Origin of the sequence: Kosakonia arachidis (assembly GCF_900116535.1) — a bacterium.
Lineage (GTDB): Bacteria > Pseudomonadota > Gammaproteobacteria > Enterobacterales > Enterobacteriaceae > Kosakonia > Kosakonia arachidis.
Genome location: NZ_FPAU01000004.1, coordinates 1 through 461,373 on the forward strand (window position 1 = coordinate 1; position 461,373 = coordinate 461,373).

Genomic DNA, 461,373 nt, shown 5'->3' on the forward strand with positions numbered 1-461,373 from the left:
TTCTGGTCTGTCGTCAGAACTTTCGGCCCAGAGCTACCTGAAGTGCCTCCTTATCCAGCATGGCTTCGGCGAGCAGCTTCTTGAGGCGGGCGTTCTCCTCTTCAAGTGACTTAAGCCGCTTTACCTCAGGGACTTCCATGCCGCCAAACCTATTGCGCCAGGCATAGAAAGTAGCGTCTGAAATAGCATGCTTGCGGCAGAGTTCCCGGGCAGAAACCCCGGCTTCGGCCTCGCGGAGGATACTGATAATCTGTTCGTCGGAAAAACGCTTCTTCATGGGGATGCCCTCACGTTGCTAATGAAGACATTACTAACATTGCGGTGTGTTAATCAACGGGGAGCAGGTCACCCCATCCCGTCATTGAGGGTGTAGGTTTTTCTTTAGGTTTGGCGCGTTTTATTTGGATGTCAGATAGCAGCATGTGTATAGAAAAAAGATCGAACCGGGTTATACACAATCCTATAAGCAATGTGTATAGATCCATTAGAAATTATGGAATTTGTTTAGACGTTGATTCTTTATTTTTTCTTTTATTTTTAGGTGGTTATGGAGTTTTTTGGACTATCTGAGGCTTGATATGGTGTCCCCTGCAGAAATCGAACTAGTAGTTAATTTACTGATTTAAAAGGCTTTTAATGAAGTTAAGTCTTTTATACCATCATAGATACCAACACTCCAAAAATAACCTTAAAAACTGTTGTGAGACACTGAAAAAAGCGCCTTAATTATACTCAATTTTATCAGCCGTTGTTACTGTTTCACAGCTTGTTGATTGAAGAGCTGGTTCAAGGTGATGATGAGCTGACTTCTACATTGAGCTATAAAACACAAATGTAAGGCCTCGGTATGGATACGGTTCAGATCTACAAAGAGCTACAGGCTTGGTTCGACTACGACAACTATGTTGATGTTGAGTCTTGCACTTTGAAAGGCTTACATAAGGAGTTACAGGTCAGAAAGAACATCCTCGATTCAATTGAGTTTTTTGGAGAAGGGGATGTTTATTTTAACCAGATCCTTGCAGGTAAGCCCTTAATCAGTAAAACGTTTGATAGCAACACTCATCTGACGGAAAGCCAAACGCACATACGACAAGTCACCTTTGGTCATATTGAAAGCCTCAAAAGATCTCTTGAAATGTTCTCGCAAGAATCGTTCGTCAAAGGAAGTGATCAACTTACGAAAGAGGTCAAAGAGCAGCCACTAACTCAAAGTATGAGAGCCGTTTTTATGAGGACCAATGAAAGCCGTGTGTATACACACTTTGACTTGGAAAACTCATCAGATGAAGAAATCATAGGCTCGCTTCGTGCACTACTTCCGGTATGGAGGAAAGAGTATGGAATCAATAGCAGGAAGCAAGAGGCTTTCGGTCTGGGAAAGATTCTAAAGTTGGTTGACTACCGTATCCTTCCAATGATTGATCTGCTCATGTGGGCTAAGTTGAAAGATGTTTCTCTTTCAAACACTATCCTTTCCAGACTGCTTTATCCTAAGCTCACAGATGAGGTTCGAGGAGATGAGCAACTCAAGGATACAGATCGTCCAATAGCTGCGAAGGCCATGTCAGGTGAGACCTGTAAGAATATTGAGAGTTTCATTAACAAGAATCGTCATCTTAGCGATTTGTCAGTATCACAATTGAGAGAACTTACCTGATCATAAAAAATCTTTGTAGTAATAAAATCATCCATTAATATTAGTGGTAAAAATTAGATGCTCAAACTAAATAAATTTCCAAACTAAAAAAAGGGGCTGCAATGTTTTGTAATAAATGTGGTTCATCAATATCTGAGACTGTTAATTATTGTGGGCAGTGCGGAGAGGATTTAAGAGTTACAAAAGGCAGAGTGAATCAATCTATAGCAGGTGATAATGGATTTAGCGCCGGACAGCACAATGTTTTTACAGGCAATAACATTAATTTAGGTATGAGAGATGAAAGGCCTAAAGCATTCATTGACAGGGAAAGTGTGAAGCCAGTTAAGTTAATGGGGAAGCATATAAAAACAGCATGGCTAATGGTGGTCGGATTTGTTGGTTTTTTTGCCAACGTAGCAACAATTTTTACATCAATTGGAACACCTAATAATTACAATATGATATTATGGTTGCTATGTAGTTTCAGTGCTTTTCTTTTTATTTTGGGGTTTTTACTAAAGCGATTTCGTTTTATGCCTTTGATTTTTCAAAGAAATGCCGAATCAGATAGGTCTGGATATGTCTATATTACAAAACTATCAGGTAATTGTGCTCTTTGTGATGGAGAATTGAAGCTTAGGCATTTGGGACCTAAAAATAATAAGAAAATGTTTCTATGTTGTACAAGGAATCCTGAACATCGGTGCCATTTTGATCCGACCATCCTAAATGATCCTATAAATTAAAAAATAAAAGCCTGTGATGAAATAAAAAATAATCTCAGGCTGAGAAAAATATTAAATACAATGGATTCACAGTAAAAACGATGCTCAGCAGCACAAGGGTGGAAGAGAAATGGTTTTCAAAATCTAAGTTTATCTGTTTCCATAAAATGTGCTCGATGTCAAGAGAGTGTGAAGGATTATTATTCTCCCCCACAATAGTCCTTTAACGATCTACCACAAGAAACAATGTCCACTACATCCCTTCAAAGCCTGTTCCCGTCTCTTTAGTATCAACTCATCGACAAGACGAGGAGATACAGCAATGACTACAGTAACTACAAACACCACACGACTGATCCGCTTACCTGAAGTGCTACATAAAACCGGTTACAAAAAAGCATGGATTTACCGATTGATTTCCGAAAATAGATTCCCTAAACCTATCAAATTAGGTTCGAGAGCTGTGGCCTTTATTGAGATTGAAGTCGATGAGTGGATTTCTAACACCATTAGCAATTCGAGAACAGCTTCATAGTTAGGCTCCAGACGAACAACATCGACAAAGTGAGGACAACGTGGAAATTAAAGAATTCATGAAAATTGGAAACCTTTCAAGGCTTGTGAGTCAAAAAAACTTCGATAAGATTTTCGATGCTGAAGCTATCAGGTTATTACCTGTGAATACATTGAGTAAGAAATCCGCGGAATGTTTAAGCTATTACCTCGAAGATAGCGAATACAATCCATTCCAGGTTTTACCTGAGTTAAATGAAGATAGTCGAAACTATATCTATGAAACCATACTGTCAGTGATCAAATGTAATGAGCTACTCAGAAAGTTATCGAAAAAAATCACACAGAACGAAATTCATATTGCTGTAAAAGAGGCTGGAAAGGGCGAAGACCATATCTTGCTCTGTAGCTTAAGTGTGCAAAAAGGGATGTTAGACCATTATGTGAAAACAATGCCGGATCTTCTCCCAGATGAAGATTCATTTATGACAGATGACATGAATTTTCTTAAGCTAAGCACTGAAGATATAACGAAAATTTTGCTGTGTGACATGTTGGAAAGAGGAGCATTGATGATTCATATGGGAGATGAACTCCGCAGTAAAGCTAAAGTTATTCAAGAGGAATACTGGAAAGAAGTAGAAAATATTTACAACGGACAAACGACAATAAAAATTATTATTTAAAATGTCATCGTTCCAAAAGTGTAAAGTTTTAATATCAAAAACTAGTAAAATTTAACAGAATACTTTCCAAATTATTTTTTGGAGCCGCTGTATTACTTATGCACTAAGGCTTTATTAGTTTTTCTTCTTGAATCGGGTATGACTACTCTTTACTAGCCGTACTGGTTTCTTTCACGTGAAAGAATTTTTTTTAAATATATAAATTCATTATAGATAAACCAATAAAAAGCAAAAAAAATTTGCAAAATTTAAATTGGTCAAATAAAGATAAGCCGTAGTGATTACTAAATGTAAAGTTTTCGGAGGGTTATTATAATGTCATATAAAATAAAAAAATTTGTGATGAGCAACGGCGAACGAGGATGCTTGGTTCTCGATAAAGAAACACAATTGCCAGTTTACTATCAAAATCTCTATCTCACAGCGAATGTAAGGAACAGAAGTGCGACCGCATCAACAATGGAGATAGTCGCAACAAACTTACTCATACTGAGTAATTACATGAAAAGTAGGAATATCAATATCATTGACAGGATTGAAAACAAGGTATTCTTAACCGTAGCTGAAATTGATGACCTGATACGGTATGCAAAGCAACGGTTCGATCAACAAAAAATTACGAATGTAAGATTACTCAAAGGAAAGCAGATTGCTACAAGAACTTTTAGTTACAGGATACACGTTTTTTCAAATTACCTAAAATGGTTGTGCGGATTGATTCATTCTATGAAGGGAATCCATGCCAGATATGAAATCGATACTTTCATAGAAAATTTGAGAGCACATCTCCCACGAAATAAATCACACAGCATGAACGACAGAAAAGACAAATCATTGAGTGAAGAAAAAATAAAAACTCTGTTTAATCTGTTGGAAGTCGAAGGGAGCCAAAACCCCTTTCAGAAGGAGGTTCAAGTCAGGAACAGGCTCATTTTTACCTTGTTACTGAATTGCGGGTTGAGAGCAGGTGAGTTACTAAATCTTAAAGTAAATGATCTAAATCTTAGGAATAACACACTAAGTATCTTCAGAAGGCATGACTGCATTGAAGATCGGAGGCTAAATCAGCCATTAGTCAAAACTGGCGAAAGGATAATCCCATTATCAGACGAGTTAGTGATGGAGATTTTTGATTACATACAAACTTGTAGGAGTAAAACCACTAAAAAGAAAAAACATGACTTCCTGTTTGTAACTCACAGCGCAGGTAAAACGGTAGGAGAACCATTATCTGTATCAGCATATGAGAAAATAATTTCAACTATTAAAAAAACAAGCCCGGAATTAAAAAATTTATCAGGGCATAAATTGAGACATTCCTGGAACTATTTTTATTCAAATGAAATTGATGGTTCAAATTTAGAAAGCAGTCGAAAGTCAGGATTGAGGTGCTATCTCATGGGGTGGTCAAAAGATTCAAAGATGTCAGAAAACTATAACTTCAAACACATATCAATGAAAGAAAAGGAAGTTATTGGGAGGGTTTATGATTCTTTGAGAAAAATAATCAAAGGGGAATGAAATGCAAATAAATACTTTAAAAAAAGAGAATGTGGTGCTTGCAATGATGGAAGGATATAGCTTCATTATTCCTGATATTAAATGGCAATTAGATAAAAATAATTGTGTTTACCCACACAAGGTTGCCGATAAAATGCCAGAGCCGATGCGTGTTGGTTATCTGAATACCTTGGCTTACTTTTCGGCTGAATACAGTTCAGGTTACACAAAAAACATAAACCAGATTTTTAGTCAATGGTTAGGGATGATAGACATTAAGACGATCGATGCTAATGCGGTTTATCAATTTAATGTTAGTTTAGGGCCTGAGAAAAACTACAAACTAAACTCTATAAAGCAGTTTCTAACGAAGTGGAAAAAGCTCGGTTATGTAGGAGTTGAAACTTCCGCTTTAACAATGCTGGAAAAAATAAATATTAAAACTAATTTGACAGGAGAAGCCGTTAAACGAAGAGACCCAAATACTGGACCGCTAACTGGAAAAGAGCTGGAAGTCGTTCTTAAGAGTATCAGCAATTTGTTAAAAGAAGATAAAATTCCCATGTATCTTTATTGCTATGTCATTCTTTTAGCAACAACGGGAAGGAGGCCTTTACAGTTAACCTCCTTAAAAACAAAAGATCTCATCAGAACGGGAGACGGTTGCTTTCTAAATATACCGAAAGTTAAACAAAGGAAGGACTTTAGAAGTGAGTTTAGCATGGTAAGTATCGATGACTGCCTTAATGAAAAACTAACAACCTTGATTGATATGAATCAAAAATATATCGAAGATAGTATTAATCAGAAGATTAGTCATATAAAAAATGAATTACCTATATTCATGGACTACAAAAAACCCGTATCAATTCAGTCTGGTCAAAGTTTAGAAACCATCATGGCAACTGATTTTTTACATATGAAGAATTCATTTATATCTAAAGAATTAAATAAAATCACCACTAAATTTAATATCCAGTCCTCAAGAACCCACAATCCTATAAGTCTGAATGCCAGACGATTCAGGTATACCCTTGGATCTCGTTTAGCAAAGGAAGGAGCCTCAGTTGAAGTGATAGCAAAAGCATTAGACCATAAATCCATCAACTCATCAGGGATATACGTAAAAAACAGCCCAGAAAATGTTCATGAAATTGACATGAAACTTCATTCATTTTTTGATCCTCTATCAAAGATCTTTCTTGGTGGCGATAGCATTCAGAACAAGAAGCTGTTTAGAGAATATGTTTTAAATTCTTTTGGATTTACTAATTGTAAACACGAACACGTAGAGTGTTTTACCTGCAAAAACTTTAGAGCCTGGAGTTCTGAATGACCAATGTGATTTTATTCGAGCCAATAAATACTAATAATCCATCATTTAATGTTGAAGGTTTTATTGAGTTTTGTAAGAGTAATATATTCAACTCAAAGTTAGCGATTACATGGGAAAGCAATGTATGGAAGGGATGTTACAAATTCAACAAGTTTGACATGAAAAATAATCGAAATAGCAAAGATAAATTAGATGATGGTTTCATTGATTTTGCTAAAGCTTATATGTTTCATATTCATTCTTTTAACAAGTCAAAATCAAACCAGAATGCTTTGGCAATGTTGAAGATCGTTGAGTTTGTGCTATTGAAATCATACGGTGAAGCTAATTTAGTCAAGTGTAATAATAACATTTTTGATGAGTGTGTAAGAGTATCAACGGCTAAATATACGAAATTAACAGCAGTTGGAATTGGTAAGGAACTTGAGAAACTATGTTTATTTTTGAGTGAAAACAGAATGACAAGCTCATCATACTTTTTTTGGGTAAATCCGTTAAGGCATAAAATAACTCAAAGTTGGCAAGGTTATGAACCTTCGCTGGAAGGGCACTCAAAATTACCAGATATAAAGTCTGTCATAGCCATTGCGGAGATTTTCTCAAAAGATGAAAGCCAACTGTCTGTGAGGGACATTTTCACAACGTCTGTTCTTACACTGCTGATGTGTGCACCAGGACGAATCTCGGAAATTTTAAGCCTTCCTGCGGATTGTGAGATTACAGAGCATGATGAGAACGGCATTGAACGATATGGTTTAAGGTTTTTTTCAGCGAAGGGGTATGCTGGAGACATCAAATGGATTCCTTCAGTAATGGTCCCTGTAGCTAAAAAGGCCATAGCCCGGTTGAGAAAGTTGTCCACCCATCCAAGGTTTGTTGCAAAAACGATGGAAGGGAAGGTCCCTGAGTCATACAAACATGAACTCTTTACTAAAAAGCCTCAAAATTTTCCCTGGTATGATGAAGAAAAGAAAATCAAATATTCGAATGCTTTATGTCTGTTATTCGAGGGGCAATTATGTAAGAAAACGAGCAAACCTTTGGCACCTTTGTTCAGACCAACTGCTCAGTTTTTTAGACTGGATATTGATGCATTTGCAAGTATCAAAGGCACTACCAACCTGTTTAAAAGACACGGTTATATTAACGAAGATGGTAGCCCGTATTCGCTTAGGACTCATCAATTAAGACATCTACTTAATACGTTTTCTCAAATCAATGGTATGGACGAGTTTAGCATCGCCAGATGGTCTGGAAGGAAGTTGGTATCACAAAATGTTTCCTACGATCACCGATCACACTTACAAATGATCAATCTCATGAAAGATAAAACTTCAATCGGAGCCGGTAATAGCCATAGGAAAAAAGAAATAGCTGTTATGGACATAACTGATTTCGATTTATCGAATGATGGAGCTGTGCTCGTCACTAAGCATGGCTACTGCAAGCACTCATATGTTTTTGAGCCTTGTTGTTATTATCCCTTACAAGACTCTGGAAAGGATGATGGCCAACTAATGATGATACACACTAAAATTCTTGAAAAAACCAATTATGATAAAAATGATGGGAATGTTAATGCTGATAAATGGTATGAATTTCAAAATAAAATAATAAAAGGAGAGTAAATGGCTAAACATATTACTGGTTATGATGAAAAATTGATAATGAAAGTCATTAATACTTGGAATGACGATGAGAAGCTGACCTGGGAGGCTTTATGTGACGAGTTGATAAAGATTATTGGTAAGAGACCTTCAAGGCAATCTTTGAGTAGTCATGTTAAAATTGCAGATTGTTTTAATTCAAAGAAGATGCTTCTCAAGTCTGGCGTGAAAGAAACATGTGTTGTTAAACCTGCTAATTTAAAAATTGCTTGTCAGAGAATAAAAAGGCTCGAAATTGAAAACGAAGCTTTGATAGCATTGAATAACAAGTATTTAGAGCAGTTTAAGATATGGCTATATAATTCTCATTTAAAGCAAATAACAGCCGAAGAGCTTAATCGTCCCTTACCTAAAAAAGATATTCAAATAGAAATTGATAGGTTTTAACTATTGACATGATTGAATATTATGATATTTCTTTAAATGTCAGGATGACATTCACAACAGCAAGGATGCTACTATGAATAAATTAAACAGATATTTGCCAGATCAGAAATTTTTGATACTCCTTAATCGCTTCATTCTTAGATACGATGAATCAGACTGCAACAAAGAAAAAATCGTAAAAGATGCCTACCTTTTCTGTGTAGGATACTTTTTGAAGTATCAGCAAGACTATCAGAATCCTTATCTGAAGGGACCAAGCAACATTATTGCAGTTTTGAGTTCAGCTTTGCTCAGTCCAAACTTCTATACAATACCTTCAACTGTCAGCCTTGAACGAGTGCTGTATTTCTACAAGTTTATTATCGAATACATTATCTGGAATGAGTATGAAGTAGAAAGAATATTTGCTACTCAAAAACAGAGTTTTACGCCTTCACCAGAGCTTAAATCAGATGGTTTCAAAATGAAGAAAAGGGTTTAGGATATACTTTTTATTGAGTATGGCGATACAATAACTATGCCATATGATCTTTACACTTAACTTAGGGCGAGTGTTCTGCAAATGGATCATATGGCATCTCAGCTTTAATGTATGATATATTTTCTTTTATCTTATGGCTTTTCAGGATGATGAAATGAACGATTTTGAGCAAAAGCTCCTTCAGAATGGATTTTCGGCGAAGGATATCCGCAAGCTTAATGAAATTCTTACCCGAGATGAGAACAAATCAGATACACTTCAGTCTCTCATTCAGGAGCTGAGCAAGCGCTTTTGGGCTGGTATAATTTCCATGCTCATTATTTTATCAGTTTTCATTTATGGTATAGCGAAAGGGCATAAAGAAAGCCTGATTTCTTATGCTATCGTCCTTATCATCGGTGCCATAATCGTTTACTTTGTCATACCAATGAATCTGGCCTGGAAAGCACACAGGTTTGCTAGTAATAGCAAAAGTTAGTTTCCATTTTGGTTGTGATTCATCTGATAGAGGTTCACACCTATAGCGCTACCTTTCCAGATTGCTGTTGCACCTTTTAGAGCCAAGTCTTGTTTGCTCATCATCTGCACCTGGCGATAGTAATCAGTAGGGAGATACTTGAATATTCTCCAAGCCTCGGGTTTCAAAGTCAGTTTGAAAATTCCGTAGTAAGATGTAGTGAGATCAACTACTTGGTAAGCAAGCAGACCCAAGCGTTTATCAAATCCAAAAAATTCAGCTACATCCTGATAAGCTTCAATCACCGGATTGGAAGGATTCGAAACTCCTCTTAACTTGTCTATGCTTTCCGCCATTGAACCTGCACCATTAGCAATCAATGCAGAACCTGCAACAACACCGATAACATTTCCACTGAACAGTGATCCAGCAAACAAGCCTACCCCAGCCACTAGCTGAACAGTCCCAAGAACTACTCCGATGCCGTCGATGACATAGCCAATGATCTTTTCATGGTCATGGTAAAACTTCACAGAAGACGAAACTACGGCTTCTCCTGTTCTGAGCATCCTGTCCTGAATCTTTAAGTTTTGGGCTTCTTGTTTAAGATTCTGGATACACTCCTGACACTTATCATCCGAGATAGAAGTGCGGATAGTCTGGATCTGCAAGCGGGTGAACTCCTTTATTTCATCCTGAAACCTTACACGGACAAGCGCATCCTTGAGATGGAACTGTGAGAGGGATGAGGCAACATTGACTAAGTGATTAGCCTCAAGACTTGCCATGCTCAGAAAGTAGTTTAATTGCCTGTTCCTGTCCCAGTAGTTATCCATACAACATCCTTAAAGATATGAGTTTCTGCACTGCAAAATTTACACCTAACTTTCTCATATGATAAGAAATTTTTCATTATCATAATCAAGCAAGGAAAATCGTTTAACTAGCTGATTTTAAATAAAATTATTATTTTAGCAATAGTTATCACTGAAACTAATTTCACAATTATGAAAGCATTATGTGAAGAAAATGTGGTGTAAATCTGCACGAAAAATTGTAAAGTATTATGTCATGCGCGGCAGAAGGCTTGCTAACAATTATTCATATAGATAGTTATATTTCTTCTTTTATTCTAAGTCTGCATAACCAGCGAAAGTAAGTTAATCAAAATTAAACTTTGAGGCATAAAGGAATGTATCTTAAAAGTATCAAAATAAACAATTTCAGAAAATTTGGTAGCAAAGATAATTTAATAGGCTTTGTAAAAGCTAATTCAGGAGACAATAATGAAGCACCAGTTGCTTCATCAACCACTTTAATAGTAGGTAAAAATAATGCAGGTAAAACTACTATAACTAAAGCGTTAGAGTTTATTGTTGATGAAGGAGATAAGTTAGTCGGCTCATATTTTAATTTTGATTACTTAAATGGTTTATTGAATAAGTATATTGAAGGTGACTACAGTGAAACCCCAGAATTAAGCTTTATTTTAGAGGTGATTCTTGATAATCGTGATCAAGATTTAGCGACTAACTTTGGGGAGTTTATTACTATTAGTGACAGTGAAGATGTTAAAAAAACGCAGTCAGCTATAGTTAAAATATTTTATGAAGTTAAAGACAAGGATTTGTTTGAAGTTGATATAAAAAAAGGAATTGACTTTCTTACTCTGAAAAAAAAGGATAGAGTTTCAAAATTTAAATATTTAGTGGACAAGATATCAGAAACTCAATTCAGACGAGTAGTAAAAGGATTAAACGGTAAGGGAGAGAAAAATATTAGGCTAAAAGATATAATTGATCTTAAGGTTATATCGGCTTCAAATAATATTCATGATAAAAGGTTGCTGGCTAAATCTTTTAATAAAATAATTAGGTATATGTACGAAGTCAACGATAGAAGTTTACAGAGTATTAATAGTTTAGTTGAAAAAAATAATAGTAGATTGACGGGTAAAATTAGAAGAAATCATCAGAAGGGGATTCAATCTGTCTTGGAAAAAATCGTCTCTGAAAACGCATTGGCTTTCTCTTTAAGAGCTGACCTTACCTTCGATAAATTAATGACCGATCTTGTCACTTATGAGTACATAGACGGTGAACATCATGTGCCAGAAGGGCAATTCGGTTTAGGTTATACTAATCTGATAAATATACTTAGCGAAATCATTGATTTTTCATATAGATGCAAATATATGAAAAAGCAAAGTAAAGTTCAGGTTTTATGTATTGAAGAACCTGAACTTTTTATGCATCCACAAATGCAAGTCAATTTCATTCGTCATATAGAAGAAGCACTTTTTGCAATATTAAAACTATCAAGCAGAGATTTTGCCAATTTAAAAACTCAAATTGTCATTACTACACATTCATCACATATACTGAATAGTGTGATCCAGGAGAGCTGCTCATTAGATGAAGTTAATTATACATATCCAGAAAATGGGCTTAGCAAAAATATTATAATTAAAGACTCTGATATTGCTATGGGTAAGAGTGAGAAGGATTATTTTCAGTTTATAAAAAAACATATAAAGCATCAAGTGCCTGAATTGTTTTTTTCTGATGCTATCATATTAGTCGAAGGGATTACTGAGGAAAGACTTGTTAACTTTTTCATAGAAAAGGATGTATCTCTTAGAAGAAAAAAGATTTCAGTATTCAGAATAGATGGTGCTCACGGCAGTGTTTACATAAAATTGTTGAATGCTCTAAGAATTCCTTCATTAATCATTACTGATATTGATTTCCAAAGAGAAAAGGAATCTTTATATAAAGAAGTTGAAGTGCAAGAGAATAAGAAAATTAAAATCCCTCTCTATCCGCAACTTGACAAAATTGATGAAACTACACTCACAACTAATAAAACGCTCACTTTCATTCATGGAAGTTCAAAAGTAAATACCTTCAATGAATATTTCATAAAAGAAAATGTAAGGGTTTCATATCAAATTGAACCTGTTGAGCTTTACGCTTCAGGGACCCTGTTAAGTAAATGTTATGCTACTAGTTTTGAAGAGGCACTAATTTTAGAGAATTATAGTAATCCTCTTTTTAAAGAAATTTTAAAAACAGTAATTCCTTCTGTTATGGATGAATTGCTTGGTGGGGATAATGTAGATGAAAATGTTTTATTCAAAAATTCTTACAGGTTACAAAAGAATTTATCCGAAAGTAAAAGTAAATTTAGTAACTCAATTATATACTCATTGGTTAACTCGGCAGAAAGTTCGGAACATCAATTATTAATCCCTAAGTATATTAAAGAAGGAATTGATTGGCTTTCAAATTACAAGTTCGCTGACGAGGTTGAATTATGATGTATGAAGAATCTCAGGATGTACTTATAGAAGAAGTCAAGGTCTTTGATACCTTGCTTGGATATGTTAATGGCAAGAAGCCATTTTATTTCCTCTCCGGTGCTGGTAGTGGCAAGACTCATGCTTTGATAAGTTTAATAAAAAAAATAATGCAAGATAAAAAATCGCAATTAGCATCATCGAGTCAGAAAATATTATGTATAACATATACTAATAATGCTAAAGATGAAGTTATCAGCAGGCTGGGTGAAAATGATTTAGTTTATGTGTCTACAATTCATAATTTTTTATGGGACATGATTCAACATCATATGGATGCTCTTATTGTAATTCATGTTGCATATTTGACTGATTTAATAAAGAAAAATGAAAATGAGTTATTTTATGATGAGAGTGACAAGCCTGCATATCAAGTTTATAGGGGATTGAATCAAGCTGAAATAGAAGCACTCACATACTTTATTTCGGAAGATAACGAATCTTACTATAAAATGAAAGAACTTAACGCAGGGGATTTTTGGCAACTATTAAATGATGAACTTGGCGAAGATTTTGGTAAGAAATTAAAAACAAACAAATCTCACGTGCTCAAAATATTTTCATGTATCAGAAGGATCTATAACTATAAAAATTGTTTAAAAAACATCGCTGATGGCGTTAGAGGTTATGACTTTATAGAATACAATATAAGAAATGCAGAATGTCTTTATAAGAATAGAATTGGTCATGATACACTCTTACTTTATGCATATAAATTAATGGAAAACTATCCTTACTTTGCAAATATTCTTATTGACAAGTTTCCGTATACCTTTATCGATGAATATCAAGATACACATGATAATGTCGTGGCTTTTTTCAAATTAATTACAGAACGTGTGAGGTCAAGTGATTCTCAATATTTAATTGGCTTATTTGGAGATCCATCCCAAGAGATCTACAGTTCAGGTGGTCGAACTTCGTTTTTGACCTTCGATGAAGTTCATAAAAACATCAATAGAAGATCGCATGATCAAATTATTGATTGTATAAATAAAATCAGAGGGGGACATCAGCCTATAAAGCAAGTTTCTATTTTTAGAAATAAAGATCTTGGCAGTGTTAGATGTTATATTTATCCGATGTCAAAATGTAATAAATTAGACATTGAAGAAATAATTGATTCTTATCGGTCCGAATGGGATGTAAGTTTATCTAACCAAATGGCTTGTCTTGTATCAAAAAATGAGATGCTTGCCGAAGTTTGTAATTTCTCAAACTTATATAGGAAAGTGAATGATTTGTTTGTTGCAGATAACAAAAACAATTATAAAAAAGTCAATGATGAATTTGTTGTGAACAATATTGATAAATTTGGTTCTTTTGCTTCCATTATGTATGCTTATTGTAAGCCTGCTTACTTGTTAAAATTAAAAAGCGATGCTCCTATAATTGAATTGTTTCCAAAGCTTCATTTGCAAGAATGCACAGTTAAAGATATTGGGATAGCAGTGCGTAAGTTGAATGCATTGAGTTATCGCAGCTTGGAAGATTATTTCGTCAGCCTATATGAATTGTTTAACACCACCAAAAATAAGAGAGTTAAATCTTTAATTAAGTCTCTTTTACCAATCGAGTTTGATAGTGAAGACGTTTGGAAAGAAAAATTAGTTACATACTGTGGTTTGAGAAAAGTGAAGTTTGATGACGCAGTATTTCAGAATTTTTTAAAGGTTGACTTTGATGAGATGATTCATTGGATGAGATACATCAATTCTAATAAAACCGATAGTCCAGTAAATGTCATGACATGTCACTCGTCTAAGGGACTTGAGTATGAAAATGTAATTGTATTTTTAAACGATAATATGAACAGAAAGCATACGTATTTCTCCAGTCTTCTAAATTCGGATTTGAACGTAGAGTTGTCTCCTGACTTAGAAGAAGTTAGAAGGCTCTTATATGTGTCAACATCAAGAGCTATAAAAAATCTTCGAGTTGTGCTTTTTTCTGATAATGGACTTGAGAAGGGTAGCATTCAGAAAATTTTTGATGATTGTGTGTTTTTTTAGTTAGTTTTATTTATAAAATGGAAGCGATAAAGGATTATCACTTCCATTTATTTTGAAGTGTTTATTTATTAATTGTTTTATCGAAGATATGCATCCAGCGCTTAAGTTGCATTTCCGTATCCCGGATGCCTTCTTGTGAGTTAAAGTCACCCTTTTGGGGAAAGAACATTACTCTCCATTCTGGATACTGAACATCGTCCACTGCGATGTAAAAGCCCGATTCTCTGAAATCATGAGTGCGGTCGAGTTCTTTGTTGATACCAGCCCGTTCTCTCGTAGTAGATAAATTGTATCGCCACTCTTTGATTGCTGAGAACGGATAGGTCTTTTGTTTGTTCTCTTCCTTGAGATGGATAAGTCCTCTTTGCTGGTCGAGCTTCATAAAAGTGGAACCAAACTCATGACTCCACATACCGTCTTGCTCGCCAAAATGGTCTCTGGTGCTGGCATTCCACTTTTTGATGCGGAATTTTTTATAAGCAAACATCAAGAGCATGATGCTTGCGAAAATCCATACGACTGCAAGCTGGACCAACCCCTGAATTCCAGAGAAATAGAAAATGACAATCGGAAGTGCAATTGCAATCCATACCCGTTTCATCATAAGGAAGTTGGGCTGTTTTACTTCAGTTGTTGCTGTCATAGGTTCGTCCAAGGTTAGTTTCTCTGAATCGAAGGCGCACGTATGCATCAGCTTATTCTGCTGATAAATCAGTGTGCTATGTGGTTTCGTTTGAAGTTACATTACGGCTAGGAAACAGGGTCTAGCAAATCATTTATACCGATCGATCGCTTTCTTTTGATAGTCAATGACTATCATGAATAGATAATTGATCAGTAATAACGATCGATCGTTTTTATCTATCAATCTGATTTGAAATGAAAATATTTGTTGTGTTTGGCTTAGGGAATGATTTTAACTATCTGAAAACTAGCCGTTTAAAGAGGTTTAAATTGCGGTTTTCTAGCCGAGTCTTGAGAATTTACCTCAGAAATCTCTGGTGCTTCAGAGTTGCTGGTTCGTATTACGGTCAAGATGAAGTTTCTTTTGAGAGGGTTGAGAATCGTTGAGCCAACAGCTTTTAAACTGGCAACAAGCTCCTCAAGGTAAGGTATCCATTGCAACCAGCGAGATCGGATATGTTCTCTGGAATTTGCCGTAAGGGGTGTTGGTATAGCTGTGGGAGGAACTTCAATGGGATTCGAAACGTTTTCATTGTCGGCAATCGATTCAGGAGCAACAGCCTCTATTGGTTGAGTGACGGTGATTCGTTTACTCATGTTTGACCAACTGTATGCCTTACCGAGCTGTGATGCCTTAAAAGCGACTCCCTGATGCTCAAATGAAAAACCGTTCATCTTGCCAGTTGATGCGATGTTTGCTGTCGCTGATATGTTTTGCTTTTGTAACTCATTTATGAAGTCTTCGATTGTGATGGTATCGAAGAAGATAAGGATCGCATCTATAGCTTCCTGTATCACTTTTCTAGAAGGTTTCTCTCCGATCCTATCTTGCATCATCTTTTCGTTACGAGTGAGCTTCCTTTGCTTCTTGCGTGGTTTAGCAGGAGAGGGACCTTTCGTTCGAGTGAGTTTGTGGTCTTGCTCAAGATCTTGGATCACACGGGTGCTTATCAGGTTTTCGTTCTTACCCAAGTAAAGTTGGCCATCTACTAAAACGTTTATACGGGAAGCAATGATGTGTATGTGCTGACCAGCTTCATCATTGTGTAGGACATAACAACGAAGGTGAGTGTCACAGAAGCCCATTCTCTTCATGTAGTCGTCAGCGATGTTCTTCCATTGTTGATTTGTGAGTGATTCACCGACTGGGAGACGAAGGGAGTTATGCCAAACTGGTTTAGTAACATCCTCTCTTAGCTTCTGAGTGTTCGCGAACTCAGCGATCAGCTCGTCTACAGTGATGCCCACAAGATTGCCACCAATCACTACTGGTGTAGTCTTGTGATGAGGAGCAGGGGCAAGCGCATACGAGATGACTCCTCGGAAGTTTTTACCCCTTTTTATTTTATTCATACCCTTCATCTTGGATGATCACTTTTCAAGTGTCAGCAGAGCATCTCTTACATGCGACAGTTTCAATTTTAAAGTGCTTACTTCCTGCGATAGTGGCTGAGCATCTTCGCCTCTGCGAAGCAGGAACGAAGTAAGATCATTCAGTTTCTGTAGGGAATCAGTAAGCTCCTGCCAGGCTTCTTTGTTGATTTCGGGAACAGAAGGGGGTAGTTGCTGAAGAGCTGAGGATCTAAGCCAACAGCTCCTGCTTAGCTGTCCTCTGAACTGGTTTACTTTGCTCAGCTCGACTTCGTTTAATCTGACTGTTACTGAGTGTTTGCGAAGACGATTAGGGGGTAATTTTTTAACGGCAGGATCATTAGTAAATGTAGAAGGAAAATCATCGTCGAATATAATATTATTTTTTTTCATATCAACTCCTTTTGATATTTAGGTTTAATAGCAAATCCATATGCTATCTATAATAAATACCATAAAGATCAATCGCGTCAATGTGTTGGGATTGAGGATTTTGCTTTGATCTTTCTTTTTCAACCAAAGGGCAGAAAAAGCAAGGCAACTGAGCATCGCTCAGTTAGCCCTTGCTTGCTTGACTTTATAAAAAAAAAGGTTATTAAGATTATTGATATAAATGAAAAAGGATTAATAAATGAAAATATTTTATAAACTTGCAATCTTAATAAAAACAAAGCCACACTATATCAGTGGGGCTTTGTTTTATTTTCTTCTTGCTGTTTCGCTTGTCGAGATATTTAATCTGACTTGGAGTTAGCCTATATTATTGTAAATTCCATTTGAACTTATGGGATGTGGAATGTTAAAAGATATGGCTATTATTAAAATAACATTGACTATAAAAACTAAAGCCAATATAGATAGGAAATAAAATTTCGTAACATCTTTGGCTTTTTGTGATTCTTTTTCTGATAATTTTAAATCTTTAACTCTAATTTTTATATTAATTAAGTGGGCTATGTAAGAAATTATTAAGGATAAAATGCAAATATAAATATAAGTTTCATAGGTATTCCAATAGTTTTCAAAAATAGTGTTGATGTTCATTTCTACTCCATTTTGTGAATGTTATCTAGACTATTATAATAACAATTATCTTAGTTTGATGTAAAAAATATTAGAATATTGGCTATGTTCTCTTTGAACTGATAAAGCACAAAGAGAAGCCAAATTAAACAGCCAAAATAAATTATTCCTTCAAGAAATGTTAGGATTCTATCAGCGGATTCTTTCTTATGCCTTAATTTCTCTAAGGCATTTTTTATTACACTATTTACTTTTTGAGTTAAGGCGAGATCCACATCGTCTGTATTCTCTTTGGTAAATAGCTCCATTGTTTTATCTGATGATTCAATTATGTCATTCAGAGAATTCTTAGCATTACGAATACCGATAATAACTACAGCACAGGTAAGAAGCATTGCTACAAAAATCAGTAATAATCCTGAAGAAGTCCATCCTTTAATAATTGCTGTACTAACTAATACAGCGGGAATTGTTAATGATTTAGTCTGATGCTCTTGCACTAATGAATTCAACTTACTTAGGAAATCTAACTTTTGTATTTCAACATCATTAATGACTTTGTTAATGGAGTATTTATTTATGTATATTTCGTAATTTAATGAGAATAGCTCCCATAATTTATATGGTTTTTTTAATATATCTGAGAGAAATAATTCTTTTTCGCTAAACTCATTGTACAACTCTATTAGAGATGACCTCATTACAAGCTTTCTTTCATAAGAATGAAGATCAGCACTTGTAAGTGTGTCCATGTCACAAGGTTCGGTATCAATGTCAATTAAAAAACTCTCTTCAAGATTTTTAAGAGGGAGTTTATAAGTGGTTATTTTTTTTGATTTCCCACCCTCCATTACAAATATATATGTAGGCCACCAGTTCTGGCGGTCATACTCTATATGATCAGATATTTTAGCTAAGATCTTGCACCAATTTTTATAAGCATCAACAGATTTCCTTAACTTGTCCCTATCTTGTTCTGTTGAATTATTGATGTAAAAATCGTCAAAGAATTTTTTTTCATTTTTTATGGTCACTCTTAAATTCTTGAAAAAATCGGTTATTGATTCAAACCAACCTATATCTGTAGTTAATAAAAGAGATAGTTTAACTGAGTCATTACTAACTTCTTTATTTGCTTCTAAAATTTCCTCTTTCTCAAGCTCTACAATTTCGCTCTCTATTTGACTAAAAACATCCATATTGAAGACCCATACATGATAGGGGTCTTGAAACTCAACCGAAGCTGAGCAATTTCTCACTTTCAATAATAAATTTAATAAATCTGGCCTATTCATCTGCTAACTCTGATAGTTTCGCAATAATATCAGGATCGGTTATTTTCTGAACTACAGTAACCTCATTTGTTTCTGTATTAAATTTTACTGGCTTATCAGAGTCTGGTCGTCCGATATGATGCTTTTTAATGCTTAATTTTGCTATAGGAGTATCAATATCAAGCCACTCCAGTTTTTTCTTATCGCTCGATAAAATTTCAAACTCCTCATTAACTTCAAAACCTTGATCATTTACATATTCAACAAACTTATTTTTATGCTCAGCCTTATCAACTGGTATAATTGAATCGATTTGGATTTGAATTTGTTCAAGAGAAATTGAATGTCCCTTTTTACACTTATCGAAAAGCTCTTTGACTTTGGATTCCAATTTTTCTTTTAGTGGCCGGCCTAAATCTTTTTCCTTAGAAAAAGATTCAATCGCAAGAATAACTTGTTCGCTACTAGTCTTATTGGAAACTATTTCATCCGCACCTATAGATTTAGTAAAATATTGTCTTAACTCGCCGCTACCACGTATGAAACATAGATTGTTTTTATTTTTTTCATCATCTTTTTCATCTAATTCTGCTCTAAATCTTACCAAGTCAACTCTTGCACCTTGAAGAAATTTATCCAAATCAATAATATATACCGGATTAAGTTGCAAGTTCTCTTTGAATCTAAGGGCATCAGCATTTTTAAGCATTAAAACTAATATTCTTTCAAACTGAATTTCAGATGTTCCATCATCTCTTTGATTTTCAAGTTTATAATGTGTGAACACTAATATGGCACCATTACTTGCCCTTGATTGCTTAGCAGATGAAATTAATTTGTTAGTAATAAAGTCACTTACAAACTCTTTAAAAGAATGTTCATTTTTGATATGGCTTAAAAGTTTATAGGGAAATGAGTTTTGTGGGTATGGGCTTAAGAATCGGGCATGAGTCTTACTACTCTTATGAAATCTGGCATCAACTCTTGTCGTAAAAGTAATTACCTCCTCCTGATCAACGGGCCACGGTTCGCCAATGGTTTTAGACCAATCCTTTTGATTTTCTTCAGGTGGAACAATCTTTACCGCTATAGCATTGAGAACTTGGATAGAAGCCACTTTAACCCCGAATTATTGATGTGTAGTAATTTAGAAAAATTTTTTTCAGTATATTCTGATTTTCATAAAAATTTCTTTTCAGGTAAAGAAATATTTAAGTATTCATAGGGTTATAAACCGTTAACTCTATGTATTTTAATGTTTTTTATTTTTTGTAGGGACTTAAAATGGCATAACTCAATGATATCGGTAATGTTTTTAATGCATCTTGCCTTTCCTCAAAATAATCATACCTGTCATAGATCCCTTCAACATCTTTGAGCTTGTGATTCAGGCATCGCTCGGCCACACGAGGAGGAACGGACAGAGAAGCGAGTAAGCTCCGGCTGGTTCTTCTCAAATCATGAACCGTAAAATATTTAATGCTACCCATTACATTAGGTGGTTGCTTCTTCCTGCTAGGCTCGATACCGAACAGCTTCGCTATGGCCCTGTTAAGAGTGTCTTTTCCCATGTGCTGCGACTTGCTCACACGGTGATTAGGTAAAACATAAGGCGAATCCCATGCTCTGACATTTAGCTCTTCTAAAATCTCAATAGCAAGCGGTGGAAGTGGAATGACTATGCCAACACCAGACTTGCTCCTTTCCTTAGGTAAAAACCATTTTTTATCTTCTAAATTGAATTCCGACCACGGGGCTTCTGTCAGCTCACTTTTGCGAACAGCGAGAAGCAGTAGTAGGGCACATGCCAGTTAATTATCAAGAAAGAAGCTGTCAGAGTGCTCTCTGAACGTTTTAAAAACATAAGCAATCTCTTCTAAGCTCAATGCTCTTTCTCTGCTTTTTTTAACTTCTCCGGCATCGCTGTTATTTAAATCTATAGCCTAGATTTTCTTAACTTAAGCGAGTTTGATATCATCCTTGAATAGTTCTAATCCTAAAATCTGTTTATGAAAAAAGCGTTAAGTTAATTTATCAATGTCAGATATCTTGGTAAGTTCACTAAGGTAATCTTGTTTATTCCTAAGAAGCCAATGGAAAACCTTGGGGTTTTCGAGTATTTTTTTTATGTGAGAGATAACTATCGTTAGCTTCAGACTATTGGAACCGTAGTTTTCTTTTATCTTTTGCGTATCGAAATGGACCTGAGCCATCTCTTTTTCAAGCCTTTCAATTGCTTTTCTATTACCGGATCTCTCATCAATGTTAGGTTTTCCTTTGTCGTTTAAAAGCTCAGGTGATGAACTGTGATAAAGCGATTGAGCAAAAATCTTTGAATAATTATCAAATTTTATCATTAGGTTTGCACATTCAATTTGCCTAAAAGGAATCATTCTTTTTAAGATCATAAAGGTGTTCTTAGGTATATCTCTATCATTAAATAATTCTATAACTTCAGGGCATATGCCTTTCAAAACTGATAGATTACTTTTAAGAGAGTCGGAGCTTATATTTAATGCTGAACAGAGCATGTCTTCAGGAACACCTACTCTAACAGCTTCTTTTAACATTCTTTGAATTTGAATTATTGTTATTCTATTGACTTTTTTGTTGGGCGTATAAGTGTCGTAAACAGTTGAAACGAGACAAGCAACTCTTTCTTCTCCAATATCTTTTAATGCCTCAACTCTCAGATGACCATCGAGGATTTGTGCAGTGCCATCAGCCCCATTAATGTAAATCAGTATAGGTTCGACTAATCCAAGTGCAGAGATCGTGCTCTTTATTTGAATGTATTTTTGGCTACTTTTATAGTTGGTAGGAGGTTTTTTTGTATAAATAAGATCAGATAATTTAAAGCTGACTGTTTTTTCATTAAAGCAGTATTTAATCATTTTAACCTCAGCAAGAAGTATTCTTCATTATAACTTTGACTACTTCATTTAAATTCTCTTCGTTTAAAATTTTACTAAACTCTTCGCTTTCAGATAACTCTTTAAATATTTGACCGGCTATGAGTAAGTTTCTCTCGATATATTCAGCTTTGTTTTTTATTTTTCTGTGCTGTGAAATGTTATCTTGGTAAATCTGTTTAAGCTCATCAGTGGTGAGTTTTTTCTTTTTCTTTGCAACTCCGAAACTATTGTTCAGAAACCCTTTTAAACCTTCATCTCGGGAATCCAGTATATCTCTTATTTTACCAACATCTTTATGCTTTATTAAACCTTCATCAAAAGCTTTAATTAGTAATTCTTGCCCACCTTCGAAGTCTACTCTGGCAATTTCAACTGCAAGTGAAATTGGAATGCTTCCTGATTCTACAGCAGATAATAGTTTGTTTTCTCCTTTGCTAATTAGCATAGTCAAACTGGTAATCCAGTGTAATGATAGGCCAGTAGAATAGGATATTTCTTTGTTAGATAAACCTTGGTCATTCATTTCTTTTATTCGTTGGAACTGCTCGCCCGCTCTTGGTATTACACGAGCCATATTTTCAACCAAACTCATTATGTATGCTTTGTTTTCATCAATGTCCAGTATGAAAGCCGGTATTAGCTCTTCTCCCAAAGCTGAGAGTGATTCAAGTCTGCCCTGACCACAAATTAAGGCAAATTCGTATTTTCTATCCGCAATCCTTCTTACTGTTATTGGTTTTCTTAATCCACTTGTATCAATACTATCTGTTATCTCAGCATGTTTGAATTTGTTCCGGGAACGAGGAATTACAACTTTTATTTTTGATATTTCAAGCATGTGAATTTGGTCGTCGTTCATTTACGCTACCTCCATTTCCGTAGTTGAAAGCATATCAAAGAAGGTCCTGATGTTATCAAATCTATACATCTCAAATAAAAGGTTATTATTCTCTTTTAGACTCAGTTCATTTTCAAAACTTTCAAGCGAAGGTAGGATGTAATAATCTACAGGTTCGGTATTAAGGCTGTTCATTCTTGCAATCACACTAACTTCAGGATTTAGCCCCCTGTCTAATCTAACTATCCATCTATATTTTCCAGATCTCATTCTTCTACATCGAGAAAGTATTATGGTAAAGGTTAAGCTTTTGTTTATGGTGATTAGTTTATTATCTAATATAGATATTTCGCTATTGTTAATTTCTTGGTGTATTTTATTTATAATGTGGTTATGTTTAATACGTAGGGATGAGTTTATTTCTAAATAACGGTAATCTCGTTCGGGTGTGTAATTTATCAGCTTATATGCTGGTAGAAGTCCTCCAAAGCGGCTTGCTACTACACTGCTTGATGGACCATTATCCTCTTCATCTATGATAAAACCTGATATTTTTCCATGAGTCGAAAGGATCTTTTTTAAAAATTCAAGAATCTCTTCATTGCTCATTTTTATTGAGCGGTTATCAATTATCTCTTTCGCTAACCTGAATTTTTCTTCTGAGATTATGGGTTTAAAAAAGGAATTATACTCAATCCAATCTTCTTCGGGATTTTGAACTCTTTTAGTTTTCAGTTTCTGAGATGTTCGATTATATGTATACTTACCAGTATAGCGATTATTTATAAGCACAGAATGTATCCGGCTTCTTGTCCAATCCGATCTGTCGCTGTATTTATATCCTTCTTGGTTTAGTTTTGAAGCGATGAGATACTCATTTAATCCTTCAAAAATGAACATGTTAAATATTTTCTTTACTAAGTCCGTTTCCTTTTTACTTCCTGGCACTAAGACTATCCTGTCTGTTTGCAAACTTTTTCTCTCACCATTGTTGAGTATCATTTTCGCTTTGTTATTATTATCAAGTAACTTTCTTTTAAGTCCGTATCCAGGCACTCCGCCTTGATAGTATCCTCGCTTAACAAGATTTACATGTCCGGCAAATACTTTGATTGAAAGGTTTTTACTAAAGGCTCCCGCAGCATACATAAGTGATGAAAGTATGAACGTCTCAGTATCACTATTCGCAGGAAGATTTTCAGCACAGTAGATGACATCTACCTTATTCATTTTTAATAGATATTTATAGTAGATTCCTTCTTGTGGATCTTTAAAGCGACCAAAACGACTTACATCATATACAAGCACAGCATCAATATTGATTTCCTTAGTGAGTATGTCGTTGATTAACTTATTAAAATCATGCCTTCCTGACGTGGATACACCGCTTTTTCCTGCATCATCATAAGTATGCAAGATTTCCATATTGTTGTCGTCAGCATACTTTTTTATGAACTGAGCTTGGTTATCTAAAGAAAATTCCTGAAGATTTGTAGACATCCGTAGATATTGGGCTACTTTAACCTTCTGTTTTTCATCATTTTTATTATCCATTGCAGTGCCTTAGTGCAACTGTGGAAAACCAATCTGTATAAAAATTGATCAATTTCGTTCTGGTTGCAACCTTTTTCGGCATTAATTTATTAAGTTTGTTTTTCAGTTACAAAACAAAACCGCTTTTGAAGATTCATTGTTATGAACCAGGGGGAGAGGATGGTTGAGTGATAAGAATGAAATGAAAATCTTGTAATATAAGGATGGTTTAACTTATTGATTTGCAGTTTTATTTGGATAATTTATAAACATCGATTTTTGAAGTATGTCATTAATAACCATCATTGTTTTTGCCACGATTATGATGAATGGATGTATGTATTAAGGTAATTATTTATTTTACAAAGGGGAGCTTTGAATTCTTGATAGATATTCGCATCCCCATTGAGTTATCGATTATAAAATATTAAATACGTATCGTTTGCTACTCATTTTTCTGATTGTTGAATAGAGTAGGAAAAAGGGGTCTGTGCTTCTTTTTTACAAGCTTCCAGGTAGTCAGCCCACCATTGCAACATGAGTTTCCGTTCTTCCAAATGCTCCGCTTTGTGTATGTATGCAGCTCGGACACTGTTGCGTTCCTGGTGGCTCATTTGTCTCTCTACAGCATCTCTCGACCATAATCCTGATTCGATCAAGGCACTACATGCCATAGTCCTGAAACCATGCCCGCAGACTTCTACTTTCGTATCGTAGCCCATCGTCCTGAGTGCTTTGTTGACAGTGTTTTCACTAATGGGTTTGTCGTCCCCAGTAAAACTGATGAACATAAGTTCTTTGTCACCACTGATCGTATGAAGCTCTTCCAAGAGTGCTTTAGCTTGTGTGCTTAGTGGAACCAGATGTGGGGTTTTCATCTTTGCCCCTCTTGCAGAATATTTTACCCCGTTCATAGGTTTTCGCTTTCCGGGAATAGTCCACAATGAGTTCTTCAGATCAACTTCTGACCAGCGGGCAAATCGCAATTCACTTGAACGGACAAAGGTCAGGAGTGTTAACTGCACTGCAATTTGAGTAATACCTTTTCCTTTATAAGCTTCCAGTCTATTCATCAGTTCTGGCAAGCGCTCTAAAGAAAGGGCAGGGCGATGAACACTTTTAGTGGAAACAACAGCACCAGCGAGGTCGTTTGCAGGATTCTGTTCAATCAACGCATTGTGAACGGCATACCTCATTACCGCCGTAATGCGCTGTTGTAAGCGGGAAGCCAGTTCATGGTGTCCAGAAGCTTCTGCTTTTTTTAAAGGAACCAATAAATCACGAGTTTTTAGTTCGCTGATATTACGTTTGCCGATGACTGGGAACACATGGGAAACAAGGCTGTTCAAAACAGTTGTTCTATGACTGTCTGACCAGGTTCTGTTACTGGTATGCCATTCTCTGGCAACTTGCTCAAATGTTAGCAAGCCTTTGCTCTCAATCTTTTGCGCTTTTCGCTTTTCACTTGGGTCTACATGGTTTGCAATGAGCTGACGGGCTTCATCTCTTCTTCGTCTGGCTTCTGACAATGAAACCTCTGGATAAACACCCAGTGCGAGAATTTTCTGTTTACCAGCGAAGCGATACTGAAAACGCCAATACTTGGAACCACTTGTGGTGATCAACAGGTGCATACCATTACCGTCTGTCAATTTGACAGGTTTATCAGAAGGCTTTGTATTTCTTACTGTTAACTCAGTTAGCGCCATACTAAAAACCCTCTTCTGATGGTATATGCATTATCGAACTTAAAATACCAACATATGTACCAACAAAACAGCGTGGATTTTGAAATATGACGGTGTACGTTAATGGGCTACAAATGGAAGGTAAGTGTTTGAAGTTGAAGAGTTGACTAGACTTTAAGATACTTAGGTGGGCTAACATATGGTGTCCCCTGCAGGAATCGAACCTGCAACTAGCCCTTAGGAGGGGCTCGTTATATCCATTTAACTAAGGGGACAAGGCGGCGGGAGTATAACGTCATTTCCCTGCTGCGTTAAGCATGTTTGCCGCCAAGTGGTTAAACAGTCACCGTTTATGTTTTTTTTCTGCGCCTTTGTCTGAGTTTATCTGTGCTTCTGCCCGGGCTTTTTCTTCAGCCTTGCGTGTGTTGATCATGTCGTTACGGATTTGCGCATGGCTGAGCAGGGCGAAAATAAAAGTACCGCCGCAGATATTTCCGGCGAGCGTTGGCAAAGCAAATGGCCAAATAAATTCGCTCCAGTGCACGGTGCCGTTAAATACCAGAAAAAAAATCTCTACCGCGCCGACCACAATGTGAGTGGTATCAGCCAGTGCAATCAGCCACGTCATCAACACGATCACCACAATTTTCGCGGAGCCAGCAGCCGGAAACATCCACACCATTGTCGCGATGATCCAGCCGGAAAGAATGGCATTCGAAAACATCTCCTGCGGCGTATTCTTCATTACATCCATCCCGATGTTGACAAAGGCATCACGCGTTTCTTTGTCAAAGACCGGCATATATTCAAACGCCCAGGCAGCAACCGCGGTACCAAGCAGGTTTCCCAGTAGTACCACGCCCCATAACCGCGCCATCAGTGCAAAATTTCCCCAGTTCGGATTTTGCATCACTGGCAGAACGGCCGTCACGGTGTTTTCGGTAAAGAGTTGCTGGCGTGCCATAATGACAATAATAAAACCGAAGGTGTACCCCAGATTCTCCAGCAGAAAACCGCCCGGAACGCCCTCCAGTTGCACATGAAAAATCCCTTTTGCCAGCAATGATGATCCCATCGACAGCCCGGCGGCAATAGCTGACCAGAACAGCGCCATAGCGTCTCGTTCCAGCTCTTTTTCGCCATCCTGGCGAATATGTTCATGAATCGCCATGGCCCGGGAGGGGAGGCGATCCTCATCAAGTTCGATTTTTTCGCCGTGCTTTTTTTCGTCGCTCTTGACCTCAATTTCATCGCTGTGCTTATCAATTTTCTCCATATTTACCTCGCTTCTGCTGCACTGGTGTCTAAAGCGTAGCGGTTTTACGCTGCTTTCCACGGCGGCATCGTCTTAAAGTGCAGGGAAAAGCAACAACGGCGATACGGCATAAGCAAAGTTTGTATAGAATTGTTAATAAGCCGTATAGATAATGTCGGCTATGCTGGTTTGAGCCTCGTTCACGGCGTGGACATCATAATATGCGCTGATACAATGCGTTGCATCACTTCGACGCAAACCCGGCGTTGCGTTCGCGTTATTATAGATGGCCTTCTGCACTGGTCATTTTCTTCAGGGAGACACCTATGAAATACCGCCTGTCGGCGCTTGCGTTGGCAACCACTGTACTGGTCGGCTGCGCCAGTTCTCAGCAGACGCAGGGGCGTTCGGACCCGCTTGAAGGATTCAACCGGACTATGTACAACTTTAACTTCAATGTGCTGGATCCATACGTTGTTCGCCCTGTGGCGGTAGCATGGCGTGATTATGTGCCACAACCTGCGCGCAACGGCCTGAGCAACTTCACCAGCAACCTTGAAGAGCCTGCGCAGATGGTGAACTACTTCCTGCAAGGTGATCCCTATCATGGCATGGTGCATTTTACGCGTTTCTTCCTGAACACTTTGCTGGGTATGGGCGGCTTTATGGATGTCGCCGGTATGGCGAACAGCAAATTGCAGCGTGAAGATCCGCACCGTTTCGGCAGTACGCTGGGGCACTATGGTGTTGGTTACGGTCCGTATATGCAGTTGCCGTTCTATGGCAGTTTTACTCTGCGTCAAGATGGCGGCGATATGGCGGATACGCTTTATCCGGTGCTCTCGTGGCTGACATGGCCGCTTTCTGTCGGTAAATGGGCCGTAGAAGGTGTCGAATCCCGTGCGCAACTGCTCGATTCCGACGGCTTGCTGCGCCAGTCTTCCGATCCTTATATCCTCGTGCGGGAAGCCTATTTCCAGCGTCACGATTTTATCGCCAATGGCGGCAAGCTGAAGCCGCAGGAAAATCCGAACGCGCAGGCGATTCAGGGCGATTTAAAAGATATCGATTCGCAATAAAACGGGTCGCAGCAAATAAAAAAGGTGAGCCTGGCTCACCTTTTTCTTATCTACACGTTATCAGAAGGCGTAGTTAAAGTTAGCGCCGTAGAGGAACGCGCGGCCTTCAGACTGGAATGTATACGGGCCCTCGGTGAACTTCACTTTCTGACCATGCATATAAGAGAAGCCAACATCAACGGAGGCGTCCTTATTAAAGGCATAGGTTGCACCCGTGCTCAGCCACAGACGATCCTGGTCAGGAATGGATATCGTGCGTTTGTTAGCCGGAACCGGGCTGTCATCAAAGGCGATACCGGCGCGGAAGGTCCAGTTATCATCCATATAATAAGTGGTACCCAGCGCGAGGCGATATGCATCTTTAAAGCCTTCATCTTTATAGAACAGCGTTTGACCGTTATCACCGGTTGCTTTCAGTTCCTGGAATTGGCTCCAGCTGGTATAGGTCAGACTGTAGTGAACTGCCCATTTGGGATCGACGCGGTTATAACCCGAAACTTCCCACATCTCTGGCAGATGGAGCGACAGCGAACCATTGGTGGTTGAGCCTCCAGTACCAGATGGCAAGCCAAGCCCCAGTGCTGCGTTAATCGGGTTAAGCGTTGTCGGCAGGTTGCTCTTATAATTGCCATCGAAGTCAACTTTCACTTCGGAGCGGTAAGTGAATGAGTAACGGTTGTTTTTATCTAGCTCGTAAAGGATACCGGCGTTCCAGCCAAAACCCCATTCATCGCCTTTCAGATACGCGATTTGCGTATCACGGCTAATACCGCCCGCCTGTGCGCCAATAGCGGCAGCCTGTTGGGCGCTAAGCTGGCCGGATCGCACCATGCCTGGCAGGCTGGCGCCTATGATCTGCGGCAGATCGCCTGCGTAACGCTCAATCTTCGCACGAGCATAAACGGCATCAAAACCAAGACCGAAGCTCCAGTGGGGGTCAAGACGATATGCGCCACTAAGGTTCAGGTTCAGTGTTTCGAGATCGGTTTTACCACCCATCGACCCGGCCGCGTTGCCATCATTAAACTCTGTTGCCAGCCCGAAGTTGGAGGTCAGCGAAGCCCCCCAGCCGAACTGATCGTTAATTGGCGCGACAAAGTGCAGGTTTGGTACCCACGCGGTCGGCGCGATGTTTTTCTGGCTTGCATCATTACCAATCGCGGAACGGCCAGTGACATCGACATCCGGATCAATAAACACCGCACCGCCGGAGAACGTCGGGCGGTCGAACATGGTAATCAACGCAGGGTTACGGCTGACATTACCCGCATCATCCGCAATCGCACCTTCACCGGAATAAGCGCGGCCAAGACCAGAGGCCGAAAATTCATTGAGTTGAAAGCCTGCAGACCAGGCCTGAGTAGAGACAATTGCCACTGCGACTGCCAGAGCAGACTTGGTAAAACGGGTTTTTTGGCTCATGACCATAACCTCATTCGAAATCGATTTATTTTTATTCAAACTATGTTACGTGTTGTAACAGGAGCGCGAAGTGTAGGGTCTGTGTTACAGCAGAGAAATCAGACCAGTGGCGGAAGTATAGGTCGGACCAGATGGGATGTTGCAAGTTTGTATATAAGTTTTTTCAATTGTGATCTCTGAAACGGGATCTGCGTGGCAAAATCGCCGGGGGTAATAATCACTCAATTGGACGATTTTTGTTTTGGATCATTTTTAAGTGTGATTTCGGTCACTTATCCACTTTCGGAAGATTATCAACTGGAGACGCCATGAGCAGCGGCGTAAAATATGTCCATCGTTTATCTGGCACCCAGGGTGCTAATTCAGAGGAATTAACAATGAGCAAATGCAGTGCTGATGAAACCCCGGTTTGCTGCTGTATGGATGTTGGTACCATCATGGACAACTCCGACTGCACCGCCTCTTACAGTCGCGTATTCACCCACCGCGTTGACGCCGACGAAACGTTGGCCGCGCTGAGTGCAAGAGCCCGGAGCGTGGAATCCGAGCCTTGCCAAATCACCCCCACCTTCACTGAAGTGGAGAACGGTGTGCGTCTCGATATCGATTTTGTTTTCGCCTGCGAAGCGGAAACCCTGATTTTCCAGCTTGGTCTGCGTTAATCTTCCCGCCAACGCCTCCTTTCACGGAGGCGTTTTGCTAAGTATCCCTGTGCCTTAGCTCGCATTTTTCTCTCGCTCCCATTGGCTATATGTAAAAAATTGGTTAAGACTGTTATCAGGTCAGACCACTTTAAATATACGCTGTTAACAGGGGAGTGTTATGAAGGCATTACCGCTTGTCACCCGCCAGGGCGACCGCATTGCCATTGTCAGTGGGTTACGGACCCCGTTTGCCCGCCAGGCCACCGCTTTTCACGGCATTCCGGCGATCGATCTCGGTAAAATGGTGGTGGGAGAGATGCTGGCGCGCAGCGAAATTCCCCCGGAAGTGATTGAACAACTGGTGTTTGGCCAGGTCGTTCAGATGCCGGAAGCGCCTAATATCGCGCGTGAAATCGTACTCGGTACTGGCATGAGCGTCCATACCGATGCCTACAGCGTCAGCCGTGCCTGCGCAACCAGTTTCCAGGCCGTGGCCAACGTCGCAGAAAGTCTGCTGGCGGGAACTATTCGCGCCGGTATTGCTGGCGGAGCGGATTCCTCCTCTGTTTTACCAATTGGCGTCAGTAAAAGGCTGGCGCGTGCGCTAGTGGATGCCAACAAAGCGCGCACTGTGGGGCAAAAACTGAAACTCTTCTCCCGCTTGCGCTTGCGCGACCTGTTGCCAGTACCTCCCGCCGTCGCGGAGTATTCCACCGGATTGAGAATGGGAGATACGGCTGAGCAGATGGCGAAAACATACGGCATCAGCCGTGAACAGCAGGATGCGTTAGCCCACCGCTCACACCAGTTAGCCGCGCAGGCCTGGGCAGAAGACAAACTGCGTGATGAAGTAATGACCGCCTATGCGCCGCCGTTTCGTGATCCCTTTGAACAAGATAATAATGTTCGTCATAACTCCAGCCTTGCTGATTACGCGAAGCTTCGTCCCGCCTTCGATCGCCAGCATGGCACTGTGACGGCAGCGAACAGTACGCCGTTGACCGACGGGGCTGCGGCTGTGATTTTAATGACCGAATCCCGTGCCCGGGAACTGGGATTATTGCCGCTGGGTTATTTACGCAGCTATGCGTTCACCGCCATTGATGTGCAACGGGACATGCTGCTTGGTCCGGCCTGGGCGACGCCGCTGGCGCTGGAAAGAGCCGGGCTGACGATGGCTGATTTGACGCTTCTCGATATGCACGAAGCTTTTGCCGCGCAAACCTTAAGCAACCTGAAATTGATGGCCAGCGAGCGTTTTGCCCGAGAGGTACTTGGACGCTCACAGGCGACCGGCGAGGTGGATGACAGCAAGTTTAACGTGCTGGGCGGCTCCATCGCTTACGGCCATCCGTTTGCTGCCACCGGCGCGCGCATGATCACCCAAACGTTACGTGAACTGCGCCGCCGGGGGGGAGGCTTTGGTCTGGTAACTGCCTGCGCTGCGGGCGGTCTGGGTGCGGCAATGGTTCTGGAGGCTGAATAATGGCAATGATGTCCGCATTTACGCTTAATGTGCATCCCGACAATATCGCGGTCGTCACCATTGATGTGCCGAATGAAAAAATGAATACCCTGAAAACGGAGTTTGCAGGTGAAGTGCGCGCCATGCTGAAACAGATCCGCGACAACAAGGCGCTACGTGGTGTGGTGTTTATCTCAGCCAAGGCAGACAATTTCATCGCTGGCGCGGATATCAATATGATCGCCCGTTGCCAGACGGCAAAAGAGGCCGAGGATCTGGCCCGGCAAGGGCAACAAGTGATGGCGGAAATCCATGCGTTGTCGATTCCCGTGGTTGCCGCAATTCATGGCGCTTGTCTGGGCGGTGGGCTGGAATTGGCGCTGGCGTGCCATCGCCGGATTTGTACGGACGACGGGAAAACGATGCTGGGATTGCCGGAAGTTCAGTTAGGACTGCTTCCCGGTTCCGGCGGGACACAGCGATTGCCACGTTTGGTTGGCGTCAGTACGGCGCTGGATATGATCCTCAGCGGAAAACAACTTCGTCCACGCCAGGCATTAAAAGTCGGGCTGGTAGACGATGTTGTACCGCATTCAATTCTACTCGAGGCCGCTGTTGAACTGGCCAAACAGGGGCGACCGATTGGCCGCCACCTGCCTGTTCGTGAACGGGTTCTGGCAGGTGCGCTGGGCCGCGCGTTGCTGTTCCGTATGGCGAGTAAGAAAACCGAACAAAAAACCCAGGGGAATTACCCTGCGACTACGCGCATTTTATCCGTCATTGAAACCGGGCTGGCACAGGGGCGCAGCAGCGGTTATGACGCCGAAGCGAAAGCGTTTGGCCAACTGGCGATGACGCCACAGTCGCAGGCGTTACGCCACCTGTTCTTCTCCAGCACCAGCGTTAAAAAAGATCCGGGCAGCGAGGCGCAGGCTGGTCCATTGAACACGATCGGTGTACTGGGCGGCGGATTAATGGGCGGTGGAATAGCTTTCGTCACGGCAAGCAAAGCAGGATTGCCGGTTCGCATAAAAGATATTAATGCGAAAGGGATTAACCACGCGCTGAAATATAGTTGGGAAGAGCTGGATAAAAAAGTGCGTCGTCGCTACCTGAGAGCGGGCGAACGTGATAAGCAGTTGGCGAAAATATCCGGTACGCTGGATTTTAGCGGCTTTGCTCATCGTGACCTGGTCATTGAGGCTGTGTTTGAGGATCTGGCTTTAAAACAGAAAATGGTGGCTGAAGTGGAAGCCCATTGTTCTGCTCACACTGTTTTTGCCTCTAATACATCTTCTTTACCGATCGGCGATATTGCAGCCCAGGCTGCGCGACCAGAGAAGGTAATCGGATTACATTTTTTCAGCCCGGTGGAAAAAATGCCGCTGGTGGAAGTGATCCCACACGCCGGAACGGATGAGCAGACCATCGCTACTACGGTAAAACTGGCGAAAAAGCTGGGCAAAACGCCGATTGTGGTAGCGGATAAAGTCGGATTTTACGTGAACCGCATTCTTGCTCCCTATATTAATGAAGCCATCCGGCTGCTGAGTGAAGGCGAGCGCATCGAAGATATTGATCGCGCACTGGTGAAATTTGGCTTCCCCGTCGGACCGATCCAGTTACTGGATGAAGTGGGTATCGATACCGGTACAAAAATTATTCCGGTACTGGAAAACGCTTATGGTGAACGGTTTAACGCCCCTGCAAGTATTGTGAGCGCAATTCTGAATGACGATCGCAAAGGGAGAAAAAATGGTCGCGGTTTCTATCTTTACCCTGCTAAAGGGCGTAAAAGCAAAAAGCTGGCCGATCCGGTGATCTATCCCCTGATTGGTGCCTCCGGCGGTGGGCGGCTATCGTCAGAGCAGATGGCGGAACGCTGTGTGCTACTGATGCTGAATGAGGCAGTGCGTTGCTTTGATGAGCACGTGATTCGCAGCGCGCGAGACGGCGATATTGGTGCCGTATTTGGCATCGGTTTTCCGCCGTTTTTAGGTGGGCCGTTCCACTATATTGCGGCATCAGGAGCGGGCGATATCGTGGCGAGGTTGCAGCGGCTGGAAGTGCAATACGGCGCGCGCTTTGCACCTTGTGAGCCACTGTTGCGTATGGCGGAGCAGGGGGTAATTTTTTGGTCGCAAAACGAAACTGAAGATGTGAATTAAGGTCTAAAAATTTAATTCTGTTATTCCTCATGGCGTTCACGGTTATTTTGTAAACAGTGATTGACTATGCTTACACCATTGAGGTAAAAAACAGCGTTTCATTCATGGAATGGATCAGGCACAATGCCCGGCCATTGATACTTTCCGTCGTCGCGAAATGATTTCGCAGTGAAAGTGTTGATGATTCTGGTTAACAAAAGCGGTGCAATATGCAAGTTTTTATCATGCGTCACGGCGACGCTGCCCTCGATGCAGCCAGTGACTCGGTTCGTCCCTTAACCCCTTGTGGCTGTGACGAATCTCGTCAAATGGCAACATGGTTGAAAGGCCAAAAAGTGGATATTGAACGTGTTCTGATCAGCCCTTTTTTACGTGCTGAACAAACGCTGGAAAAGGTAGGGGAGTGTATGAACCTGCCTGACAACGTGGATGTCCTGCCGGAATTGACGCCTTGCGGCGATATCGGTCTTGTCAGTGCCTATTTACAGGCGCTGGCGAATGAAGGAACCTCTTCTGTGCTGGTGATCTCTCACCTGCCGCTGGTTGGTTACTTGGTGTCCGAGCTTTGCCCGGGTGAAGCGCCGCCGATGTTTACCACCTCCGCCATTGCCTGCGTTACGCTGGGTGAAGACGGCAAAGGGGTTTTTGACTGGCAAATGAGTCCCTGCAACCTGAAGATGCGAAAAGCTATCTGAATTCGCCGGACGCTGAAAAACGAAGAGCCGCTTTATGCGGCTCTTGGCGTTTCTGCCATCAGGGAAGTTCCGGCGGTTGCCACTCTTCCACTTCTATCAGCACCAGAATTGCTGCGTCGCCGCCATACTCTTTCGGCGCCTGGTGAAACGCCATCACATGCGGGTGCTGCGCCAGCCACAGCGGTGTCTGTTGCTTCAGAATGTGTTTACCGTGGCCGTGCATCACGCAGGCACAGAACACATGTTCACGGCGACAGGCGGCGATTAGCGCCCCCAGTTCTTGCTTCGCCTGTTGCTGCGTTAAACCGTGTAGATCGAGAAACAATTCCGGCGAGTAGTCGCTCCGGCGGAGCTTTTTCAGCTCAAAATGGCTGACATCTTCTCGCACATATTTGACCGGACCTTCGGTATTAAGCAGCGGTTGAAACTCGTCGGAAAAGTAGTGACTGTTATCGGCCTGTTCCTGTAATAACCGTTTCACCGGAACCTCGCTGATTTTTTTCCGCGCCGGGCGATGTACCACGGTATCCTGCTTAAGGCGGCGTGTACCGGTCATCAATTGCTGGAACAACGCCTGTTCCTCCTCGCTAAGTGATGGTTTCTTTTTCATTTGTGCGTCTCATCTTTTCTTTCCTTCAGTGTACCCGACTCACTGCGACCCCAGTGAAGCAAAATGCATTTTTCCCCTCTGGCTGGTGCGTGAGGTGCTGATTTATCGCCGTCTTCATGGCAAACTAGCCGCCGAATTTAATGCGAGCATGCGCCTGGGGGATACTATGGATAAAATTTTTGTCGATGAAGCAGTGAATGAGCTGCATACCATTCAGGACATGCTGCGTTGGGCGGTCAGCCGCTTCAGCGCCGCGAATATCTGGTACGGTCACGGCACGGATAACCCGTGGGACGAAGCAGTGCAACTGGTACTGCCGACGCTCTATCTACCGCTCGACATCCCGGAAGATATGCGTACCGCGCGCCTGACTTCCAGCGAGCGGCACCGCATTGTTGAGCGCGTGATCCGTCGTGTTAATGAGCGTATTCCGGTTGCTTACCTTACTAACAAAGCGTGGTTCTGCGGCCACGAATTTTATGTCGATGAGCGCGTGCTGGTGCCGCGTTCCCCGATCGGCGAGCTTATCAACAACCGCTTTGCCGGTCTGATTAATCAACAGCCGCAGCATATTCTGGATATGTGTACTGGCAGCGGCTGTATCGCTATTGCGACAGCGTACGCTTTCCCGGAAGCGGAAGTGGACGCCGTTGATATCTCTGCGGATGCGCTGGCGGTAACGGAGCGCAATATTGAAGAGCACGGACTGATTCACCACGTTACGCCTATCCGTTCCGATCTGTTCCGCGATCTGCCGAAAGTGCAGTACGATCTGATTGTCACCAACCCGCCGTACGTTGATGAAGAAGATATGTCCGATCTGCCGTCGGAATACCGTCACGAGCCGGAACTGGGCCTGGCATCAGGCAGCGATGGCCTGAAACTGACGCGTCGTATTCTGGCATGTGCCCCCGATTACCTTGCTGACCATGGCATCCTGATTTGTGAAGTCGGCAACAGCATGGTACATCTGATGGAACAATATCCGGACGTCCCGTTCACCTGGCTGGAGTTTGATAATGGCGGGGACGGCGTCTTTATGCTGACCAAAGCGCAGCTGATTGCCGCACGCAAACACTTCAGCATCTATAAAGATTAAAACGACAAAACGACGCTCAACACCAACAACGACAATGGAGCCGTGATGGCAGGTAACACAATTGGACAACTTTTCCGCGTAACCACGTTTGGCGAATCGCACGGCCTGGCGCTGGGGTGCATCGTTGACGGCGTACCTCCGGGTATTCCGCTGACCGAAGCCGATTTACAACACGATCTCGACAGACGACGTCCGGGAACATCTCGCTATACCACCCAGCGTCGCGAAGCCGATCAGGTGAAGATTCTGTCCGGCGTCTTTGAGGGCGTCACCACAGGTACCAGCATTGGTCTGCTGATCGAAAACACCGATCAGCGATCGCAGGATTACGGCGCGATTAAAGATCTGTTCCGTCCGGGCCATGCGGATTACACCTACGAACAAAAATATGGTCTGCGTGACTATCGCGGCGGCGGCCGTTCCTCCGCGCGCGAAACCGCCATGCGTGTGGCCGCTGGCGCGATCGCCAAGAAATATCTGGCGCAGAAATTCGGCATTGTTATTCGCGGCTGTCTGACTCAGATGGGCGAGATCCCGTTGGAGATCAAAGACTGGACGCAGGTTGAACAGAACCCATTTTTCTGCCCTGACCCGGACAAAATCGAGGCGCTGGATGAACTGATGCGCGGCTTGAAAAAAGAGGGCGACTCCATCGGTGCGAAAGTGACGGTGGTGGCCGATGGTGTTCCGGCTGGTTTTGGCGAGCCGGTGTTTGACCGTCTTGATGCTGATATTGCGCATGCGCTGATGAGTATCAACGCGGTGAAAGGCGTGGAAATCGGCGATGGCTTTGAAGTCGTGAAGCTGCGTGGCAGCGAAAACCGCGACGAAATCACGCAGCTGGGTTTCGGGAGCAACCACGCGGGCGGCATTCTTGGCGGCATCAGCAGCGGGCAGCAAATTATTGCCAATATCGCACTGAAACCGACGTCGAGTATTACCGTGCCGGGTCGTACGATTAATCGTTTTGGCGAAGAAGTGGAGATGGTAACCAAAGGCCGTCACGATCCGTGTGTGGGTATTCGGGCCGTGCCGATTGCTGAAGCGATGCTGGCGATCGTGCTGATGGATCACTTACTGCGGCAACGTGCACAAAACGCTGATGTCACTACCGATATTCCACGCTGGTAAACAATGAAAAAAACGGCAATTGCGCTGTTTACTCTGTTGATGTGTGCCGCCGCTGTGGCAGCGACACCGTGGCAAAAACTGACTCATCCGGTCGCTGGTAGCCCGCAATCCATTGGTGCCTTCGCCAATGGTTGTATCGTTGGCGCGCATGCGCTGCCGCTGCAATCGGACAACTATCAGGTAATGCGCACTGACCAGCGGCGCTACTTTGGTCATCCCGATCTGGTGCTGTTTATTCAGCGTCTGAGCAATCAGGTGCACAATCTGGGGCTGGGGACGATGCTGGTAGGTGATATGGGGATGCCGGCTGGTGGACGTTTTAACGGCGGCCACGCCAGCCATCAATCCGGTCTGGATGTTGATATCTTCCTGCAACTACCGAAAACGCGTTGGAGCGCTGCACAGTTGCTGAAACCACAGGCTCTGGATCTCGTCTCACCCGATGGTAAGCAGGTCGTGCCTGCGCTGTGGAAGCCGGAAATCAGTAGCATGATCAAACTGGCGGCAAAAGATAACGATGTAACGCGCATTTTCGTTAATCCGGCGATCAAACAGCAGCTTTGCCTCGATGCTGGAACCGATCGCGACTGGTTGCGTAAAGTGCGTCCGTGGTTCCAGCATCGTGCGCATATGCACGTGCGTCTGCGTTGCCCGGCCGATAGCCTGGAGTGCCAGGATCAACCTTTGCCACCACCTGGCGATGGTTGTGGAGCAGAACTGCAAAGTTGGTTTGAACCGGCGAAACCCGGCAGCACAATCCCTGAGAAAAAGACGCCGCCGCCATTGCCGCCGTCTTGTCAGGCTTTACTGGATGAACACGCACTCTGATGGAACTCTTTCAACAACTGTTTATGGTATCGCCATTACTGCTGGTGGTGCTTTTCTTTGTCGCGCTGTTGGCCGGCTTTATTGACTCGCTGGCGGGCGGTGGCGGGCTGTTAACGGTGCCTGCGTTACTGGCGGCAGGTATGACGCCCGCCGAGGCACTGGCAACGAATAAATTACAGGCCTGTGGCGGTTCGATTTCTGCGTCGCTGTATTTTATCCGCCGCAAAGTGGTGAATCTTGCCGATCAGAAACTCAATATCCTGATGACCTTTATCGGATCAACTACCGGCGCGCTGCTGGTGCAACATGTGCAATCGGATGTGTTACGCCAAATCCTGCCGATCCTGGTGATCTGTATTGGCCTCTACTTTCTGTTGATGCCGAAGCTGGGTGAAGACGATCGTCAGCGTCGTTTGTACGGGCTACCGTTTGCGCTGGTATCCGGTGGATGTGTGGGTTTTTACGACGGTTTCTTCGGCCCCGGCGCCGGGTCATTCTACGCACTGGCTTTTGTGACCCTCGCAGGGTACAACCTGGCGAAATCCACCGCGCATGCCAAAGTGCTGAATGCCACCTCGAATATCGGCGGCCTGCTGTTGTTTATTATTGGCGGCAAAGTTGTATGGGGCACGGGTTTCGTCATGCTGGTCGGGCAGTTTCTCGGCGCGCGGATGGGCTCGCGTCTGGTGCTCAGCAAAGGGCAAAAACTCATTCGTCCGATGATTGTGATTGTCTCGGCGGTGATGAGTGCAAAACTTCTTTATGACAGTCACGGCCAGGAGATCCTCCATTTTCTGGGGGTGAACGTATGACACATCACTACCAACAATTAATTGATATTTTTGACGGTTGCTTTGCCGACGATTTTAATACCCGTCTGATTAAAGGCGACGACGAACCGATTTATCTTCCTGCTGATGCGAACGCGCCTTATAACCGCATTGTTTTTGCTCATGGTTTTTATGCCAGTGCATTACATGAGATTTCGCACTGGTGTATCGCCGGTGCCGAGCGTCGTAAGCAGGTGGATTTTGGCTACTGGTATTGCCCTGACGGCCGCGATGCGGTGACGCAGGGGCAGTTCGAGGATGTCGAGGTAAAACCGCAGGCCTTTGACTGGTTGTTCTGCGTGTCGGCGGGTTTCCCGTTTAATGTCAGTTGCGACAATCTGGAAGGCGATGTTGAATCAGATCGTATCGTATTTCAGCGTCGCGTTCACGCGCAGGTTATGGCTTATCTGGATCAGGGCATTCCCCCGCGTCCGGCACGTTTTATCAAAGCATTACAGGATTATTATCAAACGCCGCCTTTAGCGGCAGAACAGTTCCCATGGCCGGAAGATCTTTGAAGCCATGTTGTCAAAAGAGGAAGAGAGATGATCGCGGAGTTTGAATCACGCATTCTGGCGTTAATCGATAATATGGTGGATCACGCCAGTGATGATGAGTTGTTTGCGGGCGGTTATCTGCGTGGCCACCTGACGCTGGCGGTGGCTGAACTGGAAGGCGAGGATGACTATTCGCCAGAAAATCTGCACCAGAAAGTCACCAGTAGTGTGGAAACCGCCATTCAGGCCGGAGAACTGTCGCCGCGCGATCAGGCGCTGGTGATGGGCATGTGGGAAAATCTGTATCAGCAGGCGAAGTCGCATTAAGGGGCGTTTTATACCCTACATAATTCGAGTTGCAAGAAGGCGGCGACGCAGCGACAAATTCGTCGGGAACGAATTTGCCCAACCGAAGGTTGGCCTCCGGTGAGAGACAGGATGTCTCTCAGTAATCCCCAGGAGCTTACTTCAGTAAGTGACTGGGGTGAGCGACAAATCTGCCGGGAGCAGATTTGAACGCTGTAAGCAGCGGCCCCGAAGGGGTAAGGCTCAGGGATGAGCCGAATAAAAAAGCCAACGCACATGCAGCTTGAAGTATGACGGGTATACTGGGTAATGCTGACGTTTATCCGGCCAATATCCGGGCCTACGGGTGTAGGTCGGACAAAACAACGCCGCCAGCCTGCAAAGCCAATGTGGGCACCTTCACTTCACCGCTCTGCCTTTCAATAACTTCCTGACCCACAAACGATTCGGATTAAGCGCTGCCAGTGTTTCGCCATCCAGCGGAATCGGCTCGTCACTCATCTGCGAAGCCAGAATCTCCGCTGCCAGCGGCGCGCTGCACAAACCGCGCGAACCGAGTGCGCCGAGCATGAATAAATCTTCGTAGATCGGTGCTCTGACCGCTTCCTCCGGCCGTTCTGACAGTTGGGCGTAAGCTGCCAGTGTCGCCTCGAAATCGGCGATATTCCCGACCATTGGCAGATGATCCCGCGTTGCACATCGCACACCGCAGCGCGCTTCACCGGCGCTGACATCTACCTCTTTTGCCCAGGCCGCATGCGGGAAACAGTCTATAAGCCGCTGGCGATTCTGTTGCTGATCTGCCTCGCTGTAATCTGCCGTTTGCTGTCCGCGATGATAGCTGGCACCGATGCAGTGTTGCTGGTTATGCGGGTTCTGCGGTGTCAGATAACCGTCGTAGCACAGCACCTGGCGAAGCGCAGAGAGCATATTGCTGGTCGGAATATGACTGACCTGACCGGCAACAGGATAAACGGGCAGTTTCTCCGTTTGCGGGAAATGATGAATGCGATGCCCGTTGGCCAGCACTACTGCTGCATGTGTTCGCAGGCCACCACGGCGGAAATGAAGTTGCCAGCGCTGTTCTTCACGGCTCAAGCGTTCAACATCATGTCCATAATGCACTTGCAGGCCTTGCTCGCAGGCCAGCTTAATCGTAGCAGCCGTTAACTGCGCCGGGCAGAGCCAGCCGCCGAGCGGATAATTCACACCTTCGCATTCCGTTTCCACGCCAGTTTCGGCTTTCACCGCCTGAGCGTCAATCGCACTGGCAATCTCCGGCGGCAGATCCAGCGTCAACATTTGCGCGATTTTTTGTTGGCTTTTTTCATCCCATCCAAGTTGTGTGACGCCGCACCACTGATGGTCAAACGTCACGGGTAACGCATCGTACAGACGACGGGCAAAGGTAAATGCCGCGGGAAAGAAGCGGGTCAGCGCCGGATCGTGAGCACTGAGCAGAGGATAAAGCGCTCCCTGGCGGTTGCCGGATGCACCTTCGGCGGGCGCATCATCGGCGCAGTAAAGCGTCACCTGCCAGCCGCGTCGTAGCAAGGCCAGCGATAACAGCGCGCTGGCGACACCGCCGCCAATCAGAGCCACATCACGTACCTCTGTGCCGCTGCGGGCAAACCACGGCGTACGCGGTACAGGCGCAATGACATTTTCCATTACGCCGGTCAGCATTTCGCGTTTGCGACCAAAACCTTTACTTTTGCGCATAGTAAACCCGGCCTCCTGCAAACCCCGACGAACAAAACCGGCCGAGGTAAAGGTCGCCAGTGTGCCGCCCGGTCTTGCCAGACGAGCCATCGCGGCAAACAGGTTAGGGGTCCACATATCCGGGTTTTTCGCCGGGGCAAAGCCATCCAGGAACCAGGCGTCAACGCGCTGGTTTAGTGAATCATCGAGCATATCGGTGAGTTGATTGATATCGCCAAACCATAAATCCAGCGTCACACGACCTTCATCGAGCAGCAGTCGGTGGCAGCCACTAAAGGGTAGTGGCCACTGCGTCTGTAGCTGTTCCGCCCATGACGCCAGTTCCGGCCAGTGCGCGTGGGCTTTGCGCAGATCTTCCCGGGTGAGAGGAAATTTTTCAAAACTGATGAAATGTAATCTTTCCAGGGTAGCGTCAGGATTGGTTGCGCGAAAGACCGCGAATGCCTGCCACAACGTGAGGAAATTCAGACCGGTGCCAAAACCGCTCTCCGCGACCACAAACAGCGGGCGCGGGTGATCAGGGAAACGTTGTTCCAGTTGGTTGCCGCCGAGGAAAACATAACGCGTCTCTTCCAGCCCGTTATCATTAGAGAAATAGACGTCGTCGAAATCTCGGGAAACAGGTGTACCTTCAGCGTTGAATTCGAGGTTGGCGGATTGTATAGCGGTTTGTTTCACGTAAGTTACTCGTCCATCAGGCAGTGTCTCGATCTTAACGGGGGACAAAGAAAGGCGCAAATTTCCACCGAAAATGTCTGATCGGACTTGTTCGGCGTACAAGTGTACGCTATCTTGCGACACGAAACTTAATTAGTGCGACTTAGGGGTATTGAATGAAACGTGCAGTGATTACTGGCCTGGGCATCGTTTCCAGCATTGGTAATAACCAGCAGGAAGTCCTGGCATCTCTGCGTGAAGGACGCTCAGGGATCACATTCTCTCAGGAATTTAAAGATTCCGGCATGCGCAGCCACGTATGGGGTAACGTTAAACTGGACACCACTGGTTTGATCGACCGTAAAGTGGTTCGTTTCATGAACGATGCCTCTATCTATTCCTATCTTTCCATGCAGCAGGCGATTGAAGACGCTGGTCTGAAAGATGAGGTTTATCAGAACAACCCACGAGTGGGCCTGATTGCAGGTTCCGGCGGTTCTTCTAAATCTCAGGTTTTCGGCGCTGATGCAATGCGTAGCCCGCGTGGTCTGAAAGCTGTGGGTCCTTATGTAGTGACTAAAGCGATGGCGTCGGCAGTGTCCGCTTGCCTCGCAACACCCTTTAAAATCCACGGTGTTAACTACTCTATCAGTTCTGCTTGCGCCACTTCTGCGCACTGCATCGGTAACGCGGTAGAACAGATTCAACTGGGCAAACAGGACATCGTTTTTGCTGGCGGCGGCGAAGAGCTGTGCTGGGAAATGGCCTGTGAATTTGACGCGATGGGCGCGCTGTCCACCAAATACAACGAAACGCCAGAAAAAGCGTCCCGTACCTATGACACGCACCGTGATGGTTTCATTATCGCGGGCGGTGGCGGTATGGTTGTTGTTGAAGAGCTGGAGCATGCACTGGCACGCGGCGCGCACATCTACGCAGAGATCGTTGGCTACGGCGCGACTTCTGATGGTGCGGATATGGTAGCGCCGTCAGGCGAAGGCGCAGTACGTTGCATGAAGATGGCAATGCAAGACGTTGATACACCGATCGACTACCTGAATTCCCACGGCACGTCCACACCGGTTGGTGACGTGAAGGAACTGGGCGCTATCCGCGAAGTGTTCGGCGACAACAGTCCGGCTATCTCCGCCACCAAAGCGATGACCGGTCACTCTTTGGGTGCTGCTGGCGTACAGGAAGCGATCTACTCATTGCTGATGCTGGAACACGGTTTTATCGCGCCGAGCATTAACATTGACGAGCTGGACGAGCAGGCTGCTGGCCTGAACATCGTGACAAAACCTATGGAAGCTGCTCTGACGACGGTAATGTCCAACAGCTTCGGTTTTGGCGGTACTAACGCCACATTGGTGATGCGCAAACTTAAATAAGTTTGTCCGCAAGCAGATCAAGCAGATGAAGAGAGCCACTGGCTCTCTTTTTTTATGCATTGACAAGCTGTCGTGGCGGTCGACAGACTCCTTGCCGCAACATGCTCAACACGATAATACGCCAGCGGTTAACATTCACCACCGCACCTTAATCCTTGCAATCAGGTAGAGTGGCATGTCACTGCCAAATCCCACCTTACTTGGCGTTATAAATCTCTTTGCAACCGGTTTCACAGAATGAGCCTGCGGTGATGTCATCTCACTGTGGGCTTGTTTATTCTTTTGCTATCACTACGCGAAAGGAGAAAACAATGGCTGGGTTTAAAGCAGATTTCTTATGGGGCGGTGCGGTGGCGGCTCATCAACTCGAAGGCGGCTGGCAGGAAGGCGGTAAGGGGATCAGCGTTGCTGATGTCATGACCGCCGGGGCGCATGGTGTACCGCGTGAAATTACCGACGGCATACTGCCGGGTAAAAATTACCCTAACCATGAAGCTATTGATTTTTATCACCGCTATAAAGACGATATTAAGCTGTTTGCTGAAATGGGATTCAAATGTTTTCGCACCTCCATTGCCTGGACGCGTATTTTTCCTCAGGGTGATGAACTGGAGCCGAATGAAGCCGGGTTGCAATTCTACGATGATCTTTTTGATGAGTGTCTGAAATACAATATTGAACCTGTTATTACTCTCTCCCATTTCGAAATGCCTTATCACCTTGTCACCGAATATGGTGGCTGGCGTAATCGCAAACTGATCGGCTTTTTTGTCCGTTTTGCCAATGCCGTTTTCACCCGCTATCGCAGCAAGGTGAAATACTGGATGACCTTCAACGAAATTAACAACCAGGCCAACTATCACGAAGATTTTGCACCTTTCACCAACTCTGGCGTGAAATATAAAGTGGGTGAAGATCGCGAAGTGATCATGTATCAGGCCGCCCACTATGAATTAGTGGCCAGCGCGCTGGCGGTGGAAGCCGGTCATAAAATTAACCCGGACTTTAAAATCGGCTGTATGATCGCCATGTGCCCGATTTATCCGCTCACCTGCGCGCCGGATGATATGATGATGTCGGTCGCTGCGATGCACCGTCGCTACTGGTTTACCGATGTTCATGTACGCGGTTATTACCCGAAACACCTGCTCAATTATTTTGCTCGCCGCCAGTTCAAACTCGATATCACCGACGAAGATTTGCAGATCCTGACGCGCGGACGTGTTGATTATATTGGCTTCAGTTACTACATGTCGTTTGTCACCAAAGCCCAGGAAAATAACCCGCACCTCGATTACGACGAGACGAAAAGCCTGGTGAAAAACCCGTACGTGAAAGCCTCTGACTGGGGCTGGCAAATTGATCCGGTTGGTCTGCGCTACTCTCTGAACTATTTCTACGATCTCTACCAGTTGCCGCTATTTGTCGTGGAAAACGGTTTTGGCGCGATTGATCAGCCTGAAAGCGACGGTGTAGTTAACGATCAGTACCGCATTGAATATATGCACAACCATATCCGCGAAATGAAAAAAGCGGTGGTGGAAGATGGCGTCGATTTAATGGGGTATACGCCGTGGGGCTGTATTGATCTGGTCTCTGCGGGCACCGGCGAAATGAAAAAACGCTACGGTTTAATCTACGTTGATAAAGATAACGAGGGTAACGGCACACTGGCACGCAGCCGTAAAAAATCGTTCTGGTGGTATCAGGACGTTATCAAACATAACGGCGAGAATATTTGACGATAACCCCCTCCGTCCGGAGGGGGTTTTTTAACTCACCAGCCAGAAAAGCGCTAATGCGATAAGCAGGACGATAAAAAAGAACCCGGGTCGCGTGGAAATTGATTTTATCGTTTCGACAATGGGGGCGACAAACGGGCTGTAAATGGGTTGAATATCGCGCACTTCAAATGTACCCGTCGCACGTTCTGTGCGGCGTAAAAAGACCTGATTAAGAATGTCTTGAACCTGCGACGTCGTCAGGATTGTCTGCGGCGTAGCCTGCCATGTCTGCTGGGCATACTCGGTAATAGTACGCATTTCTGTATCATCCAGCGGTTGTTTCAGGGCAGTCTGGATCGTGTGCAGCGTAGGTGCGCTATGTGTGCTTAACGTCTGTCGCGCCTGCAGCCATGTCATCAGCGGCGCGAAATGTTTCGCCGGAATCAGCTCACCGGTTTTGACGCCGGAAAGCTCCATCATCGACTGCCAGATTAATTTACCGGATTCGCCTGTTGCTGCCGCCAGTTTCGTCACCGCCTGGTTCAGTGAGTTGTGCTCGGCAGGCAGCAATGGACGCTCGGTGACCGGACGTTGCAGCGGCTGCGGGATGGTTATCTGGTTATTCTGCAACAGGGTTAGCACAGTTTTTAACTGCTGAGGCGTCAACTGGCTGAGCGCCGTCTGACCAAACTGCTGACGAATAAAATCGCTCACCGCCTGGCGATTATTCCCCTGGCTTAACAGCTCCGTCAGCTGTGAGATCACCTGGCGGGTGGTGTGATTCTGCGTTGCAGTTTCTACGCGCTGGTTGAGGTTCTGCTCAGCAGCAGGAAAGTGGCGTGAGAGCAGCGGGGCGTCATTCTTCAGCCCTAAATCGTGTTTGATGCCAGCCCATACTTCCGCGCTTTGCTGCTGCGTTAGCGCAATTAAGCGAATAACCAGTCGCTCCAGCACGGTACGTTGCAGGGTGGATAAGGGCTGTTCGCCAGCATTATTCGCGGCGTTCGCGGGTTGTGTCGGCTCTTGCCCTGGAGGGCGCGCGGGCGTCCCCGGAATGGGTTGCATCATGGATTTCCTCTCACTCTCGCATGGCGGTAGTCGGCATTGCAGGTATGCCTGGCGGCGAGATTATGGCACACTTGCGCGCTCAACTCCCGTTCTCAAACAGGTACTGTAGCGTGAAAATCCTTGTTGATGAAAATATGCCTTATGCCCGCGATCTTTTTAGCCGTCTGGGTGAAGTGAAAGCGGTTCCCGGTCGCCCAATCCCGCTTTCGGAACTGGCCGATGCTGATGCGTTAATGGTGCGCTCCGTGACGAAAATCAACGAGGCATTATTACAGGGGACGGGGATCAAATTTGTCGGTACGGCAACCGCAGGAACTGACCATGTTGATGAAGGGTATTTGCAACAAGCGGGGATTGGCTTTTCCGCAGCGCCAGGCTGTAACGCCATTGCGGTTGTAGAGTATGTATTCTCTTCGTTATTGATGCTGGCAGAGCGCGAAGGCTTTGCTCTTAAAGATCGTACAGTCGGGATTGTCGGTGTGGGTAATGTGGGTGGACGCTTACAGGCGCGCCTCGAAGCGCTGGGCATCCGCACGCTGCTATGCGATCCGCCGCGCGCCGATCGTGGTGATGACGGTGATTTCCGCTCGCTTGATGAGCTGGTGCGTGAAGCTGATGTGCTGACTTTCCATACACCGCTGTTTAGAGAGGGGCCGTATAAAACGCTGCACCTTGCGGATAATGCTCTGCTGGCGCGTCTGAAACCTGGCACTATTCTGATTAATGCCTGTCGTGGCCCGGTGGTGGATAATGCGGCGCTGTTGCAGCGTTTACAGGCGGGACAAGCGCTTCATGTGGTGCTGGACGTCTGGGAGCCGGAACCTGACCTCAACGTAGAACTGCTGCAACGCGTTGACATTAGCACCTCGCATATCGCCGGATATACCCTTGAAGGTAAAGCTCGCGGCACAACGCAAGTGTTTGAAGCTTATAGTGAATTTATCGGTAAACGGACGCAAGTATCGCTTGATACGCTACTGCCTGCGCCGGAATTTGGCCGCATAACGCTGCACGGTCCTCTTGATCAGTCAACGCTAAAAAGACTGGTTCATTTGGTGTATGATGTGCGCCGTGACGATGCGTTGCTGCGAAAAGTGGCAGGCATGCCGGGTGAATTTGATAAGTTACGTAAAAACTATCTTGAGCGTCGCGAATGGTCATCATTGTATGTACAGTGCGATGATGCCAGTGCCGCCGAACTGTTGCGGCAACTGGGTTTTAACGCCACGCACACCCCGGCTCGTTAATGTCTTCTTAATGCTCCCTGCGGAACAATGCCGCAGGGACGCTTTATTTCCTGGAGTAAATCACCATGTCTGAAGGCTGGAATATTGCCGTTCTTGGCGCCACTGGCGCTGTCGGAGAAGCCTTGCTCGAAACGCTGCAGGAGCGCCAGTTCCCGGTAGGCGAACTCTACGCGCTGGCCAGAGAAGAGAGTGCGGGCGAAAACTTGCGTTTTGCGGGTAAAACTGTGCGCGTAGAAGATGTTGCCAGTTTTGACTGGACGCAGGCGCAACTGGCATTTTTTGTCGCCGGTGCGCAGGCATCTGCAACCTGGATTGAAGAGGCCACCAACGCGGGTTGCCTGGTGATCGATACCAGCGGTCTGTTTGCGCTGGAGCCAGATGTGCCGCTGGTCATGCCGGACGTTAACCCCTTTGTGCTCGCAGATTACCGAAACCGCAATATTATTGCCGTGCCAGACAGCCTGACCAGCCAACTGCTGGCCGGTATTAAGCCGTTGATTGACGAAGGCGGTTTTTCACGCGTATCCGTTACCAGCATGCTGTCTGTTTCGCGCAACGGCAAACAGGCGGTCAATGGGTTGGCAGGGCAGAGCGCCAAACTGCTGAATGGCATCCCGATTGACGAAGATGACTATTTTGGCCGCCAGCTTGCATTCAACATGTTGCCGCTGCTGCCGGATAGTGAAGGTAGCGTGCGTGAAGAGCGAGTGATTATCGATCAGATGCGCAAAATTTTGCAGGATGACGGTCTGATGATCTCCGCGAACTGCGTACAGTCGCCGGTATTTTACGGCCATGCGCAGATGGTCAGTTTTGAAGCGCTGCGTCCGCTGGCTGCTGAAGAAGCGCGCGATGCATTTGCCCGTTTTGACGAAATTGTATTGTCTGAAGAGAATGAATTTCCTACTCAGGTGGGTGATGCTTCCGGTCAGACGCATCTTTCTGTCGGCTGTATCCGTAATGATTACGGTATGCCGGAGCAGATCCAGTTCTGGTCGGTGGCCGACAACGTTCGCTTCGGTGGCGCGCTGATGGCGGTCAAAACCGCCGAGAAACTGGTGCAGGAGTATTTGTACTGATGCAGGACGAAGTCAAAGCGCCAGTCTACAAAATTGCGCTGGGTATTGAGTACGACGGTAGCAAGTATTACGGCTGGCAGCGTCAGCAAGAAGTGCGCAGTGTGCAGGAGAAGCTGGAAAAAGCCCTCTCGCAGGTCGCTAATGAACCGATTAACGTGTTCTGCGCTGGTAGAACTGACGCAGGTGTGCATGCAACAGGGCAGGTGGTGCATTTCGAAACGACTTCGCTGCGCAAAGATGCCGCCTGGACGTTAGGGGTTAATGCGAATTTGCCTGCTGACATCGCGGTGCGCTGGGTAAAAACTGTTGCCGATGATTTTCATGCTCGTTTCAGCGCTACGGCTCGCCGTTACCGCTACATTATTTACAACCATCGTTTACGTCCGGCGGTGTTAGGCAACGGAGTTACGCACTACCACCAACCGCTGGATGCCGGGCGGATGCATCGCGCCGCGCAGTGCCTGCTTGGCGAAAATGATTTTACCTCGTTTCGTGCGGTGCAGTGCCAGTCGCGCACGCCGTGGCGCAATCTGATGCATATCAACGTCAGTCGCTACGGCAATTACATTGTGGTGGATATCAAAGCCAATGCCTTTGTACATCATATGGTCAGGAATATCGTCGGTAGCCTGATGGAAGTGGGTGCCAACAACCAGCCGGAGAGCTGGATAGCAGAGTTGCTGGCGGTCAAGGATCGCACGCTGGCGGCAGCAACGGCGAAAGCGGAAGGGTTATATCTGGTGGCGGTGGATTATCCAGCGCGTTTCGACCTTCCGACTGCGCCAATGGGCCCGCTGTTCCTGGCGGACTAGTCGCAATTCGTAAAAGGCAAAAGTAAATATGGACTTAATACACTTCCTTATTGATTTCGTTCTGCATATCGATGTGCATCTGGCGGAACTGGTCGCACAATATGGCATCTGGGTTTATGCGATCCTGTTTGTGATCCTCTTTTGCGAAACCGGGCTGGTGGTTACGCCTTTCCTGCCGGGGGATTCGCTGCTGTTTGTCGCTGGCGCGCTGGCCTCTCTTGGCACGAATGATCTGAATGTGCATCTGATGGTTGTATTGATGCTTATTGCCGCAATTGCCGGTGACGCCGTCAACTACACCATTGGGCGACTTTTTGGCGATCGATTATTTAGTAATCCGGATTCAAAGATTTTCCGTCGCAGCTATCTTGATAAAACCCATCAGTTTTATGAACGGCATGGCGGCAAAACGATTATTCTGGCGCGTTTTGTACCGATTGTGCGGACATTTGCACCGTTTGTTGCCGGAATGGGGCATATGTCCTATCGCCACTTCGCCCTTTTCAACGTAGCAGGTGCGCTTTTATGGGTACTGCTGTTCACCTACGCCGGGTATTTCTTTGGCACCCTGCCGATGGTTCAAGAAAATCTTAAGCTGTTAATTGTGGCAATCATCGTGGTGTCTATACTTCCGGGTGTAATTGAGATTATTCGTCACCGACGCGCTGCGGCAAAGCAGATAAAATAAGGGCGCTATAGCGGTTCGACCACTTTTTTATCCCAAGTTGCGAACTGTTATGTTTTAATGTGCACCATTTATGGGCTACCAGGTTCATGTATAAAGGTTATCAATGAGCTGGATTGAAAGAATTAAGAGCAACATCACTCCCACCCGCAAGGCAAGTATCCCTGAAGGGGTGTGGACAAAATGCGATAGCTGCGGTCAGGTGCTGTACCGCGCCGAGCTGGAGCGTAACCTTGAGGTCTGCCCGAAATGCGATCACCACATGCGGATGTCAGCGCGTAATCGCCTGCATAGCTTGCTGGACGAAGGTTCGCTGGTAGAACTGGGTAGCGAGCTTGAGCCGAAAGATGTGCTCAAGTTCCGTGATTCAAAAAAATACAAAGACCGTCTGGCGACAGCCCAGAAAGAGACCGGCGAGAAAGACGCGCTGGTAGTAATGAAAGGCACGCTGCACGGCATGCCGATTGTGGCTGCGGCATTTGAGTTCTCCTTTATGGGAGGCTCCATGGGTTCCGTCGTTGGCGCACGCTTTGTGCGTGCTGTCGAGCAGGCGCTGGAAGACAACTGCCCGCTGATCTGTTTCTCCGCTTCCGGCGGCGCCCGCATGCAGGAAGCGCTGATGTCGCTGATGCAGATGGCGAAAACTTCTGCTGCACTGGCGAAAATGCAGGAGCGCGGTCTGCCCTATATCTCCGTGCTAACCGACCCGACCATGGGCGGCGTTTCCGCAAGTTTTGCGATGCTGGGCGATCTGAACATCGCAGAACCGAAAGCGCTGATCGGCTTTGCCGGCCCGCGCGTTATCGAGCAGACCGTACGTGAGAAACTGCCGCCGGGCTTCCAGCGTAGTGAGTTCCTTATCGAAAAAGGCGCGATTGATATGATTATCCGCCGTCCCGAACTGCGTATGAAGCTGGCACGTATTCTGGCAAAGCTGATGAATCTGCCTGCGCCGAATCCGGATGAATCGCATGTTGGCACGGTGACTCCGTTACCGGTCGATCAGGAAGGCGAAGCCTGATAATACCGAAGGGCAGGGCCATCAGGCGCTGCCTTTTTGCTTTTCAAACCGTACATTATCAACGGGCATCATGGACACTAAATGCATTCCGCAAGCCACGTCGCCCCTGGCCGCGTGGCTTTTTTATCTGGAAAACCTGCACAGTAAAACCATCGATCTGGGGCTTGAGCGCGTAAGCCTGGTGGCTGCGCGCCTTGATGTGCTCCGCCCCGCACCGTTTGTTTTTACCGTCGCTGGAACTAATGGCAAAGGCACCACTTGCCGTACGCTGGAGTCGATTCTGCTGGCGGCGGGCTATCGGGTTGGCGTTTACAGTTCGCCGCACTTGGTGCGCTATACCGAACGCGTGCGCATCCAGGGCGAAGAGCTGGCTGAAAGCGAACATACCCGCTCTTTTGCGGAGATTGAAGCGGTTCGTGGCGAGATTTCACTCAGCTATTTTGAATATGGCACTCTGTCAGCGCTGTGGTTGTTTAAGCAGTCGCAGCTCGACGTTGTGATCCTCGAAGTAGGACTGGGGGGTCGGCTGGATGCCACCAATTTGGTGGATGCGGATGTCTCTGTGGTCACCAGCATTGCGCTGGATCACACCGATTGGCTTGGCCCTGACCGTGAAAGCATTGGCCGCGAAAAAGCGGGCGTCTTCCGCGGTGGTAAACCGGCAGTGGTCGGTGAACCGGATATGCCGCAGTCCATTGCCGATGTGGCACAGGAGAAGGGCGCGCTGCTGTTGCGTCGGGGCGTTGACTGGCATTATGGCGTTAACGCGCAGGGCTGGCATTTTAGCGATGCTCTGGGCGAGCTTACCGAACTGCCGTTGCCGCAGGTACCGCAGCCAAATGCGGCAACCGCGCTGGCTGCGCTGCGTGCCAGTAAGCTCGCGGTCAGCGAACAGGCGATCCGCGACGGTATTGCCGGTGCTATTTTACCTGGACGTTTCCAGATTATCAGCGAGTCGCCGCGTCTGATCCTCGATGTCGCCCACAATCCTCACGCTGCGGCTTACCTTGCCAGCCGTCTTGCCACGTTACCGAAGAAGGGCCACGTACTGGCGGTGATTGGCATGTTGCATGACAAAGACATCGTCGGGACGCTTGCCTGTCTGGAGCCAGTGGTCGATAGCTGGTATTGTGCCCCACTGGAGGGGCCGCGCGGCGCAACGGCAGAACAATTGCTGGAGCATCTGAATTCTGGCCGCGCGTGGCCGGATGTTGCACAGGCCTGGCAGGCGGCGATGGCCGATGCTGACGCCAACGATACTGTTCTGGTGTGTGGATCGTTCCACACGGTGGCACATGTCATGGAAGCAATGGATGCGGGGAGAACCGGTGGCAAGTAAGTTTCAGAACCGTTTGATGGGTACCATTGTGCTGGTTGCGCTCGGGGTTATTATTCTTCCCGGGCTTCTCGACGGGCAGAAAAAACATTACCAGGATGAGTTTGCCGCGATCCCGCTGGTGCCGAAACCTGGCGATCGCGATGAACCAGACATGATGCCCGCTGCGACGCAGGCACTTCCGGCGCAGCCGCCGGAAGGCGCGGCAGAAGAGGTGCGCGCTGGCGATGCAGAAGCACCCTCGCTGGATGCTTCAAGGCTGGCGGCGAACGGCACTCCGCAACCGGAAGTCACCAGCACGCCGGTTGAGCAACCGAAACCTAAACCACAGCCAAAACCGCAGGTGCAGCAACAGAGCGCGCCGCCTGTAACGCGTGATAAAGCCAGCGAGCAACTCACTGTGACAAACGAAGCATCAGCGCCGCCAGCGAAAGCGCAGGACGACAAAGCGGTGCCAACCGGTAAGGCGTATGTGGTGCAGCTTGGCGCGCTGAAGAACGCGGATAAAGTGAATGAAATCGTTGGTAAATTACGTGGTGCAGGTTATCGCGTTTACACGTCGCCGACGACGCCTGTTCAGGGTAAAATCACCCGTATTCTGGTGGGGCCGGATGCATCACGGGATAAGCTGAAAGGCTCGCTGGAGGAGTTAAAACAGCTCTCGGGGCTGAGCGGCGTGGTGATGGGGTATACGCCAAACTAAAGGCCGAAGAAAAAAAAAGCGCCACTTCTCATCCCTCTTTGCACGGTAAAGCGGGCAGGGATGAAGGGAAATAATGCCCTGATGACAGGCAACCGGAACCGTGGCGTTGAATATTTTTTCAGCGCCATTTTTATTTCCGCGCGGGAAGGAAATCCCTACGCAAACGTTTTCTTTTTCTGTTAGAATGCGCCCCGAACTGGACGACAGGGCGTAAAATCGTGGGACACATATGGTCTGGATTGATTACGCCATCATTGCGGTGATTGGTTTTTCTTGTCTGGTAAGCCTGATCCGCGGCTTTGTTCGTGAAGCGTTATCGCTGGTGACATGGGGCTGTGCTTTCTTTGTCGCCAGTCATTACTACACTTACCTGTCTGTCTGGTTCACGGGCTTTGAAGACGAACTGGTGCGTAATGGGATAGCCATCGCGGTACTGTTCATCGCGACGCTGATTGTCGGTGCTATCGTTAACTATGTGATCAGTGCGCTGGTCGAGAAGACTGGCCTGTCGGGTACAGACAGAGTACTGGGGATCTGTTTTGGCGCGCTACGCGGCGTACTGATCGTCGCCGCCATTCTGTTCTTTCTCGATACCTTTACCGGGCTGTCGAAAAGTGAAGACTGGCAGAAGTCGCAGCTTATCCCGCAATTCAGCTTCATCATCAGATGGTTTTTTGACTATCTGCAAAGTTCGTCGAGTTTCTTGCCCAGGGCATAGGCCCTGAGATGTGGCTTAACGAGGAAAAGACGTATGTGCGGTATTGTCGGTATCGCCGGTTTTATGCCGGTAAACCAGTCGATTTATGACGCGTTGTCGGTGCTTCAGCACCGTGGGCAGGATGCCGCAGGCATCATCACCATCGACGAAAACAACTGTTTCCGTCTGCGTAAGGCGAACGGTCTGGTGAATGATGTATTCGAGGCCCGCCATATGCAGCGCCTGCAAGGCAATATGGGGATTGGCCACGTACGTTATCCTACCGCGGGTAGTTCCAGCGCATCTGAAGCACAGCCGTTTTACGTAAACTCCCCTTACGGCATCACGCTGGCGCACAACGGCAATCTGACCAATGCGCATGAGTTGCGTAAAAAGCTGTTCGAAGAGAAGCGCCGCCACATTAACACTACTTCTGATTCTGAAATCCTGCTCAATGTGTTTGCCAGCGAGCTGGATAACTTCCGCCATTACCCGCTGGAAGCTGACAATGTGTTTGCCGCCATTGCTGGCACTAACCGCCAGATCCGCGGTGCTTATGCCTGCGTGGCGATGATTATCGGCCACGGTATGGTGGCTTTTCGCGATCCGAATGGCATTCGCCCGCTGGTGCTGGGCAAACGTGAAATCGGCGATGGCCGCACTGAATATATGGTGGCGTCTGAAAGCGTGGCGCTGGATACGCTGGGCTTCGAATTCCTGCGTGATGTAGCGCCGGGCGAAGCAGTGTATATTACCGAAAAAGGCCAGCTGTTCAGCCGCCAGTGCGCAGATAACCCGGTCAGCAACCCGTGCCTGTTCGAATACGTTTATTTTGCGCGTCCGGACTCTTTCATCGACAAAATTTCCGTCTACAGTGCCCGCGTCAATATGGGTACTAAGTTGGGCGAGAAAATCGCGCGCGAATGGGAAGATCTGGATATCGACGTGGTCATTCCTATCCCGGAAACGTCCTGCGATATCGCGCTGGAAATTGCGCGTATCCTTGGTAAACCGTACCGTCAGGGCTTTGTGAAGAATCGCTATGTTGGTCGTACCTTTATCATGCCGGGACAGCAACTGCGTCGTAAATCCGTACGCCGTAAGTTGAACGCAAATCGTGCTGAGTTTCGCGATAAAAACGTGCTGCTGGTCGATGACTCCATTGTGCGCGGCACCACTTCCGAACAGATTATCGAGATGGCTCGCGAAGCCGGGGCGAAAAAAGTGTACCTCGTTTCCGCTGCGCCGGAGATTCGCTTCCCGAACGTTTACGGCATCGATATGCCGACGGCCAATGAGCTGATCGCCCACGGGCGCGAAGTGGATGAAATCCGCCAGATCATCGGCGCTGATGGCCTGATTTTCCAGGATCTCAACGATCTTATCGAGGCAGTACGCTCTGAAAATCCGGATATCCAGCAGTTTGAATGCTCGGTGTTCAACGGTGTGTATGTCACCAAAGATGTTGATCAGAAGTACCTTGATTATCTCGACTCCTTGCGTAATGACGATGCTAAAGCGGTGCAGCGTCAGAACGAAGTGGAAAGCTTAGAGATGCATAACGAAGGTTGATCCTGCCGCGCCCCTCCATCATGAGGGGCGCAATCTGTTGCAACGCCCTCTATAATCAGGCAAAGTTCGTCCGACAAAAAAGGGGCAACAATCATGAAACGACTCATTGTGGGAATCTCTGGTGCCAGTGGCGCAATCTACGGCGTTCGCTTGTTGCAGGTGCTGCGCGACGTGGCAGAGGTTGAAACCCATCTGGTAATGAGTCAGGCGGCCCGCCAGACGCTGGCGCTGGAAACTGATTTTTCTCTGCGCGATGTACAGGCGCTGGCGAATGTGGTGCATGATGCGCGCGATATCGCCGCCAGTATCTCGTCCGGTTCGTTTAAAACGGCAGGTATGGTGATTCTTCCTTGCTCGATCAAAACCCTCTCAGGTATTGTGCACAGCTACACTGACAGCTTGCTGACGCGTGCGGCAGATGTGGTGCTGAAAGAGCGCAGGCCGCTGGTGCTGTGCGTGCGTGAAACGCCGCTGCACCTTGGGCATTTGCGCTTGATGACCCAGGCGGCGGAACTGGGCGTGGTAATCATGCCGCCGGTACCGGCGTTTTATCACCGGCCGCACAGTCTGGAGGCGGTGATTGATCAGACCGTTAATCGTGTGCTCGATCAGTTTGATATTGCGTTGCCGGAAGATCTGTTTGCCCGCTGGCAAGGAAGCGATGCCGCAAAATAGTGCGCCGCTATCCGGTATGCGTTTTTTTGGGGCAATTCTGCAAGCGTGATCATATCCTCAACATTTAATCCTCTTTTCCCTGTGCTATCACTCCGGTTCGTTCAGTAGACCTGCTATCTTTCATCATTAAGTAAGTTTGCAACGTTTTATTAACAAATTTAACGCGGTTTTTTTCCGGCTGCGGGAAACTGGCATAAGACGTGCAAGGTAACTGCCAGCAACACACAACACAACGTAATACAGAATAAAAACAGAACACTTGAGGGTAATGTATGAAGAAGACGGTTCTCGCTCTGTCTTTACTGTTGGGCCTGTCAGCGACAGCCAGCGTTTTTGCAGCGCTTCCCCACACAGTGCGTATCGGTACTGATCCAACCTATGCGCCGTTCTCATCGAAAGATGCGAAAGGGGACGTCGTGGGTTTTGATATCGATCTCGGCAACGAAATGTGCAAACGCATTCATGTGAAATGCACTTGGGTCAGCAGCGATTTTGATTCGCTGATCCCGTCGCTGAAAGCGAAAAAAATCGACGCCATCATCTCTTCTCTGTCGATTACGGAAAAACGTCAGCAGGAAATTGCATTCTCTGACAAGCTCTACGCCGCCGATTCCCGCCTGATCGCTGCCAAAGGCTCACTGATTCAGCCGACGTTGGATTCTCTGAAAGGCAAGCATGTTGGTGTATTGCAGGGCTCTACTCAGGAAAGTTATGCCAATGATAACTGGCGTACCAAAGGCATTGATGTAGTGACCTACCAGAACCAGGACCTGATTTACTCGGACCTCGCAGCGGGCCGCCTGGATGCGGCATTCCAGGATGAAGTCGCTGCCAGCGAAGGCTTCCTGAAACAACCTGCCGGAAAAGACTTCGCTTTTGCTGGCCCGTCAGTGAAAGATAAGAAATACTTCGGCGACGGCACTGGTATTGGTCTTCGTAAAGATGATACTGAACTGAAAGCCGCGTTCGACAAAGCGTTTGCCGCAATGCGTAAAGATGGCACCTACGACAAACTCGCCAAAAAGTACTTTGACTTTAACGTCTACGGCGATTAAGGCTGCATAACCCGGCTCATCCGGGATGAGGGAAATATGCACCACGTTGAATAACTGGCGTGGTGCATTTATACGGTAAATGTTTCGTTATGGTGCGCACTGCGCACTATGTTGGTGCATCAATGCATAGTTAAGCATCCACACTGCAAAAAAAGCCAGCTCACGGGCATAATTTTTTGCCTTGCCGGGGCATATGATGGCACGATAACGGCACCGTATTGTTCTGAGAATTCCCTTAGGAAAGACAGTCTGTTGAGGATAATGATGAAAAAACTGGTGCTCTCCCTTTCGCTGGCGCTTGTGTTTTCCAGCGTTTCTACTGTGTTCGCCGCTATTCCGCAAAAATTACGTATTGGTACCGATCCCACTTATGCGCCTTTTGAATCGAAGAATGCGCAGGGCGAATTGATCGGTTTTGACATCGATTTAGCGAAAGAACTGTGCAAACGCATCAAAACCCAGTGTGTGTTTGTTGAGAACCCGCTGGATGCACTGATTCCCTCGCTGAAAGCGAAAAAAATTGACGCCATTATGTCATCGCTCTCCATTACTGAAAAACGCCAGCAGGAAATTGATTTCACCGACAAGCTTTACGCGGCGGATTCCCGACTGGTGGTTGCGAAAAATTCTGACATCCAGCCGGATCTGGACAAGCTGAAAGGCAAGCGCGTCGGCGTGTTGCAGGGCACCACGCAGGAAACTTACGGTAACGTAAACTGGGCACCAAAAGGCGTGGAAATCGTCTCTTATCAGGGCCAGGACAACATCTACTCTGATCTGACTGCCGGCCGTATTGATGCCGCGTTCCAGGATGAAGTGGCAGCCAGCGAAGGTTTCCTGAAAACGCCGGTTGGCAAAGATTACAAATTTGGTGGTCCGTCCATCAAAGATGAGAAATTGTTTGGCGTCGGTACTGGCATGGGCGTGCGCAAAGGTGATACCGAACTGCGCGATGCGCTGAACAAAGCGTTTGCTGAAATGCGTGCGGACGGCACTTACGAAAAGCTGGCGAAGAAATACTTTGATTTTGATGTTTATGGTGGCTAATACCACCCGTGCTTAACGTGCAGCCCCTCTCAGATTTGGGAGGGGAAAAGACACGGCAAAACACTACATACGACAGGACAGGCTGCATGCTGTACGGGTTTTCTCAAGTTATATTACACGGTGCATTAGTCACTCTGGAGCTGGCCATCAGTTCGGTGGTGCTGGCGGTACTTATTGGTCTGGTGGGCGCAGGTGCGAAACTGTCGAAAAACCGGGTGCTGGCGCTGATCTTTGAAGGCTATACCACGCTCATTCGCGGTGTTCCGGATCTGGTGTTGATGCTGCTGATTTTTTACGGCCTGCAAATTGCGCTCAACAGCATCACGGATGCGCTGGGTATGGATCAACTGGATATCGATCCGATGGTAGCCGGTATTATTACCCTCGGTTTTATTTACGGCGCTTATTTTACGGAAACCTTCCGCGGCGCCTTTATGGCGGTACCTAAAGGACATATTGAGGCGGCAACGGCGTTTGGTTTTACCGGTCAGCAAATCTTCCGTCGCATACTGTTCCCGTCGATGATGCGTTACGCGCTGCCTGGTATTGGCAACAACTGGCAGGTGATCCTGAAAGCGACCGCGCTGGTTTCGCTGCTGGGACTGGAAGATGTGGTCAAAGCCACTCAGCTCGCCGGGAAAAGCACATGGCAGCCCTTTTATTTTGCTATCGTCTGCGGGGTGATTTACCTCGTTTTTACAACAGTTTCCAATGGTGTGCTGCTTTTTCTCGAACGTCGCTACTCCGTGGGTGTGAAGAGGGCTGACCTGTGATCGAGATCATTCATGAGTACTGGCGATCGCTGCTGTGGAGCGACGGTTATCGCATGACGGGCGTGGCAATTACTCTGTGGCTGTTGATTTCATCGGTGGCAATGGGCGGCGTGTTGGCCGTGTTTCTGGCTATCGGACGTGTTTCCAGCAATAAATTTATCCGCTTTCCGATATGGTTATTTACCTACGTGTTTCGCGGTACGCCGCTTTATGTTCAGTTGCTGGTGTTCTATTCAGGCATGTACACGCTGGAGATCGTCAAGGGAACCGAGCTGCTGAATGCCTTCTTCCGTAGCGGCCTGAACTGCACGGTGCTGGCGTTGACGCTCAATACCTGTGCCTATACCACTGAGATTTTCGCTGGAGCGATCCGTTCGGTGCCGCACGGCGAAATTGAGGCGGCGCGGGCTTATGGTTTTTCGTCGTTCAAAATGTACCGCAGCATTATTCTGCCGTCGGCGCTGCGCATTGCGCTGCCTGCGTACAGTAACGAAGTGATTTTGATGCTGCACTCAACGGCGTTGGCCTTTACCGCTACGGTGCCGGATCTGCTGAAAATTGCCCGTGATATCAATTCCGCAACTTACCAGCCGTTTACCGCGTTTGGTATTGCTGCGGTACTGTATCTGATTATCTCTTATGTGCTGATTAGCTTATTCCGTAAGGCGGAAAAGCGCTGGTTGCAGCATATGAAACCTTCTTCGACGCACTGAGAACACGATGTCTGAGAATAAATTAAACGTTATCGATCTGCACAAACGCTACGGCGAACATGAAGTGCTGAAGGGCGTCTCGTTGCAGGCCAACGCGGGCGATGTGATTAGCATTATCGGTTCCTCAGGTTCCGGCAAAAGTACTTTTTTGCGCTGTATTAACTTCCTCGAAAAACCAAGCGAGGGGACCATCGTTGTCAACGGCCAGAATATCAATCTGGTACGTGATAAAGATGGCCAGTTGCGGGTTGCGGATAAACACCAATTGCGTCTGCTGCGCACGCGTCTGACGATGGTGTTCCAGCACTTCAACTTGTGGAGCCATATGACGGTGCTGGAGAACGTCATGGAAGCGCCGATTCAGGTGCTGGGCTTGAGCAAGCAGGAAGCCCGCGATCGCGCGGTAAAATATCTGGCGAAAGTCGGTATCGATGATATGCAGCAGCAAAAGTACCCGGTTCATTTGTCCGGTGGTCAGCAGCAGCGTGTATCCATTGCCCGCGCGCTGGCGATGGAACCAGAAGTATTGCTGTTTGATGAACCGACTTCGGCGCTCGATCCTGAGCTGGTGGGCGAAGTGCTGCGCATTATGCAGAAACTGGCGGAAGAGGGGAAAACCATGGTGGTGGTAACGCATGAAATGGGCTTTGCTCGCCATGTTTCCACTCACGTTATCTTCCTGCACCAGGGCAAGATTGAAGAAGAGGGCGCGCCGGATGAGGTGTTCGGTAACCCGAAAAGTACGCGTTTGCAGCAATTCCTCAAGGGTTCGCTGAAGTGATATAAGGCCGCCATACAGGCGGCCTCAATCTATGCTTTTTCTCGACGGTAAATCCAGTCGTCATGATATTCGCCGTGCAGCAGATAGGCTTTTTCCAGCACCTGCACGCGCTGAAAACCGCTTTTTTCCAGCACTTTCACCGACCCTTGATTCTCTGCCAATACCCAGGCGTTAAGTGCCTGTACCTTGCTATCAAACGCGTAATTGCACAGGGCCTGTAGCGCTTCTGATGCGATGCCTTGCCCTTGCGCTGCAGGCGTAATCGAGTAGCCTACATCAGCTTCCTGCGGGTTGTGGTGGCTGATACGCAGACCGATATCACCCACCGAAGCATGCCGCTCGTTGCGAATAATAAAAGCGTGACGATCGGCAAGCCGATCGTCGAACAGGGTGCGGATATGCTCTTCAGAAGCTATCTCGCCCATATAGCGCATCACGTTGCCATTCCTGCGTAGTTGCAGGAAAAATGGCCAGTCGTCAGGTTCAAACGAGGAGAGAGTCAAACGGGAAGTGTACAACGTCATGCCAGCGCCCTTTACGGTGGTAAAGCACCTCAGCTTACCACTGAAAACGCGCTGGCGGAGCCACGAAAATTAAGAGGTTACAATATCTTCCAGCGCCTCTTCCAGATCGTACCAGCGGAAAGCAAAACCGGCGGCTTCAAGGCGTTTCGGCAGTGCACGCTGGCCGCCAAGCACCAGAACGGAGGATTCGCCCATCATCAGGCGCACGGCAAAAGCGGGCGCGCGCATAATGGCCGGACGGTGTAGCACATGGCCGAGTGTGTGAGTAAATTGCTCATTGCGCACGGGATAGGGCGAAACCATATTGAACGGCCCGTGCAGATCATTATCCAGTAGCCAAAGAATACCGTTCAGCATATCGTCGATATGGATCCACGCCAGATACTGACGGCCATTGCCAATCGGACCGCCGAGACCGAGACGGAACAGTGGTAGCAGCTTGCCGAGGATCCCGCCCTGTGGCGCGAACACCACACCGGTACGCAGCAGGCAAACCCGGGTGCGTTCGCTTTGTGCTTCACAGGCAATTTGCTCCCAACGGTCGCAAAGTTTGTGGGTGAACTCGTTATGCGGCGGCTCCTCTTCAGTGACCACTACTTCACCGAGATCGCCGTAGTAGCCTGTCGCAGATCCCGAAATCAGCACCTGCGGCGGCGTGTCACTGGCCTTAATCAAATCCGCCAGCTGTTGCGTTATCTGCCAGCGGCTGTTGCATAGACGCTGCTTCTGCTCCTCGCTCCAGCGTTTATCGGCGATCGGCTCGCCTGCCAGGTTGACCACTGCATCAAACTCATTAAGGTGAGTGTGATCGTTTAGCCCTTTCCACAGCGTCACGCGGCCATCAAGCAGCTGTTGCGCTTTGGCCGGGCTGCGCGTCACAACGGTAACGGCATGCCCAAGTTCCAGCAGCCGAGGGATGAGATGACGACCAATCAGACCTGTCCCGCCGGTAATCAGTATCTTCATATTTCCCTCCTTTGGTGATGTTCCATTTCAGCATAAATGAGCGGCTCAAATTCGCGTGCGATACCGAACACATTTCACGGATTTTTTAACTATCAGAACAGGTTACCTGGCTTTCATACTTGCTGTGCTTTTTGCAGCGCCCGCTCGGTGGCGGGACGGGTACGGATGCGCTCATACCAGTTAAACACCGCGGGATAATCGTCAAGATTCACGCGCTGACGCTGGTGGGAGTGGATCCACGGCCAGGCGGCAATATCCGCGATGCTGTAATGCTCACCTGCCAGCCATGGAACTCGCTCCAGCCGCTTATTCAGGACCTGATACAGTCGTTGGGTTTCGACTTGATAGCGCTCAATAGCATAGGGGACCGGCTGTGGCGCAAAGTGGTTAAAGTGATGGTTTTGCCCGAGCATTGGGCCCAAACCGGCGACCTGCCAGAAAAGCCACTGCAAGGTGACATGGCGTTCACGTAGTTCACCGCTGAGCAATCTTCCTGTTTTTTCCGCCAGATATAGCAAAATTGCGCCAGATTCAAACACGCTCAGCGGCATCCCGCCATCGGCAGGCATGTGATCGACAATAGCCGGGATTTTATTGTTCGGAGAGATAATCAGAAAATCCGGACGAAACTGGTCTCCTTTGCTGATATCGACGCGGATCAGGTGATATTCCAGCCCGCTCTCTTCCAGAAATAGCGTTACTTTATGACCGTTTGGTGTGGGCGCAAAATAGAGGTCTATCATCAATACTCCAGGTCTAAGAATCATTGTCACTCTCAGAGTATAGGCGTTCCCTCTGGCTGCTGAGTTTCCATTAAGTGACAGCCTGGACAGGACGTTATATTTTGAAGAAAAAGCTCACCATTGAACGAGGATGTTATGAACGAACCGGCTATCACATTATGGTCCGATGCCAATTATTTCTCCCCGTATGTTCTCTCGGCATATGTCGCGCTGCATGAAAAAGGTTTGCCCTTCTCGCTTAAAACGGTCGATCTGGCCAGCGGCGCTCAGCATACGCCGGGCTGGCCGGGTTACCATCTGACGCATCGTGTGCCGGTTCTGGCGATTGAGGGCTTCGAACTCAGCGAATCAACGGCGATTGCGGAATATCTCGAAGAGCGTTTCGCGCCGCCGGAATGGGGGCGAATCTACCCACATGATTTGCAAAAACGCGCCCGAGCCCGGCAAATTCAGGCATGGCTGCGCAGCGATTTAATGCCTATCCGCGAAGAGCGCCCAACAGAGGTCGTATTTACTGGCGAGAAAAAAGCGCCGCTCAGCGCCGGTGGGCAGACGAGTGCGGAAAAATTATTTGCTATCGCGGGCGATCTGCTGGCGCATGGTAAGCCGAATTTGTTTGGCGAGTGGTGTATTGCGGATGTCGATCTGGCATTAATGTTAAACCGGCTGGTGATGAATGGTGATGCGGTGCCGGAGCGACTGGCGGAGTATGCCACATTCCAGTGGCAGCGCTCATCCGTTCAGCGCTATGTTGCACTTTCCGCTAAGCGTTCAGGCTGATAAGCCCGCAGACTTCCGTTATCATGGGCTGTTTTCTTCCACATGAGGTGCAGTGATGAAACTGATGTTTGCATCGGACATTCATGGGTCGTTACCCGCGACGGAGCGTGTACTGGAACTGTTTGCTCAAAGCGACGCACACTGGCTGGTGATCCTCGGTGATGTGCTGAATCATGGGCCGCGCAACGCGCTGCCGCAGGGTTATGCACCGGCGCAAGTGGCTGAGCGGTTGAACGAGCAGGCCAGCCGCATCATCGCCGTGCGGGGTAACTGTGACAGCGAAGTGGATCAAATGTTGCTGCGTTTCCCGATTACCGCACCCTGGCAGCAAGTACTGTTAACAGAACGCCGTTTGTTTCTGACACATGGACATCTGTTTGGCCCGGATGATGTACCTCCGCTGGCGGCAGGCGATGTGCTGGTTTATGGTCATACGCACATTCCGGTAGCGGAGCAGCGAGGCGATATTTTCCACTTCAACCCCGGTTCGGTGAGTATTCCCAAAGGTGGGTTTGACGCCAGTTATGGCATGCTGGAGGAAGGCGTATTGCGCGTTATCGCACTTAATGATCAGCAGATTATTGCGCAGGTCGCGATTAATCCGTAATTTACCTTTCAACCGAAACGCGCCAAAAGAGCGCCACAAAGAGAAGATTTCCCGATGGTGGAACAGAGTCATTTTGCAGGCATGGAGTGGGTGGATATTGTCAATGAAGACAATGAGGTGATAGCGCAATCAAGCCGGCAACAGATGCGGGCACAGTGTTTGCGTCATCGCGCAACCTACATTGTGGTGCATGATGGAATGGGCAAAATTTTGGTGCAGCGTCGTACCGAAATCAAAGATTTCATGCCCGGTATGCTGGATGCCACCGCCGGTGGCGTAGTGCAGGCCGGTGAAATTTTACTGGATTCCGCACGCCGTGAAGCCGAAGAAGAGCTGGGTATTGCTGGCGTTCCCTTCGCCGAACATGGCCAGTTCTACTTTGAAGATGAACATTGCCGCGTCTGGGGCGGATTGTTCAGCTGTGTTTCGCACGGGCCTTTCGCTTTGCAGGAAGAAGAGGTGAGCGAGGTCTTCTGGATGACAGCGGAAGAGATCACCGCCCGCTGTGATGAATTCACCCCTGATTCCCTGAAAGCGCTCGCGTTGTGGATGAGCCGCAATGCCAGCAACGATGCGGAAAAAGCCCCGGAAGCCAACTAGCAGCTATCGCGCAGGCAAAACGTCGGTGCTATCGGCGTTTTGTTCTCCCAGCTTTCATCATTCAGGCGCGCCAGCAGCGCGCGCCCTGCTTCAATACCAATCTTGCGGTGCGGCACGGAAATGGTGGTTAATGGTGGCTGGCATACCCGGCTGACGTCGCTATCGCCAAAACCGACTATCGCTAAATCATCCGGTACCTTAATACGCCGCCGTTGGCACTCGTACAGCGCGCCGCAGGCCAGTTCGTCCGAGACACACACCAGCGCATCCAGTTCCGGCCACGCCAGCAAAAATTCCGGCAGTTGTGCCGCGCCTGTAGAGAAAACCGGCGGTGCGGCGGCATTAATCACCCGGTTCGGCGACATATGATGGCGTAGCATCGCTTTGTACCAGCCTTGTAAATGCTGCTGGAAAATCCACTGCTCCTGGTTGGCGCACAGCAGGCCGATATTCTGGTAACCGCGCTGCACCAGCATTTGCGTCAGCTCGAACATTGCAGCAACGTTATCGATCCCGATATTCATATCAATCGGGTCGGCGCGCACTGCGCCAATTTCCATCACCGGAATGGAGGCGTTTTTCAGCCAGTGGCGAACCATATCGCTGTGCTCGACGCTGAGCAAAATGGCTGCGGCCAGATTAGATGCGAGCAGCGTTTCCAGCAATTTTTCTTCCTGCTCCAGCCGGTGTTGTGACTCGGCAAGCATGATCTGATAGCCCGCTGGCTGTAAAACCTGCTGCAACCCGGCGAACATCTCCGAACAACCGGATTCGGCAAGGCTCGGTACCACCATCGCGATAGTCCAGGATGACGCCGAAGCCAGCGCGCTGGCCGCCAGATTGGGCATATATCCCAAGGCCTGCACGGCAGCATCTATCTTTTCACGCAATTTATCTGATACCTGTTCCGGGGTACGTAACGCCCGCGATACGGTCATGGTGCCAACGCCAGCAAGCTGCGCGACATCGGCAAGGGTGACTTTTCCTGTGCTCCGACGTTTTCGGGTAATTGTCATTCCGTTTCCTGACAGCCCTGATATCTCAGGCACTGAGTTATGAGTCATCTCAAGGCAGTATACGCCGGAAAGCCCTGCTTTTTCTGCGAATTCCCCTGCGTTTTCATATCTGATAGCGCTATCACATTTTTCGATCATTCCAGTTGGTAGCGCTATCTTTGCGACTATCATCACGGATAAGCGATGCTCACTTGCATAAAGTTTGCCCATCTTATCCCTGATAAGGAGTGTGAAGTGTTAGACCAATGGCTTAACGACAAGACAATTCAGGTGCTTGATAGTGTGGAGAATTGGCCACAGGCGCTGGAGATTTGTGCCAGACCCTTGCTCGCATCCGGCATGATCGCTCCGGATTATGTGACAGCCATTGTTGCGCAGCACCAGAAACTGGGACCGTACTATGTGCTGGCACCGGGGCTGGCAATGCCGCATGCCAGGCCGGAAGAGGGGGCAAAAGGGTTAGGATTATCGTTATTAAAATTGTCTCGCGGCGTCGATTTTGGCGCAGAGGATGCGGATCCGGTTGACACCATTATTATGTTGGCCGCGCCGGATAAACATAGCCATATTGAAATGATTGCCGCGCTGGCAGAACTATTTTCAAGTGATGAAGATATGGCGCAATTACATCGTGCAAACAGCCTGGAGGAGATTAAAAACATTATTCAGCGTTTCTGATTCTTTATTTTTTTACTAGTGATTATACGTTGCCTGCTATGGGCGATGCGGTCGTACTCTACTTAAAAAAGGTAAATACAATGAAAATAATGGCAATTTGCGGATCCGGCCTGGGCAGTAGCTTTATGGTCGAAATGAATATTAAGAAAGTCCTCAAAAAACTGAATATCGAAGCTGAGGTCGAGCATTCCGATCTCTCTTCTGCCACACCTGGTGCGGCCGATGTGTTTGTTATGGCAAAAGATATTGCCGCCAGCGCTAGCGTGCCGGAAAGCCAGTTGGTTGTCCTTAGTAACATCATTGATATCAATGAGCTGGAAGCGAAAATCAGCGCTTTCTTCGCCAACCGTTAACATCAACTGGATGCACTGCACAGCGGTGCTGCATGCATAAAGCGAGGTGGATATGTTTATCCTTGAAACGCTAAACTTTGTTGTTGATATATTGAAAGTTCCTTCTGTATTGGTGGGATTAATTGCGCTGATTGGCCTGGTGGCGCAGAAAAAATCCTTTTCCGATGTTGTGAAAGGCACGGTCAAAACAATTCTCGGTTTTATCGTATTGGGCGGTGGTGCGACGGTATTGGTCGGCTCGTTAAATCCACTGGGTGGCATGTTTGAACATGCTTTTAATATTCAGGGGATTATTCCAAATAACGAAGCAATTGTTTCAATTGCGCTGGAGAAATATGGTGCGTCAACGGCGTTGATCATGGCATTCGGCATGGTGGCGAATATTATTGTCGCGCGCTTTACGCGACTGAAATACATTTTCTTGACCGGACATCACACCTTTTATATGGCGTGCATGATTGGGGTGATCCTCACCGTCGCGGGTTTTGAAGGTGTCGGACTGGTGTTTACTGGTTCGCTGATCCTTGGCCTGGTGATGGCGTTCTTCCCGGCGATTGCACAGCGTTATATGAAGCGGATCACCGGCAACGATGATATCGCGTTCGGCCATTTCGGTACGCTTGGCTACGTGCTGTCAGGCTGGATCGGCAGTAAATGCGGTAAGGGTTCACGCTCAACGGAAGAGATGAACCTGCCGAAAAACCTGAGCTTCCTGCGTGACAGCTCGATCTCTATCTCGCTGACGATGATCATTATTTACATGATTTTAGCGGTTTGCGCAGGGCGTGAGTTCGTTGAGAGCCAACTCAGCGCCGGGCAGAACTTCCTCGTCTACGCGATTATTCAGGCCATCACCTTTGCCGCAGGGGTATTCATTATCCTGCAAGGCGTACGTCTGATTCTGGCGGAAATTGTTCCGGCCTTTACCGGTTTTTCCGAAAAACTGGTGCCTAATGCTCGCCCGGCGTTGGATTGTCCGGTGGTTTATCCCTATGCGCCAAATGCGGTACTGGTCGGCTTCCTGTTCAGTTTTCTCGGTGGTCTGGTGGGGTTATTCCTGCTTGGCCAGATGAAACTGGTGTTGATTCTGCCTGGCGTGGTGCCGCATTTCTTCACCGGTGCGACGGCAGGTGTGTTTGGTAACGCTACCGGCGGACGACGTGGTGCAATGATCGGTGCCTTCGCCAACGGATTACTCATTACCTTTTTGCCTGTTTTGCTGTTGCCGGTGCTCGGCGCGCTGGGTTTTGCCAATACGACCTTCTCGGACGCTGACTTTGGCTTTATCGGCATTGTATTGGGCAATCTGGCGCGTTACCTGTCGCCGCTGGCGATTACCGGGCTGGTAGTTGTGGTGTTCGTCGCGTTGGTCGTCTGGAATATGATGTCGAAGGGGAAACCCGCTGCCAGTGGTACAGAAGAAAAGAGTGGGGCGAAGTCATGAGCACGATTGCTGAAGTGAAACAATTTGCGCGGGATATCCGCGTAGAAACCCTGAAAGCATTGACGCACCTGGGCTTTGGTCACTATGGCGGTAGCATGTCGGTGGTGGAAACGCTTGCCGTACTGTATGGCGACGTCATGCGGATTGATCCTGCCGATCCAGACTGGCCGGAGCGCGATTACTTCGTGCTGTCGAAAGGCCACGCTGGCCCGGCGCTCTACAGCACGCTGGCGCTGAAAGGCTATTTCCCGCAGGAGATGCTGCAAACGCTCAATGAGAACGGTACCCGCTTGCCAAGCCATCCGGATCGCTTAAAAACCCGGGGCGTGGATGCGACCACCGGATCGCTTGGCCAGGGCATTTCTATCGCCGGAGGAATGGCGCTGGGACATAAACTGGCGGGCAGAACCAACCGTGTATTTTGCATTGTTGGCGATGGTGAGTTGAATGAAGGGCAGTGCTGGGAAGCGTTCCAGTTTATTGCCCATCACAAGCTCAACAACCTGACGGTGTTTGTGGACTGGAATAAGCAGCAACTGGACGGCGCGCTGGATGAGATAATTTGCGCTTTTGATCTGGACGCGAAATTTCGCGCCTTCGGTTTCGATGTTTGTACGGTGAAGGGCGATGACATCGCCGCACTTCTCGATGTGGTGAAGCCGGTTCCGGCTGCCGATGCCCGGCCACGGCTGGTGATCCTCGACAGCATTAAAGGACAGGGGGTGCCATATCTCGAAAAGCTGAGTAACTCGCACCATTTACGCCTGACCGAAGAGATGAAGCAGGCGCTTAACGAAATCATCGAACAACTGGAGGCGGCGCATGATTAAGGTGGCTGACATCGGTGGTAAAGACAGTATCGAAATGCGCAGAATTTATGCCGGTTTTATCAGCGATCAGATCGCGGCGGGCGGCGACATTATCGCACTGGAAGCCGATCTGATGAGTTCGATGGCAATGGATGGTGTGCATAAAAAGTATCCGCAGCAGGTGATCAACTGCGGCATCATGGAGGCAAACGTCATTGGTACGGCCGCGGGGCTGGCGTTGACCGGGCGTAAACCCTTTGTTCATACCTTTACGGCGTTTGCCAGCCGTCGTTGTTTCGACCAGTTGTTTATGTCGCTCGATTACCAGCGCAACAATGTCAAAGTCATAGCCTCCGATGCCGGTGTGACCGCCTGCCATAACGGTGGTACACATATGTCTTTTGAGGATATGGGGATTGTGCGCGGTCTGGCGCATTCAGTCGTGCTGGAGGTGACGGATGCGGTGATGTTCGCCGATATCCTGAACCAACTGGCTTACCTGGAAGGGTTTTACTGGGTGCGCACCATTCGTAAACAAGCGCCCACCATTTATCAATCGGGCTCACATTTCACCATCGGCAAAGGCAATGTTCTGCGTGAAGGTACGGATATTACGCTGATTGCCAACGGTATAATGGTGGCTGAAGCGCTGGCTGCGGCGCAGCAACTGGCGCAGGAAAGTGTTAGTGCGGCGGTAATCGATATGTTTACCTTAAAACCTATTGACCGCATGCTGGTAAAGAACTATGCCGAGAAGACCGGGCGGATTGTCACCTGCGAGAATCACAGCATTCATAACGGTCTGGGGTCAGCCGTGGCGGAAGTGTTAGTGGAAACTTGCCCGGTGCCGATGCGGCGCGTGGGCGTGAAAGAGCGCTATGGTCAGGTGGGGACGCAGGATTTTCTACAAAAAGAGTATGGGCTGACGGCACATGACATTGTGTCCGCCGCGCGGGAGCTGCTGTAAGTAAAAGACCACTTCCTTAGGAGGTGGTCTTTACTATTGTCGGATGGCGCTAACGCCATCCGACACAATTACTGCTGCTGAGAAGCCTGAATTGCGGTCAGAGCGATGGTGTAGACAATATCGTCTACCAGCGCACCACGGGACAGGTCGTTAACCGGTTTGCGCATACCCTGCAGCATCGGCCCGATGGAGATCAGGTCAGCAGAACGCTGCACCGCTTTGTAGGTGGTGTTACCGGTGTTCAGATCCGGGAAGATGAACACAGTAGCGCGACCGGCAACCGGTGAATTCGGCGCTTTGGATTTCGCAACGTCAGCCATTACTGCGGCGTCATACTGCAACGGACCATCGATAACCAGGTCCGGACGTTTTTCCTGCGCCAGACGGGTCGCTTCACGTACTTTCTCTACATCACTGCCTGCGCCGGAGTTACCGGTGGAGTAGGAGAGCATCGCCACGCGCGGCTCAATACCGAAAGCGGTAGCAGAATCAGCTGACTGAATTGCGATTTCAGCCAGTTGTTCAGCGGTCGGATCCGGGTTGATCGCGCAGTCACCGTAAACGTAAACCTGTTCCGGCAGCAGCATGAAGAACACGGAAGAAACCAGGGAACTGCCCGGTGCGGTTTTGATCAACTGCAGCGGCGGACGAATGGTGTTTGCGGTGGTGTGAACAGCACCGGAAACCAGACCATCTACTTCGTCCTGTTCCAGCATCAGCGTGCCGAGAACCACGTTATCTTCCAACTGTTCACGGGCAACGGCTTCGGTCATGCCCTTGCTCTTACGCAGCTCAACCAGACGAGCAACATAGCTTTCACGAACGACTTCCGGATCGACGATTTCAATACCACTACCCAGTTCAACGCCTTGAGCCGCAGCAACGCGGTTGATCTCGTCCGGGTTACCCAGCAGGATGCAGGTCGCGATGCCGCGTTCAGCACAAATCGCAGCCGCTTTAACGGTACGCGGTTCGTCGCCTTCCGGTAGAACAACGCGTTTGCCTGCTTTGCGCGCCAGCTCGGTGAGCTGGTAACGGAAGGCTGGCGGAGAGAGACGGCGGCTGCGCTCGGAAGTCGCGCTCAGGGAGTCAATCCACTGTGCATTGATGTAGCTGGCAATGTATTCCTGAACGCTTTCGACACGTTCGCTATCGTCAGCCGGAACTTCCAGATTAAAGCTTTGCAGGCTCAGGGAGGTCTGCCAGGTGTTGGTGTTCACCATAAATACCGGCAGGCCGGTAGCGAATGCACGTTCACACAGTTTGCGAACGCTGGCATCCATTTCGTAGCCACCAGTCAGCAGTAGAGCACCGATTTCCACGCCGTTCATTGCGGCCAGGCAGGCAGCAACCAGCACATCCGGACGGTCTGCAGAAGTCACCAGCAGAGAACCAGGACGGAAATGTTCCAGCATGTGCGGAATGCTGCGCGCACAGAAAGTCACGGATTTCACCCGGCGGGTTTTGATGTCGCCTTCGTTGACGATGGTCGCATTCAGGTGACGCGCCATATCGATTGCACGCGTGGCAATCAGATCGAAGCTCCATGGAATCGCACCGAGTACCGGCAGCGCGCTGGTTTCCTGCAGTTTCGCCGCATCAACATGAACGACTTTCGCTTTGGAGGAGTCATCAAAAATTTCTGACAGATCCGGGCGAGTACGGCCCTGATCGTCAACCGGTGCGTTCAGTTTGTTAACGATAACGCCGGTGATATTGGTATTTTTTGCGCCGCCGAAGCTGTTACGGGTCAGTTCGATACGCTCTTTCAGCTGTTCCTGTGTGTCAGTGCCCTGAGACATAACAAACACGATTTCTGCGTTCAGCGTTTTCGCAATTTCAAAGTTCAGCGAATCGGCAAACTGGTGTTTACGAGTCGGTACCAGGCCTTCTACCAGCACGACTTCAGCGTCTTTGCTGCTTTCGTGGTAGCGCGCAATGATCTCTTCCATCAGCACGTCTTTCTGGTTGCTGGAGAGCAGGGACTCAACATGGCTCATTTTCAGCGGTTCAGCTGCTGGCAGGTCAGAAGTCGCACGCACGATGGTGGTGGTCTGGTCTGGAGCATCGCCACCGGCGCGTGGCTGGGCGATTGGTTTAAAGACGCTCAGACGAACGCCTTTGCGTTCCATAGCGCGGATAACGCCAAGGCTGACGCTGGTCAGGCCGACGCTGGTTCCGGTAGGGATCAGCATAATAATACGGGACACGGTTAATCCTCTTTCGTTACCGTCGTTGCAGACGGGTTACAAAACAGCACCGCCAGCGTTGGCTGGCGGTGTGGGTAATCAGGCAGTCAGGCGGCTCGCGTCTTGCGCAATAACCAGTTCTTCGTTGGTTGGGATAACAACGGCAGGACGGGTGCCTTCTTTGTTAATAAAGCCAGACTTGCCGAAACGGGCAGCCAGGTTACGTTCGTGGTCAACTTCAAAGCCCAGTACGCCCAGACGGCCCAGGGAGAGTTCACGTACCATTGCTGCGTTTTCACCGATACCACCGGTGAAGACAACGGCATCAAGACGGCCATCCATCAGCGCAGTGTAAGAACCGATGTATTTTGCCAGGCGGTGGCAGTAAACATCCATCGCGCGTTTGGCGTCTTCTTTCTCTTTGTAGTTGTCTTCTACGTAACGGCAGTCGCTGGTGACTTCAGTCAGACCCAGCAGGCCGGACTCTTTAGTCAGCATTTTGTTGATTGCTTCAACGCTCATGCCCAGTGTGTCATGCAGATGGAACACGATAGCCGGGTCGATATCACCGGAACGGGTACCCATTACCAGGCCTTCCAGCGGGGTCAGTCCCATGGAAGTATCGACACATTTACCGTTGCGAATTGCGGAAACAGAACCACCATTGCCGAGGTGGCAAGTGATGATGTTCAGCTCTTCAACTGGTTTGTTCAGTACTTTGGCTGCTTCCTGAGTAACATAGAAGTGGCTGGTACCGTGTGCGCCGTAGCGACGTATGCCGTGCTCTTTGTACAGTTTGTACGGCAGAGCGTACAGGTAGGACTCTTCCGGCATCGTGGTATGGAATGCGGTGTCGAAGACAGCGACGTTTTTGTCCTTCAGTTTCGGGAAGGATTTTAGCGCTTCAGCGATACCAATCAGGTGAGCTGGGTTATGCAGCGGTGCGAAAGAAGCGGCATCTTTGATACCCTGAATAACAGTTTCGTCGATAACGACAGAACTGGTGTATTTTTCGCCGCCATGTACGATACGGTGACCAATAGCAGTCAACTGTGCAGACAGTTCTGGTTTTTGTGCCAGAATAGTGTTAACGATAAAGTTCAGCGCTTCACTGTGAGCGGCACCTGCACCTAAAGCCGCTTCTTGTTTACCGCCATCGATTTTCCACTTGATGCGTGCTTCAGGGAGATGGAAGCATTCGGCTAAACCAGAGAGGTATTCGTCACCGTTAGATGCATCGATGATGGCAAATTTCAGTGAGGAACTACCGCAGTTCAGAACCAGTACTAACTTACTCGACATGGAAGTACCTATTTATGATACGTGGCTAAAAAAGGTCAGTGAGTCGCACAGCGTAGCGCAGGTTGACGCTGACATTTATGATTAACATCATGCTGAATATATTTTTTAGCATGATGGAAGAATACATAAGATTTTAAGCTATTTTGCGCAAATTTCAGACAGTGGCATAATCAGCTTTAAATTTGACCATTCAACGATTGTCGTCTACGGGCCCTGGTCAGGCTGTCACAGGATACCTGATACCTGGTGGGATTGACAAAAAATTTTAACGTTGTCATTTGTAGTTGTTGTTTTGCACAAATTTTTTAATTTTTACATGTGAAGTTGAGGTAAAGCCATGTCCACTTCTGAGAATCGACCCGTCAGTTTCTTCAGTTTGTTTCGTCGGGGTCAGCGCTATGCGAAGACCTGGCCCATGGAAAAACGCCTCGCTCCGATGTTTGTTGAGAATCGTGTGATCCGCGCAACGCGCCATGCTATCCGTTTTATGCCGCCGCTGGCGGTCTTCACTCTATGCTGGCAAATCGCGCTTGGCGGTCAGCTTGGCCCGGCAGTGGCAACCGCACTATTTGCCCTGAGCCTGCCAATGCAGGGGCTATGGTGGCTGGGTAAACGCTCCGTCACGCCGCTACCACCCTCCATTCTGCACTGGTTTTACGAAGTGCGCGGCAAACTCCAGGAAGCGGGACAGGCGCTGGCCCCGGTCGAAGGAAAACCTGATTACCAGGCGCTGGCAGATACCCTTAAGCGAGCTTTCAAACAGTTGGATAAAACATTTCTTGATGATCTGTGATGCCATCAGCGATAGCCGTCTGTACAAAAGAAGACATCCTTGCGGTGGCTTCTTTTTTATTTTCATTTTGTTCGATGCAACACCCCCGGTAAATCAAGAAAGTCATCGTTTTCAGCATGTAAACTCGAAACATCATATGTAAAGTGCCGATGAGCCACAGGAGTCGAAAGATGGAAATGACTAATGCCCAACGTTTGATCTTATCCAATCAGTATAAAATGATGACCATGATGGATCCGGCGAATGCAGAGCGCTACCGCCGTTTACAGACCATTATTGAACGTGGCTATGGTCTGCAAATGCGCGAACTGGATCGCGAATTCGGCGAGCTGAAAGAAGAAACCTGCCGCATTATTATTGATACCATGGAGATGTATCACGCGCTCCATGTCTCCTGGACTAACCTGAAAGACGCCAACACCATTGATGAACGCCGTGTGACTTTCCTTGGCTTTGACGCGGCAACGGAAGCACGTTACCTCGGCTATGTACGTTTTATGGTTAACATTGAAGGTCGCTACACCCATTTTGATGCCGGTACGCACGGCTTTAATGCGCAAACGCCTATGTGGGAAAAATATCAGCGCATGCTGAGCGTATGGCACTCCTGCCCGCGCCAGTATCATCTGAGTAGCAACGAAATTAATCAGATTATCAACGCCTGAGGAGGTGAGTGTGCAGTGCAAAGGATTTCTGTTTGATCTGGATGGCACGTTGGTTAATTCTCTGTCCGTTGTTGAGCGGGCATGGTGTAGCTGGGCCGACAGATTTGGCATCGCGCATGATGAGGTGCTGAATTTCATTCATGGCAAACAGGCGATTACCTCGCTGCGTCACTTTATGCCGGGAAAATCGGAAGAGGAGATTGCCGCCGAGTTTACCCGGCTGGAAGCTATCGAAGCGGCGGATACCGATGGAATCGCACCACTGCCGGGCGCTATCGCATTACTGGAGCACCTCGATTCGTCAGGCATTCCGTGGGCGATTGTCACCTCTGGTTCTGTGCCGGTTGCTCACGCTCGTCACCGCGCTGCCGGTCTGCCTGCTCCGGAAGTGTTTATCACCGCCGAGCAGGTTAAACAGGGTAAACCTGCTCCGGATGCTTATTTGCTTGGCGCAGAGCGGCTGGGGTTGGCACCACAGGATTGCGTGGTGGTTGAAGATGCCGCTGCGGGCGTTTTGTCAGGGCTGGCGGCAGGATGCCACGTCATTGCGGTAAATGTCCCGGCCAATTCTCCCCGGCTTGATGAAGCCGATTTCGTACTTACCAGCCTCGAGGCGCTGAATGTTGCGAAACGGTCAGATGGAACGGTGATTGTCACGCTCAATACCTGAACCCATGATTTAACCCCACATTTGTGGGGTTTTTTTATGGCACTATTTTCTCTCCATCAACTGACAAGGATAAGTTGTGAACGGTGAACTGATTTGGGTGCTGTGTCTGTTGGCGATTACCGTTTTGCTTTTCGCAACGGGGAAAGTACGCATGGACGCGGTGGCGCTGTTTGTGATTGTCGCCTTTGTCTTAAGCGGCACACTGACTCTGCCAGAGGCCTTTTCAGGTTTTAGCGATCCCAATGTGATCCTGATTGCTGCACTGTTTATTATCGGCGATGGCCTGGTGCGCACCGGCGTGGCGGCGAATATGGGTGCATGGCTGGTTGATATGGCTGGCAGCAGCGAAGTGAAAATGCTGGTTCTGCTCATGTTTACCGTTGCCGGGCTCGGCGCGTTTATGAGTTCGACCGGTGTAGTGGCGATTTTTATACCGGTGGTCATGAGCGTTTCGCTACGCATGCAGATTTCGCCTTCGCGTCTGATGATGCCGCTCAGTTTTGCCGGGCTTATCAGCGGTATGATGACTCTGGTGGCAACGCCGCCTAACCTGGTGGTGAACAGCGAGCTGTTACGCGAAGGTATGAAAGGGTTCGGCTTTTTTAGCATGACGCCGCTCGGTCTCGTGATCCTGCTGTTGGGGATCATTTATATGCTGCTGATGCGTTTTATGCTGAAAGGGGATGATGAACAAGCGAAACGTGACGGCTGGAAGCGTCGTTCGTTTCGTGAGCTGATTAAAGAGTATCGCCTTACCGGGCGGGCGCGGCGCCTTGCTATTCGCCCTGGCTCTCCTTTGATCGGCCAGCGCCTTGATGATTTGCGGCTTCGCGAACGTTATGGCGCGAATGTTATCGGCGTCGAACGCTGGAGGCGTTTTCGGCGGGTAATTGTCAACGTAAACGGTGTCTCCGAGTTTCGTGCCCGCGATGTTCTGCTGATTGACATGTCTGCTGCTGAAGTGGATTTGCGTGAATTCTGCGCAGAGCAATTGCTGGAACCTATGGTGCTGCGCGGTGAATATTTTTCCGATCAGGCGCTGGATGTGGGGATGGCTGAAGTGTCGTTAATTCCGGATTCTGAACTGATCGGTAAGACGGTTCGCGAAATCGGTTTTCGGACCCGCTACGGTCTAAACGTGGTTGGCCTGAAGCGAAACGGTGCGGCGATTGACGGTGTGGTTACGGATATCACGCTGGAACTGGGTGATATTTTCCTGGTCGTTGGCAACTGGAAACTGATCCGTCAGTTGGGCTCTCACGGACGCGACTTTGTGGTTCTCAATTTACCGGTTGAAGAGAGCGCCGCTTCGCCTGCTCACAGCCAGGCACCACATGCGATTTTTTGCCTGGTCCTGATGGTTGCCCTGATGCTTACCGATGAAATTCCTAATACGATCGCTGCGATTATCGCCTGTATGCTAATGGGGAAATTCCGCTGTATTGATGTGGAAAGCGCCTACAAGGCCATTCACTGGCCGAGCATTATTCTGATCGTCGGGATGATGCCTTTTGCGCTGGCTCTGCAAAAAACCGGCGGCGTGGATCTGGTGGTTAAGGGGTTGATGGATATCGGCGGCGGTTACGGGCCACACGTTATGCTGATCTGCCTGTTTCTCATGTGCGCGGTCATCGGGCTGTTTATCTCGAACACTGCCACTGCGGTGCTAATGGCGCCGATTGCGCTGGCGGCAGCAAAATCAATGGGGGTTTCGCCGTATCCGTTTGTCATGATGGTAGCAATGGCGGCATCAGCCGCATTTATGACGCCAGTTTCATCACCGGTGAACACGCTGGTGCTTGGGCCTGGCAATTACCAGTTTAGTGATTTTGTTAAGATCGGTGTGCCGTTTACGCTGCTGGTGATGGTGGTTTGCGCGCTGCTGATCCCGATACTGTTTCCGTTTTGACGCGTGTACCGGGTGGCGTTCACCCGGTAAAGACGAGTTACAGCGGTGAATCCTGGCTGATTTCATCCAGCGATAAATGGAAACTGGGCACAAAGACTTGCATAAAATAATCCATTTCCGGGCTACGGCGGGCATCAAGGGTTTTTTCGAGGCGAGATTTTGCCAACCCAAATTCATTGTTGCCAGCGGATAACTCTTCCAGACATTTCAGATAGGCGCATAGCGCATCTGCCTGTTTCACGATCGCTTTTTCTTCCGTGCTGTAGTGACGTTCATCAATCAGCGGCGCAAAAATATCCTGCAACTCTTCCGGCACCATTTCGACCAACTTTTGCTGGGCAATCTTTTCGATCGCTTTATATTCCTGCGCAATTTGCGAATTGAAATACTTTACCGGGGTGGGTAGATCGCCGGTCAGCACTTCCGACGCGTCGTGGTACATAGCCAGCAGAGCAATACGCTCGGCATTCAGTTGTCCATTGAATTTCCGGTTTTTTATTGACGCCAGCGCATGGGCAACCATCGCCACTTGCAGGCTGTGCTCGGACACATTTTCGGTGCGTACGTTGCGCATCAACGGCCAACGATTGATCAATTTAAGGCGGGAAAGATGGGCGAAGAAATGACTCTGACTCATAGTTAACCTTGTCTGTGACTGCGACCTGAGTCATTGTGCGCAGAGAGTGGGGGAAGATGCAAATCCTCCCCCGACGGAGATCACTGATGATAACCGGAGAGGAAACGGCCAAAACGGCTGATCGCCATCTCCAGATCATCTTCGCGCGGCAGTGTCACGATACGTACGTGATCCGGCCACGGCCAGTTGAACGCGGTACCCTGTACTAACAGCACTTTTTCCTGTAACAGGAAGTCGAGCACCATCTTTTGATCATCGTGAATATTAAAACGTTTCGCGTCAATTTTCGGGAACATATAGAGTGCGCCGCTTGGCTTCACGCAGGAAACCCCAGGGATTTCATTAATCAATTCCCATGCTCGGTTGCGCTGTTCGTACAAACGACCACCCGGCACGATAAATTCGCTGATACTCTGGTAACCACCGAGTGCAGTCTGAATCGCGTATTGTGCCGGAACATTGGCGCAAAGGCGCATCGAGGCCAGCATTTCCAGCCCTTCGATATAGCTTTTAGCGTGTTTTTTCGGCCCGCTCAGCACCATCCAACCCTGACGGAAGCCTGCCACTCGGTAGGTTTTTGACAGACCATTAAAGGTAATAGTGAACAGATCCGGCGCCAGTGCGGCGATAGAGTGGTGTTCGGCCGCATCGTAAAGAATTTTGTCGTAGATCTCATCGGCGAAGATGATAAGGTTGTGCTGACGCGCAATCTCCACTACCTCCATCAACAGTTCTTTTGAATAAACCGCACCGGTAGGGTTGTTGGGGTTGATAATCACAATACCACGGGTGCGCGGTGTGATTTTTGCGCGAATATCGTCAAGATCCGGAAACCAGCCAGCAGACTCGTCACACAGATAATGCACGGCTTTACCACCGGAAAGCGACACGGCCGCTGTCCACAACGGGTAATCCGGGGCAGGCACCAGCATTTCGTCACCGCTGTTAAGCAGCGCCTGCATCGACTGAACGATCAGTTCAGAAACACCGTTACCAATATAAATATCTTCAACGGTCACTTCGCGCATACCGCGCGCCTGATAGTGCTGCATGATCGCTTTGCGGGCTGAATAGAGCCCTTTGGAATCGCAATAGCCTTGCGCGCCTGGCAGGTTGCGAATCACATCGACCAGAATTTCATCCGGCGCTTCGAAGCCGAATGGTGCGGGATTGCCGATGTTAAGTTTAAGAACTTTATTGCCTTCTTCTTCCAGACGCTTTGCTTCTTTCAGAACCGGACCACGGATGTCATAACAAACATTGTCTAATTTGCTGGATTTTTCGATGGAGGACATGAACCTTTGACCTTTTAGCTATGTGAGCCACTGCCTGCCGTGGAAGTGAGCACGGAACAATGTACTCCCACGTCCGTCAGTTTAGAAGGGTAAGCAGAAGAAGATTTCGTGGTAACTTCCTCATTGGTTAACGGTTTTTTAACTATTTTCTTTTGTTTAATCTTTGTTATTAAACTGCCTTTGCGTCAATTTTAAGTTTTTAATATCATAAATGAAAAATAAGTTGTAATTTTTCGCTAGAAAAATACATTTGCTTAGTGCGCGTCTAAAAAAGAAGTCCGCAACCCGACAGAAAATTCTTCGCAAAATCCGGATGATGGCAAGATGGGATCATCTATTTTGCCAGAGGAGTATGTTTGCGTTGTAAACGCAATGTTAAACATTATTAATAGTTAGAACGGTTGTCAATTAATAGCTGATTAATATTGAGAATGGGAACTATATTCGTCTCTAATATTATAACGAGTGGTCAGACATGATGACAATTGCAGTTTAAGATTATTCGCGATAATGCTTATAAATATAAAGGTTTTAGGTTAAACTCGAAGGGCAATAAATGGTGCTGACGAGAAAAGCCATGCTTTAGTTAAGGTCTATTTCTTAATTTTAGTTGCTTGTTATTATTCGCTTTTACTTCAGGCCGGTTATATAGCCCCCACGGTATATGACATATGTGCTATGTATAGCCAGTGATGTGCATAAACAGGTTGTTTTCTTAAAAGCATTCTCAAGGTTTATCACGGTTTATATATCCAGAAGGAATGGAGCATGCGAAATAAAGCCAACAGGTTCAGCTTGCATTAGACAGCGAACTATAAACACGAGAACTTACAGTCAGGCTTTGATGAGTCATGACGTTGCTGGATGCACTTTTTAAATGGAATTAACTTAATCTTACGAGCACAGCATAAACCCGGGTCACTCTGCACGAGCAACCCGTAAGTGAAAAAATATGATAAATGCAAATCGTCCGATACTGAATCTCGACCTCGATCTGCTGAGAACTTTTGTTGCGGTCGCTGATCTGAACACCTTTGCGGCTGCTGCGGCGGCGGTATGCCGCACCCAGTCTGCCGTAAGCCAGCAAATGCAGCGGCTGGAACAGTTAGTGGGCAAAGAGCTTTTTGCCCGTCATGGTCGTAATAAGCTTTTAACTGAGCACGGCATTCAGCTACTGGGTTATGCGCGAAAGATCTTACGTTTTAATGATGAAGCCTGTACATCGCTGATGTTTAGCAATTTGCAGGGCGTATTAACTATTGGCGCTTCTGACGAATCAGCCGATACCATTTTGCCTTTCTTGCTTAATCGTATTAGCTCGGTATATCCGAAACTGGCGCTGGATGTGCGCGTAAAGCGCAACCCGTTATCTGGCGATCGTCTTAAGGATCAGGACCTCGATCTGGTGGTAGCAACGCATTGCTACGGGCAGTTTGATTGCCTGACGTTACGTACATCCCCAACGCACTGGTACTGTTCAGCTGAATATGTTCTGCAGAAGGGAGAAGCTATTCCACTTGTGTTGCTGGATGAACCCAGTTCGTTTCGCGACATGGTAATTAATGCGCTCAATAGTGCCGATATTCCATGGCGCATGGCTTATGTGGCTTCAACGCTTTCGGCCGTGAAAGCGGCAGTGAAAGCCGGGCTTGGTGTCACTGCCCGCCCTGTTGAAATGATGAGTCCGGATTTGCGGGTGTTAAGCCGCGCCGACGGCCTGCCGCTGTTACCTGATACAGAATATCTGCTGGGCTATAATCCCCTCAGCCAAAATGAACTGGCGCAGGTTATTTTTCAGGCGATGGAGCACTACCAGAACCCGTGGCATTATGGGCACCCAGGAGCTGAAGAAGGCGGTGATCCGCTTATCGTGGAAGGGGATTTTGGCTAACATTTTGCCTCAAAACAGGTAACAAAATGTAAGTGCAAAAATGAACCGATGGCAGTGAAATCGCTGCCACTGGTTCGTTTTATATCGGAACATTTCTTTGATGCATTATTGCCCATCTAAATCATATTCCCTTTCAAGAAGTTAATACTCCTCACAGCAAAGTATTCCTTTATCAACTATAGTCTTTCATGCCTTAAGCTGATGTTAAAAATCAAGCTGGATTGTTGCCGTTTTTGGCAATGAATTAACAAAAGCGTGTCTCAGATCAAGAAAATACTCCTAATGAGGGGGAGGAATCCGGACAAAATCCTGTCAAAATAAGCGGGTAATATCAGGAAAAGCGCACAACGGACACGATTCAACACCTGGTTTTTTTCGCAGGTATGTTTGAGGCCGATCACGAAAACGGCACTAAATGTTAATGAGTTGCTGCCGATGTAAACTAATGTGAGGAATCTTTTGTTAAAGTTGACAAAAGGTTATAGAAAGGAGTAAAACCCACATCGTTTAGCTGTTTTCGCCTTTTTTTCACAGTTAATGTGTGGTTTTATTCCTCCCCGTGAATCGATGTGGCGTCATCTGCCAGCAAGAGCAGAGGTATTAACGCTACCTTTTGAGTAAAGCAATGCGTATGTCAACATCCACTGAAATCATCGCTCATCACTGGGCATTCGCTATCTTTCTTATTGTCGCCATAGGGCTTTGTTGCCTGATGCTGGTTGGCGGTCGTTTTTTAGGCGGCCGTGCACGTGCAAGGCACAAAAACGTTCCTTTCGAATCCGGTATCGATTCTGTCGGTTCCGCGCGCTTACGTCTCTCCGCCAAGTTCTACCTGGTGGCCATGTTCTTCGTCATCTTCGATGTGGAAGCGCTTTACCTCTATGCATGGTCAACCTCCATTCGCGAGAGTGGGTGGGTCGGTTTTGTCGAAGCTGCAATTTTTATTTTAGTGCTGTTGGCTGGTCTGGTTTATCTGGTGCGTATTGGCGCGCTGGATTGGACGCCCGTGCGTTCGCGCCGTGAGCATATCAACCCAGAGACTGGCAGCTACACTGATCGTCAACGCTAACCGCGAGGCAATAAGATGGATTATACGCTCACCCGCATAGATCCTAACGGTGAGAACGACCGTTACCCCCTGCAAAAACAGGAGATCGTAACCGACCCCCTGGAACAAGAAATCAATCGTAGCGTTTACATGGGCAAACTCGAAAATGCCCTGCACGATATGGTGAACTGGGGCCGTAAGAACTCAATTTGGCCATATAACTTTGGTCTTTCGTGCTGCTATGTAGAGATGGTGACCTCCTTTACAGCTGTTCACGACGTCGCGCGTTTTGGTGCGGAAGTACTGCGTGCTTCTCCTCGTCAGGCGGATCTTATGGTCGTCGCCGGTACCTGCTTTACCAAAATGGCGCCTGTCATTCAGCGTTTGTATGACCAGATGCTGGAACCTAAGTGGGTTATCTCAATGGGAGCCTGCGCGAACTCTGGCGGTATGTACGATATCTACTCTGTCGTGCAGGGCGTCGATAAATTTATCCCGGTGGATGTTTACATCCCTGGCTGTCCGCCGCGTCCTGAAGCGTATATGCAGGCGCTGATGTTGTTACAGGAATCGATTGGTAAAGAACGTCGTCCACTTTCCTGGGTGGTTGGCGATCAGGGCGTTTACCGCGCCAATATGCAGTCGGAACGCGATCGTAAGCGTGGCGAACGCATTGCCGTTACCAATCTGCGTACGCCGGACGAGATTTAATGTGCGCCTGTGGGTAATGGAAAAAAACTTCGCATTTCAATAATCCAATAACGCGAAGCCATACCCGACAGTCACCACGGACCCTTTGCAATGGTGAACAATATGACCGATTTAACCGCGCAAGAAGCCGCATGGCAGACTCGGGATCATCTGAATGATCCGGTCATTGGCGAATTGCGCAACCGTTTTGGGCCGGATGCCTTTACCGTTCAGGCGACCCGCACCGGGGTACCCGTAGTCTGGGTGAAGCGTGAGCAATTGCTGGAAGTTGGCGATTTCCTGAAGAAGCTGCCGAAACCTTACGTCATGCTGTTTGATCTACACGGCATGGACGAGCGTCTACGTACACACCGCGCCGGTTTACCCGCCGCGGATTTTTCCGTTTTCTATCACCTGATTTCGATCGATCGCAATCGCGATATCATGCTCAAGGTGGCACTTTCTGAAAACGATTTGAATGTGCCGACGTTTACCAAACTTTTCCCCAACGCCAACTGGTACGAGCGTGAAACCTGGGAAATGTTTGGTGTTACCTTTAATGGTCACCCGCACCTGACGCGCATCATGATGCCGCAGACCTGGACGGGACACCCGCTGCGTAAAGATTACCCGGCGCGCGCCACCGAATTCGATCCGTTTGAGCTGACCAAAGCCAAGCAGGATTTAGAAATGGAAGCGCTGACCTTTAAACCGGAAGACTGGGGCATGAAGCGCGGCACCGACAATGAGGACTTTATGTTCCTCAACCTCGGTCCGAACCACCCGTCTGCGCACGGTGCTTTCCGCATTATTCTGCAACTCGACGGCGAAGAGATTGTCGACTGCGTACCGGATATCGGTTACCACCACCGCGGCGCGGAAAAAATGGGCGAGCGCCAATCTTGGCACAGCTACATTCCTTATACCGATCGTATTGAATACCTGGGCGGCTGTGTTAACGAAATGCCGTATGTGCTGGCAGTAGAGAAACTGGCGGGGATCACCGTACCGGATCGCGTCAACGTTATCCGCGTGATGCTCTCTGAACTGTTCCGCATCAACAGCCACCTGCTTTATATCTCTACCTTTATTCAGGACGTTGGGGCTATGACCCCGGTGTTCTTTGCTTTTACCGATCGCCAGAAAATTTACGATCTGGTGGAAGCGATCACCGGTTTCCGCATGCACCCGGCGTGGTTCCGTATTGGCGGGGTGGCGCACGATCTGCCGCGTGGCTGGGATCGTTTGCTGCGTGAATTCCTCGACTGGATGCCGAAACGTCTGGCCTCGTATGAGAAAGCGGCGCTGCGTAACACCATTCTGAAAGGCCGCTCGCAAGGTGTTGCTGCTTATGGAGCGAAAGAAGCTCTGGAGTGGGGCACTACCGGCGCGGGTCTGCGTGCTACCGGTATCAACTTTGACGTGCGTAAAGCGCGTCCATACTCCGGCTATGAAAACTTCGACTTTGAAATCCCAGTGGGTGGTGGCGTCAGCGACTGCTATACCCGCGTGATGCTGAAAGTCGAAGAGCTGCGCCAGAGCCTGCGTATTCTTGAGCAGTGTCTTAACAATATGCCGGAAGGCCCGTTCAAAGCGGATCATCCGCTGACGACGCCGCCACCGAAAGAGCGCACGCTGCAACATATCGAAACCCTGATTACTCACTTCCTGCAAGTTTCTTGGGGCCCGGTAATGCCAGCCAACGAATCCTTCCAGATGATTGAAGCAACCAAGGGTATTAACAGTTACTACCTGACCAGTGACGGCAGCACCATGAGCTACCGCACGCGCGTTCGCACACCGAGCTTTGCACATTTGCAGCAAATCCCGTCGGCGATCCGCGGCAGCCTGGTATCCGACCTGATTGTCTATCTGGGTAGTATCGATTTTGTTATGTCAGATGTGGACCGCTAATTATGCACGAGAATCAACAACCACAAACCGAGGCTTTTGAGCTGAGTGCGGCAGAGCGTGAGGCAATTGAGCACGAAAAGCACCACTACGAAGACCCGCGTGCGGCGTCCATTGAAGCGCTGAAGATCGTTCAGAAGCGACGTGGCTGGGTGCCGGACGGCGCGATTTACGCCATTGCTGATGTTCTGGGGATCCCGGCGAGCGATGTCGAAGGCGTGGCAACGTTCTACAGCCAGATCTTCCGTCAACCAGTCGGTCGCCACGTGATCCGCTATTGCGACAGTGTGGTTTGCCATATCACCGGTTATCAAGGCATTCAGTCGGCGATTGAAAACCACCTGAAGATCAAACCGGGCCAGACCACTTTCGACGGTCGCTTTACGCTGCTGCCGACCTGCTGTCTGGGCAACTGCGATAAAGGGCCGAACATGATGATCGATGAGGACACTCATGCGCATCTGACTCCGGAAGGCATTCCCGAACTGCTGGAGCGGTATAAATGAAAACAGTTACCCGTACTCCCGAAACTCATCCGCTAACCTGGCGGCTGCGTGACGACAGGCAGCCGGTCTGGCTGGATGAATACCAGAGCAAAAATGGTTATGCCGGTGCGCGTAAAGCGCTCTCTGGCATGGCACCGGACGAAATCGTCAACGCCGTAAAAGATTCCGGCCTTAAAGGTCGTGGCGGCGCGGGCTTCTCCACGGGGTTGAAGTGGAGCCTGATGCCAAAAGACGAATCCATGAATATCCGTTACTTGCTGTGTAACGCTGATGAAATGGAGCCGGGCACCTATAAAGACCGTCTGTTGATGGAGCAGTTGCCGCACCTGCTGGTGGAAGGCATGCTGATTTCCGCCTTTGCGCTGAAAGCTTACCGTGGCTACATCTTCCTGCGTGGCGAATATATCGAAGCAGCAGTACATCTGCGTCGTGCCATTGCCGAAGCAACCGAAGCGGGTTTGCTGGGTAAAAATATCCTCGGCAGCGGTTTTGATTTTGAACTGTTTGTTCATACCGGAGCCGGACGCTATATCTGCGGTGAAGAAACCGCGCTGATTAACTCGCTGGAAGGTCGCCGCGCGAATCCACGCTCCAAGCCGCCGTTCCCGGCAAGCTCTGGCGTATGGGGTAAACCAACTTGCGTCAACAACGTCGAAACCCTGTGCAACGTGCCGGCCATTCTGGCTAATGGCGTTGAATGGTATCAGAACATTTCGACCAGCAAAGATGCGGGTACTAAGCTGATGGGCTTCTCCGGCCGCGTGAAAAACCCGGGCCTGTGGGAACTGCCGTTCGGTACGACCGCGCGTGAAATCCTCGAAGATTATGCGGGTGGCATGCGCGATGGCCTGAAATTCAAAGCCTGGCAGCCAGGTGGTGCAGGTACAGACTTCCTGACCGAAGCGCACCTCGATTTGCCAATGGAATTCGAAAGCATCGGCAAAGCGGGCAGCCGTCTGGGAACGGCACTGGCCATGGCCGTTGATCATGAGATTGGCATGGTGCCGCTGGTGCGCAATCTGGAAGAGTTTTTCGCCCGCGAATCCTGCGGCTGGTGTACGCCATGCCGTGATGGCCTGCCGTGGAGCGTAAAAATTCTGCGTGCGCTGGAGCGTGGTGAAGGCCAGCCTGGGGACATCGAGACACTTGAGCAACTGTGTCGACAACTTGGGCCGGGTAAAACCTTCTGCGCGCATGCGCCGGGTGCGGTTGAACCCTTACAGAGCGCGATTAAATATTTCCGCGAAGAATTCGAAGCGGGTATTAAACAGCAATTCAGTAATACTCATGCGATTGGCGGTATCCAGCCAAACTTGCTGAAAGCGCGCTGGTAATTGGGGTTACTCGCCTGGGCGAGTCCGGAAAATTTTGATTAATACCTGAGAAAGACCCGCAATCTTCGCGATGTAACAACGCTGCTACAGCACGAAGGACAAAGGTTATTCAGGCCAACTGGAAGCATGCTAATGGCTACTATTCATGTAGACGGCAAAGAATACGAGGTAAACGGAGCAGACAACCTTCTTGAGGCTTGTCTCTCCTTAGGCCTTGATATTCCTTATTTTTGCTGGCATCCGGCGCTTGGGAGCGTGGGTGCGTGCCGCCAGTGTGCGGTGAAGCAATATCAAAACGCGGAAGACACGCGTGGCCGCCTGGTGATGTCCTGTATGACACCGGCATCCGACGGTACTTTTATTTCCATCGATGACGATGAAGCGAAGCAATTCCGTGAAAGCGTAGTGGAGTGGTTAATGACTAACCACCCGCACGATTGCCCGGTCTGCGAAGAGGGCGGCAACTGCCACCTGCAAGATATGACCGTCATGACCGGTCACAGCTTCCGTCGCTATCGTTTTACTAAACGTACTCACCGTAATCAGGATCTTGGTCCGTTCATCTCACACGAAATGAACCGCTGTATCGCCTGCTACCGCTGCGTGCGTTATTACAAAGACTATGCAGACGGTACGGATCTTGGCGTCTATGGCGCACACGATAACGTCTACTTTGGCCGTCCAGAAGATGGCACGCTGGAAAGCGAGTTCTCTGGCAACCTGGTGGAAATCTGCCCAACTGGCGTTTTCACCGACAAAACGCACTCTGAGCGCTACAACCGTAAGTGGGATATGCAATTTGCACCGAGCATCTGCCAGCAGTGCTCGCTGGGTTGCAACACCAGTCCGGGAGAACGCTACGGCGAGCTGCGCCGCATCGAAAACCGTTACAACGGTACCGTTAACCACTACTTCCTTTGCGACCGTGGCCGTTTTGGTTATGGCTATGTCAACCTGAAAGACAGACCGCGTCAGCCGGTACAGCGTCGTGGTGATGATCTGATCACCCTGAATGCTGAGCAGGCGATGCAGGGCGCGGCGGACATCCTGCGTCAGTCGAAGAAAGTCATAGGCATCGGTTCTCCGCGCGCCAGCGTGGAGAGCAATTTTGCCCTGCGTGCGTTGGTCGGTGCGGATAACTTCTACACTGGCATCGCCAAAGGCGAGCAGGAGCGTCTGGAACTGGCGCTGAAAGTGCTGCGCGAAGGCGGTATCCATACCCCGGCGCTGCGCGAAATCGAATCTTACGATGCGGTGCTGATCCTTGGCGAAGACATCACGCAGACCGGCGCGCGCGTTGCGCTGGCAGTTCGTCAGGCTGTGAAAGGCAAAGCCCGTGAAATGGCGGCGGCGCAGAAAGTTGCCGACTGGCAGATTGCGGCGATCATGAATATCGGTCAGCGAGCCAAACATCCGCTGTTTGTTACCAACGTCGACAGCACCCGTCTGGACGATGTCGCTGCGTGGACCTATTGCGCACCGGTCGAAGATCAGGCGCGTTTAGGTTTCGCTATCGCCCACGCGCTGGATGAGACAGCACCAGCGGTTGACGGTCTGAGCAGCGACCTGAAAAACAAAATCGATGTGATTGTCCAGGCGTTGGCTGGCGCGAAGAAACCGCTGATTATTTCCGGGACGAACGCCGGTAGCGCGGAAGTGATCCAGGCAGCTGCCAACGTGGCAAAAGCGCTGAAAGGGCGCGGTGCCGATGTCGGCATCACCATGATTGCTCGTTCGGTGAATAGCATGGGCCTCGGCCTGATTGGCGGCGGCAGCCTTGATGACGCGCTGGCGGAGCTGGAGCACGGCCATGCTGATGCTGTTGTGGTGCTGGAAAATGATCTGCACCGCCATGCCTCTGCTGCACGCGTAGATGCCGCGCTGGCGAAAGCGCCGCTGGTATTGGTGATCGATCATCAGCGTACGGCAATCATGGAGCAGGCTCATCTGGTGCTCTCCGCAGCAAGCTTTGCAGAAAGCGACGGCACAGTAATCAATAACGAAGGCCGCGCGCAGCGTTTCTTCCAGGTTTACGATCCGACCTACTACGACAGCAAAACCATTATGCTGGAGAGCTGGCGCTGGCTGCATTCGCTGCACAGCACCGTTGAAAACCGCGAAGTGGACTGGACGCAACTCGACCATGTGATTGACGCCGCTGTTGAAGCGTTGCCGCAACTGGCGGGGATTAAAGACGCAGCACCGGACGCCAGCTTCCGCATTCGCGGTCAGAAACTGGCCCGTGAACCGCATCGCTACAGTGGACGTACTGCCATGCGCGCCAATATCAGCGTGCACGAACCGCGTCAGCCGCAGGATAAAGACACCATGTTCGCCTTCTCGATGGAAGGGAACAACCAGCCGTCCGCCCCGCGTTCGCAAATTCCGTTTGCGTGGGCGCCGGGCTGGAACTCCCCGCAGGCCTGGAACAAATTTCAGGCTGAAGTGGGTGGTCACCTGCGTTATGGCGATCCGGGCGTTCGTCTGATTGAGGCCAGCGAAAGTGGGCTGGAATACTTCACTTCCATTCCCGAAACCTTCGAAGCGCAAGAGGGTAAATGGCGTATTGCGCCTTACTACCACTTGTTCGGTAGCGATGAAATGTCGCAGCGTGCTCCGGTATTCCAGAGCCGTATGCCGGAACCTTACATCAAGCTGAACCCGACCGATGCTGCGAAGCTTGGCGTTAACGCAGGTGCACATATCTCCTTCACTTGGGAAGGTCAGACCATCAGCCTGCCACTGCAGGTTTCCGAAGGTCTGGCAGCCGGGCAGGTTGGTCTGCCGATGGGGATGCAGGGTATCGCGCCGGTGCTGGCCGGGGCACGTCTTGAAAATCTGCAGGAGGCGCAAGCATGAGCTGGTTAACACCGGATGTTATCGACATTCTGCTGAGCATCCTGAAAGCCGTTGTCATTCTGCTGGTGGTAGTCACCTGCGGTGCGTTCATGAGCTTTGGTGAGCGTCGTCTGCTCGGTCTGTTCCAGAACCGTTACGGACCGAACCGCGTTGGCTGGGGTGGCTCACTCCAGCTGGTTGCGGACATGATCAAAATGTTCTTTAAAGAGGACTGGATCCCGCGCTTCTCCGATCGTGTGATCTTCACTATCGCGCCAATGATCGCCTTCACCTCGCTGCTGTTAGCGTTCGCCATTGTGCCGGTCAGTCCTACCTGGGTCGTGGCGGATCTGAACATCGGCATCCTGTTCTTCTTAATGATGGCAGGGTTGGCGGTTTACGCGGTGCTATTCGCGGGTTGGTCGAGCAACAACAAATACTCGCTGCTCGGTGCGATGCGTGCTTCTGCGCAAACCCTGAGCTATGAGGTGTTCCTTGGGCTTTCCCTGATGGGCGTGGTGGCGCAGGCCGGTTCATTCAACATGACCGATATCGTCAACAACCAGGCGGGTTTGTGGAACGTCATTCCTCAGTTCTTCGGTTTTGTGACCTTTGCTATCGCAGGCGTGGCGGTGTGTCACCGCCATCCGTTTGACCAGCCGGAAGCAGAGCAGGAACTGGCGGATGGTTACCACATTGAATATTCCGGGATGAAATTCGGCCTGTTCTTCGTCGGCGAATATATCGGTATTGTCACCATTTCCGCGCTGATGGTCACGCTGTTCTTCGGTGGCTGGCAGGGGCCGTTATTACCGCCTTTCATCTGGTTCGCGCTGAAAACCGCGTTCTTTATGATGATGTTCATTTTGATTCGCGCCGCACTGCCGCGTCCTCGTTATGATCAGGTGATGTCGTTCGGCTGGAAAATCTGTCTGCCGCTGACGCTACTTAATTTGCTGGGAACAGCGGCTGTCATTCTCTGGCAGGCGCAATAAGGGGTGAAAAGACCATGACTTTAAAAGAATTACTCGTGGGCTTCGGCACCCAGGTCCGTAGTATCTGGATGATTGGCCTGCATGCTTTCGCGAAACGCGAAACCCGTATGTACCCTGAGGAGCCGGTTTATCTGCCGCCGCGTTACCGTGGACGTATCGTGCTGACGCGCGACCCGGACGGTTCCGAGCGTTGCGTTGCCTGTAACCTTTGTGCGGTAGCGTGCCCGGTAGGCTGTATCTCGCTGCAAAAAGCGGAGATGCAGGACGGTCGCTGGTATCCGGAGTTTTTCCGTATCAACTTCTCACGCTGCATTTTCTGCGGTCTGTGCGAAGAGGCGTGCCCGACAACGGCGATTCAGCTCACCCCGGATTTCGAAATGGGTGAATACAAACGTCAGGACCTGGTGTACGAAAAAGAGGATCTGCTGATCTCCGGTCCGGGCAAATACCCGGAATATAACTTCTACCGGATGGCAGGTATGGCAATCGACGGCAAAGATAAAGGTGAAGCGGAAAACGAAGCCAAACCTATCGACGTCAAGAGCCTGTTACCGTAAGGAGAGGGGCAATGGAGTTCGCTTTTTATATCTGTGGCCTGGTCGCCATCCTGACGACGGTACGCGTAATAACGCATACCAACCCGGTGCACGCCTTGCTGTATCTGATTGTGTCTCTGCTGGCCATCGCTGGCGTCTTCTTTTCACTCGGCGCTTACTTCGCCGGTGCACTGGAGATCATCGTTTACGCCGGGGCTATCATGGTGCTGTTCGTGTTTGTGGTGATGATGCTGAACCTCGGCAATACCGTGGTCGAGCAGGAGCGCAACTGGCTGTCGCCGCAAATCTGGATCGGCCCGGCTTTGCTCTCTGCGGTGCTACTGGGGGTGATGATTTACGCCATTCTGGGCGTCAACGATCAGGGTATCGACGGTGCGGCAATTAGCGCGAAAGCGGTCGGTATTACACTGTTTGGCCCCTATGTCCTGGCCGTGGAGCTGGCCTCCATGCTGCTGCTGGCTGGTCTGGTTGTGGCCTTCCATCTGGGGCGCGAAGACAGAGTTGGTGAAGTGCTGAGCAATCGTACCGATGACCGCGCGAAAAGAAAAACGGAGGAGCAAGCATGATCCCCTTACAACATGGACTGATCCTCGCAGCGATTTTGTTTGTTTTGGGTCTGACCGGTTTGGTTATCCGCCGCAACCTGCTGTTTATGCTGATTGGGTTGGAAATCATGATTAACGCTGCTGCGCTGGCCTTCGTGGTTGCTGGCAGTTACTGGGGTCAGACCGACGGGCAGGTGATGTATATCCTCGCCATTAGCCTTGCGGCTGCGGAAGCGAGTATTGGCCTGGCGTTGCTGCTGCAACTCCATCGTCGCCGCCAGAATCTGAATATCGATTCAGTAAGTGAGATGCGTGGATGAACATGCTCGCCTTAACCATTATTTTGCCTTTTATTGGCTTTGTCTTACTGGCCTTTTCCCGCGGGCGCTGGTCAGAGAATCTTTCTGCGACCGTTGGCGTTGGCTCGATTGGCCTCGCGGCGCTGGTGACCGCCCTTGTCGGCGTTGATTTCTTCAATAACGGCCAGCAGGCGTTTTCGCAACCGCTGTGGACGTGGATGGCGGTCGGTGATTTCAACATCGGGTTCAACCTGGTGCTGGACGGCCTGTCGCTGACTATGCTTTCGGTCGTCACCGGTGTGGGTTTCCTGATCCATATGTTCGCTTCGTGGTATATGCGCGGAGAAGAGGGTTACTCCCGTTTCTTCGCCTATACCAACCTGTTTATCGCCAGTATGGTGGTACTGGTACTGGCGGATAACCTGCTGCTGATGTACCTCGGCTGGGAAGGCGTGGGCCTGTGTTCCTATCTGCTGATCGGCTTCTACTACACCGAACCGAAGAATGGCGCTGCGGCAATGAAAGCGTTCGTCGTTACCCGTGTGGGTGACGTCTTCCTCGCTTTCGCGCTGTTCATCCTTTACAACGAACTCGGCACGCTGAACTTCCGCGAAATGGTTGAGCTTGCGCCGCAGCACTTCGCCAACGGCAATAATATGCTGATGTGGGCGACGCTGATGCTGCTGGGTGGTGCGGTCGGTAAATCCGCGCAACTGCCGTTGCAAACATGGCTGGCGGATGCGATGGCTGGCCCGACGCCTGTTTCCGCGCTGATCCACGCCGCCACTATGGTGACCGCCGGTGTTTATCTGATTGCCCGTACGCATGGGCTGTTCCTGATGACCCCGGAAGTGCTGCATCTGGTCGGTATCGTCGGGGCGGTAACGCTGCTGATGGCGGGTTTCGCCGCGCTGGTGCAGACGGATATCAAACGCGTACTGGCCTACTCAACCATGAGCCAGATCGGTTACATGTTCCTGGCGCTGGGCGTGCAGGCCTGGGATGCGGCGATTTTCCACCTGATGACGCATGCATTCTTTAAAGCGCTGCTGTTCCTGTCGTCCGGTTCCGTGATCCTTGCCTGCCATCACGAGCAGAACATCTTTAAAATGGGTGGTCTGCGTAAGTCGATTCCGCTGGTATACGCTTGCTTCCTGGTCGGTGGCGCGGCGCTGTCGGCGCTGCCATTGCTAACCGCAGGCTTCTTCAGTAAGGACGAAATCCTTGCCGGTGCGGTAGCAAACGGCCATGTCAATCTGATGATTGCCGGTCTGGTGGGCGCGTTTATGACATCGCTGTATACCTTCCGCCTGATTTTCATTGTCTTCCATGGGAAAGAACAGATTCACGCTCATGCAGGGAAGGGGATCACCCATCACCTACCGCTGATTGTGCTGCTGCTACTCTCCACCTTTATTGGCGCGATGATTGTGCCGCCGCTGAGAGGCGTTCTGCCAGAAACCACCGAGCTAGCGCACAGCAGTGTGGTCATGCTGGAAGTAGCGTCCGGTGCGGTTGCCGTCATCGGTATTCTACTGGCGGCCTGGCTTTGGCTGGGTAAACGTACGCTGGTGCACTCGATTGCCAACAGCGCTGCAGGTCGTTTCTTCGGGACCTGGTGGTTCAATGCCTGGGGCTTTGATGCGTTGTACGACCGCATCTTCGTGAAGCCGTATCTTGGCATTGCCTGGCTGTTGAAGAGCGATCCGCTGAATGCACTAATGAACATTCCAGCGATCCTTTCCCGCTTTGCAGGCAAAGGGCTGCTGTTTAGCGAGAACGGGTATCTGCGCTGGTATGTCGCGTCGATGAGCATTGGCGCAGTCGTGGTGCTGGCGCTGTTGATGGTATTGCGCTGAGTTTGTGGGCCGGCTGGCGCAGTGCTTATCCGGCCTTCAGACTGAATTTGTGTGATTTGTGGGGCGAGAAGATCCGTCTCCGGTGAAAACATATTTTAGGTAAGTATTCCTGATAGACAGGCGTTATCGGCGAAGTCAGAGTGGACACCGCCTGCGCAGAGCAACCGGAGCGTACTGGAGTACGTGAGGATTGCGAGCACAGCCGGGGTTTGCTATGACGAGCAAGATAGCCTGAACAGGAATTAATATAAGGGACATACACCGCCATGTTATTACCCTGGCTAATACTAATCCCCTTTATCGGCGGCTTTCTCTGCTGGCAGACCGAACGCTTTGGCGTGAAGGTGCCGCGCTGGATCGCTCTGATCACCATGGGACTGACGCTGGCGCTTTCCCTGCAACTCTGGATGCAGGGCGGCTACTCTCTTACGCAATCCACCGGTCTGCCTGCCTGGCAGGAAGAGTTTAAACTGGCGTGGATCCCACGCTTCGGCATCAATATTCATCTGGCGATGGATGGTTTGTCGTTGCTGATGGTCGTGCTGACCGGTTTCCTCGGCGTGCTGGCGGTACTCTGCTCCTGGCGTGAAATCGAGAAATATCAGGGCTTCTTCCATCTTAACCTGATGTGGATTCTGGGCGGCGTTATCGGCGTGTTCCTTGCCATCGACATGTTCCTGTTCTTCTTCTTCTGGGAAATGATGCTGGTGCCGATGTACTTCCTGATTGCACTGTGGGGCCACAAAGCCTCCGACGGGAAGACGCGTATCACGGCTGCAACCAAGTTCTTCATTTATACCCAGGCCAGTGGTTTGGTGATGTTGATTGCCATCCTGGCGCTGGTAGTGGTGCACTATAACGCGACTGGCGTCTGGACATTCGACTATGAAGACCTGCTGAAAACGCCGATGTCCGACCACGTCGAATATCTGCTGATGCTTGGCTTCTTTATTGCCTTCGCGGTGAAAATGCCGGTGGTGCCACTGCACGGTTGGTTACCGGATGCGCACTCGCAGGCACCGACCGCAGGCTCTGTTGACCTGGCGGGGATCCTGCTGAAAACTGCGGCCTATGGTTTGCTGCGCTTCTCGCTGCCTTTGTTCCCGAACGCTTCCGCTGAGTTTGCGCCTATCGCCATGTGGCTGGGGGTCATCGGTATTTTCTACGGTGCGTGGATGGCATTCACCCAGACGGATATCAAACGCCTGATTGCGTACACCTCGGTGTCCCACATGGGCTTCGTGCTGATTGCTATCTACACCGGCAGCCAGCTGGCCTATCAGGGCGCGGTTATCCAGATGATTGCGCACGGTCTCTCTGCGGCGGGTCTGTTTATCCTGTGCGGTCAGTTGTACGAACGCCTGCATACTCGCGACATGCGTATGATGGGCGGGTTGTGGAGCAAGATTAAATGGTTGCCGGCGCTGTCGATGTTCTTTGCTGTTGCCACGTTGGGTATGCCAGGTACCGGTAACTTCGTCGGTGAATTCATGATCCTCTTCGGCAGCTATAAGGTTGTGCCGATGATCACGGTGATTTCCACCTTCGGTCTGGTTTTCGCATCGGTTTACTCACTGGCAATGCTGCATCGCGCCTACTTCGGTAAAGCGAAAAGCGAACTGGCCAGCAAGGAACTGCCGGGGCTGTCACTGCGCGAGCTGTTTATGATCTTGATCCTGGTTGTGCTTCTGGTACTGCTTGGCTTCTATCCGCAGCCGATTCTGGATACTTCGCATGCCGCGATGGGTAATATCCAGCAGTGGTTTGTTAACTCTATTACTACTACAAGGCCGTAAATCGCCATGACAATTACTCCACAACACCTGATTGCGCTGCTGCCGCTGCTGATCGTCGGATTGACGGTGGTGGTTGTGATGCTATCCATTGCGTGGCGACGCAATCATTTCCTCAATGCCACGCTGTCGGTCATCGGTCTGAACGTCGCGCTGCTCTCCCTGTGGTTTGTTGGGCAGGCGGGAGCAATGGATGTGACACCGCTGATGCGCGTCGATGGTTACGCCATGCTCTACACAGGGCTGGTGCTACTGGCGAGCCTCGCCACCTGCACCTTCGCCTATCCGTGGCTGGAAGGGTATAGCGACAACAAAGAAGAGTTTTATCTGCTGGTACTGATTGCCGCGCTGGGCGGCATTCTGTTGGCTAACGCCAACCATATGGCCGCGTTGTTCCTTGGTATTGAACTGATCTCCCTGCCGCTGTTCGGACTGGTAGGTTATGCCTTCCGTCAGAAACGTTCGTTGGAAGCCAGTATCAAGTACACCATTCTGTCTGCCGCAGCCTCTTCTTTCCTGCTGTTCGGTATTGCACTGGTGTACGCACAAACCGGGAACCTGGCATTTGTTGCTATCGGTAAGAGCCTCGGTGAAGGCATGCTGCAGGAGCCGCTGTTGCTGGCGGGTCTGGGCCTGATGATTGTTGGTCTCGGTTTCAAACTCTCGCTGGTGCCATTTCACCTATGGACGCCGGACGTTTATCAGGGCGCGCCTGCGCCAGTTTCCACCTTTCTGGCGACCGCCAGCAAAATTGCCATCTTTGGCGTGCTGATGCGTTTGTTCCTCTACGCGCCGGTTAGCGACAGTGAAGCCGTTCGTGTGGTACTGGGTCTTATTGCCTTTGTTTCCATCATTTTCGGTAACCTGATGGCGCTGAGCCAGACCAACATCAAGCGTCTGCTCGGTTTCTCTTCCATCTCGCACCTCGGTTATTTGCTGGTGGCGTTGATTGCGTTGCAGAGCGGCCGGATGTCGATGGAAACCGTTGGCGTTTATCTGGCTGGTTACCTGTTCAGCAGCCTCGGCGCGTTTGGTGTGGTGAGCCTGATGTCCAGCCCATATCGCGGCCCGGATGCAGAATCGCTATATTCCTATCGCGGTCTGTTCTGGCACCGTCCTATTCTCTCGGCGGTTCTGACGGTGATGATGCTGTCGCTGGCCGGTATTCCGATGACCTTAGGCTTTATTGGTAAATTCTACATCCTTGCTGTCGGCGTTGAGGCGCACCTGTGGTGGTTGACGGGCGCGGTGGTGGTCGGTTCAGCGATTGGTTTGTATTACTACCTGCGCGTGGCGGTGAGCCTCTATCTGAGTGCTCCGCAGCAACTGAACCGCGATGCGCCCTCCGACTGGGCCTACAGCGCTGGTGGGATTGTGGTGCTGATCTCTGCGTTGCTGGTATTACTGTTGGGTATTTACCCGCAGCCGTTGATCAGTATCGTACAGCTAGCGCTGCCGATGATGTAACCGCGTACAGCGCATAAAGAAAAACCGCCGGGCTGCAAACCCGGCGGTTTTTTTATGGTGCAGAAATTATTTCGCCAGTAACGGTTGTGAAGCAACCTGATGGTGGCTGATCAGCGGGCCGCGTACGTTATTGGCGGCACGGTCAAGCACTTCCTGAATAACTGCCGAAAGCTCGTTGATTTCGAACTTCGCAACATAGCCATCGGCCTGCACTTTACGTACGTGATCTTCGTTCGCGCTACCGGAGAGTGACGAGTGGATCACCACCGGAATGTTCTTCAGGCGCGGATCGGTTTTAATCAGACGCGTTAAAGTAAAACCGTCCATTTCCGGCATTTCAAGATCGGTCAATACCATGGCGATCTTATCGCTAACCGGTACACCTTCACTGTCGGCCTGCTGCGCCAGAATCTGGATTTTCTCCCACGCATCTTTGCCGGTGATATGCATGTCGGTCGGAATTTCCATCGAGTTAAGGCCTTTCTCCAGCATGGCGCGTGCAACTTTGGAATCTTCCGCCACAATCGCCACCGAGCCCGGTTTCAGATGGAATTTCTTGTCCGGCACATGATCGCCATGAACGTCGTGATCCGCAGGTACAATGTCATACAGGATCTGCTCAACATCCAACACCATCGCCAGATTGTTGGTGTCCTTATCGTCATCCAGGCAGGCAATACTGGTGATATAACGACCGTTGATCGCTTTCTCAGCCGTATGCACTTGTTTCCAGTCCAGGCGAATGATGTTATCTACTGACTCCACCGCAAAGGCCTGTACGCTACGGGCATATTCTGTGATCAACAAAATATTGAGACCGGTCGTGGGCTTGCAGCCCGCAACCGCTGCCAGGTCAATCACTGGGATCACCTGGTCGCGAATATTGACCATCCCCAGTAAGGGCGGCTTCATTCCGGCAGGGCGAGTGAAGGTGGGCATCGGCACAATTTCACGCAATTTAAACACGTTGATGCCAAACAGCTCTGATTTCGTGGAATCTAACGATCTGCCGAGACGAAACAGCAACAGCTCAAACCGGTTCGACAGAGTAAGATTCGCCCTGTCATCGATGTCTTTCTGGAAATTGTCCATCATGCCCTCAATAGAATATGCCTGCGTATATCTATTATCGGCATGTAGGGAAAAAAATAGAGTGCCTAAATTAAAATCAAATGTGAACTAGCGCAAAATCTTCAGCCAGAGTCGTTTGCGCAAAGAGTGACTGGCATTCGGCCAGCACTGCCTGGCTACCTTTCTCGTCATAACGTGAACTGAGGTGTGTTATCACCAGCCTGCCTACGCCCGCGTTCAGCGCCAGTTGCGCGGCCTGCCGCGTTGAACTGTGGCCGCGGCTATTCGCTTTCTCCTCCATCGCACTTTCCAGTGTAGCTTCATGTACCAGCAGATCCACACCGTGCGCCAGTTCAAGCGATGCAGGGCAGGGAGAGGTATCGCCAAAAATCGCCAGCTTTTTCCCCGGCTCTGCCGGAGCAAGATAATCAGTACCGCACAGCGTGCGGCCATCTTCCAGCGCCACCGTTTCACCCGCTTTTAATTTCTGAAATAGCGGTCCTGGCGCTACGCCTGCGGCGGCCAGCGCGGCCGCATCCAGTGCGCCGGGCTTATCATGCTCCTCAATACGATAACCGTAGCACTCCACCGGGTGCGCCAGCAGATAAGCTGTAACTTTGCGTAGACCGTCATCCACCACCGGCCCGGCCGTAATTTCATGGATTGTCAGCGGATAGTCGGTCCATGAACCGCTCAGCCGTAAGGTTGTTTCCACAAACTCGCGAATGCCTTGCGGGCCATAAATATCCAGCGGCCGAACATTCCCGGCCATCGAGCGGCTGCACAGTAACCCCGGCAGACCAAACAGATGATCGCCATGCAGATGAGTGATAAAAATTTTGTCCAGCTTGCCTGGATGGAACGCTGTGCGTAGCATCTGGTGCTGCGTGCCTTCACCGCAATCAAACAACCAAAGCCCTGCGCGGGTTGGGTGCTGTAAATTCAACAGCATCGCGGTTACGTTACGTGTGCGCGTCGGGACGCCAGCGGAGGTGCCAAGGAAAATCAGTTCCACAGTTATGCTCTGCCCAAATCACAAAAAAATGAGTATAACGGGATGATAACAAATAAGGAGCAAGAGATGATCAACTGGCAAGACCTGCATCATTCTGAACTTACTGTCGCTGGACTCTACGCCGCGCTGAAGCTGCGCTGCGAAGTGTTTGTTGTGGAGCAAACCTGCCCTTATCTGGACGTGGATGGCGATGATCTGATAGGAGAAAACCGACATATCCTCGGCTGGAAAGGGGAGCAACTGGTGGCGTATGCGAGGATTCTGAAAAGTGATGATGATCTATCACCCGTGGTGATTGGCCGGGTGATCGTCAGTGCTCAGGTCAGGGGGGAAAAACTGGGCTACCAGCTAATGGAACGCGCCGTGAATTCCTGTGAGCAACATTGGCCGCAGCGGGCGCTCTACCTGGGAGCACAGGCACATCTGCAATCTTTTTATGCACACTTTGGCTTTCAGCCAGTGACGGATGTTTATGATGAAGATGGCATTGCGCATATCGGAATGGCGCGGGAGATCTGCCAGGCGTAACCCGCAGTGTTTGTCTATAGTTAGCGGACAGGTGCATAACATGGAGACAAACGATGTCATACCACTCTTATGATTCAAACATTGATGACGACCTGACCCTGCTGAGCGAAACGCTGGAAGAAGTCCTTCGCTCCTCGGGCGACCCTGCCGACCAGAAGTACATCGAACTCAAAGCCCGCGCCGAGCAGGCGCTGCATGACGTGAAGAACCGCGTCAGTCGCGCGTCGGATACCTACTACTATCGGGCGAAAAAAGCGGTCTATCGCGCCGACGATTATGTTCATGAAAAACCATGGCAGGGTATTGGTGCCGGCGCTGCTGTCGGTCTGGTACTCGGCCTGCTACTGGCCCGCCGATAACGTTTCACTTCCCCTCCCTGGAACGGGGTACTGTTATTACGCTAAGTACCCCGTATACTATGTGGTTTTTAACAGGGAGGGGCTCGCGTGCTTTCTATTTCCTCTGCGCTTGGCGACCTGTATCGCCGCTTGACCGAGCGTTTTCCCCGGTCGCCTGGTTTTCAGTTTTTTGATGTGCCTTTCCCGTTAAATGACGCTTTCGATCCGCTGGCATGGGTTGCCAGTCAGTCTGTCTGGCCACAATTTTACTGGCAGCAGCGTAGCGGCGACGAGGAAACTGCCGCGCTTGGTGCACTCTGCCGCTTCTCATCGTTACCTCTCGCGCAACAATTTTTATACCCCTTACCAGAGGATGTTCGTATCTGGGGGCTTAATGCTTTCGATCCTTCGCAGGGATCGCTGTTTTTGCCACGCCTTGAGTGGCGTCGTGAAGGTGGACGAGCGATGTTACGGCTCTACCTCTACAGCGATACCTCACTGCATGACGATGCTGAGCGCGCTGTTGAGTTTTTGCAGGCGCTCTCGCCTTTCACCCCGCTTGCCATCCTGAAACAGCAACCATGCCTTGTGCAGCGCCATTACCCGGAGCGTGACGCGTGGAAGAGCCTGATTGCGCAGGCGCTGGGGACGCTCGAAAGTGCGGCGCTCGATAAAGTGGTGCTCGCCCGGGCGACCGATTATTGCTATGCAAATGCCGTGGATGCGGCTTCGCTGATGGCTGCCAGCCGCCGCGTTAATTACCACTGCTTCCACTTTATGATGGTCTTTGATGCACATAACGCCTTTTTAGGATCGCCACCGGAACGGCTATGGCGGCGACGCGGCAATGCACTGCGCACTGAAGCGCTGGCCGGAACGGTGGCGGGTCATGATGACGATCTTCAGGCGCAACGTCTGGGTGCCTGGCTGATGAATGACGATAAAAATCAGCGGGAAAATATGTTGGTGGTGGAAGATATCTGCCAGCGTTTGCAGCAGCAGACGGCTGCTCTCGATGTGTTGCCACCACAGATCGTCAGGCTGCGTAATGTTCAGCACCTCCGGCGTTGTATCTGGAGCGATTTACAAACGCCCGACGACGCATTATGCCTGCAACTGTTACAGCCGACAGCCGCCGTTGCTGGCTTACCGCGCCGTGCCGCGTGGGACTTTATTCAGCGCCACGAACCGTTCGCCCGTGAATGGTATGCCGGTTCGGCGGGATATTTATCCCGTCAGCAGAGTGAATTCTGCGTCGCGTTACGCTCAGCAAAAGTCAGCGGCAGCACCGTTCGACTGTACGCCGGAGCTGGCATTGTGCCCGGATCGGACGCTGAGCAAGAATGGCAGGAAATCGACAATAAAGCGGCTGGCCTGCGATCTTTATTAGAACTTACGCACGCATAACCGATTCATATCAAAATTAAATTTTTTCTGACTATTTATACTGAACAGCAATATTGATACCGGACAAATTCATGTCAATCAGTTCATTTAACCGACGCTGGGCGACGGTGATCCTTGAGGCCCTTACCCGTCATGGTGTCAGGCATGTTTGTATCGCCCCCGGTTCGCGTTCCACCCCATTAACGCTGGCGGCAGCGGACAATAGCGCTTTTATTCATCATACGCACTTTGATGAGCGCGGTTTAGGGCATCTTGCGCTGGGACTGGCGAAAGCGAGCAAAGAGCCTGTCGCGGTTATCGTGACGTCTGGTACGGCGGTGGCAAATCTCTATCCCGCACTGATCGAGGCCGGGCTGACTGGCGAAAAGCTGGTGCTGCTCACCGCCGATCGTCCGCCAGAGCTGATTGATTGTGGCGCAAACCAGGCTATCCGCCAGCCGGGGATGTTTGCCTCGCATCCTGCTGAATCGCTCGCGTTGCCGCGCCCGTCGCAGGATATCCCGGCCCGCTGGCTGGTATCGGCTATTGATAACGTGCTCGGCTCGCTACATGGTGGGGCGGTACACATAAACTGTCCATTCGCTGAACCCCTGTATGGCGAAATGGATGAAAGCGGTCTTGCCTGGCAGCTGGCGCTGGGCGACTGGTGGCAGAATAATAAACCGTGGCTGCAAACACTGAATAAAATCAGTACAGAAAAGCAGTGTGACTGGTTTTTATGGCGACAAAAACGCGGCGTCATTGTGGCCGGTCGCATGAGTGCGAGCGAAGGTAAACTGCTGGCCGAATGGGCGAAAACGCTTGGTTGGCCATTAATGGGTGATGTTTTATCCCACACTGGCCAGCCGTTGCCGTGCGCCGATCTGTGGCTCGGCAACAGCCGTGCGACAGAAGAACTGGCTCAGGCGCAAATTGTGTTGCAGTTTGGCAGTAGCCTGACCGGTAAAAGGCTACTGCAGTGGCAGGCGACCTGCGAACCACAAGAATACTGGCTGATTGATCATCTACAGGGGCGGCTGGATCCGTCTCACCATCGCGGACGCCGGCTGGTTTCGGATGTCGCCAGTTGGCTGGCGCTACATCCTGCGGAGCCGCGCGCGCCCTGGTGCGTGGAACTGCCTCAGCTCTCCGCGCAGACGTGGGCCAGGGTCGCGGCGCAGCGTGAAACCTTTGGCGAAGCGCAGCTTGCGCACCGCATTGCCGATTATTTACCGGAACAGGGGCAGCTTTTTCTTGGCAATAGCCTGGTTGTCCGGCTGGTGGATGCACTCGGGCAGATCCCGGCAGGTTATCCCGTATTCAGCAACCGCGGCGCCAGCGGCATCGACGGTTTGTTATCAACTTCAGCAGGCGTGCAGCGCGCCAGCGCCCGCCCGACGCTGGCAATGGTTGGCGATCTTTCCGCCCTCTACGATCTGAACGCGCTGGCGTTGTTGCGCCATGTTCCAGCACCATTTGTCCTGCTGGTGGTGAACAACAACGGTGGACAAATCTTTTCTCTGCTACCGACACCGTCCGCCGAGCGTGAGCAGTTCTATCTGATGCCGCAGAACGTGCATTTTGACCACGCGGCAGCAATGTTCGGTCTTGATTACCATCGTCCGGAAAACTGGGAAGCGCTGGCGCAGGCGCTATCTGGCGCGTGGCATAAATCGGGCGCTACGTTGATTGAACTGGTGGTCAACGACACGGATGGTGCGCAGACGTTGCAAACGCTGCTGGCGCAGGTGAGCCAGCTGTGATGCTGCATGGGCTTGCTCTCCCCGCCGACAGGCCACAGCCGTGGCTGGTGTTTTTGCACGGCTTTTCCGGCGATAACCGCGAGTGGCAAGCGGTCAGTGAAATGCTGACTGCGTTCCCCCGGCTTCTGCTCGATCTGCCTGGGCATGGTGGTTCCGCCGATCTCTCTGTGACTTCGTTCGATGACATGGACGCGCTGCTGCGGGTAACGCTTACTCGTTACAACATAAAAAAATACTGGCTGGTAGGTTATTCGCTGGGCGGGCGGGTTTCGATGTATCACGCCTGCCAGCATCCTGCCGGTTTGTGTGGTGTCGTGGTAGAAGGTGGGCACCCAGGATTGCCTGATGAAAGCAGACGCCACGAACGTCTGGGATCGGACAGACAATGGGCGGCGCGTTTTCGTCAGCAGCCGCTGGAGGTTGTCTTTGATGCCTGGTACCGGCAACCGGTTTTTGCCTCGCTCAGCGAGCCGCAGCGCGCGGCGCTGGTCGCATTGCGCAGTCGGAACAATGGCGCAACGCTTGCCACTATGCTTGAAGCAACATCGCTGGCGCAGCAACCCGATCTTCGTAGCCTATTACGGACACTTTCCATTCCTGTTCATTATTTATACGGTGAATATGACAGTAAGTTTCAGATGCTGGCGACGCAAGTCACCGGCCACTGTCACGCCATTCCTGCCGCCGGGCACAACGCGCACCGGGAAAATCCCGCAGCCGTTGCTGACATCCTGGCGCGAATTCTGCGTCTTGAGATAAAGGGCACACTATGATCTACCCAGATGAAAGCATGCTTTACGCGCCGGTTGAGTGGCGTGACTGTTCCGAAGGCTACACCGACATTCGTTACCAGAAATCTGCTGACGGGATTGCCAAAATCACCATCAATCGTCCGCAGGTGCGCAATGCGTTCCGTCCGCTGACGGTGAAAGAGATGATCCAGGCACTGGCCGATGCGCGTTATGACGACAGCATTGGCGTTATCATTCTGACTGGTGAAGGTGACAAAGCATTTTGTTCCGGTGGCGATCAGAAAGTGCGTGGTGATTATGGTGGCTATCAGGATGACTCCGGCGTTCATCATCTTAACGTGCTCGATTTCCAGCGCCAGATCCGTACCTGCCCGAAACCGGTGGTGGCGATGGTGGCTGGCTATTCTATCGGCGGCGGCCATGTGCTGCACATGATGTGCGATCTGACCATTGCGGCAGAAAACGCGATTTTCGGCCAGACCGGTCCGAAAGTCGGCTCCTTTGATGGTGGCTGGGGCGCGTCTTATATGGCGCGTATTGTCGGGCAGAAAAAAGCCCGCGAGATCTGGTTCCTCTGCCGTCAGTATGACGCGCAACAGGCGCTGGATATGGGGCTGGTGAACACGGTGGTGCCGGTGATGGAGCTGGAGAAAGAGACTGTGCGCTGGTGCCGAGAAATGCTGCAAAACAGCCCGATGGCGCTGCGTTGCCTGAAAGCGGCGCTGAATGCTGACTGCGACGGTCAGGCGGGTCTGCAAGAGCTGGCGGGCAATGCCACCATGTTGTTCTATATGACCGAAGAGGGCCAGGAAGGGCGCAACGCTTTTAACCAGAAACGTCAGCCCGATTTCAGCAAATTCAAACGGAACCCATAATGCGACAGGCGCAACTTTACCGTTGGCAAATTCCGCTCGATGCGGGCGTCGTGCTGCGTGAGCGGCGCCTGAAAACCCGCGACGGGTTATTTGTCCATTTGCAGGTCGACGGGCGCGAAGGATGGGGAGAGATCTCCCCACTGCCGGGCTTTAGTCATGAAACGCTTGACGAGGCACAACAGTCGGCAATCAGCTGGCTGTGCGGCTGGCGTGAAGAGAAAACGTTATCGCTGCCCGAGCAGCCTTCGGTGGCGTTTGGTTTAAGTTGTGCGCTGGCGGAACTGTGCGGTGAGTTACCGCAACAGGCAGACTATCGGGCCGTCATGCTGTGTACTGGCGATCCAGACGATCTCTTCGCTGCACTGGCTGCTTTACCGGGTGAAAAAGTGGCGAAAGTGAAGGTCGGGTTATACGAAGCGGTGCGCGATGGCATGGTGGTTAACCTGCTGCTGGAGTCGATCCCTGATTTATGCCTGCGCCTGGACGCCAACCGTGCCTGGACACCGCTAAAAGCGCAGCAGTTCGCCAAATATATAAACCCGGAATACCGTTCGCGCATCGCTTTTCTCGAAGAGCCATGCAAAACCCCCGCAGAGTCGCTGGCCTTTGCCCGCGAAAGCGGAATCACTATCGCCTGGGATGAAAGCCTGCGCGATGATGATTTTCAGCTTACGCTGCAGCAAGGATTGGGTGCTGTGGTGATCAAACCTACGCTGACCGGCAGTTTGCAGCGGGTACAACAGCAGGTTGCCGCTGCCAAAGCGCTAGGGCTGACGGTGGTGATCAGTTCGTCCATTGAATCCAGCCTTGGCCTGACGCAACTCGCGCGTATCGCCGCCTGGCTGACGCCCGGCACCCTTCCCGGGCTGGATACCTTACAACTGATGCAGTGCCAGCTCCTGCGCCGCTGGCCAGAAAGCGATTTACCCTGTTTACAGGCAGAGGTACTGGAACCCCTACTATGACCTTTACGGACTGGCCCTGGAGGCACTGGCGGCAGGTTCGCGGTGATCAGATAGCCGCCCGCCTTGAACAACAGACTCTGAACTGGCGCGAACTGTGCGCACGTATTGATGCGCTGGCCAGCGGTTTTGCGTGCCAGGGAGTAAACGTCGGTGATGGCGTGATGTTGCGGGCGCGTAATCATCCGGATACGCTGCTGGCGTGGCTGGCACTGTTGCAGTGTGGCGCGCGGGTGCTACCGGTGAACCCGCAACTGCCCGCCGTGTTGCTGGATGCACTCTTACCACAGCTGACGTTGCGCTTTGCGTTGGATTTAGATGCTGGCGTCGACTGGCCTGCTCTGGAGGCGCTGGCGCTTCATGAACTCGCTGGCGAGCATGCGGTGGTGTGGCAGCCGAAGCGTCTGGCATCCATGACCTTAACTTCCGGCTCCACCGGCCTGCCGAAAGCGGCAGTGCACACGTTTCATGCTCACCTCGCCAGCGCCCAGGGCGTGCTGGCGTTGATTCCCTATGCTGACAATGATGACTGGCTGCTATCGCTGCCGCTGTTTCACGTTTCCGGGCAGGGGATTTTGTGGCGCTGGTTGCTGGCCGGAGCACGGATCGCCGTACAGCCTGCATTGCCTCTGGCACAGGCGCTGGTCGATTGTACGCATGCTTCGTTGGTGCCGACGCAACTGTGGCGCTTACTCAACGATAGCGCGTCGGTATCGTTGAAATCGGTACTGCTGGGCGGCGCAGCGATCCCGGTAGCGCTGACGCAGCAGGCGCGTGAGCGTGGTATTCGCTGCTTTTGCGGTTATGGCCTGACGGAGTTTGCCTCAACGGTCTGCGCTAAAGAAGCAGACGGCGCGCCAGATGTCGGTTATGCCCTGCGCGGACGCGAAGTGAAAATTGTTGGTGAAGAGGTCTGGCTGCGAGCGGAGAGCATGGCGTCAGGGTACTGGCGTGACGGTGAGCTTCTGCCTCTGGTGAACAGTGAGGGCTGGTTTGCCACCCGCGATCGTGGGATGCTCAACGGTGGTTGCCTCACTATCCGTGGTCGGCTGGATAACCTTTTCTTCAGCGGCGGAGAAGGGATTCAGCCGGAAGAGGTGGAACGCGTGATCGCGCGTCATCCACAGGTTCAGCAGGTTATGGTTGTGCCGGTTGATGATGCTGAGTTCGGCCAGCGTCCACTGGCTGTGGTGGAGTGTGAGGGCGGCGTTGATGCGGCTGCGCTGTCAGCGTGGGTGAGTGATAAACTGGCTCGTTTTCAGCAGCCGCTGCGCTGGCTGGAGATGCCTGCTGAGCTGAAAAATGGCGGGATCAAAATCTCGCGGCGCGCGGTGCTTCAGTGGGCGAATGCCACAGTGAATGGCACGGTGCGATCGGCATAAGGCGGCGTTAATGAACATGGTGCATTGCGGTACTGCAAAAGGGGTTCAAGCCCGACGATGTAGTAAAACTGACCGGGCTCCGGCTGACGTGGTTGAGCAGGCCAGTCATTGAGGTTTACAGCACTCTTTTCAGGGTGAGTGTCCTGCGGGTGGCGTCGTTGAGATCGTAACGATGCAGGTCCGCAGGCTTCACCCACGCAAAATCCTGAAACTCGTCATTGATGCTGACTTCACGGTTGGCGCTGATGCAGTCAAAAATCAGGTAAATCATGTAGATCTGCTCTTTCGTGCCGTCGGGGTAGGTTTTCATCCGCGTATCATCGCGAAAGGTCCACGGCGTTATCTGGCTTAGCACCAGTTTATCGCCCAACTCTTCGCGGATCTCTCTGCGCAGCGCTTCTTCAATCCGCTCACCTGGCTCTACACCGCCACCCGACAAAGCCCACTGGCCAGGAAAGACGCCACGGTCATCGGCCATTTTACATATCAGGTAGGCGCCGTCATTTTGAATCAGCGGGCAGACAATTGTCCGTTGTCGCATTGTTATCTCCTTGATAATAATGAAAATAAAGCACGGCATTATAGCACGCCGCGGCGCAGAAAAAGTGAGCGGCTTAGCGCATTATCCCTTTTTTATTGATGATGCGAAAAGAAAAATAGGCATATAATCAGCAGCTTTGGGAAATTGGTTTGAAATGTGCGGATATCAAAAATGAAAAAAGTGGCTTTATTAGGATTAGCCAGTCTGCTGCTGGCATCTGCTGGTGCCCAGGCTGTGAGTTTGAATGGTCAGCTTGGTAAAAACTACAGCAACTTAGGTTTCGGTCTTGGTACTGAAACCAGCGGTATTGCCGTAACCGGCAACTGGGCGCACAGCGAAGATGATGGTGAAGTCGCCGGTCTCGGTCTGGGTTATAACCTTCCACTGGGGCCGTTCCTGGCGACGGTCGGCGGTAAAGGCCTTTACATCAGCCCGGATTCCGGTAGCGACGGTTACGCCATTGCGGTCGGTGGCGGCCTGCAATGGAAAATCGCCAGCAGCTTCAGCCTGTTCGGCGAATATTATTACTCGCCGGATTCGCTCTCCAGTGGTGTGAAAGCGTATCAGGAAGCGAACGCGGGTGCGCGTTATACCATCATGCGCCCACTGACCGTTGAAGCCGGTTATCGCTATATCGATATGACCGGTAAAGAAGGTCATCGTGATAACGCCGTAGCCGATGGCCCATACGTCGGCGTAAGTGCTAGCTTCTGATTCCCCGGCGCGGCGTCGTCCGCGCCAGTTTATTGCCTTTTTGGGCATGCACATGCGTTATAGTGTTTCAACCTCGATTGCTGGAGATAACAATGTTAAACGTGGAGATGCTGTCCACCGGCGATGAAGTGCTGCATGGTCAGATTGTGGATACCAACGCGGCATGGCTGGCGGACTTTTTCTTTAATCAGGGACTGCCGTTAACGCGCCGCAACACCGTCGGCGATAATCTCAATGATCTGGTTGCCATTCTGCGTGAACGCAGCGAACACGCGGATGTGCTGATTGTAAACGGTGGTCTTGGGCCAACCAGCGACGATCTGAGTGCGTTGGCGGCGGCAACGGCCAAAGGCGAAGAACTTGTTCTGCACAAAGCCTGGCTGGCGCAAATGGAGCGTTTTTTCAGTGAACGTGGCCGCGTGATGGCACCCAGCAACCGCAAACAGGCGGAAATACCGGCCAGCGCGGAATTGATAGATAATCCGGTCGGCACCGCATGCGGCTTTGCGGTACAGTTCAACCGCTGTCTGATGTTCTTTACTCCCGGCGTACCGTCTGAGTTCAGAGTGATGGTCGAGCATGAAATCCTGCCGCGTCTGCGTGCGCGCTTTACGCTGCCAGAGCCGCCAATTTGTCTGCGTCTGACCACCTTTGGCCGCTCAGAAAGCGATCTGGCGCAAAGCCTGGCGCACCTCGAATTACCAGAAGGCGTAGTGATGGGCTACCGCTCATCGATGCCGATTATTGAACTGAAGCTGACCGGTCCGGCGGAGCATCGCGCGGCAATGGAAACCATATGGACACAGGTGAAACGTGTTGCCGGAGAGAGCCTGATTTTTGAAGGTACTATCGGCTTACCGGCGCTGCTTGCCACGCGGCTGCGCGAGCGTCAGCTCAGCCTGACCCTGAGCGAGCAGTTCACCGGTGGTCTGGTCGCGCTGCAACTTTCCCGGGCCGGTGCGCCGTTGCTGGCCAGCGAAGTATTGCCGTCGCAGGCGGAAGCACTGGCGCAAAGCGCACGCTGGACGACCGAACTGCGCAACCGGCATCTTGCCGGGCTAGCGCTGACCGTTACTGGCCTGGAAGAGGATCACCTTAACTTTGCGCTTGCCACGCCGGAAGGGACGCAGGCGCTGCGGGTGAATTTCAACACCAATCGCCATGGCCTGGTAGTGCGCCAGGAAGTGTGTGCGATGATGGCGCTCAATATCCTGCGCCGCTGGCTGGAAGGTAAAGATCTGGCCAGCGATCACGGCTGGATCAATGTCGTCGAAACCCTGTCGGTGTAATTCCGAAAGAAAGGGTAACGGCTCGCCGTTACCCTAATGCTTGCGCCAGCAGCGTGATGGGGTGTTCGCAGCGCTTGCTGGTGGACATCTCAATCTGCCATTTACAGGTTTCACAATCCGTCACCACCAGGTCGGCGCCGCTGGCCTCAATCTGGGCAAACAGCGGCGCGCCAATGGCCTGCGACGTCGTGTAATTCTCACTTTTAAAACCGTATGTGCCAGCGATACCGCAACAGCGCGAGTCCAGCACCGTCAGTTCCAGCCCCGGAATGCGCCGCAGAAGCTCCAGCGTATAGTGCGTCCAGCCCATTTTTTCCATATGACATGGGGTGTGATAGACCACCTTCAGCGGTGTCTCACGCAGCGTCAGCTTCTTCCCTTCATCCAGCATACGCCAGATCCAGCGCGTCGCCAGATCGATGTGTGAGCGCACATGACTGTTATCCACATCCAACAGATGCGGATACTCATCGCGCAGGGTGAAAGCGCAGGTGGAGGAGGTGGCGATCACCGGTAAGCCTTGCTCGCCAATGGTCTGCGTCAGCGACTGCACATTGAATTGCGCCTGTTTTTTCGCTTTTGCGAAGAAGCCATTGGCAATCAGCGGCACGCCACAACATTTTTCCCGCTGTAATAACTGTACACCAATCCCCATGTTGTTCAGCAGGCGGATGAGATCTTTGCCCAACTGCGGATGGTTGTAATTGACATAGCAGCCGTGAAAAAACGCGACCTGTTGAGGAAATGCCCGTTGTTGCACGGCGATGCTACGATACCAGCGGCGAAAAGTGCCGTGAGAGTATTTGGGCAGCGTGCGGTGGTGATCGATTTTCAGCGTCTTATCAAGCAACTGACGTACCGGCTTTAACGCTGTAGCGGTGTTGACGAGCGGAGCAAACGGCGTTGACAGCGAGCCCATCAAATCCGTATGGCTGAGTATGGCATTACGCAGCGAGAACGGTTTTTCCGCGTACTGGACACGGGCGCGCTGAATAATGTCGCCAATCTTCACCCCGGAAGGGCAGGCGGTTTCACAGCGTTTACAGTTGGTGCAATACTTCAGCGCATCGTCATACAGCGCGGCATCTTTCAGACGCAGCCTTTCACCATCGGGGCCGGCTTGTTTTGGACCCGGATAATTGGGATTGACCCGGCTGACCGGGCATGCAGTGGTACATGCAGTGCATTTAATACAGCTTTCGAACTGCGTGCTGTTCATTGTTCTCCTCCCTGTGCAATGATCTGCTGCGCAGCATGCAGCGCCGTTACGGCGCAAACCCCGCCGCCGCATCCCTGGGCAACGGCATCGAACCCGCCCAGTACCGAACCAATGATATAAAGATTATCCACGACAGCGCCCTGATACATGCCGCGCAGTTGTGCGTCGGTCCGGACGCCAAATTGCTGCCATGGCTGGCTGTCAAACACATCGTCGCAATACCAGTCGCTGCGCTTGTCGCTCTGCATGACATCAAGATCAAAAACTGCCTCCCGCACGCGATCGCGCCCGGCGATCAGGCCATTACTGAAGAAGCTGCCGCTGGCAAGCACGACGTGGCGTGCGCGCAGCGGGATGTCTTCATGCTTACGGGTCCAGAGCTGTGTGACATGGTTGTGGCTGATGTCGGCACGCAACACATCGTCGCCAGGCATCCAGCTCCCGCCTTGTTGAATAAAACGCTGCTGCAACAATGACTGCATACGCATTCCCGGTACGGATGGTGGCAGCGTCGGCAGTAGGCGCAGTGGGCAGGCTAATTGTTTATTCAGTTGTGTAAATACGTGGTTGTCCGTCAGGCCGAAGCAGGCGGGCAGCCAGAGCATCCCGTATTGTTGGCTGAGCGGAAGCAGCGCGTCATACAGTTCGCTATAGTGTTCCGGAGCATCCAGCAGGCGGGCAATATTCACCGAGCGGAACTCGCTGGGGTTATCGCGCAGCCTGTCCAGCGCAGGCAGTTCAATCTCTTCTGCATGAGCATCGATGCCGCGTTTACGCAACGCGCCTGCTGCCAGCTGCGGCTGAAAATCAAGAAATCCACTAATACCGACTACCGCAGTTTGCTGTTGCGCCTCTGTTTTGCGCGGTACTTCCTGCGGACTAAGCCAGGCGCGGCGAAACGTGCCCAGCGGCGTTACGCGTTGATGTGGTGTTTCAATCTCGCCTTCCAACGTCAGATTACAGTCGGCGAGCAGGGTTTGTGCCTGTTGCGCGTAGCGACGCACCGCTTTCGCTCCCAGCAGCGCGTAAGGATGCGCACCGTGCTGTTGCTCCAGTAAGGTAATCGCACTGTCGATGTCGGTAACCGGTTGTCCGTCCGGCAGAAAGGAGAGCAGATCCAGCGAGCCGGAAGAGAAACTCAGTGCGCTCTGGCCCCGGCTGATAATCGCGCAGCGCTGCCCGCTTTCACTCAGGCGAATGCCGCACAGCAATCCTGCCAGCCCGCCGCCTATGATGACCGTATCAAATCTCATCTTCTGCCTCCTTTTCCAGACCACATAATCCCTGGTAAACCCAACGAGTGAACTCGCTTTCACGCAGGGCATCGCCCCAGGCCACCGGTTTCACACCTTTCCAGCGCTCATTAAGGAAATCGTTCAACTGGCTGAGAGACTCGGTTTCGCTGGTAACATGCAGACGGTTTAACAACCCGGCGGCGCGACAGGCACATAACTCACCCTGGCAGGTGCCCATGCCGACGCGTGTGCGGCGGCGCAAATCGAGCAGCGAATGGACATTCAGGTTTTCCACGGCGTACTGCACTTCGCCCGCCGTCACGGCTTCACATTCGCAGACCAGGCTGCGGTTATGACGATCGCTGCCGAGCCAGCCAGGCGTGCGATCGCCGTGACGATAAACCGCAGAACCGCGCAGTGGCGTTGGCAGTGAGATGACTTTTTTCAGCGTTTGTTCGGTTGATTCCCGTGAGCCTGGCAGCGGTGTGGAGGCGGTGGTGCAGGTTGCGCTGTGGTTCAGCTTACGGCAGACAGCGTCCGTTGCCCATTCGGCCATCAGGCGGTAAGTCATTAGTTTACCGCCCGTAATGGTGATAAACCCTTCCAGCCCGTCGCGCTGCGCATGATCCAGCAGCACAATGCCGCGGCTGACATTGCGACCGCTCGGATCGTCGTCGCTGGCTACCAGTGGACGCACACCCGCATAGGCGCGCAGAATGCGCGTTTGCGCCATGACCGGCGCCAGTTTTTCCCCTTCGCGCAGTAAAATATCCACCTCTTCTGGCGTCACGCGGACGTTATCGATATCGGCGTAATCAATGTGCGTGGAGGTGGTACCGATCAGCGAAATGGTGTCACCAGGCACCAGAATATCGGCATCGGCAGGTTTGCGGCAGCGGTTAATAACCCGCTGATTGATTCGGTGATCGAGAATTAATAACGCGCCTTTGGCGGGGAACATGCGAATGCGCAGATCGGCATATTCCGCGATGCGCTGGCCCCAGATCCCGGCGGCGTTCACCACTACCGGCGCGTAAAGCTGCAGATTTTCGCCGCTGGCAGGATGCCAGAGATTAACGCCACTCACGCGATCGCCATGGCGAATCAATCCGCACACTTCGTGGCCGGTAAGGATTTTTGCTCCGTGCTCACGCGCATCCAGCATATTGCTGGCGGTCAGGCGGAAGGGATCAACCGTCCCATCCGGTACGCGTACGGCGCCAAGCAGTATTGGGTTAACGCTCGGTTCTAACTGCCGCGCTTCCTGCGGCGAAATCGCCTGTGCCGGAATGCCAGCCTGCTGGCAGCAATCTATAAACTGGCGTTGATAGACCAAATCATCCTCCGGCAGCGTAATGAACAGACCATCGGTGGGTTCAACGCAGTGGCGGGCAATGCGTTTGAGGATTTGGTTCTCTGCAATACATTCGCGCGCAGATTCATTATCGGTGACCGCATAGCGTGCGCCGCTATGCAGCAGCCCATGGTTGCGACCGGTTGCACCGGTAGCGATATCGTGACGTTCGATCAGTACCGCGCGCAGTCCGCGCAGGGCGCAATCACGGGCTATCCCGGCACCGGTAGCTCCGCCGCCAATAATGATCACATCATAATCAGGAGAGTTATGCATCCTGGCGTCCCTGTGGGTGACTTTCAGATACAACCATTTAGCCACATTATAAGTATGGTTTGTTTGATATCGCGCATATTCGAGCAAATAACGAAAGTGAAAAGCGCTTTCATGCGTGGAATTAGACTCTTGTCATATTTCTGTAACATTAATTGCGACGACATGTTTTCTCTACGTAAAACTTTCTCTACAATTCGCCGCGAATAACTTTTGTCATGTTCGTTTTCACTCATTACTGAACGAAATGAGTTTCACCGAGCCACGGAGGCCGCTATGTTGAGTATTTTTAAACCCGCACCCCATCTTTCGCGTCTGCCGGATGCACAAATCGACCCGCTGTACCGGCGACTGCGCTGGCAAATTTTCCTCGGTATTTTTTTTGGTTACGCTGCCTACTATCTGGTACGTAAAAACTTTGCCCTGGCCATGCCATACCTCGTTGAACAGGGGTTCTCCCGTGGCGATCTGGGGTTCGCGCTGTCGGGTATCTCGATTGCCTACGGTTTTTCAAAATTCATCATGGGCTCGGTATCGGATCGTTCGAATCCGCGCATGTTTCTGCCTACCGGGCTGATTCTTGCTGCCGCCGTGATGCTGTTTATGGGCTTTGTGCCATGGGCAACCTCAAGCATTATGACCATGTTTGTGCTGCTTTTTTTATGCGGTTGGTTCCAGGGAATGGGGTGGCCGCCGTGCGGACGTACTATGGTGCACTGGTGGTCACAGAAGGAACGTGGTGGCATTGTTTCTGTGTGGAACTGTGCGCATAACGTTGGCGGCGGCATTCCGCCACTGCTGTTTTTGCTGGGGATGGCCTGGTTTAACGACTGGCATGCGGCGCTGTATATGCCAGCCTTTGGTGCGATTCTGGTAGCGATTATCGCCTTTGCACTGATGCGTGATACCCCGCAATCGTGCGGTTTGCCGCCGATTGAAGAGTACAAAAACGACTACCCGGACGATTACAGCGACAAGCACGAAGAAGAGCTGTCGGCGAAGCAGATTTTTATGCAGTACATTCTGCCGAACAAGCTGTTGTGGTATATCGCCGTGGCTAATGTGTTCGTGTACCTGTTGCGCTACGGTATTCTCGACTGGTCGCCAACTTACCTGAAAGAAGTGAAGCACTTCGCGCTGGATAAATCCTCGTGGGCCTATTTTCTGTATGAGTACGCCGGTATTCCCGGCACGCTGCTCTGCGGCTGGATGTCGGACAAAGTGTTCCGTGGCAATCGCGGCGCGACCGGCGTGTTCTTTATGACTTTGGTGACGATCGCGACTATCGTTTACTGGCTGAACCCGGCAGGCAATCCGACGGTAGATATGGTCTGTATGATCGTCATTGGTTTCCTGATTTATGGCCCGGTGATGCTGATTGGCCTGCATGCGCTGGAACTGGCACCGAAAAAAGCGGCGGGTACGGCAGCCGGGTTTACCGGCTTATTTGGCTACCTCGGCGGTTCTGTCGCCGCCAGCGCCATTGTCGGTTATACCGTTGATTTCTTCGGCTGGGATGGCGGTTTTATGGTGATGATCGGCGGCAGTATTCTCGCCGTTTTGTTGCTGATTATCGTGATGCTGGGCGAAAAACGTCACCATGCTGAGATACTGACGCGCCGTCAGTAAAAGGAAGAGCAGATGAAAACCACATTTACCCGCATCACAACCGGCCTGCTGCTGGCCGGTTTATTTGCCAGCCATGCGCTGGCGGAAGAGAAAATCGTGATTGCCCATCGTGGCGCAAGCGGCTATCTGCCGGAGCATACATTACCGGCCAAAGCGATGGCCTATGCGCAGGGTGCTGATTATCTCGAGCAGGATCTGGTGATGACCAAAGACGACCAGTTGGTTGTTCTGCACGATCATTATCTGGATCGCGTGACCGATGTGGCGGAGCGTTTTCCGCAGCGCGCCCGTAAAGATGGCCGCTTTTACGCCATCGACTTTACGCTAGACGAAATCCGTTCGCTGAAGTTTACCGAAGGCTTCGATGTGGAAAACGGCAAGAAAGTGCAACTTTTTCCGGGACGTTTCCCGATGGGCAAATCGGAATTCCGCATTCATACCTTTGCTGAAGAGATTGAGTTTGTGCAGGGCTTGAACCACTCCACTGGCAAAAATGTTGGTATCTACCCAGAAATCAAAGCGCCGTGGTTCCATCATCAGGAAGGTAAGGACATTGCCGCGAAAACGCTGGAAGTGCTGAAAAAGTACGGTTACACCAGCAAAAAAGACAAAGTCTACCTGCAATGTTTTGATGCCGATGAGCTGAAGCGCATTAAACATGAGCTGGAGCCGAAGATGGGAATGGATCTCAATCTGGTGCAACTGATTGCCTATACCAAATGGCATGAAACCCAGCAAAAACAGTCGGAGGGTAAATGGGTGAATTACAACTATGACTGGATGCTGCAACCCGGTGCGATGCGGCAGATTGCGCAGTATGCCGACGGGATTGGCCCGGATTACCATATGCTGGTGGCTAAGGGCTCTACACCGGGCAACGTGAAGCTAACGCAGATGGTAAAAGAGGCGCATGAAAATCATTTGCAGGTGCATCCTTTTACCGTCCGTGCGGATCAGCTTCCGCCATATGCCAGCGATGTTAATCAGCTCTATAACGTCTTATACAAACAGGCGGACGTGGATGGTCTGTTCACCGATTTTCCCGATAAAGCGGTGCAGTTTTTGAAGGCAAAATAAAACAAAAGGGCCAGTGAAGGCCCTTTTTTACATCTCTATCTCAATATCGCCTTTCGCCCGGCAGCAGCAGGGCAAAATTTCACCTTCGTTAACGAAGGCCAGCGGCCTGGCAATCCAGTCAACCTGACCTGCTACCAGACGACAGCGACAGGAACCGCAGTAGCCTTCGCGGCACTGGTACTCCACCTCCACCTGCTGTGACTCCAGTGCCACCAGCAGGGAAGGGTGCTCATCCCGGCACAGCACCTCGGTGCCGGAAAGGCGCAGCGTTACGCGGCTCATCAGAGCTGGAAGCTGCTCAAATCGTCGGTATCGACTTCAGAATCAATCTGACCGACAAGGTAGGAACTGACTTCCACTTCCTGCGGTGCCACCTGCACGTTATCGGAAACCAGCCAGGTGTTGATCCACGGAATCGGGTTTGAACGCGTCTGGAACGGCAGATCGAGGCCAACCGCCTGCATGCGGATGTTAGTAATATACTCGACGTATTGGCAGAGAATGTCTTTGTTCAGACCGATCATTGAACCGCCCTGGAACAGGTATTCTGCCCACTCTTTTTCTTGTAATGCCGCCTGCACGAACAGGTCATAGCATGCCTGTTTGCACTCTTCGGCAATCTCTGCCATTTCTGGATCGTCAACGCCAGAGCGCAGCAGATTCAGCATATGCTGAGTGCCGGTCAGGTGCAGTGCTTCATCGCGGGCAATCAGGCGGATGATTTTGGCGTTACCTTCCATCAGTTCGCGCTCGGCAAAGGCAAAGGAGCAGGCGAAGCTGACATAGAAGCGAATCGCTTCCAGCGCGTTAACGCTCATCAGGCACAGGTAGAGTTTCTTTTTCAGCTCGCGCAGGTTCACGGTAACGGTTTTGCCGTTCACGGTGTGTGTCCCTTCGCCCAGCAGGTGCCAGTAGCTGGTCATTTCAATCAGTTCATCATAGAAATGCGAGATGCCTTCTGCACGCTTGAGGATCTGCTCGTTCGTGACGATATCGTCAAACACCACCGCCGGATCGTTAACGATGTTGCGGATGATGTGGGTGTAAGAGCGGGAGTGGATGGTTTCGGAAAATGCCCACGTCTCGACCCAGGTTTCCAGTTCCGGAATGGAGATCAGCGGCAGCAGCGCGACGTTCGGGCTACGCCCCTGGATGGAGTCCAGCAGCGTCTGGTATTTCAGGTTGCTGATAAAAATATGTTTTTCGTGCTCTGGCAGCGCCTGGAAATCGATACGGTCGCGGGAAACATCAACTTCTTCCGGACGCCAGAAGAAGGAGAGTTGTTTTTCAATCAGCTTTTCAAAGATGTCATATTTTTGCTGATCGTAGCGCGCCACGTTAACCGGCTGGCCAAAGAACATCGGCTCCAGTAGCTGATTGTTTTTCGTCTGTGAAAAAGTGGTGTAAGCCATGAAAGTGTCCTGTCTTGCGAAAGAAAAGGGCGGGTTTCCCCGCCCCTTCGTTAGATCTTACATGCGCCGCTTTCGCAGCCATCGTCCTGGATGGAAGGCACAAGGTCATCCTGGGCATCTTCTGCGCCATCGCGAGTGTTTTGATAGTAGAGCGTTTTCACACCAAATTTGTAGGCGGTGAGCAAGTCTTTCAGTAATTGCTGCATCGGCACTTTGCCTGACGTGAAACGGTTCGGATCGTAGTTGGTGTTCGCCGAGATCGACTGATCAATAAACTTCTGCATAATGCCGACCAGTTGCAGATAGCCGTCATTGTTCGGCATTTCCCACAGGAGCTCGTAAGCGGTGCTCAGTTTTTCGTAGTCCGGCACGACCTGGCGCAGAATACCATCTTTCGACGCCTTGATGCTCACATGGCCGCGCGGCGGTTCGATACCGTTGGTGGCGTTGGAGATCTGCGATGACGTTTCAGACGGCATCAACGCAGAGAGCGTCGAGTTACGCAGACCGTGCGTTTTAATGGATTCACGAAGTGCTTCCCAGTCGTAATGCAGCGGTTCGTTGGTAATAGCGTCGAGATCTTTCTTGTAAGTATCGATCGGCAAAATACCCTGCGAATAGGTGGTTTCGTTGAACCACGGGCATGCGCCTTGCTCTTTCGCCAGCTCGTTAGACGCTTTCAGCAGCCAGTACTGAATGGCCTCGAAGGTCTGATGCGTCAGGTTATTGGCACTGCCGTCGGAGTAACGTTTGCCGTTCTTCGCCAGCCAATAAGCAAAGTTGATCACGCCGATACCCAGTGTACGACGGCCCATGGCGCCACGTTTGGCGGCCAGGATCGGGTAATCCTGGTAATCCAGCAGAGCGTCGAGAGCGCGTACCGCAAGCGTTGCCAGCTCTTCCAACTCGTCGAGGTTTTTGATGGCGCCGAGGTTAAAAGCAGACAGTGTGCAGAGTGCGATTTCACCGTTTTCATCGTTAACGTCTTCCAACGGCTTGGTCGGCAAAGCGATTTCGAGGCACAAGTTGGACTGACGCACTGGCGCGACCTTCGGGTCGAACGGGCTGTGAGTGTTGCAGTGGTCGACGTTCTGGATGTAGATACGGCCCGTTGAGGCACGTTCCTGCATCATCAGCGAGAACAGTTCCACCGCTTTGATGCGCTGCTTACGGATGCTGTCGTCTTTCTCATATTGCGTGTACAGACGTTCGAACTCGTCCTGATCGGCGAAGAACGCGTCGTACAAACCTGGGACGTCAGACGGGCTGAACAGCGTGATCTCTTCACCTTTCAACAGACGGGTGTACATCAGTTTGTTGATCTGTACGCCGTAGTCCATGTGACGCACGCGGTTACCTTCCACGCCGCGGTTGTTTTTCAGTACCAGCAGGCTTTCGACTTCCAGATGCCATATAGGGTAGAACAGGGTGGCGGCGCCACCGCGTACACCGCCCTGCGAGCAGGATTTTACCGCCGTCTGGAAATGCTTGTAGAACGGAATACAACCGGTATGGAACGCTTCACCACCTCGGATCGGGCTACCCAGCGCACGAATGCGACCGGCGTTGATGCCGATACCCGCACGCTGGGAAACGTATTTCACAATTGCGCTGGAGGTGGCATTGATGGAATCCAGGCTGTCGCCGCACTCAATCAGTACGCAGGAGCTGAACTGACGCGTCGGGGTACGCACGCCAGACATAATCGGCGTCGGCAGCGAAATTTTGAACGTGGATACCGCATCATAGAAACGCTTCACGTAGTCCAGACGTGTTTCGCGTGGGTAGTTCGAGAACAGGCAGGCGGCAACCAAAATATAGAGGAACTGCGCGCTCTCGTAGATTTCGCCGGTAACGCGGTTCTGTACCAGGTATTTCCCTTCCAACTGCTTTACGGCGGCATAGGAGAAATTCATATCGCGCCAGTGATCGACAAAACCGTCCATCTGCTTGAACTCTTCTTCCGTGTAGTCTTCCAGCAGATGATGATCATATTTGCCCAGTTCGATCATTTTTTTCACGTGGTCGTACAGCGCTGGCGGTTCAAACTGACCGTAAGCTTTCTTACGCAGGTGGAAAATCGCCAGGCGCGCGGCCAGGTACTGGTAGTCCGGCGCATCGCGGGAGATTAAATCCGCTGCGGCCTTAATGATGGTCTCATGAATATCGGAGGTTTTGATCCCGTCGTAAAACTGAATATGTGAGCGCAGTTCAACCTGAGAGATGGAGACGTTACTCAGCCCCTCTGCCGCCCAATCCAGCACTCGATGGATTTTGTCGAGATTGATGCGCTCAGTGCCACCATCGCGTTTTGTCACCAGCAGACTCTGATTCATGTGATTACCTGTCCGTGAAATAAAAGTATCCCCCCATTATCCACAGTTCGTCGCTGTGACTAACTCTGTGGATAAATACTATATGTAGGGGGTTTGAGATAAGAGAAACGCTATATGGTGATTATTCTAGTAAGGATTCTTTTCAGTACAAGAGTTGATTTTGAGGTTAAATTGAGGTTGCGAAAGCGTAATAAACGCTAAGTCCTCATGCCGTAAGGCCTGGCGGGGATGTCAACATTTTGCAAAAAAAAATGAATTTTTGATCGAGTGCTGATTTCTTCATCGGGAAAGGCAAATGCGCAGCTTGATACTGCGCAATGTTTATAACTTTAACTAATGACCTTAGTTATCTTTTGCTGTTGTGTGTAACATGTAATTAACATCCACTCCCGGTCCTAAGGTAAATTTATTCAGCAGCGGATTATAATGCAGCCCCGTTATATGACGTTCCTGAAGCACTGTCTCATCGATCCAGGTTAATAATTCAGCAGGTTTGATGAATTTCTTCACGTCGTGCGTGCCTTTCGGCACCATGCGCAGCACATATTCTGCCCCAACGACAGCCATCAACCAGGATTTGCCATTGCGGTTAATTGTTGAGAAGAAGACGTGGCCGCCCGGTTTAACCAGCTGCGCACAGGCTTTTACCACCGATTGCGGATCGGGTACGTGCTCCAGCATCTCCATGCAGGTCACCACGTCATACTGCTGCGCGTGTTTCGCGGCATGTTCTTCGACGGTTTCCTGGATATAATCGACCTGCATATCGGATTCCAGTGCATGCAGACGCGCGACCTGCAGCGGTTCAAAGCCCATATCCAGACCAGTCACCGTTGCGCCTTCCTGTGCCATGCTCTCCGCCAGGATGCCGCCGCCGCAGCCGACATCGAGCACCTTTTTACCGAACAGACCGCCAGCATGTTCGCCAATGTAGCCCAGACGCAGCGGGTTAATACGGTGCAAGGGCTTAAACTCCCCCTCTTTATCCCACCAGCGCGAAGCGACAGCTTCGAATTTGGCGATTTCAGCGTGGTCAACGTTCTGAGCGGCCGGTGTTGTTTCGGCATTCATGGGCGCATTTACTCCTCTCTCAATAAGACGTGTGAGTATATCAGGCCGACGGGATGAATAAACCTTTGCGAGGGAGTTATAGATTTACCCGTATCACAGCGGTTGTGTTATAATTTGCGACCTTTGAATCCGGGATACAGTAGAGGGATAGCGGTTAGATGAGCGACCTTGCGAGAGAAATTACACCGGTTAACATCGAGGAAGAGCTGAAAAGCTCCTATCTGGACTATGCGATGTCGGTCATTGTTGGCCGTGCGCTGCCGGATGTCCGAGATGGCCTGAAACCGGTTCACCGTCGCGTACTTTACGCCATGAACGTATTGGGCAATGACTGGAACAAAGCCTATAAAAAATCTGCCCGTGTCGTTGGTGACGTAATCGGTAAATACCACCCTCATGGTGATACTGCCGTATATGACACCATTGTCCGTATGGCGCAGCCATTCTCCCTGCGTTACATGCTGGTAGATGGTCAGGGTAACTTTGGTTCGGTCGACGGCGACTCCGCTGCAGCGATGCGCTATACGGAAATCCGTATGTCGAAGATCGCCCATGAGCTGATGGCCGACCTCGAAAAAGAGACGGTGGATTTCGTCGATAACTATGACGGCACGGAAAAGATCCCTGACGTTATGCCGACCAAAATCCCGAACCTGTTAGTCAACGGTTCGTCCGGTATCGCGGTAGGTATGGCGACGAATATTCCGCCGCACAACCTGACCGAAGTGATCAACGGCTGTCTGGCCTACGTTGAAAACGAAGACATCAGCATTGAAGGGCTGATGGAGCACATTCCAGGCCCTGACTTCCCGACCGCCGCGATCATCAACGGTCGCCGCGGCATTGAAGAGGCCTATCGTACCGGTCGCGGTAAAGTGTACATTCGCGCGCGTGCGGAAGTGGAAGCTGACGCGAAAACCGGTCGCGAAACCATCATCGTGCATGAAATTCCGTATCAGGTGAACAAAGCGCGCCTGATTGAGAAAATCGCTGAGCTGGTCAAAGACAAACGCGTTGAAGGCATCAGCGCGCTGCGCGACGAATCTGATAAAGACGGCATGCGCATCGTGATTGAAGTGAAGCGCGATGCGGTAGGCGAGGTCGTTCTTAACAACCTCTATTCACAGACTCAGCTCCAGGTTTCCTTCGGTATCAACATGGTTGCCCTGCACCATGGCCAGCCGAAGATCATGAACCTGAAAGAAATTATTGCTGCATTCGTGCGCCACCGCCGCGAAGTGGTGACCCGTCGTACAATTTTTGAACTGCGTAAAGCCCGCGATCGTGCGCACATCCTCGAAGCGCTGGCGATTGCCCTGGCCAACATCGATCCGATTATCGAACTCATTCGCCGCGCGCCAACGCCAGCAGAAGCGAAAGCTGGATTAATCGCCCGTTCATGGGATCTGGGCAACGTTTCCGCGATGCTGGAACGCGCTGGTGATGATGCCGCCCGTCCGGAATGGTTGGAGCCTCAGTTCGGCGTACGCGACGGCCAGTACTACCTGACCGAACAGCAGGCGCAGGCGATTCTGGATCTGCGTTTGCAGAAGCTGACCGGCCTTGAGCATGAAAAACTGCTCGATGAATACAAAGAGCTGCTGGAACAGATTGCGGAACTGCTGCACATTCTGGGCAGCGCCGATCGCCTGATGGAAGTGATTCGTGAAGAGCTTGAACTGATTCGCGAACAGTTTGGTGATGAGCGTCGTACCGAAATTACCGCGAACACCGCCGATATCAATATCGAAGACCTGATCAATCAGGAAGATGTTGTGGTTACGTTGTCGCATCAGGGCTATGTGAAGTATCAGCCGCTGACCGACTACGAAGCCCAGCGCCGTGGCGGTAAAGGTAAATCTGCTGCGCGCATTAAAGAAGAAGACTTTATCGACCGTCTGCTGGTGGCTAACACTCACGATACGATCCTCTGCTTCTCCAGCCGCGGCCGTCTCTACTGGATGAAGGTTTACCAGTTGCCGGAAGCAAGCCGTGGTGCACGTGGTCGCCCGATCGTTAACCTGCTGCCGCTGGAGCCGAATGAACGTATAACGGCTATTCTCCCGGTTCGTGAATACGAAGAGGGCGTTAACGTCTTTATGGCGACCGCCAGCGGTACCGTGAAGAAAACTGCGCTTACCGAGTTCAGTCGTCCGCGCTCTGCCGGTATTATTGCCGTAAACCTGAATGAAGGCGATGAACTGATTGGCGTCGATCTGACCTCCGGGAACGACGAAGTGATGTTGTTCTCTTCCGCCGGTAAAGTGGTGCGCTTTAAAGAAGGTGCAGTGCGCGCAATGGGTCGTACGGCGACCGGCGTACGCGGTATCAAGCTGGCGGAAAAGGATAGTGTGGTATCGCTGATTGTTCCGCGCGGCGAAGGCGCCATCCTGACGGTCACACAGAACGGTTACGGTAAACGTACCGCTGAAACCGAGTACCCGACCAAATCGCGTGGTACACAGGGCGTTATTTCCATTAAGGTCACCGAGCGTAATGGTTCCGTGGTCGGCGCAGTGCAGGTAGATGATTGCGACCAGATCATGATGATCACGGATGCCGGTACGCTGGTGCGTACTCGCGTGTCCGAAATCAGCGTGGTGGGCCGTAATACCCAGGGCGTGATCCTGATCCGTACTGCGGAAGATGAAAATGTAGTGGGTCTGCAACGCGTCGCCGAACCGGTGGATGACGAAGAGCTGGACTCCATCGACGGCAGCGTGGCGGAAGGCGATGACGACATTGCGCCGGAAGTTGACACTGACGACGATACGGCGGATGACGCCGACGAGTAATGCGTCACAGAGGGCCGGTTTCCCGGCCCTTTTTCATTGCCATTGCGGCATTCGTGATTTATCGCTACCTTAACGACACCCTTTTTTAACTTCCTTGTGGCGGAGTTTCCCCAGGTTGAAATACCTCGTCTCTTTTCGCAGTACCCTGAAAGTTTCCCGTTATTTATTCAGAGCGCTGGCGCTATTGCTGTGGCTGTTAATTGCCTTTTTTTCAGTGTTTTATATCGTCAATGCGTTGCACGACAAAGAGTCAGAAATTCGTCAGGAATTCAACCTCAGTTCCGATCAGGCGCAGCGTTACATTCAGCGCACCTCGGATGTGATGAAAGAGCTGAAGTACATTGCCGAAAACCGTCTGACGGCGGAAAACGGCATCCTCACCTCGCGTAGCCGCGATGATAAAACCGATGTGCCGGCATTTTTACCGCTGTTCCCCGATTCTGACTGCTCAGCGATGAGTGGCTCGTGGCGTGGTTCGCTGGAGTCGCTGGCGTGGTTTATGCGCTACTGGCGCGACAATTTTTCAGCCGCCTACGATCTCAACCGCGTATTTCTGATTGGCAGTGACAATTTGTGTATGGCAGATTTCGGCCTGCGCGAACTGCCGGTTGAACGTGACGATACATTAAAAAGTTTGCATGAGCGGATCGTAAAATACCGTAATGCGCCGCAGGATGAGCGCAGCAATAATCTCTACTGGATGAGTCAGGGGCCGCGCCCGGGAATCGGTTACTTTTACGCGCTGACACCGGTTTATCTTGGTAATCGTCTCCAGGCGTTGCTGGGTACCGAGCAGTCAATCCGTATGGAGAATTTCTTTACGCCGGGCAGCCTGCCGATGGGCGTCACTATTCTGGATGAGAGTGGGCACTCGTTGATGTCGCTGACCGGCCAGGACAACGGCATTGTTGCCGATCCGCACTGGATGCAGGAACGTTCGTGGTTCGGTTACACCTCCGGTTTCCGCGAGTTGATCCTGAAAAAGAGCTTACCGCCGTCCTCATTGAGCGTGGTCTATTCCGTTCCTGTCGATATGGTACTGGAACGCATCCGCATGCTGATCCTCAATGCTGTGCTCCTGAACGTGCTGGTTGGTGTGGCGCTGTTTACCCTGGCGCGCATGTATGAGCGACGCATTTTTATCCCGGCGGAAAACGATGCGCAGCGGCTGGAAGAGCATGAACAGTTCAACCGTAAAATTGTCGCCTCTGCGCCAGTTGGGATCTGTATTCTGCGCACCCAGGATGGGACGAATATTCTCAGTAATGAACTGGCGCACAATTACCTGAACATGCTCACGCATGAAGATCGGCAGCGGCTGACGCAGATCATCTGCGGCCAGCAGGTCAATTTTGTTGATGTGTTGACCAGCAACAATACTAATCTGCAAATCAGCTTTGTTCACTCGCGCTATCGCAATGAAAACGTGGCGATTTGTGTGCTGGTAGATGTCTCTGCGCGCGTCAAAATGGAGGAGTCGTTACAGGAAATGGCACAGGCGGCAGAACAGGCCAGCCAGTCGAAATCCATGTTCCTGGCGACTGTCAGCCATGAGTTACGCACGCCGCTGTACGGCATTATTGGTAATCTCGATCTGCTGCAAACCAAAGAGCTGCCGAAGGGTGTCGACCGACTGGTGACGGCGATGAATAACTCTTCAAGCCTGCTGCTGAAAATTATCAGCGATATTCTGGACTTCTCGAAAATTGAGTCTGAGCAGTTAAAAATAGAGCCGCGGGAGTTTTCCCCACGCGAAGTGATGAGCCATATCACCGCCAACTACCTGCCGCTGGTGGTGCGTAAACAACTGGGGCTGTACTGCTTTATCGAGCCGGATGTGCCAGTGGTTCTTAACGGCGATCCGATGCGTTTGCAGCAAGTGATCTCAAACCTACTGAGCAATGCGATTAAATTCACCGACATCGGTTGTATTGTGCTGCATGTAAAGCGTGATGCGGATTATCTCAGCATACGTGTGCGCGATACTGGTGTGGGGATCCCCGCTAAAGAAGTGGTGCGATTGTTTGATCCTTTCTTCCAGGTCGGGACCGGGGTGCAGCGTAATTTCCAGGGCACCGGCCTGGGGCTGGCGATTTGCGAGAAGCTGATTAACATGATGGACGGCGATATTGAGGTGGATACCGAACCGGGTATGGGCAGCCAGTTCACCATTCGTATACCGCTTTACCATGCGGTCGTACCGGTGTGCGCTGATGTCGATGGGTTGGCGGAGACCTGCTGCTGGCTGGCGGTGCGTAACGCCTCATTGTCGGCCTATTTGCAGAACTTGTTGAACTGGAATGGCATCCGCACGATGCAGTACGACGGGCGTGTGCTCGGCCATCAGGATACATTGATTACCGACGATGAACTGGAGCATCCTTCGGGTGCGCGGGCGGTGATTGTTTTCTGCCGCCGCCATATCGGTATTCCGCTGGAGCGCGTGCCGGGCGAATGGCTACACAGCGTCGCCGCGCCGCACGATTTGCTGGCGTTGCTGGGACGCATTTACCGTGTACAGGTGGTGGAACCGCAGGAGACCGCGACGCAGGTCGTAGAGGACAATGAGGTATCGCGCAACGACGACATGATGATCCTGGTGGTTGACGATCACCCGATTAACCGGCGTTTACTTGCCGATCAGCTGGGATCGCTGGGCTATCAATGCAAAACAGCTAATGATGGGGTGGATGCATTAAACGTGTTAAGCAAGAATCAGATTGATATTGTGCTCAGCGACGTCAACATGCCGAATATGGACGGTTATCGTCTGACGCAGCGGATTCGCCAGTTGGGCCTGACGCTGCCGGTAATTGGCGTAACGGCTAACGCGCTGGCGGAAGAGAAACAGCGCTGCCTTGAATCCGGTATGGATAGTTGCCTGTCGAAACCGGTGACGCTGGATGTGCTGAAACAAACGCTGGCCACGTATGCCGCACGAGTCAGAAACAGCAGGGGATAAAAAAGAACCCCGGCGAAAGCCGGGGTTGGGGGGATTACTCTTTTTCTGTCTGGGTCAGCGTGACCGAGGAGAGGTAGTTCAGCAGGGCGATGTCGTTATCGACGCCCAGTTTCATCATCGCAGATTTCTTCTGGCTACTGATGGTCTTGATACTGCGGTTCAGCTTTTTAGCGATTTCCGTTACCAGAAAACCTTCTGCAAACAGACGCAGTACTTCGCTCTCTTTCGGTGACAGGCGTTTGTCGCCGTAGCCGCCAGCGCTGATTTTTTCCAGCAGGCGAGAAACGCTTTCAGGGGTAAATTTCTTACCTTTCTGTAGCGCGGCCAGAGCCTTCGGCAGGTCGGTCGGCGCACCTTGTTTCAGTACGATACCTTCAATATCCAGATCCAGCACCGCACTCAGAATTGCCGGGTTATTGTTCATGGTAAGAACAATAATCGACAATGCAGGGAAATGGCGTTTAATGTATTTGATCAGCGTAATACCATCGCCGTATTTATCGCCCGGCATTGACAGGTCGGTGATCAGAACATTTGCCTCGAGTTTTGGCAGATTATTAATGAGCGCTGTAGAGTCTTCAAATTCACCGACTACGTTAACCCATTCGATTTGTTCCAGTGACTTGCGAATACCGAACAGTACAATCGGGTGGTCATCGGCAATAATTACGTTCATATTGTTCATGTATTAGGCTACCTTGCTACAGCAAGCTCTTGACGTAAGCGTCAATGTCGCTGATGTAATTTTCTATGCCTGGAGCATCGCTTTCACGAATTAATTGCTCCAGCGTTTCGCACAACTGCTTACCAGGTACCAGATTTAGCATAGCAAACACACCTTTCAGGCGGTGTGCTGTCTGCGCCAGCGCAGCGAAATCGCGTAACGCTGATTCAGTATACAACCTCTTAACATCATCGGGTACTGTGTCAACAAACAGTGCATAATAGCCGCTGGCATGGAGTTCCGCGTTTTCATCACCTCCCAATGGCGATTCCGGTACATCTTCCTGCGCCAGTTGCTCTTCTATAAGCTGCAATATTGCTCCCTGCATTGCATTGCTCATATTAAAGTTAACGCGCAATTGGCCTGGGCCAATTTTCCGCACACCGGCCTCATCATCGCTTAAAAGCAAGCCTGAGGCTGTAAGATTAGACGGATTATCTGTCAAAAAGAGATCATATTCTTGACTTGAAAGACGTTCATCTGGGGAAATACAGCTTGCTCCCCAATTTTCCAATTGGCGAACTACAATATTGCGGATTTCATTCGAAGTGATGTCAATCATCGCGACAACATCATCAAGCAATTTCTCTTCGCTTTCAACCTGCGATGAGCGGGCAGCCATCCTGACATGCAAAGAGTAGCGGGTACCGAGATCTTCCCTGGCCTTAATATTCAAATGCCCCCCGAGTTTTCTGGCTAGCTGATCGCACAGCCAGAAGGTGAGGGCGTTCGCTTTTCCGTACTGATCGCTCTGTGTATCGTTAAGGAACGGGAAGTGCAGATTGTCAATTTCGCTGGTATTTACGCCTGTGCCAGTATCCAGAATACGGAAGGTCAAACGATCCTCGGCGGATTCATCCATATTCACTTCAAGGGTAATTTTACCCATTTGCGTAGTCGTCACCGCGTACTGAATCAAAAGCAGTAGGATCCGACGTAACGCGTCACGATCGCCGTGGCGCTCCTCGTTAGCCGGAAGCGGGTTGTTGATCAACAATTGCAGGCCTTTACGCTTGATCACTGGCAGAACTTCCGGCACCACTTCATCAATCAGGTCCTGAATGGAGAACACGGCAGGCGAACCTTTCCAGCTATCGCTTTCCAGCATATTGGCCAGCTGAATTTCATCCACCAGTTGTACCAGTCTGTCGGCATGATCGGCAACGAGATTGCCTTCTTTGTTTTCTAGAGCGGCAGCTTCGGCAGCGAGGGCTTTTACCGGCTGTTTCAGCGAGTCAGCCAGGTTATTCATAAAGGTGGCGCGACCTTGTTGATTCTTCTCATACAGACGCTGCGCTTGCTTCAGCTTCTTATTGACCAACACTTCGCGGTCCTGGTCGCGAATAATAAAGATCTGCGTACGTGAGGCCACCTGGCTGCGGAACTGGCGTATTTCATACAGCTCATTATTTATGGTGGCCTGGATAACGCCCTGGTGCTGATCCGCCATGGCGGTAATATTTTGCAGATTCAGGTGTGGTAGCAGATGATCGGCTATTTTGTTGCTTAGCACCGTTCGGTTAGCTTCCTGATCGTGTACTAGCAAGCCAAGTGGCAGCAGCGAGACAATCTCTTCGTTGAAAGCTCGCAGCACGCGTAGCTCGTTGTTTGCGCCTGGCGCAGCCAGGTTATCCGTCTTCCGCCCTGGTTGCTGACGGAAGGTGGTGTAGCCAAACAGCGCCAGCGCCAGCAGCCCAATATTCAGCAACAGCGGTAAAAGGATGTTTTGTAGCGTGTCGAGCAGCAGCGTACCGAAAGGAACCTGCCACACCAGGCGCAGCCCGGTACCGTTCAACGCAGAAGCGATCTCAATACGCGAGCTATTAAAGTTAACACTCACATTATCTGTGGTCTCTTTATCCTGCCCGCGAGTGGCACTTTGCGTGCTATCAGGGTCAAGACGGAAACTGTCCAGTGACATGCCCGGTGGGATCAGATCGTTAATTGGCAAGTCAAACGCAACCACGGTCGCCAGATGTCCCGGCTGGTTAAACGTGGTACGCAACGTAAAGTAGTGGCCATTCTGCCAGGCCAGACGGCGCAAGGAAGAAAAGCTTTCGCGCTCATCAAGGGCATTAGCTTGCTGCAACATTTCTGCGCGTCGGGAATCGACGATATTGCTGATTGTAGAATCTTTAAAACCCGAGGTAAGATCTTTAAGAGGCAACGTCGAAACCAGAATCATGCTGTTATCCTGGCCATTCAGATAGTACATCGACCATGGAACGGTCTCGGCGCCCCACAGTGTATCGAGATACGTTGAGATGCGCTGCGTCATCTCCAGCGTGGAGCTGTCGTGTGAACCGAAAATTAGCGCTTCCGTTTTGCGCCGCGGTTTTTCGAGGTAATAGACGTCCTGTTTCAGGCGTGTTTCCTGTAAACCTTCGCTCGGTGTGCTTGCCGGGGCCGCAGCAATATTGTCATAGATCTGCCAGGTGGCATACCGCCATGTGTCGATACGCTTATGGATGGCATGCGTAATATCGACGATTTGATAACTCTTATCTTTCAGCCAGGCGTTGACCGCACTCTGGATCATCACCCCCATCGTTACCAGCAGGACAATAATCAATAAGAGGAAGAAACGGGTAATGTTGCCCGGTATCAGGGAAAATTTGCCAGGAATCATTGTGTCAGATTGACTCATTCTTGTGTGTAACCCGTTAGACAACACTGCAGGTGACGCTCAGCATCCGCTGAAACAATGTTGCTGCCATACGTAACTACCGCCTGTCGTGCGCGGACTACAAACAGATGTGTTGCAGAGCAGTGTACTGCAGGCAGTATATCGGTTAATGAGTGAATTTCCAGACTCTCTTTTCAGCCATTACTCACACGATGTGGGTTTTTGTCCCTCATTTAAACGAAGCGGGGAAAATGTACAAAATATGGAGATTGTACAAATATTTCTCAGGTGTGAACAAAAAGAACGCAATAAATAACAAGAAATTAATTAATGTGTTAAGTCAATAAGATAAATCTGGCACGTTTGTTGATTAATTAATAACCGTTACAAATAGTTATTATGTGTAGATTATTATTCAAGTTAAGTAAATAAAGGTAAAAAAAAACCGAATGCAGGGCATTCGGTCATAAGAGGGGTAAACAGACATTCAGATTCGAATGACGGTAATAAATAAAGTTAATGATGATAGCGTGATGTATTTTAGTGACGATCATCGATTTGGTTTTTGCATTCAGTGCTATCATTTGTTTTTTATTTAACAGTTTGTTTTTTATGGTATTTTTAAATTTATTTGATTATTTGTGCGATATTAATTAGCTATTTGTGCTATAAAAAAGTTCCCCTTTATTTACAAAATGAAACATCTATCATTAAATATGAAACATCTTCAAAGTTTTAGTATCATATTCTCGATGGATTATTTTTCTATTTTAAGGACAATGAATTTGCCAACTGGTTAGAGGGTTAATCAGTACGCAGTGGCAAATAAAAATGCATATAACAGAGGGTTAATAAAATGAAAGTCAAAGTTCTGTCCCTCCTGGTGCCGGCTCTGCTGGTAGCAGGCGCAGCGAATGCGGCTGAAGTTTACAACAAAGATGGCAACAAATTAGATCTGTACGGCAAAGTAGACGGTCTGCACTATTTCTCTGACAACAAAGGCCTCGATGGCGATCAAACTTACGTGCGTTTCGGCTTTAAAGGCGAAACTCAGGTAAACGATCAGGTTACGGGCTATGGCCAGTGGGAATATAACGTTCAGGCTAACAATACTGAAAACTCAAGCGATCAGGCATGGACCCGTCTGGCATTCGCAGGTATCCGCGTTGCTGACGCTGGCTCTTTTGACTACGGTCGTAACTACGGCGTAATTTATGATGTAACGTCCTGGACCGACGTTCTGCCGGAATTCGGCGGCGATACTTACGGTGCAGATAACTTCCTGCAACAACGTGCTAACGGCGTTGCCACCTACCGTAATACCGATTTCTTCGGTCTGGTTGATGGCCTGAATTTTGCCTTGCAGTATCAGGGTAAAAACAGCAGCGGCGAAAATAACTCTAATGGTCGCAGCCTGGTTGAAGAAAACGGCGACGGCTACGGCGCGTCTGTGACCTATGCTCTGGGCGCAGGCTTCAGCGTCGGCGGCGCAATGTCCTCTTCCAAACGTACTGCTGACCAGAATGCAATCAGCGACGGTCTGTACGGCGAAGGCGATCATGCTGAAGTGTACAGCGGCGGCCTGAAATACGATGCCAACAATATCTATTTGGCGGCACAGTACTCTCAAACCTATAACGCAACTCGTTTTGGTTCTTCTTCTGATGCGGTCTACGGTTTTGCTAACAAAGCGCAAAACTTTGAAGTGGTTGCACAGTACCAGTTCGACTTCGGTCTGCGTCCGTCCATCGCTTACCTGCAATCTAAAGGTAAGGATATCTCCAACAATACCGGTACCGTTAACTTCGGTGACCAGGATATCCTGAAATACGTCGATGTTGGCGCGACTTACTATTTCAACAAAAACATGTCTACCTATGTTGATTACAAAATCAACCTGCTGGACGACAACACCTTCACCCGTTCTGCCGGTATCAATACCGACAATGTCGTTGGGGTGGGCCTGGTTTACCAGTTCTAAGTTCGCAACAACAATTGCTAAGGCGCCGCAAGGCGCCTTTTTTGTTGCCCGTTTTTTGATGTACGCTTGCCACCATCAAGGAGATAACAGGTAATGACAATGACTATTTTCCGCAGCTTTGTGGCCGTTGCGCTGCTGCTATTGGCTGGCTGTGAACGCAGTGAACAGACACAATCAACTGTGCTGGAAGGTAAAACGATGGGCACGTTCTGGCGTGTCAGTCTGGTCGACATGGATGCACAGAGGGCGCAGGCGCTACAGCAAAAAATTCAGGCGCAACTGGATGCTGATGATCATCTAATGTCAACGTGGAAGAGCGATTCTGAGCTAATGCGCTTTAATCACACGACCAGTACCGCGCCCTGGCCGGTCAGCGCTGCAATGGCGGATCTTGTGACCCTCTCTTTGCGTGTTGGGGAAAAAACGGATGGCGCAATGGATATTACGGTTGGGCCACTGGTGAATCTGTGGGGATTCGGTCCGGATAAACAACCGGTAGTCAGCCCAACACAGGCGCAAATTGATGCGGCAAAAGCCCGTACCGGCTTGCAGCATCTGACGGTGATCAACCGCTCCGGGGAACAATTCCTGCAAAAAGATCTGCCGGATCTGTTTGTCGATTTATCGACAGTCGGTGAGGGCTATGCGGCGGATCATCTGGCGCGGCTTATGGAGCAGGAAGGTATTGCCCGCTATCTGGTTTCTGTTGGCGGCGCACTTGTCAGCCGGGGTCTGAGTGCGCAAGGCCAGCCGTGGCGGGTGGCGATCCAGAAACCGACCGATCGTGAAAATGTTGCGCAAGCCGTGGTCGATATTAACGGTCATGGGATCAGCACCTCCGGAAGTTATCGCAACTATTACGAGCTGGATGGCAAACGTATTTCGCATATTATCGATCCGAGCACCGGGCGTCCCATCGATCACCGCCTGGTTTCAGTCACGGTGATTGCCCCAACGGCGCTGGAAGCGGATGCCTGGGACACTGGTTTAATGGTACTGGGTACCGATAAAGCCAAAAAAGTGGTGATGCGCGAAGGGTTGGCGGTATTTATGATTATGAAAGAGGGCGACGGTTTTACCACCTGGATGTCGCCGCAATTTTCCGCATTCCTGGTCAGTGAAAAAAATTAAAACGCAAGATTGCGGGTGTCGGGTTCTGCACAAGTGTGCACAGTGGGGCTAAGCTTAAATAAGGAGCCTGACATGAACGAGACTTTACTTGATGAACAGCGCTGGCAGGCGGTGCTGGCGCGCAACCCGCAGGCTGATGGTGAGTTTGTTTTTGCAGTGTTGACCACCGGCATCTTCTGTCGCCCGTCCTGTCGCGCGCGACACGCTCTGCGCCAGAATGTGTGTTTCTTCCCGGATGCCGATAGCGCTGCTGCTGCGGGTTTTCGCCCATGCAAACGGTGTCAGCCCGATAAAGCGCATCCGCAACAACAGCGACTGGATAAAGTGGCTACCGCTTGTCGATTGCTCGAGCAGGATACGCCTGTGACCCTCGATCAACTGGCGGCCAGTGTAGGCATCAGTTCGTATCATTTTCATCGTCTGTTTAAATCCGTGACCGGGATGACGCCGAAAGCCTGGCAACAAGCCTTCCGCGCCCGGCGCCTGCGCAACGCGCTGGCAGAGAGCGACACGGTGACCGATGCCGTACTGGCTGCGGGGTTCCCCGACAGTAGCAGCTACTATCGGCAGGCCGATGCTGCGCTGGGAATGACGGCGCGTCAGTTTCGCCGTGGTGGTGACGATGCTGATATTCGTTATGCGCTAAATGACTGTTCGCTGGGGCGCTGCCTGGTGGCCGAGAGCGAACGGGGTATCTGCGCCATTTTACTGGCTGACAGTGATGAGCAACTGTTGGCAGAACTGAATACGATTTTTCCTCATGCCCGGAACGTGCAGGGCGATGAGGCGATGCTTGCGCGCGTCGCGCAGGTGATCCGCCGTCTTGATCGTGTGGATGCGCCATTTACGTTACCGCTGGATTTGCGCGGCACGGCTTTCCAGCTTCAGGTATGGCAGGCGCTGCGCGAGCTTCCCGCTGGTGCAACGATCAGCTATCAGCGTCTTGCACAGCAAATGGGAAAACCGGGTGCGGTGAGAGCGGTGGCCAGTGCCTGCGCAGCGAATAAACTGGCGATTATTATTCCTTGCCATCGCGTGGTACGCGGCGACGGCGCACTCTCCGGTTATCGCTGGGGAGTTGCGCGTAAAGCGCAACTGCTGCAACGAGAAGCGAAAAAAGAGGAGAGTTAATGCTCGATCTGTTTGCCGATGAAGAACCCTGGCAGGAGCCGCTGGCTCCTGGTGCTATGGTGCTGCGCCGTTTTGCGCTGCCGCATGTGGAAGCGCTGATGCGTGGCATTGCTCAGGTGATCAGCCAGTCACCGCTGCGCCATATGGTCACGCCGGGTGGGTATACCATGTCCGTGGCAATGACCAATTGCGGCAGGCTAGGCTGGACGACTAATCAACACGGTTATCTCTACGCGCCTGTCGATCCGCAAACGACTCAGCCGTGGCCGGAAATGCCGACTGCGTTCGCGGTGTTATGTCATAAAGCCAGTATCGCGGCGGGCTACCCTGAGTTTCACCCGGATGCCTGCTTGATCAACCGTTACGTGCCTGGTGCGAAGTTATCGCTGCATCAGGATAAGGACGAACCTGATTTGCGCGCGCCGATAGTCTCTGTTTCGCTGGGCTTACCGGCTATTTTCCAGTTTGGTGGGTTGAAGCGTAACAATCCACTGCAACGATTGATGCTGGAACATGGCGATATTGTTGTGTGGGGCGGTGAATCACGGCTCTTTTATCATGGCATAGCGCCGCTGAAAGCGGGCTATCATCCGCTGACCGGTGAGTGTCGTTACAACCTGACATTCCGCCAGGCAGGTGAAAGCGAATAAAAATAAGAATTATTCTTGATGTAAGGCGGTAGCCGTTTAAACTGCTGGCTGTTTTTGTTGACCGGGCCGTTGTTATGGAACTCTTTCTCCTTGTCTGGCGCCAATATCGCTGGCCATTCGTGGCGGTACTGGCGCTCTCTCTTACCAGTGCCGCATTCGGCATCGGGCTGATCGCTTTTATTAACCAGCGTTTGATTGAAACCGTCGATATGTCATTGACCGTGCTGCCAGAATTTCTCGGCTTGCTGCTGCTGTTAATGGCGGTGACACTCGGCTCGCAACTGGCTCTGACCACGCTCGGCCACCATTTCGTTTACCGCCTGCGAAGTGAATTTATCAAACGGATCCTCGATACACCGTTGGAGCGCATTGAGCAACTGGGCAGCGCGTCCCTACTGGCCGGGTTGACCAGCGATGTGCGCAACATCACTATCGCTTTTGTACGTCTGCCGGAACTGGTGCAGGGCATTATTCTGACTATAGGCTCGTGCATTTATCTGGCCATGCTATCCGGCAAAATGCTGATGATCACTGCACTGTGGATGGCGCTGACCATTTGGGGCGGCTTTATTCTTGTTTCCCGCGTATATAAACATATGGCGACGCTGCGCGAGACGGAGGATAAGCTTTATAACGATTTCCAGACGGTGCTGGAAGGGCGCAAAGAACTGAATCTGAATCGCGAGCGTGCCGAACATATTTTTGAACAGATGTACCTGCCGGATGCGCGCGAGTACCGCCACCATATTATTCGTGCCGACACTTTCCATCTCAGCGCCGTCAACTGGTCGAACATTATGATGCTCGGCGCGATTGGCCTCGTGTTCTGGATGGCAAATAGCCAGGGCTGGGCGGATACCAACGTCGCGGCAACCTATTCGCTGACGCTGCTGTTTTTGCGCACGCCGTTGCTTTCGGCGATCGGCGCATTGCCGACATTGTTGAGTGCACAAGTTGCTTTCAACAAACTGAAGCATTTCGATCTGGCACCGTATCAGCCCGTATTTCTGCGGCCACAGGTTTTCCCCGGCTGGAAAACGCTGGAGCTGCGCAATGTGACCTTTAAATATCAGGAGAATGATTTCTCCGTCGGCCCGATCAACATGACGCTGAACCGGGGCGAACTGGTGTTTCTGATTGGCGGCAACGGCAGCGGTAAATCAACGCTGGCGATGTTACTGACCGGGTTATATCAACCGGTTTCTGGCCAGATCCTACTGGATGATAAACCGATGGCGCAGGATCGTCCGGAAGATTATCGCAAGCTATTCTCGGCGGTGTTTACCGATGTCTGGCTGTTTGACGATCTGCTCGGGCCGGAAGGTAAACCAGCGGATCCGGCGCTGGTCGATAAGTGGCTGGTTCAGTTGAAGATGGCGCACAAACTGGAACTGGACAACAGCAAGATCCTCAATTTGAAACTCTCGAAAGGGCAGAAAAAGCGCGTGGCGCTGCTGCTGGCGCTGGCGGAAGAACGCGATATTCTGTTACTTGACGAATGGGCAGCCGATCAGGATCCCCATTTCCGCCGTGACTTCTATCAGGTGTTGTTGCCGCTGATGCAACAGATGGGGAAAACCATTTTTGCCATCAGCCACGACGATCACTACTTTACTCATGCCGAGCGCCTACTGGAGATGCGCGATGGCCAGTTGACTGAGCTGGTAGGTGAAGAGCGTGCGCAAGCTTCCCGCGATGCCGTCTCCCACACAGCCTGAGCAATGCGTCCCCTTCGATTGAGGGGGATGTTTGCTCGCTTTTTCGCCAAATGCCCTACCGTTTATTATTTTTTGCAAAAGCTGCCGCTATGCTTAAGGCTATTCGGCCCCGGTTTCAGGGCGCTTTGCATTCAGGGAACGACTCATGTCATTAAGCAAAAAAAACAGCGTCAAACTGCGCGACGAGGAGCGAGCGCGCCTGATTTGGTTGCTGATCACCCATAAACCGCTTACCGCCTCGCTGCTCGGACAGCTCACCCTCGCTGAGCAGGTTGACAGCGCTGCGCTGGAGCAGGATCTGGCGGAGGTTAACACGCTGGTCTCCCATTTGCCTCCGCCGGATCTCGCCGATACGCTGGAGGCCTTGCCAGTGGATGAACGCCACGCATTATGGCGGCTGGTGAGCGATGATAAACGCGGTAAAGTGCTGCTTGAAGCGTCGGAAAATGTCTGGGATGACCTGATCGATGAGATGAGCGACCGCGCACTGATCGATGCCCTGCAAACGCTGGATATCGACGATCAAATCTGGCTGGTGCAGCATCTGCCACGTAACCTCACCGGTCGCTTAATGGCGACGTTACCGCGCGCAGAGCGTAACCGCATGCGGGAAGTAATGCGCTACGGCAAAAACTGTGTCGGCGCGATTATGGAGTTTGAGGTGATCTCCGTACGCTCTGAAGTGACGCTGGCGGCGGTTCAGCGCTATCTGCGACGGCTCGGCAAAATGCCGGACAACACCGACAAACTTTTTGTTATTGGCCGCGATAACCGGTTGATGGGGGAGTTGGCGCTGCAAACAATTTTACTGAATGCCGCCGGAAGGCGGGTCAGCGAAGTGATGGATGCGGATCCGGTGGCCTTTTCTCCGGAAGAGGACGCGGAAAAAGTGGCGCGAACCTTCGAGCGCGACAACCTGCTTAGCGCGGCAGTGGTCGATGATAACGGAATGTTAATGGGCCGTCTGACCATCGATGAGATCGTCAATGTGGTCTATGAAGAGACCGACAACGATTTGCGCCAGATGAGTGGTCTGAGCGCCGAAGAAGACGTGTTTGCCCCGGTAAGTAAAGCGGTAAAAACCCGCTGGGCGTGGCTGGCTATCAACTTGTGTACGGCGTTTATCGCCTCGCGCGTGATCGACGGTTTTGAACACACCATTTCTCAACTGGTTGCGCTTGCGTCGCTGATGCCGATTGTCGCCGGGATTGGCGGCAATACCGGCAACCAAACTATTACCATGATTGTGCGCGCACTGGCGCTACAAAACATTCAGCCGGGCAACTTTGCTTTCCTGATTATGCGTGAACTTGGCGTTGCGTTGATTAACGGTCTGGTGTGGGGCGGTATTATGGGCTGCATCACATGGTGGTTGTACGACGATGCGGCGCTGGGCGGCGTCATGACGCTGGCGATGGTGCTGAACTTGCTGATGGCAGCGTTGATGGGCGTGTTGATCCCGATGATCATGACCCGGCTGGGGCGTGACCCGGCGGTTGGCTCCAGCGTGATGATTACCGCTATCACAGATACCGGCGGCTTTTTTATTTTCCTTGGGCTGGCGACGCTGTTTTTGCTGTAACGTTTGCTGCTTTACGCCACTTCGGCGGCGTGAGCGCCAGTGTGACCAGCCCACCCAGTACGCCAATTGCCAGGTTCCCGGTACTGACGGTAGCGACCACTGTGACCAACATCACCACCGTTTCCATGAGTTGCGCTTGCTTAAGCGTTACGGGTTGCAGACTGCGCCAGTTAAAGGTTTTAAAGGCAACGATGGCCATAATGCCCGCCAGCACAACCATCGGAATTTTCGCCATCACGCTACTGAGCGCTGTCACAAGCAGCAAAAGCACCAGCGCGGCGGCCAGCGTTGAGATGCGCGTGCGACCTTTGCCCATCTCCACATTTACAATGGTCTGACCGATCATCGCACAGCCCGCGATCCCACCGTAGAGCCCTGCAAGAATATTGGCGATGCCAAGCCCGGCGCTCTCGCGGCCCTTGTGCGAAGGTGTATGGGTTAAATCGTCAACCAGTTTGGCGGTCAGCAGAGACTCCATCAAACCAACAAAAGCGATACTCAGCGCGCAGGGCCAGATGATACTCAATGTCTGCCAGTTGAGCGGCACCAGAAATGAGGTCAGTCCCGGCAGCCCGCCTCGCATTGGGCCTTCATCGCCCACGGTCGGCAGGAGCTTTCCGCTGAACAGGGTAAATGTGGTGAGTAACACAATGGCGACCAGTGGTGCAGGGATGTTTTTTACCCAGCGCGGCAACCACAGCACAATCAAAAGTGTCAGTACGAACAACGTCAGAATTAGCGGGTCTTTGCTCCAGAAATGGGGGATCTGTGCAAAGAAGATCAGAATGCCAAGCGCGTTGACGAAACCGGTCATCACCGCATGAGGAATAAAGCGCATCAGCCGCGCCATACCGCTCAGGCCGAAGAGAATTTGAATCACCCCCGCCAGTAAAACCGCCGGAAGAATGTATTCCATACCGTGTTGGTTAACCATAGGACCGATAACCAGAGAGACTGACCCCGCTGCCGCTGTCACCATTGCCGGACGTCCGCCCAAAAAAGACATGCTCAGGCACAGCACGACTGAGGCAATCAGGCTCACTTTCGGGTCGACACCGGCAATCACCGAGAAAGAGATCACTTCTGGGATCAGCGCCAGTGCAGTGATCACCCCCGCCAGGCATTCACGGGTCAATAAGGCTGGGGAACGCAGAACATCGATGCTGCGGTTTGCCGGGGGGGATAATTTTACAGTCATAAAGGTTCGCAGGCCGGGGTAGCTTTCAACTATAGGGGCGCAAACGACATTGGTGCGTTTGACAAAGCGCAAAAGAATAGCAGATTTTAACCGCTGTGGGTCAACAATAAGTGTTAAATCTAATCCGTAAAATCAACTTATTAATAACATTTATACAATGAATATTTAATGTTTAAACATTATTTAAATCTCACTTCTTAAGTGCTACGTTAAGAGGGTTAACTACTTTACCCTCAATAAATGCGAATAAAACAGCACTAAAAGTAAGGCATTAATACCATGAAAAAAATGACTGCCAGGCTGTTTTCGATGGCTGTCGGGCTAAATGCTGTCTCAAAGGCAGCGAAAGCGTCCGCATCGAAAGAGCAGGAAACAGATGTGCTTTTAATCGGTGGTGGGATCATGAGTGCCACATTGGGTACCTGGCTTCAGGATCTCGAACCCGACTGGTCGATTACTATGGTGGAACGGCTGGATGCCCTGGCAGAGGAGAGCTCGAACGGCTGGAATAACGCCGGTACGGGTCATGCTGCTTTAATGGAGCTGAACTACACCCCGCGCTCGGCTGACGGCACCGTCAGCATTAAAAAAGCGATTGAAATCAACGAAGCGTTCCGTATTTCTCGCCAGTTCTGGGCTCATCAGGTCAAAACCGGTGTGCTGCGCGAACCACGTTCATTTATCAATACCGTACCGCATATGAGCCTCGTCTGGGGCGATGACAATGTGAACTTCCTGCGTGCCCGTTACAAAGCATTGCAGCAGTGTTCACTGTTCCGCGGTATGCGCTATTCCGAAGATCCCGAGCAGATCAAACAGTGGGCACCGCTGGTGATGGAAGGGCGCGATGCGAAGCAAAAAATCGCCGCGACCCGTACCGAGATTGGTACCGACGTTAACTTCGGTGAACTGACGCGCCAGATGATTGGCTCATTGCAGAAAAAAGAGAACTTTTCTTTGCAACTGAGCACGGAAGTTCGCAGCCTAAAACGCAATGCCGATAATAGCTGGAGCGTAACGCTCAGCAACCTGAAAGGCGGCGGCGAGCGCGTGATAAAAGCGAAATTTATCTTTATTGGTGCTGGTGGCGCGGCGCTGAAATTGCTACAGGAATCCGGTATTCCAGAAGCGGCAGACTATGCCGGTTTCCCGGTTGGTGGCCAGTTCCTGGTGGCGGAGAACCCGGATGTCGTCAATCACCATCTGGCAAAAGTCTACGGTCAGGCGACTGTTGGCGCACCGCCGATGTCGGTTCCGCATATTGATACCCGTATTATTGATGGTAAACGTGTGCTGTTGTTCGGACCGTTCGCGACCTTCTCGACACGTTTCCTGAAGAACGGTTCGCTGTGGGATCTGCTGCGTTCGACCAACTCATCCAATATTATACCGATGCTGACGGTGGGGATGACCAACTTCAGCCTGGTAAAATATCTGGTCAGCCAGGTACTGCAAAACGAAGATGACCGTTTCGACGCGCTGCGGGAATATTATCCGCTGGCGATGAAAGAGGACTGGCGTCTGTGGCAGGCGGGCCAGCGTGTACAAATCATCAAACGTGAAGCCGGGAAGGGCGGTGTATTGCGTCTCGGCACCGAAGTGGTGAGTGATAAAGAAGGTACCATCGCTGCGCTTCTGGGGGCCTCGCCGGGCGCATCTACCGCGGCGCCGATTATGCTTGAACTGATGGAAAAAGTGTTTACTGAACGCTTTGCTTCCGCAGCCTGGCAGGCGAAGTTGAAAGAGATCATTCCCTCTTTTGGCACGCAACTTAACGGCAATATTGATGCTGCCGATGCAGAGTTGCGCTACACCAGCGAGATCCTTGGGTTGAAATGCGACGAGTCTCTGGTGGCAGATGCCACGCCACCGGTACAGAGGCCAACGACCCAGCCGCACAACGATGGCGAGACGGTTGCGGATATCGCGCTGTAATTGCCTTTCCCGAAAAAATAGAACCGTAACGGGTGCGTTGCGGTTTTTTTTACCCCAGGCAGAATCACAGGCATAAAAAAACCAACCACAACGGGTTGGTTTATTTGGGATTTTTTGGTCGGCACGAGAGGATTTGAACCTCCGACCCCTGACACCCCATGACAGTGCGCTACCAGGCTGCGCTACGTGCCGACACATTGGCGCTAATAGTACCCTTTTCGTTGCTGATTGCAAGCGGAGGGACACCTGAGTGATTCATAATTAATCAATCAGTTAGCGATAAAACGTTTTTCATCCGTTAACACTTGCAGCAACAAACTGAGCTGCGGTTTCTGATCGCGGATCTTCTCACCCTGCGCATTCCAGGTATGGTAATTGCCGTTAGGACTTAGTACCAGCGTCATCTCCGGCGTAGTTATCGCCAGCGTGTCGCCGCCCGCAGCGGTGACCCAATTATGGCGGCGCGGCACATTAAACAGATCTTGCCCTTGTGACCAGGCACTGGCTGGCGTGCTGACATGCAGGAGCCGCTGCATCAACGTAGTCATCACATCTTTATGATCCGTCAGCGTATTGATGCGCTGCGCTGGTGTGCCCGGCCAGTGGATGACCAGCGGAACATGCAGCCTGCTGCGCGACCATTCGAAACTATCATCAGCTTTGCCTTCAGGAACGCCATGACCAGCGGTGATAATTACCACCGTATCGTCCAGCTTGCCGCTCGCGCGTAGCGCATCCAGCACGCGCCCTATTTGTGCATCAACATCTGCCGCTGCGCGGTTGTACTTACGAGCGAAGTCTGGCTGTGAACTGTCCAGAGATGCCGTGCCATTCAGCGAAATCCACGAGAACCAGCGGTTATCATCCTGCGCGTAATGTTTAAGCCAATTGATCCACTGCGAGGCGGTTTTCTCGTCACTTTGCGTTTGTGCGGCTGGTAATGAGAAATCGGAGAGCAGCGCCTGGCGGTAGAGCGGGCTGCTGAAGTCGTCCGAAGAGAACAAGCCAAGCTGGTAGCCCTGCTGGTTAAAGGCGGTGATCAGCGCAGCCGGAATACGCGCCGACAGCACGCCGTCCATGTAACCCGGTGAGATGCCGTAGAACAAGCCGAAATAGCCATTGTCGGCGGTGTTGCCGGAACTCATATGCTGCGTAAAGTTGATGTTCTGCTGCGCAAAGCTGGCGAGTTGCGGCATCTGTTTTTCATAACGTGAATAGTTGAGGCCATCAACGGTAATCAGCAACACATTCTGACCAGAACCCATATCAGCGTAGCGCAGATCGCTTAATGGATATTGTACTGAGACGGCTTCAGGGTTGCCTTGTTCCACCAGTCTCCGCTGATAATCCTGCGCATTCAGCAAACCGTGTTTTTCCAGAAAACGGCGTGCGGTCATAGGATAAGAGAGCGGCAGGTTAGCGCGCTGCATGGTAATGGGTCGATAGAAATTGGCGTCGGCCCAAATATACATCATGTGCGTGGCGATAAAGGCGACGAAGAAAAAGGCGGCCAGCGGCTTGGCATAGTGGCGACGGCGCGTCAGGCTGCGCAGCTTCTGCCAGCTCCAGGTGGCGAATAACATCTCAATCAGCAGGATCACAGGCACACTGATAAACATCAACTGCCAGTCCCGCGCCATTTCGTTCTGGTCCGGGTTAATCACCAGTTCCCAGACAACGGGATTGAGATGCAGGTGGAAACGGGTAAATACTTCGCTGTCGATCAGCAGCAGCGTCATGCCCGCCGTCGCAAGGAGCGAGGACAATACGCGCATCAGGCGCTGCGACATCACAATAAACGTCAGCGGGAAGAGCACAAGCAAGTAGGTGGCGAACACCAGAAAGCTGAAATGCCCGACCACGCTGATATAAGAATAGATACGCCCGAAGAGAGTAGTCGGCCAGTCGGCGACGAACAGATAACGGCTACCGAGAACGATGGACAACAAAATGTTGAACAACGCAAACCAGTGCCCCCAGCTTACCATCTGGGAGACTTTTTCACGGTAGCGCTGACGATTGGTCACCATAGACTGTCGATATTTTCCTTAATGCGCTTTGTCGTCGCCAATCGACGATTGTAACGCTTGAGCGAACGACTTTGCGATCGCCTGACGTTGTGCAGGGGCAACGCTGGTATTAATCAGGTTCGTCACCATATTGCCCAGCACCATCAGGGAGAGATCGGTCGGAGCTTTGTGTTTTTCCAGTACGTTTGCCAGCTCACTGAGCAGCTGTTCAACGTGTTCATCACTGTAACGGGAGATTTGTGGCATAAATCGGAATCTGTTTACTCATGAAAGGGCAACATATTACCGTAGCAATCGCTTTTTTTCTGCTTTTTTATCAGCAGTTGCACAGTCGCGTTGGTGGTGGTTGAATACCGCCGTCTAAAAGGAGAGTTTATCATGAGTCTGGACATCAACCAGATTGCCCTGCACCAGCTTATCAAGCGTGATGAGCAAACCCTTGAACTGGTGCTGCGCGATTCTTTGCTGGAACCGACCGCGCCTGTCGAAGAGATGGTGGCGGAGCTGCATCGGGTATACAGCGCCAAAAATAAAGCCTACGGTCTGTTTAACGAAGAGAGCGAACTGGCGCAGGCGCTGCGTCTTCAGCGTCAGGGCGAGGAAGCGTTCCTTGATTTCAGCCGCGCGGCAACCGGGCGCTTACGTGATGAACTGGCGAAATATCCGTTTGCCGATGGCGGTATTGTGCTGTTTTGCCACTACCGTTACCTGGCGGTGGAGTACCTGTTGGTGGCGGTGCTGAACAACTTAAGCAGCATGCGCGTAAATGAAAACCTTGACATCAGTTCGACACATTATCTCGATATAAATCATGCTGATATCGTGGCGCGCATTGATTTAACTGAGTGGGAGACAAATCCGGAATCAACCCGCTATCTGACTTTCCTGAAAGGGCGGGTAGGGCGCAAGGTCGCGGACTTCTTTATGGATTTCCTCGGTGCCAGTGAAGGGTTGAACGCGAAAGCGCAAAACCGTGGGCTGTTGCAGGCGGTAGACGACTTTACCGCGCAGGCCGAACTGGATAAATCAGAACGCCAGACAGTGCGACAGCAGGTTTACACTTACTGCAATGAGCAATTGCAGGCAGGCGAAGAGATTGAACTGGCATCTCTTTCTAAAGAGCTGGCGGGCGTCAGCGAAGTAAGCTTCGAAGAATTTACCGCAGGCCAGGGCTACGAGCTTGAAGAGAGCTTCCCGGCGGATCGTAGCACCCTTCGACAGCTGACCAAATATGCGGGCAGCGGCGGTGGTCTGACGATCAATTTCGATGCCTTGTTACTGGGCGAACGCATCTTCTGGGATCCGGCTACGGATACGCTGACCATCAAAGGCACGCCACCTAATCTGCGTGATCAACTGCAACGTCGTTTCACCGGTGGTAAGTAATCGGTTAAAACCTGCTCATGGGTAGGTTTTCTTTTACGCACGACCGGAGCCGCGCGTATGACTCCACGTCCGGGTATCGGTCAGTCGTTTATCGACGTTAAGAAGGCATAAAAAAACCCCGCCGGAGCGGGGTTTTCTTCAACTTGTCGGCGATTAAGCGCGAACGAAGTCGATGTGAGCCAGGCGTACTTTGAACGCGTGACGCTGTACAGCCTGAACTTTCACTTTTACTTCTTTGCCATCAACTGCAATGGTCAGAACGTCGCTGTAGAATTCAGCTTTAGCCTGCATGTTCCACAGTTTGTCATGATCCAGTTCGATAGCGATCGGCGCTTCAGTTCCACCGTAGATGATTGCCGGGAACTTGTTCGCTGCGCGCAGGCGGCGGCTCGCACCCTTACCCTGCTCTTTACGTACTTCTGCGTTAATAGTAAACATTTAAATCTCTCTTAAATAAATCCTGTTACAGGCGACCCAGCAACAGGCAGATGATCGGCTTTGCGGATGCAAAAGCGGGCGGTATTCTATCCCCGAACGTTCGATACATCAATCAAAAGTACATTTACCCGCGCAATTCATGTGCCCGCCGGAAGCGCCCCTCATAATCAAACACTTTTTCCCGCACCTGCCAGTACTGACCTTTCATTCGGGCAACCACAAAATCGGGATGACGTAACAGCACCTGCTGCGCCACGATATCGGCGGCGACAACCCAACGCAGCGGCACGCCGGGGGTGCGCGTATGCGGGCGGATAAACAGCTGTTCGAAAGCGGTTCGCTGTGCTGGTGTCTGCAAACGGAAACGTTCGCTGACATCGGCACCATCTTCATCGTAATAGGTGATTTTTAGCCATTCACCTTTCTCATCAGCACCGTGTTGTAGCGTCATGCCACTACAGCGTAGCACCAGCGCATCTTTTAAATTCAGCGCCGCTTTTAGCATATCGTCTGGATCGACAAGCACGGTATCGCAGGCGCGGCAGCGACGGGCTGCGATATCGTTTTCCGCATTGCACTGCGGACAGTTTTTAAAGCGAAAACGGTAATCACATTGTTCGCGGTTGCCTTCATCGTCTTCCAGCCAGCCCTGGCAGCGGCGACCAAAGTGTTCAATTAGCGTACCGTCGGCAGTGGTTTTTCCCCAGAAGGTATTGGCAAAGCCGCAGCCGGGGCAGAAAACCTGAACAGGGACGTTATCGCTTTTGCGTTTTGGCGCACCAATTTCCGGCGCATAGAGATCGTGAGGGTTACCGGCATAATCAAGGATCAGACAGTCGGTTTTACCGGGCGCAAGTCGCAGGCCGCGTCCGACAATTTGCTGATACAGACTAACGGATTCCGTTGGCCGTAAAATAGCAATTAAATCAACATGTGGCGCATCGAAACCGGTGGTCAGCACCGCCACGTTAACCAGGTAACGGAACTGCTGATTTTTGAATGCCTCAATCAATGCATCGCGTTGCGGACCTGGCGTTTCACCGGTGATGAGCGCCGCATCGTTTGCAGGTAACAGGCCGGTGATCTCCCGTGCATGCTCGACGGTCGCTGCAAAAATCATCGCTCCTTTGCGCGTTTGCGCGAATTCAATAATCTGGCTGATGATATGCGGGGTAATGCGCTGCTGCTTTTTCAGTTCACGGTTAAGATCCACCTCGCTGAACAGCCCATTACTTTGCGCCTGTAAGCGGCTGAAATCGTACTGCATGACCGGCATATCCAGCCGTTCCGGCGGCGTTAAATAACCGTGCTTGATCATATAACGTAGCGGTAGCTCATAAATGCAGTCGCGGAACAGCGCTTTTTCATCGCCGCGTACCATGCCGTGATAATGAAAGCGGTAAATCCAGCCTTTCCCCAGCCGGAAAGGCGTGGCGGTAAGGCCAAGCAAACGCACGTGAGGGTTCACTTCGCGCAAGTGGCTGAGGATTTGCTGGTACTGGCTGTCGTCATCGTCGCTAATACGATGACACTCGTCGACTACCAGCAAAGAAAACTCGCTCTGAAACTGCTCCAGGTTGCGCGCCACCGACTGTACGCTGCCGAACACCACTTTTCCGTGGCTCTGCTTACGCTTCAGCCCGGCGGCGAAAATGTCGGCCTCCAGCCCCAGCGCAACATATTTCGCATGATTCTGCGCTACCAGTTCTTTGACGTGTGCCAGCACCAGTACGCGGCCCCGAGCGAGCCTTGCCAGTTCAGCGATCACCAGACTTTTTCCCGCACCGGTAGGAAGCACTATCACGGCAGGTTCAGCATGTTTGCGGAAATGGGCGAGGGTGGCATCCACCGCTTCGCGTTGATAGGGGCGTAGCGTAAAAGTCATGGTCTCGATGGGTTGCAGGGTGACGCTGCACAGTATGCCACGAATCTTTCCTTTGAGCGGTTTGTGATGCTCGTTATACTGTCAGGGTACTCATTTCTTCTTGTGGGCATTTTGCCCGCACCCAGCACCATACAGGCCAGAAAAATTCATGCGACTTGATAAGTTTATCGCTCAGCAGCTTGGCGTCAGCCGGGCGATTGCCGGGCGTGAAATCCGCGCCAGCCGTGTTAGTGTTGACGGTGACATCGTCAGAGATGCTGCCTTTAAACTGCAACCAGAACACGAGGTTGAATACGAGGGCAACACCCTGGTTCAGCAGAATGGCCCGCGCTATTTTATGCTGCATAAACCGGAAGGTTATGTCTGTTCTACTGACGATCCGGATCATCCCACCGTGCTCTATTTTCTTGATGAACCGGTTGCCCACAAGCTGCATGCCGCAGGGCGTCTGGATATCGATACTACCGGGTTGGTGCTGATGACCGATGATGGCCAGTGGTCGCACCGTATTACTTCGCCACGCCATCATTGTGAAAAAACCTATCTGGTGACGCTTGAGTCTCCGGTCACTGAAGAGATCGCCGCGCAGTTTGCTCATGGCATCCAGTTGCATAACGAGAAAGATCTCACCAAACCCGCAGCGCTGGAAGTGATCACCCCGACGCAGGTGCGCCTGACCATCAGTGAAGGTCGCTATCATCAGGTGAAACGCATGTTTGCGGCTGTCGGTAATCATGTCATCGCGCTGCACCGCGAGCGGATCGGCACGATTGCGTTGGATGAGGCGTTGGCTCCCGGTGAGTATCGGCCGCTGACAGAAGATGAAATTGCCAGCGTTGGCATGCCTTTTCGTTAATTTCAGGAGATCTTAGTGACCAGTAGGCCACACTCTTCACTGAGTATTGTGTTCATTCTTGGCCTGTTGGCCATGCTGATGCCGTTATCCATCGATATGTATCTGCCGGCACTGCCAGTGATCGCCGAGCAGTTTAGCGTCCCGGCAGGCAGCGCACAGATGACTCTCAGCACTTATATTCTGGGGTTCGCGGTGGGGCAGTTGCTATACGGGCCGATGGCTGACAGCATCGGGCGTAAGCCGGTTATCCTCGGGGGAACGCTGATCTTTGCTGCTGCGGCAGTGGCTTGTGCGCTGGCGCAGAGCATAGATCAATTGATCACCATGCGTTTTTTCCACGGCCTGGCGGCAGCGGCAGCGAGTGTGGTGATCAACGCCTTGATGCGCGATATCTACCCCCGTGAAGAGTTCTCGCGCATGATGTCGTTTGTCATGCTGGTCACCACCATTGCGCCATTGCTGGCACCAATGATCGGCGGCGCGGTGCTGGTCTGGTTTAGCTGGCATGCTATTTTCTGGATCCTGGCAATTGCTGCGCTACTGGCGTCGGTGATGATTATGCTATTTATCCGCGAAACGCTGCCTGTCGAGAAACGGCATAAGTTTCACCTGCGCACGACTATCGGCAACTTTGCTTCGCTGTTTCGCCACAAGCGTGTGCTGAGCTATATGCTGGCGAGTGGCTTCAGCTTTGCCGGAATGTTCTCCTTTCTCAGCGCCGGGCCGTTCGTCTATATCCAAATCAACCACGTTGCACCACAGCATTTTGGTTACTACTTTGCGCTGAACATTGTGTTCCTGTTTATCATGACGATTATTAACGGCCGTTTTGTGCGTCGTGTCGGCGCGCTGAACATGTTCCGCAGCGGGTTGTGGATCCAGTTTGCGATGGCTATCTGGATGGTGGTGACAGCCTTGTTGGGCGTGGGCTTCTGGGCGCTGGTGCTTGGCGTGGCGGCATTTGTCGGCTGCGTATCGCTGGTGGCATCCAATGCGATGGCCGTTATTCTTGATGAATTCCCGCATATGGCAGGAACAGCATCGTCGCTGGCGGGCACGTTCCGCTTCGGCATCGGCGCGATGGTCGGTGCGTTGTTGTCGATGGCGACCTTTAACACCGCCTGGCCCATGATTTGGTCGATCACCTTTTGTGCGACCAGTTCAATCCTCTTTTACCTCTATGCCAGCCGCTCAAAGAAATCTGCCTGAATCTTCACCAAAGGGAGCGTGAAAACGTTCCCTTTTTTGATGCATGTCAACCCAAGACGATATACATTCGCCTGTGATTGTTTATTTTATGTAAAATCAATTAGTGTAAAAAGTCACATCATTGTAGTGAAAAAGGTTGAGTTAGATCGCAGAAACGGGTACATATAGCGCGAAACACGGTCCGCTGCTGACCCATTAAAACCCAGATAAATGGGCAGCAAGCCCATGAGCTGCGCAGGATGTGACTTTTTCTGCGTAGTTGACAAGATGAATTGTCAAACTTGTGTTAATATAAATGTGAAATATTTGTGAAGTGAAAGTGCTTCTGGGGAAAGAAAGTGAATACATTACAGCTCTCCATCATCCATCGTCTGCCCCAGTCTTATCGCTGGCTGGATGGTTTTGCAGGCGCAAAAGTTGAACCGATTCCGCAAAATGGTCAGTCTGCGGAAGACAGCCTTGTCGCCTTAAAATTGCTCAGTCCGGATGGTGATAATGCCTGGCCGGTCATGCATAAGCTCAGCCAGGCGTTGAGTGATATTGAGGTAGATTGTTCCGTTCTGGAGTGTGAAGGGGAGCCGTGCCTGTTCGTCAACTGCCAGGATGTGTTTGCTGCCACCTGCCGCCTGAAAAACTTTGGCGTTGCCATCGCCGAACCCTTCTCCCGCCAAAACCCGTTCTGAACGTCAGCTTAATGCCAACAGCTGGCGTGTATATGCCTGTGCTGGTGCACTAAAAATACGCTGACACTCACCCTGCTCAACGACTTCACCCTGTTTCAGCACAATGACCTGATGACATAAAGCGCGGATCACCTGCAAATCGTGGCTGATGAAGATATACGCCAGCCGATGCGTTTGCTGTAAGGACTTGAGCAACGTAAGAATCTGCGCCTGCACGGTGCGATCCAGCGATGAGGTGGGTTCATCCAGAATAATCAGCTCAGGTTTCAGGATCAGCGCGCGGGCAATTGCAATTCGCTGGCGCTGGCCACCTGAAAACTCGCCGGGAAAACGCCGCCGTGTTTCAGGATCCAGACCTACTTCCTGCATCACTTCTATCACACGTTGCTCGCGAGCATCCCGCGTTAACGCAGGATGATGCACCCGTAAACCCTCTTCGATAATTTGCAGTGCGCTGAGGCGAGGATTGAGCGCAGAATTGGGATCCTGAAACACCACCTGGATGCGATGGCGAACTGGCAGCATCTGCTGACGATTCCAGAGATGCAGCGGTTTACCGGCAAAAGAAATCGTGCCCTGCGAAGCCACCAGGCGCAGCAACGCAAGCCCGGTTGTGCTTTTACCGGATCCTGATTCGCCTACCAGCCCCAGTGTTTCACCCGCCCGCAGGGAAAAGTTAATGTTCCGCACCACCTGATTATGCGCGACCACACGCTTAAGAATCCCTTTATGAACCGGGAAGCTGACACTAAGATTTTGTACTTCCAGTAACGATGGTGCATCCTCAGGAAGCGGAACGGGATCGCCTGATGGCTCGCTGTTGAGCAACCGTTGGGTGTAGGGATGCGTTGGCGCGCTGAACAGCGCCCGGGCGCTGTTTTGCTCGACGCTGCGACCGTTCTGCATCACGGCGACATTGTCCGCCAGCTTGCGCACGATGCCCAGATCATGGGTGATAAACAGCAGCCCCATATTCAACTCATCTCGCAGTTCGCGCAGCAGCTTCAGGATTTGCGCCTGCACGGAAACATCCAGCGCGGTGGTGGGTTCGTCAGCAATCAGCAGTTCGGGTCGCGTCAACAGCGCCATTGCGATCATCACGCGCTGGCGTTCGCCGCCAGAAAATTGATGTGGAAAATCCCCTAATCGCTGGCGCGCGTTTCGTATTCCGACCCGATCCAGACAATCAAGGATCTCTGCGCGCGCGGCTTCACGGCGCATTCCCCGGTGCAGCGAGAGTACCTCATAAAGCTGTTTTTCCAGCGTGTGTAGGGGGTTAAGCGACACCATGGGTTCCTGGAAAATCATGGCGATGGTGTTGCCGCGTACGCCACGTAGCGTGCGTTCACTGGCATGCAGCAACGACTCGCCGTGGAACAAAATATCGCCCTCAGGATAAACCACCGGAGGTGAAGGCAGAAGACGTAGGATCGACAGTGCGCTGACGCTTTTGCCGGAACCGGATTCTCCCACCAGCGCCAGTGTTTCACCGGCTTCGATACATAAGGAGAGATCGCTGACGACGGGGCGTAACGTCTGCTGCTGGCGAAAAGCAATAGAGAGGGAATTGATGGAGAGCAGGGGAGTGGCCATGGTTACACCGCCTTATTTGGATCAAATGCGTCGCGCACTGCCTCGCCGATAAAAATCAGCAGCGAAAGCAGCAGGGCGGTGGAGACAAATGCGGCGATCCCCAGCCACGGTGCTTGTAAGTTATTTTTCCCCTGTAACAGCAACTCGCCCAGCGACGGCGACCCAAGTGGCAAACCAAAGCCGAGGAAATCCAGCGAAGTCAGCGTCCCCACTGAGCCGCAAAGTACGAATGGCAGCAGCGTCAGGGTGGCGACCATCGCATTAGGCAACATATGGCGCAGCATAATAGCGCGATCGCTAACTCCCAGCGCCTGAGCGGCACGGATATAGTCAAAATTACGTGTGCGCAGGAATTCAGCGCGGACCACGCTGACCAGCGTCATCCAGCCGAATAGCACAGTAATACCCAGCAGCCACCAGAAACCTGGCTGGATCACGCTGGAGAGCAAAATAATTAAAAATAGCGTTGGCAGACCGGACCAGACTTCAATAAAACGTTGTCCAAGCAGGTCGATCTTACCGCCGTAATAGCCCTGTAGTGCGCCAGCCAAGATGCCAATGACACTGGTACAAAAAGTCAACATCAGGCCGAATAGTAGCGAAATCCGCGTACCATAGAGGATCCGCGCCAGCACATCACCGCCATTCGCATCGGTGCCAAGCCAGTTTTGTGCTGAAGGTGGCGAGGGAAAGGGGGTGGTGGTGTCATAGTTAATGCTGCGCGCGCCGAATCGCACTGGTGCCCACAACGCCCAGCCGTGCTCTTCAAGCCGTTTTTTCAGCCATGGATCCTGATAATCCGCTGCGGTGGCCAACGGGCCACCAAAATCGCTTTCACTGTAATTTTTGACCAGTGGGACATACCAATGCCCTTCATAACGCACCAGCAGTGGCCGGTCATTCGCCACCAGTTCGGCAAACAGGCTGAGAATAAAAATGGTTAAAAAGATCCACAGCGACCAGTAGCCGCGCCGGTTATGGCGAAAGCGCTCCCAGCGCATCTGGTTGACGTAGCTAAGTTGAAACATCAGCGTCCCTCGAAATCGATTCGCGGATCCACCAGCGTATAGGTGATATCACTGAGGATATTCAGTAGCAGGCCGATCAGAGAGAAAATATAGAGTGTGCCAAACATGACCGGGTAATCCCGCGAAAGCGTGGCTTCATAGCCTAGCAGGCCAAGACCGTTAAGCGAAAAAATCACTTCAATCAATAGAGAACCGGTAAAAAACATGCTGATAAAAGTGGCTGGAAAACCGGCAATCACCAGTAGCATCGCGTTGCGAAACACATGTTTGCGCATGATATTGCGCTCGCTTACGCCTTTGGCGCGAGCCGTAACCACATACTGTTTACGGATCTCATCCATAAAGGAGTTCTTGGTCAGCATCGTCAGCGCAGCTAATCCGCCAATCACCGAGGCCAGTACCGGCAGAGTGATATGCCAAAGGTAGTCGGTAATTTTTTGATACCAGGGCAGTGTGTCGAAATTTGTCGAGACCAGTCCGCGAAGCGGGAAAATGTCATAATAGCTGCCGCCGGAAAAAAAGATAATCAGCACAATCGCGAACAGGAAAGAGGGGATCGAATAGCCAACGATGATGACCGCGCTGCTCCAGATGTCGAAACGACTGCCGTTATAGACCGCTTTGCGAATGCCGAGCGGTATCGACACCAGATAGACGATAAGCATTGCCCACAGGCTAACAGAGATAGAAACCGGTAGGCTGTCTTTGATCAATTGCAGCACCGAGGCGCTGCGAAACAGGCTGTCACCGAAGTCGAAACGTATATAATCCCACAGCATTTTGAAGTAACGCTGGTACAGCGGCTTATCAAAACCATAGCGTTTTTTGATCTCTTCAATAACTTGCGGATCGAGCCCACGACCGCCGCGATAGTGGCTGTCATTACTGAGGACATCGCCTACGCCCGTTCGCGCATGGGTTGCGCCCATACCGCCTGCACTGCTACCTGGCAATGCGTTATGATCGCCAAACTCAATGGCGGCAATGGCCTGATCAACCGGGCCGCCGGGGGCAATCTGCACGATGAAAAAATTAATGGTGATAATGGCCCAGAGAGTGGGAATTATCAGTAATAGGCGGCGAATGATATAGGCACCCATCCGGTCTCCTTAACGTCTGGCTGCGGGCAGTTTCGCCGCTTTATTTACGTCATACCACCAGGTATCAAAACCCAGTGAGTAGAGGGGGCGAACGGCAGGCATCGAGAATTTATCCCACCAGGCGATGCGATCAGCCGACATATACCACATGGGCAGCATGTAGTAATTCCAGGTCAGTACGCGATCCAGAGCGCGACCAAGTGGTAACAGTTTCTCCTTATTGCCCTGCCAGTGCGCGATCTGCGCGATCAGATTATCCACCGCCGGGTTTTTGACGCCGGGCGCGTTATATGAAGAGTCAATGTATTGCGAGCTCCAGGCAATTTGTAGATCCTCGCTTGGCCACAATTGCGCCCGCCACAGGCGCGGCATCATGTCGTAATCACGGCTGCGCATGCGGCTGGTGGCCTGCGAGTTATCGACCTGGCGCACCTCCATATTGATACCAAGACGTGCGAGGCTGTGCTGGAACGGGAGCACCCACAAGGTATCGCCGCCGGAAGGCAGTAACAGTTCAAAGGTGAAAGGCTGGCCGGTTTGCGCATTCACTCGCCGCTGATTTTTCAGCACCCAGCCCGCTTCCGTCAGCAGTTTGTCGGCTTTGAGCAGATTTGCCCTGTCATAACCGCTACCGTCGGATTTTGCTGGTGTGTAAACAGAAGTGAAAACTTCTGGTGGCAGTTGTGCTTTTAACGGTGCCAGCAGGACTAATTCATCCGCATCGGGATAAGTACGCGCGGCGTATTCAGTATTCTGGAAATAGCTGTTAGCGCGGCTGTAGGCACCGTAAAACAGTGCTTTGTTCATCCATTCAAAATCAAAGGCCAGCGATATGGCTTCGCGGACGCGGCGATCGCTGAAGATGGGCCGCTGAATATTAAACGCCAGCCAGCGTGTATCCTGAGCTGATGTATTCGGTTCTTCATCTTTAACAATATAACCATGGCTGAAATTGCTGCCGGTATAGCGCGTGGCCCAGTTTTTGGCATCGCTTTCGCTGCGCATATCGAATGCGCCAGCCTTAAAGGCTTCGAACGCGACATTATCGTCGAGGTAGTAATCGTAACGGATCGTGTCGAAATTCCAGCGTCCGCGGTTAACCGGCAGATTCGCGCCCCAGTAATCTTTGACCCGGCTATAAGTAATATACTGACCCATGCGCCAGGCGCTGATGCGATAAGGACCGCTGCCCAGCGGCGGGCGCGGCAGAGGTTCATCCAAACGGTGAGCTTTCCAGAATTTTTCCGGCATCACCGGCAGCGTCAGCAGGCTAAGCATGCTCTCTTTACTGGGTTTTGCCAGAACAATGCGTACGGTCAACGGCGAAATCGCTTTCACCGTCGTTCCCTTATAGACCAGGCGAAATTGTGGCACACCTTCCGTCATAAATTTTTTAAAGGTAAACGCTACATCGCTAGCGCGAATGGGCGAGCCGTCATGAAATGTCGCACGGGGGTTCAGCGAGACCTCCATCCAGGAGAAGTCATCCGCATAACGGGCCATTTCTGCGACCAGAGGGTAGTAACTGCCGGGTTCATCATCGGAGGTGGTAAAGAGGGCGTCGTACAGCGATTCAGTTCGGACTGCGGCGTTTCCCCGCATGGCAAAACGGTTGAAGTTATCGAAGGTGCCAATCACCGACAGCGTCGCATTACCACCTTTTGGTGCTGCAGGATTCACGTAGTCAAAATGGGTAAAGTTGATGGCGTATTTAGGCTCGCCGATCACGGCAAATGAGTCGCTCTCTTTAATGGTCTGGGCCTGACAAGCCAGAGTGGCAAACGCCAGAACGAAAGCTGAAATACGCAAAAACTTCATTCGCTGTGTCCCTGTGAACGGCGGCTCGGCAGGCGCCTTAAATTCTAATCATTGAATAATAAGGGAGGCCCGGCAGGTTGTGAAATAATTCACGCCTATAACAGCGCGGAAAACGGCGGTGACCGCCATTCGGTAAACTGTTGCAGTGTCATCGGACGGCTAAAATAGTAGCCTTGCATGTAATGAACACCATGTTCGCGGAGCCACCGGGCTTGCTCTGGCGTTTCAACGCCTTCGGCGACCGTTAGCATATTCAGTTTTTTTGCCAGTGTCAGCACGGCATCAAGCACAGGCGACGTTACGGTTTCTGTGCCAATGGCATTGACGAAACCACGGTCGATTTTCAGGTAGTCCATCGTGAAACGTTCCAGATAAATCAGCGCGCTGTGTCCGGTGCCGAAATCATCAATAGCCGTTTCGTAGCCCTCTTCACGGAGCTGCTCAAACCGCGCAGTCACTTCGTTTAGTAACATATCCCGCTCGGTGATCTCCAGTACAATACTGAAATGGTGGGCGGGGAGCGAACGCGATAGCTGGCGAATATCCTGCATAAAGTTTTCATCTTGCAGGTGACCAGGTGCGATGTTAATGCCCAGTTTTGCACCTTCGGGCAGGAGCGTCTTTAATCGCGGCGCATCGTGGGCAATTAAGCGGAACAGATGCTGCGTTAGCGGCATAATCAGTTGCTGGGCTTCAGCAAAATGAATAAATGCATCCGGTGGGATTTCACCTGCCGTTGGATGTTTCCAGCGCATCAGAACTTCAACGCCGGTGACCTGCAAATTTTTCGCATCCACTACCGGTTGGTAGACAACATAGAATTGATCTCGCTTGATACCGCTCAGGATCTCGCGGCCTGGGGTGAGATTGTTCTGCAGAATATAGGCGGTCAGCAGACCAAAAAGCATGCCAAAAGTGGTAGCAAGCAGCACGGCGAATTGAATATCCTCTGGTCGCCACTTTTTTGCATAGAGATAAAATGTGATTGGCGAACCTTCAATGTGCGCTGCTCGTATCGGTGGCAGGGTTATCGTGCTCAGATCAACTAAACCGGGCGAAAAGGTGGAAACGGCACGATGGCCGATGCTCAGCGCCACGCCAGTCAGATCGGGGCGTTGCGAGATATAGAGCATGTAAGGCGTGAGATTGATATTCAGTGTGGCGAACACCCCGCGTTTCTCCAGTAGCGGGCTACGAAACCAGACGGCGATAGCAGGTTTGTTCGGCATCATTGGGGTGCCGGGCAGTAACACCATATCAGTGTCTTTTGTCAGGTCGATATCCGGCACCAGATCTTTCATGGGCATGCTCATCTCGCCGGTGGCCGATGAGCAAAAGGCTTGTTGATCTTTTACCAGCAGAAACGCACGTACGTTAATTGTGAATGCAGCCCTGGAGGTCAGCTCGCCAGCGGCGACATGACACTCATCAAGCGCGAGCGGTTGCAGCGATTCTGCGGTTGTTCGTATTTCATTGAGATAGCCTGAGAGCCAGTGCTGAATATTGTTCACTAACGCGGTATAGCGATCTTCGCGTTTATGCTGCTCAAGCCCCAATTGTAGTCCACCAACAATAAATGCAGAGAGCATGCCCGCGATCAGACTTATCAATATAATTTTGCGGTTCCGTGAAAAATAGCGGCTGAACATAGTATCAGGTCCATTCGAGGTGTTCAGGGGGGGCAGGAGCAATATAGCTTGGCTATAACTTGAAGAGAAGGGATGGCATACAACAAGCATAAAAAACACTGCCGGAGCAGTGTTTTTAGACTTAATTGCCAGCTCAAGGGTAAACCGGCATTAAGCGATTAGCTGTGAGTCAGGATACGTCGCGCTTCGTTGTAGCGCTTTTTCCAGTAAGGCTCATCCATGCTGGAAATCATCACACCATTGGTGGTTGAAGCATGAACAAACTGGTTGTTGCCAATATAGATGCCAACATGTCGGCCCGTTGAACCCGCCCTAAACAGAACCAAATCGCCCGTACGCAAACTGGTACGTGAGATGGATTTACCTGTTTCCTGCTGTTCCCATGTGGAACGCGGCAGCTCTAAACCAAACTGCTCACGGAAGGTGCGTTGCACGAAACCAGAACAGTCAATGCCTTTTTTGGTGTCGCCGCCGAGACGGTAACGAACGCCTTTCCAGCTAGCATATTGATCCATAATGCGGCTTTTTACGTCCAGATTACGAACCATATTTTCAAATTCATCCTGAGAGGTTTGCAGTGAAGAACTATCTTCACCCACAGCAAGCGTCTCAGAATGCATGTTCTTTGCGGTATTTGTAGAACAAGCAGAGAGCAGTACCGCTACTGCAATTGCAGGGATCGCCCGCAAGATATATCTCAAAATCGGCTGAGATTTGACCATATTACTTATTTTCCCTTGAAGTCCTTAACGATAAATATCGTTATAAAAATGCCAACGCAGCGAGATTAATTATCTGAAAGCATCGAGACAATCGCTCAAGCACAGATTTGTGGAAGAACGCACAAAAATACGCACAACGAGAATAACGGCACTCTTTGCAACAAGACGAACCGAGGTTACCTGAACATCCAGGGCATGGCGAGCGCTTTTGTACATTTTTTTATAAGAAATTATGATACAGAAAGTGAATTTCCTGAAATGCTCAAAAATTGAGCTTATCAGTGTAAAAAGCACGCAATGTGCTAATTCTTATGCAGTTTACTATGTCAGGAAAATGACAATAGCGGGAAAAGGCGGCAGATTTAAATTAGGGATCGAAAACGTTCCCTAATAGATGGCATTCCTTGATGTTGGACGATTGTTTAAAGTTTGTTATTCCCAGGCAAATAATGATCAAACAAAGCGATAATTTTATCGCTTAGCGGCGTTAAAAGACACCACGGCAGACCAATCAGCACCGCGGATAACGAACCTACAGCAATATCTGTAAACCAGTGCGCGCCAATCATGACGCGCGGGAAGGCGAAAACCGCAAAAATAATGAGCGAAATGCCCAATGCTTTTTTGCCGAAATAACGCCACATCACCGCAGCGAAAATAAGCAACATCATTCCATGATCGCCAGGAAAACTATCCTTCGATGCATCTTTGGTCGGGAAATCGAGCAGATCGCTCACGCGGTGTATATCGGTAAAGTAAAGTGACGGGCTCGCGCGTTGCACCGGCATCAGATGCTGCGCCAGTTGGTTTACCACAACAGCAATCAATAACATGGTCAGGCCAATAGTCACTACACGGCGACGGCCTGTACGATCGGCTGGCAGCCAGAACGACAGCATCAGACAGCCCATGGCAACCAGCGAACAGGCATCAAACGCGCGGTTATTGGTTAACGCTACCAGCCAAAGCAAGGTGTGATTTTCTACCAATCTACTGTTGAAGAAATGGAAAATGGTCGAGTCCATCGGAAACCAAAACCCATGATTTACAGGCATATACCAGCATATAAACAGGGCCAGCCCGACGGCGTTCAGCAAGATAATCAGGGGTAAACGAGTTTTCATTACTTAAGGATTATTAATAAATAAAGGGGGGGAGGTTAGCGATCCTGACTTAAACGAAGCTTCAACAAAGCAGACTGAAGTATGTTCCAGTCTGCTTCAGAGGCGGTAATGAGCTCGATTCGACTATCCGGCGGCGCAACATTCTGCGTTTCGAGATGAAAATCCTCTCCCTGACGATTCACCCGCAGCAGACCTTCCGGTATACGCATAACGCCTTTGACACGCTCAACCGGGGCATGACGCACCCATTCAAGCAGGCCAATAGTGTCAAACACCGTATCTTCATCAAAAATCCAGCCGCACGCCTGATAGCCCTGACCGCTGTTCAGACTCCGACGCCAGCGTTGATGCGCTGGCAGGCTCAGCGCCGCAAGCCCTTTTCGTTCACCGTGCGTGTGGTCATGTGCAGCACTGGAAGGAAGCTCCCGCTGATTACGGCGCGGATGATCGAGCAATGTGCCATCGATCGCGCCCAGGGTGACGCTGACCCGCTGGCGATCGCCGCCGAAGCGGGACCACCACTCTTCCAGCGCGTGCTGGCTCTCTACGGTTGCTCGATCCTGTTTATTGGCGACAATGATATCGGCGGCTGCCAATTGATCGCGGAAGTTATCGTTAGTAAGCGCTTTCTCATCCAGTAACTGGCGGGGGTCAAGCAAACAGAGGGTGGCGCGCAGATCAATCCAGGGTTCGTAGACCGGGTCTGTTAACATATTGAGGATCTGTTTCGGATGGCCGAGCCCGGTCGGTTCAATCAACAGACGGTCGGGTTTGCCCTGGCGCAGCAAGGTGTTCAGCCCTACCTGCATCGGGAGACCATTTACGCAGCACATACAACCACCTGGGATCTCTTTAAGCAGTGCGCCGCTGTCGGCAAGCAGTGCGCCGTCGATACCGACTTCGCCAAATTCATTCACCAGCACTGCCCATTTTTCCTGCGGATCTTTATTCGCCAGCAGGTGCAAAATAGAAGTGGTTTTGCCGCTTCCGAGAAAGCCGGTAATGAGATTGGTCTTGGTCACAGAATCTCCAGTCGTCAATAAAACGTAGATAATTTGTGATCCTGGCGAAAAAAATGAGAAAAGAGAAGAGTGCGGACGGTGTAAAGCACGAACCATCCGCGTAAATCGCAGTAATTGTTAAGCGTTCAGCAGACGTTTTATCGCGCCGTGAGCGCCATGGACGACAATGTTTTGCCATGCATCGTCAACGGCATCGACAAACAACGGATTAAGCGGCAGATCGCTACCGAATATCTCCTTAAGCGCCAGCAGCGCAGCCACGCGCTCAGCCTCGTTACTGGTTGCGACAATGGCGTGAATTTTATCCACCAGGGGATCGCGAATATCAATAGGTTGTCCGGCATCATCCACGCCGCTGACATAACGCATCCAGCCGGCAATGCCCAGCGCCAGCAGCGGCCAGCGACTTTCCCGTTGCAAATGAACACGAACGCTGTCGAGCATGCGCTGCGGCAGCTTTTGGCTGCCGTCCATGGCAATTTGCCAGGTGCGGTGTTTCAGCGCCGGGTTAGCGAAGCGTTCAAGCAGGCTATCAGCATAAGCGGTCAGATCGACCCCGGTGATGAGCAGGGTTGGCGCTTGCTCATCCAGCATCAGACGATGGGCGGCTTCGCGAAACGCTTCATCCTGCATGCAGTCATTAATATGTGCAAAACCGGCCAGATAGCCCAGATAAGCAAGGAAAGAGTGGCTGCCGTTGAGCATTCGAAGTTTCATCTGTTCCCATGGCTGCACATCCTGCACCAGTTGTACGCCTGCAACTTCCCACTGCGGACGTCCGGCGACGAAATTATCTTCAATCACCCACTGAATAAATGGTTCGCAGCTGATAGCGCAGGGGTCGAAAACACCCAGTACATCGCTGATTTCCGCCAGCGATTCGTCTGTTGCTGCTGGCACGATGCGATCGACCATTGTGGCCGGAAAACTAACATTCTCCGCGATCCAGTGCGCCAGTTCCGGTGAGCGGGTTTTTGCCATACCCAACACCGCGTTTTTGACAATGTGCCCATTGTCAGGAATGTTATCGCAAGAGAGCACAGTAAACGGCGGCAGCCCGCGTTCGCGGCGACGATACAACGCTTCAACCAGAATGCCCGGCGCCGAATGCGGCTCGTGCGGGTGCTGAAGGTCATGTTCAATACGTGGCTGGCGCAGATCCAACTGGCCGCTGGCCGGGTCGATACAGTAGCCTTTTTCGGTAATCGTCAGCGAAACAATTGCCACCTGTGGTTCACAAAATTTCTCAATGATGGCAGGCAGGGAATCGAGCTTTGCATTCAGACACTCATTGACTGCGCCGACAATAATCGGCTGATTACCGGTTGCGCCTTTCTCCAGCACGGTATACAGATGATCCTGCTCGCGCAGTTGCGACATCAGTACATCACCGCTGAATAAGCTGATTTCACAAATTCCCCAGTCGCCGCCTTGTGCATTAAGCACCCGGTTAGTCAACAGCGCCTGATGTGCACGATGAAACGCGCCAAAACCGAAGTGCACAATTCGCGAGCGTAGCTGTGAGCGATCATACTGAGGTTGCTGTACCGTGGCAGGAAGCGATGCGGAAGCAATAGTCTTCATCTGTATACACCTGATTAACCAATAATTAACAATGGCAGTGTAAAGTTATATGACAGCAAAAAGAATTGGTATGCCTTAAATATCCGGGGAATGTGAGCTGGATCAATCATTGCTATGGGAATATTTGACCCTTTCGGCTAAACATGTATGGTAGTCGTCATGCGGTTACGTGTATTGGTATAACAACTTTAGAGGGTAAGGCGATGGAACAAACCTGGCGTTGGTATGGACCGAACGATCCGGTATCTCTTGACGATGTACGGCAGGCTGGCGCAACCGGGGTGGTCACTGCATTGCACCATATCCCGAATGGTCAGGTATGGCCGGTTGAGGAGATTAAGGCGCGTCAGGCGTTGCTGGCGGAAAAAGGGCTAACCTGGTCGGTAGTGGAAAGCATCCCGGTTCATGAGGATATTAAAACCCACTCCGGCCTGTATGAAACCTGGATCGCCAATTACCAGCAGAGTATCCGTAACCTGGCGACCTGCGGTATCGATACTGTCTGCTACAACTTTATGCCGATCCTCGACTGGACACGTACCGACCTCGAATATCAATTGCCGGACGGTTCCAAAGCGCTGCGTTTCGACCAGATCGCCTTCGCCGCTTTCGAACTGCATATTCTGAAACGCCCAGGCGCGGAAGCGGACTACAGCGAAGAAGAGCAGCGTCAGGCGCAGGCTTACTTCAACGCGATGAGCGAAGCCGAAGTAGAAAAGTTGACGCGCAATATCATCGCGGGTCTTCCGGGTGCTGAAGAGGGCTATACACTGGATCAGTTCCGGGCGCGTCTGGCGGAATATGATGGTATCGATAAAGCACAACTGCGTGAAAATATGGCTTATTTCTTGCGCGCTATTGTCCCGGTTGCGCAGGAAGCGGGCGTACGTCTGGCGGTTCACCCGGACGATCCGCCGCGCCCAATCCTCGGTTTGCCGCGTATCGTTTCGACTATTGAAGATATGCAGTGGCTGAAAGACGCTGTCGACAGTATCAATAACGGTTTTACTATGTGTACCGGTTCATACGGTGTGCGTGCTGATAACGATCTGGTGCGGATGATTGAAACCTTTGGTGATCGCATCCACTTTACGCATCTGCGTTCAACGTGCCGTGAAGATAACCCGAAAACCTTCCACGAAGCTGCGCATTTACAGGGCGATGTGGATATGGTCTCTGTTGTGGCAGCCATTCTGACTGAAGAGCAACGCCGCAAGAAAGCAGGCGATCTGCGCCAGATTCCATTCCGCCCGGATCATGGTCACCAGATGCTGGACGACCTGCGCAAGAAAACCAATCCGGGATACTCGGCGATAGGGCGTCTGAAAGGAATGGCGGAAGTGCGTGGCGTTGAGCTGGCGCTGAAGAAAACCCTGTTCCGCGATTTGCTGTAATGTCGTTCTGATGTAAAGCAAAGTGCTATCAGGCAAAGCCACTTCACTGAAGTGGCTTTTTCATAGCAACACGAGATTAGTCAGCGCGGCCCATGTAGCGGCGCTCTTCGATATGGATGCGGATCTTCTCACCGGTGGTCAGATATTCCGGCACCTGCACAACCAGGCCAGTATTCAGGGTTGCGGGTTTGGTACGGGAGCTGGCAGAAGCACCTTTAATACCTGGCGCAGTTTCCACGATTTCCAGATCGACAGTCTGCGGCAGTTCGAGAGCCAGCAACTGGCTATCCCACAGCAGAACCTGCATATCCGGCATGCCGCCTTCAGGAATAAACTGCAGCTCTTCTTCAATCTGATCTTTCGTGAAGGTATACGGCGTGTAATCTTCTTTATCCATGAATACGTATTCGTTGCCATCAATATAAGAGAAGTCAACAAAACGGCGGTTCAGGGTAACGGTATCGAGGATATCATCACCTTTAAAACGCTCTTCCACTTTCAGCCCGGTACGGACATCGGAAAAACGCATCTTGTACAGCGTTGCTGCGCCACGGGCGCTCGGTGCCTGGATATCAATATCTTTCACAATCAGCAGCTTGCCGTTGTAATTCAGCACCATACCTTTTTTAATTTCGTTCGCTCTTGGCATTGCAAGGGTCCTGTGAGATTAAAATAACAAAAATATCGCGACAAACTACTCGCGAGGGTGATTCCAGGCAAGCGGAATCTGAGTTTTGCCTTCGGGCTGCAAAAAATGGTAGTTTGCGCCCTGTATACGCCAGCCCGGCACGCCATCAAAAAAGAGAGCCATTATGCAATGCCGCCCGGACTGTGGAGCGTGTTGTACCGCACCGTCCATCACCAGCCCAATCCCCGGTATGCCCAACGGTAAACCGGCCAACACACCCTGCATCCAGCTAGATGAACAGTTGCGTTGCAAAATCTTTACTTCGCTGCTGCGCCCAAAAGTGTGCGCCGGGTTGCAACCGGGCCGCGATATGTGCGGCTCGAATCGCGCTGATGCGATGGTTTACCTGCTCGATTTAGAACGCCAGACGACGCCTTAAATATCTTTAATACGTGTCAGACAGAGCTGGGTTAAAAGTGCCATCGCCAGCGCAATCCAGAACACCGTGTGATAGTTCCAGATTTCAGCCACCACACCTGCCAGCGAGCCGGCAATAATCCAGCCGACACGCGTTGTATTAGTATAAAGGGTGGTGGCTGAACCTGCCTGACCAGGCATCAGATCCTGGAAATAGAGCATGCCAATCCCGGCGAGAATACCGATATAAATAGCGTTCAGCACTTGTAAGGCTAACAGGATAGCAGGCGTATGCACCGTCAGCATCCCGGCATAGAAAAAGATCCCGGCAACCGTGCTGACACGCATTAAAAAACGTTTACCAAAACGCCTGGTGTAGTAACCCGCAATCAGCATGGTCGGGATTTCCAGCCCGGCGGCGGTACCCATCATCACTCCAGCCAGTTTCTCCGGCAGATGCAATTCATCGATAATAAACAGTGGCATATTAATGATATACAGGCTATTAGTGCCCCACATCAGCGTACAAATCACGAACAGCAGAAATGTATCGCGGCGATGTGTGCGTGGTGCTTCCAGCATGGTCGACTTCAGTTTGGGTTCTTTGCGCATGGTGGGCAAAAACAGCCACACCATGGCACCACAGACAATAAACGCAGCGCCAGCGCAGAGATACATCACCGTAAAACCAAAGCCCATTGCCAGCGCGTACGCTAGCGGCGGGCCAATGACCCACGCCAGCGAGACCTGCGCACGCAGGATGGAGCTGAACATCACGGCTCCGCGGCCAGTATGATCAGCATGTTCACGCGCCAGTGCAAAAAGCTGTGGATTGGCGGTGGAACCAAAACTGCTGAGGAACACGCCGACAAACAGCAGAATAAAGTAGTTGCGGTTCCAGGCAAAAAGCACGCAGGCCAACATTCCCACCAGGCAGCAGAAGACAATCAGCGACTTACGATCGCCTTTACGATCTGAACGTCCGGCAAGAAACTGGCTGACCAGAATGCCAATCACCGCACTGCCGGTAAAAAAGAAGCCGACCAATGCCGGGCGAACTTGCACTTCGTTGGTTAAAAAGAGGCTTAGCGTGGGAGTTTGCAGTGCACCTGCAATGCCAGTCAGGAAGGCGACAATCAAGAACGCCGTCGACGTAAAATCAAACATGCCAGGTCTGGCGGCGGCCGAATTTTGCATTTTTCATGAGATCCAATATTGAGACGCGGAGTTTACGCCGCCTCGCTAAAAAAGCACAGCCTGCTAAGCAAAATTTGCCACGAAAAATCAAAGCGCCCTTTCACACTATTTTCATCAAAGCTGAATAAAGCTGAATCTTCTGTGCTGAAATTTAAATCTGCTTCAGCAAATTTGCTTAATGCGCTGATGAAATGTGCAGTAGCTCTAAATTCTGCAACGCAAATTCAGAGATTTCTTGATTACTGGCTTAAAAAGGGGAAGATTTAATGAAACGTTTCAGCGTCCTCGCTTGCTATCTAAACCCAAGTGATGGCGCATAGTTTTCCAAGTTAGCTGAAACGATTCAATATCAGCGAGAGAGGGGTTACATGTTCCAGTTATCCGTTCAGGACATCCATCCGGGCCAGCAGGCCGGTAATAAAGAAGAGGCTATCCGCCAGATCGCAGCAGCGCTGGCAGCAGCAGGCAATGTAGCTGATGGCTACGTCAACGGCATGCTGGCGCGAGAACAGCAAACCTCTACCTATCTTGGCAATGGTATTGCCATTCCACATGGCACGACCGACACGCGCGACCAGGTGCTGAAAACCGGCGTCAAAGTGTTCCAGTTCCCGCAGGGCATTCTGTGGAGTGAGGGCCAGGTTGCGTATGTCGCTATCGGGATTGCTGCAAGTTCTGATGAGCACCTCGGCCTGCTGCGTCAGCTGACACATGTGTTGAGCGATGATGATGTCGCTGCGCAGCTGCAATCTGCCACCACAGCTGAAGAGCTGCGTGCCCTGCTGATGGGCGAAAAACAGAGCGAGGCGCTGAAGCTGGATAACGACACCTTAACCCTGGATGTTGCAGCAAGCGATCTGCTGACACTTCAGGCGTTGAATGCGGCGCGTCTGAAAGAAGCCGGTGCGGTTGATGCTGCTTACGTTACGCGTGCAATTAATGAGAAACCGCTGAACCTCGGTCAGGGCATCTGGCTGAACGATAGCGCAGAAGGCAATCTGTTGAGCGCCGTGGCAGTAAGTCGCGCGGAAACGCCGTTCGACGTAGAGGGTGAGCAAGTTGCGCTGTTGGTCAGCGTTGCAATGGCTGATGAGCAGCCTGTTGCCGTGCTGAAGCGCCTGAGCGATCTGCTGTTAGAGAACAAAGCAGAGAGCCTGCTGAATGCTGATGCGGCCACACTGTTGGCGCTGCTGACCAGCGATGAAGCGATGGCTGGCAATGTGCTGAGTGATGAGTTTGTGGTACGTAATGAGCACGGCCTGCACGCCCGTCCGGGCACCATGCTGGTCAACACCATCAAGCAATTCACCAGTGAAATCACCGTAACGAACCTCGACGGCACCGGTAAACCAGCGAATGGCCGCAGTCTGATGAAAGTTGTCGCGCTGGGCGTGAAAAAAGGGCATCGCCTGCGTTTCACAGCGCAGGGCAGTGACGCTGAACAGGCGCTGAAAGCGATTGGCGAAGCCATCGCTGCCGGTCTTGGGGAGGGCGCATAAATGAGCAGACGTGTTGCCACAGTTACCCTGAACCCGGCCTATGATCTGGTTGGTTTCACCCCGGAAATTGAACGCGGCGAAGTGAACCTGGTTCGCACTACCGGCCTGCATGCTGCGGGTAAAGGGATCAACGTTGCGAAGGTACTAAAAGATCTCGGCATTGATGTAACCGTCGGTGGGTTCCTCGGTAAAGACAACCAGGACGGCTTTCAACAACTGTTCAGCGAGCTGGGTATCGCCAACCGTTTCCAGGTGGTTGCCGGGCGTACACGCATTAACGTGAAGCTGACAGAAAAAGACGGCGAAGTTACCGATTTCAATTTCTCTGGCTTTGAAGTGACGCCGACCGACTGGGAGCGTTTTGTTAATGATTCGCTGAGCTGGCTGGGGCAGTTCGATATGGTCTGCGTCAGCGGCAGTCTGCCTTCGGGTGTCAGCCCGGAAGCTTTTACTGAGTGGATGACCCGCCTGCGCAGCCAGTGTCCGTGCATTATTTTCGATAGCAGCCGTGATGCGCTGGTGGCTGGCCTGAAAGCCGCGCCGTGGCTGGTGAAACCAAACCGCCGCGAGCTGGAGATCTGGGCTGGCCGCAAATTACCTGAATTGAAGGATGTTATTGAGGCCGCTCACGCGCTTCGCGAGCAGGGGATCGCCCATGTGGTGATCTCGCTGGGCGCAGAAGGGGCTCTGTGGGTTAACGCTTCAGGGGAATGGATTGCCAAACCGCCGTCAATGGAAGTGGTAAGCACCGTTGGCGCAGGGGATTCTATGGTCGGCGGCCTGATTTATGGCTTGCTGATGCGTGAGTCCAGTGAACATACATTACGCCTGGCTACCGCTGTTGCTGCACTGGCAGTGAGTCAGAGTAACGTAGGTATTACCGACCGTACCCAGTTAGCCGCGATGATGGCGCGAGTTGACTTAAAACCCTTTAACTAACAGCAGGAGAGGAATAATGAAAACGCTGCTGATTATTGACTCCGGACTTGGACAGGCCCGCGCTTATATGGCGAAGACCTTACTGAGCGCGGCGGCACAGAAAGCAAATCTGCAATTCATCGAAAACCCTGGCGAAGCGGAACTGGCGATTGTGTTGGGTAGTCAACTGCCAAACGACAGCGCGCTCGTCGGGAAAAAAGTATGGCTGGGCGATATCAATCGTGCAGTGGCACACCCGGATCTGTTCCTCAACGAAGCAAAAAACCATGCCGCGCTTTACTCTGCACCGGCAACAGTGGCAGTTGCGTCAGTTGCCAGCAATGGTCCGAAACGCATTGTTGCGATTACTGCATGCCCGACCGGCGTGGCACACACCTTTATGGCAGCAGAAGCTATTGAAACTGAAGCCAAAAAACGTGGCTGGTGGGTGAAAGTAGAAACGCGTGGTTCCGTGGGAGCTGGCAATGCCATCACACCAGAAGAGGTGGCGCAAGCCGATCTGGTGATGGTTGCCGCCGATATTGAAGTTGACCTGGCAAAATTCGCCGGTAAACCGATGTACCGTACCACAACGGGTCTGGCGCTGAAGAAAACGGCTCAGGAGCTGGATAAAGCCGTCGCGGAAGCGAAGCCTTACCAGCCGTCAGGTCAGGCACAGTCTGAAAGTTCGGAAGGGAAAAAAGAGAGTGCTGGCGCTTATCGTCACCTGCTGACTGGCGTCTCTTATATGCTTCCGATGGTGGTGGCGGGCGGCTTGTTGATCGCGCTCTCCTTTGCTTTCGGTATTACCGCGTTTAAAGAAGAAGGCACGCTGGCGGCTGCGCTGATGAAAATCGGTGGTGGTTCGGCGTTCGCGCTGATGGTCCCGGTGTTGGCGGGTTTCATTGCCTTTTCCATTGCTGACCGTCCGGGCCTGACGCCGGGTCTGATCGGTGGGATGCTGGCGGTGAGCACCGGCTCCGGTTTTATTGGTGGTATTATCGCGGGTTTCCTCGCCGGTTATCTGGCAAAAGCCATTAGTAAAGGCCTGAAGCTGCCGCCGAGTATGGAAGCGCTGAAACCGATTCTGATCATTCCTCTGGTCTCCAGCTTGATTGTCGGTCTGGCGATGATTTATCTGATCGGTACACCGGTTGCTAAAATTCTGGCCGGTCTGACTTCCTGGCTGCAAACCATGGGTACGGCAAATGCTGTTCTGTTGGGCGCAATCCTTGGCGGTATGATGTGTACCGACATGGGCGGCCCGGTGAACAAAGCGGCTTACGCGTTTGGGGTGGGTCTGCTGAGTACCCAGACTTACGCGCCGATGGCAGCTATTATGGCGGCCGGTATGGTTCCGCCGCTGGCAATGGGTCTGGCAACGCTGGTTGCGCGTAACAAATTCGATAAAGGTCAACGTGAAGGCGGTAAAGCGGCCCTGGTTCTCGGCCTGTGCTTTATCTCTGAAGGGGCTATCCCGTTCGCGGCCCGTGACCCGATGCGTGTGATCCCGTGCTGTATCGCTGGTGGGGCGCTGACAGGCGCTATCTCAATGGCGATTGGCGCAAAACTGATGGCACCGCACGGTGGTCTGTTTGTGCTGCTGATCCCGGGTGCAATTACGCCGGTTCTCGGTTACCTGCTCTCCATCGTTGCCGGTACGCTGTTGACAGGTCTGGTGTATGCCTTCCTGAAACGTCCGGAAACGGAAGCGGTAGCGAAAGTTGCATAATAAGAGTTGTGTAGTGAAAAAGGCCGCTTAGCGGCCTTTTTTTATAGCGTAATGGAGATGTGATAAGAGAAACACTATCAGACAATCGATACCGGGGCAGCCCGCTGCACGATTTATGCTGACGCATCAGCTTCTTGTTGCGCTTCCAGCCAGGCAATCTCTTCCGCCCAAATATCGGGGTTGACGGTTTCGAGGATCAGCGGAATGCCATCGAAACGCTCATCGCGCATAATCCAGCGAAACGCTTCATAGCCGATATTGCCTTCACCAAGGCTGTGGTGACGGTCAACGCGGCTGCCAAACGCGCTTTTCGCGTCGTTCAGATGCATACCGCGCAGGTATTTGAAACCCACCACGCGCTCAAATTCGGCAAACGTTTCTGCCGTTAACTGCCCGGTACGCAGATCGTAACCTGCAGCAAAAGCATGGCAGGTATCAATGCAGACGCCGACGCGGGATTTATCTTCCACGCCATCAATAATCGCCGCCAGATGTTCAAACTTAAACCCAAGGTTACTGCCCTGGCCTGCGGTATTCTCAATCACCGCCGTTACCCCTTCGGTTTGTGCCAGTGCGATATTGATGGATTCGGCGATACGCGCCAGGCACTCGTCCTCAGGGATCTGCATCAGATGGCTGCCAGGATGGAAGTTCAGCAGCGTCAGTCCCAGTTGCTGACAGCGTGTCAGCTCATCAATAAAGGCCTCGCGGGATTTTTCCAGCGCATCGGCCATCGGGTGTCCGAGGTTAATCAGGTAGCTGTCATGGGGCAGGATCTGTGCGGGGGTGTAATGATATTTTTCGCAGGTAGCTTTAAACTCGTCGATGGTTTCCGTGCTCAGCGGCGCAGCACGCCACTGGCGCTGGTTCTTGGTAAACAGCGCAAAAGCCGTAGCCCCGATTTCAGCGGCGCGGACGGCGGCATTCGCTACGCCGCCCGAGGCGCTTACATGCGCACCAATGTATTTCATAAAAACTCCTGTTAAAACCCGCCAGGGGAAAGCGTCAATAATAGCGGGTCTCCAGGTTGGCATGTAGTGGTTTATGCCATCAGGTGATGAACAGCCAGATTAATCGCGCCGCCGCCGACAATCAGCCAGATAAAAAGCAGTAATCCCATCACCAGTGGTTTCGCACCAGCATTTTTCAGCGCGCTGATGTGAGTGGTCAGCCCCAGCGCCGCCATTGCCATCGCCAGCAGCAGAGTATCCAGTGTGTTCAACGCCTTCACCGCAGAGGGTGGCAGTAGGTGGAACGAGTTAAACACCGCTACTGCGATAAAACCAAGCGCAAACCACGGGATCGTCAGCTTACTTTTTTCTGCACCTGCCTGCGGGCTGAGTTGTTTGATGCGTGCCGCCAGCAGCAATAAGAAGGGAGCCAGCATCATGACGCGCAGCATTTTTGCAATTACTGCCGCGTTTTCAGCATCAGGGGTGATGGCATGCCCGGCGGCAACTACTTGTGCCACTTCATGCACGGTAGAGCCAATCCAGATGCCATAGTTTTCCGGGGTGAACCACTGACCCAGCAGTGGATAAAGTGCAGGGTAAATAAAGATCGCCAACGTACCGAAGATCACCACGGTCGCTACGGCCACGGTGACTTTACTGGCCTCGGCTTTGACCACGGGTTCCGTTGCCAGCACGGCAGCCGCTCCGCAAATACTGCTACCAGCGCCTATCAGCCAACTGGTTTTTTTATCCAGCCCAAAGACTTTTTGCCCAAGGACGCAGGCCAGTAAAAAGGTGCTGGAGAGCGTCAGTGTATCAATGGCGATCCCGCTTACGCCGACATCGGCAATTTGCGAAAACGTCAGGCGAAAACCGTACAGAATAATGCCAAGCCGCAGCAGATGCTGTTTCGCAAACAATACGCCTTTGTCGCATTGTGCATGCAAGGCCGGGTAGAGGGTGTTGCCGATAACCATACCGATAAGGATTGCCAGCGTCAGGGCGCTTAATCCCATACCTGCCACCGACGGGATTGCACCAAGCCACAGGGCGAGACCGGTAATGAAACCGCTGAGTAACAGGCCAGGGATAAAACGCCAGGCCGGATGACGATGAGTCTGTAGTGTGATTTCAGTCATAACCTTCTCCTTTTGATGGATAAAAGGGTAAGGCACGCTGGTTTAAAGGTAAAATTGATTATATATTTATAATTAATCTTTATAAGTGGTAAGTGACAGCTATGCATATAACGTTGCGTCAATTAGAAGTCTTTGCCGAAGTGCTGAAGAGCGGCTCCACCACGCAGGCCGCGCAGATGCTGGCGCTCTCCCAGTCGGCGGTGAGCGCTGCGCTTACCGATCTGGAAGGGCAACTGGGTGTACAACTGTTTGACCGCGTCGGTAAGCGGCTGGTAGTGAACGAACATGGGCGGCTACTCTATCCGCGAGCGCTGGCAGCGCTGGAGCAGGCAACGGACATTGAGCAACTGTTTCGCGAAGATAACGGTGCCATCCGCGTTTTTGCCAGCAGTACCATCGGTAACTACATTCTGCCGGAAGTGATTGCCCGCTATCGTCGCGATTTCCCTCATTTGCCGCTGGAGCTAAGCGTTGGCAACAGCCAGGATGTGATCAATGCGGTAGCTGATTTCCGCGTGGATATTGGCCTGATTGAAGGGCCGTGCCATACTGCGGAAATTATTGCCGAACCGTGGCTGCAGGATGAACTGGTGGTTTTCGCGCCGCCTTCCTCGCCGTTATTGCAGGGGGCTGTCACGCTACACCAACTGGCCGCCGCACCGTGGATTCTGCGTGAACGGGGTTCGGGTACGCGGGAGCTTGTTGATTATTTGTTGCTGTCGCACCTGCCGCAGTTTCATCTCGGTATGGAGTTGGGCAACTCGGAAGCCATCAAGCATGCGGTACGCCACGGGCTGGGCATCAGTTGTCTGTCGCGCCGTGTGATTGCCGAACAACTGGAAAGCGGTTCGTTGGTGGAAGTACCCATTCCGCTGCCGCGCCTGGTGCGTACGCTGTGGCGCATCCACCATCGCCAGAAACACCTCTCCAGCGCATTACAGCGCTTTATTAGCTATTGCTCTCTCTGATGACAGCGAGCCTGCCGACTGGCTCGCAACCGCAATGATTCACTGCTTTACTTATAATTCGCCACCTATTATGAAGCTCTCTAATATGACGAGTTTTATACCGGAAGGGAGGCGTTTCGTTTGTTACAATCCCGCCTCATTTTTTGGATGGATAGCATTTTCTTATGGTTTCCGAAATTAAAACCACAGAAGCGCCCACGCTTCGTCGTGAACTTAAGGCGCGTCATTTGACGATGATTGCCATTGGCGGTTCCATTGGTACAGGCTTGTTTGTCGCATCAGGCGCGACCATTTCTTCAGCGGGCCCGGGCGGGGCGCTGTTCTCCTACATTCTGATCGGCCTGATGGTCTATTTCCTGATGACCAGCCTCGGCGAACTCGCCGCCTTTATGCCGGTTTCGGGTTCATTCTCCACTTATGGTCAAAAATACGTTGAAGAAGGCTTTGGCTTCGCGCTGGGCTGGAACTACTGGTACAACTGGGCGGTTACCATTGCCGTCGACCTCGTGGCCTCGCAACTGGTGATGGCCTGGTGGTTCCCGGATACGCCAGGCTGGATCTGGAGCGCGCTATTCCTGGCAGTGATCTTTCTGCTTAACTACATCTCAGTAAAAGGTTTTGGTGAAGCAGAGTACTGGTTCTCGCTGATCAAAGTCGCCACGGTCATTATTTTTATCGTGGTTGGTGTGATGATGATCATCGGAATCTTCCAGGGCGATAAACCGGCGGGCTGGAGCAACTGGACGATTGGCGATGCGCCGTTTGCCGGTGGCTTTTCGGCGATGATTGGTGTGGCGATGATTGTCGGCTTCTCTTTTCAGGGTACCGAACTGATTGGTATTGCGGCGGGCGAATCTGAAAATCCTGAGAAAAACATTCCGCGCGCGGTTCGCCAGGTATTCTGGCGTATTCTGCTGTTCTATGTATTTGCCATTCTGATTATTAGCCTGATTATTCCGTATACCGATCCCAGCCTGCTGCGTAATGATGTAAAAGACATCAGCGTCAGCCCGTTCACGCTGGTGTTCGAACATGCTGGTCTGCTCTCTGCGGCAGCGGTAATGAATGCGGTGATCCTGACGGCGGTGCTTTCCGCAGGTAACTCTGGTATGTACGCTTCCACGCGTATGCTCTATACCCTGGCCTGCGATGGCAAAGCGCCGCGTATTTTCGCTAAATTGTCGAAGGGCGGCGTGCCGCGTAACGCGTTGTATGCCACTACGGTGATCGCCGGGCTGTGCTTCCTGACCTCGATGTTCGGTAACCAGACCGTTTACCTATGGCTGCTGAATACCTCCGGGATGACCGGCTTTATTGCCTGGCTTGGTATTGCGATCAGCCATTACCGCTTTCGTCGCGGTTACATTGCGCAGGGCTACTCACTGAATGATCTGCCATACCGTTCCGGTTTCTTCCCGCTAGGGCCGATCTTCGCCTTCGTGCTCTGTTTGATAATCACCTTTGGGCAGAACTATCAGGCATTTCTCGCCAACTCCATCGACTGGGGGGCGGTCGCTGCCACCTATATTGGTATACCGTTGTTCCTGATTATTTGGCTTGGTTACAAATGGACCAAAGGCACCCGTTTTGTAGGCTATAGCGAAATGGAGTTCCCGAAACACGTTAGCAAATGAATTCACTCTTTTAGCCCTCGTGATGAGGGCTTTTTTTGTGCGCGCCGGGCATGGTGCGCACAAGAACCCCCCCCCGCACCGGCGCACCGGGGGGCTGCTATTTCAGCAAATACTGCGCATGGAAGCGCAGATGATCTTCAATAAAGGAGGCAATAAAGAAGTAACTGTGATCGTACCCGGACTGGATCCGCAGCGTCAGCGGCCAGCCTTTTTGCCGCGCCACTTCCGCCAGCCGCGCAGGTTGCAGTTGATCGGCCAGAAACTGATCGTTATCACCCTGATCGATAAGCACCGGGATAGCATCGGCCTCAGCGCTTTCCAGCATCAGTGCGCAGCTATCCCACTCACGCCACAAGGCGGCGTCATCGCCCAAATACGCCTTGAACGCTTTCTGTCCCCACGGTACCTGCAACGGATTGACAATCGGCGCAAACGCCGACACGCTGGTATAACGCCCCGGGTTTTTCAGCGCCATAATCAATGCGCCATGGCCGCCCATTGAATGACCGCTAATGGCGCAACGCGGGCTGACGTTAAATTCTGCCTGAATCAGCGTGGGTAACTCGTCACGCAGATAATCATACATCCGGTAGTGCACCGCCCACGGTTGTTGCGTGGCATTGAGATAGAAACCTGCGCCTTTGCCCAGATCGTAACCATCAGAATCAGCTACTGCCTCGCCGCGCGGGCTGGTATCCGGCATCACCAGTACAATCCCCAGTTCTGCCGCTACGCGCTGTGCGCCAGCTTTGGTGGTGAAGTTTTCATCATTACAGGTCAGCCCGGAGAGCCAGAACAGTACTGGCGGCGGCGTTACACTGCGCGGCGGCGGTAAAAAGATGCTAAAGGTCATCGAACAGTTGAGTACGGCGGAGTCGTGACGCCAGCGCTGTTGCCAGCCTTCGAAACAGCGGTGCTCTTCGAGCATTTCCATGCGGGGCTCCTCAGTTATCCTCAGTTAACAATAAGTAACATCCTGGTATCATACAGATTATTTCTCCAGCTGAGTAACTTTCACTTTCACCTGTATTTAACCTGTTGCATCATAAATACAACTTATTATTAACATCTGGAGAGGCCATGGCGCAGCGAGTAGCGCTCTGCGGCTTTATTGTGCTGGTGGTGGCGATGGGGATTGGCCGTTTTGCATTTACCCCGCAGGTGCCGTTGATGATCCGCGATGGACAGCTCACACTGACCAGCGCCGGGCTGGTTGCCGCCATTAACTACCTGGGTTATCTGCTTGGCGCCTGGGATGCGATGCGCGCGCAGCGGCATATCGAACTGCGCCTGTGGTTTGGTATCAGCGGCGCGGTTGCGCTGACATTTCTCTCTGCTATCGCGGATAACGCGTTGGTTCACGGCGCGTTACGGCTGGTGATCGGCGCGATGAGCGGCTGGGCGATGGTGTTGATCGCCGCCTGGAGCAATGAACGTCTGGCGCATGCAGGTAAACCTGGGCTGAGCGCGGCAGTGTTTGCTGGCCCCGGCGTGGGTATTGCCATCAGCGGCCTGCTGGCGGTGGCAATTCAGGCGAAAGGCTTAAGTGCGGCTTCCGCCTGGCAGGTGTATGGCGTGCTGGCATTGCTGCTGGTGGCGCTGATCGCCCGCTATCTGCCGCGCCCTGGCGAGTGGCACCGTGCCGGAGCGCAACCCCAACCGCTGCATCTGACGGCAAATCTGAAACGGCTGGTGTGGAGCTATAGTCTTGCCGGATTCGGTTATATTCTGCCCGCGACGTTTCTGTCGCAAATGGCTGCGCTGCGTTTTCCCGGCAGCCTGTTCGCGCAGTTTGTCTGGCCGGTGTTCGGTGCGGCAGCAGTGGTGGGGATTGCGCTCAGTATCCTGCTGCGCCATGTGGGACACAGCCACCAACGGCTGGCGATCGTGCTGTGGTTGCAGGGCGCTGGCGTGCTGGCAGCCTGGTTGCTGCCTGGCATGAGCGGGCTGTTGTGCGGCGCGTTATTGGTTGGCGGCGGATTTCTCTGTGCGGTACAGCTTTCATTGTTGTATGGGCGTGAGCTTGCGCCCGATCATACACGTTATATGGCCGGACTGCTGACGACCGGCTATGCCGTGGGGCAACTGGTTGGTCCAATGACGTCGGCGCTCTCCACCTGGCTGACGCAACGCCTTGAACCGGCGCTCGGTGTGGCGGCGATTGCGCTATTGATCGGCGGTTTACTGGTGTGGAAACGCAGCGCCTGAAAGGCAATGACGATTTCTATAATTATCACTAGCGGGGCTGGATTATGTGCGCGACCTCACGCACAATGTCCGCTCACTTCGCCGTAACTGGCGGAGAATGCCACACCTGCAGGAGAAAAATAATATGTCATCACTCAGTAAAGAAGCGGCGCTCGTTCACGAGGCTCTGGTCGCCCGCGGCCTGGAAACACCGCTGCGCCCTCCGGTGCGCGAAATGGATAACGAAACCCGTAAGCGTCTTATTTCCGGGCATATGACCGAGATTATGCAGCTACTCAATCTCGATCTGAATGATGACAGTTTGATGGAAACGCCGCATCGCATCGCCAAAATGTATGTCGATGAAATTTTCTCCGGCCTTGATTACGCCAATTTCCCGAAAATTACCGTCATTGAGAACAAAATGAAAGTGGATGAAATGGTGACGGTACGTGATATCACGCTGACCAGCACCTGCGAGCACCATTTTGTTACTATCGATGGCAAAGCGACGGTGGCCTACATCCCGAAAGAGTCGGTAATTGGTCTGTCGAAAATCAACCGTATCGTACAGTTTTTCGCCCAGCGTCCGCAGGTGCAAGAGCGTCTAACGCAGCAAATCCTGACCGCGCTACAAACGCTGTTGGGGACCAATAATGTTGCAGTATCCATTGATGCCGTACATTATTGTGTCAAAGCACGCGGCATTCGTGACGCGACCAGCGCTACCACTACTACCTCGCTCGGTGGGCTGTTTAAGTCCAGCCAGAATACCCGCCAGGAGTTCCTGCGCGCCGTACGCCACAGTAACTGATTCGCCGGAAGCCAAACATGGAGAGAAATGTCACTCTGGATTTCGTTCGTGGCATCGCCATTCTTGGTATTCTGCTGCTGAATATTACCGCTTTCGGTTTGCCGAAGGCGGCCTATCTGAATCCTGCCTGGTATGGTGACATCGCACAGCGCGATGCATGGACATGGGCGCTGCTCGATCTGTTCGCTCAGGTGAAATTTCTCTCGCTGTTCGCCATTCTGTTTGGCGCAGGGTTGCAAATGCTGCTGCCGCGCGGTAAACGCTGGATCCAGTCGCGTCTGACGCTTTTGGTCATTCTCGGGTTTATACACAGCCTCTTTTTCTGGGATGGCGATATTCTGCTGGCTTATGGGCTGGTAGGGCTGATTGCCTGGCGGATGATCCGCGACGCGCAAAGCGTGAAGACGATGTTCAATACCGGAGTGGTGCTGTATCTGATTGGCATTGCCGTACTGCTGTTGCTGGGCGCCATTTCTGGTAGTACGCCTAACCGCTCCTGGCTGCCGGACGCCGCCAATGTGCAGTATGAAATGTGGTGGAAAACCAGCGGCGGCTTTACGGAAGCGATCGCTAACCGCGCGGATATGCTGTCGAATACGCTGCTGGCTCTGGGGGCGCAATATGGCTGGCAGCTAGCCGGTATGATGCTGCTGGGCGCGGCGCTAATGCGTAGCGGCTGGCTGAAAGGGCAGTTCAGTCTTCATCACTACCGGCGCGTTGGCACCCTGCTGATTGGGCTTGGTATGTTGATCAACATTCCGTCCATTGTTGCGCAGTGGCAGCTTGGCTGGTCTTACCGCTGGTGCGCTTTCTTTTTGCAGGCACCGCGAGAACTCGGTGGGCCGATGCAGGCAATAGGCTATGCCGCGCTGGCGTGGGGATTCTGGCCGCAGATCTGCGGCAGTAAATTGGTGAGTGCGATTGCCTGCGTTGGCAGGATGGCACTGAGTAACTATCTGCTGCAAACTCTGATTTGCACCACACTGTTTAATCATCTTGGTCTGTTTATGAAGTTCAACCGTCTGCAACTGCTGGCATTTGTGCCACTGGTATGGGCGGTCAATATCCTCTTCTCCGTATTCTGGCTTAAACATTTCAGCCAGGGCCCCCTGGAGTGGCTGTGGCGGCGATTAACCGCTCGTGCTTCAGGGACATCATTAGAACGCACATCCAGATAACGATCCCGATCACAATCATTAACAAAATGGATGTAACCGTTTCCATTCATGTGAAGTCACTCACGTAGCATTCCTGCCCCGACTGCCAGAATAGCCTCCTTACTTAACCCAGGGGGTGAGTGTGAACAGCCGCAATCCAGAAAAGGTGGGTGAAAATGATCACCATTCGTGACGTTGCCCGTCATGCGGGCGTCTCCGTCGCGACGGTTTCCCGCGTGCTGAATAACAGCGCGCTGGTAAGCCAGGATACGCGTGAGACGGTGATGAAAACGGTCGCGCAGCTTGGTTACCGCCCGAATGCCAACGCGCAGGCGCTGGCCACACAGGTGAGCGATACCATCGGCGTGGTGGTGATGGATGTCTCTGATGCCTTCTTCGGCGCGCTGGTCAAAGCGGTGGATACCGTTGCACAGCAGCACGATAAATATGTGCTGATCGGCAACAGTTACCACGAAGCTGAAAAAGAGCGCCACGCTATTGAAGTGCTGATCCGTCAACGCTGTAATGCCTTGATTGTTCACTCGAAAGCGTTGAGCGATGAGGAACTGTCCAGCTTTATGGAGCAGGTTCCAGGCATGGTGCTGATCAACAGGTTAGTGCCAGGATATGCGCACCGCTGCGTCTGCCTTGATAACGTCAGCGGGGCGGTAATGGCAACGCGCATGTTGCTGAATAATGGTCATCAGCGCATCGGCTATCTCGCATCCAGTCATCATATTGAAGACAACGACTTGCGCCGCGAGGGCTGGTTCCGCGCGCTGGAAGAGCAAGGCATTGCTGCGACGGAGAGCTGGGTTGGCACCGGCTCGCCGGATATGCAGGGCGGAGAAGCGGCAATGGTTGAGCTGCTTGGTCACAATCTGCAACTCACTGCTGTCTTCGCCTATAACGACAGCATGGCGGCAGGGGCGCTGACGGCGCTGAAAGATAACGGCATTGCGGTGCCGCAGCATCTGTCATTGATCGGTTTCGATGATATTCCCATCGCCCGTTACACCGATCCTCAACTGACGACCGTGCGCTACCCTGTGGCGTCAATGGCACGCCTCGCCACTGAGCTGGCGCTGCTGGGAGCTGCAGGGAAGCTGGATCTGCAGGCGTCGCACTGCTTTATGCCCACGCTGGTGCGCCGCCACTCTGTTGCCACCCGGCAAAGTGTGGCTCCGATCACTAACTTATAACATTGACCGATGTAACCGTTTTCAATCTGTGAGTAAATTCACAGTATCTTAACAACGCGCTGACTATGATGTCAGCGTCTTAGAAGTTGAAACACGATGTAACGGTGATTATTCACTTTAACCACGAGTAATTACTTTGAAACATCGACGAAATCGAACTTCCGGAGCGTTACCGAACACGGACGAATGGAATTTTTAGAGTGAACTTCGGTCGACCGTAACGTTTTAGTAACATTCCGGCCTGCCGAACATATTCATAAGAACTACCCTGCATATAAAAAAACCGGAGATACCATGAATAAGAAGGTGTTGACCCTCTCTGCTGTTATGGCAAGCATGCTTTTTGGCGCAGCCGCACACGCAGCCGATACCCGCATTGGTGTGACCATTTATAAGTATGACGACAACTTCATGTCTGTTGTGCGTAAAGCAATTGAGAAAGATGCCAAAGAAGTGCCGGATGTTCAGTTGCTGATGAACGACTCCCAGAACGACCAGTCGAAACAGAACGATCAGATCGACGTTCTGCTGGCGAAAGGCGTGAAAGCACTGGTCATTAACCTGGTTGACCCGGCGGCAGCGGGCACTGTTATTGAAAAAGCGCGCGGCCAGAACGTTCCGGTTGTTTTCTTCAACAAAGAACCTTCACGTAAAGCGCTGGATAGCTACGACAAAGCCTACTATGTGGGGACTGACTCTAAAGAATCCGGTGTGATTCAGGGTGACCTGATTGCCAAACACTGGGCTGCTAACCCGGCATGGGATCTGAACAAAGACGGACAGATCCAGTACGTACTGCTGAAAGGCGAACCGGGCCATCCGGATGCTGAAGCACGTACCACATACGTTATCAAAGAGCTGAACGCCAAAGGCATCAAAACGCAGCAGCTGGCGCTGGATACCGCAATGTGGGATACCGCTCAGGCGAAAGATAAAATGGATGCCTGGCTCTCCGGTCCGAATGCAAACAAAATTGAAGTGGTTATCGCTAACAACGATGCGATGGCAATGGGCGCAGTTGAAGCGCTGAAAGCACACAACAAGTCTTCTATCCCGGTCTTCGGCGTCGATGCACTGCCAGAAGCACTGGCGCTGGTGAAATCCGGTGCAATGGCTGGTACGGTGCTGAACGATGCCAACAACCAGGCGAAAGCAAGCTTTGACCTGGCGAAAAACCTCGCCGAAGGCAAAGGTGCCGCTGATGGCACCAACTGGAAAATCGACAATAAAATTGTTCGTATTCCTTACGTTGGTGTAGATAAAGACAACCTGGCTGAAATTGCCGGTAAATAATATTAAGTAAGCATGTTCTCACTGGGCGTATTAATCAATACGCCCATTAATAATACGATATGCCAGGCCAACAAGGTATAATTATGGTCAGCAATAATACTCAGTCGTCAGGTGAATTCTTGTTGGAAATGAGCAATATCAACAAGTCTTTTCCTGGCGTAAAGGCACTCGATAATGTCAATTTAAAAGTCCGTCCACATTCCATTCATGCATTAATGGGAGAAAACGGTGCAGGTAAATCAACATTATTAAAATGTCTTTTTGGGATCTATCAAAAAGATTCCGGTAGCATTCTTTTTCAGGGGAAAGAGATCGATTTCCATTCCGCAAAAGAAGCGCTGGAAAATGGTATTTCGATGGTTCATCAGGAACTTAACCTGGTGCTGCAACGTTCCGTGATGGACAATATGTGGCTGGGTCGCTACCCGACCAAAGGTGTATTTGTCGACCAGGAAAAAATGTACCGTGATACCAAAGACATTTTTGATGAGCTGGATATTGATATTGATCCACGGGCGCGTGTGGGAACATTATCTGTTTCACAAATGCAGATGATTGAAATTGCGAAAGCGTTCTCTTATAACGCCAAAATCGTTATTATGGATGAGCCAACTTCGTCTCTGACTGAAAAAGAAGTCAATCACCTGTTTAAAATTATTCGCAAGCTGAAAGACCGCGGCTGCGGTATTGTTTATATCTCTCATAAAATGGAAGAGATCTTTCAGTTGTGTGATGAAATAACCGTCCTGCGTGATGGGCAATGGATCGCCACTCAACCGCTGGAAGGGCTGGATATGGATAAGATCATCGCCATGATGGTCGGGCGTTCGCTTAACCAGCGCTTCCCGGATAAACAGAACATACCAGGAGAAACCATTCTTGAAGTGCGTAATCTGACCTCGTTACGCCAGCCCTCTATTCGCGATATCAGTTTTGATCTGCGTAAAGGGGAAATTCTCGGCATTGCCGGGCTGGTAGGGGCGAAACGCACCGACATTGTTGAAACCTTATTCGGCATTCGCGAGAAATCTGCCGGGACCATTAAGCTGCATGGCAAGCCGATTAATAATCACAATGCCAATGAAGCGATCAATAATGGCTTCGCGCTGGTGACCGAAGAGCGTCGTTCTACCGGTATTTATGCTTACCTTGATATCGGTTTTAACTCATTGATTTCTAATATCCAAAACTATAAAAACAAAGTTGGCTTACTGGATAATAGCCGCATGAAGAGTGATACCCAGTGGGTTATCGACTCTATGCGTGTAAAAACGCCAGGACACCGCACGCAAATTGGTTCGTTATCCGGTGGTAACCAGCAGAAAGTTATTATTGGCCGCTGGTTATTAACTCAGCCGGAAATTTTAATGCTCGATGAGCCGACCCGCGGTATTGATGTTGGTGCGAAATTTGAAATTTACCAACTGATTGCCGAACTGGCCAAGAAAAATAAGGGGATTATTATTATTTCCTCTGAAATGCCTGAGTTGTTAGGCATCACTGACCGTATTCTGGTAATGAGCAATGGCCTCGTCTCCGGGATTGTTGATACTAAAACGACAACGCAAAACGAAATTCTCCGTCTTGCGTCTTTGCACCTTTAAGATCAGGGGCTCCTCATGAGTGCGTTAAATAAGAAAACTTTTCTCACTTATCTGAAAGACGGCGGTATTTACGTTGTTCTTTTAGTGTTACTGGCCATTATCATTTTTCAGGATCCCACTTTCTTAAGTCTACTTAACTTAAGTAATATTCTGACCCAATCATCGGTACGTATTATTATTGCGCTGGGGGTGGCGGGGTTAATCGTTACTCAGGGTACTGACCTTTCCGCAGGGCGCCAGGTCGGGCTTGCCGCCGTGGTGGCGGCGACTTTGCTGCAGTCGATGGATAACGTCAACAAAGTCTTCCCGCATATGGAAACCATGCCGATTCCGGTGGTGGTTCTGATCGTCTGCGTAATCGGCGCGGTGATTGGGCTGGTGAACGGTATCGTGATTGCGTACCTGAACGTGACGCCGTTTATTACCACGCTTGGTACAATGATCATCGTTTACGGTATCAACTCCTTGTACTACGACTTCGTTGGTGCGTCGCCTATTTCTGGCTTCGCTAGCGGTTTCTCGAACTTTACGCAAGGCTTTATCTCGATGGGCAGCTTCCGTCTGTCGTACATCACTTTCTATGCGTTGATTGCCGTCGTCTTCGTCTGGGTTCTGTGGAATAAGACCCGCTTTGGTAAGAATATTTTCGCCATTGGCGGTAACCCGGAAGCAGCGAAAGTCTCTGGCGTTAACGTTGCGCTTAACCTGCTGATGATTTATGCCCTTTCCGGTGTATTCTACGCGTTCGGTGGGATGCTGGAAGCGGGTCGTATCGGTTCTGCGACTAACAACCTCGGCTTCATGTATGAGCTGGATGCTATCGCGGCATGCGTGGTGGGTGGCGTCTCCTTCAGCGGTGGCGTGGGTACGGTCATCGGTGTGGTAACAGGTGTTATTATCTTTACCGTCATCAACTACGGGCTGACCTATATCGGTATCAACCCGTACTGGCAGTATATTATCAAGGGCGGAATCATCATTTTTGCCGTGGCGCTGGACTCATTAAAATACGCACGTAAGAAATAATTACGATATGCTCACTAGGCCCGCTTCCCGTAGCGGGCTTTTTTGGCTTTTTTTTCACCGTGTTAAAGGTTTTTCTCACGGAAAATAGCGCCTGACGACCACAAGAAAACTTCATAACAACTGACTTGTTAAATTTTTCATTTCAATGCTACGCTGAACTCAGGCACAGCGTTTATAAGGAGATTGAGATGAGCAGCGCAGGCGTATTTCCCGCATTCCCCGTCACTGGCTGGCAGGTTGGGGCAGTAGATAACGCGCATGGTGTGGTGATGAAGTTTGGCTACAGCACATCGCCAGCCGGGCCGGGCGCATCGGTGTTCGATTCGCAATTTTTTGATTTATCCCCCGACCAGGTCAGAAGCCTGATTTACGACCTGGAACGTTGTTTACATCAGTGCGAGGAGAAAGTGGCCTGACAGCTATTTTATTCAACTGCCATCTGTGATGAATTACCAAATATATCATCGTGATGGCAGCTCATTATTTCAAAAATTACACAATCGCTTTTACCCCCACAAATAATAATTAAGTTAATTCTGAATGCCTTCATCTGCATGACTATTTACGCTTAAAAGAATGAATCTGTGAAAGTTGTATACGCAGCTCAGGGGGTGCTCATGAATTTTGTGTATTTTAAAGTTGATAGTTTGCCGTACGAAAAAAATCACCAGGTCAGTTTCTATTTAAAAGGCGTAGAACTATTGCGCGATGGCGATATTATCGCTACTCCAGGTGATATTAAAATTACCGAATTACCGTTCTTCTATTTTTGCATTGTGCCAACGGGTTTTCGCAAAATAGAATTCCGTTTAAAAAATAGTCCACCGTCACGAATCGTATGCAGTGTGGGTTATCTGAAGACTGGTGAATATCTGGTCAATACGCCGGATGGCGAGGTGATTTTACCGTTCAATGCTCTGAACGGATTATGGTCTCTGGAGCAGACCACTATTGACCACCGCGATTTTCTTGCGCGTCGTTTTACACTGATTCGCCCGGTGAAAAATACGACCCGCAACACATCAGTGAATTAAACGCGCTCAGTTTTTCGCTTTCTTCTGCAATTCCATCAACTGTCCGACGGTGACAGCCGGATAGCCCTGCTCATCGTCGGGAACTTCCTGCATTGAGGGAATCGGCACCGGCGGGCCAAGGAAGCGCGGCTCGCGTTTAAAGAGATAGAGATCGGCGATGGTACCCAGCCGGGCACCAAACTCGCGCACCCGCACGCTCCACATATTTTTCGGTGACGGCACGGCATAACATTGCGCCTGAATCCCCATATGCTGCGCGATGAACAGGGCGCGTTCGCAGTGGAAGCGTTGCGTAATAATGATGAAATCGTTAGTGTCGAAGACCTTACGCGTGCGGACAATGGAATCCAGCGTACGGAAACCCGCATAGTCGAGCACGATATCTGCCGGATCGACGCCTGCGGCAATCAAATCTTTACGCATAGTGACCGGTTCGTTATAGCTTTGCTGCGCATTATCCCCGCTCAGCAGCAGGTAGTTGACCTTGCCGCTATTGTAGGCATTCAGCGCACCTTGAATCCGGTAGCGGTAATACTGATTGATGACACCGGTGCGGTAATATTTTGCCGTTCCAAGCACCACGCCAACCTGACGCCAGGGAAGATCCTGCAAATCGTCATAAATATAGGGGGCGGTTTTCCAGCTCATCCAGCGATCGAGGCCAAGCGCAGTTAACAGCAGTAAGCCGATCATGACTAACAGGCTGTAGAAAAAACGCTTTAGCATGCAGCAGACTCAGTACAGGAGTGAAATTTAACTCAGGCTACTTTACCCGTCTGGCAAGCGCAAGAAACAGACGCTCAACTGCAGGCTTTTTCATCACTGCGGGTTTTGCCCGCAGTGTGTGGAGATTAGGCGAGTTGCAGGTGTTCTATCTGATGACAGCCGATGGTGTGCAGCGTGGCGGCGGTAGCATCCCACTGAGTGAGCGGCGCGTCGGCACGTTCTGCCAGCACCGCCCGTTCAATATCGGCGTAATCATAACCGTTAAGGCTCAGCAGATTCAGCGCGCTTTGCAACGGCGGTAGCGATGGGTTGAAGGCGGCATTTTCGGCATACCGACCGCTGAAAATCTGCCCGCCACGACACAAGATGGCCACGCCGGCAGGTGAATTGGTATAAGGTGCGTGGCTCTGGTTCGCTGCGATAATTGCAGCCTGCGCCAGTTCATCGCCGTCCGGCAGGAAACCGTGATTGGCGGTATCCATCAGCAGCGTTTTTATCTCAAGATCTTTCGGACCAAACGCATCCGGCAGGTAATGGCCCAGCGTATATGGCGCGCGACCTGGCAGATGAATATGCAGATCCAGCCCGCTGTTTAGCTCATTCATAAACTGGCGACAGTGACCGCAGGGGGTGTAGTTCACCGTTACGGCGGAGAGAGATTTTTCACCACGCAGCCAGGCATGGCTGATAGCGCTTTGCTCGGCGTGCACGGATTGTTGCAGGGTGCTGCCAGCAAACTCCATATTCGCGCCGAAATACCAGGTTCCGCTGATACCGCGCGCAATAGCGCCAACATTGAAGTGAGAGAGGTCAGTGCGGGCACAGGCGGCGGCGAGCGGCAGTAGCGCAAAAGCCAGTGCATCTTCGTCCAACCCACTCGACCGCTGCAATGTCGCCACCTGCTCTGCGCTCAGCATGGCAGGAAAGTGATCATCCGCCAGAAGAGGAGCCAGCGCAGTTTGTAAATTCTCCGCAAGCCCGGAAAAAGCAGTGTGAAAACGTGAATGCATAACGGTGCCTCATAACAGTGTTTTGGAATCGTAGTTTACGGGGCTAAGTGCCCCTTATGTGTGATTCACTTCACACTGTATATGCAACTTATGAAACCCAAATAAGAAATGCGCGACGAATCGCAACTTTCAGCCGAACACAGCCAGAATCACCGGGAACAGGAATGGTGCGACCAGCGAGGTAATGATCCCGCAAATCACCAGCGCCAGGGAACCGAATGCTCCTTCCTGATAATCCAGCTCCGCACAACGCGCAGTGCCCAGCGCATGCGAAGCCGTTCCCATTGCCAGTCCACGGGCAGATTTGGTATGAATATGCATAATATTCAACACGGTGTGTCCAAAGACCGCGCCTAATATGCCCACAAAGATAACGCAAACTGCGCTGATTGCCGGGATACCGCCAATACTGCCGCCTACCGCCATTGCAATGGGTGTGGTGACCGATTTTGGTAATACCGACGCGGCAATTTGCGGTGTTGCCCCCATCAGCAACGCAATTGCTGCACCGGAGGTCATCGCCACCAGGCTGCCAATAAAACAGATGGTGATTATCGATTTCCAGCGTGCGCGGATCTGGTGCAACTGTTCATACAAGGGGAAGGCCAGCGCCACGACCGCCGGTTGCAGCAGATCGTTCAGAACTTTACTGCCCTTAAAATAGTGATCGTAAGGTGTACGGGTGACTAACAGGATGGGGATAATTACCACCATCGCCACCAGTAACGGGTTGAGCAGCGGCATTTTAAACCGTGCGGCGAGTTTGCGCGCGGCAAAAAAGACCACCAGCGTCAGGGGTAATGACCACCAGATATACGTCATCATTCTTTGCTACCTTTTTGTCCTGAGACTTTACGTTCGCCGTGTATCAGATGGGTACTCCAACTCACTACCAAAAAAGCAATCGCTGTACTGATCGTGCAGGAGACAATAATCGGCCCAAACTGCGCCCGCAGCAGGTCGTAATATTGCATGACACCTACGCCAATCGGCACAAACAGCAGCGCCATATAACGGATCAACAGGAAGCAGCCTGGATTAACCCATTTTGCCGGAAGGATTTGCAGCGCCAGCAGCACAAACATAATCAGCATGCCAATGATACTGCCAGGGATGGTGATCGGCAGCAGCGAAGCCAGCCAGATGCCCGCGTATAAACAGGCGTAAATCAGTACGAAAGCGCGAAGATACTGCCAGATAATATTCAATGATTTGCTCATGGTGAAAGCCCTTGCTGAAACGCATTCATCATACAATTAAAGCTTAAAACGTGCTACTGATCACATCATGAATTGTGAGCATACCAAACATTCCATTTGGGAACGTTATGCATTCCCACAAGATTTGCTGTATGAACCCGCTCAGTGTAGTTCCCCCGTGCGATAAAGGCTCTTTCCTCGCTGCTACGGAGACGCTACTATGGCGCCTCATTTTTCCCGGGGTGATCTATGCGTGTCTTACTGGCGCCGATGGAAGGTGTGCTCGATTCTCTGGTGCGCGAGCTGCTGACCGAGGTTAACGATTACGATCTGTGCATTACTGAGTTTTTGCGCGTGGTTGATCAACTGCTGCCGGTAAAATCGTTTCACAAGATCTGCCCGGAGTTACACCGGCAAAGCCGTACCCCTTCCGGAACCTTGGTTCGCGTGCAGTTACTCGGGCAGTATCCCGAGTGGCTGGCGGAAAATGCGGCACGGGCGGTGGAACTTGGCTCGTGGGGGGTTGATCTTAATTGTGGCTGCCCGTCAAAACTGGTCAACGGCAGCGGCGGCGGTGCAACCTTGTTGAAAGATCCCGAGCTGATTTACCGGGGCGCAAAAGCGATGCGCGACGCCGTCCCATCGCATCTGCCAGTGACGGTAAAAGTGCGTCTCGGTTGGGATAGCACTACCCGGCAGTTCGAAATCGCTGATGCGGTCCAGCAGGCGGGCGCAACGGAACTGGCGATACATGGGCGCACCAAAGAGGACGGTTATAAAGCGGAGTGCATCAATTGGCAGGCGATTGGCGAGATCCGCCAGCGTCTGTCAATTCCGGTTATTGCCAACGGTGAGATATGGGACTGGAAAAGTGCTCAGGCATGTATGGCGGCTACCGGCTGTGATGCGGTGATGATTGGCCGCGGTGCGCTGAATGTGCCAAACCTGAGCCGGGTGGTGAAATACAATGAACCGCGTATGCCATGGCCTGAGGTGGTGGCTCTGCTGGCGAAATATTCGCGTCTGGAAAAGCAGGGCGATACCGGTTTATATCATGTGGCGCGTATTAAACAGTGGCTGGGTTATTTGCGCAAAGAATATAACGAAGCCAGTGATTTGTTCGCCGAAATTCGTAGCTATAAAACGTCGGAAGAGATAGCGGCGGCAATTTTGCGTGTTAAGCTGAATCCACAATAATGTAATAATTATGTCAGCACTTGATTTATGCGTTAGCTGAATCACGTTTTTCCTTTATTCATAAGATAGCTTCTGGATTATTTAAAATCAGAGTGCTATTTCTGTTTGCACAATATCAGAATTGTTACTTTTATACAGGCAAAACCTAAATTTACAGGAAGCGTTATGGCGAATTCTGGATTTTGTTTTTTATCTGGTATATTAATGGAATAACTAACTTACTCTTTTAAATTAATTTATTCATTTGTCACCGACATTGGCATCAGTTCGATAGCTATTCAGTGGTCAGTAATATAATAATAGTATGCATATCATGGCTCTTTTAAAATTATTACTCCTTTTTACGCTGGCAGGTTATCAATATCACAATATTGAATCGGGTATTGGTTGGTTAAAAACCAGGTCCTTCTGGAATAATGGCCCGGGAGGTTTTACTGGCATTTTGGGAAAAATACCCGAGGCGCATTTTATCGTCCGGGGGATATTTCGCCGGGACGCCGTGACGCCTCAAAGGTTTTTCGCTGTTTGCCGGAACAGGTCCCGGCTACGGCTGGAAATTGAACAATGGAAAACCGTGGCTTGCCGAAGATAAACGCACTTTTCATCGCGCGAAAGGCATCGGCGGCGCGGTTTCCGTGGAATACAAATTTGGTCTGCTTAACTAAAAAGGAGTGTAGCCATGAAAAAAACAGTGATGGTATTGTCGGCAACGGCGCAGGCAGCGCCTGGCGTACATGCGGCGAAAGGGTATGACGTCTGGATGGTGGCCCTGCGACGAATCAGAGCGGTATCGGTTCGGCGATCACCTTTAAATCGAACAAGATCACAATTTTAATCTCCCGGCATGTTTTTTATCGTTGGGAAACTGGTAGAGTCAGCACCTGGATTGTTACTGCTTAGGCAGGCGAAACCTGATTGTCCGGCAACTGCTGGAGGTCAGGTTTTTTTGTTTCCGGGGCCGTAATGAAAATTGCCAAAATATTAAACAATAATGTTGTGGTAGTGCTGGATGAGCAGCAGCGCGAACAGGTTGTTATGGGTCGGGGGCTGGCGTTCCAGAAACGCCCCGGCGATGAACTGGATGAGTGCTGTATTGAGAAGGTGTTTTCTCTACAAAGCGATGAGCTGGTGCGCCGTCTCAGTGAACTGCTCAGTCAGATCCCGCTGGAAGTGATAACCGCCTGCGATCGCATAATCGAACTGGCCCGTAGCCAGCTCGGCAGACTACAGGACAGTCTCTACATTACGCTGACCGACCACTGTTATTTTGCGCTTGAGCGGCAGAAAAAGGGCGTTGTAGTGCGTAACGTATTGTTGTGGGAGATCAAGCATCTCTATCCGAAAGAGTTTGTGCTGGGTCAGCAGGCACGGGCGATACTCGCTAAGCGCCTTGATGTTGAGTTGCCTGAAGATGAGGCCGGGTTTATCGCCTTGCATCTGGTGACGGCGCAACTGAACAGCGAAATGCCGGAAGTGATGCATATCACTCAGGTGATGCAGGAAATTTTACGCATCGTGAAGTATCAGTTAACGCTGGAATACGATGAAGATTCGCTGAGCTATCATCGCTTTGTGACGCATCTGAAATTTTTCTCGCAGCGCTTGCTGAACCGTACGGTGGTGGCGGATGACGATCTCTCCCTGCATCAGGCGGTGAAAGAGAATTATCAACTGGCATGGCAGTGTGCGGAAAAAGTTGCTCGCCATCTGGTCAGCCACTATCAACATCAGCTAACGAACGAAGAAATTATGTTCCTCGCCATTCATATTGAACGGGTGAGAAAAGAAACACGTTAAAACAGGGTGTAAAAGGATTGTTACTGCATTGTGCAGGCAAAACCTGAGACCGGCTCCGAGAGGCGCTGGCTCAGGTTTTTTTTTACTTAGTCACCGCCTTCGGGCGACAGATGCAAGGGAATTCAACATGGAATATCAAGCGTTGGCGAAAGCGATCCTCAGCCACGTTGGTGGGAAGGAGAATATCAGTAGCCTGGTACACTGTGCGACCCGGTTGCGCTTCAAACTCAAGGATATGCAGAAAGCGGATGCCGAAGGATTAAAAGCCAACCCCGGCGTGATTATGGTGGTAGAAAGCGGCGGCCAGTTTCAGGTTGTGATTGGCAACCATGTGAACGCAGTGTGGCAAGCTGTGCGCCAGGAGGCAGGATTAACGGACGAAACGCCAACGGCGGCGGCAGAAGATAAAGGCACTCTGCTGGGGCGATTGATTGATATTGTTTCCGGTATTTTTACCCCATTTATCGGCATTCTTGCCGCATCCGGGATCCTCAAAGGGCTGCTTGCTCTGGCGATTGTTTGTGGCTGGCTCACAACTGACAGCGGCACCTATAAGATCTGGTTTGCTGCCAGTGATGCGCTCTTTTTCTTCTTACCGCTGGTGTTGGGTTATACCGCGGGAAAAAAATTCGGCGGCAGTCCTTTTGTCTCCATGGTGATTGGTGGAGCGCTGACGCACCCGTTGATGATAGCGGCCTTCAATGCCAGCCAGGCTGGCGGTGCGGCCAGCGAATCTTTCCTCGGTATTCCTGTGACGTTCCTCAATTATAGTGGTTCCGTCATTCCGATTATTCTTGCCGCCTGGGTCAGTTGCTGGCTGGAAAAGCAGGGTAATCGCTTCCTGCATGCGGCGGTAAAAAACTTCTTTGCGCCGCTGATCTGCATCGCCATCACTGTCCCGTTAACGTTCCTGATTATTGGTCCTGTCGCGACCTGGCTGAGCCAGATGCTGGCGCATGGCTATCAGACCATCTACACGTTGGCGCCCTGGCTGGCCGGGGCGTCGCTGGGTGCGCTGTGGCAGGTCTGCGTGATCTTTGGCCTGCACTGGGGGTTGGTACCGTTGATGATCAACAACCTTGCCGTATTCGGGCAGGATTCCATGCTACCGATCCTGCTACCTGCGGTGTTCGGCCAGGTTGGCGCAACGCTGGGTATCTTTTTACGAACCCGCGATGTGCGACAGAAGATGCTGGCGGGTTCATCCATCGCAGCCGGGATTTTCGGCATCACCGAACCGGCCGTGTACGGTTTAACGCTGCCGCTGCGCCGTCCGTTTATTTTTGGTTGCGTGGCGGGATCCATCGGCGGGGGTATTGTTGGCTTTAGCGGTAGCCATGTCTATTCCTTTGGTTTCGCCAACATCTTTACCCTGGCTCAGATGATCCCGCCGGGCGGCGTCGATGCAACGCTGTGGGGCGGTATTATCGGTAGCATAGTGGCACTGCTCTTATCCAGTGTGCTGACTTTTTTTGCTGGACTGCCAAAAGCGCCGGTTGCCGCAGAGCCGGGTAGCGCGGCAATGCCTGCGGAGAACGTGGTTCTGGCACCAATGAGCGGTACGGTTCTGGCGCTGGAGCAGGTAGCGGATGCCACCTTCGCCAGCGGTTTGCTCGGGCAGGGTGTGGCGATCATTCCGCAGGACGGGCGTGTGGTGGCCCCGTTTGCCGGGGAAGTGGCATCGCTATTTGCTACCAAACATGCGATCGGGCTGCTCAGTGATAGCGGTGTTGAAGTGTTGATCCACGTGGGTATCGACACCGTCAAGCTGGGAAGTGGGCCCTTTACCGCACATGTTCAGGTGGGGGACAAAGTGAATGTGGGCGATCTACTGCTGGAGTTCGATCGCGCTGCGATCCTTGCTGCCGGTTACGATCTCGCTACGCCGATTATTATCAGTAACAGCGATGACACCGGTGTTGTGCGTACCGTGGCTGTAACCTCAGTACAGGCTGGAATGCCGCTGCTTGCGGTCGCCGGTTAATCAAAGGAGAAAGTGATGAAATTATTTCCGAAATCGTTCTTGTGGGGCGGGGCTATTGCTGCAAACCAGGTTGAAGGTGCGTATCTGGAAGGAGGAAAAGGCCTTTCAACGTCGGATGTCCAACCAAAAGGGGTGTTTGGTGATGTGGTCGAACGCGTGGCGGGAGACAGTGCACTGAAAGATGTCGCCATCGATTTTTACCACCGTTACCCGGAAGATATCGCGCTGTTTGCGGAGATGGGGTTTAGCTGCCTGCGCGTATCGATTGCCTGGACGCGTATTTTTCCGAACGGTGATGAAACCACGCCGAATGAAGCGGGCCTTGCCTACTACGACAAGCTGTTTGATGAACTGGCAAAATACGGCATTACGCCGTTGGTCACGTTATCCCACTATGAGATGCCGTGGGGGCTGGTCAAACAGTATGGTGGCTGGGGCAGCCGTCAGACCATTGGCTTCTTCGAACGTTATGCGCGTACTGTGTTCAGTCGCTACAAAGCGAAGGTGAAATTGTGGTTGACTTTCAATGAGATCAACATGTCATTGCATGCGCCGATGACCGGCGTCGGGTTGCCGGAGAATAGCAGAAAAGAGGCGGTTTATCAGGCGATTCACCATCAACTGGTGGCCAGCGCGCTGGCTGTGAAGGCATGCCATGAGATTATCCCGGATGGCAAGATCGGCAATATGCTGTTGGGCGGGCTGATGTATCCGCTGACCTGCAAGCCGGAGGATGTGTTCGAAGCGCTGCAGGAGAACCGTAGCTGGCAGTTTTTTGGCGATGTGCAGTGCCGTGGCGCATATCCTGGCTATATGCTGCGCTATTTCCGTGATAACGGTATTTGCGTTGAGATCACCGCTGCCGATCGGGAAGCGCTGACATCTACCGTCGATTTTATTTCGTTCAGCTACTACATGAGCGGCTGCGTGACCACCGATGAAGCGCTGAATCAGCTGGCGCGCGGCAATATTCTCAGCATGGTGCAAAATCCGCATCTGACCAGCTCTGAGTGGGGCTGGCAGATCGATCCGGTTGGCCTGCGTACGCTGCTGAATATGCTGTGGGATCGCTGGCAAAAACCGTTGTTTATCGTTGAGAACGGTCTGGGTGCGAAGGACAAGGTGGAAGCCGATGGTAGCATCAACGACGACTACCGTATTGCCTATCTCAACGATCATCTGGTGCAGGTACGCGAAGCGATTGACGACGGTGTCGACGTGATGGGTTACACAAGCTGGGGGCCGATTGACGTAGTCAGCGCATCGAAAGCCGAGATCTCCAAGCGTTACGGCTTTATCTATGTGGATCGCGATGATAACGGTAACGGCACGCTGGCGCGCAGCCGCAAGAAGAGTTTTTACTGGTATCGCGATGTCATTGCCAGCAACGGCGCGACGCTGAAGTGAAGTAATGCAAACGGGCCCGCTAACGGGCCTGATTTTTACCCGATCAGATGGCGGACAAACTCTTTCAGCCACATCACCGCCGGGTCACTGCTGTGACGCTGGTGCCACAGTAGCGCCACTTCGACCGGTTCTGCATCCAGCGGCAGCGGGCTTGCCAGCAAACCGCGCGTTCTCTGCCACTCTGTCGCCAGCCCGGCGGGTACGGTCGCCAGCGCTGGCATCGTTTCCAGCAGACCAGGCAGGGCGGCAAAATGCGGTGTGGTGTAATGCACACGGCGCTGATGACCGGTTTTTGCCAGCAGCGTATCGAAATGGCTGCTGGTTGCCTCGCGGTAACTGACCATCAAATGGGGATGAGCGGCAAACGTGTCGACATCCAGCGGCGCGCTGAGCGTCAGTTGTTGCGGGTGCCAGAGCGTGACAAATGACATGGTGGTCAGCACCTCACGTTCAAGCCAGCGCGCCCCGGCGGTGGCAACGCTGATCGCCATATCCATCTCGCCGCCTTCGAGCCGCGTGGCATCGCTGAAAGGATCGCTGGCCACTACGTTCAGACGCATGCCAGGAGCCGCCTGCTGAAGTGCCGGGATCAGATGCGGCATCAGCCACATTTCTACCCAGTCGGCCATACCGAGCGTCAGCGTGACGTTCACCGTTTTCACATCAAACGCCACTTGATGAAACAGCGCACTCTGCAACTGTTCCAGCAGCGGCAGCAACTTACTGTGCAGCTCTTCCGCTCGATCTGTAGGTTGCATGCGATGGCCGCTACGGATAAACAGCGGATCGTCAAACAGGGTGCGTAGACGCGACAGCACACCGCTCACTGCGGGCTGGCCCAAATGTAGTTTATCCGCCGCAGCGGAGACGCTCTGTTCGCGAAACAGTACGGCAAAGGCGATCAGCAGGTTCAGATCGATTTTACGGAAATCATTTTCTTTGATAGTCATTATCTCTCCAATCAATTGGATCGATAATAGTGCTGACGGAATACTGTTGCAATGAAAACAACAGGAGAAAGTGATGAAACATTATCCTCTGCTCATGGCGCTGGTGGGCGCAACGATGATCTTCAGCGCCCACGCAGCGCAACCACCCAGTACGCATCAGGCGCAGGCACCGGGATATTACCGGATGGCGATGGGCGACTGGCAAATCACCGCTGTTTCCGACGGCACGGTCGCGGTGCCGTTTGACAAGCTGCTCACGCATATTTCGCCCGCAAGGCTGCAATTACAGATGGCGAAAGCCAACCTGGCGGTTCACGGCGAAACGTCAATCAACGCCTTTGTCATTAATACCGGTAAGCAGTTGATTCTGGTTGATACTGGCGCAGGGCCGCTGTTTGGCGATGCGGGCGGGCATCTTCCGGATAACTTGCGGGCGGCTGGCATTGATCCCGATGCGATTGATACGGTGCTGCTGACTCACATTCATGCCGATCACTCTGGCGGCGTTCAGCGCGACGGCAAGCTGGTGTTTCGCAATGCCACGGTGCGGGTCGATCAGCGCGACGTGGATTTCTGGCTCAACCCGGCACATATGAAAGAAGTTGAAGAGAGCCAGCGTCATACCTTTGCAGAATCCGAACGCTCGCTGCGACCGGTGATCGATGCCGGTAAACTCAGTCCGTTCCGCGCACCCACGGAGATCATTCCCGGTATTGACGCAGTACCCGCGCCAGGGCATACGCCGGGCAGCGTGATATATCGTGTCACCCACGGCGGTAAGACACTGATGCTCTGGGGCGACATTATCCATGCGCATCCGGTGCAGCTACCGGACCCCGGCGTGGCGATCCATTTTGATGTCAACCAGCAGCAGGCCATTGCCACGCGCCAGAAAGTGCTGGCGCAGGTTGCCCGCGAAGGAGACTGGATTGCCGCCGCACATATTGCATTTCCTGGCATTGGCAAAGTGATAAAAGCCGATAAAGGCTACCGCTGGGTGCCGATTAACTACAGTGCGCAGGGGAATTAATCTGGCGGATGGCGCTGCACTTCAGGTTGGCTGAAGTGCAGTCACCACCCGGTCAGCATTAAAAAATCATTTTAAACACGCCTGTCACCACCAGCAGACCAATCAGAAAGATAATCAGGATCACCCAAAGTAAAATCTTCAACATTTTTAACGTCCTTCATGCATACGGAAGTACAAAGCTTAGATAAACTGCTGCATTTTTGCCTTTTTTCTATACTTAATGATTTGCAATCACCGGAGGGCGAACGATGACTGTTACCCATGTTGCTGTAATCACTGCCGCAGATTCCGGTATCGGCAAGCAATGTGCGCTGATGCTGGCAGAACAGGGCTTTGATATTGGTATTACCTGGCATTCAGATGAAAAGGGCGCGCAAGAGACGGCGCGGCAGGTACAGGCTTTCGGACGAAGGGCGGAAACTATCCAGCTCGATCTTAGCCAGTTGCCAGAAGGCGCGCAGGCGATACAAACGCTGATTTCCCGTTTCGGACGCATCGATGTGTTGGTCAATAATGCTGGCGCGATGAGCAAAGCGCCTTTCCTGGAGGTGACGTTCGAAGACTGGCGCAGCATTTTTACCGTCGATGTCGACGGCGCGTTTCTCTGTGCGCAAATTGCGGCGCGGCAAATGGTGGCACAGGGGCAAGGCGGACGCATCATTAACATCACATCGGTGCATGAGCATACACCACTGCCGGAGGCAAGTGCCTACACGGCTGCGAAACATGCGCTCGGCGGATTAACCCAGTCGATGGCGTTGGAACTGGTTGAACACCACATTCTCGTCAATGCGGTTGCGCCTGGCGCGATAGCCACGCCGATGAATAACATGCGCGATGATGATGCTAAACCCGGTTCGATGCCGAATATTCCGCTGGGCCGGCCCGGCACCACCAAAGAGATAGCCAGCATGGTGGCCTGGCTCTGTTCAGAGCACGCCAGTTATACCACCGGGCAGTCGTTTATTATCGACGGCGGATTTATGCTCGCTAACCCGCAGTTCAAACCTAAAGCTTAGAGCCTATCCCATTAGGCTATTTTATTTGCCATTTTGGTGCCGGGCAGTGCTCACACAAAATGTGTTGGCATTTTGAACGCCGCTTGCGGCGGCCCTTTAGGGCGAGCGAAGCGAGTCATCCTCACGTACCGCATGTACGCTGCGGTTGTTGCGCGCTGTCCGTGTCCAAACTGACGGCAACACTATACGCTTACTGGGATAGGCTCTTAATCGTGCTTTGCGCTGTTCTGGTGCTTCTTACGACGGTGCCGGAACCACCAGCGCAGACAAACCACCAGCGCGATAGCGATAAGCAGCCAAATCCAGCGTTTTACATGCTGGTCGAACTGATGCAGCCACGGGCCAATCACTTCTCCGCCAACATAGCCCAGCGTGGTGAACAGTAACGCCCAGACGATCGCGCCAAGAATATTCAGCGGCAGAAAAATTTTCGGACGCAGATGGCTGGTGCCAATCAGCAATGGGCCCACGATGCGAAAGCCATACATAAAGCGTGAACCAATCACAAACAGGTACGGATGGCGGCGGATCAGCGTTTGCGCTTGGTGAATTTTGTCACGATGATGTGAGAAGCGGCGCAGTATTTTCATGCCGTAACGGCGGCCAAGCAGATAGAGCAACTGGTCGCCAATCATGCCGCCCAGTGCCACGGAGACAACCACCAGCGAGAAGCGTAATAACCCCTGATGCGCTGCAACTCCGCCAAGCAGCGTGACGGTCTCACCTTCAGCAATACTGCCAATAACCAGCGCGGCATAGCCATACTGGCTAATCAGTTCATTGATATCCATTAAAAAGAAGCCCTCCCGGTAAAACGCTTATAAGCATACACCCGACAGAGGGTTCTTGCCGGAAGGATACGTTGTTCTACAGCGCTATTTTTATGGCTGTACAAAAAATAATCACAAGAGTGAATTATACTTGCAGTGTCGTTTTTCGTGCTGTCAGAAGGGGGACGTTATGAACCATGTCTGGGGATTGTTTTCCCATCCCGATCGTGAAATGAAGGTGATCAAAAGCGAAGACGAGACGGTTTCGCATCACTACACTCACCACGTGCTGGTCATGGCGGCGGTACCGGTTATTTGTGCGTTTATTGGTACCACACAAATCGGCTGGAACTTCGGTGAGGAGAATGTGGTCAGGCTGTCGTTGTTTACTGGCTTCTACATGGCGGTACTCTTTTATGCGCTGATGCTGGTGGGAGTGGCTGTAATGGGCCGCGTCATCTGGTGGATGGCACGGGGCTACCCGCAGCGCCCAGGGCTTGAGCGCTGTATGGTGTTTGCCGGTTATGTTGCGACACCGCTGTTTCTGAGCGGTATTGTGGCGCTCTATCCGCTGGTATGGCTGTGCGCGTTGGCGGGCACCACTGCACTGTTCTATACCGGTTATCTGCTCTATGTTGGTATTCCGACCTTCCTGAATATCAATAAAGAAGAGGGGCTGAGCTTCTCCAGTTCCACGCTGGCGATTGGCGTGCTGGTGCTGGAAGTGCTGCTGGCGCTAACGGTTATCCTCTGGGGTTACGGCTACCGCCTGTTTTGATAAAATGCATTGCTGGCGCAAATGCCAGCAATGCAATCTTCAGCAATCATTCTTCTGTGGCGACAACCCTGCATGGCGGCTATTATGCGCAGGCTAGCCTCATTATTTTCCTGATTAATGAAAGCGGTGTGCGTAATAACGTGCGTGAATAATTTTCAGAAGTCTCACCATGCAGAAATTTCGAGTCTCTTTATTAAGCCTGGCTTTATTGCTGGCTGCGCCGGTGGCGCCGTTTGCTGTCGCGAAAACCACTGTTGCGACCACTGCCGCACAACCTGAAATTGCTTCAGGTAGCGCGATGATTGTCGATCTGCAAACCAATCAGGTGATCTACTCCAGTCACCCGGATCTGGTGCGTCCTATCGCTTCCATCACCAAGTTGATGACCGCGATGGTGGTACTGGATGCCCATTTACCACTGGATGAGAAACTCAATGTTGATATCAGCCAGACGCCTGAAATGAAAGGGATTTACTCCCGTGTACGTCTGAACAGCGAAATTAGCCGTAAAAACATGCTGCTGCTGGCGCTGATGTCGTCAGAAAATCGCGCGGCCGCCAGCCTTGCGCACCATTATCCGGGTGGTTACAACGCGTTTATCGCCGCGATGAATGCCAAAGCCAAAGCGCTGGGCATGACCAATACGCATTATGTTGAACCGACCGGGCTGTCGATTCACAACGTTTCTACCGCACGCGATCTGACTAAACTGCTGATTGCCACCAAACAGTATCCGCTGATTGGGCAACTGAGCACCACGCGCGAAGAGATGGCGACCTTCAGCAATCCAGCCTATACGCTGCCGTTTCGTAATACCAACCATCTGGTCTACCGCGATAACTGGAATATTCAGTTGACCAAAACCGGCTTTACCAATGCGGCAGGACACTGTCTGGTGATGCGGACGGTGATTAATAACAAGCCGGTGGCGCTGGTGGTTATGGATGCATTCGGCAAATTTACGCACTTCGCCGATGCTAGCCGTTTACGTACCTGGATTGAAACCGGGAAAGCACAGCCGGTTCCGGCGGCAGCGCTGAGTTATAAGCGCCAGAAAGCGGCGCAGATGACACAGAATAACAGTGCCGCGGGCGAGCAAACCGCACAGAACGATTAATTACTCCGGCAGCGTCCAGTCACCGTCGTTGAGTGGACGCTGCATAATCAGCGTATCCCGCCAGTCCCCTTTCTTGTAGCCGACGCTACGTAGTTGTCCGACAATCTCAAAACCGTGTTTTTTATGCAGCCTCAGGGAGCCGGAATTATTATTGCCGTCACCAATCACCGCAATCAGTTGCCGCCAGGGCCCCTCTTCACAGCGTGCAATCAGGGCGCTCATCAGCGTTGAACCTATTCCGCGACCGGTCATGTTGGCATCGACGTAAATCGACTCTTCCAGCGTATAGCGATAAGCCTGACGCGGACGATAGAAACCGGCGTAGCAGTAGCCAACGATAATGCCGTGATACAGCGCAACCATCCACGGCAGGCCATCGCTGGCGATTTTGCTCATGCGGACGCGCATTTCATCAATTGTCGGGGGAACTTCTTCGAAGGAGGCGCGACCGTGTAGCACGTGCCAGGCGTACAGTGATGCAATGGCATGCACATCGTCGGGCGTGGCGTCGCGCACCTCGACAGCAGGGCCAGAGAGAATATCGACAGCGGACATGGAAAGGTGTGCTCCTTCAAAGCGGGGAGCCAGAGTAATGTTTCTCTGGCGTTTTTCGTTACTCTATTACGAAAGGAGCACACAATACAGTCTGTATACTCGTCATACTTCAAGTTGCATGTGCGTTGGCTTTTTTATTCGGCTCATCCCTGAGCCTTACCTCTTCGGGGCCGCTGCTTACAGCGTTCAAATCTGCTCCCGGCAGATTTGTCGCTCACCCCAGTCACTTACTGGAGTAAGCGCCTGGGGATTACTGAGAGACATCCTGTCTCTCACCGGAGGCCAACCTTCGGTTGGGCAAATTCGTTCCCGACGAATTTGTCGCTGCGTCGCCGCCTTCCTGCAACGCGAATTATTTAGGGTATATAATGGCTATTTTATCGCCACATTGGCGTGATTATCTGCCGTTAACTCATCTTGCCAGAATTTACGCTTAGTGGTTTTTCCGATGCCGGGATTCATGCTGTTTGTTGGATCATTTTCCCGATAAAACTGTTTCAGCGTTTCTGCGGCTTCATACAGGTGACCCACGTTATGTTCTGCAGGGTATTGCGCACCGCGCTGGCGCAGCAGTTCGAGCATTTGCTCTTTCAGCGCATGGGCGTCGACGCCTTTTTTGACGATGTAATCCTGGTGGAAAACGTGGCACATAAAGTGACCATAGTAGAGTTTGTGCACCAGTTGGTTGTCGATTTCCGGCGGCAGATGCTCAAACCACTCGGTATCGTTGCGCCTGAGAGCGATATCAAGAGCCAGAATATCTTCCACTTCGTCGGCATGTACCGCCTGATAGCGGATCGCTGCACCGGCGGCGGCAAAGCGGTGTAAAAAGGCTTTGCTCCCTTCCTCCGGCGTACAGACGAAAAAGCCGCCTTCGGCGCTGGTGAAATAATTCGTCAGCCAGTTTTGCGCTTCCGCAATGCCGTCACCGGACATCTTCAGCAGCAGATGATGCTCATACTTATCGCGCCATGTTTTCATACGAGACGGCAGGTGCGATGGAAAAATGGCGCTGATTTTTTGCAGTGAACGGTCAATAAAGTGCGGTTTGAACAGCGGCGCTTTATCCAGCAGCGCTTCGGTGCGTCCCTTCAGGGTAAAGAACAGCGGCATTTTGTCGGTGCCGAGCTTGTCTATCATCAGGAAAGTATCTTTACCATAGCGTTCGGCAATATCGTAAATATCGCGGTGCATATATTCGCCCGCCACCGGCAGGTGGGCGAAGTTCGCCAGAATGTGACGGCGGATCTCCGTTAATACGGCGGTCTGATTGGTGCCGATATAGAACACCTGCTGCTGTTTTTCTGCCGGGAAAGTATCCAGACGCACGGCAAAAACCGCGAGTTTGCCCGCACAGCCAGAGGATTCAAACAGCCGATCCGGATCGGCGTTGTAGCGCGCCGGGGTATCGGCTTCGACATCACGCACGCGCGTGATGTAATTACTATCGTGGCCGTGACGTTGATCGTGGCGTACCTTATCCGCTTTGATACTTTCGTCATCCAGCGCGCTGAGGATCTGTTCTGGCGTTTCCCCCAAATCAATGCCCAGATGGTTAACCAACTGCAATTTGCCCTGCTCGTCGATACGGGCGAACAGCGACATCTCAGTATAGGCCGGGCCGCGCTGCACTAAGGAACCACCGGAGTTATTGCAGATCCCGCCAATCACCGAGGCGCCAATGCAGGAAGAGCCAATCACCGAGTGCGGCTCGCGGCCCAGCGGTTTAAGCGCCTTTTCCAGTGAGTAGAGCGTGGTGCCTGGATACGCCAGCACCTGCTCACCGTTATCCAGCAGATGCAGCTTGTCGAGCCGCAGGGTGCTGATAATCACAATATCACGGTCATAATCATTGCCGCTGGGCGTTGAGCCTTCTGTCAGGCCAGTATTCGCCGCCTGCATCAGGATGATTTTGTCAGCGCTGACGCAGGCATGCAGCACGCGCCACAGCTCCACTAAGGTTCCAGGAAATACAACCGCCAGCGCATCGCCGTGGCCAGAGCGAAAGCCTTTCCGGTAGCGGGCGGTTTTGGCGGGTTCGGTCAATAGGTGAGACGCGCCGACCAGTCGTTTCAGCTCGTGTAAAAATGTATGGTTCTCGTTTGAAGTTGCGAATGACATATTCCACTCCTGGTGGTAAGTCAGCATTTTTGTGCCTGTAATAGTAGTCCTGCTAAACCTGACAGGGGAGCGAATTCGCAGAAAAATCAGAGTCCAACTCTGCAAGACATGCCAGGATTATGGCACACTGCGTTTTTTTCGCGGTCTGTTCCCCGGTTAGGGGTGAAATACAAGAGAGTAAATACGACATGAAATGGCTATGTTCTGTAGGTGTCGCGGTGAGCCTTGCGCTGCAACCCGCGCTGGCTGAGGAGTTGATTGGCAACCATCCGCTGACGCCGGAAGCAAGGGATGCATTTGTCACTGAGTTGCTCAAAAAGATGACGGTTGATGAAAAAATTGGCCAGTTACGTCTTATCAGTGTTGGCCCGGATAACCCGAAGGAAGCTATCCGCGAGATGATCAAAAAGAGCCAGGTGGGGGCGATTTTTAACACCGTCACCCGCCCGGATATCCGCGAAATGCAGGATCAGGCGATGCAGCTTAGCCGCCTGAAAATTCCTCTCTTTTTCGCCTACGATGTGGTTCACGGCCAGCGTACCGTTTTCCCGATTAGCCTTGGTCTGGCCTCCAGTTTTAACCTTGCCGCGGTGCGCACTGTGGGGCGCATTTCTGCTTACGAAGCCGCCGATGACGGCCTGAATATGACCTGGGCGCCGATGGTGGATGTTTCCCGCGATCCGCGTTGGGGGCGCGTGTCGGAAGGGTTTGGTGAAGATACTTTCCTGACCTCTGAAATGGGGCGCACGATGGTCGAAGCAATGCAGGGCAAAAGCCCGGCGGATCGCTACTCAGTGATGACCAGCGTTAAACACTTTGCTGCTTATGGTGCGGTAGAAGGCGGTAAAGAGTACAACACCGTCGATATGAGCCCGCAGCGTCTGTTTAACGACTATATGCCGCCGTACAAAGCGGCGCTCGATGCAGGCAGCGGCGGCGTGATGGTGGCGCTTAACTCGCTAAACGGTACGCCCGCTTCGTCGGATTCCTGGCTGTTAAAAGATCTGCTGCGCGATCAGTGGCACTTCAAAGGCATCACCATTTCCGATCACGGTGCGATCAAGGAGCTTATCAAACATGGCACGGCCGCAGATCCGGAAGATGCAGTGCGTTTGGCGCTGAAGTCCGGCATCAACATGAGCATGAGCGACGAGTACTACAGCAAATATCTGCCGGGGCTGCTGAAATCCGGCAAGGTGACGATGGAGGAGCTGGATGATGCAACGCGTCATGTGCTGAACGTGAAGTACGACATGGGCTTGTTTAACGATCCATACAGTCACCTCGGCCCGAAAGAGAGCGACCCGAAAGATACCAATGCAGAAAGCCGTCTGCACCGCAAAGAAGCGCGTGAAGTGGCCCGCGAAAGCATGGTGCTGCTGAAAAACCGCCTTGAGACGCTGCCGCTGAAGAAAACCGACACCGTGACGGTAGTTGGGCCGCTGGCCGACAGCAAGCGTGATTCGATGGGGAGCTGGTCTGCAGCAGGTGTTGCCGATCAGTCCGTGACCGTGCTGACCGGCATCCGCAATGCGCTGGCCGGTAAAGGCAACGTGCTCTACGCCAAAGGGGCCAACATCACCAACGACAAAGACATCGTTAACTTCCTTAATCTGTATGAACCGGCGGTGGTGGTCGATCCGCGTTCGCCGAAAGAGATGATTGATGAAGCGGTGGCGGCGGCGAAGAAATCCGACGTGGTGGTTGCTGTGGTGGGTGAAGCTCAGGGGATGGCGCATGAAGCTTCCAGCCGTACCGATATCACCATTCCGCAAAGCCAGCGCGATCTGATTGCCGCGCTGAAAGCGACCGGCAAACCGCTGGTGCTGGTATTGATGAATGGTCGCCCGTTGGCGCTGGTAAAAGAGGATCAGCAGGCTGATGCGATCCTCGAAACCTGGTTCGCCGGGACAGAAGGGGGGAATGCTATCGCCGATATTTTATTTGGCGATTACAACCCGTCCGGTAAGCTGCCGATGTCTTTCCCGCGCTCGGTGGGACAGATCCCGGTTTACTACAGCCATCTGAATACAGGCCGTCCGTACAATGCCGACAAGCCGAACAAATACACTTCCCGTTACTTTGATGAAGCGAACGGGCCGCTCTATCCATTCGGTTATGGCCTTAGCTACACCACGTTCAAAGTCTCTGGCGTGAAAATGTCCGCACCGTCGATGAAGCCTGGCGACAAACTTACCGCCAGCGTGGAGGTAACCAACACCGGCAAGCGTGCGGGTGAAACGGTGATCCAGATGTATTTGCAGGATGTCACCGCGTCGATGAGCCGTCCGGTGAAACAACTGCGCGGCTTTGACAAGGTGAACCTGCAACCGGGTGAAACCAAAACCGTCAGCTTCCCGATCGATGTGAATGCGCTGAAGTTCTGGAACCAGCAGATGAAATATGTTGCGGAGCCGGGCAAATTCAACGTCTTTATCGGCGTTGATTCCGCACGCGTCAATCAGGGCGAGTTCGAACTGCGTTAATCTCTTCCAGGCCGGGCAACCGGCCTGATTTTTTCCGCTATACCTTATTCCTTTATCGTTTAGGGCTTTCATGCGACAAATCCGCTATTTTTCGGCTACGCTTTTTTCTCAACCTGCTGAAAAAGGCGGCAAAAAATGAGGAAAGTAGAATGACAATCACCCATAAGATTGCGTGCTCACTGCTGCTAATGGCGGCCACCAGCCTGCCGTTGCAGGCAGCGGAACCGGTGAAAGTGGGATCTAAAATAGATACTGAAGGTGCGCTGCTAGGCAATATCATCTTGCAGGTACTGGAAAGCCATGGCGTAAAAACAGTTAATAAAGTGCAGCTTGGCACCACGCCGGTGGTGCGCGGGGCGATTACCTCTGGCGAGCTGGATATTTACCCCGAATATACCGGCAACGGCGCATTTTTCTTTAAAGATGAAAATGACCCCGCATGGAAAAACGCTCAGCAGGGTTACGAGAAAGTGAAAAAACTCGATGCCGAGCAGAATAAGTTGGTCTGGCTGACGCCCGCTCCGGCGAACAACACATGGACGATTGCCGTTCGTCAGGATCTGGCGCAGAAAAATAAGCTCACCTCCTTAGCCGATCTGAGCCGTTACTTGAAAGAGGGCGGTGAATTCAAACTGGCGGCATCGGCAGAGTTTATCGAACGCACTGATGCGTTACCGGCCTTTGAGAAAGCGTACGGCTTTACACTGAAACAGGATCAACTGTTGTCGCTGGCTGGCGGCGATACGGCTGTGACCATTAAAGCTGCCGCGCAGCAAACCTCCGGCGTGAATGCGGCGATGGCCTACGGCACGGATGGCCCGGTGGCGGCGCTGGGGCTGCAAACGTTGAGCGATCCGAAAGGTGTGCAACCGATCTATGCACCTACGCCGGTGGTGCGAGAAGCGGTGTTAAAAGCGTATCCGCAACTGGATGCGTGGCTGAAACCGGTCTTCGCCAGCCTGGATGAAAAAACGCTGCAAAAACTGAACGCCAGCATTGCCGTTGAAGGGCTGGATGCGAAAAAAGTGGCAGCCGATTACCTGAAAGAAAAAGGGTTGGTGAAATAAGCGCTGTTATGGAGGATTCGCAACGTTGCCATAATCGAGTGCTGCTGTTATTGATGGTCATCGGGCTGCTGGCAGCCTGGCTACCGTTTATTAACTATGCGCCAAACCGGCTGGTATCGGGTGAAGGCCGCACGTTGTGGCAGCTGTTTCCGGCGTTTTGGCTGTTGGCACCTTGTCTGCTGTTGATACTCAGCTTTGTGCCTGGGCGCGTTGCGCAAATCGGTACGTTGCTGCTGGCCGAAGCGCTGTTCTGCCTTTTGTTGTGGAGTGCGGGCAGGGCAGCGACGGAGCTGGCGCAGTCTGGCAGTGCGCTGGCGCGAACATCGCCGGGAAGCGGGCTGTGGTTGTGGCTGGCGTTGACGCTGCTGACCTGTAGCGACGCCATTCGCCGCCTTGCCAGCCACCCGGTCTGGCGCTGGTTGCTCAATGCGCAAATCTGGTGCCTTCCGCTGTTCTTACTGCTTAGCGGCGAGCTGGATGATCTCTCGTTGCTGCATGAATATCGCAACCGGCAGGAGGTGTTCAATGATGCGCTGGCACAGCATCTGACCCTGCTCTTCGGTACACTCATTCCCGCGCTGGCGGTAGGGTTTGCCATCGGTTTATGGTGCTACCGTCATCCGACGCGCCAGGGGCCGGTTTTCACGGTGCTCAATATTATCCAGACCATTCCTTCTGTCGGGCTGTTCGGCCTGCTGATCGCGCCGCTGGCCGGGCTGGTGCTGCACTTCCCGCTACTGAGCCGTTTCGGCATTGCCGGAACCGGCATGACGCCCGCGCTGATCGCCCTTATTTTATATGCCTTGTTACCGCTGGTGCGCGGCGTGGTCGCAGGGCTTAACCAGGTGCCGCAGGAAGTGCTGGAGAGCGCCGAGGCGATGGGCATGAGCGCACGCCAGCGTTTCTGGCAGGTACGTATGCCACTGGCGCTACCGCTGCTGCTACGCAGTTTGCGCGTCGTGGCGGTACAAACGGTCGGCATGGCGGTGATCGCAGCGCTGATCGGCGCTGGAGGCTTCGGCTCGCTGGTCTTCCAGGGACTACTGAGCAGCGCGCTGGATTTGGTGCTGCTTGGCGTGATCCCGGTTATTGCACTGGCCGTCGTCGTGGATGCACTGTTTGGTTTAAGCCTCGCGCTGCTGAAGGTAAAACAACATGATTGAATTTAAAAATGTCAGCAAAACCTTTGCGGGACAGCAGGCCGTCAGCCATCTCGATCTGCATGTCAAAACGGGGGCTTTTTCGGTACTGATTGGCACCTCTGGTTCCGGAAAATCGACCACTCTGAAGATGATCAACCGGCTGGTAGAACATGATGATGGCGCGATTTATTTTGCCGGTGAGGATATTCGCCAACTTCCGGTCCTGGAGCTGCGCCGTCGTATGGGGTATGCCATCCAGTCGATTGGGCTGTTCCCGCACTGGACAGTAGCGCAGAACATCGCCACCGTGCTGCAACTGCAAAAGTGGTCACGCGGCCAGCGCGACGCGCGGGTGGATGAACTGATGGCGCTGCTGGGACTGGATGTTTCGCTGCGCGATCGTTTCCCGCACCAGCTTTCCGGCGGGCAACAGCAGCGGGTCGGCGTTGCTCGCGCGCTGGCGGCCGATCCAGAAGTGCTGTTGATGGATGAACCTTTCGGTGCGCTGGATCCGGTCACCCGCTCGGCATTGCAGCAAGAGATGGTGCGCATTCACCGTCTGCTTGGGCGCACCATTGTACTGGTGACTCACGATATCGATGAGGCGTTACAACTGGCGGATCACCTGGTGTTGATGGATAAGGGGAAAGTGGTACAGCAAGGGACACCGCTGACGCTGCTGACCGCGCCGCACAACGATTTTGTCCGTGAATTTTTCGGTCGTAGCGAACTGGGTGTGCGCCTGCTGTCGCTGCGCCAGGTGAAAGGCTATCTGCGCCGTGAACCGGTTTATGAGGGGGAACCGCTGCGGGCGGAGATGACGCTGCGCGAAGCGTTGTCGGCGTTTGTCGCCCAACAGTGCGAAATCCTGCCGGTGCATGATGACAGCGGCCAGCTCTGCGGCAGTCTGCATTTTCGTGATTTATTACGCGTGGAGGCTAGCGGTGAGGCTTCTGCGTGATCCCCTGTTATGGTTAATCGTGCTGTTTGTGGCACTGTTACTGTGGCTGCCGCACAGCGCCGTGTTGTTCAGCGCACTGTTTCCGCAACTGCCGCGCCCGGTCTACCAGCAGGAGAGTTTTGTGTCATTAGCCGCGTCGCATTTTGCGTTGGTCGGTATTTCCAGCGCAATTGCCATTGTGCTGGGCATAGGTGTCGGCATTGCGGTGACCCGTCCGACCGGGCGCGAGTTTCGTCCGCTGGCGGAAACCATCGCTGCAGTCGGGCAAACTTTTCCGCCGGTGGCGGTGCTGGCGATTGCCGTACCGGTCATGGGGTTTGGTAAAGAGCCAGCGGTGATTGCGCTGGTGTTGTACGGGATTCTGCCGATTTTACAGAGCACGCTGGCCGGTATTTCCGCCGTCCCAGAGAGCGTACAAATCGTGGCGCAGGGCATGGGAATGAGCGCGCGGCAGCGGCTGGTGAAAGTAGAGCTGCCACTGGCGGCGCCGGTGATCATTGCCGGCGTGCGTACCTCGGTGATCATCAATATCGGTACGGCGGCGATTGCCTCAACGGTGGGCGCGAGCACGCTCGGTACACCGATTATTATCGGGTTGAGCGGTTTTAATACGGCTTATGTTATTCAGGGGGCGATTCTGGTGGCGCTGGCCGCGATTATTGTCGACCTGGCATTTGAGCGGTTGACGCGCTGGCTCAGCCAGCACCGCCACGCACAATAAACGAATAACCTGCGAGCATCACGCCGCCGATGCCGCCGATGGCCATCAGCAGAAAAACCGCGATGACGATAATTTTACCAGCCTTCATATGTCGTTCCTTTTGTTAAGGCAAGTAGTATAAAGGGAGCCGTGTTGTTGATAAAACATTAAATACCGAGAAGCGCAACACGGTGGCCGTTTTCCTGCCATGTCAGCAACTGCTGCAGTTGCGCTGTTGTCGGGCTTTCTCCGCACCACACCAGCAGCGTCTGGCCGTCAAACATCTCCGGGCGCAAATGGCTGAGTGAATGTGCCAGCACATCCACCCGCCAGCCTTGCTGGCTGGCAATCCAGCCTTCCAGCCATAAACGGGGAGTGTCGTGAATATTCCAGCCGATCACCAGTGCGTCCTGGCCGCTCTTTCTGCGTGCCAGCGCCAGAGAGCCGGAAATATGGCTAATCAATATGCCATCAAGCAGGCTGAGCATAGCTTGCAAGGCGGGTTGTGGGTTCTGCAGGCGATGGCGTAAAGGCATAATCAGGTTGCTGGTCAGCGTGCTGGCCGGGTAGTCGCGTTCGTGCTCTTTGATCCAGTTGTGCAGTTGCTGCTGATTACCCTGTTGCAGATAGCGCAGTGCGGTCTCTTGCTGCTCCCGCCAGGCGTCGCGAACCTCATCAGGTTCGCTGGAAAGCAGGTTTTGTACTTTGCTGACCTGAACGCCATTACTGATCCAGCTTTTGATTTCCCGAATGCGGTCGATGTCCGATTCAGTAAAGAGTCGGTGGCCGCCATCCGTGCGTTGGGGTTTCAATAATCCGTAACGTCGCTGCCAGGCTCGCAGCGTGACGGGATTGATATCGCATAACAACGCCACTTCACCAATTGTGTAATGCGCCATAGTTTCACCTTCGCTTACTGGCTCCCACTTTAACTGTAGCCTCTGGCAGTCGCCTGAAGAGAAATTGACAAAAAATTGCCTGGACGGCAGGCGAAAGGTGAGTTCTCTGGTAAGACTTTGTGATTCAGAGCACGATTTACTGTTTTTTTGCAGCGCTTCAAAGAAACGCACGGCGACTCCATGTATGGTACGCGCTTTAGTTGATGTGGTATTTGCCGGTATGTACGAATTCAATCTGGTGCTGTTGCTGCTACAACAGATGTGCGTGTTTCTGGTTATCGCCTGGTTGATGAGTAAGACGCGCCTGTTTATCCCACTGATGCAGGTTACCGTCCGTCTGCCGCACAAATTATTGTGCTATGTCACCTTCTCTATTTTCTGCATTCTTGGCACCTATTTCGGGCTGCATATCGAAGACTCTATTGCGAATACCCGGGCGATTGGCGCGGTAATGGGCGGCTTGCTCGGTGGCCCGCTGGTGGGCGGTCTGGTTGGACTGACCGGTGGCCTGCACCGCTACTCGATGGGGGGCATGACGGCACTGAGCTGTATGATCTCTACCATTGTCGAAGGGCTGCTTGGCGGCCTGGTACATAGTGCATTGATTAAGCGTGGCCGCACCGATCTGGTTTTTAGTCCGTTCACCGCCGGGGCAATCACCTGTGTGGCAGAGTTGACGCAGATGCTGATTATTCTGCTGATTGCCCGCCCCTTCGACAGCGCCCTGCATCTGGTGCAGAGCATTGCCGCACCGATGATGGTCACCAATACCGTTGGCGCCGCACTGTTTATGCGTATCCTGCTTGATAAACGCGCCATGTTCGAGAAGTACACCTCGGCGTTTTCCGCCACCGCGCTGAAAGTGGCTGCTTCCACCGAGGGGATTTTGCGCCAGGGTTTTAACGAAGAGAACAGCATGAAAGTGGCGCAGGTACTTTATCAAGAGCTGGAGATTGGTGCAGTGGCCATTACCGATCGCGACAAGCTGCTGGCTTTTACCGGCATTGGTGACGATCATCACTTACCGGGACGGCCGATCTCTTCAGTCTGGACGCAGCGTGCCATCGAAACCGGCGAAGTGGTATACGCCGACGGCAATGAAGTGCCGTATCGCTGCTCGTTGCATCCGCACTGCAAATTAGGTTCGACATTAGTCATTCCTCTACGCGGCGAAAACCACCGTGTAATGGGTACTATCAAGTTATACGAGGCTAAAAATCGTCTGTTCAGCTCCATTAACCGCACGCTGGGCGAAGGGATAGCACAACTTCTGTCGGCGCAAATCCTCGCCGGGCAGTACGAACGGCAGAAGGCGCTGCTGACACAGTCGGAAATTAAACTACTGCATGCGCAGGTGAACCCGCATTTCCTGTTCAATGCGCTGAATACGTTAAAAGCGGTGATCCGCCGCGACAGTGACCAGGCCGGGCTGCTGGTGCAATACCTCTCGACCTTCTTTCGCAAAAACTTAAAGCGCCCGTCAGAGATCGTCACACTGGCAGATGAAATTGAACATGTGAATGCCTACCTGCAGATTGAAAAAGCGCGCTTCCAGTCGCGGTTACAGGTGCAGTTACATGTGCCGGAGGCGCTGTCGCATTTGCAACTACCAGCATTTACGCTGCAACCGATTGTCGAGAATGCCATTAAGCATGGCACATCGCAGCTGCTCGGCGTCGGTGAGATTTCGATCAATGCCAGCCAGGACGGGGAGCATCTGCTACTGGCGGTGGAAGATAATGCGGGTCTGTATCAACCGAAAGATGATGCCAGCGGGTTGGGGATGAGCCTGGTGGATAAACGGTTGCGCGCCCGCTTCGGTAACGACTGCGGTATCAGCATTGCCTGCGAACCGGATCTGTTTACCCGCATTACTTTAAGGCTCCCGCTGGAGGAACAGGCATGTTAAAAGTGCTGATTGTTGATGATGAACCGCTGGCCCGGGAAAACCTGCGTATTCTGCTTCAGGAAGAGAGCGATATAGAGATTGTTGGCGAGTGCGGTAACGCCGTGGAAGCGATTGGCGCGGTGCACAAGCTGCACCCCGATGTACTGTTTCTTGATATTCAGATGCCGCGCATTAGCGGGCTGGAGATGGTCGGCATGCTCGATCCCGGCAATCGACCTTATGTGGTGTTTCTTACCGCCTTTGATGAGTATGCGGTGCAGGCGTTTGAGGAACATGCGTTCGATTACCTGCTAAAACCTATAGAGGCACGTCGTCTTGAGAAGACGTTGACGCGCCTGCGGCAGGAGCGCGGCGTGCAGGATATGTCGGTGCTGCCGGAGAACCAGGAGGCGCTGAAATTTATTCCTTGCACCGGGCACAGCCGTATCTGGCTGTTGCAGATGGATGAGGTGGCGTTTGTCAGCAGTCGGATGAGCGGCGTTTATGTCACCAGCCAGGAGGGGAAAGAGGGTTTCACCGAGCTGACGTTGCGTACGCTGGAGAGTCGCACGCCGCTGGTTCGCTGTCATCGCCAGTATTTGGTGAATATGGCACACCTGAAAGAGATTCGCCTTGAAGATAACGGCCAGGCGGAGCTATTGCTACGCGACGGGCTGACGGTGCCGGTCAGCCGCCGCTATCTGAAGAATTTAAAAGAGGCGCTGGGGTTGTAAATTCCTGTGCGATGCCTACACTGCGCGCTGGTTTATCATTTTGGGGAAAGAGATGCTTAATAACGATATCCTGCGCAGCCTGCGTTACACACTGCAAGTGGACAATAACGCGCTGGTGCGCATTCTTGCGCTGGCGGACACGGAGGTCACTGCCGAGCAGATTGCACCGTGGCTGCGTAAAGAGGATGAGGCAGGGTATAAGCCATGTCCGGATATTGTGTTATCCGCTTTTCTCAATGGGCTGATTTATGAAAAACGCGGTAAAGATGACAGCGCGCCGCCACTGGTGGCCGAGCGCAAACTGAATAACAACATTGTACTCAAAAAATTGCGTATCGCTTTTTCGTTAAAGACCGACGATATTCTGGCGATCCTCACCGCACAGCAGTTCCGCGTGTCGATGCCGGAAATCACTGCCATGATGCGCGCGCCGGAACATAAAAATTTCCGTGAGTGCGGCGACCAGTTTCTGCGTTATTTCCTGCGTGGCTTAGCCAGCAAGGTGCAAAAGCCGAAAGCACAGGCCTGATAAGCGAAACGTTATCAGGCGCTATGTTGCCTGAGTGCAGTAAAACGCTGCCGGATGGCGACGTTGACGAATCCGGCCTGTGATCTTTACAGGCCCGGTAAGCGCAGCGCCACCGGGTAAGATGACGAATTACTTAACCTCTTTAAAACCCTTCGCTTTCAGCAACGCTTCCGATTTCTGCATACTGATGCCATCCTGCGCTGTGCCGGTAAAGGCTGTGCCCTGCAACGTATTCAGATCGGCGAAATTCACCGCGCTGTAATCCACATCCAGCGTCTCCTGCGCATAGGTTTGCTGGTAATCAACGCTCTCTTTGATCCCTTTGACACTCTGGTATTTCTGGCTGATAGGCCCGAGGACTTTCATCGCCTCTTCTTTGTTGCTTGCACCAATGGCGCTGTAATCGATCTTATTTTTCGCCGTCTGGCGTAGCACTTTGTCGTCTTTATAGTAATAGGTTAGCGTTAGCTCAGTTCCTGGTGCCGACCAGCTAAACGTTTTGCTCTGCTCTTTCTCCTCGCAGCCGCTCAGGCTGAGGAGCAGGATAAAGGCGAAAAGGGCGGCAAAAAGATGACGGATATTCACGGTGATTCCCCTGTTTCTATAAACTGGTATCAGTATAGAAAAAAGGCGCTGATATCAGCGCCTTTATTGTTATTTGACCTGTTGGCCTGCTTTCGCACCGCTGTCCGGGCTGAGCAGGAAGATGTCTTTGCCGCCAGGACCGGCAGCCATCACCATTCCTTCGGAGATGCCGAAGCGCATTTTACGTGGTGCAAGGTTCGCCACCATCACCGTCAGACGGCCAATCAGTGCACCTGGATCCGGGTAGGCAGAACGAATGCCAGAGAAGACATTGCGTTTCTCGCCGTCCAAATCCAGCGTCAGGCGCAGCAGCTTGTCAGAGCCTTCAACGAATTCTGCGTTCTCAATCAGCGCAACGCGCAGATCGACTTTGGCGAAATCATCAAAGCTGATGGTTTCCTGAATCGGATTGTCGGCCAGTTCGCCGGCCACTGGCGCGGCAGCCGCTTTCACTTCCTCTTTTGACGCTTCAACCAGCGCTTCCACTTGTTTCATCTCAATGCGGTTATACAACGCTTTAAAGGTATTCACTTTATGGCCGAGCAGAGGCTGGTTGATGGCATCCCACGCCAGCGTGGTGTTGAGGAACGCTTCCGCACGCTCAGAAAGCGACGGCAGAACCGGTTTCAGGTAAGTCAGCAACACGCGGAACAGGTTGAGGCCCATTGAGCAGATAGCTTGCAGATCGGCATCGCGGCCTTCCTGTTTTGCCACCACCCACGGCGCCTGCTCATCAACATAGCGGTTAGCGACATCAGCCAGTGCCATGATTTCGCGTACCGCTTTGCCGAATTCGCGGCTTTCCCACGCTTCACCAATACTGGTCGCCGCGTCGATAAAGGTCTGGTATAGCGCCGGATCCGCCAGCTCTGCCGCCAGCACGCCGTCAAAGCGCTTGGCGATAAAGCCCGCGTTACGGGAGGCCAGGTTGACCACTTTGTTGACGATGTCGGCGTTCACTCGCTGGATAAAGTCCTCCAGGTTAAGGTCGATATCATCAATGCGCGAAGAGAGCTTCGCTGCGTAGTAGTAGCGCAGACTGTCGGCGTCAAAATGGTTCAGCCAGGTGCTGGCTTTAATGAAGGTGCCACGCGATTTGGACATCTTCGCGCCGTTCACCGTCACATAGCCGTGAACAAACAGGTTGGTCGGTTTACGGAAATTGCTGCCTTCCAGCATCGCTGGCCAGAACAGGCTGTGGAAGTAGACGATATCTTTACCGATAAAGTGATACAGCTCGGTGTCGGAATCTTTCTTCCAGTATTCGTCGAAGCTTACGGTATCGCCGCGTTTGTCACACAGGTTTTTGAACGAGCCCATGTAGCCGATCGGCGCATCCAGCCAGACGTAGAAATATTTGCCCGGCGCGCCCGGAATTTCGAAGCCGAAGTACGGCGCATCGCGCGAGATATCCCACTGTTGCAGCCCGGACTCGAACCACTCCTGCATTTTGTTGGCCACCTGCTCCTGCAGCGCGCCGCTGCGGGTCCACGCCTGCAACATTTCGCTGAAGGAGGGCAGATCGAAGAAGAAGTGCTCCGAATCACGCATTATTGGCGTCGCACCGGATACCACGGATTTCGGCTCAATCAGCTCGGTCGGGCTATAGGTCGCGCCGCACACCTCGCAGTTATCGCCGTACTGATCCGGGGATTTACATTTCGGGCAGGTGCCTTTCACAAAACGGTCCGGCAGGAACATGCCTTTTTCCGGATCGTAGAGCTGGGAGATAGTGCGGTTTTTAATAAAACCATTCTCTTTCAGGCGCGTGTAGATCAGCTCCGACAGCTCGCGGTTCTCGTCGCTGTGTGTGGAGTGGTAGTTGTCGTAGCTGATGTTAAAGCCAGCAAAATCGGTCTGATGTTCCTGACTCATTTCGGTGATCATCTGCTCCGGGCTGATCCCCAGTTGCTGCGCTTTCAGCATGATCGGCGTGCCGTGTGCATCGTCCGCGCAAATGAAATTCACCTCATGGCCGCGCATTCGCTGGTAACGGACCCAGACATCAGCCTGGATGTGCTCCAGCATATGGCCGAGGTGGATAGAGCCGTTAGCGTACGGCAGTGCGCACGTTACCAGAATTTTCTTCGCGACTTGAGTCATAGTAGGCATTACATCTTCTTGAGAAAAAGGGGTATCGATAGTACCAAAAGGGGAATTAGCGCGCTACGCGATCGAGGCCGTTTTAAACCATATATGCAGATATACACGTTATCCTTCAAACTGCCTCTTTGTTGGCTTCGCTTTTGCACCCCAGTCACTGACTTATGTAAGCGCCTGGGGCTGCGCAGTCTTGCTGCCTCGACGCAGTGTGAATAATTTTGTGTATAGGGGAATAATTGAACGACGCCAGCAGGCGCGTTTAAACCCATGTATCAATATGCGCAATAATTACGCTATGGGTTAATGGCATGAATCCGTAAATGGATAATTATTACCTGTGCGGTAAACTTGGCCGCTACAATGTCGTTTCTTCAGAACAACTACAAAGGAGTCGGGATGAGTTCGCAATCCCCGGCCAAATCCCCGGAAGCTTTACGCGCCATAGTTTCGGGAATATTGGCCAATTTTCAGCACCCAACCCTGAAGCATAACCTCACGGCGTTAAAAGCCGTGCACCATGTTGCATGGCTGGATGACACCCTGCATATCGAACTGGTGATGCCGTTCGTCTGGCGTACCGCGTTTGAAGAGTTGAAAGCGCAGTGCAGTGCGGAGCTGCTGCGTATTACCGAAGCGCGCGCCATCGACTGGAAGCTGTCGCACAACATCGCCACCCTGAAACGCGTGAAGAATCAGCCTGGTGTCAACGGCGTGAAAAACATCATTGCGGTCAGTTCCGGCAAAGGCGGTGTAGGGAAGTCCTCCACGGCTGTAAACCTGGCACTGGCGCTGGCGGCGGAAGGGGCGAAAGTCGGTATTCTGGATGCGGACATCTACGGTCCGTCTATTCCGCTGATGCTGGGCGCAGAACATGAACGCCCGACCTCGCCGGACGGAACGCATATGGCGCCGATCATGGCGCATGGTCTGGCGACGAACTCCATCGGCTATCTGGTCACCGACGATAACGCTATGGTGTGGCGCGGCCCGATGGCCAGCAAAGCGCTGTTGCAACTGTTGCAGGAATCGATGTGGCCGGATCTTGATTACCTGGTGCTGGATATGCCGCCAGGCACCGGAGATATCCAGTTAACGCTGGCGCAGAACATTCCGGTCACTGGTGCAGTGGTGGTTACCACGCCGCAGGACATTGCGCTGATCGACGCCAAAAAAGGCATCGTGATGTTCGAGAAAGTGGAAGTGCCGGTTCTGGGGATCGTTGAGAACATGAGCATGCACATTTGCAGTAACTGCGGTCACCACGAGCCGATTTTTGGCACTGGCGGCGCAGAGAAGCTGGCGGAGCAGTATCACACCCAACTGCTTGGTCAGTTGCCGCTGCACATTACGTTGCGTGAAGATCTGGATAAAGGCACGCCGACAGTTGTCAGCCGCCCGGACAGCGAATTTACGGCTATCTACCGCAATCTTGCGGATCGTGTTGCCGCGCAGCTTTACTGGCAGGGCGAAGTTATTCCTGGCGATATCGCCTTTCGCGCGGTGTAAAACCAGGGTGATTGCGATGCGGCTGCGAAGTTGGCTACGTCGCAGATTCGAAGAGAGAGCAGGCCGGATGGGGTAATGATGCTTCCGGCCTGCAAGTTTACTGCTTCACCAATTTTACTTTTTCACATAGTGCATCAGCACGTAATCCCCTTCCGGTGACACACCCTGTGCTTCTGCGTGCCAGCCGTGGCGCTCATAAAACGCCAGCGCGGCCTTATTGTGCAGCAAGCATTTCAGCGCACCGGTACCGCTAAACGTGGTCTGTACATGTTTGAGAAGCGCGCTGCCGACCCCTTTGCCCTGAAAGACCGGGTCAACAAACAAGTTATGCAGGAAGTTGTCGTTTTCGTACACTGAAGCGAAACCGAGGCGGTGACCCTCCTGTTCAGCGACCCAAATCACTTCATCGAGGGTGACGGCATCAAAGTCTTCCAGTTGCCAGTCATCTCCATCGAGCCAGCTCCAGCTGGCTCTCCGGGCTTGTAAAAACAGCGTACGCAGGAATGGCCTGTCACTCTCCTCCCAGCGGCGAATAATCACAGGCGCGCCCTTAACGATGGTAGAAAATGTCGCCGTTATAGGCTTTGAGGATTTTGCCTTCAGCGTCGGTGATCAGCACGTAGTTGCCACCCATGTAAGTCCAGTGACTACCGGGTTGCGGTGCGGGCAGATTACGCAACTGCCACTGTTTGATGTTGTACTCTTCGCTACGGTACATTGCTGGCACAGTATCGCCGATATTGAATTTAGTAAAGTCAGCGACAAAGTTAGTAATTTCATATGATTGCGTGCCGGTCGCTCCCTGAGTGGCCGTCTGCGGAGCCGCAAACGCCGAGGAGGCGGTGACCAACAGCGCGCCCAGAAGCATCATTTTTGTTTTACGCATTGTTTCTCCAGGTTGTTCTTTTTACATTTCACGCAGTTGCTTACGTAGCACGCTATCATTGCCGTTAATACGGTGCTGAGCAACCATGAAAAAATAACGCTTTGGTAAAAAGTGTAAGCAAACCCAGGTCGTCGCTGTACAAGCGGAGCGCGATTTTCGCTATCCGCTTGTAACATTTGGGAATAATCCTGGTTGGCCGCTCAGCCAGCAAACCCTTCCAGCACAATCTTGCCGACGGCGCGCTGGCTTTCCAGCAGTGCATGCGCTTTACGTAAATTCGCGGCATTGATGGTGCCAAAGTGCTCACCGAGCGTGGTTTTCAGGACGCCCTGATCAATCAACTGCGCCACGCGGGCGAGCAGCTTGTGTTGCTCGATAATATCTCGGGTGGTGAACATTGAACGGGTAAACATAAATTCCCAGTGCAGAGAGAGGCTTTTCACCTTCAGCGGCACGACATCCAGGCTTTCCGGATCGTCAATCAGCGCCAGCTTACCCTGCGGTTGCAGCGCATTAATTAACTGCTGATAGTGCTCCTGGGTATTGTTCAGGCTGGCAACGTGCGTCACCTGCGCAATGCCAATCCGTGCCAGTTCTTCGGTCAGCGGTTTGCTGTGATCAATCACATGATGTGCACCCAGCTCTTTCACCCACTGCTGGCTGGCAGGGCGCGATGCGGTGCCGATCACTGTCAGGCGGGTCAGTTTACGCGCCAACTGCGTCATGATGGAACCTACGCCACCCGCCGCGCCAACGATCAGCAACACATCACCTTCGTTGCCGTTCTCGTTGATGCCGAGCCGGTCAAACAGCATTTCCCAGGCGGTGATAGCGGTCAGCGGCAGCGCCGCAGCCTGGGCGTTATTCAGCGTTTTAGGTTTGTGCGCCACAATGCGTTCATCGACCAGTTGATATTCGCTGTTACTGCCCGGACGGGTCAACGCGCCCGCATACCACACTGCATCACCCGGCTTAAACAGCGTTACCGCCTCACCAACGGCTTTGACCACACCGACGGCGTCCCAGCCCAGTACTCGCGGGGTATCAGCATTAAACCCGGCACGAACTTTGGTATCAACCGGGTTGACGGATACCGCTTTTACTTCGACCAGTAGATCGTGGCCGCTGGCCTGTGGTTGCGGCAGCTCAATATCGCTGAGGAAATCCAGATTACTGCTACCCTGCGCAGCGCGGGTAATGGCGATTGCTTTCATATGTGCTCCATTAAGTAAGGGGTGTGAATGGTGTGTGATTAATGGTAGTCAGGCGGATTGATATGAGAAACCATCAGAATCGGGAAGCACTTATCCTCTGACAGTGAAAATCATCCGGCGAGCAATGACCCGTAAGCATTTAGCAGGCGACAAACGGGTCGCGCAGGGGAGGGAATCGATATCGCAGATGGATCGGGTAACGCAGTAAAGCGCAGTGCTGGTGGAGCAACGCGTGGCAGCACTATGCGATCGCGCGCTGGCATTGTAGAGCGCTGTCGTCGGCGTTTATCTGGCGTAAATCCCTTGCCCGATGGTACTTCGCTTATCGGACCTGGGAAGATGGGGTAATCTCGTCGTAACCGTAAGTCGAATAAGGCATTAGCCGCCATTCGACAAAGGGACTGGCGGCGTCGCAAGCTGGATAAAATGTCTTAATCGACGTTCGGCACCGGAATATCGGCACTGACGCGCAGATTCTGGTCGTCGAAAATCATGCAGTGCGGGCTGTCGAAAGCGAGTGTGATTTTCTGCCACGGGCGGAAATGCACATCGCCGGGCAGCAGGATTTTAATGTTGTCGTGGCCGTAGCACTGGCCAAAAAGATAAGTATTGTTGCCGAGCCGCTCTACTACTTCGCACTGGAACTCCAGTTGCGTAGCGCGTGTGACATCGGTAGAGAGATGCTCCGGGCGGATCCCCAGTGTCACCGTTGCCCCCGGCTCAAGGCGCGAAGTCTTGATAGACAGCGTTAACGGATGCCCCTGCGCAAGCGTGACGGTAAGCTCTCCCGGTTGCCATGTTTTTACCGTTGCGGGCAGGAAGTTCATCTTCGGCGAGCCGATAAAACCGGCGACAAACTTGTTTTTCGGATTGTAATAGAGCTCCATCGGCGAGCCCATCTGCTCAACGTTTCCGTAATTCATCACCACGATTTTATCGGCCAGCGTCATCGCTTCCACCTGGTCATGAGTGACATACACCATGGTGGTTTTCAGCTCTTGATGCAGACGAGCGATATGCAGGCGCATCTCAACGCGCAGTTCGGCATCCAGGTTGGAGAGCGGTTCATCAAACATAAACACGCGTGGGTTACGCACAATCGCGCGACCAATCGCCACGCGCTGGCGCTGACCGCCGGAGAGCTGTTTCGGTTTTCTGTCCAGCAGATGGCCGAGCTGTAAGGTCTTGGCGACCATCTCCACCTGGCGGCGGATCTCCTCTTTCGGCACTTTGTTCACTTTCAGGCCGTAGCCCATATTTTCCGCCACGGTCATATGCGGATAGAGCGCATAAGACTGAAACACCATTGAGACACCGCGATGCGCGGGTGCGACATCGTTCATCACCTCGTCGCCAATCAATACTTCCCCTTCGCTGACCTCTTCCAGTCCCGCAATCATGCGCAGCATGGTCGATTTTCCGCAGCCAGAAGGGCCGACAAACACGGCGAACTCGCCGTCTTCAATCGACAGATTCACATTGTTCAGCGTCACCGTGTCGCCGAACCGCTTGGTGACATTCCTCAGTCGTATATTGGACATCAACGTTCCCCGAAATTAGTAGCCGTTATGTGCTGCGATAAGCGCGTTGTCGGATGTTTTTGTTTTACGTATAACAATCAGGCGACGGAGCTGCTCAACCGCGAAAATTCATGCTCAGACTATAACTTCCAGTGATTTCGCGCCCTATATCGAATTTCCATTTCTGTTGCATCTGTCACACAACTGACAGTTAATTCTCGTTTTATTCATCTCTCAAGCGTAGCGTATAACAAATCAGATATGGCGCATGAATGCGTCTTAAGCCCAGTGATATCAGGTGATTTTTAAGCTGTCTCATCGGATGTTACACCATAAAAACCGCTAAAATGTTATACCTTGACATGAGGGTGATAATGAAAAAAAGAACACTTACCGCACTGATCCTCTCTGCACTGGCTGCTGGCCAGTTTATTAGCCTGTCAGCGCACGCGGCGACAAAGCAACTTAACGTCTGGGAAGACATCAAAAAGTCCGTCGGTATCCAGGATGCCGTCAAAGATTTTGAGCAAAAGTACGACGTTAAAGTGAACGTGCAGGAGATGCCCTACGCACAGCAACTGGAAAAATTACGCCTTGATGGCCCGGCCGGCATCGGGCCGGATGTGCTGGTTATCCCCAATGATCAGTTGGGCGGCGCGGTTGTGCAAGGGCTACTGGCCCCCCTGAATCTGGACAAAGAAAAGGTTGACGCCTTTACTCCGGCGTCCATCAACGCCTTTCGTCTGGATAACACTCTGTATGGCGTACCGAAAGCGGTAGAAACGTTGGTGCTGATTTACAACAAAGATCTTATCGACAAGCCGCTACAAAGCCTGCCGGAGTGGCTCGATTACTCGAAAAAGCAGCGTGAGCAAAACAAATACGGTCTGTTAGCGAAATTTGACCAGATCTACTACAGCTGGGGCGCAATCGGCCCAATGGGTGGTTACCTTTTCGGCAAAAACGACAAAGGCGGCTACAACCCGCAGGATATCGGCCTGAATAAACCCGGCGCGGTGGAAGCGGTCACTTTCCTGAAAAAATTCTACAGCGAAGGGGTGTTTCCGTCGGGGATCCTGGGCGATAACGGGCTGAATGCCATTGATTCGCTGTTTACCGAGAAAAAAGCCGTGGCGGTGATTAACGGCCCGTGGGCTTTTCAGCCCTATGAAGCCGCTGGCATTAACTACGGCGTGGTGCCGTTACCAAACTTACCGGACGGCAAACCGATGAGCTCCTTCCTCGGTGTGAAAGGCTATGTCGTCTCCACCTGGAGCAAAGACAAGCAACTGGCACAGCAATTTATCGAATTTATCAACCAGCCGCAGTATGTGAAAACGCGCTATATCGCTACCCGCGAGATCCCGGCACAGAAAGCGATGATTGACGATCCGATCATTAAAAATGACGAAAAAGCCAGTGCAGTGGCGGTACAGGCTGCACGCGCGACGGCGATGCCGGGTATTCCGGAGATGGGTGAGGTCTGGGGACCGGCAAATGCCGCGCTGGAACTGAGTCTGACCGGCAAGCAGGAACCGCAGGCCGCACTCGATGCCGCGACCAAACAGATCCATATGCAAGTTGAAGCCATGCAGGCCAGTAACCAGTAACCGCCTGTTGTAGCAGAACGGGAGGGCAACCTCCCGTTGTCGAAAAGGAGTCATACGTGATTATCAGTCCCAGCGAGAATTTTGCCAAAACGCAAGGTGCAGGGCGTCATGCGTGGTGCGGGCTGCTGCTGGCCATTGTGCCGGGTTTTGGTCAGTTTTATCATCGCCAGTGGCTAAAAGGCCTTATCTTCCTCGTCCTGCTGAGCAGTTTTACCGGCATTTTTTATGATTTTTTGCGCGAGGGGATCTGGGGGTTATATACCCTTGGCGAAGAAGTACCGCGCGATAACTCGATCTTTTTGCTGGCAGAAGGGATAATCAGCCTGCTGATTATCGCCTTTGGCCTGATGGTCTGGTATCTGTCGCTACGCGATGCATGGATCAACGGCAAAAAGCGCGACGAAGGTAAATCGCTGAACAGTGTGCGCAAGCAGTATCAACTGTTGCTCAGCGAGGGTTTTCCCTATCTGATGATCACGCCCGGCTTTATCCTGCTGGTGTTTGTGGTGATTTTCCCGATCCTGTTCGGCTTCTCCATTGCTTTCACCAACTACAACCTCTACCACACACCACCCGCCAAACTGGTGGACTGGGTGGGATTAAAGAATTTCGTCAATATCTTTACCCTGTCGATCTGGCGTTCGACCTTCCTCGATGTATTGCAGTGGACGGTGGTCTGGACACTGCTGGCAACTACGTTGCAATGCACCGTTGGCGTGCTGCTGGCGATCCTGGTGAACCAGAAAGATTTGTGCTTCAAACCACTGGTTCGCACTATTTTTATTCTGCCGTGGGCGGTGCCGGGCTTTGTCACCATTCTGGTGTTTGCCGGAATGTTTAACGACTCATTTGGCGTGATTAACAACGCCATTCTGGCTTTCTTCGGTATTGCGCCGAAAGCGTGGCTGACCGATCCGTTCTGGACGAAAACCGCGCTGATCATGATGCAAACGTGGCTCGGCTTCCCGTTTGTCTTTGCCATGACTACCGGGGTATTGCAGGCGATTCCGGACGATCTGTACGAAGCGGCGAAGATGGATGGTGCCAGCACCTGGACCCGTCTGCGCACCATTACGCTGCCGCTGGTGCTCTACTCAATCGCGCCGATCATCATCACCCAGTACACCTTCAATTTTAATAATTTCAACATTATCTACCTGTTTAACAACGGTGGCCCGGCGGTGGCAGGCGCGAACGCTGGCGGCACCGATATCCTGGTGTCGTGGATCTACAAACTGACGATGTCCTCTTCGCAGTACGCGATTGCGGCGACCATCACCATTTTGCTGTCGATTTTTGTCGTCGGGTTGGCGTTGTGGCAGTTCCGCGCCACCAAATCTTTTAAAAACGACGACATGGCATAAGGGAAGAAAAATGGCTAAATCTCAAAGTATCCGCCGTGAGAAGTGGATCCGCCTGTCGCTCTCCTGGCTGGTTATTGCGCTGGTATCGTTGATCATTATCTACCCGCTGGTCTGGACGGTCGGCGCGTCGCTGAACGCCGGTAACAGCCTGCTCAGCACCTCGATCATCCCGGAGAACCTCTCATTTCAGCACTATGCCGATCTGTTTAACGGCCAGGTGAACTACCTGACCTGGTACTGGAACTCAATGAAGATCAGCCTGCTGACGATGGCGCTGACCTTAATCAGCGTCAGCTTTACCGCCTACGCCTTTTCGCGCTTTCGTTTTAAGGGGCGGCAGAATGGCCTGATGCTGTTTTTGCTGTTGCAGATGATCCCGCAGTTTTCCGCACTGATCGCCATCTTCGTGCTGTCGCAACTGCTGGGCTTGATCAACAGCCATATGGCGCTGGTGCTGATCTACGTGGCAGGGATGATCCCGATGAATACCTGGCTGATGAAGGGCTATCTCGATGCCATCCCGCGCGATCTGGATGAGTCTGCGCGCATGGACGGCGCCAGCAACTTCCGCATCTTTATTGAGATAATTATGCCGCTGTCGAAGCCGATTGTGGCGGTAGTGGCGCTGTTCTCCTTCACCGGACCGCTGGGGGATTTCATCCTCTCCAGCACCATTTTGCGCACCCCGGATAAATACACGCTGCCGATTGGCCTCTACAACCTGGTGTCGCAAAAAATGGGTGCCAGTTACACCACCTATGCGGCGGGCGCGGTATTGATCGCCGTGCCAGTGGCCATTCTCTACCTCGCCTTACAAAAATACTTCGTCTCCGGCCTGACCTCCGGCAGCACCAAAGGATAACCACATGAAAAGATTTACACCCGCTCTGCTTGCTGTTTGTTTCTGTAGTTTGTCCGCCAGCACGTTTGCCGCCGACGCGTTAAAGACGCGCCCATTCAGCGGCATGCCTGCCGACTTTATTAAAGGGGCTGATATCTCCACGCTGTTAGATGCCGAAAAGCACGGGGCGAAGTTTTATAACGACAAAAATCAGCAACAGGATGCGCTCGCCATCCTGAAAGCCAATGGCGTTAACTATGTGCGCCTGCGTTTGTGGGTCGATCCGAAAGATGCACAGGGCCATGCTTACGGCGGTGGCGATAACGACCTGGCGACCACACTGGCGCTGGCAAAACGGGCAAAAGCACAGGGCATGAAGCTGCTGCTCGATCTTCACTACAGCGATTTCTGGACCGATCCTGGCAAACAGTTCAAACCGAAAGCCTGGGAAAAAATGGATTATGCGCAGCTAAAAACGGCGATCCACGACTATACCCGCGATACCATCGCCCGCTTTAAGCAAGAGGGTGTGTTACCGGATATGGTGCAAATCGGTAACGAAATTAACTCTGGCATCCTGTGGCCGGAAGGCAAAAGCTGGGGGCAGGGCGGCGGCGAATTTGACCGGCTGGCTGGGCTGCTCACTTCAGCGATTGACGGGCTGAAGGAGAATCTGAAAAACGGTGAACAGGTGAAGATCATGCTGCACCTGGCGGAGGGTACCAAAAACGATACCTTCCGCTGGTGGTTTGATGAAATCACCAAACGCAATGTGCCGTTCGATGTAATTGGCCTGTCGATGTATACCTACTGGAACGGGCCGATAAGCGCGTTGCAGGCCAATATGGACGATATCAGCAAGCGCTACAACAAAGATGTCATTGTGGTGGAAGCCGCTTATGGCTATACGCTGGCTAACTGCGATAACGCGGAAAATAGCTTCCAGGAGAAAGAAGAGAAAGCGGGCGGCTACCCTGGCACCGTACAGGGACAATATGACTATATCCACGATTTAATGCAGTCAGTGATTAATGTTCAGGGGCATCGCGGCAAAGGTATTTTTTATTGGGAGCCAACCTGGATTGCCGTACCAGGAAATACCTGGGCGACGCAGGCGGGAATGAATTATATCAACGATAAGTGGAAAGAGGGCAACGCGCGGGAAAATCAGGCGCTGTTTGATTGTCAGGGAAAAGTGCTGCCCTCCGTTAAAGTCTTTAATTAACTCTGGTGTTGTAAATTTCAGGACATTTTATATGAATAAATTTGCGCCTTTAAGCCCGAAGGTTGTCTCGCTATTGCATGGCGCGGACTATAACCCGGAACAATGGGAGAATTACCCCGGCATTATTGATAACGATATTGCCATGATGAAACAGGCAAATTGCAATGTCATGTCGGTTGGGATATTTAGCTGGTCGAAACTGGAACCACGGGAAGGTGAATTTAATTTCGACTGGCTGGATTCAGTGATTGAAAAATTATATACGGCGGGAATTCATATTTTTCTCGCCACGCCAAGCGGCGCGCGGCCCGCCTGGATGTCGCAGAAATACCCGGAAGTGCTGCGTGTCGGGCGCGATCGCGTGCCGGCGCTGCACGGCGGGCGGCACAACCACTGCATGACATCGCCGGTTTACCGGGAAAAAACGCTCAAAATCAACACGCTGCTGGCGGAGCGCTATGCCCAGCATCCGGCGGTACTCGGCTGGCATGTTTCCAACGAGTACGGCGGGGAATGCCACTGCGATTTGTGTCAGCAAAAATTCCGCGACTGGCTGCAGGCCCGTTATCAGACGCTGGAAAACCTTAACCACGCCTGGTGGAGCGATTTCTGGAGCCACACTTACAGCGACTGGTCGCAAATTCAGTCGCCAGCGCCGCAGGGCGAAGTCTCCATTCACGGGCTGAACCTTGACTGGCGACGTTTTAATACTGCGCAGGTGAGCGACTTTTGCCGCCATGAAGTGGCCCCGCTGAAAGCGCCTAACGCGGCGCTGCCGGTGACCACCAACTTTATGGAGTATTTCTACGATTACGACTACTGGCAGCTTGCCGAAGCGATCGACTTTATCTCCTGGGATAGCTATCCGATGTGGCACCGGGACAAAGACGAAACGCAGCTCGCCTGCTACACCGCAATGTATCACGACATGATGCGCACGCTGAAAGGCGGCAAACCGTTTGTACTGATGGAATCCACGCCGAGCGTCACCAACTGGCAGCCAACCAGCAAAGTGAAAAAACCAGGGATGCATATTCTGTCGTCATTGCAGGCAGTGGCGCACGGTGCGGATTCGGTACAGTACTTTCAGTGGCGCAAAAGTCGCGGTTCGGTTGAGAAGTTCCACGGCGCGGTGATCGACCATGTTGGCCACCTGGATACCCGCGTCGGGCGCGAAGTGTGTGCATTGGGCGAGATGTTGGCAAAACTCACGCCGATAATGGGCTGTTGTACTGACGCACGCGTGGCGATCATTTTCGACCAGCAAAACCGTTGGGCGCTGGATGATGCCGAAGGCCCGCGCAATAAGGGGATGGAGTACGAAAAAACGGTTAATGAGCACTACCGCCCATTCTGGGAAAAGGGCATCGCGGTGGATGTCATTAACGCCGACGCGGATCTGGGCCGTTATCAACTGGTGATTGCACCCATGCTCTATATGGTGCGTGAAGGTTTTGCCGAGCGCGCCGAAGCGTTTGTCGCGGCGGGTGGGCACCTGGTGACCTCCTACTGGACCGGCGTGGTGAACGAGAGCGATCTCTGCTATCTCGGCGGTTTCCCTGGCCCGTTGCGCAAACTGGTGGGGATCTGGGCAGAGGAGATCGACTGCCTTGACGATAACGAACGCAATCTGGTTCAGGGGCTGGCGGGCAATGAGGCCGGATTACAGGGGCCGTACCAGATTCGTCATCTGTGTGAACTGATCCACGCCGAGAGCGCCAAACCGTTGGCCACTTACCGGGATGATTTTTACGCCGGACGTCCAGCGGTAACGGTCAATCAGTTCGGTAAAGGTAAAGCGTGGCACGTTGCTTCGCGCAACGATCTGGCTTTTCAGCGCGATTTCTTCGCCAGCATTATTGATGAACTGGCGCTGCCGCGCGCCGTTGAGCAGGATTTCCCGCCGGGCGTGGTGGCAACTGCGCGTACCGACGGTGAAACCACGTTTGTCTTTATCCAGAACTTCAGCGCCCAGCAACAGACGATTACGCTGCCGCAAGGCTACCAGGATTGTCTGTCGGCCACGACCGTCAGTGGCTTGCTGGTGCTAACGCCGTGGGATTGTCGCGTCGTTAGCCGCCAGGCGTAAGCCGACGTTATGTGCCTGCCCATTCGGGCAGGCTTTTTTTTATCTGTTGAAAATCAGGAGCCGATGATGGTGAGTCTTAAATCCTTCCTGCACTACTTCTCTGAACCAAAAAATACCACGGCCATCCCCATCAGCGAGGCCGAGCTGCAACTGATCCAGCGGCTGGCGCAGGCATTTGGCGGTGCGGAGAATATTGAAAATGTTGATGCTTGTCTGACCCGTTTGCGTGTGACGGTGAAAGATCTGGCTATTGTGGATTCACAGGCGCTGCAAAATGAAGGCGCGCTGGGGGTGATTATTCTCGGTCAGCAGGTGCATGCCATATTTGGTAAACAGTCGGATGCGTTGCGTAAATTACTTGATGAACATTTTTCTTCCCGCACATAAATAAAAAAGGGATACCCGTTAGGGTATCCCGAAATAAATAACAGAAAAGCAATGGCAATATAAATTCTGTCAGGCAATGGCCCGGCAGTTCTCGGAGATAAATAACAAGGATAATAAGTTAACAGACAATATCATTCGCGTTATATCGTGTCGATAAACCTGCTCGCACTCAAATAATTGAACGCAGTGAACAGATTCAGACAATAAAGAAATAACGTGAAGGATGAAGTGTCGTTACCACCAGGCTTCCACCTGTACGCCAAAGTTCCACGTATTATTTTTGGTGCCGTCTTCAAACGCTTTTCCATCTTCCGAATCATTTAAATACGAAGCGAATACGCGCAATTCAGGGCGTGACATAAATTCCGGACCATCCGCCAGACCTACAGCGAAGGTGTATTTTTCACCGCTCTGTTTGTAGTGGGTGCCGTTTTTATAGTCGTCTTTCTGGTAGAAACCGCCGACTTCACCAATCAGACGTACATAATTAGTAAGCTGATACTGCGCACGACCGACCAGTGAAACCAGGCGGGTTTTGTCGGTATATTCCGTGATGTCGTTGGCTGAACCATAGGTCAGTACGTGGTTCAGCGAGAACTTTTCGGTAAGCGGAATCAGGCCGGTGTTAATCACGCGGTAACCGCTGGCATCGTTCACATAGTGCCACATGTCATACCAGCCGCCGCCCTGCGATACCATGTTTTGCGCCAGCCCTTTGTTGGCGTATTGCAGTACCAGTTTGTTATAGCCGCCAAACATATCCTGGCTGATTTCGCTGGTCACCATCACGCCGTCATCCGCCTGGTATAATCCACCGTACTCTTTCTGTTTTTTGGTCGGATTTGGCATAGCGTAGTCAATGCCGAACTCTGTCCACGCGCCTGACCATGGCTTCCAGCCCGCATAGCGAACATCGATATAGTTGATGTTGACGTTGTTATCGTTATCGACGCGGTAATCAACATCGTTGGCGTCGCCACGGATCCAGGCCACCGAGACCGCGCCTGGGCCGAAGGTGTAGTTTTCAATCCCGGCGCCGGAACCGGAGATGTTCCAGTATTTGGTATCGATGATGTGCAGATCGTGGCGCTGGTAGTAACGCTTACCGCCCCAGATTACAGCATTGGGATCGTTGGGTATAAGCCCTTTGATTTGCAGATTCAGCTGGCGCAGACCGAACTGCGCATCGTCGCCGATGGTGGTTTCATTGTCGTTAGAGCCATCGGAAACCATGCTCACCATGCTGTCGAGGTAAAAACTCACCTCGTCTTTTTTATACACTTCCGAGCCCAGTTCCAGTTCGCCGTAGGTATCGGATTCGTTACCCAGACGGCCCAGTTTGTTCTTCTGCCACTCAACCTGCCCGCCATCGCCGGACACGCCTACGCCGCCGCGTAGGTAGCCGTGAAAGTCGATCGGTACAGATGTCGCAGCCAACAGTGAAGGTGAAGTCAGCGCAGCGGCTAACGCAAGAGTGAGAGTGCGTAGCGTAGTGTTCATATCATTCCTCTTATTGTTTTGTATTACGTTCACATAAACGATGTCATAAAATGCCTAAATGTAAAAACAGGCAAACTAACGATTGCGAATGTGTGATTAACTGCAAATAAATCAGCCTTTTTTGTTACCAATGGCGAATTTCTTCACAATTATGGATATTGTGAGCGTGATACTTATTTGGTGAAATTTAAGCAGGAGAATGTGTGGTGAGCGTTTTTTTAGGCAGCCCCTGTTACACTTGGCGCATAACAACATAAGGAACCGGACCATGAAGTCTAAAAGTGCAACGCTGGAAGACGTAGCCCGCCATGCGGGTGTCTCCTACCAGACCGTGTCCAGGGTACTCAACAAATCTGCCAATGTATCCGAAACCACGCGTTTAAAAGTGGAGAAATCCATAGAGTTATTGCGTTATGTGCCGAACAGGCTGGCGCAACAGTTAGTGGGAAAGCAGAGCCAGACCATCGGTCTGGTGACCACTTCGCTGGCGCTGCATGCCCCTTCTCAGGTGGCGGCGGCAGTGAAACGTTACGCCAACCTTGATGGCTACCAGGTCTTGATTTCGATGATCGATGAGAACGTCAATCACGATATCCAATTCGCCATCAATGAACTGAAATCGCAACTGGTCGATAAAGTGATTATCAACGTGCCGTTGGAAACTGAAGAGGCACAGCATATCGCCTCTGACAACGATGACATCGTCTGCTTGTTTCTGGATGTGGATCCGTACAGTTCCGTGTTTAACGTTTCGTTTAACCCGGCAGACGGCACCCGCGCCAGCGTTAAGCATCTGTATGAGCTGGGTCACCGTGAGATTGCGCTGCTGGCCGGGCCGGAATCGTCGGTGTCAGCGAAACTGCGGCTGAAAAGCTGGATCGATACGCTCAGCAACTATGGGCTGAAACCGGTCACGGTGTTTCATGGTAACTGGGATGCACAGAGCGGATACGCTGGCGCATTACAGATGCTGCGCGAAACACCGAATTTCACCGCCGTGCTGGTAGGAAACGATCAGATGGCGCTGGGCGTATTGAGTGCCTTCCATCAACATCAGATTGCCATTCCCGGCGAAAAATCGGTTGTGGGTTACGACGGCACCTATGAAAGTTCGTTCTTCTATCCATCGCTGACCACCGTCTCGCTGGATCTCGATTTGCAGGGTAAAGAAGCAGTGCGCCGTCTGCTCGACAGCGGTCACGGCGATGCCGCGCGCAGCTCGTCAGTACTGCCTGCAAGGCTCATTGTGCGCCATTCAACCGGCGAGTTGCAGGAACAGGGGACCAATTTGCAGGAGATCTCCCAGCAATTGCAGGCTATTGCGCATAAATTGTGGAAATAAAAAATACACGAAGCGCCACCGGCATTGTGCCAGTAGCGCTTCGGTTTACAGTAACGACTGTGCTTTGGGCGTCAGTTTTAGAAAACGCATCATGCCAGGGCGGCGTTCAGAGGTGAGCAACAGGCGGTTGTCGTCGGTAAAGTCGCGCAGTTCAGGCAGGTTACTGGTTTCGCGTTCAACGCGCTGTATGGTCTCAAGCTCGAAGTACTGCGCAGCATTGCGCAAAAAGGCGTTGTATTTGGTGAGGAAATCGTCCATCCAGTGGTGAATTTCAATGATCACCGTGCAGGATTTAAGCAGATTTAATACCTCGTCGGTCAGCAATTCAAACTCGAAGCCTTCGATGTCGACCAGCACCAGCGCGTTATCCAGATCTTGCGCGCGCAGGCTGGCAAAACTGGTGGCATTCGCTTCGCCGAGTATGGTCAGCTCGCCGACCGAGTGGTTCTTTTTCCAGTTTTCCGCAATGACGCTGCGGCCTTTTTCCGTTTGCTCAAAGCAGATGGTCTTACCAATCTTGCCCGAAACCAGCATACCGATGGCGTAGTAGCCATCTGCAGCACCAATGTCGATAAAGGTTGAGAAGCGGCCAGCTTCTGTTGCCTCGATCAGATTCAGGATCTCCTTTTCGTACAGTCCCAGGCACTGGGAGCCGAGATCGAGTTTTCCCCACCAGGTGTCGCGATCGAGATGTAATCCTTTGAACGGGCCATATTTCACGGTACCCTGCAACAGGTCGAAGACCTCTAATGACATGCGTTCCTGACGCTCGCGAATGGTTTCGCGACGCCAGTTTTCTCTCTGCTCCAGCGTGGACTGCTGCGCGCGTTCCAGCATCGGATGGAAATAATCTGCTTCCGCTAAAATAAATTGTTCTACGTTGTTCATTTTCATTATCACCTGAGTGCGGTTAGGCGCTTATTCACAATGACTGCAAAATACGTTTACGCTCGGCGTCGTCTTGCTGGGGCGTGTAGTCCGCAACCGCACAGGAGGCGCAAATGCCTTGCTTCAGTCCGAAATCAAACAGCCCGCGGCGGAAACCGCTGAGGGTTTTTGACGCGTAAATATCAAAAATGGATGATGTCGCCACGTTGCCCGCCGGTGCGAGGTTGGTTTTGTCATCTAAAAAGCTTTCACAACACGGCTGTACTGTACCATCGTAAAAGATGGTGAATTCGCGAAACGGTTTGACGCAGGGGCTGGTGCGAATGGTTGCCGACGCGGCATGATCGGCTAACACGCCCGCCCGGTTGGTGCCATATTTGCGCCAGTCTGGCCACTGGATCTTGATTTGCACGCCGCGATGGCGGAATAAAATCGACGTCGAGTTGACCACGTCGTCGATGCTGAAATCCGGGTACTTATCGCCGCACTCCAGCTTATCCAGCAGTTTGGTTACCCGGCGGCGGATCGCGGCAGGGGTTTGTGTAACATTTGAAGAGGGATGCAGCGTGACACAGATATTGTTTAACCCGCTGTCAGAGAGCGAAACCAGACGTTCGATATCGAGAAAATCCCCGTTGCTATTAAAGGCGATATGGCTATAAGGCAGCGCATCTTTGATGAGGGTGATTTTGCGCTCCAGATCTAAATCCAGCAGCGGCTCGTTATAGAGATTCAAAGAGATGCGGTTTTCGTAGCGAATCGATGCCAGTTCGGCGCAGATCTTCTCCAGTGCGGCCGCATCCATATAACGCTGAAGCGCCTGGCGGTTAGAGAAACTCACCGGGCAGTAATCGCACTTACGGTTGCAGTTATACGACAACTCCAGGTTAATGATTTCCACGTGACGCTTAAACATGATCTGTTTTTGCTCCGTGGTCAGCGTCTCGCTGCGTCGGCTGTCTAGCAGGTTCTTGATGCTCTCATCTGATGCAAAGCTGATCTGCTCAAAATAATTCATGTACATTCTCCTGCCGCAACCGCATGTTAGTAGAACTCGTGCTTTGAGTTTTGTAATGCATTGATATTATTTTATATATTTCGGCATCATGCCGACGAACTACCAGACGCCGTGTAATGATATCGGCTAGCAGGCTGAAAACCTGAGTCCGCCACTGGATAATTAATTTCCTTTAGGAGACAGGCGGCGTGACTCACTTGTAGTAGGCTGCAGGCAGTTTAGCGTTGGGGGGACAGAGGTTAAGGGTGTAACAAACGTGTGTTCATAAGCCTTTTCTGCGCTTAGGCGACAAGGGATCGCTGCCCGTCAAATCAGGGAGATCAGGAATGGAACTGACGGGATTCGGGTAGAGAGGCGGCGGTGTGAGCCTTCTTTTTTGAATGCCAGCAAAGCGTTACTTCAGAGATCTCTTCTCCTTGCTCACGACAATAGTTTTGTGTCAGCGTTGTTCGCAATTATCTTCTTACCCTTAACCTAAATATCCGTTCTTTTGTGCCGATAATCGTCACAGGCCGCACCGTTTTTTTGTGAGGCCAATAGTTGTGTCGATATCTTATTTAAGGGTACAAATATGTCATTACGACGGTTTTCTTTTCTTATTTTCAGTCTTTTACTCTGTATATTCCTCATCAGTTCTACCTCTAACCTTTGGTCACTTACGCGCAGTAACCAGTCGCTGGACAGTGTGAACAAAGAAATTCGCGTGGTGTTATCCGTGATCGATCCGATCAACCACAGCCGTACATTACGGGTCAGGCTGATGGAAGCGATGATTAACGCCAGCCTTGGCGACAGCGAGAAAGTCCGGGCATCACTTGAGAAAGCGCAAGAAGTGATGCAGAAAGCTTCTGCCGCTTTTGACGCCTATCAGGCGGCTTCACATATTGCCGGTGAAGAACAGTTTTCCGTTCCCTATAACAATGCCTGGCATGTTTATGTCAATGACGGTCTGAAACCGTTGATGGATGCCGCGAGCCGTAATGACAGCACGCGCTTTAATCAACTGGTCAGCGATACGATCCCGGTACTCGATCGTCAGTTCGAAATCACGCTGGATAATTTGCTGGCGTTTCGTGAGAAAAACGCGCAGCGCCTTAACAATGAAGCGCAGAGCCGTTTTACCAACAGTGTGGTCACTATTGTTGTCTTTGCTTTGCTGTTTACGCTGATTATCATCGCCATGTTTGTCCTGATACGGCGTCGTGTTCTTTCTCCCCTTGATGCTGCCCGGCTTCATTGCCAGCAGATGGCTGCCGGTGAACTGCATAGCCCGGTGATATCGCGCTCGAAAGACGAAATCGGTGTACTGCTCAGCTCGCTGGAGCAGATGCGTCTTTCCCTGGTGGATATCATTGCGCAGGTTCGTCATTCAAGCGAAAGCGTGGCCCATGCAGCCGAAGAGATTGCAGCCGGAAATATGGATCTCTCGGCACGAACAGAGTCCCAGGCCGCATCCCTTGGCGAAACAGCCGCCAGCATGGAACAATTAACCTCCACGGTGAAACACACCTCAGAAAATACCAATCAGGCTAACCAGCTTGCTGGTAACATGCGCAACTCCGCACAAGAGGGCAATACCATCGTTGAAGAAGCGGTGCTTTCAATGAAGGAAATTGAAAGCAGTTCCGGCAAAATCGACACAATTATTGGCCTGATTGAAGATATTGCTTTCCAGACGAATATCCTGGCGCTTAACGCGGCCGTTGAGGCAGCCCGTGCCGGAGAGCAGGGACGTGGTTTTGCCGTTGTCGCCAGCGAAGTCCGCAACCTGGCGCAGCGTTCGTCGGTTGCTGCGAAAGAGATTAAGGAGTTGATTGAGCAGTCCAGCAATCAGGTTCAGCTTGGCAGCGAAAGAGTGGAGCGCGCAGGCGAAAGCATGAAGCGTATTATCGCTTCCGTTAAACAAGTGTCCGAACTGATGTCTGAAATTGATCTCTCCACCAATGAGCAAAGCCGTGGTATTGAGCAGATCAATATTGCTGTCGCGCAAATGGATTCCGTTACCCAGCAGAACGCGGCACTTGTTGAGGAAGCTTCTGCCGCGGCACATTCGCTGAAAGAGCAGTCACAACTACTTAAACAGGCCGTGGCCGTCTTCAAGCTTAACTGATGACGGAAACGGTACCAGGCAGGCTTCGGCCTGCCTGATATTTTTGTGGCAGGGCGATTTCTTCAGCAACCGGCTGGATAACGATCAAACAATCCGGATTTGTACTTGCAGGCCTGTTATATGCTTTAAACAATCTCGGTTCACATGGCCGTATTCGCTGCCCGAAACCGGCATTGCTTAACCTGACGCCCGGTGTTTGCCCTGGGGAATTCGTCTGAGGGTTGTCTCTTTGTCTTCCCGCTTGCCTGATCCTGAACAGGGATTAATGAGAATATCAGTCGCAACGAGTTGAATTTTTTTTAATGACTCGGATGCCCTTCTGTGTGAAGGCTGAGAGATGAGAGATACCCGTATTACCTGATCTGGATAATGCCAGCGTAGTCTGGCTGTTATTCATTGAAAATCTTTTCGCCCGTATCTGGTAAGAACATGCCGAAGATCGGCAAGGTCTTGGCTGATGTACGTGATCAACTTGGTATCCCGTACCTTGATGATTATGGGCCGCGGCGATTGGTGCATAGCTTCCGGCATACCATGATTTCAACCTATTTAGTTAGCTGGTTGGGTTGGCAATCTGGCGCACTTGCAACAGGTGGTTGGGCATGAGAAAAGCGGTTCAGGTATTACCAGGCACTATTTGCATACCTTTCCGTTACGCGCAATTTGTTATGTGATAGATGGGTTGGATTGGTCGTAACGTCTTGGCACTACCTGGGCTAAGGAAAGGGGCGGTAGAGTCTGCCGCAAAGTTTCGGCTGGATTGCTGTAAAGTTCATCAGTATTATTGCTTGCACAATCAGTGATTGGGAAACATCTTTTCAGAGATCAGAGATAAAGGACGATATGAAAGTTACTGATGAAGCTTTGTTACGTTCTGGGTTTACACCATCGGATTTGCAGAAGATAAAAAACAACATTGAAAGCTATGGTGGAACGTTGGGGGAAGCGATTCAGGATCTGGCTAATCGATTCAGGGTTGTTTTATGGATAACATCGGCATGTCTGATGGTTTTTATCATTTTAGTGTTGTTTTCTGCGAAAGAAATCGTAGTGGGGGGTGGGATATCAATTCTGATCGCAATAGTCATCGTTGCATTTATTCAGCCGCCAGTCCTTTCTTACAAATCCTGGCGGTTCAGGAGAAAATTCAGAGGCTAATGGTTCGATGTGTCAGTAGAAAGCAAGTCAAATATTACTTTGGCCTTAAGTCCATAACCTACTATTTTCATTGTTAATTTTGGACGGCTCATTGTATCGACCTTACGATAGAAATCACGGGGCATCCATTTAAACAGCCTCCATGCTTCGGGTCTTCTAGCTAATCCAAAGATGCTATATACATTTGCACTTAACGTAACAGCGATTATAAATCGCTAGACCAGTTTCAGGCTTGAAGCCCATAAATTGGGCCGCTTCCATAGTTCCATCAGCCACAAATCCCTCTGTTTTATATTGTTTTCCATATATACCAGGAATGATTTCTTTTGACAGACCGTTAATGCCATCCGTTACAAGGATAGCTTCTGCCAGCATACCTAAAGGTGTCATCGTAGCAACCATCAACGCACCGCCAGCAATTGCCATTCCAGAGACCACAATGTGAATAGCTGAAATCACGTACCCGACGATTTTATTATTTTCCTTAACAAACTCGACCTTTGCATAAAGCTGTGCGGACTTGGTTTTTAACAGGCGCTCTTGCTCAAGCAGATTGTCTGTTTCAGCACGCAAATTTTTGATGCATACAATGCATTCTTCATCGGTTTTAGCTCGACGACCTTTCGGGCTTCCAGATTGACCATCGTATCTGACCAGGTTCTATTCCAACCCCTGTTAAGCAGCGCGATATCCATAATGCTTCCTTCACAAATGTCTCTGGTTGTTTTACGTCCAATATATTATTTTCATCGTTTTCGCTCTATAGTCGATGGTCTGGAATACGTCTTCGACATGATCTCTGTATGTCCAGTTTATCGCTGCGCTTTGCTATAACCACTTCTCTACATAGCGTATTAACGTCGTTGCCCTGCGCTATATTCAGCACTGAGCCACAGAAACACCTATGGATATTAATAAAATTGGTTGAGCTGGTTGAAGAAGCCCGGGAGGGCATGACGATGATGTGTGTGACTCATGAAATGCATTGTGCCCGCGATGTGGCCGATACCATCTGGTTTATGGATCAGGGGCAAATTCTGTAAAGGACAACGCCGGAGCAATTCTTTAGCGCGCCACAGTATCCGCGCGTACGACGTTTCCTTAGCGATTTACTGAATTGATGACGTTGCTGTACTCGTTTCACCGCCAGGTGGGAGATATATCAACACGCAGTTCTCCGCTTCCTTGAGAAATTTCCAGACAGGGCCACGGCATCAGCGTCGGGCGTCTGGAACTGGACACGGTGCTGCGCCGCGACATCCTTCGCGAAGTGCTTGAAGGGTTGGGAATAAGTATGTGCACCAAGGTTATTGTTATTTCAGAACTTTCCCGTGAAAAATCTTTCCCGTGTCCGATTGTCTGGGGGTATTCTAAATAGGTAAATCGATATAAATCATAGGGATATTCATGGATGTACATGGAAAGTTGTTACTGAAAGGGGCGGATTATGCACCCCTTTTACTTTTCACTGTCCTCTGTATCGAACGACTTCACATTGGGGCAGCACTTGCTGTTCTTTTTGTAAACAAAATCGTCGATAGAATTTGAGTAGCGGCACAGCATCCCCTTGGCGTCTCTGTTTACTCGGTTGCATGAGTAATACGACCTGCGTGAGCGGCTAACGGCAGGAATGCCAGTACATAAAGTAAAACCATCTTCAGAGACTGTTCTCCATCCTGTCACACATGGCCCAAAAGGGCCGCTTTTACCGTTTACAAGACTTCCTGCTGGCATTACTATCCTGAACAGAGATTAATGAGAGCGTTAGTCGCAAGTAATTGAATTTGTTTTAAATGACTCGGGGTGCCCTTCCTTGTGAAGGCTGAGAAATACCCGTACCACCTGATCTGGATAATGCCAGCGTAGGGAAGTCAGATGCCTGTCGGGCTATCACTTCTTCCACGGCCTGGCAGGAGCGAAACCATGCAACCTGACCTGCTCGATCGTGCGCAAACTGCACATGCTTTACAACAATTCCGCCGCCATTCTCCACTTGTTCACTGTATGACCAACGACGTTGTACAAACCTTTACCGCCAATGTGCTGCTGGCGCTTGGCGCGTCGCCGGCCATGGTGATTGATCGTGACGAGGCGCAGCAATTCAGCGCGATTGCTGATGCGCTGTTGATTAACGTGGGTACCTTAACCCGCGAGCGGGCCGACGCGATGCTTGCGGCCGCTGAAAGCGCAAATGCAGCTGGCAAACCCTGGACGCTCGATCCCGTTGCCGTCGGCGTACTCTCTTTCCGTACGCAATTTTGTCAGCAACTGCTTGCCCTGCATCCGGCGGCGATCCGTGGCAATGCCTCGGAAATTCTGGCACTTGCTGGAGTGAGTGCAGGCGGTCGCGGCGTGGATACCACCGATACTGCCAGCAATGCGTTGCCTGCGGCGCAGGCGCTGGCGCGACAAACCGGCGCGGTGGTGGCCGTTACCGGCGAAGTGGACTATATCACTGATGGCAGTCGTACACTGATGGTCACGGGGGGCGATGTACTGATGACGCGTGTTGTTGGCACCGGTTGCGCGTTATCCGCCGTGGTCGCCGCCAGTTGTGCGCTACAAGGCGATCGCCTGGCGAATGTGGCCGCTGCCTGCGCCTGGCTCGGGCTGGCGGGTAGCCTGGCGGTAGCGAACAGCAACGGGCCGGGCAGCTTTACGCCCGCTTTTCTCGACGCGCTCTACACTCTGGGTGGAGAGGATTCGTTATGAGGCGAATCAATGCATTGACTATCGCCGGTACTGATCCGAGCGGTGGCGCGGGAATTCAGGCAGATTTAAAAACCTTTTCGGCGCTCGGTGCTTACGGCTGTTCAGTGATCACCGCGCTGGTGGCGCAAAACACGCACGGTGTGCAGTCGGTATACCGTATCCAACCGGATTTTGTCGCTGCGCAGCTCGACTCGGTGCTCAGCGATGTGCGTATTGATACCACCAAAATCGGCATGCTGGCGGAAACAGATATTGTCGAGGCAGTGGCAGAGCGCCTGCGCCGCTATCAGGTCCGCAATGTGGTGCTGGATACGGTCATGCTCGCCAAGAGTGGCGACCCGCTGCTGTCGCCCTCCGCCGTATCGGCATTGCGTCAGCATTTATTGCCGCAGGTTTCACTTATTACGCCCAATTTGCCGGAGGCCGCTGCGCTGCTTGGCGCGCCACATGCCCGCAATGAGCAGGAGATGCATGCGCAGGGCGAAGCACTACTGGCGCTCGGCTGCGAGGCGGTGCTGATGAAAGGCGGCCATCTGGATGATGCCGAAAGCCCGGACTGGCTCTTCACCCATGAAGGCGCGCAACGCTTTACCGCACCGCGCGTGGCAACGAAAAATACCCACGGCACAGGCTGCACACTCTCTGCCGCTCTGGCTGCGCTGCGCCCACGCCATAACGACTGGGCGTCGACGGTCGCAGAAGCTAAACAGTGGCTGACAGCCGCGCTGGCGCAGGCGGATTCGCTGGAAGTCGGCAGCGGGATCGGGCCGGTACACCATTTCCATCAGTGGTGGTAAACCAGGATCCGAAACGTGCCAGCAGATTATGCTGAAAAAAAAGGCTGTAGTGGAAAATATCGCGCATGAGTACCAGGCTTATTTCTGCCTGCCGTAAGGCAGGTCGGGATAATCCAATTCGCTTTGCGCGAAGCTTACGGGAGCATAGCTATGACTGATATTGTGCAGTTACTCGGCAAAGACGCCGACAGCCTTCTGCAACACCGCTGTATGACCATCCCCGCTGACCAACTCTATCTGCCGGGTGGCGATTACGTCGATCGCGTGATGGTCGATAACAACCGTCCCCCTGCGGTGCTGCGTAACATGCAGACGCTGTATAACCACGGGCGACTGGCGGGCACCGGGTATCTGTCCATTCTGCCGGTTGACCAGGGGATCGAGCACTCGGCGGGCGCATCCTTTGCCGCGAATCCGCTCTATTTCGATCCGAAGAATATCGTGGAGCTGGCGATTGAAGCCGGGTGTAACTGCGTTGCTTCCACCTACGGCGTGCTGGCCTCTGTTTCCCGCCGCTACGCGCACCGCATTCCCTTCCTCGTTAAGCTCAACCACAACGAAACCCTCAGCTACCCGACGGAATATGACCAGACGCTGTATGCCAGCGTTGAGCAGGCATTCAATATGGGGGCCGTGGCCGTCGGCGCGACTGTCTATTTTGGATCGCTGGAATCCCGCCGCCAGATTGAAGAGATCTCGGCCGCCTTTGAACGCGCTCATGAACTGGGGCTGGTGACCGTACTGTGGGCTTATCTGCGCAACTCTGCCTTCAAGAAAGATGGCGTGGATTACCATGTTTCGGCGGATTTGACCGGCCAGGCGAACCATATTGCTGCCACCATCGGTGCGGACATCGTGAAACAGAAAATGGCGGAAAATAACGGCGGCTATAAAGCGGTTAATTTCGGTTATACCGATGAACGTGTCTACAGCAAACTGACCAGCGATAACCCGATTGATCTGGTGCGCTATCAACTGGCGAACTGCTATATGGGGCGCGCGGGGCTTATCAACTCCGGCGGCGCTGCCGGCGGCGACACCGATCTGACCGATGCCGTCCGTACGGCGGTTATCAATAAACGCGCGGGCGGCATGGGGTTAATCCTTGGTCGTAAGGCGTTCAAGAAGACCATGGCTGACGGCGTGAAACTGATTAACGCCGTGCAGGATGTCTATCTCGATCAGAAAGTGACTATCGCATAACGACTTTCGTCACATCCTCTCCTCTTCGGGGGAGAGGTATTGCGTTTTTGGCCTCGTTCTGTGGATGAAGGCATTTTTAAGCGGTTAACGCAATAACGGGCAATCCGGCGGTAACCGGCACTGTAATGCATTGGGCAACACTTCAATGCGGAAATGCTGGCCGCTCAGCGGTTCACCGTCGAGGTTAAATGTGATTTCATGCGGGGCGATGATCTCTAACCATGCCGATTTGCCATCGATAATATGCGGGTTATCATCCGGCTGCGTCAGGGTGGTTAACAGCGCGGGTAACAGCTCTTCGCCGGTAAAAATACGCAGATGCAATAAGCCATCGTTAATCAGCGCCTGTGGGCAAAGCTGCTGTCCGCCGCCCGCCTGGCGACCGTTACCAATGCCAATCACCAGCGCATCGCCTTGCCACTGAAAATCCTCACCGCGAATTTCGCAGCGATCGGCCTTTAGCTTATCCAGCCGCAGCAGCCCGTGGATCAGATAAGAAACTCCGCCCAGCGCAGCCTTCAGTTTTTCCGGCGTTTCCGTGGTGATGCGGGTACCAAAACCACCGGTTGCCATATTAATAAAACAGGTTTTATCGTTGACGCGGGCGATATCGATAGCCGCCGCTTTACCCACGATGGCCAGCTGTAACGCTTTATCCAACGCCTCGGGGATCCCCGCGCTGGTCGCGAAATCATTGGCGGTGCCGAGCGGCAAAATACCGAGCGCCGGAATGTTATCGCCCGTGCAGTCCACCAGCGCGGTTGCCACCTCGTTGATGGTGCCATCACCACCGCCAGCGATCACTGTCTCTACGCCAAGCCGCTGTGCTTCCTTAACGTAGCGCCCGGCATCGCCTTTTTCCCAGGTGACGCGCACCTGAATATCCATACCCTCCTCACGCAGCCGAGCGACGGCTTCGCGCAGCGTTTCGTCTCCAGCGCTTTTACCGTTTAGAACCAATAAGCTTCCAGGAATTTTGCCCACTTTTTTCGTCCTTATTGCATGCAATAAAGAAAGTGTATCTCACGAGCGGGAAGGGGGTAAAAAAAGCGGAAAAAAGCGTAAAAAAAATCAGCCTGCGTAAGGGAGATTACGCAGGCTAAGGAGGTGGTTCCTGGTACAGCTAGCATTTATGGGTTATGTTTTTCAGCGAAATGGATAATACCCATAATGACCAAAGAGGTATGTGATCCGATTCTAAGATTTTTCCAGCCGTAAAAATAACCCTGCTAAAAATTACTTCGCGTGAGGATTTCGCGTCGACTGTCCGGTGAAATTGCGCATCAGAAGCGCATATTCCAGCGCCATATCCTGCGGAACCGGCAACCAGACAGTATAACCATCGCCTGGCGCGACCGGCATCGCTTCGCCTTTGGCGTTTTCCATCTGCTCAAGCGTAAAATTAACATTGCCCTGCGGCGTCATCAGTTCCAGGCTGTCGCCGACCGAAAACTTATTTTTCACCGCGACGGCAGCCAGATTGCCTTTACGCTCGCCGGTGAATTCGCCGACAAACTGCTGGCGCTCTGACACCGAATAGCCATAGTCATAGTTCTGGTAATCATCGTGCGTATGGCGGCGCAGAAAACCTTCGGTGTAACCGCGATGTGCCAGCCCTTCCAGCGTTTCCAGCAGCGAGGTGTCGAACGGTTTACCCGCTGCGGCATCGTCAATCGCTTTGCGGTAAACCTGCGCAGTACGAGCACAGTAGTAAAATGATTTGGTACGGCCTTCGATTTTCAGCGAGTGCACACCCATCTGCGTCAGTCGCTCAACGTGAGCAATTGCCCGCAGATCTTTCGAGTTCATGATGTAGGTACCGTGCTCGTCCTCGAAGGCGGTCATGTACTCGCCTGGACGCTGCGCTTCCTCAATCATAAAGACTTTATCGGTCGGCGCGCCGACGCCCAGCGTAGGTTCGATGTTCTGCACCGGAATGGGGTCGTGAACATGTACGATATTGCCGATAGCGTCTTCTTTGCCTTCCTGAACGTTATATTCCCAGCGGCAGGCGTTGGTACAAGTGCCCTGGTTTGGATCGCGCTTGTTGATATAGCCTGAAAGCAGGCAGCGGCCTGAGTAAGCCATGCAAAGTGCGCCGTGCACGAAGATTTCGATCTCCATTTCCGGCACCTGGCTGCGAATTTCGGCGATTTCTTCCAGCGACAGTTCGCGGGAGAGGATCACGCGCGTCAGCCCCATCTGCTGCCAGAATTTCACCGTTGCCCAGTTGACCGCGTTCGCCTGCACGGAGAGGTGAATCGGCATCTGTGGGAAGTTTTCCCGCACCATCATAATAAGCCCCGGATCGGACATAATCAGCGCATCCGGCCCCATGTCCACCACCGGTTTCAGGTCACGGATGAATGTTTTCAGCTTGGCGTTATGCGGCGCGATATTCACCACCACGTAGAATTTTTTGCCCTGCGCGTGGGCTTCATTGATGCCGATTTGCAGGTTTTCGTGGTTGAATTCGTTATTGCGCACGCGCAGCGAGTAGCGCGGCTGGCCAGCGTAAACGGCGTCCGCGCCGTAAGCGAAGGCGTAACGCATATTTTTCAGCGTTCCCGCCGGGGACAGGAGTTCCGGTTTAAACATGATTTTCTCGTTCTGATGACAGGTCAGATCGCCTCAGCAGGTGAGACGGCGGGGGAGTTCCCCTAAATTTAGGGCGGGAATTGTAGCGCCGCGCGCCGGGGGAGTAAACCTGTGCGTGAGTTCACTCGCTGTCGGCGGCTATTTCCTCGTTGGTTATTTTTGTCTCAATATTGAACGCAGCCAACAGCCACATCAGTACGCCATAGTCGTATTTTCTCACCCTCCTTCCCCGTTATTCTTGTTTTGATATTACTGAAGCGCCCCACAAGGATACAGAGGATTACAGCATTGCGCCCGACCGGTTTATACTCGGCGCAGGGCGCTGTCGGGGCGCTGTCGGGGCGCTGTCGGGGCGCTGTCGGGTTGCTGTCGGGTAACGATCGTGTTGCCGTCGGCGTGGTTCAGCGACACTGCAAGCCGGTTTCCTGTGGAGAAATATCATGAGCAATAAAGTTAAAGCGTTCCGTCTGGCCCACGCCTGGTCGCAGGAACAGCTTGCAGAGATGGCCGCGTTGAGTGTCAGAACGGTACAGCGAATTGAAAATGGCGATCAACCTTCGCTGGAGACGCTGAGTGCGTTAGCGGCGGTATTTGGCGTCAGCGTTACTGAGTTGTCCGGGCAGGCGGAGGTGGGGGAAGAAGCGCTGGATCAGCGCATCACAGCCGCACGGGAAAAGGTCGATGCTGAAAGCAGCTTCTGGCGATCGCTTGTCACCGCAGTTATCGTCTGCGTGCTGCTCTATTTCCTTAATCGCAGTACCGCACCACAATCGCTGTGGTCACTGTGGGTGGCGGCGATTTGGGGCGGATTGCTGCTGGTGAGGGGTTTGCGGCTCTTTGCCTTCGCTGAGCCGATCGCACGCTGGCGCAAACAGCGCTTACAGCGGTTGTTGCGTAAATAAGATACCATCGGGCGTGAAGCCCGATAGACGTTTACGCCAGTTTGCAGGCGTCGGCTTCCCAACGGTAGCCGACACCGTAAACCGCGCGGATAAAGGATTGTTCTTCATCCAGCGCTTCCAGTTTGCGGCGCAGGTTTTTGATATGGCTATCGATGGTGCGGTCGGTCACCACGCGATAGTCATCATAAAGATGGTTGAGCAGTTGTTCGCGGGAGAAGACCTTACCCGGTTCGCTGGAGAGGGTTTTCAGCAGGCGGAACTCCGCAGGGGTGAGATCCAGCAGTTTGTTGTGCCAGCTTGCCTGGAAACGCCCTTCATCCACAATCAGCGGGCTTTCCGCATCCAGTGCCTGCAATTCGCGCTGCGGCTTGCAGCGGCGCAGAATGGTTTTGACCCGCGCCACGACTTCACGGGGGCTGTAGGGTTTGCAGATGTAGTCGTCAGCGCCGATTTCTAGCCCCAGTAGACGATCGATCTCCTCAATTTTTGCCGTCACCATAATGACCGGTACATTGGAGAAGCGACGAATCTCCCGGCAGAGTGTCAGGCCATCCGTGCCGGGCAGCATCAGATCGAGCAGGATCAAATCCGGCGGCGTCTGGCGGACATATCCCAGCACCTGATCGCCGTGGTTAATCAGCGTCGGCGCGTAGCTGGCCGCCCGTAGATAATCGATCAGCAACTGTCCCAGCTTCGGTTCATCTTCCACGATCAGAATGCGTGGTGTGTTTTCATCAATGGGTAGCTCAGTCATACTTCTCTCGATTGTTCGCCTTCAAGCGGTAGTTCAACTGTAATGGTAACCCCGCCGAATGGCGAGTGCCCGGCGTGGATAGTGCCAGCGTGGGCCTCCACAATATTCAAACAGATTGCCAGCCCCAGCCCGGAACCGCCGCTGGCTCGGTTGCGTGATCCTTCCGTGCGGTAGAAACGCTCAAACAGGCGCGTAAGCTGCTCGTCGGAAACGCCTGGCGCGCTGTCGGCAAAACTCAGGATCAGTTTGCCGTCGCGTGCGGTGGACGTAATCTGCATTTGTCCACCGCTGTCCGTATAGCGCAGGCTATTTTCCAGCAGGTTATTAAACAACTGCATCAGGCGATCGGGATCGCCAAAGACTCTGCCACTGGTGGACTGCAAATCCAGCGACAAGTTCAGGTTTCGGCCAGCAAAACGTTCATGAAACGGGCCGGCAGCAATCTCCAGCAATGTCTCCACATCCACCGGGGTGCGCTGGTAGGCCAGCGCACCCTCGTCAGACATCGACAACTGATGCAAATCGTCTACCAGTTTGGTGAGCGTACCGACCTCTGCCTGTAACGACAACACTGATTCCGGTGTAAATTTGCGTACGCCGTCCTGAATCGCCTCCAGTTCGCCGCGCAGTACCGCCAATGGCGTACGCAGTTCGTGGGAGATATCAGCCATAAAATCGCGACGAATTTGCTGGTTTTTCTCCAGCGTACTGGCCAGCAGGTTAAAATCACGCGCCAGCCTGCCCAGTTCATCCTGACTGCCCGTCGTGACACGCGTCGAGAAATCGCCAGAGGCAAGTCTGTGCGTTCCCTCGACCAGCCGTTTCACCGGTGCCAGCAGGCCGCGCGCCAGCGGGAAGGTTGCCAGCGCAGCCAGCAGTGTGGCGAGGCCGACAATCAGCCAACTGGTACGACGCTGTTGACGGGCAAAATTGATGTCGGTATTGCGCGTTAACCGCTCAATCGGGGAGGCAATCACCCAGCCCACCGTTTTCTGGTTCACCACAATTGCCCGGCGGTTGCCTTCGTCGGGCACTGTACCGCGCGGGCCGACCAGCACAGTGTTGTTTTGATCGACAACCCAGAACCGCGTACGCCAGCCATGCGGCGGCGGTGGCGGGCCTGGAGGCCTGGGCGGTGGAATATCATCTTCTATCCCTCGTTCGGCTCCGTCGCTGTTACTCATTCCGCGATCTCGCGGCATGCTGCGTTCCGGCCCACCTGCGTGGTCATCTTCATGATCATTATCGCGTTCGAAGGAGCGCAGGATCTCGAAAATCAGTCGGTCGTTATTACGCAGAAATTGCCAGTCGCCGTGCTGGGCGTACTGCTCGGCCAACGTATCGCTCAACAGTTGCAGACGCTGCTCGTTGCTGCGCTTGATATAGTCGATAAACCCGCGTTCGAAACTTATTCGTACCGCCCAGTGCATGATAATCAGCAGTACGATGCAGGTGGTCAAAATAGCCAGAAAAAGTTTGGCTGTAATACCCGGCCGCCAGAATTTCATGATTCTCTCCTGTTGCGACGGGTAATCACGACGTTCTGGCTGGCATCGTTAGGGACGCGGGCGAAGATTAACGCCGGTAGTGAAATAATCACCGCCATACTGAGATAAGCGTAAAGGAAAATATGATGTGCCATGCCACTGTCCGCAGACAGATGCTGTTGGCCAAACAGGCCGAGCAGCAAACCGGCGACGGTAACGCCTATGCTCATCGACAACTGCATGGTCATCGACAGCAGGCTGTTGCCGCCGCTGGCCAGTTCATCGGGCAGATCTTTTAGCGTCAGGGTGTTCATCGACGAGAAGCGCATCGAGTTGATCATCCCCTGGCAGAACAGCACCACTGGCAGCAGATAGTACCAGCCGAGCAGGGCGGTGGTCATAAACAGCAGGCTCACCAGCGCCAGACCAAGGGTGGAACAGACCAGCGCGCGACGATAACCAAAACGGTTAACCACCTGCACCACAATCTGCTTCATGCCCATACTGCCCAGCACCATCGGGATCATCATCAGCCCGGCGTGGAACGGTGAAAAACCCAGGCCAATCTGCAAAAACACCGGCGTCATAAATGGTAGCATGCCGCTGCCTATACGCCCGGCGAAGCTTCCGGCCAGACCCAGGGAAAACGAGGGCGTGCGGAACAGTCGCAGGTTGAACAACGCGCCATCATTGCCTCTGGCGTGCAGCAGATAAAACAGCGTCGCTGCTGTGCCCACCGCCACCAACGCGCCAAGCTGGACGGACGAAAGCCCCAGCCCGCGGTTGCCGTCGAGTGCCAGCGTCAGCGTCGCCATACCGAAGGCCAGCAACGCAAAACCCGCCATATCGAAACGGCGGGTTTGCAGTTTATAATTCGGCATCAGGCTCAGGGTAGCGATCGCGCCGATAATGCCGACTGGCAGGTTAATCAGGAAGATCCAGTGCCACGAAGCATACTCCACCAGAATCCCGCCGAGCGTCGGGCCGACCAGTGGGCCGATTTGCCCCGGCAGAGTGACGAAGGTCATCGCCGCCATATACTGGTCGCGCGGGACGATTTTCATCACCGTCAGCCTGCCTACTGGCACCATCATCGCTCCGCCGACACCCTGTAAAACTCGCGACATTACCAGTTGATCAAGGGTTGAGGCCTGTGCGCAAAACAGCGAGCCGGTAGTGAACAGCACAATGGCGGCGAAAAAAATATTTCGCACACCAACCCGATCCGCCAGCCAGCCGCTTGCTGGCAACATAACTGCCACGGTCAATACATAGGAGACCACCACCATGTGCATATGCAGTGGACTCTCCCCCAGGCTTCGCGCCATGGAGGGGAGGGCTGTATTCACAATAGTGGTATCCAGCGACTGCATAAAAAAGCCAAAGGCGACAATCCATAGTTGCCAGCGGATGTTTTTGGGAAGTTCATTCATTCACTAACAGGCTCTCTCTCTTTCTGACTAAAACGCATGCGCAGGCGATCAAAGAAGAGGTAGACCACCGGCGTTGTATACAGGGTAAGAAGCTGGCTCATCACCAGACCGCCGACAATGGTGATCCCCAACGGCTGGCGCAGTTCGGAGCCATCACCGCCAGAGATGACCAATGGCAGTGCGCCAAATAGCGCCGCCAGGGTGGTCATCATGATCGGACGAAAACGCAATAAACAGGCCTGGAAGATGGCCTCTTCCGCGCTCAAGTTTCCCTTGCGCTGGGCTTCGATGGCGAAGTCGACCATCATTATGGCATTCTTCTTCACTATCCCGATCAGTAACATAATGCCAATCAGTGCTATCAGGCTAAACGGCGCGCCAAACAGCTCGAGGGCCAGCAGCGCGCCGACGCCCGCCGAGGGCAGCGTTGAGAGAATGGTCAGCGGGTGGACGTAGCTCTCGTAGAGGATCCCCAGCACGATATAGACCGTGGCAATCGCTGCCAGGATCAGGATCACCTGTGAATTCATCGTCTCCTGGAACACCTGCGCCGTACCGGCGAAACTGCCGCGCACACTCGAAGGAACGCCAAGTTGCGTCATTGCACGCTCGATGGCATCGCTGGCTTCCGACAGCGACGTGCCTGTCGGTAGGTTAAAGGAGATGGTCGATGCCGCCGACAGTCCCTGATGGTTCACCGATAGCGGCGCATTTGCCGGTTGCCAGTGGGCAAAGTAAGAGAGAGGGATTGACTGGCCTTTGCTGTTGATCACATACATCTTGTCCAGCGCGCTCACGTCCTGGGTATAGCGGGGATCAACTTCCATTACCACTTTATATTGGTTAAGTGGTTGATAAATATTTGAAATTTGCCGCTGTCCGAAGGCGTTATTCAGCAGGCTGTCGGTCGCTTCAACGCTGATGCCCAGCCGCGACATCGTTTCGCGATCGTAAACCAGGTTCATCTCCGCGCCATTGTCCTGCTGGTCTGAGTTGACATCTGCCAGTTGCGGCAGCGCCGCCAGCGCTTTACGGATCTTCGGCTCCCACTCATGCAGGGCGCTGAGATCGTCCGACAGCAGGGCGAACTGGTAGCTGGCATTAGCCTGACGTCCGCCGACGCGAATATCCTGTACGGCCATCAAAAACAGGCTTGCGCCAGGCTCTTTCGCCAGTTTGACGCGCAACCGGTCCATCACCTGCTGCGCCGTTTCATTACGAATATGTCGGGATTTGAGGGTGATAAACATCATGCCGCTGTTCACTCGCGAACCGCCAGTAAAGCCGGTGACATTATCCACAGCCGGATCGTCACGGATGATTTTCATAAAATCCTGCAACTTACCGCGCATCGCCTGAAAAGAGATACTCTGATCTGCCTGAATGTTGCCCATCAGCACGCCGGTGTCCTGCTCCGGAAAGAAGGTTTTCGGAATGGAGATATAGAGCCAGATATTCAACGTGATGGTGCCAAGCAGCACCAGACCCACCAGCCTGGCGTGGTTCAGCACCCATGAAAGCGAGCGGGCGTACTGTTGCTGGAGCGCAATCAGCAAACGGCCAAAGCCTTTTTCCCGCGTGCGTTCGCGCGGTTTATGGTGCTTCAGCAGCCAGCCGCACATCATCGGTGTCAGCGTCAGTGAAATGACCATCGAGATACCAATCGCCACCGACAGTGTGACGGCAAACTCGCGCAGCAGTCTACCCGGCAGACCAGCCATCAGCAGCAGCGGCAGGAACACCGCTACCAGCGACAGGCTCATCGACAGGACGGTAAAACCGACTTCCCGCGTTCCCTGCAATGCCGCCTGCAACGGTTTCACGCCAGCTTCAAGATGGCGAGAGATGTTTTCCAGCACCACAATGGCATCATCAACGACAAAGCCGGTGGCGATGGTCAGCGCCATCAGCGACAGGTTATTCAGGCTGAAACCGCACAGGTACATAGCGGCAAAGGTGCCAATCAGCGAAACCGGTACGGCGACCGCCGGGATCAACGTGGCGCGGCCGGAGCGCAAAAACAGAAACACCACCAGGATCACCAGCGCCACCGAGATCACCAGTGTCTGCTCGACTTCCGCCAGCGAGGCGCGGATGGTCGGCGAGCGATCCTGGGCGATTTGCAGATCGATAGCGGCAGGAATGGTTTTCTGTAATTCAGGCAGACGGGCGCGGATGCTGTCCACTGTCTGAATAATGTTAGCTTCCGGCAGCTTGCGGATCATCAGCAAAATCGCCGGCTTTGCGTTGGTCATCCCGGCATTGCGCACATCCTGCACCGAGTCGCTAACCGTGGCGACATCGCTTAAACGTACCGCTGCGCCGTTATTGTAATGAATAATCAACGGCTGGTATTCGGCCGCCGTTTTCAGCTCATCATTGGTTTGCACCTGCCAGCGTTGCGTGCCGTCATCCACTGCGCCCTGCGGTCGGCGGATATTGGCATTGCTGATGGCGGTACGCACGGCATCGAGAGAAACGCCCTGATTAAACAGTGCCTGCGGGTTAAGATCGACGCGCACTGCGGGCAACGAACTTCCGCCGACATCAACATCGCCGACGCCGTCGATTTGCGAGATGGTTTGTGCCAGCTGCGTTGAGGCAAAATCGTATAACTGGCCTTGCGAATACGTATCCGAGGTCAGCGTGAGGATCATGATCGGCGCGTCAGACGGGTTCGCTTTGCGGTAGGTCGGACGGCTTGGCATACCGCTTGGCAGCAAGCTTTGTGCCGCGTTGATCGCCGCCTGTACATCGCGCGCTGCACCGTTGATATCACGGTCAAAATTAAACTGCAAAATGATGCGTGTACTGCCCAGCGAGCTGGAGGAGGTCATTTCGTTGACCCCGGCAATCCGCCCCAGCGAGCGTTCTAGCGGCGTAGCGACCGACGACGCCATCGTCTCCGGTGAGGCACCAGGCAGCGAGGCGTTGACCATAATCACCGGAAAGTCGACCTGCGGCAGCGGGGCTACCGGCAGCAGCCGGAAGCCAAGGATGCCGCACAGTGTTATCGCCAGCGAAATCAAAATCGTCGCCACCGGGCGGTAAATGAAGAGGGCGAAAAACTTCACTTACGCCTCCTCTTCACGGCGCGGGAAGCGCTGTTTTACGGCCAGCGACAGGCGGTCGAACAGCAGATAAATCACGGGCGTGGTAAATAGCGTCAGCACCTGACTGACCAGCAGACCACCCACCATGCCGATACCCAGCGGGCGTCGCAACTCAGCGCCCACACCGGTGCTGAGCATCAGCGGCAGCGCACCGAGCAGGGCCGCCAGCGTGGTCATCAGGATCGGGCGAAAACGCAGCAGACAGGCCTGGAAAATCGCCTCGCGCGGCGTCATACCTTCTTCGCGTTCGGCGGCGAGGGCGAAGTCGATCATCATGATGGCGTTTTTCTTGACGATACCAATCAGCAGGATGATGCCGATAATGGCGATCACATCCAGCTCACTGCCGGAAATCATCAGCGCCAGCAGCGCACCAACGCCGGCGGTGGGCAGCGTCGAGAGAATGGTAACCGGGTGAATAAAACTCTCATACAGGACGCCGAGCACGATATACATTGCCACCACCGCTGCGACGATCAGCCAGACCGTGCTGCCAAGCGCAGACTGGAATGCTAGCGTGCTGCCCTGGAACTGGGTGCGGATATCGGTCGGGAAATTGAGAGTTTTTTCACTGTCAGTGATCGCCTGCACCGCATCACCCAGCGAATGGCCGCGCGCCACGTTAAAAGAGAGGGTGGTGGAGGGGAATTGATCGAGGTGGTTAATACTCAACGGCGCAAAGCGCTGTTCCACTTTAGCTATCGAGGATAACGGCACCACACCGCCGCTGCTGCTGGCCAGACGAATGTTGTCCAGCGCCGCCAACCCCGGCGTTTGCGTCGTGTTCTGTTCCAGCACCACGCGGTACTGATTTGACTGGGTGTAGATAGTGGAGATCAGCCGCTGGCCGAAGGCGTCATATAGCGCGTTATCCACATCCGACATCGTGATGCCAAGACGGCTTGCGGTGTCGCGGTCAACGTTGACATAGGCCACCAGCCCTTTGTCCTGCCAGTCGCTGCTGACATCTGAAAGCTGTGGCAGCGCTTCCAGTTTAGCGATCAGTTGCGGCACCCAGGTGCTCAATGCGTCCAGCGAGTTTGCCTGCAAGGTAAACTGATACTGGGTGCGGCTGACCGTGGTGTCGATGGTCAGATCCTGCGTCGGCTGCAGATAGAGCGCCACGCCGGGCACTTTTGCCGCTGCTTGTTGCAGGCGCTCAATCACTGTCTGTACGCGGTCGTCGCGCTCATCCAGCGGCTTAAGGTTGATTTGCAGACGTGCGCTGTTCAGCGAGGGATTGGTGCCATCAACGCCAACAAAGGAGGTCAGGCTTTCAACTGCCGGATCCTGCAGGATAACATCAGCAACCTGCCGTTGGCGCTGCGCCATGCTGGCAAACGATGCCGACTGCGGCGCCTGGAGCGTACCCTGAATGATGCCGTTGTCCTGCACCGGGAAGAAACCTTTCGGAATGAAAACCCACAGCGTCACCGACAGCAGCAGTGCGCCTATCGCCACGCTGAGTGTCAGCCACGGGTGGTTAAGCACTTTCGCCAGCAGATGGCCGTAACCGGCGATCACACGCTCGAAAAAACGTTCTGAGGCGCGGGAAAAACGATTCTGCTTGCGCAGGGATTCCGCACTCAGCATGCGCGCGCACATCATCGGCGTCAGCGTCAGCGAAACGATAGCCGAGATCAGAATTGCCACTGCCAGCGTGACGGCGAACTCACGGAACAGACGTCCGACGATATCGCCCATGAACAGTAGCGGGATCAGCACGGCAATCAACGAGAAGGTGAGGGAGATAATGGTAAAACCGATCTCGCCTGCGCCTTTCAGGGCCGCCGCCAGCGGTTTTTCCCCTTTTTCGATATAGCGCGAGATATTCTCGATCACCACAATCGCGTCATCTACCACAAAGCCGGTGGCGATGGTCAGCGCCATCAGCGTCAGGTTATTGATAGAGAAATTGAGAAACACCATCACCGCAAAGGTACCGATAAGCGACAGCGGTACGGCCACACCAGGAATAATAGTGGCCGGAATATTGCGCAGAAACAGATAGATAATCATCACTACCAGCGCAATGGACAGCATCAGTTCGAACTGGGTGTCGCTGACAGAGGCGCGGATGTTATTGGTGCGATCGGAGAGCACTTTCACCGTGACCGATTTCGGCAGACTCGCTGTTAACTGTGGCAGCAGAGTACGAATTCTGTCGGCGGTATCAATGATGTTGGCACCCGGCTGACGCTGGACGTTCATCACAATCGCCTGTTGCTTATTCGCCCATGCGCCAAGCCAGCGGTTTTCTGCGCCCTGTTCCACGGTAGCTACATCGCCAAGTCGAATGGCCGCCCCGTTCTGATAAGCGACAACCAACTGGCGGTACTCTTCGGCGGACTGCATCTGATCGTTGGCTGAGAGCGTCACGGCGCGCGCTGGGCCATCGAGGCTACCTTTTGCTGAATTAACGTTGGCGTTATCGATGGCGGTGCGAATGGTTTCGCTGGTCAACCCCAATGCAGCAATGGCCTGCGCATTAAGTTTGACCCGCACTGCCGGACGCTGGCCACCGGAAAGCGTGACCAGACCGACGCCGGAAACCTGCGAAATTTTCTGCGCGACGCGCGTTTCAACCATATCTTCCACCTGCGTCATCGGCATGGCGGAAGAGGTGACTGCCAGCGTCATGATCGGCGGATCGGCCGGGTTAACTTTGCTGTAAACCGGCGGGTTAGGCAGATCGGAAGGGAGTAAGCTGTTGGCCGCATTCATCGCCGCCTGCACTTCCTGTTCGGCAACATCCAGCGGTAACGTGAGCTGGAACTGCAACGTCACCACCGATGCCCCGCCGGAGCTTTGCGACGACATCTGTTTTAAGCCCGACATCTGGCCAAATTGCCGTTCGAGTGGCGCGGTAATCGACGAAGTCACCACATCCGGGCTGGCACCGGGGTAGAGGGTGACCACCTGGATGGTGGGGTAGTCCACTTCCGGCAGCGCCGAGACGGGAAGAAAACGGTAGCCGATGATCCCGGCAAGCAGAATCGCTACCATTAATAAGGTGGTAGCGACCGGGCGTAGGATAAACAGACGGGAAGGGCCACCCGTCCGGCCTGGCGGTAGCAACTGCATCAGGCGTGCGCTCCTTTCGCGGGATGCTCACGTTTTGTGGGCATCTGCTGGGCGCTTTGCGCATCCACCACTTCCACTTTGGCCCCTTCGGTCAAACGGTCTATACCGTCCGTCACCACACGATCACCCGCTGATAGCCCGGCGACAATCACGACTTTCTGGCTGTCCTGAATACCCGGCGTGACAATATGTTTGCTGACCTGGCTATTCTCATTCACCACCCAGACAAAGTTGCCTTCATTACCCATTTGCAGCGCGGCAGTAGGGATCACAACCGCATTTTGTTGTGTGGCGACCAGCATACGCGCATTGACGAACTGGTTGGGGAACAGCGCATCGTCCTGATTATTAAAACGTGCTTTCAGTTTGATGGTGCCAGTGGTGGCATCGATCTGGTTATCAAGACTCAGTAGCGAACCACTGCTCAGTTTCTGTTTGTTCGTGCGATCCCAGGCTTCCACTACCAGCGGTTGGCCTGCTTTTTGCGCCTGCACCACGGTGGCGATATCGCTTTCCGGCAGGGTAAAGATGAGGTCGATCGGGTGGGTTTGCGTCAGCACCACAATACCGGTGGTGTCGCTGCTGCTGATTTGGTTGCCAATATCCACCTGTTTTAAGCCAACGCGTCCGGAAATGGGTGCCGTGATGCGGCTCCAGTCCAGTTGCAGCTGGGCGCTTGCGACCGATGCTTCATCGGCTTTGACGGTGCCTTCGGTTTCTGTTACCAGCGCCTGCTGGGTATCGAGATCCTGACGGGAGACGAGGCTGGTTTTCACCAGTTGCTGGTAGCGGGCCAGATCGCGGCGCGCATTCGCCAGCGTGGCTTTATCTTTTGCCAGTTGCCCCTGCGCCTGCGCCAATGCGACTTTAAATTCGCTGGGGTCGATTTCAGCCAGTAGATCGCCGGCCTTAACCTGTTGCCCTTCCAGGAAGTGGAGCGCCATCAGTTGACCGGAAACGCGGCTGCGAACGGTCACTGTGTTGGTTGCCGTAATCGTACCGAGACCGGAGAGATAACGCGGAACAGATTCGAGGGTCGCCGTGGCGGCCTGGACTGGCGGTAGTGCGCCGCCGCGCATGCCGTGGCGACCACCACCAACCTGACGTTGCGTGTGCCCGGCGGCGGAAGAGGGCGGTGTAGCTTGTTGATGGATAATGTAGTACCACGTGGCACCTGCCACGGCGATAACCACGACCGCCAGAAGTATGCGGCGAAAAGATAAACTGCGCTTCATCGTTATATATCTCATCCTGAAACAGCCATGACCCGAATAATACTAGTTTAATGAGGCCCTAACGCAGAAAAATGGAGGAAATATGAAACACTGTTTAGAAACGTCGGACGGAGATGAAAATTTGCATTAGGGGAGATGTAAAGAGGAAAATTATGCCGGATGGCGATCATCCGGCAAAGTATTAGCGAAACAGCACCTGCGCCCAGCGGGCGAGCCCGGCGGTGACAGAGCCAAAATCATCGCCGCCCGCAATCGGGATCCCCGGCAGCGTTTCCGCCAGCGCTTTCTTAATAATTGGTGAGCGGGCACTCCCGCCGGTCAGATAGATCACTTCCGGCGTTTCGTTGCTATTTTCCAGCGCCAGTTGCACCTGCTCAATAATGCGCTGTAGCGGTTGATTGAGCGCCGCTTCCAGAGCGTCCTGGGTAATGGCGGTGGCAAGCTCGTCACTGATAAACGGCAGCGGCGCGGTGATATGCGCTTCTTCTGAGAGGGCTATTTTGCTCTCTTCGGCGCTGCGTACCAGGCGGTAGCTCAGACGTTGCCGCCACACTTTAAGCAGCAGGGCGACTTTTTCCGCGTCGCGCGCGTCGCGCACCAGATCGTTGAGCAGACGGCCATTGGCTGCGCTGTAAAATTCGGTTTGCGCCGGCACATCGTTGATCGCCACCGCGTTCCACCACGGCAGGATCGGCAGGGCTATGCCTTTTTCCGTCTGGCCACCCATACCAAGCAGGGGCATCAAACTTTTAAACGCCAGCGCGATATCCAGATCGTTACCGCCAACACGGCAACCGCTGTGGCCGAGGAGGCTGGCTGCGCGATCTTGTCTGGCGCGCCATTGTGGGCCCATCAGCAGGATGGAGCAGTCAGTTGTTCCGCCGCCGATATCTACCACCAGCACACGCTTCTCTTCGCTTAGCGTGGCTTCAAAATCGAGACCTGCTGCTACCGGCTCATACTGGAAAACCACCTCGCGGAAACCGGCGCGCTTCGCTGCGCGTTCAAGGATCCCCTGCGCCTGGGCGTTGGCATCATCGCCGCCAAGTCCCTGGAAGTTGATTGGCCGGCCAATGACCGCCTGGTTGATGCTTTCCGGCAATTGCGTTTCGGCCTGTTGGCGAATATGCAGCATCATGGCGCAGACAAGATCCTCGAACAGAGCGATCTGCTGCGGTTTCAGGCCGCTTGCGCCGAGGAAAGATTTCGGTGATTTAACGAAGTAAACCTCTTCCGGATCGCTCACATACTGACGCAGCGAGGTGAGGCCAAACTGCACACTGGAGGCGCTGACCTCAATATCTTCCTCACGGTTAAAGCTTACCGCCCGGCGCAGCAGCGCCTGGGTTTCGCTCCCCGTTGCCGGAACCTGATGGTGACGATAGAGCCATTCGCTGACGGCTTCGCGCGTCGGCGCGCTGAGCATAGACGGCAGCAGCGTACTGTTATTTTCCATGGTCAGCAGATGTGGCGCGCCGTCGCGTATTACTGCAATTGAGCAGTTTGCTGTCCCGTAATCAAAACCTGCAAACATGTGTTTATCCCCATGCCAGTGAAGAAGGGGGGCGACTTTAGCCGAATGCAGTCCGGGCGACAACCGGAATATGAAAGCAAGGCGGAAAATTCCGATGCCGTTTATGCTGTTAGCAGAAGACAAGGAGCAACTATGTACGAACTGCGCTGGCAGCCGCCTTACGACTGGGCCTGGATGTTGAGATTTTTAGGCGATCGCGCCGTGGCGGGCATTGAAGAGGTTGATGCAACACGCTATGTGCGTTCCTTTTCCTCTGGTGAGCATCGCGGGCTGATTATCGCCGAACCGGATGAAGCGAGCGCGACGCTGAAGGTCACGCTTAGCGAAGGTTTGCAGCCAATTGCAGAACTGTGCCTGCAACGGATCCGCTGCTTGTTTGATCTCGACTGCAACCCGCAGGAGGTGACCGCTGTGCTGGGAACGCTGGGCGCCGCGCGACCGGGGTTGCGCCTGCCGGGATGCGTTGATCCGTTTGAGCAGGGCGTGCGGGCGATTTTAGGCCAGTTAGTCAGCGTGGCTATGGCGGCAAAGCTGACGGCAAAGGTTGCCCAGCGTTATGGCAATACGCTGGGTGAGCGCAGTTTTATCTGTTTTCCCACGCCACAGCAGCTCTCTGCGGTGTGTGCAGAGGAGCTACAGACACTCGGCATGCCACGCAAACGCGCTGAATCGCTGTTATACCTGGCGCAGGCCGCCTGCGACGGTTTGCTGCCGCTGATGGCACCCGTGGATGTGGAGCAGGGGGTGAAAGCCTTGCAAACTTTCCCCGGTATCGGTCGCTGGACTGCCAGCTACTTTGCCCTGCGCGGCTGGCAGGCGAAAGATATTTTTCTACCCGACGATTATCTGATTAAGCAGCGTTTTGCCGGGATGACGCCCGCACAAACGCGGCGCTATGCCGAACGCTGGCAGCCGTGGCGCTCCTATGCGCTGTTGCATATCTGGTATACGGAGGGATGGGGGCCGGAGGTGTAATGCCTGATGATAACTGTGCATTTGTAGGCTGAATAAAGCGGCAATTAAGTAGCAGACTCACGCAATATCATGCCTGTCTGATCAGATGTATTCGTCGTTTTTTCTGCGCTGGCCGCAACCCTTCTGCCTGTCAGTTGATGGCGAAATAACTGGTATTCAGCATTAAATCCAGCGGCTGAGCCTGTGAAATAATGTCGCCATAAATCATATCGATGCCGATGCCGGAAAGGGTGTCCATCATCAGCGGCTGATTGATCGGCCCGGCGATGCTCTTCATGCCCAGGCGCTGGGCGTGGCCCTGAATAATGGTCACCATCATCTCGTCCATCAGATTACCGTGAACGTTGGTAACCAGTTCCGGATCGAACATCAGGTAATCGGCCATGTTTGGGTCCAGCTGGTTAAAGATATCCAGATCGTGCCCGATATGGCTGAGGATAATGCGGCAACCCGCCAGGCGCAGTTGCTTCAGATTGTCGAGCAGGATGTTATCTTCACGCATCAGCGCATCGGCGTGCACGACCAGATGCAGCAGCCGGGCGGATAGTGGGCCGCTTTCCAGCAGATTGAGCAGTTCATTCACCAGCGTTGTGCTGGAGAGCCCTGCCACGGAAAGCGGCAGGGCAATGCCGAGCCCTTTACCTGCAACGGCAGTGGCGTGATTAAGGAAAATTTCATGGAATACGCGGCGGTCGAGTGCGCGGAGCAGCTCAGGTTCGCTAAGGCCGGAACGGAAAGCGCTCTCCTCCATCGCTTCGCCTTCGCTGGTCAACAAACGCAGGCAGAGTAGCCAGAAGTTGCAGGTCTCCGGCATCCGTGGCGACGCCACGCCGTGGGCAATTAGTAGCAGATCATTGTCTTTGATCATATGCCATTGTTCATCCAGCGACTTCATGCTGCGCTCATGCTGCACATGGCCTTGCTGCGGTTCGTACACTGTCACGATCCCGCGACCGTTATTTTTGGAAGAATAACAGGCGATATCCGCCTGTGACATTACTTCTGAAGCCTGATAGTTGGTTTCATCAATCAACGAAATTCCGGCGCTGGCACCGATACGGTGCGAATGGCCTTCCCACTTAAAGGGGTAGTTATTGATGGCTTCAACAATACGGCCAGAAATATACCGCGCGCTCTCAATATTGCAGTCCGGTAGCAGCAAACCGAACTCATCGCCGCCAAGGCGGGCGAGAATATCGGTCGACCGCAACATGCTGAGCATCAGCGACGAGATCTCACGCAGCAGGGCGTCCCCCGCCGCGTGCCCGGCTGAATCGTTGACAGCTTTAAAGCGATCAAGATCGATAAATACCAGCGCATGGTGCTGGTGGAATTCCTGCACTGTTAGCAGCAGATGTTTGAGATGGTTTTCAAAACTGACCCGGTTCGCCAGATTGGTCAGCGCATCGTGCGAAGCGCTGTAGCTGAGCTGCCGCAGCATTTTTCGGGATTCCGTTACATCCTGAATCACCAGCACCGAGCCAATATGTTGCCCATCCAGCGTGCTGAGCGGCGTTACGCTGTAGTGAATGTCGAAGCAGCCGCCGGTGCGGCAGTGCAGTACCATATCCTGTTCAATGGCCGAACGAGACATATCACCGCTGTGAATGTTTTCCATCGCCGGGCCATTATCACCAAAAGTGATGCGCAGCACCGTCAGCAACGGCTGGCCGATAGCCTTTTCCTGTGCCCAGCCGCTCATTTTCTCCGCCACCGGGTTCATAAAGGTGACGTTCATATCCACATCGGTACAAAGCACCGCTTCGCCGATGGAATCCAGCGTAATGTGCAGGCGTTCTTTTTCCTGGTATAGCGCGTCGTTCAACTGCTTAACTTCCGTCATGTCCATATTAACGCCGAGCAGCCGTTCAACTTCGCCATGCTTGTTCAGCACGCGGTTTGCCAGCGTGCGAATATGGCGAATACCGCCTTTGACGCTGATGCGGAACTCCAGTTTGAAAGCCATGCGTGCTGCCAGCGCGTCGCGGATAATGCGTTCGGTTTCTGGTCTGTCTTCCGGCAGCACGCGTTCGTACCACAATTGCCATGTCGGTTTCGCGTGGGGAGGCACTTCGTACATCTCAAACATGCGCTTGTCCCAACTGATAATGTCCGGCTTAAGCTCCCACTCCCAGATGCCAATCCCGCCCGCCTCGTTCGCCAGCGTGATGCGCTCCATCAGGCGCTTGTTAACCCACTCGGTCTGCTTTAGATCGTTAATGTCTTCGACCTGGGCGATAAAGTAGAGCGGGGTGCCATCCGTGTGACGAACAACGGATACCGCTATCAGCGCCCACACCAGCTCGCCGCTACGCGTGTAATAGCGCTTTTCCATGGAGTAAGTGGAGATGTCCCCGCGCACCAGTTTCTCAAGCTGTTCCAGATCGCTGTTTAAATCTTCCGGGCAGGTGAGTTGCTGGAAGGTCATCTGCCGCAACTCCTCTTGGTTGTAACCCAGAAACTGACATAACGCTTTGTTGGCCTGTAACCACTGTCCTTCAGTGCCCACCAGTGCCATCCCGATGGCGGAATACTCCATCGCATTTCGAAAACGCTCTTCGCTTTCGATAATGTGTTTGCGCTCGGTGCGAAAGGCATACATGACCATCGTCATGACATTCACCGGCAGCAGGATCATCAGGAACGGCAGCCACTGCGCGTTCATCATCACGTAGTTTTTCGGCACAGTGATGAGAGTGGGGTCATGCGCAATCATCAGGGAGACCATCATGATGGTTATCAGAAAGACGAGAAAGGCTTCAACCCGCGGCAGGCGTACGGCACTCCACATTAGCAGTACAATTACCGCAGTAAACGGCCACGGCAGGTAGTGCAACGCCAGCCAGCTTAGCCCGAGCGTGATAGAGAGCGTTGCAAGCGTTTCCAGCAGCAACTGTGGTTTACGATGACGCAACAGGTAGTGCGGTTTAAATAGCAGGCCGAGCGGCACAAGTGCCAACGCGCCGATAGATTCCGACAGTACCCATACCAGAAAGGTACGCAGAGTATTGTCGCCAGACGTCAGCAGACAGATCAGCACGCCGCCAATCAGCGGAGGAATCAGCGCGCTGCCGATTGCCAGACGCAGCCAGTCGCTGAGGTTTTGCAGCGGGTTATACCAGGGCAACAGTTTGCGCAGCAGCACCGCGCCTATCGCTGCCTCAATAACATTGACAACCGGGTAACGGAGATCGATATGGCTGGCCGATGAGAGCATTACCGTTGCTGCCATATTGCCCAGCACGCAGGCCAACGCGATGCCCGGCCACATTCGCCCTGCATGGCGGTAAAATCCCACCATAATAATAGCGGTGGGAAACCACAGCGGCGCGATAATGGTGCCGAAACGGATAAGCTCCAGCGAGAAGAGCGTAAAGATGAAAGAGAGCAGCCCTAAACTGACAAGCCGCAGCCCAGGATGTGGGGTGGTAACCAAAACGCGTTGGTGTTGTTTCTTCATTACCGCTTTATCCGCAACCCTGTGACGTCCGGAACCGCGTCCGGAGAGTAAAATTTGAATTTTGGATTATGCTAGTACAAACAATTTACAATTCCTATGCCGGGCGCTCATAATTTGACATCATAGTGTTATTAATTACTTAGTCAGTAATGAAAACGCATCCATCGTGGTAATTTTGCGCGTTTTAATGTGTGACTGGTCAGCCAGAGGAGCAAAAGTGAGCGGCTTTTTGCCACCCCTTTTTCCGCTAAGGATTCGGCTGGTATCGCGACGGTGAAATCCCTATAATTGCCGCGTTTGACGCTTTGGCGTCGTCCTTCCTTTACATCCAGGTTAATCAGGTCGCTAAATTTATGACTGATCAGTCTCATCAGTGCGTCATCATCGGCATCGCCGGCGCATCTGCTTCAGGTAAAAGTCTTATCGCCAGCACATTGTACCGTGAGTTGCGCGAGCAGGTGGGTGATGAACATATTGGCGTTATTCCAGAAGACAGCTACTACAAAGATCAAAGCCATCTGTCGATGGAAGAGCGTGTGAAAACCAATTATGACCACCCCAGTGCAATGGATCATAGTCTGTTATTCCAGCATTTAGAGTCGCTTAAGCGTGGCGAGGCCATTGAATTACCGGTGTACAGCTATGTGGAACATACGCGTACCCAGGAAACTATCCGCATTGAAGCGAAAAAAGTGATTATCCTGGAAGGGATCCTGTTACTGACTGATTCACGCCTGCGCGATGCGATGAATTTCTCCATTTTCGTTGATACCCCGCTGGATATCTGCCTGATGCGCCGTATCAAGCGCGACGTTAACGAGCGCGGTCGTTCAATGGACTCGGTGATGGCGCAATATCAAAAAACCGTGCGTCCGATGTTCTTGCAATTTATTGAACCTTCAAAGCAGTACGCCGACATCATCGTGCCGCGAGGCGGTAAAAACCGCATCGCCATTGATATTCTGAAAGCCAAAATCAGCCAGTTCTTTGAATAATACATGTTAGGCTATAACACTGAGTGTTAAGTCCTGCCCCTGATCTTCTCAGGGGCGTGTCGCACTATTAAGGAGAATGCGCCATGCGTCTTTGTGACCGCGATATTGAAGCCTGGCTGGATGACGGCCGGCTTGGTATTAACCCGCGTCCGCCGGTAGAACGGATTAACGGGGCGACGGTGGATGTCCGCCTCGGCAATAAATTCCGCACTTTCAGCGGACACACTGCGGCGTTTATCGATCTCAGCGGCCCTAAGCATGAAGTCAGCGCGGCGCTTGACCGGGTTATGAGCGATGAGATTGTACTTGCCGAAGGCGAGGCGTTTTTCCTTCATCCGGGGGAACTGGCGCTGGCGGTGACCTATGAATCCGTAACATTGCCTGCCGATCTGGTCGGCTGGCTGGACGGGCGCTCTTCACTGGCGCGTCTGGGGTTGATGGTACACGTGACCGCGCACCGCATTGACCCCGGCTGGTCAGGCTGTATCGTTCTGGAGTTCTATAATTCAGGCAAGCTGCCGCTGGCGCTGCGTCCGGGCATGCTGATTGGTGCCCTGAGCTTTGAGCCGCTTTCCGGGCCAGCCGATCGTCCTTATAACCGACGTGAAGATGCGAAATATCGCGATCAGCAAGGCGCGGTCGCCAGCCGCATTGATAAAGACTGACTGATCTCCATTGAGGATGCGATGAGAAGAGCGTTAACAACACTGATGATCTTGCTGGTCGTGCTGGTTGCTGGCCTTTCGGCATTAGTGTTACTGGTCAATCCGAACGATTTTCGCGCTTACATGGTGAGCCAGGTGGAGGCGAGGAGCGGCTATCAGCTACAACTTGATGGCCCGCTGCGCTGGCACGTCTGGCCGCAGCTTAGCATTCTCTCTGGTCGCGTCACGTTGACGGCCCCCGGCGCGGAAATGCCGGTAGTGAAAGCCGATAATATGCGTCTTGATGTCAACCTGTGGCCGTTGCTGTCGCACCAGTTACAGGTGAAACAAGTGATGCTGAAAGGGGCGGTGATTCAGCTTACTCCGCAAAGCGAAGCGGCACAGGGAAAAAGTGCGCCGGTGGCACCGCATGGCAACTCACTGCCGCTGGTGGAATCGGATCGCGGCTGGTCATGGGATATTTCCCGCTTACAGGTTGCCGATAGTTTGCTGGTTTTCCAGCGCGCCAACGATGAACCGGTGACGGTGCGCGATATTCGTCTGCAAATGGAGCAGGATGCGCAAGATCAGGCGACGCTGGATTTCTCCGGGAGGATTAACCGCAATCAGCGCGACCTGACGCTTTCATTCAGCGCGAAAGTGGATGCTCGCGACTATCCGCGTAATCTCAGTGCCGCTATCGATAAATTGCAGTGGCAGCTTCAGGGGGGCGATACGCCGCCGAAGGGTATTAGCGGGGCGGGTACATTGCAAGCGCAGTGGCAAACCGCGACGCAGCGGCTAACGCTGAATGATATTAGCCTCAGTGCGAATGACAGCGCCGTTACCGGCAAGGGAAGCGTAACGTTCGGCCTGCAGCCAGCTTGGGCGCTCGATGTGCAGTTCGATAATCTCAATCTGGATAACTTGCTGCCGTCGGAAGTCACGCAGAGCGGCGACGCCGTGACGCCACAGGGGCAGGAACAAAACCGCCTACCGCGCCCGGTGATTTCCAGTGGGGCGGATATACCGCCGTACAACGCCTTGCGCGGTTTTACGGCGCAAATCGGTATCACGGCGAAAAACGTGCGCTGGCGTGGTATGCAGTTTGTCGATGTTAGCGGCCAGTTCAACAATAATGCTGGTTTTCTCGCTATCCCGACGTTGCGGGGCAAAATGGGGAGCGGGCAAATCTCATTGCCCGGTACGCTGGATGTGCGCGGCAAGCAGGCCCATGCTGAATTCCAGCCGCGACTGGAGGGCGTTGAGATTGGCAATATCCTTAAAGCGTTTAATTACCCGATTGCGCTGACCGGCAGCCTGACCATGGCGGGCGATTTCAGCGGCCCGGATATCAATGCAGAATCTTTTCGCCGCGACTGGCAGGGAGAAGCGCACGTCGATCTGAAAGACAGCCGCACGGAAGGGCTTAACTTCCAGCAACTGGTACAACAGGCGGTAGCGCGCAGCAGCGATGTGCATGCGAAAGATAATTTTGACAACGCCACCCGGCTGGATAATTTTAGCGCAGAGTTGTCACTGGATAATGGGCTGATGACTTTCAGCGATATGCAGGGCAACTCCTCATTGTTGGCGCTCTCCGGGGAAGGTGAGATGGATCTGGTGCAGAAGCAGGCCGATATGCGCTTCAATGTCCGGGTACTGGAAGGTTGGGAAGGTGATAGTGCGCTGATTGACTTCCTGAAAGCGACGCCGATCCCCCTGCGCATTTACGGTAAATGGCTGGCGCTTAATTACAGCCTGCAGGTGGACCAGGTGTTGCGTAAACATTTGCAGGACGAAGCTAAACGTCGTCTCAATGACTGGGTTGAGCGTAATAAAGATTCGCAAAACAGCAAGGATCTGAAAAAGCTGCTTAAGAAAATGTAACTATCCGGCCGGTTTGGCCGGATAAGCAACGGCGCGGTGGGCTATAAAATGCCCTCCAGCGCCAGATGTTGCAGCAGCATAATGGTCTTGCCGTCAGCGATATCTCCAGTACGGATTGCCGCCAGTGCGCTGGCAAAATCCATTTCTACCACTTCAATATCCTCACCCTCTTCGATCACGCCGCCACCGTTTCCGACGCGTTTGCTGTCATCGTATTGAGCAATAAAAAAGTGCAGTTTCTCGCTGACAGAACCGGGGCTCATCCACGCGGCGAACACTTTCTGCACTTTTTCTAGCCGATAACCGGTCTCTTCTTCCGCTTCGTGACGAATGCGTTCTTCAGGCTCAAGCTCATCCAGCAGACCTGCGGCCGCTTCCAGCAAAAAGCCGTGGTGCTGGTTGACGAAAAGCGGTAAACGAAACTGTCGGGTAAGGATCACGCTCCGCTTGCTGATGTTATACAGCAGGATCACCGCACCGTTGCCCCGGTCATATACTTCACGGGTCTGGCGCTGCCATTCACCGTCATGACGGCGGTAATCAAAGGTGTATTTGGTCAGTTTTCCCCAGTCCTCAGAGAGGGGCATCGACGCAATGATGCGTATTTGTGCGTTTTCAGATGACATATCAGCTCCTGTACAGGTAAAATAGCAACATAACGCGCACATTCGTGCATTATCAAGGTATTTCGTGCAATCAGGAGTACGTGATGCTAACCCCACAACGTAAACAGCTGATCCTCAAGCAACTTGCTGAAGAAGGACTGGTTTTGTCGAAAGCACTCAGCGAACGATTTGGCGTCTCGGAAGATACGGTGCGGCGCGATCTGCGTGAGCTGGCAACTGAGGGTTTATTACAGCGTGTGCATGGTGGTGCATTGCCATCTTCCGCCGCCACGGTGACATTTGCCGAGCGGCAACATTTGCAGTCTGACGCCAAGCGGCGTATCGCGCAGAAAGGTGCGCAGCTCATCTCACAAGGGCAGGTTGTTATGATTGATGGCGGTACGACGACCTCTGAGCTGATTACTTGTTTCCCACAGGATTTACGTATTACCGTGGTAACGCATAGTCCCAGTATCGCCGTTGGGCTGGCACAGCATCCTCTGATTGAAGTGGTGATGATCGGTGGCTATCTCTACAAACATTCTATCGTCAACGTTGGTGCAGGCGCACTGGAGTCTATCAGCCGGATACGCGCCGACCTCTTTTTTATGGGCGTGACCGGTGTACATGTGGAGGCCGGTCTCAGCACTGGGGATTTTGAGGAGTCGCGTATTAAACGTGCATTGGCGGACAGGGCGGCAGAAACCGTGGTTCTGGCCTCGCCGGAGAAACTGAACAGTGCATCGCCGTGGGTGATTGGCGATATCTCGCTGATTAACACGCTGGTGGTGGACGCGCAGACCGACGATCGACTGCTGGCTCCGTTTAACCACCATGGGGTAACGGTGGTTAAAGCGTAGCCATTTATACTTCGTAGTCTGGATCTTCTTCACGCGTCAACGGAATGATTTGCACTTTCTGCACGCGGTGGCTCTCAACTTTCAGGGTTTTAAGCAGAACATCACCCACCTGCACCGCTTCACCTGGTTTGGGGATCCGTTGCAGGTACTCCATCAGCAGGCCGGCAATGGTATGATAGTCACGCTTCTCATCCAGCGGCAGCGCAATGTACTGCACCAGATCCTCCAGTGGCATATGGCCATTGGCCGTCCAACTGCCATCGCTGTTTTTCTGGATATCGTGGCGGGCATCGATATCTTCCACTTCATTCGGCAGATTTCCGGCGATGGTTTCCATTACATCGCTGAGAGTGACAATACCTTCCACGGACCCAAATTCATCGACCACGAAAGCGAAGTGGGTGCGGGCGTTGCGGAACTGCTCCAGCGCCTGTAACAGTGGCAGCGTTTCCGGGAATACCAGCGGCTGACGGATCAGTGCCTTCAGATCCAGCGGTTCACCACGCAGGGATTGTTGCAGCAGATCGAGCACATGGACGACGCCGAGCAAGTCCTCTTCAGCATCGCCGCCAGTAACCACTACGCGTGTATGCTGGTTTTTATCCAGCAGAGCACGGATCTCTGATTCGGGCGTGCTGAGATCGATATGCTCAATATCGTGGCGCGATGTCATGATGCTGCTAACCGAGCGTTGATTGAGGTTCAGCACTCGCTCAATCATGCGCCGCTCCTGCAAATTAAAGATCTGGCTGTCGTCGCTGTTGTGCAACATCGAGGCGGTGTCGGCATCCAGTTCAGCATCCTCTTTCCGCCCGCTTAGCAGGCGCATCACCGTTTCTGTTGTGCGCTGACGTATCGTCTGGTTGGCGAACAGAAAACGGCGGCGATTAAAGATAGCCAACTGGTTCAGCGCTTCTATCATCACCGAGAAACCAATTGCGGCGTACAGATAGCCTTTCGGTATATGGAAACCAAAACCATCGGCCACCAGACTAAAACCAATCATCAGCAGGAAACTGAGACAAAGAATAACAATCGTCGGGTGACTGTTGACGAAGCGAGTCAGGGATTTACTGGCCAGCAGCATCAGGGTAATAGCAATCACCACGGCAGCCATCATGACGGCCAGGTGGTCAACCATGCCGACAGCGGTGATCACCGAGTCGAGCGAGAAGACCGCATCCAGCACCACGATCTGGGCGACCACGGCCCAGAACTTCGCACCACGCCGCTGCGTTGGATTCTCGCTGTCTTTACCTTCAAGGCGCTCATTAAGTTCCACCGTCGCTTTAAACAGCAGAAACAGGCCGCCGAGCAGCATAATCAGATCGCGCGCGCTGAAGCTCAAGCCGTGCACCGTAAGCAGAGGATTGGTGAGTGTCACCAGCCAGGAGATTGAGGCCAGCAAAAGCAGTCGCATCAACATCGCCAGCAGCAGCCCGGTAACACGGGCGCGATCGCGCTGCGCCGCAGGCAATTTCTCCGCAAGAATTGCAATAAACACCAGGTTATCAATACCGAGTACCAGCTCGATCACTACCAGCGTGACCAGCCCGGCCCAGATTGATGGATCGGCAATCCATTCCATCGTAAACGTAATGCCTTCTGTGATATGACAATTGTCACCGTGTGATCATGGATAAAGCTGGATAAAATTGCAATGCCAGCCTGCGATTATTCTTAATTTATTGGATGTGAGCAATACGTATAAATTCAATTCCCTTATTGTTACTGTGATTAATTATAAGAAAAAATTTAGCAAATTAGGATATTCCGCATGAGTAAATCCGCATGCAAAGATTGTCAATATACGGTAAATCTTAAAATTCAAAAAGTTTGTTCTTAAACTTATTCTTAAAAATATCTTTATCAGGGCTGGTGCCTTGCCTGCTATTCGCTTAGCTGCAACAATTCCTCCTGCATCACTCAAATATCCTAACGATGCTATTTCCGTCATCGTTATTCGTTACAAGTTCGATTCCCGCCGTCTTTTTTCTGGTCTGCGGTCCATTGCAACCTTAAGGCCTGTAAGGGATAACTATCAATGAGTTAGAGATGTCCAGTGAATTGGTAACTGAAAGCCAGGGGCGGTAGCGTGCCTGTGGGTATGTCAATCAGCCTGGATTATTCTGTAATCGCATGTGGTTGAATAAACGCTTTTTAGGATTGATGCCAGTTATATTCTTTCGTAATTAACTGCATTCTGATTCTATGTACAGCTTGAGCGCTTATATAAATCGCACAGGATAATTACTTTGCCAAAGTGATAATTAATCAATGATGAAATCTCAAATGAAATTGATGCCATTATTGGTGTCCATAAGCTTGATGAGTGGCTGCACTGTTTTCCCTGGTAGTAATATGACTACGATGGGAAAGGATGTGATTAAACAGCAGGATGCAGACTTTGATTTAGACCGTATGGTGAATGTTTATCCTTTAACACCGCGTCTGATTGAACAATTGCGCCCGCACGTTAATGTCGCTCAACCAAATATGTCGCTCGACAACGAAATTGCGGCTTACCAGTATCGTGTAGGGCCAGGGGATGTATTGAGTGTCACCGTCTGGGATCACCCGGAATTAACCACCCCAGCGGGTCAATATCGTAGTTCCAGCGACACAGGCAACTGGGTGCAGCCTGATGGCACCATGTTTTACCCCTATATCGGAAAAGTGCGGGTGGTGGGAAAAACCCTTGCCGAGATCCGCAGTGATATTACCAGCCGTTTAGCGACGTATATTGCTGACCCGCAGGTGGACGTTAATATCGCCGCATTCCGCTCACAAAAAGCTTATGTCTCCGGCCAGGTCATCAAATCCGGGCAGCAGGCGATCACCAACGTACCGCTTACCGTGCTGGATGCTATCAATGCTGCGGGCGGTCTGACCGACAACGCTGACTGGCGCGACGTGGTGTTGACGCACGATGGAAAAGAGCAGCGCATTTCACTCCAGGCATTGATGCAGAATGGTGACCTCAGCCAGAACCGGTTGCTTTATCCGGGCGATATCCTCTTTGTACCGCGTAATGATGATCTGAAAGTGTTCGTGATGGGCGAAGTGAAAAAACAGAGCACGCTCAAAATGGACTTCAGCGGTATGACGCTGACGGAAGCGCTTGGCCAGGCAGAAGGCATCGACCTGACGAGCTCCAACGCCAGTGGCATCTTCGTTATCCGTCCTTTGAAAGGCAACGAGGGTGGACGAAGTGGCAAGATTGCCAATATTTACCAGCTTGATATGTCTGACGCCACGGCTCTGGTAATGGCGACGAATTTCCGCCTCCAGCCGTATGACGTGGTGTACGTCACGACTGCGCCGGTGGCGCGCTGGAACCGTCTTATCAACCAGTTGCTGCCGACAATCAGTGGCGTTCGCTACATGACTAACACAGCTACTGACATTCAAAGCTTGAAATGACTATGTTCAACAAAATTCTGGTGGTTTGCGTGGGGAACATTTGTCGTTCTCCTACAGCAGAACGGCTGCTGAAAAAATACCAGCCCGGATTAACGGTAGCATCAGCAGGGCTGGGCGCGCTGGTCGGACGTGGCGCGGATGTTAACGCGGTGAGCGTAGCGGCAGACAATCAACTTTCTCTGGAGGGACATTGCGCGCGGCAGGTTTCCAGTGCCATGTGTCGCGAATATGACCTGATTCTGGTCATGGAAAAGCGACACATTGCTAGCCTGTGCGAAATTGCCCCGGAGATGCGCGGAAAGGTCATGTTATTTGGCCATTGGGACAACGAACGAGACATTCCCGACCCGTATCGTAAAAGTCGTGAAGCTTTTGAAGCCGTTTACACCTTACTTGACCAGTCTGCCCGCCAGTGGGTGCAGGCATTGCAAGCTCAGCAGGGATAATGATGACAGAGAAAACACACCCTTCGCATTCTGCTGCCCCGATGGTGGGCAATGATGAAATTGATATTGGCCGTTTGCTCGGCACTATCATTGAAGCACGCTGGTGGGTATTGGGCATCACTTCGGTGTTTGCACTGATCGCGGTTGTCTACTGCCTGTTTGCGACACCCATTTACAGCGCCGATTCACTGGTACAAATCGAACAAAACACCGGCAGTACACTGGTGCAGGATATCAGCAGCGCCCTGACAAACAAGCCACCCGCGTCAGATGCAGAAATCCAGCTTATCCAGTCGCGTATGGTGCTGGGCAAAACGGTTGAAGATCTGGATCTCGACATCTCTGTGGTGAAAAACACCTTTCCGCTGTTTGGTACCGGCTGGGAGCGGCTGATGGGGCGGCAGGACGAGACGGTGAAAGTTACCATCTTTACTTTGCCTAACAGCATGAAAGAGCAGACTTTTACGCTGAAAGTGTTGAGCCCAAAACAGTATCAGTTAACCAGCGATGGCGGTTTTGAGGCGCGTGGTGAAGTTGGCAAGTTGCTGAACAAGCAGGGCGTGACCATGATGGTGAGCAACATTCTCTCCTCGAATGGCACCGAGTTTACTGTCACAAAATTCTCCACGCTGGGGATGATTAACAACCTGCAAAACAACCTGACGGTAGTGGAGAATGGTAAAGATACCGGTGTGCTCAGCCTGACGTATATCGGTGAAGACCGCGATCAGATCCGCGCTATTTTGAACAGTATTACCCGTAATTACCTTGAGCAAAATATTGAGCGTAAATCCGAGGAAGCAGCGAAGAGCTTGATGTTCCTTGATAAACAGCTGCCGGAAGTGCGCCACAATCTCGACATCGCAGAAGATAAGCTCAATACCTATCGCCAGACCAAAGACTCTGTCGATGTGCCGCTGGAAGCCAAATCGGTGCTCGATTCGATGGTAAACATCGACGCGCAGTTAAATCAACTGACTTTCAGTGAAGCGGAAATATCCAAGTTATACACCAAAGCTCACCCGGCATACCGCACGCTACTGGAAAAACGTAAAGCGCTGGAAGATGAAAAAGCGAAGCTGAATGAACGGATCGCTGCGATGCCGCAAACGCAACAGGAAATTGTTCGCCTGACGCGTGATGTCGAATCCGGCCAGCAGGTCTATATGCAACTGCTGAATAAACAGCAGGAGCTGCGGATTACCCAGGCCAGTACCGTGGGTGATGTACGCATTGTTGACCCGGCGATCACCCAACCTGGCGTGCTGAAACCGAAGAAAGCGTTGATCATTCTCGGCAGCATTATTCTTGGCCTGGTTGTTTCCGTGGTTGGCATTCTGCTTCGTTCACTGTTCAATCGCGGTGTGGAAAGCGCGCAGATCCTCGAAGAGCATGGCATCAATGTTTATGCCAGCATCCCGCTTTCCGAATGGCAAAAAGCGCGGGATAGCGTCAAAACTGTTAAGGGCGTTAAGCACTACAAGCAGAGGCAGTTGCTGGCGGTGGGTAACCCGACGGATCTGGCGATTGAAGCCGTGCGCAGTCTGCGTACCAGTCTGCACTTTGCCATGATGCAGTCCACAAATAATGTGCTGATGATGACCGGGGTCAGCCCTTCCATCGGTAAAACCTTTGTCTGCGCCAACCTTGCAGCGGTGATCAGCCAGACGAATAAACGTGTGCTGCTGATCGACTGTGATATGCGTAAAGGCTACACCCACGAACTGCTGGGCACCGACAACATTAACGGTTTGTCCGATGTATTGGCCGGAAAAGGGTCGATAGAGAATTGTGCCAAACCGACCTCCATCGGCAACTTCGATCTGGTTCCGCGCGGCGTGGTGCCGCCGAATCCGTCCGAACTGTTGATGAGTGAACGCTTTACACAACTAGTGGAATGGGCCAGCAGCCATTATGACCTGGTGCTGATCGACACCCCGCCAATTCTGGCGGTGACGGACGCGGCGATTGTTGGTCGTCATGCCGGTACTACGCTGATGGTAGCCCGCTACGCTGTGAATACCCTCAAAGAGATCCAGACCAGCCTGAGTCGCTTCGAACAGAACGGTATTGATGTTAAAGGCGTGATCCTGAACTCGATTTTCCGCCGCGCGACCAGCTATCAGGATTACGGCTATTACGAATACGAATACAAGTCCGATTCGAAATAACCCGTCCCTCACTTCCATCTTTAGCACGAACTGCTCTCCTCCGTCTGGGGGAGAGCAGGCGTGAGGGCGAACGTGGCATGTTGAACGCATTAGGGATCGCATCATGAGCACAACAGCAAACCCATTAATTTCTATCTATATGCCAACCTGGAACAGGCAACAGCTGGCGATCCGCGCCATTAAATCGGTGCTGCGCCAGGATTACCCGCACTGGGAAATGATCGTTGTGGACGACTGTTCCGACGCGTATGAACAACTGCAACAGTTTGTTGAGGAGCTAGGTGATTCACGCGTGAGTTATACGCGCAATCTCCATAACTCGGGTGCCTGCGCGGTGCGTAACCAGGCAATTTTACAGGCGCAGGGGCAGTACATTACCGGAATTGACGACGACGATGAATGGACGCCGAACAGGCTGTCGGTTTTTCTGGCGCATAAACATCTGCTTAACACGCGTGCGTTTCTCTATGCCAATGATTATCTCTGCGAGGGTGAGGTTTATGCGCAACCCGCCAGTTTGCCGCTGTATCCAAAATCGCCGTTCTCACGCAAGCTGTTCTGGAAGCGCAACATCGTCGGCAACCAGGTCTTTACCTGGGCCTGGCGCTTCAAAGAGAGCTTGTTCGACACGCAACTGAAAGCGGCTCAGGATTACGATATTTTCCTGCGCATGGTCGATGAATATGGCGAACCGTGGAAGATTGAAGAAGCCACGCAAATCCTGCACGTCAACCACGGCGAAATGCAAATAACCTCGTCGCCGAAGAAATTCTCCGGTTACTTCCATTTTTATCGTAAGCATAAAAATAAGTTCGATCGTGCCAGTAAAAAATATCAGTTGTTTACGCTCTATCAGATCCGTAATAAGCGCATGACCTGGCGCACGCTGCTGACATTGTTCTCGCTGCGTAACGGTAAACGACTGGCTGACGGGCTGCGGGGGAAATAATGCGACTGGAAGATTTTCGCGCAAACCACTGGAGCTTGCGCCCTTGCTGCATGGTTGCGGCTTACCGTATTGCTCACTTTTGCTCGGTGTGGCGCAAAAAACATGTCATCAACAACCTGTGGGCTGCGCCTGCGATCCTGATTTATCGTTTTGTCACCGAGTGTCTGTTTGGCTACGAAATTCAGGCTGCTGCGACCATCGGACGCCGTTTTACAATCCATCACGGCTACGCGGTGGTGATCAATAAAAATGTGGTGGCAGGTGATGATTTCACGATTCGTCACGGCGTTACCATTGGTAACCGTGGTGCCGATAATCTGGCCTGCCCGGTAATTGGTAACAACGTCGAGGTGGGCGCGAATGTAGTGATTATTGGCGATATCACCATTGGCAACAATGTCACCATCGGCGCGGGAAGCGTCGTACTCGACTGCATCCCTGATAACGCGCTGGTGGTTGGCGAGAAAGCGCGGGTGAAGGTGATCAAATGAATATCTTACAGTTCAATGTTCGCCTTGCTGAAGGCGGCGCTGCGGGTGTGGCGCTGGATTTGCACCAGCGCGCACTGCAAAAGGGTATGCAGTCACGTTTTATTTATGGCTACGGTAAAGGCGGGAAAAAAAGTGTCAGTCACGATAACTATCCGCAGGTTTACAAGCAGACGCCTCGTCTGACTTCTGTTGCTAATCTCGCGCTGTTCCGCCTGTTTAATCGTGATGTTTTTGGCAATTTGAATAATCTTTATCGCACCGTGACCCGTACGCAAGGGCCGGTGGTGCTGCACTTTCATGTGATGCACAGCTACTGGCTGAACTTTGCTGAGTTGGTGGCATTCTGCCAGAAAGTGAAAGCGCATAAATCTGACGTCACGCTGGTCTGGACGCTGCACGATCACTGGAGCGTTACCGGGCGCTGCGCCTTTACCGACGGCTGCGAAGGCTGGAAAGAGAATTGCCGCAAATGCCCAACGTTGAGCAACTATCCGCCAGTAAAGGTGGATCGCGCGCATCTACTGGCCAACCACAAGCGTCAGTTATTTAACGATATGCTGGCACTGGGCTGCCAGTTTATCTCCCCCAGCCAGCATGTAGCGGACGCTTTTAACAGCCTCTATGGTGCAGGGCGCTGCAACATTATTAATAACGGTATTGATGTCGCCACCGAGGCGATTCTGGCTGAACTCGTGCCAGTAAAAGCCACCGAAGGAAAACCGAAAATCGCCGTGGTAGCCCATGACCTACGCTATGACGGTAAAACTAACCAGCAGCTGATGCGTGACATCATGGCCCTTTCTGACCGCGTGGAGCTGCACACCTTTGGCAAGTTTTCTCCGTTTGCGGGGCAAAACGTTGTCAACCACGGCTTTCTTACTGACAAGCGCCAGTTGATGAGTGAACTCAATCAGATGGATGCGCTGGTATTTTCTTCCCGGGTGGATAACTACCCGTTGATCCTCTGTGAAGCGCTCTCCATTGGCGTGCCGGTGATCGCCACGCACAGCGATGCGGCAAGGGAAGTGTTGCAAAAATCCGGAGGTAAAACCTTTAACGAACAGGAGGCGCTGCAGTTGGTACAGTGCCGTAAAGCAGACATTGCACAGGCGGTGTTTGGCGAAAGCCTCGACGCGTTTAGCGCACGCAGCCGCCAGGCTTACAGTGGACAACAGATGCTGGAGGAATATGTCTCATTCTATCAGAGTCTGTAGCTATCTCCTGTTGCCGGTGATTTACCTGCTGGTTAACGTGAAAATCATGCAGCTTGGTGAAAGTTTCCCGATCACTATCGTGACATTTTTGCCGCTGCTGTTACTGCTCTACCTCGACAAAATCAATCTGAAAAAATTGATGTTGGCACTGGGAGCGGGAGCTGGGTTAACGCTGTTTAACTTTATTTTTGGTAAATCGCTCGATCCCGGCAAATATGTCACTTCAACCATGCTGTTTGTTTACATTGTGATCATTGTTGGCATGGTGTGGAGCATCCGCTTTAAAACCATATCACCACATAATTATCACAAGATTTTGCGCTTTTTTTATGTGGTCGTGGCAATGGTGGTGATGCTCGCGGCGATGGAAATGGTCCAGATTATTCTCACTGGTGGAAGCGGTTTGATGGAGAGTATTTCTAAATACCTCATCTACAGCAACAGTTACGTACTGAATTTTATCAAGTTCGGCGGTAAGCGTACTACTGCGTTATATTTCGAACCGGCATTCTTTGCTCTGGCATTAATCTCAATTTGGCTCAGTATCAAACAGTTTGGTATCAAAACGCCGAAGACCGATGCTATGATTTTGGCAGGCATAGTACTTTCGGGATCGTTCTCTGGGGTAATGACCTTTATCATGTTCTATTTGCTGGAGTGGGCATTCCAGTATCTGAACAAAGAGGCGATTCGTAAAAAATTGCCGCTGGCAATTATTTCACTCTCAGTATTTATTGTCGGCGTGGTTTTCGCATTCCCCTATATTGCAGAACGAATCGGTGATTTAGGTACGGAAGGTTCATCTTCTTATTACCGTATTATCGGTCCGCTGGTGATGGTGGGATATTCACTGACCAATATTGATGGGGTGGTAAGATTTGGCTCACTTTATGAATATGTCGCATCATTCGGAATCTTTAACGGTGCAGATGTCGGGAAAACAATAGACAATGGGTTGTATCTGCTGATCATTTATTTCTCATGGTTCGCAGTTTTGCTAACAGGTTGGTATTTGTTCAAAATCGGGAAAATGATGGTAAATGCCTTTGGTAATAATCAGAATTTTCGCGTGCAGCTTTACCTGTTTACGCCTATGTCGTTGTTTTTTACGGGATCAATTTTTAGCCCCGAATATGCGTTTTTAATCGTTTGTCCGTTTATTCTGCGTAAAGCGTTGAATATCGTGAATTCATGAAAAGGTGGGTCATATGCTGCTAAGTGTTATTACTGTCGCGTTTCGCAATTATGAAGGTGTGATGAAGACCTGGCAGTCTCTGGCCCATCTGGCGAAAGCGCAGAATATCGAATTCGAATGGATTGTCGTTGACGGCGGCTCGCAGGATGGTACTGCGGAATTTCTGAAAAATCTCAACGGACAATACAATTTACGTTTTATCAGTGAGCGTGACAAAGGTATTTATGATGCTATGAATAAAGGCATTGACATGGCGACGGGACGCTATGCATTGTTTTTGAATTCTGGTGATATTTTCCATGAGGAAATTGTGGATGTTGTTCGCCAGTTAGCTGAAGAACGCGAAAATGCCATGTATATTGGTGATGCGCTGCTGGACTTTGGCGACGGTAACAAATTACGCCGTAGCGCCAAACATGGTTGGTATATTTACCACAGCTTGCCGGCCAGCCATCAAGCCATATTTTTCCCTGTGAATGGTCTGAAAACATACCCCTACGATCTGCAATTTAAAGTCTCTTCCGATTACGCATTAGCAGCCAGAATGTTTAAAGCCGGTTTTCCTTTCAAACGTTTGAAAGGGCTGGTATCTGAATTTTCGATGGGCGGCGTATCTACCTCTAATAACGTTGAATTGTGTCAGGATGCCCGCAAAGTTCAGCGCATGATATTACGAGTCCCGGGTTTTTGGGCGCAATTGTCATATATGTTGCGCATGCGGACGACTGGCAAAGCAAAGGCCTTATATAACAAAGCATAACGCTCAAATATAGGGAATAAAGATGCAGGATTTACAAGGATTCTCCGTGCCGAAAGGCTTTCGGGGAGGCAATGCTATTAAGGTTCAACTGTGGTGGGCGGTACAGGCGACATTATTTGCCTGGTCTCCACAAGTGCTGTATCGCTGGCGTGCATTCCTCTTGCGTTTATTTGGCGCGAAGGTTGGTAAGGGCGTGGTTATTCGCCCATCGGTAAAGATTACCTACCCGTGGAAATTAACATTAGGCGATTACAGTTGGGTTGGTGATGACGCGGTGTTGTACACCCTTGGCGATATCACCATCGGCGCTAATTCCGTGGTTTCACAGAAATGTTATTTGTGCACCGGCAGTCACGATTATCAGAGCGCGCATTTCGATATTAACGCGACGCCAATCGTGATTGGTGAGAAGTGTTGGCTGGCGACGGATGTCTTTGTCGCGCCAGGCGTCTCCATCGGCGACGGGACGGTAGTCGGTGCGCGCAGCAGTGTTTTTAAATCGCTTCCGGCAAATGCAATTTGCCGTGGCAATCCCGCAGTGGTGACGCGCGAACGCGTTGAAAAGGTAACCCCCTAACAGGGACTATTGAGGAAAATAAATTATGTCTAAAGTCGCTCTCATCACCGGCGTAACCGGGCAAGATGGCTCTTATCTGGCAGAACTGCTTCTGGAAAAAGGCTATGAAGTTCATGGCATTAAACGCCGTGCTTCCTCATTCAATACCGAGCGTGTGGATCACATCTATCAGGATCCGCACACCTGCAATCCGAAGTTCCATTTGCACTACGGCGACCTGACGGATACGTCTAACCTGACCCGTATCCTGCAGGAAGTTAAACCGGATGAAGTCTACAACCTGGGTGCGATGAGCCATGTGGCCGTGTCGTTTGAATCCCCGGAATACACCGCCGATGTGGATGCAATGGGGACGCTGCGTCTGCTGGAAGCGATTCGCTTCCTCGGCCTTGAGAAGAAAACCCGTTTCTACCAGGCATCAACCTCTGAACTGTATGGTCTGGTGCAGGAAATTCCGCAGAAAGAGACTACACCATTCTACCCGCGTTCTCCGTATGCGGTAGCCAAACTTTACGCCTACTGGATCACCGTGAACTACCGTGAATCTTATGGCATGTATGCCTGCAACGGCATTCTGTTTAACCACGAATCTCCGCGTCGCGGCGAAACCTTCGTAACCCGTAAAATCACCCGTGCGATCGCTAACATTGCTCAGGGTCTGGAATCCTGCCTGTACCTCGGCAACATGGACTCCCTGCGTGACTGGGGGCATGCAAAAGACTACGTGAGAATGCAATGGATGATGCTGCAACAGGAAAAACCGGAAGACTTCGTTATCGCTACCGGCGTGCAGTATTCAGTACGTCAGTTCGTGGAAATGGCCGCGGCGCAACTGGGTATCAAACTGCGCTTTGAAGGCACAGGCGTAGAAGAGAAGGGCATTGTGGTCTCTGTGACCGGTCATGACGCTCCGGGCGTGAAACCGGGTGATGTGATCATCGCCGTTGATCCGCGCTACTTCCGTCCTGCGGAAGTGGAAACCCTGCTGGGCGATCCGACTAAAGCACACGAAAAACTGGGCTGGAAACCGGAAACCACGCTGCAGGAAATGGTCTCCGAGATGGTAGCGAAAGATCTGGAAGCAGCGAAAAAACACTCACTGCTTAAAGCCCACGGTTACGAGGTTGCCATCGCGCTGGAGTCTTAAGCATGACCAAACAACGTATTTTCGTGGCTGGCCATCGTGGGATGGTGGGATCAGCCATTGCTCGCCAGCTCGAACAACGTGCGGATGTTGAACTGGTACTGCGCTCCCGTGAAGAGCTGAATCTGCTGGATCCCGCTGCTGTCGATGCTTTTTTCGCCAGTAACTCTATCGATCAGGTTTACCTGGCGGCGGCAAAAGTGGGGGGTATTGTGGCGAACAATACCTATCCGGCGGACTTCATTTACGAAAACATGATGATTGAGAGCAACATTATTCACTCAGCGCATAAGCATGATGTGAACAAGCTGTTGTTCCTCGGTTCGTCCTGTATCTACCCGAAACTGGCGCACCAACCGATCGCGGAAAGTGAGCTGTTGCAAGGGACGCTGGAGCCGACTAATGAGCCGTACGCGATTGCCAAGATCGCCGGTATCAAACTGTGCGAATCCTACAACCGCCAGTATGACCGTGACTACCGCTCGGTGATGCCGACCAATCTGTATGGTCCGAACGATAACTTCCACCCTAGCAATTCGCACGTGATCCCGGCGCTCCTGCGCCGCTTCCACGAGGCGACGCAGGAGAATACCCCGGACGTGGTGGTGTGGGGAAGCGGCACGCCGATGCGTGAATTCCTGCACGTGGATGATATGGCGGCAGCCAGTATACATGTTCAGGAGCTGGCGCGTGAAGTGTGGCAAGAGAATACCGAACCGATGCTGTCGCATATCAACGTTGGCACCGGTGTGGATTGCACGATTCGCGAACTGGCGCAAACCGTGGCCAGCGTTGTCGGCTACAAAGGCCGCGTGGTGTTTGACGCCACCAAGCCGGACGGTACGCCGCGTAAACTGCTGGATGTGACACGTCTGCATCAGCTTGGCTGGTATCACGAGATCTCACTGGAGGCAGGACTTGCGAGCACCTACCAGTGGTTCCTTGAAAACCAGCACCGGTTCCGGGGGTAGGCATGTTTTTGAGTCAGGAAGATTTTGCCACGGTGGTGCGCTCCACCCCGCTGATTTCCATCGATTTGATCGTGGAAAACTCACGCGGCGAGTTTTTGCTCGGTAAGCGCACTAACCGTCCGGCGCAGGGATACTGGTTTGTGCCGGGCGGACGCGTGCAAAAGGACGAGCCGCTGGCGGTCGCTTTCGAGCGGCTGACCCTGGCGGAACTGGGGCTGCGCCTGCCGATGTCCGCAGGCGAGTTTTACGGCGTCTGGCAGCACTTCTATGACGATAATTTCTCCGGTAGCGATTTCTCCACCCACTACATTGTGCTGGGTTTCCGTTTGCGCGTGGACGAACAGACGCTCGCGTTGCCGCCGGATCAGCACAATGACTATCGATGGGGGACGCCGGAGTCGCTTGTTGACGACCCGCTGGTGCATGACAACAGCCGCGCCTATTTCCTCGACGCGCAGGGAGTACCGGGTTTATGAAAATCCTGGTCTATGGCATCAACTATTCACCGGAGCTGACCGGGATCGGTAAGTACACCGGCGAAATGGTGGAATGGATGGCCCGTCAGGGCCATGACGTGCGCGTGATCACGGCACCGCCTTACTATCCAGAATGGAAAGTCGGCGAGCACTATAGCGCCTGGCGCTGGCGTAAAGAGCAGGGTGCCGCCACGGTGTGGCGCTGCCCGCTGTATGTGCCAAAACAGCCATCGACCCTGAAGCGCTTACTGCATCTGAGCAGCTTTGCCATTAGCAGCTTTTTCCCGCTGATGGCGCAGCGTAGCTGGAAGCCGGACCGCATTATTGGCGTGGTGCCAACGCTTTTTTGCACGCCGGGGATGCGTCTGCTGGCCAAACTGAGCGGCGCAAAAACGCTGCTGCACATTCAGGATTATGAAGTGGACGCCATGCTAGGTCTGGGGATGGCGGGTAAAGGTAAAAGCGGCCGGGTAGCAAAGCTGGCGACCGCATTTGAACGTAGCAATCTGCATAACGTCGATAACGTCTCCACCATCTCTCGCTCAATGATGAACAAAGCGCGCGAGAAAGGGGTGGCGGCCGACAAAATCATCTTCTTCCCGAACTGGTCGGAAGTGGCGCGGTTTCGCGATGTCAGCGCAGCAAATGTCGCGGAACTGCGCCGCAACCTTGGTCTGCCGGATGACAAAAAAATCATTCTTTACTCCGGCAACATCGGTGAGAAGCAGGGGCTGGAAAACGTCATTGAAGCGGCTGCGCAGTTACACACCCATCCGTGGCTGTTTGTCATTGTCGGTCAGGGTGGGGGGAAGGCGCGGCTGGAAAAACAGGTGAGTGAACGTGGTCTGAGCAACGTCATCTTCTTCCCGTTACAGCCGTACGACGCACTGCCAGCGCTGCTGAAAATGGGCGATTGTCATCTGGTTATCCAGAAACGCGGCGCGGCCGATGCGGTACTGCCATCAAAGCTGACCAACATTCTGGCTGTGGGGGGGAATGCCGTCATCACTGCCGAAGAGAGTACTGAGCTCGGGCAACTCTGTCTGGCAGAACCTGGCATTGCGGTCTGTGTGGAGCCGGAATCGGTTGAGGCGCTGGCCTGGGGCATTGCGCGGGCGCTGGCGCTGCCCAAAAACAACACGGTGGCACGTGAATATGCCGAACGCACGCTCGAAAAAGAGAGTGTATTACACCAGTTTATTGCTGATATCAGCCCGGAAAGTTCTGTGGAGCCCGTAAGCGCCAGCGAAAGCGAGCAGCACGAAGGCCAACTGAATTTTGACGGGAATGGGGATAAATCATGAGTCAAACACAACTCTACCCGGTAGTGATGGCCGGAGGCTCCGGGAGCCGCCTGTGGCCGTTGTCTCGCGTGCTTTACCCTAAACAGTTTCTCTGCCTGAAGGGCGATCTCACTATGTTGCAGACCACCGTCTGCCGCCTGAATGGCGTCGAGTGTGAAAGTCCGGTGGTGATTTGTAATGAACAACATCGCTTTATCGTCGCCGAGCAGCTGCGTCAACTGGATAAGCTGACCGAGAACATCATTCTCGAACCGGCTGGCCGTAATACCGCCCCGGCGATTGCGCTGGCGGCGCTGGCGATAAAACGCCACAACCCGGACAGCGATCCGCTGATGCTGGTGCTGGCTGCCGACCATGTGATTCAGAACGAAGAGGCATTTCGCGTCTCGGTTCGCGATGCTATTCCTTATGCGCAGAGCGGCAAACTGGTGACCTTCGGCATTGTCCCGGATCTGCCGGAAACGGGCTATGGCTATATCCGCCGCGGTGGCGTCTGTGCCGGTCAGGCAGATTCTGTTGCTTTCGAGGTGGCGCAGTTCGTTGAAAAACCGAATCTGGAAACCGCGCAGGGTTACGTTGCCAGCGGTGAATATTACTGGAATAGCGGTATGTTCCTGTTCCGCGCAGGTCGTTTCCTTGAAGAGCTGAATAAATATCGGCCGGATATTCTACACGCCTGCGAACAGGCGATGCAGGCTGCTGATCCGGATATGGATTTTGTCCGTGTTGACGAGGACGCCTTCCTGGCCTGCCCGGAAGAGTCGATTGACTATGCGGTAATGGAACGCACAGCGGATGCGGTGGTGGTGCCGATGGATGCTGGCTGGAGCGATGTTGGCTCCTGGTCTTCACTGTGGGAAATCAGCCAGCACACGCCGGAGGGAAACGTCCATCACGGCGACGTCATCAGCCATAACACCCAAAACAGCTACGTGTATGCGGAGTCCGGGCTGGTCACGACCGTCGGCGTTAAAGATCTGGTGGTAGTACAGACCAAAGATGCGGTGCTGATTGCCGATCGCAACCAGGTACAGGATGTGAAAAAAGTCGTGGAGAAAATCAAAGCCGATGGACGTCACGAACACCATATCCACCGTGAGGTTTACCGCCCGTGGGGCAAATATGACTCCATCGATACCGGCGATCGCTACCAGGTGAAACGCATCACCGTGAAGCCGGGCGAGGGGCTCTCCCTACAGATGCATCATCACCGCGCGGAGCACTGGGTAGTGGTGGCAGGAACGGCGAAAGTGACCATCAATGATGAAGTGAAATTACTCGGTGAGAATGAATCGATCTATATCCCGCTTGGCGCGCACCACTGTCTGGAAAACCCGGGGAAAATTCCGCTCGATCTGATTGAAGTTCGTTCGGGGTCCTACCTGGAAGAGGACGACATTGTGCGTTTTGCGGATCGCTACGGGCGAGTTTAAAAGTCAGGGCCGGACGCGGTGTTGTTCGTCCGGCAGAAAAAACAAACGAATCAATAACAAATGGCCATTTTACGGTCAAGGCTGACTGTTGCCTGAAGATGAGGTAATGATGGAAAAATTAACCTGTTTTAAAGCTTACGATATCCGTGGAAAGCTGGGCGAAGAACTGAATGAAGATATCGCATGGCGTATCGGCCGCGCCTACGGTGAATACCTGAAGCCGCACACTATTGTGCTGGGTGGCGATGTGCGTCGGACCAGCGAAGCGCTGAAACTGGCGCTGGCGAAAGGGTTGCAGGATGCGGGCGTCAACGTGCTGGATCTCGGCCTTTCCGGTACTGAAGAGATCTATTTCGCCACGTTCCATCTCGGTGTGGATGGCGGCATCGAAGTGACCGCCAGCCACAACCCGATGGACTATAACGGTATGAAACTGGTGCGCAAAGGTGCACGTCCGATAAGTGGCGATACCGGGCTTCGTGATGTGCAGCGTCTGGCGGAAGCTAATGACTTTCCGCCAGTGAATGCAGAAAAACGCGGCAGCTACGAGAAAATCAACCTGCGTGATGCGTATGTCGATCATCTGCTGGGCTATATCAATCCGGCTAACCTTACGCCATTGAAACTGGTGATCAACTCTGGTAACGGCGCGGCAGGTCCGGTAGTGGATGCTATTGAATCCCGCTTCAAAGCGTTGAATGTGCCAGTGACTTTCATAAAAGTGCATAACGAACCGGATGGCACTTTCCCTCACGGTATTCCTAACCCGCTGCTGCCTGAGTGTCGCGCGGATACCCGCAATGCGGTGCTGGAACATCATGCCGACATGGGTATTGCCTTTGACGGCGATTTCGACCGCTGCTTCTTGTTCGATGGCGAAGGGCGCTTTATTGAGGGCTACTACATCGTTGGTTTGCTGGCGGAAGCATTCCTCGAAAAACACCCTGGTGCAAAAATCATCCACGACCCCCGCCTCTCCTGGAACACTGTTGATGTGGTGACGCGCGCAGGCGGCACACCGGTAATGTCGAAAACCGGACACGCATTTATTAAAGAACGTATGCGTAATGAAGATGCCATCTATGGCGGCGAAATGAGCGCGCACCACTACTTCCGTGATTTCGCCTATTGCGACAGCGGCATGATCCCGTGGCTGCTGGTTACTGAGTTGCTGTGCCTGAAAGGTAAAACCCTCGCCGAGCTGGTCAGCGATCGTATGGTGGCGTTCCCGGCGAGTGGTGAAATCAACAGTAAGCTTGCCGACCCTGTGGCGGCTATCCAGCGTGTTGAGCAGCACTTTACTCCCGGTGCGCTGGAGATCGATCGCACTGATGGCATCAGCATCGCCTTCCCTGAGTGGCGCTTTAACCTTCGTTCATCCAATACCGAGCCGGTAGTGCGTCTGAACGTTGAGTCGCGTTGCGATGTGTCACTGATGGAGGCACGAACGCAGGAAATTCTGGCGCTATTGAATCAGTAAATCTCGGCGTTGCTCTCCCCCACATGTGGGGAGAGTCAATATACAGGCAGGTAAAACGATGACTCATCTAAAAAAGCGCGACCGGGCCAAAACGAATGCATCGTTAATCTCAATCGTGCAGCGATTCTCTGACATCACCATTATGTTCGGTGGGCTGTGGCTGGTGTGTAAAGTGAATGCGTTGCCTTTTTTCTACATGCATCTGCTGATGGCTCTGCTCTCTCTCGTTGTCTTCCAGATGATTGGTGGGATGACCGATTTTTATCGCTCCTGGCGAGGGGTAAAAATGACTACTGAACTGACCCTACTGTTGCAGAATTGGACGCTCAGCCTGATTTTCAGCGCGGGCCTGGTCTCGTTCAACAACGATTTCGATAACACCTTCATGATCTACCTCCCCTGGTATTTGTTAACCAGTATGGGGTTGATGTTGAGCCGCTCGGTGATCCGCTTTGGCGCAGGCTGGCTGCGGAACATGGGTTATAACACGCGCCGTGTTGCGGTGGCGGGGGATATGCCTATGGGTCAGACGTTGCTGGAATGCTTTCGCAATGAACCCTGGCTGGGATTCGAAGTGGTAGGGGTATACCACGATCCGCAACCGGGTGGCATCACCACTGGCTGGGCCGGTAATCTCGACCAGTTGGTTGACGATGCGAAAGCGGGGAAAATTCACAACGTCTATATCGCAATGTCGATGAATGATGCGGTCAGCATCAAAAAACTGGTGCGCCAGTTGGCGGACACCACCTGTTCAGTGATCCTGATCCCCGATGTCTTTACCTTCAATATTCTGCATTCGCGTATTGAAGAGATGAATGGCGTGCCGGTAGTACCGCTGTACGACACACCACTTTCCGGCGTGAACCGCATTTTGAAACGCCTTGAAGACATCGTGCTCTCGTTGCTGATTCTGTTGCTGATCTCCCCGGTACTGCTGGCGATTGCGGTAGCGGTAAAACTCAGCTCTCCCGGCCCGATTATCTTCCGACAGACCCGTTACGGCATGGACGGTAAACCCATAAAAGTGTGGAAATTCCGTTCTATGAAGGTCATGGAAAATGACAAAGTAGTGACTCAGGCAACGCAGAACGATCCGCGCGTAACCAAAGTGGGGAGTTTCCTGCGTCGTACATCGCTCGACGAACTGCCGCAGTTCATTAATGTGTTGCTCGGCGGTATGTCTATCGTTGGCCCACGCCCGCATGCGGTGGCGCACAACGAGCAGTACCGTTCGCTGATTGAGGGTTACATGTTGCGCCATAAAGTGAAACCGGGTATCACCGGCTGGGCGCAGATTAACGGCTGGCGCGGCGAAACCGACACGCTGGAAAAAATGGAAAAACGTGTTGAGTTCGATCTGGAGTACATTCGCGAGTGGAGTCTGTGGTTCGATATCAAAATCGTTTTTCTGACCATCTTTAAAGGCTTTATTAATAAAGCGGCGTATTAAAGGAAAGGTCATGAGTCTGAGAGAAAAAACCATCAGCGGTGCTAAGTGGTCAGCAATGGCCACTTTAATCATCATTGGGCTGGGGCTGGTGCAGATGACTGTGCTGGCGCGCATTATCGATAACCACCAGTTCGGTCTGCTGACCGTCTCGCTGGTGATTATCGCGTTGGCGGATACGCTGTCGGATTTTGGTATTGCTAACTCCATTATTCAGCGCAAAGAGATAAGCCACCTTGAACTTACCACCCTGTACTGGTTGAACGTTGGGTTGGGTATTGTGGTTTGTGTGGTGGTTTTCTCGCTGAGCAATCTTATTGCCAGCGTATTGCACAACCCTGATCTTGCGCCGCTGATCAAAACCCTGGCGTTCGCTTTTGTGGTGATCCCCCACGGCCAGCAGTTTCGCGCGTTGATGCAGAAAGAGCTGGAATTCAGCAAGATTGGCGCGATAGAAACCGTGTCGGTACTGGCGGGCTTCTGCTTTACGGTGATCAGCGCCTTTTATTGGCCGCTGGCGATGACAGCAATCCTCGGTTATCTGGTCAACAGCGCCGTTCGTACGCTGCTGTTCGGCTATTTTGGCCGTAAGATCTATCGTCCTGGCTTGCATTTTTCCCTTGCGTCGGTCAGTTCAAATCTGCGCTTTGGCGCATGGCTGACGGCTGACAGCGTCATTAACTATGTCAACACCAACCTCTCCACATTAGTGCTGGCGCGTATCCTCGGCGCCAGCGTCGCCGGGGGATACAACCTGGCGTACAACGTGGCGGTGGTGCCGCCGATGAAGCTCAACCCGATTATCACTCGTGTGCTGTTCCCGGCGTTCGCCAAAATTCAGGACGACACTGAGAAGCTGCGCGTTAACTTCTACAAGTTGCTGTCGGTGGTGGGGATCATTAACTTCCCCATCCTGTTGGGGTTGATGGTGGTGTCGAACAACTTTGTGCCGCTGGTCTTTGGCGACAAGTGGAACAGCATTATCCCGATCCTGCAATTGCTCTGTATTGTTGGCCTGCTGCGCGCCGTTGGTAACCCTATCGGTTCGTTATTGATGGCAAAAGCGCGAGTGGATATCAGTTTTAAATTCAATGTCTTCAAAACGTTTCTCTTTATTCCCGCCATTATCATTGGCGGCCATCTGGCTGGTGCGCTGGGTGTAACGCTGGGTTTCCTGCTGGTGCAAATCATCAACACGATATTGAGCTACTTCGTGATGATTAAACCGGTGCTCGGTTCCAGCTACCGCCAGTACATCCTCAGCCTGTGGCTGCCATTCTACTTGTCGCTGCCGACACTGGTCGTGAGCTATGGCCTCGGACAGGCGCTGAACGGGCATATGCCGCTGACCGCCATGCTGGCGGTACAGGTCGCGGCAGGTGTACTGGCTTTCGCAGTGATGCTGATTGTCTCGCGCAATTCACTGGTGGTGGAGATGAAGCGCCAGTTTTGCCGCAACGAGAAAATTAAAATGCTGCTTCGCGCAGGATAAGAAACGTTATTGAACCTATGAGGTCGCTATGAAATTATTGATCCTTGGCAATCATACCTGCGGAAACCGTGGTGACAGCGCAATTTTACGCGGATTGCTGGATGCGATTGCCCTGATTAATCCTGATGCCGACGTTGACGTGATGAGCCGCTATCCGGTGAGTTCATCATGGTTACTGAACCATCCGGTGATGGGCGATCCGCTCTACAGCCAAATGAAAGAGCACAATAACGCCGCCGGTCTGATGGGCCGGATGAAGAAAGTACTGCGTCGTCGCTATCAGCATCAGGTGCTGCTTTCACGTGTGACGGACACTGGCAAGCTGCGCAATATCGCCATCGCTCAGGGCTTTACCGATTTTGTCCGCAGGCTTAACGATTACGACGCGATTATTCAGGTCGGCGGTTCGTTCTTTGTCGATCTCTATGGTGTACCGCAATTTGAACATGCACTCTGCACCTTCATGGCCAAAAAACCGCTTTATATGATTGGTCACAGCGTCGGTCCGTTCCAGAATGAGGCTTTCAACCAGTTGGCGAATTATGTTTTCGGCCACTGCGATGCGTTGATCCTGCGTGAAACCGTCAGCCTGAATCTGATGAAGCAGAGCAACATCACTACGGAGAAAGTGGAGCAGGGCGTAGATACTGCCTGGCTGGTGGATCACCATCAGCACGATTTTGTTGCCAGCTATGCGGTGCAGCACTGGCTGGATCTGGCGGCAAAACAGAAAACTGTTGCGATTACTCTGCGCGAGCTGGCGCCTTTTGACAAACGACTGAATACCACACAGCAGGCCTACGAGCAGGCGTTTGCCGGGGTGGTAAACCGCATTATTGATGCGGGCTACCAGGTGATTGCGCTTTCCACCTGCACCGGTATCGACAGCTATAACAAAGATGACCGTATGGTGGCGCTCAACCTGCGACAGTATGTTAACGATCCGTCGCAATACCATGTGGTGATGGATGAACTCAACGATCTGGAAATGGGCAAGATCCTCAGCGTCTGTGATTTAACCGTTGGGACGCGCCTGCACTCCGCCATTATTTCGATGAACTTCGGCACACCGGCGATTGCCATCAACTACGAACACAAATCGGCGGGCATCATGCAGCAACTGGGCATGCCGGAAATGGCGGTCGATATTCGTCACTTACTGAACGGTTCGCTGGCGGCGATGGTCGCGGATACTCTGGGGCAGTTGCCTGCAATTAACCAGCGTCTGGCAACGGCGGTCGCGGCTGAACGCGAGCATGGCATGAAGATGGTGAAATCGGTGCTTGATCGCGTACAGGAGGTGAAATGAAAGTCAGCTTCTTTTTGCTGAAGTTTCCATTATCTTCCGAAACCTTTGTCCTCAACCAGATTGTTGCGTTTATCAATATGGGGTTTGAGGTAGAAATCATTGCTCTGCAAAAGGGCGATATGAACAATACCCATGCGGCGTACACCGAATACCGGCTGGCGGAGAAAACCCACTGGCTGCTGTCGGAACCGGAAGGTCGCATGGCGAAGCTGAGCTACCGTGCGCAGGCAATGGCGCGCGGGATGTGGAAATCAGCAACCTGGAAAGCGCTGAATATGAGCCGCTATGGCAATGAAGCGCGTAACCTGATCCTGCCAGCGATTTGCGCCCTCGCACCGCGTACATTCAATGCGGATATTTTTATTGCTCACTTTGGCCCGGCAGGCGTTACGGCGGCAAAACTGCGTGAACTTGGGGTGCTGAAGGGCAAAATTGCCACGGTTTTTCACGGTATCGATATTTCCCATCGTGATGTGTTGAACCACTACACACCGGAGTACCAGCAACTGTTTCAGCGTGGGGATTTGATGTTGCCGATCAGCGAACTCTGGGCGGGCAGACTGAAAAATATGGGATGCCCGGAGAAAAAAATCGCAGTTTCGCGTATGGGCGTCGATATGGCGCGCTTTAGCCTGCGCCCGGTTAAAACGCCGGGAACTCCGCTGCAAATTATTTCGGTGGCGCGCCTTACTGAGAAGAAAGGATTGCATGTGGCGATTGAAGCTTGCCGCCTGCTGAAGGAACGCGGCGTCGATTTTAAATACCGCATCCTGGGTATCGGCCCGTGGGAACGCCGTTTGCGCACGTTGATCGAACAGTTCCAGTTGGAAGATGTCATCGAGATGCCGGGTTTCAAACCGAGTCATGAAGTCAAGGCCATGCTTGATGAAGCGGATGTTTTCCTGTTGCCTTCGGTGACGGGCGCGGATGGCGATATGGAAGGGATACCCGTTGCCCTAATGGAAGCGATGGCGGTAGGTATTCCGGTGGTTTCGACGGTGCACAGCGGCATTCCGGAGCTGGTTGAAACCGGGAAATCCGGCTGGTTGGTGCCAGAAAACGATGCGCAGGCGCTGGCGCAACGGCTTGCCGCATTTGGCTCGATGCAGAGTCAGGATTTGGCGCCGGTGGTGACGTGTGCGCGGGAAAAAGTCGAAACGGACTTTAATCAAAAGATCATCAATCAGCAGCTTGCCAGTCTATTGCAGGCGCTTTGAATCGAGGTTTTATGACCGCAAAAAAAGCATCAACACCGCTCTCACGCCGCACTTTTCTCGCCGCCAGCTCTGCGCTGGCGGCGCTCCCGTTGTTGCATTCGCCAGCCGCACGTGCGTTGGCAGGAAATGCTTCCGTCAACATCAGTGATTATGATCACAACGACTGGCCCGCTGCGTTAAATAAAGCCTTTAACGAGGGGCAAACGGTAGAAATCCCCGCCGGCCTGGTGTGTGAAAATATCAATACCGGGATCTTTATCCCGCCGGGTAAAACGCTGTTGATACGCGGTGCGCTAAAGGGCAGTGGGCGCGGACGATTTGTGTTGCAGGATGGTAGCCGGGTTATCGGCGAGAAAGGCGGAAGTTTGTATAACATTACGCTGGATGTGCGTGGTTCCAACTGCGTCATCCGGGGGGTCAGCATGAGCGGCTATGGCCCGATCATGCAGATTTATATTGGCGGCAAAGATAACAGCATGCTGCGTAACTTACTGATAGATAACATCACTGTCAGCAAGGCTAACTATGGCATTCTGCGTCAGGGTTTCCATAATCAACTGGACGGCGCGCGTATCACTAATAGCCGTTTCAGCGACTTGCAGGGCGATGCGATCGAATGGAACGTGGCAATTAACGATCGCAATATCCTTATTTCCGATCATGTTATCAAAAATATTGATTGCACCAACGGCAAGATTAACTGGGGTATCGGCATCGGGCTGGCGGGCAGTACCTACGACAATAACTACCCGGAAGATCAGGCAGTTAAAAATTTTGTCGTAGCCAATATTACCGGCAGTAATTGCCGCCAACTGGTACATGTTGAGAACGGCAAACATTTCATTATCCGCAACGTTAAAGCGGAAAATATCACCCCCGATTTCAGCAAAAAGGCGGGCCTGGATAATGCCACGGTCGCCATTTACGGCTGTGATAATTTTGTTATTGATAATGTCAGTATGGTCAATAGTGCCGGAATGTTGATTGGTTATGGCGTGATCAAGGGGAATTATTTATCCATTCCTCAGAATTTTAAACTCAATGATATTCAGCAGGATAACAGCGACAGCAAATATAACCTGCGCGGTATCCAGATATCGTCCGGTAATGCAACGTCGTTTGTGTCCATCACCAATCTTAAAATGCAGCGAGCGACGCTCGAATTACATAACAAGCCGCAACATCTTTTCTTGCGAAATATCAATGTAATGCAAAATGCAGCTTATGGTCCGGCGCTGAAACTCAATTTTGACTTGCGCAAAGATGTGCGCGGACGTTTTATGGCCAAGGAGAACACGCTATTGTCGCTGGCGAATATTCACGCAGTTAACGAAAACGGGCAAAGCTCGGTGGATATCGACAGAGTCGATCAGCAGGTGGTAAACGTTGATAATTTGAACTTCCGGCTACCGGCGAAGCGGTTATAACCCGCTATTATGGGCTTTTGCGATAAATCCTGGTGATTTAACCAGGGGGTTAGGATTACATCGCTGGACTGAACTGGACATTCATAACACAAAATAAGACTTTTTACCGATCATCATCGCTAACTTACTGGCGAAACCAGGTTAAAGGTTTATACTTCGTCCAATTATTATAGGTGGATAGAAATAATGGTTAATTTGAAAGCGGTTATTCCGGTAGCTGGGCTGGGAATGCATATGCTTCCTGCCACGAAAGCCATTCCAAAAGAGATGCTGCCGATTGTCGACAAGCCGATGATTCAGTATATCGTCGATGAAGTTGTTGCTGCAGGGATCAAAGAAATCGTTCTGGTTACGCACTCGTCTAAAAACGCAGTGGAGAACCACTTTGACACCTCATATGAGCTGGAAGCGTTGCTGGAGCAGCGTGTTAAACGCCAGCTGCTGGCGGAAGTCCAGTCTATTTGCCCGCCGGGCGTAACGATCATGAACGTGCGTCAGGCGCAGCCGCTGGGCCTGGGTCACTCTATCCTCTGTGCTCACCCGATTATTGGCGACAACCCGTTTGTGGTGGTGTTGCCGGATATCGTGCTGGACAATGCCACTGCGGATCCGCTGCGCTACAACCTTGCCGCTATGGTGGCGCGTTTCACGGAAACGGGCCGCAGCCAGGTACTGGCAAAACGCATGAAAGGTGATCTCTCTGAATACTCTGTGATTCAGACCAAAGAGCCGCTGGATAACGAAGGCAAGATTAGCCGTATCGTCCAGTTCATCGAAAAACCAGATCAGCCGCAAACGCTGGATTCTGACCTGATGGCCGTGGGGCGCTATGTGCTTTCTGCGGATATCTGGCCTGAGCTGGAGAAAACCGAACCGGGCGCCTGGGGCCGTATCCAGTTGACTGATGCGATTGCCAAACTGGCCGAAAAACAGTCTGTCGATGCAATGCTGATGACCGGCGAGAGCTACGACTGCGGTAAAAAAATGGGCTATATGCAGGCATTTGTGCAGTATGGCTTACGCAACCTGAAAGAAGGTCAAAAATTCCGCGATAGCATTAAGAAATTACTTACACAATAAGTAATTAAACGCTGCTGTTGCAGCGCTAGTTTATAAGGCAGTAAAGAGTCGCTATGAGGTGTTTCATTCTCAGGTTATTCTTACTGCCTTATTTATTTCTACTGCAAAATCAAGAAGTAAAATAGTGTTTTTGCGGGGTTTTTGTACAACCAGAACTAAGGATTTTCCTTGTTTCGAGGTTTATTTCGGTAGAGAATATCCGCCTTGGCATTTTGTGCCGGATGGCAAAATAGACATTACGTTAATGATAAGCATTAACGGCAGAAATAGACGATAATTTCAATCAGTTAACAGGTAGCTGAAGAGCCTGGGGCGGTAGCGTGCCTGAAGTTATTTAGGTTCTTTCTTTCGCCCGTTCATATAGTTCAAAATATTGCATAGCAAGTACGGATAATTCTCGTGAAAATATTGGTTACCGGTGGCGCAGGCTTTATTGGCTCTGCAGTGGTTCGTCATATCATTAATAACACGCAAGATTCTGTGGTTAATGTCGATAAATTGACCTATGCAGGAAATCTTCAATCACTTACAGATGTCTCAGATAGCGAGCGTTATTTTTTTGAGCATGCGGATATTTGCAATGCAGAAGAAATGGCGCGTATCCTGGACGAGCACAGGCCTGATGCTGTTATGCATCTGGCTGCGGAAAGCCATGTTGACCGTTCTATCACTGGGCCTGCAGCCTTTATTGAAACCAATATTGTAGGCACTTATGTATTGCTGGAAGCGGTTCGTGCGTATTGGTCCTCGCTGACAGATGCGGCAAAAAAAGCATTCCGCTTTCATCATATCTCGACAGATGAAGTTTACGGCGATTTGCCACACCCTGATGAGCAGCCGCAAGGGCAGCCGTTACCGCTGTTTACAGAAAAAACGGCCTATGCGCCGAGCAGTCCTTATTCCGCGTCAAAAGCCTCCAGCGATCATCTGGTTCGCGCCTGGCTACGTACCTATGGTATGCCGACCATTGTCACCAACTGTTCCAATAACTACGGTCCTTACCACTTCCCCGAAAAATTGATCCCGCTGGTTATTCTTAATGCGCTTGAAGGTAAACCGTTGCCCATCTACGGCAAAGGCGATCAAATCCGCGACTGGCTGTACGTTGAAGATCACGCCCGTGCGCTCTATACCGTGGTGACTCAGGGTGTGGCCGGTGAGACCTACAACATTGGCGGTCATAACGAAAAACAGAACCTCGATGTTGTTTATACGATCTGTGATTTGCTCGATGAGATTGTGCCGAAAACCGCTTCTTATCGCGATCAAATCACCTATGTTACCGATCGTCCTGGCCACGACAGGCGGTACGCCATCGACGCTGAAAAAATCAGTCGCGAACTGGGCTGGAAACCGCAGGAAACCTTTGAGTCAGGTATCCGTAAGACAGTGCAGTGGTACCTCGATAATCAGCATTGGGTTGAGAACGTTAAAAGCGGCGCATACAAAAGCTGGATCGAACAGAACTACGAGAAGCGTTAATCATGAATATTTTGTTATTCGGTAAAACGGGGCAGGTTGGTTGGGAGCTGCAACGGGCGCTGGCCCCCCTTGGCAATGTGATTGCTGTTGACGTTCACTCTACTGATTATTGTGGTGATTTCAGTAAGCCGAACGAGGTAGCCGAAACCGTTCGCCGTATTCGCCCTGATGTGGTGGTGAATGCTGCTGCGCACACCGCCGTGGATAAAGCTGAATCAGAGCGTGGTTTTGCGCAACTGCTGAATGCAACCAGTGTTGAGGCAATTGCGCGTGAAGTTGGTGCGATTGGCGGCTGGCTGGTGCACTACTCGACGGATTATGTTTTTCCCGGTACTGGCGATACTCCCTGGTGTGAAACGGATCTCCCCGCGCCGCTGAATGTCTATGGCGAAACCAAGCTGGCAGGGGAAAAAGCCGTCCAGCAACATTGCCCTCATCATCTTATTTTTCGTACCAGTTGGGTCTACGCGGGCAAAGGAAATAACTTTGCCAAAACAATGCTCAACCTGGCAAAAGACCGCGAAGAGCTCTCCATTATCGATGATCAGTATGGTGCGCCAACCGGTGCCGAATTACTGGCAGACTGTACGGCACATGCGATTCGTACTGCAATGACTAAACCGGAGGTCGCCGGGCTTTACCACCTGGTTGCTGCGGGAACTACAACCTGGTATGCCTTTGCGCAAATGGTGTTTGACGAGGCGCGGAAGGCGGGTTTAACGCTGGCGCTTAACAAAGTTAATCCGATTGCTACAGAAGCTTATCCAACTCCGGCGAAGCGTCCGGGTAATTCGCGGCTCAACACAGAAAAATTTCAGCGCGAATTCGGTCTTGTTTTGCCGCCATGGGAGAATGGCGTAAAACGTATGCTTGCTGAACTCTTTGCTGCAACGTCAATTTAACTTTTTAAATACCCTCTGGGCAGGCATTTATTGCGCGAGAATACGAAATGAAAACACGTAAAGGAATCATTCTGGCGGGCGGTTCGGGAACCCGTTTGTATCCGGTAACAATGGCTGTGAGTAAACAACTGTTACCGATTTACGATAAGCCAATGATTTATTATCCTCTGTCCACACTCATGCTGGCCGGGATTCGCGACATTCTGATCATCAGCACGCCACAGGATCTCCCCCGCTTTGAACAGTTGCTTGGTGATGGCAGCCAGTGGGGGTTAAGCCTGCACTATAAAGTTCAGCCAAGTCCGGACGGGTTGGCGCAGGCATTTATCCTCGGCGAAGAATTTATTGGTAACGATCCTTGCGCACTGGTGCTGGGTGACAATATTTTCTATGGACATGATTTGCCGAAACTGATGGATACAGCGGTTAATCAGGAAAGTGGTGCGACTGTTTTTGCTTATCATGTTACCGATCCTGAACGCTATGGTGTCGTCGAGTTTGATAGTGGAGGTATTGCTGTTAGCCTGGAAGAGAAGCCGCAGGAACCGAAAAGCAATTATGCGGTGACCGGCCTCTATTTTTACGATAATGATGTGGTTGCGTTGGCGAAAAGTCTGAAGCCTTCATCTCGCGGTGAGTTGGAGATTACCGATATCAATCGCCTTTACATGGAGCAGGGGCGTTTGTCTGTGGCGATGATGGGACGTGGTTACGCGTGGCTAGATACCGGCACCCATCAAAGTTTGATTGAAGCCAGCAATTTTATTCAAACCATTGAAGCTCGTCAGGGACTTAAGGTTTCCTGCCCGGAAGAGATTGCATTCCGTAAAGGATTTATCAGCGCTGAACAGGTGCAAAATTTGGCTGTTCCGCTGTCCAAAAATGCTTATGGGCAGTATCTATTGAAGATGGTTAAAGGCTATTAATAAATGAATATTCTTGAGACGGAAATTCCGGATGTGTTGATCATTGAGCCAAAAGTTTTCGGCGACGATCGCGGATTTTTTTTTGAAAGTTATAACCAGTCAGCGTTAGAAGAGCGAATTGGCAGCAAACTTTCCTTCGTACAAGACAATCATTCAAAGTCGAAGCAGGGGGTTTTGCGGGGATTGCACTACCAGGCCGCACCTTACGGACAAGCCAAATTAGTGCGCTGTGTGGTGGGTGAAGTTTTTGATGTCGCAGTAGATATTCGTCGTGATTCTTCAACATATGGTCGCTGGGTGGGAGCCAATCTTTCCGCCGAAAATAAACGTCAATTGTGGATTCCTGACGGATTTGCCCATGGTTTTTTGGTTCTGAGCGAAACGGCCGAATTTTTATATAAAACCACAAACTACTATGCCCCCACCGCGGAACGCAGTATTGCCTGGAATGACCCAACATTAGATATTAAATGGCCATTGCCAATGGACAAGTTGATTCTTTCAACTAAAGATATGCAAGCGGGTAGTTTTACAGATTTGAAATAAGGAAGAAAAATGATTCCGTTTAATAAACCCTATTTACACGGGAATGAACTGACCTACATTTCTCAGGCCGTTAGTGGTGGGAAAATTTCTGGTGATGGGGTTTTTACCAAGAAAAGCCACGAGTTCTTTGAAAAAAAATATGGATTTAAGAAGGTTTTGTTAACCACTTCCTGCACGGATGCACTGGAAATGGCTGCGATATTGTTAGACATACAGCCAGGTGATGAGGTCATTGCTCCATCTTATACGTTTGTCTCGACGGTAAATGCATTCTCGTTACGTGGCGCGAAGCTTGTTTTCGTTGATAGCTATAGTGATAATCCAAACATAAATCCGGTTGCGATCCGCAATAATATTACTGCGAAGACCAAAGCGATTGTCATTGTGCATTACGCGGGGGTTGCATGCGATATGGATGCTGTCATGGCGATTTCGAAGGAATTTAATATTCCGGTTGTCGAGGATGCCGCACAAGCTATTGATTCGTACTACAATGATAAACCATTAGGCAGTATTGGGACATTTGGTACTTTCTCATTCCATGAAACGAAGAATATTATTTCGGGTGAAGGTGGAATGCTTGTCATCAATGACGAAAAGTATATCCAGCGTGCTGAAATTATCAGAGAGAAAGGAACCAACCGCGCTTCATTCTTTAGAGGTGAAGTGAATAAATATGGCTGGGTCGATATTGGTTCTTCATTTTTACCTTCCGATATTATTGCCGCCTATCTGTATGCACAACTTGAAAAAATTGATACCATCCAGGCGAAAAGAAAAGCACTATGGCAGCGTTATCATGATGGATTGAATGAACTTGCGGCGAAGGGTTTTATTACTCTGCCGGTTGTTCCTGAGTTTGCCACCAACAATGCGCATATGTTTTACATTGTCTGTGAGAATATAAAAGCGCGTTCAGAACTTATTCAATATCTTAAGGGTAACGGTATACATTCTGTGTTCCATTACCTTTCATTGAATAAAAGTGACTACTATCTCGCTAATAATGAGAGCGTGGATCTGGAAAATAGCGATCGTTTTACCGACTGTTTACTGCGGCTCCCGATGTTCTATGAATTAGAACTGGAACAGGTGGATTATATCTGTTCCAAAATTTCTGATTTTTATAATGTGAAATAGAGCAATGTGCAAGTTGGTTTTTGTGAGCCGTTATGTTTAAAAAAATAGTTATATTATATGCTTCCCAACTCTATCGGGCAGCATTTCCACTCCTGCTGGTTCCTTTGATTATTGGGCTATTAGGAACGGAAAGATACGGCATAGTTTCATTTTTTACTATGCTAATAACATTAATGGGGTTGCTGGACGCAGGAATTAGTGGAACATTCATTAAGTTGATTGCAACTAATAAAAACCAACTTGCAAACTTTGCTAAAGTCGTCACCTTATTTCTTAAGGTGTTCTGCGGTTTTATGGTCATTGCTGGCGTGGTTGTTTTTATCTTTAATTTTTACTCTGAATATATAGTAAATGATTGGTTAAAAACAACCTTATCTAACGATGAAACTGTTTATTGTATCAAACTTACCGGCATAATTCTCGCGCTTCTATATTTACGGTCATACTTACAAAGCTTTGTTAATGGTATGGAGCGGCAAGATCTGATCGCGATATGGGGTATGTTTTATACCACTTTATTTTATGGCGGTTCGTATCTAATCCTTGCGCATTATTCCAATACACTCACCGCATTTTTCACCGCGCTACTGGTACTTTCTATTGTTGATATCCTGGTCGCCATAATCAGTGTGGTTTATGTGATTGTAAAGCAAAAGCAAGGATTAAAAGGTATTGATGCAATAACGGAAGCACATAACGACGATAGTATTTCATTCAAAAGCGTGATTAAGTTTTCATTGCAACTATCCGGGCTATCGATGATCTGGGTGGTTGCTACTCAGGTAGATAAAATTGCATTATCAACATATACCGAACTCACGCGTTATACACAATATCAAATTGGCTCTCAATTGAGCGCGGTTGTATTAACGCTGGCTGCTCCGCTTTCGCAACTCTTGCTTCCAAGATTAAGTGCGTTAGTAAAAGAGAAGAAGTACGGTAAATTTATTGAGTTTTTCAGCATCAGTTCCATTGGGTATGTCGTCATTCTTGGCCCGCTGGTTCCTTACATGTGTATTTATGGTGGCGATCTAATTTCATTGTGGCTTAAAAATAACGAATTAGGTCTTGCTGTAAATGGGTACGCTAAATGGTTAGTCTCTGCAGCATTTTTTGCGGGGATGATGAACTTTGTGTTCATACTGTTGTACTCAAAAGGACAGCTTAAATATCATTTTTACGCATATGCATCCTATTCCGCTATCACGATTCCATTAACTATTCTCACGGCGAAATACTATGGGCCAGAGTGGTCAAGTATTTTTTACTTATCCCACACGCTGCTATTTATGCTGGTTTGGGGGGGGTATTGTGTATACAAAGAGATGGTCGGTTATATTTTGCTATTGGTACCACTAACGGCATTTGTATTACTCTTTTCTACTTTGTCCTTCTGGTCAATGCAGGAGTTACAAATTTTTAGCGCTTACAGGTTTATTTATATCGTATTCCCACCAGTGGCTAATTTTATTATTATTTCTTTGTTTCTTTATATTATCCGTTCGCCTTTTACTGCGGCGATTAAAAATATTAAATTAAAAAACTGGCAATAGTAAAGTGAGTGTTAAATGAATTTTTTGCATCTATCTACTGGCGATAGCAAAGGTGCGTTCTACGGAGCCTACCGGACGCATACAAATCTAAAAAAATATGGCCATGAATCTACGATGTTCGTACTTGAGAAAACCTCCAGTGATACGAATGTTGTCGAACTTCAGCAAACCAAGACAAAAATACTCAACTTTTTAGTTAAAGTCCTTCGCCGATTTATTGTTCGTCGGGGGGATGCGGAAGATAAAACATATTTAATTTATAATACAACATTCAGCGTAAATGAGATTCAAAAAAAATACACTCAAAAGCCAGACTTGATCATTGTTTATTATGTAGCGGGTTTTCTATCTGATTTTGATCTGTTTAAAATACAGCAACATTATCAATGTCCTGTTGCATTTTATCTGATGGATGCAGCCATGTTCACAGGTGGATGTCATTATCCCTGGCATTGCGAAGGCTACAAAACGGGCTGTCAGCAATGCCCTGCGATGACACATCCTACGTTGATTACGCTTCCTGCGCATATCTTCAAGAACCGCAAAAAATATTTCAGTGAGATGGATTGCTTTTTCTTGTCTGCAAGTCAGTGGCTTGATGAGCGGTGCCAGGCTAGCGGTATTAAAGCGAAGTTAGGCATGAATAAAGCGATAATAGGCATTGATGAGAATGTCTTCACCCCTCGCGCCATCTCTGTCGCTAAAGAAAATATCGACGTTCAAATTCCGGAAGGCCACCGGGTAATCTTTTTGGGCGCGCAGTCTCTGAGCGATCCTCGAAAAGGAGTGAAATATGTTATTGAGGCTCTCGATATTATAAAAAAAGAAAATCCGCAAAGTCTCACTAATGTTTCTATTTTAACGGTCGGAGGGCAACCGCAGACGGTGTTGCCGGAAAATATTTCCGTTATTAATATTGGGTTTATCCATGATAAAGAAAAATACCCATTTTTATATAACTTAGCTGACGGATTTATCTGCCCATCGATTGAAGACGCAGGTCCAATGATGATCAATGAGGCACTGATGTCCGGTGTTCCTGTCATTTCATTTAAAGTGGGCGTTGCTGAAGATCTTATTGTTAATCAGCAGAATGGTTTTCTGGCGGATAATATCAGTTCTACTGCGTTAGCCGATGCCATTACAAACTTTTTAATATTAAGTGATTCATCACTGACTGCGGTAAAAAATAATAGTCGCCAAAGTGCCTTGAAAAAATGCGCGGCTATTACGCAAGTTAAAGCCATTGAATCGCTTGTTACTGAACCTTTCAGAACGTTTTGTTAGCTTTGTGGTAGCGATTCTTATCCTCGATTTTATTATTTCATTAAGAATGGGAGCGCGTTGGGCTTTCCCATTTGACATGCATGAATAGGTGATAAATGTTCCGAAAATGTATTATTGTTTGCTTAAATCGACGGCGAGATATTAAACGAAAAATAAAGGCATCGCTGCTTACACTGGTTTATGGGCACACATTTACATCAGTGGGTATCAATTTCAAACTGTTCATCAAACCCTTCGAAAAGACGGGTAATGAGAAAATAAAAAAACTGCGCGTCGGTGACAACTGTTGGGTGGAGGCCGTATACTATTATGGTGGTGATGACTTTCAACCTCTGCTAACTATTGGTGAAAATGTAGCGTTGAGTGATGCTGTGCATATTTCATGTGCCTATAAAATTACCATTGGAAAGGGCGTGTTGATTGGTAGCAAAGTTTATATTGGCGATCACAGCCATGGAGAATATCAAGGCAATCGCTATCAAAATATTGCACCAGCAAATAAACCGCTTAGCGATTTTGGCGAAGTTATTATCGGCGATAATTGCTGGATTGGTGATAACGCTATAATTCTTGGGGGCAGTGAGATTGGCGAAGGTTGTGTTATTGCAGCTAACTCAGTTGTGAGAAACCTTAAAGTAACGCAGCCATCTTTAATCGGTGGTATCCCTGCGAAAGTCATTAAAACCTTATGAAGGACGATATGTTTATTAGTATATGTATTCCCTCTTATAATCGCGCTGAATTTTTAGAACCGTTATTAGATAGCATCTATAATCAGAGTTATGCTAAGGACCACGATGATTTTGAGGTGATTATATGTGAGGATGTTTCGCCACAGCGTGAGGAAATTAATGCAATCGCGATTGCATATCGAGATAAGCATAACTTGGGAAACCTCAAAGTTGTATTGAATGAAGAAAACTTGGGATATGATCGTAACTTAAGACATTGCTTTGAGGTGACTAGCGGAAAGTATTGTCTGATTATGGGCAACGATGATCTCCTCAACGTTAATGCGCTGGAAAAAATTGTTACGACGTTAAAAGCTAACCCTGATATTGTTCTCGCCACTCGTGCTTATGGCTGGTTCAAAGAAGATCCTAATGAGCTATGCGACGTTGTTAAACATCTGGGTCACGATCAATTATTCGAGCCAGGATTAGATGCAATTAAATTCTTCTTTCGTAGAGTAGGTGTGATTTCTGGTTTTGTGGTTGATGCTGTCAAAGCAAGATCTGTTGCTTGTGATAAATTTGATGGCCGTTTGTACTACCAAATGTATTTGGCTGGCATGTTGTTGACACAGGGAAAAGGTTATTACTTTAGTGATATCATGACACTTTCCCGTGATACCGAAGCGCCAGATTTTGGTAACGCAGGGACTGAGAAGGGTGTATTTGTACCTGGAGGCTACAAGCCTGAAGGGCGAATTCATATGGTCGAGGGGCTTTTGCTTATTGCCAGACATATTGAAGAAGTTAGCAAAATTTCTGGTGTATACAATGCTATCAAACATGACATCGCAAATTATTTTTACCCCTATATCCGCGATCAATTGTCACTTCCTTTCTCATCTTATTTGAAGATGATTAATAAATTCAGAAGTATGGGTTTCAATAATGAACCACTTTTTTATGCACATTCTCTGCTGGGATATGTTTTGAAACGTGGTGGATATGATGCTCTGATTAAATTTATTAGGAAGCGAAACGGCGGAACACCAAGGCTTGGCATTTAATTTTATGATGGGAATAGACAACTTTTGGTAGATTATGTATACAAATCTCATATCGTTACTGCTTGCAGTTAACCTGATATCGCCATACCTAAGTTCCTGGTTTAATAATATCCTACCTTTCCCTCCAGGTGCTATGTTAAGGGATGTTATTAGCTTTGTGTTGATAGCAATAATATTGGGTCGTGCTTTTTTGGGAAGGGAAAAACTAGATATTTTCAAGGTTTTTCTTTTATTAACCTGGCTTGCACTTGCTGCGCTGGTCTTAGTTTTAATCATTTATTCACCAGACAAAATACAAGCAATAATGGGGGCTCGAAGTTATATTCTATTCCCTTCAATATTTATCTGCATAGCGATGCTGATGCGGAGCGATAAAAGTGATGTCAACGCCTATAAACTTAGTCGATTTAGCGTATATGTCCTGGCATTCTGTGCTCTGATAGCAATCATTGATGTACTCATGCATGGTGAATTCATTAAACTGTTAGGATATGACTCTCACTATGCGGGAGAACAATTCAGACTCATAGATAGTTACGATGATACGATACGGGCGACCGGCGGATTTAGTGATGCCTTGAACTTTGGCTACACGTTGGCAATAGGCGTTTTCCTTTGTATGGAATGCTACGCCCAACGAATCATGCGAAAGCGTATGTTGATTTTAAGCCTCATCATGTCAGTTGCCGTATGCATGACGTTAACTCGTGGGGCAATACTTATTGTATTTTTGATCTATTTCGCCTATTTCGTGACAAACCGTACATTGATAAAAACAGTTTGTGTGCTGTGTATCTTAATGATTCCGGTTATTGCCATTCAAACTACTTATCTTGATAAATATACCGATCTTCTTGTCGGTAGATTTACAGATTCATCTGCCACGTCGAAAGGTTCCACGCAGGGACGTTTTGATATGGCAGCAAAATCGATGGCATATCTTGCTGATAATCCGATGGGTGTCGGTTTGGGAACTCAGGGATCAGGTAATTTGATCGCGCAGGACGATAAACGTATTAATACGGATAATTATTTTTTTTGGATGGCCTTAGAGACCGGTATCCTGGGATTAATACTAAATCTGATATATATTATTACTCAATTCATTTATGGATTGTCCCGGCAATTGATTAATGAAAAAATCCATCCACTGCGCCCCTATATGGTTATGATGATGGCGTATTTTATTGCTTCAGCACTGAGTTCAGCGCCATCATCATCTACATTCTCTCTGTTCTTTTGGTGTGTTCTGGCTTTATTGCCTGGGTTAAAATTACATAAAGGATATTATGAAAAAAATCATAATGGATACTAGTTGGCTAGGTAAAGGGGGGATTGGTCGGTTTACCTTTGAGTTAACGCACTATTTAAAAAATATTGATAGCCAGGAGTTCTATAAAAATTGCGCATCGCCATTAGCAACAGTTGTTACGGCATTTAAGTCTTTGTCAGTGAATAAACAAGATGTGATTTTCTTTCCCGGATATATCCCACCGCTGTTCAGTGCCTGTAACTATATTTTTACCATCCATGATTTAAATCACATTGATATCGATGATAATGCATCGCGGACAAAAGATTTTTTTTATGAATATGTTATAAAACGTGGGTGTCGCCATGCTAAATACATATTTACCGTTTCTGAGTTCTCTCGCAATCGTATCGCTGAATGGTCAGGTGTTGCTAAAGGTAAAATAATTAATGTTGGGAACGGGGTTTCCAAAAACTTTAGCGCGCAAGCTACTCCCCATAAACCAGGTTATAAATATTTGCTGTGCGTTAGTAACCGGAAAACGCATAAGAATGAAAGAAGAATTATTCATTCTTTTGCCCAGTCTGATATTGATCCGACAATTAAATTAGTTCTAACCGGTAAGCCAACCACCGAACTTTTAGCACTTATCGACGAAGTCGGTTGTAAAGAGCGGGTTATTTTTACCGGCTTTATATTGGAAGATGATTTGCCTGGCTTATACCGCGGTTCACTTGCGCTTATTTTCCCATCGCTGTATGAGGGGTTTGGCCTGCCAGTTATTGAGGCAATGGCTTGTGGTGTGCCTGTTGTAACATCTACTGTTACCTCTTTACCTGAAGTTGCTGGTGATGCAGCGCTGCTAGTGGACCCTGAATCCGTCGAACAAATTACTGCTGCAATAAATGAAGTCGTGAATAATACCGAAACTCGAACCACGATGATTGATAAAGGTTTTGCACAGGCTAAATTGTTCACTTGGGAAGAAGTGGCCAGAAAAATTTCTAAAGTTTTTGAAGAGATATAAGATGAATATTACGGAAGCGAAGATTTCACTTATTCATGAGTGGCTACTTTCATACGCTGGTTCAGAGCAAGTTTCAGCTGCAATTCTTAACGTTTATCCAGATGCTGATTTATACTCTGTGGTTGATTTTTTAACCGATGAACAGCGATCTTTTTTTCATGGAAAAACAGCAACAACCACATTTATTCAAAAGCTGCCGAAAGCTAAAAAGTTTTATCAAAAATATTTACCCTTGATGCCATTGGCTATTGAACAACTTGACGTTTCTTCTGCTGATATCGTTATTTCAAGTGCACATGCGGTAGCAAAAGGAGTGATTACGGGGCCGGATCAGTTACATATAAGTTATGTCCATTCACCGATACGCTATGCCTGGGATTTACAGCATCAATATCTACGCGAATCAGGATTGAATAAGGGACTGAAAGGTTGGCTGGCAAAATGGATTTTACACAAAATGCGCATTTGGGATTGCCGCACTGCAAATGGTGTCGATCATTTTGTGGCTAACTCTCAGTACATTGCCCGTAGAATTAAAAAGGTGTATGGACGAGACGCAGATGTCATATATCCACCTGTGGCAGTTGAAAAATTTAAAGTCGGAACTGAAAAGTCAGATTTTTATTTAACTGCGTCTCGGATGGTGCCGTACAAGCGCATTGGCCTGATTGTTGAAGCTTTTAATGCGATGCCTGATAAAAAGCTCATTGTTATTGGTGATGGTCCTGAGTTTGAAAAAATTAAAAAGAATGCAGCATCGAATGTGACGATTATGGGATATCAACCTTTCGATGTCCTTAAACAACATATGGCAAAAGCTAAAGCATTCGTCTTCGCAGCAGAAGAAGACTTCGGTATCATTCCGGTAGAGGCGCAAGCATGTGGAACCCCTGTTATCGCTTTCGGCAAAGGTGGGGCGCTTGAAACCGTTATTCCCCAAGATTGCAATGAGCCAACAGGCGTATTTTTTTCGCAACAAACGTCGAAATCTATTATTGATGCCATTCAAGCCTTCGAAAATAATATCAGCCTGTTCACCCCTGAGTCGTGCAGGAAGAACGCTGAACGATTTTCACAAGAAAGATTCGAGCGTGAATTTAATATTTATGTTGACTCAAAATGGACCGAGTTTTGCAATTCTCGACAGATAATTCGTTAATATTGGTAATGATATGAACAAGATAATTCCTGTGATCATGGCTGGTGGCAGTGGTAGTCGTTTATGGCCGCTTTCACGAGAAATGTATCCGAAACAATTCCTGGAAGTTGAGGGCAACATGACAATGTTGCAGCATACTGTGCAACGGTTGAAAGAATTGCAGACTTATTCGCCGGTCGTCATATGTAACAATGAACACAGGTTTTTGGTCGCAGAGCAGTTACGCACTATTAATAAACTTGCAGATAACATAATTCTGGAACCAGTCGGGCGTAATACTGCACCTGCGATAGCATTAGCTGCATTCACTATTTTAAAAAATATTGATAAAGATGTTGATCCGATAATGCTTGTGCTTGCAGCCGATCATATTATTCAGAATGAGGACGCTTTTGTCTCATCAGTGATGCGAGCGTTGACTTATGCTGAACAAGATAAATTAGTGACCTTTGGTATTGTTCCTTCTCATCCTGAAACGGGCTATGGCTATATTCGCCGTGGTCAGGCCCAGGGTAATGATGCCTTTGTTGTGGCTGAGTTTGTGGAAAAACCTGGCTATGATGTCGCTTGTAACTATATTTCCAGCGGTGAGTATTACTGGAATAGTGGCATGTTTATGTTTAAAGCGAAAAGCTATCTTGATGAGTTAAAACGATATCGACCAGATATTTATACTTGTTGTGAAGCTGCGGTGAAACACACCGATCGCGATCTCGATTTTGTTCGTATCGATGAGCAGGCTTTTTCACAATGCCCTGCTGAATCGATTGATTATGCCGTCATGGAGCATACTGAGCATGCTATCGTCGTTCCAATGGATGCAGGTTGGTCAGATGTCGGGTCATGGTCATCGCTCTGGGATATATCGCAAAAAGATGAAGATGGAAACGTTCACCGCGGTGATGTCGTTCAGTTTGATTGTCGCGACACCTATGTGCATGCCGAAGATGCTTTAGTCGCTACTGTGGGTTTACAAAATACCGTGGTAGTGCAGACCTGCGATGCCATCTTGATTGCTGATAAAAATCATGTACAAAGTGTCAAAAAAATCGTAGAGCATTTGAAATCGGCGCATCGTACTGAGCATCGAGATCATCGTGAAATCTTTCGCCCGTGGGGAAGCATCCGTACTCTTGTACAGGGACAGGAATATTTGGTCCGCAAAGTCGTAGTTCGCCCTGAGAAACAGCTGACTGCGCAGATCCACCACCACAGGGCTGAGCACTGGACTGTTGTTTCCGGGCGGGCAAAAGTCATTCTTAACGAACGTGAATACTATGTTGAAGAAAATCAGTCGACATTTATTCCAGCTGGCGTAACTCATGTATTGGCTAATCCTGGCTTAATTCCCCTGGAAATAATAGAAATTCAGTCAGGAAAAAATTTAAGCGAAGACGATATTATTCGTGTTGGAAATTTTGTTTCAGAGAAGAAATAGAATGTCAGATTATTTAAGCAATGTCGTAATTAAAAATTCAAATATCAATTTTGGTACCAGCGGTGCCAGAGGTCTGGTAACAGATTTCTCTCCAGAGGTTTGTGGTGCTTTTACTGCTAATTTTCTGAAGGTTACCATGGGTAATTACTCTTTCAACACTGTTGCTATCGGAATAGATAATCGCCCCAGCAGTTATGATATGGCAAGGGCGTGTGCAGCAGTTATTGAATTTATGGGATTTAAGCCGCTTTATTGTGGGGTAATACCTACACCAGGTCTGGCTTACTATGCCCTTGAAGAAAAAATCCCGGCAATCATGATTACCGGTAGCCACATTCCTTTTGATCGGAATGGTTTAAAATTCTATCATCCAAACGGCGAAATTACGAAATCTGACGAAGTGGCGATACTGGCGGAAAATGTCCCATTCAGCATGCCTGTAATACTTGCGGAATTGAATGTTTGTCCGGCCGCCAGTGAAAAATATGTTGAACGCTACACTTCCTTTTTCCCACAAAATGCATTAGTCGGTTTGCGAATTGGCATTTATGAACACTCAAGTGCTGGCAGAGATCTCTATCCACAGATTTTTTCTACACTTGGAGCTGATGTTGTCAGTTTAGGACGCAGTGACTCGTTCGTTCCTATCGATACAGAAGCGGTTTCGGCGGAAGATCGGCAGCGTGCAGAAGAATGGTTGCATGAGTTTGAGCTCGACGCTGTCTTTTCAACGGATGGTGATGGAGACCGCCCTTTGTTAAGTGACGAAAACGGGCAATGGCTGCGAGGCGATATCCTTGGACTGTTATGTTCCGCTCACCTGGGCGTCACTGCTGCAGCTGTACCAGTAAGCTGTAATAGCATTATCGCGGCAAGTGGATTAATTCCTGAGGTAGTTCTAACGAAAATTGGTTCGCCGTATGTTATTGCTGCGTTGGAATCTTTGCTTAATAAATTCGAAAACGTTGCTGGTTTCGAAGCGAATGGCGGTTATCTTCTGGCCAGCAATATTCATAAGTCTGGCCGTACGCTCAAAGCGTTACCTACTCGTGATGCTTTACTACCTGCGGTGACGCTGCTGGTTTCCTGCCAACAGAAAAAAATCAGTGCACAAGTACAAGCATTGCCTGCACGTTACACTTCTTCAGACCGGCTTCAGGAGTTTGCGGCAAGCCGCAGCGCAGCTCTGCTGGAAAAAGTGGTTGCAGATGCTAATTCCGTGATAAAAGATTTCGGGCTCCATAATATTAGCGTAGCAGGAATGGATATGACGGATGGAGTGAGATTGCAACTGGATAATCTTGATATTATTCATCTGCGCCCATCCGGCAATGCACCGGAGCTTCGCTGCTATGCTGAATCCACCACTTCAGATAAAGCTGATGAATTGGTCAGAATGACACTTATTGCAATTAAGGAAAAGTTCTGATGATGAATATATGCCAATTTTTCATTCAAAGAAAATGGTGAAAGATATGGAGCTTAATGATGTGCGGAATAATTACAAGCCTTTCCTGTGCCAGTTTTTTCTCGCGTTGTCAGACTTTATATTTTTCAATCTTTCATTAGTTTTGTCTCTTGCGCTGGTCTATTTTCTTTTTGATGATTTACAGCGCTTTATTCCAAAGGAGCAATTTCAGTTCCGAATTATTTCGCACTTTATTCTATCGTTAACCTGCGTTGCATGGTTTTTGATCAGGCTCCGACATTACTCCTACCGGAAACCTTTTTGGTATGAACTAAAAGAAATATTGCGCACTATCGTGATATTTGCCATTTTCGATCTGGCATTAATCGCGTTTACGAAATGGCAATTCTCTCGTTTTGTTTGGGTGTTTTGCTGGGGCCTTGCGCTTTTCCTTGTCCCGTTTTTCCGCTTTTCTACAAAGTTTCTGCTCAATAAATTTGGCATCTGGAAAAAGAAAACCATCATTTTAGGTAGTGGTAAAAATGCCACAGAGGCCTATTACGCTCTACAAAGTGAGGAAATGCTTGGTTTTGAGGTGTGCGCTTTTTTTGACGAGGAAAGTTCCGAAACTCACCTTCTGGATTGTCCAATAATAAAAAATGCAGACGATATCTGGCAGAGCGCAGATATCAAGCATATCCATTTTATTATTGCTTTTGACGTAGGTGAAATCGACAAAACCCTGGGATGGTTAAGGGAACTGTCCAAACACCAATGTCGCTCCGTTACCGTCATTCCTTCACTGCGAGGATTACCGCTTTACAACACGGATATGTCTTTTATTTTCAGCCACGAAGTGATGTTGCTACGTATCAATAATAATCTTGCAAAACGTACATCGCGCTTCCTTAAACGCACTTTTGATATTGTGTGTACACTGATCATTCTTATTGTCACGTCTCCGCTACTTTTGTATCTGTGGTACAAAGTAACGCGTGATGGAGGGCCAGCTATTTATGGGCATCAGCGAGTGGGTCGGCATGGAAAGCTTTTTCCCTGTTATAAGTTTCGTTCTATGGTAATGAACTCGCAGGAAATTTTGGATGCGTTACTTAAGAGCGATCCAGAAGCAAAAGCCGAATGGGATAAAGATTTCAAACTTAAGAATGATCCGCGGATCACAAATGTTGGTCGTTTTATTCGCAGAACCAGCCTTGATGAATTGCCGCAGCTTTTTAATGTCCTGAAAGGCGAAATGAGCCTGGTCGGGCCGAGGCCGATTGTAACAGAAGAATTAGAACGTTATGAACTGGACGTTGACTACTACCTGATGGCAAAACCCGGCATGACGGGGTTGTGGCAAGTTAGTGGCCGTAATGATGTGGATTATGAAACGCGCGTTTATTTTGACTCGTGGTATGTCAAAAACTGGTCACTATGGAATGATATTGCGATTTTGTTCAAGACTGTGAATGTCGTGTTACGTCGCGACGGTGCCTATTGATATATCTCTCCTCATTACGTCAATGGATAGCGTCGATGGCTAGCCGTGATGGCATCTTCCGCTATCCAGTCTCAACAAACATGAGTTAACATCTAAGCCACATTTCAAGCCGCGCATAAGCCGCGGTGACCACACCTGACAGGAGTATGTAATGTCCAAGCAACAAATCGGCGTTGTTGGTATGGCAGTAATGGGGCGCAACCTGGCGCTCAACATTGAGAGCCGTGGCTACACCGTTTCCGTGTTCAACCGCTCGCGCGAAAAAACCGAAGAAGTGATTGCCGAAAACCCGGGCAAAAAGCTGGTTCCTTACTACACCGTGCAAGAATTTGTCGAATCCCTGGAAACCCCGCGCCGCATCCTGCTGATGGTGAAAGCGGGCGCAGGTACCGATGCTGCTATCGACTCCCTGAAACCTTATTTGGACAAAGGTGACATCATCATCGATGGCGGTAACACCTTCTTCCAGGACACTATCCGTCGTAACCGCGAACTTTCTGCAGAAGGTTTTAACTTCATTGGTACCGGTGTTTCCGGCGGTGAAGAAGGCGCGCTGAAAGGCCCCTCAATCATGCCTGGCGGTCAGAAAGAAGCCTATGAGCTGGTTGCGCCGATTCTGACAAAAATCGCTGCTGTGGCGGAAGATGGCGAACCGTGTGTCACTTACATCGGTCCGGATGGCGCGGGTCACTACGTGAAAATGGTGCACAACGGCATCGAATACGGTGACATGCAACTGATCGCTGAAGCCTACGCGCTGCTGAAAGGGGGGCTGAATCTCTCTAACGAAGAGCTGGCGAAAACCTTCAGCGAATGGAATACGGGCGAGCTGAGCAGCTACCTGATCGACATCACCAAAGACATCTTCACCAAGAAAGATGAAGAGGGTAAATACCTGGTCGATGTGATCCTGGATGAAGCGGCAAACAAAGGTACCGGTAAATGGACTAGCCAGAGCTCCCTGGATCTCGGCGAGCCGTTGTCGCTGATCACCGAATCCGTTTTCGCGCGCTACATCTCCTCTCTGAAAGAGCAACGCGTTGCGGCTTCTAAAGTGCTCTTCGGCCCGCAAGCGAAATCGGCTGGCGATAAAGCGGAATTTATCGAAAAAGTGCGCCGCGCGCTCTATCTGGGTAAAATCGTCTCTTACGCGCAGGGCTTCTCTCAACTGCGGGCCGCTTCTGACGAGCATAGCTGGGATCTGAACTACGGTGAAATCGCGAAGATTTTCCGCGCAGGCTGTATCATTCGTGCACAGTTCCTGCAGAAAATCACTGACGCTTACGCAGAAACACCGGCCATCGCCAACCTGCTGCTGGCACCGTACTTCAAGAAAATTGCTGATGATTACCAGCAGGCGCTGCGTGATGTCGTGGCTTACGCTGTGCAGAATGGTATTCCGGTACCGACTTTCTCTGCCGCCGTGGCTTATTACGACAGCTACCGTTCCGCCGTGCTGCCAGCGAACCTGATCCAGGCTCAGCGCGACTACTTTGGTGCACATACCTATAAACGCACTGATAAAGAGGGTATCTTCCACACGGAGTGGCTGGATTAATCTGAAATCATTCGTTTTATGAAGGTAAGCCCGGTTAGCGTAACCGGGCTTTTTTTCGGCTACAGCGCGGCTTTTCAGTGCACTCATCTTTAATTTGTTGACATTTCGACATTAAACTTCACATCAACGCCGCTGTTGCAGGCTGGTTGTCACCTTGACAGTCCCTCAACAGAAGAGGTAAAAACCCCAACAGTTATTGATATTAAGTGGGTGGCGACAGGTTCGTCATCTCCGTTTTCATACACTCATAAAAGTTGCTTATCGAATGAAAATAACAATCTCCGGAACAGGCTACGTTGGGCTATCAAACGGGATTCTGATCGCGCAGAACCATGAGGTCGTAGCGCTTGATATCGTACAATCCAAAGTTGATATGCTTAACCAGAAGATTTCTCCCATCGTTGATAAGGAAATCCAGGAGTATTTGCAGAATAAGCCGCTGAATTTCCGTGCCACGACGGACAAGCAGGAAGCCTATCGCGGTGCCGACTTTGTGATTATCGCCACCCCAACGGATTACGACCCGAAAACCAACTACTTTAATACCAGCAGCGTGGAATCAGTGATCCGCGATGTGCTGGAAATTAACCCTCAGGCGGTGATGATTATCAAATCCACCATTCCGGTGGGCTTTACCAAGTCGATCCGCGAAAAATTCGGCGTGGATAACATCATTTTCTCGCCAGAATTTCTGCGTGAAGGGAAAGCACTGTACGATAACCTGCATCCATCACGTATCGTCATCGGTGAGCGTTCTGAACGTGCCGAACGTTTTGCCGCGCTGTTGCAGGAAGGAGCAATTAAGAAAGACATTCGCGTGCTGTTTACCGACTCTACTGAAGCAGAAGCGATCAAACTGTTTGCTAACACCTATCTGGCGATGCGTGTTGCTTACTTCAACGAGCTGGACAGCTACGCGGAAAGCCTGGGACTCAACAGTCGTCATATTATTGAAGGCGTTTGTCTCGATCCGCGTATCGGTAACCACTACAACAACCCGTCATTTGGTTACGGCGGCTACTGTCTGCCAAAAGATACCAAACAGCTACTGGCAAACTACCAGTCAGTGCCGAACAACATTATTTCGGCCATCGTTGACGCTAACCGCACACGTAAAGACTTTATCGCCGATTCCATTCTTTCGCGTAAACCGAAAGTGGTCGGCGTTTACCGCCTGATCATGAAGAGCGGTTCCGATAACTTCCGCGCGTCGTCCATTCAGGGCATCATGAAACGCATTAAAGCGAAGGGCGTGCAGGTCATCATTTATGAACCGGTGATGCCGGAAGATGAGTTTTTCCATTCCCGCGTAGTGCGCGACCTGGAGGCATTTAAGCAGGAAGCTGACGTGATTATCTCTAACCGTATGGCGCAGGAATTATCTGATGTTGCAGACAAAGTCTATACCCGTGATTTATTCGGTAACGACTAAAGACGTAAAATGAAAGCGGCCCAAAAGGGCCGCTTTTTTACACCTTATAAAAGTCTCTGTACCACTCAACAAAGCGTTTCACCCCTTCTTTAACCGAGGTTTGCGGTTTGAAACCGATCGTTTCGTACAACGGTTGAGTATCCGCGCTGGTCTCCAGCACATCGCCCGGTTGAATCGGCAGCATATTTTTCTGGGCTTCAATGCCAAGCGCCTCTTCCAGTGCCGTAATGTAATCCATCAACTCCACTGGCGAGCTATTGCCGATGTTATAGACGTGGTAAGGCGCAGAACTACTGGCTGGCGTGCCGGTTTCAACCGTCCAGGCCGTGTTAGCCTGCGGGATCACCTCCTGCATACGGACGATCGCTTCAACGATATCGTCAATATAGGTGAAGTCGCGCTTCATCTTACCGTAGTTATAAACGTCGATGCTTTTGCCTTCCAGCATCGCCTTGGTGAATTTAAACAGCGCCATGTCTGGGCGGCCCCACGGGCCATAAACGGTGAAGAAACGCAAACCGGTCGTGGGTAATCCGTAAAGGTGAGCGTAAGTGTGGGACATCAACTCATTGGCTTTTTTGGTTGCCGCATACAGTGAAACCGGATGATCAACAGAATCCTCCGTGGAGAACGGCATTTTACGGTTCAGGCCGTAAACGGAACTGGAGGAGGCATAGAGCAGGTGCTGGACTTTATTATGGCGGCAACCTTCCAGTACGTTCAGATGCCCAATGAGATTTGATTCGGCATACACATGCGGATTTTCCAGCGAGTAGCGTACACCAGCCTGTGCCGCTAAATGGATCACCCGGTCGAACTTTTCGGTCGCAAACAGCTGCGCCATATTTTCGCGGTCAGCGAGATCAATCTTGTGGAAGCTGAAGCCAGGTGAGGCCAGCAGATCCAGACGAGCCTGTTTAAGACTCACATCGTAATACTCATTGAGATTATCAATCCCGACAACCTGGTGGCCTGCCTGCAAAAGGCGCTCGCTGGCGTGGAAGCCGATAAAGCCGGCCGCGCCGGTAACCAGAAACTTCATCTCTCATCCTTTATTATGACATCTAATACAATTGGCATATTGTATGATGCTGGCAGGCTAATCGCTATAAGTTATAGACATCAGAATAAGGTGAAATAATAAACAGCAAAACATATTTACATGTAATCTTATAGAAAAAAAAGCATGAATGGTTAAACTCGCGCTCTATACTATTTCTTTAACGCGCTTTTCATTTAGGGTTGCTATGACGTACGAAGAAAAGAATCATCTGGCAAGATCCAGTACCGAGCCGGAACAGATTGATTTAATTGATGTTTTCTTGCAAATATGGCGTGGAAAATGGCTCGTTGGCTCATTTGTTCTGTTGTTTCTGGTTATTGCTGTCGTTTATTTAAACGTTGCCAGGGAAAAATGGACTTCCGTCGCTGTGATCAGTTCGCCTGATGCCGGGCAGATTGCCAGCTATACAAACGCCATAAGTGTGCTGAACAATGATGGCAAATATGACATGCCTGACATTCAGCAGCGCGTAATTGGCCGTTTTAATGCGGCTTTTTCTGCGTTGGCTGAAACACTTAACAACCAGGATGTACCTGAAAAGCTGACCATTGACCCGGCGGTGCAGGGGCAGCCTTTACCTCTCAAACTGACCTACCAGGGGCCATCAGCCAAAGAGGCCCAGCAAAAGCTTGCGCAATATATTGAGAAAGTGGATCAACAGATCGCTAAAGAACTGATCGATGATTTAACCACCAGCATTAAATCACGTTCGGCCGATTTGGTTGAAACACTCGCCGCGCAGGAAAAAGTGGCTCAGGAGCAAAAAGATCTGCGTATCAAGCAGATTTCTCAGGCTCTCACTGTTGCGAAGGAGGCTGAAGTACAGTCACCACAGGTGCGTCAGACAGAAAACGTGTCGCAGGATACGTTGTTCTTGCTCGGTAGTTCAGCGCTGGAGGCGATGATCAAGAATGAGTCTTCTCGTCCGCTGGCGTTCTCGGATGAATACTACAAAATCAGACAAAACCTCCTGAATATTCAGACAATTAATGTGAATCCAGAAAATATTCATGGCTACCGTTACGTTATGAAGCCTACGGAGCCGATTCGCCGCGACAGCCCTAAGCTAGCACTGACTTTGGTACTGGCGGTTTTACTGGGGGTTATTATTGGTTCAGGCTATGTACTAATGCGTAATGCCTTCAGGAATCATCAGTCAAACGCGTAAATAAAAAACCGGGCAGCGCCCGGTTTTTTTACGCCTTACTGATGCCGCTTGCGCAGGTTCCCAATCACGGTGGTCAGATCCAACTGCTGATCCTGTAAGAGCACCAGCAAGTGGTACATCAGATCAGAGGCTTCATTCGTCAGTTCTTCACGGTCGTGTACGGTCGCCGCCAGCGCTGTTTCCACACCTTCTTCCCCGACTTTTTGCGCGATACGCTTGGTGCCGCTGGCATACAGTCTGGCCGTATAGGAGCTGGCCGGATCGGCGGTTTTGCGCGATGCCAGCAGCTCTTCAAGTTGATAGAGGAACAACCACTGATGGCTGTTATCGCCAAAGCAGCTTGAGGTGCCGGTATGGCAGGTCGGCCCGATCGGGTTTACCAGTACCAGCAGGGTATCGTTGTCACAGTCCGGGGCAATATTCACCAGATTAAGGAAGTGGCCAGAGGTTTCCCCTTTGGTCCACAAACGCCCTTTGGTGCGGGAAAAAAAGGTCACTTTTCCGCTTTCCAGCGTCTTCGCCAGCGCCTCTTTGTTCATATAACCCAACATCAGCACTTCGCCGGAAACCGCATGTTGCACCACGGCGGGCAGCAGTCCGTCGGTTTTTTCCCAGTCCAGTTGGGCCAGTTGTTGCTCTGTTAACATACCCTTATCTCCACGCCCTGGCCTGCCAGGAACGTTTTTAATTCACCAATATTAATAATCTGTTTATGGAAGACGGACGCGGCCAGCGCACCGTCAACATCCGCGTCACGGAATGCCTCCAGGAAATGTTCCATGGTGCCAGCACCGCCGGAAGCAATCAGTGGAACATGGCACACCGCACGCACTTTCTTCAACTGCTCAAGATCGTAACCGTTGCGCACGCCATCCTGGTTCATCATGTTCAACACAATTTCCCCAGCGCCGCGCTTCTGCACTTCCTGCACCCAGTCCAGCGTTTCCCATTTTGTCACGCGGGTACGGCTTTCATCGCCGGTATACTGATTTACGTGGTATTTGCCGGTCGCGGCATCAAACCAGGTATCAATCCCCACCACAATACACTGCACGCCAAAGCGGTCAGCCAGTCGGGTTATCAACTCAGGATCGGCCAGCGCCGGAGAGTTGATGGAGATTTTATCCGCGCCGAACGAGAGAATTTTTGCCGCATCGTCGGCAGATTTAATACCGCCTGCCACGCAGAAGGGGATATCAATCACTTCCGCGACGCGTGCGACCCAGCTCTTATCCACAACGCGGCCATCACTGGAGGCGGTGATGTCATAAAACACCAGTTCGTCCGCACCTTCTTCGGCATAGCGTTTCGCCAGCGGAACAATATCACCAATGATTTCGTGATTGCGAAACTGCACGCCTTTGACCACCTGACCATCACGCACATCAAGACAAGGGATTATCCGTTTTGCCAGCATTGAATGGCCTCCTTCACAGTGAATTTACCTTCCAGCAGTGCGCGTCCGACAATCACGCCACGCACTCCGGTACCGCGCAGGGCGGCAATATCATTTATATCGCCAATACCGCCGGAAGACTGGAACGCCACTTGCGGCCAGCGTGCGCAAATCTCTTCGTACAGCGAAACATTAGAGCCTGCCAGCGTACCGTCGCGTGAAATATCTGTACACAGCACATGTGTCAGACCCACCGCGAGGTAGGTTTCCACCAGTGTCTCCAGCGTAACGCCGGAATTCTCTTGCCAGCCGCTGACTGCCACCTGTTTCGTACCCTGTTCATCAATACGCACATCCAGGGCCAGCACCAGCCGGTCTGCACCAAAACGGGTGAACCAGCCTTTTACCACTTCCGGGGATTTGACGGCGGTAGAGCCGATCACCACTCGCGCCACACCTGCGTCAAGCAGGGCTGCGACATCTTCTTCACTGCGCACGCCGCCGCCGACTTGCACCGGAACATTTACCCCGGCGACCAGTGTTTTCAGCAACGGGATCTGGCGCTTAGCCGGATCTTTTGCCCCGGTTAAATCCACCAGATGCAGAACTTCGGCGCCTTGTGCAGCATAATCCTGCAAACGTGGCAGCGGATCATTGCCGTAATCACGCTGCTGCGCATAATCACCCTGATGGAGACGCACCACCGTGCCGTCGATTAAATCTAAAGCGGGAATAATCATTACATCTCCAGGAAGTTTTTCAGCAGTTGCGCGCCCGCGCGCCCCGAACGTTCCGGGTGAAACTGCACGCCGTAAAAGTTATCTTTTTGTACGGCGGCGGTGAACGCTTCACCGTACTGGCACTGGGCAATGGTGTTCTCATTGACCGGCATCGCGTAGCTGTGAACGAAGTAGAAGTACGCGCCATCCTCAATGCCCTGAAACAGACGGTTGCCCGCTTTCGGATAGACCTGGTTCCAGCCCATATGCGGCAGCGGCAGGCCGACATCTTTCATTTTCGGCACATCCTGGTCGATGATACCCAGCAAATCGACGCCCTTATTTTCTTCGCTGAAACGGCCCAGCAACTGCATGCCAAGACAAATACCGAGCACCGGCTGGGTGCAGGCTTTCACCAGATCGATAAGTTCGCGCTCGCGTAACTGGTCCATCGCCGCCTGCGCCGTGCCAACGCCGGGAAGAAACAGTTTGTCGGCGCGCAGTACCACATCCGGATCGCGGCTCACCAGCGGTTCATAACCGTGACGGGCGATGGCGGATTTCACCGAATTCAGGTTGGCGCAACCGGTATCAAGGATCACCACAGTCATTACAGCACTCCTTTTGAGGAGGGAAGAGTATCGCCTTCCACGCGAATTGCCTGACGCAACGTACGGCCGAAGGCTTTAAACAGGCTTTCCACACGGTGATGGTCGTTTTTGCCTTTGGTCTTCAGATGCAGGGTCAACGCCATGGTGTAGGAGAGCGAGCGGAAGAAGTGCTCGACCATTTCGGTGCTGAGATCGCCCACGCGCTGATAGGCGAACTCGGCTTTATATTCCAGGTGCGGACGGCCAGAGATATCCATGGCGCAGCGTGCCAGACACTCATCCATCGGCAGTACAAAGCCAAAACGGTTGATGCCGCGCTTGTCGCCCAGCGCCAATTTCAGCGCTTCGCCCAGCGCCAGGCCGGTATCTTCCACCGTGTGATGATCGTCAATATAGAGGTCGCCTTTAACGGTGATCTCCATGCGGAAACCGCCATGGGTGGCGATCTGATCCAGCATATGGTCGAAAAAACCGACGCCAGTGTGAATTTTGCTGCCGCCTTCACGATCCAGCCACACTTTGACATCAATCTGCGTCTCTTTGGTGGTGCGTTCCACGTGGGCATAACGATCGCGGCGCGTCAATTGTTCGCCGATCATCGCCCAGTTCAGCGTCTCGCGATGATAGCGCAGACCGCCAATCCCCATATTGTCCGCCAGTTCGATATCGGTTGCGCGGTCGCCAATCACATAGCTGTTGGCGCGATCCAGCGCCTGTTCCGCCAGCCAGCGCTCCACCATTTTCACCTTCGGTTTACGGCAGTCGCAGCCATCGTCAGGGAAGTGCGGGCAGATCAGCACCTCTTCAAAATTTACCCCTTGCGAGGTGAAGATCTGCATCATCAGGTTATGTGGACCCTCGAAATCTGCCTGTGGGAAGCTGCTGGTACCCAGACCATCCTGATTGGTGATCATCACCAGCTGGTAACCCGCTTTTTGCAGCTTCAGCAGTACCGGAATGACCTTTGGCTCAAAGGCCAGCTTGTCGAATCTGTCGACCTGAAAGTCGCTTGGCGGCTCGGAAATCAGTGTTCCGTCACGATCAATAAACAGGTACTTCTGGCTCATACTTGCTCCGCACGTAAGGCGTCGATGACGCGCTGGCTCTCTGCGCGGGTACCGATGGTGATGCGCAGGCAGCCGCTCAAAGAGGGTTGTTTGTTCTGGTCTCTCAGGATAATGCCCTGATCCCACAAAGATTTAAACACCGTGCTGGAGGCCGTCAGGCGCACGAGGATATAGTTCGTTTCCGAGTCGAACACCTGTTCAACGCACGGAATATCCTTTAATGCGCTAACCAGATACTGGCGCTCCGCGAGGATCTGCGCCACACGCTCACGCATGGCCACAATGCCCAGCGGACTGAGCGCCTGCGCAGCGATGTCGGCCACCGGCGTAGAGAGCGGGTAAGGTGCGATCACTTTCAGCAGCAGGGCAATCACCTCTTCATTGGCAAGCGTGAAACCACAGCGCAGACCTGCCAGCGCAAAGGCTTTCGACAGCGTGCGCAGCACCACCAGATGCGGATATTCCGCCAGCCAGCCGACCAGTGTCGCCTGTGGGCAGAATTCAATATAGGCTTCATCGGCTACCACAAGGGCTTTACCGCGCGTCATTTCCAGCAAAGCGCGCATATCCTGCGGCTTGATAATCTGTCCAGTCGGATTGTTCGGGCTACAAACGTAGACCACTTTCACGCCGTCCAGTTTGTCGGCAATAGCCGGTAAATCGAGCTGCCAGTCTGCCAGCGCTTGCACGGTGCGATACTCGACCCCCAGTGTTTCAGCGCTGACGCTGTACATGCCGTAAGTCGGTGGACAGAACAGGACTGCATCCTGGCCTGGCTCGCAGAAAGCACGGATCAACAGTTCGATGCCTTCATCTGCGCCACGGCTGACCAGTACCTGCTCTGATTTCACCCCGGCATACTGCGCATAATTTTCGATAACCGCTTTCGGCTGGCACTCCGGATAACGGTTCAGCGTCTGTTGTGTAAGTTCATATTGCACAGCTGTCGGGAACTCGTTGGCATTCAGCCAGACATCCCCTTTGCCGCCCAGGCGGCGGGCCGACTGGTAAGGCGTCAGTTCGCGTACGTTTTTACGCGCCAGTTCTTCGATGCTCATGCTTGCTCCTTCAGCGCCTTGACGCGCAGAGTCACTGCGTTTTTGTGGGCGGTCAGACGTTCAGCCGCCGCCAGCGTTTCAATGGTGCTGGCAAGCCGCGCAAAACCGTCGCGCGAGAGTTCCTGCACCGTCATGCGTTTCTGGAAATCCGCCAGCCCCAGGCTGGAGCAGGTTGCGGTATAGCCGTAGGTCGGCAGAACGTGGTTAGTGCCGGAGGCGTAATCGCCCGCTGATTCCGGCGACCAGTCGCCGAGGAACACCGAACCCGCGCTGGTGATGCCATCGACAAGCGAACGGGCATCGCGGGTTTGAATGATCAGGTGCTCCGGGCCGTAGAGATTGGAAATCGCCACACACTGCGCCAGATCGCGCGCCACAATCAGGCGGCTGGCAGAGAGCGCCTGGCGAGCGGTTTCCGCGCGCGGCAGATCCTCCAGTTGACGTGCAACGGCGTCGGCAACACGGGAAGCGATGTTGCTGTCCGGCGTCAGCAGGATCACCTGAGAATCGGGGCCGTGTTCTGCCTGTGATAGCAGATCGGAGGCGACAAAATCTGGTGTTGCGCCGCTATCGGCAATCACCAATACTTCAGAAGGGCCAGCTGGCATATCAATGGCTGCGCCATCCAGGCGCTGACTTACCTGGCGTTTGGCTTCGGTCACAAAGGCGTTTCCTGGGCCGAAGATCTTGTCAACTTTCGGTACGGATTCAGTACCGAAAGCCAGTGCCGCAATGGCCTGCGCGCCGCCGACTTTAAAGATCTCTTGTACGCCGCATAGCTGCGCGGCATAGAGAATTTCATCGGCAATAGGCGGCGGAGAACAGAGCACCACTTTCTGGCATCCGGCGATACGTGCCGGTGTCGCCAGCATCAGCACGGTGGAGAACAGCGGGGCTGAACCGCCAGGAATATACAGGCCTACGGAGGCGATAGGGCGGGTCACTTGCTGGCAGCGTACGCCTGGCAATGTTTCCACATCCACGGTCGACAATTTTTGCGCGTTGTGGAAGGTGTCGATATTTTTCACCGCCACGGCCATCGCTTGCTTGAGTTCATCTCTCAGTCGGGCGCTGGCATCGCGGATTTCGTCAGCGGTGACTTTCAGCGCATCAACCTGCGTTTTGTCGAATTTTGCGCTGTATTCGCGCAGCGCGTTATCGCCGCACGCACGGACATTATCAAGAATTTCCACCACCGTGCGGGTAATGCTCTCCGAGGCTGAGATCGCCGGGCGCATCAGCAGGTCGCGTTGCTGTTGTTCGCTACAACTGTTCCAGTCAATTATGGTATTGAAGCTCATAGTCTTACTCCATCATCTTCTCAATGGGCAGAACCAGGATGGAGCTGGCGCCTAGCGCTTTGAGTTTTTCCATCGTTTCCCAGAACAGGGTTTCGCTGCTCACCATGTGCATCGCCACGCGCTGCTGGTCACCCGCCAGCGGCAGAATCGTCGGGCGTTCGGCTCCTGGCAGCAGAGCGACAACTTCTTCCAGACGTTCGCTCGGCGCGTGCATCATGATGTATTTCGATTCGCGGGCCTGAATAACGCCCTGGATGCGGGTCAGCAATTTATCGATCAATTGCTGTTTGGCGTCGCTCATCTCGCCGTCACGCTGGATAAGGCACGCTTTCGAGCGGTAAATCACTTCGACTTCGCGCAGACCGTTGGCTTCCAGCGTGGCACCGGTTGATACCAGGTCGCAAATCGCGTCGGCCAGACCAGCGCGCGGAGCGACTTCAACAGAACCGTTCAGCAGACAAGATTTGAAAGAGACGCCTTTCTGATCCAGGTAGCGTTTCAGCAGGTGCGGGTAAGAGGTGGCGATGCGTTTGCCATCCAGCGCGTCCGGGCCGTTCCAGGTTTCATCCACCGGCGTGGCCAGCGACAGGCGGCAGCCGCCGAAATCGAGACGGCGCAAGGTGAAGTAGCGCGGATCTTCGCCCTGAGCACGGCGGTTCAGCAACTCTTCTTCAAGCACGTTCTCGCCAATAATGCCCAGATCGACGACACCGTCCATTACCAGCCCCGGAATGTCGTCATCGCGTACGCGCAGAATATCGATCGGCATATTTTCCGCCAGTGCGATCAGACGCTGCGTGTGCAGGTTGATCTTAATGCCGCAGCGGGCCAGAAGTTCGCGTGAGTCATCGCTCAGGCGGCCGGATTTCTGAATAGCTATGCGTAAACGCGTGTTATCTAACATTCTGTTGTCCTCTTTATCCTGCTGAATTTGGTTCAAAAAAAAGCCCCCGGAAGAAGATCTTCCGGGGGCTTTCTCTGCATTCATGCACCACTGGAAGATCCAAACGTCTTCCAGCACACATCGCCTGAAAGACTAGTCAGGATGATGGTGATGATGGTGGTGTTTAAACTGAACGCGGGTCATAAAATTCTCAATGAATGCTTATTCACATAATGTTGATTAACCTAAACCACTTTAGCTGACAAACGCAAGGGCTTTTTTTAATCATTCATTCATTTCATATACATTGTATGAATTGTCAGTTGTCGCTGGCTGGCGTAGCCTTTAAGCGTCAGGTGCCGGAAAGGGAGGAGAGGAAGCATGAAAAAGGTCGCTATTGTCGGGTTAGGATGGCTGGGCATGCCGCTGGCATTATCATTAAGGGCGCGAGGCTGGCATGTGACCGGCAGTAAAACCCGCCCCGATGGTGTGGAAGCAGCGCGTATGTGCGGCATCGAAAGTTATTTGCTGAACCTTGAACCAGAACTAGTCTGTGATGCGGATGACCTCGACGCGCTGATGAATGTTGATGCGCTGGTGATTACGCTTCCTGCGCGGCGCAGTGGGCCTGGTGATGCGTTCTATTTGCAGGCGGTGCAGGAAATTGTTGATAGCGCACTGGTGTGTCGTATTCCGCGCATCATCTTTACCAGTTCGACATCTGTATATGGCGATGCTGCTGGCGTCGTGAAAGAGAACACGCCGCGTAAGCCGGTAACGGCCAGCGGACGGGTACTGAAAGAGCTGGAAGACTGGCTACACAATTTGCCAGGGACTTCCGTTGATATTCTGCGCCTGGCGGGGCTTGTCGGGCCTGCGCGTCACCCGGGGCGATTCCTCGCCGGAAAAACCGCGCCCGACGGTCAGCATGGCGTTAATCTGGTGCATCTGGAAGATGTCATTGCGGCTATCACGCTACTGTTGCAGGCGCCAAAAGGCGGGCATATCTACAATCTTTGTGCAGCCTCTCATCCCTCGCGGGAAAGCTTTTATCCGCAGATGGCGCGTCAGCTTGGACTGGCGCCGCCGCATTTCCTCGAACCCACGTCGCAGGATAGGGGCAAAGTGATTGATGGTAGCCGGATTTGTAATGAGCTGGGCTTCGAATATCTCTACCCCGATCCGTTTAATATGCCGCTGGCGTGAATTTTTTGTGCAAAAAATGCTATTAGTATGATTAATAATTGATCTAATGATTAAAAATCAATCAGTTAGACATCATTAATCTCTGCGGCGGCCAGCACTGTATTGTCATTGTGCCTCAATCTGGTGCAGAATACGCCGCTGCAAAAATAGAGAGTAACCGACCTTAATCCGTCGGTTATTTTTTTTGCGGGCAAAAACGTCATTCAATACAAAGAGGCCGGGCTTCGTACCGGATAGATACACATTTAAAAACCGACAGTCGTTGTCGCTGAGGAAAGAATACAAATGGGGCAATTTTTTGCTTTTGCGGCGGTATATACCGTTCTGGGGGATAACCATGTCGCATAACGTTACTCCAAAAACCTCTCGCGTGGAATTACGTAAGACACTTACGTTAATTCCGGTTGTAATGATGGGCCTTGCCTATATGCAGCCAATGACGCTGTTCGATACATTTGGTATCGTCTCTGGCCTGACCGATGGTCATGTCGCAACTGCTTATGCGTTTGCGCTGGTCGCAATCCTCTTTACTGCGTTGAGCTACGGTAAGCTGGTGCGGCGCTTCCCGTCCGCAGGTTCTGCATATACCTATGCGCAGAAATCTATTTCTCCGGCTGTCGGCTTTATGGTCGGCTGGTCATCGCTACTGGATTACCTGTTCATGCCGATGATCAACATTCTGCTGGCGAAAATTTACTTCGAAGCGCTGGTGCCGTCCGTGCCCTCGTGGATCTTCGTGGTCGCGCTGGTGGCTTTCATGACCATCTCTAACCTGCGCAGCATCAAGACCGTGGCGAACTTCAATACGCTGATCGTGATCCTGCAAATGGGGATCGTCTCGGTCATCGTCGGCCTGATCATTTACGGTGTTTCACACGGTGAGGGCGCGGGTACGCTGGTCAGTTCCCGTCCGTTCTGGTCTGAAGGCGCGCATGTGGTGCCAATGATCACTGGCGCGACGATTCTGTGCTTCTCGTTCCTGGGTTTTGACGGCATCTCTTCTCTTTCTGAAGAGACCAAAGACGCTGAACGCGTGATCCCGCGTGCTATCTTCCTCACCGCGCTAATTGGCGGCGTGGTGTTTATCGCGGCATCTTACTTCCTGCAGCTCTACTTCCCGGACATCTCCCGCTTTAAAGATCCGGACGCTTCCCAGCCAGAAATCATGCTGTATGTTGCCGGTAAAACCTTCCAGTGGGGCGTACTGATCTTCTCCAGCGTTACCGTACTGGCTTCCGGTATGGCGGCACATGCGGGTGTCTCCCGTCTGATGTACGTGATGGGCCGCGACGGCGTATTTCCGTCCCGTTTCTTCGGATATGTACATCCGAAATGGCGTACCCCAGCGTGGAACGTCCTGCTGGTCGGCGCGATTGCACTGCTGGCGATTAAATTCGATCTGGTAACGGCAACGGCGTTGATTAACTTTGGTGCGCTGGTGGCATTCACCTTTGTGAACTTGTCGGTGATCTCGCAGTTCTGGATCCGTGAAAAACGCAATAAAACGCTGAAAGATCACCTCAACTACCTGGTTCTGCCGGTGTGCGGTGCGCTGACGGTGGGTGCGCTGTGGATTAATCTCGAGCAGAGCTCGATGATCCTTGGTCTTATCTGGGGCGCGATCGGCTTAGTCTATCTGGCCTGTGTCACCCGCAGCTTCCGCAACCCGGTGCCGCAGTACGAAGATATCGCGTAAATCGCTTTACGTGGAGACAAAAAACCGGAGGTCTGGGCCACCGGTTTTTTTATGCTTTCTGGTCAGGCTATTCGTGCTCAGACAATCTCTTGCGCATATTGCCACAGCGCTTTCAGCAGCGCCTGTTTCTCACTGTTACCGTCGTGCTGCTGGAACAGCGCCTGGATTTGGTCGGCGTACTGTTGCAAATACTCCGGCGTGAAGACATTACGGCGATGCTGCAACCAGCGCTGCTGCTCGTTTTCATCCAGCGTGCCCGGGAAGTTGCGTGCCCGGTAGTTAAACAGCAGCTTTTCAATGCGCCCGTCGGCAAAAGTAATATCGAGCGCGGGCAGGTTACGTGGCTCGGTTTCGAGCAGGATTTTCATCGCTGCGCGGTCGGCATCGCTGAAAAAACCGTTGTAGATCTGCGTATCAACATTCTCTGACGGCACGAAGGGTTCGGCTTCGGCAAAAATAGCCAGCACTTTTTCCCGCACCTGCGGGTTATCACGCAGAATTTGCAGGTTATCAAGGCACTGCTGGCGGTTAATACCCAGCCGCTCGGCATCCTGCGGACGCAGCGTATTGGCCTGCGCCAGCACCGGGCATTTATTCAGATGTACCAGCTTCACCGGCACCGCCGCGCTCTCGCCAAGATCCGCTTTCGGCGTATACAAACGCTCGCGCAGCGCATTGGCATCTAACTCCAGCAGTGGCGACATATCGCCTGCGAGATCCACCATGATCACCGCGTTGCGGTTCTCCGGGTGCCAGGCCAGCGGTGCAACCCAACTGGTATTACCGCGCCATGCGCCGAACATGCCGGAAACGTGCACCAGTGGCTTCATTTGCGGAACATCAATCAGTGCCGCCAGCTTCTGCTTGTTGCGATGGCTATAGAGATAGTCAAACAGCTTCGGCTGTTTTGCTTTAACTAACTGCGCCATCGCAATGGTGGCATACACATCGGCCATCGCATCGTGGGCATTGCTGTGTTCGATACCGTTGGCTTTCGTCAGATGCTCAAGGCGAAAACTTGGCAGGCCGTCGTCGTTCTCCGGCCAGTGGATGCCGTCCGGGCGTAGGGCGTAGCAGGCGCGCATCACATCCAGAAGATCCCAGCGCGAGTTGTTGTTCTGCCAGCTCCAGGCGTAGGGATCGTAAAAGTTGCGATAAAAGATATTGCGCGTGACTTCGTCGTCAAAACGCACATTGTTGTAACCGAGTACGCAGGTCTTCGGTACGGTAAAAAGATCGTGAATACGCCGGGCGAACGCAGCCTCATTCTCGCCTTTGGCTCGAGCAATTTGCGGTGTGATACCGGTTATCAACACCGCTTCAGGCTGCGGCAGGTAATCATCCGCCGGTTTACAGTAGAAAACTTCCGGCTCGCCGATGACATTAAAATCGGCATCAGTACGCAGCGCGGCGAACTGCGCCGGGCGATCCAGCGCCGGGCGGGTACCGAAAGTCTCATAGTCGTGAAAGAGAAAAGTGGGCGTTGCTGCGGAATCAGACACCAGTTGCTCATCCTGTCAGTAAATATGTCGCTTATGGTAAACCATCCCGCCCTGTGTGCCGAAGAAAAAACCGTCACTGTTCCACAGAACCTCGCAAAAACAGCGTGTTAAAACTGATCTATGTCACATTTTATTGCAATTTAACCAGGTAACGACACACGAAGTTCCGTAAAAAGGACGACGATTTTAGATGCTATTGAGGATATTTCATTGAAACGCCGTTTGTTTGCTGCTTCTTTGCTGGCGATTTGCGTACATAACGCCCAGGCCGACGACTTACCTTTTGCCCCACAGCCACCCGCTATTCAGGCTGGCTCCTGGGTATTGATGGATTACACCACCGGGCAAATCTTAACTGCGGGCAACGAGCATCAGCAGCGTAATCCGGCGAGTTTGACCAAACTGATGACGGGCTATGTGGTGGATCGGGCGATCGACAGCCATCGTATCAGCGCGGATGATGTCGTGACGGTGGGTAAGGATGCGTGGGCGAAAGGCAACCCGGTTTTTGATGGTTCATCCCTGATGTTCCTGAAGCCCGGCGACCACCTGACCGTGCGCGATTTGAGCCGTGGTTTGATTGTCGATTCAGGTAACGACGCCTGCGTGGCACTGGCGGATCATGTTGCGGGCGGCCAGCAACAGTTTGTCGCTATGATGAATGATTATGTGCAGAAGCTGAATTTGCGCGATACCCACTTCGAAACGGTCCATGGGCTGGATGCACCAGGTCAGCACAGTTCGGCCTACGATCTGGCGGTGCTGTCCCGTGCCATCATTCACGGCGAGCCGGATTTCTACCACATGTATAGCGAAAAAAGCCTGACGTGGAACGGTATCACCCAGCAAAATCGTAACGGGTTATTGTGGGACAAAACCCTTAACGTCGATGGGCTGAAAACCGGTCACACTTCAGGTGCGGGCTTTAACCTGATTGCCTCCAGTGTTGACGGTCAGCGCCGTCTGATTGCAGTGGTTATGGGCGCAGAGAGCTCGAAAGGCCGTGAAGATCAGGCGCGCAAATTACTGCACTGGGGACAACAAAACTTCGATACTGTCGAAATTTTGCGTAATGGCAAAAAAGTCGGCAATGAGCGCGTGTGGTACGGCGATAAAGAGCAGATTGCGGTTGGTACGGATCAGGATCACTGGCTGGTGCTGCCAAAAGCCGAAGTACAGAACGTCAAAGCGAAGTATGTGCTGAGCAGTAAAGAGCTGGATGCGCCGCTGGCTGCACATCAGCAGGTGGGAGAGATTCAACTCTACGATCGCGACCAACTGATCGCTCACTGGCCGCTGGTCACCCTGGAAAGTGTTGGTAAAGGCGGCTTGTTCTCGCGTCTGAGCGACTGGCTACATCATAAAGGTTAACGCGCGTGCGGGCAGAGTGGCGGTGATGCGACTCTGCTCGCATAATTGATGACTCTGACATGCCAGGCGATCGTCGGAACGCTATGCTGTATAAACAAACAGTGATGCTAAGGGAGTCAACATGAGCTACAACGTAACGCAACTCGAAAAACGGCGTATCGCCGGGTTCCATCTGGTCGGCCCCTGGGATGTGACGGTGAAGCAGGGCTTTAAACAGCTAATGATGTGGGTCGACAGCAATAAGATTGCACCGCTGGAATGGGTGTGCGCCTATTACGATAACCCTGACGACGTGCCGCCGGAAAAGCTGCGCGCTGATGTTGCCATCACTGTTGATGCCGCTTTTCAAATCCCGGCAAATAGCGAAGGCGTGATCCTCACAGACATTCCGGGCGGCCAGTATGCAGTGGCGCAGGCGAGGGTGTACAACGAAGAGTTCGAAGCGTGCTGGGATCTCTTTTTTGATGAGTTGCTTAGCGATCAATCTGTGCAAATTGCCGCGGGTCCCTGCTTTGAAGTTTACCTGAACGATGCTCAACAGGATGGTTACTGGGAAATCGACATGCATATCCCGGTTGAGCTGAAAAATCTGTAAGCGATAAATTAACCAGAAGAGGTAACAGAGAAGCACTGTCGCCTCTTTTTTTATCGCAGAGGGTGCTATCTGAGTCCGAAAAATCCTACAATTGCGCCTTTGTCGGTTCAATCGGGGGAAGCGACTGTGCGTCGCGACAAATCACTCAGTCCTTTCGAAATTCGTCTTTACCGCCATTATCGTGTCGTACACGGTGTGCGTATCGCGCTGGCTTTTATTCTGACCTTTTTGCTGATCCGTCTGCTGGCGGTGCCAGAAGGAACCTGGCCACTGATCACGCTGGTGGTGCTGATGGGGCCGATCTCCTTTTGGGGAAATGTGGTTCCGCGCGCATTTGAACGCATTGGCGGCACAATTTTGGGTGCAGCGCTGGGCCTGGTGGCATTAAAACTGGAGCTTCTCTCGCTGCCCGTGATGCTGCTGTGGTGCGCGGTAGCCATGTTTCTCTGCGGCTGGCTGGCGCTGGGCAAAAAGCCTTACCAGGCGCTGCTTATTGGCATTACGCTATCGGTGGTGGTTGGCGCGCCAGCAGGTGATATGCATACCGCGCTGTGGCGCAGCGGCGATGTTATCATCGGTTCGTTGCTGGCGATGCTGTTCACCGGCATCTGGCCGCAGCGGGCATTTTTGCACTGGCGTATTCAGATGGCCAACTATGTTACCGCCTTCAACCGCGTTTATCAGGCGGGTTTCTCACGTAACCTGGTTGAACGACCACGGCTGGAAAAACATCTGCAAAAAATCCTCAACGACGTGGTAAAAATGCGCGGACTGATTGCGCCCGCCTGCAAAGAAACACATCTGCAAAAGGCGATTTTCGAAGCCATCCAGACCGTCAGCCGCAATATGGTCTGCATGCTGGAGCTGCAAATCAATGCGCACTGGAGCTCACGTACCAGCCATTTTGTGATGATCAACGCGCATACGTTGCGGGATACGCAGTTAATGACTCAGCAAACGCTGCTGACCATTGCGCATGCGCTGTATGAAGGCAACCCGCAACCGATTCTGGCCAATACTGAAAAGCTCAATGAGATTGTGGCGGAATTGCGCCAGTTGAGCAGCGAGCATAAAGGCGATGCGCTGGCTGAAACCTCGATTCATGGTTACGTCTGGTTGAGCATGGAGTTAGCCCGTCAACTTGAATTGCTGTCACATTTGATCTGTCGGGCGTTGCGCAAATAACGGCCAGATAACTGCATACCGTTGTTGGGTTGTTTCGATTCAGCTACATTTACGGTTATGATAGCCGACAGGAAAAACCATTGTCTTATGCGGCCACATTGGGTAGGTTTGCCTCTAAGATGGTTGCTTTAACGAATCCGAATCTCACATTATCAGGGGTGTAAAAATGGAAACAAGTAAGCCTTCATTCCAGGATGTTCTGGAGTTTGTGCGTCTGTTCCGCCGCAAAAATAAATTGCAGCGCGAAATCCAGGACGTGGAGAAGAAGATCCGTGATAACCAGAAGCGCGTGCTGTTGCTGGACAACCTGAGCGACTATATTAAACCAGGGATGAGCATAGAAGAGATCCATGGCATTATCGCCAGTATGAAGACCGACTACGAAGATCGCGTGGATGATTACATCATCAAAAATGCCGAACTTTCAAAAGAGCGCCGCGAAATCTCCAAAAAACTCAAAACCATGGGCGAACTGAAGCCAAGTGAGCCAAAAGCGGAATAACACCTCCAGCGAGCGGTGAGAGGTGCGCCTCTCACCCTTCCAGTACGCCTCCTGCCACCATTTTCAGCAGATAATTTTGCGGCCAGTGCGCCGTCAACCCGGTCTCTTTCAACATCCGGCGAACGCTTTCTACATCATGGCGCTGACTATCAAGCAACAGCCCGACCACGCTTCCGCTGTGGGCAACATTCAGTCCATACAGATCGCAACGCTCCACCAGTTCTATCAGAGCGGGAAACGCGGGTTTCGGCAGCAGCACCTGACTGGCAATCGCGCTTAACATCGCGGCTTCTCCCAGCCGCGCGGCATCATTTTCCACGCAAGCCTGCTGCAACAGGCACCATGCTTTATCCAGTATGAGGGCATTTTCCAGCAGTGCCTGCTGGCGCGGCAGACGATGATAAGCGGCCGTGGTCAAGGTTAGCGGACTTTCAAGCAGCAGCACGTCACACTCCGGCAAACCGCCGCAGGTAATCTGTGTTGCAGCGGTATTGTGATCGAACAGCGTCAGGCGAGAAAAGAGGGTACTGTCGGTCGGTTCCAGCGCCACGCACAGTTGTGCCAGCGTTTTCTCATCCAGCGGTTGCTCAAGATGACGGGCCGTTGCCATAGCGGTGGCGGCAATATCCGCAGTGCTGCTGGCCATGCCTTTGGCCATGGGAATGGTAGATCTGCACTCGATGCGCAGTGTGTGCGTCAGTGTTGCAGGTAACTGCCAGTGCGCCAGTAACTGATTAACCATACGACGCGTCAGCGGCCGTTCATTCACCTGAGGTTTGCCGTACGTTACTTCGACACTGCTGTACCAGTCCACCGGGCAGGAGACCAGTTTTTCACCTCCCAGGATCCAGCCCTGGATTATTTCACCGCACGATGCGGGACAATGCGCCAACGCCACGCTGTCACTCCCTTCACAATCAAAGCCCGGATAGTGTCACTTTGACACTGCGAACGCCAGAATTCACTACCTCTCACGGTACAATCAACGCAGGGGCATGAACTCAGCGGCCCCGCTATTTATCCAATGCCTTTCGCCAGATCTATTAACTGATTCCGCAAGAGTTTCGCCTGCAAAATAATGCAAATTATGAGGGCGGTTAAATTTCCGTTAACAATATTTTGTTATTCCGAATGGGTCTGAGAACTGTCTGCAGCCTTAATATGCAAGGGTTTGATGAAAAGGGTGCGCAACAAATTGTCATAGCGCAACAAATTATTGTTTACCCAACTATAAACTGAACCCGTTTTTATTCCCCTGCTGCGATATAGTGCGCTCAGGGAAAATCAGGGCAATAATGACGAGCCGTGATTAAAAATCTATCAGGTTTGCCGCAAGTGTTTTTGCGGCTGGGAAGGGGGTGTCAATCCCCCGCAGCCCCCGCTGCTGTGATGCTGACGACCCCGTAATCGCCACTGATCGTAAGATTGGGAAGGACGGGAGAGGATGACGCTAAGCCAGAAGACCGGCCTGATGGACATTATCAACAACTTCGGTGGGAAGTGGGTTGCTCAGTCGCGTACGGTCGAAAGACCGGGTCAACACGCGTCCTGGCTCCGTTCTTCCTGACCGCCACGGGGTTACCGGAATGTCAGACAGACGCAGCGCCTTTATCCTTGCCGGAACCGGCAGCGGCTGTGGGAAAACGACCGTCACGCTCGGATTGCTCACCTTACTGCAACGTCGCGGTTTACGTGTCCAGCCCTTCAAAGTGGGGCCGGACTATCTCGACACCGCCTGGCACAGTGCCGTTACCGGCGTGGCTTCCCGCAATCTCGACAGCTTTATGCTACCGCCGCCGGTGTTAAATGCGCTGTTTCGTCAACATTTCGCTACCGCCGATGTTGCTGTGATTGAGGGCGTGATGGGGCTCTATGATGGCCACGGCTCCGACCCCGACTATTGCAGCAGTGCAGCGCTGGCAAAACAGCTTGCGGTTCCGGTGATCCTGCTGGTCGATGGCAAAGCCGTATCCACCTCCATTGCCGCCACGGTCATGGGATTTCAGCACTTTGACCCGCAGTTGCACATTGCCGGAGCGATCGTCAATCGGGTAAACAGCGATAGCCATTTTCAACTGCTGAAACACGCTATTGAGCATTACTGTCACTTACCGGTGCTGGGGTATGTTCCCGTTTCTCCGGGCGTAGCGCTGCCGGAACGGCATCTCGGTCTGGTCACTGCTCGCGAGTCGGTTGTCGACGCGCAGCCATGGCATGACTTTGCCACACGCCTGGAACAGACCCTTGATATTGACCGCTTACTCGCCCTGAGTCAGACAACCACGCTGCCACAGGGAAAGCTTCCTGCCATGCCCGCGCCAGCGGCGGGAGCAGGGTTGACGCTGGCGCTGGCCGACGACGAAGCCTTCAACTTTTACTACGCCGATAATCTGCAACTGCTTGAATACGCCGGTGTGCGCATCGTGCGTTTTAGCCCGCTGCACGACCATGAATTGCCCACATGCCAGATGCTATGGCTGGGCGGCGGTTATCCGGAGTTGCACGCGCGTGCATTGTCGGCAAACCAGTCGATGCGGGATGCCATTCTCGCTGCGCACCAGCGTGGCGTGGCGATCTATGCCGAATGCGGTGGCCTGATGTATCTCGGCGATACGCTGGTGGATGCCACAGGCGATGAGTGGCCGATGGTTGGTGCTATCCCTGGCCACAGCCGGATGAACAATAAGCTCACCCGCTTTGGCTACTGCGAAGCCCGCGCAACGCAGCAGACCTTACTTGCTGCCGAAGGGGAAACCCTGCGCGGCCACGAGTTTCACTATTCTGATTTCACCCCGTGTGGCGATGCCGTGCTGGCGTGCCATAAAACGCGCGATGGCGAAGTGCTGAAGCGCTGGCAGGGCGGCTGGCAGGTGGGTAACACCTTTGCCAGCTATTTGCATCTGCATTTCGCCCAGCGTCCAACGATGCTGGAACACTGGTTCGCTGCAGCAAGGAGTGCGTCATGACGCTGCTGGCCTGGTGTTTCGCATTTCTACTCGATCGCATACTTGGCGACCCGCCGCACTGGCCGCATCCGGTGCGTTGGATCGGCGCACTGATCAACCTCGTGCAAAGTGCCGTCCGGCGTGTGTGCCGCAGCGATACTGCATTGCGCATCGGTGGCGGCGTGATGTGGCTGCTGGTGGTGGGTATCACCTGGAGCGTTGCCTGGGGAGTGCTCGTGCTGGCGCGGACAATGAATCCCTGGTTCGGCTGGTGCGTGGAGGTCTGGATGATTTACACCCTACTTGCCACACGTTGTCTTGCGGATATGGCACGGGAAGTGGAGCAGGCGCTGCGCTTCGGTTCTCTCGCCGAAAGCCGCGAAAAGCTGTCGTGGATTGTCGGTCGCGATACCGCGCAGCTCCAGCCGCCGCAAATCACCCGCGCGGTAGTGGAGACTGTCGCGGAAAACACCGTCGATGGCGTGATTGCGCCGCTGTTCTTTTTATTGCTTGGTGGCGCGCCGTTGGCAATGGCTTACAAAGCGGTCAATACCCTGGATTCGATGGTGGGCTACAAGCATGAAAAATACCGCGCAATCGGCATGGTCAGCGCACGACTGGATGATGTTGCCAATTTTATCCCGGCGCGTCTGAGCTGGCTGTTACTCAGTATGGCGGCATGGCTCGCAGGTCATCACGTGGGCAATGCACTGCGTATCGGTTTTCGTGACCGGCGCAACCACAGCAGCCCCAACTGCGCCTGGCCGGAAGGAACAGTTGCCGGGGCACTGGGCGTGCGCCTTGGCGGGCCTAATGACTACTTCGGCCAGCGGGTCGAAAAACCGTGGATTGGCGATGATCTCCATGCCATTACACCGGATGACATTCCCCGCACCATTCGCATGATGTGGCTTGCCGCCACGCTGGCGCTGGCGCTGTTTGCGCTGATACATCTTGCCCTTGCGGGCGCATAAGGATAAAGACGATGGATTATTTGCAGCAACCGCAGGCTATTGAAGCCAAAAGTTTCGTCATTATCGGCGAGATTATCCAGCAAACCCGCCCCGATTATTGTTTTGCCAGTCCACTGCATGAGGCGGTAATCAAACGGGTCATCCACACTACCGCTGACTTCGACTGGCTTGATATTTTGTGGTTTTCCGATGATGCGCTGCAACATCTGTGCGGGGCGATAACGCAAGGCTGTACCCTTTATACCGACACCACGATGGCGCTCTCCGGCATTAACAAGCGGTTGCTGGCGCAATCCGGCGGCGAAGTCCGTTGCTACATCTCCGATCCCCGGGTGGTGCGCAAAGCCAAAGAGGAGGGGATCACCCGCTCGATGGCGGCGGTCGATCTGGCGCTGGCAGAAGCGGAAGCAGAAGAGAAAATTTTTGTTTTTGGCAATGCGCCTACAGCGTTATTCCGCCTGCTGGAACACAAGGTGCCGGTCAGCGGCGTGGTTGGCGTGCCGGTCGGTTTTGTCGGTGCTGCAGAATCGAAAGAGGCGTTGGTCGAGAGCGGTTTGCCCACCATTGCTTCGCGAGGTCGCAAGGGCGGCAGCAATGTGGCTGCGGCGATTGTTAATGCGCTGCTCTATCACTTGCAGGAAGCGCAATGAGCCAGACCTTCGACGATCCGGTGTGGCACAACGGCAAAGCCCTGCGCAAAGGCTATACCACCGGTTCCTGCGCCACCGCAGCGGCAAAAGTTGCGGCGTTGATGGTGCTGCGTCAGCACATCATTCACCAGGTCTCAATTGTCACCCCTTCTGGCGTCACCCTGCATCTGAATGTGGAATCGCCGCACATTGAAGGCCAGCAGGCGATTGCCGCCATTCGCAAAGACGGCGGCGACGATGTGGATGCCACCCACGGCATGCTGATCTTTGCCCGCGTCACGCTCACCGATGATGACCGGATTGTTCTGCGCGGCGGTGCAGGCGTCGGTACCGTCACCCGCAAAGGTATTGGTCTGGCGGTGGGGGAAGCAGCTATTAACCGCACTCCGCGCCAGACCATCGAAGCCGCCGTGCGTGAAGTGATTGGCCCTACGCGCGGTGCGCAGGTGGAAATTTTTGCCCCGGAAGGCGAAGAGCGAGCGAAGAAAACCTATAACGGCAGGCTCGGCATTATCGGCGGTATTTCGATTATTGGTACTACCGGTATCGTGACGCCGATGTCAGAAGAGAGCTGGAAACGCTCGCTGTCGCTGGAGCTGGAGCTGAAGCGCGCGGCCGGTATGGATCGGGTGATTCTCGTCCCGGGCAACCACGGCGAGCGCTTCGTGCGTGAGCAGCTTGGCGTCTCCGGCGAGCGGGTAGTGACGATGAGCAACTTTGTTGGCTACATGATTGAAGAGGCGGTACGTCTGGGCTATCGGCAGATCGTACTGGTCGGCCATCCCGGCAAGCTGGTGAAAATCGCCGCCGGCATTTTTCATACCCACAGCCATATCGCGGATGCGCGGATGGAGACGCTGGTCGCACACCTGGCGCTGCTCGGCGCACCGCATGATCTGCTGCTGAAGGTCAGTGACTGCGACACCACCGAAGCGGCAATGGAGTACATCGACGCTGCCGGGTTCAGCCATCTTTACACGCATCTGGCGCAGCGAATCTGCCTGCGCATCGCGCAAATGCTGCGTTTCACGCAAGACCCGCCGCAGTGTGATGCGGTGATGTTCTCTTTTGATAACAACGTGCTGGGCGCGAATCGCCCAATTGAAGAGATTGTCGGAGAGCTGAAATGTTAACCATTGCCGGCATGGGACCGGGTAACCTCGCACTGATGACGCCGCAGGCACTGGAGGCCGTGGCGCAGGCAGACGTGCTGGTCGGCGGCAAACGCCACCTGGCACAGTTTGCCGATTTTTGCGGTGAAGTCCGTGTTCTGGATGCCGACATCCCCGGCCTGTTAGCGTGGCTTGAGCAACAACAGCAACAGCAACGGCGCGTGGTGGTGCTGGCTTCCGGCGATCCGCTGTTTTACGGCATCGGCACCCGTCTGGTCGCGCATTTTGGTATCGGGCAGTTGCGCATTATTCCCGGTATTAGCGCCGTGCAGTATCTCTGCGCACGCACGGGCATCGATATGAATGATATCTGGCTCACCAGCAGCCACGGGCGGGTAGTGGATTTCGACGCGCTGGCCCGGGCGCGCAAAGTGGCGATGGTCACTGACGCAAAGTGCGGGCCAAAAGCGATTGCCGAGGCATTGATGGCGCGCGGTACAGAAAAGTGCTGGTTGGTGATCGGGGAAAACTTAGGGCTCGACGATGAGCGCATCCACCGGCTGCGTCCGGCGGAAGTACAGGCCGAATATGCGATGAATGTGGTGGTGATCCTCAATGAAAGATGAGCGGTTTATCCGTGGTGAAAAGGTGCCAATGACCAAAGAGGCAGTGCGTGCACTGGCGCTGTCGAAGCTGGAATTGCATCGTGCGCAGCACCTGATCGATATCGGCGCGGGTACCGGTAGTGTCAGTATTGAAGCGGCGCTGGCACATCCGGGCTTGCAGGTCACCGCCATCGAGCGTAACCCGGCGGCGTTAAGCCTGCTGGAAGAGAACTGCCTGCACTTTGGCTGCCACAATATCGCCATCGTCACCGGTGTTGCGCCACTGTTTGTCGATCGGCCTGCCGATGCGGTGTTTATGGGCGGCAACGGCGGCAACCTGGCGAAACTGATTGACTGGTCGCTGGTGCAGCTTAACCCCGGGGGGCGGTTGGTGATGACCTTTATTTTACAGGAGAACCTTAATAGCGCGCTCTCACACCTGCACACCCTGCGGGTTGCCGCGCTGGATTGCCAGCAAATCCAGACCTCCCAGCTTACCGGGCTGGGCAGCGGCCATTACTTCAAAGCGAATAATCCTGTCTTTTTGATTTCCTGCGAAAAGGAGAAGCCGCATGGCTGATAACGCTGATGCACAAACGGTCTGGTTTGTCGGTGCCGGGCCGGGCGACCGTGAACTGATCACCCTGAAAGGCTACCGGCTGTTGCAACAGGCTCAGGTGGTGATTTACGCCGGATCGCTCATCAACACCGAACTGCTGGAGTATTGCCCGGCTGACGCGGTATGTCATGACAGCGCCGAACTGCATCTTGAGCAAATTATCGACCTGATGGAAGACGGAGTAAACGCCGGGAAAGTGGTGGTGCGCCTGCAAACCGGTGATGTTTCGCTTTATGGCTCCGTGCGTGAACAGGGTGAAGCGTTGACCCGGCTCGGCATACGCTGGCAGGTGGTGCCGGGCGTCAGCGCCTTTCTCGGCGCGGCGGCAGAGTTGGGCATTGAGTACACCGTACCGGAAGTGTCGCAGAGCCTGATCATTACCCGCCTGGAAGGGCGTACACCTGTACCAGAGCGCGAGCAGCTTGAATCCTTCGCCCGCCATCAGACATCTATGGCTATCTACCTTTCCGTACAGCGCATCCACCGCGTGGCGGAGCGTTTAATTGAAGGCGGCTATTCACAGACCACGCCGGTGGCGGTGATCTACAAAGCCACATGGCCACAGAGCAAGACGGTACGCGGCACGCTGGCTGATATCGGCGACAAAGTGCGCGAAGCAGGCATCCGTAAAACCGCACTGATTCTCGTTGGCGCATTTCTTGGCGAGGAGTACCACTACTCGCGGCTTTATGCAGCGGACTTTAGCCATGAATACCGTAAAGCCTGAATCGATTGCGCTGTTCTGCCTGACACCGGGGGGCGTGGCGCTGGCAAGCCGTCTGAAAGCGGCGCTGCCGATGACCTGCTTTACCAGCGAGAAGCTGCTCACCGACGGCTTTCAGCCCTTTGAAGGCAGCTTTGCGCAGAGCCTGCGCGAGGCATTTTGCCACTACTCGGCGGTGGTGTTTATCGGCGCAACGGGCATTGCGGTACGGGCGATTGCACCGCTGGTCAACAACAAATTTCTCGATCCTGCGGTGATCGTTATTGATGAACGTGGCCAGCATGTGATCAGCCTACTTTCTGGCCACTACGGCGGCGCGAATGCGCTGACGCGTTATCTGGCGGGCGTACTGGATGCCGATCCGGTGATCACCACGGCGACTGACGTAAACGAACTGGCGGCGCTGGACACACTTGCCTGCCAGCTTGATGCACGGATGGAGGATTTTCGCGCGGCGGTAAAGACCATCAACCACATGCTGGTAAGCGGGAAACGCATAGGCCTGTGGTGTGAAGAGGGGTTGCGTGAGGAGGTAGCAAGCTGCGACACGCGTGGTTTTATCCCCGTCACGCGCCTTGATGTCCTGCCGGAGCTGGACGGGCTGGTCTGCGTGTCCACCCGTGCGCAACTGCCTGCGCTGCCCGTACCGGTGTTCAAACTGGTGCCAAAGCGTGTGGTAGCGGGGATAGGCTGTCGGCGCGATACGCCGTTTTCCTTGCTGTTGGCGTTATTGCAACGCCAGTTTCAGGCACAGGCATTTGATCCGCTGGCGCTGCGGGCGATTGGCAGCATCAACTTAAAGCAGGATGAGAAAGGGCTACTGCAACTGGCGGAGAGCCTGCGGGTGCCGTTTGAAATTTTTACCGTGCAGGTGCTGCGTCAGCACGAACATCGCTTTCCGACCTCGGAATTTGTCCACAAGAGAGTGGGCGTGGGTAGCGTTTCCGGCCCGGTAGCCTGGCTGATGAGCCAGGGGCAACTGGTCGGTGAGACCCTGCGAGAGCAGGGGGTGACAATTACTTTGGGAGTATCGCACTGATGTTGACGGTAATCGGGATTGGACCCGGCTCACAGGCAATGATGACCATGGAGGCCATTGACGCGCTACAGGCGGCGGAAATTGTGGTGGGCTACAAAACCTACACGCACCTCGTCAAAGCTTTCACCGGCGATAAACAGGTGATCAAAACCGGCATGTGCAAAGAGATTGAACGCTGCCAGGCGGCCATTGAGCTGGCGCAGGCCGGGCATAACGTGGCGCTGGTCAGCAGCGGTGACGCCGGGATCTACGGTATGGCCGGGTTGGTGCTTGAGCTGGTTAACAAGCAGCAACTGGATGTGGAAGTGCGGCTGGTGCCGGGTATGACCGCCAGCATTGCTGCCGCTGCGCTGCTGGGCGCGCCGTTGATGCACGATTTCTGCCATATCAGTTTGAGCGACCTGATGACGCCATGGGCGGTTATCGAAAAACGCATTATCGCGGCCGGTGAAGCGGACTTCGTTATCTGCTTCTACAACCCACGCAGCCGGGGCCGCGAAGGGCATCTGGCGCGAGCATTCGAACTGCTGGCGGCCAGCAAAAATGCCAACACGCCAGTGGGCGTGGTGAAATCTGCCGGGCGCAAGAAAGAGGAAAAATGGCTGACCACGCTCGGCGAGATGGATTTTGCACCCGTGGATATGACCAGCCTGGTGATTGTCGGTAACCGCGCCACTTATGTGCAAAACGGTCTGATGATCACCCCACGAGGTTACACCCTGTGACGGCAGGCAAAGTGCTGGTGATTGGCGGCACCAGCGATGCGCGGCTGATTTGCCAGCAATTGGATGAAGCCGGAGTGCGTTACACACTGTCGGTCGCCACGCCGACCGGCACGCAACTGGCAGGCAACATTCGCGGTCAGGTGCGCTGCGGGCGGCTGGAGATGGGCGAGATGGTTACATGGCTCAGACAGAACAACACGCGCTGGGTGATCGATGCTTCGCACCCCTACGCCGAAGTTGTCAGTCGCAATATTGCCCGCGCCTGTCACCAGGCGCAGGTGCTGCTGAGCCGTTATCAGCGTCCGGAACAACAGCCGGAGCTGCAACATCCGCTGTTGTTCAACGTCGCCACGCTGGAGGAAGCCTGCGACAAAGCCCGTCACCTGGGTGAGCGCATCTTGCTGACCACTGGCAGCAAAGATCTTGCGCGCTGGCGCGACGGATTGCCGGGGAAAACGCTGCTGGCGCGTGTTCTACCCGTGGCGGATGTGCTGGCGCAGTGTGCCGCGCTGGGGTTTGGCGTGGGAGAGATCTTCGCGCTGTGCGGCCCGTTTAGCGCCGAATTTAACGCCGCGTTTTATCGTCAGTACTGCGTTGAGGTGATGATCACCAAAGCCTCCGGCGCGGAAGGGGGTTATCTGGAAAAAGTACAGCCTGCGCTGGATGCTGGCATTCCGTGCATTGTGATTGCCCGGCCAAAACCGTTGGTTGTGGGCGACGAGTTACTTAACGGTCAGGATGCGTTTGCCGGACGTTTACAACGCTGGCTGGCGGCACAGTAAGGAGAACAGAATGAAGAAAGCCCTTTTGGTGGTGAGTTTTGGCACCAGTTATCACGACACGTGTGAAAAGAACATTGTCGCCTGCGAGCGCGATCTGGCGGCGAGCTGCCCGGATCGTGTGCTATTTCGCGCCTTTACCTCCGGGATGATCATTCGCAAGCTCAAACAGCGCGATAACCTGCATATCGACACGCCGCTGGAGGCGCTGCAAGAGCTGGCTGAACAGGGATATCAGGATGTGGCGATCCAGTCGCTGCACATTATCAACGGCGACGAATACGAAAAAATCGCGCGTGAAGTCCAGACGCTGCGCCCGCTGTTCAAACGGCTGGTGATTGGCGCGCCGCTGCTCAACAGCCACGAAGATTATCTGCATCTGATGCAGGCACTCTCCCGACAGATGCCGCAGGTCGCTGCTGATGAGCGCGTGGTGTTTATGGGCCACGGCGCCAGCCATCACGCTTTTGCAGCTTACGCCTGCCTCGACCATATGATGGCTGCGCACCGTTTTCCGGCACGGGTTGGCGCAGTTGAGAGCTACCCGGAAATCGATCTGTTGATCGACGACCTTCGCCATGAAGGGGTGAAAGCGGTACACCTGATGCCGCTGATGCTGGTGGCGGGTGACCATGCGATCAACGATATGGCGTCGGATGACGATGATTCATGGAAGACGCAGTTTGAGCGCGTCGGTATTGCCGCAACGCCGTGGTTACAGGGCTTAGGCGAGAATGCCGATGTGCGTGCGATGTTCGTTCAGCATCTGCATCAGGCGCTGGCGCAGAGGATGGAGGTTGCAGCATGAGCGGTAAACTCTATGCGCTAAGTACTGGTCCAGGTGCTACGGATCTGATCACCGTGCGCGGCGCACGTATTCTCGGACAACTCGATGTGCTGTATGCCCCGGCAGGGCGCAAAGGCGGCGACAGCCTGGCGCTTTCCATCGTGCGTGAGTACCTCGGTGTGCAGACCGAAGTGCGCTGTTGCCACTTTCCAATGAGCGCTGACAGTGCGGAAAAAGAAGGCGTATGGGACGAAGTCGCCGCTGCGCTGGCAGCGGAAGTGCAGGCTGGTAAACAGGTGGGGTTTATTACCCTCGGCGATGCGATGCTGTTCAGCACCTGGGTATTCCTGCTGCAACGGCTTGTCCAGCCGCAGTGGCTGGAGATTGTCCCTGGCGTCACGTCGTTTGCCGCCATTGCCGCACGCGCGCAGATGCCGCTGGCAATGGAGCAACAGTCGCTGGGTGTCGTGTCCTGTACCGCGCCGGAGGAGGAAATCCGCCAGGCGTTACAGCAACACGACAGCCTGGTGCTGATGAAAGTCTATGGCCGTTTTGCCCGTATCAAAACATTGCTGGCGCAAGCGGGGCTTTTGGAACACGCCCTGATGATGGCGGAAGCCACGCTGCCCGGCGAGCAGTGCTGGCGGCAGCTTAGCGAGGTCCGTGATGATCAACCGCTGCCCTATTTTTCGACCATTCTGGTGAATAAACAGTGGGAGAGAAGATAAAAACGCAACAACCGAAACGGCTGTCGTACTGCGGGTTTGTCGCGGCGCGATTGCCCATGTCGAGGCTGGCGCGTGGGTGATGCAGGTAAAATCCTTGCTGCGGGCTGCGTCCACAGCCCGCCTGGCGCGTAGGGGGCAGATGTGATGATCTCCAGCCACAATATTGATTTGATTTATGAAATTTGTGATGCAGTCTATGTGCTGCATCACGGTGAATACCTACGCCAGACGCTGATGGAATAAACCGGGCTGACGCAGCCGTGGCGGGTAAAACTGCATAGCGAGTGGGGTTTGCCGCTGTGTAAACGTGAGATGAATTTTATGCCCGCGTGCGGGCGATGCAGGTTAAGGAGGCGTCATGACACTGGCGATTATGTTGCAGGGCACCGCCTCAGATGTGGGTAAAAGCGTGCTGGTGGCCGGGCTGTGCCGCATTTTTTATCAGAACGGGCTGAAAACTGCCCCCTTTAAATCGCAGAATATGGCGCTCAATTCTGGTATTACGCCGGATGGCCAGGAGATGGGGCGCGCACAAATATTCCAGGCGGAAGCAGCGGGTATCGTGCCGGATGTGCGTATGAATCCGGTGCTGCTTAAACCCACCAGCGACCATAAAGCGCAGGTGGTGCTGATGGGCAAAGTGGCGACCAACATGGATGCCGTTAGCTATCACGACTACAAACCGCATCTGCGGGCGCAAATTATGCGTGTCTGGCACAGTCTGGCGCAGGAGTACGACGCGCTGGTGCTGGAAGGCGCTGGCAGCCCGGCGGAGATCAACCTGCGCGATCGGGATATCGTCAACATGGGCATGGCGGAAATGGCCGCGTGTCCGGTTATCCTGGTGGCGGATATCGATCGCGGCGGCGTCTTTGCGGCCATTTACGGCACGCTGGCGCTGCTACAGGAGCATGAGCGCTGGCGAGTCAAAGGGGTGATCATCAATAAATTCCGCGGCGACATTGCGCTACTGACACCTGGCATAAAACAGATTGAAGAACTGACGGGTGTTCCGGTCATCGGTGTGATGCCGTGGCTGGACGTCGATCTCGAAGATGAAGACGGTGTGACGCTGCAACGTGGCAAATACCTGAACACCGGCGAGAGGGCGCTGGATATTGCAGTGGTACAGTTTCCGCATATTGCCAATTTCACCGATTTTAACGCGCTGGCGGCGCAGCCAGATGTGCGTGTGCACTACGTGCTCTCGCCCGATGCGTTGCAGGGCGCGGATTTGGTGATTTTACCGGGCAGTAAAAACACCCTCGGCGATCTTCACTGGCTACGCGAAAGCGGTCTGGCGAAGGCGCTGCTTGCCAGGCATTGCGCGGGGGTACCTATGATCGGCATTTGTGGTGGCTACCAGATGCTCGGCGAGACGATCGTTGACGAGGTGGAGTCCGGGCTGGGTACGCAGCCAGGGCTGGGGCTGCTCGATACCGTCACCCATTTCGCACAGGATAAAACCACCACGCTTGTTGAGGCCCGTTTGCAAGAGACATTGCCCGGCTGGCTGGCGAACTGCGCCGGGCTGGCGCTGCGTGGATATGAGATCCATATGGGCGAAACAACACGGCAAAGCCGTTGCCGCCCGGCACTGTGGTTAGAAAAAAACGGTCAGCGCGTCATGGATGGCGCAGTCAGTGATGACGGTCTGGTATTTGGCACTTATCTGCATGGCCTGTTCGACAGCGATGTGTTTACCCGCGCATTGTTGAACAGCCTGCGCGAACGTAAAGGTCTTGGGCCGCTCGATATTGCTGTCAATTATGCCGACTATAAAGCCCAGCAGTTTGATATCCTCGCCGACGCCATGCGCAAGCATGTCGACATCGATCGTATCTACCAGATTATGCAGCAACATCAGGAGAAATCATGTTAACCCTTGTTACCGGCGGGGCGCGCAGCGGCAAGAGTCGCCACGCTGAGTCGCTGGTCGCAGACGCCAGTCGCGTACTTTATATCGCCACTTCAGAGATCTTTGATGCGGAAATGGCGGCGCGTATTGCACACCATCGTACGAGCCGTCCGGCTCACTGGCGTACCGAAGAGCGCTGGCAGCAGCTGGCTGAGATCATTACTCCCAACAACGATAGCCGTGAAGCCGTGTTGCTGGAGTGCATTACCACGCTGACCACCAACCTACTGTTTGCCTTTGGCGGCGAGCGTGACCCGGAACAATGGGATTACATGGCGCTGGAAATGCAGGTACAGCAGGAAATTGAGGCGCTGATAGCCGCCTGCGTGGCCTGCCCGTCGCCAGTGGTGCTGGTCACCAATGAAGTAGGCATGGGCATTGTGCCTGAAAACCGCCTCGCGCGGCATTTCCGCGATATTGCCGGGCGCGTCAATCAGCGGCTGGCGCAGGCGGCGGATCACGTCTGGCTGGTGGTTTCCGGAATTGGAGTCAAAATCAAATGAAACTGTTCTTCGCCACGCTGTCATTTATCAGCCGTCTGCCCGTGCCAGAGCGTTGGGTGCAGGGGCTGGATGTCGCAGATTATGTGCGCGGGATTATCACTTTCCCCCTGGTCGGCGTGCTGCTGGGCGCTATTAGCGGCGGCGTACTGGTGATATTACAGCCGTGGTGCGGCGCTCCTCTGGCGGCGCTGTTCTGCGTGCTGGCACTGGCGCTGCTGACCGGCGGCTTCCATCTTGATGGCCTTGCCGATACCTGCGACGGCGTTTTTTCCGCCCGGCGGCGCGAGCGGATGCTGGAGATCATGCGTGATAGCCGTCTCGGCACACAAGGTGGCCTGGCGCTGGTATTTGTGCTGGCAGCGAAAATCCTCACCCTTAGCGAATTGCAACTGCGTGACGCGCCGATGATCGCAGCACTGGCGGCGGCCTGTGCCGCAGGACGTGGCTGCTCGGTGCTACTGATGTTCGGTCATCGCTACGCCCGCGAAGAGGGGCTCGGCAATCTGTTTATCGGCAAAGTTTCGGGGCGCGATACGTCAGTCACGCTCATCATTACCGCGCTGGTAACGATCGGGCTGCTGGGCGCGAAAGGGCTTATTGCGCTGCTGGTGACGCTGGCGGCGGTATTTCTGCTCGGGCAGATGTTGAAGCGCACACTTGGCGGTCAGACCGGCGATACGCTTGGCGCGGCCATTGAACTTGGCGAACTGATTTTTCTTCTGGCGTTGTTATAAACAGCCCACAACATAACGAGAAGCAGCATGCAGAGATTAACGACATTACTGGCAAGCATTCCGGTACCCGATGACGTGGCGATGGCGCAGGCCCGGGTTCATCTGGATGGTTTACTCAAGCCGCAAGGCAGCCTGGGACGACTGGAAGCATTGGCGGTACAACTGGCAGGGATGCCGGGGCTGAAAGGTGCGCCGCGCATCGGCGAAAAGGCGATTGTGGTGATGTGCGCCGATCACGGCGTCTGGCATGAAGGTGTGACGATTTCACCGCAGGTGGTTACCGCCATTCAGGCGGCGAACATGACACAGGGCACCACGGGCGTCTGTGTGCTGGCGGCGCAGGCCGGGGCGAAAGTCCATGTGCTGGATGTCGGTATTGATGCCGATCCGATCCCTGGCCTCGTCAATATGAAGGTAACTCGCGGCAGTGGGAATATCGCCAGCGGCCCGGCGATGAGCAGCGCCCAGGCGCAGGAACTGCTGCTGGAAACGATGCGCTATACCCGCGAACTGGCAGCGCAGGGCGTGACGTTGTTTGGCGTTGGCGAACTGGGAATGGCCAACACCACGCCCGCAGCGGCGATTGTCAGCGTCCTGACCGGTGAAGCGCCGGAATCGGTGGTAGGTATTGGTGCCAATCTACCGGAAACGCTGCTTGGTCATAAAGCGCAGGTGGTACGCAGAGCCATTGCGGTGAACCAGCCGGATGCGGCCGATGGCCTTGATGTACTGGAGAAAGTGGGGGGGTATGATCTGCTCGGCATGACCGGGGTGATCCTTGGCGCGGCAACCTGCGGTTTGCCGGTGGTGCTTGATGGTTTCCTCTCTTACGCCTCGGCGCTGGCCGCCTGCCGTATTGCGCCGCAGGTAAAACCGTATCTGATCCCGTCGCATCTCTCGGCGGAAAAAGGGGCGCGCATCGCACTCGAACATTTAGGTCTGGAGCCGTATCTGAATATGGGCATGCGGCTCGGCGAGGGTAGCGGCGCAGCGCTGGCGATGCAACTGGTGGATGCTGCCTGCGCGATTTACAACAACATGGGTACGCTGGCGGCGAGCAATATCGTGTTGCCGGAAACCAAATAGCTGCGGCAGCGCCGGGCAATGATGTTTAAACGAGAAAGGAAGCCTTCCATCCTGCCTCGCTGACTTATAAAGCGGGTGAAGGAAAAACGTTACGTGGGATCAGCGTTGGTAACTCGCCACCTGCCACCTTCAGCGAGTCAATGTTGCAGGTGGCGGTTGACGGGCTTACGACCGTTGCATCACCTGCAACAGCGTATCCAGCAGCCCCGGGAAGCAGGCGTCCAGATCTTCCCGGCGCAGCGAAATCATATTTTCTCGCCCTTGTGGGCGCTGCCAGACCACGCCGCTGTCGCGTAATACGCGCCAGTGATGCGTCATGGTCGACTTCGCAACATCCTGCGGCCGCAAGGTATTGCAGCTCAGTTCAGCGCCATCGGCGAGCCGTTTGATCATCGCCAGGCGCAGTGGGTTACCGAGGGCGAAGAGCACATTTTCCAGGCGAAATTGCTCACGTTCTGGGTGATTAGCGATCATAATATTCCTGTGTAGCGGTGGCCTGACTTAAGAGAGTCACGGTCGGGCCGGTACTATACGCAAACGCGATTTTTAAAGCCACGACGTCAGTTCTGACTCAACAATTGTTATAATAGCAAAAATAGTTCGAATATACTCGTACATTTGTACTATGATACATGCCAATGAATTGCGGCCAATTCCGGCCGCGAACTGAAGTCAAATGACTAAGGACGCATCATGCCCCGACCCATCCCCCTCGAACGTTATCGCAACATCGGTATCTCCGCGCATATCGATGCCGGTAAAACAACCACCACCGAGCGCATCCTGTTTTACACCGGGATGAGCCACAAACTGGGGGAAGTACATGATGGCGCGGCAACAACCGACTGGATGGCGCAGGAGCAGGAGCGCGGGATCACCATTACTTCTGCGGCGGTGAGCTGCTTCTGGCCCGGAATGGACAGAAGTTATGAGCCGCACCGCATCAATATTATTGATACCCCCGGGCACGTGGATTTCACCATTGAAGTGGAACGCTCCATGCGCGTACTCGACGGTGCAGTCATGGTGTATGACTCGGTGGGCGGCGTGCAGCCGCAATCGGAAACTGTCTGGCGGCAGGCCAACAAATATCACGTGCCGCGTCTGGCCTTCGTCAACAAGATGGATCGCCCCGGCGCGGATTTCTTCCGCGTGGTGCAGATGATGATCGATCGTCTGAAAGCCAACCCGGTGCCGATCGTGATCCCGATTGGCGCTGAAGAGCATTTCACCGGCGTAGTGGATTTGATCAAAATGCGTGAAATCATCTGGGACGACGCCACGCAGGGTATGGTCTTCAGCTACGCGCCGGTGCCGGAAGAATTACAGGCGACTGCGCTGGAATGGCGGGAAAAAATGGTTTCTGCGGCGGCGGAAGCCAGCGAAGCGTTGATGGATAAATATCTGGAAACCGGTTCGCTAGACGAAGCCGACATCATTGCCGGTCTGCGCAAACGCACGATCGCCGGGGAGATCCAGCCGATGCTGTGCGGCAGCGCCTTTAAAAACAAAGGCGTGCAGCGCATGCTTGATGCAGTTGTTGAACTGATGCCGTCGCCGCTGGATATTCCTGCCATTCAGGGCGTGGATGAAAAAGGCCGACCTGCGGAACGTCACCCGAGCGATGACGAACCGTTCTCGGCGCTGGCGTTTAAACTGATGACCGACCCGTATGTCGGCCAGCTCACCTTTATCCGCGTCTATTCCGGTGTGCTGAAAAAAGGCGATGCGGTCTATAACCCGGTAAAAGGTAAGAAAGAACGTATTGGTCGTATCGTGCAGATGCATGCCAACGATCGCCATGAAGTGGATGAACTGCGCGCCGGTGATATCGCGGCCTGTGTCGGGCTGAAAGATGTCACCACCGGCGATACCTTAAGCGACCCGGATGCGGTGATCACGCTGGAGCGTATGGAATTCCCGGAACCGGTGATTTCGCTGGCTATCGAGCCGAAAACCAAAGCGGACCAGGAAAAAATGGGTATCGCGCTGCAACGACTGGCCTCCGAAGATCCGTCGTTCCGTCTGCACACGGATGAAGAGTCCGGCCAGACGATCATTTCCGGTATGGGTGAACTGCACCTGGAGATTATCGTCGACCGTATGAAACGTGAGTTTGGCGTGGAAGCTAACATCGGTCGCCCGCAGGTGACTTACCGTGAAACGCTGCGTAAAACCGTGAAAGACATTGAAGGCAAGTTTGTTCGTCAGTCCGGTGGTAAAGGGCAGTATGGCCATGTGGTACTGACGCTCGAACCGCTGGAGCCGGGTAGCGGCTTTATCTTTGAAGATGCTACCAAAGGCGGCGTGGTGCCGCGCGAGTACATTCCTTCCGTGGAGAAAGGGCTGCGCGAAGCCATGAACAGCGGCGTACTGGCTGGTTATCCGGTGGTGGATGTGAAAGCGACGCTGACATTCGGTTCCTACCATGATGTCGACTCGTCGGAAATGGCGTTCCGCATGGCGGCCATCTTTGGTTTCAAAGAGGGTGCACGTAAAGCGGATCCGGCAATTCTGGAGCCGGTGATGCACGTAGAGGTGGAAACGCCGGAAGAGTACGCCGGTAACATAATGGGCGATCTCTCTTCCCGTCGCGGTATGGTGCAGGGTATGGAAGAGCGCTTCGGCAGTCAGATCATCCGCGCTGACGTTCCGTTGGCTGAGATGTTCGGTTACTCCACCACGCTGCGCTCCATGTCGCAGGGGCGTGCAACATACAGTATGGAGTTCCATCACTACGCAGAAGCGCCGCGCAATGTGGCGGACGAGATCATCGCCAGCCGCGCCAAAGCCTGACCGTGATGTTCTGAAAGCAAACCCGCTTCGGCGCTGAGAAATTCCCAGTCATGGGCGGGTAAAAAGGTAAAAAAAGCGGCATAGAATGTTGTGATCTACTGAGTTATGCAACCCATTCAATGAGATCACGTCTATGCCTGCTTACCTGGTATGTCAGATATTTTTCCGTCCTAACCCCCTGGCCAGAACTTACCCGAATAGAGTGCGGGTTTATTCGCGCTGATTTATGGGCTCCCTCAGCCCGCGCGCTATACCCACATTTGGTGAACCATAAAAAATGTTGGTATAAAAACGTTTACGAAAGGGAGAAGGAGCATTGATGGAGTGGGTAAACGTTCTGATGAGCCATGTAGCGCTTCATCCATTCAGACTGTGGGGGCTTCTTTTTGCAATAGCATTCACAAAATCGACGTTCCTCATTTCAGCGGTATTACCGCCAGCATCTGTCATGTTGGTCGCGGTCATTTCCGTTGGTAAGGCGACGCTTTCGTCATGGGAAGCGGGCATTGCTGTCATGGTCGGTGCATGGTGCGGGACAATCGTTAATTATCATCTGGGTATGATGACAGGGCATCTCCCCTGGTTTGCACGCATAATGTCACGTCATGCCGATACGGTCGTGCGGGTTCGCCGTCGGTTGCAAAACAGTGCTGTACCGGTACTTTTCACTTCTCGCTTTATTGCTGTGCTGCGTTACATTGTGCCATTGGTGGCTGGCGTGTTGCGGCTTCATCCGGTGAAAGTATATGCAGTCAGTCTGATCTCTGCGGCGAGCTGGTCAGCGCTTTATGTTGGCGGTTTTAGTCTCGTGTTGCCTTTATTTAGCTAAGCCGATCATAAATGCCTGCTTGCCCGGTATGTCAGAATTTTTACCGCGCGTATAGTATTCGCCACGCACGATAAACCGGGAGTGTAAGTTTTTCTCGCTACGTCATAACGTGCTGTAAAAAAGAAGAAAATGTATAAAACGGGCTATGCTTATTTTATCTCCGCCGTTTTTAAGGAATGCTGCCATGCGCCGTGTAAAACTGCTTTGCTGCCTGCTTGCCTTGATCTCAACCCGCGCTGCGCTGGCAGTCAGCTACCCTTTGCCTCCCGAGGGCAGCAGACTGGTGGGAAGCCCACAAACCATCACTATCGAGCAGGGCAATACCTTGCCGCTGGAAGCCTTTGCCGCAAAGTACGGACAGGGATTGAGCAATTTGCTGGAAGCGAACCCCGATGCCGATCCGTTCCTGCCAAAAGCGGGTTCACAGCTGATTATTCCCCAGCAGGTAATCCTGCCCGATACGGTGCGTGAAGGCATTGTCGTCAACGTCGCGGAGATGCGCATTTACTATTACCCGAAAGAGGGCAACACGGTAGAGATTCTGCCAATCGGCATTGGTCAGGCGGGGCGGGAAACGCCGCGTAACTGGGTTACCGCGGTGGAACGTAAACAAGAAGGGCCGACCTGGACGCCGACGCCAAAAACCCGTCAAGCCTATGCCGCAGAGGGGAAAACCTTGCCCGCTTTTGTGCCCGCCGGGCCGGACAACCCGATGGGGCTGTATGCTATCTATATCGGCAAGCTGTACGCCATTCACGGTACTAATGCTAACTTCGGTATTGGGTTACGCGTCAGTCAGGGCTGTATTCGCCTGCGTAATGCGGATATCAAATATCTTTTTGATAACGTTCCGGTCGGAACGCGCGTGCAGGTGATCGATCAACCGGTGAAGATGACCACCGAGCCAGATGGCAGCCGCTGGCTGGAAGTTCACGAACCACTCTCGCGCAATCGCGCGGAGTTTGAATCCAGCAATAAAGTTCCATTACCGGCCACGCCGCTACTGCAGGCGCTAATGAAAGGCGGTGAGGTCAATGTTAGCCGGGCATCTGCCGAACTTAAACGCCGTTCGGGGATGCCGGTGAATATTAGTATTCAGCCCGGACAGACCGATAAACAACGCCTGTAAGCGGCGCCATTTTATTTATAGAAATATTCTGAAAAATAAACTCCACAAAATGAAGAAAGTGTGGATTGTTTATGTTTTTATTTTTACTGAATAATGATTTTGTTATTTCTTTTTATTTCAACGCACGGAATGGCAATATTGCGCACTGTGAACGGACGGTAGGATATTCCTTCCTATCCTGGTTATTCGTGTTCCGGCAGCAGGGCAACAACATAATGAGAACTCCGGCAGTAAATAAACAAGCCATGACCGTACTGGCTGCTCTGGTATTAACCAGTTGCGCCACATCTGAAGGGCTTCATACTCACAATAAAATGTTAAACCCGGATTCGCTGGCGGCGAAAAATACGCTGTCGCAAGTCACTTTAAGCCCGGCAAACTGGCCCAAAGGTAACTGGTGGGAGCGTTTTAACGATCCACAACTTGATGTGCTGATCCGCGACGGGCTGGCGTCCAGCCCCAGCTTGCAGGAAGTGAACGCTCGTGCGGATCAGGCCAATGCCATGGTAGTCAGCGCCAGAGCTGCACAATTGCCTGATATTAATATGGATGCCAGCATTACCCGCTCCCGCGTCGCTCGCGTCGATGATCCTTTGCTGGTGGGTAAAACTTACAGCACGCTGCGCACTGCCTCACTCGGCACCAGCTATGAGCTGGATCTATGGGGCGGCAAGAAAGCGGCCTGGCAGGCGGCTTTAGGCAATGCCAAAGCGGCGGAGCTGGATAAACAAGCCGCTGCGCTCGGTTTATCGGCCAATATTGCTCGCGCATGGAATAGTTTAAACCTTGCCTGGAAATTAGAAAAAATAGCGGCCGCCAATGCCGAACGTTTGGCAAAAATAAGCGCTATTCAGCGTCAGTTTTATCACGGTGGTATTTCACCGGAATATCAATACAAACAGGCAATGGCTAACGATAAAGATGCCCAAACCGCATTATTACAGGCGCAGGAAAATGTCACCGCGGCGGGAATCAAGTTATCCACGCTGGTCGGTAAGGGACCGGATTATTGGCACCATCTGAAACCGTCAGAGAGCAACCCGGCAATGCAAACGACACTGCCGTCGAGCATTCCGGCGGAGTTAGTCGGGCGCAGGCCGGATGTAGTTGCCGCGCGCTGGCGTGTAGAAGCGGCGGAAAAACAGATTAAAGCCACGAAAACCGAGTTCTACCCCAATATCAACCTCGTTGCTGAAGCCGGTACGCGCAATCTTCTCGGCGATGCGTTTGTCGGCGCGCCGAGTCAGTTTTTCAATGTCGGGCCGACGCTTTCGCTGCCAATTTTCGACGGAGGCAAGCGTCGGGCGGATTTAGCGGGCAGTAACGCAGAGTGGGATCTGGCGGTCGCTCACTATAACAGCCTGCTGATTTCATCACTGGGCGATATCAGCACCTCGATTGTGAATTTGAAATCGCTGGAGCAGCAGATTGCACAAACGGAAGATGCCGACAAACTCGCGCACAGTGCGTGGGACGACGTTTCCGCACAGTTTAAAGCTGGATTGCGACCGTGGCTGGACGTTCTCTCATTGCAAGATCAGCTTCTGGCATCAGATCGCAGTGTCGCGCAGCTGCAAGGCGACATGATGGATCAGAATATTTTGCTGATTGAACAGCTTGGCGGTGGGCTGGTTACGCAGTCGGAGAGCCACCCCGCAGCGAGCATCAATTAATTTGATGTTTAACGTTAAATAAATGATATTTATTTGCATCATAGAGTGCGTAGAGTAGGGGAACTAAAAGGCGGGATGAGTGGCGCACATATCATCATGTGGCGTAACTATATTCATTCATTCCGCCTGCCGCTTTTTTCCTAAAAGGACCCCCGAAGCCATGAAAAAGATCGGATTCTTGACCTTTGGTCACTGGACGCCTTCTGCCCAATCCGCCACTCGTTCAGCCGCTGATGCACTGTTGCAATCTATCGATCTGGCGGTTGCCGCCGAAGAGCTGGGCGCCGACGGCGCCTATTTCCGCGTCCACCATTTCGCCCGTCAGCTCAGTTCTCCTTTCCCGCTACTGGCAGCCATCGGTGCGAAAACCCGCAATATCGAGATCGGCACCGGTGTTATTGATATGCGTTATGAAAATCCGCTCTATATGGCTGAAGACGCAGGCGCGGCAGACCTCATTTCCGGCGGTCGCCTGCAACTGGGGATCAGCCGGGGCTCGCCGGAGCAGGTGATTGATGGCTGGCGTTATTTCGGTTATCAACCTGCCGAAGGCGAAAGTGAGGCCGACATGGCGCGTCAGCGCACCGAAACGTTGCTGGAGATCCTGAAAGGTGAAGCGTTCGCCACGCCAAATCCGCAGCCGATGTTTCCGAATCCGCCAGGACTTTTACGTCTGGAGCCTTATTCCGCGGGGTTGCGTGAGCGTATCTGGTGGGGAGCCGGTTCGAATGCGACCGCCGTCTGGGCAGCAAAACTGGGAATGAATTTACAAAGCTCTACGTTGAAAGATGATGAAACCGGCGAGCCGTTCCACATTCAGCAGGCGCAGCAGATCCGCGCGTATCGCGCGGCCTGGGCGGAGGCGGGGCACCAGCGTACACCGCGCGTTTCCGTTAGCCGCAGCATTTTTGCGCTGATGGACGATCGCGACCGCGCTTATTTTGGCAGTAGCCGGAACGATCAGGACAAAGTGGGGTTTCTTGATGAGAAAACCCGTGCAGTCTTTGGTCGTAGCTACGCAGCAGAGCCGGAAAAACTGGTTGAAATGCTGAAACAGGACGAGGCGATTACCGAAGCCGATACCTTATTGCTGACCGTGCCGAATCAGTTGGGCGTAGATTACAACGTGCATGTTATCGAATCGATTCTTAAGCATGTGGCCCCGGCTATGGGCTGGCGCGATTAATGTGAAAAATCAGGCGTGAAATATTGCGTGAGTTCACAAAATAACGCAAACGAGTGATTCGTCGCTTGTCAGAGCATTAAATGCCAGTATCCTGTCGCAGGACAAACTGGATTGCTACCGTATTATTCTCTGACCCATACGGGCAAAACCTGAATCGTTTTTCTGAGCATTTACTGCCAGAAAAAGTGATTCAGGTTTTTTTTGCTTTGAAATGCCATCGTATTTTCATCAGGAGGTGCGAACAACGGAACATACCGATGATCTGCCGTTTAGGTAAAATGTGAAATGCTCTGATAGCCGTTGCAGAGTATTTTGTGAACGACTCCGGTTTCTATAATGAATGATTTTAACTATATGCTATTTGCCGGGGTAATTCGTCGTTCATGTTACTGGTACAGATAATTAAATACCTGATCTCGATTCAGTTCATCAGGTGGGGTTGTATTGCCTGAATATTTATTAAATTGATATTAACTAACCTATTTATTACTACGGATAACAGGAATGAAAAGATGATAAGTAAAAAGCATCAACTGAAATGGATTGCACTCTTAATATCTTCTACACTGGCTTCCGCTTGCGTCGACGCGGCAAAACTCTCTGTTGAGCAGCGCCTGGAATTACTGGAAAAAGCACTGGCTGAAAACCAACAGAAATTACAGGCCACGAAGCAAGAGCTGTGGCAATATAAAACCCGGTTCGACAGGCAACCGGATACTTCCCACGAAACGAACGTTGTCGCCAGTAATCAACCCGCCGATAAAACGCATGTGGCAATATCCGCGCCTGGCGACGCTACGCCAGCGCATTCGGCAGTGGGCACCAGTGCGACACCGACACAAGAGGTGACACTGGCGGACATCAGTAAATATGTGAAAAACGATCTCGGTTTCAGTTATACCGGCTACTTCCGCTCCGGCTGGTCAACCGGAACGCGCGGCGCGCCGAAGTCTTACGCCATGGGTTCCTTGGGGCGATTCGGCCAGGAAAACAGTGCCTGGTTCGACCTGCAATTGTCGCAGAAAGTCTACGATACCGGTGGCAAGGTGGCGAAAGCCGTGGTCATGTTGGATGGCAATGTTGGCCAGCAGTACAGCGCGGGTTGGTTTGACAGCGCGTCGGAAAATCTTCTGCAATTCTCGGATATTTATCTGACGACCAAAGGATTCCTGCCGTTTGCGCCGGAAGCGGATTTCTGGGTGGGTAAACATAACCTACCGGTGTATGAAATTCAGATGCTTGACTGGAAAAGTCATCGCACGAACGCCGGTTCGGGCCTCGGTATCGAGAACTGGCAGCTTGGTCCCGGCAAGTTAAATATGGCCGTCACGCGAGAAGATGTTAATGCTCATGCGGTCGATTATGCGACCTCGGACAATACGCAGCAGGTTAACGCCAACAGCGTAGAGGTGCGCTATAAAGATATTCCGCTATGGGATAAAGCCTCGGTGGAAATATTTGCACGTTATGCGATGCCCAATGAAACCAACAATAATCATAAAAATGAAGATAATGGCACCTATTACAGCGTCAAAGATGCCTGGCATGGCGGTTTAATTCTGCGGCATAAATTTAACGACGGCGGATTTAACGAACTAACACTCCAGGGCGCGGATAATTCCATCGCCAGCGGCTTTGCGTTAATTTCAGATTCTAACCCGTCGTACAGTTATAATGACCAGTATTATGGCGAACAGAGTTACGGCAAAGCTTTTCGCATGATTTCCCAGGGCGAGAACTATTTACGTCCGGATGTGATTATGGCGCATGCGCTGGTCTATGCGTACGGTAATGATATTTACGACTACAATACCGGTGCACATACTGATTTTAATTCCGTTCGTGCGGTGGTTCGCCCGGCGTATATCTGGGATAACTTTAATCAAACCGGTGTAGAGCTTTCCTGGTTTGAACAGAAAAATAAAACTGGCGGCAATGAATATCATGAATCAGGTTATAAAACTACGCTCTATCATGCGCTGAAAGTGGATACCAGCCTGTTGACCTCGCGTCCGGAAATTCGTTTCTATGGGACTTATCTGAAGGTGAACGATAATGGCATCAGTCAGTTTGAATTTGCCGATGCGAAGAGAGATCAGTTCACCGTCGGCGTACAGGCGGAAGTGTGGTGGTGATAAATTAAAAATTCTGCGCCTGCACACAGCAGGCCTTTTTATTCAAAGGTATTTATACCCTAAATAATTCGGGTTGCAGGAAGGCGGCGACACAGTGAATCCCCAGGCGCTTACTTCAGTAAGTGACTGGGGTGAGCGACAAATCTGCCGGGAGCAGATTTGAACGCTGTAAGCAGCGGCCCCGAAGGGGTAAGGCTCAGGGATGAGCCGAATAAAAAAGCCAACGCACATGCAGCTTGAAGTATGACGGGTATAGAGCCTAATGGGATAGGCTCTTAAGCATATGATCGAGAAAGGCGCGTACCGCAGGATTGGCACGACGGCTTTCATGCCAGAGAGCCGAAATATTGTTGCGCTCTACCGCAAAATCTGCCAGCACGGGAACTAACTTTTTATCCCTTACCAGGGATGCCACCATAAAATTCGCGGCCATGCCTATTCCGGCCCCGGCAGCCGTTGCGGCTATGGCGGCTTCGCTTGCGTCAACAATGACCGTTGACGAAGGTATAATCTCAATTTCCCGCTCTCCGACGCGGAACGGCCAGCGAAAAAGTTGCCCCGTATTCTGGTAACGCAGATTAATTGTTTTATGCCCAATTAAGTCGTTCGGATATTCCGGAGGTGCGCAACGCGATAAATATTCAGGCGAGGCATAACAACCTATCAGATAGGGCGGGAGGCGACGCGACAGGAGACTGGAATCCGCAAGCTCACCCATGCGAATCGCAATATCAATATGCTCATCAACAAGATTTATCCTGTGGTCGCTTAAGCGCAGGTCAATCATCACTTTGGGGTGAAGCGCGCAAAATTGTGGAAGAACAGGGGCAATCAAATGGATACCTGTTGGTAACGACGCCGCGATGCGTAACGTCCCTGCGGGTTCAGCGCGGGTACGTTTGGCTACCTGTTCGATCTCTTCCGCATCCCGTAACAACCGTAACGCCCGTTCGTGCAGTTCGCGGCCTTCGGCAGTCAAAACCAGCGAACGCGTCGTTCGCGTGAACAGGGTAATGCCGAGATGCTTCTCCAGCCGCTGAATACTCTTACTGATGGCGGAAGGTGAAACGGAAAGCGAACGGGCAGCCGCAGTATAGCTGCCCAGCGCGCCTGCACGAGCGAATGCAATGAGACCGGTGAGTCGTTCAAAAGCCATTTGTTCCTTCATGGCATAATTAAAGCGAAATTGAGCCTAATTATCAATCCAGAATATTCATCGTATGATCTGACACCTGAGCATTTTTAGAGCGAGGTTGTTATGAGTGAAACGATGAAAGCAGTACAACTTCATGCATTTGGCGGGCCGGAAAACCTACTGTATGAAGAGACCCGGAGACCGGTAGCGGGTAGCGATGAGGTTCTTGTCCATGTCCAGGCGGCCAGCATCAACCCGCCAGACTGGTATCTGCGTGACGGTTATCGCGCACTTCCGCCTGAATGGTGGCCTGAACCCACTTTTCCACTCATTTTGGGAACTGACGTATCAGGCGTCGTCGCTGCGGTCGGTAAAAATGTTACCGGGTTTAGCACGGGTGATGAGGTCTATTCGATGGTGCGCTTTCCGCAAAGGCTAATGGAAGGCAGTGGCGGCTATGCACAATATGTCAGCGTGCCTTCATCCGAGCTGGCATTAAAACCCCAGGGGATTGACCATATTCAGGCTGCCGGGGCACCGATGTCACTCCTCACAGCCTGGCAGTTTCTTGTCGAAACGGGGCATGACGCGCCGAATCCTTTCCAGACTTTTCCTCATCAAGCCGTGCCATTAAAAGGCCGGACCGTGCTGGTCAATGGTGCGGGTGGTGGCGTTGGGCACCTTGCGGTTCAGGTTGCCCGCTGGAAAGGGGTACGGGTTATTGCCGTTGCGTCTTCCCGCCATGAGGCGCTATTACGTGATTTGGGGGCGGATGAGTTTATCGACTACACCAAAACGGCACCAGAGCACGTAGTCAACAATGTTGATCTGGTACTTGATGCGGTTGGCGGTGCAAATATGGAGCGCTTTCTGCACTGTATAAAGCCAGGCGGTGCATTATTTCTGGTTAACCCTCTGGGTTTTTCCGCATGGAGTGAGGCCGCCAAAAAAGCGATTACAGTGTCATCAACACAAGTTCGTTCCAATGGTGCGCAATTATCAGAAGCAGGTCGTCTTCTGGAAAAAGGCATTATCCGGGTGGTCATTGATAGCACCTATCCATTAGCAATGGCATCGGCTGCCCATCAGCGTGCTGCCACGGGAAGTCTTCAGGGCAAAATTGTGCTGACAAACTATTAATCACTTCCCCGATTTGTCATGCATTGCAATCGGGGATAGGCAGAAAAAGGAAAGCGTTATGCTCATCGTCTCCGGCTATATACATATTGAGCCCGCTTGCTTACAGCAATTTATGGCCGATATAGAATTACTGGCTCAACGCGTGCGAAAACGTGAAGGCAACCTCTCGTATGATATTGCAGTGGGCGATCCTCTGACGGGAAGATTACTGATATCTGAACGCTGGAAAGATCAGGAGGCACTCACGGCGCATCTTGCCGCTACCCACACCCGGGCATTTATCACCCGATGGCAGGAACGAATGACGGGTGAGGTTTTGAAATATGACGCCTTTAACGAAAGGGGGTTGTTCGATGTGTAATGACCCTTTGATACCCGTTGCATTTATTATGCCTGGCGCGTCAGTCACCGTTTTACCGGCAGTTTCGCGCACAAAATCTGAATTAGCGTGCGCTTATTTTCCGTTCGGCAAAATAGTGGGCAGGCGTGCTGCCCATCGTTTTCCTGAACATGGTGATAAAGGCATTCACGGACTCATACCCCAATTTAGCCGCCACATTTTGCACGGATACGCCGCTGGCCAACTCCTGTAGCGCAATAATCAAATGGAGCTGCTGGCGCCATCGTCCAAAGGTCAGCCCTGTTTCGCGCAGCATCAACCGTGCCAGGGAACGCTCACTTATCGCCAGCCGTTTCGCCCACTCTTTAAACGTGCTCCGATCCTCCGGCTGGCTTACCAGCGTATCGGCCATGGTACGTATTTTGGGATTCGAAGAGACAGGCAGACTCAATTTCTGCTGCGGCATGGTGGCTAATTCGTCGAGCGTCACTCGGGTTAGCCTTGCAACGTGGCTATCCGGCGGGTAATCAATGCTCTCGTGGGTTAAACGGTCAACTAATTCTTTAATCAGCTGAGAAATGGCCAGCGTGCAACACTTCTCCGGGAGTGCTACGGCGCCGGGTTCAATGAATAAATAATTCAGATGCGCGTTCCAGGTCGCTTTTGCGCTATGCGGGATCCCGCCTGGGATCCAGACAGCGCAGTGCGGTGGCACGATCCATATGTCATTTTCCGCGCGACAGATAACGGCGCCATACAGCGCAATAATTAATTGCCCTTTACGGTGCGTATGCACGGGCACTTCGGCTGCGTAATCAACGAACTCGAGATGGCGAGCCACGGCCGGGCACGGTGTGGCGTCAGGATCAAACACTTGCGTCGCATCATTGGTCTTCATTGTATTGGCAACATTTAGGGATTTTTTGACAGAATAGAGTATTTAAGCGAGTACGCAAGTCGGTAATAATCCCGGCATGAACAAAATAAACGTCTGTCACTGCCGCTTTGGGCGGGCTATCTCCAACGTGTTCCACCGTACCGGCGTCATCATGGCTTCATTGACGCTGCAAAATGACGCCAATGCGTTGCTCTATTCCATCAAGAGCTTTGCAGCCGCGATGCTCGCTTATTACATCGCCTTATCGATCGGTCTTGAAAGACCGTCCTGGTCAATCATTACTGTTTATATTGTTTCGCAGACCTCGGTTGGCGCGTCACTCAGCCGATCCCTTTATCGCCTGGCCGGAACCGTTATCGGTGCCGCGGCGACCGTGCTGATTGTGCCCACGTTCGTGAATATGCCGATTTTTTGCAGCGTGGTGCTTACCGGCTGGATCACCTTCTGCCTTTACTTATCCCTGCTTGAACGCACCCCCCGCGCTTACGCTTTTGTTTTAGCCGGTTACACAGCGAGCCTGATCGGTTTTCCTGCGGTAGTGCATCCCGGCGCGATATTTGACACCGCAATCGTCCGGGTACAGGAGATCGTGATTGGTATCCTCTGTGCGTCGCTGCTTCACCGCTATGTTCTGCCAAAACGGATATCCGGCCTGTTCAACAGCAAATTATCGGAAACGCTACGCTCGGCACGACAGACCCTTGCTGACGCGCTGGCAGGCAAATCCGACAAGGCGTCAAACAGTCTGCATCTGGCACTGGCGTTACAGTACCTTCAGGGCGTCAGCCACCACATTCCCTATGACTTCGCCCTTTCTGTACCAATCCGGCACGCCAGAAATGCCCTGCATGACAAGCTGGCCCGATTGTTAATCGTCATCTGCGAATTACGCGATCGCGTGCAGATGATTGAAGCGATGCCGGACGATCTGTACAGACTGCTGTGTGATGTTCAGCACTGGCTCGCCTGTCAGGATGAGCGGGAACGAAAAATTACAGCAGAAACGCTAAGAATACGTAGCGAGCAGGTAACGGCGCAGCAGGCTAAACACGCGCTGACGTTGCAAGATGCCGTGCAAGCGAGTTTTGCCCGTCATCTGACGGAAGCCATCCTCCTGATACAGCAATGCGAGCGTCTTGCTGGCGCCATCCATCACGCGAAACCCGCGCCTGCGCAGATGCAGGACCATGTGGCAAAAGGCTATGTTTTCCATCGCGATCATTTGGCCGCTGCACGCACTGCGCTGGGGGCGTTCGTGATCATCCTGAGCGGCTGCCTGGTATGGATTTTCTCGGCCTGGCCTGATGGCGGGACGGCAGTGTCTATCCTTGGCGTCTGTTGTACGTTGTTTGGCAGTTTCGACGCCCCGGCTCCGCATATTGTGAAATACATTATTGGCTCCTTCTGGGGCGTATTGATAAGCCTGATCTATAGCTTTGCCCTTCTTCCACACGTTACTGAGTTCACTGTGTTGGTTGCGGTGTTTGCCCCGGCATATCTGCTGGCCGGATCGCTCCAGGCGCGGCCGCCCACCACGTTTATGGCCATGGGGATCACCCTCACGCTGCCTGTTTTGTGCGAGTTAGATGCCCACTACAGCGGAGACTTCGCTGTGGCTGTCAACACCGCCATCGCCTTATTTGCCGCGACCGGCTTTGCCGTGATCGGTATGAGCTTGCTGCAAACCGTGCAGGCAGACGCGGCCATAAATCGTCTGCTGAAGCGTTGCCACCGCGATATACGACGCAACGTGAAAGGCACCTTTAAAACTGATGAAACGTACTGGACTAATTTAATGATCGACAGAACGGCCTTGTTACTTCCGCGTTTGCAGCGTAGCAGGCAATCGCCAGCGCAGACGCTTAACCAGATGCTGCACTATCTGCGAATTGGCCTCGGCGTGATGCATTTACGCCGTGGCGATTCCCCGGCAGGCGGGGATATGGGGAAAGCGATCAACGAGGTGTTTTACCTACTCAGCCGCGCGACGGATACCGCTATCTTGCGCCAGCGTATTGCCGCAATGATTGGACTCTGTTTGCCTGCCGGGCAGCAACAATCGCAGCAATTCATTGGCAGGTTGGTTGATTTGTACTGCGCATTGCAGGAGCAGAACAGAGAGCAAACCGATGATCAATGACATGAATATTGGCGGTGTCTTTTTCCCGGGCTTGTTGATTATCGCGGTTCTGGCCCTGGTCTTTACCCTGTTGTGCGTGCCGCTTTTCTCTCTCAGCAGGATTTACCGGCGTTTGCCTTATCGCCCGCTGATGGACTTCTCAATCTATATCGTTACCTTTTCCCTGCTTATCCAGGGGCTGAATGCGTTGGGGTTATTCGCATGAAATCTTTGCTATCTCTTTTTGGACGCTATGCACTGACATTAAGCGCAGTGGCGGTGGCAGCACTTCTGGCTTTTATGATGTGGAAACATTATGCGCAGATACCCTGGACCCGCGATGGTCGGGTGCGTGCTGATGTGGTGCAGATTGCGCCTGAGGTTTCCGGGCCGGTCAACAGTGTGATAGTCAAAGATAATCAGTGGGTTAATCGTGGTGATGTGCTCTATACGATCGATCCCCGCTGGTTAAAGCTGGCGGTGGCCAGCGCGCAGGCTGACGTTGAGGCAAAACGCCATGAGATGGTAATGCGCCAGGATGCCGCAACAAGACGTTCCCGCATAAAGGGCGTGATTTCCAGCGAGGATTTGCAGCAAACAGACAGCGCGGCGAACGTCGCGGTGGCGAACTATCATGGTGCGCTGGCCGCGCTGGAACTGGCACAGCTTAATTTATCCCATGCCACGGTTCGCTCACCGGTTGCAGGCTATGTCACGCATCTGCGGCTTCGCGCTGGTGATTATGCCACCGCGGGCGAAACAACAGTGGCTATCGTCGATGCTAACAGCTTCTGGGTTGTCGGTTATTTCGAGGAGACCAAACTGCGCCATATTCGTGTAGGAAGTAGCGTACAGATAGCGTTGATGGGGTTTGAGCCCGCCATTACCGGCCATGTTGAGAGTATCGGGCATGGGATCGGTGACAGTAATGACGAGACGGGCGGGCTTGGCCTGCCGGAAGTGGAACCGACATTCAGTTGGGTACGGCTCGCGCAGCGTATTCCGGTGCGCATTCATATTGACACCTTACCGGCGGGAATTGATCTGGTGGCTGGCCTGTCTGCGAGCGTGTTGATTACGCCATAACCGCATAACGTTTCTGGTCAATATTCCGCACACGTTGAGTTTAACGCTATGAACCACAGAAAAGAACTTATCATCAATTTAATCGCATGGATTAATCGCAATATTCAGTCGCCAATGAAAATTGATGATGTCGCGGCAAAGTCTGGCTATTCAAAATGGCACTTACAGCGACTGTTTTTTGCGGAGACGGGCCAGAATCTGGGCCAGTTTATCAGGGAGCGAAAGCTAAGTTTAATTGCCGAGCAGCTGATCAGCTCCAATGAATCATTAATTAGTCTGGCAATGAAATACGGCTTTGATTCTCAGCAATCATTAACCCGGGCATTTCACAAAAAATATCAACTGCCGCCGCATAAATACAGAAAGACATTTTTCCGTCAGCATTTCGATGATTTTCATACCGACGTAAAACCACGCAAATAATCAACCGACTAATAGTTGGGGGCCAGTCTTCTATTACCAGGCCGGGTGACGGTTCAGGAATATCTCTTTAAAAAGCAGGACGCCTTGACGGAATAACGCGCTTTTGTACCACGATGGTGCGCACTGCATTGCCATAGTGCGTGTTCACCTCGCCATCCAGCCCGTTTATTCGCTTTCTCTGCTGTTTCTTAAAGTTGGCGCGTTAATTGCATGATCAACGATACCGCATCCTGCATGGCAGGAACAGGCACCGTAGCCTGGTAAGCGGCTTGTGGCGAATCGCCACTCCAGTACATCGATTTCAGGCGAAGAAGCCCTGCCGGCAATGCTGTCGGCGGGGCTTTTTTTTGGAGTAAATCTATGAGCAAGTTAAAAGCATGGTTTCAGGGTCCACAAGATATCACCGAAGCCGAAGCCGTTGAGGATTACGCGGTCGGCCGCGTGCCGTCGCACTATCGCTGGCCTATTCCGGCCATTATTCTGGTGTTGCTCGGCAACTCTACCGCCATGTTCTGGTTTAGCCTTGGCGCGGACATGAGCTATCAGGTCGGCTGGCCCATGTTGCTGCTGCCGATTGGTTATATGGTGGTGTTCGCCACCTTAATTGGCTCCTGTATTATGAAGATGGCGAGTAAAGAGGGACTTTCACTCAATTTGATGACGCGCGGGCTGGGATTCGGCTATATGGGATCGGCCTTCACGTCGCTGATTTACGCCGTGAATTTCATCTTCTATTTCCTGTTCGAAGGCACCATCGTCTCTCACGCTATCGCCAACTATGCGGGCGTGCCAGTCAACTCGGCTGCCGGTATCGCCATCTTTGCGCTAATGGGGCTGGCCGCCATCTGGTTTGTCTGGAAAGGCATGTCATCCATGCAATTTCTGCAAACCTGGGGCGTTCCCATTTTTATTGTGTTGTTTGGCTTTTGTATCTGGCAATTAACGCACCATTATCCGGCGGTCGGCTTCAGCGGCTGGCAGCCAAAAGGGGAGATCGACAGTAACGCATTGTGGCTGGTGATGAATATGGCCAACGGGCAGATTGTCTTCCAGGGATTGATGGCCACCGATTACGGTCGTTTTGCCCGTCCGGGTATCAGCCATAAAGGCACTGCCACCATCATGCTGGGGATGCTGATCCCGATTGTGGTGGTGATGCTGTTTGGCGCGTTTATGGCCTACACCTTGATGCCGCATATTCAGGGAGAGGATGTCTGGTCGCTGGCGCTCGATCCGGGCTTTGTCTTCCCGCTGATTATTGGTTTGACCGGCGTGTTATTTGCGGTGATTACCCAGATCCGCATCAACGTGCTCAATCTTTACTCGGGTTCGATTGCACTGTCGAATACGATGGATATGGCGTTTAACTATCGCCCGGGACGTCAGTGGTGGATGCTGCTGGTTTGGTTGCTTGGTGTGGTGTTCTATATCTGCAATATTTTGCAGTATACCGGCACTTTCCTTTCTATTACGGGCATTCTCACCAACACCTGGGTGTTTATTATCCTCGCTGATTACTTTATCTGCCGCAAAGTGCTGCACCTTGCGCCATCCGATTTCGTGGAGTTCCGTAAAGAGTATCTGCGTATGTGGAACCCGTCCGGCGTGATTGCACTGTGTGCTGCTGTTGCGATAGGCGCGGCTGGTGTGCTGGGCCTGTATCCGATGGTGTATGCCTCGTTTATCGCCATGCTGGTTGGCCCGGTGCTGCACGTTGCGATCAGCGTTGCCACCCGCGGCAGCTATTACTTCAAAACCTTCCCTGAGGATATGCAAACCAACTGGAAACCCGCCGATGCTTATCAGGGACCAAAACCGGTATTTAATCCATTACTGAGCAAGGAGGCTGAATAATGCGCATCACCGTTGCAACCATCCAGTTTGAACCAACGCAGTTTAGAAAAGAGGAAAACGTTGCTCGCCTGCTGGCATTAGCAACCCAGGCCGCGCGTGATGGCGCGCGCTTAATCGTCATGCCGGAAATGGCCACCACCGGCTATTGTTGGCTGGATCGCGCGGAAGTCGCCCCTTATGTAGAAACGGCGGACGGCGCCACCAGCCAGGCATTTACTGCCGTTGCGCGTGAATTTAACTGCTTTTTGGTCTTTGGCATGCCGGAGCGGGATCCGCTGACCGATCTTTACTATAACAGCGCTGTTCTGGTTGGGCCGCAGGGCGTGATGGGTGTCCATCGTAAAACGCACCCTTATATATCGGAGCCGAAATGGGCGGCTAACGGCAATAGCGGACATCAGGTATTTCACACGGAGATCGGCAATATCGCGCTGTTGATCTGTATGGATATTCACTTTATTGAAACCGCCCGGCTGGCCGCGTTGGGCGGCGCGCAAATCATATGCCACATCAGCAACTGGCTGGCTGAACGCACGCCCGCACCTTACTGGCTCACGCGTGGTTGGGAGAACGGCTGCACACTGATCGAAAGTAACCGTTGGGGGTGGGAGCGGGGCGTGCAGTTCAGCGGTGGCAGTTGCATTGTGGATAGCCACGGCAATCTGCTGGCCAGTTGTGACAGCGGCGACCAGGTGCTCAGCACGGAATTACCACTGCCTGCGGAGAACCCGCAACTGAATAAGCGTCGGCCTGAGTTGTATCACCGTTTGATGACCAACACGTTTCAGTGGAATCCAAAGGACTTTTTTGGCTTATACGGACGTAATCCCCTGCCTGACGGCAAAGCGTCCCGTATTGCCGTAGCACAGTTCCGCCCGCAAAACGATGTTGATGCCAACCTGTCACAGATTCGGCACTGGGCCGAACAGGCGAAATCGGAGAGTGCGGAACTGCTGGTATTGCCGGAACGTGCGCTGACCGGCGGTAAGGGTAGCCGCTACGCACTGGCGCTGGATGATGCGCCAGTACAGGCGCTGATCGCGCTGGCGATAGAACTCGATATCGCGCTGCTTGCGGGGTTTGCCGAGCGGGAAGGGGAGCAGTGCTATAACAGTGCGGTGCTGGTGAGCAGTGCCGGGCTCGCTGCGCACTATCGGCAGATTCACCTTAGCGAAGAGGATCGGCAATGGGCCTGCGCAGGAAATCAGTGGGTGACCTGTGATCTCCCTTGCGGGCGGGTCGGTATCTTGCTGGGTGAAGATCTGCTGGTGCCGGAAGCTGCACGTATTCTGGCGCTGGAAGGCTGCGACATTATCGCGTGCCCCGCGCAGCTCAATTCCCCTGCGCCAATGGCACATGCTGGCACGGCGATCCCCCATGTCTGGCCAATTCCGCGCGGGGCCGATCCTTACCACTGGCTACTGCCGCGCGTTCGTGCGGGTGAGAATAATGTCTGGCTGGCTTTTGCCAACTGGCCTGCGGCTGAAGGAGAAAGTTTTGGCCTGAGCGGGGTATTCGGCCCGGATACGTTTGCTTTTCCGCGTCAAGAGGCGAAAGCCACAGGTGCGAAAGGGCTGGCGGTGCTGGATATCTCCACAGGTTCAGCCGATACCACCTGGCCCGATCATGTGGTAAGACGTAAAGAGCTGGTGCTGATGCGTCAGCCACATTACTACACTGCGCTGGTTGCTCAACCACCGCGATGAACCACAGGCGCGGCCTACGGGCCGCGTTGATTCAGGAGCCATTATGTCTGCCACTCAGCCGCTGCCTAAACGCGTTATTCCGGTCGGTATTCTCTATTCTGTTTCAGGCGATTATGCGGTTATCGGGCGCGAGATGCTCAACGGCATTCTGCTGGCGATTGAGGAGATAAACGCCAATCCCGCCCATGAATTTACCCTTGCTCCGGTGATCCGGGATCCTCAGGGTTCTCTGGATCTTTACTACGAATATTGCCATGACTTGCTTTATCGCCACGGCGTGCGCCATGTGATCGGCTGCTACACTTCCGCGGCACGTAAAACCATTCTGCCGTTAATCGAAGGCGCAAACGCGCTGCTGTGGCACTCCGCGCGCTATGAAGGGTTTGAGAGCAGCAACAGCGTCATTTACCTTGGTGCCACGCCCAATCAGCATATCTTGCCGATGCTTAGCTGGCTGTTACAGCAGCAGGCGGCGGAAATCTATCACGTCGGTTCTAACTATGTCTGGTCCTGGGAGATGGATCGCATCACCCGTGAAGCCGTGGTCCCTGCAGGCGGCCGCGTGGTGCAGAGTAAATTACTGCCGCTGGGCGACGAAAATGTGGAGACGTTAATCGCTGATATTATCGCCTGCCGCCCGAAAGTGCTGCTGAATACCATGGTCGGCAAAAGTGCCTACAGTTTTTACCGCGCCTGGCATCAGGCCTGCCAGCAACAACCGTGGTTAAACGAGGTGCTGAAGCTAAGCCTGACGCTGTGTGAGCCGGAAGTTCAGTTAATTGGCTCAGAGGCATTAGAGGGGTATCTGGTCTCCGCAAGCTGGTTTCAGTCGATTGACAGCGACGCCAACCGGCGTTTTCTGAGCAGCTATCGCCAGCGCTTTGGTGAACATGTCTCGCCGTCCGTGGACAGTGAGAGTGCCTGGCTGGCTGGACATTTGCTGGCGAGAGCCATTGCACGCCACGGCAATGCCGATGTTGAAGGCGTACGCAATGCCGTATTGCAGGATGAGATGGATTCACCAGCCGGGCGGATCCGCCTCGATGCCGACAATAATCACTGTTGGCTTACCCCGCATCTGGCGCGATGTCACAACGGCAGGCTGGTGAGTTTCTGGCAGACTGATGCTGCAGTGAAACCCGATCCCTGGCTGGCCTGGGTGGATCTCGCGAGTCTCACGCATCGCGGAGGCAGTGCATGAGCCGAAAAAATGTGCAGATGCGCGGATTAAAAGTGTGTGTGATTGGCTGCTCCGATCGTGATAACCAACACCTGGCGCAGCAGTTTAGCCGCATAGGGATTGAGGGCATGTTCTGTGCTACGTTTCCTGATGAGAGCCAACTGGCTGACCAACAACTCCTGTTGTTTGACGGTGATAACTCCACCCTGTTTCACCCCACAAACCTGCTCCCCTGGCCCGCGCTGCCAAAGATTGCGCTCACCGCTATTGAAACGCCATCGCGTTTACAGTGGATTGCTGAGCAGAAGATAGACAGTTATATGCGCAAACCGGTACGTTTTGATGGTGTGATGACGGCTTTTACGCTGGCGCTTAATAATGCTGCGCGTATCAACCAACTGGAAGCGCAACTCCGGCGGCAGGAAGAGCGACTGCGTGCTCGGAAGTTTCTGTTTTCCGCACAATTGCGGGTTATGCACGCGCTACGGCTGGAGGAAGATGATGCCTACAGTTTGTTGCGCCGTGCCTCGATGGCGCAACACATGACCATTGAAAACCTCAGTTGTGAGTTGTTGAACGACACGGAGTCCTGGCTCAACCGGTTGAAATCACTGCTGGCGGAATAGCGTACCGCGTTAACGTAATTTAGCAACATGCTGTGCAAAAAACGGCCTCAATACGAGGCCGGAGGGAACGGGATTTCACTGTTCGGCTTAGTTTCTGACCTTAATCACACCGTCTTTTGACGCTTGATCCTGAAACACCACTTTACCGCTGTCATTTTTGACAATCTTCACCATTAACACATCGTTATCCATGCTGTTTTGCGCAAATACGCTAAAGTTTTCCGGCAGTTTGATATGTAATCCATCGGAGAATGCCTCGCCAGCCGTGCTGGGGTAATTTCCGCTGCTCATGTTATAAAGCGTGGTGATATTGTCTTTGGTGATTTTCAGGTCGCTGTCGTTAAAGCAGTTATCGACATATCCCGGCGCGGTAACCGGGCCACAGGTCACGATTGCAGTATAGCCATTGCGGTATTTGGCCTCTTCTTCCATGTTGGATTTTATCGCCGCAATATTTTTATCCGCTAAAGGGCTGCCATTCGCTTTTGCCTTTTCATACCACGCCAGCGATTGCTGATAATCCTTTTCGACGCCAATCCCGTTGGCATAGTTGTAACCCAAATCAATTTGCGCATTCGCATCATTGGCTTCGGCTGCTGCACGGGTTAACGCAACACCTTTATTGATATCCTGAGCAACGCTTTTCCCGTAGGTATAGAGAAAACCCAACCGCTGCATGGCCGCCGGATTTTTTTGCGCCGCTGCGGATTCCAACCAGTGAATGGCTTCGCTTTTTTGCTGCGTCGTGCCCTTACTGAGCTCAATTCCCCACGCGGCCTGCGCAGCGATATCGCCCGCTTCAGCTTTCATTTCAAGTTCCGATTTGGCGGCAACAGGCGCAGGCTGCGGAGCAACAGGGGCAGGATCAGGTTTCGTCTGAACTGGTTCAGTTTTGGTACCCAGCAGTGTTTGCAGGTCCTGAATGCGGGACTGATACGCGGTTTGCAGCGACTCAATTGTCGTCGCCTTATTACGAATATCTTTCAGCCATGACAACTGGGATTTGCGCAGCAGGACTTTATTTTCCGGTTGCTGCTGAAGTAGCTGGTTATAGCGCTCGTTAAGCTGGCTATCCATCTTCGACAGCGCAGGCGTGGAGCAAATGGTAAGTTCGACAAAACCTGCGGCTTTTTCGCAATTAAACGAGGCGCTGCTGGCCATTTGCGAAATGCAGCACAGCAAGCCTGCCAGAATGACTTTCTTCATAATCTTGCCCTTTTTGAGTTTGAATATCTCTATCGGGCTGAAACTAAAAAGCTTTAGGGCAAACAGCGATACTTTGTACGTGGTAATGGCGGAAACGAGATAACAGACTGACCAGACGGGCACAGCAGAGGATTGACGGGTGGATATCGCAAAAAAATGTGTGAGACTAAAACGGGTTTGCCTACCGTTCGACCGTCAGTGAATTCTCTCACGCATACATTCCAGCGCAGCATAGCGGTTATGCCTGCGCAGATGTTTCTGGCCTATGCATGTCTCTTTATGCTTCGTTCACCATTCCAGTAGAGAAGAGACAAAATGAATGCATTATTTACCCCTGTTATGGCAGGAAAACTGCGTCTTCAACATCGTGTTGTTATGGCGCCGACAACGCGGATGCGCACGGATAAAGGCGGTGTACCCGGAGATTTAATGGTTGAGTATTATCGCCAGCGCACCAGTCTGGGAGGTCTGCTGATTGCGGAAGCGACCGCGATTTCACCTTTCGCGAATGCTTACGCTGATGCCCCTGGCATTTTTAATCCTGCACAACAGGCGGGATGGAAACGTGTTGTTGATGCGGTGCATGAGCAAGGCGGCCAGATTGTGTTGCAACTTTGGCACCCAGGACGCCAGTCCTTGCCGGAACTCTCCGAAGGGCAGGCTCCTGTCGCGCCCTCTGCACTGATAGCGCAGGATACCTACGGTATGGTCAAAAATGAAGACGGAACTTATGAAGGGAAACTGTTCCCTGAACCCAGGGCCCTTGAAGAGCGTGAAATTGTCGGGATCATTGCGGCGTTCGGGCTTGCGGCGAAACGCGCGAAAGCTGCCGGTTTCGATGGCGTTGAACTCCATGCGGCGAACGGCTATCTGCCGGAGCAATTTCTGCTGGATGGCAGTAACTTACGCCGGGATAAATGGGGCGGAAGCCTGGCAAATCGAACACGTTTTTTACTGCAGGTTGTGACTGCACTCATAGACGTTTGGGGTGCAGGGCGAGTCGCTGTGCGTATTTCACCAAGTGGGATTTATGGCGATATGCGTGACAGCGATCCGGCGTCGACATTTTGTTATTTGGCCGAAAAGCTAAATGATTCGGCACTGGCTTACCTGCATATTATTGAGCCTCGCATTGTGGGACCGGAAGATCGTGACAGTGGTTATTATGCTGAACCTATTGCCAGCCATCAGTTGCGCGCGTTTTACCATGGCACGATTATCGCTGCGGGTGGGTTCAAACCCGAAGCCGCTGAGCAGATGCTGGCGGCGAAGGATGCCGATTTAATTGCATTTGGTCGCTTATTTACCGCTAACCCGGATCTGCCTGTACGTATTCAATATGGTTACCCGTTAACGCCTTATCAACGCGAAACGTTTTTTGGTGGTAATGGGCACGGATATATTGATTTTCCTACCTGGCAGCCTTAATAAATAATAAAATCGGGCACATGGCGGTTGCCCGATTTGTTGTTTTTATATACGCCAGCTCACGTAAGCATCGCTGATATTTTGCGGTTTCTCTTGCTTCTCAACAGCACGTCCCGTTGACTGTTTACCTGACGATTCGTTAGAGCTGTGATACGCCTATTGACGCACCACCATCAACGTACAGTGTCTGCCCGGTAATAAATCCAGCATCGTCACTCAGCAAGAACTGAGCGGCCGCGGCTATCTCCTCGGGCTGGCCCAAACGTTTCATCGGAACACCGGCAAGGTAGCGCTGCTCACCCTCACTTCCAGCGGCGTTGTTGGCCCGAAACAGCGCTGTTTCTGTCGGCCCCGGAGCCACTGCATTCACGGTAATCCCTTGCGTAGCCAGTTCCAGCGCCCAGCTACGTGTGAAACTGACTAACGCGGCTTTGGCGGCAGCATAGGATGTCCGCTGCGGTACGCCGAGTACCGTCAGGCTGGCAATGTTCATAATTCTCCCCCAGCCGCGGGCGCGCATACCCGGTAAAGCGCTTTGAACCGCCAGCAGTGCGGGATGCAGGTTAACCCTCAAGACCTCATCAAGCGTATCTGTCGTGACATCAGGCAGCCATTGCGGGCGTACCAGGCCGACGTTATTGATGACGCCATCCACCCTGAACGCCGCATTTATCTTGCTGAATTGCTGTTGTACCGCCGGGGTATCGGCAAGATCGAGGGCAATAAATTGCCCCGGATAACCCTGTTCAGGCGCATGGCGAGCAATCCCGATAACATGATGCCCGGCACTGGCCAGACGTTCAGATAAAGCGAAACCGATACCTTTACTGGCTCCGGTAATGAGAAATGTTCTTTGCTGATTCATCTAATCCTCCGCGATGCGCAATGACAAAATCCGGCGTTGTGATGCGCCGGATAAGTAGAAATTACTGAGCGGGATTAAGGCGCAATGGCCGCCTGTAATGCCACATCGGCAGCACTGATGCCTTCCAGTGCCAAGCCGTAACCTGCACCTTCATCAATGATGCGACGAAGTTTCTGCGTGAGTGCGATACGAGTGTAACGGCTTGTCAGTGGCGGCAATGCGGCAAGCGATTCTGCCAGCTCATGTGCGCGGGGCAGCAGCCTGTCCCGCGGCAAAATTTCATTCACCACACCCCAGTCTTTGGCCGTCGTTGCATCCAGTTCCTGACGCGTCAGCAGAAAATAACGGCCGCGCACGCTGCCGATGACTTCCGGCCATAAGAGATTGACCCCATCCCCCGGCACAATACCGAATTCGAAATGTGGCTTGTCCTGGAACACGGTATCAGGGGTGGCCAGCACGATATCAGACAGTAAAGCGTATTCTGAATGCAGGCGAACCGGGCCGTTCAGTGCCGCTATCACAGGTACTTCAATATCCAGCAGATTCATCAGCACCTTCTTGCCTTCGCGATAAATCTTGTCGTAGCCGCGAGGAGTGAAAAAATCGAAACCATCGGGACTGATATTTTCCATAAATGCCTCACCTGCGCCTGTCAGGATAATCACCCGGTTATCCGGATCGGCTCCGATTTGATGAAACAGTTCGACAAATTCTTCGTGGGTGTGGCCGTTAAACAGCAACGAACTACCTTCCGTGTGTAGCATGACTTCAAGCACCCCACTGGCTGAGCGGGTAAGGCGCGCGTGAGTAAAGCGATGACGGTAATGTTCGAAACGGGACATGATAGTGATTCCTCGGTTATCAGTTTTCGGTTAAAGCATTCAGTTTTGCAACGGCGCGCACCACAGCGGGGCGTGCTGATAGGGTTTCAAACCAGTGTTTAAGATGGGGCATCTCTTCAAGGCTGATACCGGCGAACTGACGTCGCCACATCCAGCCGTAATGTGCGATATCCGCAATGGTGTATTCATCGCCCGCAACCCAGCGTGTTGCTGCAAGCTGGCGCTCCAGCAAACGGGTCACTCTGATGGCTTCCTGGTTAAAACGCGCTTGTGCCAGCGGTTGAGGCTCGTGGGCAGGCCGGGTAAAGAAACCGGCCTGCCCGAAAGCGGGACTGACAGCCGAAGCATGAAAAAATAGCTGTTCAAACACCCGCGCCCTGGGCTTCCCGCCAGAGGGCAGCAGGTTTGCGTGCTTTTCGGCCAGATAAACCAGAATGGCCGCCGACTCGCGCAGTACCATCTCGTTGTCCGGATCGTGCAGTACCGGCACCTTACCGTTGGGATTCAGCGCCAGAAAAGCATCCTGATTTTGCTCACCCTGGCGAATATTGATGCCGCGCAACTGCCACGGCAGGGCAAGCTCCTCCAGCAGAATGGCGGGCTTAATACTGTTTGGCGTGGCGAAGGCGAAAAGTTCGTACATAGTCTGACTCCACATTTGGCGTTTAAACGGGAGGGGTAATTTCTGCCCGCTGTCGTTGAAGTAGAGTATCTGCTAATGTCGGTGGGTAATGGCAGATGGCTAAATGTGATAATTGCTATTCCATGGAGGAATATGATGGACCGCTTTCAGGCGATGCAGATGTATGTTCAGGTGGTTGATGCCGGTTCTTTTTCCGCCGCCGCGCGTATTTTGAATATTGGGCAGCCAGCCGTATCCAAGACGATTGCTCAACTGGAAAAGCATCTTGACGTACGGTTGTTGCTGCGTACCACGCATGGCCTGACACCCACGGAAGCGGGCCAGCGTTTCTACGAGCGCGTCAGGATTGCCCTACAGCAAGCTGAAGAAGCAGAAATTGCCGCACGAAGCGCAGACAAAGGCCTGTCGGGTATTCTGAGGGTGGCCGCCGCGCCCACCTTTGCCCGATTACATGTCATTCCTTTTCTGCCACATTTTATGGAACAGCACCCGCAATTGAAGGTTGATATCAGGCTCGACGATCGTCCAATCGATCTGATTGCTGAAGGTATCGATATCTGTTTGCGCATGGGCAACCTCCAGGACTCTGGGGCGGTGGCGCGTAAGCTGGCAACGTCCCGACGTTCTGTACTGGCAACGGCGGACTATTTATCCCGTTTCGGTTATCCAAAACACCCCAGGGACCTCAGCCAACATGAAGCGCTGGTTTTTAGCCAGGTGAATGATACATGGCAGTTCAGACGGGGTAATGAAGTGGAAAATGTGGTGCTTAACGGACGGCTTCATTTAAGCGCAGCGGAAGGTGTCAGAGCCGCTGTACTGGCAAGTATGGGAATTACTATTGCTTCAGACTGGATGTTTTCGCAGGAAATTGCGACGGGGATGGTGGAACGCGTTATCAATGAGTGGACACTGCCTGACATTGATTTATGGGCCGTTTTTCCAGGTGGACGGATGGCCACAGCCAAAGCCCGCCAGTTTTCAACCTTTGTTGAAACCCTATTACAGGCCTAAAACGTCTTTTGTATTGATGCAAAGCCGTTCCGACAAGGAGAAAAAAATCGTTGGCTTGTAGTCACTGTTTTATTCACGCAGGCGGTCGGGTGATTAGCCTCTCTTGTAACCAGCCCGGTAAACCGGAACGTTTACCTGCGCGGGTTGCGGTCTGCTTTATGCAGATAATATCAGGCCTGATCCCAGGGCGGGTTGTCGCCAAAAGCCCGGGCCAGGTAATCGACAAAACGACGGACTTTCATTGGAATGCGTAGCGCACCCGGATAAACCGCTTGAATAACTAAATCACTGACAGTGTAATCCGGCAGCAAGGGGAGCAGGGCCTTGCGGCGAATATAATCGCCAAAAACAAAGGTGGGTCCATAGACAATCCCCGTTCCGGCCAGCGCAGACGCCACCAGTAACTGCAGGTTATTTGCCGTCAGCCTGCACGGCCCATCAATCACGTGCGCGTGTTTTTGTTTGTCAAAAAGCGTCCAGTTTCCTTCTGAGACGGCTTCGCTAAAAGCCAGCCGTGAAGCACTCTGCAAATCCTCCGGCGTTTGCGGAGTGCCGTGCCGCAAAAGCCAGCCAGGAGACGCGCAGAGAACCATGCGACAGGGTGCCAGTTGACGCGTGACAAGCTGGCTGGATTTGAGTCTGCCAATCCGGATAGCAACATCCACTCGCGTATCCAGCAGATCGACATAGCGATCTTCCAGCAGCACCTCCACATTCACCTCAGGGTGATCGTCCAGATAGCGAGCTACTACGCGTGCGACATGAAGCTCACCGAAAGTAACAGGAACGGTAACGCGCAAGGTGCCACGCGCAGTGGCCTGGGTATCGCCCGCTTCGCGGTTTGCCTCTTCGTAGGCTTCGAGGATCTGTTTGCTGCGTTCGTAATAGATCTGACCGACATCGGTCAAACTTAATCGTCGGGTTGAACGTTGCAGAAGCCGGGCATTCACGTCGGCTTCAATCGCGCTGATGTGTTTGCCCGCCATGGCCGGAGACATGCCAAAACGTCTTGCGGCGGCAGCAAAACTGCCTTCCTCAACGGTAGCAATAAAAACAGCAAGGCTGGTTAACCGATCCATTTCTTTACCATTCAATACTTATGTTATCGACTCTCGCTACTTTACATGGAATTATCAAATACTGTGATGGAGTTTATGCTGCTGGCTGGTAAAACAGAGGAGCAATTCAATGAAACTCAACGTCAATGGCACACAAATTCAGGTCAAGCAGCAAGGGAGCGGGGAGCTGGCACTGGTCTTTTTGCATTATTACGGCGGTTCGTCACGAACCTGGGATGTGGTTGCCGGGGCGTTGTCGGCGCATTACCGGACGGTAGCCATCGATCATCGCGGTTGGGGCGAATCGGCAAAACCTGAAAGCGGATACGAGTTGGCGACGCTGGCAGCAGATGCGCAGGCGGTAATCAGCGCACTTAACCTGCAACGCTATATTCTGGTGGGGCATTCGATGGGGGGAAAGGTTGCGCAGCTTATTGCTTCGCATCAACCGACCGGCCTTGAAGGGATGATTCTGGTCGCGCCGTCGCCACCTTCGCCAATGCGCCTTTCGCAGGAAGAACGCACGCTATTAACCAGTGCTTATTCGTCCCGTGAATCGGTCGAATACGTGATTGATCATGTTCTGACAGCGAAGAAACTGAGCGCCGCACAGCGGGAGCAGGTGATTGAAGACAGCCTGAAGGGTAGTCCGCAGGCGAAAAGAGCCTGGCCGGAAGTGGCAATGGCGGAAGATATTACGGCGGACGTTGCTGCGATTAAGATCCCCACGATGGTGATTTTGGGCGAGCGGGATAAGGTGGAACGCCGCCCGGTACTGGAGGCTGAGCTTTTGCCGCGCATCCCGCAGGCGGGTATGCATATCATCCCCGAAGCCGGGCATCTGCTGCCGCTCGAAGCGTCGCAAGAGCTTACAGAGGTGATTGCACGTTTTATTACGTACGCGCTCTGAAGCCTTAACGCAGGCAGGCGTTGCATCGTGTGATCATTGCGTCGTCCTCGCTGTTGGGCGTAAGCCCATTTTAAAAGGCTGTGCTATTCGATTAACAGCCTGGCTCATTTATCCGGCGGGAGGTTGTGCTGGTGAGTGCGGCAGACGAACTGCGGGGTTTTTTAATCGGTGGAGAATTCAGGGCCGCTGAAACGGCCCTGTGCAGGTGACAGCAGGCTATGCGGATCGCGGCTGCAACTGGTAAATCCATGCGCTTACGCATTTGCCCTCAGCGGTGGTGACCTCGACCAAAACGCGGTCATAGCCCTCTTCAAATTCATCCAGCATCGGCCAGTGCGCGGTAAGGTTGTCGGACAAAAACAGGTAACCGTGTACCTGTGCGCCGTTTATATCCAGTACGATGCCAGGAAAATCGGCGGCGGCTCCCCAGCCACGCGCGTAAAACGTACCCGTGACGTAGCCCGGCAGCCATTCACCGCCGATATTTTCCAGAATATGTGCATTAGAACAGCCGGGACGCAGCGTGCCATAGACAAATAACGATTCCATTTTCCCTCAACAATCAACGCGATAAATACCCGGCGGGCGACGAGTATTCAAAATACGGTTTTGTGATGAGGTTCGCAACTGTCTGCAAGCGTGGTGCGAGGTAAACGTTGGAAAGCAAAAAGCCTGCCCGAAAGCCGTCTTCATCATGGCTTATGACTGGCAACAGTTTCTTATCTTTACTGATAAATTTATTAAATAAAAATCACGCACTGAAATAAGAGGTTAATGACTTTGTCGTTATTATCGTTGAGTGAAATCTCATAAGGATTCATCAAGTGAATGTAACTAAACAGGCATTGACGTGTTTTTCCGGAAAGATTTTGAGTACCGGTATGGTTTTCTTGATGATTTCATGCGGTGCTTCCCCGGATGTTCATGTGCCGGAAGGCAAGTGTGACACCATTGCGAATTACGATATACATTATTCCCGGTTTGATGAAACAGCTCAGCAACTGGCGCACGGGACCGGGTGTTTTATCAGGACGGACTTCAGCAAGACGGCCCCGGTCAGGGTAAATCCCGTTAAAGGCAGGATGACCATCAGGGAGGCTCTCCATACCGCACTCGCCGGGACGGCGCTGAAAGTGACTGAACAGCAGGCTAATTCGATGACGGTCAGATGATGGGGGCGAGGAATGCAATCCAGGGCATAAAAGCGCCTCGCGCCAGAACAGTCATTCATCCGGAGTCCTGGGTTATGAAAGGGCCTGAGGTGGTTTAATGCTGAGTGCCCGGGAGAGCAGAATGGAAAACTACGAGCAGATATACCAGGCACTTCGTACTAATGACAAACCCGCCTGGACCGGTGATGGCTATCCCCGGGCATGGACAAAACTGACTGAAACGCTCGATTTACTGGCAGCAGCGAGTCAGTTACCTGTGCCGGGCAGCCATATCCTGGAACTGGGATGCGGCAACGGAATGATGGCATCCCTGTGGTTTGCCCGGAAAGGATATCATGTCTGTGGCGTGGATTTTTCGCCCACCGCTATTGACTGGGCGCGGGAAAATTTCGCACGACAGGGGATTTCAGGCGTTTTTCTGCAGGATGATGTCTGCTCGCTGGCGCAACTGGAAGACCATCGCTTCGATCTGATTTTTGACGGCAGTTGCATGCACTGTCTGACGGGCAGCCAGCGTGGACAGGCTTACCGCCAGGTCAGACGTTTGCTCAGGGAAAATGGGACGTTCATTATCAGCAGTATGTGCGGTGAGCCAGGCTATGAGGAGGATCGCCAGCACTATGAGGCGTCAAGCCATATCCTTTACAGGAAAGGTAAGCCATGGAGAACACTGATGCCGCTGATCTCGTTGCAGCATGAAATTATTTCGGCAGGTTTTATTATTCAGTCCGTGAAAGTCGCCCACAATCCATGGTGGGACCATGTAATGATGGCCGTAACAGCCAGACAGATTACTGGCACTGATTAAAACCTGAAAAAGGCCAGGTGTTTTTTGAATAAGTAATAATGAGCTGATTTATTCGTAAACCACGACTCAGCCATAGTATTGCCATTTGCATGCATCGGGTTTCTGATTACTTGCTGAAAACAGCAGGTCTGACAGCGGAACTGGCGTCATATAATAATGACAAAGAGTGTCACACATCGTTTAATTCAGCACGCAATAACGTTTCAAACGCATTGCGTGCGGGATGAAGATCTATTCTGCTATTTTTTATAAAATAATTCTGCACGGGAAATAACTCGGTAAATGTGTACCCCTTGATATTACCTGTTCTTTTGAACTGCTCAAAAAAGCCAGCAGGTACCAGCGAAACACCTGCACCGGAACTGACACACCCAAGAATAGTTCCATAACTTGCAATGTTGGTGATATCGACCGTGACCTGATTCTGATTTACCCAACGCTCCAGGGCCTGTCGGTAAGGGCAACCGTGTGGCCACATATAAATGCGTTTACCTTTCAGGTCCTGAGGAACGGATATCTTTCCTGCATAAGGAGAGGCAATCAATACCAGTGATTCTTTGTGAGCATTCACATAGGTGATATCCGTATGGTCATCCTTTGTCGCAATAACAGCGCAATCGAGTTTATGTTCGGCAACATCATTGACTAACTGTTGCCATGTTCCTGTGCTGAACTGCACCTGGACTGCAGGATAGCTCTGGTGGAATTTTGATAGCACCCTCGGTAGCCGCCCTGTTGCCGCAGATTCAATAGCCCCGATCCGCAGGATCCCGGCAGGCTCTGATGAGGGTTCAAGCGCCCGGCGGGCTTCCTGGCAGTACGTCAGTATTTTGCTGGCGTACTCAAGCAGTCTTTCTCCTGACGGTGTGATGACCAGTCCACGGCCCTTACGGATGAAAAGAGAAACACCCAGTTCCGTTTCCAGGAGCTTAATTCTGTTTGTGATATTTGAGGGAACGCAGTGCAACATTTCGGATGCTCTGGCGATGCTACCCTGCTCTGCGACGGTTTTAAACATTTTCAACTGAGATAAATCCATACTCTTATACCTCACGAAAAGTGAATAATTAACTCACTATAAGTCAGTTGTTGTGTGCCAATCAATCATCCTACAATCCCTGGAACAGGGGGCATCAGACATTATTTTTCAACACACTGTAATGCAAACCGAAAATAGTTAATTTTTCATCCATTAATCCATGAATAGGGCTGGAGCCTTTAAATAATTTCAGCCAGTAAATAACAGAGGTGAATAGATGACTTCATTATCTTTGCAATGCTGTGATGACATATCGACAAAACCTTCCTCTATGCAGGAATTGGGTGAGTTATTCATTGATGCTTTGCCTGAGCATATCTCAATGTTAAAAATTTCTGGTCGATGGATAACCGGAGATATTCGCAGGTCACCCGTGCTCGCGCATATTGATCACATCAAAGAGATTCAGCGTATGATGTACGAGGTTCTTTGCCATGAGATAAAACAGGAGGCGCAGGTTTATGCGGAGGATGCTTTTCTCGCCTTCCTGAAAAAGGAAAACGTTGATCCTGTCATCCTCAACTTCTTTAACAGCTGGAATGAAATGCACAAAACGACAAGCTTGGTATCCGGAAAAATCATCATGCGCTTTTCCGCTGATGCCCTTTATATTTCCCATGAAGATCAGACTATTTATCATAACGTTCTGGTTCACTGAAATACGGAACAGACTATCGTATTTCGTTACCTGCTATTAGCCAGGCAACGATGCATCAGGTGTTACAAGAGAGACAAATTGAAAACTGGTTTTTATTGCTTTTGTGGGGGCTGTAATAAGTTATGAATATTGATTTTTCTCTTGTCGCACTGGGGGGCTTCGCTTTCTGTGGTGGTTTAATCGATGCTGCTGTTGGTGGTGGAGGGCTTGTTCAAATTCCTGCTCTTATTCATGCTCTACCGGGATCCAGCCTGGCGACAATTTTTGGTACCAACAAACTGGCAGTATTGCTCGGGAACGCATTTTCTGTTTCTGGGTATCTCCGCCGGGTAAAGATTATGTGGGCGCTCATTATTCCAGTCATGGGGGCTGCATTTATTTTTTCATTCGCTGGCGCATACACTGTTTCTCTTATACCAAGGGAGTTGATGGAATATCTGGTTTTTGTAGTCCTTGTTATTATGGCAGTCTATACGTTTATAAAAAAAGATCTGGGCCGACGACATGCTGATATCAGGATTGGTCTGAAAGAGATACTGGTGGGGATAGTGTTAGGCGCATTTATCGGATTCTATGACGGCATATTCGGCGCTGGCAGCGGAAGTCTTTTATTGTTTGCCTTTGTTAAATTCTTTGGGTTTGATTTTTTGAATGCTTCTGCATCAGCCAAATTAATAAATCTGGGGACTTTTACTGCCGCGTTGCTTTTTTTTGTTCCATCAGGGAATGTATTGTGGATAACAGGAGGTATAGTTGGTATTTGTAATGTTGCAGGTGCTGTTACAGGCGTATTTCTAGCCTTGCGGTATGGCAGCGGATTTATCAGAGTTTTTTTTCTGATTCTATTACTGTTTCTCATCGGACAGATGGGGGCAAATTCAGTCAATGTGTTCATCAATGCGCAGATCCAGTGACTCGTACTGAGCATCGTAAATACAGCTCACGTGGTCGCTGGTAATAATAAACAAAGCATCAACGGGATGTTATTTTTTTTAATTTAGAATAATGATGGTTCTTGTTTATTGTAATCCGGATGCTATAACAGGGTTATTCTTTAGCCCTTACGAAGAGGGCAACGGTATTCCAGGGATTTATAAAAATGGCTAAATTATCTTTTATAGCTTCTTTTTTCATTTTGGTTCTTTCCGGATGTGCTGGTATCTCCAGTGTGGGAATGACTGTTGCTCCTCATAGCCCTTATCCTGGTCTGTTTCAGTGTGAGGGCAAAGAACAGCAAAAAGCCATTATGACAGGTGAACGACCCGAATGGGGGGCAGATACAGATACGTTGCCTGATACCCAGCGATGCAAAAAAGAACATTAACGGAAAATATTTGAGACTTCGGTCACGTAGTCAGCATCCTGGATATGTCTGTGTACTGCAGTCATTTTTGATTAAAAATAAGTCTCAACATGGATGCTATAGTGATGAGACTGCCAACTACTCTGATCATCGTGTAAATTCCTCTTTTGTGTGAAGTGAGATGGTAATCCCCCGAAAAGTGGGTGTGTTCATAAGTAGAATTTTCTCGTAGCCGGTGAAACAGCCGGGTAAACGCCAATGGAAAACAACTTCTGGATGGGATGACGAGGTTTCAGTTCAGTGGCTGGCTGGTGTCCGATAACCGGAAAAATAGCGTTGTTTATAAAGGCAAGCAGACGGGCGGTATTCTTCACGCGAACATATTGAATACAATGCTAGAAAGCAAAAATCCCGCTTAAGTTGCCTTAAGCGGGATTTTCTAAATCTGGCTCCTCTGACTGGACTCGAACCAGTGACATACGGATTAACAGTCCGCCGTTCTACCGACTGAACTACAGAGGAATCGTGTGGAGGCTTATCTTAGCGGCGAAAAATCTTTTGTCAAACCTCATTTTAGCGATGACGAACTGACTGCTGAATCCATCGACAGTTTGACCCAATAAACACCAATTTTCGGAGTAAATGCTTTGCAGGATCAGGATTTCTCCCTCATCATTTGAAATGTGATTTCACCTTTCGCGGCTAAGGACCATTTTGAACCTCGTTACTCCCTTACGCCAGGCCGTCATGCGTACGCCCTGGTACAGAAAACGTAAAAGTTACCGTGTATTATTCTGGCGAGAAATCACGCCCCTTGCCGTACCGATCTTCCTGGAAAACACCTGTGTTTTGATGATGGGTGTGCTCAGCACGTTTCTGGTGAGCTGGCTGGGTAAAGAAGCGATGGCGGGCGTCGGCCTGGCGGACAGCTTCAATATGGTGGTGATGTCTTTTTTTGCCGCCATTGATTTAGGCACGACGGTGGTCGTGGCTTTCAGCCTTGGCAAACTGGATGGTGAACGGGCGAGGGCGGCAACGCGGCAGTCGCTGGTGATCATGACGTTGTTTGCCATTGTACTGGCAGCGGTGATCCACTACTTTGGCACGCAAATCATCGACTTTATTGCCGGTGCGGCGACAGCGGAAGTTAAAGCGCTGGCGCTGACCTACCTTGAACTCACCGTTATCAGCTACCCCGCGGCGGCGATTGCCCTGATTGGCAGCGGCGCACTGCGTGGTGCGGGCAATACCAAAATCCCGCTGTTGATTAATGGCGGGATGAATATCCTCAACATCATTATCAGCAGCATCCTGATCTATGGCCTTTGGGGCTGGAAAGGCATGGGTTTTGCCGGGGCAGGGCTGGGGTTAACCATTTCCCGCTATATTGGCGCGGTCGCAATCATCTGGGTGTTGATGATTGGTTTTAACCCGGCGCTGCGGATCTCGCTGAAAAGCTACTTCGAGAAACTTAACTTCTCCATTATCTGGGAAGTGATGGGGATCGGCATTCCGGCCAGTATCGAGTCGGTGCTGTTTAACGGCGGAAAACTGTTGACGCAGATGTTTGTTGCGGGCATGGGTACCAACGTTATCGCCGGTAACTTTATCGCTTTCTCTGTGGCGGCGCTGATTAACCTGCCGGGTAACGCGCTGGGTTCCGCGTCTACCATTATTACCGGTAAGCGCCTCGGTAAAGGGCAGATCGGCCAGGCAGAACGCCAGTTACGCCATGTCTTCTGGCTTTCGACGCTGATACTGACGGCCATTGCCTGGGGTACCGCGCCGCTTGCCGGGTTGTTCGCCTCCTTTTATACCCAGGAAGAGGACGTAAAAGAGGTAGTTAAGGTGCTTCTGTGGCTTAATGCGGCATTTATGCCGATTTGGGCGGCGTCGTGGGTGTTGCCTGCGGGCCTGAAAGGCGCACGCGACGCCCGTTTCGCCATGTGGGTTTCGATGTTGGGGATGTGGGGTTGCCGGGTAGTGGCAGGGTATACACTGGGGATCATGCTCGGTATGGGCGTGATTGGTGTCTGGCTAGGGATGTTCCTCGACTGGGCGGTGCGCGGCGTCTTCTTCTACTGGCGCATGGCGAGCGGCAGGTGGTTGTGGAAGTATCCAAAGCCGCAGAAAGGCGCCATTTCTGCGCAACCTGGAGAATAATTCGGCAAACGCGCTGAAAAAGAGAAATCAGGCTTTGACAAGGCCCTGAGGCGTCGCTAATATTCGCCCCGTTCACACGATTCCTCTGTAGTTCAGTCGGTAGAACGGCGGACTGTTAATCCGTATGTCACTGGTTCGAGTCCAGTCAGAGGAGCCAGATTTAGAGAAGCCCGCATAAGGAAACTTAAGCGGGCTTTTTGCTTTTATTGCATCGCTCATGAAAAGCATCAGGTGTATTAATCAACGGGGAGCAGGTCACTCCCAATTCGCCGGCCTGATAACCGGTGTTTCAGACCCGGAAGGTTTCCACCATTCCCCGAAGCGCGTGAGCCTGCTCTGAAAGCGACTGTGACGCTGACGAAGATTCTTCAACCAGTGCGGCGTTATTCTGCGTGACGCCATCCATCTGGTTCACCGCAATGCTGACCTGCGAAATCCCCTGCATCTGCTCTGATGAGGCCTGAGAAATGTTGTCCATGGCCTCCGCGAGCTCGCCTACCATGCCGACAATTTTAAGGATGCTCTGGCCTGTACCTGCAGCCACTTCCACACCACTTTCCACCTGCTCAACAGCCTGCTCAATCAGATGCTTGATATCCCGCGCGGCGGTGGCGCTGCGCTGGGCAAGCGTCCTGACCTCACCGGCAACCACGGCAAAGCCCCGTCCCTCTTCACCGGCCCGGGCAGCTTCCACAGCCGCGTTGAGGGCAAGAATGTTCGTCTGGAAGGCAATACTCTCGATGACGGCAGTGATATCCCTCACCTTTGTCGCGCTCTGTGAGATGGCGTTCATGGTTTCCGACATACGATGCATGTCTGCTTGTCCTGCGCGCGCAAGGGATGCCGTGTCGCGGGCTGACTCTGCAGTCTGCTGCGCGCCTGTTGTGTTGCTTTTCACCGTGGCGGTGAGCTGCTCCATGCTGGCGGCCGTTTCCTGCAGGGCGGCAGCCTGCTGTTCCGTGCGGGAGGACAACTCCGTATTACCCTGCGCAATCTCGTCTGCCGCCATTGCCACAGACGCGGCTGAATCTTTAATCTGTGACACCAGTTCGCGCAGGTTCGTCTGCATGCCATCGAGCGATGCCATGAGACTGTCCGTGTCATTGTGGCGAAGGATCAACGGAGTCGTCAGATCCCCGGCGGCAATTCGCGACACGACCTCAGCCGCATAACGCGGTTCTCCGCCCAGTGTTTTCAGTGTGCTACGGTTAATCAGATAAACCAGTATAAAGAGCAGAATGCTGATAACGAGAAATTGGGCGATATTCTGGTAAAGAGAACTGAGAAAGACTTCCTGGATATCATCAACATAAAGACCCGTCGTAATAATCCATCCCCAGGGTGACCATGGAATGTTGTAGGCAATTTTGGGCTTCGGAACGGTGTCTCCCGGGCGCGGAAAATCATAGGCGGTAAAACCATCATGGCCATCCTTCGTCACCGTGACCATATCTCTGTAAATATATACGCCATTCGCATCGACAACATCTGGCCCCTTGCCAATTAACGCGGCATTGATGGGATGCATAATGACCTGCACCTGGTTATTCAGAATAGTAAAATATCCTGTGTCGCCGTAGCGTAGGTCTTTAATGATCAGGATTGCACGTTGTTGTGCGTCCTCTTTTGATATCAGTCCCTTATCAACAAGCGCGGCCTGCGTTTTCACCACGCTGAGGGCTAACTGGGAAACATACATTAATTCCTTTTTTCGTAGCGCCAGCTGGTCATCTTTAATTTTTACTGAGCTAAAGAATAATGACCCGGCAAGGCTTAGCAGTGCGACAGCAAGTGGAAGCCATAGTTTATGCGCAAAGGATAATTTCATAGCATGCTAACCTGTTGTTGTTGTATAGGCAGATATTGCGCAGGCCTTTCGATATCAGGTCACGCTTAATTTTTTTATCGGCAAGGAAAGAGAAAAAATTAATCGATAAAATTGATATATATGATATATATCACTATTTTGGTATAATGAACTGAATTATCTGATAAATGAAACATTAGTATGTACTGGCGTCATCAGTATGACTCAATTTCAACAAACATATATGAATGTGATTACTGACGTAAGAACAGTTTTTCCTGCCTACGCAACATTGATACCGATACAGGTAGTCTGGTTTCAGACAACCACCCGTCAACGATTGTAATCACATCCAGGAGAGTATTCGTATAATTTTCCGGTTATCACGTAACCGTGACGGACGGGGGCCCTGAACTGGCAATACACGAGGCTGAGTATGTGTGAATTCATCACAGGGGTTGCAGGAGTCGCCAGCATCATTCTGGTGATTATCGGCATGGATTTCTACTGGCGGCGTCATTAAGACAATGCCGTGTTTTCGTGCCCCGTCACTTAGCGCTCTCTACGGTTCCGGATATAACGGTACGGGGTAAGCTGGCTGCGGGCAAACCGCTCCTAATTGGTTAAGACAAACTGCTGTAACAACATCCGCTCCCGGCGAGAAGCGGACGTTAGCCGCTGCCAGATGACTGGCGAAATAATGGCGATACATTATTTAGAACTCAGTGATGTTAGTTTATTGTTACTTTCAACAAGTGACTATCTGTACAGGAAGTAGAAAATGCATCCAAAATACGTTTTCGTTAACACTGTTCCCCCAGCAGAAGATTTCTGCCGTTTACGCGTCATATCTGGCTTAACGCCTCGCCCTCTGGATGCAGTGAAACGAGCGCTCCCGGGAAGCTGTTACGGGGTTCATATTGAGTATGCTGGGCTAATTGTCGGTATGGGGCGCATCATCGGTGATGGTGCTCTGAACTTTGAGATTGTCGATATTGCTGTTGACCCGGATCATCAAGGAAACGGTCTTGGTCGAAAGATCATGCAAAATTTGATGTCGTGGTTTGAAAAGCATGTGTCACCAGGTGCCTATATAACCCTTATTGCCGATGTTCATGAATTATATGAAAAATTCGGCTTTAAAAACGTTCGTCCAGCAAGCGAAGGTATGGCATTGGTATGGGCCGGTAATGATCAATCAGCTCTATATTGATTAATACACTGTACCAGAAGCTTGTCCGCTTCTGGCACGAAAGAGTCGATCAGGAGGCAGACATGTCTGCTCAGAGCGAACAGCGGAAGTTCGTAATTTATCCCACAACTGATGACGCGTTTTAATAAACGGGGAGCAGGTCAACGCAGTCGCGTATTTTTTCCACAGGGATTAGTTAATGTGCATAGCTCTCACGGTGGATAATCATAAATATATCATTCAGGCAAGGCTTAACTATATGTTTTAATGAGTAAATTTACTCCGCACCTATCGTGAAGTATTAAAGTAGAGATTTCAGATAGTCTGGTGCTCATTTGTTGAAACTCAGCAGGCAATTTCATGATAAAAAAAGCGGACCACGTCGGTTTTTCAGTTAAAAACATTGAAAAGTCATTATTCTTCTGGACTCATATTCTTGGAGGGGAGTTATTACGCGAAGGGAAAATGTCTGGGCCAATCATTGATGAAGTCACAGGCGCAAGAGGGGCTGATGTACGAATGGCGTTGCTTGAGCTGGCTGGTTTCAAAATTGAATTACTGCAATACGATAACATTAAACAGCCAGAAGAACCCTCAGCACCATACATCCCTGGTTATGCTCACCTTGCGTTTATAGTTGAGGATCTTGATACGCTCTTGAGCAAAGTATCGGAGTATGGCTGGAAAACACCAGGTAAACCTCAGACAGTCTTATCAGGCCCCATGCAGGGAACCAGAGTGATATATTTACAAAGCCCCGATGGACAGACGCTAGAGTTGATGGAGCGCGGTCAATGAAATCCTCATGGTCTAACCCGTTATCTGCTTATTGAAACAATGATCTTTGCAAGGTCCGCCTCTGGCACAAAACTGCTATTGACAGGACAATCACAGGACAAAGTTATAAATTGCCTCAATTAATGACCATGGTGCCAAAAACCCAGCACAAAGGCCGGCTTTTCGACATCAAATTTAATTAAGCCAACCATCCCGTAGCGGAAAGGTAGTCCCTTGATTGGGAGTTCGTGAAGTCCATCATTTTACTCAATATAATGACAGGATCGGTACCTTTCACCTTCTCCGTATTGTAAATCTGCATCCGCTGCGCATCGATTTTTGATGCATTCAGGTAAAACTGGCGCTTGTAGTCATCTCCAACTTTTTCTCCGGTGGAAGCCAGTTTGATGTCTTCCATTCTGTTGGTTTTGATTGATTCACTCAGGTCATAGCAGATATCACTGGGACTGTAAGCCATATCATGAGCGAGCCTTTCTGCATCCTGTGAGTCGGCTCGTGCATAGCGTAAAATATCTTCCTGTATCGCAGTCCTCGACTGTGTCGCGCCATTGTTAATGGTTGAAACTTGCGCATTGTCTGGCGACATAGCGTTTAGGGTGTCAGTCGCTTTTGCCATCAGATTTTTGAAATCCTGTTGCTGCTCTGTTTTTTTGCCGATGGTGTTCCATAGCGAAGCAGTACTTCCAATTCCTTGAATATCCATTTTCTACTCCTTCAGTTAGTAAGCCCTCTCATTCTAGTAATTACAATGCACAGCTATGCGATGAATAGCGGGTGAATTAACATCCATTTCTTGCGTGTGGTTATTGCATGTTTTTTGATGTTTCAGTGGTGAAAAGAATCAGATATAGACTGTTCCATACGATTCAACGTTAGTGATTCCGTTGAACATCCGCTTTTGGCACTCAGCGGACGTTTGTATCAGATAATGCTCGCTAAGAGTGAAAAGCGAACAGGTGAGTTTTAATCATCCCTGACGGAGCGATAACTCAAATCGCACCGATATTAATTAACGGGAAACACTGTCAGTCAGTCATATGACATGAGAAATTAACAAGAAAAACTCAGATATTCTTGCCTGGCGGGCAGGACCGGCCAATGATTTCAGCAAGGAAATCCATTACCACGACAGCGGAGTGATCACGCTTAAGTTCAGGGTAAGCAACCAGCCAGATGTTCCTCACGGGCGAAGGCAGATTTTCCTGCAGCCTTACCAGTTCGCTGTCATTATCACCCATAAAGCAGGGTAAAGTAACGATGCCCAATCCTTTCCGGGCAGCCTGTTGCTGCGCCATCAGATCGCTTGCCCGAAAGATAACACGCCGCCCGTTCAGCAGTGAATCCAGCCATTGCTGCTGCGTGACATGTGCAAGCGTGCTGTCATAAGCAATAAATACCCAGTCTTCCTGAGGAATTTCTTGCCAGAACTGAGAAGCATAAAGACCAAAGCGCATGGTACCTATACGCCTTGTCATCAGGTCTGGATCGTCAGGCCTTTCAAGGCGAACCGCAATGTCAGCCTCACTTTTATTCAGAAGAACATGGTGCGAAACGCCGGATAATGACAACGTGATACCCGGATGTTTCCGGGTGAAGCCTGCTATAGCAGGCGCAATGAGGTGTGCTGCAACGGCAGGTGACGCGCTGATATTTATAGGCACGGCCGGTTCGTCACACAATGACCTCGCCTGGATTCGAATACGGTCTGCAATACGGTACATTTCGTCAGCGCCGGAGGCGATAATCCGCCCATGCCCGGTAAGCGTGGTACGGCGTGGCAAGCGCTCCGTGAGCCTGAGGCCCAGCGAACTTTCAAGGGCTGCAATCCGGCGGCTCACAGTGGCGTGGTCCACGCCAAGCTCCCTGGCTGCGGCAGACAGGGAACCACACCGGGCAAGGGCGAAAAAAAAATGTAAATCCTGCCAGTCCATACCTCACCTCTTGTGCATTTTTACACATGTATGGTGCTTTTATACCTGTATTCTTCCTGTAATAAACTCCTTTATAGTTTTCTCACTTCATAAGTGAGGAAAAAATAATGTCGTTAGCAATGATTATCAGCCAGCCGGGTGGCCCTGAGGTTCTTAAAGCGGTGGAAAGAGAGCCAGTCAGTCCCGGTCCCGATGAAGTCCGTATCAGACACGAAATAATCGGCGTGAATTTCGTTGACATCTATTTTCGCTCAGGGCTCTACCCTCAGCCATATCCCCAGGCGGTGCCTGGTTTTGAAGGTGCCGGAGTAGTCATAGCAACGGGCAGTAACGTCAGCGCCTTTGCTGCAGGAGACCGTGTTGCCTATACGGGAAATCCGATGGGCGCTTATGCTGAATCCCGCAATATACCTGCCAGCCGCCTCATCAGGATTCCGGATGGTGTGGACACCCGTACAGCTGGTAGCACGATGCTTCGGGGCCTTACCGCACATATGTTGCTCAACAAAGTAAGGGAAGTCAGGGCTGGTGACTGGATACTGGTTCATTCTGCTGCCGGGGGGCTGGGGCAGATAGTGACCCGCTGGGCAACGATGAAAGGTGCCAGGGTTATCGGTACAACGGGCTCACCGGAAAAAGTGGCAACGGCCCGCCTTGCTGGCGCGAGTGAAGTCTTGCTCCATACAGATGCTGCATGGCCGGAGAAAGTCCGCGACATCACGGAAGGATATGGCGTGCATCTGGCCATCGACGGTATCGGAGGAACAATGCTGTCCAGAACGCTCAGCGTGGTCCGCCCTTTTGGCACTGTTGCCAGTCTTGGACAGCCTGCCGGCCCCATACCTCCGGTGCGGGTGGAAGAACTGGGATTTGCCCGATCTATAGCACTGATGCGACCAAGTTCACTCGCCTATACAGATGATGCCGCGCTTTACAGGAAAGGGGCCTCCGACCTTATGTCAGCACTGTCGGCAGGACTTGAAAATCACATTGGTGCTGAATTTACCCTTACCGATGCAGCAGAAGCACACCGGGTGCTGGAGGCGGGTCATACAACAGGAAGCGTCATTCTCACGGTTCAGGCTTAAGACTCTGACGTGAATGAAACGAGCGATGCAGGCATCTTTGAGGTATGCCATATCAGTGACGTGGCGACCAGGCTGGATTTATGTCCCTTAAGGACAATCATTCATCCTTTGTCGTCCCCTTCAGGTTTGTTCATGTCCGGCAGCCGGATCCAGTGAAACGAGCCAGATTTCCCCTCTGTCCATTTACAGGATCTCCTTGCCCATGGCAGGTGCATCAACCCCATTTCCGATCTTCATCGCTCATTTCGCCGTGCGGGTCGCACTGCGCCAGCCGTTCCTCAAGCGAATAACGAGGCCGCTTCCGGGGTTCAATAAACAGGCAGCCATTATCAATGGTTATGCCCACCTCGCTGTCCGTCGACAGCGCCAGCGTTTTCAGCACGGAGGGAGGAGGAACCGCCAGCATGATGGGTTTCGTTCTTGACACCGGAAGCAGATAAACAAAAATTGTTTTTGCGTTTCAAAGAATGACAACGCATCAGAGAAACAAAATGCGGCGCAGCTTCCGGTTCCGGGCTGCGCCGCCAGAGCATCAGCGATAGCGTGATGGCCAGATTTTTTCAGGTGCAACCTCTAACGCTTCGGCAATCAATCTTTCGCCTTTAGGCCAACGGCGGGTCAGCGCATTTGCCAGCGTGGAGGACGCCAGCCCGGCCTGACGCGAAAGCGCCGCCAGCGACGTGCCACGTTTTTTCAGCCCGGCGATGATATCGGCAGGATGCCAGTCAGATTGCATCATGCTTTAACCTACACGCTGTCGATAAGCTTCACGCCGCTGGCAGTCCGCAACCAGCGCGGCGCTTTCATTTCCGCCGCAAAGTAGTTGATCAGGTCGTACAACAGCCCGCTAAGATGTTTCTCGGTGTCAGAGGCAAAGCCATGGCCCGCCAGGGTTTGCGTGATGGCAAGGCAGTAACGACAAAGCTCAGTACATTCAGGCGCGAAACGGGGCGTGGTCGCGGGGAGCGTGTCAACGGTCAGGCTTTCAACCAGATGTGACGGTACGGGTTCTAACAGCGTGGGCTGGAGCAGCGTCAGGCAGGTGTTGATTCTGCCGCAGAGTGCCATTTTCAGTGTCGGATCGTCGCTTTCAATCAGGGTTTCGGCGAAGGTTTCGCAGTGGCCTGCGAGTACGGTGAAATCCGTGGCAGCATTGAAAGGAACAGCAAGTAACGAGTGTGTTTGAGTGGGGATCGTAGCCATAGTGGCAGCCTCCAGTAAGTGATTAATTGAACCACCACCGAAGAGACCAATCTTGCGGGTGGTGGAACCGGACGGAGTTGGTCTTACCGGCCTTACTGGACACCGGTGCGCCTTGCGGCGCCTCCGCCCGGCCCACCATTGAGATGTAGCTGGGTAAACGACATAAAAAAGACGCAAAGCGCGTCATATGTCGCCAGTAAGGAATATATTCAGGAGACCAATCCCGGCACCTGATTTTGCAGATGCGGTGGAAAGATACTGCTTTCAGTCAAAAACGGCAATAGGGAGTCGTGGAAGGCAGATCGCAGATTGTTATAAATATAAGCGTTAGTCGCTAAAGTATCCCCTTCATCAATGGCCTGTGCCATTTGAAGATCGGATTAGCATTGATGCCATGCAGGCGAGCGACAGGAGACACGGTCATACCGGGTTCCATAGTCTGCTGAATAATGGGAATGTTTTCCTGCGGAGTACGACGTCGTTCAGGTGGCCAAATTCTGTGTCACTAAATATGCCCTGATAATAATATCAGGGCATACAGGTTGAGCGAGTTCTTTATCGTCACTGTTTAGCGTCAAACCAGCTTTTCCACAGCGGGACGGCCGTGGCAAAGGTGCCTCTGTGCGTCGTTTTCCCGGTGGATATGGCCTCAACCAACGTATTTCCTGCTCCCATAGACTGTGCGTACGTCATTGCCATTTTACCCACTCCTATTGTGATCGCTTCATCAGTCTCTCCGTAGTAGTTGTGTACCGGAGACGCGATGACCCACCGATAGGCCTGGGCATTGCTAATTAGCCGACCATAGGCAGAATTCGCGAAATATTGTGGGTTGAAATATTCAGGGCGAATAAGTTTGTGCAGGTCAGACGTAATATCTGCTGGATTAAAAGGTTGGCGGTCATAGGCTTTTTTGGCCACATCATAATATTCATCGGTAATAACAGAGCGCGCCAGGCCTGGAATACCGTAATAGTTTTCGTAGGCAAAGGCAGAAAGTATCACAATGCTATTTAACCAGTCCGCATCAAATTTGCGCGGGAATGAAAGAAATCCATTCATAAGGGCAAAAACATCTAATGGCGCGCTGGCGGTTGCCGTCGCCTGTACTTTCATTCCTATGGCTTCGAGTTTTTCAAGCAATGCCATGGTCACGAAACCACCTTGTGACCATCCCGCCAAAAAAAGATGCGGATTTTCCAGCCCCATTTGCGCCAGAACCTGCCGCGATGAGTTAATCATGTCGTAGGTTGCCTGCTGATGACTGGCTTTTACCATATAACCTTCGGGTTCCGTGGAGATGCCCAGACCAAAATAATCAGCCCCAATAACAATATAGCCCTGTGAAGCAAACTGCGCGATCATCAATTGCGTCTCAGGAGATTCATCAGGAAAAGAGGGAACCTGGTGTTTTCCGTAAACAGTCCCATGTTGGTAGGAAACCATTGGGAAAGATTTTCCCGCGGTGTCAGGAATGGCAAGCAGTCCTGAGGTCATCGTGGGTTTGTTGCCATGTTCAGGAATGGATGAAGGATAGATCACGCGATAAAGCTTAACGGCATTTTTGGCCGGTGTATATTTCACATTAACGCCTGAAAATGCGGGTGTATCAACGGTCAATATTTTATTCAGACGATCTACGTCCCAACGGCCAATAAGCTCATAGGTTATCCCATCGGAAACGTTAATCGGTTGGTGTGTTGTCTCTTGTGCAAATGCCGATACCGCACAAAGCGCCAGCAACATAGAAAAGAAACGATTAAAAGCTCTTAACATTTTCATCCCCTTATCTTTTTTATATACATAATATTAAGTTTATGAAAAATAACGTCTATTCTATTGCGTTCATTACCTGTAAAAAAGCAGCCCACTAAATTAAAAAACGATTGCTTACTCAAAAATGAGCACAGTCGGGAATAATGATTAAAAACACCTTTTTAAGGCCCACATGATCGCACAATAACACTCGTTTTTTTAAATGCAATCCAGTGAAGCAGATAAAATTTCTTATGTGAAGTGCGTTGAAAAATCGCAGCGGAGGATTGCATTAATAAAAAAGAATTCCTCTTTGGCTTCGGTGCCTGTTGTATCATTGTCAATGTGTAGTCCTTCTGGTTTTTAGTACCACCGATAATGAGAATTCCCTGACGTGGGGGACTACACAGCAGAGCACCAGATTTAAAAAGCCCGCTTAAGGAAACTTCAGCGGGCTTTTTTCAAGGCAGTAACGACACAGCTCAGTATATTCAGGCGCGAAACGGGGAGGGGCGCAGGGGGATCGCCATTTTCAGTGTGGGATCGTAGCCATAGTGGCAGCCTCCAGGCAGTGATTAATTGAACCACCCCCTTCGGCGTTCAGCAACAATCAGCGCCAGGTTGCCCCGGCGCGGTGAGTTAGCTTGCCTGCACGCGCAGCGGTGCTGTAGCGGCAATCAGCCACTCGCGGGAGTTACTGCTGACCCGCGGTAACAGCATTTCACGCACCTGCTGGTGATAATCATCCAGCCACTGTTTCTCCTGCTCGTTCAACAGGCTCCATTCCACCTGACTTAAATCAATGGGGATCAGCGTCAGGGACGAGAAGCGGCAGAAGCCGGGCTGGCTTTCCACCACTTCCACCTGATTTTCGATACGAATGCCGTAACGATCCGCCAGATAGTAACCCGGTTCGATGGTCATAATGTTTCCGGCGCTGAGCGGCCACGGGTTGACCTTTTTCGCAATACGCTGCGGTTGTTCGTGGATCAGCAACTGGTGGCCGACGCCGTGTCCGGTGCCGTGATCGAAATCCAGCCCCAGATCCCAGAGCGCGCGGCGGGCAAAGGCATCAAGCTGGTGGCCGTGTGTACCGGCAGGAAATTGCAGGGTAAACATCGACAGAAAGCCTTTCAGCACGGCGGTGTAGTGCAGGCGCTGTTGCGCATCCAGCGGGCCAAATGACAGGGTACGCGTGGCGTCAGTGGTGCCGTTCTGGTACTGGCCGCCGGAATCGTTCAGGTAGAAGTTCGCGCGGGTGATGGCTTTGTTGGTTTTCTCGCTGCTGTGGTAGTGGCACATGGCGGCGTTGCTGGCTGAGGCCGAAATGGTACTGAAGCTCTGCTCGATAAACCCGGCCTGCTGCTGGCGAAATTCCAGTTGCTTCTGCTGGGCCTCCAGTTCGGTGACCGGGTTGCCCGCGGCTTCACGCACCGGCACTTCCTGCGCCAGCCACGCCAGAAAATTCACCCACGCCGCGCCATCCTGCTGGTGGCTTTCGCGGTAGCCCGCCAGTTCAAGCGGATTTTTATGCGCTTTGATAAAGGTGATCGGATCCGCGCTCCACAGCACTTCGCCACCTTGTTGTTCGATGGCAAAACGCAGTGCGACGGGGGCAAAATCACCGTCGAGCAGGATCCGTTTACCGGGCGCAACCTGCTGGCAACGTGGCAGAAATGCGTCGAAATCGCTCAGCGTCAGCGAGGCCTTCACGTCAGCAGACAGCGCCGCTGTTTTGCGCGGATCGACAAACCACTCTACCGCGCCATCCCGGCTCAGCAGGGCAAAAGAGTGTGCCACCGGGTTCATCGCAATGTCGGAACCACGGATATTCAGCAGCCAGGCAATATTATCCGGCAGGGTGATGGCAAGAAAATCCGCCCCTTTTGCCGCCAGCACTTGCGCAATGCGCGCGCGTTTATCGGCACTGCTTTCGCCGCTGATGGCGACGGGCATTTCACGGATCACACCGCAGGGTGCTGCCGGGCGATCGTGCCAGATGGCATCGAACGGATCGCGCGTCAGCGCCACCAGTTCGCAGTGTGTGGCGTCAAGGGCGGTGAACTGGCTGTTGACCATCAGCAGCGGTTCGAAACCGATGCGGCTTCCGGCGGGCAACGCAGCAAGAACCTGATCCAGCGGCTCGTTGTGCAGATGATGGATTTCAAAGGCGTGCAGATCCACTTCGCTGCGTACCTGTACCTGGTAGCGACCATCGACAAACATTAACGCGCGATCGCGCAGTACCAGCGCCAGCCCGGCTGAGCCGGTAAAACCGGTGAGCCACTGCAATTTATTATCGTGTGGGGCGCAGTCTTCGCTCTGATGCGCATCGGCGCGCGGCACAATCATACCGTCAAGCGCCAGCGCGACGAGTTGATCGCGTAACGCCTGTAACGGTGTTGAGGTTTGCATAGTTAATCCTTTTTTCTTATCTGAACGGCGGTTCGTTGAAGGTGCGCAGCTTACGGGAGTGCAGGCGATCGCCCTCCGCCCGCAGCAGGTCAATCGCCCGAATACCAATTTGCAGGTGCTCGGAAATGGCCCCTTCATAAAAACGGTTTGCCTGGCCGGGGAGTTTGATCTCACCGTGCAGCGGTTTATCCGACACGCACAGCAGCGTGCCATACGGCACACGGAAGCGGTAACCCTGTGCAGCAATGGTGGCGCTTTCCATATCGATCGCTACGGCGCGGCTCAGGTTAAAACGCAGCGCTGAGGCGGAATAGCGCAGTTCCCAGTTACGGTCGTCGGTAGTCACGACAGTACCGGTACGCAGACGCTGTTTGACTTCTTCGCCTGGCATATCGCTTACCGCTTTGGTGGCGTCGTACAGTGCGCGCTGTACTTCGGCGATGCTCGGGATCGGGATATCCGGCGGCAATACCGCATCCAGCACATGGTCGTCGCGCAGGTAGGCGTGCGCCAGCACGTAATCGCCAATCTCCTGGCTTTCACGTAATCCGCCGCAGTGGCCAATCATCAGCCAGACATCCGGGCGCAGCACGGCGAGGTGATCGCAGATGGTTTTGGCATTTGACGGCCCGACGCCAATATTCACCAGCGTGATCCCCTGGCCGTCCGCGGTCACCAGATGCCAGGCGGGCATTTGATGTTTTTTCCATGCCAGATCGGAAATCGCCTGTTCCGGCGCTTCGGTATCGGCGGTGATCCAATGCCCGCCTGCGCAAGAGAGCGCGACATAGGGGCTTTCTGGATCGAGGATCTGGCTGCAACCCCAGCGCACGAACTCATCCACATAGCGGGTGTAGTTGGTGAACAGCACAAATGGCTGGAAATGCTCAACCGGCGTGCCGGTGTAGTGGCGCAGACGCGCCAGCGAAAAATCCACGCGGCGGGCATCAAAATGCGACAGCGGATAGAGCTCGGTCGGGTGGAACAGGCCATCAGCGGTTTCATCGCCAATCTGCGCCAGTTCGGTGGTCGGGAAGTGGCGCGTCAGACCGGCGCTCATCGAGCGATCCAGCGTCAGCTCAGAACCATCAATCACATACGGGTAGGGGATCTCATGGGCGGAGAGGCCAACTTCGATCTGTGCACCGTAGTCCTGGCACAGTAACGTCAATTGTTCGAGTAAATAGGCACGAAACAGGGAAGGGCGGGTGATGGTCGTGGTATAGCAGCCGGAGTGGGTAAAGCGGGCATAAGCGCGGGTTTTTGGCGGTTTCGTCGCGCTGCCGTTCCAGCGTACCGACAGCGACGGGTAGACGAACAACCCTTGCGCGCGGACTTCAGCTGCCGGGAGTTCACCGTTTTCAATATAGCGGCCAATGGCGTGGCGCAGGGCATTGACCGATCGGTCATACAGCGCCTCCAGTTGATCCAGCGCCTGCTCCGGTGTCAGGTGTGCACCTTTATTCATCGTTATCTCCTTGTCTGCTTCTACGGCGGTTTCCGATAGTATGTCACAGGCGTGTGAAACAAAAGCCGTGCAGGCGGGGATTCAGAGGAAACGGGGGAAGCGCCCGGCGCGGCACTGCGCCGGGGCAGAGGTTAGCCGCTGATCTTCACCAACGTGCGGCCCTGGATTTTGTTTTGCAGGAAATCAGCGGCGGTCGCGGGTGCCTGTTCCAGCGTGATTTCCGTTGCCGCTTGCTGGTAGTAGCTCTGCGGCAGGATGCGGGCGAGATTTTGCCATACTGCCGGACGTTGCGCCGTCGGCACCATAACTGAATCGACGCCTTGCAGGCGGACGTTGCGCAGGATAAACGGCATGACGGTGGTCGGCAGATCGAAACCGCCCGCCAGGCCGCAGGCCGCCACGCACCCGCCATAGTTAGTCTGCGCCAGCACTTTTGCCAGCACATGGCTGCCGACAGTATCGACCGCGCCGGCCCACAGTTGTTTCTCCAGCGGGCGCGTCTGTTCGAAATCGCTGCGCGGCAGGATCTCGTCAGCACCCAACTGGCGGAGAAAATCGTGGGTGGATTCGCGGCCTGTAACGGCAGCAACGGTGTAACCCAGCGCTTTCAGCAGTACCACAGCGGTGCTGCCCACGCCGCCGCTGGCACCGGTGACAAGCACTTTGCCGTCCTGCGGTTTCACCCCGGCTTCCTGCAATGCCATCACGCACAGCATGGCCGTAAAACCGGCGGTGCCGATGATCATCGCATGACGTGCGCTCAAATTTTCCGGCAAAGGCACCAGCCAGTCGCCTTTCACGCAGGCCTGCGCCGCAAGGCCACCCCAATGATTTTCACCCACGCCCCAGCCAGTGAGAATAACCGACTGGCCCGGCACAAAGCGCGGGTCGCGGCTTTCACTGACGCGGCCGGAAAAATCGATGCCCGGCACCATCGGGAACTGGCGAATGATTTTGCCTTTACCGGTGATGGCCAGCGCGTCTTTGTAGTTGAGACTGGACCAGTCAATATCGACCCGGACATCGCCCTCGGCCAGCGCAGGCAGCGCCACGTCTTTGACTTCCGCCAGGGTGTTATTCTCAAGCTGTTCCAGAACTAATGCTTTCATGACTGCGTTTTCCTCGTCGGATAACGTTGATTATTCGGCAGTTTTGCCGTCCTGTGCAGGTGTTATTTCGCTGTAATACTGTGCCGGAAGAACGCCCAGAACTGGTTGAGGGGATCCACAGAGCGGAACAGTTTGGCGCGCATCACTGCGCCTTCCCAGCTGGACCAGAACTGGCGAGCCAGTTCGCCGGGCGGTACGTCTGTCGCCAGCTCGCCGCGCAGTTTTGCCTCGTCCAGGCAGGCTGCGACGCGGCTTTCCCATGCGTTGAGGATCGCCTGCAGGCGTTCGGGGAAGGTTTCCGGTAAAAGTGGTGTTTCCTGTAGCAGGTTGCCGACCAGGCAGCCGCGGCGGAAATCGTATTTCGCCATCCCCTGACCTGCATGCAGCACAAAAGCCTCTATCCGTTGCAGCGGGGCGTGTTGTGTATCGAGTAAAAACGTGCCGAGTTTATGCGCGAAGAAGCTGCCATAAGCCTCGATCACCGCCATACCGAACTCCTGCTTGCTCTTGAAGCAGTGGTAGAACGAACCTTTTGGCACGGCGATGTTTTTGATCACCGCATCAATTCCGGCGGCTAAATAGCCGGTTTCGGTGATCACTTCGAGGCCTGAACGAATCAGCGCCTGGCGGGTATCCGCGAAGTCGCGTTCCACCTTTGGTGGACGCCCTCGACGGGGTTTTGCCAGCGCTGCCGTTTCGTTAGCCATAATTTAGACCGATCGGTTTTAATTGGCTACAGGCTACGCCGATAATCAATGCTAAGCAAGCTAAGGGCATGAAAAAGGCCCGCAAGAAATCACGGGCCTTGCAGAGGTATGTTACCGACGGGCGCACTATCTTCCCTTTCGCGCCCGTGGGTAGACCGGACTAGGCCGTCGTATTGATATTACGACCAATTGCCGGGTTGGATGGTAACTGAGGGATCTGCTGAATGATATCGGAAGCCATTGACTTCTGAGCATCCAGCGCCTTTTTGAGCACCAGCGTACTGACCTGCCCATCAAGCTGATAGGAGTCCAGGCTGCTGGCCAGAGAGGCAATTTGTATCGGATCCATTTTGATCATCCTGTGTTGTAGAACAAACAACTAAAGAACAGTTATGCATATAACTGTACAGGATTTATCGGCAGCAGGTGATGAATCTTTAAGCGGAGCACGGATAACCCAGGGCCGGATGTCCGCTTAACACCTGCATCGGTGGCGTGGTTACGCTGCTCCATATTTTTTGTAAAAGTGGCTAACTCTTTCGCTCTGGCAGGTTACCGCCTAAGCAAAGCTTACCGCGACAAAGTTGAAAAGTACGGTGAGCGCACTTGATGGTCTATGCTGGTTTGAAATGCAGCGTATTGCCGCTGGCATTTCAACGCTGAGAACGTTCGGTATGAGGATTTCAACCGCTGAGGCCGAAGCCCGCAATAATCTGACAAGAAGCACATGGCAGATCCCTGCCGACCCGTCCGCACTTTAACGTGCCGTCACTTTTGAGTATGTTTCAACGTAGCGACCAAGGACATAACGGCATGATTATTATCAACTGTTCCGCCGATGCTGCCGCCCATTTATATGGAAAATACAAAAAGGGTCGCGATGAGGTTTTTTTTGAGCCCGCGTCTTCTGTACAGGACACAGTCGCCGAACGGCAGGAAAAGCTAAACGTGCAAGATCTTACGCAATGGGTCGTGCACGCCGTGAAAATGGGGCGATCTACCAGCCTGATTGCTATGGAGTTCACTACCCGCTGGGTGCACGTCATTCATCAGGTCCGCAAAGGTGATGTAAACGGATTTATTGAACGTCTCAATAACAGGCTGGTCAACGGTATCCAATGGCTGGGAGGCTATTTTTCGTTATTTACGGTTGAAGATCTGGCCGCGTCGGTCGAACGTTACTTCTCCCGGCACCGTGAGATTCGTTTTTACCTGCAGACGGACCGTAGCGCGATGACGCATATTAATCAGGTTAGCGCGTTCTATCAGGATGCTTACTACAGCATTGGTGCTTTTCCGGAAGATGAAGAGACCGCCCTTGCATTTGATTTGCGGCTAAATGATGACTGGCGTTGCCGTAAAGGAGAAGCGTTTGATCTCCGTGTTGATGAAAAGATGCTGATCCACTGGATGACGCACTATCTCAGTCAGAAAAGTCAGCAAACAGAACAGATCCTCGCCAGGATAAGAGAGATGAGAAGGGAGACGTTTATGAGTAATGCGGATTTACATTCAATATGACGCAACTGCTAAATAGCTTCTCATATATCAAGAATAGTGTCTCGGCTAATATGCAAGTCATACTTTCGTTTAATAACAAACCGCCTTCGTATGAAATGAATTATGTTAATTAATACCATAGCATAACCACGGAAAGACCTTATCATTTGAGCGGTAAATTAAAAAATCCCCTAAGATGTCAGAAAAAAACAATAATGCGATTTATCCTAAATAACGGTGTGATTCTACATAATATCCAGCTCGGACTTTAACAGGATAAGTCACGCTGGATTGGGTTGTTGGATGAAATATTCTTCCACAATACATATTCGGGGCGTAATTATTGAGCTTGTTGCTGTTGATATTCACATTATCCTCCCGCCCGTATTGTAACACTGACCGCACAGCCGCGAGTTAGCTCGCCGGAATATAAGAAGACGACAACAGCTATAAGAGAGCGTCGCCTATTGGATATATCTGAAAATGATAGTGGTGATTGTGACTGAATATTTATTTTCATCATTGGTGATAATAATCGGTCCAAAAGTTAAAGCGCATTTATTGGTAATTTTTACCGGGTATACGTGGCAGGATTTTCTTGTTTTAATTAATTCTTGCTGTAACAGACCATTTAATACCGGACACACTACACTTTTGTACTGATGTTCCATTCACGCAGGCGAAAAGGAGGCAGACCAGGTTATGCCCTGATTTCGACGCGACCCTATGACGATATAGTGCACCGTTAACTCGTTTTCTCTGGGGATACCAGAAGGAGTAATGATGATCGGCCTTAATTCCTCCCTACTGATTATAAGCGACCTGGACGGCTCATTACTGGATCACCATGACTACAACTGGAATGCGGCCCGCCAGTGGCTCGCACGGCTGAAACAATCTCGCATCCCGGTAATTATTTGCTCCAGCAAAACTGCAGCAGAGATCGTGCCATTACAGCAACAGCTCGGTATCGCGGGTTCGCCGTTTATTGCTGAAAACGGCGCACGTATCGTGATGACAGGGGAGGCCACAGGAGCCGATACCCCAGGTGAGGAGTACCGTGTGCTATGTCAGCACCTGGACGCGCTCAGGAGCCGGTTCTGTTTTACCGGTTTTCATGCGTTAAGCGATGCGGATGTTGCTGACTATACAGGCCTGACGCTGGCGGAGGCACATCTAAGCCGTCTGCGCGATGCGTCGGAAGTGCTGCTATGGCGAGATGATGAACAACGGCTCGAAGATTTCCGTATTGCGCTGGCAGGGCATGGGCTTGCCTTAACCCGTGGTGGACGTTTCTGGCATGTCATGCCCGAAGGTTGCGACAAAGGCCATGCACTGGTCTGGTTGCGGCAACAGCTTGAACAACAGGAGGGCAACCCCCGGATCACGATAGGTTTAGGCGATGGCCCGAACGATATCCCCATGCTGACGCGCGTCGATTATGCGGTAGTGATTAAGGGAACAGGCACAAAATCTGTGGTTTTGCCGCGTACTGACGAAGAACACGTTTATTACACCACCCTTGCTGGCCCGGAAGGCTGGCGTGAGGGGCTGGATTATTTTTTATTAAACCCTGCAATGGGTGCCAGACCGGAGGATAAACAATGAGTGATTTTTATCAGAATGGTGTACTGACTAATTTTCACAATCTTACCCGCCGGCGTGTCGAATCCCTGGACGAAGAGATGGTTCGCTTTGCCCAAAAACGAAAAATGGGGTTGATTCTGCCTGCGCTATTCTCAGAGCTGGAGGGCCCGGCTATGGATAATATCGTCAGGGAGCTGGCGAAAGTCCCCTGGCTGGAAGAGATTGTGATTGGCCTTGATCGCGCCGATCGCCAGCAGTTTCTCTTTGCGCGCGAGTTTTTCTCCCGGCTACCACAGCGGCATCGCATTCTGTGGAATGACGGCCCCCGCCTTAAGAGCCTGGCTGACGAACTGGGCAAAGAAGGCCTGGCACCAGAGCAGCCAGGCAAAGGATGCAACGTCTGGTTCTGTGCGGGTTATACGCTGGCTTCCGATCGCTCACACTGCGTCGCATTGCATGATTGCGACATCACCACCTACGAGCGCGGAATGCTGGCACGCCTGCTGTATCCGCTGGCCAACCCGGCGTTTCAGTATGAGTTCTGCAAGGGGTTTTACGCCAGGGCTGAGGGCGGCAAACTGAATGGGCGCGTCGGTCGTTTGCTTGTTGGTCCGCTTTTGCGTTCATTGCAAAAAGTGTATGGCCATTCTGAATACCTGGACTATCTCACCAGTTTCCGTTATCCGCTGTCCGGTGAGTTCGCCATGCGCACACGCGTGCTGAACGGCATCCGGATCCCCGGCGACTGGGGATTAGAGATTGGCGTGTTATCAGAGATCTACAGGAACTACACCACACGTCAGACTTGTCAGGTCGAAATCACCGATCATTACGATCACAAGCATCAGCCATTAGCGGAGGAAGATGGCACCGGCGGGCTAAAGCGCATGAGTAATGACATCGTGCAGTCGCTGCTGCGCAAGCTGGCAACCATGGGAGTACCTCTTACCGGCGATTCATTTCGCGTGCTGAAAGCGACGTACTATCGCAATGCGCTGGATATGATGGAGATCTACAACCACGAAGCCATAATGAATGGCCTCAGTTTTGACCGGCACGTTGAAGAAGCGGCGGTAGAAATGTTCACCCAGGCAATCCTTGATGCAGGGGAAGCATTTATTAAACGGCCGAACGAAAAACCCTTCATACCCAGTTGGAGCCGTGTTCAGTCCGCTTTTCCGGATATCCTGCAACGTATCATGCAGGCAGTGGAAGAGGATAATAGAGGGAATGTCTGATCTTCCACACGAGCGATAGCCCATCCTCTGTTCCTGTTCCTCATGGATCAGGCATCAAAAACCCGCTTCCGGCGAAGGGTTATCGTTTTGGGCGGGTTATTATTTTATCCCGGTCGCGCACAGGCAATGACTCACTTCCATCGACGGCGCGGTCATTTAAAACCGGGCGCTTGCCGTTTGCGGACTATCCGGGGCTATTGATAGGGCAACCTGAAAGGGCAAGCGTCTGGAATATAGACCTGAGGCTGTCGTGAACGACGTGCTGACCAGCCAGGAAGGCCTGAGTCCGGTAAAGTACCGAACTCAGGCACTGAAAGCCGCCTGATATAAACCGTCCAGCTTTATGGGGGCAGTTCATTTTAGCGGGCTTATTGCTTTTCTGTTTTCCGGTGCTGTCAGCGGCGGACGCTGGCTGAGCGCCGTGGCTTGAGCAGTTTATTTTCACTTACCCGCGCCCACTGGCTGAACAGCGTGTACAAACCGCAGGCCGAGACAAAGGTGGCCACCGCCGAGAACGAGGCCAGTGAAGCAGGCCCCTGCATCAGCACAATCCCCAGTGCCACGCTGATAAACCACGCGCCCACGCCGACTGGATTAACTGCTACATGCTCATGGTCGTGCGGGACATTGTGGGCAATCCCGGCCAGCGCGACACCTACCCAGGCCACGACAAATACTCCCTGATAAGCCAGTGCTTGCAATAGCCAGGCGAACACATCCGCCAGCATCAGAATGTACACCACCACACCGACTACACAGGCCCAGACCAGCTTCGGTAATTTGAGGTTAAACAAGCTGTGGAAGAAGACCTGCATATTGACGGTTGCCAGGTAATAGTTGGCCGTGTTGATCCGTGTCTGTGTCACCCAGACAAACCCCAGCCCGGCAATGCCCAGGAGATTTAATATCGCCACGACAACGGCGGTTTCACTGAGCGCCCCACCGTCGTGCAGACTGCTGGCGAGGTAAATCCCCGCGACGCCATTCAGGAAAAAGGTGACCAGATAAAAGGGCATACCAAAGTTAAAGCGTGCGTGGTACTGGCTGTCTTCCTCACGGCCAAAGCGGGCGTAGTCAAAGGTGTACATCATCAGTACCCATACACCCATGTAATAGGTGAAGCAGTTCCACCAGCCCCACCGTGAAGGGTTGGCCGGGCCATACTCAAGCCAGTTTGCCTGGTAGCCGTAATGCATCACGGAAACAACGATCGTCGCCAGCAACCCCACCAGGTAAAACGGCAGCAGTACACCGTTGAATTTATCCAGCCAGTGCTGAACGCTACCGAAAATAAGTGGCACGCTGTATATCACCACCAGTGCCGCCGCTGCCCAGTAGACCATACCCGGGAACAGGTGGTTGAGGGCGAAGGCGATCACTGAGCCTTCGAACACGGCATAATAAATCGCCGTGGAGAAGAAGATCAGGGTCGCCAGCGATGCCCCCATCCGCCCGAACAGGCGGCGTGAGAACTGGGCGACAGACAAGCCGCTGCGAATGGCAAAACGACTGATCACGCCATTAATCAAACCATAGGAAATAACGGATAGCGCCATACCGATAATGGCGTTAATCGCCCCGTAGGTCAGTGCCAAAGACGCGCCAACCACAATGTAAAACATAGCGCTGCACACCGCCCACCACGCCATGGTCAGGGAGAATTTCCCCATGCGCGTCGGGTCCGACAGCGCTGACTGACCAACATTTTCCGCCGAGCGGGATTGTGGAGCTGAAGCCATAGCAACCTCCTGAAACACGCAATCAAAGTGATGCCATGGGGCGAAGCCCCGGGCAGGGTTAACGCAACACGTTCGCCAGTTGCGCCAGTCGCTGTTGAGACTGGCGGCGGGCAGCCAACGCCTCTTCCAGTGTTACTGGCATAAAGCGGACGTGTTGATTCGGTTGTAACTGACCCAGAATGGCCAGATCGGGGCTGATGACGGTCCCCAGCGTCATATAGCCGCCGCCCGATACCGCATCGCGCAGCAGGACAATCGGCTCAAGACCACCCGGCACCTGAACGGAACCAATGGGGTAGCAGGCATCGACAATATTGGAGGGATCGGAGCCTGCGCCAAACGGTGGCGTTCGTGGGTTAAACGCCAGCGGCTGCCCGCCTTTCAGACGGTAGCCCGTGCGGTCAGCTTCGGTACTGACATGCCAGTCGTCGGCAAAGAAGGTAGCGACCGCGGCATCCGTCAGTCGGTGGATATAGAGGCCCGGCACCAGTCGCAGAGTGACGGATTTCTCCAGCATCGGCAGTAATGCCTCAGGAACAGTATTCCCCTCGCGGCGGAAGCGATCCGCGTTTACTGGCTGCACGTTCAACACATCACCTGCTGCCAGTCGCCGCCCCTGAAAGCCCCCCAGAGTTCCCAGCGTATAGGTCGAGCGGCTTCCCAGTACGCGCGGCACATCAAGGCCGCCTGCAATTGCCAGATAACCACGGCATCCCTGGCGTGCAGGGGCAAAGCGCAGATGTTGCCCGGCGTGAATATACAGTGCGCTGTGCGTAGCCGCCGGTTGATTGTCGACGATCGGTGTCATCGCCGCGCCGCACACCGCGATCAGTGCATCGGTGGAAAAATGTAACTCCGGGCCGAGCAGCGTCATCTCCAGCACCGCATCATCGGCTGCGTTACCCACCAGCAGGTTCGCCATCTGCATTGAATAGGGATCCAACGCGCCGGAAGGGGGAATGCCCAGGTGGTAATAGCCTTCACGCCCTGCATCCTGTACCGTGGTGGCAAGGCCAGGTTTAATCACATTGATGGTCATACAACCCCCTTTTCAACAACTGAGGATAGCCCTGCGGATCGGCGACGAAGTCTGCAAGCACAAAGGTCACCTCGCGAATGCGCGGCGAAAACATGCCTTTTTTCACCTGTTCGCTGATGTCGTCATAAGTCTGGTGATCGATGGCGCGGAACTGCACAATGTCGCCCGCTTTGAAGAACACCATTTCGCTTTGCAGATACGGCAGATGTTGCGTCGGGTCATAGATTGGCATTGGCGTGATGCCAAACAGTTGGTATCCGCCAGCGCCACGCACCGAGTAGATACAGCCGAAGCAGCCGCCATGACCGAGGGATAACGCGGGTGTATCGGTACGCGGACGCAGGTATTTCGGTACCTGGAGCTGTTTGTCATGCTCGACCATCTGGTACATAAACGGCAATCCGGCGACAAAACCCACCATCGAGACGAACCACGGCGTACCGCTGTGGGCGGCAATAAAGTCGTCTTTATCCGCATAACCATTGATCTGTGCGGCATAGTCGAGGTCGCTGCCTTCCGGTGCCTGGTGGCGATCGCGAAAACGCATTAACGTCTCGTGTGTCCACGGATCGTTGTACAGCACCGGCACCTCAATAATGCGTGTCGCCAGCGTTGTGTCGCCTTCGCTATCGGCTTCCAGCGCCTGCAGCGTGTCGAGCAGCGTTTGCGGTGCCAGCACGTCCGGGTTAAAGCGTACCTGGAAAGAGGCGTTCGCCAGGCAAATATCCAGCACACCCGGGAGCTGGCACGCCTCCAGTGCCCGCGTCAGCGTCAGGCCGTGAAAAAAAGCCTTTAACGACATGGACTGGTCAATTTCAGCAAACAGATGTTCATCTCCGCCAAACGAGTAGCGAATCGGATTATTGGCCATAGCGACGGTTCTCCTGTAGCGGGGGCGTTGCCGCACTGTCGCGCTCCGCCAGCCACTGCTCAAGGGTGGTGGTGGTGAATTCCCCCGCCAACAATTGTGGGTGTTGCAGCAGCCATTGATGCAGCGGGGCGGTGGTTTTGATGCCACGCAGTTCAAGCCCTCCCAGTGCCTGGCGGGCGCGGGCCAGCGCGTCGGCGCGATCGGTACCCCAGACAATCACCTTCGCCAGCAAGGAGTCATACCACGGGGGAACGCTGTAACCGCTGAAGACATGGCTGTCGACACGGATCCCTTCGCCACCCGGCCACACCACCGCGTCTATCCTGCCAGGGCAAGGGAAGAAGTTCTTGTCGGGATCTTCGGCGTTAATGCGCATTTCGCAAGCGCTGCCGCTCAGATGCACATCCGATTGCGCCAACGTTAGCGGTTCACCGTTGGCAATGCGTAACATCCACTGCACCAGATCGATACCCGTTACCATCTCGGTTACCGGGTGTTCCACCTGGATACGGGTATTCATCTCAATGAACCAGAACTCGCCGCGCGTTTCATCAAACAGGTATTCCAGCGTGCCTGCCCCGCGGTAGCGTAGGTGTCGCGCCAGTTGCACTGCGCTGTCGCAGAGCGCGGCCCGCTGGGCAGGACTCAGGGCAGGCGAGGGCGCTTCCTCAAATATTTTCTGCCGACGGCGCTGTAACGAGCACTCGCGGTCGAACAGGTGGATCACTCGCTCGCCATCACCGAGGATCTGCACTTCAACATGGCGGGCGCGGGCGATAAAACGTTCGAGGTAGACTGCGCTGGAGCCAAAAGCGGCTTTCGATTCGCTCTGGGCAACGGGGAATTCCCGCGCCAGTGCCTCATCATTTTCTACCACGCGGATACCGCGACCACCGCCACCGGCTGCGGCTTTAATCAGGCAGGGATAACCGATCTGGCTGGCACGAACTTGCGCTGCCTGCACCGTTTCCAGCACCCTGGAGCCGGGAACGACTGGCACACCGGCTTCTGCTGCTGTGCGGCGGGCTGCGGCTTTATCGCCCATGATGCGAATGGTTTGCGCGTCGGGGCCGACGAAAATATACCCGGCCTGTTCAACACGCTCGGCAAACTGGGCATTTTCCGACAGAAAACCGTAGCCAGGGTGGATCGCATTTGCACCGGTTTGCGCGGCGGCATCCAGCAAGGCATTAATGTTGAGATAACTGCGCGCGGCTGGCGCCGGGCCGATAATGCACACCTCATCGGCCAGTTTTGCCGCGAGGCTTTCACTGTCCGCCTCGCTGCATGCCGCCACCGTTGGGATCCCCAGCGCTTGCGCAGCACGAATAATACGCACCGCTATTTCCCCACGGTTGGCGACCAATAATTTTTTTATTTTCCCCGTCATAAATCCTCCGCAGTGATTATTCATTATCGTTTTTTATTATGGCTATCACCTGTCCGGGTTCGATGGCATCACCATTTTGTATGGTGATGGTTCTGATTATGCCGTGCGTCTCGGCGAATATTTCACTGAACTGCTTCATCACTTCAATTAAGCCAATAATGGTATCGGGTTCGACTTTATCGCCCTCCTGCACAAAAGGTTCAGCCTCCGGTGAGGGTTGCCGGTAAAAAATACCCGGCAATGGCGAAATAATTTCAATATCAGACATCGTATTTCTCTCCAGATAAGCGGGAATGATTAAACCATACCCGGTGAGCAGACATTTATACCTGCATTAATGAGCGCCATTTTTACCGAGCTGATAATTTCCAGTGCGCCGGGTGTATCACTGTGGATACAAATAGAATCGAAACGAATCGGGATGGTATTGCCGGTAACGGTTTTGACTTTCCCCTCCAGACAGGCCATTAACACTTTGTCGGTGATCGCCTGCACACTAAGACGCCCGGTACTGCGGGTGAAGACAATAAACCCTTGATCGTCATATTCTCTGTCGGCGTAAAACTCGGTGACTACCGGGTGTGCCAGCCGCTGCGCTGCCTGCCAGACGGCGGAACCCGCCATGCAGTAAAGATAAAGGCCGGCGTCAAGTTGATGCAGGGCAGCAACAAAACATTGCGCTGCCGTTTCATCCCGTGCCAGGTGCATATATAACGCGCCGTGCGGTTTAATATGCTGCAATGGCAAGGAGTACAAGCGTGCGAATTCACGCAATGCTCCCAGTTGGTAAATAATATCGTTAACCAGTTCGTCCACCGGAATAGACAAATGGCGGCGACCAAATCCTTGTAAATCATTAAATCCCGGATGTGCGCCAATGGCTACGCCATTTTTTCTGGCCGACTCGACGGTTTTTCGCATAATATTGGGATCGCCAGCGTGAAACCCGGTGGCAATATTAGCGGAGCTGATTATCGTCATAAGTTCATTATCAACATCATCGCCAATTATCCATGAACCAAAACTTTCTCCTATATCGGAGTTGATATCGACCGTTTTCATCATAATAATTTCTTATTCACGTTTTGGGGTGTTAATTCACTATATGAAGATTTATTTGTATCCGAAAAGTAGTATTTTTAGATAGTCTGATATCAGAAAAACAGAACGCTCATCGGCCAACGTGTTTGCTTAAATAAAAAGAGGAGGGCAGAGATGCTGACATTACGCCAGGTTCGTTATTTTGTTGCCACCGCCGAAATGGGGCAGATCTCGCTGGCGGCCGTGCATCTTAATATTTCGCAGTCGGCGGTCACCGGGGCGATTCAGGAACTGGAGCAGCTATTGGGCAAGAAGCTGTTTACCCGCTCGGTGCACGGCATGATGCTGACCGACTACGGGAACCATTTTCTTAACCATGCCTATACCGTGTTACAGACAGTGGATAATGCTGTGCGCAGTATGCCGGTTAATGACACGGGCGCGCGAGGCACGCTGCGCCTGGCGGCAAGTTACACGGTGCTTGGCTATTTTCTGCCGTTCCATCTGCAACGGCTGGCGCAGGACTACCCGCACATTGATATCCAGTTGTTTGAGTATGAGCGACAGGATATTGAACAAGGATTGGTTGACCAGACGTTGGATATGGCGCTGGTGCTGACTGGCAATTTACGCCATCAATCGATTTATGCCGAAACCCTGTTTAATTCTACGCGCCGCTTGTGGCTGCCATCGCGGCATCCATTATGTGAAAAATCGCACGTGACGCTGGAGGATGTGGCCGGGGAACCTTTCATTATGCTCACGGTGGATGAAGCCGCAGAGAGTGCCATGCGCTACTGGGAAGAGGCCGGCGCCAGCCCCAGCGTTATCCTGCGCACCAGTTCGGTCGAGGCGGTGCGCAGCATGGTGGCTAATGGTTCGGGGATCGCCATCTTATCGGACCTGGTTTATCGCCCATGGTCGCTGGAAGGGCGGCGCATCGAGACCCGTTCGCTGGTTAACCATGTGCACCCGATGAGCGTCGGTCTGGCATGGCGTCATGACGCCCACTTCACCCCGGCGATGGCGGCGCTGCGCGAGTATTTCCGCAGCGCATTCGTGACGCAGCAAATCAATATGGTGCGACGTTAACACCGCTCCGCGCCCTGTGTGCGTCATCTTTTCCTCTTTAATAACCAAAAATTTTGGTATTTGAGACACGGACAAGGCTGGAGTGCCCCGAGCTTGTAGACAAATCTACCCTCTACGGCCCGAGACACTTTCCCGGTCATTTTTAAATCTATTTGTTGCTTCTCAAATTGAGCATAGTTAATAACATAACTCTGAGCGATAGAGCATAATCAGGGTGATTTGGCGAGTTGAGTACCGCCACTATATCTGAGCCAGGGCGGACCGAATGTGTATTTATTAACAGTGCATAGCGACACGCTGCCGAGAAGACACGTCGAACAACGATCAGAAGCTATATGTCACTTTCAGGCTTCCTGTGGGCGATGTTTTCCGTTGCACAATTGAGCTATTGCGCGCATCACCAGTCAACTGCGTAAAACCTGCTGCGGCATCTACGCTCCAGTCCTGGTTGATCTTGTGCGTCCAGTCCATATTCAGGGAATAGGCATAAATTCCAGACTTGGCATCATATCGAGTAAACCCTGATGCGGCCGATTGTGATGCACTTACCCCGTAGTAAGTCTGCATGTACTTGCTGGTCCCCCAACTGCTGGCCAGTGCCAGCGTCACAGAATTTTTCGATGAGGTATAGAGTGGACTGACAATGCTGAAATGCAGGGCTTCACCATTGCTTCGCTGAGACATCGGCACCTCAGCCTGCAATTGTAAATTAAGCCAGTCGGTCACCTTGTATCCCAGGCTAAGCACACCGATAGCTGAGCCTTTAACGTCACCCATACCTCGCAGATAGTCGCTACCGTAGCTGAGCGAGTTGCTGTCCACGTCACGATCCTTTCTGCCTGCGCGATAACTCAGCGCAGTGCTGTAATCAAATTTGCCGATGTTGTTACCGTAACCGATACCACGCGTGGTACTGACGAAGAAACCATTTACCATAGCGTAATCAATCACCAGGGCCGTAGTGACGCGGTTTTCATCCGAACCAGAATAAAGTGGCGCAACATCCACACCTCCCCCCAGAGTCAACTCGTTGCCCTGTTTCTGTTCTGCTGCCAGTATTGGGGTGGACAGTAATGCCAGGACAACTCCCGACAACATTTTTTTTGGGGTACGGCCCGAGAGTGAATGGAGGAACTTATGGCTCAGTTCGATCTTTCTCATTAAGGAAATCCTTGTGGGTTTAACTGACTACGATACAAGCGGTTTTAAATGCCAGAACGCTCAGTTTGAATGCTCACCCTGAAGTTCCCATGAGCCAAAAATGAAGAAATACTGAAGTAAGTACGGGTGCTGCAAACCTAATAGATTTCCTGATACCGTTTTTTCTTCAGACGTTCTTCATTCACTGTTGATAAAGTCACTATTGTGAAAATTCTCCTAATCGAAGACGACATCGATCTTGGCAATGGCGTACGTATTGCCCTTGCAGATCAAGGATTAGATGTCATATGGGTTCGCCGTAAAGTGGATGCGCTGCATCAACTCGATGTCTGCGTGCCAGAACTTGTATTGCTCGACCTCGGCCTGCCCGACGGTGATGGCATGAGCCTGATGGCACTTTTGCGTCAGCAGTTCAAGGGGATCCCCGTCATCATCCTTACTGCACGAGGCACTCTGCAAGATCGTCTGACGGGATTGGATGCCGGTGCAGACGACTATCTCGTCAAACCTTTTGTTCTCGCTGAGTTGTTGGCCAGGGTGAGAGCACTTGTGCGGCGGAGTTATGGTTTTCAGAATGAGGTGATAGAAATTCGCGGATTATCTCTTCATGTGCCGACTCGACGCGTGACAGTGAGTGCACGTAATGTTGATTTGACGGCAAGTGAATACGCGTTGCTTGAAACGTTAATGCTGCGCGCTGACCGCGTGCTCACACGAAGGTTTCTGGAAGAAAGGATCTTCGGTGCAAAAGAAAATATGAGCAATCCTCTCGATGTGCATATGGGAAATTTGCGTCGCAAAATCGGTGAGGGCTATGTGCGAACGGTGAGGGGCGTAGGGTATGTTATTGATACCTTACCGATTCAGAAGGGGGCAGGTTGATGCAGAATTTTTGGCACCACCTGAGAACGCCAACGCTCGTACGGCGAATTATGATCGCCCAGATGCTATTGCTGACACTGCTTTGGTGTCTTTTTCTGACCTACATTTTGTGGGAGAACTTGCGTAGCCCCCCTATGCTATCGGGCAGCAATACTTACGAAACCATTCTGACATTGGTTGATCGTTTGGGTGATCGTCCGCAGGATCTCACCGAGATACTGGAAAAATTCAGCACGGCGTTGCGGGAAGGTTATGGAGGCGGTGAAGATCCTGAACTGTCAATCAGCCTAATTGTTCGGAAGAATAAAGAGATAATTTATTCATCTGATGGCGCTCCGGTAGGAGTGAAAAACACCAAGTATGGGACAATTCAGAATATTCAGAGTAAGGGTCGCACCTGGACTAGCCGTACTCTGAAGTCTGGGAGTTCGGACACAGAGGTGACACTGCTCACTCCTGCTGGAGGCTGGAACTTCTTCATATACCTGAACTCGCGCGGATACTACATATTACCGCTGCTGGTATGCATTCCCTTTCTTTTGTTTCCTGCGTGGCTGTCAATCCGCATTGCAATGCGTCCCTGGAACAAGGTGGCAAATGAAGTTTCCTTACGAACACCAGAAGATATATCTCCCTTAAAAGCAGTGCCAAAGCACAAGGAGCTTCGCCAAATAGTGGACGCGATTAATATATTCCTTGCCAGGGTACGAGAAAGCACGGAAAGGGAACGGACTTTCATTGCAGATGCCGCTCACGAGTTGCGTACTCCGCTGGCTGCAATGCGAGTCAATGTTGAAGCTTTGCAGTCCTATGTAAGCAACGTTAGCCAACAGGAATTGCTTGCAGGGATTATTCGTAGCAATAGCCGTGCTGCTCGTCTCGTCAATCAGTTGCTGCTGCTGATGCACAGTGAAGCGCGCATTCACACTGTCATGGAGCCTGTGCCGCTGACGACGCTTATACAAGAGCGAATGGCTGAGTTGGCACCGCTAGCTGCTGAGAGCCGAATTGAGCTTGAATTCTACTCTCATGATGAAGTCTGGATTACAGGTGTCAGGGAACGCCTGATGTCGCTGATCGACAACTTAATTGAAAATGCTGTGAAGTACAGTCCTGAAGGCGGGCGGGTTGAAGTACAGGTACGATCGTTAGATAAATCCACGCAATTGCGTATATCAGATGCAGGGCCCGGCATCATGGTTGAATTGAGGGAACGGGTGTTCGACAGATTTTTCCGTGATCCCAATCAGATACAAAGCGGGAGTGGATTGGGGCTGGCAATAGTCAAAGCGGTTGCGCAACAACACAACAGCAGTGTTTTCCTAAGTACGTCTGCAGAAGGTGGGCTCATGGTTATTGTTGACTTCCCAAAGCACAATTCCGTCTGAGAGAAAGCACAAATTTGGTCCCCACCTTGCGTAGGATATTTACCAGAATAATGGAGAATAAATTGAAATATTTGGCCCTGGCTACAATATTATTTTCTATATCACTTAGCGGATGTGCCATAACCGTCAGCGATTTAAAAAACAGCAAATCATCCTTAGACGGCAGCTTCATTAGCAAGACGGGGTCTTCCGATACTTATCGAACCCTAAGGCACATGGCAAGGCAGTGCCTGGAATATGAGGCATATTCAGGAAATCCGGTCATCGTCTTAAGCGAGTTTGACGGTGAGCGTAAAGAAGGTGAGATCACTCAAAAGCTTCTTTCAGAAGGACTGTTGATCAACAACACGCTAATTGAGATAGAAAGTCATGATGGTGACAAAGCTATGATAAGCCTCTACACAACCAAGAATATCTTGAGTGCGGGCATCAGGTCGCCAAATATGCGTGATATCAAACGCTGGGCTGATGGTGATAGAACTTGCTAACCCGCTAACCAAGCTTCAACAGAGTACAGTTATCCGGTGAACCGGCGGATGTTTTTTTCTGCGATACGTTGATGGGCGGATTGTATTCTGCACGAGAAGATTAACTAAAAGGTACAGGCCGTTTGAATCGAAACTTTAAAGGGGTTTGCGGATGGCTTAATTTGCGCATTTTTGAGTCGTTAAGAGACATTTGGAGGGGATTCCGTCATCGAACCCACTCGATCCCAAATCTAACCACCAAATTCTCCCGGAGCAAAGGGATAACTGAAAATGCATCGGGCCTATTCAATAGCCACTCCATCGTCACTCCATATTAGCGGCAATATAAATCAATAAATCCTCTGCAGAATGTTCATTATCCGCAGGAGGAAAAAATGAACAGATTTAAATATTTCATGAAATACACCGAATATCTGGGTCGAAAACTTTTAACCTTTATGGTTCAGGACCAACAATTTCACAGCAAAAGATTAAAAAGGCTCTCTGGCAGAACCCCCGATCTGGTTAATCCGGTGACGCTGAGCGAAAAAATATGCTACCGAATAATGTATGACCATAACCCGCTTTACACGCGACTGGCTGATAAACTGGCGGTACGTAATTATGTTTCTGCGCGTACGCAAAGAGTACAATTACCCACGTTACTTTGCGTCTATAACAACGTGCAAAGTATCGATTTCAGCCAATTACCGGACAAATTTGTGCTGAAGTGTAATCACGACAGCGGTAGCGCAGTAATATGCACCGATAAGGATAAACTCAATATTCCACGCGCGTTGCAAAAGCTGGATTTTGCCCTGCGCAAAAATATGTATTACACCACCCGTGAATGGCAGTATAAAAATATCAAACCGCTTATATTGTGCGAAAAATACATTGATTTATTTTCCGAAAGAGACAAGAGTCAAACGCCTGAAATGCTGAGAATACATTGTTTTCATGGCATCGCGGGTTTTATCGAAGCGGATTTTACCGATGTTTCCGGTCATAGTTTTATTAATGTCTACAATCGGTGCTGGAAATTGCAGCCCTTTCAGATGGAATATCCCAATACGCCCGGGGTAATCCCCGAGCCGGAATTATTGCACAAAGCGATAACCGCTGCGCAGGAAGTCTCCTCCGGGATCGATTATTGCCGAATTGATCTTATGCTGCAGCGTGATGTCATTTATTTCAGTGAAATCACCCTCAGCCCCCGGCGCGGCAAGTTACAAATATCACCGTCAGAGTGGGATATCCGGCTGGGTGAGATGTGGAAAATGACCGCGAGACAAACCAACCCGCACTTGCATACACAGAAAGCGTAATCACTGTTTTTTCCGTAAGGGCCACGAGAGGCGAAAAATGGAATGGCCCTGATCGGTTAACGTGTAGGTTACGTCGCCCTGATGAGCAAGCATGATGGCTTTCAGCACTGATAGTCCCAGTCCACACCCCCCCGGATTGGTGTCCCTTGCGCTGGCACCGCGCTGAAAGGGGTGAAACATAAATTTGTGAAACTCCTCCGGGATTCCCGGCCCCATATCTTCAATGACAATAAAGTTCTCGTGTTCACTGGCACCGTGGCTGACAACAATGCTTTTAGAGCTGGCGTATTTTATTGCGTTATCGAAAAGGACCGTCAGGCACTGAATAATTCGCAGCGGATCGCACTGGCATTGTTGGGGGTGTAATTCGGTCGCGATGGTAAAATGGCTGCGTTTAAATTCCAGCGCAAAGGAATCCACCGCGCTCTGAATAATCTCCTGCAAATCAACATCCGCAAGCGTTAACGTAAATTCGGCCCCGCCGGATGAACTCACCACCCGCAGATCTTCTATCAGGCTGGATAATCCCTCTGTTTGCTTAAGAAGATTATTAAACAAGGTCGGATTTGGCTCGAACACGCCATCAACCAGCCCCTGTAAGCGGCCTCGCAGAATGGTAACTGGCGTGCGAAGTTCATGGGCGATGGCGGCATTCCAGGATCTTCGCTGTGCATCCATAGTCTGTAGCTTTTCAGCCATATCGTTGAAATCATTAACAAGATTATTAAGCTCGCCCAGATGGGTGCTTGCGCAAAACGCCCGCGCTCCCAGATCGCCCTGCGCTATCCTCCTCAGGCTGGTCGCAACGGAGCTTAACGGGGTCAATATTCTTGCCGACAGTTTTACCGTAAAAAAAAGCGAGATGGATAAACTTATCGTGGAGGCAATCAGGATCCATAACCAGTCCAAATAGGTCATCTGATCCTCACTCCCGTCGATTGCCCCGCCGGGAATGTAATAAATGATGAAGGTGTAAAACAGATAAGAACCGATAACCGAGACAGCAATAATCGTCAACGTCAGCGATATCATAAACACCAGTACCTGGCGACTTAACGGATGGCCTCTGTTCATTTGTTTTCACCTAATCGGTAACCCATACCGCGAATACTTTCCGGAACCCCTTTTAACCCGCAGTTTTCCAGTTTTTTGCGCAGCTTGCTCATATGGCTGTCAACCGTGCGATCAAGCGTATCGCCTTCTGGCAGGCAGGCATTAAGCAACTCTTCACGCGAGCAGACTTTACGCGGATTCCGTGCCAGGTAGGCCAGCAGTTTGAATTCCGTCGTTGTCAGGATGGGAGAGATAACCTCGCCACTACCATTAATTTCCACATAAAAGTCTTGTGGATAAACCGTTAAGCAGGATGTCCGGATAGGCTTATTGTGGAGTTGTTCGTGGCTGGCCTTTGCCCTGCGCAACACGGCTTCGATACGTGCGACAACCTCTGTGGGATTGAAAGGTTTCACCACATAATCATCCGCGCCAAGCCGCAGTCCCATCAGTTTGTCGATGTCCTGATCCAGTGCCGTTACCATGATGACCGGAATATTGCTCTCTTTTCGCAGTGTGGAAAGGACAGTCCAGCCATCGAACACCGGCAGTTGGATATCCAGTAACACCAAATCGGGCTTTTTCAGTCGGCAGGAATCTATCGCCTGCTCACCGTCCGCAGCGCGCAGAGTGCGCATCCCTGAACGCTGAATATAACTGGTCAGAATATCCGCTATTTCATCATCATCTTCAGCAACAAGAATAAGATAGTTATCGTTCATGATTTCTCCACTCAACACTGATATGGCAGGCATTCTTTGACCTGGTTTGCGCGAAAGCATACACCGATGCTTTCGCTTCGGTTAATACACTCATGCAAATGCCGTTTTTCTAAGCTGTTTCTGAAACCTGGCAATAACGCGCAGGTCATCAGCGAACATGAGACCCGCTTGTGCGAAGAAAGTTGCATCCACGTAAATTCTCTGGTGTCTCATTTTTTCTTAATCTCTGACGGCAACATCTGCAAGCGAATATTTACCAGGCAGGCATACACACTCGCTACACATTCGGGTAATCAATTTTCCATAGTCCTGGATAACAATAGAAAGTAAGACATATAAAATAACGCGTTGCTGGAAAACGATGACATAAATAAACACGGTAAAAAGAGATCGTGCGTTGTCATTTCATTACTGGTAGAGATCTCTCTCTCTCGGAGTAGAAATATCAATGAAGTACTTACGGAAGCTTACCGTTGAAAAAATCAGTTCATTGATGATATTTTCTGTATGGTTATGGGGAATGTTCTATGTATGGCTTATTTTGATGCACAACGTTGAGGAAAAAGTAGGCGCGACGCTACTTTCATCGCCGTTTATCTATGCTGCGTTAAGCGTTTCTCTAATATTGTTTTTGCTACAAGAAAAAGCGGGCGTACTGAAAGAACTGGCTATCGTAACCTTCTCTTTGGTTATCATTTTTCTTCATCTTATTCTTATCTTTAACATTCTCTTACTCAGGTTCCCTGATATTTATGACTTTAGTTTTTATTATGAGTGTTTTTTGATTGTTTTCCTCGGCGTCACACCGATGTATCTTTTATTAAGAATCATCTGAATTTTATTGAATGTAAAGCGGGGAACTTTGGCGATGTGCGTGGTGACCGGGACTCAGAAAATCCTGTATCGTTACATCGCAGAGGAATTAGCCGCCTCCATATAGCCTCCATAAAACATGCATTCTGCGTAAACATCAAAATGATAGAGTGCATCAACGCAGTGTAACCTGGCACATATCTTAATCGGCTCGTAATGAAAGTGTATGGGTAATTAAGCATAAAGGCAGGCCAGGATTGTTCATCCATACCGTGCAGATAATTTTTTATAATGACGTCGATAAATAACCCCCCTCCGTCCTCTACTGAAAATGTGAAAAGGACATTAAAACATCTGGCCGTAAAAAACTGGAAAAAACTCTCTGTGACTTTTTCCCTGGTTATCGCGGAAAATGTGACCTATTTATTGTATCCCGTGCTGGCAGGCATCGCTATCAACGCGATTCTGGCGGGGAATGCCCTCACGGCTGCGCTGTATGGACTGATGATCCTCTTTATCTGGATCCTCGGCGCAACCCGACGCAGTATCGATACACGTACGTTTGCACACATTTATGCCGGCCTTGCCGTATCGGTTATTGTTGCTCAGCGTAAATATCAGCTTAATCACTCAACCATCGCCGCGCGGGTGGTGTTATCCCGTGAATTCGTTGATTTCTTTGAGATGCATCTGCCAATGCTGATGACCTCGATTATTTCCCTTTTCGGCGCCGCCATTATGCTGCTCATTATTGAGTTTCACGCAGGGGTGATGTGTGTGGTTATCGTCATTATTCTGTCGTGCTTTCTTAAAGGTTATACCCGTAAAAATGAGTTGCTGTTTAACCGGCTAAATAACCGACTGGAGAAGGAAGTGGACTATGTTCATAAAGCCACCACGCTCTCGCTTAATCGCCATTATTCATCCCTTGCCCGCTTGCGAATCAGCCTTTCCGATCGTGAAGCGCTGGGATACCTTGCAATTGGCGCACTGATCGCCCTGCTCTTTACCCTGAGCATCATATTAATGACCTCAACCCAGGGCGTCAACGCAGGGCATATTTATTCGGTAATGACGTACATGTGGATGTTTGCCACCAGCCTTGATGATGCTCCGCAGCTTCTGGAAAAGTTTTCACAACTTAAAGACATAGGTAAACGCGTCAAGACAGATGATGTTGATACCGGAATATTATCACCGCAGCAGAAATCTTGATTTTAATTATCTTGCCTTAATTGTTCGGAAATTAACTCATGCCACAGTTTTTTATTGACCGGCCTATCTTTGCCTGGGTTGTTGCACTGTTCATTATATTGAGTGGGTGTTTATCCATACCACATCTTCCGGTCGCGCAATACCCGGCGGTCGCGCCTCCGAGCATTATTATTTCGGTCAGTTTTCCTGGCGCGTCGCCTGACATGATGAATACCTCGGTGGTTTCACTTATTGAGCGAGAGATCACGGGCGTAGACAATTTGCTCTATTTCGAGTCCACCAGCGACACCACAGGGATGGCGTCTATCACCGTGACCTTTAAACCCGGAACGAACAGCAAGCTCGCGCAGATGGATTTGCAAAATAAGATAAAAACAGTTGAGCCACGTCTGCCCCAAGCGGTGAGACAAAACGGCGTCAGCGTTGAAGCAGCCGAGTCAGGTTTTCTGCTGATGGTCGGTCTGAAATCCGATACGGGTGCCTATCAGGAGGCAGATCTGAGTGATTATTTCGCCAGAAACATTAGTGATGCGCTTCGCCGCGTGTCGGGCGTGGGTAAGATTCAGCTGTTCGGGGGTGAAAAAGCCATGCGCATCTGGCTTGACCCGGTCAAAATGCACCATTACCAGCTTTCGGCCAGCGACGTTATCAGCGCGGTTAGCCAACAGAATGTGCTGGTTTCACCCGGCAGATCGGGAGACGAACCGGCGCTGCCAGGCCAGAGCGTCACTTATCCGTTAACCGTGAAAGGGCAACTCTCCTCTGTTGCGGAATTTAAAAATATCACGCTTAAAGCGACCACGGACGGTGCCCGTCTGACGCTCGGCGATATCGCGCGCGTGGAGTCAGGATTACAGAGTTACACCTATGGCATCCGGGAAAATGGCGTTCCGGCGACGGCAGCAGCGATTCAGCTTTCGCCTGGCGCGAATGCCATCAGCACTGCCGCCGGGATTCATCAGCGGCTGGCCGAACTGAGCACCGCGCTTCCGCAGGGCATGGCGTTTATCATTCCGTTCGACACCGCCCCTTTTGTAAAAGCGTCGATCATGAAAGTGGTACAAACGTTAGCCGAAGCAATGGTGTTGGTTTTTCTGGTGATGCTGATATTTCTGCACAACATCCGTTGCACGCTCATCCCGGCCATTGTTGTCCCGGTGGCGCTTCTCGGGACATTCACCGTGATGCTGTTAAGCGGCTATTCCATCAATATCCTGACCATGTTTGGCATGGTGTTAGCCATTGGCATCATCGTCGATGACGCGATTGTCGTCGTCGAGAATGTTGAGCGCCTGATGGCAGAAAAAGGCCTTTCTCCGCGCGAGGCGACCCGCGAAGCGATTCGGGAAATCACACCGGCGATTATTGGCATCACGCTGGTGCTCACCGCCGTATTTATCCCAATGGCATTTGCCAGTGGTTCGGTCGGGGTGATTTACCGACAGTTCACGGTTTCAATGGCGGTATCGATCCTGTTCTCCGCTTTTTTAGCCTTAACGCTGACGCCCGCGCTCTGCGCCACCCTGCTGAAGCCACACCAGAAAAATGCGACTTCAGCGGGAAGATTTGCCGCCGGGTTTAACCGTCATTTTCACATGCTCACTTCGCGTTATACCTCGGGGCTGGGGTATGTAGTAAAGCGAACCGGGCGAATGATGCTGCTCTATGCCGCGTTGTGCGCTGCCCTGGTGATGGGGTTAATCACGCTGCCATCCTCTTTTTTGCCCGAAGAGGACCAGGGATATTTTATGTCCTCCATTCAGCTCCCTTCCGAGGCCACGATGCAGCGCACTCTCGCGGTGGTGAAACGCTATGAAGATGAGGTAGCCGCACGGCAAGCCATTGAAAGCAACATTATGATCCTCGGTTTCGGTTTTTCAGGCTCGGGACAAAACTCTGCGCTGGCCTTTACAACATTAAAAGACTGGTCATCCCGCAAGGGTATCGCAGCCCAGGATGAAGCCGATCTTATTCAGTCAAAAATGCAGTCCGTACCCGACGCGGTGACCATGAGCCTGCTACCCCCTGCCATCTCCGATATGGGCACCTCTTCCGGCTTCACCTTTTATCTTGAAGACAGGGCAGGCAAAGGCTATGAGGCGCTGAAACAGGCCGCAGACACGCTGGTTTTACAGGCAAAAAAGAATACGAACCTGGCGGATGTCTATATCGATGGATTACCCGAGGGCGCGTCTATTTCCCTGAACATTGACCGGGAAAAAGCTGAAGCGTTAGGCGTATCGTTTGAGGAGATCAATCAGGCTATTTCTGTTACATCGGGCTCAAACTACGTTAATGACTACACCAATGCTGGCCGTATCCAGCAGGTCATTGTGCAGGCCGATGCAGCCTACAGAATGCAGCCTGAAATGCTGTTAAAAATATCCGTAAAAAACAGGCTCGGGGAAATGGTGCCACTTTCGGCTTTTGTCACCTCGTCATGGCGACAGGCCCCGCAGCAACTCAATCGTTATCAAGGATACCCGGCCATTCGCATTACCGGCAGCGCTGCTCAGGGCCACGCCAGTGGTGATGCGATGAAGACCATGGAGCAACTTGCAAACGCGTTACCGCCAGGATTTACTGGCGAGTGGGCGGGCGGTTCGTTGCAGGAGAAAGTCTCGGCTTCCCAGTTGCCAGGGTTAATCCTCCTTTCTGTTCTGGTGGTATTTCTGGTGCTGGCGGCACTGTATGAAAGCTGGTCAATTCCCGTTTCCGTGATGCTGGCCGTACCGTTGGGGCTTATCGGCGCGCTGGTTGCTGTCAGCGCTGCCAATATGACCAACGATGTGTTTTTCAAAGTGGGCTTGATTACCCTGATTGGTCTTTCTGCCAAAAACGCTATTTTGATTGTCGAATTTGCCCGGCAGCTACGCCACCAGGGTATGAGCACTCTGGAGGCAACATTACTGGCGTCCCGACAACGGCTGCGCCCGATTTTGATGACCTCGTTAGCCTTCACGCTGGGCGTTGTTCCCCTGATACTCGCAACCGGGGCCAGCGCCAGCACGCAGAATGCCATTGGTATTGGGGTTTTCGGGGGCATGATCAGCGGCACCTTATTCGCAATTTTCTTCGTGCCGGTATTTTTTATCGTGATGACAACCTTTTTTGACAGGCGTTTAAGGTTGTTAAAGGAACATCAAGAGTAACGAATAAACAGTCCAGTAAGCGTTTGTTTAAAAGCTCCGGAAAGGGGCTGGACGGACGTTAATTATGGTGCGGGTGGCGCGGGTGCCAGTTCCCTCACTTCCAACCGGACCTCATAACGCTTCCCGTTTTCCGGCGCTGGAAGATTTTTAACCGCATTGTTTAACGCATCGACCGAGGTGGTGGTTTGCTGTACAACACCATACACGAGGGGGGGGCAGAGCCCGGCATCTGCGGGCTATCCCTTTGTAACAGCAGAGGTTTTATATCGCTATCTGTTGCAGTAATAACGGAAAAAGCGCAGACCATAAAGGCAGTGGCGATTCAGACAGATAGCTAAAAGCGCACGATCCACCGCTGCGGGATACTTACCGTATTAGTGCCAGCCATTCATATGAATCAGAGGCTGAAGAAAATCTCTACAGACTGTGTACTGCGATCTGCCTCTCCATGGTAAACAACCTCGATGTTGTTACCATCAGGATCGAGCACAAAAGCCGCGTAATACCCAGGATGGTAGGTTCGCTCGCCAGGCGCTCCATTGTCACGCCCACCATGAGAGAGTGCCACATGGTAAAAAGCATCCACCACTTCACGGTTCCTGGCCTGAAAAGCCAGATGATGGCGTCCTGTTAGCTCACCTGCAGAGGCCGGACTATTTACTGAAGAAACGACAAGTTCATCCGCCCAGATATAATCGTCGTCTGCACTTATTACTGGGATCTCCAGAACAGACAGTACAGCTGTGTAAAACGCTTTGCTTGTTTCGAAGTTGTTTACTACAAGCTGGATATGGTCGATAAGCCTGCCACGATGTAGTCGATAATTTTCCATAGGGAATTTCCTCAGTCAGTCGTATCGACTGGCATTTATCCGTTTTCTAAAAAGAACCATTCCTCAATTATACCGGTGATGCTGTGACCTGCTCCCGGTTGATTATCACATGCCAATGTTAGTCCTGGATCCCGGCTGTTATGACAAATGTGAACTTCTGTTGTTCGCTCATAGCGGACCCTACGCTCGACTCAGGCTGCTCAGTGCCCAAGCGGACGTTAAATCGGTTCTGAAACAACGCTTTTCATGGTGACGTCCTCATCCCGCTGATGAAGACATCACTAACATTCATTAGGCTCTGTCAACCTGCGGAGGTTGATGTTGGAATTCGGGCAATGACCTTAATTTCAAAATCGAATCCCGCAAGCCAGGTCACTCCAACGGCTGTCCAGTTCGGGTAAGGGGGCTGCGGGAAAATTGACTGTTTCACCTGCATAATCGTCGGAAACTGATTTTCCGGGTCAGTATGAAAGGTGGTGACATCAATCAGGTCATTAAACGTACAACCCGCTGCTGCAAGAGTCGCTGCGAGGTTATCAAACGCAAGTTGCACCTGCGCGGCAAAATCCGGCTCCGGCGTACCGTCGGCACGGCTGCCAACCTGACCGGAAACGAACAACATATCGCCAGAACGGATCGCGGCGGAATAACCGTGTTCTTCATAGAGGGCATGGCGGTTAGCAGGAAAAATAGGCTCACGCTGGATCATGGAATTTCCTTTCTTAAGTCAATGTGTGATGCGGGATGTGCGGTATGCAAAATTGATTTAATATACGCGGCGTATGTTGAATTAATCACACATACGCCGCGTATGTCAAATGACATCCGTTACGCATGTCTAAAAGGAGATCGTATGGCCACCAAACGCCGCGCCGAAACAATGGAAGAGAATCGAACCAAATTGATTACGGCAGCGCGGAAGTCCTTTGCCGAAAAAGGTTTTGCTGCCGTATCGATGGATGAATTAACCGCCAGCGTTGGCCTGACACGTGGGGCGCTATACCACAACTTTGGCGATAAAAAGGGGCTGCTTGCCGCTGTTGTTGCTCAGGTAGATGGTGAAATGGCACAACGAGCCAAAGCCGCCGCCGCGAATGCCGGTGACGACTGGGAAGGGCTGCTGGCTGAAGGGATTGCTTACATTGAGATGGCGCTGGACACAGAAGTAAGGCGCATCGTGCTGCTTGATGGTCCGGCTTTTCTTGGGGATCCTGCACAATGGCCCAGACAGAATAGTTGCCTCGAATCCACACGACAGACCGTCATAAATTTGATCGAACGCGGCGTACTTAAATCGGTTGATGCGGATGCCGCTGCACATCTGTTAAACAGTGCCGCGCTGAATTCCGCACTTTGGATTGCTGCGAGCGACGATCCGCAGCGGGCGCTGCCAAAAATTATTGACGTGTTTACTCAACTGGCAAGCGGCTTAAGGAATAGTTCCAATAAACTACGATGAGAGGTTTATAGGGCGGAGTGAGCTAAAACCTTGCAGTCCGCATTAAGAGAACGGGCGCAAAGCATTATCAATAGCTGTGGCTATTTCGTCTTCGCTGCGCCCTCCATTGATGGCAACGCGGTTCTCAAAAACAAAGTGCGGAACCGAACGAACGCCTGCCGCAGTGGAGTTCGCCGCCTCTTGCTCAATCCACTTGTGCCGGGTGGGATCGCGTGCGATGGCGCGGGCCTCATCCTTGCTGAATCCATAGGCTGCAGCAACATCTGCCAACACCTCGGCATCGGCAATGTTTCTTGCCGCAAGGAAATAAGCGTCCGTGATGGCTACGGCGAGTTGATGCTGCGTGCCGCGTTCTCTGGCTGCCAGGATGATGGCGTGCGCAGCCTGCGTTGGGTAGGCGTAGCGCTGGCGACCAAGGTCGAGATCGAAGCCGGACGCGCGGGCCTCTGCTTCAGGGCGAGCAAACGCCGACTTCGGATCTGTCACACCATATCGCGTGCGGAGCAGGTCGGGGATGAAGAGTCCGGCCGCCGGCGCGTCCGGTAGTAAAAGAACCGGATGATGGTGGATGCCCGCGAGCAGTTCGGGGAAGCGTTCCCGAAGAACCTTGTCGAGCCGGTGCAGGCCCACGAAACACCAGGGGCAGGTGATCTCGGTATAGAGGTCGATTCGCAACATGATCTCAGTCTCCTTCTTTAGTGATTAGAGCGATTAGCGATACCCGGCGCGCACGAACGTCTTATCCGCGACCTGGTCCACAAGAAACTGAGCCTGGTCTGCCCATACCCGAGCCAACAGGACGACGGTCTTCGTCGTCATGCTCTCTTCGCCAGCAGGTTTTGTACAGCCGTCTCGGTATGGGCGATGGCAGCCTTTGCCCCGTCCGGGCCGAGTACGGTGCCTTCAATCCGTATAAGCTCAGCGTCAGTCAATCCGATAAAGCCAAGCATGTGCAGGAGATAGTTGGTCTGGAAATCGAAAGCGGCATAATCACCCGCCGAAAACACGCCACCTGCGGCAGTGATCAGATAAAGCTTCTTGCCAGTAAGTAGGCCTGGGGGGCTCCTGTGGCATAGCTGAAGGTGACTCCCGGCCATATGACATTGTCAATCCAGGCCTTGAGCTGCGAAGAGGGACCGAAATTCATCATGCCGGAACCAAGCACAATGATGTCCGCGGCGCATAATTCATCAACCAGCTCCCGGGCACGTTCAACGGCAACATTCTGCTGTGTTGTACGTGAATCCGGGGACGCAGTGCGGCCCAATATGTAGTCTTCAGTAATGTGCGGAGGCGGATTTGCGACAAGGTCGCGAACCGTCAGTGAGCCGCCTCCCTGAGACCGAAGCCCATGAGCAATTTCAGTGGCAAAGCGGGTAGATAGGCTCTCAGTCCCACGAGGGCTGGAGGTAATCAGCAGAATTTTACGCATGGTGGCTCCGCTCTAGGTGTAAATTAGTAACCAGAGAACATTTCTATGCTTGGTTACTAACTGTTACCTTGGATACTAAAATTCCTGCCAGAATTTCACAAGAAGGCACAAATATGTCACCCACTCACACCGATGTTCCTGAAGCACTCCCGGATTCTGAAACAGAAGGCTGCCAGGCCACCGTCACGCTGTTGTCGGGCATAAGCCAGAGAAACATCGGGATAGGTCCCTAAACCGAGGCGGGATTCTTTTCTATTGATACGATATTTGAGATACCAGAGACGTGAACCGCCAGGATTAACTAAAAGATATAGGCCGTAAGAATCGGAAATTTTGTAAGGTTTAGCGGATGGTTTTAAGTTGCGGATTTTTGAGTCGTTAAGAGACATTTTGGGGTCGCTCCGTCGTTGAACCAACTCGACCCCAAATCTGACCACCAAATTCTCCCGATGCGGAGGGAAAACTGAAAATGCATCGGGAAGACTTTTCAAGCTAACTCATTGAATTCGAATTACATAGGGATTCGCAAAGTGGCATGAAAATAAGAATTGGCTCCTCTGACTGGACTCGAACCAGTGACATACGGATTAACAGTCCGCCGTTCTACCGACTGAACTACAGAGGAATTGTGTGAACGGGGCGCATATTATCGGTCACGTCCGGGCTTGTCAAAGGGTGGATCGCCTGAGCGATATCGTTTGCTGACAATTTCGGCAACCTGCGCGTGTACCCGTTCAATAAGCCAGCATATCGCACCAATGTGGTGCAAATTACCCCTAATGGGGCAGCTATCAAACCGTGTTTCAGTGATAATACCTGGCATTGTAATTAGAAACTCTTATTATCCAGCCTGTTAAGGGTTAATTGAATCCCTAACGAAAACTGGCAAGCATATTGCAACTCCTCCGATATCATAAAAACCGGCGTTGGCATTGGTATCCCTTACAGGAGGCAAAATGAACTTAAGACGACTGAAATACTTCGTAAAAATCGTCGATATTGGAAGCCTGACTCAGGCAGCCGAAGTATTGCATATTGCGCAGCCCGCGCTGAGTCAGCAAGTCGCCACTCTGGAAGGTGAACTGGATCAGCAGTTGTTGATCCGTACGAAACGGGGCGTAACGCCGACGGAAGCAGGCAAAATTCTCTATACCCATGCACGCATGATTTTGCGTCAGTGTGAACAGGCACAGCTGGCGGTGAACAACGTCGGCCAGTGTTTGCGTGGTCAGGTTTCTATCGGCCTTGCGCCGGGTACGGCAGCGTCTTCGGTCACCATGCCATTATTACAGGCGGTGCGTAACGAGCTGCCCGAAGTGGCTGTTTATCTGCATGAAAACAGTGGCGCGGTGCTGAATGATAAATTGCTGAGTGGTCAGCTGGATATGGCTGTGCTGTATGAGCGCGCGCCGGGGGCGGGAATCAATAGTCTGCCGCTGCTGAAAGAAGATCTCTATCTGGTTGGTACTCGTGATTGCCCGGGGCAGAGCGTGGATTTAACCGCAGTCGCTGAAATGAATCTGTTCCTGCCGCGTGACTATAGCGCTGTGCGTCTGCGCGTGGATGAAGCGTTCTCTCTGCGCCGTCTGACGGCAAAAATCATTGGGGAGATCGAATCAATTGCCACGTTGACCGCAGCAATTGCCAGCGGAATGGGCGTTACCGTATTGCCGGAATCGGCTGCGCGTTCGCTGTGTGGCGCAACCAATGGCTGGATGGCGCGTATTACCACACCTTCTATGAACCTGCCGCTGTCGCTGAATGTTTCGGCTCGCGGCTCATTGTCACCACAAGCGCAGGCGGTAAAAGATATTTTAATGTCTTTGGTCAGCCGTCCGGCCATGGAAAGCCATGAGTTGCAGTTGGTGAGCTAATGATTATTCCTTAATGGAATAAGGTGCGGGTTTTTATTATTTGTTCTGCCAGGCCACAGACTTTAACAATAGCATCCTGTCTGATCGGCCTGGAGGAAAGGGTGAATTTCCAGCAATTAAAAATAATCCGCGAGGCGGCGCGGCGGGATTACAACCTGACCGAAGTTGCCAACATGCTTTACACGTCGCAGTCAGGCGTCAGCCGTCATATCCGCGAGCTTGAAGAAGAACTGGGGATTGAAATTTTCATCCGCCGTGGCAAACGGCTGCTGGGAATGACTGAACCGGGTAAAGCCTTGCTGGTGATTGCTGAGCGCATTCTCAATGAGGCGAGCAACGTTCGGCGGCTCGCCGATCTCTTCACCAATGACACCTCTGGCGTGTTGACCATCGCTACTACCCATACGCAGGCGCGTTACAGCTTGCCGTCGGTGATTAAATCGTTCCGCGCGTTGTTCCCGGAAGTTCGTCTGGAATTGATTCAGGGAACGCCGCAGGAAATCGAATCGCTACTGCATAACGGCGGAGCGGATATTGGCATCGCCAGTGAACGCTTAAGCAACGACAGTTCGCTGGCGGCTTTCCCGTGGTTCCGCTGGCATCACAGCTTACTGGTTCCACAGGATCACCCGCTGGTGCAGTGCTCGCCGCTAACGCTGGAAGATATCAGTCGCTGGCCGTTGATTACCTACCGTCAGGGGATCACCGGGCGCTCACGTATCGATGAAGCGTTTGGCCGCAAGGGGTTAATCCCTGATGTGGTGCTCAGTGCGCAGGATTCGGATGTGATTAAAACCTATGTGGAGCTGGGGCTGGGGGTCGGGCTGGTGGCAGAGCAATCGAGCGGCGAGAACGAAGAGGGTAAGTTGGTGCGGCTGGATACACAGCATTTGTTTGACGCCAACACCGTGTGGCTGGGGCTGAAACGCGGTCAGCTACAGCGCAATTATGTGTGGCGTTTTATCGAGCTGTGTAATGCCGGGCTGTCAGTGGACGATATTAAACGTCAGGTAATGGAGCCGGATGAAGCGGTGATTGATTACCAGATTTAAAAAAAGACGCAGCGTAGTACCGGCTGCGTCTTTTCTTCCCAACTTTTTATCTTACTGTTTATGCCGTTGCGGTGTTTTCATCAACATCGCGGTTAGCGCCGAAAGCAGGCAACCTGCCATCAGATATATCGCTACCGAATGCCAGTCACCGCCGGAGAACGTCACCAGCGCTGCCGCGATAAATGGTGTAAAGCCTCCGCCCACCACACTCGCAACCTGATAGCCCACGCCTGCGCCGCTGTAGCGGTACCCTGCACCGAACATTTCGGTGAACATCGGCTGTTGTACGCAGACCACCATATCGTGGGCGATATTCGCCAGCATCAGTGAAAATAACACCACGCCGAAAATTGAACGTGCTTCCAGCGCCATAAAGAACGGGAATGCGCTCAGTGCGCCGAGTAATGCGCCAGTAATATAGATGCGACGACGCCCGTAGCGATCCGCCAGTAACGCGAACAGTGGGATGGTCAGACAACTGATACCGCCGACCAGCAGACCGATATTTAAAAACAGCTCGCGCGGCAGACCGAGGTTTTGCGTCGAGTAGTTCAGCGAGAAAGCGGTCACGATATACATGGTCAGCAGTTCACACAGGCGCAGGGCGATAATCTTCAAAAACGCGCCCGGATGACGTACCAGCGCTTCAAATACCGGCAGCCGTTTTTTCTGCTGTTTTGCGGATTGTGCCTGCGTATGCTCGAATTCGCTGGACTCTTCCATGCCGTTACGCACCCATAATGCGCCGAGCACCAGCACAATGCTGAACAGAAAAGGCAGACGCCAGCCCCAACTGAGGAACTGTGCGTTGCTGGTCATGTTACTGATCAGCGACACCAGCCCGGTGGAGAGCAGCAAACCAACACCATATCCCACCTGCACGCCGCTGCTGTAAAACGCTTTTTTGCCTGCGGGGGCACTCTCAACGGCGAGCAGCGCCGCGCCGCCCCATTCGCCGCCAACGGCAAAGCCCTGGAGCGCGCGCAGGGTAACCAGTAATGCAGGTGCCCACCAGCCAATGGTGGCGAACGAAGGCAAAATGCCGATGCATGCCGTGGCGATGCCCATCATCCAGACGGTCATCATCAGCATGCGTTTACGGCCCAGACGATCGCCAAAATGGCCGAAAATGATCCCGCCCAGCGGGCGGAATAAAAAGCCGACGCCGAAGGTTGCGAAGGCGGCAAGCGTACCCATTGCCGGATCGATCTGCGGGAAAAACTCTTTGTTAAACACCAGCGCCGCAGTAATGCCATAGAGTAAAAAGTCATACCAGTCGACGACCGCGCCGGCAAAGCTACCCCAGGCAGCGCGACGGGCACGGTTAAGTGAAGGGGTTTCCTCGTCGGGGCGGGTTGTAATGAGCGTGGAATCCATAATTGTCCTGTCTGTTCCTCAAATTTCCAAATTTTTCTAGTTTTTTGTATAGGGAAAAAAGTTACTCACATCACTTACAGCAAAATCAAAGCCGCTAATGAGACTACAATGCCCGTTGTCAGGTGAAAACCTTTTTGGAAAGCAAGGTGCATGAAAGGGGAATTTAACTCAGGGAAGCTGGCGACGCAGAAGATTATCCGGCTGTGAAGGTAAAAAAGGGGAGGGGCTACAGTACGTCCGGCTTCAACGGACTTCAGAACGGCGATGATCTGGTGTTCGGTGAATCAGGCTTTGCGCATGGCGATCTCCTCCAGGAACATGATCAGTATGCCGGAAGATCTCTAAATGTGAATGGCCCGGTTTACCGGGATGCTTACAAGGTGAGCTATAGTTTATATTTGATAGCGTTTGTTTTTTTGACATGGTAGTTCACCTCTATTTCTATTGGTTTTTTAAAAGCTCCATGGAATTCCCAGTGAAATTAATTTCATGATGCAGTATCTATTACGTTGTAAAGTTTGGGTTATATTGACGCGGGGGCTGCTTAGCGTTTCAGCCCCCTATCCGGTCTTATTGTTTTGCCGTAGGTGAAAAGAAGAACAAATACCAGATTAAACTAATCCAATCCTCAAACATTATTTGAATTGAATGGAAGACATTACATAAATCTGTCTGCTCCACCTGATGCTTCAATTGTCTGTCCAGTAACAAACTGATTTTTTCCAGAAAGTAGGAACGCAGCAAGTGCAGCAATATCTTCAGGGAGGCCAAAGCGGCCCACAGGCGTTTTCTCTTTACCCAGTAATGCCATTACCTCTTCGTCTGTTCTGTCAGCCAGTTCAGGACGACGAATACGTACATTCGGTAGCATGTTCTGCGCCCAGTTATCCGTCGCAACAGCGCCCACTCCGATAGCATTGACCAGAATGCCATCCGGAGCCACGCTCAGTGCTAAACTACGGGTCAGGTTGTTGATAGCGGCGCTTAGTGCGTGTGAGACAGTAAGTTGCGGATTAGGATAGATTCCGCCAATGGATGAGATATTGACAATCCGCCCCCAGTTTCGTGTCTGCATCCCGGGGATGATTGCCTTACAAAAACGTCGCATGGCGGAGAATTTGGTTTCAGTCATTATCTGCCAATCTTCTTCCGAAGTGGTTAACAGCGTGCCCGTATGGGCTCTTCCTGCATTGTTCACCAGTAAATCAATACGCTGAAAAACCTTTTCTGCTTGTTCAACCACCAGGGAAGGTAGTTTGGGATCAGTCACATCCCCGGCAATAGGCAGCACCGAAACACCGTATTTCTCTGAGATTTTTTTCGCAGCAACAATCAGCTCAGGTTCTCGTCTTGCCACCATGATTAAATGCACACCATTCACAGCCAATTCTTCACAAATGCTGAAACCAATTCCGGTTCGGGCTCCAGTTACCAGAGCCACTTTTCCAGTAAGTTTTAAATCCATTTGCTGCTCCTCAAATTAAGTACAGTAAATAACATGAGCAGTATTAGTACCAAATCTCTTTTTCAGGAGCTTGTGCATCAGAATTCAGATGTCTGAAAAAAGTGGTCAAAGAGTTGGGAATCTTCTCTGCTTATACGCCAGTCAACATTGAGTTTAGAGTCAGGAGTAGTCAATGCGTACGGACAATCACGAGCTTTCTTCTGCCAGCATTCTTATGCTGGCGATTATTTGCTGTATTGTTGTCGCTAGTATTTATTTTAATCAATCTGTCCTGAATTTGATTACTGGATCCTTTCCCAATGAATGGGGCGCTGTTTCTTTGATCCCTATGACCACCCAGTTAGGCTAATGGCTGCTTTGGGGTTAATGGGCATTCTGTGTGCACCTTTGGCGGGAAGTTTCAGCGATCGTCAGGGACCATTCCGAATGGTTGTTTTTGGTGTGATACTCATGCTGCTTGCCTGGGCTGTTTTTTGGGGATGGAACAGTATGCCGGGTATGGTGGTGGGCATTCTACTACTGGATGCGGGTGAGCAATGTGTACTGATAGCTAATCAGCACACGATTTACTCGTTACGTCCGGATGCCAGAAACCGTCTTAATACATTATTTATGTGCGTTATGTTTATTGGCGGAGCATGTGGTTCACTAACTGCCACCTGGTTATGGGAGACAATTCATAGCTGGCCGCTGATTTCTTCAACAGGGGCTGGACTGGTGATCATGGGGATGTGGATAGCCATAAGACGTAAATATTCAGGCCCCTATTCGGGCACATAGCGCCATAGCATTTCTTACATCCGTCGCATTATCTGAGCCATCAACGTCATGTAAAGCATCCTGTATTAATTGTTTAGCAGCCCATTTTTCGCCGGCTTCAGCCTGCAATGTCGCCAATGAATAAGCAATACGGAGGGCCCAGCCGTGAGCTTGTTGCTGTTGTGCTTTGTCCAGGGCCTGCTCTAACAGCAGGCGTTGCTCCTGAGGAGGTAATTGAATGGCGGAAAGACGCATTAACTCAGGCGTGCACCAGTTTTCATGATCCTGGCAGGTGGTTCTTAGCAATACCCCGCTATCAATTTCTGACAACAAGGGTGAATATTGCCAGTCTAATCCCATCGCCCGTAACGAGCTAAACAGTGTGGTTTGACTGACACCGGTATGACTGAACTGTTTGGCCCAAACAAGAAACAGCTCGCCGTATGTCTTCCAGAAATACAAATCATGCCTTTCTGCCAGATGAATAAGCCAGTTTGCGGCCTTTATAACCCAACGTGGATTACGATCCAGTGCCGCTGTCATACAAGCGCCTTCAGCCAGTGCACAACAAAGAGAACAGACATGCTGCAAACGAGCGGCTTTTTTAACACCGCGCCATACCATCTGTTTCGCAGCCTTGTACTCACCTTGTAACCAAAGTAAACGAGACAGAAAGGCCTGACCGGCAGTCTCTTGATCAAGACCAAAACGGAAAGAGTGACTTAATTCGCCATGGTCATACCAGTCAAGAGATTGCTGGAGATAATCACGCCCGACGTCATGACGCCCCAAAAAATGCAGGGATACACCGAGGATACGCAGCCCGGTCGCCAGCGCCTCCTCGTCACTAATGGACCGTGCGAGCTCGCACAGAGATTGCGCATGTTCAAGCGCTTTATCCAGCTCGCCAGTACGCAGATAATACAACCATAATCCGTAATGAGCCTGTAAACGTATTTCTTTGTCGTCGAGCTTTACTGCAAGTGACAACGCGGTTTTCCAGGCTGAATGCGTTTCAGGCGTGGGGCCTTTTGCCCAAGTTGATGCTTTACCTGCTACAGCGCTGAGATTCATTCTCTGGTGTAGCGTTAACACGACCTGCGAAGTATTTTCATAAAGCAGAGGGTAGATATGGCGTTGACATTCATCGTAGAGTGAATATTCAATCCAAAATGGGGTCATAGCCTGTAAGATCTCAAGCCCAGTTGAGGGATCGCCCCCCTCAGTTAATGTTTGCTGTAAAACACTTCGCAAATCATTAAGCATATGGCTGTATCGTTCACGCCATTGCTCTGTTGGCAGCATAAACCAATCACTTTGGGCCTCTTCTACCCGATCTTTATAATAACTGGCAAAACGGGCCTCAAGAGTGTCATATTCACTCTGTTGCCTGAGCTTATCGCATGCGAACTGGCGCATGGTTTCCAACAGGCGAAAACGCGTCACGGGTACCTGAGTACTGACCTGAATCAGGGATAAGGATAGCAATCTTTGCAGATCGTCAACAACCTGCCATCGATGCTTGTCATCAATAAGCAGAAAGTCGCTTACCGACTTCACACTGAACATATCGGCATAGATTCCCAGAGAGCAAAATAACCGTTGTTCGCGTGTATTGAGTAACTGATAAGTCCACTCCAGAGTGGTCAGTATTTTCTGATGTCTGGGCACCAGCGAGTTGTGCGTATTGCTCAATAGCTGGAAACGGTCTTCCAGTCGGCTATAGATCTCTTTGACACTCATGACGGGCAGACGGGAGGCCGCAAGTTCAATCGCCAACGGAAGTCCATCAAGATGACGGCATAACTCGCCAATCAACGATAGTTCGCTGGCTGATGGATCGAAATCATGTCGGCTGGCCTGCCCGCGTTCGATAAAGAGGCGGACACTGGCAAAAGTCAGTAGCACTTGGGTATTAGCCCGTTCGTTTTCAGGAACTTGTAATGGCGGTAGTAGATATTGTTGCTCGCCAGCAACCTGTAACGCTATTTGGCTGGTCAACAACAATTTGATATGGGGAGCCATGTTCAGGAGCAACGTAATCACTGGTTGCAGTTCATTAATTACATGTTCACAGTTATCAATCAGAAGTAAACATTGACGTCGTGCAAGCTGTTGCCGTAAATCGGCATTATTATTAATGGCAGATAATGGAAGATGCAGCGCTTGTGAAATAACAGACAGCAAGCTGGATGTTTCGTTGACATGTGCCAGTTCAGCCACACATATTCCATCAGAAAAATGAGTATGTATAAGGCTGACAACTTCCCATGCCAGACGAGTCTTACCTACGCCCCCTGAGCCTGTAATTGTGACCAGACGGTGTTGATTCAATAAGACGCATAATTCCTGCACAGCGCGATCACGCCCCAGAATAGATGTCAGAAAAGGGGTAACTGCCGGCTCAGGTATTTCTGGTTTAGAGGGGGCTTTAACAGGCAATTTGCTGATGTTGAAACGATAACCAGAACCAAATTCGGTAACCAGCAGATGGCGGTCATAGCCTAGTGTCCGGCGTATAGCTGAAATTTGCGCCTGAAGATTATTTTCTTCGACGATTTCATTTCCCCACACTTGAGTAAGTAAAGATTCTTTACTTACCGCTTTACCTCCAGCCCTCACCAGAACAACCAGAACATCAAAAGCTCTGGCAGAAATTCTTACCGGCTTACCCCTGTGTAACAGAATCCTTAGCTGGGGCCGGATTTGCCAGTCAGCAAAGTGTATCTCATCAATTGATATCATGGTGTTGAGATCTTCTGTTTTGAGTATCACAAACTCTCGGTATGGAGTAAGCCATTCCTAACGGAAATGCTAATTAGAATCAGGCTATGTGTTGAATGTGCTGCATCGGCGTATAACAATTCAGGACCGTTTGAATCTTTTATGATTATAAAGCCAATAGTGCTATGCGGCATAGCTTTGCGATCAATCTGGTGATGAAACCTGAACTATCCATGCCAGCCATATTCCATCAGGCCTGGCTGGAGAAGCATCCACATGGATAATCATTCGGGCAGGGATTAATTTTTCAATAATAGCGTGTGTCCACGGAATATTTAAATAATGGTGGTACCGGATGTCAATGTCAGGACTGATGGTCGTTTTTACAGTCTTATATCTTTGGTGCTAACAGCCACAGACAGCTGAAGCGGATTTGATATCCGTACCATAAATGGGACATATGCACGAATGATCCGCGCTGACAATGAGGCGACGACTAAAGGCTAATCACGGCGATGCCGGACAGCACCACCACTGCACCGGCAATGCGGCGTGCCAGATGATTTTCACGAAATAGCCAGTACGACAGAAGAGAGCCGATAATAATGGATGTTTCCCTGAGAGGAGCGACGAGCGCCAGTGGCATGCTCTGCATGGCTGTCAGTACAAGGATGTAGGCAAGTGGAGAACATATAGCAATGATAAGGATTGGGATGATATCCGCACGTACAGTAGTTGGAATTCGATACCGTCGCCGCATCGCACCAGGGGTAAGAAGCAGACTCTGTAGCAGGAGTGTGCTGGCGTAATAGCTCATGGGATCCAACTGCAGAGAGATTACCGAATAACCGTCCCATAGGGTATAGCCAGCGATGGCGGTGCCTGTCGCTGCCCCCCATAGTATTCCTTGTAGTGGTCGGTTTCCGCTTCTGAACGGATTGCCGGTAACGACAAAAATACCTGCGATAATAAGAAGCGCGCCGAGTAAGGCGCTTGCTGAAAGTCGTTCACCCATTAGCAGGGTTGCAAACAGTATTGTCAGGACCGGTCCGCTCCCCCGGGCGATCGGATAAACAACCCCAAGTTCGGCGCGCTCGTAGCCAGCCTGCAGGATTAGAGAATAAGCGATATGAAGCGCAGACGAGATAACTGCGCCGACTGCGAGTCGCCAGTCGAGCTCCTGTTGTCCCTCGATTATCAGAATGAAGCTGATTGGAACCCACAGCAATGCTGAGGCACAGCTGTAGGCCCAGACGAAAACAAGTGTGTCTTCCCTCTTGTATTTTGAGGCTATATTCCATACTGCATGAGCTACCGCAGCGGTAAGAATCATCGCAACCGTGCAGAACTGCATCAAGACATATCCGGTAAATCAATACCCGCCCGTTCAGCTCGGCGACTTTGTTCTTTATCTCGCAGAGTGAGAGCTGCGACCAGCGTATCAATAACGACGAGTTGAGCAAGCCGACTCCCCGCAGCGGCCATCTGTGCCGGTAGTGGTACTCCACCAACAACGAGCGAAACATTGGCGAGCGTTGCCAGTGGAGTATCGTACTGGTTAGTTATTGCAATAAGTGATGCTCCGGCCGAGGATGCAGCATCAGCGACAGCGAGTGTGGATGATGTGCGACCTGTTGAACTGACGACGATGATGACGTCGCCTGGAGCGAGGAGGCGGGCAGCAATCATCGCTGATAAATAATCCTGGATACTGATGGTTATCACACCCGCCGTCCGCATACGAAAGACGGCATCAGCGGCAACCGTCGCAGAGGGACCAGCACCAAATACAAATACCTGGCGTGCGTTCTGGATTAAGGCGACCGCTTCATCAAGGGCGGAGATTTCGATAGCACCGCTGAGCGCAGTCAATGCGTCTACACCCGCACGAATTGATGTTTCCAGCACCGATGCCAGCGTCGCATCTGCTGTAAGACGTTCAGGCGGTGCAAAGAACCGGGCAGTACCACGAACCCGGGCAATCTCTATCTTAAGTTCAGTGAAGCCAGTGAACCCGATCGCTCGCGCAGCGCGTATCACTGTCGGCGGCGATACACCAGCACGGGTGGCAACCTGTGCTGCCGTGCTTGTACCGACAAATAAAGGATCGACAAGCAGGAGATCGACAACTTTTGCCTCACTGGCAGCGAGGTCGCCGCTTCGGGCGTGAATGCTACTAAGCCATTGCTGTATCCGCTGCTCGCCTTCTGAAATTCCATTACCAATTTCTTTGTTCATATGTAATATATTACATTCCCTTTGTGAAGGGCACAACCACCACGTTAAGTAGATTCTGTTAAAAGGAGTCCGCATTCATGAGCACTGAAATCAATATGGTTGTCGCTATTGTGGGTCCAGGTGCCATCGGCACCACAGTTGCGGCGGTGTTACACGAAGTCGGCCATACACCGCTACTGTGTGGACGTACTCCCCGCGATCACCTAACCCTGCAAGATGGCGACCGCTTAATCACCGTACCCGGTCCGATTCAGACGAATCCAATACAAATCACTCGCACGGCTGATCTTGTCTTTCTGGCAGTCAAGTCCACACAAATTGGCGCGGCAGCAGAATGGCTCAAAGTGTTGACCGGCCCGGAGACGGTTATATGCGTGCTCCAGAACGGAGTCGAACAATTGGACAGGCTCGCTACGTATTCTCTGTCCGGACAGATTGTTCCCTCTGTCGTGTGGTTTCCCGCACAGACGCAGTCAGATGGTTCAGTACGTTTGCGCGGCGATGTACGCCTCAGCCTGCCAGACACGACAGCTTCCCGTGTAGTGGCCAAAGCGCTACAAGGTACGCGGTGCTCCGTAGACCTGGCCGCGAACTTCAGCTCTCTGGCCTGGCGCAAACTATTGCAAAACGCAGTGGCTGGACTCATGGCGCTCACGCACCGCCGATCTGGCATGTTCAGCCGTGCTGACATTGCCAGACTTACGCTGGCTTATTTACAGGAATGCCTGTCCGTGGCACGTGCAGAAGGAGCAGAACTCGGGGACGAAGTGCCGCAGGAGATCCTCGACAAGTTCCAGGCGGCTCCCGCAGACATGAGCACCTCCATCCTCACGGATCGAGAAGCAGGCCGACCGCTCGAATGGGATATCCGCAACGGCGTCATTGCGCGTCGCGGCCGTGTTCACAGCATTCCAACGCCTGTCAGCGACATCCTGGTGCCGCTTCTTGCGGCTGCGAGCGACGGCCCCGGTTGATCCTAAAGTCGATGATTGCACTATTACTTCTCTTCTTCCTCGCCCTCGGTGCCGGAGTGCTCAGCGGTGTTGTCGGCACTGGCTCGTCGTTAATCCTGCTGCCCGTCCTCGTCACAATGTACGGGCCACGGATTGCTGTGCCTGTTATGGCGATCGCCTCCTTGTTCGGCAACATCGGTCGGGTGATTGTCTGGTGGCACGAGATTCGTTGGCGACCGGTGTTTGCCTACTCGTTGGTGGGAGTTCCTGCGGCTGTGCTTGGGGCGCACACGTTGCTTACGATCTCTCCTGCCACTGTGGAGGTTTTCCTGGCAACTTTCTTCCTTGTGATGATCCCACTGCGCCGTCTTCTCAGACGTTCGAACCTTCATCTGAACATCTGGCATATGAGCTTTGCTGGGCTGATCGTCGGGTTCCTGACGGGATTCGTGCTATCTACCGGGCCGCTCAGCGTGCCAGTATTTACCGGCTACGGAATGAGTGGCGGCGTATTTCTGGGATCAGAGGCGGCAAGCGCAATTCTGCTCTACGCTGGCAAGCTCGGTACGTTCGGTGTATCGGGCGCACTTGCGCGGCCCGTCATCACACGTGGACTTGCCATCGGCATCGCATTGCTCGTCGGTTCGATGATTGCGAAACATCTCGTCCAGAGACTCCAGACGCACACGTTCGAGCTTCTCATTGATGCCGTTCTCGTCGCTGGGGCAGTAGGGATGATCCTCGCTCTCAAATGAAATGGCACGCCAGTGCTACCAGAACGTCTACTGGTGGGGATTAGACAGGGAGACGACAGGATAGGCCCCCAGTGCAATGCGTGATTCTTTGCTGTTAATACGGTATTGAGATACCAGTGACGGGAACCGCTTGGTTTGATCAGTAGATACAGCTCATGGGAATCGGAGACTTTAAAGGGTTTATCAGAAGGCTTAAGAGTACGGATTTTTGCGTCGGTAAGGAACATATGGGGGGCACGCCATTATCGAGCTAATCTGACCCCAGCATTTTCCTCGATGCGGAAGATAAAATAAAAGCGCACCAAGAAGATTTTTCATACTAACCTGTTGAATCAAAAATATATAGAGATTCGCAAGGATGCAGTAAAGCAAAAAAGCAGACGTCTGTGAACATCTGCTTTCTTTAATATGGCTCCTCTGACTGGACTCGAACCAGTGACATACGGATTAACAGTCCGCCGTTCTACCGACTGAACTACAGAGGAATCGTGTGAACGGGGCGCATAGTACTGGCCCCGTACTGGTGTGTCAATACTAAATTTAACCCGCTGATTCAATTGGCTAATTAAAGCACAATGTGCAGTTTTAATGTATCTGGTTTATCCCTTCAGTGTAGCCGCCAGCCTGGCCGCGCAGGCGGTTGAGCGGATCCTGCTGGTAGAAGTGGCAGAAGCGCTGCCACAATGCCGGAAAACGCGGGGCAAAGAGTTCGGGAGCGCTGAAGAAATACTCCGACAGCACGGCGAAACATTCTGCGGGATCGGTTGCAGCATAGGCATCAATGCTGGCTGCATTTTCTCCCACCAGATCGATTTCATCCTGAATGTTATCCATGGCGGCGCGTAAATCATGCTCCCAGCCGGCCACTTCACGCAGCGGGATCAGTGGGATGCCGCTTGCTCTGTCGCCATTACGTGTATCCAGCTTATGCGCCACTTCGTGTATAATAAGATTGAAGCCGGAAGCATCAAACGAATCCTGAATGTCGAGCCAGTTAAGAATGATCGGCCCCTGTTGCCAGCTCTGACCGGATTGCACAATCCGCTGGTTATGCACAAGGCCGAAATCATCTTGCCACTCATCGTCCACCACGAACGGCGCCGGGTAAATTAATACCTCGTGAAAACCATCCAGCCATTCGAGGCCCAGCTCCATCACCGGCAGACAAAAGAGCAGACTAATGCGCGCGCTCTTTAAGGCATCCAGCTCGAATCCTTGTAAAGGAACCAGCCGCTTTTGCTGTAAAAAATGATCCGCAAGCTGAACAAGTTTAACCTGCTCATCAGGCGATAAATTTGCTAATACCGGGGCATTTAGTGCTTCTTCCCACGGGAACGCCGCCTCATCAGCGGAGTCCTTTGTTTTCCAGGGCCACTTAATCATCGTTTTGCTCGCAAACTCGCCACTTGAACCAAATTAACGGGACAGGGTCTGTTAAAATGCCAAATTACCTGGCATCATGGCAACCATCTGAACGGAGAGATGCCGGAGCGGCTGAACGGACCGGTCTCGAAAACCGGAGTAGGGGCAACTCTACCGGGGGTTCAAATCCCCCTCTCTCCGCCACTTCACCCCATCGATTATTTCTTACTGATTTTCTTCCAAAAATGCCTCACTTGTACTGCGTGAATGGTACACATCATGGAGAAATCTGTCATGTGCACATATCTCATAAAACGTAATGCGATTTATTATTTTTTACCCTCGGATTCCTCTGCTCTGGTTGGCCATTTTGATCATCGACAACATGCGTGTTCCTTTTTGATGTCTTCGTGTTGTCGCAGTCGGGCCATTTTCCTTCTACTGATACCCGTCGCTTATTCTGAAGTGAATAGCAATCATACGAATGTATGCGCCACTTTGCGTCATACACCGACTAACGATTGTTAAGCACTTTGCAAGCCATGTGGCAACGGCAAAATGTCTGTTCTGGCAGAGAAACAACTTATATTGATGATGTGCTTTTTGCTTTCTTATATGTTTAATAAACACTATATTTCAAATAGTATAAGCCTTCAGTGTGAAAGTTTAAATAATTTCTTAAATATTATTAATTTAACATAAGGGGTGCTGTCATTCCTGGGTTTAATATCATTGTATATGCGATTATTTTTTTTCATAACTAATTGTTTTTAATGTGTAAATTTACACCTGACAATTTCAACCGATAGGGTGTTAAGAGAGGTTTTTTATATCAGATAAAAAATTTGGCATAAACTGTCGGACAAGCAGAAAAAGAGTGACAGTGAAAAACAAAACAAGGAAGGCGGGGAATAAAGGAATTAAGGTAATTACACAATTATTTGTAATAAGAAAACTGATATTTTAACCTTGAATAAGGCTAAAATATTTTATTTTTCACTCTGCTTATTATCATGTTTTTTGCACCAAAATAGGGATTTCAGGCGTGTGATTGAGAGATATATAAATAATGCTGATATATCTTTAAAATTCGTTTCCTCAGGATATGATGTGAAGGTAGTCACATTTGTGTTGAAAGAAGCTGTTCCTTCTCACCCTTAACCGCGCGGAAAAAAAACATTATGGAAGATAAAGCGAAACGAAGTCTGGGGGGAAAGCTGGCGTTATGGGTTTTCTGGATTTTTTGTGTCTGGTTTATCTGGAGCCTGATGAGTGATATTTGGCTGCCCGGGCCGCCTGTGGGCAACGCGAGTGGTGTGAGGGGCGCAACCAGCACGGATGGGTTCAATAGCTTTAGCAGCGTACTGGTGCTCGGTGTGGTGGGCGCGATACTTGGCGCGATTGCCTGGTATACTCGCCCACGCGATACTGATGCCTGAAGATGTTATGGTAATGATTTTTCATCGACAGGACGCTCAAATGAATTTATCTGACTGGCAGCACCGTTTCGATAAATGGATGACACAACACTTTAATCATGCTGATGCAGCTCATGATGTGTCGCACTTTCGTCGAGTGTGGAAAACTGCACAGACGCTAATGCAGGGGCAGCAGGTTGATGGGCTGGTGGTGCTGGCCGCCTGCTATTTCCATGACATTGTCAGTTTTGCAAAAAACCACCCGCAACGCCATCAATCCTCGGTACTGGCGGCGCAAAAAACCGCCGAAATTCTGGCCGCCGATTTCCCCGATTTTCCCGCAGACGTGGTGCCTGCTGTGCGTCATGCGATTGAAGCGCACAGCTTTAGCGCAGGTATCATGCCGCTCACGCTGGAAGCCAAAATCGTTCAGGACGCAGACAGGCTGGAATCGCTTGGTGCGATTGGTCTGGCTCGCGTGTTTGCCGTCTCCGGCTCGATGGGCGCGGCACTCTTTGACGGCAACGACCCCTTTGCCGCAGAGCGGGAACTGGACGACAAAGCCTATGCCCTCGATCATTTCCGCTGTAAGTTACTGAAACTGCCTGCCACCATGCAGACGGAAAAAGGGCGCGAGCTGGCAGTGCATAACGCCGATTTTCTGGTGCATTATATGGCGAAACTGAGCGCGGAACTTCAGGGCGATCATCAACGGATTGATGATGAGGTGCTGCGACGCTTTCGTACCTCAGTATCTTAAGCGAGAAAACACATGGCGGATGTTCATGATAAAGCGACGCGCAGTAAGAATATGCGGGCGATTGCTACGCGCGATACGGCTATCGAAAAACGGCTGGCCGCCTGCCTGCAATCGCTGGGGCTGGCATTTCGCGTACAGGATGCCGCGTTACCCGGCCGCCCGGACTTTGTGCTGGATGCGTATCGCTGTGTGATCTTCACTCATGGCTGCTACTGGCATCGCCATGACTGTTATCTGTTCAAAATTCCGGCCACGCGTACGGATTTCTGGCTGGAAAAAATCGGCAAAAATGTGGCTCGTGACGCGCGCGATTGCGCATTGCTGCTTGAACAGAGCTGGCGAGTACTGGTGGTGTGGGAGTGCGCCTTGCGCGGCAAGCTGAAATTGAGCGAACAGGCGCTGAGCGAGCGACTGGAAGAGTGGATCTGCGAGGGGCAGCAAACCGCGCAGATCGACACTCAGGGGATTCATGCAATGACGATTACTTCTCCGGGCAAGGCGTAACAACCGGGCGTTGCGGGAAGAGATATTTGCCCAGTGTCACTAGTACCACAGACAGAATAATGATCCCCAATGCCAGCCATTCAACGGTAGAGAGATGTTCGCCAGCAAAGCCCGTACCCAGCAGTACCGCCACGACCGGGTTCACATAAGCGTAGCTGGTTGCTAATGCTGGTGACACGTTACGGATCAGAAACATATAGGCATTAATGGCGATGATGGAGCCAAACAGCGCCAGATAGCCGACGGCGAAAAAACCGGATAGCGGCGGTACGGTGCTAAGATGTTCACCGCTCAGGGCAGAGGCACCCAGCAATACGATCCCGGCGGCCAACATCTCAATCGCCCCCGCCATCATCCCACCTGGGAGTTCAATCCGCGAACCGTACACCGAACCAAATGCCCAGCTTAGCGAGCCGACGAGGATCATCACCGCGCCCCACGGATTACCGCTCAGGTTTCCGCCGCTATTCAGCAAAATGATCCCTGCCAGACCAATAGCAATTCCAGTCCATTCAAGCTTTCGCGTCGCGATACCGAAAAAATGACTAAAGCACAGCGTAAACAGCGGTACGGTCGCCACGACGACTGCAGCGATGCCGGACGGTACATTCTGATGTTCCGCCACCGTGACAAAACCGTTACCGACAGCGAGTAGCAGTACGCCAATCAGCGCCGCATTGAGCATGGGGCGCATCGGTGGCAGTTTATGGCCGCTCAGCAACAGGATGGTTATTAGCACGATGCCAGCGGATAAAAAGCGGATGCCAGCCATCATGAAAGGCGGCCAGCTTTCGACGCCGACGCGGATAACAAAATAGGTAGAACCCCAAATGATATAGAGCGCAAACAGTGCTCCAATAAGCGGTAAAACTTGCCTGAAACGCATAACTCACCACGACAAAAGATACGAGGCTTATAGTAAACGTCAAAACTATACGTGTTGCGAGTGGTTAATTTGGCAGAAGCTGTTAAATTTTTGTTGACACTATGGGGTGGTTTTCGCCATCGATTTTTTACTGCATACTGCACTTTATTTAGTGATCATACTGAAAAGGAAGAAATTTTGGCAGGAAGTAGTTTATTAACGTTGCTTGATGATATTGCTACCTTACTGGACGATATTTCCGTGATGGGCAAACTGGCTGCGAAGAAAACCGCCGGTGTGCTGGGAGACGATCTTTCGCTCAACGCGCAACAGGTAACCGGCGTTCGAGCTAACCGTGAACTGCCTGTTGTGTGGGGCGTGGCGCGCGGATCCCTGCTCAACAAGGTTATTCTTGTTCCTCTGGCTTTGCTGATCAGTGCGTTTATCCCGTGGGCCATTACACCGCTGTTGATGGTCGGCGGCGCTTTTTTGTGTTTTGAAGGTGTGGAAAAGGTACTGCACACCCTGGCTGCGCGTAAGCATAAAGAGAACCCGGAAGCCCGGCAGCAAAGGCTGGAGGCGCTGGCTGCACAGGATCCGCAACAGTTCGAAAAAGACAAAATCAAAGGCGCTGTCCGCACCGATTTTATTTTATCAGCTGAGATTGTCGCCATCACACTCGGTATCGTGGCCGACGCGCCATTGCTCAACCAGGTACTGATTTTATCGGGTATTGCGCTGCTGGTGACCATCGGTGTTTATGGCCTGGTGGGCATTATCGTCAAGCTTGATGACATGGGTTACTGGTTGGCAGAACGGAAAGGTATGCTGGCACAGGGTATGGGTAAAGGACTGCTTATTCTGGCCCCCTGGCTGATGAAGACGCTAAGTGTGGTCGGCACGCTGGCAATGTTCCTCGTTGGCGGCGGTATTGTGGTGCATGGTGTAACGCCGCTGCACCATGCGATCACGCATTTCGCGGCTGGCCAGCCCGCGCTGATGCAGATGCTAATACCGGCTGTCGCGAATTTACTTTTGGGGTTCGCCATCGGTGCGCTGGTTGTGGCCGTTGTCAAAGGGGTTGCGCTTCTGCGCAGTGCGGCTAAGTAAAATCTCGCCGTAGCGATTATGCAAAACCCGCAAACTTCGTCTAAGGTGAAAAAGTTTCACCCTGATACAGGAGGCAGTGATGGTCTTTTTGGTCAGCGATGAAGTCATACCAAAAGAAGGTGGTCCACGCATGATCGTTACCGGCTACTCCAGCGGTATGGTGGAGTGCCGATGGTATGATGGCTACGGAGTCAAACGGGAAGCCTTTCGTGAAGATGAACTGATGCCTGGTGACAGGCAAAGGGCGTATGAGCAGGTGTAACCCAATAGAATCGCCCGGCTATTGCCGGGCGTTTTTTATCCCTGTATAAACACACTTCCTGTGGACGTGGGCAGAAACAGGTTGACACTGTCTTCTTGTCCTTAGCGTTAAATCTTGCTGGACTGGTAAAGGCTTCTTTTAAGGATTTAGCTACGCTTTTTCAGGGTGCAATGAATGCAGGAATGCCGCCTTCTATGAGGGCGGTTTTTTTTACTGTTCTCCATTCGACGCCAGTACAAAAGGCCGACTGCGGCACTATATACAAACTTAATTCCTGGGAGCTCGTGTGCGGCAGAACAGCGTCGTGAAACAACCGAAGCCTTTTATTACTCTGAAGCGTTATTTTCTCCCTGCACGGGTGGTTAACCTTTGTTTTCTGATTGTCATGGTGTGCTCCACGATGCTGACCTGGCGCGAAGTGATTGTCCTGCAAGGGGCTTACGTCACGAGCCAGCGCAGTGAGCTGGGAAATGTCAGTAACGCGCTGGATATGCAAATGCAGAGTGCTGTGGATCGGCTGCTTTTTTTCCGCAACAGCATGCAGGCCGCGCTGCAAACGCCGCTCGGTTTTAAGGCTCTGAGTAGTGTACAGCAGGCATTCAGGCTGCTGCGCGCACAGGCGCAGTGGCAAATCGGCTTTGATAATACGCGTACATTGCCCATTTATGGCGTATCCGATGATTTTGTGAATCAAACCGCTCTCCTTCACCGAGACGATGAGCGCTTACCTGACGAGCTGACCATGGCGATGGAGCTCGGCTATCTGTTTCGCCTCTCTGCCAATGCATCCATGTTGCCATACCAGGCATATTACATTTCCCGCGCCGGTTTCTATATCTCAACAAATCCGGTGCAGAGTGAAGAAAAAATCATTCCGACCTATTACCGCCTGCTGATGCGCCCCTGGTTTCGGGGACAGCAACAACAGGAAAATCGCAACCGTGGTGTTCGCTGGTATACCGATCAGGCGCACCAGGGCCGCGAAAAAAGCGGGTTCGTTGCTGTCAGCATACCGCTGGATTACCAGCAATACTGGTACGGTGTGCTGGTGTTGAGCTTCCCCGTTAGAGATATCAATCGATTACTGGTCAAATCGCGCGAAGGTCAGGAAGGGGGGCAATATCTGCTTTATGACAGCCGCTTTAACCTGCTGACCAGCACACTGAAGGAACAGGGAACCGTGTCCGGATTTAGCGCGGATGAATACAACCTACTGCTGGCAGATATGGAACACGATACCGTCGGCGGACGCCATCTCGGCTCCCGCTATGTGAGCTGGCAAAAACTGAAACAGTTTGGTGGTGTACTGGTGCGGATTCACACGTTGCGGGAAGGGCTAACCGGCGATTTTGGGCACATCAGCATTGCATTGTCACTGCTGTGGTTGCTTTTTACCGGCATGCTGCTGTTCTCGTGGAGGGTTATCCGCAGGATGGTGAATAATATGTACAGTATGCAGAACACATTGCAGTGGCAGGCGTGGTTCGATCCGTTAACGCACCTGTATAACCGGGGGGCCTTTTTTGAACGGGCAAAAATATTATCCGAACAGGCGCATGCGGAGAATTTGTCGTTTGCCGTTATCCAGTTGGATCTCGATCATTTTAAAAGCGTTAACGACCATTTCGGTCATCAGGCTGGCGATCTAGTGATCTCTCATGCCGCCGGGATGATCAGCAATACTATCGGCGAGCAGGATGTCGCCGGGCGCGTCGGTGGGGAAGAGTTCTGTATCCTGCTGCCGGGCAGCACACTGAAGCAGGCTGTCCGGGTTGCCGAACGTATTCGTGCACGAATACGGGGGAAAGAGATTCTGGTGCAAAAAGACATCACACTGCACATTACGGTGTCGCTGGGCGTCTGCGATGCGGCAGAGAACGGTGATTACGATTTCGAATCCCTGCAATCTGTTGCTGATCGTCGCCTGTACCTTGCGAAAAACAACGGACGCAATCAGGTGTGCTTTACGGACGGCGAGCCGAAGAAATGATCCATACCTTCGCGCCAGCCTGCCGCGCCTTCCTGTATTGTGTGATAAACCCGCTGAGGTGAATCCTGACGTAATTGTACACCCTGGCGATTGATGCCTTTCACCACGATAGCGTAATCAACGCTATCAAGCAGCGGCGCATCGTTAGGGCCATCACCGAGGCCGAGCGTTAACGCGCGATGGCCCCGATAGTGATGATACTGACGCGAGAGCCAGTTAACGGCCTGATCTTTTCCACTGCGTTCATCCAGAACGTGCCAGAAGCGCGCGCCTTGCACAAATCGCAGACCGAGTTGCTGAAGGGTTTTATCGAAGGCGGACATTGCCTCGTCGCTATCGCGCCAGATCAGCGTTTCTGACGCTTCCTGGAGAAGTGCAAGGTTTGCCTGCGCCAGGGGTAAACCGGTCACTTCTGCCAGTACATACTCATCCAGTTCGCCAAAAGTGGTGAATTTCCAGCCATGCTGCTGACGCAGCCGGGCCAGTACATCGGCAATATCAGTATGGGGCGAACCGCTGATAATACGCGGGTAATCCTCATGATCCTGCCACTGTTCATCAAGCTGAATGACGGCGCCGTTTTCAGCAATAAACGGCAGTCCCTGCAGTTGCAGCAATTTCTGAAGAGCCATCATCTCTGCGGCCGTTTTACTGCAGCATAAAATGACCGGGATTGACTTCTCGCGAAGGCAAACAAGCCATTCTGCTGCGGCTTGCCAGTCGCCGGTATGGTTATCAAACAGCGTGCCATCGACATCGGTAAATACCAGTAGGGGATCGTCCAGACTCGGCATTTTCAGCTCCTTAGCATTCGGAAAAGGGCAGGCGGCGTATTCAAAAAATACAGTTACATTCCTAATTATTCGCCTAATCAATAGTTCTTGTGATCGTCTGTTTTTGTCGATACAGTTTCACGACATCAGATTCCCTGGTGTACGAATTTTAAGTGCTTCTTGCGAAAGCAAGCTTTATCCCGGCCATTGTCCGGCCGGGATGTTTCTTCAGCGATTCGCTTCCGTGATGCTGAAATCATGAACATCCAGTTCAAACGCCTCCGCAAGCTCCCGCCAGGTGTGGTATTCGCGACCATCAACGCTGACGCGCTGACCCTCTTCATCTTCAATCCGATGAACGTCGCTTTCGCTAATTTCATTAATGGCCGCCAGTAGCGCATCAACGTCAATATCGACGTTGCGCTTGACGGTATTGCTGTACTCTTTTGCCGTTTTCATGCTGTCACCTCGTTGCAATGCCGTTGTTAAGTATAGACGGTAGAAAAAATCGCCAGCTAAATGCCGGGACGCTGTCAGCATCGGCGTTTTGTTCTACACTGGCGTAAATGCGACAGGAGGGTAAATATGAAGGTTAACGATCGGGTCACAGTCAAAACGGACGGAGGTCCACGCCGTCCGGGTGTGGTATTGGCTGTTGAAGCATTCAATGAGGGTACGATGTACCTGGTTTCACTTGAAGATTACCCGCTCGGTATTTGGTTTTTTAACGAAAATAACCACCCTGATGGGGTTTTTGTCGAGCGAGTAGAATAATATTTCGCCCTCCAGCCAGGGAGGGTGAAAACAATACTACTTTTCTAACGCATATTAACAAATATACCCGTCGTGACATTATCGGTAAGACGTACGACATGGTAAATAACTTGTTTATTATGTGTTTTTATTTTTCTTTTTATATTGCCTTTATGTGAGGATACCGTCTTGGCTTTAATATTCATCTGATCCGATATTTGAATAGTATCTTTACCGGACATCCACATTTTCAACATGCTGGACTCTGTACGGCTCAATGAAAGCGTGGGTAAATTAATGGTTCCAACGTTTTTTTTCTCCTTACTAAGATAATCTCCCAGAATATTGTCCAGCGACTCAGGTTTGATTGATTTAGAACTAATCAATAAATTTTTACGTACCAAAAGATATTCATCGAAGTGAATATTGGCTATCGCCATAAACACGATAAACAGTGTTCGGGGATGTTGGTTAATGACTTGCTTAATGTGTTGACTGCTGCTTGGGTCATGTATAAAGCAGTCCTCATTAATAAACACCACCGATGGCTGAAATGTGGCGCAAGCTGATTCGAGTTCATCAACGGTTTGTACATCGTTGATTTCTCGCTTTTTAACCCCCCGACTCGTCAGATACCCTGTTAGTCCCAACCGGGTATAACTGCATAAATCCATAATAATCGTTGACATGGCAGACCCTCACTCAATGCGTAACGATAATTCACCACCCGCCAGAAGCTTCCGAAGCCATACAGGAACAACTTATATTACTGAAATGCAGGATGAAGACTTCAGGCGAATCCACTATCCCGTAAAGTTATGTATAATTTGCCAGGAATCATCTCAAAGTAAAGTAAATGTTGCGTTCTGTGAGACGGCTAAAAACAAATAAGCCGCGCCAGATATATGTTGGAAGATGTTTTGCAAATTTTACTTTAGGATTATCCTCATAAAGACAATGCTAAAGCTACGGATTAGTATTCTGTGGTAGTTCACTGGCAATTTCGGCTAACAAATTGAAAAACTCACTGAATAAGCGTTCACAGAAAGGTGCAACCAACGGCATCATCACCGCCATCAGCAAAATACCTACGCTTAATGTCACCGGAAAGCCAATGACAAAAACTGATAGCTGAGGAGCCATACGGTTTAGCAAACCGAGTGACAGGTTAATGGTCAGCAGCAGGGTGATAATCGGTAATGCCAGCATCAGGCCATTGATGAAAATCATTCCCGCTGACCGGGTGATTGCCAGATACGCATTGCTGTTTACCGGATTGCCGCCGATAGGCAGTGTGTGGAAGGTGTCTACCAGCATGGAAATCAACCACAGATGTCCGTTGAAAGTGAGGAACAGCAGCATCGCCAGCATATCCAAAATGCGCGCCAATACCGGCATGTTTAAATGGCTGGAGGGATCGACAAAGGTGGCGAAGGAGAGGCCCATTTGCAGGCCGATCAATTCACCGGCGGTGCGGATGGTGGCAAAAGCAAACTGCATGGTAAAACCGAGCGCGATACCAATCAGAATTTGCTGTAACGCCAGCCACAGCGCTGGCGGTGAAAAAATGCCGACATCGGGCGTTGGTGGCAACGTCGGGGCGATGACCACGGTAATGACAATCCCAAGCCCAACTTTAATGCGACGCGGGATACGCGTTTCACTGAGGATCGGCGCCGTCATAATCAGCGCCATTACACGCAGCAGCGGCCAGAAATACATACTGATCCAATGGAGCCACTGGTCGCTGGTGACGTTCAGCATAAGCGGGTTTACCCGATGATATAAGGAATGTTGTTGAACAGGGTACGCACATAATCAAGCAGCAAATTCAGCATCCACGGCCCGGCAACCACAATCGCGATAAATACGGCGATGATTTTCGGGATAAAAGAGAGCGTCATTTCGTTGATCTGCGTTGCAGCCTGCAAAATACTGATCACCAGACCCGTGATCAGCGCAACCAATAGTAATGGGGCAGCGAGCGCGAGAGCCACTTTCATCGCCTCGGTGCCCATCATCATGACCGATTCGGGTGTCATGCTTTACTCCTAACTGTAAAAGCTTTGCGCCAGCGAGCCGACGAGTAATTGCCAGCCATCCACCAGCACGAAGAGCATCAGCTTGAACGGCAGGGCGATGGTCGCGGGCGGCACCATCATCATCCCCAGTGCCATCAGCACGCTGGCGATCACCAGGTCAATAATCAGAAATGGAATAAAAATCGTAAAACCGATCTGGAAAGCCGTTTTCAACTCGCTGGTTACATAAGCAGGCAGCAAAATCCGCATTGGCACGGCTTCCGGACCCTGAATGGGCGGTTCATTAGCGAGTCGGGCAAATAGCGCCAGATCGGCTTCCCGGGTCTGGCGCAGCATAAATTCACGCAGTGGCTTTGCGCCGCGATCCAGCGCCACATCCACGGAAATCTTGTTTTCACTGAACGGTTGATAGGCGTCGCTATAAATCTTGTCAATAACCGGCGACATAATGAAAAAGGTCAAAAACAGCGCCAGTCCAAGCAGTACCTGGTTTGGTGGCGCGGATGGCGTACCCAACGCATTTCGCAGCAGACCAAACACAATGATGATGCGGGTGAAGCTGGTCATCATCAATAGTATTGCCGGCAGGAAGGTGAGGGAGGTGATAAACACCAGCGTCTGCACCGGCAGTGACCAGCTCTGACCACCGTTAGCCAGCGGCTGGCTGATAAGGCCAGGAAGTTGAGCGAAAGCGGCAGGCGTAACCAGCCATAAACCAGCCAGTACAAGGGGTAACAAACGGCGCATCAGGATCTCCCGGAACGCTTAAGCAAATTCTTCATCACGGACTGGAAATCCGCATTTTTGTCGTTCACGTCTTCACTTTCAGCAGGTGCAGGAGGAAGTTTGTGCAACAGGTTTATTTGGGTGGGAGTCACGCCGAGCACCAGGCGTGCATCTTCAACATCGACAATCACCACGCGTTCACGCGTGCCGACAGAGGCGCTGGCCGTCACTTTTAAACCCCTGGCACCAGCGGTTTTGCCGCCAAAACCGAGGCGTTTTGCCAGCCACGCGGCAACAAGAATCACCGCAATAATGCCAAGCAGTGCGCCGCTGACTTGCAGCAGCGGCGAACCGGAAATGGCAGACGGTTGGGAAACCGTGGCCTGTGTTTTCATGCTCGGCTCAACGACTCAGACGACGCATACGCTCAGACGGGGTGATGATATCGGTAATACGCACGCCATATTTATCGGCGACGACAACCACTTCACCCTGCGCAATCAGATAACCGTTAATCAGGATATCCAGCGGCTCGCCTGCCAGCCCGTCGAGGGCGACTACGGAACCCTGCGTCAGACGCAGCAGCTCTTTAATAGTCATTCGCGTACGGCCCAGTTCGACCGTCAGCTTGACCGGGATATCCATAATCAGGTCAATATCCTGGAGATTGCCGCTCACTTCACCTCCGCCAAGCTGCTGGAACACGGCATCAGCCGCGCTTTTACTGCCAGTCGAGGTTTTTTGTTCGTTCAACGCGTCAGCCCACAGATCGTCCATTGCGCCGTTGTTGTCATCGGACGGATTGTTCATATCACTCATTTGGGCTGTTCCTCATTCAGCGAATTCAAAATCGGGTTTATCAGGTGCTCTACACGTAACGCATATTGTCCATTGACTGTACCGTACTGGCTGGTAAGCACCGGTACGCCGTCCACATGAGCGATAATGCGATCGGGTTTATCAATCGGCAGCACATCGCCGGGTTTGAGCTTAAGTATCTGCGACAGGCGCAGGGGAATATCCGCGAAATTGGCAATCAAATTCAGTTCAGAGTGCTGAACCTGACGCACTAAATTGTCACGCCAGTTCTGGTCTTCGGTACGTGAGTTTTCCAGCGGCGGGTTCACCAGTAACTCGCGCAGCGGCTCAATCATGCTGAAAGGCAGACAGATGTTGAATTCACCGGTCAGGTTGCCGATTTCCACATGGAACGGCGTATTGACGACAATATCATTCGGCGACGTAGTAATGTTGGTGAACTTAACCTGCATTTCAGAACGTACATATTCTACGTCCAGCGGGTTAATGGCCTTCCATGCATCGCTGTACGCTTCGAGCGCCAGTTTGAGCATGCGGTTGATCACGCGTTGTTCAGTATGCGTGAACTCACGGCCTTCCACTTTCGTCGGGAAGCGTCCATCACCACCGAAAAGGTTATCCACGGCGATAAACACCAGGCTCGGCGAGAATACAAACAGGCCGGTGCCGCGCAGCGGTTTCAGGTGGATCAGGTTAAGGTTGGTCGGAACGGGTAAGTTACGCGCAAACTCGTGATAGGGCTGAATGCGGATCGCGCCAACGGTGATATCCGGGCTACGACGTAGCAGGTTGAACAACCCCATGCGAAACTGACGCGCAAAACGTTCATTGATGATCTCCAGCGCTTGCAGGCGTTCACGCACCACGCGGCGCTGGGTATTCGGGTCATAGGGGCGAATATCACTATCACCGCCCATACCCGGTTTCGGATCATCACTCTTATCGCTGTCGCCATTGAGCAGCGCATCGATTTCGGCCTGAGAAAGAATACTATCGCCCATGTCTTTACCGCAAAATGAAAGCTGTATAAAGAACGTCAGTGACTTCCTGTTTCGGCTGTCCTGGCACTAACGGCGTTGCAAGCGTTTCTTTAATCGCGGTAGCAAGCGCCTGTTTACCCTCGTTAGTTGCAAGTTGTTGCGCATTCTGACGAGATAACAACAGTAACAAGCGGCTACGCACTTCCGGCAAATATTCACTCAGTCTTGCGCGCGTTGCGTCATCGCGCAGGCGCAGTGTAATACCCACATACAGTACACGATCGGCATCGCCCAGATTCACAGTAAAGGTGTCCAGCGCGAAGAAAACCGGTGCTGGCGGGGGCGGGACTTCCGCTTTTGCGTTTACCGCAGTTTTATGTTGCATACGCCAGTAACTATAGCCTGCTGTGGCACATGCCGCGAGGGTAATTAACACCAGCAGCGGGATCCAGATAGAGCGCTTACGTTTTTTATTAATAGCGGAGTCAGTCATTAGATACGGGCTTCCTGTTAGTACTGCTTATGAGGTGATTATCCCGTGTCCTGCTCGCGTCAAAGCGCGGAAAAGACGGGGATAATCATGCTACCTCTGGCGTTTAGGCAAAGATGTCAACAGCGCCGTTACCGCGAGCCACAGACTGCAAGCTTGCTGGCGTCACGAGAGCTGTATCATCGTCGGAACCAAAAACATCGCCGGAACCCGAACGTGAAGTGTGTTGCTGCTGCGAGGCCTGTTGTTGCTGCTGGCCGGTGAAGCTTTCGCTGCTGATGCTGCTCTGACCAAGCTGAATACCGCTTTCAGCCAGAGAGGTGCGCAGTGTCGGTAAGGCGGCTTCCAGTGCCTGACGAACATGGCTGTGCGCCGAAACCATTTGCAGTTGCGCCTGGTTATCTTCCAGCTTGATGGAGATCTGCACCTGGCCCAAATCTTCCGGATGCAAACGCAGTTCAGCCGTTTGCTGGCCCTGGCGGGTGAAGAGCGTGACGTGCTGGCTGATATTCTGCTGCCATTCATGACTACCCAGCGGCGCACTGACAACCGGCGCTGCAACAGGCGCACTGGCCTGCGCTGCGCTGGCGCTGGTGGTCACCGGCGCCATACTCACCGTAGTGTTGGTCGTTTGCAGCGCGTTGTCACTATCTTTCTTTGTGGCGCTTGCAGCGGCCAGTACCGCGGCCTGCTGTGAATTGTCAGCCACCTGGAAAGAGGTGTTCGCGGCCGGATCATTTTTCACGGCACTACGTGAGATATCGGTATCGGATGCGGTCGAGAGTGAGCTGCTGTTTAGCGCGCGGTTAGCGGCTGCGGCAACATTTTGCGTGCTGATGCTGGTCGATTTGGCCGTTGTGGGTGCGCTCAGTTGCGCGGTTTGCTGATGCGGCAACATCGCCATCAGCGCACTGAGGCCTGCCAGTTCGTCATCTGTTGTATCACTCTTCTCATCGCCGCTTTGCGCTGTTTTGTTTAGTGCCGCGAGAACATTGCTTTTCGCTGCAGGCGTCAGGCCAGAAAAGAGTTTTTGCATGTCAGCGGTGGTGGCTGCACTTTCCGTAACACCGGCAGTGTCGTCGCGTTTGGCAGTCTGACGTGCAAGCAGGTCTGCGAGTTTCTGCGCCGGCGTTTGCGCATCTTCACCGGCAGCCGAGGTCAGATTGTTTTTCGCCAGCTTGCCGCTTACAACCGCAGCCTGTAAATCAGCTAGTGTCAGCGGTTCACCACTCTCCTGGGTTTGTCCCTGCGTGCCAGACATCGCGCCAGTAAGCAGGGCGAGGAAATCTTGTGCCGAATCGCCGCCCGCTTTGCCTGTCTGCGCGCTGGTGGCGGTATCGGATTCAGTTACTACCAGTTTTGGCAAGGTGATCATTCTATTTTCCTCAGGGATGCGCGTTGTGCAAACTCATCCATTTTTTTCTGATCGAGGCGGTTTTCCGCCAGTAATACTGCTGCGCTTTGCCGCTCTTGCAGTGTTTGCCAGGCCTGTAAACGCTGTTTTTTCTCTCGCCAGCAACCCAGAGCGATATCGACTTTCTCGCTCCACTGCATCAATTGCTTACGATGCTGATCGATAGCTTTTTCCAGCGTCTGAATAAACTGCTGATAGTTTTGCCAGCGCTGATTATCAATGCCCTGGCTCATGTTGTTATTAAGACTGTTGCGATATTCATGCTGATAGTCGATCAGCATTTTTAATTGTTCTTCCGCCTGCTGGCAGTTGCGACGCATCTCACCCAGCTTCAGTGCCGCGTCCTCAACCTCTTTCTCAGCCAGATCTTTTAGCGTCGTTAATGCGCTGTTTTGCGCCATGAGGTCAGCCCTCCACTACCTTATACTGTCGGGAAGATCAGTTCTAAAGACTGGATAGAATCTTCCCACCCGGCACGTTCGAAGATGCCCTGTTGCAGAAAGGCTTCAAGCTGCGGCCACAATGCAATAGCTTTATCCAGCATTGGGTCGCTGCCTCGCGCATACGCGCCAACGCTCACGAGATCGCGATTTCGTTGGAAGCTAGACAGCAACTGTTTGAAATTCCGGACTCTTGCGTAATGTTGTTCAGTAATTAACGCGGTCATGGCACGGCTGATGGAGGCTTCTATATCAATCGCCGGATAGTGACCGGCTTCCGCCAGACGGCGAGAAAGTACAATATGTCCATCAAGAATCGCGCGCGCAGAATCCGCGATAGGATCTTGCTGGTCATCCCCTTCAGTGAGGACGGTATAGAAAGCGGTGATCGAGCCGCCGCCGTGAATACCGTTCCCCGCACGTTCCACCAGCGCCGGTAATTTGGCGAAGACAGAAGGAGGATAACCTTTAGTTGCTGGCGGTTCGCCGATCGCCAGCGCAATTTCACGCTGCGCCATGGCATAACGCGTCAGAGAGTCCATGATCAGAAGCACATGCTGACCGCGATCGCGGAAATCCTCAGCAATGCGCGTAGCGTAGGCAGCGCCCTGCATACGCAACAACGGAGAAACATCCGCCGGTGCGGCGATCACTACGGAACGGGCGCGACCGTCAGCACCCAGGATGTTCTCGATAAAATCTTTAACTTCACGGCCACGTTCGCCAATAAGCCCCACGACAATCACGTCGGCCTGGGTATAGCGCGCCATCATACCAAGCAGCACACTCTTACCGACGCCGGAACCGGCAAACAGACCCATACGTTGACCGCGGCCCACTGTCAGCAGGGCGTTAATGGCGCGTACTCCAGTATCAAGCACATGCTCAATCGCCGTACGTTGCAACGGGTTAACTGGCGGCGTCATCAATGCGCCCGTTTCTTCGGCGTCGGGCGCAGGAAGACCGTCGAGCGGTTTACCCGCGCCGTCGAGTACACGTCCCAGCAGGGCAGGGCCGAGCGGCAACTGTTTGCTGCTTTGTAAACCATCGCCCACCGCGCCGCGTGCATAAACGCGCGCGCCAGGTAAAATCCCTTCGACTTCTTCCAGCGGCATCAGAAACAGACGTTGCCCGTTAAAGCCGACCACTTCACTTTCCACTTCGTGGGTTTCAACACCTTCCTGACGTTCAATGATGCAGGTCGCGCCCAGTGGCAATTGCAAGCCAGTGGCCTCCAGCACCAGACCGGTGGCGCGTGTCAGTCGCCCGTAGCGGCGCACAGAAGGAAGCTGCACCATTTTGGCTTCAAAGTTATCGAGCGTTGTCAGCCAGCGGGTCAAGCGTGCAGTCATCAAATCACTCCCGGCGCCGCCAGACGGCACAGTTCCTGCCAGCGCGTTGCGACACTGGCATCAAGATCGCCTTCATCGGCGGAAACTTTACAGCCACCCGGATGCAGTGTTGGGTCGCCGCGCAGACGCCAGCCGTGCAGGCTCAACGTCGCGCCGAGCATCTCTTCTACCCGTTGCAGATCGTCCGGGTGAACGCGCAACTGCGGTTTGCCGCTGAACAGCGGTTCTTGCTGCAACAACTGTTGAATCTGTTTGATCAACGCACTGTTATCGACACTGGGCGTGTGTCCCAGCACCTGGCGAGCGGCTTCCAGCGCCATCTGCATCAGGCGGGAAGCAATTACGCTGTCGAGTGCATCCAGGGAGTACTGGAATTCACTGACTAGTTGTTGCATCCGCGCGTTCAGGGGAGCTTGCTGCTGGCGAGCCAGATCCAGCCCTTGCTCCTTGCCTTGCGCTAACCCTTCCTGGTAACCGATATCGTGTCCCGCTTTGCGCCCTTCCGCCAGACCGGCGTTGTAACCCGCTTCGTGAGCCTGCATCTGGATCTGCGCCAGTTGCTGTTGCTGTTTTTGCTCCTCGGATAAAGCATCTTCTTCCTCGTCGGTTTTTTCTGATGCACTCTCGTTCATCAGCAAGGGAGCAAACTCGGCAGCCTGCGGAAGTACCAGATCATCCGGCGTCCAGACTTTCCAGGGCAATTCGTTAGACATAGGTATCCTCGCCGCTGCCAATTACCATCTCGCCGGTTTCCGCCAGACGACGAACAATAAGCAGGATCGCTTTCTGTTCGTTTTCCACCTGAGACAGACGGACCGGGCCACGGTTGGCAAGGTCGTCGCGCAGGATATCGGCAGCACGTTGGGACATGTTGCGCAGGAATTTCTCGCGCAACGGCGGTTCGGCACCTTTGAGGGCGATGAGCAGAGACTCGGAATCCACTTCCTGCAGCAGGCGCTGGATACTGCGGTCGTCCACGTCCACCAGGTTTTCGAACAGGAACATCTCGTCGATAATTTTTTGCGCCAGCTCGCCGTCGAACTCGCGAACCGCGGTAATAACTGCTTCTTCCTGCTGTGTTTTCATCAGGTTGATGATCTCGGCCGCCGTTCTCACGCCGCCCATTTTGCTGCGTTTGAGATTCTGGCCGTCGAGCAGGCTGTTCAGTACTTCAGTCAGTTCTGCCAGCGCGGCAGGCTGTACGCCGCCGAAAGTGGCAATACGCAGCATCACGTCATGGCGCATGCGCTCGTCAAACAGCGCCAGAATATCTGCCGCCTGAGAACGTTTGAGGTGCACAAGAATGGTGGCGATGATCTGCGGATGTTCGTCGCGAATAAGGTCGGCGGCGCTCTGCGGCTCCATAAAGTTGAGCGTTTCGATGCCGCTGGTGGTATCGCGGGTTTCGAGAATATCTTCCAGCAAACTGGATGCACGCTCTTCGCCCAGCGCTTTGACCAATACCGAGCGCAGGTAGTCGTTGGCGTTGATGTTCAGCGCCGCGAATTGTTCCGCTTCGTTCTCGAACTCCTGCAATACGTCCATCAACTGTTTATTGGAGATTTGACGTACGCTGGCCATCGCGGTACTCAAATGCTGAACTTCGCGGGCAGAGAGGTGTTTAAACACCTCAGCTGCGCGATCTTCGCCGATGGTCATCAGCAAGATGACGCTTTTGTCCGTTCCGGAAAGATTATTGCTCATGTTCGTTATTCATCCACTGGCGAATGACCAGCGCCACGACGCGCGGATCGTTATCTGACATTTCGCGAATACGCTGGCTCATCACTTCTGCGCTCAGGCGCTGGTTAGAGCGACGCTGCTGGTTCACTTCGTCTTTACTCAGGCGAACTTCCACCGACTCTTCAATTTCGGCTCGTGCCTGTGTCGCTTCCAGTGCAGCTTTCGCTTCTTCCTGGCGGCGTACCAGTTGCGGACGTACCGCTTTACGCCACAACAGCCAGGCAACAATCAGCACCAGTAACCAGCGGCCTGCGGACATCAACTGGTCGATAAACGCCTGCTGCTTCCAGAACGGGAGCTGACCACCGATATCATCCGTTGCGTTAAACGGCGAGTTGACGACGTTGACGGTATCACCGCGTTTTTCGGTATAACCCATTGCCTCACGGGTTAAATCTTCAATCTGTTTCAGTTGATCAGCGGTCAGTGCGGCTGTTTTACCATCTCCCAGCGTGCGGTAGTTCACCACCACCGCAACAGAGAGACGCTCAATATCACCAACATTCATCTTGGTATGACGAATAGTGCGATCAACTTCGTAGTTGTTGATTTCGCTATGCGTGGTATTACGCGGTCCCACCGTGTTGCTGTTTGCCGTGGAGGCATTTGTGCCTTGCTGACCTTGCGCATTCTGCTGGTTATTCTGCGTGGTGATCGGCGCGCTATTAGCTGGCGCTGGCTGGTTAGAGAGTGCGCCCGGAACACCACCAGGATACTGGCCGCCAATCTGTTCGCTGCCGTTCACCTGACGTGAACGCAGAACCGCTTGCGCCGGATCGCCGCCATTCGGGCTATATTGCTCTTCCGTTTGCTCTTTATTTGCGAAATCGAGTTGAGCGGTAACCTGCGCGTGTACGTTGCCGTTACCGACGATAGGGCCAAGAATGGCTTCGATACGGCGCTGGATACGGCCTTCAACCTCAGCGGTATATTTCAGTTGGGCATCATTCAGATCGCGACCGGCTGCCCCCGCCTGCGTCAACAGATGACCGCTCTGATCAACAACTGTTACGTTACCCGGCGGCAAACCTGCCACCGCGCTGGAAACCAGATGTACCATCGCGCTGATCTGACCGTCATCCAGGGCGCGGCCCGGTTGCAGATTAACGGTGACGGAGGCAGAAGGGGATTTTTGTTCGCGAACAAACAGCGACGGTTTCGGCATGGCGAGGTGCACACGGGCACTTTTAACCGGGCCAAGCGTTTCGATGGTGCGGGCCAGTTCACCTTCCAGCGCACGCTGGTAGTTCACTTGCTCGCTAAATTGGCTGATACCAAATTTTTCCTGATCCAGCAGTTCAAAACCCACTGCGCCGCCTTTCGGCAGACCCTGTTGCGCAAGACGCAAACGCAGTTCGTGAACTTTATCCGCTGGAACCTCAATCGCTCCGTTGCCATCGGCGAAGCGGTAAGGAATATTCATTTGGGTCAACTGGGTAACAATTGCTCCGCCATCCTGGTCGGATAAGTTGCTGTATAACGTCCGATAATCCGGGCTCTTGGCCCACAGTACCATAGCAACAACGATGGCCACAGCGGCTGCCGCTGCGACCATTAATGGGATTTTGGGGTTCGCGCGTAAGCGGTTAAGCCACTCAAGAGATTTATTCTGCGGTGCAGTTGTTGCAGTCGCACTCATTGCGCACCTCGTAACTCTGGGTGGATGTAGTTATTTGAGTTGAGAAACAAAAC

At 51.6% G+C, this 461,373-nt stretch carries 415 protein-coding genes, 7 tRNA genes, 12 pseudogenes, 2 riboswitches and 1 other annotated feature; of the genes and pseudogenes, 264 read left to right on the plus strand and 170 right to left on the minus strand.

From position 1 onward, the window contains the following. Positions 1 to 277: pseudogene (locus BM427_RS14965) on the minus strand (transposase); the annotation flags it as partial. Between the two features lie 570 nt (positions 278 to 847). On the opposite strand from BM427_RS14965, the gene BM427_RS14975 reads away from it, so the two are divergent. The 10 genes from BM427_RS14975 to BM427_RS15015 all read left to right on the plus strand — a co-directional run bounded on the left by BM427_RS14975 (position 848) and on the right by BM427_RS15015 (position 9,415). Continuing rightward, complete coding sequence (locus BM427_RS14975) at positions 848 to 1,660, plus strand: DUF6387 family protein (RefSeq protein WP_090122788.1); 813 nt, start codon at positions 848 to 850, stop codon at positions 1,658 to 1,660. A 101-nt stretch (positions 1,661 to 1,761) separates the two neighbouring features. Next, positions 1,762 to 2,388 (plus strand): zinc-ribbon domain-containing protein, encoded by a 627-nt coding sequence (locus BM427_RS25400; protein ID WP_139234419.1) that lies wholly within the window; start codon positions 1,762 to 1,764, stop codon positions 2,386 to 2,388. Positions 2,389 to 2,689: 301 nt separating this feature from the next. Beyond that, entirely contained in the window at positions 2,690 to 2,902 is a 213-nt protein-coding gene (locus BM427_RS14980; protein ID WP_090122790.1) for a helix-turn-helix transcriptional regulator, read from the plus strand. Positions 2,903 to 2,942: 40 nt separating this feature from the next. After that, entirely contained in the window at positions 2,943 to 3,566 is a 624-nt protein-coding gene (locus BM427_RS14985) for a hypothetical protein (protein WP_139234420.1), read from the plus strand. A gap of 315 nt (positions 3,567 to 3,881) precedes the next feature. Next, positions 3,882 to 5,087, plus strand: coding sequence for a tyrosine-type recombinase/integrase (locus BM427_RS14990; RefSeq protein ID WP_090122794.1), 1,206 nt, complete (start codon positions 3,882 to 3,884; stop codon positions 5,085 to 5,087). A gap of 1 nt (position 5,088) precedes the next feature. Next, positions 5,089 to 6,402, plus strand: a complete 1,314-nt coding sequence (locus BM427_RS14995) for a site-specific integrase (RefSeq protein WP_090122796.1) — start codon at positions 5,089 to 5,091, stop codon at positions 6,400 to 6,402. Beyond that, the gene (locus BM427_RS15000) at positions 6,399 to 8,030 is read left to right on the plus strand and encodes a DNA-binding protein (protein WP_090122798.1); all 1,632 of its coding nucleotides are present in this window, start codon (positions 6,399 to 6,401) and stop codon (positions 8,028 to 8,030) included. The genes BM427_RS14995 and BM427_RS15000 overlap by 4 nt, the downstream gene beginning before the upstream one ends. Next, positions 8,031 to 8,456 carry a hypothetical protein gene (locus BM427_RS15005; RefSeq protein ID WP_090122800.1) on the plus strand — a complete coding sequence of 142 codons (426 nt, stop codon included), beginning with the start codon at positions 8,031 to 8,033 and terminating at the stop codon, positions 8,454 to 8,456. A gap of 73 nt (positions 8,457 to 8,529) precedes the next feature. Continuing rightward, positions 8,530 to 8,937 carry a hypothetical protein gene (locus BM427_RS15010; protein WP_028725047.1) on the plus strand — a complete coding sequence of 136 codons (408 nt, stop codon included), beginning with the start codon at positions 8,530 to 8,532 and terminating at the stop codon, positions 8,935 to 8,937. A gap of 154 nt (positions 8,938 to 9,091) precedes the next feature. Further along, on the plus strand, positions 9,092 to 9,415 hold the full coding sequence (locus tag BM427_RS15015; RefSeq protein ID WP_041455851.1) for a hypothetical protein: 324 nt from the start codon (positions 9,092 to 9,094) through the stop codon (positions 9,413 to 9,415). Here the strand turns inward: BM427_RS15015 and BM427_RS15020 are convergent. Further along, on the minus strand, positions 9,412 to 10,230 hold the full coding sequence (locus tag BM427_RS15020) for a DUF4225 domain-containing protein (RefSeq protein WP_064690282.1): 819 nt from the start codon (positions 10,228 to 10,230) through the stop codon (positions 9,412 to 9,414). The genes BM427_RS15015 and BM427_RS15020 overlap by 4 nt on opposite strands. 356 nt (positions 10,231 to 10,586) lie before the next feature. Between BM427_RS15020 and BM427_RS15025 the strand changes: the two genes are divergently transcribed. Both BM427_RS15025 and BM427_RS15030 read left to right on the plus strand, forming a co-directional pair. Then, positions 10,587 to 12,713, plus strand: coding sequence for an AAA family ATPase (locus BM427_RS15025; protein WP_090122802.1), 2,127 nt, complete (start codon positions 10,587 to 10,589; stop codon positions 12,711 to 12,713). After that, positions 12,710 to 14,764 (plus strand): UvrD-helicase domain-containing protein, encoded by a 2,055-nt coding sequence (locus BM427_RS15030; RefSeq protein ID WP_090122804.1) that lies wholly within the window; start codon positions 12,710 to 12,712, stop codon positions 14,762 to 14,764. Before BM427_RS15025 ends, BM427_RS15030 begins: the two co-directional genes overlap by 4 nt. A gap of 61 nt (positions 14,765 to 14,825) precedes the next feature. On the opposite strand, the gene BM427_RS15035 is transcribed toward BM427_RS15030, so the two are convergent. From BM427_RS15035 to BM427_RS15095, 13 genes are all read right to left on the minus strand, one after another. Then, a complete protein-coding gene (locus tag BM427_RS15035; RefSeq protein ID WP_242459324.1) occupies positions 14,826 to 15,407 on the minus strand; it encodes a DUF4755 domain-containing protein in 582 nt (193 codons plus the stop codon). Positions 15,408 to 15,703: 296 nt separating this feature from the next. Then, the gene (locus tag BM427_RS15040) at positions 15,704 to 16,810 is read right to left on the minus strand and encodes a relaxase/mobilization nuclease domain-containing protein (protein ID WP_244316563.1); all 1,107 of its coding nucleotides are present in this window, start codon (positions 16,808 to 16,810) and stop codon (positions 15,704 to 15,706) included. 9 nt (positions 16,811 to 16,819) lie between these two features. Continuing rightward, a complete protein-coding gene (locus BM427_RS15045) occupies positions 16,820 to 17,212 on the minus strand; it encodes a hypothetical protein (RefSeq protein ID WP_090122808.1) in 393 nt (130 codons plus the stop codon). Between the two features lie 357 nt (positions 17,213 to 17,569). After that, positions 17,570 to 17,863, minus strand: coding sequence for a hypothetical protein (locus tag BM427_RS15050; protein WP_090122810.1), 294 nt, complete (start codon positions 17,861 to 17,863; stop codon positions 17,570 to 17,572). Between the two features lie 50 nt (positions 17,864 to 17,913). Further along, positions 17,914 to 19,041 carry a hypothetical protein gene (locus tag BM427_RS15055; protein WP_244316564.1) on the minus strand — a complete coding sequence of 376 codons (1,128 nt, stop codon included), beginning with the start codon at positions 19,039 to 19,041 and terminating at the stop codon, positions 17,914 to 17,916. Positions 19,042 to 19,129: 88 nt separating this feature from the next. Continuing rightward, complete coding sequence (locus BM427_RS15060; RefSeq protein ID WP_090122815.1) at positions 19,130 to 20,233, minus strand: nucleoid-associated protein; 1,104 nt, start codon at positions 20,231 to 20,233, stop codon at positions 19,130 to 19,132. A 145-nt stretch (positions 20,234 to 20,378) separates the two neighbouring features. Further along, the gene (locus BM427_RS15065) at positions 20,379 to 20,927 is read right to left on the minus strand and encodes a site-specific integrase (RefSeq protein ID WP_341874211.1); all 549 of its coding nucleotides are present in this window, start codon (positions 20,925 to 20,927) and stop codon (positions 20,379 to 20,381) included. Between the two features lie 210 nt (positions 20,928 to 21,137). Continuing rightward, positions 21,138 to 22,010, minus strand: coding sequence for a plasmid partitioning protein RepB C-terminal domain-containing protein (locus tag BM427_RS15070; RefSeq protein WP_090122818.1), 873 nt, complete (start codon positions 22,008 to 22,010; stop codon positions 21,138 to 21,140). Positions 22,011 to 22,017: 7 nt separating this feature from the next. After that, complete coding sequence (locus tag BM427_RS15075) at positions 22,018 to 22,890, minus strand: ParB/RepB/Spo0J family partition protein (protein ID WP_090122820.1); 873 nt, start codon at positions 22,888 to 22,890, stop codon at positions 22,018 to 22,020. After that, the gene (locus BM427_RS15080) at positions 22,891 to 24,423 is read right to left on the minus strand and encodes a recombinase family protein (protein WP_090122823.1); all 1,533 of its coding nucleotides are present in this window, start codon (positions 24,421 to 24,423) and stop codon (positions 22,891 to 22,893) included. It abuts the gene before it with no gap. Between the two features lie 428 nt (positions 24,424 to 24,851). Further along, positions 24,852 to 26,111 (minus strand): tyrosine-type recombinase/integrase, encoded by a 1,260-nt coding sequence (locus BM427_RS15085; protein WP_090122825.1) that lies wholly within the window; start codon positions 26,109 to 26,111, stop codon positions 24,852 to 24,854. A gap of 179 nt (positions 26,112 to 26,290) precedes the next feature. After that, positions 26,291 to 26,365, minus strand: a tRNA-Arg gene (locus BM427_RS15090). 68 nt (positions 26,366 to 26,433) lie between these two features. Continuing rightward, positions 26,434 to 27,366 carry a formate/nitrite transporter family protein gene (locus BM427_RS15095; RefSeq protein WP_090122827.1) on the minus strand — a complete coding sequence of 311 codons (933 nt, stop codon included), beginning with the start codon at positions 27,364 to 27,366 and terminating at the stop codon, positions 26,434 to 26,436. A gap of 305 nt (positions 27,367 to 27,671) precedes the next feature. Between BM427_RS15095 and mlaA the strand changes: the two genes are divergently transcribed. Further along, a complete protein-coding gene (mlaA, locus tag BM427_RS15100; protein WP_090122829.1) occupies positions 27,672 to 28,424 on the plus strand; it encodes a phospholipid-binding lipoprotein MlaA in 753 nt (250 codons plus the stop codon). A gap of 60 nt (positions 28,425 to 28,484) precedes the next feature. Here mlaA and fadL read toward each other — a convergent pair whose 3' ends face one another. Continuing rightward, a complete protein-coding gene (gene fadL / locus BM427_RS15105; RefSeq protein ID WP_090122831.1) occupies positions 28,485 to 29,846 on the minus strand; it encodes a long-chain fatty acid transporter FadL in 1,362 nt (453 codons plus the stop codon). A gap of 377 nt (positions 29,847 to 30,223) precedes the next feature. Here fadL and BM427_RS15115 point away from each other — a divergent pair, with 377 nt between their 5' ends. The 4 genes from BM427_RS15115 (at position 30,224) to sixA (ending at position 34,818) form a co-directional block, all read left to right on the plus strand. After that, positions 30,224 to 30,508: a YfcZ/YiiS family protein gene (locus BM427_RS15115; protein WP_090123827.1), complete on the plus strand. Its 285-nt coding sequence runs from the start codon at positions 30,224 to 30,226 to the stop codon at positions 30,506 to 30,508. Between the two features lie 160 nt (positions 30,509 to 30,668). Then, positions 30,669 to 31,976 carry an acetyl-CoA C-acyltransferase FadI gene (gene fadI, locus BM427_RS15120; protein WP_090122833.1) on the plus strand — a complete coding sequence of 436 codons (1,308 nt, stop codon included), beginning with the start codon at positions 30,669 to 30,671 and terminating at the stop codon, positions 31,974 to 31,976. Beyond that, positions 31,976 to 34,123 carry a fatty acid oxidation complex subunit alpha FadJ gene (fadJ, locus tag BM427_RS15125; protein WP_090122835.1) on the plus strand — a complete coding sequence of 716 codons (2,148 nt, stop codon included), beginning with the start codon at positions 31,976 to 31,978 and terminating at the stop codon, positions 34,121 to 34,123. Before fadI ends, fadJ begins: the two co-directional genes overlap by 1 nt. A gap of 209 nt (positions 34,124 to 34,332) precedes the next feature. Further along, positions 34,333 to 34,818: a phosphohistidine phosphatase SixA gene (sixA, locus tag BM427_RS15130; protein WP_090122837.1), complete on the plus strand. Its 486-nt coding sequence runs from the start codon at positions 34,333 to 34,335 to the stop codon at positions 34,816 to 34,818. Between the two features lie 58 nt (positions 34,819 to 34,876). Here sixA and smrB read toward each other — a convergent pair whose 3' ends face one another. Further along, positions 34,877 to 35,428: an endonuclease SmrB gene (gene smrB / locus BM427_RS15135; protein WP_090122839.1), complete on the minus strand. Its 552-nt coding sequence runs from the start codon at positions 35,426 to 35,428 to the stop codon at positions 34,877 to 34,879. Positions 35,429 to 35,594: 166 nt separating this feature from the next. On the opposite strand from smrB, the gene prmB reads away from it, so the two are divergent. Genes prmB through BM427_RS15165 form a run of 6 tightly spaced genes read left to right on the plus strand, consistent with a single transcriptional unit; the run spans position 35,595 to position 40,140 of the window. After that, complete coding sequence (prmB, locus tag BM427_RS15140) at positions 35,595 to 36,527, plus strand: 50S ribosomal protein L3 N(5)-glutamine methyltransferase (RefSeq protein WP_090123829.1); 933 nt, start codon at positions 35,595 to 35,597, stop codon at positions 36,525 to 36,527. A 45-nt stretch (positions 36,528 to 36,572) separates the two neighbouring features. Next, positions 36,573 to 37,658 (plus strand): chorismate synthase, encoded by a 1,086-nt coding sequence (aroC, locus tag BM427_RS15145; RefSeq protein WP_090122841.1) that lies wholly within the window; start codon positions 36,573 to 36,575, stop codon positions 37,656 to 37,658. Between the two features lie 3 nt (positions 37,659 to 37,661). After that, positions 37,662 to 38,486 carry a penicillin-insensitive murein endopeptidase gene (gene mepA, locus BM427_RS15150; protein WP_090122843.1) on the plus strand — a complete coding sequence of 275 codons (825 nt, stop codon included), beginning with the start codon at positions 37,662 to 37,664 and terminating at the stop codon, positions 38,484 to 38,486. Further along, on the plus strand, positions 38,486 to 39,298 hold the full coding sequence (locus BM427_RS15155) for a sulfite exporter TauE/SafE family protein (RefSeq protein ID WP_090122845.1): 813 nt from the start codon (positions 38,486 to 38,488) through the stop codon (positions 39,296 to 39,298). Before mepA ends, BM427_RS15155 begins: the two co-directional genes overlap by 1 nt. Then, positions 39,295 to 39,834, plus strand: coding sequence for an elongation factor P hydroxylase (locus BM427_RS15160; protein ID WP_090122847.1), 540 nt, complete (start codon positions 39,295 to 39,297; stop codon positions 39,832 to 39,834). The genes BM427_RS15155 and BM427_RS15160 overlap by 4 nt, the downstream gene beginning before the upstream one ends. A gap of 27 nt (positions 39,835 to 39,861) precedes the next feature. Next, positions 39,862 to 40,140: a YfcL family protein gene (locus tag BM427_RS15165; RefSeq protein ID WP_090122849.1), complete on the plus strand. Its 279-nt coding sequence runs from the start codon at positions 39,862 to 39,864 to the stop codon at positions 40,138 to 40,140. A gap of 378 nt (positions 40,141 to 40,518) precedes the next feature. On the opposite strand, the gene mnmC is transcribed toward BM427_RS15165, so the two are convergent. After that, a complete protein-coding gene (mnmC, locus tag BM427_RS15170; protein WP_090122851.1) occupies positions 40,519 to 42,519 on the minus strand; it encodes a bifunctional tRNA (5-methylaminomethyl-2-thiouridine)(34)-methyltransferase MnmC2/FAD-dependent 5-carboxymethylaminomethyl-2-thiouridine(34) oxidoreductase MnmC1 in 2,001 nt (666 codons plus the stop codon). Positions 42,520 to 42,674: 155 nt separating this feature from the next. Here mnmC and fabB point away from each other — a divergent pair, with 155 nt between their 5' ends. After that, entirely contained in the window at positions 42,675 to 43,889 is a 1,215-nt protein-coding gene (gene fabB, locus BM427_RS15175; RefSeq protein ID WP_090122853.1) for a beta-ketoacyl-ACP synthase I, read from the plus strand. 311 nt (positions 43,890 to 44,200) lie between these two features. Further along, entirely contained in the window at positions 44,201 to 45,631 is a 1,431-nt protein-coding gene (locus BM427_RS15180; protein WP_090122855.1) for a 6-phospho-beta-glucosidase, read from the plus strand. A gap of 30 nt (positions 45,632 to 45,661) precedes the next feature. Here the strand turns inward: BM427_RS15180 and flk are convergent, their stop codons facing one another. Beyond that, positions 45,662 to 46,678: a flagella biosynthesis regulator Flk gene (flk, locus tag BM427_RS15185; RefSeq protein ID WP_167518596.1), complete on the minus strand. Its 1,017-nt coding sequence runs from the start codon at positions 46,676 to 46,678 to the stop codon at positions 45,662 to 45,664. A gap of 113 nt (positions 46,679 to 46,791) precedes the next feature. Here flk and pdxB point away from each other — a divergent pair, with 113 nt between their 5' ends. The 15 genes from pdxB to hisP all read left to right on the plus strand — a co-directional run bounded on the left by pdxB (position 46,792) and on the right by hisP (position 60,877). Beyond that, the gene (gene pdxB, locus BM427_RS15190; protein ID WP_090123832.1) at positions 46,792 to 47,928 is read left to right on the plus strand and encodes a 4-phosphoerythronate dehydrogenase PdxB; all 1,137 of its coding nucleotides are present in this window, start codon (positions 46,792 to 46,794) and stop codon (positions 47,926 to 47,928) included. Between the two features lie 65 nt (positions 47,929 to 47,993). After that, positions 47,994 to 49,007, plus strand: a complete 1,014-nt coding sequence (locus tag BM427_RS15195) for an aspartate-semialdehyde dehydrogenase (RefSeq protein ID WP_090122859.1) — start codon at positions 47,994 to 47,996, stop codon at positions 49,005 to 49,007. Continuing rightward, on the plus strand, positions 49,007 to 49,819 hold the full coding sequence (gene truA, locus BM427_RS15200) for a tRNA pseudouridine(38-40) synthase TruA (protein WP_090122862.1): 813 nt from the start codon (positions 49,007 to 49,009) through the stop codon (positions 49,817 to 49,819). Before BM427_RS15195 ends, truA begins: the two co-directional genes overlap by 1 nt. A gap of 28 nt (positions 49,820 to 49,847) precedes the next feature. Further along, complete coding sequence (locus tag BM427_RS15205) at positions 49,848 to 50,507, plus strand: DedA family protein (protein WP_090122864.1); 660 nt, start codon at positions 49,848 to 49,850, stop codon at positions 50,505 to 50,507. Positions 50,508 to 50,610: 103 nt separating this feature from the next. Then, positions 50,611 to 51,525: an acetyl-CoA carboxylase, carboxyltransferase subunit beta gene (gene accD, locus BM427_RS15210; protein ID WP_090122866.1), complete on the plus strand. Its 915-nt coding sequence runs from the start codon at positions 50,611 to 50,613 to the stop codon at positions 51,523 to 51,525. 70 nt (positions 51,526 to 51,595) lie between these two features. Continuing rightward, positions 51,596 to 52,864 carry a bifunctional tetrahydrofolate synthase/dihydrofolate synthase gene (folC, locus tag BM427_RS15215; RefSeq protein WP_090122868.1) on the plus strand — a complete coding sequence of 423 codons (1,269 nt, stop codon included), beginning with the start codon at positions 51,596 to 51,598 and terminating at the stop codon, positions 52,862 to 52,864. After that, positions 52,854 to 53,564, plus strand: coding sequence for a cell division protein DedD (dedD, locus tag BM427_RS15220; protein ID WP_090123834.1), 711 nt, complete (start codon positions 52,854 to 52,856; stop codon positions 53,562 to 53,564). The genes folC and dedD overlap by 11 nt, the downstream gene beginning before the upstream one ends. Positions 53,565 to 53,793: 229 nt before the next feature. After that, positions 53,794 to 54,282, plus strand: a complete 489-nt coding sequence (cvpA, locus tag BM427_RS15225; RefSeq protein WP_090122870.1) for a colicin V production protein — start codon at positions 53,794 to 53,796, stop codon at positions 54,280 to 54,282. A 33-nt stretch (positions 54,283 to 54,315) separates the two neighbouring features. Beyond that, positions 54,316 to 55,833: an amidophosphoribosyltransferase gene (gene purF / locus BM427_RS15230; protein ID WP_090122872.1), complete on the plus strand. Its 1,518-nt coding sequence runs from the start codon at positions 54,316 to 54,318 to the stop codon at positions 55,831 to 55,833. Between the two features lie 93 nt (positions 55,834 to 55,926). Continuing rightward, positions 55,927 to 56,508 (plus strand): UbiX family flavin prenyltransferase, encoded by a 582-nt coding sequence (locus BM427_RS15235; RefSeq protein WP_090122874.1) that lies wholly within the window; start codon positions 55,927 to 55,929, stop codon positions 56,506 to 56,508. A gap of 272 nt (positions 56,509 to 56,780) precedes the next feature. After that, positions 56,781 to 57,563 carry a lysine/arginine/ornithine ABC transporter substrate-binding protein ArgT gene (gene argT / locus BM427_RS15240; protein WP_090122877.1) on the plus strand — a complete coding sequence of 261 codons (783 nt, stop codon included), beginning with the start codon at positions 56,781 to 56,783 and terminating at the stop codon, positions 57,561 to 57,563. A gap of 264 nt (positions 57,564 to 57,827) precedes the next feature. Then, complete coding sequence (hisJ, locus tag BM427_RS15245; protein WP_090122879.1) at positions 57,828 to 58,610, plus strand: histidine ABC transporter substrate-binding protein HisJ; 783 nt, start codon at positions 57,828 to 57,830, stop codon at positions 58,608 to 58,610. Between the two features lie 86 nt (positions 58,611 to 58,696). Continuing rightward, complete coding sequence (locus BM427_RS15250; RefSeq protein WP_090122881.1) at positions 58,697 to 59,383, plus strand: histidine ABC transporter permease HisQ; 687 nt, start codon at positions 58,697 to 58,699, stop codon at positions 59,381 to 59,383. After that, the gene (locus tag BM427_RS15255) at positions 59,380 to 60,096 is read left to right on the plus strand and encodes an ABC transporter permease (RefSeq protein WP_090122883.1); all 717 of its coding nucleotides are present in this window, start codon (positions 59,380 to 59,382) and stop codon (positions 60,094 to 60,096) included. Before BM427_RS15250 ends, BM427_RS15255 begins: the two co-directional genes overlap by 4 nt. A 7-nt stretch (positions 60,097 to 60,103) precedes the next feature. Beyond that, the gene (gene hisP / locus BM427_RS15260; RefSeq protein WP_090122885.1) at positions 60,104 to 60,877 is read left to right on the plus strand and encodes a histidine ABC transporter ATP-binding protein HisP; all 774 of its coding nucleotides are present in this window, start codon (positions 60,104 to 60,106) and stop codon (positions 60,875 to 60,877) included. Positions 60,878 to 60,906: 29 nt separating this feature from the next. On the opposite strand, the gene BM427_RS15265 is transcribed toward hisP, so the two are convergent. From BM427_RS15265 to yfcG, 3 genes are all read right to left on the minus strand, one after another. Beyond that, positions 60,907 to 61,401, minus strand: coding sequence for a GNAT family N-acetyltransferase (locus BM427_RS15265; protein ID WP_090122887.1), 495 nt, complete (start codon positions 61,399 to 61,401; stop codon positions 60,907 to 60,909). Positions 61,402 to 61,470: 69 nt separating this feature from the next. Further along, the gene (locus tag BM427_RS15270; RefSeq protein WP_090122889.1) at positions 61,471 to 62,367 is read right to left on the minus strand and encodes a TIGR01777 family oxidoreductase; all 897 of its coding nucleotides are present in this window, start codon (positions 62,365 to 62,367) and stop codon (positions 61,471 to 61,473) included. Between the two features lie 113 nt (positions 62,368 to 62,480). Next, positions 62,481 to 63,110 carry a GSH-dependent disulfide bond oxidoreductase gene (gene yfcG, locus BM427_RS15275; protein ID WP_090122891.1) on the minus strand — a complete coding sequence of 210 codons (630 nt, stop codon included), beginning with the start codon at positions 63,108 to 63,110 and terminating at the stop codon, positions 62,481 to 62,483. Between the two features lie 135 nt (positions 63,111 to 63,245). On the opposite strand from yfcG, the gene yfcF reads away from it, so the two are divergent. Genes yfcF through yfcD form a run of 3 tightly spaced genes read left to right on the plus strand, consistent with a single transcriptional unit; the run spans position 63,246 to position 65,097 of the window. Then, positions 63,246 to 63,890 carry a glutathione transferase gene (gene yfcF, locus BM427_RS15280; RefSeq protein ID WP_090122893.1) on the plus strand — a complete coding sequence of 215 codons (645 nt, stop codon included), beginning with the start codon at positions 63,246 to 63,248 and terminating at the stop codon, positions 63,888 to 63,890. Positions 63,891 to 63,945: 55 nt separating this feature from the next. Further along, complete coding sequence (gene yfcE, locus BM427_RS15285) at positions 63,946 to 64,497, plus strand: phosphodiesterase (protein WP_139234421.1); 552 nt, start codon at positions 63,946 to 63,948, stop codon at positions 64,495 to 64,497. A 54-nt stretch (positions 64,498 to 64,551) separates the two neighbouring features. Beyond that, the gene (yfcD, locus tag BM427_RS15290; protein ID WP_090122897.1) at positions 64,552 to 65,097 is read left to right on the plus strand and encodes an NUDIX hydrolase YfcD; all 546 of its coding nucleotides are present in this window, start codon (positions 64,552 to 64,554) and stop codon (positions 65,095 to 65,097) included. On the opposite strand, the gene BM427_RS15295 is transcribed toward yfcD, so the two are convergent. Beyond that, positions 65,094 to 66,113 (minus strand): LacI family DNA-binding transcriptional regulator, encoded by a 1,020-nt coding sequence (locus BM427_RS15295; RefSeq protein ID WP_090122899.1) that lies wholly within the window; start codon positions 66,111 to 66,113, stop codon positions 65,094 to 65,096. The genes yfcD and BM427_RS15295 overlap by 4 nt on opposite strands. A gap of 234 nt (positions 66,114 to 66,347) precedes the next feature. On the opposite strand from BM427_RS15295, the gene BM427_RS15300 reads away from it, so the two are divergent. The 5 genes from BM427_RS15300 (at position 66,348) to BM427_RS15320 (ending at position 70,364) form a co-directional block, all read left to right on the plus strand. After that, a complete protein-coding gene (locus BM427_RS15300) occupies positions 66,348 to 66,791 on the plus strand; it encodes a PTS sugar transporter subunit IIA (RefSeq protein WP_090122901.1) in 444 nt (147 codons plus the stop codon). Between the two features lie 80 nt (positions 66,792 to 66,871). Then, positions 66,872 to 67,144 carry a PTS sugar transporter subunit IIB gene (locus BM427_RS15305; RefSeq protein ID WP_090122904.1) on the plus strand — a complete coding sequence of 91 codons (273 nt, stop codon included), beginning with the start codon at positions 66,872 to 66,874 and terminating at the stop codon, positions 67,142 to 67,144. Between the two features lie 52 nt (positions 67,145 to 67,196). Beyond that, the gene (locus tag BM427_RS15310) at positions 67,197 to 68,588 is read left to right on the plus strand and encodes a PTS ascorbate transporter subunit IIC (RefSeq protein ID WP_090122906.1); all 1,392 of its coding nucleotides are present in this window, start codon (positions 67,197 to 67,199) and stop codon (positions 68,586 to 68,588) included. Next, a complete protein-coding gene (locus tag BM427_RS15315) occupies positions 68,585 to 69,418 on the plus strand; it encodes a transketolase (protein WP_090122908.1) in 834 nt (277 codons plus the stop codon). The genes BM427_RS15310 and BM427_RS15315 overlap by 4 nt, the downstream gene beginning before the upstream one ends. After that, positions 69,411 to 70,364, plus strand: coding sequence for a transketolase family protein (locus tag BM427_RS15320; protein WP_090122910.1), 954 nt, complete (start codon positions 69,411 to 69,413; stop codon positions 70,362 to 70,364). Before BM427_RS15315 ends, BM427_RS15320 begins: the two co-directional genes overlap by 8 nt. Positions 70,365 to 70,432: 68 nt before the next feature. Here the strand turns inward: BM427_RS15320 and pta are convergent, their stop codons facing one another. After that, positions 70,433 to 72,574, minus strand: coding sequence for a phosphate acetyltransferase (pta, locus tag BM427_RS15325; protein ID WP_090122913.1), 2,142 nt, complete (start codon positions 72,572 to 72,574; stop codon positions 70,433 to 70,435). 78 nt (positions 72,575 to 72,652) lie between these two features. Next, positions 72,653 to 73,855 carry an acetate kinase gene (ackA, locus tag BM427_RS15330; RefSeq protein ID WP_090122915.1) on the minus strand — a complete coding sequence of 401 codons (1,203 nt, stop codon included), beginning with the start codon at positions 73,853 to 73,855 and terminating at the stop codon, positions 72,653 to 72,655. A gap of 337 nt (positions 73,856 to 74,192) precedes the next feature. On the opposite strand from ackA, the gene yfbV reads away from it, so the two are divergent. From yfbV to BM427_RS15350, 4 genes are all read left to right on the plus strand, one after another. Then, positions 74,193 to 74,648, plus strand: coding sequence for a terminus macrodomain insulation protein YfbV (gene yfbV / locus BM427_RS15335; RefSeq protein ID WP_043952894.1), 456 nt, complete (start codon positions 74,193 to 74,195; stop codon positions 74,646 to 74,648). A 170-nt stretch (positions 74,649 to 74,818) separates the two neighbouring features. Continuing rightward, entirely contained in the window at positions 74,819 to 75,313 is a 495-nt protein-coding gene (locus BM427_RS15340) for a YfbU family protein (protein WP_090122917.1), read from the plus strand. Between the two features lie 10 nt (positions 75,314 to 75,323). After that, complete coding sequence (locus BM427_RS15345; protein WP_090122919.1) at positions 75,324 to 75,983, plus strand: sugar phosphatase; 660 nt, start codon at positions 75,324 to 75,326, stop codon at positions 75,981 to 75,983. Positions 75,984 to 76,059: 76 nt separating this feature from the next. Beyond that, positions 76,060 to 77,892 carry an SLC13 family permease gene (locus BM427_RS15350; protein WP_090122921.1) on the plus strand — a complete coding sequence of 611 codons (1,833 nt, stop codon included), beginning with the start codon at positions 76,060 to 76,062 and terminating at the stop codon, positions 77,890 to 77,892. Positions 77,893 to 77,929: 37 nt separating this feature from the next. On the opposite strand, the gene yfbR is transcribed toward BM427_RS15350, so the two are convergent. Further along, a complete protein-coding gene (gene yfbR, locus BM427_RS15355; protein WP_090122923.1) occupies positions 77,930 to 78,529 on the minus strand; it encodes a 5'-deoxynucleotidase in 600 nt (199 codons plus the stop codon). 80 nt (positions 78,530 to 78,609) lie between these two features. After that, entirely contained in the window at positions 78,610 to 79,824 is a 1,215-nt protein-coding gene (locus tag BM427_RS15360; protein WP_090122925.1) for a pyridoxal phosphate-dependent aminotransferase, read from the minus strand. A gap of 952 nt (positions 79,825 to 80,776) precedes the next feature. On the opposite strand from BM427_RS15360, the gene lrhA reads away from it, so the two are divergent. From lrhA to nuoN, 14 genes are all read left to right on the plus strand, one after another. Continuing rightward, the gene (gene lrhA, locus BM427_RS15365; protein WP_090122927.1) at positions 80,777 to 81,715 is read left to right on the plus strand and encodes a transcriptional regulator LrhA; all 939 of its coding nucleotides are present in this window, start codon (positions 80,777 to 80,779) and stop codon (positions 81,713 to 81,715) included. 625 nt (positions 81,716 to 82,340) lie between these two features. After that, entirely contained in the window at positions 82,341 to 82,784 is a 444-nt protein-coding gene (gene nuoA, locus BM427_RS15370) for an NADH-quinone oxidoreductase subunit NuoA (RefSeq protein ID WP_035889801.1), read from the plus strand. Positions 82,785 to 82,799: 15 nt separating this feature from the next. Further along, positions 82,800 to 83,474 (plus strand): NADH-quinone oxidoreductase subunit NuoB, encoded by a 675-nt coding sequence (nuoB, locus tag BM427_RS15375; protein WP_007371088.1) that lies wholly within the window; start codon positions 82,800 to 82,802, stop codon positions 83,472 to 83,474. Positions 83,475 to 83,564: 90 nt separating this feature from the next. Next, complete coding sequence (gene nuoC / locus BM427_RS15380) at positions 83,565 to 85,367, plus strand: NADH-quinone oxidoreductase subunit C/D (RefSeq protein WP_090122929.1); 1,803 nt, start codon at positions 83,565 to 83,567, stop codon at positions 85,365 to 85,367. Positions 85,368 to 85,369: 2 nt separating this feature from the next. Beyond that, entirely contained in the window at positions 85,370 to 85,870 is a 501-nt protein-coding gene (gene nuoE / locus BM427_RS15385; RefSeq protein ID WP_090122931.1) for an NADH-quinone oxidoreductase subunit NuoE, read from the plus strand. Continuing rightward, positions 85,867 to 87,204 carry an NADH-quinone oxidoreductase subunit NuoF gene (gene nuoF, locus BM427_RS15390; RefSeq protein ID WP_090122933.1) on the plus strand — a complete coding sequence of 446 codons (1,338 nt, stop codon included), beginning with the start codon at positions 85,867 to 85,869 and terminating at the stop codon, positions 87,202 to 87,204. The genes nuoE and nuoF overlap by 4 nt, the downstream gene beginning before the upstream one ends. Positions 87,205 to 87,336: 132 nt before the next feature. Beyond that, positions 87,337 to 90,063 (plus strand): NADH-quinone oxidoreductase subunit NuoG, encoded by a 2,727-nt coding sequence (gene nuoG, locus BM427_RS15395; RefSeq protein ID WP_139234423.1) that lies wholly within the window; start codon positions 87,337 to 87,339, stop codon positions 90,061 to 90,063. After that, positions 90,060 to 91,037, plus strand: a complete 978-nt coding sequence (gene nuoH, locus BM427_RS15400) for an NADH-quinone oxidoreductase subunit NuoH (RefSeq protein ID WP_090122937.1) — start codon at positions 90,060 to 90,062, stop codon at positions 91,035 to 91,037. The genes nuoG and nuoH overlap by 4 nt, the downstream gene beginning before the upstream one ends. Positions 91,038 to 91,051: 14 nt before the next feature. Beyond that, positions 91,052 to 91,594, plus strand: coding sequence for an NADH-quinone oxidoreductase subunit NuoI (gene nuoI, locus BM427_RS15405; RefSeq protein ID WP_035942165.1), 543 nt, complete (start codon positions 91,052 to 91,054; stop codon positions 91,592 to 91,594). An 11-nt stretch (positions 91,595 to 91,605) separates the two neighbouring features. Continuing rightward, entirely contained in the window at positions 91,606 to 92,160 is a 555-nt protein-coding gene (gene nuoJ / locus BM427_RS15410; protein WP_090122939.1) for an NADH-quinone oxidoreductase subunit J, read from the plus strand. Further along, positions 92,157 to 92,459: an NADH-quinone oxidoreductase subunit NuoK gene (gene nuoK / locus BM427_RS15415; protein WP_002463445.1), complete on the plus strand. Its 303-nt coding sequence runs from the start codon at positions 92,157 to 92,159 to the stop codon at positions 92,457 to 92,459. Before nuoJ ends, nuoK begins: the two co-directional genes overlap by 4 nt. Continuing rightward, positions 92,456 to 94,297, plus strand: coding sequence for an NADH-quinone oxidoreductase subunit L (gene nuoL / locus BM427_RS15420; RefSeq protein ID WP_090122941.1), 1,842 nt, complete (start codon positions 92,456 to 92,458; stop codon positions 94,295 to 94,297). Before nuoK ends, nuoL begins: the two co-directional genes overlap by 4 nt. A 266-nt stretch (positions 94,298 to 94,563) precedes the next feature. Then, complete coding sequence (gene nuoM / locus BM427_RS15425; protein WP_090122943.1) at positions 94,564 to 96,093, plus strand: NADH-quinone oxidoreductase subunit M; 1,530 nt, start codon at positions 94,564 to 94,566, stop codon at positions 96,091 to 96,093. 6 nt (positions 96,094 to 96,099) lie between these two features. Beyond that, entirely contained in the window at positions 96,100 to 97,557 is a 1,458-nt protein-coding gene (gene nuoN / locus BM427_RS15430) for an NADH-quinone oxidoreductase subunit NuoN (RefSeq protein WP_090122945.1), read from the plus strand. 66 nt (positions 97,558 to 97,623) lie between these two features. Here the strand turns inward: nuoN and BM427_RS15435 are convergent, their stop codons facing one another. Both BM427_RS15435 and rbn read right to left on the minus strand, forming a co-directional pair. Beyond that, on the minus strand, positions 97,624 to 98,649 hold the full coding sequence (locus BM427_RS15435; RefSeq protein WP_090122947.1) for a chemotaxis protein: 1,026 nt from the start codon (positions 98,647 to 98,649) through the stop codon (positions 97,624 to 97,626). 76 nt (positions 98,650 to 98,725) lie between these two features. After that, on the minus strand, positions 98,726 to 99,643 hold the full coding sequence (gene rbn / locus BM427_RS15440) for a ribonuclease BN (RefSeq protein ID WP_090122949.1): 918 nt from the start codon (positions 99,641 to 99,643) through the stop codon (positions 98,726 to 98,728). Positions 99,644 to 99,709: 66 nt separating this feature from the next. Here rbn and BM427_RS15445 point away from each other — a divergent pair, with 66 nt between their 5' ends. The 8 genes from BM427_RS15445 to menE all read left to right on the plus strand — a co-directional run bounded on the left by BM427_RS15445 (position 99,710) and on the right by menE (position 107,629). Next, positions 99,710 to 100,171 carry a GNAT family N-acetyltransferase gene (locus tag BM427_RS15445; protein ID WP_090122950.1) on the plus strand — a complete coding sequence of 154 codons (462 nt, stop codon included), beginning with the start codon at positions 99,710 to 99,712 and terminating at the stop codon, positions 100,169 to 100,171. A 53-nt stretch (positions 100,172 to 100,224) separates the two neighbouring features. Beyond that, positions 100,225 to 100,530 (plus strand): stress response protein ElaB, encoded by a 306-nt coding sequence (gene elaB / locus BM427_RS15450; protein ID WP_090122952.1) that lies wholly within the window; start codon positions 100,225 to 100,227, stop codon positions 100,528 to 100,530. 87 nt (positions 100,531 to 100,617) lie between these two features. Then, positions 100,618 to 101,916, plus strand: a complete 1,299-nt coding sequence (menF, locus tag BM427_RS15455; RefSeq protein ID WP_090122954.1) for an isochorismate synthase MenF — start codon at positions 100,618 to 100,620, stop codon at positions 101,914 to 101,916. A 71-nt stretch (positions 101,917 to 101,987) separates the two neighbouring features. Beyond that, entirely contained in the window at positions 101,988 to 103,658 is a 1,671-nt protein-coding gene (menD, locus tag BM427_RS15460; RefSeq protein ID WP_090122956.1) for a 2-succinyl-5-enolpyruvyl-6-hydroxy-3-cyclohexene-1-carboxylic-acid synthase, read from the plus strand. Further along, complete coding sequence (gene menH, locus BM427_RS15465; RefSeq protein ID WP_090122958.1) at positions 103,655 to 104,431, plus strand: 2-succinyl-6-hydroxy-2,4-cyclohexadiene-1-carboxylate synthase; 777 nt, start codon at positions 103,655 to 103,657, stop codon at positions 104,429 to 104,431. The genes menD and menH overlap by 4 nt, the downstream gene beginning before the upstream one ends. Further along, positions 104,428 to 105,285, plus strand: a complete 858-nt coding sequence (gene menB, locus BM427_RS15470) for a 1,4-dihydroxy-2-naphthoyl-CoA synthase (protein WP_090122960.1) — start codon at positions 104,428 to 104,430, stop codon at positions 105,283 to 105,285. Before menH ends, menB begins: the two co-directional genes overlap by 4 nt. Further along, on the plus strand, positions 105,285 to 106,250 hold the full coding sequence (menC, locus tag BM427_RS15475) for an o-succinylbenzoate synthase (RefSeq protein WP_090122962.1): 966 nt from the start codon (positions 105,285 to 105,287) through the stop codon (positions 106,248 to 106,250). Before menB ends, menC begins: the two co-directional genes overlap by 1 nt. After that, the gene (menE, locus tag BM427_RS15480; protein ID WP_090122964.1) at positions 106,247 to 107,629 is read left to right on the plus strand and encodes an o-succinylbenzoate--CoA ligase; all 1,383 of its coding nucleotides are present in this window, start codon (positions 106,247 to 106,249) and stop codon (positions 107,627 to 107,629) included. The genes menC and menE overlap by 4 nt, the downstream gene beginning before the upstream one ends. 115 nt (positions 107,630 to 107,744) lie before the next feature. On the opposite strand, the gene nudI is transcribed toward menE, so the two are convergent. After that, a complete protein-coding gene (gene nudI, locus BM427_RS15485) occupies positions 107,745 to 108,170 on the minus strand; it encodes a nucleoside triphosphatase NudI (RefSeq protein WP_090122966.1) in 426 nt (141 codons plus the stop codon). 171 nt (positions 108,171 to 108,341) lie between these two features. On the opposite strand from nudI, the gene BM427_RS15490 reads away from it, so the two are divergent. After that, a complete protein-coding gene (locus BM427_RS15490) occupies positions 108,342 to 108,884 on the plus strand; it encodes a YfaZ family outer membrane protein (protein WP_090122968.1) in 543 nt (180 codons plus the stop codon). 92 nt (positions 108,885 to 108,976) lie between these two features. After that, a complete protein-coding gene (locus BM427_RS15495) occupies positions 108,977 to 110,173 on the plus strand; it encodes a nicotinamide mononucleotide deamidase-related protein YfaY (protein ID WP_090122970.1) in 1,197 nt (398 codons plus the stop codon). Positions 110,174 to 110,201: 28 nt separating this feature from the next. Here BM427_RS15495 and glpC read toward each other — a convergent pair whose 3' ends face one another. Genes glpC through glpA form a run of 3 tightly spaced genes read right to left on the minus strand, consistent with a single transcriptional unit; the run spans position 110,202 to position 114,257 of the window. Then, on the minus strand, positions 110,202 to 111,392 hold the full coding sequence (gene glpC / locus BM427_RS15500) for an anaerobic glycerol-3-phosphate dehydrogenase subunit GlpC (RefSeq protein ID WP_090122972.1): 1,191 nt from the start codon (positions 111,390 to 111,392) through the stop codon (positions 110,202 to 110,204). Then, positions 111,389 to 112,645, minus strand: a complete 1,257-nt coding sequence (gene glpB, locus BM427_RS15505; RefSeq protein WP_090122974.1) for a glycerol-3-phosphate dehydrogenase subunit GlpB — start codon at positions 112,643 to 112,645, stop codon at positions 111,389 to 111,391. The genes glpC and glpB overlap by 4 nt, the downstream gene beginning before the upstream one ends. Beyond that, positions 112,635 to 114,257 (minus strand): anaerobic glycerol-3-phosphate dehydrogenase subunit A, encoded by a 1,623-nt coding sequence (gene glpA / locus BM427_RS15510; protein WP_090122975.1) that lies wholly within the window; start codon positions 114,255 to 114,257, stop codon positions 112,635 to 112,637. The genes glpB and glpA overlap by 11 nt, the downstream gene beginning before the upstream one ends. Before the next feature lie 273 nt (positions 114,258 to 114,530). Between glpA and glpT the strand changes: the two genes are divergently transcribed. After that, on the plus strand, positions 114,531 to 115,883 hold the full coding sequence (gene glpT / locus BM427_RS15520; protein WP_090122979.1) for a glycerol-3-phosphate transporter: 1,353 nt from the start codon (positions 114,531 to 114,533) through the stop codon (positions 115,881 to 115,883). 12 nt (positions 115,884 to 115,895) lie between these two features. Next, positions 115,896 to 116,960 (plus strand): glycerophosphodiester phosphodiesterase, encoded by a 1,065-nt coding sequence (gene glpQ, locus BM427_RS15525; protein WP_090122981.1) that lies wholly within the window; start codon positions 115,896 to 115,898, stop codon positions 116,958 to 116,960. A 27-nt stretch (positions 116,961 to 116,987) separates the two neighbouring features. On the opposite strand, the gene yfaE is transcribed toward glpQ, so the two are convergent. The 4 genes from yfaE to ubiG form a co-directional block, all read right to left on the minus strand. Continuing rightward, complete coding sequence (yfaE, locus tag BM427_RS15530) at positions 116,988 to 117,242, minus strand: class I ribonucleotide reductase maintenance protein YfaE (protein ID WP_090122983.1); 255 nt, start codon at positions 117,240 to 117,242, stop codon at positions 116,988 to 116,990. Continuing rightward, positions 117,242 to 118,372: a class Ia ribonucleoside-diphosphate reductase subunit beta gene (gene nrdB, locus BM427_RS15535; RefSeq protein WP_090122984.1), complete on the minus strand. Its 1,131-nt coding sequence runs from the start codon at positions 118,370 to 118,372 to the stop codon at positions 117,242 to 117,244. The genes yfaE and nrdB overlap by 1 nt, the downstream gene beginning before the upstream one ends. A gap of 50 nt (positions 118,373 to 118,422) precedes the next feature. Then, positions 118,423 to 120,708, minus strand: coding sequence for a class 1a ribonucleoside-diphosphate reductase subunit alpha (gene nrdA, locus BM427_RS15540; protein ID WP_090122986.1), 2,286 nt, complete (start codon positions 120,706 to 120,708; stop codon positions 118,423 to 118,425). Between the two features lie 342 nt (positions 120,709 to 121,050). Beyond that, complete coding sequence (gene ubiG, locus BM427_RS15545) at positions 121,051 to 121,779, minus strand: bifunctional 2-polyprenyl-6-hydroxyphenol methylase/3-demethylubiquinol 3-O-methyltransferase UbiG (protein WP_090122988.1); 729 nt, start codon at positions 121,777 to 121,779, stop codon at positions 121,051 to 121,053. Between the two features lie 158 nt (positions 121,780 to 121,937). Between ubiG and gyrA the strand changes: the two genes are divergently transcribed. Then, entirely contained in the window at positions 121,938 to 124,574 is a 2,637-nt protein-coding gene (gene gyrA / locus BM427_RS15550; RefSeq protein WP_090122990.1) for a DNA topoisomerase (ATP-hydrolyzing) subunit A, read from the plus strand. 115 nt (positions 124,575 to 124,689) lie between these two features. Then, entirely contained in the window at positions 124,690 to 127,536 is a 2,847-nt protein-coding gene (gene rcsC / locus BM427_RS15555; RefSeq protein ID WP_090122991.1) for a two-component system sensor histidine kinase RcsC, read from the plus strand. 34 nt (positions 127,537 to 127,570) lie between these two features. Here the strand turns inward: rcsC and rcsB are convergent, their stop codons facing one another. Then, positions 127,571 to 128,221 carry a response regulator transcription factor RcsB gene (gene rcsB / locus BM427_RS15560; RefSeq protein WP_007371125.1) on the minus strand — a complete coding sequence of 217 codons (651 nt, stop codon included), beginning with the start codon at positions 128,219 to 128,221 and terminating at the stop codon, positions 127,571 to 127,573. A gap of 16 nt (positions 128,222 to 128,237) precedes the next feature. Continuing rightward, complete coding sequence (gene rcsD, locus BM427_RS15565; protein ID WP_090122993.1) at positions 128,238 to 130,907, minus strand: phosphotransferase RcsD; 2,670 nt, start codon at positions 130,905 to 130,907, stop codon at positions 128,238 to 128,240. A gap of 835 nt (positions 130,908 to 131,742) precedes the next feature. Here rcsD and BM427_RS15570 point away from each other — a divergent pair. From BM427_RS15570 to mgtE, 6 genes are all read left to right on the plus strand, one after another. Further along, a complete protein-coding gene (locus BM427_RS15570) occupies positions 131,743 to 132,867 on the plus strand; it encodes a porin OmpC (RefSeq protein WP_090122995.1) in 1,125 nt (374 codons plus the stop codon). A gap of 93 nt (positions 132,868 to 132,960) precedes the next feature. Next, positions 132,961 to 133,998 (plus strand): FAD:protein FMN transferase ApbE, encoded by a 1,038-nt coding sequence (apbE, locus tag BM427_RS15575; protein WP_090122998.1) that lies wholly within the window; start codon positions 132,961 to 132,963, stop codon positions 133,996 to 133,998. A 72-nt stretch (positions 133,999 to 134,070) separates the two neighbouring features. Beyond that, positions 134,071 to 135,129, plus strand: a complete 1,059-nt coding sequence (gene ada / locus BM427_RS15580) for a bifunctional DNA-binding transcriptional regulator/O6-methylguanine-DNA methyltransferase Ada (RefSeq protein ID WP_090123000.1) — start codon at positions 134,071 to 134,073, stop codon at positions 135,127 to 135,129. Further along, complete coding sequence (gene alkB / locus BM427_RS15585) at positions 135,129 to 135,779, plus strand: DNA oxidative demethylase AlkB (RefSeq protein WP_090123002.1); 651 nt, start codon at positions 135,129 to 135,131, stop codon at positions 135,777 to 135,779. Before ada ends, alkB begins: the two co-directional genes overlap by 1 nt. A 74-nt stretch (positions 135,780 to 135,853) precedes the next feature. Continuing rightward, the gene (locus tag BM427_RS15590; RefSeq protein ID WP_090123004.1) at positions 135,854 to 137,497 is read left to right on the plus strand and encodes a multidrug ABC transporter permease/ATP-binding protein; all 1,644 of its coding nucleotides are present in this window, start codon (positions 135,854 to 135,856) and stop codon (positions 137,495 to 137,497) included. 145 nt (positions 137,498 to 137,642) lie between these two features. After that, on the plus strand, positions 137,643 to 139,079 hold the full coding sequence (gene mgtE, locus BM427_RS15595; RefSeq protein WP_090123006.1) for a magnesium transporter: 1,437 nt from the start codon (positions 137,643 to 137,645) through the stop codon (positions 139,077 to 139,079). On the opposite strand, the gene BM427_RS15600 is transcribed toward mgtE, so the two are convergent. Further along, the gene (locus tag BM427_RS15600; protein ID WP_090123009.1) at positions 139,042 to 140,277 is read right to left on the minus strand and encodes a SulP family inorganic anion transporter; all 1,236 of its coding nucleotides are present in this window, start codon (positions 140,275 to 140,277) and stop codon (positions 139,042 to 139,044) included. The two genes, mgtE and BM427_RS15600, sit on opposite strands and share 38 nt — an antisense overlap. 279 nt (positions 140,278 to 140,556) lie before the next feature. On the opposite strand from BM427_RS15600, the gene mqo reads away from it, so the two are divergent. After that, positions 140,557 to 142,212: a malate dehydrogenase (quinone) gene (mqo, locus tag BM427_RS15605; protein WP_090123011.1), complete on the plus strand. Its 1,656-nt coding sequence runs from the start codon at positions 140,557 to 140,559 to the stop codon at positions 142,210 to 142,212. 115 nt (positions 142,213 to 142,327) lie between these two features. Here mqo and BM427_RS15610 read toward each other — a convergent pair. From BM427_RS15610 to BM427_RS15620, 3 genes are all read right to left on the minus strand, one after another. After that, a tRNA-Pro gene (locus tag BM427_RS15610) sits at positions 142,328 to 142,404 on the minus strand. A gap of 77 nt (positions 142,405 to 142,481) precedes the next feature. Continuing rightward, on the minus strand, positions 142,482 to 144,242 hold the full coding sequence (gene yejM, locus BM427_RS15615) for an LPS biosynthesis-modulating metalloenzyme YejM (RefSeq protein ID WP_090123013.1): 1,761 nt from the start codon (positions 144,240 to 144,242) through the stop codon (positions 142,482 to 142,484). Positions 144,243 to 144,260: 18 nt separating this feature from the next. Next, complete coding sequence (locus BM427_RS15620) at positions 144,261 to 144,488, minus strand: YejL family protein (RefSeq protein ID WP_007371139.1); 228 nt, start codon at positions 144,486 to 144,488, stop codon at positions 144,261 to 144,263. A 132-nt stretch (positions 144,489 to 144,620) separates the two neighbouring features. On the opposite strand from BM427_RS15620, the gene yejK reads away from it, so the two are divergent. Then, the gene (yejK, locus tag BM427_RS15625) at positions 144,621 to 145,628 is read left to right on the plus strand and encodes a nucleoid-associated protein YejK (RefSeq protein ID WP_090123015.1); all 1,008 of its coding nucleotides are present in this window, start codon (positions 144,621 to 144,623) and stop codon (positions 145,626 to 145,628) included. Positions 145,629 to 145,781: 153 nt separating this feature from the next. Here yejK and rplY read toward each other — a convergent pair whose 3' ends face one another. After that, complete coding sequence (gene rplY / locus BM427_RS15630; protein WP_090123017.1) at positions 145,782 to 146,066, minus strand: 50S ribosomal protein L25; 285 nt, start codon at positions 146,064 to 146,066, stop codon at positions 145,782 to 145,784. A 124-nt stretch (positions 146,067 to 146,190) separates the two neighbouring features. After that, the gene (gene radD, locus BM427_RS15635; protein WP_090123019.1) at positions 146,191 to 147,951 is read right to left on the minus strand and encodes a DNA repair helicase RadD; all 1,761 of its coding nucleotides are present in this window, start codon (positions 147,949 to 147,951) and stop codon (positions 146,191 to 146,193) included. A gap of 148 nt (positions 147,952 to 148,099) precedes the next feature. Between radD and rsuA the strand changes: the two genes are divergently transcribed. The 3 genes from rsuA (at position 148,100) to BM427_RS15650 (ending at position 150,699) form a co-directional block, all read left to right on the plus strand. After that, positions 148,100 to 148,807: a 16S rRNA pseudouridine(516) synthase RsuA gene (gene rsuA, locus BM427_RS15640; protein WP_090123021.1), complete on the plus strand. Its 708-nt coding sequence runs from the start codon at positions 148,100 to 148,102 to the stop codon at positions 148,805 to 148,807. 15 nt (positions 148,808 to 148,822) lie between these two features. Beyond that, on the plus strand, positions 148,823 to 150,016 hold the full coding sequence (locus tag BM427_RS15645; RefSeq protein ID WP_090123023.1) for a Bcr/CflA family multidrug efflux MFS transporter: 1,194 nt from the start codon (positions 148,823 to 148,825) through the stop codon (positions 150,014 to 150,016). A gap of 338 nt (positions 150,017 to 150,354) precedes the next feature. Continuing rightward, a complete protein-coding gene (locus BM427_RS15650) occupies positions 150,355 to 150,699 on the plus strand; it encodes a YejG family protein (RefSeq protein ID WP_090123025.1) in 345 nt (114 codons plus the stop codon). A 3-nt stretch (positions 150,700 to 150,702) separates the two neighbouring features. Here BM427_RS15650 and yejF read toward each other — a convergent pair whose 3' ends face one another. The 9 genes from yejF to BM427_RS15695 form a co-directional block, all read right to left on the minus strand. Beyond that, complete coding sequence (gene yejF / locus BM427_RS15655; protein ID WP_090123027.1) at positions 150,703 to 152,292, minus strand: microcin C ABC transporter ATP-binding protein YejF; 1,590 nt, start codon at positions 152,290 to 152,292, stop codon at positions 150,703 to 150,705. A gap of 2 nt (positions 152,293 to 152,294) precedes the next feature. After that, complete coding sequence (locus BM427_RS15660; protein WP_090123029.1) at positions 152,295 to 153,320, minus strand: microcin C ABC transporter permease; 1,026 nt, start codon at positions 153,318 to 153,320, stop codon at positions 152,295 to 152,297. Further along, the gene (locus BM427_RS15665; protein ID WP_090123031.1) at positions 153,320 to 154,420 is read right to left on the minus strand and encodes a microcin C ABC transporter permease YejB; all 1,101 of its coding nucleotides are present in this window, start codon (positions 154,418 to 154,420) and stop codon (positions 153,320 to 153,322) included. The genes BM427_RS15660 and BM427_RS15665 overlap by 1 nt, the downstream gene beginning before the upstream one ends. A 9-nt stretch (positions 154,421 to 154,429) precedes the next feature. Further along, positions 154,430 to 156,238, minus strand: a complete 1,809-nt coding sequence (locus BM427_RS15670) for an extracellular solute-binding protein (protein WP_090123033.1) — start codon at positions 156,236 to 156,238, stop codon at positions 154,430 to 154,432. A gap of 95 nt (positions 156,239 to 156,333) precedes the next feature. Continuing rightward, a complete protein-coding gene (pdeN, locus tag BM427_RS15675) occupies positions 156,334 to 157,887 on the minus strand; it encodes a cyclic di-3',5'-guanosine monophosphate phosphodiesterase PdeN (protein WP_090123035.1) in 1,554 nt (517 codons plus the stop codon). A gap of 158 nt (positions 157,888 to 158,045) precedes the next feature. Further along, positions 158,046 to 158,609: a bifunctional murein DD-endopeptidase/murein LD-carboxypeptidase gene (gene mepS / locus BM427_RS15680; protein ID WP_090123037.1), complete on the minus strand. Its 564-nt coding sequence runs from the start codon at positions 158,607 to 158,609 to the stop codon at positions 158,046 to 158,048. Positions 158,610 to 159,031: 422 nt separating this feature from the next. Next, positions 159,032 to 159,733, minus strand: a complete 702-nt coding sequence (locus BM427_RS15685; protein ID WP_090123039.1) for a phosphatase PAP2 family protein — start codon at positions 159,731 to 159,733, stop codon at positions 159,032 to 159,034. Between the two features lie 35 nt (positions 159,734 to 159,768). Further along, complete coding sequence (locus tag BM427_RS15690) at positions 159,769 to 160,755, minus strand: CobW family GTP-binding protein (RefSeq protein WP_090123041.1); 987 nt, start codon at positions 160,753 to 160,755, stop codon at positions 159,769 to 159,771. Between the two features lie 117 nt (positions 160,756 to 160,872). Then, positions 160,873 to 162,339 carry a mannitol dehydrogenase family protein gene (locus tag BM427_RS15695; RefSeq protein ID WP_090123043.1) on the minus strand — a complete coding sequence of 489 codons (1,467 nt, stop codon included), beginning with the start codon at positions 162,337 to 162,339 and terminating at the stop codon, positions 160,873 to 160,875. A gap of 203 nt (positions 162,340 to 162,542) precedes the next feature. On the opposite strand from BM427_RS15695, the gene uxuA reads away from it, so the two are divergent. After that, positions 162,543 to 163,733, plus strand: a complete 1,191-nt coding sequence (uxuA, locus tag BM427_RS15700) for a mannonate dehydratase (protein ID WP_090123045.1) — start codon at positions 162,543 to 162,545, stop codon at positions 163,731 to 163,733. A gap of 76 nt (positions 163,734 to 163,809) precedes the next feature. Here the strand turns inward: uxuA and yeiP are convergent, their stop codons facing one another. After that, positions 163,810 to 164,382: an elongation factor P-like protein YeiP gene (gene yeiP, locus BM427_RS15705; RefSeq protein WP_090123047.1), complete on the minus strand. Its 573-nt coding sequence runs from the start codon at positions 164,380 to 164,382 to the stop codon at positions 163,810 to 163,812. Between the two features lie 163 nt (positions 164,383 to 164,545). Here yeiP and BM427_RS15710 point away from each other — a divergent pair, with 163 nt between their 5' ends. After that, entirely contained in the window at positions 164,546 to 164,800 is a 255-nt protein-coding gene (locus BM427_RS15710) for a YkgJ family cysteine cluster protein (protein WP_090123049.1), read from the plus strand. Here the strand turns inward: BM427_RS15710 and setB are convergent. Beyond that, positions 164,797 to 165,975, minus strand: coding sequence for a sugar efflux transporter SetB (gene setB / locus BM427_RS15715; RefSeq protein ID WP_090123051.1), 1,179 nt, complete (start codon positions 165,973 to 165,975; stop codon positions 164,797 to 164,799). The genes BM427_RS15710 and setB overlap by 4 nt on opposite strands. Before the next feature lie 368 nt (positions 165,976 to 166,343). Between setB and fruB the strand changes: the two genes are divergently transcribed. Genes fruB through fruA form a run of 3 tightly spaced genes read left to right on the plus strand, consistent with a single transcriptional unit; the run spans position 166,344 to position 170,124 of the window. Beyond that, a complete protein-coding gene (fruB, locus tag BM427_RS15720) occupies positions 166,344 to 167,474 on the plus strand; it encodes a fused PTS fructose transporter subunit IIA/HPr protein (protein ID WP_090123053.1) in 1,131 nt (376 codons plus the stop codon). After that, positions 167,475 to 168,413: a 1-phosphofructokinase gene (gene fruK, locus BM427_RS15725; RefSeq protein WP_090123055.1), complete on the plus strand. Its 939-nt coding sequence runs from the start codon at positions 167,475 to 167,477 to the stop codon at positions 168,411 to 168,413. A 16-nt stretch (positions 168,414 to 168,429) separates the two neighbouring features. Then, positions 168,430 to 170,124 (plus strand): PTS fructose transporter subunit IIBC, encoded by a 1,695-nt coding sequence (gene fruA / locus BM427_RS15730; RefSeq protein ID WP_090123057.1) that lies wholly within the window; start codon positions 168,430 to 168,432, stop codon positions 170,122 to 170,124. 113 nt (positions 170,125 to 170,237) lie between these two features. Here fruA and nfo read toward each other — a convergent pair whose 3' ends face one another. Together nfo and BM427_RS15740 are read right to left on the minus strand one after the other, a co-directional pair. Further along, positions 170,238 to 171,095, minus strand: a complete 858-nt coding sequence (gene nfo / locus BM427_RS15735; protein WP_090123060.1) for a deoxyribonuclease IV — start codon at positions 171,093 to 171,095, stop codon at positions 170,238 to 170,240. Positions 171,096 to 171,166: 71 nt separating this feature from the next. Beyond that, complete coding sequence (locus tag BM427_RS15740) at positions 171,167 to 172,216, minus strand: YeiH family putative sulfate export transporter (protein WP_090123062.1); 1,050 nt, start codon at positions 172,214 to 172,216, stop codon at positions 171,167 to 171,169. 101 nt (positions 172,217 to 172,317) lie between these two features. Here BM427_RS15740 and yieE point away from each other — a divergent pair, with 101 nt between their 5' ends. Together yieE and BM427_RS15750 are read left to right on the plus strand one after the other, a co-directional pair. Continuing rightward, the gene (yieE, locus tag BM427_RS15745) at positions 172,318 to 173,184 is read left to right on the plus strand and encodes a DNA-binding transcriptional regulator YeiE (protein ID WP_090123064.1); all 867 of its coding nucleotides are present in this window, start codon (positions 172,318 to 172,320) and stop codon (positions 173,182 to 173,184) included. Positions 173,185 to 173,348: 164 nt separating this feature from the next. After that, positions 173,349 to 174,818 carry an amino acid permease gene (locus BM427_RS15750; RefSeq protein ID WP_090123066.1) on the plus strand — a complete coding sequence of 490 codons (1,470 nt, stop codon included), beginning with the start codon at positions 173,349 to 173,351 and terminating at the stop codon, positions 174,816 to 174,818. A 97-nt stretch (positions 174,819 to 174,915) separates the two neighbouring features. Here BM427_RS15750 and fghA read toward each other — a convergent pair whose 3' ends face one another. Beyond that, positions 174,916 to 175,752 (minus strand): S-formylglutathione hydrolase, encoded by an 837-nt coding sequence (fghA, locus tag BM427_RS15755; protein ID WP_090123068.1) that lies wholly within the window; start codon positions 175,750 to 175,752, stop codon positions 174,916 to 174,918. Positions 175,753 to 175,898: 146 nt separating this feature from the next. Here fghA and BM427_RS15760 point away from each other — a divergent pair, with 146 nt between their 5' ends. The 9 genes from BM427_RS15760 to BM427_RS15800 all read left to right on the plus strand — a co-directional run bounded on the left by BM427_RS15760 (position 175,899) and on the right by BM427_RS15800 (position 185,135). Next, positions 175,899 to 177,026 carry a YbfB/YjiJ family MFS transporter gene (locus BM427_RS15760; RefSeq protein ID WP_090123070.1) on the plus strand — a complete coding sequence of 376 codons (1,128 nt, stop codon included), beginning with the start codon at positions 175,899 to 175,901 and terminating at the stop codon, positions 177,024 to 177,026. A gap of 124 nt (positions 177,027 to 177,150) precedes the next feature. Beyond that, positions 177,151 to 177,819 (plus strand): GTP cyclohydrolase I FolE, encoded by a 669-nt coding sequence (folE, locus tag BM427_RS15765; protein ID WP_007371170.1) that lies wholly within the window; start codon positions 177,151 to 177,153, stop codon positions 177,817 to 177,819. A 17-nt stretch (positions 177,820 to 177,836) separates the two neighbouring features. Continuing rightward, the gene (gene yeiB / locus BM427_RS15770; RefSeq protein ID WP_090123072.1) at positions 177,837 to 178,997 is read left to right on the plus strand and encodes a DUF418 domain-containing protein YeiB; all 1,161 of its coding nucleotides are present in this window, start codon (positions 177,837 to 177,839) and stop codon (positions 178,995 to 178,997) included. Positions 178,998 to 179,152: 155 nt separating this feature from the next. Then, complete coding sequence (gene galS / locus BM427_RS15775; protein ID WP_090123074.1) at positions 179,153 to 180,178, plus strand: HTH-type transcriptional regulator GalS; 1,026 nt, start codon at positions 179,153 to 179,155, stop codon at positions 180,176 to 180,178. A gap of 294 nt (positions 180,179 to 180,472) precedes the next feature. After that, positions 180,473 to 181,471: a galactose/glucose ABC transporter substrate-binding protein MglB gene (mglB, locus tag BM427_RS15780; RefSeq protein ID WP_090123076.1), complete on the plus strand. Its 999-nt coding sequence runs from the start codon at positions 180,473 to 180,475 to the stop codon at positions 181,469 to 181,471. Positions 181,472 to 181,554: 83 nt separating this feature from the next. After that, positions 181,555 to 183,075: a galactose/methyl galactoside ABC transporter ATP-binding protein MglA gene (mglA, locus tag BM427_RS15785; protein WP_090123078.1), complete on the plus strand. Its 1,521-nt coding sequence runs from the start codon at positions 181,555 to 181,557 to the stop codon at positions 183,073 to 183,075. A gap of 15 nt (positions 183,076 to 183,090) precedes the next feature. Then, entirely contained in the window at positions 183,091 to 184,101 is a 1,011-nt protein-coding gene (gene mglC / locus BM427_RS15790) for a galactose/methyl galactoside ABC transporter permease MglC (RefSeq protein WP_090123080.1), read from the plus strand. 188 nt (positions 184,102 to 184,289) lie between these two features. After that, positions 184,290 to 184,517: a hypothetical protein gene (locus BM427_RS15795; protein WP_090123082.1), complete on the plus strand. Its 228-nt coding sequence runs from the start codon at positions 184,290 to 184,292 to the stop codon at positions 184,515 to 184,517. Positions 184,518 to 184,718: 201 nt separating this feature from the next. Further along, the gene (locus BM427_RS15800; protein ID WP_090123084.1) at positions 184,719 to 185,135 is read left to right on the plus strand and encodes a hypothetical protein; all 417 of its coding nucleotides are present in this window, start codon (positions 184,719 to 184,721) and stop codon (positions 185,133 to 185,135) included. 6 nt (positions 185,136 to 185,141) lie between these two features. Here BM427_RS15800 and sanA read toward each other — a convergent pair whose 3' ends face one another. The 4 genes from sanA to BM427_RS15820 form a co-directional block, all read right to left on the minus strand. After that, positions 185,142 to 185,861 (minus strand): outer membrane permeability protein SanA, encoded by a 720-nt coding sequence (sanA, locus tag BM427_RS15805; protein WP_090123086.1) that lies wholly within the window; start codon positions 185,859 to 185,861, stop codon positions 185,142 to 185,144. Between the two features lie 125 nt (positions 185,862 to 185,986). Next, a complete protein-coding gene (gene cdd, locus BM427_RS15810; RefSeq protein ID WP_090123087.1) occupies positions 185,987 to 186,871 on the minus strand; it encodes a cytidine deaminase in 885 nt (294 codons plus the stop codon). A 129-nt stretch (positions 186,872 to 187,000) separates the two neighbouring features. After that, positions 187,001 to 187,696, minus strand: a complete 696-nt coding sequence (locus BM427_RS15815) for a CidB/LrgB family autolysis modulator (RefSeq protein WP_090123089.1) — start codon at positions 187,694 to 187,696, stop codon at positions 187,001 to 187,003. Next, a complete protein-coding gene (locus tag BM427_RS15820; RefSeq protein ID WP_090123090.1) occupies positions 187,693 to 188,091 on the minus strand; it encodes a CidA/LrgA family protein in 399 nt (132 codons plus the stop codon). The genes BM427_RS15815 and BM427_RS15820 overlap by 4 nt, the downstream gene beginning before the upstream one ends. A gap of 228 nt (positions 188,092 to 188,319) precedes the next feature. On the opposite strand from BM427_RS15820, the gene dusC reads away from it, so the two are divergent. From dusC to BM427_RS15840, 5 genes and pseudogenes are all read left to right on the plus strand, one after another. After that, the gene (gene dusC / locus BM427_RS15825; RefSeq protein WP_090123092.1) at positions 188,320 to 189,267 is read left to right on the plus strand and encodes a tRNA dihydrouridine(16) synthase DusC; all 948 of its coding nucleotides are present in this window, start codon (positions 188,320 to 188,322) and stop codon (positions 189,265 to 189,267) included. 694 nt (positions 189,268 to 189,961) lie between these two features. Then, positions 189,962 to 190,092: pseudogene (locus BM427_RS26085) on the plus strand (5'/3'-nucleotidase SurE); the annotation flags it as partial. Positions 190,093 to 190,230: 138 nt separating this feature from the next. Continuing rightward, entirely contained in the window at positions 190,231 to 191,064 is an 834-nt protein-coding gene (gene licT, locus BM427_RS15830; protein ID WP_090123094.1) for a BglG family transcription antiterminator LicT, read from the plus strand. 127 nt (positions 191,065 to 191,191) lie between these two features. After that, on the plus strand, positions 191,192 to 193,048 hold the full coding sequence (gene bglF / locus BM427_RS15835; protein WP_090123096.1) for a PTS beta-glucoside transporter subunit IIABC: 1,857 nt from the start codon (positions 191,192 to 191,194) through the stop codon (positions 193,046 to 193,048). 15 nt (positions 193,049 to 193,063) lie between these two features. Then, positions 193,064 to 194,455 carry a glycoside hydrolase family 1 protein gene (locus tag BM427_RS15840; RefSeq protein ID WP_090123099.1) on the plus strand — a complete coding sequence of 464 codons (1,392 nt, stop codon included), beginning with the start codon at positions 193,064 to 193,066 and terminating at the stop codon, positions 194,453 to 194,455. A 35-nt stretch (positions 194,456 to 194,490) separates the two neighbouring features. On the opposite strand, the gene BM427_RS15845 is transcribed toward BM427_RS15840, so the two are convergent. Then, on the minus strand, positions 194,491 to 195,405 hold the full coding sequence (locus BM427_RS15845; protein WP_090123101.1) for a LysR family transcriptional regulator: 915 nt from the start codon (positions 195,403 to 195,405) through the stop codon (positions 194,491 to 194,493). A 73-nt stretch (positions 195,406 to 195,478) separates the two neighbouring features. Between BM427_RS15845 and BM427_RS15850 the strand changes: the two genes are divergently transcribed. Then, positions 195,479 to 196,435, plus strand: coding sequence for an MBL fold metallo-hydrolase (locus tag BM427_RS15850; protein ID WP_090123103.1), 957 nt, complete (start codon positions 195,479 to 195,481; stop codon positions 196,433 to 196,435). Positions 196,436 to 196,493: 58 nt separating this feature from the next. Here BM427_RS15850 and yohP read toward each other — a convergent pair whose 3' ends face one another. Further along, positions 196,494 to 196,577, minus strand: coding sequence for a small membrane protein YohP (gene yohP, locus BM427_RS26570; protein ID WP_015572324.1), 84 nt, complete (start codon positions 196,575 to 196,577; stop codon positions 196,494 to 196,496). A 106-nt stretch (positions 196,578 to 196,683) separates the two neighbouring features. Here yohP and BM427_RS15860 point away from each other — a divergent pair, with 106 nt between their 5' ends. After that, a complete protein-coding gene (locus tag BM427_RS15860; protein WP_090123105.1) occupies positions 196,684 to 197,454 on the plus strand; it encodes an SDR family oxidoreductase in 771 nt (256 codons plus the stop codon). Positions 197,455 to 197,660: 206 nt separating this feature from the next. On the opposite strand, the gene BM427_RS15865 is transcribed toward BM427_RS15860, so the two are convergent. After that, positions 197,661 to 198,245 (minus strand): DedA family protein, encoded by a 585-nt coding sequence (locus BM427_RS15865; RefSeq protein ID WP_090123108.1) that lies wholly within the window; start codon positions 198,243 to 198,245, stop codon positions 197,661 to 197,663. A gap of 169 nt (positions 198,246 to 198,414) precedes the next feature. Here BM427_RS15865 and BM427_RS15870 point away from each other — a divergent pair, with 169 nt between their 5' ends. Both BM427_RS15870 and pbpG read left to right on the plus strand, forming a co-directional pair. Further along, positions 198,415 to 199,002, plus strand: coding sequence for a Yip1 family protein (locus BM427_RS15870; protein ID WP_090123109.1), 588 nt, complete (start codon positions 198,415 to 198,417; stop codon positions 199,000 to 199,002). Positions 199,003 to 199,171: 169 nt separating this feature from the next. Beyond that, positions 199,172 to 200,119, plus strand: coding sequence for a D-alanyl-D-alanine endopeptidase (gene pbpG / locus BM427_RS15875; protein WP_090123111.1), 948 nt, complete (start codon positions 199,172 to 199,174; stop codon positions 200,117 to 200,119). On the opposite strand, the gene BM427_RS15880 is transcribed toward pbpG, so the two are convergent. Both BM427_RS15880 and dld read right to left on the minus strand, forming a co-directional pair. Beyond that, on the minus strand, positions 200,120 to 200,674 hold the full coding sequence (locus tag BM427_RS15880; protein WP_090123113.1) for a GNAT family N-acetyltransferase: 555 nt from the start codon (positions 200,672 to 200,674) through the stop codon (positions 200,120 to 200,122). Between the two features lie 372 nt (positions 200,675 to 201,046). Further along, positions 201,047 to 202,795 carry a D-lactate dehydrogenase gene (dld, locus tag BM427_RS15885; RefSeq protein WP_090123115.1) on the minus strand — a complete coding sequence of 583 codons (1,749 nt, stop codon included), beginning with the start codon at positions 202,793 to 202,795 and terminating at the stop codon, positions 201,047 to 201,049. Between the two features lie 188 nt (positions 202,796 to 202,983). Between dld and bglX the strand changes: the two genes are divergently transcribed. The 5 genes from bglX to BM427_RS15910 all read left to right on the plus strand — a co-directional run bounded on the left by bglX (position 202,984) and on the right by BM427_RS15910 (position 209,172). Next, positions 202,984 to 205,281, plus strand: coding sequence for a beta-glucosidase BglX (gene bglX, locus BM427_RS15890; RefSeq protein WP_090123117.1), 2,298 nt, complete (start codon positions 202,984 to 202,986; stop codon positions 205,279 to 205,281). Between the two features lie 149 nt (positions 205,282 to 205,430). After that, a complete protein-coding gene (gene osmF / locus BM427_RS15895) occupies positions 205,431 to 206,348 on the plus strand; it encodes a glycine betaine ABC transporter substrate-binding protein OsmF (RefSeq protein WP_090123120.1) in 918 nt (305 codons plus the stop codon). Positions 206,349 to 206,356: 8 nt separating this feature from the next. Continuing rightward, on the plus strand, positions 206,357 to 207,511 hold the full coding sequence (locus BM427_RS15900; protein ID WP_090123121.1) for an ABC transporter permease: 1,155 nt from the start codon (positions 206,357 to 206,359) through the stop codon (positions 207,509 to 207,511). After that, complete coding sequence (locus BM427_RS15905; RefSeq protein ID WP_090123123.1) at positions 207,504 to 208,451, plus strand: ABC transporter ATP-binding protein; 948 nt, start codon at positions 207,504 to 207,506, stop codon at positions 208,449 to 208,451. Before BM427_RS15900 ends, BM427_RS15905 begins: the two co-directional genes overlap by 8 nt. After that, positions 208,435 to 209,172: an ABC transporter permease gene (locus BM427_RS15910; RefSeq protein ID WP_090123125.1), complete on the plus strand. Its 738-nt coding sequence runs from the start codon at positions 208,435 to 208,437 to the stop codon at positions 209,170 to 209,172. Before BM427_RS15905 ends, BM427_RS15910 begins: the two co-directional genes overlap by 17 nt. Here the strand turns inward: BM427_RS15910 and BM427_RS15915 are convergent. Further along, entirely contained in the window at positions 209,147 to 209,260 is a 114-nt protein-coding gene (locus BM427_RS15915; RefSeq protein WP_090123127.1) for a protein YohO, read from the minus strand. The genes BM427_RS15910 and BM427_RS15915 overlap by 26 nt on opposite strands. A 58-nt stretch (positions 209,261 to 209,318) precedes the next feature. Beyond that, positions 209,319 to 210,050, minus strand: a complete 732-nt coding sequence (gene mlrA / locus BM427_RS15920) for an HTH-type transcriptional regulator MlrA (RefSeq protein ID WP_090123128.1) — start codon at positions 210,048 to 210,050, stop codon at positions 209,319 to 209,321. A gap of 220 nt (positions 210,051 to 210,270) precedes the next feature. On the opposite strand from mlrA, the gene BM427_RS15925 reads away from it, so the two are divergent. From BM427_RS15925 to BM427_RS15935, 3 genes are read left to right on the plus strand one after another with little or no spacing between them, the layout of a single operon-like run. Then, a complete protein-coding gene (locus BM427_RS15925) occupies positions 210,271 to 211,959 on the plus strand; it encodes a sensor histidine kinase (RefSeq protein ID WP_090123836.1) in 1,689 nt (562 codons plus the stop codon). Then, positions 211,953 to 212,672, plus strand: coding sequence for a two-component system response regulator BtsR (gene btsR, locus BM427_RS15930; RefSeq protein ID WP_090123130.1), 720 nt, complete (start codon positions 211,953 to 211,955; stop codon positions 212,670 to 212,672). Before BM427_RS15925 ends, btsR begins: the two co-directional genes overlap by 7 nt. Positions 212,673 to 212,724: 52 nt before the next feature. Next, complete coding sequence (locus BM427_RS15935; protein ID WP_090123132.1) at positions 212,725 to 213,201, plus strand: YehS family protein; 477 nt, start codon at positions 212,725 to 212,727, stop codon at positions 213,199 to 213,201. A gap of 129 nt (positions 213,202 to 213,330) precedes the next feature. On the opposite strand, the gene BM427_RS15940 is transcribed toward BM427_RS15935, so the two are convergent. Next, positions 213,331 to 213,786 (minus strand): YehR family lipoprotein, encoded by a 456-nt coding sequence (locus BM427_RS15940; RefSeq protein ID WP_090123134.1) that lies wholly within the window; start codon positions 213,784 to 213,786, stop codon positions 213,331 to 213,333. Between the two features lie 69 nt (positions 213,787 to 213,855). Then, positions 213,856 to 215,889, minus strand: a complete 2,034-nt coding sequence (gene metG / locus BM427_RS15945) for a methionine--tRNA ligase (protein WP_090123838.1) — start codon at positions 215,887 to 215,889, stop codon at positions 213,856 to 213,858. A gap of 396 nt (positions 215,890 to 216,285) precedes the next feature. Here metG and apbC point away from each other — a divergent pair, with 396 nt between their 5' ends. Then, a complete protein-coding gene (gene apbC / locus BM427_RS15950) occupies positions 216,286 to 217,395 on the plus strand; it encodes an iron-sulfur cluster carrier protein ApbC (RefSeq protein ID WP_090123136.1) in 1,110 nt (369 codons plus the stop codon). 114 nt (positions 217,396 to 217,509) lie between these two features. Here apbC and BM427_RS15955 read toward each other — a convergent pair whose 3' ends face one another. The 4 genes from BM427_RS15955 to BM427_RS15970 form a co-directional block, all read right to left on the minus strand. Then, a complete protein-coding gene (locus BM427_RS15955) occupies positions 217,510 to 217,935 on the minus strand; it encodes a GNAT family N-acetyltransferase (RefSeq protein ID WP_090123137.1) in 426 nt (141 codons plus the stop codon). A 10-nt stretch (positions 217,936 to 217,945) separates the two neighbouring features. Beyond that, a complete protein-coding gene (locus tag BM427_RS15960) occupies positions 217,946 to 218,281 on the minus strand; it encodes an RcnB family protein (protein WP_090123139.1) in 336 nt (111 codons plus the stop codon). Between the two features lie 200 nt (positions 218,282 to 218,481). Continuing rightward, on the minus strand, positions 218,482 to 219,495 hold the full coding sequence (locus BM427_RS15965; RefSeq protein ID WP_090123141.1) for a zinc-binding alcohol dehydrogenase family protein: 1,014 nt from the start codon (positions 219,493 to 219,495) through the stop codon (positions 218,482 to 218,484). A 431-nt stretch (positions 219,496 to 219,926) separates the two neighbouring features. Beyond that, complete coding sequence (locus BM427_RS15970; RefSeq protein WP_090123143.1) at positions 219,927 to 221,036, minus strand: ABC transporter ATP-binding protein; 1,110 nt, start codon at positions 221,034 to 221,036, stop codon at positions 219,927 to 219,929. Positions 221,037 to 221,389: 353 nt separating this feature from the next. Here BM427_RS15970 and BM427_RS15975 point away from each other — a divergent pair, with 353 nt between their 5' ends. From BM427_RS15975 to BM427_RS16000, 6 genes are all read left to right on the plus strand, one after another. Then, the gene (locus BM427_RS15975; RefSeq protein WP_090123145.1) at positions 221,390 to 222,625 is read left to right on the plus strand and encodes an extracellular solute-binding protein; all 1,236 of its coding nucleotides are present in this window, start codon (positions 221,390 to 221,392) and stop codon (positions 222,623 to 222,625) included. A gap of 56 nt (positions 222,626 to 222,681) precedes the next feature. Next, the gene (locus BM427_RS15980; protein WP_090123147.1) at positions 222,682 to 223,989 is read left to right on the plus strand and encodes a carbohydrate ABC transporter permease; all 1,308 of its coding nucleotides are present in this window, start codon (positions 222,682 to 222,684) and stop codon (positions 223,987 to 223,989) included. Between the two features lie 10 nt (positions 223,990 to 223,999). Further along, positions 224,000 to 224,851 (plus strand): sugar ABC transporter permease, encoded by an 852-nt coding sequence (locus BM427_RS15985; RefSeq protein ID WP_090123149.1) that lies wholly within the window; start codon positions 224,000 to 224,002, stop codon positions 224,849 to 224,851. Between the two features lie 4 nt (positions 224,852 to 224,855). Beyond that, positions 224,856 to 226,055 (plus strand): glycoside hydrolase family 53 protein, encoded by a 1,200-nt coding sequence (locus tag BM427_RS15990; RefSeq protein ID WP_090123151.1) that lies wholly within the window; start codon positions 224,856 to 224,858, stop codon positions 226,053 to 226,055. A 31-nt stretch (positions 226,056 to 226,086) separates the two neighbouring features. Then, positions 226,087 to 228,144 carry a beta-galactosidase gene (locus BM427_RS15995; RefSeq protein ID WP_090123153.1) on the plus strand — a complete coding sequence of 686 codons (2,058 nt, stop codon included), beginning with the start codon at positions 226,087 to 226,089 and terminating at the stop codon, positions 228,142 to 228,144. Between the two features lie 66 nt (positions 228,145 to 228,210). Then, positions 228,211 to 228,531, plus strand: coding sequence for a PTS sugar transporter subunit IIB (locus BM427_RS16000; RefSeq protein WP_090123155.1), 321 nt, complete (start codon positions 228,211 to 228,213; stop codon positions 228,529 to 228,531). Between the two features lie 234 nt (positions 228,532 to 228,765). Here BM427_RS16000 and BM427_RS16005 read toward each other — a convergent pair whose 3' ends face one another. Next, the gene (locus tag BM427_RS16005; RefSeq protein ID WP_090123157.1) at positions 228,766 to 230,031 is read right to left on the minus strand and encodes a maltoporin; all 1,266 of its coding nucleotides are present in this window, start codon (positions 230,029 to 230,031) and stop codon (positions 228,766 to 228,768) included. 268 nt (positions 230,032 to 230,299) lie between these two features. Between BM427_RS16005 and BM427_RS16010 the strand changes: the two genes are divergently transcribed. Then, on the plus strand, positions 230,300 to 231,373 hold the full coding sequence (locus tag BM427_RS16010; RefSeq protein WP_090123159.1) for a LacI family DNA-binding transcriptional regulator: 1,074 nt from the start codon (positions 230,300 to 230,302) through the stop codon (positions 231,371 to 231,373). 45 nt (positions 231,374 to 231,418) lie between these two features. On the opposite strand, the gene BM427_RS16015 is transcribed toward BM427_RS16010, so the two are convergent. Beyond that, a complete protein-coding gene (locus BM427_RS16015) occupies positions 231,419 to 232,261 on the minus strand; it encodes a class I SAM-dependent methyltransferase (RefSeq protein ID WP_244316565.1) in 843 nt (280 codons plus the stop codon). A gap of 34 nt (positions 232,262 to 232,295) precedes the next feature. After that, entirely contained in the window at positions 232,296 to 233,279 is a 984-nt protein-coding gene (locus BM427_RS16020; protein ID WP_167518569.1) for a radical SAM/SPASM domain-containing protein, read from the minus strand. Positions 233,280 to 233,850: 571 nt separating this feature from the next. Here BM427_RS16020 and BM427_RS16025 point away from each other — a divergent pair. From BM427_RS16025 to BM427_RS16035, 3 genes and pseudogenes are all read left to right on the plus strand, one after another. Further along, entirely contained in the window at positions 233,851 to 235,389 is a 1,539-nt protein-coding gene (locus BM427_RS16025) for a methyl-accepting chemotaxis protein (RefSeq protein ID WP_090123165.1), read from the plus strand. A 399-nt stretch (positions 235,390 to 235,788) separates the two neighbouring features. After that, positions 235,789 to 236,086, plus strand: a pseudogene (locus BM427_RS26090) (integrase); the annotation flags it as partial. Between the two features lie 146 nt (positions 236,087 to 236,232). Further along, complete coding sequence (locus BM427_RS16035; protein ID WP_090123167.1) at positions 236,233 to 236,547, plus strand: hypothetical protein; 315 nt, start codon at positions 236,233 to 236,235, stop codon at positions 236,545 to 236,547. On the opposite strand, the pseudogene BM427_RS16040 reads toward BM427_RS16035, so the two are convergent. Then, positions 236,544 to 237,242: pseudogene (locus BM427_RS16040) on the minus strand (DUF4225 domain-containing protein). The gene BM427_RS16035 and the pseudogene BM427_RS16040 sit on opposite strands and share 4 nt — an antisense overlap. Positions 237,243 to 237,488: 246 nt before the next feature. On the opposite strand from BM427_RS16040, the pseudogene BM427_RS16045 reads away from it, so the two are divergent. Next, positions 237,489 to 237,668: pseudogene (locus BM427_RS16045) on the plus strand (amino acid ABC transporter ATP-binding protein); the annotation flags it as partial. 41 nt (positions 237,669 to 237,709) lie between these two features. Here the strand turns inward: BM427_RS16045 and BM427_RS26095 are convergent. After that, positions 237,710 to 237,823 (minus strand): annotated as a pseudogene (locus BM427_RS26095) (hypothetical protein); the annotation flags it as partial. A gap of 513 nt (positions 237,824 to 238,336) precedes the next feature. Further along, a riboswitch (TPP riboswitch) is annotated at positions 238,337 to 238,433 on the plus strand. Positions 238,434 to 238,470: 37 nt separating this feature from the next. Here BM427_RS26095 and thiM point away from each other — a divergent pair. The 3 genes from thiM (at position 238,471) to fbaB (ending at position 241,259) form a co-directional block, all read left to right on the plus strand. Further along, complete coding sequence (gene thiM / locus BM427_RS16050) at positions 238,471 to 239,259, plus strand: hydroxyethylthiazole kinase (protein ID WP_090123169.1); 789 nt, start codon at positions 238,471 to 238,473, stop codon at positions 239,257 to 239,259. Continuing rightward, positions 239,256 to 240,056, plus strand: coding sequence for a bifunctional hydroxymethylpyrimidine kinase/phosphomethylpyrimidine kinase (gene thiD / locus BM427_RS16055; RefSeq protein ID WP_090123171.1), 801 nt, complete (start codon positions 239,256 to 239,258; stop codon positions 240,054 to 240,056). Before thiM ends, thiD begins: the two co-directional genes overlap by 4 nt. 150 nt (positions 240,057 to 240,206) lie before the next feature. Further along, complete coding sequence (fbaB, locus tag BM427_RS16060; protein ID WP_090123173.1) at positions 240,207 to 241,259, plus strand: class I fructose-bisphosphate aldolase; 1,053 nt, start codon at positions 240,207 to 240,209, stop codon at positions 241,257 to 241,259. Positions 241,260 to 241,343: 84 nt separating this feature from the next. Here the strand turns inward: fbaB and yegS are convergent, their stop codons facing one another. Together yegS and trhP are read right to left on the minus strand one after the other, a co-directional pair. Then, positions 241,344 to 242,243 (minus strand): lipid kinase YegS, encoded by a 900-nt coding sequence (yegS, locus tag BM427_RS16065; RefSeq protein WP_090123175.1) that lies wholly within the window; start codon positions 242,241 to 242,243, stop codon positions 241,344 to 241,346. Between the two features lie 252 nt (positions 242,244 to 242,495). Then, positions 242,496 to 243,857, minus strand: a complete 1,362-nt coding sequence (gene trhP, locus BM427_RS16070) for a prephenate-dependent tRNA uridine(34) hydroxylase TrhP (protein WP_090123177.1) — start codon at positions 243,855 to 243,857, stop codon at positions 242,496 to 242,498. 440 nt (positions 243,858 to 244,297) lie between these two features. Here trhP and BM427_RS16075 point away from each other — a divergent pair, with 440 nt between their 5' ends. Beyond that, on the plus strand, positions 244,298 to 244,759 hold the full coding sequence (locus BM427_RS16075; protein WP_175539142.1) for a helix-turn-helix domain-containing protein: 462 nt from the start codon (positions 244,298 to 244,300) through the stop codon (positions 244,757 to 244,759). A gap of 31 nt (positions 244,760 to 244,790) precedes the next feature. Here the strand turns inward: BM427_RS16075 and baeR are convergent, their stop codons facing one another. From baeR to yegD, 7 genes are all read right to left on the minus strand, one after another. Continuing rightward, entirely contained in the window at positions 244,791 to 245,513 is a 723-nt protein-coding gene (gene baeR / locus BM427_RS16080) for an envelope stress response regulator BaeR (RefSeq protein WP_007371234.1), read from the minus strand. Continuing rightward, complete coding sequence (gene baeS, locus BM427_RS16085) at positions 245,510 to 247,021, minus strand: envelope stress sensor histidine kinase BaeS (RefSeq protein WP_090123182.1); 1,512 nt, start codon at positions 247,019 to 247,021, stop codon at positions 245,510 to 245,512. Before baeS ends, baeR begins: the two co-directional genes overlap by 4 nt. After that, complete coding sequence (locus tag BM427_RS16090) at positions 247,018 to 248,433, minus strand: MFS transporter (RefSeq protein WP_090123184.1); 1,416 nt, start codon at positions 248,431 to 248,433, stop codon at positions 247,018 to 247,020. Before BM427_RS16090 ends, baeS begins: the two co-directional genes overlap by 4 nt. Continuing rightward, positions 248,430 to 251,507, minus strand: coding sequence for a multidrug efflux RND transporter permease subunit MdtC (gene mdtC, locus BM427_RS16095; protein WP_090123187.1), 3,078 nt, complete (start codon positions 251,505 to 251,507; stop codon positions 248,430 to 248,432). Before mdtC ends, BM427_RS16090 begins: the two co-directional genes overlap by 4 nt. Next, complete coding sequence (locus BM427_RS16100) at positions 251,508 to 254,630, minus strand: MdtB/MuxB family multidrug efflux RND transporter permease subunit (protein WP_090123189.1); 3,123 nt, start codon at positions 254,628 to 254,630, stop codon at positions 251,508 to 251,510. Further along, complete coding sequence (locus BM427_RS16105; protein ID WP_090123191.1) at positions 254,630 to 255,865, minus strand: MdtA/MuxA family multidrug efflux RND transporter periplasmic adaptor subunit; 1,236 nt, start codon at positions 255,863 to 255,865, stop codon at positions 254,630 to 254,632. The genes BM427_RS16100 and BM427_RS16105 overlap by 1 nt, the downstream gene beginning before the upstream one ends. Positions 255,866 to 256,046: 181 nt before the next feature. After that, a complete protein-coding gene (gene yegD / locus BM427_RS16110) occupies positions 256,047 to 257,399 on the minus strand; it encodes a molecular chaperone (protein ID WP_090123193.1) in 1,353 nt (450 codons plus the stop codon). A 132-nt stretch (positions 257,400 to 257,531) separates the two neighbouring features. Here yegD and alkA point away from each other — a divergent pair, with 132 nt between their 5' ends. Further along, positions 257,532 to 258,374: a DNA-3-methyladenine glycosylase 2 gene (gene alkA / locus BM427_RS16120; protein WP_090123198.1), complete on the plus strand. Its 843-nt coding sequence runs from the start codon at positions 257,532 to 257,534 to the stop codon at positions 258,372 to 258,374. Between the two features lie 130 nt (positions 258,375 to 258,504). Here alkA and BM427_RS16125 read toward each other — a convergent pair whose 3' ends face one another. Continuing rightward, positions 258,505 to 261,834: a diguanylate cyclase gene (locus tag BM427_RS16125; RefSeq protein WP_090123200.1), complete on the minus strand. Its 3,330-nt coding sequence runs from the start codon at positions 261,832 to 261,834 to the stop codon at positions 258,505 to 258,507. Positions 261,835 to 262,187: 353 nt separating this feature from the next. Between BM427_RS16125 and udk the strand changes: the two genes are divergently transcribed. From udk to asmA, 3 genes are all read left to right on the plus strand, one after another. After that, a complete protein-coding gene (gene udk / locus BM427_RS16130) occupies positions 262,188 to 262,829 on the plus strand; it encodes a uridine kinase (protein WP_017458502.1) in 642 nt (213 codons plus the stop codon). An 83-nt stretch (positions 262,830 to 262,912) separates the two neighbouring features. Then, the gene (gene dcd, locus BM427_RS16135) at positions 262,913 to 263,494 is read left to right on the plus strand and encodes a dCTP deaminase (RefSeq protein WP_090123203.1); all 582 of its coding nucleotides are present in this window, start codon (positions 262,913 to 262,915) and stop codon (positions 263,492 to 263,494) included. Positions 263,495 to 263,515: 21 nt separating this feature from the next. After that, a complete protein-coding gene (gene asmA / locus BM427_RS16140; protein WP_090123205.1) occupies positions 263,516 to 265,363 on the plus strand; it encodes an outer membrane assembly protein AsmA in 1,848 nt (615 codons plus the stop codon). 41 nt (positions 265,364 to 265,404) lie between these two features. On the opposite strand, the gene BM427_RS16145 is transcribed toward asmA, so the two are convergent. Next, a complete protein-coding gene (locus tag BM427_RS16145) occupies positions 265,405 to 265,989 on the minus strand; it encodes an NUDIX hydrolase (RefSeq protein WP_090123207.1) in 585 nt (194 codons plus the stop codon). 83 nt (positions 265,990 to 266,072) lie between these two features. Here BM427_RS16145 and BM427_RS16150 point away from each other — a divergent pair, with 83 nt between their 5' ends. After that, positions 266,073 to 266,828, plus strand: coding sequence for a DeoR/GlpR family DNA-binding transcription regulator (locus tag BM427_RS16150; RefSeq protein ID WP_090123209.1), 756 nt, complete (start codon positions 266,073 to 266,075; stop codon positions 266,826 to 266,828). Positions 266,829 to 266,832: 4 nt separating this feature from the next. Here the strand turns inward: BM427_RS16150 and BM427_RS16155 are convergent, their stop codons facing one another. After that, positions 266,833 to 268,416 (minus strand): TerC family protein, encoded by a 1,584-nt coding sequence (locus tag BM427_RS16155; RefSeq protein ID WP_090123211.1) that lies wholly within the window; start codon positions 268,414 to 268,416, stop codon positions 266,833 to 266,835. A 689-nt stretch (positions 268,417 to 269,105) separates the two neighbouring features. On the opposite strand from BM427_RS16155, the gene BM427_RS16160 reads away from it, so the two are divergent. The 38 genes from BM427_RS16160 to ugd all read left to right on the plus strand — a co-directional run bounded on the left by BM427_RS16160 (position 269,106) and on the right by ugd (position 313,189). Then, a complete protein-coding gene (locus tag BM427_RS16160; protein WP_090123213.1) occupies positions 269,106 to 270,251 on the plus strand; it encodes a polysaccharide export protein in 1,146 nt (381 codons plus the stop codon). A gap of 2 nt (positions 270,252 to 270,253) precedes the next feature. Further along, on the plus strand, positions 270,254 to 270,697 hold the full coding sequence (gene wzb / locus BM427_RS16165; protein WP_090123217.1) for a low molecular weight protein-tyrosine-phosphatase Wzb: 444 nt from the start codon (positions 270,254 to 270,256) through the stop codon (positions 270,695 to 270,697). 2 nt (positions 270,698 to 270,699) lie between these two features. Then, the gene (gene wzc / locus BM427_RS16170; RefSeq protein ID WP_090123219.1) at positions 270,700 to 272,868 is read left to right on the plus strand and encodes a tyrosine-protein kinase Wzc; all 2,169 of its coding nucleotides are present in this window, start codon (positions 270,700 to 270,702) and stop codon (positions 272,866 to 272,868) included. A gap of 103 nt (positions 272,869 to 272,971) precedes the next feature. Beyond that, a complete protein-coding gene (wcaA, locus tag BM427_RS16175; RefSeq protein ID WP_090123220.1) occupies positions 272,972 to 273,817 on the plus strand; it encodes a colanic acid biosynthesis glycosyltransferase WcaA in 846 nt (281 codons plus the stop codon). Then, a complete protein-coding gene (gene wcaB / locus BM427_RS16180; RefSeq protein WP_090123222.1) occupies positions 273,817 to 274,308 on the plus strand; it encodes a colanic acid biosynthesis acetyltransferase WcaB in 492 nt (163 codons plus the stop codon). Before wcaA ends, wcaB begins: the two co-directional genes overlap by 1 nt. Then, on the plus strand, positions 274,305 to 275,522 hold the full coding sequence (gene wcaC, locus BM427_RS16185; protein WP_090123224.1) for a colanic acid biosynthesis glycosyltransferase WcaC: 1,218 nt from the start codon (positions 274,305 to 274,307) through the stop codon (positions 275,520 to 275,522). The genes wcaB and wcaC overlap by 4 nt, the downstream gene beginning before the upstream one ends. After that, positions 275,497 to 276,717: a colanic acid polymerase WcaD gene (gene wcaD / locus BM427_RS16190; protein WP_090123225.1), complete on the plus strand. Its 1,221-nt coding sequence runs from the start codon at positions 275,497 to 275,499 to the stop codon at positions 276,715 to 276,717. Before wcaC ends, wcaD begins: the two co-directional genes overlap by 26 nt. 13 nt (positions 276,718 to 276,730) lie before the next feature. Then, on the plus strand, positions 276,731 to 277,477 hold the full coding sequence (gene wcaE / locus BM427_RS16195) for a colanic acid biosynthesis glycosyltransferase WcaE (RefSeq protein ID WP_090123227.1): 747 nt from the start codon (positions 276,731 to 276,733) through the stop codon (positions 277,475 to 277,477). 22 nt (positions 277,478 to 277,499) lie between these two features. Next, positions 277,500 to 278,054, plus strand: a complete 555-nt coding sequence (gene wcaF, locus BM427_RS16200) for a colanic acid biosynthesis acetyltransferase WcaF (protein ID WP_007371260.1) — start codon at positions 277,500 to 277,502, stop codon at positions 278,052 to 278,054. 25 nt (positions 278,055 to 278,079) lie between these two features. Then, positions 278,080 to 279,201: a GDP-mannose 4,6-dehydratase gene (gmd, locus tag BM427_RS16205; RefSeq protein WP_074778214.1), complete on the plus strand. Its 1,122-nt coding sequence runs from the start codon at positions 278,080 to 278,082 to the stop codon at positions 279,199 to 279,201. 2 nt (positions 279,202 to 279,203) lie between these two features. Continuing rightward, positions 279,204 to 280,169, plus strand: coding sequence for a GDP-L-fucose synthase (gene fcl, locus BM427_RS16210; protein WP_090123229.1), 966 nt, complete (start codon positions 279,204 to 279,206; stop codon positions 280,167 to 280,169). A 2-nt stretch (positions 280,170 to 280,171) separates the two neighbouring features. Further along, positions 280,172 to 280,645: a GDP-mannose mannosyl hydrolase gene (locus BM427_RS16215; RefSeq protein ID WP_090123231.1), complete on the plus strand. Its 474-nt coding sequence runs from the start codon at positions 280,172 to 280,174 to the stop codon at positions 280,643 to 280,645. Beyond that, the gene (wcaI, locus tag BM427_RS16220; protein WP_090123233.1) at positions 280,642 to 281,949 is read left to right on the plus strand and encodes a colanic acid biosynthesis fucosyltransferase WcaI; all 1,308 of its coding nucleotides are present in this window, start codon (positions 280,642 to 280,644) and stop codon (positions 281,947 to 281,949) included. Before BM427_RS16215 ends, wcaI begins: the two co-directional genes overlap by 4 nt. Next, complete coding sequence (cpsB, locus tag BM427_RS16225; RefSeq protein ID WP_090123235.1) at positions 281,946 to 283,382, plus strand: mannose-1-phosphate guanyltransferase; 1,437 nt, start codon at positions 281,946 to 281,948, stop codon at positions 283,380 to 283,382. The genes wcaI and cpsB overlap by 4 nt, the downstream gene beginning before the upstream one ends. A 109-nt stretch (positions 283,383 to 283,491) precedes the next feature. Further along, positions 283,492 to 284,862, plus strand: coding sequence for a colanic acid biosynthesis phosphomannomutase CpsG (gene cpsG, locus BM427_RS16230; protein ID WP_090123237.1), 1,371 nt, complete (start codon positions 283,492 to 283,494; stop codon positions 284,860 to 284,862). A gap of 58 nt (positions 284,863 to 284,920) precedes the next feature. Then, a complete protein-coding gene (gene wcaJ, locus BM427_RS16235; protein ID WP_090123238.1) occupies positions 284,921 to 286,315 on the plus strand; it encodes an undecaprenyl-phosphate glucose phosphotransferase in 1,395 nt (464 codons plus the stop codon). Between the two features lie 10 nt (positions 286,316 to 286,325). After that, a complete protein-coding gene (gene wzxC / locus BM427_RS16240; RefSeq protein WP_090123240.1) occupies positions 286,326 to 287,804 on the plus strand; it encodes a colanic acid undecaprenyl disphosphate flippase WzxC in 1,479 nt (492 codons plus the stop codon). A gap of 28 nt (positions 287,805 to 287,832) precedes the next feature. After that, positions 287,833 to 289,113: a colanic acid biosynthesis pyruvyl transferase WcaK gene (gene wcaK / locus BM427_RS16245; protein ID WP_090123242.1), complete on the plus strand. Its 1,281-nt coding sequence runs from the start codon at positions 287,833 to 287,835 to the stop codon at positions 289,111 to 289,113. Next, positions 289,110 to 290,330 (plus strand): colanic acid biosynthesis glycosyltransferase WcaL, encoded by a 1,221-nt coding sequence (wcaL, locus tag BM427_RS16250; protein WP_090123245.1) that lies wholly within the window; start codon positions 289,110 to 289,112, stop codon positions 290,328 to 290,330. The genes wcaK and wcaL overlap by 4 nt, the downstream gene beginning before the upstream one ends. Positions 290,331 to 290,341: 11 nt before the next feature. After that, on the plus strand, positions 290,342 to 291,757 hold the full coding sequence (gene wcaM / locus BM427_RS16255) for a colanic acid biosynthesis protein WcaM (RefSeq protein WP_090123247.1): 1,416 nt from the start codon (positions 290,342 to 290,344) through the stop codon (positions 291,755 to 291,757). A gap of 186 nt (positions 291,758 to 291,943) precedes the next feature. Beyond that, a complete protein-coding gene (gene galF / locus BM427_RS16260) occupies positions 291,944 to 292,837 on the plus strand; it encodes a GalU regulator GalF (protein WP_090123249.1) in 894 nt (297 codons plus the stop codon). A 399-nt stretch (positions 292,838 to 293,236) separates the two neighbouring features. Then, a complete protein-coding gene (gene rfbB / locus BM427_RS16265; RefSeq protein ID WP_090123251.1) occupies positions 293,237 to 294,319 on the plus strand; it encodes a dTDP-glucose 4,6-dehydratase in 1,083 nt (360 codons plus the stop codon). A 2-nt stretch (positions 294,320 to 294,321) separates the two neighbouring features. Beyond that, positions 294,322 to 295,221: a dTDP-4-dehydrorhamnose reductase gene (rfbD, locus tag BM427_RS16270; RefSeq protein WP_090123253.1), complete on the plus strand. Its 900-nt coding sequence runs from the start codon at positions 294,322 to 294,324 to the stop codon at positions 295,219 to 295,221. A gap of 47 nt (positions 295,222 to 295,268) precedes the next feature. Then, positions 295,269 to 296,147, plus strand: a complete 879-nt coding sequence (gene rfbA, locus BM427_RS16275; RefSeq protein WP_090123255.1) for a glucose-1-phosphate thymidylyltransferase RfbA — start codon at positions 295,269 to 295,271, stop codon at positions 296,145 to 296,147. Between the two features lie 3 nt (positions 296,148 to 296,150). Further along, positions 296,151 to 296,693, plus strand: a complete 543-nt coding sequence (gene rfbC / locus BM427_RS16280) for a dTDP-4-dehydrorhamnose 3,5-epimerase (protein ID WP_090123257.1) — start codon at positions 296,151 to 296,153, stop codon at positions 296,691 to 296,693. A 9-nt stretch (positions 296,694 to 296,702) separates the two neighbouring features. After that, positions 296,703 to 297,833 carry a dTDP-4-amino-4,6-dideoxygalactose transaminase gene (gene rffA, locus BM427_RS16285; RefSeq protein ID WP_090123259.1) on the plus strand — a complete coding sequence of 377 codons (1,131 nt, stop codon included), beginning with the start codon at positions 296,703 to 296,705 and terminating at the stop codon, positions 297,831 to 297,833. Positions 297,834 to 297,865: 32 nt separating this feature from the next. After that, complete coding sequence (locus BM427_RS16290) at positions 297,866 to 299,386, plus strand: lipopolysaccharide biosynthesis protein (protein ID WP_090123261.1); 1,521 nt, start codon at positions 297,866 to 297,868, stop codon at positions 299,384 to 299,386. Positions 299,387 to 299,401: 15 nt separating this feature from the next. Then, positions 299,402 to 300,673: a glycosyltransferase gene (locus BM427_RS16295; RefSeq protein WP_090123263.1), complete on the plus strand. Its 1,272-nt coding sequence runs from the start codon at positions 299,402 to 299,404 to the stop codon at positions 300,671 to 300,673. A gap of 95 nt (positions 300,674 to 300,768) precedes the next feature. After that, entirely contained in the window at positions 300,769 to 301,365 is a 597-nt protein-coding gene (locus tag BM427_RS16300) for an acyltransferase (RefSeq protein ID WP_090123265.1), read from the plus strand. 8 nt (positions 301,366 to 301,373) lie between these two features. Further along, a complete protein-coding gene (locus BM427_RS16305; RefSeq protein WP_090123840.1) occupies positions 301,374 to 302,411 on the plus strand; it encodes a glycosyltransferase family 2 protein in 1,038 nt (345 codons plus the stop codon). Between the two features lie 133 nt (positions 302,412 to 302,544). Next, entirely contained in the window at positions 302,545 to 303,726 is a 1,182-nt protein-coding gene (locus BM427_RS16310) for an O-antigen ligase family protein (RefSeq protein ID WP_244316566.1), read from the plus strand. Further along, on the plus strand, positions 303,701 to 304,690 hold the full coding sequence (locus BM427_RS16315; RefSeq protein WP_090123267.1) for a glycosyltransferase family 4 protein: 990 nt from the start codon (positions 303,701 to 303,703) through the stop codon (positions 304,688 to 304,690). The genes BM427_RS16310 and BM427_RS16315 overlap by 26 nt, the downstream gene beginning before the upstream one ends. Before the next feature lies 1 nt (position 304,691). Next, on the plus strand, positions 304,692 to 305,849 hold the full coding sequence (locus BM427_RS16320) for a glycosyltransferase family 4 protein (protein ID WP_090123269.1): 1,158 nt from the start codon (positions 304,692 to 304,694) through the stop codon (positions 305,847 to 305,849). Between the two features lie 13 nt (positions 305,850 to 305,862). Next, positions 305,863 to 307,287 carry a mannose-1-phosphate guanylyltransferase/mannose-6-phosphate isomerase gene (locus BM427_RS16325; protein ID WP_090123271.1) on the plus strand — a complete coding sequence of 475 codons (1,425 nt, stop codon included), beginning with the start codon at positions 305,863 to 305,865 and terminating at the stop codon, positions 307,285 to 307,287. Position 307,288: 1 nt separating this feature from the next. Then, positions 307,289 to 308,716 (plus strand): phosphomannomutase, encoded by a 1,428-nt coding sequence (locus tag BM427_RS16330; RefSeq protein WP_090123273.1) that lies wholly within the window; start codon positions 307,289 to 307,291, stop codon positions 308,714 to 308,716. A 46-nt stretch (positions 308,717 to 308,762) separates the two neighbouring features. Beyond that, positions 308,763 to 310,199 carry an undecaprenyl-phosphate galactose phosphotransferase gene (locus tag BM427_RS16335; RefSeq protein WP_090123844.1) on the plus strand — a complete coding sequence of 479 codons (1,437 nt, stop codon included), beginning with the start codon at positions 308,763 to 308,765 and terminating at the stop codon, positions 310,197 to 310,199. Between the two features lie 151 nt (positions 310,200 to 310,350). After that, positions 310,351 to 311,757 carry an NADP-dependent phosphogluconate dehydrogenase gene (gene gnd, locus BM427_RS16340; RefSeq protein WP_090123275.1) on the plus strand — a complete coding sequence of 469 codons (1,407 nt, stop codon included), beginning with the start codon at positions 310,351 to 310,353 and terminating at the stop codon, positions 311,755 to 311,757. Between the two features lie 265 nt (positions 311,758 to 312,022). Continuing rightward, the gene (ugd, locus tag BM427_RS16345; protein WP_090123277.1) at positions 312,023 to 313,189 is read left to right on the plus strand and encodes a UDP-glucose 6-dehydrogenase; all 1,167 of its coding nucleotides are present in this window, start codon (positions 312,023 to 312,025) and stop codon (positions 313,187 to 313,189) included. Between the two features lie 37 nt (positions 313,190 to 313,226). Here ugd and BM427_RS16350 read toward each other — a convergent pair whose 3' ends face one another. After that, a complete protein-coding gene (locus BM427_RS16350; protein WP_090123279.1) occupies positions 313,227 to 314,231 on the minus strand; it encodes an NAD-dependent epimerase in 1,005 nt (334 codons plus the stop codon). Positions 314,232 to 314,436: 205 nt separating this feature from the next. On the opposite strand from BM427_RS16350, the gene wzzB reads away from it, so the two are divergent. After that, positions 314,437 to 315,420: an LPS O-antigen chain length determinant protein WzzB gene (wzzB, locus tag BM427_RS16355; protein ID WP_090123846.1), complete on the plus strand. Its 984-nt coding sequence runs from the start codon at positions 314,437 to 314,439 to the stop codon at positions 315,418 to 315,420. A 35-nt stretch (positions 315,421 to 315,455) separates the two neighbouring features. On the opposite strand, the gene hisIE is transcribed toward wzzB, so the two are convergent. The 9 genes from hisIE to hisL form a co-directional block, all read right to left on the minus strand. After that, positions 315,456 to 316,067, minus strand: coding sequence for a bifunctional phosphoribosyl-AMP cyclohydrolase/phosphoribosyl-ATP diphosphatase HisIE (gene hisIE / locus BM427_RS16360; RefSeq protein ID WP_090123281.1), 612 nt, complete (start codon positions 316,065 to 316,067; stop codon positions 315,456 to 315,458). Beyond that, the gene (gene hisF, locus BM427_RS16365; RefSeq protein ID WP_090123283.1) at positions 316,061 to 316,837 is read right to left on the minus strand and encodes an imidazole glycerol phosphate synthase subunit HisF; all 777 of its coding nucleotides are present in this window, start codon (positions 316,835 to 316,837) and stop codon (positions 316,061 to 316,063) included. Before hisF ends, hisIE begins: the two co-directional genes overlap by 7 nt. After that, positions 316,819 to 317,556 (minus strand): 1-(5-phosphoribosyl)-5-[(5-phosphoribosylamino)methylideneamino]imidazole-4-carboxamide isomerase, encoded by a 738-nt coding sequence (hisA, locus tag BM427_RS16370; RefSeq protein ID WP_090123285.1) that lies wholly within the window; start codon positions 317,554 to 317,556, stop codon positions 316,819 to 316,821. The genes hisF and hisA overlap by 19 nt, the downstream gene beginning before the upstream one ends. Continuing rightward, positions 317,556 to 318,146, minus strand: a complete 591-nt coding sequence (hisH, locus tag BM427_RS16375) for an imidazole glycerol phosphate synthase subunit HisH (RefSeq protein ID WP_090123287.1) — start codon at positions 318,144 to 318,146, stop codon at positions 317,556 to 317,558. The genes hisA and hisH overlap by 1 nt, the downstream gene beginning before the upstream one ends. After that, positions 318,146 to 319,213, minus strand: a complete 1,068-nt coding sequence (gene hisB / locus BM427_RS16380; protein ID WP_090123289.1) for a bifunctional histidinol-phosphatase/imidazoleglycerol-phosphate dehydratase HisB — start codon at positions 319,211 to 319,213, stop codon at positions 318,146 to 318,148. Before hisB ends, hisH begins: the two co-directional genes overlap by 1 nt. After that, positions 319,210 to 320,271 carry a histidinol-phosphate transaminase gene (gene hisC, locus BM427_RS16385; RefSeq protein WP_090123291.1) on the minus strand — a complete coding sequence of 354 codons (1,062 nt, stop codon included), beginning with the start codon at positions 320,269 to 320,271 and terminating at the stop codon, positions 319,210 to 319,212. The genes hisB and hisC overlap by 4 nt, the downstream gene beginning before the upstream one ends. Beyond that, entirely contained in the window at positions 320,268 to 321,572 is a 1,305-nt protein-coding gene (gene hisD, locus BM427_RS16390; RefSeq protein ID WP_090123293.1) for a histidinol dehydrogenase, read from the minus strand. Before hisD ends, hisC begins: the two co-directional genes overlap by 4 nt. A 4-nt stretch (positions 321,573 to 321,576) precedes the next feature. Further along, complete coding sequence (gene hisG / locus BM427_RS16395; protein ID WP_090123848.1) at positions 321,577 to 322,476, minus strand: ATP phosphoribosyltransferase; 900 nt, start codon at positions 322,474 to 322,476, stop codon at positions 321,577 to 321,579. Between the two features lie 34 nt (positions 322,477 to 322,510). Then, positions 322,511 to 322,633: a sequence feature (His leader region), on the minus strand. Then, on the minus strand, positions 322,609 to 322,659 hold the full coding sequence (gene hisL, locus BM427_RS25430) for a his operon leader peptide (protein ID WP_001364200.1): 51 nt from the start codon (positions 322,657 to 322,659) through the stop codon (positions 322,609 to 322,611). (Overlaps the previous feature by 25 nt.) 177 nt (positions 322,660 to 322,836) lie before the next feature. Between hisL and BM427_RS16400 the strand changes: the two genes are divergently transcribed. From BM427_RS16400 to BM427_RS16405, 3 genes are all read left to right on the plus strand, one after another. Further along, positions 322,837 to 323,661, plus strand: coding sequence for an SDR family oxidoreductase (locus tag BM427_RS16400; protein WP_090123295.1), 825 nt, complete (start codon positions 322,837 to 322,839; stop codon positions 323,659 to 323,661). Positions 323,662 to 323,946: 285 nt separating this feature from the next. Continuing rightward, positions 323,947 to 324,009 (plus strand): membrane protein YoeI, encoded by a 63-nt coding sequence (gene yoeI / locus BM427_RS26365; RefSeq protein ID WP_139234432.1) that lies wholly within the window; start codon positions 323,947 to 323,949, stop codon positions 324,007 to 324,009. Beyond that, positions 323,999 to 325,357: an APC family permease gene (locus BM427_RS16405; RefSeq protein WP_167518570.1), complete on the plus strand. Its 1,359-nt coding sequence runs from the start codon at positions 323,999 to 324,001 to the stop codon at positions 325,355 to 325,357. Before yoeI ends, BM427_RS16405 begins: the two co-directional genes overlap by 11 nt. 77 nt (positions 325,358 to 325,434) lie before the next feature. Here BM427_RS16405 and sbcB read toward each other — a convergent pair whose 3' ends face one another. After that, a complete protein-coding gene (gene sbcB, locus BM427_RS16410; RefSeq protein ID WP_090123297.1) occupies positions 325,435 to 326,859 on the minus strand; it encodes an exodeoxyribonuclease I in 1,425 nt (474 codons plus the stop codon). A 210-nt stretch (positions 326,860 to 327,069) separates the two neighbouring features. On the opposite strand from sbcB, the gene dacD reads away from it, so the two are divergent. The 4 genes from dacD (at position 327,070) to BM427_RS16430 (ending at position 330,512) form a co-directional block, all read left to right on the plus strand. Continuing rightward, a complete protein-coding gene (dacD, locus tag BM427_RS16415; RefSeq protein ID WP_090123299.1) occupies positions 327,070 to 328,230 on the plus strand; it encodes a serine-type D-Ala-D-Ala carboxypeptidase DacD in 1,161 nt (386 codons plus the stop codon). A gap of 121 nt (positions 328,231 to 328,351) precedes the next feature. Further along, positions 328,352 to 328,825 carry a DNA gyrase inhibitor SbmC gene (gene sbmC / locus BM427_RS16420; protein ID WP_090123300.1) on the plus strand — a complete coding sequence of 158 codons (474 nt, stop codon included), beginning with the start codon at positions 328,352 to 328,354 and terminating at the stop codon, positions 328,823 to 328,825. Between the two features lie 126 nt (positions 328,826 to 328,951). Further along, on the plus strand, positions 328,952 to 330,010 hold the full coding sequence (locus BM427_RS16425; protein WP_090123302.1) for an FUSC family protein: 1,059 nt from the start codon (positions 328,952 to 328,954) through the stop codon (positions 330,008 to 330,010). A 166-nt stretch (positions 330,011 to 330,176) separates the two neighbouring features. Next, positions 330,177 to 330,512, plus strand: coding sequence for a DUF496 family protein (locus BM427_RS16430; RefSeq protein ID WP_139234425.1), 336 nt, complete (start codon positions 330,177 to 330,179; stop codon positions 330,510 to 330,512). 31 nt (positions 330,513 to 330,543) lie between these two features. Here BM427_RS16430 and BM427_RS16435 read toward each other — a convergent pair whose 3' ends face one another. Further along, entirely contained in the window at positions 330,544 to 331,410 is an 867-nt protein-coding gene (locus BM427_RS16435; protein WP_090123306.1) for a GHMP family kinase ATP-binding protein, read from the minus strand. Positions 331,411 to 331,817: 407 nt separating this feature from the next. Further along, positions 331,818 to 331,998: riboswitch (cobalamin riboswitch) on the plus strand. A 100-nt stretch (positions 331,999 to 332,098) separates the two neighbouring features. Between BM427_RS16435 and BM427_RS16440 the strand changes: the two genes are divergently transcribed. From BM427_RS16440 to cobT, 17 genes and pseudogenes are all read left to right on the plus strand, one after another. Further along, positions 332,099 to 333,478: a cobyrinic acid a,c-diamide synthase CobB gene (locus BM427_RS16440; protein WP_090123308.1), complete on the plus strand. Its 1,380-nt coding sequence runs from the start codon at positions 332,099 to 332,101 to the stop codon at positions 333,476 to 333,478. Continuing rightward, a complete protein-coding gene (gene cbiB / locus BM427_RS16445; RefSeq protein WP_090123310.1) occupies positions 333,475 to 334,431 on the plus strand; it encodes an adenosylcobinamide-phosphate synthase CbiB in 957 nt (318 codons plus the stop codon). Before BM427_RS16440 ends, cbiB begins: the two co-directional genes overlap by 4 nt. A gap of 11 nt (positions 334,432 to 334,442) precedes the next feature. Continuing rightward, positions 334,443 to 335,081 carry a cobalt-precorrin-8 methylmutase gene (locus tag BM427_RS16450; protein ID WP_090123312.1) on the plus strand — a complete coding sequence of 213 codons (639 nt, stop codon included), beginning with the start codon at positions 334,443 to 334,445 and terminating at the stop codon, positions 335,079 to 335,081. Then, on the plus strand, positions 335,078 to 336,214 hold the full coding sequence (gene cbiD, locus BM427_RS16455; protein ID WP_090123313.1) for a cobalt-precorrin-5B (C(1))-methyltransferase CbiD: 1,137 nt from the start codon (positions 335,078 to 335,080) through the stop codon (positions 336,212 to 336,214). Before BM427_RS16450 ends, cbiD begins: the two co-directional genes overlap by 4 nt. Next, on the plus strand, positions 336,208 to 336,819 hold the full coding sequence (gene cbiE / locus BM427_RS16460) for a precorrin-6y C5,15-methyltransferase (decarboxylating) subunit CbiE (RefSeq protein WP_090123315.1): 612 nt from the start codon (positions 336,208 to 336,210) through the stop codon (positions 336,817 to 336,819). Before cbiD ends, cbiE begins: the two co-directional genes overlap by 7 nt. Continuing rightward, positions 336,809 to 337,378, plus strand: a complete 570-nt coding sequence (locus tag BM427_RS16465; RefSeq protein WP_090123317.1) for a decarboxylating cobalt-precorrin-6B (C(15))-methyltransferase — start codon at positions 336,809 to 336,811, stop codon at positions 337,376 to 337,378. The genes cbiE and BM427_RS16465 overlap by 11 nt, the downstream gene beginning before the upstream one ends. Next, positions 337,371 to 338,144 (plus strand): cobalt-precorrin-4 methyltransferase, encoded by a 774-nt coding sequence (locus BM427_RS16470; RefSeq protein ID WP_090123319.1) that lies wholly within the window; start codon positions 337,371 to 337,373, stop codon positions 338,142 to 338,144. The genes BM427_RS16465 and BM427_RS16470 overlap by 8 nt, the downstream gene beginning before the upstream one ends. Next, positions 338,125 to 339,180 carry a cobalt-precorrin 5A hydrolase gene (cbiG, locus tag BM427_RS16475; RefSeq protein WP_090123321.1) on the plus strand — a complete coding sequence of 352 codons (1,056 nt, stop codon included), beginning with the start codon at positions 338,125 to 338,127 and terminating at the stop codon, positions 339,178 to 339,180. Before BM427_RS16470 ends, cbiG begins: the two co-directional genes overlap by 20 nt. Continuing rightward, positions 339,180 to 339,905 carry a precorrin-3B C(17)-methyltransferase gene (locus tag BM427_RS16480; RefSeq protein ID WP_090123323.1) on the plus strand — a complete coding sequence of 242 codons (726 nt, stop codon included), beginning with the start codon at positions 339,180 to 339,182 and terminating at the stop codon, positions 339,903 to 339,905. Before cbiG ends, BM427_RS16480 begins: the two co-directional genes overlap by 1 nt. Then, positions 339,902 to 340,687, plus strand: coding sequence for a cobalt-precorrin-6A reductase (locus BM427_RS16485; RefSeq protein ID WP_090123325.1), 786 nt, complete (start codon positions 339,902 to 339,904; stop codon positions 340,685 to 340,687). Before BM427_RS16480 ends, BM427_RS16485 begins: the two co-directional genes overlap by 4 nt. A gap of 10 nt (positions 340,688 to 340,697) precedes the next feature. Continuing rightward, the gene (cbiK, locus tag BM427_RS16490) at positions 340,698 to 341,492 is read left to right on the plus strand and encodes a sirohydrochlorin cobaltochelatase (protein WP_090123327.1); all 795 of its coding nucleotides are present in this window, start codon (positions 340,698 to 340,700) and stop codon (positions 341,490 to 341,492) included. Continuing rightward, positions 341,489 to 342,199, plus strand: coding sequence for a cobalt-factor II C(20)-methyltransferase (locus BM427_RS16495; RefSeq protein ID WP_090123329.1), 711 nt, complete (start codon positions 341,489 to 341,491; stop codon positions 342,197 to 342,199). Before cbiK ends, BM427_RS16495 begins: the two co-directional genes overlap by 4 nt. 132 nt (positions 342,200 to 342,331) lie before the next feature. Continuing rightward, a pseudogene (locus BM427_RS26100) lies at positions 342,332 to 342,604 on the plus strand (hypothetical protein); the annotation flags it as partial. Next, a complete protein-coding gene (locus BM427_RS16505) occupies positions 342,558 to 344,081 on the plus strand; it encodes a cobyric acid synthase (protein WP_090123331.1) in 1,524 nt (507 codons plus the stop codon). The pseudogene BM427_RS26100 and the gene BM427_RS16505, both read left to right, overlap by 47 nt. Then, positions 344,075 to 344,620, plus strand: a complete 546-nt coding sequence (cobU, locus tag BM427_RS16510; RefSeq protein WP_090123333.1) for a bifunctional adenosylcobinamide kinase/adenosylcobinamide-phosphate guanylyltransferase — start codon at positions 344,075 to 344,077, stop codon at positions 344,618 to 344,620. The genes BM427_RS16505 and cobU overlap by 7 nt, the downstream gene beginning before the upstream one ends. Beyond that, positions 344,617 to 345,354, plus strand: a complete 738-nt coding sequence (gene cobS / locus BM427_RS16515; RefSeq protein WP_090123335.1) for an adenosylcobinamide-GDP ribazoletransferase — start codon at positions 344,617 to 344,619, stop codon at positions 345,352 to 345,354. The genes cobU and cobS overlap by 4 nt, the downstream gene beginning before the upstream one ends. A gap of 27 nt (positions 345,355 to 345,381) precedes the next feature. Further along, positions 345,382 to 346,440, plus strand: coding sequence for a nicotinate-nucleotide--dimethylbenzimidazole phosphoribosyltransferase (gene cobT, locus BM427_RS16520; protein ID WP_090123337.1), 1,059 nt, complete (start codon positions 345,382 to 345,384; stop codon positions 346,438 to 346,440). Positions 346,441 to 346,605: 165 nt separating this feature from the next. Here cobT and BM427_RS16525 read toward each other — a convergent pair whose 3' ends face one another. Further along, a complete protein-coding gene (locus BM427_RS16525; protein WP_090123339.1) occupies positions 346,606 to 346,914 on the minus strand; it encodes an ArsR/SmtB family transcription factor in 309 nt (102 codons plus the stop codon). 219 nt (positions 346,915 to 347,133) lie between these two features. Between BM427_RS16525 and fusA the strand changes: the two genes are divergently transcribed. The 6 genes from fusA (at position 347,134) to BM427_RS16555 (ending at position 356,188) form a co-directional block, all read left to right on the plus strand. Next, positions 347,134 to 349,236, plus strand: a complete 2,103-nt coding sequence (fusA, locus tag BM427_RS16530) for an elongation factor G (RefSeq protein WP_090123341.1) — start codon at positions 347,134 to 347,136, stop codon at positions 349,234 to 349,236. Between the two features lie 319 nt (positions 349,237 to 349,555). After that, the gene (locus BM427_RS16535; protein ID WP_090123342.1) at positions 349,556 to 350,065 is read left to right on the plus strand and encodes a DedA family protein; all 510 of its coding nucleotides are present in this window, start codon (positions 349,556 to 349,558) and stop codon (positions 350,063 to 350,065) included. Positions 350,066 to 350,249: 184 nt separating this feature from the next. Next, positions 350,250 to 351,194, plus strand: a complete 945-nt coding sequence (gene ldtA / locus BM427_RS16540; protein WP_090123344.1) for a L,D-transpeptidase — start codon at positions 350,250 to 350,252, stop codon at positions 351,192 to 351,194. A 215-nt stretch (positions 351,195 to 351,409) separates the two neighbouring features. Continuing rightward, positions 351,410 to 352,867 carry an efflux transporter outer membrane subunit gene (locus BM427_RS16545; protein WP_090123852.1) on the plus strand — a complete coding sequence of 486 codons (1,458 nt, stop codon included), beginning with the start codon at positions 351,410 to 351,412 and terminating at the stop codon, positions 352,865 to 352,867. A 160-nt stretch (positions 352,868 to 353,027) separates the two neighbouring features. Further along, entirely contained in the window at positions 353,028 to 354,053 is a 1,026-nt protein-coding gene (locus BM427_RS16550; RefSeq protein WP_090123346.1) for an LLM class flavin-dependent oxidoreductase, read from the plus strand. Between the two features lie 512 nt (positions 354,054 to 354,565). After that, on the plus strand, positions 354,566 to 356,188 hold the full coding sequence (locus BM427_RS16555; RefSeq protein ID WP_090123348.1) for a carbohydrate porin: 1,623 nt from the start codon (positions 354,566 to 354,568) through the stop codon (positions 356,186 to 356,188). Between the two features lie 259 nt (positions 356,189 to 356,447). On the opposite strand, the gene BM427_RS16565 is transcribed toward BM427_RS16555, so the two are convergent. Then, on the minus strand, positions 356,448 to 357,356 hold the full coding sequence (locus BM427_RS16565; protein WP_090123352.1) for a LysR family transcriptional regulator: 909 nt from the start codon (positions 357,354 to 357,356) through the stop codon (positions 356,448 to 356,450). Between the two features lie 90 nt (positions 357,357 to 357,446). Between BM427_RS16565 and BM427_RS16570 the strand changes: the two genes are divergently transcribed. Both BM427_RS16570 and BM427_RS16575 read left to right on the plus strand, forming a co-directional pair. Continuing rightward, positions 357,447 to 358,463: an NADP-dependent oxidoreductase gene (locus BM427_RS16570; RefSeq protein ID WP_090123353.1), complete on the plus strand. Its 1,017-nt coding sequence runs from the start codon at positions 357,447 to 357,449 to the stop codon at positions 358,461 to 358,463. 58 nt (positions 358,464 to 358,521) lie between these two features. Continuing rightward, positions 358,522 to 358,824 (plus strand): putative quinol monooxygenase, encoded by a 303-nt coding sequence (locus BM427_RS16575; protein ID WP_090123355.1) that lies wholly within the window; start codon positions 358,522 to 358,524, stop codon positions 358,822 to 358,824. Between the two features lie 82 nt (positions 358,825 to 358,906). Here the strand turns inward: BM427_RS16575 and BM427_RS16580 are convergent, their stop codons facing one another. Next, entirely contained in the window at positions 358,907 to 359,701 is a 795-nt protein-coding gene (locus BM427_RS16580; protein WP_090123357.1) for an AraC family transcriptional regulator, read from the minus strand. 76 nt (positions 359,702 to 359,777) lie between these two features. On the opposite strand from BM427_RS16580, the gene BM427_RS16585 reads away from it, so the two are divergent. The 8 genes from BM427_RS16585 (at position 359,778) to BM427_RS16620 (ending at position 368,695) form a co-directional block, all read left to right on the plus strand. Further along, complete coding sequence (locus tag BM427_RS16585; RefSeq protein WP_090123359.1) at positions 359,778 to 361,841, plus strand: FUSC family protein; 2,064 nt, start codon at positions 359,778 to 359,780, stop codon at positions 361,839 to 361,841. Next, positions 361,831 to 362,046, plus strand: coding sequence for a DUF1656 domain-containing protein (locus BM427_RS16590; RefSeq protein WP_090123361.1), 216 nt, complete (start codon positions 361,831 to 361,833; stop codon positions 362,044 to 362,046). Before BM427_RS16585 ends, BM427_RS16590 begins: the two co-directional genes overlap by 11 nt. Further along, positions 362,043 to 362,906 carry an efflux RND transporter periplasmic adaptor subunit gene (locus BM427_RS16595; RefSeq protein ID WP_090123363.1) on the plus strand — a complete coding sequence of 288 codons (864 nt, stop codon included), beginning with the start codon at positions 362,043 to 362,045 and terminating at the stop codon, positions 362,904 to 362,906. Before BM427_RS16590 ends, BM427_RS16595 begins: the two co-directional genes overlap by 4 nt. 48 nt (positions 362,907 to 362,954) lie before the next feature. Further along, positions 362,955 to 363,329 carry a helix-turn-helix domain-containing protein gene (locus tag BM427_RS16600; RefSeq protein WP_090123365.1) on the plus strand — a complete coding sequence of 125 codons (375 nt, stop codon included), beginning with the start codon at positions 362,955 to 362,957 and terminating at the stop codon, positions 363,327 to 363,329. Between the two features lie 360 nt (positions 363,330 to 363,689). Beyond that, the gene (locus tag BM427_RS16605) at positions 363,690 to 365,183 is read left to right on the plus strand and encodes a purine-cytosine permease family protein (protein WP_090123367.1); all 1,494 of its coding nucleotides are present in this window, start codon (positions 363,690 to 363,692) and stop codon (positions 365,181 to 365,183) included. Beyond that, positions 365,183 to 366,889: a nitrilase-related carbon-nitrogen hydrolase gene (locus BM427_RS16610; protein ID WP_090123369.1), complete on the plus strand. Its 1,707-nt coding sequence runs from the start codon at positions 365,183 to 365,185 to the stop codon at positions 366,887 to 366,889. The genes BM427_RS16605 and BM427_RS16610 overlap by 1 nt, the downstream gene beginning before the upstream one ends. 43 nt (positions 366,890 to 366,932) lie before the next feature. Next, the gene (locus BM427_RS16615; RefSeq protein ID WP_090123371.1) at positions 366,933 to 368,090 is read left to right on the plus strand and encodes a transporter substrate-binding domain-containing protein; all 1,158 of its coding nucleotides are present in this window, start codon (positions 366,933 to 366,935) and stop codon (positions 368,088 to 368,090) included. Beyond that, entirely contained in the window at positions 368,087 to 368,695 is a 609-nt protein-coding gene (locus BM427_RS16620; RefSeq protein WP_090123373.1) for an ANTAR domain-containing response regulator, read from the plus strand. Before BM427_RS16615 ends, BM427_RS16620 begins: the two co-directional genes overlap by 4 nt. An 87-nt stretch (positions 368,696 to 368,782) precedes the next feature. Here BM427_RS16620 and BM427_RS16625 read toward each other — a convergent pair whose 3' ends face one another. Beyond that, on the minus strand, positions 368,783 to 369,901 hold the full coding sequence (locus tag BM427_RS16625; RefSeq protein ID WP_090123375.1) for a lysozyme inhibitor LprI family protein: 1,119 nt from the start codon (positions 369,899 to 369,901) through the stop codon (positions 368,783 to 368,785). Positions 369,902 to 370,216: 315 nt separating this feature from the next. Between BM427_RS16625 and BM427_RS16630 the strand changes: the two genes are divergently transcribed. Further along, positions 370,217 to 371,329, plus strand: a complete 1,113-nt coding sequence (locus BM427_RS16630) for an alkene reductase (RefSeq protein WP_090123378.1) — start codon at positions 370,217 to 370,219, stop codon at positions 371,327 to 371,329. 139 nt (positions 371,330 to 371,468) lie between these two features. Here BM427_RS16630 and BM427_RS16635 read toward each other — a convergent pair whose 3' ends face one another. From BM427_RS16635 to BM427_RS16645, 3 genes are all read right to left on the minus strand, one after another. After that, entirely contained in the window at positions 371,469 to 372,194 is a 726-nt protein-coding gene (locus BM427_RS16635; RefSeq protein ID WP_090123380.1) for an SDR family oxidoreductase, read from the minus strand. Positions 372,195 to 372,268: 74 nt separating this feature from the next. After that, positions 372,269 to 373,039 carry an enoyl-CoA hydratase/isomerase family protein gene (locus tag BM427_RS16640; protein ID WP_090123382.1) on the minus strand — a complete coding sequence of 257 codons (771 nt, stop codon included), beginning with the start codon at positions 373,037 to 373,039 and terminating at the stop codon, positions 372,269 to 372,271. Between the two features lie 19 nt (positions 373,040 to 373,058). Continuing rightward, entirely contained in the window at positions 373,059 to 373,682 is a 624-nt protein-coding gene (locus tag BM427_RS16645) for a glutathione S-transferase family protein (protein WP_090123384.1), read from the minus strand. A gap of 135 nt (positions 373,683 to 373,817) precedes the next feature. Between BM427_RS16645 and BM427_RS16650 the strand changes: the two genes are divergently transcribed. Then, positions 373,818 to 374,696 carry a LysR family transcriptional regulator gene (locus BM427_RS16650; protein WP_090123386.1) on the plus strand — a complete coding sequence of 293 codons (879 nt, stop codon included), beginning with the start codon at positions 373,818 to 373,820 and terminating at the stop codon, positions 374,694 to 374,696. A 170-nt stretch (positions 374,697 to 374,866) separates the two neighbouring features. On the opposite strand, the gene BM427_RS16655 is transcribed toward BM427_RS16650, so the two are convergent. Then, positions 374,867 to 375,775 (minus strand): LysR family transcriptional regulator, encoded by a 909-nt coding sequence (locus BM427_RS16655; RefSeq protein ID WP_090123389.1) that lies wholly within the window; start codon positions 375,773 to 375,775, stop codon positions 374,867 to 374,869. A gap of 109 nt (positions 375,776 to 375,884) precedes the next feature. Here BM427_RS16655 and BM427_RS16660 point away from each other — a divergent pair, with 109 nt between their 5' ends. Continuing rightward, a complete protein-coding gene (locus BM427_RS16660; protein ID WP_090123391.1) occupies positions 375,885 to 376,664 on the plus strand; it encodes an alpha/beta fold hydrolase in 780 nt (259 codons plus the stop codon). 216 nt (positions 376,665 to 376,880) lie between these two features. Here BM427_RS16660 and BM427_RS16665 read toward each other — a convergent pair whose 3' ends face one another. Then, entirely contained in the window at positions 376,881 to 377,213 is a 333-nt protein-coding gene (locus BM427_RS16665) for a gamma-glutamylcyclotransferase family protein (protein ID WP_090123393.1), read from the minus strand. A 275-nt stretch (positions 377,214 to 377,488) separates the two neighbouring features. Here BM427_RS16665 and BM427_RS16670 point away from each other — a divergent pair, with 275 nt between their 5' ends. Continuing rightward, positions 377,489 to 377,836 carry an STN domain-containing protein gene (locus tag BM427_RS16670; protein ID WP_090123395.1) on the plus strand — a complete coding sequence of 116 codons (348 nt, stop codon included), beginning with the start codon at positions 377,489 to 377,491 and terminating at the stop codon, positions 377,834 to 377,836. Between the two features lie 121 nt (positions 377,837 to 377,957). After that, entirely contained in the window at positions 377,958 to 378,644 is a 687-nt protein-coding gene (locus BM427_RS16675) for a class I SAM-dependent methyltransferase (RefSeq protein WP_090123398.1), read from the plus strand. Between the two features lie 169 nt (positions 378,645 to 378,813). On the opposite strand, the gene BM427_RS16680 is transcribed toward BM427_RS16675, so the two are convergent. Further along, a complete protein-coding gene (locus BM427_RS16680; RefSeq protein ID WP_090123400.1) occupies positions 378,814 to 379,683 on the minus strand; it encodes a LysR family transcriptional regulator in 870 nt (289 codons plus the stop codon). Between the two features lie 217 nt (positions 379,684 to 379,900). Between BM427_RS16680 and BM427_RS25445 the strand changes: the two genes are divergently transcribed. From BM427_RS25445 to BM427_RS25450, 3 genes are all read left to right on the plus strand, one after another. Further along, complete coding sequence (locus BM427_RS25445; RefSeq protein WP_139234426.1) at positions 379,901 to 380,341, plus strand: hypothetical protein; 441 nt, start codon at positions 379,901 to 379,903, stop codon at positions 380,339 to 380,341. A 122-nt stretch (positions 380,342 to 380,463) separates the two neighbouring features. Next, positions 380,464 to 381,255 (plus strand): sulfite exporter TauE/SafE family protein, encoded by a 792-nt coding sequence (locus BM427_RS16690; protein ID WP_090123405.1) that lies wholly within the window; start codon positions 380,464 to 380,466, stop codon positions 381,253 to 381,255. Positions 381,256 to 381,440: 185 nt separating this feature from the next. Further along, a complete protein-coding gene (locus BM427_RS25450; RefSeq protein ID WP_139234427.1) occupies positions 381,441 to 381,665 on the plus strand; it encodes a hypothetical protein in 225 nt (74 codons plus the stop codon). 425 nt (positions 381,666 to 382,090) lie between these two features. Here BM427_RS25450 and BM427_RS16695 read toward each other — a convergent pair. Next, positions 382,091 to 382,166, minus strand: a tRNA-Asn gene (locus BM427_RS16695). A gap of 5 nt (positions 382,167 to 382,171) precedes the next feature. Here BM427_RS16695 and BM427_RS26370 point away from each other — a divergent pair. From BM427_RS26370 to BM427_RS16705, 3 genes are all read left to right on the plus strand, one after another. After that, complete coding sequence (locus BM427_RS26370; RefSeq protein ID WP_367888887.1) at positions 382,172 to 382,267, plus strand: DUF5951 family protein; 96 nt, start codon at positions 382,172 to 382,174, stop codon at positions 382,265 to 382,267. A gap of 124 nt (positions 382,268 to 382,391) precedes the next feature. Beyond that, entirely contained in the window at positions 382,392 to 383,807 is a 1,416-nt protein-coding gene (locus BM427_RS16700; RefSeq protein ID WP_425280072.1) for an EmmdR/YeeO family multidrug/toxin efflux MATE transporter, read from the plus strand. An 81-nt stretch (positions 383,808 to 383,888) separates the two neighbouring features. Further along, positions 383,889 to 383,964 (plus strand) — tRNA-Asn (locus BM427_RS16705). A gap of 132 nt (positions 383,965 to 384,096) precedes the next feature. Here the strand turns inward: BM427_RS16705 and BM427_RS16710 are convergent. Continuing rightward, positions 384,097 to 385,635, minus strand: coding sequence for a methyl-accepting chemotaxis protein (locus tag BM427_RS16710; protein WP_090123409.1), 1,539 nt, complete (start codon positions 385,633 to 385,635; stop codon positions 384,097 to 384,099). 760 nt (positions 385,636 to 386,395) lie between these two features. On the opposite strand from BM427_RS16710, the gene BM427_RS16715 reads away from it, so the two are divergent. Together BM427_RS16715 and BM427_RS16720 are read left to right on the plus strand one after the other, a co-directional pair. Continuing rightward, complete coding sequence (locus BM427_RS16715; RefSeq protein ID WP_090123411.1) at positions 386,396 to 386,827, plus strand: GNAT family N-acetyltransferase; 432 nt, start codon at positions 386,396 to 386,398, stop codon at positions 386,825 to 386,827. Positions 386,828 to 387,166: 339 nt separating this feature from the next. Beyond that, a complete protein-coding gene (locus tag BM427_RS16720; protein WP_090123413.1) occupies positions 387,167 to 387,604 on the plus strand; it encodes a VOC family protein in 438 nt (145 codons plus the stop codon). Positions 387,605 to 387,782: 178 nt separating this feature from the next. Here the strand turns inward: BM427_RS16720 and BM427_RS16725 are convergent, their stop codons facing one another. Both BM427_RS16725 and BM427_RS16730 read right to left on the minus strand, forming a co-directional pair. After that, the gene (locus tag BM427_RS16725) at positions 387,783 to 388,307 is read right to left on the minus strand and encodes a hypothetical protein (RefSeq protein WP_090123415.1); all 525 of its coding nucleotides are present in this window, start codon (positions 388,305 to 388,307) and stop codon (positions 387,783 to 387,785) included. Between the two features lie 361 nt (positions 388,308 to 388,668). Next, positions 388,669 to 389,535: a LysR family transcriptional regulator gene (locus tag BM427_RS16730; protein ID WP_090123417.1), complete on the minus strand. Its 867-nt coding sequence runs from the start codon at positions 389,533 to 389,535 to the stop codon at positions 388,669 to 388,671. 107 nt (positions 389,536 to 389,642) lie between these two features. On the opposite strand from BM427_RS16730, the gene BM427_RS16735 reads away from it, so the two are divergent. Continuing rightward, positions 389,643 to 390,623: a quinone oxidoreductase family protein gene (locus tag BM427_RS16735; protein ID WP_090123419.1), complete on the plus strand. Its 981-nt coding sequence runs from the start codon at positions 389,643 to 389,645 to the stop codon at positions 390,621 to 390,623. A 183-nt stretch (positions 390,624 to 390,806) separates the two neighbouring features. Here BM427_RS16735 and BM427_RS16740 read toward each other — a convergent pair. The 10 genes and pseudogenes from BM427_RS16740 to BM427_RS16785 form a co-directional block, all read right to left on the minus strand. Continuing rightward, a pseudogene (locus BM427_RS16740) lies at positions 390,807 to 391,029 on the minus strand (AbrB/MazE/SpoVT family DNA-binding domain-containing protein). Positions 391,030 to 391,155: 126 nt separating this feature from the next. Further along, positions 391,156 to 391,362: a helix-turn-helix domain-containing protein gene (locus BM427_RS16745; protein WP_090123421.1), complete on the minus strand. Its 207-nt coding sequence runs from the start codon at positions 391,360 to 391,362 to the stop codon at positions 391,156 to 391,158. An 8-nt stretch (positions 391,363 to 391,370) separates the two neighbouring features. Further along, positions 391,371 to 391,826, minus strand: coding sequence for a hypothetical protein (locus BM427_RS16750; RefSeq protein ID WP_090123423.1), 456 nt, complete (start codon positions 391,824 to 391,826; stop codon positions 391,371 to 391,373). A gap of 337 nt (positions 391,827 to 392,163) precedes the next feature. Next, positions 392,164 to 392,322, minus strand: a pseudogene (locus BM427_RS16755) (transposase); the annotation flags it as partial. 65 nt (positions 392,323 to 392,387) lie between these two features. Further along, on the minus strand, positions 392,388 to 393,602 hold the full coding sequence (locus BM427_RS16760) for an alpha/beta hydrolase family protein (RefSeq protein WP_090123424.1): 1,215 nt from the start codon (positions 393,600 to 393,602) through the stop codon (positions 392,388 to 392,390). Between the two features lie 618 nt (positions 393,603 to 394,220). Next, entirely contained in the window at positions 394,221 to 395,996 is a 1,776-nt protein-coding gene (locus tag BM427_RS16765; protein WP_090123425.1) for an aminopeptidase P family protein, read from the minus strand. A 16-nt stretch (positions 395,997 to 396,012) separates the two neighbouring features. Continuing rightward, on the minus strand, positions 396,013 to 397,464 hold the full coding sequence (locus tag BM427_RS16770; RefSeq protein ID WP_090123427.1) for an AMP nucleosidase: 1,452 nt from the start codon (positions 397,462 to 397,464) through the stop codon (positions 396,013 to 396,015). 131 nt (positions 397,465 to 397,595) lie between these two features. Next, a complete protein-coding gene (gene acuI, locus BM427_RS16775) occupies positions 397,596 to 398,573 on the minus strand; it encodes an acrylyl-CoA reductase (NADPH) (protein ID WP_090123428.1) in 978 nt (325 codons plus the stop codon). 30 nt (positions 398,574 to 398,603) lie between these two features. Continuing rightward, a pseudogene (gene acuR, locus BM427_RS16780) lies at positions 398,604 to 399,280 on the minus strand (acrylate utilization transcriptional regulator AcuR). A gap of 160 nt (positions 399,281 to 399,440) precedes the next feature. Next, a complete protein-coding gene (locus tag BM427_RS16785; protein WP_090123432.1) occupies positions 399,441 to 399,629 on the minus strand; it encodes a YjfB family protein in 189 nt (62 codons plus the stop codon). A 464-nt stretch (positions 399,630 to 400,093) separates the two neighbouring features. On the opposite strand from BM427_RS16785, the gene BM427_RS16790 reads away from it, so the two are divergent. From BM427_RS16790 to BM427_RS16800, 3 genes are all read left to right on the plus strand, one after another. Then, positions 400,094 to 400,801, plus strand: coding sequence for a DUF6933 domain-containing protein (locus BM427_RS16790; RefSeq protein ID WP_090123434.1), 708 nt, complete (start codon positions 400,094 to 400,096; stop codon positions 400,799 to 400,801). Between the two features lie 762 nt (positions 400,802 to 401,563). After that, the gene (locus BM427_RS16795; protein ID WP_090123436.1) at positions 401,564 to 402,388 is read left to right on the plus strand and encodes a mannosyl-3-phosphoglycerate phosphatase-related protein; all 825 of its coding nucleotides are present in this window, start codon (positions 401,564 to 401,566) and stop codon (positions 402,386 to 402,388) included. Continuing rightward, positions 402,385 to 403,605, plus strand: coding sequence for a glycosyltransferase family protein (locus BM427_RS16800; RefSeq protein ID WP_090123438.1), 1,221 nt, complete (start codon positions 402,385 to 402,387; stop codon positions 403,603 to 403,605). Before BM427_RS16795 ends, BM427_RS16800 begins: the two co-directional genes overlap by 4 nt. A 395-nt stretch (positions 403,606 to 404,000) precedes the next feature. Here the strand turns inward: BM427_RS16800 and BM427_RS16805 are convergent, their stop codons facing one another. The 6 genes from BM427_RS16805 to BM427_RS16830 are packed head-to-tail and all read right to left on the minus strand — an operon-like array spanning position 404,001 to position 409,709. Next, positions 404,001 to 405,344, minus strand: coding sequence for a purine-cytosine permease family protein (locus tag BM427_RS16805; protein ID WP_090123440.1), 1,344 nt, complete (start codon positions 405,342 to 405,344; stop codon positions 404,001 to 404,003). 58 nt (positions 405,345 to 405,402) lie between these two features. Next, positions 405,403 to 406,383: a 5-oxoprolinase subunit C family protein gene (locus BM427_RS16810; RefSeq protein WP_090123442.1), complete on the minus strand. Its 981-nt coding sequence runs from the start codon at positions 406,381 to 406,383 to the stop codon at positions 405,403 to 405,405. Further along, entirely contained in the window at positions 406,364 to 407,254 is an 891-nt protein-coding gene (locus BM427_RS16815) for a 5-oxoprolinase subunit B family protein (RefSeq protein ID WP_090123444.1), read from the minus strand. The genes BM427_RS16810 and BM427_RS16815 overlap by 20 nt, the downstream gene beginning before the upstream one ends. Continuing rightward, the gene (locus BM427_RS16820; protein WP_090123446.1) at positions 407,244 to 408,644 is read right to left on the minus strand and encodes an acetyl-CoA carboxylase biotin carboxylase subunit; all 1,401 of its coding nucleotides are present in this window, start codon (positions 408,642 to 408,644) and stop codon (positions 407,244 to 407,246) included. Before BM427_RS16820 ends, BM427_RS16815 begins: the two co-directional genes overlap by 11 nt. A gap of 16 nt (positions 408,645 to 408,660) precedes the next feature. Continuing rightward, positions 408,661 to 408,912: an acetyl-CoA carboxylase gene (locus BM427_RS16825; RefSeq protein WP_090123448.1), complete on the minus strand. Its 252-nt coding sequence runs from the start codon at positions 408,910 to 408,912 to the stop codon at positions 408,661 to 408,663. Positions 408,913 to 408,941: 29 nt separating this feature from the next. Beyond that, complete coding sequence (locus BM427_RS16830) at positions 408,942 to 409,709, minus strand: 5-oxoprolinase subunit PxpA (protein WP_208809139.1); 768 nt, start codon at positions 409,707 to 409,709, stop codon at positions 408,942 to 408,944. Between the two features lie 150 nt (positions 409,710 to 409,859). Here BM427_RS16830 and BM427_RS16835 point away from each other — a divergent pair, with 150 nt between their 5' ends. Further along, positions 409,860 to 410,777 (plus strand): LysR family transcriptional regulator, encoded by a 918-nt coding sequence (locus BM427_RS16835; protein ID WP_090123450.1) that lies wholly within the window; start codon positions 409,860 to 409,862, stop codon positions 410,775 to 410,777. Between the two features lie 324 nt (positions 410,778 to 411,101). On the opposite strand, the gene BM427_RS16840 is transcribed toward BM427_RS16835, so the two are convergent. Continuing rightward, entirely contained in the window at positions 411,102 to 411,938 is an 837-nt protein-coding gene (locus tag BM427_RS16840; RefSeq protein WP_090123452.1) for a MipA/OmpV family protein, read from the minus strand. 204 nt (positions 411,939 to 412,142) lie between these two features. Here BM427_RS16840 and BM427_RS16845 point away from each other — a divergent pair, with 204 nt between their 5' ends. From BM427_RS16845 to BM427_RS16860, 4 genes are all read left to right on the plus strand, one after another. Next, on the plus strand, positions 412,143 to 412,820 hold the full coding sequence (locus BM427_RS16845) for a response regulator (RefSeq protein ID WP_090123454.1): 678 nt from the start codon (positions 412,143 to 412,145) through the stop codon (positions 412,818 to 412,820). After that, entirely contained in the window at positions 412,820 to 414,208 is a 1,389-nt protein-coding gene (locus BM427_RS16850; protein WP_090123457.1) for a sensor histidine kinase, read from the plus strand. Before BM427_RS16845 ends, BM427_RS16850 begins: the two co-directional genes overlap by 1 nt. 50 nt (positions 414,209 to 414,258) lie before the next feature. Beyond that, entirely contained in the window at positions 414,259 to 414,696 is a 438-nt protein-coding gene (locus BM427_RS16855; RefSeq protein WP_090123460.1) for a hypothetical protein, read from the plus strand. Between the two features lie 374 nt (positions 414,697 to 415,070). Continuing rightward, positions 415,071 to 416,003, plus strand: a complete 933-nt coding sequence (locus BM427_RS16860) for an ATP-grasp fold amidoligase family protein (RefSeq protein WP_090123462.1) — start codon at positions 415,071 to 415,073, stop codon at positions 416,001 to 416,003. On the opposite strand, the gene BM427_RS16865 is transcribed toward BM427_RS16860, so the two are convergent. Further along, positions 416,004 to 417,077, minus strand: coding sequence for an ATP-binding protein (locus tag BM427_RS16865; RefSeq protein WP_090123464.1), 1,074 nt, complete (start codon positions 417,075 to 417,077; stop codon positions 416,004 to 416,006). Further along, positions 417,074 to 417,778, minus strand: coding sequence for a response regulator (locus BM427_RS16870; RefSeq protein WP_090123466.1), 705 nt, complete (start codon positions 417,776 to 417,778; stop codon positions 417,074 to 417,076). Before BM427_RS16870 ends, BM427_RS16865 begins: the two co-directional genes overlap by 4 nt. 448 nt (positions 417,779 to 418,226) lie before the next feature. On the opposite strand from BM427_RS16870, the gene crrC reads away from it, so the two are divergent. From crrC to BM427_RS16885, 3 genes are all read left to right on the plus strand, one after another. Then, positions 418,227 to 418,613, plus strand: a complete 387-nt coding sequence (gene crrC, locus BM427_RS16875) for a colistin resistant protein CrrC (RefSeq protein ID WP_090123468.1) — start codon at positions 418,227 to 418,229, stop codon at positions 418,611 to 418,613. A 269-nt stretch (positions 418,614 to 418,882) separates the two neighbouring features. After that, a complete protein-coding gene (locus BM427_RS16880; RefSeq protein WP_090123469.1) occupies positions 418,883 to 419,806 on the plus strand; it encodes an ABC transporter six-transmembrane domain-containing protein in 924 nt (307 codons plus the stop codon). Between the two features lie 38 nt (positions 419,807 to 419,844). After that, positions 419,845 to 422,958 carry a multidrug efflux RND transporter permease subunit gene (locus BM427_RS16885; protein ID WP_090123471.1) on the plus strand — a complete coding sequence of 1,038 codons (3,114 nt, stop codon included), beginning with the start codon at positions 419,845 to 419,847 and terminating at the stop codon, positions 422,956 to 422,958. A gap of 397 nt (positions 422,959 to 423,355) precedes the next feature. Here BM427_RS16885 and BM427_RS16890 read toward each other — a convergent pair whose 3' ends face one another. Then, the gene (locus BM427_RS16890) at positions 423,356 to 423,790 is read right to left on the minus strand and encodes a VOC family protein (RefSeq protein WP_090123473.1); all 435 of its coding nucleotides are present in this window, start codon (positions 423,788 to 423,790) and stop codon (positions 423,356 to 423,358) included. A 301-nt stretch (positions 423,791 to 424,091) separates the two neighbouring features. Continuing rightward, on the minus strand, positions 424,092 to 424,499 hold the full coding sequence (locus tag BM427_RS16895) for a RidA family protein (protein ID WP_090123474.1): 408 nt from the start codon (positions 424,497 to 424,499) through the stop codon (positions 424,092 to 424,094). Positions 424,500 to 424,643: 144 nt separating this feature from the next. Between BM427_RS16895 and BM427_RS16900 the strand changes: the two genes are divergently transcribed. Further along, entirely contained in the window at positions 424,644 to 425,249 is a 606-nt protein-coding gene (locus tag BM427_RS16900; RefSeq protein WP_090123475.1) for a TetR/AcrR family transcriptional regulator, read from the plus strand. Positions 425,250 to 425,291: 42 nt separating this feature from the next. On the opposite strand, the gene BM427_RS16905 is transcribed toward BM427_RS16900, so the two are convergent. From BM427_RS16905 to BM427_RS16920, 5 genes and pseudogenes are all read right to left on the minus strand, one after another. Further along, entirely contained in the window at positions 425,292 to 425,927 is a 636-nt protein-coding gene (locus tag BM427_RS16905) for a DsbA family oxidoreductase (RefSeq protein ID WP_090123476.1), read from the minus strand. A gap of 137 nt (positions 425,928 to 426,064) precedes the next feature. Continuing rightward, positions 426,065 to 426,256: an NAD(P)H-dependent oxidoreductase gene (locus tag BM427_RS25815; protein WP_254779584.1), complete on the minus strand. Its 192-nt coding sequence runs from the start codon at positions 426,254 to 426,256 to the stop codon at positions 426,065 to 426,067. A gap of 17 nt (positions 426,257 to 426,273) precedes the next feature. Beyond that, positions 426,274 to 426,681, minus strand: coding sequence for an FMN-dependent NADH-azoreductase (locus BM427_RS16910; RefSeq protein WP_208809141.1), 408 nt, complete (start codon positions 426,679 to 426,681; stop codon positions 426,274 to 426,276). A gap of 179 nt (positions 426,682 to 426,860) precedes the next feature. Then, positions 426,861 to 427,070 (minus strand): annotated as a pseudogene (locus BM427_RS16915) (Arm DNA-binding domain-containing protein); the annotation flags it as partial. Positions 427,071 to 427,230: 160 nt separating this feature from the next. Beyond that, positions 427,231 to 427,306 (minus strand) — tRNA-Asn (locus BM427_RS16920). A 331-nt stretch (positions 427,307 to 427,637) separates the two neighbouring features. Here BM427_RS16920 and nac point away from each other — a divergent pair. Both nac and cbl read left to right on the plus strand, forming a co-directional pair. Further along, entirely contained in the window at positions 427,638 to 428,555 is a 918-nt protein-coding gene (nac, locus tag BM427_RS16925; protein ID WP_090123478.1) for a nitrogen assimilation transcriptional regulator NAC, read from the plus strand. 101 nt (positions 428,556 to 428,656) lie between these two features. Further along, positions 428,657 to 429,607 carry an HTH-type transcriptional regulator Cbl gene (cbl, locus tag BM427_RS16930; protein ID WP_090123479.1) on the plus strand — a complete coding sequence of 317 codons (951 nt, stop codon included), beginning with the start codon at positions 428,657 to 428,659 and terminating at the stop codon, positions 429,605 to 429,607. A gap of 51 nt (positions 429,608 to 429,658) precedes the next feature. Here cbl and shiA read toward each other — a convergent pair whose 3' ends face one another. Next, positions 429,659 to 430,984 carry a shikimate transporter gene (gene shiA, locus BM427_RS16935; RefSeq protein WP_090123481.1) on the minus strand — a complete coding sequence of 442 codons (1,326 nt, stop codon included), beginning with the start codon at positions 430,982 to 430,984 and terminating at the stop codon, positions 429,659 to 429,661. 658 nt (positions 430,985 to 431,642) lie between these two features. Then, a complete protein-coding gene (locus BM427_RS16945) occupies positions 431,643 to 432,449 on the minus strand; it encodes an SDR family NAD(P)-dependent oxidoreductase (protein WP_090123484.1) in 807 nt (268 codons plus the stop codon). 172 nt (positions 432,450 to 432,621) lie between these two features. On the opposite strand from BM427_RS16945, the gene BM427_RS26105 reads away from it, so the two are divergent. Both BM427_RS26105 and BM427_RS16950 read left to right on the plus strand, forming a co-directional pair. After that, positions 432,622 to 432,798: a hypothetical protein gene (locus BM427_RS26105; protein ID WP_244316567.1), complete on the plus strand. Its 177-nt coding sequence runs from the start codon at positions 432,622 to 432,624 to the stop codon at positions 432,796 to 432,798. Positions 432,799 to 432,815: 17 nt separating this feature from the next. After that, on the plus strand, positions 432,816 to 433,229 hold the full coding sequence (locus BM427_RS16950) for an MFS transporter (protein WP_244316642.1): 414 nt from the start codon (positions 432,816 to 432,818) through the stop codon (positions 433,227 to 433,229). On the opposite strand, the gene BM427_RS16955 is transcribed toward BM427_RS16950, so the two are convergent. The 3 genes from BM427_RS16955 to BM427_RS16965 all read right to left on the minus strand — a co-directional run bounded on the left by BM427_RS16955 (position 433,206) and on the right by BM427_RS16965 (position 438,170). Next, a complete protein-coding gene (locus tag BM427_RS16955; RefSeq protein WP_244316568.1) occupies positions 433,206 to 435,953 on the minus strand; it encodes an ATP-binding protein in 2,748 nt (915 codons plus the stop codon). The genes BM427_RS16950 and BM427_RS16955 overlap by 24 nt on opposite strands. Positions 435,954 to 436,428: 475 nt before the next feature. Then, entirely contained in the window at positions 436,429 to 437,286 is an 858-nt protein-coding gene (locus tag BM427_RS16960) for a DMT family transporter (RefSeq protein WP_090123486.1), read from the minus strand. After that, complete coding sequence (locus tag BM427_RS16965) at positions 437,286 to 438,170, minus strand: MurR/RpiR family transcriptional regulator (RefSeq protein ID WP_090123487.1); 885 nt, start codon at positions 438,168 to 438,170, stop codon at positions 437,286 to 437,288. The genes BM427_RS16960 and BM427_RS16965 overlap by 1 nt, the downstream gene beginning before the upstream one ends. 77 nt (positions 438,171 to 438,247) lie before the next feature. Between BM427_RS16965 and BM427_RS16970 the strand changes: the two genes are divergently transcribed. Together BM427_RS16970 and BM427_RS16975 are read left to right on the plus strand one after the other, a co-directional pair. After that, positions 438,248 to 439,144, plus strand: a complete 897-nt coding sequence (locus BM427_RS16970; RefSeq protein ID WP_090123489.1) for an oxidoreductase — start codon at positions 438,248 to 438,250, stop codon at positions 439,142 to 439,144. Positions 439,145 to 439,155: 11 nt separating this feature from the next. Beyond that, positions 439,156 to 439,878, plus strand: coding sequence for a sulfite exporter TauE/SafE family protein (locus BM427_RS16975; protein ID WP_090123859.1), 723 nt, complete (start codon positions 439,156 to 439,158; stop codon positions 439,876 to 439,878). Positions 439,879 to 439,908: 30 nt separating this feature from the next. On the opposite strand, the pseudogene BM427_RS16980 reads toward BM427_RS16975, so the two are convergent. The 3 genes and pseudogenes from BM427_RS16980 to mtfA all read right to left on the minus strand — a co-directional run. Then, positions 439,909 to 440,105 (minus strand): annotated as a pseudogene (locus BM427_RS16980) (Arm DNA-binding domain-containing protein); the annotation flags it as partial. Positions 440,106 to 440,287: 182 nt separating this feature from the next. After that, positions 440,288 to 440,363, minus strand: a tRNA-Asn gene (locus tag BM427_RS16985). 100 nt (positions 440,364 to 440,463) lie between these two features. Next, positions 440,464 to 441,261, minus strand: a complete 798-nt coding sequence (mtfA, locus tag BM427_RS16990; RefSeq protein WP_090123491.1) for a DgsA anti-repressor MtfA — start codon at positions 441,259 to 441,261, stop codon at positions 440,464 to 440,466. Between the two features lie 93 nt (positions 441,262 to 441,354). Between mtfA and BM427_RS16995 the strand changes: the two genes are divergently transcribed. From BM427_RS16995 to BM427_RS17010, 4 genes are all read left to right on the plus strand, one after another. Next, positions 441,355 to 441,444: transfer RNA gene (locus BM427_RS16995), tRNA-Ser, on the plus strand. Positions 441,445 to 442,421: 977 nt separating this feature from the next. Next, positions 442,422 to 442,679, plus strand: a complete 258-nt coding sequence (gene drpB, locus BM427_RS17000) for a cell division protein DrpB (RefSeq protein ID WP_090123492.1) — start codon at positions 442,422 to 442,424, stop codon at positions 442,677 to 442,679. A 40-nt stretch (positions 442,680 to 442,719) separates the two neighbouring features. After that, positions 442,720 to 443,418: a phosphohydrolase gene (locus BM427_RS17005; protein WP_090123493.1), complete on the plus strand. Its 699-nt coding sequence runs from the start codon at positions 442,720 to 442,722 to the stop codon at positions 443,416 to 443,418. A gap of 12 nt (positions 443,419 to 443,430) precedes the next feature. Beyond that, positions 443,431 to 443,922: a very short patch repair endonuclease gene (locus BM427_RS17010; RefSeq protein ID WP_090123495.1), complete on the plus strand. Its 492-nt coding sequence runs from the start codon at positions 443,431 to 443,433 to the stop codon at positions 443,920 to 443,922. Here the strand turns inward: BM427_RS17010 and yedA are convergent. Beyond that, on the minus strand, positions 443,900 to 444,808 hold the full coding sequence (yedA, locus tag BM427_RS17015; RefSeq protein WP_090123496.1) for a drug/metabolite exporter YedA: 909 nt from the start codon (positions 444,806 to 444,808) through the stop codon (positions 443,900 to 443,902). The genes BM427_RS17010 and yedA overlap by 23 nt on opposite strands. 177 nt (positions 444,809 to 444,985) lie before the next feature. Between yedA and BM427_RS17020 the strand changes: the two genes are divergently transcribed. From BM427_RS17020 to dgcQ, 3 genes are all read left to right on the plus strand, one after another. Next, entirely contained in the window at positions 444,986 to 445,897 is a 912-nt protein-coding gene (locus BM427_RS17020) for a DUF808 family protein (protein ID WP_090123498.1), read from the plus strand. Between the two features lie 79 nt (positions 445,898 to 445,976). Next, positions 445,977 to 446,159 (plus strand): YodC family protein, encoded by a 183-nt coding sequence (locus BM427_RS17025; protein WP_090123499.1) that lies wholly within the window; start codon positions 445,977 to 445,979, stop codon positions 446,157 to 446,159. Positions 446,160 to 446,463: 304 nt separating this feature from the next. Continuing rightward, on the plus strand, positions 446,464 to 448,149 hold the full coding sequence (gene dgcQ, locus BM427_RS17030; RefSeq protein WP_244316569.1) for a cellulose biosynthesis regulator diguanylate cyclase DgcQ: 1,686 nt from the start codon (positions 446,464 to 446,466) through the stop codon (positions 448,147 to 448,149). On the opposite strand, the gene BM427_RS17035 is transcribed toward dgcQ, so the two are convergent. Continuing rightward, positions 448,113 to 448,943, minus strand: coding sequence for a mannosyl-3-phosphoglycerate phosphatase-related protein (locus BM427_RS17035; RefSeq protein WP_090123502.1), 831 nt, complete (start codon positions 448,941 to 448,943; stop codon positions 448,113 to 448,115). The two genes, dgcQ and BM427_RS17035, sit on opposite strands and share 37 nt — an antisense overlap. Positions 448,944 to 449,150: 207 nt before the next feature. Then, entirely contained in the window at positions 449,151 to 449,381 is a 231-nt protein-coding gene (gene yodD / locus BM427_RS17040; RefSeq protein WP_090123504.1) for a YodD family peroxide/acid resistance protein, read from the minus strand. Positions 449,382 to 449,507: 126 nt separating this feature from the next. Between yodD and dsrB the strand changes: the two genes are divergently transcribed. Then, positions 449,508 to 449,696, plus strand: a complete 189-nt coding sequence (gene dsrB / locus BM427_RS17045) for a protein DsrB (RefSeq protein WP_090123506.1) — start codon at positions 449,508 to 449,510, stop codon at positions 449,694 to 449,696. A 44-nt stretch (positions 449,697 to 449,740) separates the two neighbouring features. Here dsrB and rcsA read toward each other — a convergent pair whose 3' ends face one another. The 14 genes from rcsA to fliF form a co-directional block, all read right to left on the minus strand. Further along, a complete protein-coding gene (rcsA, locus tag BM427_RS17050) occupies positions 449,741 to 450,364 on the minus strand; it encodes a transcriptional regulator RcsA (protein WP_090123508.1) in 624 nt (207 codons plus the stop codon). 277 nt (positions 450,365 to 450,641) lie between these two features. Beyond that, the gene (gene fliR, locus BM427_RS17055; protein WP_090123510.1) at positions 450,642 to 451,439 is read right to left on the minus strand and encodes a flagellar biosynthetic protein FliR; all 798 of its coding nucleotides are present in this window, start codon (positions 451,437 to 451,439) and stop codon (positions 450,642 to 450,644) included. 8 nt (positions 451,440 to 451,447) lie between these two features. Next, entirely contained in the window at positions 451,448 to 451,717 is a 270-nt protein-coding gene (gene fliQ / locus BM427_RS17060) for a flagellar biosynthesis protein FliQ (protein ID WP_007371488.1), read from the minus strand. Positions 451,718 to 451,726: 9 nt separating this feature from the next. Beyond that, entirely contained in the window at positions 451,727 to 452,464 is a 738-nt protein-coding gene (gene fliP, locus BM427_RS17065) for a flagellar type III secretion system pore protein FliP (RefSeq protein ID WP_090123512.1), read from the minus strand. Further along, positions 452,464 to 452,838: a flagellar biosynthetic protein FliO gene (gene fliO / locus BM427_RS17070; protein ID WP_090123514.1), complete on the minus strand. Its 375-nt coding sequence runs from the start codon at positions 452,836 to 452,838 to the stop codon at positions 452,464 to 452,466. Before fliO ends, fliP begins: the two co-directional genes overlap by 1 nt. Positions 452,839 to 452,845: 7 nt before the next feature. Beyond that, positions 452,846 to 453,262 carry a flagellar motor switch protein FliN gene (gene fliN / locus BM427_RS17075; protein ID WP_090123516.1) on the minus strand — a complete coding sequence of 139 codons (417 nt, stop codon included), beginning with the start codon at positions 453,260 to 453,262 and terminating at the stop codon, positions 452,846 to 452,848. Continuing rightward, on the minus strand, positions 453,259 to 454,263 hold the full coding sequence (fliM, locus tag BM427_RS17080) for a flagellar motor switch protein FliM (protein WP_090123518.1): 1,005 nt from the start codon (positions 454,261 to 454,263) through the stop codon (positions 453,259 to 453,261). The genes fliN and fliM overlap by 4 nt, the downstream gene beginning before the upstream one ends. A gap of 4 nt (positions 454,264 to 454,267) precedes the next feature. Then, positions 454,268 to 454,735, minus strand: coding sequence for a flagellar basal body-associated protein FliL (fliL, locus tag BM427_RS17085; protein WP_090123520.1), 468 nt, complete (start codon positions 454,733 to 454,735; stop codon positions 454,268 to 454,270). Between the two features lie 103 nt (positions 454,736 to 454,838). Next, positions 454,839 to 456,107, minus strand: coding sequence for a flagellar hook length control protein FliK (gene fliK / locus BM427_RS17090; protein ID WP_090123522.1), 1,269 nt, complete (start codon positions 456,105 to 456,107; stop codon positions 454,839 to 454,841). Beyond that, complete coding sequence (fliJ, locus tag BM427_RS17095) at positions 456,104 to 456,547, minus strand: flagellar export protein FliJ (RefSeq protein WP_090123524.1); 444 nt, start codon at positions 456,545 to 456,547, stop codon at positions 456,104 to 456,106. Before fliJ ends, fliK begins: the two co-directional genes overlap by 4 nt. Positions 456,548 to 456,567: 20 nt before the next feature. Further along, positions 456,568 to 457,938 (minus strand): flagellar protein export ATPase FliI, encoded by a 1,371-nt coding sequence (gene fliI / locus BM427_RS17100; RefSeq protein ID WP_090123526.1) that lies wholly within the window; start codon positions 457,936 to 457,938, stop codon positions 456,568 to 456,570. After that, the gene (gene fliH, locus BM427_RS17105; RefSeq protein ID WP_090123528.1) at positions 457,938 to 458,651 is read right to left on the minus strand and encodes a flagellar assembly protein FliH; all 714 of its coding nucleotides are present in this window, start codon (positions 458,649 to 458,651) and stop codon (positions 457,938 to 457,940) included. Before fliH ends, fliI begins: the two co-directional genes overlap by 1 nt. Next, complete coding sequence (gene fliG / locus BM427_RS17110) at positions 458,644 to 459,642, minus strand: flagellar motor switch protein FliG (RefSeq protein ID WP_090123530.1); 999 nt, start codon at positions 459,640 to 459,642, stop codon at positions 458,644 to 458,646. Before fliG ends, fliH begins: the two co-directional genes overlap by 8 nt. Beyond that, positions 459,632 to 461,320 (minus strand): flagellar basal-body MS-ring/collar protein FliF, encoded by a 1,689-nt coding sequence (fliF, locus tag BM427_RS17115; protein ID WP_090123533.1) that lies wholly within the window; start codon positions 461,318 to 461,320, stop codon positions 459,632 to 459,634. The genes fliG and fliF overlap by 11 nt, the downstream gene beginning before the upstream one ends. Between the last annotated feature and the right edge of the window lie 53 nt (positions 461,321 to 461,373).

Bases quoted from the DNA above. Each gene is read 5' to 3' on its own strand.
- BM427_RS14975 (WP_090122788.1), top strand. From the start codon at position 848: ATGGATACGGTTCAGATCTACAAAGAGCTACAGGCTTGGTTCGACTAC.
- BM427_RS25400 (WP_139234419.1), top strand. From the start codon at position 1,762: ATGTTTTGTAATAAATGTGGTTCATCAATATCTGAGACTGTTAATTAT.
- BM427_RS14980 (WP_090122790.1), top strand. From the start codon at position 2,690: ATGACTACAGTAACTACAAACACCACACGACTGATCCGCTTACCTGAA.
- BM427_RS14990 (WP_090122794.1), top strand. From the start codon at position 3,882: ATGTCATATAAAATAAAAAAATTTGTGATGAGCAACGGCGAACGAGGA.
- BM427_RS14995 (WP_090122796.1), top strand. From the start codon at position 5,089: ATGCAAATAAATACTTTAAAAAAAGAGAATGTGGTGCTTGCAATGATG.
- BM427_RS15000 (WP_090122798.1), top strand. From the start codon at position 6,399: ATGACCAATGTGATTTTATTCGAGCCAATAAATACTAATAATCCATCA.
- BM427_RS15005 (WP_090122800.1), top strand. From the start codon at position 8,031: ATGGCTAAACATATTACTGGTTATGATGAAAAATTGATAATGAAAGTC.
- BM427_RS15010 (WP_028725047.1), top strand. From the start codon at position 8,530: ATGAATAAATTAAACAGATATTTGCCAGATCAGAAATTTTTGATACTC.
- BM427_RS15015 (WP_041455851.1), top strand. From the start codon at position 9,092: ATGAACGATTTTGAGCAAAAGCTCCTTCAGAATGGATTTTCGGCGAAG.
- BM427_RS15020 (WP_064690282.1), bottom strand. From the start codon at position 10,230: ATGGATAACTACTGGGACAGGAACAGGCAATTAAACTACTTTCTGAGC.
- BM427_RS15025 (WP_090122802.1), top strand. From the start codon at position 10,587: ATGTATCTTAAAAGTATCAAAATAAACAATTTCAGAAAATTTGGTAGC.
- BM427_RS15030 (WP_090122804.1), top strand. From the start codon at position 12,710: ATGATGTATGAAGAATCTCAGGATGTACTTATAGAAGAAGTCAAGGTC.
- BM427_RS15035 (WP_242459324.1), bottom strand. From the start codon at position 15,407: ATGACAGCAACAACTGAAGTAAAACAGCCCAACTTCCTTATGATGAAA.
- BM427_RS15040 (WP_244316563.1), bottom strand. From the start codon at position 16,810: ATGAAGGGTATGAATAAAATAAAAAGGGGTAAAAACTTCCGAGGAGTC.
- BM427_RS15045 (WP_090122808.1), bottom strand. From the start codon at position 17,212: ATGAAAAAAAATAATATTATATTCGACGATGATTTTCCTTCTACATTT.
- BM427_RS15050 (WP_090122810.1), bottom strand. From the start codon at position 17,863: ATGAACATCAACACTATTTTTGAAAACTATTGGAATACCTATGAAACT.
- BM427_RS15055 (WP_244316564.1), bottom strand. From the start codon at position 19,041: ATGGATGTTTTTAGTCAAATAGAGAGCGAAATTGTAGAGCTTGAGAAA.
- BM427_RS15070 (WP_090122818.1), bottom strand. From the start codon at position 22,010: ATGATTAAATACTGCTTTAATGAAAAAACAGTCAGCTTTAAATTATCT.
- BM427_RS15075 (WP_090122820.1), bottom strand. From the start codon at position 22,890: ATGAACGACGACCAAATTCACATGCTTGAAATATCAAAAATAAAAGTT.
- BM427_RS15080 (WP_090122823.1), bottom strand. From the start codon at position 24,423: ATGGATAATAAAAATGATGAAAAACAGAAGGTTAAAGTAGCCCAATAT.
- BM427_RS15085 (WP_090122825.1), bottom strand. From the start codon at position 26,111: ATGGCGCTAACTGAGTTAACAGTAAGAAATACAAAGCCTTCTGATAAA.
- BM427_RS15095 (WP_090122827.1), bottom strand. From the start codon at position 27,366: ATGGAGAAAATTGATAAGCACAGCGATGAAATTGAGGTCAAGAGCGAC.
- mlaA (WP_090122829.1), top strand. From the start codon at position 27,672: ATGAAATACCGCCTGTCGGCGCTTGCGTTGGCAACCACTGTACTGGTC.
- fadL (WP_090122831.1), bottom strand. From the start codon at position 29,846: ATGAGCCAAAAAACCCGTTTTACCAAGTCTGCTCTGGCAGTCGCAGTG.
- BM427_RS15115 (WP_090123827.1), top strand. From the start codon at position 30,224: ATGAGCAAATGCAGTGCTGATGAAACCCCGGTTTGCTGCTGTATGGAT.
- fadI (WP_090122833.1), top strand. From the start codon at position 30,669: ATGAAGGCATTACCGCTTGTCACCCGCCAGGGCGACCGCATTGCCATT.
- fadJ (WP_090122835.1), top strand. From the start codon at position 31,976: ATGGCAATGATGTCCGCATTTACGCTTAATGTGCATCCCGACAATATC.
- sixA (WP_090122837.1), top strand. From the start codon at position 34,333: ATGCAAGTTTTTATCATGCGTCACGGCGACGCTGCCCTCGATGCAGCC.
- smrB (WP_090122839.1), bottom strand. From the start codon at position 35,428: ATGAAAAAGAAACCATCACTTAGCGAGGAGGAACAGGCGTTGTTCCAG.
- prmB (WP_090123829.1), top strand. From the start codon at position 35,595: ATGGATAAAATTTTTGTCGATGAAGCAGTGAATGAGCTGCATACCATT.
- aroC (WP_090122841.1), top strand. From the start codon at position 36,573: ATGGCAGGTAACACAATTGGACAACTTTTCCGCGTAACCACGTTTGGC.
- mepA (WP_090122843.1), top strand. From the start codon at position 37,662: ATGAAAAAAACGGCAATTGCGCTGTTTACTCTGTTGATGTGTGCCGCC.
- BM427_RS15155 (WP_090122845.1), top strand. From the start codon at position 38,486: ATGGAACTCTTTCAACAACTGTTTATGGTATCGCCATTACTGCTGGTG.
- BM427_RS15160 (WP_090122847.1), top strand. From the start codon at position 39,295: ATGACACATCACTACCAACAATTAATTGATATTTTTGACGGTTGCTTT.
- BM427_RS15165 (WP_090122849.1), top strand. From the start codon at position 39,862: ATGATCGCGGAGTTTGAATCACGCATTCTGGCGTTAATCGATAATATG.
- fabB (WP_090122853.1), top strand. From the start codon at position 42,675: ATGAAACGTGCAGTGATTACTGGCCTGGGCATCGTTTCCAGCATTGGT.
- BM427_RS15180 (WP_090122855.1), top strand. From the start codon at position 44,201: ATGGCTGGGTTTAAAGCAGATTTCTTATGGGGCGGTGCGGTGGCGGCT.
- flk (WP_167518596.1), bottom strand. From the start codon at position 46,678: ATGCAACCCATTCCGGGGACGCCCGCGCGCCCTCCAGGGCAAGAGCCG.
- BM427_RS15195 (WP_090122859.1), top strand. From the start codon at position 47,994: ATGTCTGAAGGCTGGAATATTGCCGTTCTTGGCGCCACTGGCGCTGTC.
- truA (WP_090122862.1), top strand. From the start codon at position 49,007: ATGCAGGACGAAGTCAAAGCGCCAGTCTACAAAATTGCGCTGGGTATT.
- BM427_RS15205 (WP_090122864.1), top strand. From the start codon at position 49,848: ATGGACTTAATACACTTCCTTATTGATTTCGTTCTGCATATCGATGTG.
- accD (WP_090122866.1), top strand. From the start codon at position 50,611: ATGAGCTGGATTGAAAGAATTAAGAGCAACATCACTCCCACCCGCAAG.
- folC (WP_090122868.1), top strand. From the start codon at position 51,596: ATGGACACTAAATGCATTCCGCAAGCCACGTCGCCCCTGGCCGCGTGG.
- cvpA (WP_090122870.1), top strand. From the start codon at position 53,794: ATGGTCTGGATTGATTACGCCATCATTGCGGTGATTGGTTTTTCTTGT.
- purF (WP_090122872.1), top strand. From the start codon at position 54,316: ATGTGCGGTATTGTCGGTATCGCCGGTTTTATGCCGGTAAACCAGTCG.
- BM427_RS15235 (WP_090122874.1), top strand. From the start codon at position 55,927: ATGAAACGACTCATTGTGGGAATCTCTGGTGCCAGTGGCGCAATCTAC.
- argT (WP_090122877.1), top strand. From the start codon at position 56,781: ATGAAGAAGACGGTTCTCGCTCTGTCTTTACTGTTGGGCCTGTCAGCG.
- hisJ (WP_090122879.1), top strand. From the start codon at position 57,828: ATGAAAAAACTGGTGCTCTCCCTTTCGCTGGCGCTTGTGTTTTCCAGC.
- BM427_RS15250 (WP_090122881.1), top strand. From the start codon at position 58,697: ATGCTGTACGGGTTTTCTCAAGTTATATTACACGGTGCATTAGTCACT.
- hisP (WP_090122885.1), top strand. From the start codon at position 60,104: ATGTCTGAGAATAAATTAAACGTTATCGATCTGCACAAACGCTACGGC.
- BM427_RS15265 (WP_090122887.1), bottom strand. From the start codon at position 61,401: ATGACGTTGTACACTTCCCGTTTGACTCTCTCCTCGTTTGAACCTGAC.
- BM427_RS15270 (WP_090122889.1), bottom strand. From the start codon at position 62,367: ATGAAGATACTGATTACCGGCGGGACAGGTCTGATTGGTCGTCATCTC.
- yfcG (WP_090122891.1), bottom strand. From the start codon at position 63,110: ATGATAGACCTCTATTTTGCGCCCACACCAAACGGTCATAAAGTAACG.
- yfcF (WP_090122893.1), top strand. From the start codon at position 63,246: ATGAACGAACCGGCTATCACATTATGGTCCGATGCCAATTATTTCTCC.
- yfcE (WP_139234421.1), top strand. From the start codon at position 63,946: ATGAAACTGATGTTTGCATCGGACATTCATGGGTCGTTACCCGCGACG.
- yfcD (WP_090122897.1), top strand. From the start codon at position 64,552: ATGGTGGAACAGAGTCATTTTGCAGGCATGGAGTGGGTGGATATTGTC.
- BM427_RS15295 (WP_090122899.1), bottom strand. From the start codon at position 66,113: ATGACAATTACCCGAAAACGTCGGAGCACAGGAAAAGTCACCCTTGCC.
- BM427_RS15305 (WP_090122904.1), top strand. From the start codon at position 66,872: ATGAAAATAATGGCAATTTGCGGATCCGGCCTGGGCAGTAGCTTTATG.
- BM427_RS15310 (WP_090122906.1), top strand. From the start codon at position 67,197: ATGTTTATCCTTGAAACGCTAAACTTTGTTGTTGATATATTGAAAGTT.
- BM427_RS15315 (WP_090122908.1), top strand. From the start codon at position 68,585: ATGAGCACGATTGCTGAAGTGAAACAATTTGCGCGGGATATCCGCGTA.
- BM427_RS15320 (WP_090122910.1), top strand. From the start codon at position 69,411: ATGATTAAGGTGGCTGACATCGGTGGTAAAGACAGTATCGAAATGCGC.
- ackA (WP_090122915.1), bottom strand. From the start codon at position 73,855: ATGTCGAGTAAGTTAGTACTGGTTCTGAACTGCGGTAGTTCCTCACTG.
- yfbV (WP_043952894.1), top strand. From the start codon at position 74,193: ATGTCCACTTCTGAGAATCGACCCGTCAGTTTCTTCAGTTTGTTTCGT.
- BM427_RS15340 (WP_090122917.1), top strand. From the start codon at position 74,819: ATGGAAATGACTAATGCCCAACGTTTGATCTTATCCAATCAGTATAAA.
- yfbR (WP_090122923.1), bottom strand. From the start codon at position 78,529: ATGAGTCAGAGTCATTTCTTCGCCCATCTTTCCCGCCTTAAATTGATC.
- BM427_RS15360 (WP_090122925.1), bottom strand. From the start codon at position 79,824: ATGTCCTCCATCGAAAAATCCAGCAAATTAGACAATGTTTGTTATGAC.
- lrhA (WP_090122927.1), top strand. From the start codon at position 80,777: ATGATAAATGCAAATCGTCCGATACTGAATCTCGACCTCGATCTGCTG.
- nuoA (WP_035889801.1), top strand. From the start codon at position 82,341: ATGCGTATGTCAACATCCACTGAAATCATCGCTCATCACTGGGCATTC.
- nuoB (WP_007371088.1), top strand. From the start codon at position 82,800: ATGGATTATACGCTCACCCGCATAGATCCTAACGGTGAGAACGACCGT.
- nuoC (WP_090122929.1), top strand. From the start codon at position 83,565: ATGGTGAACAATATGACCGATTTAACCGCGCAAGAAGCCGCATGGCAG.
- nuoE (WP_090122931.1), top strand. From the start codon at position 85,370: ATGCACGAGAATCAACAACCACAAACCGAGGCTTTTGAGCTGAGTGCG.
- nuoF (WP_090122933.1), top strand. From the start codon at position 85,867: ATGAAAACAGTTACCCGTACTCCCGAAACTCATCCGCTAACCTGGCGG.
- nuoG (WP_139234423.1), top strand. From the start codon at position 87,337: ATGGCTACTATTCATGTAGACGGCAAAGAATACGAGGTAAACGGAGCA.
- nuoH (WP_090122937.1), top strand. From the start codon at position 90,060: ATGAGCTGGTTAACACCGGATGTTATCGACATTCTGCTGAGCATCCTG.
- nuoI (WP_035942165.1), top strand. From the start codon at position 91,052: ATGACTTTAAAAGAATTACTCGTGGGCTTCGGCACCCAGGTCCGTAGT.
- nuoJ (WP_090122939.1), top strand. From the start codon at position 91,606: ATGGAGTTCGCTTTTTATATCTGTGGCCTGGTCGCCATCCTGACGACG.
- nuoK (WP_002463445.1), top strand. From the start codon at position 92,157: ATGATCCCCTTACAACATGGACTGATCCTCGCAGCGATTTTGTTTGTT.
- nuoL (WP_090122941.1), top strand. From the start codon at position 92,456: ATGAACATGCTCGCCTTAACCATTATTTTGCCTTTTATTGGCTTTGTC.
- nuoM (WP_090122943.1), top strand. From the start codon at position 94,564: ATGTTATTACCCTGGCTAATACTAATCCCCTTTATCGGCGGCTTTCTC.
- nuoN (WP_090122945.1), top strand. From the start codon at position 96,100: ATGACAATTACTCCACAACACCTGATTGCGCTGCTGCCGCTGCTGATC.
- BM427_RS15435 (WP_090122947.1), bottom strand. From the start codon at position 98,649: ATGGACAATTTCCAGAAAGACATCGATGACAGGGCGAATCTTACTCTG.
- BM427_RS15445 (WP_090122950.1), top strand. From the start codon at position 99,710: ATGATCAACTGGCAAGACCTGCATCATTCTGAACTTACTGTCGCTGGA.
- elaB (WP_090122952.1), top strand. From the start codon at position 100,225: ATGTCATACCACTCTTATGATTCAAACATTGATGACGACCTGACCCTG.
- menD (WP_090122956.1), top strand. From the start codon at position 101,988: ATGTCAATCAGTTCATTTAACCGACGCTGGGCGACGGTGATCCTTGAG.
- menB (WP_090122960.1), top strand. From the start codon at position 104,428: ATGATCTACCCAGATGAAAGCATGCTTTACGCGCCGGTTGAGTGGCGT.
- menC (WP_090122962.1), top strand. From the start codon at position 105,285: ATGCGACAGGCGCAACTTTACCGTTGGCAAATTCCGCTCGATGCGGGC.
- menE (WP_090122964.1), top strand. From the start codon at position 106,247: ATGACCTTTACGGACTGGCCCTGGAGGCACTGGCGGCAGGTTCGCGGT.
- nudI (WP_090122966.1), bottom strand. From the start codon at position 108,170: ATGCGACAACGGACAATTGTCTGCCCGCTGATTCAAAATGACGGCGCC.
- BM427_RS15490 (WP_090122968.1), top strand. From the start codon at position 108,342: ATGAAAAAAGTGGCTTTATTAGGATTAGCCAGTCTGCTGCTGGCATCT.
- BM427_RS15495 (WP_090122970.1), top strand. From the start codon at position 108,977: ATGTTAAACGTGGAGATGCTGTCCACCGGCGATGAAGTGCTGCATGGT.
- glpC (WP_090122972.1), bottom strand. From the start codon at position 111,392: ATGAACAGCACGCAGTTCGAAAGCTGTATTAAATGCACTGCATGTACC.
- glpB (WP_090122974.1), bottom strand. From the start codon at position 112,645: ATGAGATTTGATACGGTCATCATAGGCGGCGGGCTGGCAGGATTGCTG.
- glpA (WP_090122975.1), bottom strand. From the start codon at position 114,257: ATGCATAACTCTCCTGATTATGATGTGATCATTATTGGCGGCGGAGCT.
- glpT (WP_090122979.1), top strand. From the start codon at position 114,531: ATGTTGAGTATTTTTAAACCCGCACCCCATCTTTCGCGTCTGCCGGAT.
- glpQ (WP_090122981.1), top strand. From the start codon at position 115,896: ATGAAAACCACATTTACCCGCATCACAACCGGCCTGCTGCTGGCCGGT.
- yfaE (WP_090122983.1), bottom strand. From the start codon at position 117,242: ATGAGCCGCGTAACGCTGCGCCTTTCCGGCACCGAGGTGCTGTGCCGG.
- nrdB (WP_090122984.1), bottom strand. From the start codon at position 118,372: ATGGCTTACACCACTTTTTCACAGACGAAAAACAATCAGCTACTGGAG.
- nrdA (WP_090122986.1), bottom strand. From the start codon at position 120,708: ATGAATCAGAGTCTGCTGGTGACAAAACGCGATGGTGGCACTGAGCGC.
- ubiG (WP_090122988.1), bottom strand. From the start codon at position 121,779: ATGAATGCCGAAACAACACCGGCCGCTCAGAACGTTGACCACGCTGAA.
- gyrA (WP_090122990.1), top strand. From the start codon at position 121,938: ATGAGCGACCTTGCGAGAGAAATTACACCGGTTAACATCGAGGAAGAG.
- rcsB (WP_007371125.1), bottom strand. From the start codon at position 128,221: ATGAACAATATGAACGTAATTATTGCCGATGACCACCCGATTGTACTG.
- rcsD (WP_090122993.1), bottom strand. From the start codon at position 130,907: ATGAGTCAATCTGACACAATGATTCCTGGCAAATTTTCCCTGATACCG.
- BM427_RS15570 (WP_090122995.1), top strand. From the start codon at position 131,743: ATGAAAGTCAAAGTTCTGTCCCTCCTGGTGCCGGCTCTGCTGGTAGCA.
- apbE (WP_090122998.1), top strand. From the start codon at position 132,961: ATGACAATGACTATTTTCCGCAGCTTTGTGGCCGTTGCGCTGCTGCTA.
- ada (WP_090123000.1), top strand. From the start codon at position 134,071: ATGAACGAGACTTTACTTGATGAACAGCGCTGGCAGGCGGTGCTGGCG.
- alkB (WP_090123002.1), top strand. From the start codon at position 135,129: ATGCTCGATCTGTTTGCCGATGAAGAACCCTGGCAGGAGCCGCTGGCT.
- BM427_RS15590 (WP_090123004.1), top strand. From the start codon at position 135,854: ATGGAACTCTTTCTCCTTGTCTGGCGCCAATATCGCTGGCCATTCGTG.
- mgtE (WP_090123006.1), top strand. From the start codon at position 137,643: ATGTCATTAAGCAAAAAAAACAGCGTCAAACTGCGCGACGAGGAGCGA.
- BM427_RS15600 (WP_090123009.1), bottom strand. From the start codon at position 140,277: ATGACTGTAAAATTATCCCCCCCGGCAAACCGCAGCATCGATGTTCTG.
- mqo (WP_090123011.1), top strand. From the start codon at position 140,557: ATGAAAAAAATGACTGCCAGGCTGTTTTCGATGGCTGTCGGGCTAAAT.
- yejM (WP_090123013.1), bottom strand. From the start codon at position 144,242: ATGGTGACCAATCGTCAGCGCTACCGTGAAAAAGTCTCCCAGATGGTA.
- BM427_RS15620 (WP_007371139.1), bottom strand. From the start codon at position 144,488: ATGCCACAAATCTCCCGTTACAGTGATGAACACGTTGAACAGCTGCTC.
- yejK (WP_090123015.1), top strand. From the start codon at position 144,621: ATGAGTCTGGACATCAACCAGATTGCCCTGCACCAGCTTATCAAGCGT.
- rplY (WP_090123017.1), bottom strand. From the start codon at position 146,066: ATGTTTACTATTAACGCAGAAGTACGTAAAGAGCAGGGTAAGGGTGCG.
- radD (WP_090123019.1), bottom strand. From the start codon at position 147,951: ATGACTTTTACGCTACGCCCCTATCAACGCGAAGCGGTGGATGCCACC.
- rsuA (WP_090123021.1), top strand. From the start codon at position 148,100: ATGCGACTTGATAAGTTTATCGCTCAGCAGCTTGGCGTCAGCCGGGCG.
- yejF (WP_090123027.1), bottom strand. From the start codon at position 152,292: ATGGCCACTCCCCTGCTCTCCATCAATTCCCTCTCTATTGCTTTTCGC.
- BM427_RS15660 (WP_090123029.1), bottom strand. From the start codon at position 153,320: ATGTTTCAACTTAGCTACGTCAACCAGATGCGCTGGGAGCGCTTTCGC.
- BM427_RS15665 (WP_090123031.1), bottom strand. From the start codon at position 154,420: ATGGGTGCCTATATCATTCGCCGCCTATTACTGATAATTCCCACTCTC.
- BM427_RS15670 (WP_090123033.1), bottom strand. From the start codon at position 156,238: ATGAAGTTTTTGCGTATTTCAGCTTTCGTTCTGGCGTTTGCCACTCTG.
- pdeN (WP_090123035.1), bottom strand. From the start codon at position 157,887: ATGTTCAGCCGCTATTTTTCACGGAACCGCAAAATTATATTGATAAGT.
- mepS (WP_090123037.1), bottom strand. From the start codon at position 158,609: ATGGTCAAATCTCAGCCGATTTTGAGATATATCTTGCGGGCGATCCCT.
- BM427_RS15685 (WP_090123039.1), bottom strand. From the start codon at position 159,733: ATGAAAACTCGTTTACCCCTGATTATCTTGCTGAACGCCGTCGGGCTG.
- BM427_RS15695 (WP_090123043.1), bottom strand. From the start codon at position 162,339: ATGAAGACTATTGCTTCCGCATCGCTTCCTGCCACGGTACAGCAACCT.
- uxuA (WP_090123045.1), top strand. From the start codon at position 162,543: ATGGAACAAACCTGGCGTTGGTATGGACCGAACGATCCGGTATCTCTT.
- yeiP (WP_090123047.1), bottom strand. From the start codon at position 164,382: ATGCCAAGAGCGAACGAAATTAAAAAAGGTATGGTGCTGAATTACAAC.
- BM427_RS15710 (WP_090123049.1), top strand. From the start codon at position 164,546: ATGCAATGCCGCCCGGACTGTGGAGCGTGTTGTACCGCACCGTCCATC.
- setB (WP_090123051.1), bottom strand. From the start codon at position 165,975: ATGCAAAATTCGGCCGCCGCCAGACCTGGCATGTTTGATTTTACGTCG.
- fruB (WP_090123053.1), top strand. From the start codon at position 166,344: ATGTTCCAGTTATCCGTTCAGGACATCCATCCGGGCCAGCAGGCCGGT.
- fruK (WP_090123055.1), top strand. From the start codon at position 167,475: ATGAGCAGACGTGTTGCCACAGTTACCCTGAACCCGGCCTATGATCTG.
- fruA (WP_090123057.1), top strand. From the start codon at position 168,430: ATGAAAACGCTGCTGATTATTGACTCCGGACTTGGACAGGCCCGCGCT.
- nfo (WP_090123060.1), bottom strand. From the start codon at position 171,095: ATGAAATACATTGGTGCGCATGTAAGCGCCTCGGGCGGCGTAGCGAAT.
- BM427_RS15740 (WP_090123062.1), bottom strand. From the start codon at position 172,216: ATGACTGAAATCACACTACAGACTCATCGTCATCCGGCCTGGCGTTTT.
- yieE (WP_090123064.1), top strand. From the start codon at position 172,318: ATGCATATAACGTTGCGTCAATTAGAAGTCTTTGCCGAAGTGCTGAAG.
- BM427_RS15750 (WP_090123066.1), top strand. From the start codon at position 173,349: ATGGTTTCCGAAATTAAAACCACAGAAGCGCCCACGCTTCGTCGTGAA.
- fghA (WP_090123068.1), bottom strand. From the start codon at position 175,752: ATGGAAATGCTCGAAGAGCACCGCTGTTTCGAAGGCTGGCAACAGCGC.
- BM427_RS15760 (WP_090123070.1), top strand. From the start codon at position 175,899: ATGGCGCAGCGAGTAGCGCTCTGCGGCTTTATTGTGCTGGTGGTGGCG.
- folE (WP_007371170.1), top strand. From the start codon at position 177,151: ATGTCATCACTCAGTAAAGAAGCGGCGCTCGTTCACGAGGCTCTGGTC.
- yeiB (WP_090123072.1), top strand. From the start codon at position 177,837: ATGGAGAGAAATGTCACTCTGGATTTCGTTCGTGGCATCGCCATTCTT.
- galS (WP_090123074.1), top strand. From the start codon at position 179,153: ATGATCACCATTCGTGACGTTGCCCGTCATGCGGGCGTCTCCGTCGCG.
- mglB (WP_090123076.1), top strand. From the start codon at position 180,473: ATGAATAAGAAGGTGTTGACCCTCTCTGCTGTTATGGCAAGCATGCTT.
- mglA (WP_090123078.1), top strand. From the start codon at position 181,555: ATGGTCAGCAATAATACTCAGTCGTCAGGTGAATTCTTGTTGGAAATG.
- mglC (WP_090123080.1), top strand. From the start codon at position 183,091: ATGAGTGCGTTAAATAAGAAAACTTTTCTCACTTATCTGAAAGACGGC.
- BM427_RS15795 (WP_090123082.1), top strand. From the start codon at position 184,290: ATGAGCAGCGCAGGCGTATTTCCCGCATTCCCCGTCACTGGCTGGCAG.
- BM427_RS15800 (WP_090123084.1), top strand. From the start codon at position 184,719: ATGAATTTTGTGTATTTTAAAGTTGATAGTTTGCCGTACGAAAAAAAT.
- sanA (WP_090123086.1), bottom strand. From the start codon at position 185,861: ATGCTAAAGCGTTTTTTCTACAGCCTGTTAGTCATGATCGGCTTACTG.
- cdd (WP_090123087.1), bottom strand. From the start codon at position 186,871: ATGCATTCACGTTTTCACACTGCTTTTTCCGGGCTTGCGGAGAATTTA.
- BM427_RS15815 (WP_090123089.1), bottom strand. From the start codon at position 187,696: ATGATGACGTATATCTGGTGGTCATTACCCCTGACGCTGGTGGTCTTT.
- BM427_RS15820 (WP_090123090.1), bottom strand. From the start codon at position 188,091: ATGAGCAAATCATTGAATATTATCTGGCAGTATCTTCGCGCTTTCGTA.
- dusC (WP_090123092.1), top strand. From the start codon at position 188,320: ATGCGTGTCTTACTGGCGCCGATGGAAGGTGTGCTCGATTCTCTGGTG.
- licT (WP_090123094.1), top strand. From the start codon at position 190,231: ATGAAAATTGCCAAAATATTAAACAATAATGTTGTGGTAGTGCTGGAT.
- bglF (WP_090123096.1), top strand. From the start codon at position 191,192: ATGGAATATCAAGCGTTGGCGAAAGCGATCCTCAGCCACGTTGGTGGG.
- BM427_RS15840 (WP_090123099.1), top strand. From the start codon at position 193,064: ATGAAATTATTTCCGAAATCGTTCTTGTGGGGCGGGGCTATTGCTGCA.
- BM427_RS15845 (WP_090123101.1), bottom strand. From the start codon at position 195,405: ATGACTATCAAAGAAAATGATTTCCGTAAAATCGATCTGAACCTGCTG.
- BM427_RS15850 (WP_090123103.1), top strand. From the start codon at position 195,479: ATGAAACATTATCCTCTGCTCATGGCGCTGGTGGGCGCAACGATGATC.
- BM427_RS15860 (WP_090123105.1), top strand. From the start codon at position 196,684: ATGACTGTTACCCATGTTGCTGTAATCACTGCCGCAGATTCCGGTATC.
- BM427_RS15865 (WP_090123108.1), bottom strand. From the start codon at position 198,245: ATGGATATCAATGAACTGATTAGCCAGTATGGCTATGCCGCGCTGGTT.
- BM427_RS15870 (WP_090123109.1), top strand. From the start codon at position 198,415: ATGAACCATGTCTGGGGATTGTTTTCCCATCCCGATCGTGAAATGAAG.
- pbpG (WP_090123111.1), top strand. From the start codon at position 199,172: ATGCAGAAATTTCGAGTCTCTTTATTAAGCCTGGCTTTATTGCTGGCT.
- BM427_RS15880 (WP_090123113.1), bottom strand. From the start codon at position 200,674: ATGTCCGCTGTCGATATTCTCTCTGGCCCTGCTGTCGAGGTGCGCGAC.
- dld (WP_090123115.1), bottom strand. From the start codon at position 202,795: ATGTCATTCGCAACTTCAAACGAGAACCATACATTTTTACACGAGCTG.
- bglX (WP_090123117.1), top strand. From the start codon at position 202,984: ATGAAATGGCTATGTTCTGTAGGTGTCGCGGTGAGCCTTGCGCTGCAA.
- osmF (WP_090123120.1), top strand. From the start codon at position 205,431: ATGACAATCACCCATAAGATTGCGTGCTCACTGCTGCTAATGGCGGCC.
- BM427_RS15900 (WP_090123121.1), top strand. From the start codon at position 206,357: ATGGAGGATTCGCAACGTTGCCATAATCGAGTGCTGCTGTTATTGATG.
- BM427_RS15905 (WP_090123123.1), top strand. From the start codon at position 207,504: ATGATTGAATTTAAAAATGTCAGCAAAACCTTTGCGGGACAGCAGGCC.
- BM427_RS15915 (WP_090123127.1), bottom strand. From the start codon at position 209,260: ATGAAGGCTGGTAAAATTATCGTCATCGCGGTTTTTCTGCTGATGGCC.
- mlrA (WP_090123128.1), bottom strand. From the start codon at position 210,050: ATGGCGCATTACACAATTGGTGAAGTGGCGTTGTTATGCGATATCAAT.
- BM427_RS15925 (WP_090123836.1), top strand. From the start codon at position 210,271: ATGTACGAATTCAATCTGGTGCTGTTGCTGCTACAACAGATGTGCGTG.
- btsR (WP_090123130.1), top strand. From the start codon at position 211,953: ATGTTAAAAGTGCTGATTGTTGATGATGAACCGCTGGCCCGGGAAAAC.
- BM427_RS15935 (WP_090123132.1), top strand. From the start codon at position 212,725: ATGCTTAATAACGATATCCTGCGCAGCCTGCGTTACACACTGCAAGTG.
- metG (WP_090123838.1), bottom strand. From the start codon at position 215,889: ATGACTCAAGTCGCGAAGAAAATTCTGGTAACGTGCGCACTGCCGTAC.
- apbC (WP_090123136.1), top strand. From the start codon at position 216,286: ATGAGTTCGCAATCCCCGGCCAAATCCCCGGAAGCTTTACGCGCCATA.
- BM427_RS15960 (WP_090123139.1), bottom strand. From the start codon at position 218,281: ATGCGTAAAACAAAAATGATGCTTCTGGGCGCGCTGTTGGTCACCGCC.
- BM427_RS15965 (WP_090123141.1), bottom strand. From the start codon at position 219,495: ATGAAAGCAATCGCCATTACCCGCGCTGCGCAGGGTAGCAGTAATCTG.
- BM427_RS15970 (WP_090123143.1), bottom strand. From the start codon at position 221,036: ATGTCCAATATACGACTGAGGAATGTCACCAAGCGGTTCGGCGACACG.
- BM427_RS15975 (WP_090123145.1), top strand. From the start codon at position 221,390: ATGAAAAAAAGAACACTTACCGCACTGATCCTCTCTGCACTGGCTGCT.
- BM427_RS15985 (WP_090123149.1), top strand. From the start codon at position 224,000: ATGGCTAAATCTCAAAGTATCCGCCGTGAGAAGTGGATCCGCCTGTCG.
- BM427_RS15990 (WP_090123151.1), top strand. From the start codon at position 224,856: ATGAAAAGATTTACACCCGCTCTGCTTGCTGTTTGTTTCTGTAGTTTG.
- BM427_RS15995 (WP_090123153.1), top strand. From the start codon at position 226,087: ATGAATAAATTTGCGCCTTTAAGCCCGAAGGTTGTCTCGCTATTGCAT.
- BM427_RS16000 (WP_090123155.1), top strand. From the start codon at position 228,211: ATGGTGAGTCTTAAATCCTTCCTGCACTACTTCTCTGAACCAAAAAAT.
- BM427_RS16005 (WP_090123157.1), bottom strand. From the start codon at position 230,031: ATGAACACTACGCTACGCACTCTCACTCTTGCGTTAGCCGCTGCGCTG.
- BM427_RS16010 (WP_090123159.1), top strand. From the start codon at position 230,300: ATGAAGTCTAAAAGTGCAACGCTGGAAGACGTAGCCCGCCATGCGGGT.
- BM427_RS16015 (WP_244316565.1), bottom strand. From the start codon at position 232,261: ATGAACAACGTAGAACAATTTATTTTAGCGGAAGCAGATTATTTCCAT.
- BM427_RS16020 (WP_167518569.1), bottom strand. From the start codon at position 233,279: ATGAATTATTTTGAGCAGATCAGCTTTGCATCAGATGAGAGCATCAAG.
- BM427_RS16025 (WP_090123165.1), top strand. From the start codon at position 233,851: ATGTCATTACGACGGTTTTCTTTTCTTATTTTCAGTCTTTTACTCTGT.
- BM427_RS16035 (WP_090123167.1), top strand. From the start codon at position 236,233: ATGAAAGTTACTGATGAAGCTTTGTTACGTTCTGGGTTTACACCATCG.
- thiM (WP_090123169.1), top strand. From the start codon at position 238,471: ATGCAACCTGACCTGCTCGATCGTGCGCAAACTGCACATGCTTTACAA.
- thiD (WP_090123171.1), top strand. From the start codon at position 239,256: ATGAGGCGAATCAATGCATTGACTATCGCCGGTACTGATCCGAGCGGT.
- fbaB (WP_090123173.1), top strand. From the start codon at position 240,207: ATGACTGATATTGTGCAGTTACTCGGCAAAGACGCCGACAGCCTTCTG.
- trhP (WP_090123177.1), bottom strand. From the start codon at position 243,857: ATGTTTAAACCGGAACTCCTGTCCCCGGCGGGAACGCTGAAAAATATG.
- BM427_RS16075 (WP_175539142.1), top strand. From the start codon at position 244,298: ATGAGCAATAAAGTTAAAGCGTTCCGTCTGGCCCACGCCTGGTCGCAG.
- baeR (WP_007371234.1), bottom strand. From the start codon at position 245,513: ATGACTGAGCTACCCATTGATGAAAACACACCACGCATTCTGATCGTG.
- baeS (WP_090123182.1), bottom strand. From the start codon at position 247,021: ATGAAATTCTGGCGGCCGGGTATTACAGCCAAACTTTTTCTGGCTATT.
- BM427_RS16090 (WP_090123184.1), bottom strand. From the start codon at position 248,433: ATGAATGAACTTCCCAAAAACATCCGCTGGCAACTATGGATTGTCGCC.
- BM427_RS16100 (WP_090123189.1), bottom strand. From the start codon at position 254,630: ATGCAGTTGCTACCGCCAGGCCGGACGGGTGGCCCTTCCCGTCTGTTT.
- BM427_RS16105 (WP_090123191.1), bottom strand. From the start codon at position 255,865: ATGAAGCGCAGTTTATCTTTTCGCCGCATACTTCTGGCGGTCGTGGTT.
- yegD (WP_090123193.1), bottom strand. From the start codon at position 257,399: ATGTTTGCAGGTTTTGATTACGGGACAGCAAACTGCTCAATTGCAGTA.
- alkA (WP_090123198.1), top strand. From the start codon at position 257,532: ATGTACGAACTGCGCTGGCAGCCGCCTTACGACTGGGCCTGGATGTTG.
- BM427_RS16125 (WP_090123200.1), bottom strand. From the start codon at position 261,834: ATGAAGAAACAACACCAACGCGTTTTGGTTACCACCCCACATCCTGGG.
- udk (WP_017458502.1), top strand. From the start codon at position 262,188: ATGACTGATCAGTCTCATCAGTGCGTCATCATCGGCATCGCCGGCGCA.
- dcd (WP_090123203.1), top strand. From the start codon at position 262,913: ATGCGTCTTTGTGACCGCGATATTGAAGCCTGGCTGGATGACGGCCGG.
- asmA (WP_090123205.1), top strand. From the start codon at position 263,516: ATGAGAAGAGCGTTAACAACACTGATGATCTTGCTGGTCGTGCTGGTT.
- BM427_RS16145 (WP_090123207.1), bottom strand. From the start codon at position 265,989: ATGTCATCTGAAAACGCACAAATACGCATCATTGCGTCGATGCCCCTC.
- BM427_RS16150 (WP_090123209.1), top strand. From the start codon at position 266,073: ATGCTAACCCCACAACGTAAACAGCTGATCCTCAAGCAACTTGCTGAA.
- BM427_RS16155 (WP_090123211.1), bottom strand. From the start codon at position 268,416: ATGGAATGGATTGCCGATCCATCAATCTGGGCCGGGCTGGTCACGCTG.
- BM427_RS16160 (WP_090123213.1), top strand. From the start codon at position 269,106: ATGATGAAATCTCAAATGAAATTGATGCCATTATTGGTGTCCATAAGC.
- wzb (WP_090123217.1), top strand. From the start codon at position 270,254: ATGTTCAACAAAATTCTGGTGGTTTGCGTGGGGAACATTTGTCGTTCT.
- wzc (WP_090123219.1), top strand. From the start codon at position 270,700: ATGACAGAGAAAACACACCCTTCGCATTCTGCTGCCCCGATGGTGGGC.
- wcaA (WP_090123220.1), top strand. From the start codon at position 272,972: ATGAGCACAACAGCAAACCCATTAATTTCTATCTATATGCCAACCTGG.
- wcaB (WP_090123222.1), top strand. From the start codon at position 273,817: ATGCGACTGGAAGATTTTCGCGCAAACCACTGGAGCTTGCGCCCTTGC.
- wcaC (WP_090123224.1), top strand. From the start codon at position 274,305: ATGAATATCTTACAGTTCAATGTTCGCCTTGCTGAAGGCGGCGCTGCG.
- wcaD (WP_090123225.1), top strand. From the start codon at position 275,497: ATGTCTCATTCTATCAGAGTCTGTAGCTATCTCCTGTTGCCGGTGATT.
- wcaE (WP_090123227.1), top strand. From the start codon at position 276,731: ATGCTGCTAAGTGTTATTACTGTCGCGTTTCGCAATTATGAAGGTGTG.
- wcaF (WP_007371260.1), top strand. From the start codon at position 277,500: ATGCAGGATTTACAAGGATTCTCCGTGCCGAAAGGCTTTCGGGGAGGC.
- gmd (WP_074778214.1), top strand. From the start codon at position 278,080: ATGTCTAAAGTCGCTCTCATCACCGGCGTAACCGGGCAAGATGGCTCT.
- fcl (WP_090123229.1), top strand. From the start codon at position 279,204: ATGACCAAACAACGTATTTTCGTGGCTGGCCATCGTGGGATGGTGGGA.
- BM427_RS16215 (WP_090123231.1), top strand. From the start codon at position 280,172: ATGTTTTTGAGTCAGGAAGATTTTGCCACGGTGGTGCGCTCCACCCCG.
- wcaI (WP_090123233.1), top strand. From the start codon at position 280,642: ATGAAAATCCTGGTCTATGGCATCAACTATTCACCGGAGCTGACCGGG.
- cpsB (WP_090123235.1), top strand. From the start codon at position 281,946: ATGAGTCAAACACAACTCTACCCGGTAGTGATGGCCGGAGGCTCCGGG.
- cpsG (WP_090123237.1), top strand. From the start codon at position 283,492: ATGGAAAAATTAACCTGTTTTAAAGCTTACGATATCCGTGGAAAGCTG.
- wcaJ (WP_090123238.1), top strand. From the start codon at position 284,921: ATGACTCATCTAAAAAAGCGCGACCGGGCCAAAACGAATGCATCGTTA.
- wzxC (WP_090123240.1), top strand. From the start codon at position 286,326: ATGAGTCTGAGAGAAAAAACCATCAGCGGTGCTAAGTGGTCAGCAATG.
- wcaK (WP_090123242.1), top strand. From the start codon at position 287,833: ATGAAATTATTGATCCTTGGCAATCATACCTGCGGAAACCGTGGTGAC.
- wcaL (WP_090123245.1), top strand. From the start codon at position 289,110: ATGAAAGTCAGCTTCTTTTTGCTGAAGTTTCCATTATCTTCCGAAACC.
- wcaM (WP_090123247.1), top strand. From the start codon at position 290,342: ATGACCGCAAAAAAAGCATCAACACCGCTCTCACGCCGCACTTTTCTC.
- galF (WP_090123249.1), top strand. From the start codon at position 291,944: ATGGTTAATTTGAAAGCGGTTATTCCGGTAGCTGGGCTGGGAATGCAT.
- rfbD (WP_090123253.1), top strand. From the start codon at position 294,322: ATGAATATTTTGTTATTCGGTAAAACGGGGCAGGTTGGTTGGGAGCTG.
- rfbA (WP_090123255.1), top strand. From the start codon at position 295,269: ATGAAAACACGTAAAGGAATCATTCTGGCGGGCGGTTCGGGAACCCGT.
- rfbC (WP_090123257.1), top strand. From the start codon at position 296,151: ATGAATATTCTTGAGACGGAAATTCCGGATGTGTTGATCATTGAGCCA.
- rffA (WP_090123259.1), top strand. From the start codon at position 296,703: ATGATTCCGTTTAATAAACCCTATTTACACGGGAATGAACTGACCTAC.
- BM427_RS16290 (WP_090123261.1), top strand. From the start codon at position 297,866: ATGTTTAAAAAAATAGTTATATTATATGCTTCCCAACTCTATCGGGCA.
- BM427_RS16295 (WP_090123263.1), top strand. From the start codon at position 299,402: ATGAATTTTTTGCATCTATCTACTGGCGATAGCAAAGGTGCGTTCTAC.
- BM427_RS16300 (WP_090123265.1), top strand. From the start codon at position 300,769: ATGTTCCGAAAATGTATTATTGTTTGCTTAAATCGACGGCGAGATATT.
- BM427_RS16305 (WP_090123840.1), top strand. From the start codon at position 301,374: ATGTTTATTAGTATATGTATTCCCTCTTATAATCGCGCTGAATTTTTA.
- BM427_RS16310 (WP_244316566.1), top strand. From the start codon at position 302,545: ATGTTAAGGGATGTTATTAGCTTTGTGTTGATAGCAATAATATTGGGT.
- BM427_RS16315 (WP_090123267.1), top strand. From the start codon at position 303,701: ATGAAAAAAATCATAATGGATACTAGTTGGCTAGGTAAAGGGGGGATT.
- BM427_RS16320 (WP_090123269.1), top strand. From the start codon at position 304,692: ATGAATATTACGGAAGCGAAGATTTCACTTATTCATGAGTGGCTACTT.
- BM427_RS16325 (WP_090123271.1), top strand. From the start codon at position 305,863: ATGAACAAGATAATTCCTGTGATCATGGCTGGTGGCAGTGGTAGTCGT.
- BM427_RS16330 (WP_090123273.1), top strand. From the start codon at position 307,289: ATGTCAGATTATTTAAGCAATGTCGTAATTAAAAATTCAAATATCAAT.
- BM427_RS16335 (WP_090123844.1), top strand. From the start codon at position 308,763: ATGGAGCTTAATGATGTGCGGAATAATTACAAGCCTTTCCTGTGCCAG.
- gnd (WP_090123275.1), top strand. From the start codon at position 310,351: ATGTCCAAGCAACAAATCGGCGTTGTTGGTATGGCAGTAATGGGGCGC.
- ugd (WP_090123277.1), top strand. From the start codon at position 312,023: ATGAAAATAACAATCTCCGGAACAGGCTACGTTGGGCTATCAAACGGG.
- BM427_RS16350 (WP_090123279.1), bottom strand. From the start codon at position 314,231: ATGAAGTTTCTGGTTACCGGCGCGGCCGGCTTTATCGGCTTCCACGCC.
- wzzB (WP_090123846.1), top strand. From the start codon at position 314,437: ATGACGTACGAAGAAAAGAATCATCTGGCAAGATCCAGTACCGAGCCG.
- hisIE (WP_090123281.1), bottom strand. From the start codon at position 316,067: ATGTTAACAGAGCAACAACTGGCCCAACTGGACTGGGAAAAAACCGAC.
- hisF (WP_090123283.1), bottom strand. From the start codon at position 316,837: ATGCTGGCAAAACGGATAATCCCTTGTCTTGATGTGCGTGATGGTCAG.
- hisA (WP_090123285.1), bottom strand. From the start codon at position 317,556: ATGATTATTCCCGCTTTAGATTTAATCGACGGCACGGTGGTGCGTCTC.
- hisH (WP_090123287.1), bottom strand. From the start codon at position 318,146: ATGACTGTGGTGATCCTTGATACCGGTTGCGCCAACCTGAATTCGGTG.
- hisB (WP_090123289.1), bottom strand. From the start codon at position 319,213: ATGAGCCAGAAGTACCTGTTTATTGATCGTGACGGAACACTGATTTCC.
- hisC (WP_090123291.1), bottom strand. From the start codon at position 320,271: ATGAGCATCGAAGAACTGGCGCGTAAAAACGTACGCGAACTGACGCCT.
- hisD (WP_090123293.1), bottom strand. From the start codon at position 321,572: ATGAGCTTCAATACCATAATTGACTGGAACAGTTGTAGCGAACAACAG.
- hisG (WP_090123848.1), bottom strand. From the start codon at position 322,476: ATGTTAGATAACACGCGTTTACGCATAGCTATTCAGAAATCCGGCCGC.
- BM427_RS16400 (WP_090123295.1), top strand. From the start codon at position 322,837: ATGAAAAAGGTCGCTATTGTCGGGTTAGGATGGCTGGGCATGCCGCTG.
- BM427_RS16405 (WP_167518570.1), top strand. From the start codon at position 323,999: ATGTCGCATAACGTTACTCCAAAAACCTCTCGCGTGGAATTACGTAAG.
- sbmC (WP_090123300.1), top strand. From the start codon at position 328,352: ATGAGCTACAACGTAACGCAACTCGAAAAACGGCGTATCGCCGGGTTC.
- BM427_RS16430 (WP_139234425.1), top strand. From the start codon at position 330,177: ATGGAAACAAGTAAGCCTTCATTCCAGGATGTTCTGGAGTTTGTGCGT.
- BM427_RS16440 (WP_090123308.1), top strand. From the start codon at position 332,099: ATGTCAGACAGACGCAGCGCCTTTATCCTTGCCGGAACCGGCAGCGGC.
- cbiB (WP_090123310.1), top strand. From the start codon at position 333,475: ATGACGCTGCTGGCCTGGTGTTTCGCATTTCTACTCGATCGCATACTT.
- BM427_RS16450 (WP_090123312.1), top strand. From the start codon at position 334,443: ATGGATTATTTGCAGCAACCGCAGGCTATTGAAGCCAAAAGTTTCGTC.
- cbiD (WP_090123313.1), top strand. From the start codon at position 335,078: ATGAGCCAGACCTTCGACGATCCGGTGTGGCACAACGGCAAAGCCCTG.
- cbiE (WP_090123315.1), top strand. From the start codon at position 336,208: ATGTTAACCATTGCCGGCATGGGACCGGGTAACCTCGCACTGATGACG.
- BM427_RS16465 (WP_090123317.1), top strand. From the start codon at position 336,809: ATGAAAGATGAGCGGTTTATCCGTGGTGAAAAGGTGCCAATGACCAAA.
- BM427_RS16470 (WP_090123319.1), top strand. From the start codon at position 337,371: ATGGCTGATAACGCTGATGCACAAACGGTCTGGTTTGTCGGTGCCGGG.
- cbiG (WP_090123321.1), top strand. From the start codon at position 338,125: ATGAATACCGTAAAGCCTGAATCGATTGCGCTGTTCTGCCTGACACCG.
- BM427_RS16480 (WP_090123323.1), top strand. From the start codon at position 339,180: ATGTTGACGGTAATCGGGATTGGACCCGGCTCACAGGCAATGATGACC.
- cbiK (WP_090123327.1), top strand. From the start codon at position 340,698: ATGAAGAAAGCCCTTTTGGTGGTGAGTTTTGGCACCAGTTATCACGAC.
- BM427_RS16495 (WP_090123329.1), top strand. From the start codon at position 341,489: ATGAGCGGTAAACTCTATGCGCTAAGTACTGGTCCAGGTGCTACGGAT.
- BM427_RS16505 (WP_090123331.1), top strand. From the start codon at position 342,558: ATGACACTGGCGATTATGTTGCAGGGCACCGCCTCAGATGTGGGTAAA.
- cobU (WP_090123333.1), top strand. From the start codon at position 344,075: ATGTTAACCCTTGTTACCGGCGGGGCGCGCAGCGGCAAGAGTCGCCAC.
- cobS (WP_090123335.1), top strand. From the start codon at position 344,617: ATGAAACTGTTCTTCGCCACGCTGTCATTTATCAGCCGTCTGCCCGTG.
- cobT (WP_090123337.1), top strand. From the start codon at position 345,382: ATGCAGAGATTAACGACATTACTGGCAAGCATTCCGGTACCCGATGAC.
- BM427_RS16525 (WP_090123339.1), bottom strand. From the start codon at position 346,914: ATGATCGCTAATCACCCAGAACGTGAGCAATTTCGCCTGGAAAATGTG.
- fusA (WP_090123341.1), top strand. From the start codon at position 347,134: ATGCCCCGACCCATCCCCCTCGAACGTTATCGCAACATCGGTATCTCC.
- BM427_RS16535 (WP_090123342.1), top strand. From the start codon at position 349,556: ATGGAGTGGGTAAACGTTCTGATGAGCCATGTAGCGCTTCATCCATTC.
- ldtA (WP_090123344.1), top strand. From the start codon at position 350,250: ATGCGCCGTGTAAAACTGCTTTGCTGCCTGCTTGCCTTGATCTCAACC.
- BM427_RS16545 (WP_090123852.1), top strand. From the start codon at position 351,410: ATGAGAACTCCGGCAGTAAATAAACAAGCCATGACCGTACTGGCTGCT.
- BM427_RS16550 (WP_090123346.1), top strand. From the start codon at position 353,028: ATGAAAAAGATCGGATTCTTGACCTTTGGTCACTGGACGCCTTCTGCC.
- BM427_RS16555 (WP_090123348.1), top strand. From the start codon at position 354,566: ATGATAAGTAAAAAGCATCAACTGAAATGGATTGCACTCTTAATATCT.
- BM427_RS16565 (WP_090123352.1), bottom strand. From the start codon at position 357,356: ATGAAGGAACAAATGGCTTTTGAACGACTCACCGGTCTCATTGCATTC.
- BM427_RS16570 (WP_090123353.1), top strand. From the start codon at position 357,447: ATGAGTGAAACGATGAAAGCAGTACAACTTCATGCATTTGGCGGGCCG.
- BM427_RS16575 (WP_090123355.1), top strand. From the start codon at position 358,522: ATGCTCATCGTCTCCGGCTATATACATATTGAGCCCGCTTGCTTACAG.
- BM427_RS16580 (WP_090123357.1), bottom strand. From the start codon at position 359,701: ATGAAGACCAATGATGCGACGCAAGTGTTTGATCCTGACGCCACACCG.
- BM427_RS16585 (WP_090123359.1), top strand. From the start codon at position 359,778: ATGAACAAAATAAACGTCTGTCACTGCCGCTTTGGGCGGGCTATCTCC.
- BM427_RS16590 (WP_090123361.1), top strand. From the start codon at position 361,831: ATGATCAATGACATGAATATTGGCGGTGTCTTTTTCCCGGGCTTGTTG.
- BM427_RS16595 (WP_090123363.1), top strand. From the start codon at position 362,043: ATGAAATCTTTGCTATCTCTTTTTGGACGCTATGCACTGACATTAAGC.
- BM427_RS16600 (WP_090123365.1), top strand. From the start codon at position 362,955: ATGAACCACAGAAAAGAACTTATCATCAATTTAATCGCATGGATTAAT.
- BM427_RS16605 (WP_090123367.1), top strand. From the start codon at position 363,690: ATGAGCAAGTTAAAAGCATGGTTTCAGGGTCCACAAGATATCACCGAA.
- BM427_RS16610 (WP_090123369.1), top strand. From the start codon at position 365,183: ATGCGCATCACCGTTGCAACCATCCAGTTTGAACCAACGCAGTTTAGA.
- BM427_RS16615 (WP_090123371.1), top strand. From the start codon at position 366,933: ATGTCTGCCACTCAGCCGCTGCCTAAACGCGTTATTCCGGTCGGTATT.
- BM427_RS16620 (WP_090123373.1), top strand. From the start codon at position 368,087: ATGAGCCGAAAAAATGTGCAGATGCGCGGATTAAAAGTGTGTGTGATT.
- BM427_RS16625 (WP_090123375.1), bottom strand. From the start codon at position 369,901: ATGAAGAAAGTCATTCTGGCAGGCTTGCTGTGCTGCATTTCGCAAATG.
- BM427_RS16630 (WP_090123378.1), top strand. From the start codon at position 370,217: ATGAATGCATTATTTACCCCTGTTATGGCAGGAAAACTGCGTCTTCAA.
- BM427_RS16635 (WP_090123380.1), bottom strand. From the start codon at position 372,194: ATGAATCAGCAAAGAACATTTCTCATTACCGGAGCCAGTAAAGGTATC.
- BM427_RS16640 (WP_090123382.1), bottom strand. From the start codon at position 373,039: ATGTCCCGTTTCGAACATTACCGTCATCGCTTTACTCACGCGCGCCTT.
- BM427_RS16645 (WP_090123384.1), bottom strand. From the start codon at position 373,682: ATGTACGAACTTTTCGCCTTCGCCACGCCAAACAGTATTAAGCCCGCC.
- BM427_RS16650 (WP_090123386.1), top strand. From the start codon at position 373,818: ATGGACCGCTTTCAGGCGATGCAGATGTATGTTCAGGTGGTTGATGCC.
- BM427_RS16655 (WP_090123389.1), bottom strand. From the start codon at position 375,775: ATGGATCGGTTAACCAGCCTTGCTGTTTTTATTGCTACCGTTGAGGAA.
- BM427_RS16660 (WP_090123391.1), top strand. From the start codon at position 375,885: ATGAAACTCAACGTCAATGGCACACAAATTCAGGTCAAGCAGCAAGGG.
- BM427_RS16665 (WP_090123393.1), bottom strand. From the start codon at position 377,213: ATGGAATCGTTATTTGTCTATGGCACGCTGCGTCCCGGCTGTTCTAAT.
- BM427_RS16675 (WP_090123398.1), top strand. From the start codon at position 377,958: ATGGAAAACTACGAGCAGATATACCAGGCACTTCGTACTAATGACAAA.
- BM427_RS16680 (WP_090123400.1), bottom strand. From the start codon at position 379,683: ATGGATTTATCTCAGTTGAAAATGTTTAAAACCGTCGCAGAGCAGGGT.
- BM427_RS25445 (WP_139234426.1), top strand. From the start codon at position 379,901: ATGACTTCATTATCTTTGCAATGCTGTGATGACATATCGACAAAACCT.
- BM427_RS16690 (WP_090123405.1), top strand. From the start codon at position 380,464: ATGAATATTGATTTTTCTCTTGTCGCACTGGGGGGCTTCGCTTTCTGT.
- BM427_RS25450 (WP_139234427.1), top strand. From the start codon at position 381,441: ATGGCTAAATTATCTTTTATAGCTTCTTTTTTCATTTTGGTTCTTTCC.
- BM427_RS16700 (WP_425280072.1), top strand. From the start codon at position 382,392: ATGCGTACGCCCTGGTACAGAAAACGTAAAAGTTACCGTGTATTATTC.
- BM427_RS16710 (WP_090123409.1), bottom strand. From the start codon at position 385,635: ATGAAATTATCCTTTGCGCATAAACTATGGCTTCCACTTGCTGTCGCA.
- BM427_RS16715 (WP_090123411.1), top strand. From the start codon at position 386,396: ATGCATCCAAAATACGTTTTCGTTAACACTGTTCCCCCAGCAGAAGAT.
- BM427_RS16720 (WP_090123413.1), top strand. From the start codon at position 387,167: ATGATAAAAAAAGCGGACCACGTCGGTTTTTCAGTTAAAAACATTGAA.
- BM427_RS16725 (WP_090123415.1), bottom strand. From the start codon at position 388,307: ATGGATATTCAAGGAATTGGAAGTACTGCTTCGCTATGGAACACCATC.
- BM427_RS16730 (WP_090123417.1), bottom strand. From the start codon at position 389,535: ATGGACTGGCAGGATTTACATTTTTTTTTCGCCCTTGCCCGGTGTGGT.
- BM427_RS16735 (WP_090123419.1), top strand. From the start codon at position 389,643: ATGTCGTTAGCAATGATTATCAGCCAGCCGGGTGGCCCTGAGGTTCTT.
- BM427_RS16745 (WP_090123421.1), bottom strand. From the start codon at position 391,362: ATGATGCAATCTGACTGGCATCCTGCCGATATCATCGCCGGGCTGAAA.
- BM427_RS16750 (WP_090123423.1), bottom strand. From the start codon at position 391,826: ATGGCTACGATCCCCACTCAAACACACTCGTTACTTGCTGTTCCTTTC.
- BM427_RS16760 (WP_090123424.1), bottom strand. From the start codon at position 393,602: ATGTTAAGAGCTTTTAATCGTTTCTTTTCTATGTTGCTGGCGCTTTGT.
- BM427_RS16765 (WP_090123425.1), bottom strand. From the start codon at position 395,996: ATGCAAACCTCAACACCGTTACAGGCGTTACGCGATCAACTCGTCGCG.
- BM427_RS16770 (WP_090123427.1), bottom strand. From the start codon at position 397,464: ATGAATAAAGGTGCACACCTGACACCGGAGCAGGCGCTGGATCAACTG.
- acuI (WP_090123428.1), bottom strand. From the start codon at position 398,573: ATGAAAGCATTAGTTCTGGAACAGCTTGAGAATAACACCCTGGCGGAA.
- BM427_RS16785 (WP_090123432.1), bottom strand. From the start codon at position 399,629: ATGGATCCGATACAAATTGCCTCTCTGGCCAGCAGCCTGGACTCCTAT.
- BM427_RS16790 (WP_090123434.1), top strand. From the start codon at position 400,094: ATGATTATTATCAACTGTTCCGCCGATGCTGCCGCCCATTTATATGGA.
- BM427_RS16795 (WP_090123436.1), top strand. From the start codon at position 401,564: ATGATCGGCCTTAATTCCTCCCTACTGATTATAAGCGACCTGGACGGC.
- BM427_RS16800 (WP_090123438.1), top strand. From the start codon at position 402,385: ATGAGTGATTTTTATCAGAATGGTGTACTGACTAATTTTCACAATCTT.
- BM427_RS16805 (WP_090123440.1), bottom strand. From the start codon at position 405,344: ATGGCTTCAGCTCCACAATCCCGCTCGGCGGAAAATGTTGGTCAGTCA.
- BM427_RS16810 (WP_090123442.1), bottom strand. From the start codon at position 406,383: ATGACCATCAATGTGATTAAACCTGGCCTTGCCACCACGGTACAGGAT.
- BM427_RS16815 (WP_090123444.1), bottom strand. From the start codon at position 407,254: ATGGCCAATAATCCGATTCGCTACTCGTTTGGCGGAGATGAACATCTG.
- BM427_RS16820 (WP_090123446.1), bottom strand. From the start codon at position 408,644: ATGACGGGGAAAATAAAAAAATTATTGGTCGCCAACCGTGGGGAAATA.
- BM427_RS16825 (WP_090123448.1), bottom strand. From the start codon at position 408,912: ATGTCTGATATTGAAATTATTTCGCCATTGCCGGGTATTTTTTACCGG.
- BM427_RS16830 (WP_208809139.1), bottom strand. From the start codon at position 409,709: ATGATGAAAACGGTCGATATCAACTCCGATATAGGAGAAAGTTTTGGT.
- BM427_RS16835 (WP_090123450.1), top strand. From the start codon at position 409,860: ATGCTGACATTACGCCAGGTTCGTTATTTTGTTGCCACCGCCGAAATG.
- BM427_RS16840 (WP_090123452.1), bottom strand. From the start codon at position 411,938: ATGAGAAAGATCGAACTGAGCCATAAGTTCCTCCATTCACTCTCGGGC.
- BM427_RS16850 (WP_090123457.1), top strand. From the start codon at position 412,820: ATGCAGAATTTTTGGCACCACCTGAGAACGCCAACGCTCGTACGGCGA.
- BM427_RS16855 (WP_090123460.1), top strand. From the start codon at position 414,259: ATGGAGAATAAATTGAAATATTTGGCCCTGGCTACAATATTATTTTCT.
- BM427_RS16860 (WP_090123462.1), top strand. From the start codon at position 415,071: ATGAACAGATTTAAATATTTCATGAAATACACCGAATATCTGGGTCGA.
- BM427_RS16865 (WP_090123464.1), bottom strand. From the start codon at position 417,077: ATGAACAGAGGCCATCCGTTAAGTCGCCAGGTACTGGTGTTTATGATA.
- BM427_RS16870 (WP_090123466.1), bottom strand. From the start codon at position 417,778: ATGAACGATAACTATCTTATTCTTGTTGCTGAAGATGATGATGAAATA.
- crrC (WP_090123468.1), top strand. From the start codon at position 418,227: ATGAAGTACTTACGGAAGCTTACCGTTGAAAAAATCAGTTCATTGATG.
- BM427_RS16880 (WP_090123469.1), top strand. From the start codon at position 418,883: ATGACGTCGATAAATAACCCCCCTCCGTCCTCTACTGAAAATGTGAAA.
- BM427_RS16885 (WP_090123471.1), top strand. From the start codon at position 419,845: ATGCCACAGTTTTTTATTGACCGGCCTATCTTTGCCTGGGTTGTTGCA.
- BM427_RS16890 (WP_090123473.1), bottom strand. From the start codon at position 423,790: ATGGAAAATTATCGACTACATCGTGGCAGGCTTATCGACCATATCCAG.
- BM427_RS16895 (WP_090123474.1), bottom strand. From the start codon at position 424,499: ATGATCCAGCGTGAGCCTATTTTTCCTGCTAACCGCCATGCCCTCTAT.
- BM427_RS16900 (WP_090123475.1), top strand. From the start codon at position 424,644: ATGGCCACCAAACGCCGCGCCGAAACAATGGAAGAGAATCGAACCAAA.
- BM427_RS16905 (WP_090123476.1), bottom strand. From the start codon at position 425,927: ATGTTGCGAATCGACCTCTATACCGAGATCACCTGCCCCTGGTGTTTC.
- BM427_RS16910 (WP_208809141.1), bottom strand. From the start codon at position 426,681: ATGCGTAAAATTCTGCTGATTACCTCCAGCCCTCGTGGGACTGAGAGC.
- nac (WP_090123478.1), top strand. From the start codon at position 427,638: ATGAACTTAAGACGACTGAAATACTTCGTAAAAATCGTCGATATTGGA.
- shiA (WP_090123481.1), bottom strand. From the start codon at position 430,984: ATGGATTCCACGCTCATTACAACCCGCCCCGACGAGGAAACCCCTTCA.
- BM427_RS16945 (WP_090123484.1), bottom strand. From the start codon at position 432,449: ATGGATTTAAAACTTACTGGAAAAGTGGCTCTGGTAACTGGAGCCCGA.
- BM427_RS26105 (WP_244316567.1), top strand. From the start codon at position 432,622: ATGCGTACGGACAATCACGAGCTTTCTTCTGCCAGCATTCTTATGCTG.
- BM427_RS16950 (WP_244316642.1), top strand. From the start codon at position 432,816: ATGGGCATTCTGTGTGCACCTTTGGCGGGAAGTTTCAGCGATCGTCAG.
- BM427_RS16955 (WP_244316568.1), bottom strand. From the start codon at position 435,953: ATGATATCAATTGATGAGATACACTTTGCTGACTGGCAAATCCGGCCC.
- BM427_RS16960 (WP_090123486.1), bottom strand. From the start codon at position 437,286: ATGCAGTTCTGCACGGTTGCGATGATTCTTACCGCTGCGGTAGCTCAT.
- BM427_RS16965 (WP_090123487.1), bottom strand. From the start codon at position 438,170: ATGAACAAAGAAATTGGTAATGGAATTTCAGAAGGCGAGCAGCGGATA.
- BM427_RS16970 (WP_090123489.1), top strand. From the start codon at position 438,248: ATGAGCACTGAAATCAATATGGTTGTCGCTATTGTGGGTCCAGGTGCC.
- BM427_RS16975 (WP_090123859.1), top strand. From the start codon at position 439,156: ATGATTGCACTATTACTTCTCTTCTTCCTCGCCCTCGGTGCCGGAGTG.
- mtfA (WP_090123491.1), bottom strand. From the start codon at position 441,261: ATGATTAAGTGGCCCTGGAAAACAAAGGACTCCGCTGATGAGGCGGCG.
- drpB (WP_090123492.1), top strand. From the start codon at position 442,422: ATGGAAGATAAAGCGAAACGAAGTCTGGGGGGAAAGCTGGCGTTATGG.
- BM427_RS17005 (WP_090123493.1), top strand. From the start codon at position 442,720: ATGAATTTATCTGACTGGCAGCACCGTTTCGATAAATGGATGACACAA.
- BM427_RS17010 (WP_090123495.1), top strand. From the start codon at position 443,431: ATGGCGGATGTTCATGATAAAGCGACGCGCAGTAAGAATATGCGGGCG.
- yedA (WP_090123496.1), bottom strand. From the start codon at position 444,808: ATGCGTTTCAGGCAAGTTTTACCGCTTATTGGAGCACTGTTTGCGCTC.
- BM427_RS17025 (WP_090123499.1), top strand. From the start codon at position 445,977: ATGGTCTTTTTGGTCAGCGATGAAGTCATACCAAAAGAAGGTGGTCCA.
- BM427_RS17035 (WP_090123502.1), bottom strand. From the start codon at position 448,943: ATGCCGAGTCTGGACGATCCCCTACTGGTATTTACCGATGTCGATGGC.
- yodD (WP_090123504.1), bottom strand. From the start codon at position 449,381: ATGAAAACGGCAAAAGAGTACAGCAATACCGTCAAGCGCAACGTCGAT.
- dsrB (WP_090123506.1), top strand. From the start codon at position 449,508: ATGAAGGTTAACGATCGGGTCACAGTCAAAACGGACGGAGGTCCACGC.
- rcsA (WP_090123508.1), bottom strand. From the start codon at position 450,364: ATGTCAACGATTATTATGGATTTATGCAGTTATACCCGGTTGGGACTA.
- fliR (WP_090123510.1), bottom strand. From the start codon at position 451,439: ATGCTGAACGTCACCAGCGACCAGTGGCTCCATTGGATCAGTATGTAT.
- fliQ (WP_007371488.1), bottom strand. From the start codon at position 451,717: ATGACACCCGAATCGGTCATGATGATGGGCACCGAGGCGATGAAAGTG.
- fliP (WP_090123512.1), bottom strand. From the start codon at position 452,464: ATGCGCCGTTTGTTACCCCTTGTACTGGCTGGTTTATGGCTGGTTACG.
- fliO (WP_090123514.1), bottom strand. From the start codon at position 452,838: ATGAAAACACAGGCCACGGTTTCCCAACCGTCTGCCATTTCCGGTTCG.
- fliN (WP_090123516.1), bottom strand. From the start codon at position 453,262: ATGAGTGATATGAACAATCCGTCCGATGACAACAACGGCGCAATGGAC.
- fliM (WP_090123518.1), bottom strand. From the start codon at position 454,263: ATGGGCGATAGTATTCTTTCTCAGGCCGAAATCGATGCGCTGCTCAAT.
- fliL (WP_090123520.1), bottom strand. From the start codon at position 454,735: ATGACTGACTCCGCTATTAATAAAAAACGTAAGCGCTCTATCTGGATC.
- fliK (WP_090123522.1), bottom strand. From the start codon at position 456,107: ATGATCACCTTGCCAAAACTGGTAGTAACTGAATCCGATACCGCCACC.
- fliJ (WP_090123524.1), bottom strand. From the start codon at position 456,547: ATGGCGCAAAACAGCGCATTAACGACGCTAAAAGATCTGGCTGAGAAA.
- fliI (WP_090123526.1), bottom strand. From the start codon at position 457,938: ATGACTGCACGCTTGACCCGCTGGCTGACAACGCTCGATAACTTTGAA.
- fliH (WP_090123528.1), bottom strand. From the start codon at position 458,651: ATGTCTAACGAATTGCCCTGGAAAGTCTGGACGCCGGATGATCTGGTA.
- fliG (WP_090123530.1), bottom strand. From the start codon at position 459,642: ATGAGCAATAATCTTTCCGGAACGGACAAAAGCGTCATCTTGCTGATG.
- fliF (WP_090123533.1), bottom strand. From the start codon at position 461,320: ATGAGTGCGACTGCAACAACTGCACCGCAGAATAAATCTCTTGAGTGG.